At 68.3% G+C, this 456,248-nt stretch carries 414 protein-coding genes, 4 tRNA genes, 32 pseudogenes and 1 riboswitch (2 of these 451 cut by a window edge); of the genes and pseudogenes, 251 read left to right on the plus strand and 199 right to left on the minus strand.

Translation table 11 applies throughout. The features are described 5' to 3' along the window. Positions 1–1,027, plus strand: the 3' end of a protein-coding gene (locus tag AB8998_RS05760) for a CaiB/BaiF CoA transferase family protein (RefSeq protein ID WP_369737007.1). 1,391 nt of this gene lie to the left of the window's left edge; only the last 1,027 of its 2,418 coding nucleotides appear in the window; its start codon lies beyond the left edge, outside the window; its stop codon occupies positions 1,025–1,027. A gap of 5 nt (positions 1,028–1,032) precedes the next feature. Then, positions 1,033–1,905: an SDR family NAD(P)-dependent oxidoreductase gene (locus AB8998_RS05765; RefSeq protein ID WP_369737008.1), complete on the plus strand. Its 873-nt coding sequence runs from the start codon at positions 1,033–1,035 to the stop codon at positions 1,903–1,905. Here the strand turns inward: AB8998_RS05765 and AB8998_RS05770 are convergent. The 3 genes and pseudogenes from AB8998_RS05770 to AB8998_RS05780 form a co-directional block, all read right to left on the minus strand. Next, entirely contained in the window at positions 1,902–2,723 is an 822-nt protein-coding gene (locus tag AB8998_RS05770) for an SDR family NAD(P)-dependent oxidoreductase (RefSeq protein WP_369741438.1), read from the minus strand. The two genes, AB8998_RS05765 and AB8998_RS05770, sit on opposite strands and share 4 nt — an antisense overlap. Positions 2,724–2,846: 123 nt before the next feature. Then, positions 2,847–3,694: pseudogene (locus AB8998_RS05775) on the minus strand (mycofactocin-coupled SDR family oxidoreductase). A gap of 187 nt (positions 3,695–3,881) precedes the next feature. Continuing rightward, entirely contained in the window at positions 3,882–4,532 is a 651-nt protein-coding gene (locus tag AB8998_RS05780; RefSeq protein ID WP_369737009.1) for a TetR/AcrR family transcriptional regulator, read from the minus strand. A 241-nt stretch (positions 4,533–4,773) separates the two neighbouring features. On the opposite strand from AB8998_RS05780, the gene AB8998_RS31675 reads away from it, so the two are divergent. Further along, positions 4,774–5,949 (plus strand): acyl-CoA dehydrogenase family protein, encoded by a 1,176-nt coding sequence (locus tag AB8998_RS31675; RefSeq protein ID WP_369737010.1) that lies wholly within the window; start codon positions 4,774–4,776, stop codon positions 5,947–5,949. 199 nt (positions 5,950–6,148) lie between these two features. Here AB8998_RS31675 and AB8998_RS05790 read toward each other — a convergent pair whose 3' ends face one another. The 7 genes from AB8998_RS05790 to AB8998_RS05820 form a co-directional block, all read right to left on the minus strand. Continuing rightward, positions 6,149–6,910 (minus strand): acyl-CoA dehydrogenase family protein, encoded by a 762-nt coding sequence (locus AB8998_RS05790; protein ID WP_369741439.1) that lies wholly within the window; start codon positions 6,908–6,910, stop codon positions 6,149–6,151. Positions 6,911–6,971: 61 nt separating this feature from the next. Continuing rightward, complete coding sequence (locus AB8998_RS05795; protein ID WP_369737011.1) at positions 6,972–8,060, minus strand: acyl-CoA dehydrogenase family protein; 1,089 nt, start codon at positions 8,058–8,060, stop codon at positions 6,972–6,974. After that, positions 8,057–8,506: a nuclear transport factor 2 family protein gene (locus AB8998_RS05800; RefSeq protein ID WP_369737012.1), complete on the minus strand. Its 450-nt coding sequence runs from the start codon at positions 8,504–8,506 to the stop codon at positions 8,057–8,059. Before AB8998_RS05800 ends, AB8998_RS05795 begins: the two co-directional genes overlap by 4 nt. After that, positions 8,481–9,710 carry a metal-dependent hydrolase family protein gene (locus AB8998_RS05805; protein ID WP_369737013.1) on the minus strand — a complete coding sequence of 410 codons (1,230 nt, stop codon included), beginning with the start codon at positions 9,708–9,710 and terminating at the stop codon, positions 8,481–8,483. Before AB8998_RS05805 ends, AB8998_RS05800 begins: the two co-directional genes overlap by 26 nt. A 3-nt stretch (positions 9,711–9,713) precedes the next feature. Further along, entirely contained in the window at positions 9,714–10,037 is a 324-nt protein-coding gene (locus AB8998_RS05810; protein ID WP_369737014.1) for a hypothetical protein, read from the minus strand. Further along, positions 10,021–11,298 (minus strand): aromatic ring-hydroxylating oxygenase subunit alpha, encoded by a 1,278-nt coding sequence (locus tag AB8998_RS05815; RefSeq protein ID WP_369737015.1) that lies wholly within the window; start codon positions 11,296–11,298, stop codon positions 10,021–10,023. Before AB8998_RS05815 ends, AB8998_RS05810 begins: the two co-directional genes overlap by 17 nt. A gap of 23 nt (positions 11,299–11,321) precedes the next feature. After that, positions 11,322–11,843 carry a carboxymuconolactone decarboxylase family protein gene (locus AB8998_RS05820; RefSeq protein WP_369737016.1) on the minus strand — a complete coding sequence of 174 codons (522 nt, stop codon included), beginning with the start codon at positions 11,841–11,843 and terminating at the stop codon, positions 11,322–11,324. Between the two features lie 255 nt (positions 11,844–12,098). Here AB8998_RS05820 and AB8998_RS05825 point away from each other — a divergent pair, with 255 nt between their 5' ends. From AB8998_RS05825 to AB8998_RS05865, 9 genes are all read left to right on the plus strand, one after another. Then, entirely contained in the window at positions 12,099–13,397 is a 1,299-nt protein-coding gene (locus AB8998_RS05825) for an amidohydrolase family protein (RefSeq protein WP_369737017.1), read from the plus strand. Positions 13,398–13,470: 73 nt separating this feature from the next. Further along, complete coding sequence (locus tag AB8998_RS05830) at positions 13,471–14,637, plus strand: acyl-CoA dehydrogenase family protein (protein WP_369741440.1); 1,167 nt, start codon at positions 13,471–13,473, stop codon at positions 14,635–14,637. Between the two features lie 7 nt (positions 14,638–14,644). Then, positions 14,645–15,445, plus strand: a complete 801-nt coding sequence (locus tag AB8998_RS05835; protein ID WP_369737018.1) for an enoyl-CoA hydratase/isomerase family protein — start codon at positions 14,645–14,647, stop codon at positions 15,443–15,445. A gap of 2 nt (positions 15,446–15,447) precedes the next feature. Beyond that, positions 15,448–16,596 carry a thiolase family protein gene (locus AB8998_RS05840; RefSeq protein ID WP_369737019.1) on the plus strand — a complete coding sequence of 383 codons (1,149 nt, stop codon included), beginning with the start codon at positions 15,448–15,450 and terminating at the stop codon, positions 16,594–16,596. Positions 16,597–16,706: 110 nt separating this feature from the next. After that, the gene (locus AB8998_RS05845) at positions 16,707–17,330 is read left to right on the plus strand and encodes a TetR/AcrR family transcriptional regulator (protein ID WP_369737020.1); all 624 of its coding nucleotides are present in this window, start codon (positions 16,707–16,709) and stop codon (positions 17,328–17,330) included. Beyond that, entirely contained in the window at positions 17,327–17,833 is a 507-nt protein-coding gene (locus tag AB8998_RS05850; RefSeq protein ID WP_369737021.1) for a hypothetical protein, read from the plus strand. The genes AB8998_RS05845 and AB8998_RS05850 overlap by 4 nt, the downstream gene beginning before the upstream one ends. Positions 17,834–17,951: 118 nt before the next feature. Then, positions 17,952–19,229, plus strand: a complete 1,278-nt coding sequence (locus AB8998_RS05855) for a cytochrome P450 (protein ID WP_369737022.1) — start codon at positions 17,952–17,954, stop codon at positions 19,227–19,229. Beyond that, positions 19,226–19,414 carry a ferredoxin gene (locus AB8998_RS05860; RefSeq protein ID WP_369737023.1) on the plus strand — a complete coding sequence of 63 codons (189 nt, stop codon included), beginning with the start codon at positions 19,226–19,228 and terminating at the stop codon, positions 19,412–19,414. The genes AB8998_RS05855 and AB8998_RS05860 overlap by 4 nt, the downstream gene beginning before the upstream one ends. Positions 19,415–19,484: 70 nt before the next feature. Further along, positions 19,485–19,739: a DUF1330 domain-containing protein gene (locus AB8998_RS05865; protein ID WP_369741441.1), complete on the plus strand. Its 255-nt coding sequence runs from the start codon at positions 19,485–19,487 to the stop codon at positions 19,737–19,739. Here the strand turns inward: AB8998_RS05865 and AB8998_RS05870 are convergent, their stop codons facing one another. The 3 genes from AB8998_RS05870 to AB8998_RS05880 all read right to left on the minus strand — a co-directional run bounded on the left by AB8998_RS05870 (position 19,740) and on the right by AB8998_RS05880 (position 21,940). Then, positions 19,740–19,937 carry a ferredoxin gene (locus AB8998_RS05870; protein ID WP_369737024.1) on the minus strand — a complete coding sequence of 66 codons (198 nt, stop codon included), beginning with the start codon at positions 19,935–19,937 and terminating at the stop codon, positions 19,740–19,742. It abuts the gene before it with no gap. 11 nt (positions 19,938–19,948) lie between these two features. Beyond that, entirely contained in the window at positions 19,949–21,154 is a 1,206-nt protein-coding gene (locus tag AB8998_RS05875) for a cytochrome P450 (protein WP_369737025.1), read from the minus strand. Positions 21,155–21,313: 159 nt separating this feature from the next. After that, complete coding sequence (locus AB8998_RS05880; protein WP_369737026.1) at positions 21,314–21,940, minus strand: TetR/AcrR family transcriptional regulator; 627 nt, start codon at positions 21,938–21,940, stop codon at positions 21,314–21,316. Positions 21,941–22,083: 143 nt separating this feature from the next. Here AB8998_RS05880 and AB8998_RS05885 point away from each other — a divergent pair, with 143 nt between their 5' ends. The 5 genes from AB8998_RS05885 (at position 22,084) to AB8998_RS05905 (ending at position 25,929) form a co-directional block, all read left to right on the plus strand. After that, the gene (locus AB8998_RS05885) at positions 22,084–23,451 is read left to right on the plus strand and encodes an aromatic ring-hydroxylating oxygenase subunit alpha (RefSeq protein WP_369737027.1); all 1,368 of its coding nucleotides are present in this window, start codon (positions 22,084–22,086) and stop codon (positions 23,449–23,451) included. Further along, a complete protein-coding gene (locus tag AB8998_RS05890; protein WP_369737028.1) occupies positions 23,448–23,978 on the plus strand; it encodes a hypothetical protein in 531 nt (176 codons plus the stop codon). The genes AB8998_RS05885 and AB8998_RS05890 overlap by 4 nt, the downstream gene beginning before the upstream one ends. A gap of 19 nt (positions 23,979–23,997) precedes the next feature. Continuing rightward, entirely contained in the window at positions 23,998–24,462 is a 465-nt protein-coding gene (locus AB8998_RS05895) for a hypothetical protein (RefSeq protein WP_369741443.1), read from the plus strand. 121 nt (positions 24,463–24,583) lie between these two features. Beyond that, positions 24,584–25,339: an SDR family NAD(P)-dependent oxidoreductase gene (locus AB8998_RS05900; RefSeq protein WP_369737029.1), complete on the plus strand. Its 756-nt coding sequence runs from the start codon at positions 24,584–24,586 to the stop codon at positions 25,337–25,339. Next, entirely contained in the window at positions 25,336–25,929 is a 594-nt protein-coding gene (locus tag AB8998_RS05905; RefSeq protein WP_369737030.1) for a carboxymuconolactone decarboxylase family protein, read from the plus strand. Before AB8998_RS05900 ends, AB8998_RS05905 begins: the two co-directional genes overlap by 4 nt. On the opposite strand, the gene AB8998_RS05910 is transcribed toward AB8998_RS05905, so the two are convergent. The 6 genes from AB8998_RS05910 to AB8998_RS05935 are packed head-to-tail and all read right to left on the minus strand — an operon-like array spanning position 25,854 to position 31,665. Then, positions 25,854–26,726 carry an NAD(P)-dependent oxidoreductase gene (locus AB8998_RS05910; RefSeq protein WP_369737031.1) on the minus strand — a complete coding sequence of 291 codons (873 nt, stop codon included), beginning with the start codon at positions 26,724–26,726 and terminating at the stop codon, positions 25,854–25,856. The genes AB8998_RS05905 and AB8998_RS05910 overlap by 76 nt on opposite strands. Then, positions 26,723–27,538, minus strand: a complete 816-nt coding sequence (locus AB8998_RS05915; RefSeq protein WP_369737032.1) for an NAD(P)-dependent oxidoreductase — start codon at positions 27,536–27,538, stop codon at positions 26,723–26,725. The genes AB8998_RS05910 and AB8998_RS05915 overlap by 4 nt, the downstream gene beginning before the upstream one ends. Continuing rightward, the gene (locus tag AB8998_RS05920) at positions 27,535–28,413 is read right to left on the minus strand and encodes an alpha/beta hydrolase (RefSeq protein WP_369737033.1); all 879 of its coding nucleotides are present in this window, start codon (positions 28,411–28,413) and stop codon (positions 27,535–27,537) included. Before AB8998_RS05920 ends, AB8998_RS05915 begins: the two co-directional genes overlap by 4 nt. Then, positions 28,410–30,071, minus strand: a complete 1,662-nt coding sequence (locus tag AB8998_RS05925) for a thiolase C-terminal domain-containing protein (RefSeq protein ID WP_369737034.1) — start codon at positions 30,069–30,071, stop codon at positions 28,410–28,412. Before AB8998_RS05925 ends, AB8998_RS05920 begins: the two co-directional genes overlap by 4 nt. Next, on the minus strand, positions 30,053–30,349 hold the full coding sequence (locus AB8998_RS05930; RefSeq protein ID WP_369741444.1) for a ferredoxin: 297 nt from the start codon (positions 30,347–30,349) through the stop codon (positions 30,053–30,055). Before AB8998_RS05930 ends, AB8998_RS05925 begins: the two co-directional genes overlap by 19 nt. Positions 30,350–30,357: 8 nt before the next feature. Beyond that, positions 30,358–31,665 (minus strand): NADH-ubiquinone oxidoreductase-F iron-sulfur binding region domain-containing protein, encoded by a 1,308-nt coding sequence (locus AB8998_RS05935; protein WP_369737035.1) that lies wholly within the window; start codon positions 31,663–31,665, stop codon positions 30,358–30,360. Positions 31,666–31,707: 42 nt separating this feature from the next. Here AB8998_RS05935 and AB8998_RS05940 point away from each other — a divergent pair, with 42 nt between their 5' ends. Then, the gene (locus AB8998_RS05940; protein WP_369737036.1) at positions 31,708–32,181 is read left to right on the plus strand and encodes a hypothetical protein; all 474 of its coding nucleotides are present in this window, start codon (positions 31,708–31,710) and stop codon (positions 32,179–32,181) included. 5 nt (positions 32,182–32,186) lie between these two features. Here AB8998_RS05940 and AB8998_RS05945 read toward each other — a convergent pair whose 3' ends face one another. The 6 genes and pseudogenes from AB8998_RS05945 to AB8998_RS05970 all read right to left on the minus strand — a co-directional run bounded on the left by AB8998_RS05945 (position 32,187) and on the right by AB8998_RS05970 (position 37,024). Then, a complete protein-coding gene (locus AB8998_RS05945; RefSeq protein ID WP_369737037.1) occupies positions 32,187–33,053 on the minus strand; it encodes an alpha/beta fold hydrolase in 867 nt (288 codons plus the stop codon). A 16-nt stretch (positions 33,054–33,069) separates the two neighbouring features. After that, entirely contained in the window at positions 33,070–33,471 is a 402-nt protein-coding gene (locus AB8998_RS05950; RefSeq protein ID WP_369737038.1) for a Rieske (2Fe-2S) protein, read from the minus strand. A gap of 1 nt (position 33,472) precedes the next feature. Further along, positions 33,473–34,618, minus strand: a complete 1,146-nt coding sequence (locus AB8998_RS05955) for an amidohydrolase family protein (protein WP_369737039.1) — start codon at positions 34,616–34,618, stop codon at positions 33,473–33,475. Positions 34,619–34,649: 31 nt separating this feature from the next. Continuing rightward, positions 34,650–35,744 carry an amidohydrolase family protein gene (locus tag AB8998_RS05960; RefSeq protein WP_369737040.1) on the minus strand — a complete coding sequence of 365 codons (1,095 nt, stop codon included), beginning with the start codon at positions 35,742–35,744 and terminating at the stop codon, positions 34,650–34,652. Between the two features lie 269 nt (positions 35,745–36,013). Continuing rightward, positions 36,014–36,674 (minus strand): annotated as a pseudogene (locus tag AB8998_RS05965) (NAD(P)-dependent oxidoreductase); the annotation flags it as partial. Between the two features lie 9 nt (positions 36,675–36,683). Next, positions 36,684–37,024: pseudogene (locus AB8998_RS05970) on the minus strand (carboxymuconolactone decarboxylase family protein). A gap of 145 nt (positions 37,025–37,169) precedes the next feature. Between AB8998_RS05970 and AB8998_RS05975 the strand changes: the two are divergent. From AB8998_RS05975 to AB8998_RS05995, 5 genes are all read left to right on the plus strand, one after another. Then, on the plus strand, positions 37,170–37,832 hold the full coding sequence (locus AB8998_RS05975; RefSeq protein WP_369737041.1) for a nitroreductase family protein: 663 nt from the start codon (positions 37,170–37,172) through the stop codon (positions 37,830–37,832). Positions 37,833–37,923: 91 nt separating this feature from the next. Next, complete coding sequence (locus tag AB8998_RS05980) at positions 37,924–38,325, plus strand: DUF1942 domain-containing protein (protein WP_369737042.1); 402 nt, start codon at positions 37,924–37,926, stop codon at positions 38,323–38,325. A gap of 191 nt (positions 38,326–38,516) precedes the next feature. Beyond that, complete coding sequence (locus AB8998_RS05985; protein WP_369737043.1) at positions 38,517–39,020, plus strand: DUF1942 domain-containing protein; 504 nt, start codon at positions 38,517–38,519, stop codon at positions 39,018–39,020. Positions 39,021–39,304: 284 nt separating this feature from the next. Next, the gene (locus tag AB8998_RS05990) at positions 39,305–40,303 is read left to right on the plus strand and encodes an acyl-CoA dehydrogenase family protein (RefSeq protein ID WP_369737044.1); all 999 of its coding nucleotides are present in this window, start codon (positions 39,305–39,307) and stop codon (positions 40,301–40,303) included. After that, entirely contained in the window at positions 40,287–41,462 is a 1,176-nt protein-coding gene (locus AB8998_RS05995) for an acyl-CoA dehydrogenase family protein (protein WP_369737045.1), read from the plus strand. The genes AB8998_RS05990 and AB8998_RS05995 overlap by 17 nt, the downstream gene beginning before the upstream one ends. Positions 41,463–41,491: 29 nt before the next feature. On the opposite strand, the gene AB8998_RS06000 is transcribed toward AB8998_RS05995, so the two are convergent. From AB8998_RS06000 to AB8998_RS06015, 4 genes are read right to left on the minus strand one after another with little or no spacing between them, the layout of a single operon-like run. Continuing rightward, on the minus strand, positions 41,492–42,856 hold the full coding sequence (locus tag AB8998_RS06000; protein WP_369737046.1) for a cytochrome P450: 1,365 nt from the start codon (positions 42,854–42,856) through the stop codon (positions 41,492–41,494). A 14-nt stretch (positions 42,857–42,870) separates the two neighbouring features. Beyond that, positions 42,871–43,071, minus strand: coding sequence for a ferredoxin (locus AB8998_RS06005; protein WP_369737047.1), 201 nt, complete (start codon positions 43,069–43,071; stop codon positions 42,871–42,873). Positions 43,072–43,098: 27 nt separating this feature from the next. Next, positions 43,099–43,959: a mycofactocin-coupled SDR family oxidoreductase gene (locus AB8998_RS06010; RefSeq protein WP_369741445.1), complete on the minus strand. Its 861-nt coding sequence runs from the start codon at positions 43,957–43,959 to the stop codon at positions 43,099–43,101. A 48-nt stretch (positions 43,960–44,007) separates the two neighbouring features. Then, positions 44,008–44,709, minus strand: a complete 702-nt coding sequence (locus tag AB8998_RS06015) for an SDR family NAD(P)-dependent oxidoreductase (RefSeq protein WP_369737048.1) — start codon at positions 44,707–44,709, stop codon at positions 44,008–44,010. A gap of 468 nt (positions 44,710–45,177) precedes the next feature. On the opposite strand from AB8998_RS06015, the pseudogene AB8998_RS06020 reads away from it, so the two are divergent. From AB8998_RS06020 to AB8998_RS06060, 9 genes and pseudogenes are all read left to right on the plus strand, one after another. Further along, a pseudogene (locus AB8998_RS06020) lies at positions 45,178–46,381 on the plus strand (CaiB/BaiF CoA transferase family protein). A gap of 337 nt (positions 46,382–46,718) precedes the next feature. Further along, complete coding sequence (locus AB8998_RS06025; RefSeq protein ID WP_369737049.1) at positions 46,719–47,525, plus strand: MlaE family ABC transporter permease; 807 nt, start codon at positions 46,719–46,721, stop codon at positions 47,523–47,525. Between the two features lie 31 nt (positions 47,526–47,556). Beyond that, the gene (locus tag AB8998_RS06030; RefSeq protein ID WP_369737050.1) at positions 47,557–48,402 is read left to right on the plus strand and encodes an ABC transporter permease; all 846 of its coding nucleotides are present in this window, start codon (positions 47,557–47,559) and stop codon (positions 48,400–48,402) included. 15 nt (positions 48,403–48,417) lie between these two features. After that, positions 48,418–49,695 (plus strand): MCE family protein, encoded by a 1,278-nt coding sequence (locus AB8998_RS06035; protein ID WP_369737051.1) that lies wholly within the window; start codon positions 48,418–48,420, stop codon positions 49,693–49,695. Next, on the plus strand, positions 49,692–50,732 hold the full coding sequence (locus tag AB8998_RS06040) for an MCE family protein (protein ID WP_369737052.1): 1,041 nt from the start codon (positions 49,692–49,694) through the stop codon (positions 50,730–50,732). Before AB8998_RS06035 ends, AB8998_RS06040 begins: the two co-directional genes overlap by 4 nt. Continuing rightward, complete coding sequence (locus AB8998_RS06045) at positions 50,725–51,807, plus strand: MCE family protein (protein WP_369737053.1); 1,083 nt, start codon at positions 50,725–50,727, stop codon at positions 51,805–51,807. Before AB8998_RS06040 ends, AB8998_RS06045 begins: the two co-directional genes overlap by 8 nt. Continuing rightward, complete coding sequence (locus AB8998_RS06050; RefSeq protein ID WP_369737054.1) at positions 51,807–53,231, plus strand: MCE family protein; 1,425 nt, start codon at positions 51,807–51,809, stop codon at positions 53,229–53,231. The genes AB8998_RS06045 and AB8998_RS06050 overlap by 1 nt, the downstream gene beginning before the upstream one ends. Then, a complete protein-coding gene (locus AB8998_RS06055) occupies positions 53,228–54,661 on the plus strand; it encodes an MCE family protein (RefSeq protein WP_369737055.1) in 1,434 nt (477 codons plus the stop codon). Before AB8998_RS06050 ends, AB8998_RS06055 begins: the two co-directional genes overlap by 4 nt. Further along, positions 54,662–56,295, plus strand: a pseudogene (locus tag AB8998_RS06060) (MCE family protein). A gap of 46 nt (positions 56,296–56,341) precedes the next feature. Here AB8998_RS06060 and AB8998_RS06065 read toward each other — a convergent pair. The 3 genes from AB8998_RS06065 to AB8998_RS06075 all read right to left on the minus strand — a co-directional run bounded on the left by AB8998_RS06065 (position 56,342) and on the right by AB8998_RS06075 (position 58,269). After that, positions 56,342–56,863, minus strand: a complete 522-nt coding sequence (locus AB8998_RS06065; protein WP_369737056.1) for an Rv2253/PknI dimerization domain-containing protein — start codon at positions 56,861–56,863, stop codon at positions 56,342–56,344. Positions 56,864–56,968: 105 nt separating this feature from the next. Beyond that, on the minus strand, positions 56,969–57,544 hold the full coding sequence (locus AB8998_RS06070; RefSeq protein ID WP_369737057.1) for a twin-arginine translocation pathway signal: 576 nt from the start codon (positions 57,542–57,544) through the stop codon (positions 56,969–56,971). Further along, on the minus strand, positions 57,541–58,269 hold the full coding sequence (locus AB8998_RS06075) for a hypothetical protein (RefSeq protein WP_369737058.1): 729 nt from the start codon (positions 58,267–58,269) through the stop codon (positions 57,541–57,543). The genes AB8998_RS06070 and AB8998_RS06075 overlap by 4 nt, the downstream gene beginning before the upstream one ends. A gap of 161 nt (positions 58,270–58,430) precedes the next feature. On the opposite strand from AB8998_RS06075, the gene AB8998_RS06080 reads away from it, so the two are divergent. After that, a complete protein-coding gene (locus AB8998_RS06080; RefSeq protein ID WP_369737059.1) occupies positions 58,431–58,829 on the plus strand; it encodes a hypothetical protein in 399 nt (132 codons plus the stop codon). Between the two features lie 12 nt (positions 58,830–58,841). Here AB8998_RS06080 and AB8998_RS06085 read toward each other — a convergent pair whose 3' ends face one another. After that, positions 58,842–59,132, minus strand: a complete 291-nt coding sequence (locus tag AB8998_RS06085) for an Mtp family mycobacterial-type pilin (RefSeq protein ID WP_369737060.1) — start codon at positions 59,130–59,132, stop codon at positions 58,842–58,844. Between the two features lie 199 nt (positions 59,133–59,331). After that, the gene (locus tag AB8998_RS06090; protein ID WP_369737061.1) at positions 59,332–59,847 is read right to left on the minus strand and encodes a TetR/AcrR family transcriptional regulator; all 516 of its coding nucleotides are present in this window, start codon (positions 59,845–59,847) and stop codon (positions 59,332–59,334) included. Between the two features lie 172 nt (positions 59,848–60,019). On the opposite strand from AB8998_RS06090, the gene AB8998_RS06095 reads away from it, so the two are divergent. The 5 genes from AB8998_RS06095 (at position 60,020) to AB8998_RS06115 (ending at position 65,359) form a co-directional block, all read left to right on the plus strand. After that, the gene (locus tag AB8998_RS06095; protein WP_369737062.1) at positions 60,020–60,805 is read left to right on the plus strand and encodes a hypothetical protein; all 786 of its coding nucleotides are present in this window, start codon (positions 60,020–60,022) and stop codon (positions 60,803–60,805) included. Continuing rightward, a complete protein-coding gene (locus AB8998_RS06100; RefSeq protein WP_369737063.1) occupies positions 60,802–61,605 on the plus strand; it encodes a hypothetical protein in 804 nt (267 codons plus the stop codon). The genes AB8998_RS06095 and AB8998_RS06100 overlap by 4 nt, the downstream gene beginning before the upstream one ends. Next, on the plus strand, positions 61,602–62,180 hold the full coding sequence (locus AB8998_RS06105) for a cytochrome c oxidase subunit 3 family protein (RefSeq protein WP_369737064.1): 579 nt from the start codon (positions 61,602–61,604) through the stop codon (positions 62,178–62,180). Before AB8998_RS06100 ends, AB8998_RS06105 begins: the two co-directional genes overlap by 4 nt. Positions 62,181–62,182: 2 nt before the next feature. After that, positions 62,183–62,461, plus strand: a complete 279-nt coding sequence (locus AB8998_RS06110) for a cytochrome C oxidase subunit IV family protein (RefSeq protein WP_369741446.1) — start codon at positions 62,183–62,185, stop codon at positions 62,459–62,461. A 204-nt stretch (positions 62,462–62,665) separates the two neighbouring features. After that, positions 62,666–65,359 carry a cellulose binding domain-containing protein gene (locus AB8998_RS06115; protein WP_369737065.1) on the plus strand — a complete coding sequence of 898 codons (2,694 nt, stop codon included), beginning with the start codon at positions 62,666–62,668 and terminating at the stop codon, positions 65,357–65,359. 42 nt (positions 65,360–65,401) lie between these two features. Here AB8998_RS06115 and AB8998_RS06120 read toward each other — a convergent pair whose 3' ends face one another. Further along, positions 65,402–66,679 (minus strand): cytochrome P450, encoded by a 1,278-nt coding sequence (locus AB8998_RS06120; RefSeq protein WP_369737066.1) that lies wholly within the window; start codon positions 66,677–66,679, stop codon positions 65,402–65,404. A gap of 197 nt (positions 66,680–66,876) precedes the next feature. Between AB8998_RS06120 and AB8998_RS06125 the strand changes: the two genes are divergently transcribed. After that, positions 66,877–67,587, plus strand: coding sequence for a TetR/AcrR family transcriptional regulator (locus AB8998_RS06125; RefSeq protein ID WP_369737067.1), 711 nt, complete (start codon positions 66,877–66,879; stop codon positions 67,585–67,587). Here the strand turns inward: AB8998_RS06125 and AB8998_RS06130 are convergent. Together AB8998_RS06130 and AB8998_RS06135 are read right to left on the minus strand one after the other, a co-directional pair. Continuing rightward, positions 67,503–67,928 carry a hypothetical protein gene (locus AB8998_RS06130; RefSeq protein ID WP_369737068.1) on the minus strand — a complete coding sequence of 142 codons (426 nt, stop codon included), beginning with the start codon at positions 67,926–67,928 and terminating at the stop codon, positions 67,503–67,505. The genes AB8998_RS06125 and AB8998_RS06130 overlap by 85 nt on opposite strands. Next, on the minus strand, positions 67,925–68,671 hold the full coding sequence (locus tag AB8998_RS06135) for an enoyl-CoA hydratase/isomerase family protein (protein WP_369737069.1): 747 nt from the start codon (positions 68,669–68,671) through the stop codon (positions 67,925–67,927). The genes AB8998_RS06130 and AB8998_RS06135 overlap by 4 nt, the downstream gene beginning before the upstream one ends. A 107-nt stretch (positions 68,672–68,778) precedes the next feature. On the opposite strand from AB8998_RS06135, the gene AB8998_RS06140 reads away from it, so the two are divergent. The 7 genes from AB8998_RS06140 (at position 68,779) to AB8998_RS06170 (ending at position 74,627) form a co-directional block, all read left to right on the plus strand. After that, on the plus strand, positions 68,779–69,201 hold the full coding sequence (locus tag AB8998_RS06140) for a lipoprotein LpqH (RefSeq protein ID WP_369737070.1): 423 nt from the start codon (positions 68,779–68,781) through the stop codon (positions 69,199–69,201). 89 nt (positions 69,202–69,290) lie between these two features. Next, on the plus strand, positions 69,291–70,481 hold the full coding sequence (locus AB8998_RS06145) for an amidohydrolase family protein (RefSeq protein ID WP_369737071.1): 1,191 nt from the start codon (positions 69,291–69,293) through the stop codon (positions 70,479–70,481). Beyond that, positions 70,478–71,920 (plus strand): FadD3 family acyl-CoA ligase, encoded by a 1,443-nt coding sequence (locus AB8998_RS06150; RefSeq protein WP_369737072.1) that lies wholly within the window; start codon positions 70,478–70,480, stop codon positions 71,918–71,920. The genes AB8998_RS06145 and AB8998_RS06150 overlap by 4 nt, the downstream gene beginning before the upstream one ends. Before the next feature lie 364 nt (positions 71,921–72,284). Beyond that, a complete protein-coding gene (locus tag AB8998_RS06155; RefSeq protein WP_369737073.1) occupies positions 72,285–73,142 on the plus strand; it encodes a hypothetical protein in 858 nt (285 codons plus the stop codon). After that, positions 73,139–73,786 carry a twin-arginine translocation pathway signal gene (locus AB8998_RS06160; RefSeq protein WP_369737074.1) on the plus strand — a complete coding sequence of 216 codons (648 nt, stop codon included), beginning with the start codon at positions 73,139–73,141 and terminating at the stop codon, positions 73,784–73,786. Before AB8998_RS06155 ends, AB8998_RS06160 begins: the two co-directional genes overlap by 4 nt. Positions 73,787–73,795: 9 nt before the next feature. Next, entirely contained in the window at positions 73,796–74,419 is a 624-nt protein-coding gene (locus AB8998_RS06165; protein WP_369737075.1) for a fatty-acid--CoA ligase, read from the plus strand. Positions 74,420–74,432: 13 nt separating this feature from the next. After that, on the plus strand, positions 74,433–74,627 hold the full coding sequence (locus AB8998_RS06170; RefSeq protein ID WP_369737076.1) for a (2Fe-2S)-binding protein: 195 nt from the start codon (positions 74,433–74,435) through the stop codon (positions 74,625–74,627). Between the two features lie 9 nt (positions 74,628–74,636). On the opposite strand, the pseudogene AB8998_RS06175 reads toward AB8998_RS06170, so the two are convergent. Beyond that, positions 74,637–76,356: pseudogene (locus AB8998_RS06175) on the minus strand (alpha-keto acid decarboxylase family protein). 45 nt (positions 76,357–76,401) lie between these two features. On the opposite strand from AB8998_RS06175, the gene AB8998_RS06180 reads away from it, so the two are divergent. Genes AB8998_RS06180 through AB8998_RS06195 form a run of 4 tightly spaced genes read left to right on the plus strand, consistent with a single transcriptional unit; the run spans position 76,402 to position 78,932 of the window. Continuing rightward, a complete protein-coding gene (locus tag AB8998_RS06180) occupies positions 76,402–76,845 on the plus strand; it encodes an SRPBCC family protein (RefSeq protein ID WP_369737077.1) in 444 nt (147 codons plus the stop codon). A gap of 3 nt (positions 76,846–76,848) precedes the next feature. After that, the gene (locus AB8998_RS06185; protein ID WP_369737078.1) at positions 76,849–77,979 is read left to right on the plus strand and encodes a CaiB/BaiF CoA transferase family protein; all 1,131 of its coding nucleotides are present in this window, start codon (positions 76,849–76,851) and stop codon (positions 77,977–77,979) included. A gap of 10 nt (positions 77,980–77,989) precedes the next feature. Continuing rightward, positions 77,990–78,427, plus strand: coding sequence for an SRPBCC family protein (locus AB8998_RS06190; protein ID WP_369737079.1), 438 nt, complete (start codon positions 77,990–77,992; stop codon positions 78,425–78,427). 49 nt (positions 78,428–78,476) lie between these two features. Beyond that, a complete protein-coding gene (locus tag AB8998_RS06195) occupies positions 78,477–78,932 on the plus strand; it encodes an SRPBCC family protein (protein WP_369737080.1) in 456 nt (151 codons plus the stop codon). A 5-nt stretch (positions 78,933–78,937) separates the two neighbouring features. On the opposite strand, the gene AB8998_RS06200 is transcribed toward AB8998_RS06195, so the two are convergent. Beyond that, positions 78,938–80,371 (minus strand): HAMP domain-containing sensor histidine kinase, encoded by a 1,434-nt coding sequence (locus tag AB8998_RS06200; RefSeq protein WP_369737081.1) that lies wholly within the window; start codon positions 80,369–80,371, stop codon positions 78,938–78,940. Beyond that, positions 80,368–81,075 carry a response regulator transcription factor gene (locus tag AB8998_RS06205; protein WP_369737082.1) on the minus strand — a complete coding sequence of 236 codons (708 nt, stop codon included), beginning with the start codon at positions 81,073–81,075 and terminating at the stop codon, positions 80,368–80,370. The genes AB8998_RS06200 and AB8998_RS06205 overlap by 4 nt, the downstream gene beginning before the upstream one ends. A 143-nt stretch (positions 81,076–81,218) precedes the next feature. Here AB8998_RS06205 and AB8998_RS06210 point away from each other — a divergent pair, with 143 nt between their 5' ends. Beyond that, a complete protein-coding gene (locus AB8998_RS06210) occupies positions 81,219–82,421 on the plus strand; it encodes a PPE family protein (protein WP_369737083.1) in 1,203 nt (400 codons plus the stop codon). Between the two features lie 14 nt (positions 82,422–82,435). Here AB8998_RS06210 and AB8998_RS06215 read toward each other — a convergent pair whose 3' ends face one another. Beyond that, positions 82,436–83,629 (minus strand): pyridoxal phosphate-dependent aminotransferase, encoded by a 1,194-nt coding sequence (locus AB8998_RS06215; RefSeq protein ID WP_369737084.1) that lies wholly within the window; start codon positions 83,627–83,629, stop codon positions 82,436–82,438. Positions 83,630–83,715: 86 nt separating this feature from the next. Between AB8998_RS06215 and AB8998_RS06220 the strand changes: the two genes are divergently transcribed. The 4 genes from AB8998_RS06220 (at position 83,716) to AB8998_RS06235 (ending at position 88,890) form a co-directional block, all read left to right on the plus strand. Further along, positions 83,716–84,114: a Zn-ribbon domain-containing OB-fold protein gene (locus AB8998_RS06220; protein ID WP_369737085.1), complete on the plus strand. Its 399-nt coding sequence runs from the start codon at positions 83,716–83,718 to the stop codon at positions 84,112–84,114. A 32-nt stretch (positions 84,115–84,146) separates the two neighbouring features. Beyond that, on the plus strand, positions 84,147–85,355 hold the full coding sequence (locus AB8998_RS06225; protein ID WP_369737086.1) for a thiolase family protein: 1,209 nt from the start codon (positions 84,147–84,149) through the stop codon (positions 85,353–85,355). Between the two features lie 173 nt (positions 85,356–85,528). Further along, on the plus strand, positions 85,529–86,740 hold the full coding sequence (locus AB8998_RS06230; protein WP_369737087.1) for an acetyl-CoA C-acetyltransferase: 1,212 nt from the start codon (positions 85,529–85,531) through the stop codon (positions 86,738–86,740). A 14-nt stretch (positions 86,741–86,754) separates the two neighbouring features. Next, on the plus strand, positions 86,755–88,890 hold the full coding sequence (locus AB8998_RS06235) for a 3-hydroxyacyl-CoA dehydrogenase NAD-binding domain-containing protein (RefSeq protein ID WP_369737088.1): 2,136 nt from the start codon (positions 86,755–86,757) through the stop codon (positions 88,888–88,890). A gap of 69 nt (positions 88,891–88,959) precedes the next feature. Here AB8998_RS06235 and AB8998_RS06240 read toward each other — a convergent pair whose 3' ends face one another. Further along, a complete protein-coding gene (locus AB8998_RS06240; RefSeq protein ID WP_369737089.1) occupies positions 88,960–89,817 on the minus strand; it encodes an LLM class F420-dependent oxidoreductase in 858 nt (285 codons plus the stop codon). 40 nt (positions 89,818–89,857) lie between these two features. Then, complete coding sequence (locus AB8998_RS06245) at positions 89,858–91,066, minus strand: FAD-dependent monooxygenase (protein ID WP_369737090.1); 1,209 nt, start codon at positions 91,064–91,066, stop codon at positions 89,858–89,860. A 38-nt stretch (positions 91,067–91,104) separates the two neighbouring features. Here AB8998_RS06245 and AB8998_RS06250 point away from each other — a divergent pair, with 38 nt between their 5' ends. Beyond that, positions 91,105–92,094: an LLM class F420-dependent oxidoreductase gene (locus AB8998_RS06250; protein WP_369737091.1), complete on the plus strand. Its 990-nt coding sequence runs from the start codon at positions 91,105–91,107 to the stop codon at positions 92,092–92,094. Here AB8998_RS06250 and AB8998_RS06255 read toward each other — a convergent pair. Then, on the minus strand, positions 92,091–92,384 hold the full coding sequence (locus tag AB8998_RS06255; RefSeq protein WP_369737092.1) for a putative quinol monooxygenase: 294 nt from the start codon (positions 92,382–92,384) through the stop codon (positions 92,091–92,093). The two genes, AB8998_RS06250 and AB8998_RS06255, sit on opposite strands and share 4 nt — an antisense overlap. 176 nt (positions 92,385–92,560) lie before the next feature. On the opposite strand from AB8998_RS06255, the gene AB8998_RS06260 reads away from it, so the two are divergent. Together AB8998_RS06260 and AB8998_RS06265 are read left to right on the plus strand one after the other, a co-directional pair. Then, positions 92,561–92,986 carry a Zn-ribbon domain-containing OB-fold protein gene (locus AB8998_RS06260; protein WP_369737093.1) on the plus strand — a complete coding sequence of 142 codons (426 nt, stop codon included), beginning with the start codon at positions 92,561–92,563 and terminating at the stop codon, positions 92,984–92,986. A gap of 1 nt (position 92,987) precedes the next feature. Continuing rightward, complete coding sequence (locus AB8998_RS06265; protein ID WP_369737094.1) at positions 92,988–94,133, plus strand: thiolase family protein; 1,146 nt, start codon at positions 92,988–92,990, stop codon at positions 94,131–94,133. Between the two features lie 338 nt (positions 94,134–94,471). Here AB8998_RS06265 and AB8998_RS06270 read toward each other — a convergent pair whose 3' ends face one another. Together AB8998_RS06270 and AB8998_RS06275 are read right to left on the minus strand one after the other, a co-directional pair. Then, the gene (locus tag AB8998_RS06270) at positions 94,472–96,121 is read right to left on the minus strand and encodes a DNA repair helicase XPB (RefSeq protein ID WP_369737095.1); all 1,650 of its coding nucleotides are present in this window, start codon (positions 96,119–96,121) and stop codon (positions 94,472–94,474) included. Positions 96,122–96,158: 37 nt separating this feature from the next. Next, positions 96,159–98,426, minus strand: coding sequence for a helicase-associated domain-containing protein (locus AB8998_RS06275; protein ID WP_369737096.1), 2,268 nt, complete (start codon positions 98,424–98,426; stop codon positions 96,159–96,161). 142 nt (positions 98,427–98,568) lie between these two features. On the opposite strand from AB8998_RS06275, the gene AB8998_RS06280 reads away from it, so the two are divergent. The 4 genes from AB8998_RS06280 to AB8998_RS06295 are packed head-to-tail and all read left to right on the plus strand — an operon-like array spanning position 98,569 to position 100,179. Then, a complete protein-coding gene (locus tag AB8998_RS06280) occupies positions 98,569–98,769 on the plus strand; it encodes a hypothetical protein (protein ID WP_369737097.1) in 201 nt (66 codons plus the stop codon). A gap of 8 nt (positions 98,770–98,777) precedes the next feature. Then, positions 98,778–99,278: a cyclic pyranopterin monophosphate synthase MoaC gene (moaC, locus tag AB8998_RS06285; RefSeq protein WP_369737098.1), complete on the plus strand. Its 501-nt coding sequence runs from the start codon at positions 98,778–98,780 to the stop codon at positions 99,276–99,278. Then, complete coding sequence (locus AB8998_RS06290; RefSeq protein ID WP_369737099.1) at positions 99,275–99,757, plus strand: MogA/MoaB family molybdenum cofactor biosynthesis protein; 483 nt, start codon at positions 99,275–99,277, stop codon at positions 99,755–99,757. Before moaC ends, AB8998_RS06290 begins: the two co-directional genes overlap by 4 nt. Continuing rightward, positions 99,754–100,179, plus strand: a complete 426-nt coding sequence (locus AB8998_RS06295; RefSeq protein WP_369737100.1) for a molybdenum cofactor biosynthesis protein MoaE — start codon at positions 99,754–99,756, stop codon at positions 100,177–100,179. Before AB8998_RS06290 ends, AB8998_RS06295 begins: the two co-directional genes overlap by 4 nt. A gap of 97 nt (positions 100,180–100,276) precedes the next feature. Here AB8998_RS06295 and AB8998_RS06300 read toward each other — a convergent pair whose 3' ends face one another. From AB8998_RS06300 to AB8998_RS06315, 4 genes are all read right to left on the minus strand, one after another. Beyond that, positions 100,277–101,143 (minus strand): transglycosylase family protein, encoded by an 867-nt coding sequence (locus AB8998_RS06300; protein WP_369737101.1) that lies wholly within the window; start codon positions 101,141–101,143, stop codon positions 100,277–100,279. An 11-nt stretch (positions 101,144–101,154) separates the two neighbouring features. Then, positions 101,155–101,370, minus strand: a riboswitch (cyclic di-AMP (ydaO/yuaA leader). A gap of 209 nt (positions 101,371–101,579) precedes the next feature. Then, positions 101,580–101,858 (minus strand): MoaD/ThiS family protein, encoded by a 279-nt coding sequence (locus AB8998_RS06305; RefSeq protein WP_369741447.1) that lies wholly within the window; start codon positions 101,856–101,858, stop codon positions 101,580–101,582. A 4-nt stretch (positions 101,859–101,862) separates the two neighbouring features. Further along, the gene (gene moaA, locus AB8998_RS06310; protein WP_369737102.1) at positions 101,863–102,945 is read right to left on the minus strand and encodes a GTP 3',8-cyclase MoaA; all 1,083 of its coding nucleotides are present in this window, start codon (positions 102,943–102,945) and stop codon (positions 101,863–101,865) included. After that, positions 102,942–103,346 (minus strand): YccF domain-containing protein, encoded by a 405-nt coding sequence (locus AB8998_RS06315; RefSeq protein WP_369737103.1) that lies wholly within the window; start codon positions 103,344–103,346, stop codon positions 102,942–102,944. The genes moaA and AB8998_RS06315 overlap by 4 nt, the downstream gene beginning before the upstream one ends. A 163-nt stretch (positions 103,347–103,509) precedes the next feature. Here AB8998_RS06315 and AB8998_RS06320 point away from each other — a divergent pair, with 163 nt between their 5' ends. The 3 genes and pseudogenes from AB8998_RS06320 to AB8998_RS06330 all read left to right on the plus strand — a co-directional run bounded on the left by AB8998_RS06320 (position 103,510) and on the right by AB8998_RS06330 (position 106,474). After that, positions 103,510–103,917, plus strand: coding sequence for a cold-shock protein (locus AB8998_RS06320; protein ID WP_369737104.1), 408 nt, complete (start codon positions 103,510–103,512; stop codon positions 103,915–103,917). Between the two features lie 96 nt (positions 103,918–104,013). After that, a pseudogene (locus AB8998_RS06325) lies at positions 104,014–105,449 on the plus strand (acyl-CoA dehydrogenase family protein); the annotation flags it as partial. Positions 105,450–105,466: 17 nt separating this feature from the next. Then, positions 105,467–106,474, plus strand: coding sequence for a glutathione S-transferase family protein (locus tag AB8998_RS06330; RefSeq protein WP_369737105.1), 1,008 nt, complete (start codon positions 105,467–105,469; stop codon positions 106,472–106,474). Here AB8998_RS06330 and AB8998_RS06335 read toward each other — a convergent pair whose 3' ends face one another. The 3 genes from AB8998_RS06335 to AB8998_RS06345 all read right to left on the minus strand — a co-directional run bounded on the left by AB8998_RS06335 (position 106,475) and on the right by AB8998_RS06345 (position 109,714). After that, on the minus strand, positions 106,475–107,389 hold the full coding sequence (locus tag AB8998_RS06335) for a universal stress protein (RefSeq protein WP_369737106.1): 915 nt from the start codon (positions 107,387–107,389) through the stop codon (positions 106,475–106,477). A gap of 130 nt (positions 107,390–107,519) precedes the next feature. Then, positions 107,520–108,020, minus strand: coding sequence for a DUF2771 domain-containing protein (locus AB8998_RS06340; RefSeq protein ID WP_369737107.1), 501 nt, complete (start codon positions 108,018–108,020; stop codon positions 107,520–107,522). Beyond that, the gene (locus tag AB8998_RS06345) at positions 108,017–109,714 is read right to left on the minus strand and encodes an MFS transporter (RefSeq protein WP_369737108.1); all 1,698 of its coding nucleotides are present in this window, start codon (positions 109,712–109,714) and stop codon (positions 108,017–108,019) included. The genes AB8998_RS06340 and AB8998_RS06345 overlap by 4 nt, the downstream gene beginning before the upstream one ends. Before the next feature lie 97 nt (positions 109,715–109,811). On the opposite strand from AB8998_RS06345, the pseudogene AB8998_RS06350 reads away from it, so the two are divergent. Continuing rightward, positions 109,812–110,591, plus strand: a pseudogene (locus AB8998_RS06350) (DUF3027 domain-containing protein); the annotation flags it as partial. A gap of 200 nt (positions 110,592–110,791) precedes the next feature. On the opposite strand, the gene AB8998_RS06355 reads toward AB8998_RS06350, so the two are convergent. Both AB8998_RS06355 and AB8998_RS06360 read right to left on the minus strand, forming a co-directional pair. Then, positions 110,792–111,247, minus strand: coding sequence for an SRPBCC family protein (locus tag AB8998_RS06355; RefSeq protein ID WP_369737109.1), 456 nt, complete (start codon positions 111,245–111,247; stop codon positions 110,792–110,794). A gap of 34 nt (positions 111,248–111,281) precedes the next feature. Further along, positions 111,282–111,557, minus strand: a complete 276-nt coding sequence (locus AB8998_RS06360; RefSeq protein WP_369737110.1) for a DUF2530 domain-containing protein — start codon at positions 111,555–111,557, stop codon at positions 111,282–111,284. A gap of 181 nt (positions 111,558–111,738) precedes the next feature. On the opposite strand from AB8998_RS06360, the gene AB8998_RS06365 reads away from it, so the two are divergent. The 3 genes and pseudogenes from AB8998_RS06365 to AB8998_RS06375 all read left to right on the plus strand — a co-directional run bounded on the left by AB8998_RS06365 (position 111,739) and on the right by AB8998_RS06375 (position 113,261). Continuing rightward, on the plus strand, positions 111,739–112,170 hold the full coding sequence (locus tag AB8998_RS06365) for an Rv0880 family HTH-type transcriptional regulator (protein ID WP_369737111.1): 432 nt from the start codon (positions 111,739–111,741) through the stop codon (positions 112,168–112,170). Beyond that, positions 112,167–112,989, plus strand: a pseudogene (locus AB8998_RS06370) (TrmH family RNA methyltransferase). The gene AB8998_RS06365 and the pseudogene AB8998_RS06370 overlap by 4 nt, the downstream one beginning before the upstream one ends. Further along, the gene (locus tag AB8998_RS06375) at positions 112,986–113,261 is read left to right on the plus strand and encodes a DUF2537 domain-containing protein (protein ID WP_369737112.1); all 276 of its coding nucleotides are present in this window, start codon (positions 112,986–112,988) and stop codon (positions 113,259–113,261) included. Before AB8998_RS06370 ends, AB8998_RS06375 begins: the two are co-directional and overlap by 4 nt. Here the strand turns inward: AB8998_RS06375 and sepH are convergent. Together sepH and serC are read right to left on the minus strand one after the other, a co-directional pair. Continuing rightward, positions 113,258–114,058, minus strand: a complete 801-nt coding sequence (gene sepH / locus AB8998_RS06380; RefSeq protein WP_369737113.1) for a septation protein SepH — start codon at positions 114,056–114,058, stop codon at positions 113,258–113,260. The genes AB8998_RS06375 and sepH overlap by 4 nt on opposite strands. A gap of 120 nt (positions 114,059–114,178) precedes the next feature. Further along, positions 114,179–115,297, minus strand: coding sequence for a phosphoserine transaminase (gene serC / locus AB8998_RS06385; protein ID WP_369737114.1), 1,119 nt, complete (start codon positions 115,295–115,297; stop codon positions 114,179–114,181). A 199-nt stretch (positions 115,298–115,496) separates the two neighbouring features. Here serC and AB8998_RS06390 point away from each other — a divergent pair, with 199 nt between their 5' ends. Then, the gene (locus AB8998_RS06390) at positions 115,497–116,522 is read left to right on the plus strand and encodes an AurF N-oxygenase family protein (RefSeq protein WP_369737115.1); all 1,026 of its coding nucleotides are present in this window, start codon (positions 115,497–115,499) and stop codon (positions 116,520–116,522) included. A gap of 17 nt (positions 116,523–116,539) precedes the next feature. Beyond that, the gene (locus AB8998_RS06395; protein ID WP_369737116.1) at positions 116,540–118,237 is read left to right on the plus strand and encodes an FAD-dependent oxidoreductase; all 1,698 of its coding nucleotides are present in this window, start codon (positions 116,540–116,542) and stop codon (positions 118,235–118,237) included. 106 nt (positions 118,238–118,343) lie between these two features. Here the strand turns inward: AB8998_RS06395 and AB8998_RS06400 are convergent, their stop codons facing one another. Continuing rightward, positions 118,344–119,465: a citrate synthase 2 gene (locus AB8998_RS06400; protein ID WP_369737117.1), complete on the minus strand. Its 1,122-nt coding sequence runs from the start codon at positions 119,463–119,465 to the stop codon at positions 118,344–118,346. Between the two features lie 80 nt (positions 119,466–119,545). Here AB8998_RS06400 and pdxH point away from each other — a divergent pair, with 80 nt between their 5' ends. Both pdxH and AB8998_RS06410 read left to right on the plus strand, forming a co-directional pair. Continuing rightward, positions 119,546–120,205: a pyridoxamine 5'-phosphate oxidase gene (pdxH, locus tag AB8998_RS06405; RefSeq protein ID WP_369737118.1), complete on the plus strand. Its 660-nt coding sequence runs from the start codon at positions 119,546–119,548 to the stop codon at positions 120,203–120,205. A 138-nt stretch (positions 120,206–120,343) separates the two neighbouring features. Beyond that, positions 120,344–121,639, plus strand: coding sequence for a citrate synthase (locus AB8998_RS06410; RefSeq protein WP_369737119.1), 1,296 nt, complete (start codon positions 120,344–120,346; stop codon positions 121,637–121,639). A gap of 325 nt (positions 121,640–121,964) precedes the next feature. Here AB8998_RS06410 and AB8998_RS06415 read toward each other — a convergent pair whose 3' ends face one another. Then, positions 121,965–122,228, minus strand: coding sequence for a DUF2630 family protein (locus AB8998_RS06415; RefSeq protein ID WP_369737120.1), 264 nt, complete (start codon positions 122,226–122,228; stop codon positions 121,965–121,967). A gap of 170 nt (positions 122,229–122,398) precedes the next feature. On the opposite strand from AB8998_RS06415, the gene arfA reads away from it, so the two are divergent. The 3 genes from arfA to arfC are packed head-to-tail and all read left to right on the plus strand — an operon-like array spanning position 122,399 to position 124,853. Next, entirely contained in the window at positions 122,399–123,388 is a 990-nt protein-coding gene (arfA, locus tag AB8998_RS06420) for a channel-forming protein ArfA/OmpATb (protein WP_475582070.1), read from the plus strand. Between the two features lie 26 nt (positions 123,389–123,414). Next, the gene (gene arfB, locus AB8998_RS06425) at positions 123,415–123,567 is read left to right on the plus strand and encodes a channel accessory protein ArfB (RefSeq protein WP_369737122.1); all 153 of its coding nucleotides are present in this window, start codon (positions 123,415–123,417) and stop codon (positions 123,565–123,567) included. Continuing rightward, positions 123,564–124,853 (plus strand): channel accessory protein ArfC, sunset domain variant, encoded by a 1,290-nt coding sequence (gene arfC / locus AB8998_RS06430; protein WP_369737123.1) that lies wholly within the window; start codon positions 123,564–123,566, stop codon positions 124,851–124,853. The genes arfB and arfC overlap by 4 nt, the downstream gene beginning before the upstream one ends. Positions 124,854–124,895: 42 nt before the next feature. Here the strand turns inward: arfC and AB8998_RS06435 are convergent, their stop codons facing one another. The 3 genes from AB8998_RS06435 to AB8998_RS06445 form a co-directional block, all read right to left on the minus strand. Next, the gene (locus AB8998_RS06435; RefSeq protein ID WP_369741448.1) at positions 124,896–126,236 is read right to left on the minus strand and encodes a HAMP domain-containing sensor histidine kinase; all 1,341 of its coding nucleotides are present in this window, start codon (positions 126,234–126,236) and stop codon (positions 124,896–124,898) included. Positions 126,237–126,253: 17 nt separating this feature from the next. Further along, entirely contained in the window at positions 126,254–126,964 is a 711-nt protein-coding gene (prrA, locus tag AB8998_RS06440) for a two-component system response regulator PrrA (RefSeq protein ID WP_369737124.1), read from the minus strand. 61 nt (positions 126,965–127,025) lie between these two features. Continuing rightward, the gene (locus AB8998_RS06445) at positions 127,026–128,270 is read right to left on the minus strand and encodes an MFS transporter (RefSeq protein ID WP_369737125.1); all 1,245 of its coding nucleotides are present in this window, start codon (positions 128,268–128,270) and stop codon (positions 127,026–127,028) included. A gap of 149 nt (positions 128,271–128,419) precedes the next feature. Between AB8998_RS06445 and AB8998_RS06450 the strand changes: the two genes are divergently transcribed. Next, positions 128,420–129,601, plus strand: coding sequence for a glycosyltransferase family 4 protein (locus AB8998_RS06450; protein ID WP_369737126.1), 1,182 nt, complete (start codon positions 128,420–128,422; stop codon positions 129,599–129,601). Next, positions 129,598–131,736: an amylo-alpha-1,6-glucosidase gene (locus tag AB8998_RS06455; protein WP_369737127.1), complete on the plus strand. Its 2,139-nt coding sequence runs from the start codon at positions 129,598–129,600 to the stop codon at positions 131,734–131,736. The genes AB8998_RS06450 and AB8998_RS06455 overlap by 4 nt, the downstream gene beginning before the upstream one ends. Positions 131,737–131,752: 16 nt before the next feature. Here AB8998_RS06455 and AB8998_RS06460 read toward each other — a convergent pair whose 3' ends face one another. After that, positions 131,753–133,225 carry a carboxyl transferase domain-containing protein gene (locus AB8998_RS06460; protein WP_369737128.1) on the minus strand — a complete coding sequence of 491 codons (1,473 nt, stop codon included), beginning with the start codon at positions 133,223–133,225 and terminating at the stop codon, positions 131,753–131,755. 27 nt (positions 133,226–133,252) lie between these two features. On the opposite strand from AB8998_RS06460, the gene AB8998_RS06465 reads away from it, so the two are divergent. Together AB8998_RS06465 and AB8998_RS06470 are read left to right on the plus strand one after the other, a co-directional pair. Then, positions 133,253–133,984: an enoyl-CoA hydratase gene (locus AB8998_RS06465; RefSeq protein ID WP_369737129.1), complete on the plus strand. Its 732-nt coding sequence runs from the start codon at positions 133,253–133,255 to the stop codon at positions 133,982–133,984. A 5-nt stretch (positions 133,985–133,989) separates the two neighbouring features. Then, positions 133,990–135,108, plus strand: coding sequence for an MBL fold metallo-hydrolase (locus AB8998_RS06470; RefSeq protein ID WP_369737130.1), 1,119 nt, complete (start codon positions 133,990–133,992; stop codon positions 135,106–135,108). 2 nt (positions 135,109–135,110) lie between these two features. On the opposite strand, the gene AB8998_RS06475 is transcribed toward AB8998_RS06470, so the two are convergent. After that, positions 135,111–136,211: a glycosyltransferase family 4 protein gene (locus AB8998_RS06475; protein WP_369737131.1), complete on the minus strand. Its 1,101-nt coding sequence runs from the start codon at positions 136,209–136,211 to the stop codon at positions 135,111–135,113. Between the two features lie 65 nt (positions 136,212–136,276). On the opposite strand from AB8998_RS06475, the gene AB8998_RS06480 reads away from it, so the two are divergent. From AB8998_RS06480 to AB8998_RS06500, 5 genes are all read left to right on the plus strand, one after another. Continuing rightward, positions 136,277–137,869: a serine hydrolase gene (locus AB8998_RS06480; RefSeq protein ID WP_369737132.1), complete on the plus strand. Its 1,593-nt coding sequence runs from the start codon at positions 136,277–136,279 to the stop codon at positions 137,867–137,869. After that, positions 137,866–140,268, plus strand: a complete 2,403-nt coding sequence (locus AB8998_RS06485; RefSeq protein ID WP_369737133.1) for a cation-translocating P-type ATPase — start codon at positions 137,866–137,868, stop codon at positions 140,266–140,268. Before AB8998_RS06480 ends, AB8998_RS06485 begins: the two co-directional genes overlap by 4 nt. Before the next feature lie 44 nt (positions 140,269–140,312). Further along, complete coding sequence (locus tag AB8998_RS06490; RefSeq protein ID WP_369737134.1) at positions 140,313–140,495, plus strand: antitoxin; 183 nt, start codon at positions 140,313–140,315, stop codon at positions 140,493–140,495. Positions 140,496–140,498: 3 nt separating this feature from the next. Further along, positions 140,499–140,984, plus strand: coding sequence for a type II toxin-antitoxin system Rv0910 family toxin (locus tag AB8998_RS06495; protein WP_369737135.1), 486 nt, complete (start codon positions 140,499–140,501; stop codon positions 140,982–140,984). A gap of 72 nt (positions 140,985–141,056) precedes the next feature. Next, a complete protein-coding gene (locus tag AB8998_RS06500) occupies positions 141,057–141,482 on the plus strand; it encodes a hypothetical protein (protein ID WP_369737136.1) in 426 nt (141 codons plus the stop codon). A 3-nt stretch (positions 141,483–141,485) separates the two neighbouring features. On the opposite strand, the pseudogene AB8998_RS06505 reads toward AB8998_RS06500, so the two are convergent. Then, positions 141,486–141,967, minus strand: a pseudogene (locus AB8998_RS06505) (VOC family protein). 380 nt (positions 141,968–142,347) lie between these two features. Here AB8998_RS06505 and AB8998_RS06510 point away from each other — a divergent pair. Next, positions 142,348–142,527 carry a hypothetical protein gene (locus AB8998_RS06510; RefSeq protein WP_369737137.1) on the plus strand — a complete coding sequence of 60 codons (180 nt, stop codon included), beginning with the start codon at positions 142,348–142,350 and terminating at the stop codon, positions 142,525–142,527. 400 nt (positions 142,528–142,927) lie between these two features. Beyond that, positions 142,928–144,397: a DUF4185 domain-containing protein gene (locus tag AB8998_RS06515; protein ID WP_369737138.1), complete on the plus strand. Its 1,470-nt coding sequence runs from the start codon at positions 142,928–142,930 to the stop codon at positions 144,395–144,397. A gap of 177 nt (positions 144,398–144,574) precedes the next feature. On the opposite strand, the pseudogene AB8998_RS06520 reads toward AB8998_RS06515, so the two are convergent. From AB8998_RS06520 to AB8998_RS06530, 3 genes and pseudogenes are all read right to left on the minus strand, one after another. Further along, a pseudogene (locus AB8998_RS06520) lies at positions 144,575–145,076 on the minus strand (PE family protein); the annotation flags it as partial. A 161-nt stretch (positions 145,077–145,237) separates the two neighbouring features. Continuing rightward, positions 145,238–145,591, minus strand: a complete 354-nt coding sequence (locus AB8998_RS06525) for a VOC family protein (RefSeq protein WP_369737139.1) — start codon at positions 145,589–145,591, stop codon at positions 145,238–145,240. Between the two features lie 81 nt (positions 145,592–145,672). Continuing rightward, positions 145,673–146,563: an FkbM family methyltransferase gene (locus AB8998_RS06530; protein WP_369737140.1), complete on the minus strand. Its 891-nt coding sequence runs from the start codon at positions 146,561–146,563 to the stop codon at positions 145,673–145,675. 62 nt (positions 146,564–146,625) lie between these two features. Here AB8998_RS06530 and AB8998_RS06535 point away from each other — a divergent pair. Continuing rightward, positions 146,626–146,832: pseudogene (locus tag AB8998_RS06535) on the plus strand (IS110 family transposase); the annotation flags it as partial. 272 nt (positions 146,833–147,104) lie between these two features. On the opposite strand, the gene AB8998_RS06540 reads toward AB8998_RS06535, so the two are convergent. The 3 genes and pseudogenes from AB8998_RS06540 to AB8998_RS06550 all read right to left on the minus strand — a co-directional run bounded on the left by AB8998_RS06540 (position 147,105) and on the right by AB8998_RS06550 (position 150,409). Beyond that, complete coding sequence (locus AB8998_RS06540; RefSeq protein WP_369737141.1) at positions 147,105–148,277, minus strand: Fic family protein; 1,173 nt, start codon at positions 148,275–148,277, stop codon at positions 147,105–147,107. Positions 148,278–148,359: 82 nt separating this feature from the next. Continuing rightward, positions 148,360–149,118, minus strand: a pseudogene (locus AB8998_RS06545) (ISAzo13 family transposase); the annotation flags it as partial. 55 nt (positions 149,119–149,173) lie between these two features. Then, positions 149,174–150,409: an IS256 family transposase gene (locus AB8998_RS06550; protein WP_369741377.1), complete on the minus strand. Its 1,236-nt coding sequence runs from the start codon at positions 150,407–150,409 to the stop codon at positions 149,174–149,176. 117 nt (positions 150,410–150,526) lie between these two features. Between AB8998_RS06550 and AB8998_RS06555 the strand changes: the two genes are divergently transcribed. Beyond that, positions 150,527–150,982, plus strand: coding sequence for a transposase (locus tag AB8998_RS06555; protein WP_369737142.1), 456 nt, complete (start codon positions 150,527–150,529; stop codon positions 150,980–150,982). A 118-nt stretch (positions 150,983–151,100) separates the two neighbouring features. Here the strand turns inward: AB8998_RS06555 and AB8998_RS06560 are convergent. The 3 genes from AB8998_RS06560 to AB8998_RS06570 all read right to left on the minus strand — a co-directional run bounded on the left by AB8998_RS06560 (position 151,101) and on the right by AB8998_RS06570 (position 153,751). Further along, a tRNA-Arg gene (locus AB8998_RS06560) sits at positions 151,101–151,176 on the minus strand. A gap of 206 nt (positions 151,177–151,382) precedes the next feature. After that, entirely contained in the window at positions 151,383–152,804 is a 1,422-nt protein-coding gene (locus tag AB8998_RS06565; protein WP_235653591.1) for a hypothetical protein, read from the minus strand. Next, the gene (locus AB8998_RS06570) at positions 152,801–153,751 is read right to left on the minus strand and encodes an integrase (RefSeq protein ID WP_235653590.1); all 951 of its coding nucleotides are present in this window, start codon (positions 153,749–153,751) and stop codon (positions 152,801–152,803) included. Before AB8998_RS06570 ends, AB8998_RS06565 begins: the two co-directional genes overlap by 4 nt. 131 nt (positions 153,752–153,882) lie before the next feature. Between AB8998_RS06570 and AB8998_RS06575 the strand changes: the two genes are divergently transcribed. The 5 genes from AB8998_RS06575 to AB8998_RS06595 all read left to right on the plus strand — a co-directional run bounded on the left by AB8998_RS06575 (position 153,883) and on the right by AB8998_RS06595 (position 157,927). Continuing rightward, a complete protein-coding gene (locus AB8998_RS06575) occupies positions 153,883–154,239 on the plus strand; it encodes a helix-turn-helix domain-containing protein (RefSeq protein WP_154677567.1) in 357 nt (118 codons plus the stop codon). A 143-nt stretch (positions 154,240–154,382) separates the two neighbouring features. Beyond that, the gene (locus tag AB8998_RS06580; protein WP_369737143.1) at positions 154,383–154,988 is read left to right on the plus strand and encodes a hypothetical protein; all 606 of its coding nucleotides are present in this window, start codon (positions 154,383–154,385) and stop codon (positions 154,986–154,988) included. Positions 154,989–155,034: 46 nt separating this feature from the next. Then, positions 155,035–155,571, plus strand: a complete 537-nt coding sequence (locus AB8998_RS06585) for a DUF6932 family protein (protein ID WP_369737144.1) — start codon at positions 155,035–155,037, stop codon at positions 155,569–155,571. After that, complete coding sequence (locus AB8998_RS06590; protein ID WP_067970585.1) at positions 155,558–156,538, plus strand: hypothetical protein; 981 nt, start codon at positions 155,558–155,560, stop codon at positions 156,536–156,538. Before AB8998_RS06585 ends, AB8998_RS06590 begins: the two co-directional genes overlap by 14 nt. Positions 156,539–156,676: 138 nt before the next feature. Continuing rightward, positions 156,677–157,927, plus strand: a complete 1,251-nt coding sequence (locus AB8998_RS06595) for an IS256 family transposase (protein ID WP_369741449.1) — start codon at positions 156,677–156,679, stop codon at positions 157,925–157,927. Positions 157,928–158,073: 146 nt separating this feature from the next. Here AB8998_RS06595 and AB8998_RS06600 read toward each other — a convergent pair whose 3' ends face one another. Continuing rightward, positions 158,074–161,172 (minus strand): MMPL/RND family transporter, encoded by a 3,099-nt coding sequence (locus tag AB8998_RS06600; RefSeq protein WP_369737145.1) that lies wholly within the window; start codon positions 161,170–161,172, stop codon positions 158,074–158,076. A gap of 240 nt (positions 161,173–161,412) precedes the next feature. Between AB8998_RS06600 and AB8998_RS06605 the strand changes: the two genes are divergently transcribed. The 3 genes from AB8998_RS06605 (at position 161,413) to AB8998_RS06615 (ending at position 164,949) form a co-directional block, all read left to right on the plus strand. Then, positions 161,413–162,003: a TetR/AcrR family transcriptional regulator gene (locus tag AB8998_RS06605; RefSeq protein ID WP_067971106.1), complete on the plus strand. Its 591-nt coding sequence runs from the start codon at positions 161,413–161,415 to the stop codon at positions 162,001–162,003. 135 nt (positions 162,004–162,138) lie between these two features. Then, positions 162,139–163,596 carry a cytochrome P450 gene (locus tag AB8998_RS06610; protein WP_067971104.1) on the plus strand — a complete coding sequence of 486 codons (1,458 nt, stop codon included), beginning with the start codon at positions 162,139–162,141 and terminating at the stop codon, positions 163,594–163,596. 210 nt (positions 163,597–163,806) lie between these two features. Beyond that, positions 163,807–164,949 (plus strand): acyl-CoA dehydrogenase family protein, encoded by a 1,143-nt coding sequence (locus tag AB8998_RS06615; protein ID WP_208863226.1) that lies wholly within the window; start codon positions 163,807–163,809, stop codon positions 164,947–164,949. Positions 164,950–165,239: 290 nt separating this feature from the next. Here the strand turns inward: AB8998_RS06615 and AB8998_RS06620 are convergent, their stop codons facing one another. Then, positions 165,240–166,490 carry an IS256 family transposase gene (locus AB8998_RS06620; RefSeq protein WP_369741449.1) on the minus strand — a complete coding sequence of 417 codons (1,251 nt, stop codon included), beginning with the start codon at positions 166,488–166,490 and terminating at the stop codon, positions 165,240–165,242. Positions 166,491–166,670: 180 nt separating this feature from the next. Beyond that, entirely contained in the window at positions 166,671–167,030 is a 360-nt protein-coding gene (locus tag AB8998_RS06625) for a transposase (RefSeq protein WP_369737146.1), read from the minus strand. A 110-nt stretch (positions 167,031–167,140) separates the two neighbouring features. Here AB8998_RS06625 and AB8998_RS06630 point away from each other — a divergent pair, with 110 nt between their 5' ends. Together AB8998_RS06630 and AB8998_RS06635 are read left to right on the plus strand one after the other, a co-directional pair. Then, positions 167,141–168,214, plus strand: coding sequence for a tyrosine-type recombinase/integrase (locus tag AB8998_RS06630; RefSeq protein ID WP_067970576.1), 1,074 nt, complete (start codon positions 167,141–167,143; stop codon positions 168,212–168,214). Beyond that, complete coding sequence (locus tag AB8998_RS06635; RefSeq protein WP_096867490.1) at positions 168,211–170,526, plus strand: tyrosine-type recombinase/integrase; 2,316 nt, start codon at positions 168,211–168,213, stop codon at positions 170,524–170,526. Before AB8998_RS06630 ends, AB8998_RS06635 begins: the two co-directional genes overlap by 4 nt. Here the strand turns inward: AB8998_RS06635 and AB8998_RS06640 are convergent. Together AB8998_RS06640 and AB8998_RS06645 are read right to left on the minus strand one after the other, a co-directional pair. Continuing rightward, positions 170,494–171,039, minus strand: coding sequence for an integrase catalytic domain-containing protein (locus AB8998_RS06640; RefSeq protein ID WP_369741450.1), 546 nt, complete (start codon positions 171,037–171,039; stop codon positions 170,494–170,496). The genes AB8998_RS06635 and AB8998_RS06640 overlap by 33 nt on opposite strands. Then, positions 171,016–171,300, minus strand: a pseudogene (locus tag AB8998_RS06645) (integrase catalytic domain-containing protein); the annotation flags it as partial. The pseudogene AB8998_RS06645 and the gene AB8998_RS06640, both read right to left, overlap by 24 nt. Before the next feature lie 284 nt (positions 171,301–171,584). Between AB8998_RS06645 and AB8998_RS06650 the strand changes: the two are divergent. The 7 genes and pseudogenes from AB8998_RS06650 (at position 171,585) to AB8998_RS06680 (ending at position 178,577) form a co-directional block, all read left to right on the plus strand. Next, positions 171,585–172,301, plus strand: a complete 717-nt coding sequence (locus AB8998_RS06650) for a TetR/AcrR family transcriptional regulator (RefSeq protein ID WP_369737147.1) — start codon at positions 171,585–171,587, stop codon at positions 172,299–172,301. A 28-nt stretch (positions 172,302–172,329) separates the two neighbouring features. Then, positions 172,330–173,319, plus strand: a complete 990-nt coding sequence (locus tag AB8998_RS06655; RefSeq protein WP_268811493.1) for a R2-like ligand-binding oxidase — start codon at positions 172,330–172,332, stop codon at positions 173,317–173,319. Between the two features lie 220 nt (positions 173,320–173,539). Next, positions 173,540–173,950 (plus strand): SCP2 sterol-binding domain-containing protein, encoded by a 411-nt coding sequence (locus AB8998_RS06660; protein WP_067970572.1) that lies wholly within the window; start codon positions 173,540–173,542, stop codon positions 173,948–173,950. Between the two features lie 54 nt (positions 173,951–174,004). Beyond that, positions 174,005–175,621: a long-chain fatty acid--CoA ligase gene (locus tag AB8998_RS06665; protein ID WP_369741451.1), complete on the plus strand. Its 1,617-nt coding sequence runs from the start codon at positions 174,005–174,007 to the stop codon at positions 175,619–175,621. A 66-nt stretch (positions 175,622–175,687) separates the two neighbouring features. Further along, a pseudogene (locus AB8998_RS06670) lies at positions 175,688–176,779 on the plus strand (NDMA-dependent alcohol dehydrogenase); the annotation flags it as partial. 68 nt (positions 176,780–176,847) lie between these two features. Then, positions 176,848–177,912 (plus strand): BtrH N-terminal domain-containing protein, encoded by a 1,065-nt coding sequence (locus AB8998_RS06675; protein ID WP_067970566.1) that lies wholly within the window; start codon positions 176,848–176,850, stop codon positions 177,910–177,912. Then, positions 177,909–178,577: a transglutaminase-like domain-containing protein gene (locus AB8998_RS06680; RefSeq protein WP_067970564.1), complete on the plus strand. Its 669-nt coding sequence runs from the start codon at positions 177,909–177,911 to the stop codon at positions 178,575–178,577. The genes AB8998_RS06675 and AB8998_RS06680 overlap by 4 nt, the downstream gene beginning before the upstream one ends. Before the next feature lie 156 nt (positions 178,578–178,733). Here the strand turns inward: AB8998_RS06680 and AB8998_RS06685 are convergent, their stop codons facing one another. Continuing rightward, positions 178,734–179,618 (minus strand): metal-dependent hydrolase, encoded by an 885-nt coding sequence (locus tag AB8998_RS06685; RefSeq protein ID WP_067970562.1) that lies wholly within the window; start codon positions 179,616–179,618, stop codon positions 178,734–178,736. Positions 179,619–179,690: 72 nt separating this feature from the next. Here AB8998_RS06685 and AB8998_RS06690 point away from each other — a divergent pair, with 72 nt between their 5' ends. Continuing rightward, positions 179,691–180,386, plus strand: coding sequence for a TetR/AcrR family transcriptional regulator (locus AB8998_RS06690; RefSeq protein WP_369737148.1), 696 nt, complete (start codon positions 179,691–179,693; stop codon positions 180,384–180,386). Positions 180,387–180,407: 21 nt separating this feature from the next. Here the strand turns inward: AB8998_RS06690 and AB8998_RS06695 are convergent, their stop codons facing one another. The 5 genes and pseudogenes from AB8998_RS06695 to AB8998_RS06715 form a co-directional block, all read right to left on the minus strand. After that, positions 180,408–181,298 (minus strand): alpha/beta fold hydrolase, encoded by an 891-nt coding sequence (locus AB8998_RS06695; protein ID WP_067970557.1) that lies wholly within the window; start codon positions 181,296–181,298, stop codon positions 180,408–180,410. A 58-nt stretch (positions 181,299–181,356) separates the two neighbouring features. Next, positions 181,357–181,798 (minus strand): annotated as a pseudogene (locus AB8998_RS06700) (PaaI family thioesterase). A gap of 53 nt (positions 181,799–181,851) precedes the next feature. Then, positions 181,852–182,373, minus strand: a complete 522-nt coding sequence (locus AB8998_RS06705; RefSeq protein ID WP_067970555.1) for a TetR/AcrR family transcriptional regulator — start codon at positions 182,371–182,373, stop codon at positions 181,852–181,854. Between the two features lie 298 nt (positions 182,374–182,671). Beyond that, positions 182,672–183,340 carry a TetR family transcriptional regulator gene (locus tag AB8998_RS06710; protein WP_067970553.1) on the minus strand — a complete coding sequence of 223 codons (669 nt, stop codon included), beginning with the start codon at positions 183,338–183,340 and terminating at the stop codon, positions 182,672–182,674. Next, positions 183,337–183,846, minus strand: a complete 510-nt coding sequence (locus AB8998_RS06715) for a PaaI family thioesterase (protein WP_067971098.1) — start codon at positions 183,844–183,846, stop codon at positions 183,337–183,339. Before AB8998_RS06715 ends, AB8998_RS06710 begins: the two co-directional genes overlap by 4 nt. Positions 183,847–183,996: 150 nt before the next feature. Between AB8998_RS06715 and AB8998_RS06720 the strand changes: the two genes are divergently transcribed. Further along, positions 183,997–184,704, plus strand: a complete 708-nt coding sequence (locus AB8998_RS06720) for a TetR/AcrR family transcriptional regulator (RefSeq protein WP_369737149.1) — start codon at positions 183,997–183,999, stop codon at positions 184,702–184,704. A 279-nt stretch (positions 184,705–184,983) separates the two neighbouring features. Here the strand turns inward: AB8998_RS06720 and AB8998_RS06725 are convergent, their stop codons facing one another. The 3 genes from AB8998_RS06725 to AB8998_RS06735 all read right to left on the minus strand — a co-directional run bounded on the left by AB8998_RS06725 (position 184,984) and on the right by AB8998_RS06735 (position 185,855). Further along, a complete protein-coding gene (locus AB8998_RS06725; protein ID WP_369737150.1) occupies positions 184,984–185,094 on the minus strand; it encodes a hypothetical protein in 111 nt (36 codons plus the stop codon). A gap of 71 nt (positions 185,095–185,165) precedes the next feature. Further along, positions 185,166–185,381, minus strand: coding sequence for a hypothetical protein (locus AB8998_RS06730; protein ID WP_369737151.1), 216 nt, complete (start codon positions 185,379–185,381; stop codon positions 185,166–185,168). 18 nt (positions 185,382–185,399) lie between these two features. Further along, positions 185,400–185,855, minus strand: a complete 456-nt coding sequence (locus AB8998_RS06735; protein ID WP_369737152.1) for a DUF5709 domain-containing protein — start codon at positions 185,853–185,855, stop codon at positions 185,400–185,402. A gap of 92 nt (positions 185,856–185,947) precedes the next feature. On the opposite strand from AB8998_RS06735, the gene AB8998_RS06740 reads away from it, so the two are divergent. Beyond that, positions 185,948–186,739, plus strand: coding sequence for a ribose-phosphate diphosphokinase (locus AB8998_RS06740; RefSeq protein WP_369737153.1), 792 nt, complete (start codon positions 185,948–185,950; stop codon positions 186,737–186,739). Position 186,740: 1 nt separating this feature from the next. On the opposite strand, the gene AB8998_RS06745 is transcribed toward AB8998_RS06740, so the two are convergent. From AB8998_RS06745 to AB8998_RS06760, 4 genes are all read right to left on the minus strand, one after another. Continuing rightward, positions 186,741–187,181: an Hsp20/alpha crystallin family protein gene (locus AB8998_RS06745; RefSeq protein ID WP_369737154.1), complete on the minus strand. Its 441-nt coding sequence runs from the start codon at positions 187,179–187,181 to the stop codon at positions 186,741–186,743. 154 nt (positions 187,182–187,335) lie between these two features. Continuing rightward, positions 187,336–187,761: a hypothetical protein gene (locus tag AB8998_RS06750; RefSeq protein WP_369737155.1), complete on the minus strand. Its 426-nt coding sequence runs from the start codon at positions 187,759–187,761 to the stop codon at positions 187,336–187,338. An 85-nt stretch (positions 187,762–187,846) separates the two neighbouring features. Further along, positions 187,847–188,158 (minus strand): hypothetical protein, encoded by a 312-nt coding sequence (locus AB8998_RS06755; RefSeq protein ID WP_369737156.1) that lies wholly within the window; start codon positions 188,156–188,158, stop codon positions 187,847–187,849. A 139-nt stretch (positions 188,159–188,297) separates the two neighbouring features. After that, positions 188,298–189,632: a phosphoribosyltransferase family protein gene (locus AB8998_RS06760; protein WP_369741452.1), complete on the minus strand. Its 1,335-nt coding sequence runs from the start codon at positions 189,630–189,632 to the stop codon at positions 188,298–188,300. Positions 189,633–189,805: 173 nt separating this feature from the next. Between AB8998_RS06760 and AB8998_RS06765 the strand changes: the two genes are divergently transcribed. Next, positions 189,806–191,038: an ISL3 family transposase gene (locus AB8998_RS06765; protein ID WP_369737157.1), complete on the plus strand. Its 1,233-nt coding sequence runs from the start codon at positions 189,806–189,808 to the stop codon at positions 191,036–191,038. Between the two features lie 184 nt (positions 191,039–191,222). Then, positions 191,223–192,337: pseudogene (locus AB8998_RS06770) on the plus strand (CapA family protein); the annotation flags it as partial. Positions 192,338–192,466: 129 nt separating this feature from the next. Here the strand turns inward: AB8998_RS06770 and AB8998_RS06775 are convergent. The 5 genes from AB8998_RS06775 to AB8998_RS06795 all read right to left on the minus strand — a co-directional run bounded on the left by AB8998_RS06775 (position 192,467) and on the right by AB8998_RS06795 (position 197,591). Beyond that, the gene (locus tag AB8998_RS06775) at positions 192,467–193,291 is read right to left on the minus strand and encodes an LLM class F420-dependent oxidoreductase (protein WP_369737158.1); all 825 of its coding nucleotides are present in this window, start codon (positions 193,289–193,291) and stop codon (positions 192,467–192,469) included. A gap of 24 nt (positions 193,292–193,315) precedes the next feature. Continuing rightward, positions 193,316–194,371, minus strand: coding sequence for a poly-gamma-glutamate hydrolase family protein (locus tag AB8998_RS06780; protein WP_369737159.1), 1,056 nt, complete (start codon positions 194,369–194,371; stop codon positions 193,316–193,318). After that, complete coding sequence (locus tag AB8998_RS06785; protein WP_369741453.1) at positions 194,372–195,619, minus strand: Nramp family divalent metal transporter; 1,248 nt, start codon at positions 195,617–195,619, stop codon at positions 194,372–194,374. It lies immediately after the preceding gene. Between the two features lie 78 nt (positions 195,620–195,697). Continuing rightward, positions 195,698–196,774 (minus strand): NAD(P)H-dependent amine dehydrogenase family protein, encoded by a 1,077-nt coding sequence (locus AB8998_RS06790; protein ID WP_369737160.1) that lies wholly within the window; start codon positions 196,772–196,774, stop codon positions 195,698–195,700. A 25-nt stretch (positions 196,775–196,799) separates the two neighbouring features. Continuing rightward, on the minus strand, positions 196,800–197,591 hold the full coding sequence (locus AB8998_RS06795; protein WP_369737161.1) for an SDR family oxidoreductase: 792 nt from the start codon (positions 197,589–197,591) through the stop codon (positions 196,800–196,802). Between the two features lie 297 nt (positions 197,592–197,888). Here AB8998_RS06795 and pstS point away from each other — a divergent pair, with 297 nt between their 5' ends. From pstS to pstA, 3 genes are all read left to right on the plus strand, one after another. Beyond that, positions 197,889–199,001, plus strand: a complete 1,113-nt coding sequence (gene pstS / locus AB8998_RS06800) for a phosphate ABC transporter substrate-binding protein PstS (RefSeq protein ID WP_369737162.1) — start codon at positions 197,889–197,891, stop codon at positions 198,999–199,001. Between the two features lie 12 nt (positions 199,002–199,013). Continuing rightward, on the plus strand, positions 199,014–200,006 hold the full coding sequence (pstC, locus tag AB8998_RS06805) for a phosphate ABC transporter permease subunit PstC (RefSeq protein ID WP_369737163.1): 993 nt from the start codon (positions 199,014–199,016) through the stop codon (positions 200,004–200,006). A 175-nt stretch (positions 200,007–200,181) separates the two neighbouring features. Beyond that, positions 200,182–201,084 (plus strand): phosphate ABC transporter permease PstA, encoded by a 903-nt coding sequence (gene pstA / locus AB8998_RS06810; protein WP_369737164.1) that lies wholly within the window; start codon positions 200,182–200,184, stop codon positions 201,082–201,084. Between the two features lie 10 nt (positions 201,085–201,094). On the opposite strand, the gene ku is transcribed toward pstA, so the two are convergent. Genes ku through AB8998_RS06825 form a run of 3 tightly spaced genes read right to left on the minus strand, consistent with a single transcriptional unit; the run spans position 201,095 to position 204,375 of the window. Next, positions 201,095–201,991: a non-homologous end joining protein Ku gene (gene ku, locus AB8998_RS06815; RefSeq protein WP_369737165.1), complete on the minus strand. Its 897-nt coding sequence runs from the start codon at positions 201,989–201,991 to the stop codon at positions 201,095–201,097. Between the two features lie 51 nt (positions 201,992–202,042). Then, complete coding sequence (locus AB8998_RS06820) at positions 202,043–202,963, minus strand: carbohydrate kinase family protein (RefSeq protein ID WP_369737166.1); 921 nt, start codon at positions 202,961–202,963, stop codon at positions 202,043–202,045. Beyond that, positions 202,960–204,375: a mannitol dehydrogenase family protein gene (locus AB8998_RS06825; RefSeq protein ID WP_369737167.1), complete on the minus strand. Its 1,416-nt coding sequence runs from the start codon at positions 204,373–204,375 to the stop codon at positions 202,960–202,962. The genes AB8998_RS06820 and AB8998_RS06825 overlap by 4 nt, the downstream gene beginning before the upstream one ends. 47 nt (positions 204,376–204,422) lie before the next feature. Between AB8998_RS06825 and AB8998_RS06830 the strand changes: the two genes are divergently transcribed. The 3 genes from AB8998_RS06830 (at position 204,423) to AB8998_RS06840 (ending at position 209,663) form a co-directional block, all read left to right on the plus strand. Beyond that, a complete protein-coding gene (locus AB8998_RS06830) occupies positions 204,423–206,705 on the plus strand; it encodes an ATP-dependent DNA ligase (protein ID WP_369737168.1) in 2,283 nt (760 codons plus the stop codon). Next, positions 206,702–208,651 carry a fumarylacetoacetate hydrolase family protein gene (locus AB8998_RS06835; RefSeq protein WP_369737169.1) on the plus strand — a complete coding sequence of 650 codons (1,950 nt, stop codon included), beginning with the start codon at positions 206,702–206,704 and terminating at the stop codon, positions 208,649–208,651. The genes AB8998_RS06830 and AB8998_RS06835 overlap by 4 nt, the downstream gene beginning before the upstream one ends. Positions 208,652–208,865: 214 nt before the next feature. Next, positions 208,866–209,663: an enoyl-CoA hydratase/isomerase family protein gene (locus AB8998_RS06840; protein WP_369741454.1), complete on the plus strand. Its 798-nt coding sequence runs from the start codon at positions 208,866–208,868 to the stop codon at positions 209,661–209,663. A gap of 77 nt (positions 209,664–209,740) precedes the next feature. Here the strand turns inward: AB8998_RS06840 and AB8998_RS06845 are convergent, their stop codons facing one another. From AB8998_RS06845 to AB8998_RS06860, 4 genes are all read right to left on the minus strand, one after another. Beyond that, positions 209,741–210,607, minus strand: coding sequence for an LLM class flavin-dependent oxidoreductase (locus AB8998_RS06845; RefSeq protein ID WP_369737170.1), 867 nt, complete (start codon positions 210,605–210,607; stop codon positions 209,741–209,743). Between the two features lie 91 nt (positions 210,608–210,698). Continuing rightward, entirely contained in the window at positions 210,699–211,415 is a 717-nt protein-coding gene (locus AB8998_RS06850; protein ID WP_369741455.1) for an STAS domain-containing protein, read from the minus strand. 442 nt (positions 211,416–211,857) lie between these two features. After that, on the minus strand, positions 211,858–213,114 hold the full coding sequence (locus AB8998_RS06855) for a DUF4873 domain-containing protein (protein ID WP_369737171.1): 1,257 nt from the start codon (positions 213,112–213,114) through the stop codon (positions 211,858–211,860). Beyond that, a complete protein-coding gene (locus AB8998_RS06860; RefSeq protein WP_369737172.1) occupies positions 213,090–213,995 on the minus strand; it encodes an AurF N-oxygenase family protein in 906 nt (301 codons plus the stop codon). Before AB8998_RS06860 ends, AB8998_RS06855 begins: the two co-directional genes overlap by 25 nt. Positions 213,996–214,096: 101 nt before the next feature. On the opposite strand from AB8998_RS06860, the gene cobF reads away from it, so the two are divergent. The 5 genes and pseudogenes from cobF to AB8998_RS06885 all read left to right on the plus strand — a co-directional run bounded on the left by cobF (position 214,097) and on the right by AB8998_RS06885 (position 218,461). Continuing rightward, positions 214,097–214,840: a precorrin-6A synthase (deacetylating) gene (gene cobF, locus AB8998_RS06865; protein ID WP_369737173.1), complete on the plus strand. Its 744-nt coding sequence runs from the start codon at positions 214,097–214,099 to the stop codon at positions 214,838–214,840. Between the two features lie 4 nt (positions 214,841–214,844). After that, positions 214,845–215,087: pseudogene (locus AB8998_RS06870) on the plus strand (DNA-formamidopyrimidine glycosylase family protein); the annotation flags it as partial. A 132-nt stretch (positions 215,088–215,219) separates the two neighbouring features. Then, entirely contained in the window at positions 215,220–215,708 is a 489-nt protein-coding gene (locus tag AB8998_RS06875) for a zinc finger domain-containing protein (RefSeq protein ID WP_369741456.1), read from the plus strand. A 246-nt stretch (positions 215,709–215,954) separates the two neighbouring features. Next, a complete protein-coding gene (ltrA, locus tag AB8998_RS06880; RefSeq protein ID WP_369736766.1) occupies positions 215,955–217,601 on the plus strand; it encodes a group II intron reverse transcriptase/maturase in 1,647 nt (548 codons plus the stop codon). A 110-nt stretch (positions 217,602–217,711) separates the two neighbouring features. After that, positions 217,712–218,461, plus strand: coding sequence for an SDR family oxidoreductase (locus tag AB8998_RS06885; RefSeq protein ID WP_369737174.1), 750 nt, complete (start codon positions 217,712–217,714; stop codon positions 218,459–218,461). 88 nt (positions 218,462–218,549) lie between these two features. Here the strand turns inward: AB8998_RS06885 and AB8998_RS06890 are convergent, their stop codons facing one another. After that, complete coding sequence (locus tag AB8998_RS06890) at positions 218,550–219,869, minus strand: DUF2236 domain-containing protein (protein ID WP_369737175.1); 1,320 nt, start codon at positions 219,867–219,869, stop codon at positions 218,550–218,552. 96 nt (positions 219,870–219,965) lie between these two features. Between AB8998_RS06890 and AB8998_RS06895 the strand changes: the two genes are divergently transcribed. Beyond that, the gene (locus AB8998_RS06895; protein ID WP_369741457.1) at positions 219,966–220,535 is read left to right on the plus strand and encodes a TetR/AcrR family transcriptional regulator; all 570 of its coding nucleotides are present in this window, start codon (positions 219,966–219,968) and stop codon (positions 220,533–220,535) included. On the opposite strand, the gene pgi is transcribed toward AB8998_RS06895, so the two are convergent. Together pgi and AB8998_RS06905 are read right to left on the minus strand one after the other, a co-directional pair. Beyond that, positions 220,532–222,196, minus strand: coding sequence for a glucose-6-phosphate isomerase (gene pgi, locus AB8998_RS06900; protein WP_369737176.1), 1,665 nt, complete (start codon positions 222,194–222,196; stop codon positions 220,532–220,534). The genes AB8998_RS06895 and pgi overlap by 4 nt on opposite strands. Before the next feature lie 127 nt (positions 222,197–222,323). Further along, the gene (locus tag AB8998_RS06905; protein WP_369737177.1) at positions 222,324–222,644 is read right to left on the minus strand and encodes a chorismate mutase; all 321 of its coding nucleotides are present in this window, start codon (positions 222,642–222,644) and stop codon (positions 222,324–222,326) included. 307 nt (positions 222,645–222,951) lie between these two features. On the opposite strand from AB8998_RS06905, the gene pcrA reads away from it, so the two are divergent. Continuing rightward, a complete protein-coding gene (pcrA, locus tag AB8998_RS06910; RefSeq protein ID WP_369737178.1) occupies positions 222,952–225,282 on the plus strand; it encodes a DNA helicase PcrA in 2,331 nt (776 codons plus the stop codon). Between the two features lie 17 nt (positions 225,283–225,299). Here the strand turns inward: pcrA and AB8998_RS06915 are convergent, their stop codons facing one another. Next, on the minus strand, positions 225,300–225,875 hold the full coding sequence (locus tag AB8998_RS06915; RefSeq protein ID WP_369737179.1) for a hypothetical protein: 576 nt from the start codon (positions 225,873–225,875) through the stop codon (positions 225,300–225,302). A 4-nt stretch (positions 225,876–225,879) separates the two neighbouring features. Beyond that, positions 225,880–226,968, minus strand: a complete 1,089-nt coding sequence (locus AB8998_RS06920) for a M23 family metallopeptidase (RefSeq protein ID WP_369737180.1) — start codon at positions 226,966–226,968, stop codon at positions 225,880–225,882. A gap of 277 nt (positions 226,969–227,245) precedes the next feature. On the opposite strand from AB8998_RS06920, the gene sucC reads away from it, so the two are divergent. From sucC to AB8998_RS06935, 3 genes are all read left to right on the plus strand, one after another. After that, the gene (gene sucC, locus AB8998_RS06925) at positions 227,246–228,409 is read left to right on the plus strand and encodes an ADP-forming succinate--CoA ligase subunit beta (protein WP_369737181.1); all 1,164 of its coding nucleotides are present in this window, start codon (positions 227,246–227,248) and stop codon (positions 228,407–228,409) included. Between the two features lie 11 nt (positions 228,410–228,420). Next, positions 228,421–229,323, plus strand: coding sequence for a succinate--CoA ligase subunit alpha (gene sucD / locus AB8998_RS06930; RefSeq protein ID WP_369737182.1), 903 nt, complete (start codon positions 228,421–228,423; stop codon positions 229,321–229,323). Positions 229,324–229,384: 61 nt separating this feature from the next. Further along, a complete protein-coding gene (locus AB8998_RS06935; RefSeq protein ID WP_369737183.1) occupies positions 229,385–230,908 on the plus strand; it encodes an acetyl-CoA acetyltransferase in 1,524 nt (507 codons plus the stop codon). A gap of 89 nt (positions 230,909–230,997) precedes the next feature. Here AB8998_RS06935 and AB8998_RS06940 read toward each other — a convergent pair whose 3' ends face one another. Then, on the minus strand, positions 230,998–231,846 hold the full coding sequence (locus tag AB8998_RS06940) for an LLM class F420-dependent oxidoreductase (RefSeq protein WP_369737184.1): 849 nt from the start codon (positions 231,844–231,846) through the stop codon (positions 230,998–231,000). A gap of 218 nt (positions 231,847–232,064) precedes the next feature. Between AB8998_RS06940 and AB8998_RS06945 the strand changes: the two genes are divergently transcribed. The 6 genes and pseudogenes from AB8998_RS06945 to AB8998_RS06970 all read left to right on the plus strand — a co-directional run bounded on the left by AB8998_RS06945 (position 232,065) and on the right by AB8998_RS06970 (position 240,098). Beyond that, entirely contained in the window at positions 232,065–232,997 is a 933-nt protein-coding gene (locus tag AB8998_RS06945; RefSeq protein WP_369737185.1) for a DUF5336 domain-containing protein, read from the plus strand. 48 nt (positions 232,998–233,045) lie between these two features. After that, complete coding sequence (locus AB8998_RS06950; RefSeq protein WP_369737186.1) at positions 233,046–234,365, plus strand: cell division protein PerM; 1,320 nt, start codon at positions 233,046–233,048, stop codon at positions 234,363–234,365. Positions 234,366–234,451: 86 nt separating this feature from the next. Further along, positions 234,452–235,099, plus strand: coding sequence for a phosphoribosylglycinamide formyltransferase (gene purN / locus AB8998_RS06955; RefSeq protein WP_369737187.1), 648 nt, complete (start codon positions 234,452–234,454; stop codon positions 235,097–235,099). After that, positions 235,096–236,679, plus strand: a complete 1,584-nt coding sequence (gene purH, locus AB8998_RS06960; RefSeq protein ID WP_369737188.1) for a bifunctional phosphoribosylaminoimidazolecarboxamide formyltransferase/IMP cyclohydrolase — start codon at positions 235,096–235,098, stop codon at positions 236,677–236,679. Before purN ends, purH begins: the two co-directional genes overlap by 4 nt. A 45-nt stretch (positions 236,680–236,724) precedes the next feature. Continuing rightward, a pseudogene (locus AB8998_RS06965) lies at positions 236,725–238,114 on the plus strand (sigma 54-interacting transcriptional regulator). Then, the gene (locus AB8998_RS06970; RefSeq protein WP_369737189.1) at positions 238,107–240,098 is read left to right on the plus strand and encodes a vWA domain-containing protein; all 1,992 of its coding nucleotides are present in this window, start codon (positions 238,107–238,109) and stop codon (positions 240,096–240,098) included. Before AB8998_RS06965 ends, AB8998_RS06970 begins: the two are co-directional and overlap by 8 nt. Before the next feature lie 3 nt (positions 240,099–240,101). On the opposite strand, the gene AB8998_RS06975 is transcribed toward AB8998_RS06970, so the two are convergent. From AB8998_RS06975 to AB8998_RS07005, 7 genes are all read right to left on the minus strand, one after another. Beyond that, complete coding sequence (locus AB8998_RS06975; RefSeq protein ID WP_369737190.1) at positions 240,102–240,707, minus strand: DUF1707 SHOCT-like domain-containing protein; 606 nt, start codon at positions 240,705–240,707, stop codon at positions 240,102–240,104. 106 nt (positions 240,708–240,813) lie between these two features. Beyond that, positions 240,814–241,632: an enoyl-CoA hydratase family protein gene (locus AB8998_RS06980; RefSeq protein ID WP_369737192.1), complete on the minus strand. Its 819-nt coding sequence runs from the start codon at positions 241,630–241,632 to the stop codon at positions 240,814–240,816. Beyond that, positions 241,632–242,798 (minus strand): acyl-CoA dehydrogenase family protein, encoded by a 1,167-nt coding sequence (locus AB8998_RS06985; protein ID WP_369737193.1) that lies wholly within the window; start codon positions 242,796–242,798, stop codon positions 241,632–241,634. Before AB8998_RS06985 ends, AB8998_RS06980 begins: the two co-directional genes overlap by 1 nt. Beyond that, positions 242,795–244,903 (minus strand): ATP-binding protein, encoded by a 2,109-nt coding sequence (locus tag AB8998_RS06990; RefSeq protein WP_369737194.1) that lies wholly within the window; start codon positions 244,901–244,903, stop codon positions 242,795–242,797. Before AB8998_RS06990 ends, AB8998_RS06985 begins: the two co-directional genes overlap by 4 nt. A gap of 5 nt (positions 244,904–244,908) precedes the next feature. Next, complete coding sequence (locus AB8998_RS06995) at positions 244,909–246,504, minus strand: acyl-CoA carboxylase subunit beta (protein WP_369737195.1); 1,596 nt, start codon at positions 246,502–246,504, stop codon at positions 244,909–244,911. Further along, the gene (locus AB8998_RS07000) at positions 246,501–247,649 is read right to left on the minus strand and encodes an acyl-CoA dehydrogenase family protein (protein ID WP_369737196.1); all 1,149 of its coding nucleotides are present in this window, start codon (positions 247,647–247,649) and stop codon (positions 246,501–246,503) included. Before AB8998_RS07000 ends, AB8998_RS06995 begins: the two co-directional genes overlap by 4 nt. Continuing rightward, positions 247,646–249,361 carry an acyclic terpene utilization AtuA family protein gene (locus AB8998_RS07005; protein WP_369737197.1) on the minus strand — a complete coding sequence of 572 codons (1,716 nt, stop codon included), beginning with the start codon at positions 249,359–249,361 and terminating at the stop codon, positions 247,646–247,648. The genes AB8998_RS07000 and AB8998_RS07005 overlap by 4 nt, the downstream gene beginning before the upstream one ends. A gap of 223 nt (positions 249,362–249,584) precedes the next feature. On the opposite strand from AB8998_RS07005, the gene rpmF reads away from it, so the two are divergent. From rpmF to AB8998_RS07030, 5 genes are all read left to right on the plus strand, one after another. After that, complete coding sequence (gene rpmF / locus AB8998_RS07010; RefSeq protein ID WP_369737198.1) at positions 249,585–249,758, plus strand: 50S ribosomal protein L32; 174 nt, start codon at positions 249,585–249,587, stop codon at positions 249,756–249,758. 63 nt (positions 249,759–249,821) lie between these two features. Then, a complete protein-coding gene (gene mprA / locus AB8998_RS07015; RefSeq protein WP_369737199.1) occupies positions 249,822–250,514 on the plus strand; it encodes a two-component system response regulator MprA in 693 nt (230 codons plus the stop codon). A 16-nt stretch (positions 250,515–250,530) separates the two neighbouring features. Beyond that, on the plus strand, positions 250,531–252,087 hold the full coding sequence (locus tag AB8998_RS07020; RefSeq protein WP_369737200.1) for a HAMP domain-containing sensor histidine kinase: 1,557 nt from the start codon (positions 250,531–250,533) through the stop codon (positions 252,085–252,087). Positions 252,088–252,165: 78 nt separating this feature from the next. Further along, positions 252,166–253,581: a S1C family serine protease gene (locus AB8998_RS07025; RefSeq protein ID WP_369737201.1), complete on the plus strand. Its 1,416-nt coding sequence runs from the start codon at positions 252,166–252,168 to the stop codon at positions 253,579–253,581. Beyond that, entirely contained in the window at positions 253,581–254,138 is a 558-nt protein-coding gene (locus AB8998_RS07030) for a MogA/MoaB family molybdenum cofactor biosynthesis protein (RefSeq protein WP_369737202.1), read from the plus strand. The genes AB8998_RS07025 and AB8998_RS07030 overlap by 1 nt, the downstream gene beginning before the upstream one ends. A gap of 17 nt (positions 254,139–254,155) precedes the next feature. Here the strand turns inward: AB8998_RS07030 and mscL are convergent, their stop codons facing one another. The 4 genes from mscL to AB8998_RS07050 form a co-directional block, all read right to left on the minus strand. Then, entirely contained in the window at positions 254,156–254,617 is a 462-nt protein-coding gene (gene mscL, locus AB8998_RS07035; RefSeq protein ID WP_369737203.1) for a large-conductance mechanosensitive channel protein MscL, read from the minus strand. Positions 254,618–254,683: 66 nt separating this feature from the next. Continuing rightward, a complete protein-coding gene (locus AB8998_RS07040; RefSeq protein ID WP_369737204.1) occupies positions 254,684–255,352 on the minus strand; it encodes an SAF domain-containing protein in 669 nt (222 codons plus the stop codon). A gap of 59 nt (positions 255,353–255,411) precedes the next feature. Then, on the minus strand, positions 255,412–255,780 hold the full coding sequence (locus AB8998_RS07045) for an FmdB family zinc ribbon protein (protein ID WP_369737205.1): 369 nt from the start codon (positions 255,778–255,780) through the stop codon (positions 255,412–255,414). 88 nt (positions 255,781–255,868) lie between these two features. Continuing rightward, on the minus strand, positions 255,869–256,465 hold the full coding sequence (locus tag AB8998_RS07050) for a 5-formyltetrahydrofolate cyclo-ligase (protein ID WP_369737206.1): 597 nt from the start codon (positions 256,463–256,465) through the stop codon (positions 255,869–255,871). Positions 256,466–256,541: 76 nt separating this feature from the next. Between AB8998_RS07050 and AB8998_RS07055 the strand changes: the two genes are divergently transcribed. From AB8998_RS07055 to AB8998_RS07075, 5 genes and pseudogenes are all read left to right on the plus strand, one after another. Further along, positions 256,542–257,453 (plus strand): UTP--glucose-1-phosphate uridylyltransferase, encoded by a 912-nt coding sequence (locus AB8998_RS07055; RefSeq protein ID WP_369737207.1) that lies wholly within the window; start codon positions 256,542–256,544, stop codon positions 257,451–257,453. 88 nt (positions 257,454–257,541) lie between these two features. After that, positions 257,542–258,834, plus strand: a complete 1,293-nt coding sequence (glp, locus tag AB8998_RS07060; protein WP_369737209.1) for a molybdotransferase-like divisome protein Glp — start codon at positions 257,542–257,544, stop codon at positions 258,832–258,834. Between the two features lie 14 nt (positions 258,835–258,848). Then, positions 258,849–259,500, plus strand: a pseudogene (locus AB8998_RS07065) (GNAT family N-acetyltransferase). Between the two features lie 184 nt (positions 259,501–259,684). Next, entirely contained in the window at positions 259,685–260,752 is a 1,068-nt protein-coding gene (gene sepX / locus AB8998_RS07070; protein ID WP_369737210.1) for a divisome protein SepX/GlpR, read from the plus strand. A 50-nt stretch (positions 260,753–260,802) separates the two neighbouring features. Then, positions 260,803–260,875: transfer RNA gene (locus AB8998_RS07075), tRNA-Ala, on the plus strand. A gap of 20 nt (positions 260,876–260,895) precedes the next feature. On the opposite strand, the gene AB8998_RS07080 is transcribed toward AB8998_RS07075, so the two are convergent. Both AB8998_RS07080 and AB8998_RS07085 read right to left on the minus strand, forming a co-directional pair. Further along, positions 260,896–261,744, minus strand: coding sequence for a cyclic nucleotide-binding domain-containing protein (locus tag AB8998_RS07080; protein ID WP_369737211.1), 849 nt, complete (start codon positions 261,742–261,744; stop codon positions 260,896–260,898). A gap of 185 nt (positions 261,745–261,929) precedes the next feature. Continuing rightward, positions 261,930–262,673 (minus strand): class I SAM-dependent methyltransferase, encoded by a 744-nt coding sequence (locus AB8998_RS07085; protein WP_369737212.1) that lies wholly within the window; start codon positions 262,671–262,673, stop codon positions 261,930–261,932. A 622-nt stretch (positions 262,674–263,295) separates the two neighbouring features. Here AB8998_RS07085 and AB8998_RS07090 point away from each other — a divergent pair. The 3 genes from AB8998_RS07090 (at position 263,296) to AB8998_RS07100 (ending at position 265,995) form a co-directional block, all read left to right on the plus strand. Continuing rightward, positions 263,296–264,375, plus strand: a complete 1,080-nt coding sequence (locus tag AB8998_RS07090) for a phosphotransferase family protein (RefSeq protein WP_369737214.1) — start codon at positions 263,296–263,298, stop codon at positions 264,373–264,375. Positions 264,376–264,476: 101 nt separating this feature from the next. Continuing rightward, on the plus strand, positions 264,477–265,448 hold the full coding sequence (locus AB8998_RS07095) for an NAD-dependent epimerase/dehydratase family protein (RefSeq protein ID WP_369737215.1): 972 nt from the start codon (positions 264,477–264,479) through the stop codon (positions 265,446–265,448). 145 nt (positions 265,449–265,593) lie between these two features. Further along, a complete protein-coding gene (locus tag AB8998_RS07100) occupies positions 265,594–265,995 on the plus strand; it encodes a PAS domain S-box protein (protein WP_369741458.1) in 402 nt (133 codons plus the stop codon). 39 nt (positions 265,996–266,034) lie between these two features. Here the strand turns inward: AB8998_RS07100 and AB8998_RS07105 are convergent, their stop codons facing one another. Further along, the gene (locus AB8998_RS07105; RefSeq protein ID WP_369737216.1) at positions 266,035–266,817 is read right to left on the minus strand and encodes a TetR family transcriptional regulator; all 783 of its coding nucleotides are present in this window, start codon (positions 266,815–266,817) and stop codon (positions 266,035–266,037) included. Positions 266,818–267,246: 429 nt separating this feature from the next. On the opposite strand from AB8998_RS07105, the gene AB8998_RS07110 reads away from it, so the two are divergent. The 13 genes from AB8998_RS07110 (at position 267,247) to AB8998_RS07170 (ending at position 281,001) form a co-directional block, all read left to right on the plus strand. Further along, complete coding sequence (locus AB8998_RS07110; RefSeq protein WP_369741459.1) at positions 267,247–267,603, plus strand: PAS domain S-box protein; 357 nt, start codon at positions 267,247–267,249, stop codon at positions 267,601–267,603. A 594-nt stretch (positions 267,604–268,197) separates the two neighbouring features. Continuing rightward, positions 268,198–268,497 (plus strand): PE family protein, encoded by a 300-nt coding sequence (locus AB8998_RS07115; protein WP_369737217.1) that lies wholly within the window; start codon positions 268,198–268,200, stop codon positions 268,495–268,497. Positions 268,498–268,515: 18 nt separating this feature from the next. Continuing rightward, positions 268,516–269,931: a PPE family protein gene (locus AB8998_RS07120; protein WP_369737218.1), complete on the plus strand. Its 1,416-nt coding sequence runs from the start codon at positions 268,516–268,518 to the stop codon at positions 269,929–269,931. A gap of 427 nt (positions 269,932–270,358) precedes the next feature. After that, a complete protein-coding gene (locus tag AB8998_RS07125) occupies positions 270,359–271,807 on the plus strand; it encodes a sugar transferase (RefSeq protein WP_369741460.1) in 1,449 nt (482 codons plus the stop codon). 41 nt (positions 271,808–271,848) lie between these two features. Then, positions 271,849–273,180, plus strand: a complete 1,332-nt coding sequence (locus AB8998_RS07130) for a beta-ketoacyl-[acyl-carrier-protein] synthase family protein (protein ID WP_369737219.1) — start codon at positions 271,849–271,851, stop codon at positions 273,178–273,180. Positions 273,181–273,185: 5 nt separating this feature from the next. Then, positions 273,186–274,760, plus strand: coding sequence for an AMP-binding protein (locus tag AB8998_RS07135; protein ID WP_369737220.1), 1,575 nt, complete (start codon positions 273,186–273,188; stop codon positions 274,758–274,760). Then, entirely contained in the window at positions 274,757–274,981 is a 225-nt protein-coding gene (locus AB8998_RS07140) for an acyl carrier protein (RefSeq protein WP_369737221.1), read from the plus strand. Before AB8998_RS07135 ends, AB8998_RS07140 begins: the two co-directional genes overlap by 4 nt. After that, a complete protein-coding gene (locus tag AB8998_RS07145) occupies positions 274,978–276,369 on the plus strand; it encodes a flavin monoamine oxidase family protein (protein WP_369737223.1) in 1,392 nt (463 codons plus the stop codon). Before AB8998_RS07140 ends, AB8998_RS07145 begins: the two co-directional genes overlap by 4 nt. Further along, a complete protein-coding gene (locus AB8998_RS07150) occupies positions 276,366–277,859 on the plus strand; it encodes a KamA family radical SAM protein (protein WP_475582071.1) in 1,494 nt (497 codons plus the stop codon). Before AB8998_RS07145 ends, AB8998_RS07150 begins: the two co-directional genes overlap by 4 nt. A 203-nt stretch (positions 277,860–278,062) precedes the next feature. After that, the gene (locus AB8998_RS07155) at positions 278,063–278,449 is read left to right on the plus strand and encodes a hypothetical protein (RefSeq protein WP_369737224.1); all 387 of its coding nucleotides are present in this window, start codon (positions 278,063–278,065) and stop codon (positions 278,447–278,449) included. 8 nt (positions 278,450–278,457) lie between these two features. After that, positions 278,458–278,898: a hypothetical protein gene (locus tag AB8998_RS07160; RefSeq protein WP_369737225.1), complete on the plus strand. Its 441-nt coding sequence runs from the start codon at positions 278,458–278,460 to the stop codon at positions 278,896–278,898. Then, positions 278,895–280,382 (plus strand): endo-1,3-alpha-glucanase family glycosylhydrolase, encoded by a 1,488-nt coding sequence (locus AB8998_RS07165; RefSeq protein ID WP_369737226.1) that lies wholly within the window; start codon positions 278,895–278,897, stop codon positions 280,380–280,382. Before AB8998_RS07160 ends, AB8998_RS07165 begins: the two co-directional genes overlap by 4 nt. A gap of 79 nt (positions 280,383–280,461) precedes the next feature. Further along, entirely contained in the window at positions 280,462–281,001 is a 540-nt protein-coding gene (locus tag AB8998_RS07170; RefSeq protein ID WP_369737227.1) for a YdcF family protein, read from the plus strand. A gap of 27 nt (positions 281,002–281,028) precedes the next feature. Here the strand turns inward: AB8998_RS07170 and AB8998_RS07175 are convergent, their stop codons facing one another. Further along, positions 281,029–281,724, minus strand: coding sequence for an acyltransferase (locus AB8998_RS07175; RefSeq protein ID WP_369737228.1), 696 nt, complete (start codon positions 281,722–281,724; stop codon positions 281,029–281,031). Between the two features lie 689 nt (positions 281,725–282,413). Here AB8998_RS07175 and gmd point away from each other — a divergent pair. The 12 genes from gmd (at position 282,414) to AB8998_RS07235 (ending at position 297,593) form a co-directional block, all read left to right on the plus strand. Further along, positions 282,414–283,436, plus strand: a complete 1,023-nt coding sequence (gmd, locus tag AB8998_RS07180) for a GDP-mannose 4,6-dehydratase (protein WP_369737229.1) — start codon at positions 282,414–282,416, stop codon at positions 283,434–283,436. A 6-nt stretch (positions 283,437–283,442) separates the two neighbouring features. Continuing rightward, a complete protein-coding gene (locus tag AB8998_RS07185; RefSeq protein ID WP_369737230.1) occupies positions 283,443–284,414 on the plus strand; it encodes a GDP-L-fucose synthase family protein in 972 nt (323 codons plus the stop codon). Between the two features lie 230 nt (positions 284,415–284,644). After that, complete coding sequence (locus tag AB8998_RS07190) at positions 284,645–285,217, plus strand: LbetaH domain-containing protein (protein ID WP_369737231.1); 573 nt, start codon at positions 284,645–284,647, stop codon at positions 285,215–285,217. Continuing rightward, positions 285,214–286,467 carry a WcaI family glycosyltransferase gene (locus AB8998_RS07195; RefSeq protein ID WP_369737232.1) on the plus strand — a complete coding sequence of 418 codons (1,254 nt, stop codon included), beginning with the start codon at positions 285,214–285,216 and terminating at the stop codon, positions 286,465–286,467. The genes AB8998_RS07190 and AB8998_RS07195 overlap by 4 nt, the downstream gene beginning before the upstream one ends. Further along, entirely contained in the window at positions 286,419–287,879 is a 1,461-nt protein-coding gene (locus tag AB8998_RS07200; protein WP_369737233.1) for a hypothetical protein, read from the plus strand. Before AB8998_RS07195 ends, AB8998_RS07200 begins: the two co-directional genes overlap by 49 nt. Continuing rightward, positions 287,876–289,024 (plus strand): glycosyltransferase, encoded by a 1,149-nt coding sequence (locus tag AB8998_RS07205; protein WP_369737234.1) that lies wholly within the window; start codon positions 287,876–287,878, stop codon positions 289,022–289,024. Before AB8998_RS07200 ends, AB8998_RS07205 begins: the two co-directional genes overlap by 4 nt. After that, a complete protein-coding gene (locus tag AB8998_RS07210; RefSeq protein WP_369737235.1) occupies positions 289,021–289,800 on the plus strand; it encodes a hypothetical protein in 780 nt (259 codons plus the stop codon). Before AB8998_RS07205 ends, AB8998_RS07210 begins: the two co-directional genes overlap by 4 nt. A gap of 22 nt (positions 289,801–289,822) precedes the next feature. Further along, positions 289,823–292,693: an MATE family efflux transporter gene (locus tag AB8998_RS07215; RefSeq protein WP_369737236.1), complete on the plus strand. Its 2,871-nt coding sequence runs from the start codon at positions 289,823–289,825 to the stop codon at positions 292,691–292,693. After that, a complete protein-coding gene (locus AB8998_RS07220) occupies positions 292,680–293,993 on the plus strand; it encodes an SGNH/GDSL hydrolase family protein (RefSeq protein ID WP_369737237.1) in 1,314 nt (437 codons plus the stop codon). The genes AB8998_RS07215 and AB8998_RS07220 overlap by 14 nt, the downstream gene beginning before the upstream one ends. Further along, the gene (locus AB8998_RS07225) at positions 293,993–295,363 is read left to right on the plus strand and encodes a hypothetical protein (protein ID WP_369737238.1); all 1,371 of its coding nucleotides are present in this window, start codon (positions 293,993–293,995) and stop codon (positions 295,361–295,363) included. The genes AB8998_RS07220 and AB8998_RS07225 overlap by 1 nt, the downstream gene beginning before the upstream one ends. After that, positions 295,296–296,699 carry a Wzz/FepE/Etk N-terminal domain-containing protein gene (locus AB8998_RS07230; protein ID WP_369737239.1) on the plus strand — a complete coding sequence of 468 codons (1,404 nt, stop codon included), beginning with the start codon at positions 295,296–295,298 and terminating at the stop codon, positions 296,697–296,699. Before AB8998_RS07225 ends, AB8998_RS07230 begins: the two co-directional genes overlap by 68 nt. Positions 296,700–296,738: 39 nt before the next feature. Next, positions 296,739–297,593: a class I SAM-dependent methyltransferase gene (locus AB8998_RS07235; protein ID WP_369737240.1), complete on the plus strand. Its 855-nt coding sequence runs from the start codon at positions 296,739–296,741 to the stop codon at positions 297,591–297,593. Between the two features lie 98 nt (positions 297,594–297,691). On the opposite strand, the gene AB8998_RS07240 is transcribed toward AB8998_RS07235, so the two are convergent. Then, on the minus strand, positions 297,692–298,429 hold the full coding sequence (locus tag AB8998_RS07240) for a hypothetical protein (protein ID WP_369737241.1): 738 nt from the start codon (positions 298,427–298,429) through the stop codon (positions 297,692–297,694). Between the two features lie 1,257 nt (positions 298,430–299,686). On the opposite strand from AB8998_RS07240, the pseudogene AB8998_RS07245 reads away from it, so the two are divergent. Further along, positions 299,687–301,853: pseudogene (locus tag AB8998_RS07245) on the plus strand (Rv1355c family protein). 25 nt (positions 301,854–301,878) lie between these two features. Beyond that, complete coding sequence (locus AB8998_RS07250; protein WP_369737242.1) at positions 301,879–303,822, plus strand: bifunctional diguanylate cyclase/phosphodiesterase; 1,944 nt, start codon at positions 301,879–301,881, stop codon at positions 303,820–303,822. Between the two features lie 68 nt (positions 303,823–303,890). Here the strand turns inward: AB8998_RS07250 and AB8998_RS07255 are convergent, their stop codons facing one another. Continuing rightward, positions 303,891–304,640, minus strand: a complete 750-nt coding sequence (locus AB8998_RS07255) for a hypothetical protein (protein WP_369737243.1) — start codon at positions 304,638–304,640, stop codon at positions 303,891–303,893. A gap of 1,103 nt (positions 304,641–305,743) precedes the next feature. On the opposite strand from AB8998_RS07255, the gene AB8998_RS07260 reads away from it, so the two are divergent. The 3 genes from AB8998_RS07260 to AB8998_RS07270 are packed head-to-tail and all read left to right on the plus strand — an operon-like array spanning position 305,744 to position 308,119. Beyond that, a complete protein-coding gene (locus tag AB8998_RS07260; RefSeq protein WP_369741462.1) occupies positions 305,744–306,694 on the plus strand; it encodes a GNAT family N-acetyltransferase in 951 nt (316 codons plus the stop codon). A gap of 48 nt (positions 306,695–306,742) precedes the next feature. Continuing rightward, positions 306,743–307,438: a DUF5642 family protein gene (locus AB8998_RS07265; RefSeq protein WP_369737244.1), complete on the plus strand. Its 696-nt coding sequence runs from the start codon at positions 306,743–306,745 to the stop codon at positions 307,436–307,438. Positions 307,439–307,465: 27 nt separating this feature from the next. Then, a complete protein-coding gene (locus AB8998_RS07270; protein WP_369737245.1) occupies positions 307,466–308,119 on the plus strand; it encodes a DUF5642 family protein in 654 nt (217 codons plus the stop codon). 5 nt (positions 308,120–308,124) lie between these two features. Here the strand turns inward: AB8998_RS07270 and AB8998_RS07275 are convergent, their stop codons facing one another. Next, positions 308,125–308,742, minus strand: coding sequence for an alpha-ketoglutarate-dependent dioxygenase AlkB (locus AB8998_RS07275; protein WP_369737246.1), 618 nt, complete (start codon positions 308,740–308,742; stop codon positions 308,125–308,127). 85 nt (positions 308,743–308,827) lie between these two features. On the opposite strand from AB8998_RS07275, the gene arcA reads away from it, so the two are divergent. Next, positions 308,828–310,039 carry an arginine deiminase gene (arcA, locus tag AB8998_RS07280; RefSeq protein ID WP_369737248.1) on the plus strand — a complete coding sequence of 404 codons (1,212 nt, stop codon included), beginning with the start codon at positions 308,828–308,830 and terminating at the stop codon, positions 310,037–310,039. A gap of 86 nt (positions 310,040–310,125) precedes the next feature. Here arcA and AB8998_RS07285 read toward each other — a convergent pair whose 3' ends face one another. Continuing rightward, complete coding sequence (locus AB8998_RS07285; RefSeq protein WP_369737250.1) at positions 310,126–311,682, minus strand: dolichyl-phosphate-mannose--protein mannosyltransferase; 1,557 nt, start codon at positions 311,680–311,682, stop codon at positions 310,126–310,128. Between the two features lie 25 nt (positions 311,683–311,707). Here AB8998_RS07285 and rsmI point away from each other — a divergent pair, with 25 nt between their 5' ends. Further along, the gene (gene rsmI, locus AB8998_RS07290; RefSeq protein WP_369737252.1) at positions 311,708–312,544 is read left to right on the plus strand and encodes a 16S rRNA (cytidine(1402)-2'-O)-methyltransferase; all 837 of its coding nucleotides are present in this window, start codon (positions 311,708–311,710) and stop codon (positions 312,542–312,544) included. A 5-nt stretch (positions 312,545–312,549) separates the two neighbouring features. Here rsmI and AB8998_RS07295 read toward each other — a convergent pair whose 3' ends face one another. Next, positions 312,550–313,614 (minus strand): hypothetical protein, encoded by a 1,065-nt coding sequence (locus AB8998_RS07295; protein ID WP_369737253.1) that lies wholly within the window; start codon positions 313,612–313,614, stop codon positions 312,550–312,552. A 122-nt stretch (positions 313,615–313,736) separates the two neighbouring features. Continuing rightward, a complete protein-coding gene (locus AB8998_RS07300) occupies positions 313,737–314,993 on the minus strand; it encodes an aminodeoxychorismate synthase component I (protein ID WP_369737254.1) in 1,257 nt (418 codons plus the stop codon). Positions 314,994–315,393: 400 nt separating this feature from the next. Between AB8998_RS07300 and AB8998_RS07305 the strand changes: the two are divergent. From AB8998_RS07305 to AB8998_RS07320, 4 genes and pseudogenes are all read left to right on the plus strand, one after another. Beyond that, a pseudogene (locus AB8998_RS07305) lies at positions 315,394–315,888 on the plus strand (diguanylate cyclase domain-containing protein); the annotation flags it as partial. A gap of 50 nt (positions 315,889–315,938) precedes the next feature. Continuing rightward, positions 315,939–317,591, plus strand: a complete 1,653-nt coding sequence (locus tag AB8998_RS07310) for a hypothetical protein (RefSeq protein ID WP_369737255.1) — start codon at positions 315,939–315,941, stop codon at positions 317,589–317,591. A gap of 447 nt (positions 317,592–318,038) precedes the next feature. Next, entirely contained in the window at positions 318,039–318,716 is a 678-nt protein-coding gene (locus AB8998_RS07315) for a TetR family transcriptional regulator (protein ID WP_369737257.1), read from the plus strand. A 133-nt stretch (positions 318,717–318,849) separates the two neighbouring features. Next, positions 318,850–319,545 (plus strand): TetR family transcriptional regulator, encoded by a 696-nt coding sequence (locus AB8998_RS07320; RefSeq protein ID WP_369737258.1) that lies wholly within the window; start codon positions 318,850–318,852, stop codon positions 319,543–319,545. A gap of 7 nt (positions 319,546–319,552) precedes the next feature. Here the strand turns inward: AB8998_RS07320 and metG are convergent, their stop codons facing one another. Then, positions 319,553–321,109, minus strand: a complete 1,557-nt coding sequence (gene metG / locus AB8998_RS07325; RefSeq protein ID WP_369737260.1) for a methionine--tRNA ligase — start codon at positions 321,107–321,109, stop codon at positions 319,553–319,555. A 19-nt stretch (positions 321,110–321,128) separates the two neighbouring features. Here metG and AB8998_RS07330 point away from each other — a divergent pair, with 19 nt between their 5' ends. The 5 genes from AB8998_RS07330 to AB8998_RS07350 all read left to right on the plus strand — a co-directional run bounded on the left by AB8998_RS07330 (position 321,129) and on the right by AB8998_RS07350 (position 327,142). Then, positions 321,129–322,004, plus strand: coding sequence for a TatD family hydrolase (locus tag AB8998_RS07330; protein ID WP_369737261.1), 876 nt, complete (start codon positions 321,129–321,131; stop codon positions 322,002–322,004). 151 nt (positions 322,005–322,155) lie between these two features. Beyond that, on the plus strand, positions 322,156–323,283 hold the full coding sequence (locus AB8998_RS07335) for a transglycosylase family protein (protein WP_369737263.1): 1,128 nt from the start codon (positions 322,156–322,158) through the stop codon (positions 323,281–323,283). After that, positions 323,256–324,200, plus strand: a complete 945-nt coding sequence (gene rsmA, locus AB8998_RS07340; RefSeq protein WP_369741463.1) for a 16S rRNA (adenine(1518)-N(6)/adenine(1519)-N(6))-dimethyltransferase RsmA — start codon at positions 323,256–323,258, stop codon at positions 324,198–324,200. The genes AB8998_RS07335 and rsmA overlap by 28 nt, the downstream gene beginning before the upstream one ends. Before the next feature lie 82 nt (positions 324,201–324,282). After that, a complete protein-coding gene (locus AB8998_RS07345) occupies positions 324,283–325,233 on the plus strand; it encodes a 4-(cytidine 5'-diphospho)-2-C-methyl-D-erythritol kinase (protein ID WP_369737264.1) in 951 nt (316 codons plus the stop codon). 274 nt (positions 325,234–325,507) lie between these two features. Then, positions 325,508–327,142: a fatty acyl-AMP ligase gene (locus AB8998_RS07350; RefSeq protein WP_369737265.1), complete on the plus strand. Its 1,635-nt coding sequence runs from the start codon at positions 325,508–325,510 to the stop codon at positions 327,140–327,142. A gap of 14 nt (positions 327,143–327,156) precedes the next feature. Here AB8998_RS07350 and pth read toward each other — a convergent pair whose 3' ends face one another. The 8 genes from pth to AB8998_RS07390 all read right to left on the minus strand — a co-directional run bounded on the left by pth (position 327,157) and on the right by AB8998_RS07390 (position 333,188). Then, on the minus strand, positions 327,157–327,732 hold the full coding sequence (pth, locus tag AB8998_RS07355; RefSeq protein ID WP_369737266.1) for an aminoacyl-tRNA hydrolase: 576 nt from the start codon (positions 327,730–327,732) through the stop codon (positions 327,157–327,159). Between the two features lie 12 nt (positions 327,733–327,744). Beyond that, a complete protein-coding gene (locus AB8998_RS07360) occupies positions 327,745–328,383 on the minus strand; it encodes a 50S ribosomal protein L25/general stress protein Ctc (RefSeq protein ID WP_369737267.1) in 639 nt (212 codons plus the stop codon). A gap of 140 nt (positions 328,384–328,523) precedes the next feature. Beyond that, a complete protein-coding gene (locus AB8998_RS07365; RefSeq protein ID WP_369737268.1) occupies positions 328,524–329,393 on the minus strand; it encodes an oxidoreductase in 870 nt (289 codons plus the stop codon). Positions 329,394–329,416: 23 nt separating this feature from the next. Continuing rightward, a complete protein-coding gene (locus AB8998_RS07370; RefSeq protein ID WP_369737269.1) occupies positions 329,417–330,067 on the minus strand; it encodes an LpqN/LpqT family lipoprotein in 651 nt (216 codons plus the stop codon). After that, positions 330,064–330,420, minus strand: coding sequence for an arsenate reductase (glutaredoxin) (gene arsC / locus AB8998_RS07375; RefSeq protein WP_369737270.1), 357 nt, complete (start codon positions 330,418–330,420; stop codon positions 330,064–330,066). The genes AB8998_RS07370 and arsC overlap by 4 nt, the downstream gene beginning before the upstream one ends. After that, entirely contained in the window at positions 330,421–331,401 is a 981-nt protein-coding gene (locus AB8998_RS07380; RefSeq protein ID WP_369737271.1) for a ribose-phosphate diphosphokinase, read from the minus strand. A 103-nt stretch (positions 331,402–331,504) separates the two neighbouring features. Further along, positions 331,505–332,983, minus strand: a complete 1,479-nt coding sequence (gene glmU, locus AB8998_RS07385) for a bifunctional UDP-N-acetylglucosamine diphosphorylase/glucosamine-1-phosphate N-acetyltransferase GlmU (protein ID WP_369737272.1) — start codon at positions 332,981–332,983, stop codon at positions 331,505–331,507. Positions 332,984–333,116: 133 nt separating this feature from the next. Beyond that, positions 333,117–333,188, minus strand: a tRNA-Gln gene (locus AB8998_RS07390). 183 nt (positions 333,189–333,371) lie between these two features. On the opposite strand from AB8998_RS07390, the gene AB8998_RS07395 reads away from it, so the two are divergent. Next, positions 333,372–333,965: a TetR/AcrR family transcriptional regulator gene (locus AB8998_RS07395; protein WP_369741464.1), complete on the plus strand. Its 594-nt coding sequence runs from the start codon at positions 333,372–333,374 to the stop codon at positions 333,963–333,965. 36 nt (positions 333,966–334,001) lie between these two features. On the opposite strand, the pseudogene AB8998_RS07400 reads toward AB8998_RS07395, so the two are convergent. Then, a pseudogene (locus tag AB8998_RS07400) lies at positions 334,002–334,703 on the minus strand (diaminopimelate decarboxylase); the annotation flags it as partial. 121 nt (positions 334,704–334,824) lie between these two features. Between AB8998_RS07400 and mfd the strand changes: the two are divergent. The 8 genes from mfd to AB8998_RS07440 all read left to right on the plus strand — a co-directional run bounded on the left by mfd (position 334,825) and on the right by AB8998_RS07440 (position 344,323). Further along, positions 334,825–338,466 (plus strand): transcription-repair coupling factor, encoded by a 3,642-nt coding sequence (gene mfd, locus AB8998_RS07405; RefSeq protein ID WP_369737273.1) that lies wholly within the window; start codon positions 334,825–334,827, stop codon positions 338,464–338,466. Then, a complete protein-coding gene (locus tag AB8998_RS07410; RefSeq protein ID WP_369737274.1) occupies positions 338,463–339,425 on the plus strand; it encodes a nucleoside triphosphate pyrophosphohydrolase in 963 nt (320 codons plus the stop codon). The genes mfd and AB8998_RS07410 overlap by 4 nt, the downstream gene beginning before the upstream one ends. A gap of 295 nt (positions 339,426–339,720) precedes the next feature. Next, positions 339,721–340,452 carry a lytic transglycosylase domain-containing protein gene (locus tag AB8998_RS07415; protein WP_369737275.1) on the plus strand — a complete coding sequence of 244 codons (732 nt, stop codon included), beginning with the start codon at positions 339,721–339,723 and terminating at the stop codon, positions 340,450–340,452. 61 nt (positions 340,453–340,513) lie between these two features. Then, positions 340,514–341,803 carry a phosphopyruvate hydratase gene (eno, locus tag AB8998_RS07420; RefSeq protein WP_369737276.1) on the plus strand — a complete coding sequence of 430 codons (1,290 nt, stop codon included), beginning with the start codon at positions 340,514–340,516 and terminating at the stop codon, positions 341,801–341,803. A gap of 5 nt (positions 341,804–341,808) precedes the next feature. Then, positions 341,809–342,513 (plus strand): FtsB family cell division protein, encoded by a 705-nt coding sequence (locus AB8998_RS07425; protein ID WP_369737277.1) that lies wholly within the window; start codon positions 341,809–341,811, stop codon positions 342,511–342,513. Then, complete coding sequence (locus tag AB8998_RS07430; RefSeq protein WP_369737278.1) at positions 342,506–342,994, plus strand: DUF501 domain-containing protein; 489 nt, start codon at positions 342,506–342,508, stop codon at positions 342,992–342,994. The genes AB8998_RS07425 and AB8998_RS07430 overlap by 8 nt, the downstream gene beginning before the upstream one ends. Continuing rightward, the gene (locus tag AB8998_RS07435; protein ID WP_369737279.1) at positions 342,988–343,932 is read left to right on the plus strand and encodes a Ppx/GppA phosphatase family protein; all 945 of its coding nucleotides are present in this window, start codon (positions 342,988–342,990) and stop codon (positions 343,930–343,932) included. Before AB8998_RS07430 ends, AB8998_RS07435 begins: the two co-directional genes overlap by 7 nt. A 103-nt stretch (positions 343,933–344,035) precedes the next feature. Further along, complete coding sequence (locus tag AB8998_RS07440; protein WP_369737280.1) at positions 344,036–344,323, plus strand: hypothetical protein; 288 nt, start codon at positions 344,036–344,038, stop codon at positions 344,321–344,323. A gap of 37 nt (positions 344,324–344,360) precedes the next feature. On the opposite strand, the gene AB8998_RS07445 is transcribed toward AB8998_RS07440, so the two are convergent. From AB8998_RS07445 to AB8998_RS07490, 10 genes are all read right to left on the minus strand, one after another. Next, positions 344,361–345,796 (minus strand): IS3 family transposase gene (locus AB8998_RS07445; RefSeq protein WP_369737281.1). Its coding sequence is split into 2 segments (ribosomal slippage): positions 344,361–345,436 and positions 345,436–345,796, totalling 1,437 coding nucleotides; the frame shifts between segments, so codons are not numbered across the junction. 134 nt (positions 345,797–345,930) lie between these two features. Beyond that, complete coding sequence (locus tag AB8998_RS07450) at positions 345,931–346,608, minus strand: response regulator (protein ID WP_369737282.1); 678 nt, start codon at positions 346,606–346,608, stop codon at positions 345,931–345,933. Between the two features lie 102 nt (positions 346,609–346,710). Continuing rightward, complete coding sequence (locus AB8998_RS07455; RefSeq protein ID WP_369737284.1) at positions 346,711–349,266, minus strand: DUF4118 domain-containing protein; 2,556 nt, start codon at positions 349,264–349,266, stop codon at positions 346,711–346,713. 10 nt (positions 349,267–349,276) lie between these two features. Then, on the minus strand, positions 349,277–350,152 hold the full coding sequence (locus AB8998_RS07460) for a potassium-transporting ATPase subunit C (protein WP_369737285.1): 876 nt from the start codon (positions 350,150–350,152) through the stop codon (positions 349,277–349,279). A 1-nt stretch (position 350,153) separates the two neighbouring features. Continuing rightward, positions 350,154–352,268: a potassium-transporting ATPase subunit KdpB gene (gene kdpB, locus AB8998_RS07465; protein ID WP_369737286.1), complete on the minus strand. Its 2,115-nt coding sequence runs from the start codon at positions 352,266–352,268 to the stop codon at positions 350,154–350,156. Then, a complete protein-coding gene (gene kdpA / locus AB8998_RS07470; RefSeq protein ID WP_369737287.1) occupies positions 352,268–353,938 on the minus strand; it encodes a potassium-transporting ATPase subunit KdpA in 1,671 nt (556 codons plus the stop codon). The genes kdpB and kdpA overlap by 1 nt, the downstream gene beginning before the upstream one ends. After that, positions 353,938–354,027 carry a K(+)-transporting ATPase subunit F gene (gene kdpF, locus AB8998_RS07475; RefSeq protein WP_369737288.1) on the minus strand — a complete coding sequence of 30 codons (90 nt, stop codon included), beginning with the start codon at positions 354,025–354,027 and terminating at the stop codon, positions 353,938–353,940. Before kdpF ends, kdpA begins: the two co-directional genes overlap by 1 nt. Further along, positions 354,024–354,140, minus strand: a complete 117-nt coding sequence (locus AB8998_RS07480) for a potassium ABC transporter ATPase (protein WP_369737289.1) — start codon at positions 354,138–354,140, stop codon at positions 354,024–354,026. The genes kdpF and AB8998_RS07480 overlap by 4 nt, the downstream gene beginning before the upstream one ends. A 122-nt stretch (positions 354,141–354,262) precedes the next feature. Beyond that, the gene (locus AB8998_RS07485; protein WP_420492653.1) at positions 354,263–355,573 is read right to left on the minus strand and encodes a PPE family protein, SVP subgroup; all 1,311 of its coding nucleotides are present in this window, start codon (positions 355,571–355,573) and stop codon (positions 354,263–354,265) included. Between the two features lie 56 nt (positions 355,574–355,629). After that, positions 355,630–357,057 (minus strand): PPE family protein, SVP subgroup, encoded by a 1,428-nt coding sequence (locus tag AB8998_RS07490; RefSeq protein ID WP_369741465.1) that lies wholly within the window; start codon positions 357,055–357,057, stop codon positions 355,630–355,632. A 362-nt stretch (positions 357,058–357,419) separates the two neighbouring features. Between AB8998_RS07490 and AB8998_RS07495 the strand changes: the two genes are divergently transcribed. Then, positions 357,420–358,094, plus strand: a complete 675-nt coding sequence (locus AB8998_RS07495; RefSeq protein WP_369737292.1) for a cation:proton antiporter domain-containing protein — start codon at positions 357,420–357,422, stop codon at positions 358,092–358,094. A 475-nt stretch (positions 358,095–358,569) separates the two neighbouring features. Here AB8998_RS07495 and AB8998_RS07500 read toward each other — a convergent pair whose 3' ends face one another. Together AB8998_RS07500 and AB8998_RS07505 are read right to left on the minus strand one after the other, a co-directional pair. Next, positions 358,570–360,123, minus strand: coding sequence for a sensor histidine kinase (locus AB8998_RS07500; protein ID WP_369737293.1), 1,554 nt, complete (start codon positions 360,121–360,123; stop codon positions 358,570–358,572). Next, positions 360,120–360,893, minus strand: coding sequence for a response regulator transcription factor (locus AB8998_RS07505; RefSeq protein ID WP_369737294.1), 774 nt, complete (start codon positions 360,891–360,893; stop codon positions 360,120–360,122). Before AB8998_RS07505 ends, AB8998_RS07500 begins: the two co-directional genes overlap by 4 nt. Positions 360,894–361,451: 558 nt before the next feature. On the opposite strand from AB8998_RS07505, the gene AB8998_RS07510 reads away from it, so the two are divergent. Continuing rightward, on the plus strand, positions 361,452–362,777 hold the full coding sequence (locus tag AB8998_RS07510) for a PPE family protein (protein WP_369737295.1): 1,326 nt from the start codon (positions 361,452–361,454) through the stop codon (positions 362,775–362,777). Between the two features lie 60 nt (positions 362,778–362,837). Here AB8998_RS07510 and AB8998_RS07515 read toward each other — a convergent pair whose 3' ends face one another. From AB8998_RS07515 to AB8998_RS07530, 4 genes are all read right to left on the minus strand, one after another. After that, positions 362,838–363,122 carry a WXG100 family type VII secretion target gene (locus tag AB8998_RS07515; RefSeq protein ID WP_369737297.1) on the minus strand — a complete coding sequence of 95 codons (285 nt, stop codon included), beginning with the start codon at positions 363,120–363,122 and terminating at the stop codon, positions 362,838–362,840. Between the two features lie 44 nt (positions 363,123–363,166). Continuing rightward, entirely contained in the window at positions 363,167–363,463 is a 297-nt protein-coding gene (locus tag AB8998_RS07520) for a WXG100 family type VII secretion target (protein ID WP_066914021.1), read from the minus strand. Positions 363,464–363,610: 147 nt separating this feature from the next. Then, positions 363,611–364,798: a PPE family protein gene (locus AB8998_RS07525; RefSeq protein WP_369737298.1), complete on the minus strand. Its 1,188-nt coding sequence runs from the start codon at positions 364,796–364,798 to the stop codon at positions 363,611–363,613. An 80-nt stretch (positions 364,799–364,878) separates the two neighbouring features. Continuing rightward, positions 364,879–365,730 (minus strand): PPE family protein, SVP subgroup, encoded by an 852-nt coding sequence (locus AB8998_RS07530; RefSeq protein ID WP_369737300.1) that lies wholly within the window; start codon positions 365,728–365,730, stop codon positions 364,879–364,881. Positions 365,731–366,087: 357 nt separating this feature from the next. Between AB8998_RS07530 and AB8998_RS07535 the strand changes: the two genes are divergently transcribed. Together AB8998_RS07535 and AB8998_RS07540 are read left to right on the plus strand one after the other, a co-directional pair. Then, positions 366,088–366,161, plus strand: a tRNA-Leu gene (locus AB8998_RS07535). Positions 366,162–366,684: 523 nt separating this feature from the next. Then, positions 366,685–367,434: a class I SAM-dependent methyltransferase gene (locus tag AB8998_RS07540; protein ID WP_369737301.1), complete on the plus strand. Its 750-nt coding sequence runs from the start codon at positions 366,685–366,687 to the stop codon at positions 367,432–367,434. A gap of 16 nt (positions 367,435–367,450) precedes the next feature. Here the strand turns inward: AB8998_RS07540 and AB8998_RS07545 are convergent, their stop codons facing one another. Further along, positions 367,451–367,750, minus strand: coding sequence for a hypothetical protein (locus AB8998_RS07545; RefSeq protein WP_369737302.1), 300 nt, complete (start codon positions 367,748–367,750; stop codon positions 367,451–367,453). 103 nt (positions 367,751–367,853) lie between these two features. Here AB8998_RS07545 and AB8998_RS07550 point away from each other — a divergent pair, with 103 nt between their 5' ends. Continuing rightward, the gene (locus AB8998_RS07550; protein WP_369737303.1) at positions 367,854–368,717 is read left to right on the plus strand and encodes a hypothetical protein; all 864 of its coding nucleotides are present in this window, start codon (positions 367,854–367,856) and stop codon (positions 368,715–368,717) included. Positions 368,718–368,927: 210 nt separating this feature from the next. Then, positions 368,928–370,076 (plus strand): cytochrome P450, encoded by a 1,149-nt coding sequence (locus tag AB8998_RS07555; RefSeq protein ID WP_369737305.1) that lies wholly within the window; start codon positions 368,928–368,930, stop codon positions 370,074–370,076. A gap of 237 nt (positions 370,077–370,313) precedes the next feature. On the opposite strand, the gene AB8998_RS07560 is transcribed toward AB8998_RS07555, so the two are convergent. Beyond that, positions 370,314–370,598 (minus strand): hypothetical protein, encoded by a 285-nt coding sequence (locus AB8998_RS07560; RefSeq protein WP_369737306.1) that lies wholly within the window; start codon positions 370,596–370,598, stop codon positions 370,314–370,316. Positions 370,599–370,706: 108 nt separating this feature from the next. Further along, a complete protein-coding gene (locus AB8998_RS07565; protein WP_369737307.1) occupies positions 370,707–371,057 on the minus strand; it encodes a DUF732 domain-containing protein in 351 nt (116 codons plus the stop codon). A gap of 408 nt (positions 371,058–371,465) precedes the next feature. Between AB8998_RS07565 and AB8998_RS07570 the strand changes: the two are divergent. The 4 genes and pseudogenes from AB8998_RS07570 to AB8998_RS07585 form a co-directional block, all read left to right on the plus strand. Then, positions 371,466–371,681 (plus strand): annotated as a pseudogene (locus AB8998_RS07570) (integrase catalytic domain-containing protein); the annotation flags it as partial. Next, on the plus strand, positions 371,670–371,837 hold the full coding sequence (locus AB8998_RS07575) for a hypothetical protein (RefSeq protein WP_369741827.1): 168 nt from the start codon (positions 371,670–371,672) through the stop codon (positions 371,835–371,837). The pseudogene AB8998_RS07570 and the gene AB8998_RS07575, both read left to right, overlap by 12 nt. A 209-nt stretch (positions 371,838–372,046) precedes the next feature. Continuing rightward, on the plus strand, positions 372,047–373,282 hold the full coding sequence (locus AB8998_RS07580) for an IS256 family transposase (RefSeq protein ID WP_369741377.1): 1,236 nt from the start codon (positions 372,047–372,049) through the stop codon (positions 373,280–373,282). A 43-nt stretch (positions 373,283–373,325) separates the two neighbouring features. Further along, positions 373,326–373,931 carry an integrase catalytic domain-containing protein gene (locus AB8998_RS07585; RefSeq protein WP_369737308.1) on the plus strand — a complete coding sequence of 202 codons (606 nt, stop codon included), beginning with the start codon at positions 373,326–373,328 and terminating at the stop codon, positions 373,929–373,931. 253 nt (positions 373,932–374,184) lie between these two features. Here the strand turns inward: AB8998_RS07585 and AB8998_RS07590 are convergent, their stop codons facing one another. Beyond that, positions 374,185–375,711 (minus strand): IS1380 family transposase, encoded by a 1,527-nt coding sequence (locus AB8998_RS07590; protein ID WP_369741466.1) that lies wholly within the window; start codon positions 375,709–375,711, stop codon positions 374,185–374,187. A gap of 201 nt (positions 375,712–375,912) precedes the next feature. After that, positions 375,913–377,348, minus strand: a protein-coding gene (locus tag AB8998_RS07595) for an IS3 family transposase (RefSeq protein ID WP_369741468.1) whose coding sequence is annotated in 2 segments (ribosomal slippage) — positions 375,913–377,000 and positions 377,000–377,348 — 1,437 coding nt in all. Because the reading frame shifts where the segments join, the coding sequence is not laid out codon by codon here. A gap of 331 nt (positions 377,349–377,679) precedes the next feature. Between AB8998_RS07595 and AB8998_RS07600 the strand changes: the two genes are divergently transcribed. From AB8998_RS07600 to AB8998_RS07615, 4 genes and pseudogenes are all read left to right on the plus strand, one after another. Beyond that, a complete protein-coding gene (locus AB8998_RS07600) occupies positions 377,680–378,045 on the plus strand; it encodes an ArsR/SmtB family transcription factor (protein ID WP_369737310.1) in 366 nt (121 codons plus the stop codon). After that, positions 378,042–379,566 (plus strand): annotated as a pseudogene (arsB, locus tag AB8998_RS07605) (ACR3 family arsenite efflux transporter). The gene AB8998_RS07600 and the pseudogene arsB overlap by 4 nt, the downstream one beginning before the upstream one ends. 13 nt (positions 379,567–379,579) lie before the next feature. Beyond that, positions 379,580–380,023, plus strand: coding sequence for an ArsI/CadI family heavy metal resistance metalloenzyme (locus tag AB8998_RS07610; RefSeq protein ID WP_369737311.1), 444 nt, complete (start codon positions 379,580–379,582; stop codon positions 380,021–380,023). 178 nt (positions 380,024–380,201) lie between these two features. Then, positions 380,202–381,536: a ClC family H(+)/Cl(-) exchange transporter gene (locus AB8998_RS07615; RefSeq protein ID WP_369737312.1), complete on the plus strand. Its 1,335-nt coding sequence runs from the start codon at positions 380,202–380,204 to the stop codon at positions 381,534–381,536. Here AB8998_RS07615 and AB8998_RS07620 read toward each other — a convergent pair. From AB8998_RS07620 to AB8998_RS07635, 4 genes and pseudogenes are all read right to left on the minus strand, one after another. Continuing rightward, complete coding sequence (locus AB8998_RS07620) at positions 381,533–381,730, minus strand: hypothetical protein (protein ID WP_369737313.1); 198 nt, start codon at positions 381,728–381,730, stop codon at positions 381,533–381,535. The two genes, AB8998_RS07615 and AB8998_RS07620, sit on opposite strands and share 4 nt — an antisense overlap. A 39-nt stretch (positions 381,731–381,769) precedes the next feature. Further along, positions 381,770–382,110: pseudogene (locus AB8998_RS07625) on the minus strand (SRPBCC family protein); the annotation flags it as partial. Positions 382,111–382,187: 77 nt separating this feature from the next. Further along, positions 382,188–382,382, minus strand: a complete 195-nt coding sequence (locus AB8998_RS07630; protein WP_369737314.1) for a hypothetical protein — start codon at positions 382,380–382,382, stop codon at positions 382,188–382,190. Continuing rightward, on the minus strand, positions 382,379–382,951 hold the full coding sequence (locus tag AB8998_RS07635; RefSeq protein WP_369737315.1) for a hypothetical protein: 573 nt from the start codon (positions 382,949–382,951) through the stop codon (positions 382,379–382,381). The genes AB8998_RS07630 and AB8998_RS07635 overlap by 4 nt, the downstream gene beginning before the upstream one ends. Before the next feature lie 225 nt (positions 382,952–383,176). Between AB8998_RS07635 and AB8998_RS07640 the strand changes: the two genes are divergently transcribed. Next, positions 383,177–383,959: a hypothetical protein gene (locus AB8998_RS07640; protein WP_369737316.1), complete on the plus strand. Its 783-nt coding sequence runs from the start codon at positions 383,177–383,179 to the stop codon at positions 383,957–383,959. A gap of 14 nt (positions 383,960–383,973) precedes the next feature. Here the strand turns inward: AB8998_RS07640 and AB8998_RS07645 are convergent, their stop codons facing one another. After that, positions 383,974–384,210, minus strand: a complete 237-nt coding sequence (locus AB8998_RS07645; protein ID WP_369737317.1) for a hypothetical protein — start codon at positions 384,208–384,210, stop codon at positions 383,974–383,976. Between AB8998_RS07645 and AB8998_RS07650 the strand changes: the two genes are divergently transcribed. From AB8998_RS07650 to AB8998_RS07685, 8 genes and pseudogenes are all read left to right on the plus strand, one after another. After that, positions 384,197–385,606: an esterase-like activity of phytase family protein gene (locus AB8998_RS07650; protein WP_369737318.1), complete on the plus strand. Its 1,410-nt coding sequence runs from the start codon at positions 384,197–384,199 to the stop codon at positions 385,604–385,606. The genes AB8998_RS07645 and AB8998_RS07650 overlap by 14 nt on opposite strands. A gap of 99 nt (positions 385,607–385,705) precedes the next feature. After that, on the plus strand, positions 385,706–386,461 hold the full coding sequence (locus tag AB8998_RS07655) for a dienelactone hydrolase family protein (RefSeq protein ID WP_369737320.1): 756 nt from the start codon (positions 385,706–385,708) through the stop codon (positions 386,459–386,461). A 12-nt stretch (positions 386,462–386,473) separates the two neighbouring features. Beyond that, positions 386,474–386,746 carry a DUF6295 family protein gene (locus AB8998_RS07660; protein ID WP_369737321.1) on the plus strand — a complete coding sequence of 91 codons (273 nt, stop codon included), beginning with the start codon at positions 386,474–386,476 and terminating at the stop codon, positions 386,744–386,746. A 7-nt stretch (positions 386,747–386,753) separates the two neighbouring features. Further along, positions 386,754–387,457: pseudogene (locus AB8998_RS07665) on the plus strand (DUF427 domain-containing protein). Positions 387,458–387,853: 396 nt separating this feature from the next. Next, on the plus strand, positions 387,854–388,972 hold the full coding sequence (locus AB8998_RS07670; protein ID WP_369737322.1) for a YncE family protein: 1,119 nt from the start codon (positions 387,854–387,856) through the stop codon (positions 388,970–388,972). A gap of 99 nt (positions 388,973–389,071) precedes the next feature. Further along, a complete protein-coding gene (locus AB8998_RS07675) occupies positions 389,072–390,706 on the plus strand; it encodes a fatty acid--CoA ligase (RefSeq protein ID WP_369737323.1) in 1,635 nt (544 codons plus the stop codon). A gap of 34 nt (positions 390,707–390,740) precedes the next feature. Beyond that, on the plus strand, positions 390,741–391,607 hold the full coding sequence (locus AB8998_RS07680; RefSeq protein ID WP_369737324.1) for a class II glutamine amidotransferase: 867 nt from the start codon (positions 390,741–390,743) through the stop codon (positions 391,605–391,607). 28 nt (positions 391,608–391,635) lie between these two features. Continuing rightward, on the plus strand, positions 391,636–392,505 hold the full coding sequence (locus AB8998_RS07685) for a patatin-like phospholipase family protein (protein WP_369737325.1): 870 nt from the start codon (positions 391,636–391,638) through the stop codon (positions 392,503–392,505). A 10-nt stretch (positions 392,506–392,515) separates the two neighbouring features. On the opposite strand, the gene AB8998_RS07690 is transcribed toward AB8998_RS07685, so the two are convergent. Next, on the minus strand, positions 392,516–393,586 hold the full coding sequence (locus AB8998_RS07690) for a patatin-like phospholipase family protein (protein ID WP_369737326.1): 1,071 nt from the start codon (positions 393,584–393,586) through the stop codon (positions 392,516–392,518). A gap of 87 nt (positions 393,587–393,673) precedes the next feature. Beyond that, the gene (locus AB8998_RS07695; RefSeq protein ID WP_369737327.1) at positions 393,674–394,129 is read right to left on the minus strand and encodes a lipoprotein LpqV; all 456 of its coding nucleotides are present in this window, start codon (positions 394,127–394,129) and stop codon (positions 393,674–393,676) included. 116 nt (positions 394,130–394,245) lie between these two features. Between AB8998_RS07695 and AB8998_RS07700 the strand changes: the two genes are divergently transcribed. Then, on the plus strand, positions 394,246–394,806 hold the full coding sequence (locus tag AB8998_RS07700) for a cysteine dioxygenase (RefSeq protein WP_369737328.1): 561 nt from the start codon (positions 394,246–394,248) through the stop codon (positions 394,804–394,806). Further along, positions 394,806–395,195 carry a rhodanese-like domain-containing protein gene (locus AB8998_RS07705; RefSeq protein ID WP_369737329.1) on the plus strand — a complete coding sequence of 130 codons (390 nt, stop codon included), beginning with the start codon at positions 394,806–394,808 and terminating at the stop codon, positions 395,193–395,195. The genes AB8998_RS07700 and AB8998_RS07705 overlap by 1 nt, the downstream gene beginning before the upstream one ends. On the opposite strand, the gene AB8998_RS07710 is transcribed toward AB8998_RS07705, so the two are convergent. From AB8998_RS07710 to AB8998_RS07720, 3 genes are read right to left on the minus strand one after another with little or no spacing between them, the layout of a single operon-like run. Next, complete coding sequence (locus tag AB8998_RS07710; protein WP_369737330.1) at positions 395,192–396,934, minus strand: alpha/beta hydrolase; 1,743 nt, start codon at positions 396,932–396,934, stop codon at positions 395,192–395,194. The genes AB8998_RS07705 and AB8998_RS07710 overlap by 4 nt on opposite strands. Positions 396,935–396,942: 8 nt before the next feature. Further along, positions 396,943–397,725, minus strand: coding sequence for an enoyl-CoA hydratase (locus AB8998_RS07715; protein WP_369737331.1), 783 nt, complete (start codon positions 397,723–397,725; stop codon positions 396,943–396,945). 14 nt (positions 397,726–397,739) lie between these two features. After that, positions 397,740–398,777 carry an enoyl-CoA hydratase/isomerase family protein gene (locus AB8998_RS07720; protein WP_369737332.1) on the minus strand — a complete coding sequence of 346 codons (1,038 nt, stop codon included), beginning with the start codon at positions 398,775–398,777 and terminating at the stop codon, positions 397,740–397,742. 260 nt (positions 398,778–399,037) lie between these two features. Between AB8998_RS07720 and AB8998_RS07725 the strand changes: the two genes are divergently transcribed. Further along, a complete protein-coding gene (locus AB8998_RS07725; RefSeq protein ID WP_369737333.1) occupies positions 399,038–399,883 on the plus strand; it encodes a Bax inhibitor-1/YccA family protein in 846 nt (281 codons plus the stop codon). A gap of 58 nt (positions 399,884–399,941) precedes the next feature. Here AB8998_RS07725 and AB8998_RS07730 read toward each other — a convergent pair whose 3' ends face one another. Both AB8998_RS07730 and AB8998_RS07735 read right to left on the minus strand, forming a co-directional pair. Next, the gene (locus AB8998_RS07730) at positions 399,942–401,159 is read right to left on the minus strand and encodes an acetyl-CoA C-acetyltransferase (protein WP_369737334.1); all 1,218 of its coding nucleotides are present in this window, start codon (positions 401,157–401,159) and stop codon (positions 399,942–399,944) included. 231 nt (positions 401,160–401,390) lie between these two features. Further along, positions 401,391–402,195: pseudogene (locus AB8998_RS07735) on the minus strand (SGNH/GDSL hydrolase family protein); the annotation flags it as partial. Between the two features lie 245 nt (positions 402,196–402,440). Here AB8998_RS07735 and AB8998_RS07740 point away from each other — a divergent pair. The 4 genes and pseudogenes from AB8998_RS07740 to AB8998_RS07755 all read left to right on the plus strand — a co-directional run bounded on the left by AB8998_RS07740 (position 402,441) and on the right by AB8998_RS07755 (position 406,913). After that, on the plus strand, positions 402,441–403,514 hold the full coding sequence (locus tag AB8998_RS07740; RefSeq protein WP_369737335.1) for an alpha/beta hydrolase: 1,074 nt from the start codon (positions 402,441–402,443) through the stop codon (positions 403,512–403,514). Positions 403,515–403,546: 32 nt separating this feature from the next. After that, positions 403,547–404,939 (plus strand): annotated as a pseudogene (locus tag AB8998_RS07745) (cystathionine beta-synthase). 79 nt (positions 404,940–405,018) lie between these two features. Beyond that, a complete protein-coding gene (locus AB8998_RS07750; protein ID WP_369737336.1) occupies positions 405,019–405,735 on the plus strand; it encodes an RDD family protein in 717 nt (238 codons plus the stop codon). 8 nt (positions 405,736–405,743) lie between these two features. Continuing rightward, positions 405,744–406,913: a cystathionine gamma-synthase gene (locus tag AB8998_RS07755; RefSeq protein ID WP_369737337.1), complete on the plus strand. Its 1,170-nt coding sequence runs from the start codon at positions 405,744–405,746 to the stop codon at positions 406,911–406,913. Between the two features lie 21 nt (positions 406,914–406,934). Here AB8998_RS07755 and greA read toward each other — a convergent pair whose 3' ends face one another. Together greA and AB8998_RS07765 are read right to left on the minus strand one after the other, a co-directional pair. Next, a complete protein-coding gene (gene greA, locus AB8998_RS07760) occupies positions 406,935–407,429 on the minus strand; it encodes a transcription elongation factor GreA (protein ID WP_369737338.1) in 495 nt (164 codons plus the stop codon). Between the two features lie 210 nt (positions 407,430–407,639). After that, positions 407,640–408,074 (minus strand): DUF4307 domain-containing protein, encoded by a 435-nt coding sequence (locus tag AB8998_RS07765; RefSeq protein ID WP_369737339.1) that lies wholly within the window; start codon positions 408,072–408,074, stop codon positions 407,640–407,642. Between the two features lie 113 nt (positions 408,075–408,187). Here AB8998_RS07765 and mca point away from each other — a divergent pair, with 113 nt between their 5' ends. From mca to AB8998_RS07785, 4 genes are read left to right on the plus strand one after another with little or no spacing between them, the layout of a single operon-like run. Continuing rightward, entirely contained in the window at positions 408,188–409,060 is an 873-nt protein-coding gene (mca, locus tag AB8998_RS07770) for a mycothiol conjugate amidase Mca (RefSeq protein WP_369737340.1), read from the plus strand. Continuing rightward, on the plus strand, positions 409,057–409,368 hold the full coding sequence (locus tag AB8998_RS07775; RefSeq protein ID WP_369737342.1) for a hypothetical protein: 312 nt from the start codon (positions 409,057–409,059) through the stop codon (positions 409,366–409,368). Before mca ends, AB8998_RS07775 begins: the two co-directional genes overlap by 4 nt. Continuing rightward, on the plus strand, positions 409,355–411,379 hold the full coding sequence (locus tag AB8998_RS07780) for a thioredoxin domain-containing protein (protein ID WP_369737343.1): 2,025 nt from the start codon (positions 409,355–409,357) through the stop codon (positions 411,377–411,379). The genes AB8998_RS07775 and AB8998_RS07780 overlap by 14 nt, the downstream gene beginning before the upstream one ends. A gap of 22 nt (positions 411,380–411,401) precedes the next feature. Then, on the plus strand, positions 411,402–411,785 hold the full coding sequence (locus AB8998_RS07785; protein WP_369737344.1) for a nuclear transport factor 2 family protein: 384 nt from the start codon (positions 411,402–411,404) through the stop codon (positions 411,783–411,785). A 13-nt stretch (positions 411,786–411,798) separates the two neighbouring features. On the opposite strand, the gene trhA is transcribed toward AB8998_RS07785, so the two are convergent. Further along, positions 411,799–412,569: a PAQR family membrane homeostasis protein TrhA gene (gene trhA / locus AB8998_RS07790; protein WP_369737345.1), complete on the minus strand. Its 771-nt coding sequence runs from the start codon at positions 412,567–412,569 to the stop codon at positions 411,799–411,801. 164 nt (positions 412,570–412,733) lie between these two features. Here trhA and AB8998_RS07795 point away from each other — a divergent pair, with 164 nt between their 5' ends. The 3 genes from AB8998_RS07795 to AB8998_RS07805 all read left to right on the plus strand — a co-directional run bounded on the left by AB8998_RS07795 (position 412,734) and on the right by AB8998_RS07805 (position 415,304). After that, the gene (locus tag AB8998_RS07795) at positions 412,734–413,522 is read left to right on the plus strand and encodes a (2Z,6E)-farnesyl diphosphate synthase (RefSeq protein ID WP_369737346.1); all 789 of its coding nucleotides are present in this window, start codon (positions 412,734–412,736) and stop codon (positions 413,520–413,522) included. A gap of 153 nt (positions 413,523–413,675) precedes the next feature. Then, positions 413,676–414,776: a methyltransferase gene (locus AB8998_RS07800; protein WP_369737347.1), complete on the plus strand. Its 1,101-nt coding sequence runs from the start codon at positions 413,676–413,678 to the stop codon at positions 414,774–414,776. A 105-nt stretch (positions 414,777–414,881) separates the two neighbouring features. After that, positions 414,882–415,304, plus strand: coding sequence for a hypothetical protein (locus tag AB8998_RS07805; RefSeq protein ID WP_369737348.1), 423 nt, complete (start codon positions 414,882–414,884; stop codon positions 415,302–415,304). A gap of 41 nt (positions 415,305–415,345) precedes the next feature. Here AB8998_RS07805 and coaA read toward each other — a convergent pair whose 3' ends face one another. After that, the gene (gene coaA / locus AB8998_RS07810; RefSeq protein ID WP_369737350.1) at positions 415,346–416,284 is read right to left on the minus strand and encodes a type I pantothenate kinase; all 939 of its coding nucleotides are present in this window, start codon (positions 416,282–416,284) and stop codon (positions 415,346–415,348) included. 126 nt (positions 416,285–416,410) lie between these two features. On the opposite strand from coaA, the gene glyA reads away from it, so the two are divergent. The 5 genes from glyA (at position 416,411) to AB8998_RS07835 (ending at position 422,547) form a co-directional block, all read left to right on the plus strand. Continuing rightward, positions 416,411–417,691, plus strand: a complete 1,281-nt coding sequence (gene glyA, locus AB8998_RS07815) for a serine hydroxymethyltransferase (protein WP_369741469.1) — start codon at positions 416,411–416,413, stop codon at positions 417,689–417,691. A gap of 98 nt (positions 417,692–417,789) precedes the next feature. After that, on the plus strand, positions 417,790–418,617 hold the full coding sequence (locus AB8998_RS07820) for an acyl-ACP desaturase (RefSeq protein WP_369737351.1): 828 nt from the start codon (positions 417,790–417,792) through the stop codon (positions 418,615–418,617). A 195-nt stretch (positions 418,618–418,812) separates the two neighbouring features. Beyond that, positions 418,813–420,114: a PhoH family protein gene (locus AB8998_RS07825; RefSeq protein WP_369737352.1), complete on the plus strand. Its 1,302-nt coding sequence runs from the start codon at positions 418,813–418,815 to the stop codon at positions 420,112–420,114. Positions 420,115–420,139: 25 nt separating this feature from the next. Further along, positions 420,140–421,015, plus strand: a complete 876-nt coding sequence (locus tag AB8998_RS07830; RefSeq protein ID WP_369737353.1) for a polysaccharide deacetylase family protein — start codon at positions 420,140–420,142, stop codon at positions 421,013–421,015. 86 nt (positions 421,016–421,101) lie between these two features. Continuing rightward, a complete protein-coding gene (locus tag AB8998_RS07835) occupies positions 421,102–422,547 on the plus strand; it encodes an adenylate/guanylate cyclase domain-containing protein (RefSeq protein ID WP_369741470.1) in 1,446 nt (481 codons plus the stop codon). 400 nt (positions 422,548–422,947) lie between these two features. Here the strand turns inward: AB8998_RS07835 and AB8998_RS07840 are convergent. After that, positions 422,948–424,184 (minus strand): annotated as a pseudogene (locus AB8998_RS07840) (IS256 family transposase). A gap of 157 nt (positions 424,185–424,341) precedes the next feature. Between AB8998_RS07840 and AB8998_RS07845 the strand changes: the two are divergent. Both AB8998_RS07845 and AB8998_RS07850 read left to right on the plus strand, forming a co-directional pair. Further along, a complete protein-coding gene (locus tag AB8998_RS07845) occupies positions 424,342–424,575 on the plus strand; it encodes a group II intron maturase-specific domain-containing protein (protein ID WP_369737354.1) in 234 nt (77 codons plus the stop codon). Between the two features lie 101 nt (positions 424,576–424,676). Further along, positions 424,677–425,090, plus strand: a complete 414-nt coding sequence (locus AB8998_RS07850) for a group II intron maturase-specific domain-containing protein (RefSeq protein ID WP_369737355.1) — start codon at positions 424,677–424,679, stop codon at positions 425,088–425,090. A gap of 816 nt (positions 425,091–425,906) precedes the next feature. Here the strand turns inward: AB8998_RS07850 and AB8998_RS07855 are convergent. After that, on the minus strand, positions 425,907–427,307 hold the full coding sequence (locus AB8998_RS07855; RefSeq protein WP_369736302.1) for an IS1380 family transposase: 1,401 nt from the start codon (positions 427,305–427,307) through the stop codon (positions 425,907–425,909). Between the two features lie 412 nt (positions 427,308–427,719). Between AB8998_RS07855 and AB8998_RS07860 the strand changes: the two genes are divergently transcribed. Continuing rightward, entirely contained in the window at positions 427,720–430,767 is a 3,048-nt protein-coding gene (locus AB8998_RS07860) for a PE family protein (protein WP_369737356.1), read from the plus strand. 16 nt (positions 430,768–430,783) lie between these two features. Here the strand turns inward: AB8998_RS07860 and AB8998_RS07865 are convergent, their stop codons facing one another. Next, positions 430,784–431,734, minus strand: a complete 951-nt coding sequence (locus AB8998_RS07865; RefSeq protein WP_369737357.1) for an IS4 family transposase — start codon at positions 431,732–431,734, stop codon at positions 430,784–430,786. A gap of 134 nt (positions 431,735–431,868) precedes the next feature. Between AB8998_RS07865 and AB8998_RS07870 the strand changes: the two genes are divergently transcribed. Together AB8998_RS07870 and AB8998_RS07875 are read left to right on the plus strand one after the other, a co-directional pair. Further along, positions 431,869–432,528, plus strand: coding sequence for a hypothetical protein (locus AB8998_RS07870; protein ID WP_369737359.1), 660 nt, complete (start codon positions 431,869–431,871; stop codon positions 432,526–432,528). A gap of 104 nt (positions 432,529–432,632) precedes the next feature. Then, positions 432,633–433,283, plus strand: a pseudogene (locus AB8998_RS07875) (IS256 family transposase); the annotation flags it as partial. 61 nt (positions 433,284–433,344) lie between these two features. Here AB8998_RS07875 and AB8998_RS07880 read toward each other — a convergent pair. Continuing rightward, positions 433,345–433,923 (minus strand): annotated as a pseudogene (locus AB8998_RS07880) (IS256 family transposase); the annotation flags it as partial. Between the two features lie 135 nt (positions 433,924–434,058). Between AB8998_RS07880 and AB8998_RS07885 the strand changes: the two are divergent. The 3 genes from AB8998_RS07885 to AB8998_RS07895 are packed head-to-tail and all read left to right on the plus strand — an operon-like array spanning position 434,059 to position 436,678. Beyond that, positions 434,059–435,294, plus strand: coding sequence for an IS256 family transposase (locus AB8998_RS07885; RefSeq protein ID WP_369741377.1), 1,236 nt, complete (start codon positions 434,059–434,061; stop codon positions 435,292–435,294). A 59-nt stretch (positions 435,295–435,353) separates the two neighbouring features. Then, the gene (locus AB8998_RS07890) at positions 435,354–436,001 is read left to right on the plus strand and encodes a Mu transposase domain-containing protein (RefSeq protein ID WP_369737360.1); all 648 of its coding nucleotides are present in this window, start codon (positions 435,354–435,356) and stop codon (positions 435,999–436,001) included. Between the two features lie 5 nt (positions 436,002–436,006). Beyond that, positions 436,007–436,678, plus strand: a complete 672-nt coding sequence (locus AB8998_RS07895; RefSeq protein WP_369737361.1) for an ATP-binding protein — start codon at positions 436,007–436,009, stop codon at positions 436,676–436,678. 31 nt (positions 436,679–436,709) lie between these two features. On the opposite strand, the gene AB8998_RS07900 is transcribed toward AB8998_RS07895, so the two are convergent. Together AB8998_RS07900 and AB8998_RS07905 are read right to left on the minus strand one after the other, a co-directional pair. Beyond that, complete coding sequence (locus AB8998_RS07900) at positions 436,710–437,171, minus strand: hypothetical protein (RefSeq protein WP_369737362.1); 462 nt, start codon at positions 437,169–437,171, stop codon at positions 436,710–436,712. Positions 437,172–437,186: 15 nt separating this feature from the next. After that, on the minus strand, positions 437,187–437,534 hold the full coding sequence (locus AB8998_RS07905; RefSeq protein ID WP_369737363.1) for a site-specific integrase: 348 nt from the start codon (positions 437,532–437,534) through the stop codon (positions 437,187–437,189). A gap of 148 nt (positions 437,535–437,682) precedes the next feature. Here AB8998_RS07905 and AB8998_RS07910 point away from each other — a divergent pair, with 148 nt between their 5' ends. After that, entirely contained in the window at positions 437,683–438,918 is a 1,236-nt protein-coding gene (locus AB8998_RS07910) for an IS256 family transposase (protein ID WP_369741377.1), read from the plus strand. Between the two features lie 30 nt (positions 438,919–438,948). On the opposite strand, the gene AB8998_RS07915 is transcribed toward AB8998_RS07910, so the two are convergent. From AB8998_RS07915 to AB8998_RS07945, 7 genes are all read right to left on the minus strand, one after another. Then, positions 438,949–439,314 carry a hypothetical protein gene (locus AB8998_RS07915; protein ID WP_369737364.1) on the minus strand — a complete coding sequence of 122 codons (366 nt, stop codon included), beginning with the start codon at positions 439,312–439,314 and terminating at the stop codon, positions 438,949–438,951. A 488-nt stretch (positions 439,315–439,802) separates the two neighbouring features. Next, the gene (locus AB8998_RS07920; protein ID WP_144955196.1) at positions 439,803–440,117 is read right to left on the minus strand and encodes a helix-turn-helix domain-containing protein; all 315 of its coding nucleotides are present in this window, start codon (positions 440,115–440,117) and stop codon (positions 439,803–439,805) included. 151 nt (positions 440,118–440,268) lie between these two features. Further along, the gene (locus tag AB8998_RS07925; RefSeq protein WP_369741471.1) at positions 440,269–441,639 is read right to left on the minus strand and encodes a flavin-containing monooxygenase; all 1,371 of its coding nucleotides are present in this window, start codon (positions 441,637–441,639) and stop codon (positions 440,269–440,271) included. Between the two features lie 13 nt (positions 441,640–441,652). Beyond that, the gene (locus AB8998_RS07930) at positions 441,653–443,812 is read right to left on the minus strand and encodes a hypothetical protein (protein WP_369737365.1); all 2,160 of its coding nucleotides are present in this window, start codon (positions 443,810–443,812) and stop codon (positions 441,653–441,655) included. A 3-nt stretch (positions 443,813–443,815) separates the two neighbouring features. Then, on the minus strand, positions 443,816–444,148 hold the full coding sequence (locus tag AB8998_RS07935) for a helix-turn-helix domain-containing protein (RefSeq protein ID WP_369736420.1): 333 nt from the start codon (positions 444,146–444,148) through the stop codon (positions 443,816–443,818). Continuing rightward, the gene (locus AB8998_RS07940; RefSeq protein WP_369741472.1) at positions 444,148–445,185 is read right to left on the minus strand and encodes a tyrosine-type recombinase/integrase; all 1,038 of its coding nucleotides are present in this window, start codon (positions 445,183–445,185) and stop codon (positions 444,148–444,150) included. The genes AB8998_RS07935 and AB8998_RS07940 overlap by 1 nt, the downstream gene beginning before the upstream one ends. 218 nt (positions 445,186–445,403) lie before the next feature. Beyond that, positions 445,404–446,294 carry a tyrosine-type recombinase/integrase gene (locus AB8998_RS07945; RefSeq protein WP_369737366.1) on the minus strand — a complete coding sequence of 297 codons (891 nt, stop codon included), beginning with the start codon at positions 446,292–446,294 and terminating at the stop codon, positions 445,404–445,406. Between the two features lie 200 nt (positions 446,295–446,494). On the opposite strand from AB8998_RS07945, the gene AB8998_RS07950 reads away from it, so the two are divergent. Beyond that, positions 446,495–446,728: an ATP-binding protein gene (locus tag AB8998_RS07950; protein ID WP_369737367.1), complete on the plus strand. Its 234-nt coding sequence runs from the start codon at positions 446,495–446,497 to the stop codon at positions 446,726–446,728. Here AB8998_RS07950 and AB8998_RS07955 read toward each other — a convergent pair. Genes AB8998_RS07955 through glpX form a run of 3 tightly spaced genes read right to left on the minus strand, consistent with a single transcriptional unit; the run spans position 446,649 to position 449,884 of the window. Next, on the minus strand, positions 446,649–447,290 hold the full coding sequence (locus AB8998_RS07955) for a transposase domain-containing protein (protein WP_369737368.1): 642 nt from the start codon (positions 447,288–447,290) through the stop codon (positions 446,649–446,651). The genes AB8998_RS07950 and AB8998_RS07955 overlap by 80 nt on opposite strands. Positions 447,291–447,350: 60 nt before the next feature. After that, positions 447,351–448,775, minus strand: coding sequence for a class II fumarate hydratase (locus AB8998_RS07960; protein ID WP_369737369.1), 1,425 nt, complete (start codon positions 448,773–448,775; stop codon positions 447,351–447,353). A gap of 29 nt (positions 448,776–448,804) precedes the next feature. Then, positions 448,805–449,884: a class II fructose-bisphosphatase gene (gene glpX / locus AB8998_RS07965; RefSeq protein WP_369737370.1), complete on the minus strand. Its 1,080-nt coding sequence runs from the start codon at positions 449,882–449,884 to the stop codon at positions 448,805–448,807. Between the two features lie 80 nt (positions 449,885–449,964). Here glpX and AB8998_RS07970 point away from each other — a divergent pair, with 80 nt between their 5' ends. After that, on the plus strand, positions 449,965–450,657 hold the full coding sequence (locus tag AB8998_RS07970; RefSeq protein ID WP_369737371.1) for a DUF4245 domain-containing protein: 693 nt from the start codon (positions 449,965–449,967) through the stop codon (positions 450,655–450,657). 18 nt (positions 450,658–450,675) lie between these two features. Then, positions 450,676–451,473: a dienelactone hydrolase family protein gene (locus tag AB8998_RS07975; protein ID WP_369737372.1), complete on the plus strand. Its 798-nt coding sequence runs from the start codon at positions 450,676–450,678 to the stop codon at positions 451,471–451,473. Here the strand turns inward: AB8998_RS07975 and AB8998_RS07980 are convergent. The 5 genes from AB8998_RS07980 to AB8998_RS08000 all read right to left on the minus strand — a co-directional run bounded on the left by AB8998_RS07980 (position 451,454) and on the right by AB8998_RS08000 (position 455,836). Continuing rightward, positions 451,454–452,557: an AI-2E family transporter gene (locus AB8998_RS07980; protein WP_369737373.1), complete on the minus strand. Its 1,104-nt coding sequence runs from the start codon at positions 452,555–452,557 to the stop codon at positions 451,454–451,456. The two genes, AB8998_RS07975 and AB8998_RS07980, sit on opposite strands and share 20 nt — an antisense overlap. A 63-nt stretch (positions 452,558–452,620) precedes the next feature. Continuing rightward, complete coding sequence (locus tag AB8998_RS07985) at positions 452,621–453,703, minus strand: 3-beta-hydroxysteroid dehydrogenase (protein WP_369737374.1); 1,083 nt, start codon at positions 453,701–453,703, stop codon at positions 452,621–452,623. A 42-nt stretch (positions 453,704–453,745) separates the two neighbouring features. Beyond that, positions 453,746–453,994 carry an exodeoxyribonuclease VII small subunit gene (locus tag AB8998_RS07990; RefSeq protein WP_369737375.1) on the minus strand — a complete coding sequence of 83 codons (249 nt, stop codon included), beginning with the start codon at positions 453,992–453,994 and terminating at the stop codon, positions 453,746–453,748. Next, complete coding sequence (gene xseA, locus AB8998_RS07995; protein WP_369737376.1) at positions 453,984–455,234, minus strand: exodeoxyribonuclease VII large subunit; 1,251 nt, start codon at positions 455,232–455,234, stop codon at positions 453,984–453,986. Before xseA ends, AB8998_RS07990 begins: the two co-directional genes overlap by 11 nt. Next, complete coding sequence (locus AB8998_RS08000; RefSeq protein WP_369737377.1) at positions 455,231–455,836, minus strand: lipid droplet-associated protein; 606 nt, start codon at positions 455,834–455,836, stop codon at positions 455,231–455,233. The genes xseA and AB8998_RS08000 overlap by 4 nt, the downstream gene beginning before the upstream one ends. Positions 455,837–455,936: 100 nt before the next feature. Here AB8998_RS08000 and AB8998_RS08005 point away from each other — a divergent pair, with 100 nt between their 5' ends. Further along, positions 455,937–456,248, plus strand: the 5' end (the start) of a protein-coding gene (locus AB8998_RS08005) for a 4-hydroxy-3-methylbut-2-enyl diphosphate reductase (RefSeq protein WP_369737379.1). The gene runs 687 nt beyond the window's last position; only the first 312 of its 999 coding nucleotides appear in the window; the start codon lies at positions 455,937–455,939; its stop codon lies off the right edge, out of view.

The raw sequence follows: 456,248 nt of genomic DNA on the forward strand, positions 1-456,248 counted from the left end.
GGACCTGCAGAGCGCGCGCGGGCGGGAGTTGCTGTGCCGGCTCGTCGCAACCTGCGACGTGATCGCGGAGAACTTCACGCCGCGGGTGCTCGACCAGCTCGGCCTGGACTTCGCCGCGGTCCAGTCGATCAAGCCCGACGTCGTCATGGTGCGCATGCCCGGGTTCGGCCTGGACGGCCCCTGGCGTGACAAGCCGGCGTTCGCCTATGTCATCGAGTCCGCGGCCGGCGTGAGCTGGATGACGGGCTATCCGGACCGCACCCCCTACGATCCCTATTCGGTCGGTGACCCCAACGCGGGCATGCATTCCCTCAATGCGCTGCTGCTGGCGCTCGAGCACCGCCGCCGCACCGGCCAGGGCGTGCTGGTGGAGGCGGCGATGGTGGATGCCGCGCTCAGCGTCGCCGCCGAGCAGATCATCGAACACTCCGCGTACGGGGCGCTGCTGGAACGCGCGGGTAACCGGGGACCGACGGCGGCGCCGCAGAACCTCTACCGCGCCGCCGACATCGACGAGTTCGGGCGCCCCGACAGTTGGGTCGCAATCGCCGTGGCCACCGACGAGCAGTGGCTGAAACTGTGCGGCGCCATCGGATCACCTTCGTGGGCAACCGATCCGAAGCTGACGACGGCGGCGGGGCGGCGCGCCCACCACGATTTCGTCGACGGACAGCTGGCCGCATGGTGCGCCGACCGCAGCCGCGACGACATCGTGGCGACGTTGTGGGAGGCCGGTGTGCCGGTGGCCAAGGTCATGCAACCCCATCGCCAGACGGAGCTCGAGCAGCTGGGATTCCGCGGCTTCTTCGAAGAGGTCGACCACCCGGTGAAGGGTCCGGCTAGGCTCAGCACCGTGCCGATGAGGTTCTCCGCCGGGCCTGAGAGGTTGCACACCGCTCATGCGCCGCTGCTGGGTCAGCACAACCGGGAACTGCTGGCGGAGCTGGGCCTGACCGACTCGGAGATCGCCGGGTTGGAGGCCGACGGCGTGATCGGCGGGGCACCCGCGATGGGCGCGGGGGGCTAGCCGCTATGGCGATCGATCCCTCGGACATCCTGCTCACCGGCCGCGTCGCGGTGGTAACCGGCGGGGGAGCCGGTATCGGACGCGGCATCGCGGCCGGCATGGCCGCGTTCGGCGCGTCGGTCGCCATCTGGGAACGCGACCCCCAAACCTGTGCGCAGGCGGCGGAATCGCTTGGCGCGCTGGGCGTCGAGACCGACGTCCGGGACGGCGAACAGGTCGACGCCGCGCTGCAGCGCACGACCGACGAACTCGGGCCCGTGACCATCCTGGTGAACAACGCCGGTGGCGTGTTCTCCTCACCGCTGCTGGAAACCAGCGAAAACGGTTGGGACGCACTCTACAAGGCCAACCTGCGGCACGTGCTGCTGTGCACGCAGCGGGTCGCTCGGCGGCTGGTGTCGGCGGGGCTGCCCGGCAGCGTCATCTCGGTGACCTCGATCGAGGGCGTGCGCGCCGCACCGGGCTACGCGGCGTACGCGGCGGCCAAGGCGGGCGTCATCAACTACACCCAAACCGCGGCGCTGGAGCTGGCGCCGCACGGGATCCGGGTCAACGCGATCGCCCCCGACATCACGCTCACCGAAGGATTGGCACGCCTCGGCGGTGACGCGGCCCTGGCCAGGACGGGCAACATCGTCCCGCTGGGGCGGCCCGGCCACGTCGACGAAATCGCCGGCGCCGCAGTCTTTCTGGCCTCGGACATGTCGGCCTACCTGACCGGGCAGACACTGCACGTCGACGGCGGCACCCACGCCGCCGGCGGCTGGTACCACGACCCGCAGACCGGCGACTACCGCTTGGGGCCGCCGGGCGATCGGGTTAGCCCGACGACGATGCGGGCTGGCGCAGCCCGGGGAGGAGTCGGGCAATCGGGCTAGTGCCGCCAGCCTTCCGCGGCCTGTTCGTCGAAGGTGCGGTCGATGCGCTCGAACCTGCGGCGGATGGACGCGCGGGCGGCCCCGTGCGGCAGGATGTACAGGCGGTTGGCCGCGATCCCGTCGGCCGTCTGCCGCGCGATGTCCTCGACGCCCAGGGTGTCGTCCTCCACGGGCAGCGTCGCCTCCGGGGACGACGACATCGCATGGTCCGCGCCGCGGATGCGTTCGGAGTTGGCGACCAGCTTGGTCTCCACGACCATCGGGCACAACACCGAGACACCGATCCCGTTGGGCTTGACCTCGCGGGCCAGCGTTTCGGCCAGGCCGACGACGCCGTACTTGGCGACCCCGTACGCTCCCAGACCCGCGTTGGGGACCAGGCCGGCGAAGGATGCGGTGAAGGCGATGTGTCCGCCCGTGCCCTGCTCGATCAGCCTCGGCAGGAACGCCTCCACGGCGTGGATGGAGCCCCACAGGTCGATGTCGATCACCCAGTGCCAGTCGTCGTGGCTCATCTGCGCGAGCGGTCCCGCGACCACGATGCCGGCGTTGCTGAACACGACGTCGACGCCGCCGAGGAGGCGGAACGCCTCGTCGGCGAGATTCACCATCTCGTCGAGGTGGCGGACGTCGCACGTGATGCCGTGGGCCTCGAATCCTTCGTCGCGCAGCCGCGCCACCGCCTGCTCCAGCGCGGGTTTGTCGACGTCGGCGAGCACGACGCCGGCGCCCCGGCGGGCGAACTCGATCGCCGTCGCCAACCCGATCCCGCTCGCGCCGCCCGTGACGACGGCCTTACGCCCTTCGAATCCATTCATCGCCACATCGACCTCACCGACATCCGTCACATCGACATTTCGCAGGAAAAGTGCGAGAGATGCCCTGCAGAACGTCCATCTCGGCGAATCTAGTGGGCACCGGACGGACGGTGAGCGCCGGCCCTATTTCAGGCAGCCACCCGCATCGACGGGCAGGGTCACGCCGGTGACGTAGCGGGCTTCGTCGGAGGCCAGGAACAGCACCGCATTGCTGATGTCCACCGGCTCCACCCACGGGATCGGCATCATGTGGAACATCTGGCAGATCGGCGCCATGTCGTCGGGACCCGGGTTCTCCAGGTCGGGGCGGAACATCTTGAAGGTGCCCTCGTTGTGCAGCATCGGAGTCTTGACGTGGGTCGGGTGCACGGAGTTGACGCGGATCATGTGCTGCCCCAACTCCACCGCGAATGCCCGCATCAGTCCCACGACCCCGTGCTTGGCGGCGACGTAGTGACCGGTGTGCGGGTAGGCCTTGAGCCCGCCCACGGAGCTGGTCAACACGATCGAACCGCCACGCCCCCCGGACAACAGATGCGGCACACCGGCTTTCACGGTCTCCACACCCCGGCCAGGTTGATGTCGATCATCTCGGTCCAGTCTTCTTCGCTGGTCTTGTCCAGCGTGTCGCCGCCGTTGCCGATCCCGGCGTTGGCCACGATGATGTCGAGCCGGCCGAGTTGCTCGACGCCGCCGTCCACCGCGGCCTTCAGCGCGTCGTAGTCGCGAACGTCGACCTCGGCCGTGACGATCCGGCGGTTGTGGCCCTTGACCAGGTCGGCGGTCTCCGCGAGGTCCTCGGGCGTGGACGCCGGGATCGCGGTGTCGGTGACGCCGTCGCGGATGGGCTTGCAGATGTCGACGGCGATGATGTCGGCGCCTTCCTGCGCCAACCGCACCGCGTGACTGCGGCCCTGGCCGCGCGCCGCACCGGTGACGAAAGCGACTTTGCCCTCAACACGTCCAGCCATGTCTGCCTCGATTCCTTCCCCCGGGATCGCATCGTGCCGCACCTGAACTCTGTCATCGCCCCCAGCGGGTGTCAATGACGGACTCATTTCTGATATTTGTGGTTCTGAATATTAGAGAACCATATTCTCGCAACGCAAATTTCGTTCGCGATGTGCTCACATCGTCAGGTGTGATGAGGGGCCGGCGTCAGCCGACGAAGCCGCGCGAGCAGAAGTCCCATACCTCGTCGGCGGTGATGGGGTGGGTCGTCGCGTCGTCGGAACCGCCGCTGGATTGTGCGATGAACATGACGGTCTGCATGGTCATCGCGGCCATCCGCTTGGGATTGATGCCGGTGCGCAACTTGCCTGCGTCGCAGGCGGCTTCCATGAGCTCGGTCAGCAACGCGAGCAACGGCGCGTGGGCGACCTTGACCTCTGCCGGATGTGTCACCAGCAACCGGGGGGCAAAGTCGGTGAACAGGGGGCGCTTGGCCGTCGGGTCGGGACGCGAGGCCTCGTACAACAGCTCGACCGCCACCTTGAGCCGCTCTAACGGGTCGGTGTGGCTTTCCGTGGCGGCGCGGATCTGTTCGGCCGACCGGCTCAACGCGTCCTCGAACAGCGCGAGCAGCAACTCGTGCTTCCCGTCGAACTGCAGGTAGAAGCTGCGCAGCGACTGGCGCGACCGGTCCACGACCTCCTGGACGGTAAAGTCCGTGCTGCCCTTTTCGATGATGATCGCCTGCGCGGCGTCAAGGAAGCGCTGAACACGCTGCGCCGCACGCAGTTTCGCGGTTTTGATCGACCGCTCGACGGCCCGCTGCTTCCAGGCCGGTTCTTCGCTCGGGCTGGTCACGGGCGGCTCGGACGATTGCCGCGGGGGGAGAACATGATTGGACTCTACCGGAGAACGCCGTGACATCGCTGCGCTCGACCCCCTCACGGAAGACGTGTCGGAGATTGTAACTTCCTATCAACGAGAATAGTATTCTCTCAGTCGTATCTTTGGAAGCGGAATCGTCAAGAGGCTACCGCCGGGTAGGTGGAAACCTTGATCTACCGGTTTTCTGCGACCGCCATAATCCCCGGGGAGTGTTGTGCAGCTGACTTTCGACGCCGACGTCGAGGCCTTCCGCGCCGAATTCGTGGCCTTCCTGGACGCGCATCTGCCCTCGGACGCCGAGGCGTTCGAGCGTCCGCGGTCCAGTTCGCACATCCCCGAGTGGGCGCGCCGCTGGCAGCGGCTGCTGTTCGACAACGGGTGGCTGCTGCCCGGCAATGCGCCGGAGTTCGGGGGCCGCAACGCCACCTTGTTGCAGCAATACGTCTACCGGGAGGAACTCGGTCGGCGGCGCATCTACCACAGCTTCAACCCGCAGGGCGTGGGCATCGTCGCGGCGTCGTTGCTGTCGTTCGGCACTCCGGAGCAGCAGCGGCGGTGGGCCGTACCCATCCTGCGTGCCGAGATCACCGCGTCGCTGGGCATGAGCGAACCCGGGGCGGGATCGGACCTGGCGTCGCTGAAGACGCGGGCCGTGCTGGACGGCGACCATTTCGTGGTCAACGGGCAGAAGGTGTGGACATCGGGCGCCCACGACGCCGACGTGCTGCTGGCGTTCGTGCGGACCGATCCGAACGCGCCCAAGCACAAGGGCATCAGCGTGCTGCTGATCCCGACCGACACCCCGGGTGTGGTGCGCCGCCCGTTCGCGTCGATGTGTGACGGCGACGAGGTCGACTTCAACGAGGTGTTCTTCACCGACGCGCGCGTGCCGGCCGAGAATCTGGTGGGTGGGCTCAACGAGGGCTGGCGGGTGGCAACCGGTTCCCTGGGCCACGAACGCGTCATGCTCTGGATGGGATACGTCGACCTTTTGCACGAGATGACAATCGATTTCAGCCCCGCGGGGCCGCTGCAGCGGGATGGCTACGCCACCCTCGTGATGGATGCCTACGCGCTGCGGCTGCTGGGCTCGGCGGCCCTGGCGCGCGCCGCGCGCGGCGAGGAAGACGTCCCCGCCCAGTCGGTGCTCAAGCTCCTGGGCTCGGAGGCCCTGCAGCGCGCCGGCGAGGACGCGTTGCACGCCGCGGGACCCGACGGGCTGGCGGCCCGCGCGGTCACCGCCCCGTTCGCGCCGCTGAACCTGGACAGCCACTACCGCGGCTGGTTCGACCGCTACGCGCGCTCGTTCGCCGCAACCATTGCCGGCGGCACGTCGGAGATCCAGCGCAACATCATCGCCGAACGAGTGCTCGGTCTGCCGCGCAACTAGTCTCGCGAGCCGGCGGCCGTCGCGTCGCGCGACGTCACATGCGCCCCGTAATTCCCTCGTGTCACCGGAAGTTTAGGTGTGGCTTTGTGCCCGCCTCACAGCGACAACTGCCCACCGACACGAATTTGTCGCTGCGAGGGCGGGCACAAAGCCACACCCCACCCCGCAGCTACGGGCGTGACGGATGCTGCTAAACGCGCTACAGCTGTGCCAGCCGGGGCGCGAACCCGTTGGCCCGCAACGCCGCTCCGGCCTCCCGCGTCAGTTCCCGGGCGCTGCCGAGCAGGCCGTCCAGGATCAGCGACCGCTTGATATGACGGTGCAGTTGGTGCTCGGCGGTGAAGCCGATGCCGCCCAGCACCTGCTGGCAGTGCCGCGCGGCGGTCAGCGCCGCCTGGCCCGACGCGGCCTTGGCCAGCAGGGCGGCCAGCCCGCCGGGATCGTCCGGGGCGCCCGGGGCGGCCTGCAGGGTCGCCTCGGCGCCCTCGATCGCGACCAGCGTCTCGGCCAGCCGGTGCCGGATCGCCTGGAACGAGCCGATGGGCCGGCCGAACTGGACGCGGTCCAGGGCGTGCCGGCGCGCCAGCGAGAGCATGGCCCGGCTGGAGCCGACCAGCCACCACCCCACCGCCAGCCGGCCAGCGCCCAGGGCGGCACCGGGCAGTGGATCCGCGTGTGGCGCCCGGTGTATCGGCAGTTCGCCGTCGAGCGCCGTAGTCGGGCCGTCGTCACGTTCCCACGTCACCCAGGAGCCGCCCGCGAACGGCAGCGGCAGACGCCCCCCGGGCGCGCCCCCCGACGCCCGCAGCATCACGTCGTTGAGCACCGGGGCGTGCGCGCCCGTCTCACCGAGCAGCCGGAACACCAACGGGACTGCCAGGTCTGGCATTTCGTCGAGCATGTCGAACCAGCCGAGGCCGGCCAGGGCCGCGTCGAGCTCGGCGCCCGAGGCCGCGGCCATCGTGGTGCGCAGCGAGTCGGTCAGGAGCGCCAGTGACTCGGGATCGGTGAAGTCGGCCACGTCACTCCTTCCCGAGGTCCAGCAGCCGGCGGGCGATGATGTTGCGCTGGATCTCGGCCGTGCCGCCGTAGATGGTCGCCGCGCGCGAGTACAGGTACTCCGACCGCCACGGCGTGTCGTCGAGTTCGAGGGTTCCGGGCAGCAGGTCGCGGACGGTGTCGTAAAGGCGTTGTTCGGCGCCCGCCAGCAGCACCTTGTCGACGGAGGTGTCCGGCCCCAGCCGCGCCCCGTCGCGCAGCCGATGCTGGGTGCCGCGAGACCGGCAGCGCAACGTGTGCAGCGCCAGATAGGCTGCGCCGAGCGCGGATTCGTCGGGCTCGCGTGCCTCGGCGATGAGTTCGTCGAACCGTGCGTACAGGTAGGCGATGCGCTGCCAGAAGCAGGTGGAACGTTCGTAGGGGAGCAGGTCCATCGCCAGCCGCCAGCCGTCCCCGGGGCGGCCGAGCATGCGGCTGCCGGGTATCACCACGTCGTCGTAGTACACCTCGCAGAACTCGTCGACCCCGTGCATCGTGCGGAGCGGCCGGATGGTGATGCCGGGGGTGTCCAGGTCGACGAAGAACGCGGTGATGCCGTCGTGACCCGGCGCGGTCCTGGTCAGCAGGACGCAGCGGGTGGAGAACTGCGCAAAGCTGGTCCACACCTTCTGGCCGTTGACGATCCAGTTGTCCCCGTCGGCGACGGCACGGGTGCTCAGCGAGGCCAGGTCGCTGCCGGAGCCCGGTTCGGAAAAGCCCTGACACCAGTGCTCTTGGCCGCTGAGCAGGCGCGGCACTATCTCCGCGGCGAGTTCGGCCGGGGCGTAGTCGATCATGGTGGGCGCGAGCACCTCGAGCATCGAATACGGGCCGGGTTCGGCCAGCCGGCGCCCGACCACCTCCTCGCCGACGATCGCGCGCAGCACCGCGGGGCCACCCAGTCCGCCGACTTGCACCGGCCAGCCGTAGCGCATCCAGTCGGCGTCGTAGAGCGCCCGGCTGACCCGGGCCATCTGCGTCATGTGGCCCTGCAGCGTGTGATCCGGCCCGGGGGTCAGGTCATTGTCGTCGAGCCATGCGCGCAGGCCCGCGCGGAACTCCTCGACATTCACCGCGCTGTCGTTGCGCCGTCGCCCGCGGGACGCCCGATGGCATGCGGGCGCCCGGAGTCGTGCACGCCGCTGCGTCGGATGAACGTCATGGCGCGGGTTTTCAGCCGCCACCCGGCAGGTGTCCGGGAGTAGGTGTCGCGGTAGTAGCCGATGCGCATGTCGTGGGTGGCGTGGTCGATGAAGCACAGCGGCTGGGTCCCGCTGGCCGAATCGCCGTCGAGCTCGACCGCCGCGGTCCCGGTCAGGAACAGCCCCTTCGGCGCGGCGGCCACCAATTCGGGAAATCGGGCCAGGCTGTAAGTTTCGCCGAAGGCGCTGTAGGTGCCGTCGGGTGTGAAGACGCCGACAAGGCCGTCGATGTCCTCCTGGGTGATGGTGACCGCGTAGCGGGCCAGCAGCTGCTGGATCTCGACGAGATCGTCAGTTCTGGATGGCCGTGTCGACATAGACCTTGCCGCCTTTCATGACGAAGCCGACGTGCTGGGTAACGGTGATGTCGTCCAACGGATTTCCGGGCACGGCGATGATGTCGGCGAGTTGGCCCTCGGCCAGCCGTCCCAGGTCGACCGAGTTGATCAGCTCCGCGGCGGTCACCGTCGCGGCCCGCAACACCGCCAGCGGCGGCAGGCCCCAGTTGACCAGGGTGACGAGTTCGTCGGCGTTGCGGCCGTGCGGGATCGCGGGCGCGTCGGTGCCCACGGCGATCTTCACACCCGCATCGTAGGCGGCCAGTATCGAGGTGCGCGCCTTCGGGAACATCTCGGCGGCCTTGGCCTGCAGCGCCGGAGGCGCGTGCGAGACGTCCATCGCGTCACCGTCGGCCAGGCGCCGGGTGCTGACCAGGAACGTGCCGTGCTCGACCAGCATCGCGATGGCCTCGTCGTCGATCAGAAAGCCGTGCTCGATGCAGTCGATGCCGGCCGCGACGGCGTGCCGCACGGCGTCGGCGCCGTGCGTGTGTGCCGCGACTCGCAGTCCTCGGCGGTGCGCCTCGTCGACTATCGCGCACAGCTCCTCGTCCGAATAGTGTTGCGCGCCGGGAGGACCCGTCAGGGACATGACCCCGCCAGAGCAGCAGACCTTGATCAGCTCGGCGCCGTGCTTGATCTGGTAGCGCACCGCCTTGCGGATCTCGTCGATGCCGTTGGCGATGCCCTCCTCGACCGTCAGGTCCAGCACGTGCGGTGCGAACGCCGCGAACATCGTGGGGTCCAGGTGCCCGCCGGTTGGCGTGATGGCGTGTCCGGCCGGCACGACCCGCGGCCCGTCGATCCAGCCCGCCTCGATCGCCCGGGCCAGCGCGACGTCGAGCAGGTACCCGCCGGTCTTGACGAACAGGCCGAGGTTGCGCACCGTGGTGAACCCGGCGCGCAGGGTGCGCCGTGCGTTGCCGACGGCGCGCAGCATCCGGGTGGGCGGATCATCCTGGACCATGGACAGGCCGGGCTTCTCCCCGCGCCCGCCCATCAGCAGGTTGACCTCCATGTCCATCAGCCCGGGCAGCAGGATCGCTTCGCCGAGATCGATCAGATCGCCCTCGACATCGCCGCCGACGCCGACGATCCGGTCGCCGTCGATCCGCAGGATTCCGGGGCGAACGATCTCGCCGGCGTCGACGTCGAGGAGCCCGGCGGCCTTGAGCGTCAACACCGGTTAGATCACCGGTTCGCGGATGCACTCCACCCACGCGGCCCCGCTGTCGGGCACCCGCGGCTGCTTCCACGCTTCGATTGGGAACGACACCATCACCAACGACTGCATCATGTGCATGAGCGTCTTCGCGTCCTCCGGCAGATCTTCCAGCGGATACTTGTCACAGTAGGCGATCACGTCGTTCAGACGAGGAAATGCGGCGTCGTAGAAGCCCTGCATCTCGGCCATCGTCGAGGCCAACCGCTTGGCGTAACGCTCGGGCTCGGTGGCCAGGTCCCAGTCCAGATACGGCTCCAGGTCGGCGAATTCAGACGGTAACGCCATTGTTCTGGTACTCCTTCACATAATCCCCGGTCACCTTGTGCAAATGGCGGATCAAGACTTCCTGATCGCACAGCAGGAAGTCCTTGACCACCTTGGTGCCGATCATGGTCTGCGTCGCCTCCAGCGTGTTGGCGTCCTGCAGCGCGTACTCCTTGAACGTCACCGCGGCCAGCTCCTGGGCGAGGCGTTCCCTCGCGTTGCGCGGCGGAACGAAGTACAGCGAGCACTCGAAGATGTGCTTGTCGACGGCGGTCGGCCAGTAGTGGTAGGTCAGGTACCAGCCGGGCTCCCAGATCAGCAGCATGAAGTTCGGGAAGAAGTGCCACGAGTCGATGCCCCACTGCGGCACCCGCTTCACGTTGACTCCCGGCGGCAGCTCGAGCTTCTCGATGATCTCCGGCTTGTCCCAGGGGCCGAAAAGCCCGCTGCGCAGCACCCGATCCAGGGGCTTGACCATGGACATGTCCGCGGGCGGCGCCTGACCACCCCAGGTCGACTGCAGGCTGTGCGGGCTGGCCACCTCGTAGTGCAGCGCCTCGTAGCCGTACTTCTGGATCTTGGCCGCTTCTTCCTTGGTGTACTGCCCCTGGTGCAGGATCGGCGCGTGGTAGAACTCGACGAACGCGTCGATGAACAGCTTCCAGTTGCTGCCGACCTCGGCTCGGTAGGAGTAGGTCTCGGTCATCTCGCCGAAGGGGTAGCCCTCGATGCCCTTGGCCAGCGGCCCGAGGTAGTCGGTGAGCGGTGCCGCGTTGTTGTCGAGGTTGACGAAGATGAAGCCCTCCCACACCTCGCAGCGCACGGGCACCAGGCCGTACTGGCTCTTGTCGACGTCGAAGAACTCGTCCTCCTGCTGGACGAAGGTGAGCTCGCCGTCCAGGCTGTAGCGCCAGGCGTGGTACTTGCAGGTGAACTGCCGACAGGTGCCCGAGGTCTCCTCGTGCGGGAAGTCGTTCCACACCAGCTTGTTTCCGCGATGGCGGCACATGTTGTGAAAGGCCTTGACGGAGCCGTCCCTGGTCTTGACCACGATCACCGACATTCCGGGCCCCGCCGACGGCAGTTCCTTGGTGAAGTAGCTGCCCGTCTTGGGCAGCCGCTCGACCCGCCCGACGTTGAGCCACGTCCGCTTGAAGATCGCCTCGCGCTCGGCTTCGAAGAACGCCGGGTCGATCGAATCGCTGTAGTCGACCGGTGCGGTGCCCAGTTCGGGATAGTTCTCCGTCCAGCTCCCAGCGGCCGGCTTGGGGAAGTGTGCCACCTTGGTTGCCCTTCTTTCTGGTCTCAATCGACTTCGACGCCGAAGGCGTTGATGGCCATCGCCAGTGCGGCGTAGCCACCGATCGTGAAGATCAAATCCATGCGTTGTTGTTCGTCGAGCCGCTCGCACAGGGCGGCCCATGTCCGGTCCGACACGTCGGACTTCTCGTCGAGCTCGTCGACGGCGTCGATCACGGCGCGGTCGAACCCGTCGGCCATCTCGCCGGTCCGGGCAGCGGCGATCTCGGCGTCGGAGAGCCCCGCTTCCTTGCCCATCCTGACGTGGTGTGACCATTCGTAGGCGCAGTCGCGCCGGTGGGCCACCCGCAGGATCGCCAGCTCGCGGACGCGCGCCGGCAGGCTGGAGCCGTACAGCAGGTAGCCGCTGTACCGCAGATAGGAACGCGCCAGCTTCGGGTGGCGCGCCAGCGTGGCCATCAGGTTGCCGGCGTCCTCGGGGTTGCACCGTTCCGGTGCCAGCATGACGGACAGCGACGTCCGGACAGCCTCGTCCCACTCGTCGGCGGGTAGTGGCCGCACGCGCACCGGCAGTCTCCTCTCGGACAAAGAGAATCATATTCTCATTTCCAACCAATAGATTTGCACGATTCGGCCGTCCGGTCAATCCTGGCGTTTAGCTGCGTCGGAGCACCCGCCGTGGGCTGCGCCGGAGGAACCGGCGGGGATCGCGCGGCGGTCGGGGATGTTGATTCTCACTTCGCGAGAAGCTAGTTTTCACACTAGTGACGTCGGTGCCCGGCGGGCGATCCGCCGAGGCTTGCACGGGGAGCGGGAGCGGCCATGAACAAAGACGACATGATCCTGATCAGCGTCGACGACCACACCGTCGAGCCGCCCGACATGTTCAAGAACCATCTGCCCCAGAAATATCTGGACGACGCGCCCCGGTTGGTGCACAACCCCGACGGCTCGGACATGTGGAAGTTCCGCGACACCGTGATCCCCAACGTCGCGCTCAACGCGGTCGCCGGCCGGCCCAAGGAGGAGTACGGCATCGAGCCGACGGGCCTCGACGAGATCCGGCCCGGTTGCTACAACGTCGACGAACGCGTCAAAGACATGAACGCCGGGGGAATCCTGGCCTCGATCTGTTTTCCCTCCTTTCCAGGCTTCGCCGGCCGCCTGTTCGCCACCGATGACCCGGAGTTCTCGATCGCGCTGGTGCAGGCCTACAACGACTGGCACATCGACGAGTGGTGCGGGGCGTACCCGGCGCGATTCATCCCGATGGCGATCCCGGTGATCTGGGACGCCGAGGAGTGCGCCAAAGAGGTGCGGCGGGTCGCGAAGAAGGGCGTGCACGCGCTGACCTTCACCGAGAACCCGGCCGCGATGGGCTACCCCAGCTTCCACAACGAGTACTGGGCCCCGCTGTGGAAGGCCCTGTGCGACACCAACACCGTGATGAACGTGCACATCGGGTCCTCGGGCCGGCTGGCGATCACGGCGCCCGATGCGCCGATGGACGTGATGATCACGCTGCAGCCGATGAACATCGTGCAGGCCGCCGCGGACCTGCTGTGGTCGCGGCCGATCAAGGAGTACCCGGACCTCAAGATCGCGCTGTCCGAGGGTGGCACGGGCTGGATCCCGTACTTCCTGGAACGGGCGGACCGCACCTACGAGATGCACTCCGCCTGGACGCACCAGAACTTCGGCGGCAAGCTGCCCAGCGAGGTCTTCCGCGAGCACTTCCTGACCTGCTTCATCAGCGACAAGGTCGGCGTCGCGTTGCGCAACATGATCGGCATCGACAACATCTGCTGGGAGGCCGACTACCCGCACAGCGACTCGATGTGGCCGGGTGCGCCCGAAGAGTTGTGGGATGTGTTGTCCATCAACGACGTTCCGGACGACGAGATCAACAAGATGGCGTACGAGAACGCGATGCGCTGGTACTCGTTCGACCCGTTCACCCATATTTCGCGCGAGCAGGCGACGGTCGGCGCGCTGCGCCGGGCCGCCGAGGGGCACGACGTATCGATCAAGGCGAAGGGCCACGCCAAGGACAGCCGCGGCGGCTCGTCGTTCGCGGACTTCGCGGCCAACGCGAAAGCCCTGACCGGCAACAAGGACTGACCACCATATCGCCGGAATGCCTGTGCGCCGGTGCATTTCGACGAAAGGAGAACCCGCAGTGCCCGGCGCTGGGATGAATTTCGAGCTGACCGAAGACCAGGAGCTGATCCGCCGATCCGTCGCCGAGTTGGCGTCTAAGTTCGACGACCAGTACTGGATGGAAAAAGACCAGGCGCACGAATTCCCGGCGGAGTTCTACCGCGCCATCGCCGACGGCGGCTGGCTGGGCATGACGATCCCCACCGAATACGGTGGTCACGGCCTGGGCATCACCGAAGCCACCATCCTGCTCGAGGAGGTCGCCAAATCCGGCGGCGCCATGAACGCGGCCAGTTCGATCCACCTGTCGATCTTCGGGATGCAACCGGTGGTGGTGCACGGCTCCGACGAGCTCAAGGCGCGCACGCTGCCGCGCGTCGCGACCGGTGAAACCCATGTCTGCTTCGGGGTGACCGAACCGGGTGCCGGGCTCGACACGTCGCGCATCACCACGTTCGCCAAGCGCGACGGTGACCGCTACATCGTCAACGGCCGCAAGGTCTGGATCTCCAAAGCCATGGAGTCTGAGAAGATCCTGTTGCTGACGCGCACCCAGAGTTACGACGAAGTCGTCAAGAAGACCGACGGCATGACGCTGTTCCTGACCGACCTCGACCGCAGCCGCGTCGATATCCGCCCGATCCGCAAGATGGGCCGCAACGCTGTCAGCTCCAACGAGTTGTTCATCGACAACCTCGAAGTGCCGGTCGAGGACCGAGTCGGCGAGGAGGGGAAGGGCTTCAAGTACATCCTCGACGGCCTCAACCCGGAACGGATGCTGATCGCGGCCGAGGCCCTCGGCATCGGCCGGGTGGCGCTCGCCAAAGCGGTGAAGTACGGCAACGAGCGCGAGGTCTTCGGCCGGCCCATCGGGATGAACCAGGGTCTGCAGTTCCCGCTCGCCGACTCGCTGGCCCGCCTCGACGCCGCCGAGCTGATGTTGCGCAAGGCCACGTGGCTCTACGACAACGGGAAACCCTGTGGCCGCGAGGCGAATACCGCGAAATATTTGTGCGCCGACGCCGGCTTCACCGCCGCCGACCGCGCGTTGCAGACCCACGGCGGCATGGGCTATTCCGAGGAGTATCACATCGCCCGCTACTTCCGTGAGGCCCGGCTGATGAAGATCGCGCCGGTCAGCCAGGAGATGATCCTGAACTTCCTGGGGGCCAACGTGTTGAAGCTGCCGCGGAGCTATTGACCCATAGATGACGGATCCTGTTCTGCTGTCGGCGGATCGCGGCGGCGTGCGCACGTTGACGCTGAACCGTCCGCACCGCAAGAACGCGATCGACCCCGAGTTGTGGGTCGCGCTGCGCGACGCGCTCGACGCGGCAGGCAGGGACCGCGGCGTGCGCGCACTGGTGCTCACCGGCGCCGGCGGCAGCTTCTGTTCCGGCGCCGACATCTCCGTTCGCGACGACGTCCACCCCCGCGACAAGCTGCAGCGCCTGACCGATGTGGCGCTGGCGCTGCACGAGCTGCCGGTTCCCACGGTCGCCAAGGTGACCGGCGTCGCCGTCGGCGCGGGCTGGAACCTGGCGCTGGGCTGCGACCTGGTGGTGGCGACGCCGGAATCGACGTTTTGCCAGATCTTCTCCAAGCGCGGCCTGTCGATCGACCTCGGGGGTTCGTGGCTGTTGCCCAGACTGGTCGGCCTGCAGCAGGCCAAGCGGCTGGCGCTGCTCGCCGAGACGATCGGCGCCGCCGAGGCGCACGACCTGAACCTGGTGACCTGGGTGGTGCCCTCCGCCGAGATCGACGCGTTCGTCGAGGACCTGACCGGGCGGCTGGCGGCCGGCCCGCCCGTCGCACTGGCCCAGACCAAGGCCCTGCTCAACGAGGGCGCCGACCGCACCATGCGCGACGCGCTGGCCAACGAGGCCCGCGCTCAGATCGTCAACTTCGCCACCGTGGACGTGCCCGCCGCCTATGCCGCCTTCGCCGAGCGGCGGGAGCCGTCGTTTACTGGTCAGTGGGCGCTGAAGAAATCGGAGCAATCGGAGTGAACATGCGTGAAACGGTCATCGTCGAAGCGGTACGCACGCCAGTCGGGAAGCGCAACGGCGGGTTGTCGGGCCTGCACGCCGCCGACCTGTCCGCGGTCGTCCTCAACGAACTGCTGGAACGTACCGGCGTCGGCCCGGAGATCGTCGACGACGTGATCTGGGGATGCGTGTCGCAGGTCGGCGACCAGTCCAGCAACATCGGCCGCTACGCGGTGCTGGCCGCCGGGTGGCCGGAAACCATCCCCGGGACGACGGTCAACCGCGCGTGTGGTTCCAGCCAGCAGGCCCTGGACTTCGCGGTCCAGGCAGTGATGTCCGGCCAGCAGGATGTCGTGGTGGCCGGCGGCGTCGAGGTGATGAGCCGGGTCCCGCTGGGGGCGGCCCGGGCGACGGGGATGCCGTACGGCCCCAAAGTCCTGGCCCGCTATGACGACTTCTCCTTCAACCAGGGCCTGTCCGCGGAGATGATCGCCAAGAAGTGGGGCCTGTCCCGCACGCGGCTCGACGAATACTCGGCCCTGTCCCACGAGCGGGCCGCCGCGGCCCAGGACCGCGGCGCCTTCACCGACCAGATCGTGCCGGTCTTCACCGAGGACGGGGCCGTCGTCACCGCGGACGAGGGCATTCGGCGCGGGACCAGCGTCGAGAAGCTGGGCACGCTCAAGCCGGCATTCGTCGAGGACGGGGTCATCCACGCGGGCAACTCCTCGCAGATCTCCGACGGGGCCGCCGCGCTGCTGGTGACCACCTCGCAGATGGCGCTCGAACTGGGGCTGACGCCGATTGTGCGCTACCGCGCGGGCGCGGTCACCGGCGCGGATCCGGTGCTCATGCTCACCGGTCCCATCCCGGCGACCGAGAAGGTGCTGAAGAAGGCCGGCGTTGCGCTGTCGGAGGTGGGCGTGTTCGAGGTGAACGAGGCCTTCGCGCCGGTCCCGCTGGCGTGGCTGGCCGAGACGGGCGCCGACGCGGGCCTGGTCAACCCGCTGGGCGGCGCCATCGCCCTCGGGCATCCGCTGGGCGCCTCCGGTGCGGTGCTGATGACGCGCATGGCGCACCACATGCGAGACAACGGGATCCGCTACGGCCTGCAGACCATGTGCGAGGGGGGCGGCACGGCCAACGCGACCCTCGTGGAACTCGTCGGTTAGCGGGGCGCGACAACCGCCGAAAAACAGCTCATGTGAGACCCTTGTCACAGTCGCCAAACCAACCTACTGTGTGTTCACTAGGTTGTTCATCCGGCGGACGGACGAATTCGGTGCCCGACACGCGGCGGTACGACACGCTCCTCGCCAAGGGCGAGGACCGCAAGCAGCGGATCCTCGAGGTCGCCCAGCGCCTGCTCATCCGCAACGGCTGGCGCAATACGACGCTGGCCCAGATAGCCGGCGAAGCCGGGGTGACCCCCGCAGGGCTGCTGCACCACTTCGAATCCAAGGAGCAGTTGCTGCACGCGGTGCTCGACGCGCGCGACCTCGACGACGAGGTGCACGCCGACCGGACCGGCGACCTGCTCGCCCAGATCGCCCAGGTCGCCGACCGCTTCCACCGCGCGCCCGAACTGGTGGGCACGTTCACGGTGCTCCTGGTGGAGAACATCCTTCCCGAAGCCCCGCTGCACGACCGCATGCTGGCCAGGCACCGGGCCGCGGTCGACATCGTCGCCGACCTCATCCGCGGCGGTCAGGCCGACGGCCGCTACCGCACGGACATAGACCCCGCCATCAAGGCAGTGGAGATTCTCGCCTTCGTCCACGGAATGGAAACCACATGGTTGCTCGACCCTTCAATACCGCTCACCGAGGTGTTCAAGCAGTACGCCGAGACGTTGGCGAGGGACTTCGCGCCCCCGGCAACGGGCGAGACGAGCGCGACGACATGAGGTACCGGCTCGACGTGGTGGCCACCGGCGTCGTCGACGTGGTCGGGTTCGCCGGCGGCTGGCTCTTCGACCGCGCAATGGCGGGATGGGACGTTACGGTGCTGGTCGCCGATCACCCCGACCCCCGGCCGCTGCAGATCCTCGGTGCGCGGGTGCTCGACCTGGAGGACGTCTTGGCGACGATGGAATCCCGTCCGCGTCCGCAGGCCCTGGCGGCCGCGGCGGATCTGTTCGGGTGCGACGCCCGGGTGCGCCAGGGCGTGTTGCAGGCCCTCGACCACGGCGTCACCGAGGTCACTTTGTGGGGGGAGGACTGGCCGGCCGAGCTCGACGAGAGCGTGGGCCTGGTTCAGCACCGCCTGAGCATGGCCGCCCAGATCTTCAAGTCCCAGGCGCTGGCCGCGGCGGCCGTCCCGCACGGCTCGATCGGCCATACCGAAACGTTCCGCAGCGGACTGCTGGCCTGGCCGTCGGTGGCCGCCGATCTGGTGCCCGCCCGCTGAACCGGCGGGGGAGCGAGCCTCATCGGAGCCCTCGTTGACGACGAACACACGCATATGGAAATGTAATACTCACCTGCGAGAGGCACGTTCTCACTAACCGAGATTCGAGGAGCTGGAGATGACCAAGGAATTCTCCGAGCCGGACTTCTTCCGCGGCAGCGAGCTCATCGCAGACCCGTACCCCTACTACGAGGCGCTGCGTCAGCGGTGCCCCGTGACACGGGAAAGCCATCACAACGTCACCATGATCACCGGTTGGGACGAGGCGTGTGCGGTGCTCAACGATGCCGAGACGTGGTCCTCGTGCATCTCGGTTACGGGCCCGTTCCCGGGCTTTCCGGTAAGCCTCGAGAGTCTGGGAGACAGTGACATCACCGAGCTGATCGAGAAACATCGCGACGAGTTGCCGTTCAGCGACCAGCTTCCCACCCTCGACCCGCCGACCCACACCAACCACCGCTCCCTGATGATGCGGCTGATCACCCCCAAGCGCCTCAAGGAGAACGAGGACGCCATGTGGGCGCTCGCCGATCAGGTGCTCGACGAGTTCCTCGCGCCCGGGCACGGCGAATTCATCAAGGGCTTCGCCGGCCCGTTCACGCTGCTGGTGATCGCCGACCTACTGGGCGTGCCGATGGAGGACCGCGACAAGTTCGTCAAGGGCATCGCGGGACACGCGGGCGGCGGCGTCGGCGGCACCAAGGGGTCGCTGGCGCACAGCCCGCTGGAGTTCCTCTACGGCCTGTTCTCCGACTACGTCGCCGACCGCCGCCGGGAACCCCGCGACGACGTGCTGACTGGCCTGGCCACCGCGACCTTCCCCGACGGCTCGGTTCCCGACGTCGAAGACGTGGCCCGCGTCGCCAGCAACGTGTTCTCGGCGGGCCAGGAGACCACCGTGCGCCTGCTGGGTGCGGCCCTGCAGATACTCGGGGAGCGCCCCGACATCCAGGCGCAGCTGCGCAAGGACCGCAGCCTGATCCCCAACTTCATCGAGGAGGCGCTGCGCATCGAGAGCCCGGTCAAGGGCGACTTCCGGTTGAACCGGGTGCCGGTCAACGTCGGCGGGGTCGACCTGCCTTCGGGCACCACCGTGATGATCGTGCAGGCGGCCGCCAACCGCGACCCGCGCCGGTTCGAGGACCCCACCACCTTCGACCCGGCCCGCAAGAACGCGCGCCAGCACATCGCATTCGGGCGGGGCATCCACAGCTGCCCCGGCGCGCCGCTGGCCCGCGCCGAAACCCGGGTGGCCCTCGAACGCCTGCTCGACCGCACGTCCGACATCAGGATCGACGAACGCGCGCACGGCCCGGCCAATGACCGCCGCTATCAATACGTTCCGACCTACATCCTGCGCGGCCTGACCGAGTTGCACCTGGAATTCTCGGCATGAGGGTCTCCGTCGACGATCAGCGCTGCCGCGGCCACGGCGTCTGCGTCACGCTGTGCCCTGAGGTGTTCAGCCTGACCGACGACGGTTACGCGGAGGCCATAGAGTCCGAGGTCCCCACGGAGCTGGAGGCGGCGGTCGGGGAGGCCATCGACTGCTGCCCCGAGCAGGCCATCAGCAAAACCTAACGCGGGTAAGGAGATTCGAGTGGCAAAAGGGTATGTGATCCTCACCGAGGCCATCAGGGATCCGGAGGGCATGAAGGCCTACGGCAAGGCCGCCGGAACCGCGATGGCCGGCGCCACCATCCTGGCGGTCGACACCGCGCCCAAGGTCATCGAGGGCACCTGGCACGGCGACCAGACCGTGGTGCTGGAGTTCGAATCGGTCGAGGCCGCGCGTGCGTGGTACGAGTCGGAGGGCTATCAGAAGGCCGCGAAGCTGCGCCAGGCAGCGGCCGACTGCAACGCGGTAATCATCAGCGGCTTCGAAATGCCTTCGGCCCCCGGCTGATCACTCTTCCACGATCGAGATCGCCTGCCGGGGGCACTGGCGGACGGCCTCACGCACCTGCGGCTCGATCTCGGGCGTGACCTCCGTTTGCAGGACGCTCAGCATGTCGTCGTCGCCGAGCTGAAAGACCTCCGGGATGATGCCCATGCACACGCCGTTGCTTTCACACAGGCCCCAGTCGACTTCGATCTTCTTCACGCCCAACCCCCTCAGCGCAGCACCTTGACGGGTACGTTCTGCCACCCCGCGACATTCTGCATGTGGACGCGCTGCAGGCCGTCCCAGTCCAGCTCGTAGCGGGGCATGAAGTCGAGCAGCTTCTCCAGCGCGATCCTGCTCTCCAGGCGGGCCAGCGCCGCGCCGAGGCAACTGTGAATCCCGTATCCCAGGCCGAGGTGCTGCGCCTCGGTCTGGTCGCGCTCGATGTCGAACGTGTCGGCGTCGGTGAAGGCCTCCGGGTCGCGGTTGGCCGCGGCACCGCACAGGAACACGGGCTTGTGCGCCGGGATCACGCCGCCGCTGACGTGCGCCTCCTTGAGCGTCCAGCGCACGTTGTACTGCACCGGTCCCTCGTAGCGCAGCAACTCCTCCACGGCGCCGGGGACCTTCTCGCGGTCCTCCTGCAGCTTCTGCCACTGGTCGGGGTGCTGGGCGAAGATCACCGCCGCGTTGCCCATCAGCTTGGTGACGGTCTCGGCGCCGGCGCCGCCCAGAAGCGTTGCGAAACCGCAGATCTCGATGTCGTCGAGCTTGCGCAGCTGACCGTCCTCGCCGGGGATCTCGGCGGCGATCAGCCGGCTGATCATGTCGTCCTGCGGGTTCTCGCGCCGCTCCTGCACCAGGGTGAAGTAGTACATCGCGGTGTCGATGTTGGCCTGCATGCCGGCTTCGCCGACCTCGATCTGCCCGGGTTCGCGGTGCAGGCTGGTGTCGATCCAGTGCCGCACCTGCTGGCGGTATTCCTCGGGAACCCCGGCCATCCGGGTGATGACCTCCACCGGGAACGGCCCGGAGAAGTCCTGCACGACGTCGAAGCGGTCGGGGTCGGCCGCGCCCAGGTACTTGTCGATGACCTCGATGATCGTCTCGCGCTGGGACTGAATGGCCCTGGGGGTGAAGGCCTTGTTGAGCAGGCTGCGCATGTGCCGGTGCTCGGGCGGGTCCATGAAGATGATCGACTTCAGCTCGGCGGGGATGCCCTTGCGCACCATCGCCAGGTCGCAGCCCCGCGCCGAGGAGTAGGTCTCGAAGTCCTTGAACGCGGCCGCGACGTCCTCGTGGCGGGTCAACGCGTAGAAGTCCTCTTTCTCGTCGTAGTACAGCGGCGCTTCCTCGCGCATCCGTCGATAGATGTCGAACGGATTGTTGAAGTACTCCTCGGAGAACGGATCGAAGACGACCTGGGGCTTGGTCACTGCACACTCCCTCGTGTCAGCTGCGGGCCGGAACCGTTACGGTTGAATGCCTGACTGTAACGCTAACGGTAGCGGTTCGGGCGCGCAGCCGAAAGAACCAAAAACGCGCCATGTCGTCGCGGTTCCCGGGCCGCCGCGGACGGCTGCCCCGGGGCTGACTCAGGCGATGTTCGCGCCGTCCGCAGCGGCGGGTTCGATGCTCGAGATGATCATCGCCAGCCAGGCGCCGTAGAGGTCCTCGCCGTCGAGATGGCTGGCCAGGGTGATGCCCTCGTTGGTGGCCAGCAACACCCGCGCCATCGTCGGCGCCGGTACGCGCAGTCGTCCGCCCAGGCGCGCCACCCCCTCGGTCAGGTAGTCGCTGAGCCAGCGGACCGTCTCGCGCCGCTGGGCGGCGACCCGCTCGCGGGCCTCGGGGCTGCGCAGCAGGAAAAGGGTGAACTCGTGCCCCAGCGCGGCCTGGTCGGTCCCGTCTTTGCTCATCAGGTCCCGCCAGCGGTCCGCCAGCTCGCCCACGTCGACTTCCTCGAGGCTGTGGGCCGACGAGATGACGTCGGCGAAGCCGTCGAGGAACCGCTGCCGATGGCGCTCGATGAGCGCGAGGAACAACTCCTCCTTGCCGCCGAAATGGGCGTAGATGGCGCCCCGGGTGTAGCCCGCCGTGTCGGCGATGTCCTCGAGGGCGGCGCCGCTGAAGCCCTTGCGCGCGAACAGTTCCTCGGCCGCATCGAGCAGCAGGGTGCGGGTGTGCTCGACGCGTCTCTCCCGGGTCCACCGTTCGGCCATCGGGTCATTCTCCCAGATCGAGCGGGCCGGCAGGCCCCGCGGGCGATGTCGATCCCGTCGCGATATACATTCTTGTATATAAGATACGTTCGCGTATAAGGTGATGGGTGCCACAGCCCCGAGGCGTCCCAGGAGGACAGACCATGTCAACGGATTTCGTCGAAACCACGCGGCCCGGTGCGTGGGTGGACGCCACCGGCGCCCTGCCCGACGACCATGACCTCCATCCCACGCGGATTCCGACCGACCGTTACACGTCGGCCGAGTTCCAGCGGCGCGAGCGGGAAGCGATCTGGATGCGGGTGTGGCAGATCGCCGGGCGGGTCGACGACCTGCCCAAGGCCGGGGACTGGAAGGTCTACCAGGTCTTCGACCAGTCGTTCATCGTCGTCCGCGGCAAGGACGAGAAGCTGCGCGGCTTCGTCAACGCGTGCCGGCATCGCGGCAACATGCTGTGTAGCGGCACCGGGAACGCCAAGCGGGGGTTCCTGTGCCAGTACCACCTGTGGTCCTACGACCTCGAGGGCAAGATGCGGGGGGCGCTGCGGGAGCGGGAGAACTCCGTCGGTCCCGAAGCGAAGGATGGGAACGGGCTGCTGCCGGTGTCCGTCGACACCTTCGGCGGCTTCATCTTCCTCAATCCCGACCCGGATGCGGCGCCACTTGCCGACTACCTGGGCCCGGAGGTCGCGGAGCTGCTGGCGCCCTACCACCTCGAGCAATTCACCACCGTCATGGACGTCCGCGAGGCCATCGACTGCAACTGGAAGGTCGTCATGGACGCCTTCAACGAGGGCTACCACATCAACGGCATCCACCCGCAACTGCTGCGCGTCATCCAGATCGACCCCGCCAAGAGCCGCTACCGGTTCTTCGAGAGGCACAGCGTGGCCGTCGCGCCGTTCGAGGTGCAGGCCGCCGGCGCGCAGGCGCAGGTCGACGGCATCATGGATCTGCCCGAGACGTTCCCCTCGACGGCCGCCGTACTGCCCCGCTTCGAGCAACTCGTCGGCGAGTACCGCGCCGCCGACGGATCGGTGGACTTCCCGGACGGCGTCAACGCCCGCAAGCTGCTGCAGCAGGCCACCCGCGACACCCTGACCGGCATGGGCCTGGACGTCAGCGGGCTGACCGACGCGCAGATGAGCGACAACCAGGGCTGGGTGCTGTTCCCGAACTTCTTCATGACCGTCCGCGCCGGCGAATGCCACGTCATCATGGCGTTCCCGCACCCCGACGGCGACCCCAACCGCTGCATCTGGCACGTCAGCAGCTACATGTACCTGCCCGACGAGCACCGGGATGCCTTCCGCGCGAGCCCGATCGACGTCGACGAGCCGGGCAGCTACAAGTATTTCGAGGCGCTGCAACAGGATTACGAGCAGATGCCACGCCAGCAGATCGGCCTGCGCAACGGCAGGCTCGACCACATGTCCCTGGTCAAGGAGGAAGTCGTCATCGCCTACTACCACTCGGTCCTGGACCGCTACCTCGCGGAAGGCGGGAAATGACGCCGACTCTCCACGAACGCCTCGCCCTGCACCGCCGCATGGCCGAGGCCTACCGCAACGCCTATCTGCGCCAGGGGATTCAGGAAGGGGAGGCTTTCGTCGACGTCTGGAAGTTCGCCGCCGACGCGATGTATGCGTCGCCGTACTTCACCGGCGACCGGGCCTTCCTGCTCAGCGAGTTCCCCGAGGAGTCGGCGCGGGCGTCGACGATGGAGGCCAAGGCGTACTCGCTGACGTTCCCCGACTGGAAGCCGGCCGACTTCAAGTACTGGCCCGCCGACAACGGGTTCGTGATGAAGACCCGGTGGGAAGGACACACCAAAGACGGCACCAAGATGGGCTTCTACTCCTACAGCTTCGTCGAGACCAACGACGACGGCGAGGTCACCCGCTGGGAGACCCACGTCAACGACGAGTACAGCGCCTTCCTGGACGTGGCGATCGGCGTGCACGGCCCCTTCCACGGCACCTCCGCCTACGTCGAGGCCCTCGAGCGGTGCCTCGCCGCCGCCGGCGTGTCGGTCTGAGAGGAAAGCGATCACAGTGCTGAGAGACATTTCCGAGGTCATCGACGACTACGCCGGCCGTTCCCGCACCGTGCTGCAGTACGGCCTGACCACCAAACGCCTTGTCGACGAGGCGAAAAAGCCCGGCTTCTCCGCCGAAAGCTGGGCGCCACTGGCCACGCTGGTGGCCACCGACGAGTTCGAGCGTGTCGGCGCCTTCAAGGAAGTGATGGACTGGCCCGCCTACGTCGACTTCCTGACAAACTGGGCGACGTCCTCGGAGTGGGAATGTTCGCTGCGGCGCATCACCGAGACGCCCGACGCGGTGTTCCTCGAGCTCGAAGAGCGCAGCCGCATCGGCGAATTCGCCAACTCGGTCAACTCGCTGTCGGTCTACGCGTTCGACGACGCCGGCAAGATCCGGCATATCGACCTGTACCTGCAGATGGAGCTGCCGCCCGCCGAGATGCTGAAAAGCTTCGAAAGAGCCGAGACCTCGGAATGACCGACATCGACTCCGTCGACGTGTTCGCCGACAACGAGCTGCCGGCCGACCCGTACCTGCCGACGTTCATCCTGCGTGGGCCCACGCGGCTGCACATCCGCTTCGAATAGGGTTCGGGCTTATGCCTTTCGAGGGAACCACCGCGATCGTCACCGGTGGCGCATCGGGCTTGGGCCTGGCGATCGCCGAGGCGCTCGTCGCGCGCGGCGCCAGCGTCGCGATCTTCGACGTCCAGCGCGACCAGTTGGCCGCCGAGGTGGCCCGCCTGCGCGCCGGGGGCGCCAAGGTCAGCGGCCACGCCGTCGACGTCTCCGACCGCGGCCAGGTCCGGGCCGCCGTGGACGAGGTGCGCGCCGAACTCGGTCCGGTGCTGATCCTGGTCAACAACGCCGGCATCGAACAGTTCGGCAAGTTCGCCGAGATCACCGACGACCAATGGGACGCCGTCATGGCCGTCAACCTGCGCGGGCCGTTCATCTGCAGCCAGGAGGTGCTGCCGGACATGACGGCCGCCAAATGGGGCCGCATCGTGAACATCTCGTCGTCGAGCGCGCAGGGTGGCCAGGCGCGCATGGCGGCCTATGTCAGCTCCAAGGCCGGGCTGATCGGCCTCACCAAGAGCCTGGCGCTCGAGCTGGGCCCCAAGGGCATCACCGTCAACACCGTGCCGCCCGGCATGGTGGTCACCCCGATGCTGGAAAAGGCCATCGCCGAGGGGCGGTTCACCGCCAGCCTCGAGCACTTCGCCTCCATCACGCCCGTGCGCCGGGCCGGCCGGCCCGAGGACATCGCCAACGCCGTAACCTTTCTGTGCGCCGACGAATCCTCTTACATCACCGGCCAAGTCATCCCCGTCAACGGAGGCCGCAGGACATGACCACCCCCGAACAGCGCCTGCAACCGCTACCCGCCGAGCAGTGGGGCGACGCGGAATACGCCGCGTTCGGTGCCCTGCTCGGTCTGCCGGGCGACCAGGTGCCCAGGGCCGGCTCGGGGGAGCCCTTCGATCCGTTGCGGTTCGACATCATCGGGCTGCTGGCGCGCCACCCGAAGATGGCCCGCACGTTCTTGACGTTCAACGGGTTTCTGCTGCAACGGGGCGAATTGCCGGCACGGCTGCGCGAGCTGGTGATTCTCCGGGTGGCGCAGACCCGGCGGTCGGCCTACGAATGGGGACAGCACGTCAGAATGGCCGAGCGACATGACATTACCGCGGACGACATCACGCGTCTGGCCGCCGGTAACGAGGGCTTCGAGGGCACGGACCGCCTGGTGCTGGAGGCGGCCGACGAGATGCTCGCCAAGGGGCACGCACGGTGGGAGACCTGGCAGGCGTTGACCGATACCCTCGGCGAGCACGCCGCGATGGAGTTCATCTTCGTCGTCGGCGTCTACGTGCTCTCGGCGATGGCATTCGAGACCTGGCGGTTGCCGCCGGTGCCGGGCAGCGCGCCGCTGCCCGACTGACCGTTCCGGTCGATGCCGATAGCCGTGATGACGTCGTCCAGCACACCGAGGCCGGTGCCGAGTTCCCCGGCTACGCGGCGCACCACGGCCACGTCTTTGGCGACGAACTCGCCGACCATCTCACCGAATGCGGCCACGGAGCCCCTCGCCGCGACCAGGCTCAGCACCCGGCTGCTCGCGCTGCCATGGGCCAGCGCTTCCAGCAGCACCGGCTCCGGCAGGCCGATGCGCTCACCCAACCGAACCGATTCCCCAAGCAGGCCAATGTGCCCCGCGAACAGCGCGTTGTTGACCAGCTTCACCTTCTGTCCGGCGCCGCAGGGTCCGACGTGCAGGACCGGATCGCCGTAGCACGCCAGCACCGGTCGCACCCGTGCCACCGCGTCGTCGGGACCGCCCACGAACAGCGTGACCCCGCCAACCGCGATGTCGTGCGGGCCGCCGCTGAGGGGGGCGTCCACGACGTCGACGCCGTCGGCGCGCGCGACGATCGCCTCCATCGTCCTCGGGCTCGCGGTGGTGTGCACCACCAGCGCCGAGCCCGGCGCCATGGCCGCCGGCAGCGCGCTGTCCAGGCACACCTCGCGCACCTGTTCGTCGGTGAACACGCACAGCACCACGACGTCGGCCTGCGCGGCCGCTGCGGTCACATCCGCAACCGCGCTGGCGCCGAGTGTCTCGAGATCGCTGCGCTTCTCGGCGCCGCGGCCCACGGCCCGGACGTCGTGACCGGCAGCGACGAGCCGGGCCACCATGGGCCGCCCCATCCGGCCCGCACCGACGAACCCGACCCTCACCGGGGATGGCCCATCAGCGCCAGCGTGGCGTCCGCGGCGGCGAGCACGGCCCCGGCGTCTCCCGCGGCCCGGCCGGCGAGGTCGACGACGAGCCGGACGTCCTTCTGCAGCAGCGCTCCGGCCACACCGGCGAGTCGTTCGAGGCCCCCGATGCCGCCGAGTGCGTTGAGCGCGAAGCTGTTTCCGCTGCTGCGGGAGACGACCTCGCTGAGGCGGTCGGGGTCGACACCGAGCGCGCGGGCCAGCGACAGGGCGGTGGCCGCAGTGCCGAGGTTGGCGGTAAACAGCAGGTTGTTGAGCAGCTTGGTGGTCTGGCCAGAGCCCAACTCGCCGAGGTAGACGACCGGATCGGCATAGGTTTCGAAAACCGGGCGGCAGCGCTCGACCACGCCGGCGTCACCGCCGGCCATCACCAGCAGCCGGCCCGCGGCCGCCGCAAGGCCGCCGCCGCTCACCGGCGCGTCGACGACCGAAACCCCCTGCGCAGCGGCTATCTTCGCCAGCTCGCGGCAGGTGTCGGGGTGTACGGTGCTGTGCACCGCGATGACGCTGCCCGGCTTCATCGAAGCCAGCAAGCCGTTCTCGCCGCAGCCGACCTCGTAGACGTCGGCGTCGCCCACTACGCACAGGCACGCCAGATCACAGGCCGCGCCGAGCTCGGCCGGTGATCTGGCCACCGTCGCCGCGGTGTCGGCGAACTGCTCGAGCGTCGCGGGATTGCGCGCCCACAGCATCGTCGGGTGGCCGCCCTCGACGATCCGGCGTGCCATGGGCCCACCCTGGCTGCCCAGTCCGATGAATCCGACCCTCATCCGGAACCCCCGTTCGGCGAGTGCGCGGCCACGCATTCGTGGGCGAAGGAGAGGACTTTCGCGTGGTAGTCCGCCGCGGTGTGGCCGAGGCTGAGGTTGTGCCCCGCGCCTCGCTGGCGGTGGACGGTGAACCGTGGCGCCCCGGAGAACAAGGCCGCGATCTCGTCCATCGCCGAGTCGTCGTTCTGCCAGACCTTTTCGTGATCGGCGATGCTGAACTGCACGGGGATGCGCACGGCGGGGGCGAGTGCGGCGAAGTCGCGGCGGACCCAGTCCGCGACCATGTGTTCCTCGTAGGCCGGTGCCGTCGGCGACACCGTGGCGCCGTTCAGGACCTCGGGCGGGTAGAGCTCCTCCGGGTGCCACAGCAGTTCGCGCAGCCCGGCCGGACGGCGTTCGCGCGTCGCGGCTTTCAGGATGTCGCGGGCCTCGGGGTGGTACTGCCGGCCGGTGCCGGCCAGTTCCATGCCCAGCAAGCCCGCGCCGCGCTCGTCGGCGCCCATCCGCACCGCGAGTTCGCAACCACCGGAGTGACCCATGAGGAACACCCCTGCGCCGCGTGGCCGTTCCCCCAGGATGCGATCCACCGCCCCGTAGGCGAGGGCGACCCGTTGCTCCGGCCGGGCCATCGCCTCGGGGTAGGGCGCCGAGCTGCCGTAGCCGGGCCGGTCGAGCGCCACGACGGTGAATCCCGCTGCCGCACCGGACCGTAACAACGACGACGACGGGTGGCCCGGGCAGTCGAAATACATTGCCGTGGTGCCGCCGCCGTGGATGGCCACGATCACGGCTTTGGGCGACTCGGCCTCGGCGACCAGCGCCGACAGCGGCACCCCGTCGACGATGACGAGCCGCGGCCGCACTGCCTGGTTCATGTGTCCGACCGCAGCAGCAGCACGCCGCTGGGGGTGAGGCCGCCGCTGCTCACCACGCCGACGCGGGCGTCGGCGACCTGCCGGTCGCCGGCCTCGCCGCGCAGTTGGGTGACCGCTTCGTGGATGAGTCCCATGCCGTGGGTGCGGCCGTGCGAGAGCTGGCCGCCGTGGGTGTTGAGGGGCAGCTGGCCGTCGCGGGCGATGTTCTTGCCGCCGTCCAGGAAGTCCTTGGCCTCACCGATCCCGCAGAAGCCCAGCGCCTCGATCCAGGACAGGCAGTTCATGGTGAACCCGTCGTAGAGTTCGGCGACGTCGACATCGCTGGGCCGCAGCGACGTTCGTGTCCACACGTGGGCGGCCTGGCCCAGGACCTGCGGTTCGTGGGTCAACGTGCTCTGGTCCCAGTCAATCCGTTCGACGATCTGCGTTCCGACGGCCTCCACCAGGACGGGTGGCTTGGCCAGGTCCCGGGCGGCGTCGACGGCGGAGACGATGACGGCGATCGCGCCGTCGCAGGGCACGTCGCAGTCGTACAAACCGAACGGCGTGGTGATGGGCCGCGCGTTCAGGTAGTCGTCCATCGTCATCGGCGACCGATACACGGCGGTCGGGTTCAGCTCGGCGTTGGCTCGCTGGTTCAGCGCGATCCAGCCCAGCGTCTCTTTCGTGGTGCCGTAACGGTGAAAGTGCCGCTGCGCGTTCATCGCCAGTGTGTGCGCGGCCGACGTGGCGCCGAACGGGTACATCCAGCCGGCCATGCGTCCCATGGACGGCGCGATCTTGCCCTGTTTCATCAGCTCGTTGAACGTCGCTTCCCACAGCGTCCGGAAGCACAGCACGTGGCGCGCCAGTCCGCCGGCGACCGCGAGCATTGCGGCGATCACCGACCCGCCCGGCCCGAACGTCTCGATGCCGCCGTTGTGCCAGGTCGGCCGGATGCCCAGCGCCGCCTCCAGCGCGGTCACCCCGCCCTCGCCGAATCCGCCGAGGTTCCCGCCGCCGGGGTAGGTGGACAACCCGTCGATGTCGGCGAACGTCAAGCCCGCGTCGGCGATGGCCGCCTCGCAGGCCTGCACGGTCAGCGAGAGCGGCGGTTCCATCAACCGGCGCCCGATCGGCGACATGCCGATGCCGGTTAGGGCGACCTTGTCCTCGAACTTCTCCGCGGTCAGCATGGGCCGGACGTGCTCGGAAAAGCGTTCCGGCGCAATCTCGTCGACGGGCAGCGGGCCGGGCGCGGCGTCGGCGACCGGTCGGAACAGCGGAAGCCACACATCCTCGTGTTGCTCGAAGAGGACCTCCAACTGCTGGCCGAGTTCGAGCCCGTCGGCGTCGCATTCGACGATGTTGGTGGTCAGCCGGATGCGCGGATCCTCGACGAGGGCCACCTGCGCGACCACGTACGGCGCCGGCATGCCGGGCAGGCTGAACCGGTGGTTCACCGTGAACCCGGCCAGCGTCGCCCTGCCGGAGACGGCCCGGATCCCCATGTCACGGGATCGGCAGTACCGGCACACCGGGGCCGGCGGGTGGATCAGCGATGCGCACGCCCGGCATTCCTGCAGCCGCAACGCGCCGTCGGCGCCCGACGTCCAGAAGAACTCGTTGTCCTGCGTGACCAGCGGCAGGGGCCGGCCGGTCAACGCGTGAAACCCCATTCGGCTTCGTTGGACTCGACTTTGAGGTGCGCGGCCGGGTCCTCGTCCCCGTTCAGCGGCGGCGGCACGTCGTCGGGCCGGCGGTCGTCGAGTTCCATGATCGCGTGCACCGGGCAGTCCATCAGAGCCCGCATGACGTCGTCGCGGTCGCTGGCGGCGACGGTACCGTCGCCGATCAGGCAGGCGTATCCCCAGTCGTCGAGCGAGAAGTAGCCCGGCGCGTGCTGGGCGCAGATGCCGAACCCGTCGCACAGGGTGCGGTCGAGGTGGATCTTCAGGGGTTTTGTCATGCCGGGGTCACCGCCTCGACCTCGTAGGGCCGTTCGGCCCGGAACGGGTCGACACGGCATGCCTCGCAGGCGTTGTCGAGATGGCGGGCGACTTCGTCCGGAAATCGGGCAAGCAGGCTCGCCGCCACGTTGGTCGCAGCGTCCAGCGTGGCGCAGGCACCGCGGCCGCGCAGCATCGCCGACCAGCGTTGCAGCCGGCCGACGTCTTCGGCGGTGGCGGCGCCGTCCCGCAGCGCGCCGGTGACCGCGGCCATCGCCGCGGTGCCGTTGAAGCACGAGCCGCACTGCCCGGCGTTCTCGCGGTCGAAGTAGGCCAGCACCGACGCGGCGACCGCGACCGGGCAGTCGTCGGTGAGCACCGCGATCGCCCCGCACCCCAGGCCGCTGCCGAGGCCGCGCAGCGTCTCGTGGTCCAGGGTGGCGTCCAGCACGCTGCGGTCGAGCAGCCCGGCGAAGTAACCGCCCAGCAGCGCGCCCCGCACCCGCTCGGACGAAATGCCGTGCAAGGCGAGGAGTTCGGCGAACGGCAGGCCGTGCGGGATCTCGTAGAGGCCGGGCTGCCGGCCCCCGCCGGTCAGGGTCGCCAGGAAGGTTCCGGGTGACAACGAGGTGCCTAGCGAGCGGAACTCCGCCGCGCCGTGGCGCTGCAGGTGGGGCAGGTTGGCCAGGGTCTCGACATTGCTGACCAGGGTAGGGCGCCCGCCGACGCCGGCTTCGAACGGTCGCGGCGGCTTGTCCGTCGGCTTGGCCGGGCCACCGTTGATGAAGCGGGTGACCGCGGTCTCCTCGCCGGCGATGTAGGTCGGCTCGACGTCCCACAACTCGACCGTGATGTCGCCCAGCGCAGCGGGTTCCAGTTCGGTCAGGGCGGTTTCGACGCTGCGCGCGGATTCCGGGTCGGAGACGTAGACGTGGGCGCGGTGGGTGCCCACCATCGCCGCGGCAAGCCGCAGCCCGTCGAGCACCAGGTGCGGCCGGTGCCGCAGCAACCAGCGGTCCTTGATCGAAGCCGGCTCGCCCTCTTCGCCGTTGGCGACCACGACGGCGCCCCGGCGGGCGCGCCCGTTGTCGCGCACCGCGCGCAGCTTGACCGCGAGCGGGAAGGCCGCACCGCCACGGCCCTGCAAACCGCTGCGCTCGACTTCGCCGAGCAGCTCGTCGGGGGCCGCAAGCGTTTGATAGCCGCCGCGCGCCCGGTATGTGGCGTAAGCCTCGCGCGCGCGGGCGGACTCGTCGCCGAGCAGCCGCGGCGCACACCCGGGCCATGCGGTGACCGTGATCGCCGGCGCGGCGCTGGTTTCCATCAGCTGACTCCCAACGTCCCGGGCCGGGCTAACCTCGAGCACATGCGAACTGCCGTGGTGCGCGTCAATGTCGACCCGCCGGGTCTGCTGACTCCCGCACAACTAGACGAGGGCATGGCGGCGCTCCTCGGGCTCGCCCGCGAACTGGGTGCCGACGTCGTCGACAACAATCTCGCGGCCATGCCGCCGGGCCGCCGGGAGGCGGAGCTGCTCATCGCCGGCGACGACGTGGCGGCCCTCACCGACCGGGCGATCAGCCTGTGCGCCAGAGCGTTCGGCACTGTGCCGGCCCCCGGGGTGGTCACCTACGTCAGCAGGGGCACCGACGACGACGCGCACGGTGTGCTCTCCGCGTTCGGTCTCACCGGCCAGATCGTTCGCACGCCCGGCGACGACGGCTTCGACATCGTCCACGTGACGCTGCGCGAGGCCGATCTCGACAGCATCCCGGAAAGCCGGATCCACACCGCGCTCGAGGCGTCGCTGAACTGCGAGGTTCACATCCACACCGTGTGAACGCATCAGGAGCCCAGGAATTCCAGGATCGGGGGTGCGGCCTGTACCCAGGTGTCGAACATGTTGAAGTGCTGCACCCGACCCGCCGCGCGGTCCTCGGAGGCGCGTTCCCAGGCGTCCTCGGGCCAGGGCGGGTCGATGAGCGTGGATCCCTTGATCAGGCAGCTGACCTCCAGCGAAGTCCGCTTCGGGTGGTCCATGTCGTTCTCGCCGCCCCGGATGATCAGCGTGGGAACTTCGATCCGGTCGAACATTTCGTCCTCGACGCCGGGAATCGTCTGGCCCGGCTTGGACACGAACGCGTTCAGCCAGCGCAACATCACCTTGAGGAACTCGCCGGAGTCGAAGTCGAGGAACCGCTGTTTGTTGTCGGGGTTCTCCTCGATGCGCTCCCGCCATTCCGGCACCTTCACCACGCCGTCCATGCCGGTGCCCCGCACGGCGAGGATGCTCGGCACGATGTAGTAGGACCCCAGCACGAAGGTGCCGTAAATGCCGCCGACGATGTTCCACACCACGAGCTTGGAGACCATCTCGGGGTAGAGCATCGTCGTGAGGATGGAATCCCGTGCGCCACCTGAGCCCCCGGCGAGGATGCAACGCTCTACGCCGATGCCCTGCAATAGGCCGTGCAGCGTCTCGGCGCGCATGTGTGACTCGCTCTGTCCGTAGAACTGCACGTCGGAGGCGCCGCAGTTCGGCCGGTCCCACAGCAGTACCCGGTACCCGCCGGCGACGAGTGCATCGGCCAGCGGGCGCAGCCCGGGGATTTCCTTGCTGAACCGGCCGCCCGGCGTCATGGCGATGAGATCACCTGTGTCCCCGAGGATTTCGTAGACGACTTTGCCGCCGTTCACTTCGATAGAAGACACAGACTCTCCTGTAGTGTCATGCCATCACCAGCACGTCGTTGCCGACCACCCGCACCGGATAGGTGCGGATGCTCCACTCCGGCTTGACCGCGGTCGTGCCGGTCGCCAGCTCGAAACCCCATTGATGCCAGGGGCAATAGATGTATTCCAGGTCGCGGACCATGACCGCGTCGCCGGCGGTGGTCTCGTCGACGACGGTGCGGCCGCGGGCGCGGCCCGAGCACAGCGGACCGCCCTGGTGCGGGCAGTAGTTCGCGATGGCGTAGAAGGTGCCGTTGACGTTGTAGACGCCGACGCCGTGCCGGCCGATGGGGACGAGCTTGTGGGTGCCGGGCGGGATTTCGGCCACGGTCGCGACGATGTGCTCGCGGCCCTGGGCCAGACGTGGCTGGGGCCGCTCGGTGAGGTCTTCTGTCAACTCAGAACACCCGGACCTGACCCTCGAGCACCGGAACCGTGTCGGGGAGGTGGTATGTCGCGATGCCGTTCTTGAACATCACCGCTTCGCGGGCCGCCTTGGGCAGGTGCTTGACCAGCCAGCGCGGGTCGTCGAACGTCCAGTGCGGGTAGTCCGAGGAGTAGAGCAGGATCTTGTCGCACTCCATCCACTCCAGGGCGCGGGTCAACTCGGTCTTGTCCTCCGGGTAGTCCAGCGGCTGGGTGGTGAACTTGATGTGGTCCTTGACGTATTCGGACGGCTTGCGCTTGATGTCGATCCAGGATTTGCGGGCCTCGTAGACGGCGTCCATGCGCCACATCAGCGGCAGGATCCAGGTGAACGCGTGCTCGACGAACACGATCCGCAGCGCCGGAAATCGGTCGAAGACGCCGTCGAAGATCAGGCTCATGACCTGATTTGCGGCCAGCAGCGAGTAGGTGACCATGAAGTCGTGGTTGTAGCTGGGGTAGCCCACCGGCGGCGTCGGCAACTCGTCGAAGTGGCTGCGGGACAGATGGCAGCTCACCGTGATGTCGTGCTTGGTGGCCGCCGCCCAGATCGGGTCGTATTTCGGGTGGCCCCAGGACGGCCGCGGCTCGGCCTTGATCAGAATCTGCGCCATGTAGGGGTGCCCGGCCCAGCGCTCGATCTCGCGCACGCTCGCTTCCGGCTCCTCGATGGCGGCACAGATCGAGCCCCGCCACCGCTCGTGCCAGTTGTTGTGGCTGTCCAGCCAGTGGTTGGCCTGCCAGTCGTTCAGGGCGCAGGCCATCGCGTGCTGCGCTTCGGGCAGGCGCGCCGGGTAGGCGGCGGGTTCCAGTATCGCGATGTCGGAGCCCGCCTCCATGATCAGCTGACGGAACGCCATATCCGGGTCGCTGCAAGGGAATTCGCCGTCGGGCGGGAAGGTGTCCACGCGCATCGCATAGCTGTGTGCGTAGTCGGGGGCGTCGTAGTAGATCTGCTCACCCACCTTGCGGGTGAGGAAGTACTTGCTGCGCCACGGCTCGGGGATGTACGGAAGCAGTTCCCCGCGCTTGGGCGTCGGGTGGACATCCGAGTCGACGCACCGGACGGCTATGCGCTCGGCGGCGGGAACCCGTTCGTGCATATGGGTCAGCGTCATCTCGACACTCCTCCGGTTTCCTTGTCTTCCTCTACTGTGCGCCCGAGCCGACGGCGATGTCTATCCCGTACAGGTCGGCCGCGTTGCGCCAGCACAGTTTCTCGCGCTGCTCGGCGGACAGCGCCGCGGGCAGCTTCTTGGCGTCGGCGCACTGCCAGTGCGGATAGCTCGAGCCGAACATCACCATGTCGTCCTTGCCGGTGAAGCCGAACCATTCACCGGCGAACTCGGCGTCGCGAGGCGGGCCGTCGAGGCTGCCCTGCACGAAATACACGTGATCGGCCAGGTAGTCGCTGGGAATTCGGGGGGCCCACGGCGTCTGCTCCAGATGGGGCCGGCCGAAGCAGTCCATCCGCCAGATGAACGGCGTGAGGAAGTCCGCGGCGCCGTCGGCCCAGACGAACTTCAGGCCGGCGAAACGTTCGAACACACCTTCGGCGATCATGTTCATCTGGTGGTACAGGTAGTTCAGCGCCATGAAGCCCGTGTACTGCTCGTAGGTGCGGGTGTTCCCGGACGGCGTGGGCGGCGAGGCGATGCCCGAGCCGACCTCGATGTGGACCGCAACGGGAAGGTTCGCCGCGACCGCGGCTTCCCACAGCGGCCAGAACTGCGGCTTGCCGTAGAGCTCGCGGGACTGCAGCGGAACCCCGATCTGGACGACGCGCGGGTGGTCACGCCACCTCTCGATCTCCCGCAGCGCGCCGGCGATGTCGTCGGGGTTGACCCGGATGGTGCCGCGGAACCGCTCACCGAACCTGTCGTTGTCGAGCCAGCGCGACACCATCATCTCGTTGTGCGCGGCATGTAACGCGCTGCCCAGGTGCCGGTCGGGCATGATGCCTCGCCCCATCGGGTGCAGCACTGCCACATCGACGCCGCGCTTCGAAAAGAGCTCGTGGGCAACGAATTCGGGATCCGACCCCGGATACTGGCCGTCCGGTCCCTCGGCGTTCGGCGCGTACTCACCGCCCGGCGCCCCGTACCAGTCCATCTCGTAGTCGGGGAAACCGCGGCTCTTGAACGGCTCGCGCAGCACGGCCCGCAAATCCTTGTTGGACGGGAAGAAGATGTGCACGCTGGCGTCGATCAACGGCGTGCGGGTCCCGTCAGCGTGTTCGATCACGAAAGCCATCCTCGGGCTTCGGTAGCCACAGCGAGTCGGACTCGCCCATATGATAGAGAAGCTAACATTCTCGTCGGGGGTCGATCAATCCGTTTCCGGTAAGCGTTTCGGTTAATCATCGCGCCTGGTAGCCATAGATTTTGCCGTCACATCGGTGAGCGTCGTTCTTCTATATGGATAATAGCATTCTCCGCGGCCTTCAGCGTGCGGCGCGGGTTCTGGTGCGGTTGCTTCCCCGCCCGGTGCTGCCGCGCTGGCGGGTGGTACGGGCCGCCGGTGACGCCTGCCGCTTTCTCCAGCGGTTTGATCACGGTGGTGAAGTCGGCGTCGGGTCCTTCCTTCGTCGTGCTCGGCGGCCTCCCAGAGGCGCCCGATCACCCGGGCGACGTCCATCGGCACGCCGAGCGCTTCGGCTTCCTCGAGGTGCAGTCGCACGTCTTTGACCATCAGCCCGGTGGCGAACCCGTAGTCGAAGGTACGGGGGAGGATCGCTCGTGGGAACTTGTCGCGGCTTGCGCTCGTCGCGCCCGCGCCCGCGTTGAGCACGTCGATCATCACTGCCGTGTCCAGGCCGGCTTTGGCGCCCATCACCACGAATTCTGCCGTCGCGGCCAGGACGTTGGCGGCGAGCAGGTTGTTGGCCAGCTTCATCGTCTGTGCCGAGCCCGGCTTCTCGCCGAGGTAGAACGGCCGGCCGAGTGTCTCGAGGACCGCGCGCACGGTGTCGAATTCGCTGCGCGGGCCCGAAACCATGACCGTTGCGGTGCGATCGGCGACCTCCCGGGCCGACGCGGCCGGCCGGGCTCCCAGTGCGACGCGCTCCAGCGCGGGGTCTTGCGCGTCGAAGGCGACGACGTCGTGGCGCGCGTCGATGAGGCGACGCGCCATGGGAAACCCCGTGTGGCCCAACCCGATGAGCCCGATGTTAATGACGAACTCCTAGTCCTGCCCCGCTTCGGCGAACGTTTCCCGGGCGATGTGGAAGCTGTCAACCGGCACGCCGGCGTAGAGCGCGACCTGCAGAAAGATCTCCCGGATCTCCTCGCGGGTGACGCCGTTGGTCAGTGCGGCCTTGACGTGCGTGCGCAGTTCGTTGGCATGCTGCGAGTCTTCCGCGGCAGCGCCTCACGGCCCCAGACGGCGCCCGAGCAGTATTCGGTGACGAGGTCCTGCAACGGCCGGCTGAAGTCGTCCGCGTCGGCCAGCGCCTGGTTGACATAGGCCTCACCCAGGACTGCGGAGCGAATTTCGAGGCCCCGCCGGTAAGTTTCGCGATCCACCGGTGTTCTCCTTCGTCGCGGCGTTTGCCACCTGATTGCGCATTGTCGCCGAATCAGCCTGCCGGGAAACGGGAATGCCCCGGCCGCCGCTGTGGTGGTATCACGATAGGTTGCAGCCAGAAGCTGGTGCCGGAAGGGAGCGGTCATGACCGGAGCAAGCGACGACGTCTGGGAGGTGATGTCGACGGCTCGGACGATCCGGCGATTCACGGACGAACCGGTCGACGACGCGACGCTGGCACGGTGCTTACAGGCAGCTACCTGGGCGCCCTCCGGCGCCAACGCGCAGCGCTGGCGTTTCGTCGTGCTGCGATCCCCCGAGCAGCGCGCCGTCGTGGCCAAGGCCGCGGCCCACGCGCTGGAGGTGATCGAGCCCGTGTACGGCATGAGCCGTCCCGCCGCCGACGATAACAGCCGCCGTGCCCGCACCTATCGTGCGACCTACGAATTGCATGATCGCGCAGGTGAGTTCACCTCGGTGTTGTTCGCCCAGCAGCATTTTGCGACTACGTCGCAACTGCTGCTGGGAGGATCGATCTTCCCCGCCATGCAGAACTTTTTGCTGGCCGCCCGTGCGCAGGGCCTGGGGGCTTGCCTGACCGGCTGGGCGTCGTATGGGGGCGAGCGACTTCTGCGGGACGCAGTCGGTGTGCCCGAGGACTGGCTGGTGGCCGGGCATGTCGTGGTCGGATGGCCCAGGGGCAGGCACGGTGTGGTCCGTCGCCGCCCGCTCGCAGAGGCCGTGAACCTCGACCACTGGGGCGATCCCGCCGACGACGTCGTTGCCGCTCTTCGTTCTCTGGCCTGAGCGGTCGCTTCTCGTCAACAGGTCGGCGCACCCGACGCCCAGCCGCCGTGACCGTGCGAGGACAACCCGCGCAGAAGCGGCCGGACTGGCGGTGGCGGCCGTCTTCGCGGCGACACCGGCGGCAGCCCAGACCGGCAAATTCGGGACGATGGAAGAGCTGGCTGCTGCTGGCGGCAGCGAGGTTGCCGATTACACCGTGAGCAACCTGAAGCGCAGCGGCAACAACGACGGGCTATGGGTTGCCGACGTCACGGTCAAGTCCGCGAAAGGCGCCGTCACCCCGGTCATCGGCGACTTCAACGCCCAGGCGGGCGATGGGTCGAAGTACACCGCGATCGAGGGAAGGAACCCGGACGGTCTGACCAATCAGCCCATCGCCCCGGGTAGCTCGCGCAGCGTCAAGCTCTACTTCGGTGTCAACGGCGGTACCCAGCCGGACAGCGTCGTGTACAGCACCGGAAACAACGCAGACCAGCTCGTCTGGAAGGGCTGAAGGCGACGGCATAGCGAGCAGCGGCTCCATTTGACCGGGGGCGTTACCGTCCTCGGTCACGCCCGTGCTCAGCCAATCCCTCCGCCGGGAAGCGTTTGACGCGCTTGGACGAAGCGACAAATACCGCGCCGAGACTTCGCGGTCACTACAACGGTGGGAAACCTACGTGTGCAGTGTGGTGGCCGAGCACCGTGGCCGCCACGACATCACGGAAATCGGTGTGCAAGAAGGAGTCCAACGTGACATTCCAAGCGACTGTCAAGACAGCTGCGGCCGTCGCCGGACTCGCCGCGGCAGCGATCTTCACGGCGACATCGGCCAGCGCCGCCCCGGCCAAGCCCTTCGGTACGATGGAGGAGGCCAGCTCGAACAACGGCGCCGACGTCGCCGACATCACCGTGGGTAACCTCAAGCCCAGCGGCCACAACGACGGCGTATTGGAAGCCGACGCCACCATCAAGACCGTCAAAGGCTTTGTCACCCCGCACATCGGCGATTTCCATGCCGTAGGCCCCAATGGCGCGAATTACTCAGCGGTCCTCGGGAACAACCCCGACGGCCTTCCTGCCGGCGAGATCCCCGCGGGCCAGAGCCGGAGCGGAAAGCTGTACTTCACCGTCAACGGCGGCGCGCAGCGCAACAGCGTCGTCTTCACCCCGGTGGACGCCAACGATCAGCTCGTGTGGAAGGACTAGGCGGGGTGAGCCGCGGATAGCTTCACCGCGCACCTTACGTGGAGGCCGAGGGCGAGTTCTCGCCCTCGGCCTCCACGTTTTTGGGGCCTGGCCGCAATTCTACTGCGGCGAAAGCCGTTGGGGCAGTAGGTAAGACGATAAATCTCGGGTTCTGCACGGGCCGGGGACGCATAGCCGCCCTCGGCCCACCGTTCTCAACAGCCAATAGCCAGTTTCCGAGATCATTACTTCCGTATGAGAGAATGGTATTCTCGCGGTGGCGGTGACGACAGGAGGCGGCCGGGATGCTGTTGGAGTTCGATGCCGATCAGCGGCTGTGGCAGAGCACGGTGCGAGACGCGCTCACCAAGCAATGCCCGCCCTCCCTGGTCCGCAGCATCGCCGAGGACGGCGTGGACCCGAGCCCGCTGTGGAAGTCCTACGTGGACCAGGGCTGGACCGAACTGAGCGATCCGGACAGCATGGTGGAACTCGCCATCGTGCTCGAGGAATTGGGTTACGCGACCGACCCGACCCCGTTCCTGGCGACGATGAGCCAGTTCGCTCCGTTGGCGGCGGACCGCTTCGACCCCCACGAGTCGGGCACCGCCGTGCGTGCCGGCGTGACGGCGCACCGGGACGCCGACGGCTGGGTGCTGGACGGCACGGCGCGCCACGTGCTCGACGGGGATCGCGTCGACCGGTTCGCGGTGGTCACCGAAGCCGGGGTGTTCCTCGCGGAGGCCGGCCAGGTGTCGGCCCGCCGGTCGGCGGTCTTCGACCCCGTCCTACACGTCGCCGACCTGTCGTTCTGCGGTGTCCGGGTGCCCGACGAGGCCCGGCTCGCGGTCGACCGGGAGCGCGCACACCATGTGGCGTTGGCCGGCATGGCGGTCACGATGGTGGGCGCGTGCCAGCGCATCCTCGATCTGGTACTCGACCACGTCCGCAACCGGCACCAGTTCGGTGTGCCCATCGGGTCGTTCCAGGCCGTGCAGCACAAGGCGGCGGACATGCACGTCGCGGTGCAACGGGCCCGGGCGCTGGCATACTTCGCGGCGTTGACGATCGCTGCCGACGACCCCCGGCGCCGGCTGGCGGCCGCGATGGCCAAGGCGTCTGCGGGAGAGTGTCAGTCGCTGGTATTCCGGCACGGCCTACAGCTTTTCGGCGCCATGGGGTTCACGTGGGAGAACGACCTGCAATTCGCGCTCAAGCGCGCCAAGGCGGGGGAGTTGATGCTCGGCGGAGCCGCGGAACACCGCGCGCGGATCGCGGAGGAGTACCGTGCGGCTGACTTTTGATCCCGACGTCGAGGCGTTCCGGGCGGCGTTTGCGTCCTTCCTCGACGAAAACCTGCCCCCCGCAAGTGAAACGGTCGAGCGTCCCCGGTCGGTGTCCCACATGCCGCAGTGGGCACGCCGTTGGCAGCGGCTGCTGTTCGACAACGGCTGGCTGCTGCCCGCTCAGCCCCCGGAGTTCGGCGGCCGCAACGCGACGGTCGTCCAGCAGTTCGTCTACCTGGAGGAACTCAGTCGACGGCGGATCTATCACAGCTTCAACCCGCAGGGCGTGAATATCGTTGCGGCGTCGCTGTTGTCGTTCGGCAGCGATGAGCAGAAGCGCCGCTGGGCGGTACCGATCCTGCGGGCCGAGATCACCGCGTCGCTGGGTATGAGCGAACCCAGCGCCGGGTCCGACCTGGCGTCCCTGCGTACCCGCGCCATCCTCGACGGCGACCACTTCGTGGTCAACGGCCAGAAGGTGTGGACATCGGGGGCCCACGACGCCGACGTGTTGCTGACCTTCGTGCGGACGAACCCCGATGCCCCCAAACACAAGGGCATTAGCGCCCTGGTGATCCCGACCGACACCCCGGGCGTTCAGCGCCGGCCGTTTCCGTCCATCTGCTCCGCCGATGACCTGGATTTCAACGAGGTCTTCTTCACCGACGCGCGGGTGCCGGCCGAGAACCTGGTAGGGGCGCTGAACGAGGGCTGGCGAGTGGCCAACGGATCCCTCGGGCACGAGCGCACCATGATGTGGCTGGGCTTCGCCGACCGGCTCGGCAACATGATCGACGACTTTTCCCCCACCACGGAGGTCGAGCGCGACCAGTACGCCACCACGATCATGGACAAGCAGGCCCTGCGCCTGCTGGGTTCGGTGGCGCTGGCCGGCGCGGCCCGTGGCGAGGACGACACCGCGGCCATCTCGGTGCTCAAGCTGCTCGGGTCCGAGGCCGAGTTGCGGGCGATGGACCTCGCGCTGACCTCCGCCGGACCCGACGGGCTCGTGCACCCGGGGCAGAGCGGCCCGTATGCGCACATGAACCTCGACCATTATTTCGCCAGCTGGTTCGAGCGCTTCGCCCGCAGCTTCAGCGGGACGATCGCGGGGGGCACCTCGGAGATCCAGCGCAACATCATCGCCCAGCGCGTGCTGGGCCTGCCGAGGGGCTGAGCCGGCGCGAGCAGACGAAGCCGGGCCACCTAGTCGATGACGGCGGCTTCCTTGCGCTCGGTGATTGGCCGCGCGAGCTCCTGCTCGTCGCAGATGCGCTGCAGCTTGTCCAGGGTCTCGTCGAGTCCCGCGCCGATCCGCTGACCCGGCGTGAAGGTCGCCGGCAGTTTGCGCATGCCCTGGATGACGCCGATGGTCTCGTAGTGGACGGTGCCCTCGGGGTCGCAGCGGTAGTCGGGCATCCGGTCGAGCACCGCGGTCAGCATGGACTTGAACACGGTACGCGCCACGTTCGACCCGGCGCACCGGTGCACGCCGAGCCCGAAACTGAAGTGCCGGTTGCCTTTACGGTTGAGGATGATCTCGTCCGGGTCGTGGAACACCGCGGGGTCGCGGTTGGCCATAGCCCACGAGATCCACAGCCGCTCGCCTTCCTTGAACTGTGTCCCGTCGAGTTCGACGTCGTCGGAGAACGTCCTACCGTCGCCGGGCGCCGGGGTGAAGTAGCGCAGGAACTCCTCGGTCGCCGGGTCGAGCAGCGTGTCGCGCTCCCGGCTGAGCAGCTCGCGCTCGGCAGGATGCTCCGAAAGCCATTCCAGCGAATGGGCGGTCAGGGCGGTCGTGGTGTCGAAGCCGCCGCCGATGATCAGCCCGAGGTTGCCGAGGATCTCCAGATCCGGGGCGGGCTCGCCGTCGATCCGCATCTCGAGCAGCGCGTTGACCAGCCCCGGCCGCGGGTTGTTGCGGATCTCGATCATGTTGTTGACGAGGTCGATCCCCATCTGCCGGTGCATCTCGGTGACCCGTTGGATGTCGGGGGAGTGCTCGGGGGTGTACACCGCGGCGTGGGTGGGCTCGCTGTACATCTGCCAGTTCTTCAGCGGGATTCCCATCATCGCCAGCGTCAGCACGGCGGGCACCACGTTGGCCAGATCGTCGACGAAGTCGATGCGGCCCTCTTCGATCTGCTCGTCGAGGCAGGCGCGCGTCACGTCGTTGACGAAGGGCTCCCAGCGCTTGACGGCGGCCGGTGACAGGTAGGGGTTGAGCACGCTGCGGTAGATGTGGTGCTCGGGGTTGTCCATTTCCAGGATCCCACCCCGCACCTGGTTGATCCGGCTGGCGGTGGGAATCGAAATGCCCTTGTAGCCGCGGCGTTCGTTGTGGATGTCGTGGTCGTTGGACACCGCGGGGCAGCGGGCGAGCTCGAACACCTCGTGGCTGCCCGCCGCGACCCAGTGCCCGCCGTAGGTGTCGCTCCACGCCATCGGGCACGTGGCGTGCATCTCCTTGGTGATCTGCTCGAAGCGGTTGCGGTACTCCGGGGAGTGCCGCTCGAACTGGTACCGGTGCTTCTTGCGGTCGCTGTCGCTCACGACGGCGTCGACGCTCAAGGCGCTGTCTCCCTTTAGCTTTCGTCCGTGATGATGATGGCCTGCTCGGGACACGATTGCGCGGCCTCGCGGACCTTGGCCTGCCGGTCGGCCGGCACCACTTCGTCGATCGCCGACGAGCTGCCGTCGATGTCGCTGAGCCGGAAGGACTCCGGAGCGATCATCGAACACAGGGTGTGGCCCTGGCAGCGTTCTGGATCAACCCAGACTTTCACGGTGACTCCTCCGATGGTTCTATGGGCTCACTGCTGGTAGTCGTGCCACTTGAGGTAGCCGCCGGCGTCGACGCGCAACTGCATGCCGGTGACGTAGCGGGCCTCGTCGGAGGCCAGCCACAGCACGGCGTTGCTGATGTCCTCCGGCTCGACGTAGGGAATCCTCATCGCCTGCTGCACGCCGAACACCGGCTCCGCGTCGGCCCGCGCCGGCTTTTCCAGGTCCGGCCGGAACGAGCGGTACATCGGCTCGCTCTGCAGCATCGGCGTGTTGGTGTTCGTCGGGTGGATGGCGTTGGCGCGAATCCCCAACGGCGCCAACTCCGTCGCGAGGTCGTGCACGTAGTGGGCGATCCCGCGTTTGGAGTGGATGTAGGCCATGCCGCCGGGGTCCGTCCCGGGGTTGTCCTTCTTGGCCGTGTCCATCAGCGCGGCGGTGGATCCGGTTGCGATGATCGAGGCCCCGGAACCCAGGTGCGGCAGCGCGACCTGAATGGCGTTGATGGTGCCGACCAAATTGGTGTTGATCACGTCGCACCACGCCTGGAGCGGCGGCTCGCCCCTCATGCCGGCGATGCCGGCCTGGGCCACCACGATGTCGAGCCGGCCGAACTCGGCGAGGCCGCTGCCCAGCGCGTCCCGCAACTGGCCGGCGTCACGCACGTCGGCATGCGCGGTCACCACCGCCTGGCCGGTCTTCTCGACGAGCCGGGCGGTCTCGTCGAGATCCTCGGGTGCGGCCATGGGGTAACCGATGGTGTCGATGTCGCAGCACAGGTCGACGGCGATGATGTCGGCGCCTTCCTCGGCCAGGCGCACCGCGTGGCTGCGGCCCTGACCCCGCGCCGCACCGGTGACGAAGGCGACCTTTCCGGCAACGCGCCCCACTGCGCCGTCTCCCACCACTTCTCCTTATGAATCGATTGGCCGGGTGCTTCAGGTGTTGCGGCCGCCGTTGACGCCCAGGATCTGACCGGTGATGTAGCCGGCCTCCTCGGAGACGAGGAAAGCGCACGCGGCGGCGATGTCTTCGGGCTTGCCCATCCGGCGCACCGGAGTGCGGGCGATGGTCTCCTCGATGCTGCCGAGGAACCCGTTCTTCTCGGCGGCGCGCAGCATGGGGGTGTCGATGAACCCCGGCGGCACGGCGTTGACCGTGATGCCGCTCGGCCCGTACTCGAGCGCGAGCGACTTGGTGAGCCCGTTGACCGCGGACTTGGCCGCCACGTAGTGGCTCATATAAGGAGCGCCGGAGTGGGTGCTCGACGAGGAGATGTTGACGATGCGGCCCCACCCGGCCTGCACCATGTCGGGCAGCACCGCCTGGATCGTGTGGAAGACCCCGTTGAGGTTGACGTCGATCACGCGCTGCCAGTCCTCGAACGTGAGGTTGTTGAACCGTTTGAACCCGTCCAGACCAGCGGCGTTCACCAGCACCGTCACGGGGCCCAGCTGGGCGCGGATCGCCGACAGGGCGGCGTCCACCTGCGACCGGTCGGTGACGTCGGCGGTGAATGCGAAATCGGCGTCGGACGGATTCAGGTCGAGCGTGGCGACATCGAGACCGTCGGCGCGCAGGCGGTTCGCCACGGCCAGCCCGATGCCGGAGCCGCCCCCGGTCACCACTGCGGTCTTCATGTCCCCATCCACGGGGACGTCCCCGTCATCGACGTCATTGACGCGGCCATCTCATTCACAAAGAATCTCCCTTACAATTATGAGAACCTTACTCTCACGCCGGATCGGCGTGCAACATCGCCGCGAAACCGCGCTCAGCCTGCGCCGAGGGGCCTGTGGAGCCGCCGTGGGAGCGTTTGTGCCGCTGGTCAGCGCGCTGATCCCGACCGCGGGACTTTCTTGAATTTTCGAGACACGAATGTAAGATTCGCCCCGTAGGAGAACCAAATTTTCGTGACCGGCACCACAATAAGGGGTACGAATGCCAGTGCAGGACACCGCGGAAGCAGTCGCGGACGCGGCGGCGGCCCGGCAGGCATTCGACACCACCAGCCGGTCGACCGATGTTGCGTCCCGGATCCGCTGCCTCGACCAGCCCAGCCCCGACTGCTTGAAGCCCCCGACAAGGCGCGAGACGGGTGGTCGCGCGTGAGGCCGCTGGAGGGCATCCGCGTCCTGGAGGTCGCAATGTACGGGTTCGTCCCGTCGGCCGGCGCGGTGCTGGCCGAATGGGGCGCCGACGTGATCAAGGTCGCACGCGGTGACCGGTGACCCGCAGCGCGGCCTGCGGCAGACCGGCATGCTGCGCGTCGAGGGCGACCCGAACCCCAACATCGAACACGCCAACCGGCTCAAGCGAAGCATCGGGCTGGACATGTCGATACCCGAGGGCAAGGACGTGCTCTACGAGCTGGTTCGCCGCTCGGACGTGTTCCTGACCAGCTTCCTGCCCGGACACCGCAAGAAGTTCGGCATCGACGTCGACGACATCCGCGCGGTCAACCCCGACATCATCTACGCGCGCGGCAGCGCGCTCGGCCCGCGCGGCGCGGAGTCGGAGAAGGGCGGCTACGACATGACCGCCTTCTGGTGCCGGGCCGGAACCGCCGCCACCATCACGCCGCCCGGGACGCCGGGCATGATCGGGCCGCCCGGGCCGGCCTACGGCGACACGATCTCGGGCACCAACCTCGCCGGTGGCATCGCCGCGGCGCTGCTCAAGCGGGAGCGCACCGGCGAGCCGTCGGTCGTGGACGTCTCGCTGCTGGGCAGCGGCCTGTGGTCGATGGGCCACACGGTGGCGTTGACGACGCATCTGGGTCAGCGACTGGAGGCGCCGCCGCCCGGTGTGCACGGCTCGCCGATCAACCCGCTGGTGGGGGTGTACGCGACATCGGACGGCCGCTACATCTCCCTGGTGATGATGCAGCCCACCAAGTTCTGGGCCGACGTGTGCCGCCACGTCGACCTACCGGAACTGGCCGACGACCCGCGGTTCTCCACGACGGAGAAGATCGCCGCCAACACCGCCGACGCGGTGGAGATCCTGACCAAGGCCATCGGTGCGCGCACGCTGGCCGAGTGGCGCGAACGCTTCGCCACGCTCGCGGGGCCGTGGGCCCCGGTCCAGGACACCCTGCAGGCCGCCGACGACGCACAGGTCCGGTCCAACGAGTACATCGTGCGCGCGGGCGAACTCGAACTCGTCGCCAACCCGGTCCAGTTCGATGTCGGAGCCCCGCAGACGGGCCCGGCGCCCGGGTTCGCCGAGCAGACCGACGAGATCCTGATGGAGATCGGCCTCGACTGGGACCGCATCATCGAGCTCAAGACGGCCGGCGCCGTCACCTAGGACCAACGTTGCCAGCGACGCTCGAGCCGACCGCCACTTCCGTTGGAACGTGGCGGTACTTCCCGGATTCTGTGAATACGGGCCGCCTGATAACGGTTGCGCGGTTTGGGTTCCGCCTGGACGCCGCATGAGTCATAATCGCCGGACGCTTCAAGCCATGGGGGCTTGTTCGGCCACCTGTGTTTCGGAGTGTCCACTCACGCAACAGAACGGAGGACCGGCGTGAGGACGGTCGACGCTGTAGCCGCGACCGCCGGCCACGTCCGGCGGCCCCGGATCGGTCTGGCGCACAGCGTGGTTCGTTCCGATGCCACAAGTCCGGAGGAGCGTGGCAACGATGGCGAGTAGAGGCGCGGAGCGCTGGACAGCGGGCATCTCGCTGGGGCGCGGCTCGAAGCCCATGGAGGCCATCGGTGGCCTGTTCGCGATGTCGGCCGACGCGGTCCGGTTCCTGTTCCGCCGGCCCTTCCAATGGCGCGAGTTCCTCGAACAGTCGTGGTTCGTCGCGCGGGTCGCGATCGCGCCCACCTTGCTGGTGGCCATCCCCTTCACCGTGCTGGTCAGCTTCACCCTCAACATCCTGTTGCGGGAACTCGGTGCCGCGGACCTCTCCGGTGCGGGTGCCGCGTTCGGCGCGGTGACCCAGGTCGGTCCCATGGTGACGGTGCTGATCGTGGCCGGCGCCGGGGCCACGGCGATGTGCGCGGACCTGGGATCGCGAACGATCCGCGAGGAGATCGACGCGATGGAGGTGCTGGGCATCAACCCGATCCAGCGCCTGGTGACCCCCCGCATGCTGGCGGCGGGACTGGTGGCCCTGCTGCTCAACAGCCTGGTGGTCATCATCGGCATCGTGGGCGGATACGTCTTCTCGGTGTTCGTCCAGGACGTCAACCCCGGCGCGTTCGCCGCCGGCATCACCCTGCTCACCGGCGTGCCCGAGGTCATCATCTCCTGCGTCAAGGCAGCGCTTTTCGGTCTGATCGCCGGGCTGGTCGCGTGCTACCGCGGGCTGACGATCACCTCCGGTGGCGCCAAGGCCGTCGGCAACGCCGTCAATGAGACGGTGGTCTACGCGTTCATGTCGCTGTTCGTGGTCAACGTCGTCGTCACCGCGATCGGCATCCGGATGTCGGCCAAGTAGAAGAACTCCGAAGGAGGTGTGAGGACACACTGTGACGCTGCGAGCCGCCTACCCGCGTCTGACGCGACAACTCGACAAGCCGGTCGCCACCTTGGGCCGAATCGGCGATCACACGCTCTTCTACGGCAAGGCGCTCGCCGGCGTTCCGTTCGCGTTCACGCACTACCGGCGGGAAGTCATTCGCCTGGTCGCCGAAATCAGCATGGGCGCCGGGACTTTGGCCATGATCGGCGGGACCCTGGCGATCGTGGGCTTTTTGACCCTGGCCGCCGGCGGCACGCTGGCCGTGCAGGGCTACAGCTCGCTGGGCAACATCGGCATCGAGGCGCTGACGGGTTTTTTGGCGGCCTTCATCAACGTTCGCATCGCGGCGCCGATCGTCGCGGGAATCGGTCTCGCGGCCACGTTCGGTGCCGGCGTCACCGCGCAGTTGGGTGCCATGCGGATCAACGAGGAGATCGACGCGCTGGAATCCATGGCGATTCGGCCGGTGTCCTACCTGGTGAGCACCCGCATCGTGGCCGGGATGCTGGCCATCACCCCGTTGTATTCGATCGCCGTCATCCTGTCTTTCATGGCCAGCCAGTTCGTGACGGTGGTGTTGTTCGGCCAGTCCGGCGGCCTGTACCAGCACTACTTCACGACCTTCCTGAACCCCATCGACCTGTTGTGGTCGTTCCTGCAAGCCGTTTTGATGGCGCTCACGATCTTGTTGATCCATACGTACTTCGGTTACTTCGCCTCCGGCGGGCCGGCCGGTGTCGGCGTCGCGACCGGCAACGCGGTGCGCACGTCGCTGATCGTGGTCGTCTCGGTGACGCTGCTGGTATCGCTGTCCATCTATGGCTCCAACGGCAACTTCCACTTGTCCGGGTAGCGCAGGAGACATGACGTGACGGAGCATCTCGGTCCCGGCCCCATCCATCGTTCGGAAACCACCAGCGCCGCAAGACCGGTCGCGGCGGCGCCCGGCAGTCACTTCGGCGCGGAGTCGTATGCCCGCCCCCTGGCGGGCCTGGCGACCATCGTGGTGGTCGCCGCGATCGTCGGCGTCGCCGTGGGCCTGTTCCAGGGCGACTTCACCACGAGCATCCCGGTTACCGTGGTCTCGCAGCGTGCGGGCCTGGTGATGAACCCCGACGCCAAGGTGAAGATGCGCGGAGTCGAGGTGGGCAAGGTCGCCTCGATCGACGTGCGGCCCGACGGTCAGGCCGTCCTGCACCTTGCGCTCGAGCCCTCGCAGCTGCACTTCATTCCCGCCAATGTGCTCGTCGACATCGCCTCGACCTCCGTCTTCGGCGCCAAGTTCGTCGAACTGATACCGCCGGCCCAGCCCTCGGCGCAGGCGTTGCACCCCGGTCAGGTCCTCGAGGGCAAGCACGTCACCGTCGAGATCAACACGGTGTTCCAGCAACTCACGTCGTTGTTGTCGACCATCGATCCGGCCAAGCTCAACGAAACCCTCGGCGCGCTCGCGTCGGCGGTCAATGGGCGGGGCCACAAGATCGGCCAGATGCTGTCCGACCTGGATTCGTTCCTGGCCAAGCAGGAGCCCAGCCTGCCCGCGCTGAGTCACGACCTCGAGGTCCTGCCCGCGGTCAGCAACGCCTACGCCGACGCGGCGCCGGATCTCCTCGCCACGGCCGACAACACGGTCAAGCTGAGCAAGTCGATCGTCGACGAGCAACAAAACCTGGATGCCTTCCTGATGAGCTCGATTGGCTTGGCCGACATGGGCAACGACGTGTTAGGCGGCAACAGGCAGGCACTGACCGACGTCCTGCATCTGGCGGCGCCGACCACCGACCTGCTCAACGAGTACCACCAGGCGCTGTGGTGCGGCATCGCTGGATCGCTGGTGAACCTCAAGGCTCCGCCCCTGCCCGAGCCGATGGTCAAGGTGGCGGTCTACCTCGGTTTCGGCGCCGAACGCTACCGCTATCCCGCCAACCTGCCGAAGGTGGCCGCGACCGGCGGTCCCCAGTGCCAGGACCTGCCCGTGGTGCCGTTCGATGTCGCTCCACCTTTCGTGGTGGCCGACGTCGGCGCCAACCCGCAGGAGTACGGCAACCCGCAATTGCTGCTCAACTCCGACGCGCTCAAACAGTTGCTGTACGGCCCGATCGACGGGCCACCGCGCAACTCCTTCCAGGTGGGACAACCCGGATGAGCGGCTCGCGCGCGATGATCATCAAGTTCGGGGCGTTCGCCGCCGTGATGATCCTGTTGACGGTGTTCCTGTTCTTCATCTTCGGGCAGTACACCACCGGTTCGACGAACGGGTACTCGGCACAGTTCACCGACGTGTCACGGCTCAAGCCCGGCGAGACCGTGCGGGTCGCCGGGGTGCGGGTGGGTACGGTCAACAGCGTTTCGCTGCGTCCGGACAAAACGGTTCTCGTGAAGTTCGACGCGGAGCGGAAAGTCGTGCTCACCAACGGAACCCGGGCTGTGATCCGCTACCTGAACCTGGTCGGCGACCGCTACCTCGAACTCGTCGACGGCCCCGGATCCACCAAGTTGCTGCCGCCCGGCTCGGAGATCCCGATCGATCGCACGGCACCGGCCCTCGACATCGACCTGCTGCTCGGTGGGCTGAAGCCGGTTACCCAGGGCCTCAACCCGCAGGACGTCAACGCGCTGAGCGCCTCGCTCATCCAGGTCTTCCAGGGCGAGGGCGACACCCTGCAGTCGCTGATGGCCAAGTCGTCGTCCTTTTCGAACGCGTTGGCCGACAACAACGAGACGGTGCAGGCGCTGATCGACAACCTCAACACCGTGGTGGGCACGGTCGACAAGGAGGGCAATAAATTCTCCGGGGCCATCGAGCGCCTCGAGAAATTGGTCAGCGGACTGTCGCAGGATCGCGACACCATCGGTACCGCGATCACCGCCCTGGACAATGGAACCGCGTCGATCGCGAGTCTGCTGGGACGCGCCCGCGCGCCCCTGGCCGGCACCGTGGACCAGTTGAATCGGTTGGCCCCTCTGCTGGACAAGGACAAGAACCTCCTCGACATCTCGCTGCAAAAACTGCCGAACAACTACCGGAAGCTGACCAGGCTCGGCGCCTACGGTGCCTGGTTCCCCTACTATCTGTGCGGTCTGGCGCTGCGTGTATCCGATCTGCAGTACCGGACGGTCGAGGTGGGTATCAACCACCAGGTCACCGGGAGATGCGCGGAACCGAAGGATCCCGATGAATAAGTACCGCGGAGCAGGCCTCATTCGAGCCGGGTTCATCGGCGCCGTCCTGATAATGCTGGTCATTGCCGTCGGGCTGAATCCCGACCAGCTGATACAGCGGGCTACCACGGTCCGGTACCAGGCGTTGTTCTCCGATGCCGGCGGTCTCGCCCAGGGCAATGACGTGACGGTGTCAGGCATGAAGGTGGGCAGCGTGACCGGCATGGCGCTGCAGCACGGCGACGTGCTGGTGACGTTCACCGTCAACGGGAACGTCGGGCTCGGGTCGGCCAGCACCGCACACATCAGGACAGGCTCGCTGCTGGGACAACGAGTGCTGACCGTCGAGTCCGCCGGCAGCGGCACCATGCGCCCGATGACCGTCATCCCGGCGTCGCGCACGTCGTCCCCCTACTCGCTGTCGGAGGCCATCAGCGACCTGGCGACCGACGTCAAGGGGACCAACACCGAATCGCTCAACCAGTCCCTCGACACTTTGTCCGCGACCCTGGATCAGGTTGCGCCGCAACTGGGGCCCACGTTCGACAGCCTGACCCGGATTTCCAAGACCCTCAATGCCCGTAACGAGACACTCGGCGAGTTGCTCAAGGGTGCCGGCGACGTCACCGGCATCCTGTCGCAACGCAGCAACCAACTGAACACGTTGATCCTCAACGCCAATGACCTCCTGTCCATGCTGGTCACGCGACGGCAGGCGATCGTCCGGCTGTTGTCCAGCACCTCCGCGGTGGCCAGGCAGTTGTCCGGTCTGGTGCACGACAACGAGGCGAAGTTGGCGCCGTCGCTGGAGAAATTGAACTCCGTGACCGCGATGTTGGAGAAGAACCGCGACAACCTCTCCAAAGCGCTGCCCGGCCTTGCGAAGTACGAGCTGACGCAGGGGGAGACCGTGTCCAGCGGGTTCTACTACAACCCGCTCATCCCGAACCTGTTCCAGCTGCAATTCTTCCAATGGCTGTTCGACTACGCGTTCGGCTTCCGCGCCTACGGCGCTCCCGGTCAACCCCCGGACACCGCCGGACCGCGCGCGTTGCTCCCGTTCCCGTTCAACATGCAACCGGGAGGTTCGCGGTGATGCGGCTCGGGGCGATTCCCCGCCACAGGTTCAGGACGGTCCTGGCCGTCGCCTTGGCCGGGCTCTTGGTGGTCGGGGCGGCTGTTGCCATGCGCAACACCTTCTTTCGGCCGAAGACGATCACCGCGTACTTTCCCACCACCACCGCGATCTACCCGGGCGACGACGTGCGGGTCTCCGGCATGAAGGTCGGGACCATCGCGTCCATCCGGCCGCAGGGCACCCGGGCCGAGATGGTCATGCACGTCGATCGCAACGTGCCCATCCCGGCGGATGCGCGGGCGGTGATCGTCGCCCAGAACCTGGTGGCGGCGCGCTACGTCCAGCTCACCCCGGCCTACCGGTCGAGTGGCCCCACCATGCACGACGGCGCGGTCATACCGGTCGACCGGACGGCCGTGCCCGTCGAATGGGACGAGGTCAAAGACCAGTTGATGCGGATGGCAACGGAATTGGGGCCCAACAGCAAGGTGTCCACCCCGTCGGTGGCGCGGTTCATCGACAGCGCCGCCGACGCGCTCGGCGGTGGCAACGGTGAGAAGCTGCGCCAGACGCTGTCTGAGCTGTCGGGGGTGGGGCGGATCTTGGCGGACGGAAGCGGCAACATCGTCGACATCATCAAGAATCTGCAGACTTTCGTCGGCGCCCTGCGCGACAGCAACGTCCAGCTCGTCCAGTTCAACAACCGGCTGGCCACACTCACCAGCGTCCTCGACGACAACAAATCCGACCTCGATGCGGCCATGACGGACCTGTCGAGTGCGGTCGGGGAAGTGCAGCGCTTCATCGCGGGCGTCCGCGACCAGACGTCGGAACAGGTAACGCGGCTGGCCGACCTCACGCAGATCCTCGTAGACAACAAGATGGCACTCAAGAACGTTCTGCACGTGACGCCGAACGCTCTTGCCAACGCCTACAACGACTACGACCCCGACGTCGGAAACATCCGCGGTGGGGTGGGATTGCAGAACTTCAGCAACCCGACGTGGACCTTCTGCTCACAGATCGGGGCCTTGGAAAACGGCACCGGGGTCGAGACGGGCAAGTTGTGCGGCCTGTATCTGAGCCCGGCCTTGAAGGTGTTCAACCCGTTGATGTTCTTCAACTTCAACTACTTCCCGTTGCCGGTCAATCCGCTGCTGGCGCCGGCGTTCGACGCGCGCAACGTCGTGTACACCGAGGAACGGCTGAAGCCCGGCGGGGAGGGCCCGAAGCTGGCACCGCCCGAGTTGCCGCCCGCGGTGTCCGCGTACACCGGGCTGCCCGGCGATTACCCGTCCGCGCCGCCGCCACCCGGGCCGCCGGCGCGGATACCCGGAGCCGCCATGCCGGAGCCGCCCCCGCCGAGCACACCGGCAGAGCCGGCGCCGGCTCCGGCCAGCGTCCCGGACATGCTGCTCCCAGCGGAAAGTGGGCAACCATGAGGGCTCGATTCGCCGTACCCGCGTTGCGGAGGCTCCTCGGGCTCGCCTGCTGCGTCATGCTCGCCACGAGCGGATGCGCTTTCAACGGTCTGAACTCTCTGCCCTTGCCGGGTGCGGTCGGACGCGGACCTGGCGCCAGCGTCTACCACGTCCAGCTGGCCAATGTAGGCACGCTGGAGGCGAATTCACCGGTGATGATCGACGACGTCATCGTCGGCAGCATCAGCAAGATGACGGTGCAGGGCTGGCACGCCAACGTGGACATCTCGCTGCGGCCCGGGGTCGCGATCCCGGCCAATGTCGTGGCGAAGGTCGGCCAGACCAGCCTGTTGGGATCGATGCACCTGGAACTCAATCCGCCGCTCGGTCAACCGGCCAGCGGACGGCTGCAGCCCGGCGCCACGATCCCGTTGAACCGGTCGTCTACCTATCCATCGACCGAGCAGACGCTGTCGTCGTTGTCGGTGATCCTCAACGCCGGGGGGCTCGGGCAGATCGGGGACATCATCCACAATTTCAACGCCAGCCTGTCCGGGCGCGCGGGCGACGTTCGCGACCTGCTGGCGCGGCTCGACAGGTTCGTGGGCACTCTCGACCAGCAGCGCGGCAACCTCGTCGCATCCATACAGGCGCTGAACCGGCTCTCAGGCACCTTCGCCGCGCAGCGCGACGTGATCACCCAGGCGCTGTACAAGATTCCGCCCGCACTGGACGTTCTGAACAAGGAGCGGCCCCAGTTGACGACGGCTTTGAACAGGCTGGGAACGTTCGGCAACACCGCCACCAAGCTCGTGAACGACGCGGGATCCGACTTGGTCAGGAACCTGAAGAACCTGGGGCCAACGCTTGCGGCGCTCGCCGACATCGGGCCCGACCTGGACGCTGCCCTTGCCTATGCGCCCACTTTCCCATTCACCCAGGGTTTCATCGACCGGAACATCCGGGGCGATTACGTCAACGGCTTCTTCTACATCGACTTGACGAACGCCGGTCTGCGCAAGAGCATCCTGCGGGGCACCCACTGGGAACGCCTGGGCGCCGAGGTCGTGCCGGCGCCCGGGGACCCGGAGTACTTGCTGTACAAGTACGGAGCTCCACCCGGCGCACCCGGAGGCGTGACCGGGCCGGGGCCGGTCGGGGAACCGATGCGCGGCCCGAACGCGGCGCCATGGCAACCCGGCGTGCCGGCGCCGTACGTGCCACCGGCAACTGCCAACCCGCAGTCGGCGGACGCGCCGCCGCCTACGCCGCCGGCGCCGGTATCGCCCCTGGTCGCCGGCCTGACGATGCTCGGGCCGGACGCTGCGCCCGAACCGTCGTCGTCGCCGCCGGCTTTGCCCGGACCGCCGCAACGGGAGGCATCGCCCGCGGACCAGGGCGCCCCGGTGCCGGGCGCGACGCCGGTTCAGCCGACGGACGGAGGCCGGTAGATGCTGACCCGTTTCGTCCGAATCCAGTTGGCGGTGTTCGCCATCGCGGGAACCATCGGCATCGTCCTGATGGTGTTGTGGTACGTCCAGGCTCCGACGCTGCTGGGCGTCGGCAAGATGCGGTCACGCTGAAGCTGCCGGCCACGGGTGGGCTCTACCGCTTCAGCAACGTGACCTACCGCGGGGTGCAGATGGGCAAGGTGACGTCGGTGGGTTTGACGCCCCACGGCGCGGAAGCCACTCTCTCCCTTGATACCTCGCCCAAGATTCCGGCGGACCTCAAAGCCGAGGTGCGCAGCGTCTCCGCGGTCGGTGAGTACTACGTGGATCTGCGCCCGCGAACCGACTCGGCGCCCTACCTGCACGACGGCTCGGTCATCGCCGTGAACGACGCCTCGATCCCGCAGCCGGTCGGTCCCGTGCTCGACCAGAGCAGCAAGTTGATCAACAGCATTCCCAAGGGCAAGCTCGGTCAGTTGCTCGACGAGACCTTCCAGGCGTTCAACGGCGCCGGTTACGATTTCAAGTCGCTGTTCGACTCTTCGGCGAAATTCTCCGGCGACCTCAACGGCGTCGCCGACCGCGCCCGGAGCCTGACCGACGACACGGGGCCATTCCTCGACACGCAGGAAAAGACCACCGACTCGATCCGATTGTGGGCGCGCAGCCTTGCCGGTGTCTCCGGTCAACTCGCTCAGAACGACCCACAGATCCGCACTCTGCTGGCCAGGGGGCCGGGAGCCTTCGACGAGGCGTCCAGACTGCTCGAGCAGATCAAACCAACGCTGCCCGTGCTGCTCGCCAACCTCACCACCGTTGGCCAGATCGGCATCACCTACCACGCCTCGCTCGAGCAGGCACTTGTATTGCTGCCGCCGTTCACCGCCGCGATTCAGTCGTTCATCGGCACGAAGAGCCCCAACGGGCTGGCCACCGGTGCGTTCAATCTTGTCCTCAGCGATCCCCCCGCCTGCACGGTCGGCTTTCTGCCGCCGAGCGAATGGCGCGCTCCGTCCGACACCCGGATCGTCGACACCCCCGACGGGTTGTACTGCAAGCTGCCGCAGGATTCACCGATCGGCGTCCGCGGTGCCCGCAACTATCCGTGTATGGGCCAGCCCGGTAAGCGCGCGCCCACGGTCGAAATCTGCGAGAGCGACAAGCCATTCGAACCGCTCGCGATGAGACAGCACGTCTTTGGCACGTACCCACTGGATCCGAACCTCATCGCGCAGGGCATTGCGCCGGACGACCGGGTCAACTGGAACAGGGAGAGGATCTTCGGGCCGGTGGAGGGCACGCCGCTACCGCCGGGAGCGGTTCCGCGGGGAACAGGTCCCGACGCACCAGCGGCACCGCCGGCGCCGCCCGGCCCCGCGACGCAGATGGGCGAGGTCTCACCCATCGCGCCGCTCGACGTTCCCTCCGGCTCCGGGGCCACACCCACCGGTGCCACGGCCGCGGCGCCAAGTGCGTTCGGGAGCAACGAATCAAAGCCGAGTCCGTCTGTCGCTGTGGCGGAGTACGACCCACGTACCGGTAGCTACGTCGCCCCGGACGGAAAGGTCTACCGTCAGTCGAATCTGGCTGAGAAGGGCACACCCAAGACGTGGAAGGACATGTTCCCCACCTGAGCGTCGCCCAAAACGATTGCCCGGCCGGGCCGCTTGCGGGCTCGGATTACCCTGTCTTGTCCAGGCGGAACGGCTGTTCGATGTACAGCGGGGCGCTGGTCCCGCAGGCGCCGGCCGGACCGGTCGTGTGTTCCCTGCCGGCCAGAACCGGTGAGCCGAACTTGTTTTCGCCGGTTTCAGGGTCCGAGGGATAGAAATAAATGACGTCGTGCCCGACGTTCGGGGTCCCGTCGGGACAGGTTTCCCAATTCGGGATGTCGCGCTTGACCCACCAAACCATTCCGTCGTGCATTTTCAGCGGTGCAGTCCAGCCCTGGTCGCTGACCACCTGGCCGGCACAGTCTTGGGCGGTGGTACACGAAGACGTGATCTTCCAGGTGCTCCGCGCCATCTCTTCCTGGTGAAACACCTGATTCGTCCTGGCCCATTCGCCGACCACCGTGGCGGTATACGTCCCGTTGATGGCAGGGTCGTAGGCCCACGCTGACGGGGCTATGGCCACCCCACCCGCTGCACCGACGGCCGCCAATGCCAATGCGGCGCTCATCGCCAAATTCAGTGAACGCATCACTTGCTCCTCGACGCGCTACAGCCAGCATTCTCAGGTGAATTCACAGATTAACACCGTTTCCACCCATTTCGGCAGGGTTGACGATATGGGCGCCGAGGGCGCTCATACAGCCTCGAACTTCTCAATAAGCCACGCACCGTTGACCTTTGTCAGTGTGAGCCGCAGGCTGCTCGACGTCACGACCGGGTCCGGCTTCTCCTTGCTCGCGGTCTTCAGTTTCACGAAAGCAAGCACGACCGCCGAATTCGGCTGCATTTGCGACACGGCCGCCTTGACCACGGTCGCGGTCGTGGTGACTTGCCCCCGCTGCGCCGCCGGGCCGGCGATCTGGTCGACGAACCGCTGGTAGTAGGTCAGGTAGTCGTCGGTCACCCGGGACCTGGCGTTGGCGAAATCCCGGTCGAGCGTTTCGGGCGAATACGACAGCAGCGCCACCGCACCATCGCTGGCGGCTTTGACGGCCTGGTGCATCGCGGCGTCGTCGGTCAGCACATCCGGGCGGTACACAAAGTAGAAGTAGCCCGCCCCGAACGTCAACGCGCCAACCAGTAACACGGTCAATAGAATTGGACGCCATCGCGCCAGGCAGCGACGCACCCAGCGCCCTATCGCGCCGAGTCCGCGGCCGGCCCGATCGCGAAGCGCTGTCCTCCTGACGCCGCCGTCGTCGACCGTCACGGGACGAACTCGAGCCTGGAGACTTTGGGCTGCCCGTTGTCCTCTTCGACGCTGACCACGACGCGCATCGACCGCACGGCCGGCTTGGCCTGGTCGGGCTTGCTGAGCTCCGATTTCGCCGCCACCAGCACGACCGCCGAGTCCTTGGTCATCGACTCCACGCCAACGGCCTGCACAGCGACCTTGGAGCTTATCTTCAACTCCTGGACCGCCTTGAGGTACCGCTCGGCGCTCATCAGGATGCTGGCCTTGAAAAGCCCGGTGGTGTCGTCGACGAAACGTTGCATGTCGTCTCTTGCCGTGCCGGGCTCGATGGTCATCATCGCCACCACGGCGTCGCGGGCCGTCGCGGAGAACTTCGCGGCACGCTGCGTCTGCTGAGCCACCATGCGGTGATGCCAAACCAGGCCGCCGCTTCCGGCCAGCGAGGTGCAGATGAGGACAACCGCAGCAGACGCGGTCAGAGCTTCCCGGCCGGGACGGCGCAACCTTCGCCGGCGCGACGACGGCCACTCCAAAGCAGGCTCGTCGTGGGCGACGTGGTCGCCGTGGCCGTTCGATGCCGCTTCGGCCTGCCGACGGAGCAGTGTCGCGCGGGAACGGGCGGCTTCGGCGCGGGCTTCGGCCTGCGCGAGCTCGTCTTCGTCGGCGTGCGACGGGGAACTCGCGACGGGGATGACCCCATCGGCTTCCGGCGGCTCAGCGGGCAGCTTGCGCGGCGGCACTGGATCACCTCCTCGTCCGCTGTGGCAGGAGAGAGCCACATTATCACTGCCAAGCCGGGCTGTCGGTGGGGATGGCGACGATGTGGGCTTGTGGGTCTTCTCCAAAAGAGAGAATTCTATTCCCCGCCGGATGCCTGCTGTGGCAAAGTAATCGTGTGCGAATGATCGTCGCCGCGGTCGCAGTATTGCTCGGCGCTGGTGCGCTTGCGGCGCCACCGGCCGCTGCCGGACCGGTCAACTGTGATTACCCGGGCTGCACGCCGGGAATCATGCCGCACGTCGTGCTCGGTGCCCCATGCGACAACACCACTTACTACGTGTTCGGGACCGCCGACTATTACGTCTCTTTCGCCACTCAGCCGGGTCGGCTGATGTTCTGCGGTTCGCCGCGCAGATACGAGCCCCGATGGTTCCGGTCCCCCCCGATGGCAGGTGTCAAAGAAGAGAACTCGTCCTGCACCGACTACCCGGAGTACTACGTCGCGCAGGCTCCGGATGGCCTGTTCTTGGTGTGCAATGCGCACGACGGCGTCCAGAACTGGGAGCGCGGCGACACCTAGCTACGGCCGAATTCACGGCCCCAGGTAACGCTGTTCGGGCAAATCCTGAAACGGACTCGGTCCGAAGTAGTCGTCGCTGTGAATCGTGCCGTCCTTGTCGCGGTGGTGCGCGTCGTGGCAGGTGGTCGGATCCCACTGGGGGCCCCACGCAGGGTTGAAGGGGTTGCCCGGGCACCAGTGGTAACCGACGAACGGGAAGGGCGGATCGTCGGCGAGGGCGCGGTTCGCGGTGCTGACACTCGCCAATCCCAAACCAATGAGCGCCGTGATCGCTGCGGCGGCCAGGCGCGCGACTCTGTTCATGGGAAAACCGTACCGGAGCGCACGCCGAACGCGGCAAACAATTTTTCGGATTCGTTAGTGCGTTGATGGCGAATGCGATTGACCGCGGCCACCGGCTCGCCTGGAGAACTCGGTGCCGCACGAGATATCGGCTTGGCGATTCGTGCGGTGGACCCCCGCGCGGGACCCATGCGACTTCTGTGCCGGGTCATTCATATCACTATCCGGGCGCCTCGAAGAGGCGGCGGGTGATGCGCCGCAGTTCGAAAGCCAGTGCCTCGTTGTCGATGTCGGCGACGAGCGGATGCACGACCCCGACGGCGATGGCGCCCGACAGCATCGCCGCCAGGACCCGGCCATCGGCACCGGGATCTCCGGCGAGCACCCGGTAGAGACGCTCGATGAAACGCTGGAACGGTTGGTGATCGGCGAGTAGCCGGACGATGACGGGATCGAACTGCAAGGTGCTGGCCGCACCGCGGCGTTCGACGGCCAGGTCGATGACCCGGTCCAGCAACAACTCTCGCGCCCGCGGCAGGTGATCTTCGGCCTCGGCGGCCTCCAGCGCTTCCTCGAGGCCGCCGAGCTCGCGCTCGGTGAGCGCGATGACGATCTGTTCTTTGGTCTTGAACTGGTGGTAGACGGCCGCTTTGGTGACCCCGATCGCGTCGGCGATCATCTGCAACGAGGTTCCCCCCACGCCGTGCTCGGCGATCAGTTTCAGTGCCGCGTCCATCACGCGCGTCTGGGCGGGACTGCGCGTGATGGAGCGCAGCCGGGGGGCGGGGGGCGAGGAAACCACACGACGAGACTAGCCGAACGGCTATTGACGCCTGACTAGCCGATCGGCTAGCTTCGCGACTAGCCGGGCGCGGCCCGGTGTCTGGGGTGCCGGAGGGAGTCAGGCGATGTCCGACATCGGCGGGAGTCATCCGCAAGGCCGGCCGTCTCCGTCAATCCCCCTGCGGCGCGTCGACGGCGAGTTGATCCTGCTGTGGACGCTGCCCGTCGTGGTGGTCATCTGGGTGGCCGCCTTCTTCCTGTTCCCGGGCTTCGACCCGCCGATGTCGCCGACGATGACCGCCGAGCAGGTCGCCGCGTTCTACCGCGATCCGGCCCACCTGCCCGAGATCCGCTACAGCATGATCCTGTTCAACTGGTTCGGCGTGTGCCTCATCCCGATGCTGACGCTGATCGTGATGCAGGTCCGCAGGATGGCGCATCGCACGCCGATCTTCTCCTACGCATTGCTGGGGTGCGTGGCCGGCGGTCCCACCCTTTTCCTCGTCGCCGACGTCTGCTGGCTGCTGGCCGCCTTCCGGCCGGAACGAAGCCCCGAGCTAACGGAGCTGTTGAACGACTTCGGCTGGATCACGTTCACCATTCTGGTCCCCTTCCTGATCGGGCAGAGCGTGATCCTCGCCCTGGCAATATATTTCGATGACCAGCCGTGCCCGATATTCAACCGCTGGGTGGCGCGCTTCAACCTGGCCGTGGCGGCCGCGTTGGTGCCTGCGTCCTTCGCCGGCCTGTCGTTGTCCGGTCCGTTGGCGTGGGACGGCGCGTTGTCATTCTGGCTGAAGAACATCGCTATCGCCGTGTGGCTCGTCGTCATGGGGGTCGTCGTGGGCCGGGCCGTCTATCGCGAGCGCGCCGACCACCGCCGCGACGGCGCGGAACTGGTCGGCGTATGAGCGCGACGACGACACACCAGGGGCCGCCGCCGACGCCGCCCGCCGGCCCGCTGCTTCGACGCATCGCCTGGCAGTGCCGGCACCATCCCAAGCGCGAGTTGTGGCTGGCCTGGGGCACACTCGTCGTCTTCTACAGCCTGTTCTTCCCGATTTTCTTCGTGGTGACCCGGGTGCAGCCACCGCCGCAGCCCGCCTGGGACCTCGCGACGCAGGTGCACTGGTTTCACGAACGCCACCTCGGGATACCCGTCGGCTTCGGCATCATCTTCGCGGTCGGCGGCATGATCGCCGTGAACAACGCCCTCATCGCCTACTCGATGCGGCGCATGTCGGTCAGCGCGGTGTTCGCGTACTCCTACCTGATCATCTACTCGCTCAGTGCGATTCCCGGCATGCTGTTGCTCAACATCGCGCTGATCGTCGGCACGCTGCGACCAGAGCGCGACCCCCGGGCGATCGGCTGGCTCTACGACTTCGCCTTCCTGTCCTTCGACGGGACCATGGGGGTCTTCCTGATCGGCTCGCTGATCTGGCTGCTCGCAATCCTGCTCGACACGAATCGGGTCTTTCCCAAGTGGTTTGGCTACCTCAACCTGTGCAACGCGCTCACCGAGGTCGTGGTGGCACCGTGCTGGATCTTCCGGCGGGGCGTGCTGGCGTGGAACGGTCAGATCGCCTGGTGGCTGAACGTGGTCGTGTTCGGCATCTATACCGGTGTCTTCATCTTCATGCTCATGCGCATGATCCAGCGTGAGGACTTCGGTGCCGGGACCCTCCCGGAACTCGCGGCCGCGCGATGACACACGTGGCCGAGAAGACCGAACGCGCCGGGGCCGTACCCGGCCAGCCCGACATGTGGGCCTTCGTTCTGTTCGAAACCTTGATATTCACAGCGTATTTCGGATTCTACCTGTTCTACCGCGGCCGGAACGCGCAGCTGTTCCTGCACTCGCAGGCGCAGCTCGACCTGCGCATCGGGGTCTTCAACACGCTGGTCTTGTTGCTGAGCTCCTGGTCGGTGGCGCGCTGTGTGCAGTCGTCTCGGGTCGGCGCCTACCGGGCGGCCCTCAGGGATGTTTTCCTCACGGCCGGATTCGCCGCCGTTTTCCTGTTTTTCAAGGTCTTCGAGTGGGCCCGGTTGGTCCGCATGGGAAACGGCCTGGACAGCAACGACTTCTTCACCTACTACTTCTTTCTCACCGGCATCCATTTCGTGCACCTGCTGATCGGGTTCGTGGTGCTCGGTGTTGTCGCGTACCAGCTTTGGAGTCCGGCGCGGCGATCGCAGGAGCTTGTCGAGACGTGCGCGACGTACTGGCACACGGTCGACTATCTGTGGGTGCTCATCTTTGCATTGCTGTACGTGGTGAGGTGACGGTGCTCAAAGTCAACAAGCGGCTGTTGGGGGTCTGGGTCGTGCTGGCGTCGTTGACGCTGGGCTATCTGGCGATCGACCACGCGGATTCGCTGAAACCCAGCGCGTTGGTCACGTCCAGCGTCATCGTGATCGCGCTCATCAAGGTGCGCATCATCTTTCGGGAGTTCATGGAAGTCAGGCTGGCTCCCGCCCTGCTGTGCCGACTGACCGATACCTGGGTGATTCTCATCGGGGCGAGCCTGCTGGGCACCTATTTCGCGGGCATGACGAGCCGGTAGTCACCGGATCGCGCTTCGGTGCGGCCGCCGTGGCCGGTGTGTGGCGCCTGCGCAATGCACATCAGGAGCACTGTTGCCTATGTCACTTTTCAATAATGATCGACAGATGTTTTTGTGGCGTCTTCTGGGGTGTTTTGTGCACGCACGTCGAATTGCGTCGTAATCTACCCGATACGTCGAACCCCTTGACATGTAGGTGGCGCCATGACGTTTGTGATCGCAGCACCGGAGATTCTGGCAACAGCGGCCTCGGACGTGGTCGGTATCGATTCGACGCTGAGCGCGGCGAATTCGCTGGCGGCGGTGCCAATCACCACATTGATACCCGCCGCCGGTGATGAGGTGTCGGCGGCGGTTGCATCATTGTTTTCCGGCCACGCGCAGATGTACCAATCGCTGCTTGCTCGTGCCCAGGTCTTCCACCAGCAGTTCGCGCAGGCACTGAATAGCGCGGGAATTGCCTACGCGGCCGCCGAGGCGGCCACAGCCACCTCGCTGCAGAATCTGGACCGCACCGTTGTGGGCCTGATCAACGGGTCGTCGAGTATGTTGCTGGGCCGTCCCCTCATCGGCAATGGCGCCCATGGGCCGGGGAACGCGGATACCGGCAGGTCTGCCGCGGTTTCGTCCGGCGGTGGCGGGGCTGGCAGCGGAACCGGCGCCACGGGGGCCGGTCTTTCCAGCGCAGGCTCCGGCAACGCTGCCACCGGTGGCAATGCCGGCGCGACGGGCGGTAGCAGCGCTACCAGCGCAGTCAGCAGTGTCAGCGGCGCCAGCCTCAGTGGCACCGGTAGCGGCGGGGCTACGACGACCTATGCGGTGACGTCGCATTGGGGCAACGGTTTCATCGCGAATTACACGATCACCAATTCCGGCACAACTCCGTTGACCAACTGGCAGCTCCAATTCAATCTGCCTGCAAACGAATCCGTCACGAATCTGTGGAACGGGCAGCTTACGCAGTCCGGCAGCCAATACACCGTCAGCCCGGTGTCCTGGACGCAAAGCATTGCGCCAGGCCATTCGGTCACCATCGGCTTCCAGGCCACCCAGAACGGTGCATATTCGGCACCGACGCATGTTCTGCTCAACGGACATTCGATCAGCGGCGCTGGCACGGGTACGGGTACGGGGACGGGGACGGGGACGGGGACGGGGACTGGCACGGGGACGGGGACTGGCACGGGGACGGGTACCGGGACGGGGACGGGTACGGGTACTGGCACGGGGACGGGGACGGGGACGGGGACTGGCACGGGGACGGGGACTGGCACGGGGACGGGGACTGGCACGGGGACGGGTACCGGGACGGGTACGGGGACCGGTACGGGGACGGGGACCGGTACGGGTACGGGTACGGGTACCGGGACGGGCACCGGCACCGGCACGGGTAGCGGAACCGGCGGCGGCAGCGCCAGCGGGGTAGAGGCGACATACAAGGTGACGTCCCAGTGGAACAACGGCTTCGTTGCCGATTACACGATCACCAATACGGGTTCGACTCCACTGACCAACTGGCAGGCCCAATTCAACCTGCCCGCAAACGAATCCATCACCAGCGCCTGGAACGCGCAGGTCGCCCAGTCCGGCACTCAGTACACCCTGACACCCGAGTCGTGGGACCATTCGATCGCAGCGGGCGGTTCGGTCACGGTTGGCTTCCAAGTCGCGCACACCGGCAGTTACTCACCGCCCACCCATTTGCTGGTCAACGGGCAATCGGTCAGTGGCGGCGCTACCGGCACCGGCACCGGCACCGGTACGGGTACGGGAACGGGCACCGGTACGGGGACCGGCACCGGTACGGGTACGGGAACGGGCACCGGTACGGGGACCGGCACCGGTACGGGTACGGGAACGGGCACAGGTACGGGGACCGGCACCGGTACGGGTACGGGAACGGGAACGGGCACAGGTACCGGTACCGGCGGGGCGTCGTCGCAGGAGTACAACCCCTATGTCGACGTGACGCTCTGGCCCGGGCCCAATGGGTACAACTTCGCGAACGCCGCCAATGCGGGAATCAAGGACGTCACGCTCGCCTTCATCACCGCCGATGCCTCGGGTCACCCGGCCTGGGGCGGCTACGGCGCGTACGACGTCACCGGCGGTTCCCAAATCTCATACATCAACAACCAGATCGCGGACATGCACAGCGTGGGCATCACCGGGACGATCTCCTTCGGCGGCGCGGCCGGCACCAGCCTCGCCGTGTACGCGGCATCGAACCATCAAAGCGCCGCCCAGCTGGCCCAGGACTACGAGCAGGTGGTGAACACCTACAAGATCTACAACTTCGACTATGACGTCGAAGGTGCTGTGCAAGGCAATAATTCGGCGCTCACCTTGCAGTCGCAGGCGATCAGCATCATGCAGCAGCAGGAGGCGTCCAACGGCACGCCCGTCACCGTCTCGTACACGCTTCCGGTGCTGCCGTCGGGTCTGGTCGCGGGAACCAACGGAGGCATCAACGTCCTCAACTTCGCCAACACCAATGGCGTGGACGTCTCCCGGGTCAACATCATGGCCATGGATTACTACGACCCGTCGGTCACCAACATGGGCACGGCCGCAATCGACGCGGCGACGGCCACCCACAGCCAGTTGATGGCGATGTACCCGTCGCTGTCCAGCCAGCAGGCGTGGCATATGCTCGGAGTGACACCGCTAATCGGAATCAACGACGACCCGAGCGAAATCTTCACCCTTGCCAACGCGCAACAGCTGACCACTTTCTCTCAGCAGCACGGGATCGGCGAGCTGTCCATGTGGGAGCTTCCCCGCGACCTCACGGGCACGTTGGGCGCCGCAGACGCCACCACCGGTAGTGGAATTGCGCAGACGCCCTTCGAGTTCTCCCAGATCTTCGAGCAGATCGCCAGCCCACCCCAGACGTGATGTGCGGCCGGAGCGGTTGAAGCTCCAATTCTACTGCCGTGCTTAGCCGTTCGGTGTGAACGTGAGGTACAGCTCGCTGAGCCCTCGCAGGATGTAGGTCGGCTCGTAGGTGTATCGCCGGTCGTCGGCCGGGCCATGCTTGACCTCGTTGATCTCGATGTCGGCCATGCGGTCCAGGATGCGTTCGATCGAGACGCGGCCCTCCACGCGGGCGAGCGGCCCGCCGGGGCACGAGTGGACGCCGCGGGCAAAAGCCATGTGTTCGCGGACGTTTCTGCGGTGCAGGTCGAACTCGTGCGGGTTCTCGAAGCGGCGCGGGTCGCGGTTGGCCGCGCCCGGGAGCACCATCACCACGGTGCCCGCGGGAATGTCGACGCCGCCGATCCGGGTGGATCTGCGCGCGAGTCGCGAGTCGCTCTTGACCGGGCTCTCCATGCGCAGCGACTCCTCGATGAACCCGGGGATCAGGCTGCGGTCGTTGCGCAGCTGCTGCTGGATGTCGGGCCGGTCGCCGAGTACCTGGAGCGCGGCGCTGAGCAGCTTGGCGGTGGTTTCCTGCCCGGCGGCGAACAGGAACGTGGCCGAGCGGACCACCTCGATCACCGGCGGCGTCGAACCGTCGGGATACTTGGCCGACGCGAGGAAGGTCAGCACGTCGTTGCGGGGCTCGCGGCGGCGTTCCTCGATATACGAGCAGAACTTGTCGTCGAGCCACTCCAGCGGGTTGACGCCGACCGACTCGTGGTCCAGCGCGCCGACTCGCGCCTCGGGACGCTCGGCGCCCAGGACGACACGGAACTCCTTGTGGTCGTCCTCCGGCACGCCGAGGAGGTCGGCGATCACCAAGGTGGCGAACGGCTTTGAATACTCGGCGATGAACTCGCACTCGCCGTTGTGCAGGAACTCGTCGAGCTGGCGGTCGGCGAGGCGCCACATGAACTCCTCGTTCTGCTTCAGCCGGCTCGGCGTCAGCAGCTTGCTCAGCACGGACCGGGCCTTGGTGTGGTCCGGCGGGTCCATCGTGACCATGTGCTCGTTCATCGGAAAATAGCTGCGGTGCGCGTCGATCTGGGCGCTGATGTCGTCGCCCTCCGGCGTGAACGGCAGCGGGGGAAACGGCCCGCCGAGCGCGACGATATTCGAGAACGTCTCGGGGTCCTTGTAGATCTCGGTGGCTTCGTCGTAGCCGGTGACGGCGACGACCCCGTAGTGCGGCAGCCTCAGCACCGGGTTCTGGCTGCGCAGGTAGTCGAAATAGGGGTGCGGGTCGGGGACCAGGGAGGGATCCGCGAAGAAGTCGATCGTGTCGAAATTGCTCATGTCGTGCATCCCTCCAAAGCCGCCGTCGGCCCTAATGACTGCTCGGCGGCGAGACTCCGCGCCGCCCCGGTCCGATGTCCACGAAGTGCTGAGCACTTGCTTAGCATGGCGGTAATGTCGGGGTCAAGATCACCGCAGCGCGCCACGATACGATCCGTGGGGTTGGCAAGGGAGCGCGAAGAGTACGGAGCACGGGCATGACGACTTCTTCCGCGGCTCGCAGGATCGGGGCGCCGGACGCCAAGAACCGCGGGCTGCTGCTCGACGCGGCCGAGCAGCTGATGCTCGAAGAGGGCTACGCCGCCGTCACCTCTCGCCGCCTGGCCAACAAGGCGGGGCTCAAACCCCAGCTGGTGCACTACTACTTCCGCACCATGGAGGACCTGTTCCTCGAGGTCTTCCGCCGCCGCGCCGAAGAGGGCCTTCAGGTGCAGGCCCACCTGCTGCAGTCGGCGCAGCCGTTGTGGGCGTTGTGGAGGTTTGGCACGGACCCCGCGTTCACCCGCATCTCGATGGAGTTCATGGCGCTGGCCAACCACCGAAAGGAGATGCGCGCCGAGATCGCTTACTACGCCGAACGTTTCCGGGAGGAACAACGCCAGGCGGTCACGGCGGCGCTGCAGCGATACGAGGTGAAAAGCCAGGATGTGCCGCCGGTGGTGTGGACCGTGCTGATGACCAGCCTGTCCCGATTTCTCGTGCTCGAGCAGGCCATCGGCATGTCCGGTGGCCACGCCGAAACCGTGGAAGTGGTCGAAGACCACCTGCGCCGCCTGGAGGGGGAGCCGCAGCCGATCCCGGATATGCCCCAGGCCTGGGTGGTTCACCAGGTGCGCAACGAACAGAGCGCGCCCTTGGGGCCGAGTTTGGACACCACGACCTTGCCATCCACCGACAGGTCGCACTGAATTCCGCCGGCCGCCAACGGTTCGCGACCGGTGGTGACGGTCACCATCGCCCACTGATCGGGGTTGAGCAGGCTCACCGGCTGAACCCACGGCTTATCGGGACCGACATCCGCGTGCACCTGCGGGGTGAACGTGTACGGGTTGTGGCTGTAGTCGGCGAAGACGGTGGGGTCCTGGTCCTGGTAGAAGATGTCGACATGGGCGGGGGTTCTGGACGAGACCACGTACACGACCTGATGCCAGACCGGGTCGGCGTGAGCACGTCCCGTGCTTGTCGCCAAACCTGTCCCGGCCACCAACACCGCCGCACCCGAGGCCAACAGTTTCCCTATGGTGCTCATGTCGCTCCTCCGGGCGCCGTGCGCGGACTGCCGGTGCGGTTCATCACCCGCTCTGCGGCCTGCCAGTGGGCGTCGCCGACCCACAGCCGTGCAAAGGATGCTATCGCCTCATCGGGCGAAACTCCGCCGATTACCCGCTTTATCTCGGTCGCCGGGCGGTTGGCCAACGACCTGGCGACCGAGCGCCATCCCACCTCGAAAGAGGAGCGGGGCACCACCACGTCCACCAAGCCCATTCGCTCGGCCTCGGCGGCGTCCAGCGTCCGCCCGGTGCCCGCCAGCAGCAGCGCCTTGCTCTTTCCAACGAGGGCGGCCAGCCTTTCCGCGCCGCCCCAGGCCGGCATGATCTCCAGCGCGACCTGGTTGAAGGCGATCTTGATGTCGTCGGCCGCCACCCGGATATCGGCGGCGACCGCGACCTCGGCGCCGCCACCGAAGGCGTGGCCGTTCAGCGCCGCGACGACCGGCGCCGGAAAACTCGCCAGCTGATCACAGACCGAGCGCATCCTCCTGGCCATCGCCGCGGCGTCCTCTTCGGTGCGCAAGGCACTCAATTCCTTGAGGTCACCGCCCGATACGAAGGCCCGATCGCCGGCGCCCCTGATCACCAGTGCCTGAGCGCCCGCCGCCGCGGCGAGCGCTTTTTCCAGCTGCTCCATGGTGTCGAGCGCGATGGCGTTGCGCGCATGCGGGCGGTCGATGGTGAGCACCGCCAACCCGTCGTCGAACTCCAAGTCCACCATGCGTGATTGCTCCCTGGGTGCGAGGACGCGACATTGGCATTCTCTTGCGCGGAGAATAACATCACCGCTGCAGGCCAGGACTTGTCGTCGAGGATCGAGGTGGCTTCGTGCGCAATCGGAGCGCGGTGGTGGTGGCCGTAGTGCTGGCGGTGGCAGGGCTCGGCGCCTGCACCGCGCGTCCGCGGACGCCCCTCTCCGGGTCGGCGTCGGTGACCGTCGACGGCAAGGACGCGAAGATTCCCGTGGTCAAATGCCATCAGCAGGAGTGGTACCGGACGATCGAGATCGGCGGCGACTTCGCCGGGGCCAAGATCGTCGTCGACGAACATGCGCAGCCGCTCACCACGACGTCGGTGCGCATCCAGAACGTGGGCGGCTTCACCGGCATGTACTCCCAGGGCGACGGGGGCAGCGCCGACATGAGCTTCAGCGGTGACAGGTTCACGATCACCGGCACCGCCAACGGGTTCAAGACCGACAAACCGAACGAACCGGCATCCGCCGTGTTCAAGATCGTCGCGACCTGCTGACCGCCGCCGTCGCCGACCCGTCGAGGGGTCGCCGTTGCGGTGCGGCAACTGAGAGAATATTATTCTCGCAAATCAAGAAGGAGGATTCCATGGGGCAACTGTCGCATCGGGAGGACGTCCCGTTTCCGATCTTTGACGCGGACAACCATCTCTACGAGCCGCCGGAAGCGCTGACCAAGTTCCTGCCCAAGGAGTACAAGGACTTCGTCCAGTACGTGCAGGTCAACGGGCGCACCAAGATCGCGATCCGCGGCCACATCAGCAACTACATCCCCAACCCGACCTTCGAGGTCGTCGCCCGGCCGGGCGCCTGGGAGGAGTACTTCAAGTACGGCAACCCGGAGGGCAAGAGCAAGCGCGAGCTGTTCGGTGAGCCGATGCGGGCGATCCCGGCCTTCTTCGAGCCCGGCCCGCGCCTGGAGAAGATGAACGAGCTGGGCCTGGACCGCACCCTGATGTTCCCGACACTGGCCAGCCTGATCGAGGAGCGGTTGCGCGACGACCCGGTCGCCATCCACGTCCTGATCCACGCGCTGAACCAGTGGCTCGACGAGGTCTGGGGATTCAACTACCAGAACCGCATCTTCACCACCCCGGTGATCACCCTCCCGATCGTCGAGAAAGCGATCGAGGAGCTGGAGTGGGCGGTCAAGCGCGGTGCCCGCTGCATCCTGGTCCGCCCGGCTCCCGTCCCCGGTTTCCGTGGGCCCCGGTCGTTCGCGGTGCCTGAGTTCGACCCGTTCTGGGAGCGGGTCGTCGAGCACGACGTGCTGGTTGGCATGCACTCCAGTGACAGCGGCTACTCCCGCTACACCTCCGAGTGGGACGGCGCCGAGCAGGAGATGCTGCCGTTCCAGACCAACGCGATGGGCATCCTCAACGAGTGGCGGCCGATCCAGGACTCGGTGGGGTCGTGGGTCATCCACGGGGCGCTCTACCGCCACCCGAAGCTGAAGGTCGCCATCGTCGAGGCCGGTTCGAAGTGGATGAACCCGCTGCTGGACGGCCTGGCCGAGGTCTTCCGGAAGGCCCCGGAAGCCTTCCCGAGCGATCCCGTCGAGATGGTCAAGAGCCGGATCCACGTCAGTCCGTTCTTCGAGGACGGCATCGACGATCTGGTCAACCTCGTCGGGGTGAATCAGGTCCTGTACGGCTCGGACTGGCCGCACCCCGAAGGGCTGGCGGAGCCGACCTACTACGTCAACGCGCTGTCGCACCTGTCCGTGGAGGATCAGGCAAAGATCATGGGCGGCAACCTCGCTCGTCTCGTATCGGTGTGAGACCGGCCGCGACGACGTGGCAGACCATCCCCGAGATGGTCTTGAGCGCGGCGGACCGGTTCGGCGACGCGGAAGCGGTCGTCGACGGTCCGCTGCGCCTCACCTTCGCCGAGGTCGTCGAGCGAATACGCCGGGCCGCGGGCGCGTTCGCCGACCTCGGCATCGGCAAGGGTGAGCGGGTCGCCATCTGGGCCCCCAACTCCGCGGAGTGGATCGTCGCGGCGTTCGGACTGCTCACCGCCGGCGGGGTGCTCGTCCCGGTCAACACGCGATTCAAAACCGAAGAGGCGGGCGACGTCATCGTCCGCAGCGGGGCGAAGGCCGTGCTGGTGCAGAAGGGATTCCTGGGCCAGGACTACACGGCGCCGGCGGGCACGCCGGTCATCGACCTGAAATCCGACTTCCTTTCCAGCGGTTCACCGTTCCAGCGTGATGTCAGCGGCACCGACACCGCCGACATCATCTTCACCTCGGGCACGACCGGACGCCCCAAGGGCGCGATGATGAATCATCGGCAGACGCTGCGGATGTACGAGGAGTGGGCCACCCTGGCCGATCTGCGCGAGGGCGACCGTTACCTGCAGATCAACCCCTACTTCCACACGTTCGGTCTGAAGGCGGGACTCATCACGTCCTTCCTGCGCGGGGCGACGATGCTGCCGGTCGCGGTCTTCGGCGTCGACACCGTGGTGGATATCGTTGAGCGCGAACGCATAACGATGCTGCCCGGCCCGCCGACGTTGTACCATTCGTTGCTGACCGTGCGCGACAAGGACCGCCTGTCGACGCTGCGGGCCGGCGTGACCGGCGCCGCCGACATCCCCGTCGAACTGGTCCGCCGCATCCACGGCGAACTGCCCTTCCAGACGCTGATGACCGGCTACGGGCTGACCGAGGCCGGCAATGTCACCCTGTCCCGGCCCGGTGACTCCTTCGAGGATGTGGCCACCACCGCGGGCCTGCCGTGCGAGGGGGTCGAGGTGCGCGTCGCCGATGACGGCGAGGTGCTGGTGCGCGGCTACGGCGTGATGCAGGGCTATCTCGACGACCCCGAGGCCACCGCGCAAGCCATCGACGGCGACGGCTGGCTGCACACCGGGGATCTGGGCGCCATCGACTCGTCCGGGCGGCTGCGCATCGTCGGCCGCAAAAAGGACATGTTCATCGTGGGCGGGTTCAACGCCTACCCGGCCGAGATCGAGGGGTTCCTGCTCAACCACCCGGCCGTCGCGCAGGCGGCGGTCATCGGCGTTCCCGACGAGCGGCTCGGCCAGGTGGGCAAGGCATTCGTCGTCGCGAACGGGGCCGTGGACGCCGAGGAACTCATCGGCTGGTGCACCGAACGCATGGCCGGATTCAAGGTGCCGCGGTCGGTGGAGTTTCTCGACGCGCTTCCGCTCAACGCCACCGGCAAGGTGGTCAAAGACCTGCTGCGCTGATCGTCCCGGCGGGCTCCATATGCCCGATGAGAGAATGATATTTCCGCTGCTGTATATCTGTTTCACGCGGTGCTGAGGGCTAGGGCTAGCGAGGTTCCGCGGGATGGGTGATAACCTGGTTCTCCTGGCGACATCGGCCGCCGTGGCACTCGACGCGCGCAAGGATCTCGCAGCAGGCGCCTGTGCGTGAGGGGGTGCGACGAGTAGGGTTGCGCAACGGCGACGTCGGTCGTCGGCGGTCAGGGCAAACATCCCGTCGACGGGCACGCGGTAGAGGAGTTGGGCATTTGGGTCACGAGCAGCGTCGGGCCGGTGAGCGGTGAGTGGTGGCCGCCAGAATGCTGCTGAGGCGAGACCGGTTCCGGTGAACGAAGGCGAAACCCCCAGTACCGCCGCGGACATCATGGCGTTGGCCGAGCAGGCCGAGGCAGAGGCCGCGGAAGCCGAAGCCCTCGCCGCCGCCGCCCGGGCCCGCGCGCGGGCCATCCAGTTGCGCCGCGAGGCCGAACTCGCCGAAGCCAGGACGCAACAGGCAGCGCGCGAGGAAACCGCGGCCGACCTCTCCGGCGACGAGGCGGCGGTGGATGCGACGGCCGACGTCGGGACCGAGGCGCCCGATACCGAGACGACCGCGGCCGCAGAGTCCGCCGTCGAACCGGAGAGCGAGTCGGGGGAGGAATCCCGCGATGAGGCCGCGGAGGCGGAGAAGCCGGGGCGACGCCGGCTGCGCCGCCCCAAATGGTCGACCGTCGCGGCCGCCCTGGCCGTGATCGTCGTGCTCGCCGCGCTGTCCGGCACCGGATACATGGTCAAGGAGCATCGCGACGCGGTCCGGCAGCGGCAGCGTGCGGCCGAGTTCGCCGCCGCCGCGCGCCAGGGTGTCGTGACGTTGACGTCGATGGATTTCAACAACGCCAAGCAGAGCGTGCAGCGCATCCTCGACGACTCCACCGGTTCGTTCAAGGACGACTTCCTCAAGATGGCCGACGACTTCGTCAAGGTGGTCGAGCAGTCCAAGGTCGTGTCGCAGGGCACCGTCCAGTCCGCAGCCGTGGAACTGGACTCGATGACCGACAATTCGGCGACGGTGCTGGTCGCCTCCACCTCCGAGGTCACCAATGCGGCCGGCGCCAAACAGGATCCACGTAGCTACCGGCTGATCGTGACGGTGGCCCGCGACGGCGACCAGATCAAGATATCGAAAGTTGAGTTCGTGCCGTGAGCGCAGACGAAACGCCGGCCCCGGAAACCGAGGAACAGGTCGAGACGGCCCCGGACGCTGAGGACGCCGAGGAGCCCACCGCCGCGACAGCCGACACCGGCGCGGGCCCGACCACGCCCGGCCGGCTCAAGCGCGTTGGCGCACAGGTGAAGAGGCGGTCGTCCGGAAAGGTCCTGCCCGCCGTGTTGGCGTTGCTGGTCGTTGCTTCGCTGGGGTTGCTGGGCGGGTTGTACTACTTCTCCTACCTACCGGACCGGGAAACGGACGGCGCGGCCGCCAAGGCGGCGATCACGGCGGCCAGCGAGGGGACGGTCGCGGTCCTGTCGTATTCCCCCGACACCCTCGACCGCGACTTCTCTTCGGCGAAGTCGCATCTGACGGGCGACTTCCTGACCTACTACAACCAGTTCACCCGGGAGATCGTCGCCCCGGCCGCCAAGCAGAAGTCGGTGAAGACGAACGCGGTCGTGCTTCGCGCCGCCATCTCGGAATTCCGCCCCGGCGCGGCCACGGTGCTGCTGTTCGTCAACCAGAGCACCCAGAGCAAAGACCGGCCGGAGCCCACCCTGACCTCGAGCAGCGTCCTGGTCAAACTGGACAAAGCCGATGGGAAATGGCTCATTTCGTCATTCAACCCGGTATAGGACCCGGCGATGACGAACGACATCCACTCGATGGTCATCGCGACGGACTACCGCGTTCCCGATCCGACGCGGGTGTGGCCGCTGCTCGAGCGCAACAAACCGGCCCTCGCCGACATCGGCGCCCACCATGTCCTCGTGTACATGTCCACGCACGACTACGGGCGTGTGCTGGTGATGATCGGCGTGCACAGCCGGGAGCCGATCGTGGAACTGCTGCGCTCGCGGGTGTTCTTCGACTGGTTCGATGAGGCCGGCGTCGAAGACATCCCCGCGGTGTTCGCCGGCGAGATCGTCGACAGGTTCGTCGCCGAGCAACCGTCGACCCCGGGAGCGCCGGGGGTCGTGGTCGCCGCCTTCGCCTCCGTCGACGACGTGGCGACGCTGAACTCGGGGGTGCGTGTCGCGATGGACCGGTTCGCCGCCGCGGGGATTCGGAAGACCTGGGTGTTCCAGGCGTTCGACGACGAGCGCGAGGTGCTCATCCTGCAGGAGCTGCCCGACGAAGAGGGGGCGCGGGAGTGGCTCGAGCATCCCGACGCCGCCGCCCAATGGATGTCCGGGGCGGGGGCCGGCGCCTACCCGCCGCTGTTCGTCGGCCGCTTCTTCGACATGATGCGCATCGAGGCGGACTGAGCGGATCGCCGGAATGTTCGTGTGCCTGTGCAACGGCGTCACCAACCAGACGGTGTGCGAGGCCATTGCGGCCGGGGCGTCGACGACCAGGGATGTCGCTCGGGCCTGCGGCGCGGGCGCCGACTGCGGGCGCTGCCGGCGCACCGTCCGGGCGATCCTGCGCTCGGCGACCCCCGATCCCACATCGCCCCGCCCCGGGGCGCGCTGAGACCGCGGCTCAGCGGCGCGGGCTGCCGTCCGGTGACGTCGGCTGCACGAGTTCGACCAGCAGCCCGGGGATTTCCATCCGCGGCAACACCACCTCGACGAACACCATGCGGTTCTGCTCCTCCGCCGCCGCGGTCAACGCGTCGTCGAGTTCGCCGTAGGTCTCGGCCCGGAATGCCAGGTAGTTGGTGACGCCCAGCGCGCTGGGCAGATCGGTCCACCGCCAATTGACGATGTCGTTGTAGGGCGCGGCTTCCCCGTGGATCGCCCGTTCGACGGTGTAGCCGTCGTTGTTGACCACCACGATGACCGGCGAGAGCCCCTCGCGGGAGAAGTTGCCCAGCTCCTGGACGGTGAGCTGGGCGGCGCCGTCGCCGATCAGCAGCACCGTCCTGCGGTCCGGGTGTGCCACCCCCGCGCCGAGCGCCGCGGGCAGGGTGTAGCCGATCGAGCCCCACAAGGGTTGGCCGATGAAGGTGACGCCTTGCGGCAACCGGTGGTTGGCCATGCCGTAGAACGACGTCCCCTGGTCGGCGAGCACCACGTTGCCCGGGGTGAGCGCCGAACACAGCCGGTCCCACAGCATCGGCTGGGTCAGTGCCTGCTCACGCGCGGGAGTGCCGGCGGCCGCCGGGTCCGGTTCCGCCGGGGCCGTGACCACCTCCGGTGAACGCCTTCCGCGCCGCACCAGGATCTCGGCCAGCGCGTCGAGGGCGGCGCCCATCTCCAGCGGCGCGAACACCCGGCCGGCCACACTGCTCTGGTACTGCCCGACGTCGATGGTCCGCGCCGGGTCGATGTGCTGGCTGAAGAAGCCGCTGACCATGTCGGTGAACACCACCCCGGCGGTGACCAGCACCGGCGCCTCCTCGATCGCCGTGCGCACCTGCGGGCTGCTTGCCGCGCCGGCGTAGATGCCCAGGAAATGCGGTGAGCTCTCGTCGAGCAGGCTCTTTCCCCACATCAGCGTGGCGTAGGGCACCACGTCGGCGGCCAGCAGCGCCTCGAGTTCCTTGACCACCTGCAGCCGGTGGACCAGCAGGTCGGCCAGCACCGTCAAGCGGTGCCCGCCGATCAGTTCGCCGGCTGCCTCGATGAACTCGGCCAGCGCCCGCGGGCTGGTGCCCCCGGTGTAGCGGGGCAACGGGTCGCGGGGGTTCGGTGGGAAAACGCGCCACGTCGGTGGACATCAGGATGTATCCGGGGCGCTTCTGCTCCCGCACCTCGGACAGCACCCGGTCGATCTCGCGGCAGGCCGTTGCGGGCATCAGATTGGCTTGGGCGCAGGTGATTTCGCGGCTGACCCGGAAGAAGTGCTCGAAGTCGCCGTCGCCCAGGGAGTGGTGCAGCGCGCGCCGGGTGCCCTGGGCGTCCTTGGACGGGCCGCCGACGATGTGCACCACGGGCACGTGCTCGGCATAGCTGCCCGCGATCGCGTTGGCCGCCGACAGCTCGCCGACACCGAACGTCGTTACCACGGCGGACATTCCGCGCAGCCGCCCGTACCCGTCGGCGGCGTAGCCGGCGTTCAGCTCGTTGGCGTTGCCTACCCATCGCAGGGTCGGGTGCGCGACGATGTGGTCGAGGAATTCCAGATTGTAGTCACCGGGCACGCCGAAGATCTCGGACACACCGAGCTCGGCAAGGCGGTCGAGGAGGTAGTCGCCGACGGTGTAGGCGGGATCAATGGGCGCTTCACTCACGAAGTCGACGTTACGCCCGGTGGCCATTGTGAATCGCTCCCGGCCGGGCTCCGATTGTCCTATGGTGCGCCCATGGCAATCAAAGAGTCGCGCGACATCGTCATCGAAGCGAGCCCGGCGCAGATCCTGGACGTCATCGCCGACTTCGAGGCGATGCCCGAGTGGTCCGAACCCCATCAGAGCGCGGAGGTGCTCGAGACCGGCGACGACGGCCGGCCGCGCCAGGTCAGGATGAAGGTCAAGGTCGCGGGCATCACCGACGAACAGGTAGTGGCCTACACGTGGGGCGACAACGAGGTGAGCTGGACGCTGGTCAGCTCCTCCCAGCAGAAGGCGCAGGACGGCAAGTACACGCTGGTGCCCAAAGGTGACGAGACCTTGGTGAAGTTCGAGCTGCTCGCCGACCCCAACGTGCCGCTACCCGGTTTCGTGCTCAAACGCGCCGTCAAGGGGACGATCGACTCCGCGACCAAGGCGCTGCGCGAGCGGGTGCTGAAGGTGAAGAAGGACGCGTAGTCCGTGGGTCGCGGCGGGCCCCTGGCCGGGGTCAGGGTCATCGAGCTCGGCGGCATCGGGCCGGGGCCGCACACCGGGATGATGCTGGCCGACCTGGGTGCCGACGTGGTGCGGGTGCGCCGGCCCGGCGTGGCGATCGCGATGCCGGCGGAGGGCCGTGACCTGCTCCACCGCGGCAAGCGCATCGTCGACCTGGACGTCAAGGCGCGGCCCGGGGCGCTGCTGGAGCTGGCCGCCAGGGCCGACGTGCTGCTGGACTGTTTCCGGCCCGGCACCTGCGAGCGGCTCGGCATCGGCCCCGACGACTGCGCGGCGGTCAACCCGCGCCTGATCTTCGCGCGGATCACCGGGTGGGGGCAGGAGGGGCCCCTGGCGCAGACGGCCGGTCACGACATCAACTATCTGTCGCGCACCGGTGCGCTCTCCGCGCTCGGCTACGCCGACCGCCCACCGCTGCCGCCGCTGAACCTCGTCGCCGACTTCGGCGGCGGTTCGATGCTGGTCCTGGTGGGCATCGTCGCCGCCTTGTACGAGCGGGAACGCTCGGGCCGCGGACAGGTCGTCGACGCCGCGATGGTCGACGGGGTCAGTCTGCTCGCTCAGGTGATGTGGACGATGAAGTCGACCGGGTCGCTGTGCGACCGGCGCGAGTCGTTCCTGCTCGACGGCGGCGCGCCGTTCTACCGCTGCTATGAGACGTCCGACGGCAAGTACGTGGCAGTCGGGGCGATCGAACCGCAGTTCTTCGCCGCGTTGCTCGAAGGGCTCGGCCTGTCGCCGGACGAGGTGCCCGGTCAGCGCGACATCGCTTCCTACCCAAGGATGTTCGACATCTTCACCGAGCGGTTCGCCGCCCGGACCCGCGACGAGTGGACGCGGGTCTTTGCCGGCACCGACGCGTGTGTCACGCCGGTGCTGACGTGGGGCGAGGCGGCCACCGACGACCACTTGCGGGCCCGGTCCACGGTGATCACCGCGCACGGCGCCGACCAGGCCGCGCCCGCCCCGCGCTTCTCGCGCACACCCGCCCCGCCGGTGGGGCCGCCGCCATCCGGCACCACTTCGCTGACCGAAATCGACTGGTACGAAACCGGTTACGGCGAAACCCGCGCACTCCCGGTGCGGCGTTGCTAGGTTGGGCGCAGTGGCTGTAAAAGCATCGCGGGAGTTCGTCGTCGACGCGCCGCCGGCAGTGGTCATGGAGGCGCTGACCGACGTCGTCGTGCTGTCGTCCTGGTCGCCGCTGCACAAGCACATCGAGGTGATCGACCGTTATCCCGACGGCCGGCCCCACCACGTCAAGGCCACGATCAAGATCCTGGGGCTCACCGACAGGGAGGTCCTGGAATACCACTGGGGCCCCGACTGGGTCGTCTACGACGCCAAGGGAACCCCCCAACAGCACGGCCAGCACGTCGAGTACAACCTCAAGCCGGAGGGAACGGACAAGACCCGGGTGCGCTTCGACATCACCGTCGAGCCGGCGGGGCCCATCCCGGGTTTCATCGTCAGGCGGGCGACGCGGTCCGTCCTCGATGCCGCGGTGAAAGGCCTGAGCGACCTCATCGCCGGCGGCGGCTGATCGAAGAGTTTCGGGCACATCCGGTAGTGCGGTTGCTAACTTGGTAGCGGTGGCCGTACAAGCATCGGCGCAGATCGTCATTGATGCGCCCCCGGAAGAGATCATGGTGGTGCTCGCCGACGTCGGCGCGGTGCCGCTGTGGTCCTCGGTGCACAAGAAGGCCGAGGTCATCGATGCCTATCCCGACGGCCTGCCGCACCACGTCAAGGTCACGGTCAAGGTGCTCGGTATCGTCGATCATGAAGTGCTGGAATATCATTGGGGTCCCGACTGGGTCGTGTGGGACGCGCGGAAGACCGTGCAGCAGCACGGCCAGCACGTCGAATACCGGTTGCAGCGCGTCGGCGTCGACAAGACGCGGGTGCAATTCGACATCACCCTGGAACCGTCGGCGCCGCTGCCGGAGTTTCTGGTCAACCGTGCGCGAAAGACGGTCGTACGCGCCGCAACCGAGGGATTGCGCAAGCAGGTCCTGACCGCGCAGCGGGCCCGCCGGCCGGAATAGCCGGCTCAGGTCCCCGCGGGGTCGGAAGGCGGCGCCAAGGGCAGGCTCAGCCGGAAGGCCGCGCCGGGTTCGTGGGGCAGGCATTCCAGCGTGCCGTGGTGGGCCTCGGCCAGTCCGCGGGCGATCGACAGCCCGAGTCCGGCGCCCCCGGAGCCGCGGTCGCGCGCGTCGTCGAGGCGGACCAGCCGGTCGAAGACCCGCTCGCGGTCCGCATCGGGGATGCCGGGCCCGGAGTCGACGACCGTCACTTCCGCGGTGTGGTCGCGGGCCGCGGTGTGCACGGTGATCTCACCGCCGCGCGGGGTGTAGCGGCGGGCGTTGTCCAACACGTTGGACAGGATCTGCACGATCCGGCCAGGGTCGGCGCGGATGGGTAGACGAGCGTCGTCCCCGACCAGCCGCACCGTCACGCTGGGCGCGAGCATGGCGGCGCGTTCCACTTCGGCGGCGACGACGTCGACGAGGTCCACCTGCTCGCTGCGCAATGCCGTCCCCGCATCGATGCCGGCGATGTCCAGCAGGTCGGAAACCAGCCGGCCGGCCCGCCGGGTCTCACCGCCCAGCAGCGCGGCGTAGCGGCGCAGCCGCGAGATCGACGCCGCGTCGTCATGACCGGTTCCCTCGGTGCTGGCGGTCAGTTGTTGCGCCACCGCCTGGATCGCGGTCACCGGGCTGCGCAGTTCGTGGGCGGCGTCGGAGAGGAAGCGGCGTGTCTTGGACTCGGCGCGTTGCGCGGCTTCGGCAGCCCGGTGAGCGTTGGTCTCTGCGGTCTCCAGCGCGTCGAGCATGTTGTCGAACGCGGCGGCGGCGTGACCGAGTTCGGTGGTCGGCCGGTCCGGCCGGAGTCGCCGTCCCCGGTCGCCGTGGGTGATCTGCTCCGCCGTCGAGGTGATCCGCTGAAGCGGTGCCAGCGCGCGACCGACGACGAGCCTGACCAGCACCGCGATCAATATCAGCGTTGCGGTGCCGCCGATGAGGAGGTCGCGCCGCAGCTGGGCCCGGCGGGCCTGGATGCCGTTGGTCTTGCCCACCAGGATGATCGTCGAGCCGTCGCGCAGGACCCGGGTGACCGCCTTGCTGCTCCGTTCCTTGGCGGTCGGTGGCGGCACCGCCCCGGTTTGCGGTGGTGGCGGCGGGGACGCGCCGGTGTCCAGCGAACGGTCACCGTAACGGGTGCCGTCCGGGCCGATCACCCGCACCCGGATCCGCTGCGCCTGCAGCTGAACGACGAGTTCTGCCGGGCCGACACCCACCTTGACGAGATTGGCGGCGCGCACGACGTCGTCGGCCAGCCGGGACTCGAGGTCACGGTTGAGCTGAACCCCGACCACTTCGTCGATCGCCGCGCCGAGAGCCAGCAGCAGGATCGCGATCAGGCCCACCGTCGCCACCGTGACCCGCCGGCGCAGCGACGGGGTGGGAGTGGTCGGCGCGGTCACGGATGGCCCGCCGACAGCCGGTAGCCGATTCCCCGGACCGTGTGCAGCATCCGGGGCCCGTGTGCCTCCAGCTTGCGGCGCAGCGCGCTGATGTAGACCTCGACGAGGTTGGCGTCGTAGGCGTCGTATCCCCATACCGCCGCGAGGATCTGATCCTTGCTCACCGTCCGGCCCCGCTGCTCCACCAGGTAGCTGAGCAACTTGAACTCGGTGCCGGTGAGGTCCAGCATGGTGCCGGCCCGGCTCACCACCCCGCCCTCGGCGTCCAGCACCAGATCGCCGACCTGCATCGCCGAGGGCACCCGTCCGCGCCGCCGCAGCACGGCGCCCACCCGGGAGACCAGCTCGGCGACGTCGAACGGCTTGACCACGTAGTCGTCCGCACCGGCGTCGAGCCCCCGCAACCGATCCGGGAGCGCGTCGCGGGCGGTGAGCAGGACGATGCCGGCATCGCCGTAGCCGCGCACCACGTCGATGAGGGCGAAGCCGTCGCGGCCGGGCAGCATCACGTCGAGCACCACCAAGTCGGGACGAAACGCGGCCAGCGCGTCCTCGAGCCCCCGGCCGTCGACCCGTCCGCCGCTGACATACCCGGCGTCGGCGAGCGCCTCCACGACCATCTCGCGAATGGCGCCGTAGTCCTCCACCACCAGCACCCTGGGCGGGTTGGTGTCCGAGTGCTGCCGAGCGGGGAGTCCGTGCACACGGCCATTGTGACGACGCTTTCCTGAAGGGAGCCTGAGCGTCGGTGCCTCGGGGTGCCTCTTTCAGCTCGGCTTCAGCTTCGCCTTGGAGTGTCTGTGTCGAACGAAGACCCGACCGGCTTGAGCACAAAAGGTGTTGCGCAATGGATTTCGGAATGTTGCCTCCGGAAGTCAACTCCGCCCGGATGTATGCGGGACCGGGCTCGAGTCCGTTGTTGACGGCCGCGGCGGCCTGGGACGGGTTGGCCGCCGAGCTGCGCGTCACGGCGGCCTCGTACGACTCGGCGATCTCGGGTCTGATGGGCTCGTGGACGGGGCCGGCGTCGGCCTCGATGGTCGCCGCGGCCGCACCCTACGTCGCATGGATGAACACCACCGCCGTCCAGTCCGAGCAGACGGCGGCCCAGGCGCGGTCCGCGGCGGCCGCCTACGAGGCCGCGTTCGCGATGACGGTGCCGCCCCCGGTGGTCGCGGCCAACCGCAGTTTGGTGGCGTCGCTGATCGCCACCAACTTTCTGGGTCAGAACACCCCGGCGATCGCGGCCGCCGAGGCGCAATACGGCGAAATGTGGGCCCAGGACGCCGCCGCCATGTACGGCTATGCCGCCTCCTCGGCGACCGCGACGAGGTTGACGCTGTTCCAGGCGCCGCAGCAGATCGGCAACCCGGCGGGTCTGGTCAGCCAGGCCGCGGCGGCGCACGCCGCCACGACGGCGGCGGCGGCGAACACCCCGACGACACTGCAGGAGGCCATGACGGCGCTGCCGCAGACCCTGCAGGGACTCGCCTCGCCGTTGTCGTCGGCGTCGTCGCTGCCCTCCACGTCGACGCTGACGTCGATGTTCAACACCTCGATGAACAGCCTGAAGACGGTTCTCTACCCCGCGTCGATCGTGTCGATGATGCCGATGCGGGGACTCTCGATGGCCAACATGTCGAAGTCGTTGATGTCGTCGGTCGGTGCGGCCGCCAAAGCGCTTCCCGCCGCCGGGGCGGCGCTGTCGCACGGTGTTGGCTCGGGTGCGCTGGGGTCACTGGGCACGGTGAACCTGGGGCTGGGCGGAAGCCCGGGCGCGGTGTCGGCGGGGTTGGGCCGCGCCGCCACGGTCGGCGCGCTGTCGGTGCCGCAGGCGTGGTCGCCCGCGCAGATAGCCAATCCCTTCGCCGCGGGGTTGCCGGGGGTCGGGTTCGGGTCCCTGCCGAGCGAGGCCGCCGCATCGATGGGTCTGCCACCGATGACGCCGATCACGAACATGGCCACGCAGGGCATGCATGGCGTGTTCACCGCGGCGCCCCGGTACGGGTTTCGTCCCGCCGTGCTCGCCCGCCCGCCCGCCGCGGGATGAGCGCGCGGCGCGGGTCACCCCGCTGGCGGGTCCGGCAGCGCCGCGAGTCGCCTGAGCGCTTCGTCCAGGGTGTCGTCCCGTTTGCAGAACGTGAAGCGCACCAAATGATTCCACACCTTGGCCTGCTCCGCGGCGTGTGGGGCGTCCGGGTCGCAGAACGCCGACAGCGGGATGGCCGCCACACCGACCCGCTCCGGGAGGGCCGCGCAGAACGTCGTGCTGTCGTCGTAGCCGAGTGGGCGCGGATCGGCGCACAGAAAGTACGTTCCGTAGCTGTCGTGTACCTCGAAACCGATCTCGGTCAGCCCCGCGCTGAGCCGGTCCCGCCTGGCCTGCAACGTGTTCCGGAGTTCGGACACCCACGCGTCCTCGGTGTCGAGCGCCAGCGCGACGGCCGGTTGGGACGGGGCACCGCCGACGTAGGTCAGATATTGTTTTGCCGCCTTCACGCCGACGATGAGCGGCGCCGGGCCGCAGGCCCACCCGATCTTCCAGCCGGTGCAGTTGAACATCTTCGCCGCGCTGGAAATGGTGACGGTGCGCTCGGCCATGCCGTCGAAGCCTGCCAGCGGGAGGTGCTCGCGGCCGTCAAACACCAGGTGCTCGTACACCTCGTCGGTGATCACCAAAAGGTCTGCCGCCACGGCGATCTCGGCGATCGCCTGCAGGTCGGCCCTGCTCAGCACCGCTCCGGTCGGGTTGTGCGGTGAGTTGACGATCAGCGCCCGGGTGCGCGGCGTCACCGCCCGGCGCAACGCGTCGGCGTCCAGGGCGAAGCCGCGGCCGTCGGGTACCAGCGGCACGGCCACCCGCTGCGCGCCGGCCATCGCCAGCACCGGTGCATAGGAGTCGTAGAACGGCTCGATGAGCACGACTTCCTCACCTGGCTCCACCAGGCCGAGCACCGCCGCCGCGATGGCCTCGGTGGCCCCGACCGTGACCAGCACCTCGGTGTCGGGGTCGTAGTCGATGCCGAACCGCCGCCGGCGCTGGGCCGCGATGGCCCGGCGCAGCGCCGGGATGCCGATCCCCGGCGGGTACTGGTTGGCACCGCCGGCGATGGCGTCCTGCGCCGCCTTCAGCAACGCGGGTGGCCCGTCCTCGTCGGGGAAGCCCTGGCCGAGGTTGACCGCGCCGATCCGCGCGGCCAGGGCCGACATCTCGGCGAACACCGTGGTCGCGTACGGACGCAGTCGCGACACCGTCATGATGCTCGAGCTTAAGACGCGTTGGCGATGTGCTACGCACGGCCCGTGATGGGCTACGGTCGTTTACACACGGGACGGAGGTTGTCATGGCCGGGCAGATTCCTTTGGTCGACTATCTGGTGCTCGACGACGGCGAACCGCACCTCGTCGCGCACGAATGCACCCATTGCGGGGCCCGGTTCTTCGACCGCCGTAACGCGTGCGCGAGCTGCTTTGCCACGGAGTTCAAGACCGTCCCGGTCGCGACCGAGGGCACGGTGCGTGCGTTCACGATCGTCACCTTCGCCGCGCCGGGGATCCCGACCCCGTTCGTCGCGTCCGTGGTGGACTGCGACGGCACGCAGGTGCGCGCCAATCTGATCAACGTCGAGCCCGACCCCGAGCATGTGCGCGACGGGATGAAGGTGCGCCTGGCCACCTATTCGTTGGGGGCCGACGCCGAGGGCACCGAGGCGATCGGCTTCGGTTTCGAGCCCGCCGCCTGAGTCAACCGAGTCACTTCGAAGGAGCAGCGACGATGAGCGCCAGCGACGAGATCTGGATCCTGGGCATCCGGATGACCAAGTTCGGCAAGCACCCCGACCTCGACACCGTCGACCTGGCGGCCGAGGCGGCGCTGGGCGCGCTGGCCGATGCCGGGGTCAGCATGGCCGACATCGGGGTGCTGGCCGCCGGCAACCTGATGAACGCCAACGCCGGGATCGGTCAGCAACTGCAGAAGCAGATCGGCCAGACCGGCATCCCGGTGTACAACGTGGCCAACGCGTGCGCCACCGGGGCCACCGCGCTGCGCACCGCCATCATGGCCGTCAAGGCCGGCGAGGTCGACTACGGCATGGCCGTGGGCGTGGAGAAGCTGTCCGGCGCCGGGCTGCTGGCCGGGGGCAGCCAAAAGAAGTCCGACGACGTCTGGGCGCCCAAGGGCCGTTACGGCGCGGTCGCCCCGGTCGACGGGCGCATCGGCACCGAGACCATGCCCGGGGTGTTCGCCCAGATCGGCACCGAGTACGGCCACAAGTACGGCGGCACCAGCTTCGAGCTGTTCGCCAAGATCAGCGAGAAGAACCACGCCCACTCGACCCTGAACCCGCTGGCCGCCTACCAGAAGCGGTTCACCCTCGAGCAGATCATGGGCGATGTCATGATCGCCTACCCCAACACCCGGCCGATGTGCTCGGCCAACTGCGACGGGGCGGCGGCCGCGATCGTGTGCAACGGCGAAACGCTGAAGTCGCTCTCGCTCGAACAGCGCCGGCGCGCGGTGAAGGTGTCGGCGTCGGTGCTGACCACCGACCCCTACGAGGAGGGCTGCCAGGTCCTGCCCAACGTCAACACCCTGACCCGCAGGGCCGCCGCGACCGCCTACGAGCAGGCCGGCGTCGGCCCCGACGAGCTGGACCTGGTCGAGCTGCACGACTGCTTCGCCACCGCCGAACTGGTGCACTACGACAACCTGATGCTCTGCCAGGAAGGCGGGGCCGCGGACTTCTTCAACTCCGGCGCCACCTGGCGCGACGGCTCCACCCCGGTCAACGTGTCCGGCGGGCTGCAGTCCAAGGGCCATCCCATCGCGGCCACCGGTATCGCCAACATCTGGGAAATCTGCCATCACCTGCGGGGGGAGGCCGGCGACCGCCAGATCGCCGACGCCAAGGTCGGGCTGGCCCACGTGATCGGCCTCGGCTCGGCCTGCGGTGTGCACATCCTGGAGAAATCCGCAGCCTGAGTGCTCCGCGGGTTCATCCGTCCTGACGTCACGTTCGGTGCAGCGCAGGGCCGGGCTCAGTCGCGCGCTCTCGGCCCAACCAACAGGTTGGACGGGAGCCCTGTTAGGGTGCTGGTACTCCCGCCTAACCTGAACACGGAACCCCCGAAGCCAACTGCGAAGAGGTAGTCGACATGTCCGAAGAAGCCTTCGTCTACGAGGCCATCCGCACGCCGCGCGGAAAACAGAAGAACGGATCGCTGACCGAGGTCAAACCACTCAACCTGGTCGTCGGCCTGATCGAGGAGCTGCGCAGGCGTCACCCCGACCTCGACGAGAACCTGATCAGCGACGTCATCCTGGGCTGCGTCTCGCCTGTGGGTGACCAGGGCGGCGACATCGCCCGCACCGCGGTGATCGCGGCCGGTATGCCCGACACCGTCGGCGGCGTGCAGCTCAACCGCTTCTGCGCCTCCGGGCTGGAAGCCGTCAACACCGCCGCCCAGAAGGTCCGCTCCGGCTGGGACGACCTGGTGCTCGCCGGTGGCGTGGAGTCGATGAGCCGCATCCCGATGGGCTCCGACGGCGGCGCGATGATGGCCGACCCTGCCACCTCCTACGACGCCTACATCGTCCCGCAGGGCATCGGCGCGGACCTGATCGCCACCATCGAGGGCTTCTCCCGCGAGGACGTCGACGCCTACGCGCTGCGCTCCCAGGAGCTCGCGGCCGCGGCGTGGTCGGGCGGCTACTTCGCCAAGTCCGTGGTGCCGGTCCGCGACCAGAACGGCCTGCTGATCCTCGACCACGACGAGCACATGCGCCCCGGCACCACCAAGGAGGGGCTCGGCAAGCTGAAGCCCGCCTTCGAGGGCCTGGCCGCCATGGCCGGGTTCGACGACGTGGCGCTGCAGAAGTACCACTGGGTCGAGTCGATCAACCACGTGCACACCGGCGGCAACAGCTCGGGCATCGTCGACGGGGCCGCGCTGGTGCTGGTCGGCTCCGAGGCGGCCGGCATGTCGCAGGGCCTGACCCCCCGCGCCCGGATCGTGGCCACCGCCACCACCGGTGCCGACCCGACCATCATGCTGACCGGCCCGACGCCCGCAACTCAGAAGGCGCTCGACCGGGCCGGCCTGACCGTCGACGACATCGATCTGTTCGAGCTGAACGAGGCGTTCGCGTCGGTGGTCCTGAAGTTCCAGAAGGACCTGAACATCCCCGACGAGAAGCTCAACGTCAACGGCGGCGCCATCGCGATGGGCCACCCGCTGGGCGCCACCGGCGCGATGCTCCTGGGCACCATGGTCGACGAGCTCGAGCGCCGCGACGCCCGGCGTGCACTGATCACGCTGTGCATCGGCGGCGGCATGGGCGTGGCCACCATCATCGAGCGAGTCTGAAAGGCTGAATGACCATGACAGAGAACACTATTGCGTGGGACAAGGATGCCGACGGCATCGTCACGCTGACGTTGGACGACCCGACCGGGTCGGCCAATGTGATGAACGAGCACTACAAGGAGTCCATGCACAAGGCCGTCGAACGCCTTGTGGCCGAAAAGGACTCGATCACCGGCGTGGTGATCACCAGCGGTAAGAAGACCTTCTTCGCCGGCGGCGACCTCAAGAGCATGATCACCGCGGGCCCGGAGAACGCCGGCGAGATCTTCGCCGAGGTCGAGGACATCAAGCGCGACCTGCGCACGCTGGAGACCCTGGGCAAGCCGGTGGTGGCCGCCATCAACGGCGCGGCGCTGGGCGGCGGACTGGAGATCGCGCTGGCCTGCCACCACCGCATCGTCGCCGACGTCAAGGGAGTCCAGATCGGCCTGCCCGAGGTCACCCTCGGCTTGCTGCCCGGCGGCGGCGGGGTGACCCGCACGGTGCGGATGCTGGGCATCCAGAACGCCTTCGTCAACGTGCTGAGCCAGGGAACCCGCTTCAAGCCGGCCGCCGCCAAGGACAACGGGCTGGTCGACGAACTCGTTTCCAGCGTCGAGGAATTGGTCCCGGCAGCCAAGGCGTGGATCAAGGCCAACCCCGAGGCGCACGAGCAGCCCTGGGACAAGAAGGGTTACAAGATGCCCGGCGGCACCCCGTCGTCGCCGGGGCTGGCGGCGATCCTGCCGTCGTTCCCGTCGCTGCTGCGCAAGCAGCTCAAGGGTGCGCCGATGCCCGCGCCGCGGGCCATCCTGGCCGCCGCGGTCGAGGGCGCGCAGGTGGACTTCGACACGGCGACCCGCATCGAGAGCCGCTATTTCACCGAGCTGGTCACCGGCCCGATCGCCAAGAACATGATCCAGGCGTTCTTCTTCGACCTGCAGACCATCAACTCCGGGGGCTCGCGGCCCGACGGCATCGAGCCGGTCAAGATCAACAAGATCGGTGTGCTGGGTGCGGGCATGATGGGCGCCGGCATCGCCTACGTCTCGGCCAAGGCCGGATTCGACGTCGTGCTCAAGGACGTCAGCCTCGAGGCGGCGCAGAAGGGCAAGGGCTACTCCGAGAAGCTCGAGGCCAAGGCGCTGGAGCGGGGCAAGACCAGCAAGGAGCGCTCCGATGCGCTGCTGGCGCGCATCACCCCGACCGGTGACGCCGCGGACCTCAAGGGCGTCGACTTCGTCGTCGAGGCGGTGTTCGAGAACCAGGACCTCAAGCACAAGGTCTTCCAGGAGATCGAGGACGTCGTCGAGCCGAACGCGGTCCTGGGGTCGAACACCTCCACGCTGCCGATCACCGGTCTGGCCACCGGCGTCAAGCGGCAGGAGGACTTCATCGGGATCCACTTCTTCTCGCCGGTCGACAAGATGCCGCTGGTCGAGATCATCAAGGGCGAGAAGACCTCCGACGAGGCGCTGGCCCGGGTGTTCGACTACACCCTGGCCATCGGCAAGACCCCGATCGTGGTCAACGACAGCCGCGGCTTCTACACCTCCCGGGTCATCGGCACGTTCGTCAACGAGGCCCTGGCGATGCTCGGCGAGGGGGTGGAGCCGGCCTCGATCGAGCATGCCGGTTCGCAGGCCGGATACCCGGCACCGCCGCTGCAGCTCTCCGACGAGCTCAACCTGGAGCTGATGCACAAGATCGCGCTCGCCACCCGCAAGGGCGTCGAGGACGCCGGCGGCACCTACGAGCCGCACCCGGCCGAGGCCGTCGTGGAGAAGATGATCGAGATCGGCCGCCCGTCAAGGCTTTCCGGGGCCGGCTTCTACGAGTACGTCGACGGCAAGCGCACCCGGCTGTGGCCGGGCCTGCGGGAGACGTTCAAGTCCGGCACCTCGGAGCCGCCGCTGCAGGACATGATCGACCGGATGCTGTTCGCCGAGGCGCTCGAGACGCAGAAGTGCATCGACGAGGGCGTCATCACCTCGACCGCGGACGCCAACATCGGCTCGATCATGGGCATCGGCTTCCCGCCGTGGACCGGTGGCGCCGCGCAGTTGATCGCGGGTTACCCGCACGGCGGCAAGGCCGGGTTCGTCGCGCGGGCCAAGGAGCTGGCCGCCAAGTACGGCGACCGCTTCTTGCCGCCGGCCTCGCTGAGCTGATCACCGCGCGACCAGACGCGAAAGCCCCCGAACACAGCCTGTTTCGGGGGCTTTTGCGTCTGCTCGCGGTCAGAGGGCGGCGGCGATCCGGCGCCATTGCTCGCGGGGGAAGGCCGTCGGGTCGTCGGTGAGCACCTGGACGCAGACGTGGTCGGCGCCGGCCGACCGGTGCTCGGCGACCCGGCGCAGGATCGCCTCTTCGTCGCCCCAGGCGATGACCGCGTCGAAGAGCCGGTCGCTCACCTGCCTGACGTCTTCTTCGGAGAAGCCGCTGCGCAGCATGTTGTTGGCGTAGTTCGGCATCGAGAGATACGACCGAAGCATGCCGGTGCCGATGCGGCGTGCCTCGTCGGCGTCGTCGGACAGGATCACGGTCTGCTCGGGCAGCAGCAGCGGTCCCTCGCCCAAAATCTCACGGGCGAAGGCGGTGTGGTCGGGGGTGACCAAGTAGGGGTGGGCCCCGCTGGCACGGGTCGCCGACAACGCCAGCATCTTGGGACCCAGCGCGGCGAGGACCCGGCTCTCGACGGGCACCGGGCGCGGGGCGGCGTCCAGGCCGTCCAGGAACGACGCCGTCGCGGCCAGCGGCTTGCGGTAGCGCCCCGGCTGCTTGGCATCGATCAGCGGGGCATGGCTGACCCCGATGCCCAGCAGGAACCGGTCTCCGTGCGCGGCGGTCAGCTCCGCATGGGATTCGGCGACGTCGCCCGGCGAGTGCATCCACAGGTTCAGGATTCCGGTGGCGATCACCGTGCGCCTGGTCGCGGCGAGCAGGCGGCCCACCGCGTCGAGCAGCGGCCCGCCGACGTCGGGAATCCACAGCGCCGGGAAACCCAGTTCATCCAATTCCGTTGCTGCCTCGGCGGACTCGGCTGCGTCGCCGTAGCGCAGCTGGCTGCTCCAGATCCCGACACCGGTGAGTTGCATGCAGGCCATTCCTTTCTCCGAGGGCTTGGAGACCATGCTGTCAGACGTCGAGTTCGGAGTAGTCGGGCACCTGTATCGAGTCGTACAGTCGCAGGCCCTTGGTGTTGAGCTTGGCCAGCGCGCGCGACAACGGCGCGGGCATCTGCGAGACGAGCTGGGCTCCGCGGGTCAGCGCCCACACCCCCGTCGCCGATCCGGGAATGACGCTCTTGGCGGCGCCGCGGGCGAAGGCCCGACTGCGCAGCACCGGCTCGCGCATGGCCAATTCGTATGCGGCGAATGCGCGCAGGTGGTCGCCGTCGGCCCGGGCCAGCTCGCCGGCCAGCACGTAGGCGCCCAGCACCGCGAGGCTGGTGCTGCCGCCGACCGCGGGGCCCGGGCAGTACCCGGCGTCGCCGACCAGGGTGACCCGTCGGCGCGACCATCTGTCCAGTCGCAGTTGCGTGATCGCATCGAAGTAGAACGCCGGTGTTTGGTCCAGTTCCTCGAGCCAGCGGTCCACCTGCGCATGCATGCCCGCGAACTTGTCGCGCAGAATCTGGCGCTGCCGCGGCAGATCCCGATGCCCGCAATCCAGTTCTGCCTTGCTGCGAAACAGAAAGGCCGCGCGCGCGTCGTCCAGATGCTGCGCGGTGTAGAGCGCCGCGACGCGACCGACGCCGACGTGACCGGTCATGCGCCCCGCGTCGGCCAGCGCCTTGGGCACCGACAGCACGGCCAGGTATCCCCCGAGGAAACGGGTGAGTTCGCCCTCCTCGCCGAACGTCAGGCGCCGCACGTTGGAGTGCACCCCGTCGGCGCCGACGACGACGTCGAACGCGCGGGTGGGCGAGTGCTCGAAGGTCACGTCGCCGTCGACGTCGATCGATGTGATCGAGTCGTCGAACAGGTACTCGACGTCGTCACGGCCTGCGGCGTAGTAGATCTCGCTGAGGTCGTCGCGCATGATCTCCACGTGCCGGTCGGAGGTGGCGGCATAGATCTTGGCGAGGTCGATCTCGGTGGGCCGCGTGCGTCCCTCACGGTGCATCGTGAGCCGGTCGGTTCCGGTGGCGCGGTCCTCGATGCGCGGCAGGACGCCCATTCTCGCCGAGATCTCCATCGCCGGACGGAACAGGTCGACGGCGTGGCCGCCGGCTTTGCGCAGGGCCGTCGCGCGCTCGACGACGGTGACGTCGAAGCCGTACCGGTTCAGCCAGTACGCCAGTACCGGCCCGGCGATGCTGGCACCGGAGATGAGGATCCGCATCGCGCGCAGCCTACTCGGTCCAGGCTAGAGTCGGCGCCATGCGCTTTGGGCTTTTCATCCCGCAAGGCTGGCGGATGGATCTGGTCGACATCGCACCCGACGAACACTGGCCGGTGATGCGCGATCTGGCCGCCTACGCCGACGGCGGCGCATGGGACTCGCTGTGGGTCTACGACCACTTCCACACCGTCCCGATGCCGACGGACGAGGCCACCCATGAGGCGTGGTCGCTGATGGCGGCCTACGCGGCCACCACGTCGCGGATCAAGCTGGGGCAGATGTGCACGGCGATGAGCTACCGCAACCCGGTGTATCTGGCCAAGGTGGCCGCCACGGCCGACATCATCTCCGGCGGCCGGATCCAGATGGGCATCGGCGGCGGCTGGTACGAACACGAGTGGCGGGCTTACGGCTACGGGTTCCCGTCGGCCGGGGTGCGGCTGGGCCGGCTGGACGAGGGCGTCCAGATCATGCGTTCGGCCTGGCGCGACGGCAAAGTCAGCTTCCAGGGCCGGCACTACCAGGTCGACGGTGCGATCGTCGCACCGAAGCCTTTGCAGGACAACGGGTTACCGCTGTGGATCGCCGGCGGGGGTGAGAAGGTGACGTTGCGCATCGCCGCGCAGTACGCCCGCTACACCAACTTCACGCCGGAGCCCGAGGCGTTCGCCCACAAGTCGGAGGTGCTGGCCGGGCACTGCCGCGAGGTGGGCACCGACTTCGGTGCAATCGTGCGTTCGGTCAACATCAACGCCGTGGTCGGCGCGTCCGACGCCGACGTCGCCGACCGGATGCGACGCGTCCGCGACCGCCTGGTGCGTCACCTCCCCGAGGCCGCCGCCGACGCGATGATCGCGGGCACCAGCGGTCCGGATTCGGCGACGGGCACACCGGAACAGGTGATCGAGCGGATCACCCGGATTCGCGACCTCGGGTGCGAGTATGTGATCTGCTATTTCCCCGAGGCGGCCTACGACCGCTCCGGTATCGAGTTGTTCGAACGCGAAGTGATCCACGCGTTGAGCTAGATATCGCTGGTGCGGTAACGCGTCTTGACCGGAGGCGCGGCCAGCAGCGGAGGCAGCTCGGTCAGCTTTCCCTCGCCGGCGCGAAACGCGCGGTAGGCCTCGTCGTCCTCGACCGTCGCCCAGATCTCGTAGACGAGCCAGTGGGCCTCGTCGTCCTCGTCGACGAGCACGTCGGTGCCGAGGTTTCCCGCAAACGCCCGGGTGTCCTGCAGCGCACGGCCCATCACGTCGCGCGCCGCGGGAACCGCGTCGGGCCTGAACTTCAGTTCCAGTATCACGGTGACCGGCATGTCGTCTCCCTCGCTGTGGCGGCTCTCGAAATCGTCGCATGCGATTCGACGCGTCGCCCGGTGGCCCGGCACGCGACCGCTGTATCGGCGAGAACGTAATTTCCGCTTTCGTCTAATGCTGTTGTACCTTTGCGTGAGCGCATTCTCGCGCGCGGATGACCGCTGGAGGACTCTCGATGCAACGAGCACTCGCCCCCGACATCTCCACCTGGCCCGCCGAGAACCCGCAGCTGATCGGCAGCAGGTGCGGCAGTTGCGGCGCCACAACGTTTCCCGTGCAGCAGTGGTGCCCGCGCTGCAGCGCCGGGGTGATGAGCGAGGTGCTGCTGCCGCGCCGCGGCACCCTGGTGGCCTGGACGACGCAGGGGTTCCCGCCCGGGGTGCCCTACGCCGGTCCGTCCGGCAAGGACTTCGTGCCGTTCGGCGTGGGACTGGTCCAGCTCGATGACGTGATCCGGGTCGAGGGCCGGCTGACCGAGAACGACCCGGCCAAGATCCGGTTCGGTCAGGAGGTCGAGTTGACCATGGTGCCGCTGACCACCGACGAGGAGGGCGCCGAAGTGATGACGTTCGCGTTCCGGCCGATGGCAGAGGGGGCCTGAAATGAGCAATGACGTAGCCATCGTGGGCGTGGGCCTGCACCCGTTCGGCAGGTTCGACACGACCGCGATGCAGATGGGCGCCGAGGCGATCCAATCCGCGCTCACCGACGCCGGCATGGATTGGAAGGACATCCAGTTCGGGTTCGGTGGCAGTTACGAGGTGTCCAACCCCGACGCGGTCACCCGACTGGTCGGGCTGACCGGCATCACGTTCACCAACGTGTTCAACGCCTGCGCGACCGCGGCCAGCGCCATCCAGCAGACGGCGGACACCATCCGGTTGGGCAAGTACGACATCGGCATCGCCATCGGCATGGACAAACACCCGCGCGGGGCGTTCACCGACGACCCGGCCAAGCTGGCGCTGCCGCAGTGGTACGCCCAGAACGGGCAGTTCGTCACCACCAAGTTCTTCGGCATGAAGGCCAACAAGTACCTGCACGACCACAACATCTCCCAGGCCACGCTGGCCAGGGTGGCCGCCAAGAACTTCCGCAACGGCGCGCTGAACCCCAACGCGTTCCGCCGCAAGCCGATCCCCGAGGAGGAGATTCTCAACTCGGCGGTGCTCAACTACCCGTTGACCCAGTACATGTTCTGTGCGCCCGACGAGGGCGCCGCCGCGGTCATCATGTGCCGCGCCGACATCGCGCACAGGTTCACCGACAAGCCGGTGTATGTGCGCGCGTGCGAGATCCGCACGCGCCGCTACGGCGCCTACGAGGTGCACGCCACCTCGGCACCGCTGGACGGCGATGCCGCGCCGACCGTCTACGCGGCCCGGGCCGCCTACGAGGCCGCGGGCATCGGGCCCGAGGACGTCGACGTCGCCCAACTGCAGGACACCGACGCCGGCGCCGAGGTCATCCACATGGCCGAGACGGGCCTGTGCGCCGACGGCGAACAGGAGAAGCTGGTGGCCGACGGCGCCACCGAGATCCACGGCTCGATCCCGGTCAACACCGACGGGGGACTGATCGCCAACGGCGAGCCGATCGGCGCGTCGGGGCTGCGGCAGATGCATGAGCTGGTGCGTCAGCTGCGCGGCGAGGCCGGCGAGCGTCAGGTGCCGGGCGACCCGCGCGTCGGGCTGGCCCAGGTCTACGGCGCACCGGGCACCGCGTCGGCCACGATCCTGTCGCTGTAAACGCGAGATCGCCGCTGTCCACGTCAGGGCCGTGCCTGATTCTCAGATTTGATACCACGGGCAATATCAGATTTGGCGAGAGTCACATGGCTTGGAGGAGAGCCTCGGCGATCGTCGGGGTCGGCCTACGCGGCGTACTCGGGTATCAGAGTTGGCCTGTGGCCCTAGCGCACAGCATCTTCGGTGATGCAACTCGAAGGGCTACACCATTGCGCTATGCAATAGTTGCACTAGGATGCAGAATCTCCCGGTAGGCCGCTCGAGCGGCGCTCTTCACCGGCGAGACTGAAGAGGGGCTGCCATGGTCGAAAAAGTAAGGCGGACAAGCTCGCTACCATCTAAATCGCCGGGCCAAGTAGGTCGTCGGCGTCGCGGATGATGTAGCCGTAGCCCTGCTCGGCGAGGAAACGCTGCCGGTGCGCGGCGTACTCGGCGTCCAGGCTGTCGCGCGCCACCACCGAATAGAAGACGGCGCCCCCGCCGTCGGACTTCGGCCGCAGCAGCCGGCCCAACCGCTGCGCCTCCTCTTGGCGGGATCCGAACGTCCCTGAAACCTGCACCGCCACCGAGGCTTCCGGCAGGTCGATGGAGAAGTTGGCGACCTTGGACACCACCAGTGTGGACACCTCACCGCGCCGGAAGGCGTCGAACAGCGCTTCGCGCTCCTTGGTCCTGGTGGATCCCTGGATCACCGGCGCGTCCAGCTCGGTGCCGAGTTCGTCGAGCTGGTCCAGATAGGCACCGATCACCAGGGTCTGCTCGCCGGGGTGTTTCGCCAAAATCGACTTGACCACCGCGATCTTGGTGTGGGCGGTCGAACACAGCTTGTAGCGCTCCTCGGGTTCGGCGGTCGCGTATGCCATCCGCTCGCTCTCGGTCATCGTCACCCGGACCTCGACGCACTCCGCCGGCGCGATCCAGCCCTGCGCCTCGATGTCCTTCCACGGCGCGTCATAGCGTTTGGGCCCGATCAGGGAGAACACGTCGCCCTCGCGGCCGTCCTCGCGGACCAGGGTGGCGGTCAAGCCCAGCCGCCGCCTGGACTGCAGGTCGGCGGTCATCCGGAACACCGGCGCCGGCAGCAAGTGCACCTCGTCGTAGACGATCAGCCCCCAATCCCGGCTGTCGAAAAGCTCCAGATGGCGATACTCGCCCTTGGTGCGCCGGGTGACAATCTGATAGGTCGAGATGGTGACCGGCCGGATCTCCTTGCGCTCGCCCGAGTATTCGCCGATCTCGTCCTCGGTCAACGAGGTGCGGGCAACCAGTTCGCGTTTCCATTGCCGGGCGGCGACGACATTGGTCACCAGGATCAGCGTCGTGGCACTGGCTTTGGCCATCGCCGCCGCCCCGACCAGGGTCTTGCCCGCGCCGCACGGCAGCACCACCACACCCGAGCCGCCGTCCCAGAACGAGTCCGCGGCCAGCTGCTGATAGTCGCGCAGCTGCCAGCCGTCCTGCCGCAGGCTGATCGGATGCGCCTCGCCGTCGACGTAACCGGCGAGATCCTCTGCGGGCCAACCGATCTTGAGCAGCATCTGCTTGACGCGGCCGCGCTCGCTGGGATGCACGACGACGGTGTCGTCGTCGATGCGCGCGCCCAGCATCGGCGCGATCTTCTTGTTGCGCAGCACCTCCTCGAGCACCGCGCGGTCCAGGCTCACCAGAGTCAGGCCGTGCGCCGGGTGCTTGACCAGCTGCAGGCGGCCGTAGCGGGCCATGGTGTCGACGATGTCGACGAGTAGCGGCTGCGGCACCGCGTACCGCGAGTGCGACACCAGCGCGTCGACCACCTGCTCGGCGTCGTGCCCGGCGGCGCGCGCGTTCCACAGCGCCAGCGGCGTGATCCGGTAGGTGTGCACGTGTTCGGGCGCGCGCTCGAGTTCGGCGAACGGCGCGATGGCGGCGCGCGCCGCGCCGGCCTGCTCGTGGTCCACTTCGAGCAGCACTGTCTTGTCGGACTGCACGATCAAAGGCCCGTCAGTCACGACAGCCGCTCCTCCCTCTGTTTTGTCACGTGATCCATTATCGGCCGTGGGCCGACACCACCGACGTGATGCGGTGAACGGCGAAGTCACGCAGCCGCCCGGAGCCCGAGTCGAACGCCACCAGCTGACCGCCCCGGATGGTAATCGGCGACACCACCCGCTGGGTGGCCACGCCCGCGGCGTCGAGGTAACCGATCACCAGCGTCTCCTGATCCTTTGCCGCGCGCTGCAGCAGCGACATCGCAACGGCCGGGTCGACGCGAATGTTCCCGAACGGCGCGGCGGTCACCTTGCGCAGCACCGAGACGACGGCGTTCAGCGTCTCGGCGCTCGGTCGCGGCGCGGGGCGGTACGGCCGGCGCCGCTGCGGTGTGGCCACCCGGGCCCCGCGCGGCCGGACGTCGACGATGGAGCCGGAGGAATCCTCGGCGGCCGGGGCGAAGCCGGCGGTCCGCAACGCGGCGAGCACGTCGGCGATCGGCACCGGCGACACCGCCACCGTCGGCGCCAGGGCGCGCAACTGGACCCCTTCGACGGCGGGCGCCGCCAGCGCCTGGGCCAGCAGCGCCGGGTCCTCGCAGCGCACGAACGACGCGGCCATCCCGATCCGCAGCTGGCCATGCCGGCGCGCGACGTCGTCGATCAGGTACGTCAGCCCTTGCGGTACCGGGGTTTTGGAGTGCTGCGTGAAAAAATTCTGCATCCAGTCGCGGGTCCTGCCGACATCGAGCGCGTGGCGGATCGACTGCTCGCTGATGCGGTACACCATCGCCGCGCCGGCCGATTCGACGGTGGCGACGGTGGCCAGTTCGTCGGCGAGGTCGCGCTGCAGGGGGCCGGGCACCACGACGGTCAGATCGGTCTGCACCAGGAAGTGGTCGATCGGCTCGGGCAGGGCGTGCGCCATCGCATCGATCGCGAAACGGGGGTCGGCGTCCTCGTCCAGCAGCGCGCGGCCGGGCGTGCTGATCGCCCCGCGGCCCACCAGTCCCAGCGCGTGGCTCTCGCCCAGCAGATCGCCGACGGGTCCCGGCTGCAGCCGTCGGGCCCACCGTGGGCGCCGCCACACCAGCGCGGCCGACGCCTCGGCCGCGTCGACGCAGGCGCCGGCGGGCAACTCCGAGAGCATGCCCAGCAGCAGTTGCCGATCCAGCGGCGCCGCCGTCGAGTACAGCGAGTCCGAAAGGGCGCCATAAAGTTTGGCGTCCGGGCCGCGGGTGCCGATCAGCGCCGGACGGCCCGGCAGGTCGAGCCAGGCTTCGGCCAGCAGATGCCAACGCTCGGCGGGGGACATCGCGGCGAACCGGTCGGTGGCCGGCGTCGGCGCCCAGAACGGCCCGTCGGCGTTGGGGCCTTCAGCCGGCTCCGGATCGGGCGTGCCGCTGGCGATCAGGCCGGCCGCGGCCGTGATCTCAAGGATCAACCCGAGCCGTGGCTCCTCGATGCCGGTCGTCTTGGCCAGCCGCTTGAGGTCGCGCACCCCCAGCCCGCCGCTGCGCAGCTCGGGAACCGGCGCGGTGCTCAGGGTCTCGATCACCACGTCGACTTCCCGCAACAGGTCGATGACGGCCCCGGCGGCCGCGGCGTCGACGTCGTCGGGTGTGGTGGTCGATACCACCGGGTCGGGCGCCGTCAGCTGCATCGGGCCCGGCTGTTCGCCGCGCAGCACCTGCCCGACGTGGCGGGGCAGGATCACCGTCTCGGCGTCGACGCGTCGCAGCAGGCCCAGCGCCAGCAGCTGCGGTACCGGCCGGTCCGCCGGGGCGCCCGGGGCGGCGTCGCGGGTGCGGCCGATCGGGGAACCCTCGAGCAGTTTGTCCAGCACCTCGCGCTGTGGCGGGGTGAGGCCGTCGACGAGGTCGGCGATCTGCTCACCCGAGCGCGAGGTGTCCTCGAGGATGACCTGGCCCGGGTGCCACGGCAGGGCGGTCCCCGCGTCGGCGGCCACCCGGACCGCGGCCTCGCCCCAGGCCAGGGCCCGCTCTCTGAGGGCGTCCAGCGCGGCGAGGACGTCGGTCTCCGGGGCGCGGTCGCCGATCAGCGCCAACAGCTTCGCGCTCGGCACCGGCGCCGAATCGGCGTGCAGCACCAGCAGGGCGTCGAGCACCGCCAGTCGCAGGAAGTCGAGGTCGTCGGTGGCGGCCTTGACCGACTGGCGGGCCTGCGCGCGCGCCGCCAGCGCCGCGATGCTGCCGGGTGGGGGCTGGGCCAGGTCGGGCCGCAGTTGCAGCAGCCGGATCAGCCGCTCGTCGGGCAAGTCGGCCAGCCAGGACCCCAGCGGGATGTCCGGGGTGTTGTCGGTCATTGCCGACCAGCGTAAAGCAGCCCCCAGGCCCCGCGTCCGCAGCGAGGAGACGGGCAGGCCGCCGCGCGCCCGGGACACCCGAGCGTGCGGACTGGCCGACCTTGCGCCGCGCGGGCGGGCGCGCAATGTCAGAATGGACTTCGTGGCTGACATTGCTGAGGGTAAAGCCCGCAAAACCAAGTACGTCGACAACGGCTGGCCTGCGACGGGGCCGGACGACCACGCGGTGAGCGAACTCGTCAGCGACCGCACGGGCGCGTTGTCGCCCTTCGGTGAGCTGTCGTTCCCGCTGCCCTCCGACGACCTCCCCTACGTGCACCCGGTTACCGAAATCAACCGCTAGGTCGCGAGGTGGCAGAGGCGTCCGAGGCCGCGACCCGCCCAGGCCCGCTGTCGCACCTGGACGAGCAGGGGGCGGTGCGCATGGTCGACGTCACCGCTAAAGACGCCACCAAGCGCACCGCCGTGGCGGCGGGAATTTTGCGCACCTCGGCCCACGTGGTGGGGCTGATCTCGACCGGCGGGCTGCCCAAGGGCGACGCATTGGCCACCGCACGGATCGCGGGCATTCTCGCGGCAAAGCGCACCAGCGACCTGATCCCGTTGTGCCATCAGCTCGTGCTCACCGGGGTCGACGTCGAGTTCACCGTCGGCGAGTCGGTCATCGAAATCACCGCGACGGTGCGCAGTACCGACCGCACCGGCGTGGAAATGGAAGCGCTGACCGCTGTCAGCGTGGCCGGGCTTACGCTCTACGACATGATCAAGGCGGTTGACCCGGCCGCTCGCATCGACGACATCCGGGTGCTCTCCAAAGAGGGCGGCAAGAGCGGGAACTGGGCGCGGGCATGAGCGACCGATCCGCACGAGTCATCATCGCCTCCACCCGCGCGTCGACCGGAGAGTACGCCGACCGGTGCGGGCCCGTCATCGCCGACTGGCTCGAGCAGCGCGGATTCGCACCCGTCACGCCCCAGGTGGTGCCCGACGGGTCAGCGGTCGGTGAGGCGCTGCGCAAAGCGGTCGCCGACGACGTCGACGTCATCCTCACCTCCGGCGGCACCGGCATCTCGCCCACCGACAGCACCCCGGACCAGACCGTGGCGGTGCTGGACTACATGATTCCCGGGCTGGCCGACGCCATCCGCCGCTCCGGGCTGCCCGGCGTGCCGACGTCGGTGCTGTCGCGGGGCGTGTGCGGGGTCGTCGGGCGGACCCTCGTCGTCAACCTGCCGGGCTCGCCGGGCGGAGTCCGGGACGGCCTCGCGGTGCTCGCCGACGTGCTCGATCACGGGCTGGATCAGATCGCCGGCGAAGACCACCGGCGATGACGCTGGTCGTCCGGGCCGGGCTGACCGACCGGCCGATCTTTCTGCCCGAACACGAAGATCTGGTGCGGCACCGGTCGGCCGGGGCCGTCGTCGGGTTCGTCGGCATGATCCGCGACCACGACGGCGGGCGCCGCGTGGTGCGGCTGGAGTATTCGTCCCATCCGTTGGCCGCGCAGATCATGACCGATGTCGTCACCGAGGTCGCGGAGCGGTCGACCGGCGTGCGCGCCGTCGCGGCCACGCACCGCATCGGTGCGCTGCACATCGGTGACGCGGCGCTGGTGGCCGCGGTGGCCGCCGACCACCGGCAAGAGGCATTTGCGACGTGCGCCCTGTTGGTCGACACCATCAAGGAGCGGCTGCCGGTGTGGAAACACCAGTTCTTCGACGACGGCACCGACGAATGGGTGGGTTCGGCCTGACGGCGCGGACACCGGTCCGTCGCGGTCCGCGATGCCGCCGCTGCCCGCGAGCGCGCGGCCGGCGGGGCAGCGTCGAGCAGTCTTACTCCGTCGGGCCTCAGATGACGGCGGACGGCTGAGCCAGGGCGTCCAGCGCGTCGTTGCCGTGGATGTCCAGTCCTCGGATGGCTTCCCACAACTGCTTGGTGTAGCCGACCTCGGAGGCCTGCTGTGGTTCCACCGGCGAGCCGTCGTCATCGCCGGGCGGCGGCGGGGGCACGTCGGCCGGCGATGACACGTCGGCCGGTGCGGGGTCCGGCAAGCCGGCGTCGACGACCGGCGCGTCCTCGGGTGGTGCCGGCGGTAGGTCGGCCGGGGGCGCGAGGTCCTCGGGTGGTGCCGGCGGTAGGTCTTCGGGTGGTGCCGGCGGCAGGTCTTCGGGGGGCGCCAGCTGATGCTCCGAGGCCAGTTCCACCGCGGGCGGCGGGGGCTCCGCCGGGGCGGGAGGGGGCGGCGGGGGAGCGTCGGGCTCGGGGCCGTCCGCGGGCGGGGGAGCGTCGGGTGGCGGCGCGTCCTCCGGCGGCGCGTCCATGCCCGCCGGAGCGAGCACCTCGCGCGGGGTCGCGTTCGACAGCCCGCGTCCGCATGCGGGCCAGGCACCCCGCCCCTGGGTCGCCAGGACTCGCTCGGCGACGGCGATCTGCTGTTCCCGGGTGGCCATCTGAGCCGCCGGGGCGTACTCGCCGCCGCCGTGGGCGGCCCAGGTGCCCTGGCTGAACTGCAGGCCGCCTTGGTAGCCGTTGCCGGTGTTGATCGACCAGTTACCGCCGGACTCGCAACGGGCTACCTGGTCCCATTCGCCGTCGGTGGCGGCGGCCGCCTGGCCGGCGAGGGCGATGCTGCCGCCGCCAAGCACCGCCCCGGTGAAGGCGATCTTGGCGACATTGATGTTTGACGTAGTGGGCTTGCGGTGACGTCCACTCATACGCGCCGGGTAAATCCTCTCGTCTAGCGCCTGCGAGGTCAGCTGTCGGGTTCGGGTTGGAGAGGCCACCCGGCCGCGTCGAACTCTGCATCGAGACGACGCCGGCTTCACCCCAAGGAGTCGCGGAGCGACCCCGGTTCGGTCACGGCGGACCCGGTGGGTCCCCCGCCTCCATCCACGTGTGGTCTGCCCCCCGCCTACTGGATGGAGCTCGGCGCGATAGGGAGGGGAGGGACGCCATTCGGCTTGCTTGGCGAACCTCCGGGAGACGCTAGCGGTTTCGGTAGGCGGCGTCACGTTTGGCGAAACCCGGCGTTTCCGCTGCGGACACCTTCGAAAAGCCCAGCAGCGCTATGGGTTTCCGCAGGTCATTGCACCCGAGATCGTGCCGTGTCCGGCTCGTTATCGTTCCGTTACGTGAGATATGTCACAGACCTCAGCCGCCAGCAAAAGGCGGGAGGACGTCGACCGTGTCGCCCGGGCACAACGCCGCGGCATCGTCTCGCACGGCGATCCCGTCGCGCAGGTAGGAGCAGCGGCGCAACACCGTGGCCAGGCGAGTTCCGCGCACGGCCAGCCGGTCGACGAGCTCGGCGAGCGTGGTGCCCGCGGGCAGCACCACGGTCTCGGAATCGGCTCCGGCGGCTGCGCGCGCGGCGGCGAAGTAGCGGACCGTCACCTGCATCCCGCCCGGATCGGCGGGGGCTTCGCCCATGGCGCTAGCCACCGATCGCGCTCATCGGGCGGTCGGGCTGGATGAAGCCGGGGTCGTTGATGCCGTGCCCGGCGGGCTTGCCCCACATCGCGTCGCGCCAGGCCGCCTCGATCGCCTCGTCGGCCGCGCCGCCGCGCAGCAGGCCCCGAAGGTCAGTCTCCTCGGTGGAGAACAGGCAGCTGCGGACCTGTCCGTCGGCGGTGAGCCGGGTGCGATCGCAGGACGCGCAGAAAGCGTGCGAAACCGACGCGATCACCCCGACCTTGCCGGCCGGCGTGCCGGGCCCGGTGTCGACCAGCCACAGCTCGGCCGGGGCGGACCCGCGCGGCGTCGGGTCGGGCCGCAGCCGGAAGTGCGGCCGCAGCGCGTCCAGCACGTCGTCGGCGCTCAGGGCCGCCCCGCGCCGCCATTGGTGCCCGGCGTCCAGCGGCATCTGTTCGATGACCCGCAACTGGTAGCCGTGCGCCAGGCAGAACCGCAACAGTTCGACGACGTCCTCCCGGCCCGAGGCGGGATCGAGCACGGCGTTCACCTTCACCGGCGCCAGCCCCGCCTCCTTGGCGGCGGTCAGGCCGTCCAGCACGTCGGCCAGCCGGTCCCGGCGAGTGATGGTCGCAAAGCGGGTCCGGTCCACGGTGTCCAACGACACGTTGACCCGGTCCAGGCCGGCTCTGGCCAGCGCGGCGGCGCGCGGGGCCAGTCCCACCCCGTTGGTGGTCAGGGAGATCTCCGGGCGTGGCCGCAGGGCGGCGGCGGCTTCGACCATCTCCTCGAGGTGGCGGGACAGCAGCGGCTCGCCGCCGGTGAAGCGCACACTGGTGACGCCCAGCCGCGTCACGGCGATATGCATCAGCCGGCTCAGCTCGTCGGGTCGCAGGAGTTGCTCTCCGGGCAGCCAGTCCAGCCCGTCGGCCGGCATGCAGTAACGGCACCGCAGGTTGCACCGGTCGGTCAGCGACACCCGCAGATCGGTGGCGACCCGGCCGTAGGCGTCCGCCAGCGGGCCACCGGTGGGGGCCTGCCCCGCCGCGGACCGACGGTCCGTGTGGCCGGGCACCACAGGCAGGCCGAGGGCGGTCAGCGTCATGCGCGCACCCGTGCGAGTTCGTGCGGCGAGTCGGAGGAAATGATCTGCTTGCCCAGCGGCATCAGCGAGACGGGGATCAGCTTGAGGTTTGCCAGCGCCAGCGGCAGGCCGATGACCGTGAGCGCCATCGCCACGGCGCTCACCAGATGCCCGATGGCCAGCCACACCCCGAACAGCAGCACCCAGATGATGTTCCCCAGCAGCGCGCCGGTTCCGGCGGTCGGCTTGTCGACGAGGGTCCGGCCGAACGGCCACAACGTATAAGAGGCGATGCGCAGCGACGCGAACCCGAACGGGATCGTGACGATCAGCAGAAAGCAGACGAGCGCCGCCACGAGGTAGCCGGCGGCCATCCACAGGCCGCCGAATACCAGCCAGACAACGTTCAGGATCGTGCGCATCTCACCTCCGCAGTAGTGCCAGCCTAGCGAGTAACGCTCGGCCCGGGGGGTGCTCGTCGGACAACGATCCGAGTAGGATCATCACTCGACATTGCGTCTCGCGCAGGCGGGACGCTTCTTGTGTCGTTCAACTAGTGGCCCGTCAGACAAGCAGGTGAGACCAGTGCCGACCGGCAAGGTTAAGTGGTACGACTCCGAAAAGGGGTTCGGCTTCCTGTCGCAGGAGGACGGCGAGGACGTCTACGTCCGCGCGTCGGCGCTGCCCGAGGGTGTCGAGGGGCTCAAATCCGGGCAGCGGGTGGAGTTCGGCATCGCTTCGGGTCGGCGCGGACCGCAGGCGTTGAGCCTCAAGCTGATTGAACCGCCGCCCAGCCTCACCAAGCCCCGCCGCGAGGTGCCCGCCGAGCACAAGCACAGCCCGGACGAGTTGCACGGCATGGTCGAGGACATGATCACGTTGCTGGAGAGCACCGTGCAGCCCGAGTTGCGCAAGGGGCGCTACCCGGACCGCAAGACGGCCCGACGAGTTTCCGAGGTGGTCAAGGCCGTGGCCCGCGAGCTCGACGCCTGACCGCGACGTCGGCGGGTCATCGCATTCGTCGGGCGCGGCGATGTGAGAAACGGCCCGTGCTGGGTATGCTCCTCGCGATCAGCGAGTAGCCTGCAAATCCCACAACAAGCACAAGTCACCGAGGAGCAGGCCAGAGCCGTTGCCGAGGAGTCGCGCGAAAGCGGTTGGGATAAGCCATCCTTCGCCAAAGAGTTGTTCCTTGGCCGGTTTCCGCTGGACCTGATCCACCCGTTCCCCAAACCCAGCGACGCCGAAGAGGCCCGGGCGCGTGCGTTCCTCGACAAGTTGCGGCAGTTCCTTCGCACCGTCGATGGCAGCGTCATCGAGCGTGAGGCGCGGATCCCGGACGAATACGTCAAGGGGCTGGCCGAATGGGGCTGCTTCGGCATGACGATACCGGCCGAGTACGGCGGCCTGGAGATGTCGCAGGTGGCTTACAACCGGGCGCTGATGATGGTTTCGACGGTCAACCCCAGCCTGGGCGCGCTGCTGTCGGCCCACCAATCGAGCGGTGTGCCCGAGCCGCTCAAGCTCGCCGGCACCCGGAGCAGAAGCGCAAGTTCCTGCCGCGCTGCGCCGCCGGCGCGATATCGGCGTTCCTGCTGACCGAACCCGACGTGGGCTCCGACCCGGCGCGGCTGGGTTCCACGGCCACACCGGTCGACGGCGGCGACGCCTACGAACTCGACGGCGTGAAGCTGTGGACCACCAACGGTCTGGTCGCCGAACTGCCGGTGATGGCCCGGGTGCCCACAGCCGCGGCGGGGTCAGCCCCTTTGTCGTCGAGGCCGATTCCCCCGGAATCACCGTGGAGCGGCGCAACAAGTTCATGGGACTGCGCGGCATCGAAAACGGCGTGACCCGGTTCCACCGCGTGCGGGTGCCGCGCGAAAACCTGATCGGCCGCGAAGGCGACGGCCTCAAGATCGCGTTGACCACGCTCAACGCCGGCCGGCTGTCGATCCCGGCGACCGCGGCGGGGGCGTCGAAGTGGTCGCTGAAGATCGCCCGCGAGTGGTCCGCCGAGCGCTATGAGACCGCCGAATCCCTGGCCACGCGGGGGAGCGCGCCGTTCCGGCCGAGCAGATGCTGGCGATCTGCGGATCAACCGCATCTTCGAGGGATTCAGCGAGATCACGCGGTTGCTGATCGCCCGGGAGGCGGTCGACGCGCACCTGAGCGCGGCCGGAGACCTCGCGAAGCCCGACGCCGATCTGAAGAAGAAGGCGGCCGCGGCGGTCGGCGCCAGCGGGTTCTACGCAAAGTGGTTGCCGCAGCTGGTTTTCGGCGAAGGCCAACGGCCTTCGGCCTACAGCGAGTCCGGTGCGTTGGCGGGTCATCTCCGGTTCATCGAACGCTCCGCCCGAAAGCTGGCCCGCAACACCTTCTACGGGATGGCGCGGTGGCAGGCCAAGCTCGAGCAGAAGCAGGGCTTTTTGGGCCGCATCGTCGACATCGGCGCCGAGCTGTTCGCGATGTCGGCGGCAGGCCCGGCGCTTTCTGAGTACCTAGCCGCGGACCGGCTCCTCGGCGGGGCAGAATTGCCGTCATGGCCTCCTACGTCGCACCGGCGGGCGAATTCACCCGTGACACCGACTACATCACCACGCGGATCACCGCCGACGGACGCGACGGGTACCCGGTCGAGCCCGGCCGGTATCGGCTCGTCGTCGCCCGGGCCTGCCCGTGGGCCAACCGCGCCATCATCGTGCGCCGCCTGCTGGGTTTGGAAGACGTTCTCTCCATTGGCTTTTGCGGGCCGACCCACGACAAGCGCAGTTGGACGTTCGACCTCGACCCCGGCGGTGTCGACCCCGTGCTGATGATCCCGCGACTGCAGAACGCCTACTTCAAGCGATTCCCCGACTACCCCAAAGGCATCACCGTCCCCGCGATCGTCGACATTCCGACCGGGGCTGTGGTCACCAATGACTTCGCGCAGATGACGCTGGATTTCTCGACGCAGTGGACCGCCCACCATCGCGACGGGGCACCGGACCTGTACCCCGAGCCGCTGCGGGCCGAGATCGACGAGGTGAACAAGAGGGTTTACACCGAGATCAACAACGGCGTGTACCGCTGCGGCTTCGCCGGTTCACAGCAGGCCTACGACGCGGCCTACGACCGGCTGTTCACCGCCCTGGACTGGGTGAGCGACCGCCTGGCCGGGCAGCGCTACCTGGTGGGTGACACCATCACCGAGGCCGACGTGCGGCTGTTCACCACCCTGGTGCGCTTCGACCCGGTCTACCACGGGCATTTCAAATGCAATCGCCGCAAGCTCAGCGAGATGCCCGTGCTGTGGGCCTACGCGCGTGATCTGTTCCAGACGCCGGGCTTCGGCGACACCGTGGACTTCGACCAGATCAAGAAGCACTACTACGTCGTGCATGCCGACATCAACCCGACCCGTATCGTGCCCAAGGGCCCCGACCTGGAAAACTGGCTGACCCCGCATGGTCGGGAAGCATTGGGCGGCAACCCCTTCGGGAAGGGAACGCCGCCCGGCCCGCCCCTCGACGGCGAGCGCGTCGCCCAGCAGCCGGCGGCGCGGTAGCTAGCCCTGCCGGGCGACGATCACCGGCGCGCGCACCGCCTGCACGACGGCGGTGCCCACCGATCCGAGCAGCATCCCCGCGAAGCCACCGCGCCCGTGGCTGCCGACGACCACCAGCTGCGCGGACGCCGAGCGCTCGATCAGATGCTGCGCGGGCCGGTTGGTGACGACCACCCGCTGGACGGTGACGTCGGGATAGCGCTCCCGCCAGCCGACCAGGCGCTCGGCCAACGTCTCCTCGGCCGCCGAGCGCAGTCTCGTCCAGGACGTCCTGGTCGTTCCGGCCCACTCCCGGCTCGGGAGGTCGGGGACCTCGGCGTCGGTCCAGGCGTGTAGCGCCACCAAATCCACACCCCGCCAAGAAGCTTCGTCGAAAGCGATCGCGGTGGCCAGCTCCGACGCCGTGGACCCGTCGATGCCGACCAGGACGCAGCCCTGCGGTGGCGGCGAAAAGTCGCTGTGGATCACCGCCACCGGGCAGTGGGCATGATGAACCAGTCCCGTGCTGACGGACCCCAGCAGCGCTCGCTGCAGCGCGCCTTGGCCGCTTCTGCCCACCACGACCATGTCCGCTTTGTCGGACAACTCGACGAGGCTGGCGACCGGTCCCGCGGCGGACAGCTCGCTGTTGACCCGCAGGCGGCGCTCCCGGGTCATGTCGTCGACGAGCTTGGCCGCGTCGGCGAGCACCTGACGAGCGTTCGCATCGAGCTGCTGGACGACTTCTGCCGGGAGGGACTCACCCGACCACTCGAGCACCGGCGAACCGGCAGGCAACCGCGCGGCGGCGTGGACCAGGGTCAGCGCCACGTTGCGCATCGTCGCCTCGTGGACCGCCCACTGCATGGCCGCATTCCCGTCGGGCGATCCGTCGACCCCGACGACGATTCCCGGATCCGCTATGTCGCTGACCATATCGCTGTCCCATCGCTGGAGAGTTCGCTTCGGCCTCTCGACCCTAGAAGCGCGCCACCGCGCAGTCAGGAGCCGTTCGTCCCAAGCATTGGTGACTTGAGGCCCGACAATCCGACCCTGGGATGCTCGCTCAGAAGGTAAGCCGCACGGACCATTCCGCGTGCGGGACGTCGCGCAACTCGCCGGAGCGGTCCAGCGCCAGCGTCAGCAACTGCACGACTATCCCGGTGAGCCGGCCGCGTTGGCGGTCGACCGAGGGGATGGTGACCGCCATCCGGGTGTGCGGACGGAACAGGGTGGCCGTCGTGTTGGCCGGGTCCTCGTAGACCTGCAGGAGCCGCCAGGGCGCCCGGGCGATGGCCTCGGGCACCGAGAGCTGCACCGGGTAGCGGGCGTCGACCGGCAGTTCGCCCTGGGTCTGCGGGTTCTGGCAGTCGTTGAGGTCGAGCACGTTGCAGTACATGTACGGCCCGACCCGGGCCAGGTGTCCGTGCGAGTACGCGCTGATCTGCGGCCGCTGCGGACCGGGGTGGCGCACCAACAGCCAGGTCGCGACCCCGCCGCCCACGGCCAGCAACGTCACCAGGGTCAGGGCCAGCAACCTCACCCCGCGCTTGCGCCGCGGTCTCACTCCGGCACCGCCGCCGGCCTGCCCGTGCCGCGCCGCCTGCCTTCCTGCTCGACCATGACCGGGCGATTGCCCCCGAGCCCGGGAATCAGCGAGTCGCCGCGGAAGCTCACCAGGGTCTGCGCCAGCCCGAGGATGAGCAGGGCGGTGACCGCGGTGAAGCCGATCCACCATTCCGTGTACACCAGGACGCCCAGCGCCCCGCCCAGCACCCAGGCCAGCTGCAGCGTCGACTCCGAGCGCCCGAACCCCGACGCCCGCGACTCCTCCGGCAGATCGTTCTGCAACGACGCATCCAGCGAGGCCTTGGCGATCGCGCTCGAGCCCGACGTGACCAGGGTGGCGATCACCGCCACCATCAGGTTGCCCGCCACCGCCGCCGCCAGCGCGACGGTGCACACCGCCACCGCGCAGCGCACCACCAGCACCGCGGGCCTGCCCAGTTGCAGGCGGGCGCTGGCGAAGTTGCCGGCGAAGTTGCCGATGCCCGCCGCGGCCCCGATCATGCCCAGCATGCCCAGTTGCACCCAGCCGTTCGCCTGGTGCGCCTTGGCCACGAACGCCGGGTACAAGAACAAAAAGCCCACCATGACCTTCACGGTGCAATTGCCCCACAGCGAAGTGATGATGTTGCGGCCCAGTGGTTGTCGTAGTGTTCCGCTGACCTTTTTGACCTCTTCGGGCCAGCTGCGGCGCAGCGGGCCGCTGTCCCGGCGGTAGCTCAACGTCGCGGGGACTTCACCGGCGGTCACCTCGACCCAGCGCGGAATCCGCATCGACAGCATGGCGCCGACGACCGTGACGGCGACGACGACGAACAACGCGCCCGGCAGCTTGAACAGGTGGGTGCAGACGAACTCGACACCCGCCGCGATCGCGCCGCCGGCGATGGTACCGCCCAGCAGGCCGAACACGGTCAGCCGGGAGTTGACCCGCACCAGGTCGATGGTCGGCGGCATCACCCTGGGCGTGACGGCGCTGCGCAGCACGCTGAACGACTTCGACAGCACCATCATGGCCAGCGCGCAGGGATAGAGCACCCACGAGGGATAGCTGCCGGACGGGCCGTCGTAGTTCATGATCAACAGCGCCGCCAACCCCGTGCGCAGCGCGAACGAGGTCGCCAGCGCCACGCGGCGGCCGTGCTGCAACCGGTCCAGCGCCGGACCGATCAGCGGCGCGATCACCGCGAACGGGGCGATGGTGATCAGCAGATACAGGGCGACACGGCCCTTGCTCTCCCCGGTGGCCGCGGCGAAGAATAGCGTGTTGGCCAGGGCCACGGCCATCGCGGCGTCCACCGCGAAATTCGCCACCACCGGCCAGGTCAGCGCCGTCAGCCCGGACTTGTCCGCGCCGTCGGCCGTGGCGGCGCGTTGCACCATCGAGTACATCCGGGAACCCATCTCCCGGCTGCGCTGCGCCGCGGCGCGGGTGACGGTGATGCGTTCGCCCGCGACGGGACCGCGCGGCGCGCTGCTACCGCGGTCCGGTTCGGGTCGTTCGCCCAGGGGCGGCAGGTAGCGGTTGGCGCTAGGCATCGGCGGTGGACGGCGCGCGCGCCGCTGGTCGGAGCCGTCAGGCGGGTAGTTGGCCAGGCCGGGATGCGGGTTGGCCGCCCTCCGGAGGTCCGAATGGGTCCGGCGGCCCGGGTTGGGGGCCGCGCGGCCCGGATCGTCACGCCGCCGTCCAGACACCACGCAATTCTCTCTCATGGCCGCTTCCCGCGTCCGTAGGTCACCGGGTGTGGCTCGCACCCCTAGTATTGGAGGCGCGATGCAAAGAGAGGTAAGCGTGACCGGACCCATCGAGGAGACTGCCGCAGCGACCGTGGCCGACTGGCACGAGGGGCTGGCGGAGTTGCTCGCGGGTGCGGCCGACCAGGCCAGGGCGGCCGTGGAGGAGTTCAGTGGCCCGGACGCGGTCGGTGACTACCTCGGCGTGAGCTACGAGGATTCCACGGCCGCAACCCACCGGTTCCTGGCGCACCTGCCCGGGTACCAGGGCTGGCAGTGGGCCGCCGTCGTCGCCGCTTATCCCGGTGCCGGGCACGCCACCATCAGCGAGGTCGTGCTGATTCCCGGTCCGACCGCGTTGCTGGCGCCGGAATGGGTGCCCTGGGAGCGCCGTGTGCGGCCGGGGGACTTGAGCCCGGGAGATTTGCTGGCACCGGCTGCCGACGACCCGCGTCTGGTTCCGGGCTACACCGCCAGCGGTGACCCTCAGGTCGACGAGACCGCCGCGGAGGTCGGGCTGGGTCGACGCTGGGTGCTGGGCGTCGTGGGCCGGTCCGAGGCCGCCGAGAGGTGGCACACCGGAGACTACGGTCCCGAGTCCCCGATGGCGCGGTCCACCAAACGCGTCTGCCGCGACTGCGGTTTTTTCCTGCCGTTGGCGGGATCGCTGGGCGCGATGTTCGGGGTGTGCGGCAACGAGCTGTCCGCCGACGGCCATGTCGTGGACAAGCAATACGGGTGCGGCGCCCATTCGGACACACCGGCTCCGGCGGGTAGCGGCTCACCGCGGTACGAGGCATTCGACGACGGCGTGCTCGACGTCATGCAGGCGCCGGCGCCGGTCACGGAGCCCGAGGTCAAGGAGCCCGAGGTCACGGAGCCCGCGTCCCCGGAGCCCGAGGTCACGGAGTCCGAGGCCCCGGAGTCCGAAACTGCTCCCGCCGAACCCCGCCCCGAGCTCGAGCCGGAGCTGCCCGATACCCCGGAGTCCCCACCGGCGCCTCCGGAGCCCCAGCCCGAGCCGCTGGAGCCGCCGGACTAACCGTTCTCGGCGGCGGCTTTGATCTTCGCCAGCGAGATATCGATGCCCGCGAGCAATTCGCGCTCGAATTTGGTGGTTCCGCCGAAAAACGCGTTCGCCGTGAGGTTCGAAAATGCCGTCACACCGTTTTCGGCGTGCCGACTCTCGATCAGCCGCGTGCCCCGGTCATGCGGCTCGAGCTCGTAGCTCCAGATGGTGCGGTTGACGTCGACCTTGAAGGCGAGCCGCTTTTCGGGGACGACCTCGATGACGGTGCATGTGGTGAACCAGAACAACCAGCCGCGACGGTTGAGGTTGAGGGTGCGAACACCGGCGTGCAGCGGGCCGAACGCCTTCATCCACCGGCACTGTGGGCTCCACTGGCGCATGCGCCGCAAATCGGAGATCAGCTCCCAGACTTTCGACGCCGGTGCCGCGATCTCGATTTCGGCCTGCAGTAGCTCGGCGGCCATAGATTCCCCCGAATCTCAAGTGTCCTGGGTGACTTTATCTCCGGTGGAGATACGTCTCGAGGCCGGCCTGCGCACCGCGGTCACCGCGACGGGCCGCGGCCAGCTGCCAGACGAAGATGCCCGTACCGAGCAACCCCACGGCCAGTCCGGCCACCGCCACCGGGCGCCAACTCTGCAGCGTCGGGACGAGGAAGGCGGCCACCGCGGCGGCCAGCCATCCCGCGGCGCCCACCGCGATGACCGGCCATACCTCGAGCAACGCTGGCGGCAGCGGTGGTGGTGTGCGGCTCCGGCCCGACTCGACGGACATAGCCCTCAACATAGCTTTGCCGGGCCTCGGGACGCCCCAAGGGGTGAGCCGGGTCGCCGGGAAACGCGCCGGCAGCAGCCGGTTCGGAGCCGCATTTGCCGCCGCGCGCCGACAAGGGTCCGCGCCGGTCGTTAGCCAGGTAGTCACGCCGAATTCTCCTGGTTGCGTGTACCCTCGCGCCATGCCTGACAGCGATGCACGACTGGCCAGCGACTTGTCGCTGGCCGTGATGCGGCTGTCCCGCCAGCTGAGGTTTCGCAGCCCTCCCTCGCCGGTGTCGTTGTCGCAGCTGTCGGCGCTGGCGACGCTGCTCGGCGAGGGCGCGATGACCCCGGGCACGCTGGCGATCCGCGAGGGGGTCCGGCCGCCGTCGATGACAAGGGTGATCGCATCGCTCGCCGAGATGGGCCTGGTGGACCGCGTCCCGCACCCCGTCGACGGCCGGCAGGTGCTGGTCTCGGTGTCCGCGTCCGGCGCCGAGTTGGTCAAGGCGACGCGGCGTGCCCGGCAGGAGTGGCTGGCCAAGCGGCTCTCGACGCTGGACAGCCGGCAACGCGAGACCCTGCGCGCCGCCGCTGACCTGATGCTGGCCCTCGTCGACGAAAGCCCGTGAGCGACGGCCCGGACGTTCACGACGTCGACGATCCCGACGATCCCCGTCTCGACGACTTCCGCGACCTTAACAGCGTCGATCGTCGTCCCGACCTGCCCAGCGGCAAGGGTGGTGATCGCCGAGGGCGTCTTGGTCGTCCAGCGCATGCTCGCCTCCCGGTTCACCCCGCACGCCCTGCTGGGCACCGATCGGCGGCTGGCCGAACTCGCGGACGACCTCACCGGCGTCGCGGCGCCGTTTTATCGAACCTCCGCCGAGGTCATGGCGCAGGTGGTTGGTTTTCATCTCAACCGGGGCGTGCTGGCGGCCGCCAGGAGGGTGCCCGAACACGGGGTGGACCAGATCGCCGCGGGGGCCCACACCCTTGCGGTGCTCGAGGGGGTCAACGATCACGAGAACCTGGGCTCGATGTTCCGCAACGCCGCGGGGCTGGGCGTGGACGCGGTGGTGTTCGGCAGCGGCTGCGCCGACCCGCTGTACCGTCGCGCCGTCCGGGTGTCCATGGGGCATGCGTTGCTGGTGCCCTACGCGCGGGCCACCGACTGGCCCGCCGACCTGGTGACGTTGCGAGAACGCGGGTTCCGGCTGCTGGCGATGACCCCGCGCGGCGACGCTTGTGCGCTGCCGGAGGCGATGGCGGAGTTGCGCGACGAACGGGTCGCGATCGTCGTGGGCGCCGAAGGCCCGGGACTGACGGCCACCACGCTGCGGTTGAGCGATATGCGGGTGCAAATCCCCATGTCGCGGGGCACCGACTCGCTCAACGTGGCGACTGCGGCCGCCGTGGCGTTCTACGAACGCTCTAGGCTGCGTTCGTGAACGAGTCGGTGCCGTGGGCCACGGGATTGGCGGTCGCGGGGTTCGTCGCCGCGGTGACCGGCGCCGCGATAGTGGTGCTGAGCCTCGGGTTGATCCGGGTGCATCCGTTGTTGGCGGTCGGCCTCAACGCGGTGGCGGCCGGCGGGCTGGCGCCCAGCTTGTGGGGGTGGCGGCGGACGCCGGTGCTGCGCTGGCTGGTGCTGGGCGCAGGGGTCGGTGTGGTCGGCGGGTGGCTGGCGCTGCTGGCCCTGACGGTGTCCGGGAACAGCTAGCGCTGCCCGCTCGAGCGCACCCCGAGCAGCACGTCTTCCCAGGCCGGAATGGCCGGCTTGGCCGTCTTGCTCGCCTTGCCGCGCCGGGTGGGCGCGGGTTGCTCGGGCGGCGCAGGAGCGGCGGGCGCAGCGGCCTCCGGCGCGGTCTCCGGTTCGGCGGTCTCCTCGAGGTCGAGGTGGGCCACCCGCGCGAGCGGCCGCAGCGGGCGTTCGAAGTTCGGGTCGATCAGCTCGCTGGCCGCGTCGTCGACCGCGGTGACCGTTCCGCCGTGGGCGCCGGGCATGAAGCAGAAGTGTGCGAGGTTGTCGGAGCGGCCCACCTTCCAGGCCAGCTGAACCGTCCACCGGTTGTCTTCGTTGCGCCAGGCGTCCCAGCCGATCTGGTGCGGGTCGAGGCCACGCGTCACCAGGGCCGTGCTCACGGTTTCCAGCAGCGTCAGCACCGCGGGGCCGTCGGCGAGCACCGGATGTGCGGCCGTCGCCAGCTCGGCCGCGCGGGCGCGTTCCAGCAGCACCGGGTGTGCGAACCGGCGAACCCGCGAGATGTCGGAGCCCGACGCAGTGGCCACCTGCTCGACGGACGCGCCGGCGCGGATTTTCGACTGAATTTCCCTGGGACTCAGCATGTTCGTGATCTCGATGTCGAGCTGCGGTTGCTCCGAGGCTGTGGGGCCGTCCCGCAGGGCGGCCCGCAACCGGTCATCGACCGCCAGCTTGAACTGGTTCGCGGGGTCGCCGCCTTCGCAGATGAGGTATTTGCCGTCGGCATCGAGCCCAACCAACTTGAGTTCCCGCATGGCTTCTCCTCGCAGGGTCCAGGTGCATGGCAAAGGACCCGTCACGTGCGCACTCTAGTCCAGCTGACGCCCGTAACCGGGCCTGACACGCTGGCCGGTTGCGAGCTGATGACGCCGAAGTTAAAGCCGCTCGACGACCCAGTCGACGCACTGGGTGAGGGCGCTGACGTCATCGGGATCGACCGCGGGGAACATCGCGACGCGCAACTGGTTGCGGCCGAGCTTGCGGTAGGGCTCGGTGTCGACGATGCCGTTGGCCCGCAGCACCTTCGCGACGGCGGCGGCGTCGACGTCGTCGGCGAAGTCGATCGTGCCCACCACCTGCGAACGCAGGGCGGGATCGGCGACGAACGGCGTGGTGTAGGGCCGCTCTTCGGCCCAGGAGTACAGCCGCTGCGACGAGTCGGCCGTGCGCTTGACCGCCCAGTCCAGGCCGCCGTTGCCCAGCATCCAGTCGAGCTGCTCCGCCATCAGCACCAGCGTGCCGATGGCCGGGGTGTTGTAGGTCTGGTTCTTCAGGCTGTTGTCGATCGCCGTCGGCAGCGACAAGAAATCGGGCACCCAGCGGCCCGAGCCGGCGATGGCCTCGACGCGGGCCAGCGCGGCAGGGCTCATGACGGCCAGCCACAGGCCGCCGTCGCTGGCGAAGTTCTTCTGCGGCGAGAAGTAGTACGCATCGGTCTCGGTGATGTCGACCGGGAGGCCCCCAGCCCCGGAGGTGGCGTCGATGACGATGAGCGCCTCACCGGAGCCCGACGGGCGGCGGATCGGCACGGCGACCCCGGTCGACGTCTCGTTGTGCGCCCAGGCGATCGCGTCGACGGACGGGTCGGACTGCGGTTCGGGGGCGCTGCCGGGATCCGCCTTGATGACGACCGGATCGCCGACGAACGGGTTCTTGGTGACGGCGGAGGCGAACTTCGCGCTGAACTCCCCGTAGGTCAGGTGCAGCGAACGCTTGTCGATCAACCCGAAGGCCGCGGCATCCCAGAACGCCGTGGCGCCGCCGTTGCCCAGGATGACCTCATAGCCGTCCGGCAGCGAGAACAGCTCCGCCACGCCCGAGCGCACCCTTCCCACCAGGTTCTTGACGGGCGCTTGCCGGTGCGACGTGCCGAACAGGCCGGCCGCGGTGGTGCTCAGCGCGTTCAGCTGTTCGGGTCGGACCTTTGACGGACCGCATCCGAAGCGGCCGTCGCGGGGTTTGAGGTCAGCGGGAATCTCGAGCTCGTCAGCCATGCTCACCAGCGTAGTGAGCCGGGCCGGCACCCAGAAGCGGCGGTCCCGTCGCGCCCGTCGACTGTGACCCAGACCGCACCGATCCGGTGACCAGTGGTCAGGTCACAGTGGTCCAAGGGGGTCTGGAACATATCCAGTACCTGCGGTACCGTCTAGACATTGCACGTCCGAATGTAAACCTCGCTTGGGGAGGCTCGGGATGGACAGGACGCGAATGGTCCGGCGTTGGCGCCGCAACATGGAGGTGCGCGACGACGCCGAGTACGTCGACATGCTCGCCACACTGTCCGAGGGGTCGGTGCGGCGAAACTTCAACCCGTACACCGACATCGACTGGGACTCGCCGGAGTTCGCGGTCACCGACGACGACCCGCGGTGGATCCTGCCGGCGACCGACCCGCTGGGGCGCCACCCCTGGTACCGGGCGCAGTCCGAAGAGCGCCAGATCAAGATCGGCATGTGGCGCCAGGCCAACGTGGCCAAGGTGGGACTGCACTTCGAATCCATCCTGATCCGCGGCCTGATGAACTACACGTTCTGGCTGCCCAACGGGTCTCCGGAATACCGCTACTGCCTGCACGAATCCGTCGAAGAGTGCAACCACACGATGATGTTCCAGGAGATGGTCAACCGCGTCGGCGCCGACGTCCCCGGGATGCCGCGGATGCTGCGCTGGCTCTCGCCGCTGGTGCCGTTGGTGGCCGGCCCGCTGCCGGCGGCGTTCTTCATCGGGGTGCTCGCCGGTGAGGAGCCCATCGACCACACGCAGAAGAACGTGCTGCGCGAAGGCAAGTCGTTGCACCCGATCATGGAACGGGTGATGGCCATCCACGTGGCCGAGGAGGCGCGGCACATCTCCTTCGCCCACGAGTTCCTGCGCAAGCGGTTGCCGGAGCTGACCCGCAGGCAACGGTTCTGGATCTCGCTGTTCTACCCGCTGACGATGCGCGTGCTGTGCCAGGCCATCGTGGTGCCGCCGAAGGCGTTCTGGGACGAGTTCGACATCCCCCGCGAGGTCAAGAAGGAACTCTTCTTCGCCTCGCCCGAGTCGCGAAAGTGGCTGAGCGACATGTTCGCCGACGTGCGGATGCTGGCGTGTGACACCGGCCTGATGGAGAGCCGTCTGGCGCGGCTGATGTGGCGGATCTGCAAGATCGACGGCAAGCCGTCGCGCTACCGCAGCGAGCCGCAACGCCGGCACCTTGCCGTGGCCCCGGCCGCCTAGCACGTCCCGGTTGCCACATGCCGCATGTGATCACCCAGTCGTGCTGCAACGACGGGTCCTGCGTTTACGCGTGTCCGGTGAACTGCATTCACCCGACACCGGATGAGCCGGGCTTTGCCGCCTCGGAGATGTTGTACATCGACCCGGTGGCTTGCGTGGACTGCGGTGCCTGCGTGAGCGCCTGCCCGGTGGGCGCGATCGTGCCCGACAACCGGCTGGAAGCCAGGCAGCTGCCGTTCGTCGAGATCAACGCGTCGTTCTACCCGAAGCGGCCCGCGGGGGAGAAGTTGCCGCCCACCTCGAAGCTGGCGCCCGTGATTCCCGCGGCCGAGGTGCGCGCCCGTCGCCGGCCGCTGACCGTGGCGATCGTGGGGTCCGGCCCGGCGGCGATGTATGCCGCCGACGAACTGCTCACCCAGCCTGGCGTGCGGGTCAACGTGTTCGAGAAGCTGCCCACGCCGTACGGGCTGGTGCGTGCCGGGGTCGCCCCCGATCATCAGAGCACCAAACAGGTCACAAAGCTGTTCGACCGGGTCGCCGGCCATCGCCACTTCCGGTTCTACCTCAACGTCGAGGTCGGCGAACACCTGAGCCATGCCGATCTGTCGGCGCACCATCACGCCGTGCTCTACGCCGTCGGTGCACCCGAGGACCGTCGGCTCGATATCGACGGGATGGGCCTCGCGGGCACCGGCACTGCCACCCAGGTGGTCGCGTGGATCAACGGCCATCCCGACTTCGCCGGGCTTGCGGTCGATCTCAGTCACGAGCGCGTGGTGATCATCGGCAACGGCAACGTCGCCCTCGATGTGGCCCGGGTGCTCACCGCGGACCCGGACGACCTGGCCCGCACCGACGTCTCCGACCGCGCGCTGGACGCATTCCGACGCTCCGCGGTGCGCGAAGTGGTGATCGCCGCGCGGCGTGGACCCGCCCACTCGGCGTTCACGTTGCCCGAGTTGATCGGGCTCACGGGCTGCTCCGAGGTCGTGTTGGACGCCGGTAACCACGAATTGGTCGCGCGGGATCTCGTGACGGCGTCGGACTCGTTGACCAGGACCAAGCTGGAGATCCTGAGCAAGCTCGGCGACGGGTCGGCGCCGCCCCCGGCTGCCGGGCGCCCGCGAATCCGGTTGGCGTACCAGCTCACACCCGAGCGCGTGCTCGGTGAGCACCGCGCCACCGGCGTGGAGTTCTCGGTCACCGGCACCCGGGAGTTGCGCCGGCTCGACGCGGGTCTCGTGCTGACGTCGATCGGCTATCGCGGCAAGATGATTCGCGACCTTCCGTTCGACGAGTCAGCCGGTGCGGTCCCCAACGAGGATGGACGGGTGGTGGACCCCGGCTCCGGCCGGCCGATGCCGGGCACCTATGTCGCAGGCTGGATCAAGCGGGGGCCCACCGGTTTCATCGGTACCAACAAGTCCTGCTCCTTCCAGACGGTGCAGGCCCTGGTCGCCGATTTCAACGCCGGCGAGTTGGCCGCCCCGGTGGCCCGGCCCGAGGCATTGGAGGAGCTGGTGCGGGCCCGCCGGCCCGACGTCGTCGGCTCCGCCGGGTGGCGTGCGATCGACTCCGCCGAGGTCGCCCGCGGCAGGCGCGACGGACGGCCGCGCAACAAGTTCACCGAAGTCGCCGACATGCTCGCGGCCGCGTCAACCGCCCCGCCCCCGCGGCGGCAGAAGCTGCTCGACCGCCTGCTGGACCGGGGTTAGCGGCCGCGCGCTCGCGCTCCCGCTCCCCGCGAGCGTGCGTGTCGGTACGCCGACACGCCGTGACAGCCGTCAGTTTGCGCGCGCTCGCGCGTCCGCCGTGGCGCGCTCAGGCGCTGGTGCGCACCCGGTCCCAGCCCTCGACCGCCTCCGGGCTGCGCGGGCCCGGACCGACGTAGATGGCCGACGGGCGGACCAGCTTGCCCAGGTGCTTCTGCTCCAGGATGTGGGCGCACCATCCAGCGGTGCGTCCACAGGTGAACATCGCCGGCATCATGTTGGCCGGCACCCGCGCGAAGTCCAGGATCACCGCGGCCCAGAACTCCACGTTGGTTTCGATGGCCCGGTCCGGGCGGCGTTCGCGCAGCTCGGCCAGCGCGGCCTGCTCGAGCGCGACGGCGACCTCGTGGCGCGGGGCGCCCAGCCGCTCGGCGGCCGCGCGCAGGACCCGCGCCCGCGGGTCCTCGGCCCGGTAGACGCGGTGCCCGAATCCCATCAGCTTCTCCCCGCGGTCCAGGATCCCCTTGACCAGGCCGCGGGCGTCGCCGGTGCGCTCGACCTCCTCGATCATCGGCAGCACCCGCGCCGGCGCGCCGCCGTGCAGCGGCCCGCTCATCGCGCCGATCGCGCCGGACAACGCCGCGGCCACATCGGCTCCCGTCGAGGCGATCACCCGCGCGGTGAACGTCGAGGCGTTCATGCCGTGCTCCGCCGCCGACACCCAGTAGGCGTCGATGGCCTCGACGTGCCTGGGGTCGGGCTCGCCCTGCCAGCGCGTCATGAAACGCGCTGTGACGGTGGGGCATTCGTCGATGACCCGCTGGGGAACCGCCGGCTGGTAGATGCCGCGGGCGGACTGCGCGACGTAGGACAGCGCCATCACCGACGCCCGGGCCAGCTGCTCGCGGGCGGTGGCGTCGTCGGTGTCGAGCAGCGGCTTGTAGCCCCAGATGGGTGCCAGCATCGCCAGGCCCGCCTGCACGTCGACGCGCACGTCGCCGGTGTGGATCGGCAGCGGGAAGGGCTCGGCGGGCGGCAGCCCGTGTCCGAACCTGCCGTCGACCAGCAGGGCCCACACGTCGCCGAACGTGACCTTTTGGCTCACCAGGTCTTCGATGTCGACGCCGCGGTAGCGCAGCGCGCCGCCATCCTTGTCCGGCTCGGCGATTTCGGTGGTGAAGGCGACGACGCCTTCGAGGCCGGGCACGAAGTCTTCTGGGACCACAGTCATGGGGAAAATTCTCGCACCCCGTGCCCGCGGCGCTGCTACCGGCCGGTAGCTAAAGCGTCACGCCCGGTAGCGTGGGGCCGATGGTAGGGCCGGACGACCGGCATCTTTCGCAGATGCGGGTGGAATATGGGTCGGTGGAGAAGGACGGCAGCCCCGACCTGGACATCGACTGGCTGGCGGACGGCTGGCTTGCGTTGTTCCGCAGGTGGATTGACGACGCCGAGCGCGCGGGGCTGGCTGAGCCCAACGCCATGGTGTTGGCCACGGTCGCGGACGGCAGGCCCGTAAGCCGAACGGTGTTGTGCAAGAGCGTCGACGAGACCGGAATCACATTTTTCACCAACTACGACTCGGCCAAGGGTGCCGAGCTGGCGTCGACGCCCTTCGCGTCGGCCACCTTCCCCTGGTTCCGGCTGGGCCGGCAGGTCCATATCCGCGGGCCGGTCAGCCGGGTCGAGCCTCAGGCCACCGCGGACTACTGGGCCAGGCGCCCGCGCGGCTCGCAACTGGGAGCGTGGGCCTCGCAGCAGTCGCGGCCCATCGCGTCGCGGCGGGCGCTGCTCGACCAGCTGGCCGAGGTGACCGCGCGTTTCGCCGCCACCGAGAGCGTGCCGGTGCCCCCCAACTGGGGCGGGTATCTCATCGCGCCTGAGGTGGTGGAGTTCTGGCAGGGGCGGGAAAATCGGCTGCACAACCGGATTCGGGTCAGCGGCGGCCGTGTGGAGCGTCTGCAGCCCTGACGGCGCCGGACGAAAGGCCGCACGACCAGCGAACCGGACCCCGGGCAGGCGCGCCGTCGCGATAACGACTACCTTCAGCAGTACGCACCCGCGTGCGGGGCAGCCATATCAGATCAGCCAGAGTGCAAAGGGGTTCTCGTGGCCGACACCGACGACAGCGCGACACTCCGTTATCCGGGGGGCGAAATCGACCTGGAGGTCGTCCGCGCCACCGAAGGAAACGACGGTATTGCGCTCGGATCCCTCTTGGCCAAGACGGGGTACACCACCTTCGACAACGGCTTCGTCAACACCGCGTCCACCAAGAGTTCCATCACCTACATCGACGGCGAGGCCGGCATCCTGCGGTACCGGGGCATCCCGATCGAGCAGCTGGCGGAGAAGTCGACGTTCATCGAGGTCAGCTACCTGCTGATCTACGGCGAGCTGCCGGACAAGCAACAGCTGGCCGAGTTCACCAACCGGATTCAGCGCCACACCATGCTGCACGAGGATCTCAAGCGGTTCTTCGACGGCTTCCCGCCCAACGCCCACCCGATGCCGGTGCTGTCCAGCGTCGTCAACGCGTTGAGCTCGTACTATCCGGACGCGCTGGACCCGATGGACACCGAGCAGGTGGAGCTGTCGACCACCCGCCTGCTGGCCAAGCTGCCGACCATCGCCGCGTATGCCTACAAGAAGTCGATCGGGCAGCCGTTCCTCTACCCGGACAACTCGCTGACCCTGGTGGAGAACTTCCTGCGGATGACGTTCGGGTTGCCGGCCGAGCCCTACGTGGCCGATCCCGAAATCGTACGGGCGCTGGACATGCTGTTCATTCTGCACGCCGACCACGAGCAGAACTGCTCGACGTCGACGGTCCGACTGGTCGGCTCGTCCCGGGCCAACCTTTTCACCTCGATCTCCGGCGGGATCAACGCGCTGTGGGGTCCGCTGCACGGCGGCGCCAACCAGGCGGTGCTCGAGATGCTCGAGCAGATTCGCGAGAGCGGCGACGGTGTCGGGGAATTCGTCCGGAAGGTCAAGAACCGCGAGGCCGGCGTAAAGCTCATGGGCTTCGGCCACCGCGTCTACAAGAACTACGACCCCCGGGCGCGCATCGTCAAGGAGCAGGCCGACAAGATCCTTTCCAAGATCGGCGGGGACGACGACCTGCTGGGCATCGCGAAGGAACTCGAAGAAACGGCGCTGACCGACGAATACTTCATCGAGCGCAAGCTCTACCCCAACGTCGACTTCTACACCGGCCTGATCTACCGGGCCCTCGGGTTCCCGACCCGGATGTTCACGGTGTTGTTCGCGTTGGGCCGGCTGCCCGGCTGGATCGCGCACTGGCGTGAGATGCACGACGAGGGCGACAGCAAGATCGGCCGTCCGCGCCAGATCTACACCGGCTACACCGAGCGCGACTACGTGAGCATCGACGCGCGCTAGACCGGCGCGTTCGCGTCACAGGGACGACAGGACCGCCGTCGCGGCGGTTGTGACCGCCGATGCCCGACATCGCACCACCGCGGCGGGCGCCCGACCCGCACACCATGGTCCGCCGAGTAACCCGTCGAGGACCGCGGGGGTGACGCCGGCCAGGAGGAACCGCCCACGGACCACGTGGTCTTGGCCCCCGACGCGGTAACGCGCCCGCCCGTCCGGGTCGACGGCGTAGGACGTCGGCGCGGTGACGATTTCGGCTCCCTGGCCGCGACCAGCCCGTTGTGGCCGCCGCTCACCACGCCGACGCCGACATCCGCCGTGCGTTGCGTCAGCTCAGGTAGCCCTCGACCTCGTCGGGCGGACGTACCTCCGCCTCGCGGGGATCGCCACCGCTGTCGCGCAGCGCCCGGCGCTGCCGCAGCAGGTCCCAGCACTGGTCGAGCTCGACTTCCAGCCGGCGCAGGCGCTCGTGTTCCTCGGACGCGCTGACGTCGCCGTGCTGCACCTGCGACCGCAGCGCTTTCTCCTCGGCGACCAGTTCGCGGATGCGCCCCAGCGTTTCGGTGTCGGTCGGTTTACTGCCGTTGCCCATCGCTCCAGTGTGCCCGACCTAAAGTCGCGCCGCTCCGGACTAGGTAGGCTGCATATCGCCCGAAGAACCGACGGGCACGGGGATGGAAATTGAGCTAGGGGGCGGAAGTGAGTTTAGGGACGGGTTTGAGTCGACCGCCCGAGACAACAGACCCGGGGCGAAGTCCGGAAATGTTCCGGCGGTCGCTGGGTCGTCCCTGGCTGATCGCGTTGTTGGTCATTCCGTTGTCTTTCCGGCGGTCACTCGGCCTGCCCTGGCTAATTGCCCTCGTCGTTATTCCATTGCTGATAGCGGTCATCGGCTACGGCGCGTTGGACCGCCCGGCCGCCACCACGGGACCGACCGGTGCGCTCCCGACCTTGACACCGCCGAACAAAGCCGAAGCCCCGAAGTTGTCCCTGGCGCCGCTTTCCATTGTCCGTAACGGCAACGACGTCGCGCTCAGCGGTAATTTCCCGGATGATTCCGACAAGTCGGCTTTGATCGCGGCGCTCAAGAAGGCCCTGGGCCCGGGTACCAACATCATCGACCAAATTATTATCGACCCCAAAGTCGATTCACTCGACTTTTCAAATGCCGGAGTGCTTTTCAAAGACAGCGCGTCGATTCTCGATTTCAGTCTGACGGTCAATGGGAACACGATCATCTTGGCGGGTACCACCGGATCGCAGGACGAGAAGATAGCGGTGGAGCGTGACGCCGCGACCACGTGGTCGGGTGTGAACGTGGTCGACAGTCTCGTGGTCACGGGGACGGCGTCCCCCGGAGAACCCGGCTCGCCTCCACCGCCCCCCGCGGCGTGTCCGGATCTACCCTCGGCCATCAACGCGGTGACGGGTGGGCAGATCGCCTTCGGTGCAGACGGGTTCAGCTTGACCCCGGCCGACGAGCAAAGCCTCAGCCAGGTGGCGGAGCAGCTGAAGGCATGTCCCTCGGCCCGAGCGACGATCAACGGTTACAGCGACGACAACGGCACCGAGGCCATTAACATTGCGCTGAGCAGCCAACGAGCGCAAAAGGTCGCTGACTTCCTGGCTGGCCGTGGCGTCCCCAGCGGCCAGTTGGTGGTCAAGGGTCTGGGATCGGTCAACCCGGTGGTTCCCAACGACACGGCCGGGGCCCGCGCCAAGAATCGCCGCGTCGAAATAGTGGTCAGCTGAATAATGGTCAGCTAAGGAGAAGCAGCATGGATTTCATCATCCAGTGGTTGTGGTACCTGCTGGCTTTTGTGGCGGGCTCGGCCCTCGCCTGGGTGATCGCGACGAGACTGGTCAAGCGCAGCGCCGCCAGGAAAGTTTTTGCCGGTCTGACCGGCGAGGAGACCGGAGTGCGGCGATGAGTCACGTGCACTGGTGGCTGGTCGGCTTGTCCTTCGTCATGGGATTGGTGTTGACGTCCGCGCTGATACTGCGCCCGGCCAAGGGCTCTTCGCTGTTGGAGAAGTCACTGGAGGCCGCAATGGCGGGCATCGGGGAGCCACCCGGTCCGCCGCCCAGCACTCTTGAGTGGCCTAGCGCGCAGGGGGCTCACGCTGTCGACTTGTTGACCACGACGGTTGCGGTTCCCGACGAATGGGTGGCGACGGAGGCCCCGGCCGAGGAAGAGGGGGAGGCCCCGGCCGTCGAGGAACCTGTGCCGGCCAGCCCCGCGGCTGTCGAGGATTTGTTGTCGAGGGAAAGCCCGGTTGCCGAGGAGCCGGCGTCGGCGGAAGAACTCGCGGTTGCCGAGGAGCCGATGCCGGCGGCTGAGCGGCCGGTGGCCCGGAGGGCCTCCGGTATCGAGGACCTGTTGGCAAGGAAGGCCCCCGTTGTCGTGGAGGCCCCGGTTGTCGCGGAGTCGGTGACCGTGGAGGCCCCTGAGGAGGCCCCGAGTGGTGAAGAGGCCCCGCGTGCTGAAGCGACTCCCGTGGCAGAGGAGGCCCCGGTGGCTGAGGAGGCCCCGGTGGCTGAGGAGGCCTCGGTTGTCGACGAGGCCCGGCTTACCGAAGAGGCCCCGCGTGCCGAAGAGACCCGGGTGGCTAAGGAGGTGCCGGTTGTCGCGGAGCCCCCCCGTGCTGAAGAGGCCCCGGTTACTGAAGCGGCCCCGGTGGCTGAGGAGGCACCGGTGCCCGGAGAGTCGCCGCCTGTGGGGCACTCGGTCGCCGAGGAGCCGGTGACCACGGAGTTCCCGGTGACCGATGAGTCACCCTGGACGACGCGGCCCGGCACGCCGGTCCAGCCGGTGAACGAGGCCCCAGGCGGCCCGCCGGTCCCGTCGGTGCGCAAGCCCCCGCCCGCCGCGACGGCGCCGGTGCGCAAGCCCCCGCCCGCGAAGAAGGCCCCACCCGCGAAGGCCCCGCCGGTGAAGAAGGCCCCACCCGGCAAAAGGCCGCGGCCTGCCAAAGCGGCGCCGCCAAAGCGGCCCACGCTGCCGTATGCGCCGTACGGTCCCGGCTCCGCCCGCGCCACCCCCGAGGGTGGCGGACCGTCGGGCTGGTTGGTGAAGGGGCGCTCGGATACCCGGCTCTTCTACACTCCCGACGACCCTGCCTATTACCTCACGGTCGCCCAAGTCTGGTTCAAGGACGAGCAGGCGGCTGTGCGGGCCGCCTTCACGCCCTGGCGTAACAGCTCCCGGAGGAAGTGACCCGCGGAGTCGGCGGGCTTTCGCGTGATGGCGCGGGCCTGATCAGCAGGGACCGGGCAGCCGCAGCACCAGCCGGGCGCCGCCCAGCGGGCTGTCCTCCAGCGATGCGATGCCGCGGTGCAGCTTGGCCTGCTGGGCCACCAACGCCAGCCCCAGGCCCGACCCCGAATGCGAGGCCGTGGACCCGCGGGAGAACCGCTCGAACACCACCCGGCGCTCCTCCTCGGGCACTCCGCTGCCGTTGTCGTCGACGGTGATCTCCACTCCGGCCCGAGAGCTGACCGCCGACAGCTGGACCCGGGTGGCGCCGCCGTGCTTGACGGCGTTGGCGATCGCGTTGTCCACGGCGAGACGCAACCCCGCCGGCAGCCCCACGATGATGCAGGTGGGCGACGGCACCAGTGAGACATCGAGGTCGGGGTAGACCCGGGTGGCGTCATGGGCGGCCCGGTCGAGCAACTCGGTGATGTCCACCGGCACGTGGTCATCAGACGTCGACAGTTCGCCCTGTGCCAAGCGCTCCAGCGCGCTCAGCGTGGCCTCGATGCGCGACTGGGTGCGCACGACGTCGTTGATCACCTCCGTGCGTTGGTCTTCGGCCAGGTCGAGGGTGGACAACACCTCGAGATTGGTGCGCATCGCGGTCAGGGGAGTGCGCAGTTCGTGCGAAGAGACGGCCGCGAAATCGCGGGCCGAGGCGAGCGCCTCCTTGGTGCGGTTCTGCTCCCTCCAGATTCGCTGCAGCATGCCCCGCATCGCTTCGGCGATCTCCACCGCCTCACTGGCTCCGCGCACCTCCACCTGTGGCGCCTCGTCGCCCGCGTCGATCGAGCGGGTCTGCTGGGCGAGCTGTTTGAACGGGCGCACCGCGAAGGCCGCCAGCAGCCAGGCGAACACCGCCGCCGCCCCGATCGCGAAACCGCAGATCAGCAGCACCCTGCGGTGCAGGTTATTGGTCTCGGCGATGGTGGTGTCATACGTCGCGCCCACGGCCACCGAGGTCGGCTGCGGGCCCGGGATCTCCACCGTGCGCACCCGGTACCGCACGCCGTGCACATAGTCGTCGGCGTAGTCGACGTTGAGCTTCGGCAACGTGACGCCCGAATTCGACTTGACCAGGTCACCGCGCCGAACCGTGATGATGGCGTCCTGGTCGTTGGGCGTACGCGGTATCTCGTCCAGGCCGCGCGGCAGGAACGGGATCGCAAAGCCCGCGGCCTCGTCGAGCCGGCGGTCCAGTCGTTCCTTGCGGTCGTTGGTGATCCCGACCCAGACGACCGTGCCGACGATGAGCACCGGAATCGCCGCGCCGATGACCGTCGCGACGACGACCCGCGTTCGCAGCGACGGCGTACGGGCGAAGATCCGCGACAAAACACGCATGACCCGCTTCGATTCGGTCACTGCATACGCAGCACGAACCCGACCCCGCGAACGGTGTGCAGCAGGCGGGGGCCGCCGTTGGCCTCCAGCTTGCGGCGCAGATACCCGATGAACACGTCGACGACGTTGGTGTCGGCGGCGAAGTCGTAACCCCACACCAGCTCCAGCAGCTGGGCGCGCGACAGCACCGCGGTCTTGTGCTCGGCCAGCACCGCCAACAGGTCGAACTCCCGCTTGGTCAGGTCGACGTCGACGCCGTTGACCCGGGCCCGCCGGCCGGGGATGTCGACTTCCAGCGGACCCACGGTGATGGTTTCCGACGACGACGTCGCGGTCGCGCCGCGACGTCGCAGCAGCGCCTTGACCCGCGCCACCAGCTCGGCCAGCACGAACGGTTTGACCAGGTAGTCGTCGGCGCCGGCTTCCAGGCCCGCCACCCGGTCGTCGACGGAGCTGCGGGCGGACAGCACGCAGACCGGCACGTCGTTGTCCATGGCGCGCAGCGCGGTCACCACGCTGACCCCGTCCAAGACGGGCATGTTGATGTCGAGCACGATCGCGTCGGGGCGCGTCTCGGTGGCGCTGCGCAAGGCCTCGGCGCCGTCGACCGCCGTCGACACCTCGAAGCCGGACAGGCGCAGACCGCGTTCCAACGAGGCAAGCACGTCGGAGTCGTCGTCGACGACCAAAACCCGAGGCGAGGTCGCACCAGTGTCCATGCCGACCATTTTGCCGGATCGCTGGCCCTGGCGCGGGGAGGCCGACGGGCCGGGTCGCCGCTTCGCCCGACTACACCGACTGTCCGGCGACCATGCGGCGGTCGATCGAGCGCAGGGTCGCGGCGAATCCCAGCCAGATGATCACTGATCCCACGGACAATCCGCCGAGCATGGCGAATGCGAACGGGAACCCGAGGTGTTGGGCCGCGACGCCGCCTAGCAGTGGACTGAGCGCGCCGCCGAGGCCCTGCGCTGCCATGATGACACCCTGACCGGCATTGATGTGGCCGGTGCCGTCGAGAATGCGGGCCACCAGTCCGGGCACCGCCACCGACAGCATGCCTGCACCGATACCGTCCAGTATTTGCACCGGGACCACCCCCCAGGTCGTTATGACGTTCGCGGCGAGCAGGCCTCGAACTGGTAGGGCGGCGAATGCGATCAAGATGGCCGGCCAGTAGCCACGCGTCTGGGCGATCCGCGTCGAGATAAGCGCGGCCGGAACCATCACCGCCTGGGCGACGACGACCGTGCTCGCCACGGTGGTGAACGGGTTGGCCTGCTTGGCGACCACGGCAAGCCCGTATAGCGGCAGCATGGCGGCATTTGCCAGATGGAACAGCACCAACGCGGCGGCCAACACCAACAGAGGGCGCGACCCCGCGAGGACCCGCATAGCCTTTACCGGAGTTTCGTCGTCGCTGCGCGCCTCCCCGCGGGCAATGTGGTGTTCGATGTGGCCGGGAGGAATGGCCAGTACCGCCGCGATCGTCGCCACGGCGAACATCGCAGCCAGCCCGAAAACGCCAACGTATCCGAACGCCAAACCGAGTAGGCCGCCGATGCCCGCTCCCGCCATGTTGCCCGCATGGTTGTAGGCCTGGTTGCGACCGAATTGCTTCGCAAAACCGTCCTGGCCCACGACGCCCAGCGTGATGCCGATCAGTGCGGGGGCGATTGTGGCACCCGAGACGCACATGGTGGCCTGGGCGGCGGCGATAACCCAGAAATTGTGCGCCGTCAGGATCACCGCCGCAGCTGCAACGGCGGCTGAACCGGCCAGGATGACGCATGCTCGCTTGTGCCGCGTGGCGTCTACCAACGCCCCTGCGGGTGCGACGGCGGCCATTCCGACAATCGCACCGATGGTGATCACTGCACCGATGGCGCCAGTGGCCCACCCACGGCCGGCCAGCAGAACACCCAGGAAAGGGCCCATGCCGGCCTCCATGTCGGCCATGCTGAAATTCACCGCTTCCAGGGCGCGACGAGCCCGGGCACTGGTCTTCGGAGCCGGGACAAGGGTGTACGGCATCCCTTGATTGTCGCGGACTGCCAGCCGTTGCGCCCACCTACCGGTGGTGTTGACGGGCCGATGGCACGTCGTGTGCGGAGGGGCCATAATTAGCACTCATCGGATGAGATTGCTAACGCGTGTGATCAAGTGACAAGGAGGAAACTTCAATGCGCGGTGCCGATTTCGTCTTTCCGTCCGAAGTCTCGGACTCCGGCCGTCCCCTGCGGATCGTCCTCGTCGCTCCGCCCTATTTCGACGTTCCGCCGCACGGCTACGGCGGTGTCGAGGCCGTCGTAGCGGACCTGGCCGACACGCTCGTAGATCGCGGGCACCAGGTCACCTTGCTCGGCGCCGGAGAACCCGGCACGACAGCGCACTTCATCCCGTTGTGGGATCGCACCATGCACGACCGGCTGGGCGAGCCGTATCCGGAGGTGATGCACGCTCTGAAGGTGCGCAGTGCCATCACCCGGATCGTCGCTGCCCAGGGTGTCGACATCGTGCACGACCACACCTTCGCCGGCCCGATCAACGCACCGGTCTACCACGCGCTCGGGGTGCCGACGGTAGTGACGGTGCACGGTCCCATCGACGACGATCTGCATCCTTACTACCGGGAGCTCAGCGGCGATGTCGGGCTGGTGGCGATCAGCGACAGGCAGCGAGCCCTGGCCCCGGACCTGAACTGGATCGGCCGAGTGCACAACGCGCTGAGGTTGGACGATTGGCCGTTCGAGACCGAAAAAGCCGACTACGCTCTCTTCCTCGGCAGGTACGCTCCTTACAAGGGTGCGCACTTGGCTCTGGAGGCGGCGCACGCGGCAGGTCTTCCCTTGGTGTTGGCCGGCAAGTGCAACGAGCCGGCGGAAAAGCAGTACTTCGAGGACTGCGTACGGCCGCTGCTCACCGCGGACGACCACGTGTTCGGTGAGGCTGACGGTGTGAGCAAGCGGAAGCTGTTGGCCGGGGCCCGTTGTCTGCTGTTCCCCATCCAATGGGAAGAGCCGTTCGGGATCGTGATGATCGAAGCAATGGCGTGCGGCACGCCCGTCGTCGCGTTGCGTGGAGGGGCCGTCCCAGAGGTGGTCGTGGACGGTGTGACGGGCGTGGTGTGTGATGTGGTCGATGATCTGCCCGCTGCGATCGAACGGGCGCGGTCGATCGATTCGCTCGCTTGCCGGCATCACGTTGCTAAGAACTTCGAAGTCACGCAGTTCGGCGCTGCCTACGAGCGGATTTACCGAAAGGTGCTGCGACACCAGGCATCAGCTCGTCGTGTGCCGGGCTGGCGGTCGGTAGAAACCCTTGAGCTCCCGGTAGCCGATGCCAGACGGAAAGTGAGCGCATGACGGGGCCGGCGGCGTTCAACACCGGAGCTCCAGCCGCGATCGGTCTCGGCAGCGACACGGTGACACTGCTCGAAGGCGGAACGTTCTGCCTATCCGACCGCCACGGCGACGTCCTGGTAGGCGGTTCGCACGGGTTGTTTTTCCGGGATGCGCGGGTGTTATCACGGTGGGAGTTGCGCGTGGACGGTCAGGTCGCCGAGTCTTTATCCGTCGAATCGACGGAAGCATTCGCTGCGCAGTTTATTTCGCGTCGGGCTCCACGTTCGGGATTGGTGGACAGCACGTTGCTCGTGGTGCGCGAGCGGTTGGTCGGCGATGGGCTGCGGGAGACCATTTCGCTGCACAACCTCGACAAGGAGACGACGGTTGTGTCACTCGAACTGCACGTCGATGCCGACTTCGCCGACCTGTTCGCCGTCAAGGAGGGGCGGGCGCTGGTGGGTGCAGCGGAAATGACGGTCACTGACGGGGAACTCTTGTTGCGCGAGCGGGGCGATCGGGTGCGTGGCGTGGCGGTGACCGCAACCGGTGGCGCGGTGGTGTTGCCCGCGTCGCTGAATTGGCGTGCCGTCGTGCCCCCAGGAAAATGCTGGCGGACGGAAATCGTGGTTCAGCCGACATGGGCGGAACACAAGATCAGCACTCGTTTTCGCCGCGGCGAAGATGTCGAGTCGACCGCCCCGGCGCGCAAGATCGAGGCGTGGCGCGACACCGCGACTACGGTCGAGACGAACAATCCGGCGTTAGCGCAGGTGTTGCGTCAAACCGAAAGCGACCTCGGCGCCTTGCTCATTCACGACGAGCACAACCGCGGCGACGACGGCCGCGACCGGGTGTTCGTCGCGGCCGGGGCGCCGTGGTTCATGACGTTGTTCGGTCGGGACAGCTTGCTGACCGCCTGGATGGCGTTGCCGCTGGACGTGGGACTTTCGATCGGCACACTACAGCGACTGGCAGCATTGCAAGGACGGCACGTCGACCTGGTCACGGAGGAACAACCAGGCCGGATCATGCATGAAATCCGGCGCGGTCCGGCCAGCTCCGACGTTTTGGGTGGCAACGTCTATTACGGCGCGGTCGATGCCACCCCGCTGTTCGTGATGCTACTTGCCGAATCATGGCGTTGGGGTGCCGACGAAGCGTCGGTACGGTCGCTGCTACCCGCCGCCGACGCGGCATTGTGGGCGGAACGCTATGGCGACCGTGATGGCGACTGTTTTATCGAGTACCAGCGCGCCACCGACCGGGGGTTGATCAACCAGGGTTGGAAGGACAGCTTCAATGGCGTCAACGACGCCGTCGGCCGCCTGGCCGAACCTCCCGTTGCGTTGTGCGAAGTTCAGGCCTACTTGTATGCGGCCCTCATGTCGGGAGCGGAGCTCGTCGATGCGTTCGGCGACGCCGCCAAAGCGGCACAGCTACGGAAGCGTGCCCAGAAACTGAGGGCCGACTTCGCCGAGGCCTTCTGGCTGCCGGATAAAGGCTGGTATGCGGTTGCGCTCGACGGTGCTAAGCGTCCGGTCGATGCATTGACCAGCAATGTCGGTCATTGTCTGTGGACTGGGATTGCCACGGATGAGCACGCTGCGGCCGTCATCGAGCGGCTGTCCGGTCCCGAGATGGACTCCGGGTTCGGATTACGCACGCTGGCGACCACTATGGGCGCGTACAACCCGATGAGCTACCACAACGGCTCCGTGTGGCCGCATGACACGGCCATCGTCGTAGCCGGTTTGCTGCGCTACCGGCATGTGCCAGGCGCAGTAGCGCTGGCCGAACGCCTCGCCACCGGCCTCCTTGATGCGGCAACAGCATTCGGGGGGCGCCTCCCCGAGCTGTTCTGCGGGTTTGACCGTTCACAGTTCGCTGCGCCGGTGCCCTATCCCACCTCCTGCTCACCCCAAGCGTGGGCCAGCGCGGCGCCGTTGCTCCTCCTCCGGTCGTTTCTGGGGCTTGAACCGCATGTGCCACATCGCGTCCTCACCGTGTCCCCTCAGCTGCCGTCCACGTGGGGCACGATCGCGCTGACCAATTTGCGACTCGGCAACGCGACGGTTCACATCGAGGCCGAGGGCGAGACCGTCACGGCGGACGGCCTGGGCGAGGACTGGCGGCTTGTGACCTCTGCGACATGACACGGCGCCGCAAAGTTCAGGGCAAGCCGATGCGCCGGTAGCGTCGCAGCCGCGCGGCCAGCCTCTCGCCGTCCGGCACGTTCCGCAACGCGTGCAGCTCGGCGGCGATGGCCTGCGACATTCGCTGGCTGAACTCGGCCGGTTCGTCGGCGGCGTCGGGCTCCTCGGGCACCACGACGTCGACGATCCCGGCGGCCAGCAACTCGGCCGAGCGGATGCCCTGGATCGCGGCGAGCTCGGCCGCGTGTGCGGTGTCCCGGAAGACGATCGCGCTGGCCCCCTCGGGTGGCAACGGCGCGAGCCAGCCGTGCAGCGCGGCCAGCACGCGGTCGGCGGGGACCATCGCCAGCGCCGGCCCGCCGCTGCCCTGCCCGAGCAGCACCGACACCGTCGGGGTGTCCAGCGTCACCAGCTCGGCCAGGCACTGGGCGATCTGGGCGGCCAGCCCGTCCTGCTCGGCCTCGGCCGACAACGCGGGCCCGGCCGTGTCGATCACCAGCACCAGGGGCAGGCGCAATTCGGCGGCCAGCGCCATGCCGCGCCGGGCCTCGCGCAACGCGGCCGGCCCGACCAGACCGCCAGTCACCCGTTGTTGGCCCAGCACCACCGCGGGCTGGCCGGCGAATCGCGCCAGCGCCAGCAGGGTGGTCGCCGCCTCGCCGTAACCGGTGCCCGACAACAGCACCACGTCACTCGCGCCGTGCCGCAACAGGAACCTGACGCCCGGCCGGTCCGGTCGCCGGGAAGCCATCACCGAATCCCACGCCGGCACGTCGGCGATCGGTCGCGCCGGTGGCGGATCCGGCAGCGGTTCCGCGGGGTCGGCGATGACCGTCAGCGCGCGGTCCAGCGTCCGGCGCAGCTCGTCGAGGGCGACGACACCGTCGAGGACTCCGTAGCGTTGCAGGTTCTCCGCGGTTTGCACGCCTTCCGGGAAGGGTTCGTCGTACAGCAACTCGTAGACGCGCGGACCCAGAAAGCCGATCAGGGCGCCCGGCTCGGCGATCGTGACATGGCCCAGCGATCCCCACGAAGCGAACACCCCGCCCGTGGTCGGGTGGCGCAGGTAGACCAGGTAGGGCAGGTGCGCCCGCTTGTGCAGCGTCACCGCGGCCGCGATTTTCACCATCTGCAGGAACGCGACGGTGCCCTCCTGCATACGGGTGCCGCCGGAACTCGGCGAGGCCAGCAGCGGCAGCCGCTCGGCGGTGGCCCGCTCGACCGCGGCGGTGATCCGTTCGGCCGCGGCCACCCCGATCGAGCCGCCCAGGAAGCCGAACTCGCAGACGATCACCGCCACCCGGCGCCCGTAGATCCGGCCCTCGCCGGTGAGCACCGATTCGTCCAGACCGGTGGCGGCCCGCGCCTCGGCCAGTTCCCGCTCGTAGGACTCGCTGAGCGGCAACGGTGGCGGCGCACCGTCCCAGCTGAGAAAGGATCCCTCGTCCAGCACCGCGTCCCGGAGTTGACCGGCCGTGATACGACTCACGACACGAGGCTATATAGGGTGGCCTCCATGATCGGTGTCACCCAGGCCGGGGCCGTTTTGACCATTGAGCTGCAACGACCCGAGCGTCGCAACGCCCTGAACTCCCAGCTCGTCGAGGAGTTGCGGGAGACTTTCCAGAAGGCCGGCGACGGGACGGTCCGGGCGATCGTGCTGACCGGCCAGGGCACCGCGTTCTGCGCCGGCGCCGACCTGAGCGGTGACGCCTTCGCGGCCGACTACCCTGACCGGCTCATCGAACTGCACCGGTTGATGGACGCCACCCTGATCCCGGTGATCGGCGCCGTCAACGGCCCCGCCATCGGCGCGGGACTGCAGCTGGCCATGCGCTGTGACCTGCGGGTGGTCGCACCTGAGGCGTTCTTCCAGTTCCCGACGTCGAAGTACGGTCTGGCCCTGGACAATTGGAGCATCCGCCGACTGGCCTCGCTGGTCGGCCACGGCCGGGCCAGCGCGATGCTGCTGACCGCGGAGAAGCTGACCGCCGAGACGGCGCTGCAGACCGGGATGGCCAACCGCATCGGTACTCTCTCCGACGCCCAGGCGTGGGCCGACGAGATCGCCGGCCTGGCCCCGCTGGCCATCCAGCACGCCAAGCGGGTGCTCAACGACGACGGAGCCATGGACGATCAGCTGCCGATCCACAAGGAGCTTTTCGACAAGGCGTGGGCGAGCAAGGACGTCGTCGAGGCCCAGGTCGCCCGCATCGAGAAGCGGCCGCCCAACTTCACGGGCGCCTGACGGCCATGGTGCGGGGGGCGCTGCGGCTGGCCGCCGGCACGGCCTCGGTGGCCGCCGGGGGCTGGGTGGTTCGCGCGCTGCACGGCGCGCCGATGGCGCTGGGCGCGGACCCCGCGTCGATCCGGGCGGTGGCAGAGCGCTCGCCACACTACCGTGACGGCGTCTTCGTCAACCTGGACCCGGTGTCGATGTTCACCGTGGACCGCGAGGAGCTGAGGCTCATCGCCTGGGAGCTAGTGGCCGGGCGCGCCAGAAGCCGCCCGCCGGCCTCGATCCCGCTGAGTGCGCCCGGGATCTTCGACAGCGACCCCGGCCGGCTGGCCGCGAGCTGGTTCGGTCACTCCACCGCGCTGCTGGAGATCGACGGCTACCGGGTGCTGACGGATCCGGTGTGGAGCCGGCGGTGCTCACCGTCGGACGTGGTCGGCCCGGAGCGGCTGCATCCGCCGCCCGTGCAGCTGGAGGCGCTGCCCGCCCTCGACGCCGTGGTGATCAGTCACGACCACTACGACCACCTCGACATCGACACGGTCATGACGCTGGCCCGCACGCAACGGGCCCCGTTCTTCGTGCCGCTGGGGGTGGGCGCTCACCTGCGCGCGTGGGGCGTACCCGAGCACCGTGTCGTCGAACTCGACTGGCACCAGAGCGCCCGGGTCGACGAACTCACCCTGGTCTGCGCCCCGGCGCGGCACTTCTCGGGACGCTTCCTGGACCGCAACACCACGCTGTGGGCGTCGTGGGCGATGGTCGGGCCGCGTCATCGCGCCTATTTCGGCGGCGACACCGGCTACACCGCAAGCTTCGCCCGGATCGGCGCCGACCACGGGCCGTTCGACCTGACGCTGCTGCCCATCGGCGCCTACAACCGGGCCTGGCCGGACATCCACATGAACCCCGAGGAAGCGGTGCGGGCCCACCTCGACATGACGGCCGCCGGGTCGGGCCTGTTGGTGCCCGTTCATTGGGGCACCTTCCGCCTCGCCCCGCATCCGTGGGCGGAGCCGGTCGAGCGTCTGCTCGAGGCCGCCGAAGCCGCCGGCGTCGAGGTGGCGGTCCCGGTGCCCGGCGAACGCGTCGGCCCGGCCGGTCGCACGAGCGCCGACGCCTGGTGGCGGCTCTGACCTCAGCCCAGCATGGACAGCCAGGTATCCCACTGCTCGGCGCGCCGGGTCCAGTTGTTCTCGGCGACCGTGTAGGTGACCTGAGCCCGCAGGCGGGCCTCGGTGCCGTCGGGATCGGCCTCGCGCGCGGCCAGTGAGCTGATGACGCGCTCGGCGAAGGCCTCGGCGTGGGCGTGGGGATCGGCCAGCGGCTCCATCAGTTCGACGAAACCGGCGCCCGTCTCGGGCAAAGCGCCGAGATCGCTGGTGACGACGGTGCACCCGGCCGCCATCGCTTCCATCACGGCGATGCAGGACGTTTCGGCGAAGGTGTTGGGGTAGGCCAGCATCGCGGCGCCGCGCAGCGCGTTTGCCAGTGCCGGCTGGGCGACCGAGCCGTGATAGGCGACGCCGGGTGCCTCGCGGGCCGCGTCGTAGAGCGGGCGGAACGGGTCCATCAGGGCGTTGTAGACGGCCATGCTGCTGTAGACCTCGAGGCGGGCGTCCGGCACCGCGGTCCGGACGAGGGCGAACGCGTCCAGCAGCCGGTCCAGCCCCCGGTAGGGCGTGCTGGTGTAGCACAGGGTCGGCGGGCCCGATTTGGCCGGCAGGATCGGGCCGTCGGCGAACAACTCGGCGAAGGCCGGGCCGACGGCGTTGCGCAGGATGCCGATGCGTGCGGGATCGAGCCCGAACGCCTGGTGGAAACGGTCGGCCTGCCACTCGCTGACCATGGCGAAACCATGGAACAGCGCCCGGATCTCGGGCTGCGCCAAGGGGGCGACGAACGGCTGGTCGTGCGCCAGGCCGGTCCACAGGACGTGGCGGGCCTGCGGCCGGCACAGCGCCATGAGTTCGGCGAGCCTGGCATGCACCCCGCCCAGGTGCACGACGCAGTCTGCGTTTCGGAGCGCGCCGTCCTCGACGACGGGGATCGGTTGGCAGTGGACCCCGCGCACCAGCTTGACCTCGGCGTCACGACTGGCCAGCGTGACCCGGTGACCCAGCTTCACCAGTTCGGTGCTCAGGTAGCAGGCCGCTGACTGCGAGCCGCCCAGGGGCCGGTGGAACGGGGTGTCCGGATCGTAAGCCGAGGCGGCGGCGTCGACGAACACGATGTCCATGCGCCCGCACTTTAGGTGCCCGAGCGATCAGGCCGCCAACCGGCGTACCACGCTAGAGTTCCGCCATGACGAAACGCGCGGCAACGGCCGCTGTCGTGATGTTGTCGATGGCGTTCACCGGATGCGAAACCGCACAACACCTGTCGAACCCGCCGTCGGCGGTGTCGCAGACCCCACCCAACGAGTTCTCGGGAGTTGACATCCCGCCCGGCCGCATCGGCGACGCCGTATCCAGAGTCGACGGCCTAGTCGCCGACCTGATGAAGACCAGCGGCATCCCGGGCATGGCGGTCGCCATCGTGCACGGAGGGAAAACGCTGTACGCCAAGGGTTTCGGGGTCAGGGACGCGAGCAGGGGTGACCGTCAGGATAACTGGGTCGACGCCGACACCGTCTTCCAGCTGGCATCGTTGTCCAAGTCGGTGGGTGCGACGGTGGTGGCGCACGAGGTGACCGACAAGGTGATCGCCTGGGACACGCCGGTGACGTCGGTGCTGCCGTGGTTCTCGCTGTCCGACCCCTACGTCACCAGCCACGTGACCGTCGCCGACTTCTATTCGCACCGTTCCGGGCTGCCCGACCACGCCGGCGACAAGCTCGAGGACCTGGGCTACGACCGCCGCCAGACGCTGGAGAGGCTGAAGTACCTGCCGCTGGCCCCATTTCGAAACACGTACGCCTACACCAACTTCGGCGTGACAACCGCGGCCGAGGCGGTGGCCGCGGCGGCGGGCAAACCGTGGGAGGACCTTTCCGGCGAGGTGCTCTACCGGCCGCTGGGCATGGCGTCGACGAGCTCGCGCTACGCCGACTTCCTGGCCCGGTCCGACCACGCGGTCGGCCACGTCAAGGTAGGGGACAAGTGGGAGCCGCGCTACCAGCGGGATCCCGACCCCCAGTCGGCCGCCGGTGGCGCGAGCTCCTCGGTCAACGACATGGCGCGCTGGCTGGCGATGCTGTTGGCCAACGGTGCCTACGACGGCGGGCGGATCACCTCGGCCGAAGCGCTGCTGCCCGCCATCACCCCGCAGGTCGTCTCGATCCCGGCCCCAAACTCGAAGGCGCGCCCCGGTTTCTATGGCCACGGGTTCAACATCACGGTGAGCTCGTCGGGACGCACCGAGCTGAGCCATTCCGGCGCCTTCACGATGGGCGCCGCCACCAACTTCGTGGTCTTGCCGTCCGAGGACCTGGCCATCGTCGCGCTGACCAACGCCGCGCCCATCGGAGTGCCGGAGACGCTGACCGCCGAATTCCTGGATCTGGTGCAGTACGGCCAGATCCGCGAGGACTGGGCCGGGCTCTACCAGAAGGCGATGGGCTGGATGAACAACCCCGAGGGCTCGCTGGTCGGCAAGCAGCCCCCCGCCCATCCCGCGCCGGCCAGGCCGCTCGGCGAGTACCTGGGCGTGTACACCAGCGACTACTGGGGCCCGGCGATCGTGACCGAACACGACGGTGCGCTGCAGCTGGAGATGGGTCCCAAAAACCGGACGTTCCCCTTGACGCACTGGGACGGCGATACCTTCACCTTCCCGGTGACCGACGAAAACGCGCCGCCCGGAACGATTTCCAAGGCGGTATTCTCCGGGGCCCCGGCCACCACGCTGAACTTGGAGTACTTCGACTCCGAGAAGCTGGGAACCTTCACCCGATGACACCGGGCGGCGCCGTCGGCCTGACCGACGCCGAGGTGGCCCGGCGGGTCGCCGACGGCCAGGGCAACACCACCCCGCGACGCGCCACCCGCAGCGTCGCCGCGATCGTCCGCGCCAACGTCTTCACCCGGATCAACGCGATCCTGGGGGTGTTGCTGCTGATCGTGCTCGCGACCGGCTCGTTGATCAACGGGCTGTTCGGCCTGCTGATCGTCGCCAACAGCGTCATCGGCATGGTCCAGGAGATCCGCGCCAAGCAGACGCTGGACAAGCTGGCGATCATCGGGCAGGCGAAACCGTTGGTGCGCAGGGCCTGCGGGACGCGCGCGTTGCCGCCCGAGCAGGTCGTGCGCGACGACGTCATCGAGCTGGGACCCGGTGACCAGGTTGTCGTCGACGGCGAGATCGTCGAGGAGAACAACCTGGAGATCGACGAATCGCTGCTGACCGGGGAGGCCGATCCGATCGCCAAGGACACCGGCGACGCGGTGATGTCGGGCAGCTTCGTCGTCGCCGGCACCGGGGCCTACCGGGCGACGAACGTCGGGCCGGAATCCTACGTCGCCAGGCTCGCCGAGGAGGCCAGCAAGTTCAGCCTGGTGAATTCCGAACTGCGCAAGGGCATCAACCGGATCCTGCAGTTCATCACCTACCTGCTGGTGCCGGCGGGCCTGTTGACCATCTACACCCAGTTGTTCACCACCCACGTCGGGTGGCGGCAGTCGGTGTTGCGCACGGTCGGTGCGCTGGTGCCGATGGTGCCCGAGGGGCTGGTGCTGCTGACGTCGATCGCGTTCGCCGTCGGCGTCGTCAGGCTGGGCCAACGTCGTTGCCTGGTACAGGAACTGCCGGCCATCGAGGGCCTGGCCCGCGTCGACGTCGTCTGCGCCGACAAGACGGGCACGCTGACCGAGAGCGGCATGCGGGTCCGCGAGGTCCAGGAACTGGCCGCGACCTCCGAAGCCGTCGCCGACGTCCTGGCCGCGCTGGCGGCCGCCGACTCGCGACCGAATGCCAGCATGCAGGCGATCGCAGAATCCTACGACCGCCCACCCGGCTGGATCGCCACGGCGAGTGCGCCGTTCAAGTCGGCGACCAAGTGGAGCGGCGTGTCCTTCCGTGACCACGGCCACTGGGTGATCGGGGCGCCCGACGTGCTGCTCGACCCCGCGTCGGCGGCCGCGCAGCAGGCCGAGCGTCTCGGGGCGCGGGGGCTGCGGGTGTTGCTGTTGGGTGCCGCCGAGGATGCCGTCGACCGCCCGGGCGCACCGGGCCGCGTGCGAGCGGTCGCCCTGGTGGTGCTCGAGCAGAAGGTGCGCCCCGACGCTCGCGATACCTTGGAATACTTTGCTGAGCAAGGGGTTTCCGTCAAGGTGCTGTCCGGCGACAACGCGGTGTCGGTGGCCGCGGTGGCCGGTCAGCTCGGGCTGTACGGGGAGACGATGGACACGCGGCGGCTGCCGGGCGGGGACGCGGCCCTGGCCGACGCGCTGGAGTCCCACACCACCTTCGGTCGGGTGCGCCCCGACCAGAAGCGCGCCATCGTGCATGCGCTGCAATCGCGCGGCCACACCGTGGCGATGACCGGTGACGGCGTCAACGACGTGCTGGCCCTCAAGGACGCGGATATCGGTGTCGCGATGGGTGCGGGCAGCCCGGCGTCGCGGGCGGTCGCGCAAATCGTGTTGCTGGACAACAGGTTCGCCACGCTTCCCTATGTCGTCGGCGAGGGCAGGCGGGTGATCGGCAACATCGAGCGGGTCGCCAACCTGTTCCTGACCAAGACGGTGTATTCGGTGCTGCTGGCGTTGCTGGTCGGTACCGAATGCCTGTTCGCCAAACCCCTGAACGCCGATCCGCTGCTCTACCCGTTCCAGCCGATCCACGTCACCATCGCGGCGTGGTTCACGATCGGGATCCCCTCGTTCATCCTGTCGCTGGCGCCCAACAACGAGCGCGCCCAACCCGGTTTCGTGCGGCGGGTGCTGACGTCGGCGCTGCCGTCCGGACTGATCGTGGGCGTCGCGACATTCGTCTCCTACCTGGCCGCCTACCAGGGCCGCCACGCCACGTTCCGGCAGCAGGATCAGGCGTCGACCGCCGCGCTGATCACGCTGCTGGTCACCGCGCTGTGGGTGCTGGCCGTGGTGGCACGGCCGTACCAGTGGTGGCGGGTGGCGCTCGTGGCCGGCTCCGGGCTGGCCTATGTGGTGATCTTCAGCATCCCGCTGGCCCGGCAGAAGTTCCTGCTGGATCCTTCCAATGTGACGGTCACCGCGGTTGCGCTGGCGATCGGTGTGCTGGGTGCCGCGGCCATCGAGGCGCTGTGGTGGATGCGGGCCAGGATGCTCGGCGAGTCCCCGCGGCTGTGGCGGCAGGCCGGGCAACAGGCAAAGTAGGGTTTGCAGCGGTTGAGTAGGGTTTCCCGGGGAAGGAAGGGCGCATGGGATTCCTGGACAAGGCGAAGGCCCTGCTGTCGCAGAACGCGGAGACTGTCGAGAAGGCCATCGACACCGCCGGCGCGTTCGTCGACGACAAGACGCAGGGCAACTACTCCGACACCATCCACAAGGTGGCCGAAGAGGCCAAGAAGGCGGCCGGTTCCACGGCCGATCAGCAGGGCTGAGCGATGGCGAAACTCTCGGGATCCATCGACGTGCCCCTGCCCCCGGAGACGGCCTGGCAGCACGCCTCGGACCTGTCCCGGTTCAGGGAATGGCTGACCATCCATCGGGTGTGGCGCAGCACCCTGCCCGACGAGATCGACAAGGGCACCGTCATCGAGTCGATCGTCGAGGTCAAGGGGATGTACAACCGGATCAAATGGACGGTCGTGCGCTACAAGCCGCCGGAGGGCATGACCCTCAACGGTGACGGTGTCGGCGGCGTCAAGGTCAAGCTGATGGCCAAGGTCGCGCCCAAGGACGACGGCTCCGTCGTCAGCTTCGACGTCCACCTCGGCGGCCCGGCCCTGTTCGGACCGATCGGCATGATCGTCGCGGCGGCATTGCGCAGCGACATCAACGAATCGCTGCAGAACTTCCTCACCGTGTTCACGGGAACCGGCACCTCGTCCCGCCCAGGCCTGAACGGAGACGGCCGCCCCCGCCACTGACGGCTGCGCCGGCCCCGGGTGCCGCGTGGCGAGGCGGAACGCTGTCCGAGCCCCCTACTAATGTGGGAACCCATGACTCGGCGGCTGGGCCCTGGTTGGCTGGTGGCACTGTGCGCGCTGGTCATCTCGGCCAGCGCCTGGATGCCGTGGCTGACGACGGCGGTCAACGGCGGGGGCTGGGCCAACGCCATCGGGGGTGCGCACGGCAGTCTGCACCTTCCCCCCGGCTTCGGTGCCGGGCAGCTCATCGTGTTGCTCTCCTCGGCTCTGCTGGTCGCCGGGGCGATGGTGGGCCGCGGTTTATCGGTGAAGGTCTCTTCGGTTGCCGCCCTAATCATTTCGCTGCTGCTGGTGGGGCTGACGGCGTGGTACTACCAGCTCAACGTCAATCCGCCGGTGTCGGCCGAGTACGGGCTCTACGTCGGGGCGATCGCCGCGCTGTGCGCGGCTGCGTGCTCGCTCGTGGCCGTCGTCGCTGCGGCGTCGGGCGGGCGGTGAGGCTCAGCGTGGGGGGAACTCGTGCCGCCCCGAGTCGGCGCTGCCCGCGAGCTCGTTGACGCCGAACACGAACGGCGCGAACACGACTTCGCGACCGTCCGGGTCCCGATAGGTGATCGCCCGGTCGCTTCCCAGTACGGGTGCTGTGGCACCGGTTCGGCTGTCGCGGCCCGCAGCCACGCGGTCGCCGCCTGCACTGCGTGCTGGTCGGGGAAGTACAGGCACAGCTGGTCGTGGGGATCCACCGTGACGGGCTCGACCGATTCGACGATTTCGAGCGTCAGATTCCAGCTGGGCAGGCCGAAGATCGCACCGGTGCTGCCGTAGCTGGCTTCGAACGTCTCGAAGATCGGCAGGCCCACGAGATCGCGGTAGAACCGCACCATGGCGCGGAAGTTCGGCGAGCGCCGGGCGAAGCGGATCGCGCCGATCGGCGCCAACTGCGCGGGCCAGTGCGTTGCGCGGCGATGCGTCTGCTCGTCCACGGCTCCTCCGATTCGGCGCGCCACGCAGCCGCGCGTCGCGGCCGCGGACCCGCCGCAACCAGTGTGCACGCCGGCTGGGTGAGATCAGACCGCGGCAAACACCCCTTCACTCGGACAAAGAGCGGCCCCGCCGGCTCTCGGGCTGAACCGACGGGACCTGGGTGAGGGCGTAGGCCGGCCGACGCGCTCACCTCTTCTGACGCATTTCCCCCGGCGCCAGGAGACAAACATCGGAATTCGACACGCAAGCCCAAGGGGCATCGGACCGCTTGTGTGGCAGCGCATTTCGGCGATCATCCGTGGTGCCGCGGTAGTCGCGCACCATAGTACAACGGTGCGAGCGGTGTTTCGAGCGCCGCCGAGCCAAACGCAGCGGCGGAGTGGGAGGCGCTGACGGCGCCAGGGGAGCGGAAAGCGTCGGCGTCGGCGGCAACGTCGTGAGCGGGGTGGGCGTGGTCGTCTCGGTGCCGGTGGCGGAGACGAGGGTGTTCGAATGCCAATTCGCGTCCCAGGCCATTCCGGCGAGGGCGATCCCCACGCTGATCGCCTGCCGAGTGTAGTGCCGCGAGTGTCGGGCTTTCATGGGCCGTGCCCCTTTTGCGAGAAGGGGAGCCGGCCGGCTCATCAGGCGGCAGTTCCGCGTCTCCGGAGACTGTCGATCCGTGATACGAAGCTGCCGTGCCGCAAGAGGACCACCGCTGGCGTGCCGCGCAAGGCCCGATCGGCGGGGAAACGATGAGGCCCCCCACGTTTGCCGCTGGTCTTCCGGGATGGGAAGGCGGGCGGGCTCGTTGACTACGGCGGTTCCGCGGCCGTCGACCGCGGAGCGGCTGGGTTTCGACACGGTCACGGATGCATACCCATCGGCAACTCGCTGGTCACAAACGTCCCATGAATCACTATCGTCACATTTGCCCACTGCGGCGTCAATGCGAGGTTCTGCCCGCGGAAAGGTGTTAGATGTCGGCGATTCTTCGAAGCCTGGCGCTTTCGATGGCGTCGGCGGCTGCTATTGGACTCACCGTCGCGATAGGTACCGCCCCGTCGGCGACCGCCACGCCTTGCAGTGCGCCGGAAGCGAACATTCCGCCGCCCAACACCCAGCCGACCATGCCGGCGCCCGGGCCCGTGGTGCAACCGCCGACGGGTCGTCGCCCCGCGCACACCAACGACAGCGCGCCGCTGCCGAAGCTAGGTCCGCTGATCTCGTCCCTGCTCAAGCCCGTCGCTCCGAACACGCGGTACGCCGCACCACTGCAGCCGCAGGCGGGCGTCGTCCCGCCCGCGCCCAACCCCCCGGCCCCGCCGCCGCCGAATGCGACCCAGCTGGCACCCAACGCCGCACCCGTGCAACCGCCGCCGGCGCCGGAGGCGGAGGTGCCCTCTATCGCGGGGGCCCCGACGTCCCTCGTCGACTTCGTGACCGGGACCAACAGCCCCAACCAAACCCTCAAGCGGTTCGGCATCTCCGGGACCGACCTCGGGATCGCCTGGGACAACGGGGATCCCGTTAACCACCAGGTGCTCATGGCCTTCGGCGACACGTTCGGCTACTGCAGCGTGCACGGCCAGCAGTGGCGCTACAACACGCTCTTCCGCAGCTCGGACCGCGATTTGTCCCAGGGCATCCACATCGCCGACGGCGTACCCAACAACAGGTACTCCGGGTCGCCGGTCTGGACGAGCGGCCTTTCCAAACAGGTCGTCAACAGCATCCACAAGGCCCCCCACGAGACGGGGATCATTCCCACCGCGGCCATCTCCGTCGGGCGAACCCAGTTCATGAACTACATGTCCATCCGGCAATGGGGCCGCGACGGCGAGTGGTCGACGAACTATTCGGCGATCGCGAGATCGCTTGACAATGGCCAGACTTGGGGCGTGTACCCCGGGACCATCCGAACCGCCTCACCGGACGCCATCCCCGGCGCCCGGTTCGTCCCGGGGAACGAGAACTTCCAGATGGGCGCGTTCATGAAGGGTAACGACGGCTACCTCTATTCGTTCGGCACCCCGTCCGGCCGCGGCGGGAACGCATACCTGGCGCGGGTGCAGCCGGGCGTCCTGCCCGACCTGAGCAAATACCAGTACTGGAACGGAGACTCCAATACCTGGGTCCCGGCCGATCCGGGGGCTGCGACGCCGGTGATCCCGGGCCCGGTCGGGGAGATGTCGGCCCAGTACAACAACTACCTCAAGCAGTACCTGGTGCTCTACACCAACGGCGGCAGCAACGACATCGTGGCGAGGACGGCGCCCGCCCCACAGGGGCCGTGGAGTCCCGAGCAGCCGCTCGTGTCGTCGTTCCAGATGCCCGGTGGCATCTACGCGCCGATGATCCATCCCTGGTCGTCGGGCAGGGACTTGTACTTCAACCTGTCGCTGTGGTCGGCCTACGACGTGATGTTGATGCACACGGTGCTGCCGTAGCCGCGGCGTTCCGTGCTACAGCCACCACCAACCCGGATCGGCGCCAACGGCGCCACCGCCACCACCGCCCCCGTTGAAGGCGCCGCCGCCACCCCCGCCGCCGGAGCCGATGACGCCGAACAGCCGCCCGCTGTCACCCTCCCTGCCGCCGGCGCCACCGCTGCGCGCAGCGCCGGTGCCGAGCCCGCCGGTGCCCCCGACGCCGATCAGCGCTGCCGGCCAGCCCGGCGGCCGTGCTGGCGCCGCCGTTGGCGCCGTTGCTGTACAGGATCCCGCCGGGACCACCCGGCTGCCCGACGCCGTTGACGGTCGTCCCATTGGCGCCGTTGCCGATCAGCGGCCGGCCGAACAGCGCCTCGGTGGGCGCGTTGATCGCACCGAGCAGGCTGTGCTCGACGTTGGCGGCTTCGGTGGTCGCATACGAGCCGGCGCCGGCGGTCAGGGTCTGCACGAACTGGTCGTGGAACGCCGCCGCCCGCACACTCAGCGCGTGATAGGCCAGCGCGTGGGTGCTGAACCGCGCCGCGATGGCCGCCGAGACCTCGTCGGCGGCCGCGGGCAGCACCGCGGTGGTCCGGGTCGCCGCGGCCGCCTGGGCGCCGCTGATCGCCGAGCCGATCCCGGCCAGGTCACGGGCCGCCGACACCAACGTTTCCGGGACTGCGATCACAAAAGACATCCGGCTCCTTCGATGCCACGTTGTCGGCCTGACGCGACATTCTGCGTCAATTTCGTGGCAGCGACGGCCGCCCGACGGGTACGGGCGGTGAACGCGAAATTAATTCACCGGTGCGCCACGTGTTCGCCGTCAGGCGCAACGGTGTTGCGGCACGGCGCCTTTCACCGGGCCAGCGGCTTGTAGAAGACCAGGCCGTTGCCCTTGTTGTCGTAGACCACGGCACGGCGTTCGTGTGCGTCGTCGTAGGGGGCCCGCACGATGCCGCCACCACTGTCCTCCACCGCCTTGGCCGCGGCGTCGACGTCGGCGGTTTTGATGCCCACGACGACCTGTCCGTGAATGGGGTGGTCCACCGCGGTCGCCAGCGCGAGGGTCACCGGCCCGCCGTCGAGGGCCGCGAAATGGGTTCCGTCGCGAAACTTCAGCGGCATTCCCAGCGTCTCGCTGTAGAACCGGATCGACTCGTCCAAGTCGTCGGTCGACAAGATGATCATCTTCACTTCGTGTTCGCTCAACGGTGCCTCCTTTGGCTGAAACCGCCTTACAGACTAAGCGCGACGTCAAGGCGCGCAACTCTTGTCGGGGGTCGCCGCGCGTCAGGCCAACGGGAGTGACAGGTCTTCGGAGATCACACTCGACAGAGTTTCCGCCAGCGGCGAGTCGCTGTCGTGAACGACGCAGATGTCGAAGCCCCACACCGGGCGGTGCCGGATGTGGGTGAGGTAGTTGAGCAGGTTGGTGACGGGCGGTTCGGCCGAGAGATCGAGGCGGCCGTAGAACCGTCCCGGGTCGTCCCAGACGAAAGCCCGGCGGTACCCGGCCTGGACCAGGCGCGCGAAAAGTTGCCGGGCCCGCGTGCACGCCGCCGTCGCTTCCGCCCGGTCGGGGGTGGTGATCTCGAGCTCGAAGTAGATGGGGAACGCCGGCGCCGGCAGGTCCAGGCAGCCGACGACGAGTGCCAAGTCGGTGCCGTCGGTGTCGATCTTCACCAGCGCCACGTTCCCGGCCTCGTTGACCAGTCGACCGATGGGGACGATGCTGCCCTGTTCGGAGTACGGCCCGTCGATCGGCTTGGCCGTGCCGCCCCAGTGGAACAACGCCCGGGCGGGTTCGTCCTCGTGCGCCGTGACATAGCAGTCCGCGACCGTGGCCCGATCCGCGAAATGCCGAGCGACGTTGTCGCGCAGGTACTTCAGGAAGTAGTCCGACGGCTCGACGCACAGGACGTCCAGCGTGCTGTAGCGGGCGATGAGGGCCAGGGTGTCGCCGACGTTGGCGCCGATGTCCACCGCGACGCCGCGGCGACCGAGCCGCTCCAGCGCGGTCACCACCTCGGCCAGGCCTTGCTCGCGGTAGGGCTGGAACAGGCCTCCGCCGGGGGAGTGGAACTGCAGCAGGACGTGCCCGGACGGCACGGTCAGCTCGTAGCCGTGCAGGTTGAAGTCGACCGGAACCTGCATCGCGAAGCCTGCCTGCATGTGCGTCACGTGCTCATCCTGCACGGGAGCCAAATTGTCTTGCCACCGGCACGAGGTCTTCTCGCGGAGTTGCGGTTACGCTATGGGCATTTAGCGCGCTGTCGACCCGCCCCGGCGCTCGCGCGTTCTACGACCAACACCGCGCAGCCGGCGACACTCACCATCAAGCCCTCCGCGCCCTAGGCAACCGCCTCGTCGGCATCCTGCACGGCTGCCTACGCCACAAACAGCCCTACAACGAACACACCGCCTGGGCACACCGCATGGCCGCCGCTTGACGAATTAGGGCCCTGGGATGTCTAGTCCGAGAGGACGAAGAACCCAGCTCGGCGCGCTACTTCAGCGCTGACGGCCGCGACGTCGCGGTTCCGGAGGGGCGCCTGACCTTCAATGAGACCACCTGGCACCTAACCTACGTTGACGGCTCGAGTCGTTGCTGAGAGTGAAGTGGAGCCAGATCATTCGCGATCGCACATGAGCAGGGCGATCATGTTTTAACGTCCGGGCAATAGTGTTGGATCGCAACGCCAATGAACTTTTCACACGGCGGTCAGCCCCGCCGTCCGGCCCGTTCGGCGAACGCGTCGAGTGCAGCGAGCACTGCAGGAGAACGCCACACGCGGTTGCGGGGCCCGCTGGTCGTCTCGACGAGGATTCCCGCCTCGGTGAGCGGGTTGAGGTAGCGGTGAGCGTTGGTGGACCCGATGCCCAGCTCGTGCGCGAGTAGGGCAGCGTTGACGACCGGGCGGCGGGTCAACAAATCAGCGACCTTCCACACCGCCGAGTCGGACCGCGCCGTGATCACGTCGTTCCAGGTTTCGCGGATATCGCGAATGTCGGCGACCAGCTGACGCCCGTTCGCGATAGCCAGGACGCTGGCCTGTGAGAAGCGCTCGACAATCGGCGCGGCGTCACCGTCGCGGTAGGTGGTCAGCGCGGCGAAGTATGCGCCCGTGTCGGCCAGCAGCCCGGCCGAGACCGGCACCGTCACCTGGCGGGTCAAGCCTTTGTTGCGCAGCATGGCTTGTACCAGTGCGCGGCCCGTGCGTCCGTTCCCGTCGGTGAAGGGGTGAATGGTCTCGAACTGTGCATGGGCCACCGCGATCTGCGGCAGTGCGGGAACGTCGGCGCGCTGCGCGAAGGCGATCAAGTCGTCAATCGCGCCGGGGACCAGCTCGTGGCGCGGGCCGACGAATGTCGCGCCGATGGGGGTGGAGCCGCCGCCGATCCACACTGGCTCGGTACGGAATTCGCCTTGTGTATGGCGTGGCTCGTTGGCCATCAACGCGTGGTGCATCGCCAGGATGGCGTCGGCGTCAACAGTGTCGGACAGGGCGACCGCTGCTTGCATCGCAGCGGTGTTGGCGACGATCATCTGAGCGTTGCGCTTGGCCCTGCCGCCGGGCAGCTCGGCCTCGGCGATAGCGCGGGCTGATGCGGTCAGGTTCTCGATCTGCGAGCTGGCGGCGGACTCTGACCGCAGCAACACGGCGGCAAGCGGCGCGATATCGCCTCCGAGTTCGGCGTCGAAGCGCGTGATCTCGCGGCTGGCGGATTCGGCTTCTGCGAGCATGGACGGCGGCAGGTCCAGGATCAGCTCGGCAATGTTGGCCGGCACGGCAGGGTGGTAGGTGCCGTACTTCGGCAGCGCCGCGCTCGCGTACCGCGTCCCCTGTGGTTCCCAACGAACGTCCTCGTAGGTGATGGGGCGAAGTGAAGTCACTGCTGCAGTCTAACCTCACTTATACGACTAAGTGAAGTTAATAGCGGCGGGTGACTTCACTTAGGGCCTGCGACAAAATAATCTAGGTGGTGTTCGGGCGTGTCGGGTGCACGGTGTAGTTCCACTCGCCGTGGAAGTCGTGGCGTGTGATCGGTAGGGCGTCAACGTTTTTGGCGGTGTAGTTGATGCCGGTGGGGTACTGTTCGGTGTCGAGGACGCAGTGCACGGTCAGTCCGGTGGTTGTGGTGGTGTTGCTGATCAGGTCGACGATCATGCGGTGGCTGCGCAGCGGGCGTCCGCGCCAGTTCATGGTGATCTGGGAGAACAGCCGGTGTTCGATCTTGTTCCACTTGCTGGTGCCCGGGGGGAGGTGGCAGACGGTGATGGCCAGCCCGGTCTCGGCGGCCAGCTTGGCCAGTTCGATTTTCCAGGCGCGCAGCCGGTAGCCGTTGGAGCCGCCGCCGTCGGCGCAGATCAACAGCTTCTGCGCGTGTGGGTAGCGGCGTCGGCCGATGCTGTCCCACCACGAGCGCAGGGTCGCCACGGCGAACGCGGCGGTGTCGTGGTCGGTGCCCACCGTCACCCAGCCGGTGTTGGTGGCCACGTCGTAGACGCCGTACGGGATCGCCTTGCCGAGCTCTTTGTCCATGAAGTCGTGCACGTTGGTCGGCACCGGCGAGCCCTTGGGCTGGTACTCACGGCCACCGTTGCTGAACTCACCGACCAGCTCTTTCTTTTTCGTGTCCACCGAGATCACCGGCTGACCAGCGGCGATATGCTCACCGACGCACCGGTTGAGGTAGCCGAATTGGGCGTCGCGATCCTCGTGCTGACGGCCCTCGGAGCCTGTCACGATTTCTGTGTAAGTCAGAGGTGATTTGACTACGAGTTGTATTCTAGCACAATGGGATTCGCCCAGGGAATAGTCTGGCGAGTGTGTTGAGCGCCACAGTCCAGTTGTGCGTTCCAGTACCCGAATAGCCTCCTCTCTCGCTGGAGATGTTGCGCAGCCCGAGGTACAGCAACTTCATCGCGGCGTCCTTGTCCGTGAAATGACCACGGTTCTTGGTGATCTTGCGCAACTGGAAGTTGATCGACTCGATCGCATTGGTGGTGTAGACGATCTTGCGCAACTCCACCGGATAGTCCAGGAACGGAACGAATTCCCCCCAGGCGTTGTGCCACACGTCAATTGCACCCGGATATTGGGCGCCGAATTGCTGGTCGAACTCCTTGAGTGCGAGTTCGGCTCCATCGACGGTCGGCGCACTGTAGATCGCCCGCATCGCGGTGGCGACCTTCTTGCGGTCCTTATAAGACACGAAGCGCATCGCATTCCTAATGACGTGCACGACGCAGGTCTGCACCACGGTATCGGGATAGATCGAGCGGATCGCATCAGGCAGACCGGTCAGCCCGTCGCAGCAGGCGATGAGGATGTCGCGCACCCCGCGGTTGCGCAGGTCGATGACGACCTTCTGCCAGAACTTCGCCCCCTCGGAGTCCTGGATCCAGCAGCCCAAGGCGTGTTTGCGGCCCTCCAGATCCACGCCAATGGCCAAATAGGCGACCTTGGTGGTGATGACCCCGTTGTCGCCGATCCGCAGCCGCAGCCCATCGATGTAGAGGATCGGGTAGACCTCATCGAGCGGGCGGGCCTGCCAGGCCTTGATCTCATCGACCACCACCTCGGTGATATTGGAGATCAACTCCCGCGACACCGACGCCCCATAGACCTCCTGCAGGTGGGCTTCGATATCGCGGGTGGTCATTCCCCGTGAATACAGCGACAACACCACCGAATTGATGTTGTTGAGCCGGCGGGTCTTCTTCGGCACAATCGCCGGCTCAAACGAGCCGTTGCGATCACGCGGCGCATCGATCTGCACCGGGCCGTTGACGGTGGTCACCGTTTTCGGCGTGGTGCCGTTGCGCGAATTTCCCGATCCGCGTCCGGCCGGATCGCCGGCCTCATAGCCCAGATGGTGGGTTAGCTCCGCATTCAGCGCCCGCTCCAGCACGGCCTTAGTCAGCTGGTTCAGCAAACCGTCCGCGCCGTCGATCGGGGTCCCGGTCTTCACCGCATCCTTAATCAACGAGTCCAGCGTCTCTTCGGTGAACATCTCGGCCAGCCGCCGCGCCGCGGTCGTCTCCTCAGCCGGCATCTGCATGGTCTTGGTCACAAAACACTCCTTCTGTCCGCCCAACGGCGGTCCGATGATGGACCACCCCGGACTTACACAGATGGAATGACACGCCCCCGCGCCGGGATCACCGATCGGCACGCCATGTGGGCGACCCGCAAGAACCCGGCTGACCTGTCCTGCGAGCAGCGCACCAGCCTCGCTAAGATCGCCGACACCAACCGCACCCTCTACCGGGCGTATCTGCTCAAAGAGCAACTACGCGAGGTGTTTCGGGTCAAGGGCACCCACGGGCGGCAGCTGCTGGCCGGCTGGCTGTCGTGGGCGTCGCACTCACGCATCCCCGAGTTCGCCGCGCTGGCCCGCAGCATCCGCCGCTACCGCGACCTCATCTGGAACACGCTCGATCACGGCCTGTCCAACGCCCGATCCGAAGCCACCAACACCCACCTGCGGGCATTAACCAAACGCGCCTACGGATTCCACAGCCCAGACGCACTCATCGCCATGGCCATGCTCACCCGAGGCGGCCTTTGCCCAGCACTACCCGGACGGAAATGACCCACTACAACGTCAGTAGATCCTTAGCTGAAAGCTCGGGCGGTTTTCTTTAAGGTCACGCCGGGGGCACGGCGCGTCGTCCATTATCGGGAAAACCACTATCTAACTGCAGAAATAGTGGTGCCCCCGGCAGGATTCGAACCTGCGACACCGGCTTTAGGAGAGCCGTGCTCTATCCCCTGAGCTACGAGGGCGCGGGACGTCCTTGAATACCTGACTAAAACCCTGGCGGGGCGCGATTTCAGCGGCTTCTTGGACATCCTGGTGCCGTGGTCGGCGTCGTGACGGTGGGCGTCGTGTTGTCGAGTCCGGCGGGTGTGAGTGTATCGGGCATGACAAAGGCCACGCGACGCGTGGGCGTCCGTGGGCAGCTTGGGGTCGCTCGTCGTGGTGGCCGGCGTTAGGCTGCTCGCTCGTCTGGGTGTCGTCGTCGGTGCAGGTAGGCCGCTATTGCGTTGCGGCCCAGGCCGAATCCGAGCATGACGGTCAGTTGGCGAACAGCCGAGTAGGCGATCATGCGCCCGCCGTAGAGGGTGCGGTCGAGAGTGTTATTGAGACTTTCGGAGTCTTCGCGCCACCCGTAGCAGCGGTCGTAGACGCTGTCGCCGTCCTCGGTTTTGACGTGCTGGCGCAGGTGCTCTGCCCGATTGTAGCCACGCTTGCGGTCGTCGTCGGTGGTGTCAATGCGCTCTCGCTGCACGGTGCCGCACGTGGGAGTCGCGAACTCGATGTACCACCGGTGATTTCCGTCGGCGTTGCGGCGCGAGTAGATCTTGGCGGTTGGGCAGGGTTGCAGGTGCGTGTCGCCGGTGTCGAGGATCTGGCGTTGGCAGATGCGCCCGTCTTGAGTCCATAGGTTGTGAACCTCGCCGCAGGCACAGTCGAGGCGGGCCAGTGCGGTGGGTTTTCGGGTGCCGTCGTGGATGGGTGAGAGCACGGTCAGGCCGTGTTTCATGGCGTGGTCGATGTGTTTGCCGCGGAAGGCGCCGTCGTAGCAGACGCCGTCGCAGCGGACGTCGGAGTCGGCGATGACGCGGTCGATCATGTCGACGGCGATGCGGGCTTCGCCGCCGTAGCCTTTGCCCGCCGGCACGGCGTCGACATCGAGGATGACGCGGTTGTTGCGGATGGCGTTGGGGCGGGTGGCGAGCATGGTGAACTTGGTGCCGTAGCGGAACTCCCTGTCGTTTTCGCCGTTTTGCACTTCGATGCCGGCGTGGACGCGGCGTCCACCCTCTTCGGCCCACCGGTCGGCGGTGGCCTTACGGACGGGCGCGGCCACCACGGTGCCATCGCCGACGACGTATTGTCCCCGGGCGGGATTGGTGTGCGAGACAGGGGCGGTGTGGGCCAGGCAGCCGAGTTCGGTGGCCAGCCGGCGGGCGAGCGGCCGAAACGCGGTGAGCAGCTCGTTGGCGTGGTCGTCGAGCAACCGTTGGGCGTAGTTGTGGTGCCATCGCTGCGGTGGGCGGCGCTGCGCGGTGGGGGCTCCGTGTTTGGCGGCGTGCTGGCGGATCGAGCGCCAGTAGGCGGGGTGGGCCATGGCGCGGGCGGCCTTGCTGTGTGAGCCGAGCACCCCGGTCAATGCTTTGTGCAGCACGTGCACCCACGGTGGGTAGTGCGGGCGCCGGCCGGGAGTTCCGGGCTCGTGGACGGGCAGGATCGCAGCCAGGTGGTAAATGACCTCGTGTGAGGCGACGGCTTCGATGGTGTCGATTTCGAGCAGCGTGAGATCGGTCGGGGTTTCGAGCTTGCCCAGCCGGCGCTGCTCGATGCGCTGGGCCCCATAGGCCGGCGTCGGCGTGGCGGTGTCGCGCTTCATGGTGCGCCGCCGGGGTCGTGCCAGGCGTAGCCGATGAGGGCGGCGGTGGTGTCCAGCGAGGGCGAGCCGATAAGGCGGGCGGCGTCCTCGATGCGGCCGGTGCGCTCGAACTCGCGGCGCGCGGCGTAGGCGGTCAGCGATGCGGGTCGTACCCCGCTGTCGTCGGATAGTCCCGCGCGGGTGAGGATGTCGCGCACGGTCACGCACACTCGGGCCTGTTTGTGGGCGTCGCTGCCGTGGGCGCCGGTGCACAGCACCGGTGGGTGGCCGCCGCGAGGAAGCGGTTCGGTGAGGTGGGCGGCGCGTTCGACGAGCACCCGCACCGACCAGGTGTCCAGGGGCAGCAGCCGGGCCCGGTGCTTGGCTGATCCGTGCGCCCACACGGTGGCGGCGCGGTGGTCGAGGTCGGCGGCGCTGATGTGACCGAGTTCGCCGGTGTGCGCCCCCGCAAGCAGCAGTGCGGCGGTGGCGGCGTGGCGGGTTGGGGTGGCGTGTTCGGAGAACAGCCGCACCAGCGCGGCTTCGTCATCGGTGAGTGGGCGCCGGGCCGAGGACCGACGTGCTGGGACGTCGATGTCGGTGGTGGGGTCGTCGAGGGTTAGCCGCAGCCGGCGGGCGGTGCGGTAGAACGCGCGCAGCGCGGCGCGGCGGTTGTGCATGGTCGCGACCGCCGCAGCCGACACGGTCCCGTGTCGGGTGCGGCCTTTGGCGGCAACAAATGTCGCGACCAACACTCGATCGACGCCGGCCAGGGTAGTGACGTCATGCGCGGCGGCGAACCGGGCGAAACGGCGGGCGAGCAAGCCGAACTTGTCGAGCGTCTGCACCGACAGCGCGCCGTCGGCGATCCACGCCCCGGTCACTGCCGCCACCGCCGCGCTCAAGCTGCCCTCAGCCATGGCCGGCCCCCACCCCAGCGGCAACAGCAACTGCTGCCCGGCGCTCACCACGGGTCCGCGCCGTTGGTGAAACGTTGGCCATGCCGCCTCCATCCATAATGGTGCATGTATGCACCATTCGAGCAGGGGGGTCCGACAGCCTGCCTGAATGCGGCGGGGCTGCGGGATAGGGTGGGCTGGTGGCGCGCAGCAACGGCGATAAGCCGCCGGTGGCTTACGTGGCCAGAGGCCTCTGGCCTAACGCCGCCATGACACCTGATGCCCCGCCGTCGGCGTCGGCCGCGCAGCATCTGGCCCGCGCGCTGGGGGCGGCGATGGCCGAGACCGCTACCGGTCAGCGGGCACTGGCTGTGGTCAGCGGGGTGGCACACACCACCATCGGGCGGATCCTGGCCGGCACCGTGCTGTGCGACATCGGCTCGCTGGCTCGCCTGGAACACGCCCTGGGCCGGCGGCTGTGGCCCGAACACCCAGACGCCGCCACCCACCGCCGCCTCGGCGGGAAACCGCACGCTCACCATCGCGATGCCGTCTGACACATGAGGCAGATTACAGAATCGTTATTCGGTTGGGGTGTTACCGCGACCGCGTGTTGCGCTTGACTCGTGTTCCACGCGCCGCAACAATGGGTTTCGGGCGCACGCGCGCGTCAGGGTAGCGAGGGAGTGGGTGTAACGCTATGGCAAAGACCAGCAAGTCGCTGATCGACCTGATCGAGATCGCCGCCACACGGCACGGCGGGGCATCCGGACGCCGCCTGGCCGAGCTGGCGCAGCGCGCCGGCCACGATATCTCGCACGCCACGCTGAATCGCCTGCGGCAGGGCACCTACGCCACCCGCCCGTCAGACGCATCGATCCGGGCGATCGCCTTCCTGGCCGACGTGTCGGAGAACGTCGCGTTCGCGGCGGCGGGGGTGAGCGCCCCGGCTGCTGCGGTGTATCAGGCTCCGGCCGAAGCGCAGCGGATGACGACCCGGCAGCGTAAGGCGGTCGACGAGCTGATCCGCGCGTTCGCCGCCGACGACAAACCGGCACCCGCCGCGGGGCTCGACTTTGGCCGGCTGCTGGCCGCGCGAGAGCGCCTCACTACCGCGTTGACCGCCGGGGGTGAGCACGTCGCGGCCGCCGGGCTGGTCGAGGCGGCGCAAGAGGCGGTGGCCGGCATCGACGAGGTGATCGACGCGTTGTTCGCCGCGGCCAGCGACCAGGACCCAGCCGATGATGAATCGCTTTCGGGTTTCACGGGATTGAGCACAGATCACCCCGCCCGCGCGGTCGGGTAGAGCCAACAGGCCGTCCGGCAGGAGGGGCAATGGTGTGATTCCGGAGTTGGATCCATCCGGTGGGCTACTGCCACCCGGTCGCTACCGGGCAAGCCGGGCCGAGGTCTACCAGCGATTCGTCAACGGGCGCGGCGAGCACCGGCAGCACCTATGGCGGGACTGGGAGTCGGCGACAAGCCTGCTTTGTCGCCACGTGCACGTCAACGCCTGCTGGCTCTACGGACGGTTCCTGTCCGAGGAGCCCGAACCCGAGGTCGTGTCGTGTGTGTATTGGGCCGAGGACCTGGAGTTGTCCAAAGCCCACCTGGACCCGGCCAGCGCCAACATCCTGCGGGCGTTCGCGCAGCGCGCTACGCTGCGTCGCGTTGTCGGAGTGCGGGTGGATACTTCGGTCGTCGCCTGGCACTGCCAACCCGACACCGAGATTGAGGACCGCTACCTGCCCCAATACTTGGAGCGACGAGGCCGGGTCGATGATTACCTGCAGCGAATGCGTTCTGGCCCAACGGGTTCGCCGCCCGTACGCGAGGACGCGCTGCCGCGCTGCGGATATGTGGAGGTGATCGTCGATGACTACCAGTGAGGATGACCTCGACCGGATGCAGGCGGCGATCCTGGCGGCGATGACCGACGACGACACACCAGCCTGGAGTACTCCTGATGACTTATCCCGCATCAGCGTCGAGGCCCTGATCGCCGACGATAGCCTCGGGCGAACCCTGCCCTCGCGTGGCAACATCCGCCTCAGCGGCGACGGCGTGACCGGGGCCTCGGCGCGGGTCTCCGAAGTCGCCCGCGTGATGGCCGGATTTCAACGCCTGGCCACCGCGGTCGGGGCAGCCCAACAAGGCGATAAAGCGCTGGGACGCCAACCCAACGCCGACGTGCGCCGGCGCACCGACCTGCTGCTCAGAGCCTCACCCGGGCCTGGATCGATCATCTTGACCCTCACCCCGGCGACCTCACCGATCACCGAAACCGGCCACGCCGGCGGCAAAGTCGGCATGTTCGCCGAACTGGAAACCGACGATCAGTTGCTCGACACCGCAATCGGTGCGGCCATCGATGTGTTCAGCGCCGGCAACGACATCGGGCCCAGCCCAGCGCAATCCCGGTTCGTCCAACAGCTCGCCGAGATGGGACCACGTACCGCCTCGGCCCTACGCGACCTGTCCAAAACACTGGACCGCGCCGGATTCGACGTCGAAATCGACTGGCAGCAACCATCCCGCGCCACCCGCCGCGTCACCGTGTCGGCAACGGCCGCCGCCTACATCGCCGCCACCGTCGAAAACGCCAACCTCGACGAACAACCCGTGCAAATCATCGGCGAATACCTCACCGTCAGCGCGGTCTCGTCCTGGCTCATTCAGCAAGACGACGGAGAGACCGTGACGGTCAAACTCGGCCGCATCGGCAAGGACCAAGCGCGCGGCCTGGCAGTCGGTGATCGCGTCCGCATCCACGCACTCATGAAAATCGAAACAACCCCCGGCGGCGCCGTCAAAACCACCTACACCGCCCACGCCGTCTACCGGCTCAACGACTAAAACTAAAACTGAGCTTCACAGGCGGCTTTCGACTCGGGGTCTGTAAGTTAAACGGTGTAACTCCTGAGGAAGAAGGAGAGCACTGTGACTGATGTGATTATCGGTGACACCGTCGTTGAGTCGGCCGACGAGGAGGCCGTGGTGCGGCTGGACGACCTGGACCAGCAACTGGTCGGGCAGTTGGTGGATCGGGCCCGCTCGCAGGGGCTGCAGCTGACCGGCGAGGGCGGGCTGCTGGCCCAGCTGACCAAGACGATCATCGAGTCCGCAGCCGAGGGCGAGCTCGATGAGCATCTCGGCTACGCCAAACATGACCCGGCCGGCCGTGACGGCGGCAACTCCCGCAACGGCAGCCGCCCCAAGACCGTGCTCACCGACATCGGGCCGGTCGAGGTCGAGATGCCGCGGGACCGCGAGGGCACGTTCGAGCCGCAGATCGTGCGCAAGCGCCAGCGCCGGCTGTCCGGGATTGAGTCGCTGGTGATCTCGTTGTCGGCCAAGGGATTGACCCATGGCGAGATCTGCGCGCACCTGGCCGAGGTGTACGGCGCGCAGGTGTCCAAGCAGACCATCTCCACGATCACCGACCGGGTGATCGAGGGCATGAGCGAGTGGCAGAACCGGCCGCTGGATGCGGTGTATCCGGTGGTGTTCATCGACGCGATCAACGTCAAGATCCGTGAGGGCAACGTGGCCAACCGGCCGATCTACACCGCGCTGGGTGTCACCGTGGATGGCACCCGCGACGTGCTGGGGCTGTGGGCCGGTGAGCACGGCGACGGGGAGGGGTCCAAGTATTGGCTGCGGGTCTTGTCGGAGATCAAGAACAGAGGGGTCCAAGACGTCTGCATCGTGGTGTGCGACGGTCTGAAGGGGCTGCCCGACGCCATCGCCAACGTGTGGCCGGCCGCGATCACCCAGACCTGCGTTATTCACTTGCTGCGCAACAGTTTCCGCTACACCTCGAAGAGGGACTGGGCCGCGATCGCCAAAGACCTCAAGCTGGTCTACACCGCGGCCAGTGAGTCCGCGGCGCTGGACGCGTTCGCCGCGTTCGCCGAGAAATGGGAACAGCGCTACCCGGCGATCATCAAACTGTGGGAGAACGCGTGGGCCGAGTTCGTGCCGTTCCTGGCCTTCGACAAGGAAATCCGCGGCGTGATCTGCACGACCAACAGCGTCGAAAGCCTCAATTCGCGCATCCGCAGGGCGGTCAACGCGCGTGGACACTTCCCGACCGAGCAGGCCGCGCTCAAATGCGTCTACCTGGCGATCATGAGCCTCGACCCCACCGGCAAAGGCCGACAACGCTGGATGAACCGATGGAAGGCACCCCTCAACGCCTTCGAGATCGCCTTCCCCGGACGACTGACCCAAGGCCGAAAGTAACACTACGACAACCAGTTACACCGTTAACTTGACAGTCTCTCGACTCGTCCCTCGTGGCCGCAGGCACCCCTTCGACCGTTTGCGGCTGCGGCAGATGCCGACGTTGTTGGGGGGCGTTATCCGACGGGCCGGCGCTGCGATGCAGTTCACCGCGGGCGGTGGCCGGGCGGGTGCGGGTGCGGGGGTGTGGTCGAGGTCGGTGTGTTGGGCCACCAGCTGGCTTGGCGTAGGAGTGTGGCGATGGCGGGGACGGTGAGGGTGCGCACGAGGAAGGTGTCGAGCAGCAGTCCGCAGCCGATGATGAATCCGGCTTGGACCATGATGGCCACCGAGCCGACCATCAGGCCAAACATGCTGGCGGCGAAGATGAGTCCCGCTGAGGTGATGACCGAGCCGGTGTTGGCAACGGTACGTAGTACGCCGACGCGGATATTGCGTCCTGATTCTTCACGCAGCCGCGACACGAGAAGCATGTTGTAGTCGGCGCCGACCGCGACCAGGATGATGAATGCCACCAGGGGCACCGGCCAGGCGATGGGATAGCCCAGCCCCCATTGGAATAGAAGCACGCCGATGCCCAGTGCGGCGAGGTAGTTGAGCACCACGGTGCCCAGCAGGTAGAGCGGGGCCAGCACAGCGCGCAGCAGCAGTACCAGGATGAGCCCGACGATGAGCAGGGTAGCGATGGCCAGTTGGGCGAAGTCGGCGCGCAGCAGGCGTTGGATGTCGGAGTTGACGGCGGGAAAGCCGGCGACTGACACGGTGGCGTGGGCTAACGCGGTGTTGGGCCGGCCGGCGTTGGCGATGTCGGTGATCTGGTGGGCAAGGTGGATTGCTTCGGCGCTGTAGGGGTCGAAATTGGATTCGATGGCAAAGCGCGCGGCTTTACCGTCGGGGGAGACAAATTGCTTTGCCACGTCGGCGAATTGGCGGTTTTCGAAGACATCGGCGGGTAGGTAGAAGCCGCTGGAGGAATCTGAGCGGGCGCTGGCCCGGGCTGAGTTTTGCAGTTGGATGGCGATCTGGCTCATCCCGGAAAGCATGTCGATGTTGCTGTCGGCCAGGGTGTGCACGCCGGTCGCCAGCGCTTGGGCGCCCGAGGCAAGCTGGCCGACGCCGTCCTGGAGGCGCCGTATGTTGCCGGCAAGGTCGGCGGGGTCCCCGAGGGTTCCGAAGGCTTTGTCCAGTGCGCCGACGGCTGACTGGACGTTGATGAGGGTGCCGGTGACGGTGGCATTGGTGGCGGGGTTGTAGCGGTCGCCGAGATCGGCGACCTCGGTGAAGAACCCATTGTCACGCAGGCTCACCAGAATCTGGACTTGGTCACGGATCTGGGTGCACTGCGTTGTGGTGGCACACCACGGGGAGCTGTTGAGGGCACCGGCGAGGGGGTCGAGGACGGCGATGGCGTTTTGAGCTTGGTCGGCCATAGGCCGCAGCCCGGGGCCGGATTGGATGGCTTGATCGACGGCGGGGGCGGTGGCCGAAAGCTGTTGCAGCAAAGGCCGCAACTGCTGGGCCGGGGTGCCGGCAGACTGGGCCTGGGTGAGTATTCCGGTTAGCGGAGTCAGGGCGGTGCGCAGGGTGGTGTCGAGTTGGGCCAGGCCCTCCGCGAGTTGGCCGGCGCCGTTGGTGAGTTTGGTGAGGTCGTCTTTTCGGGTGTTGCCGTCGGCGACGGCGCGGGCCATCTTGTCGCCGATCTGAGCGTTTTGCCATGAAAGTTGGGCTTGCTCGAGGCGGGTTCCGGTGGGGCGGGTGACTCCGGATACTTTGGTGACGCCGGGGATTTGCGCGATGCGGGAGGCCATTTCGTCGAGGTCGGCCAGCCCCTTTCCAGTGCGCATGTCGGTCGGGTTTTCCACGAGCAGGAATTCGGTGACGATGCTGTCTTTGCGGAAGTGGCGGTCCAGCAGGCGGTAGCCCTGGTTGCTGGCGGTGCCGGCCGGCTGGCCTTTGCGGTCGTCGTAGCTGATCTTCATGGTCGCCGCGACCGCGGTCAGGGCCAGCAGGATGACCAGGCTGGTGATCAACAGCGGTACCGGCCGGCGGACCACCGCGACTGCAACGCTGTTCCAGTAGCGCCGGGTGCGGTCAGATTTGGGTTCGCCGATGCCTCTTTTGGCGGCCAGCGCCAGCACCGGCGGCAGCAGCGTGATGGTGGCTGCGAACCCGACCAGTACGGCGACCGCGCAGGCCGGACCGAGGGCGGCGAACACGCTCAGGTGGGCGAACACCATGGTCAAGAAGGCGAACGCCACGGTGGCCGCCGAGGCCATGATCACCCGGCCGATGCTGGCGGTGGCGGCGATGACGGCTTGATCGGCGGGAACCTGGGCGCGGCGCTGCTCGTGGTATCGGCTGATCAGAAACACCGTGTAGTCGGTGCCCGCGCCGAGCAGGATTGCGGTCATAAACGCCACAGTGAACTGGGAGACAGGCATGCCGATTTCGCCGAGCGCGGACAGTACACCGCGCCCAACGGCCAGGCTTATCCCGATCACCAGCAGCGGCAGCAGGGCGGTGAACACCGACCGGTAGACGATCAGCAAGATCAACGCGATCAGCCCGGCCGTTGCGATCGAGATCAGCAGTAGATCGTGCTCGGCAGAGGAGATCATGTCACTGAACGTCGTCGGCGGACCCGTCACATACGCGGTGGTCGACGAGCCCGCGAACACCTCTGCGACGAGGGCGCGCACCGCCTGCACCGATGCGGCCGCGGTGGGATCGCCCCACGTGCCGGCCACACCCACCGGCAGGTACCACGCCTTGCCGTCGCGGCTGACCGCCTGAGACGCGGTGACCGGATCGGCCAGCAAGTCTTTCACCAGCAAGATATGGCCGGTGTCGGCGCGCAGCCGCGCCAGCAGCTGGTCGTAGCGCTGCCGCGCCGAAGGCGTCAACCCCGCGGGGTCTTCCATCGCAACGAACACCACCGTCTTGGAACCCTGTTCACCGAAGGCCGCGCTCATCCGGTCCACTGTTTGCAACGACGGAACGTCTCGCGGGAGAAGGTTCACCGATTGCTCACGCACCACCGTCTCCAGCTGGGGAAACAGCATCGCCAGCAGCACGGCCGTACCCAGCCACGCCCCGATCGCCAGCGCTTTGTGCCGAACGGTGAACCCGGCCAGGGCCGCTAACCGCCTGCTGTATTCGCGTGGCCTCGCCACATCGGCAGGCGGTGCGGGACGCGACAAAAGCGCAGGCCCCGCACCCGAGCCCGTTGAAGGAGCGTCGGTCATGTATTCCCCCGTAGCGAGACTATCGGTATCGCTACGCTACTAGAAGTAGCGCAGCATGCAAGGTGGAGACGCCGTGAGCGGTCGCGAGGCCACGATCCACCCATCCGGGAGGGCTGATGTGCAGTCCAGAAATGCTGCCGGCCGGTTGATCCATAGAGCGAAGTGCCTGGCTAGACGGCCTCGCGGTTTATCCTACCGACCATGCCCAGCGAATCTATGCGAATGTCGTTTCGCCGGCACATGCGCGAACAAGTGTTGGACGCTGCGCGGGCCCTGACGATCGAGAAGGGCTGGGAGCGAGTACGGGTGAGTGAAGTCGCCGAGCTGGTGGGTGTCTCTCGTCCGACGCTGTACAAGGAGTTCACCGACAAGAAAGGACTCGGCGACGCGCTGATCGTCCGCGAAGGCGAGCAATTCTTGGATGGCGTTCGCGCGGTGCTCGAAGAGCATGCCCGCGACGCCGGTGCAGGCATCATGGCCGCCGTCCGCTACACCCTGGACGAGGCGGAGTCCAGCCCGTTGCTGAAAGCGGTACTGACCTCCAACCGGGGGACCGACGCCGGGCCCGGGTCGCCCGACACCGGGGTATTGCCGCTGCTGCCGACATCGGCGTCGCTGCTCGAGTTGTCCTCGGCAACGATGATCAAGTGGTTCATCGGCCATTTCCCGGGGCTCGACGCCCAGGATGTACGGGATGTCGTCGACGCCTTGGTCCGGCTGACCGTCAGCCACCTGGTATTGCCCACTGACGACGCCGCAGCCACAGCGGGGCGTATTTCGCAGGTCGCGTTGCGGTATCTGCGACTGGACTACCCATCTGTGACAGATTGAGCCGAACTGTCTGAAGCTTGACATTTAACCGATCCCTGTAAATGATTCGGGGTATCACCGGTTAGGCGCAGTCACGCGAGAACTGCCAGCGGTCGATGGCGATCTGTGTGTTCAGAGGAGTGCGAAGGAATGCTCATGACTGGGTTGTTGCACGCTCCGGTCGATAAGGCCCGCGAGCGCTTGTCGTCGGTGATTTTGGTTCCGGCCCCCCGCCGCGTCGAGGACGGCTGGCGCGAGCTGAGCCGGCGGTGGCCGGTGCGCGATTTGGCGGCTCCACCGGCTGGCAGCGGTCTCAAGCCGGTTCCTGGTGACCCTGGGCTGCCTTTCGTTGGGCACACCTTGGACTACATCCGCTTTGGTTGCGAACTCGGCCGCGAACGCTATGCCCGGCTTGGGCCTGTGACCTGGATGGGAGCTTTCGGCACCAAGATGGTGGTTATCGCCGGACCGGAGGCCACCCAGCAAGCATTGACCAGCAACGCCAAGGCGTTCTCGCAAGACGGCTGGAGCTTCCTCATCGATGCGTTTTTTCATCGCGGACTGATGTTGATGAGCTTCGATGAACACCGGATGCACCGGCGCATCATGCAAGAGGCGTTCACCCGGCCCCGGCTGGCCGGATACGTCAAACAGGTCGCCCCGTGCGTGCGCGCCACCGTTCCGGCCTGGCCGACCGGGCCATCGACTCGCCTGTATCGCCTGCTGAAGAACCTGACACTCGACGTCGCCACCGATGTGTTCATGGGCGGCCGCGGCAAGGATGAAAGCGAGGCGGTCAACCGGGCTTTCATCGCGACCGTCCGCGCTGCTAGCGCCATCGTCCGCGCGCCGCTGCCCGGCACCCGGTATCGGGCCGGGATCCGTGGTCGACGGGTCCTGGAAAACTATTTCACCCGTCACCTGCCCCAGGCTCGCTCCGGAGGCAGCGACGACTTGTTCACCGCGCTGTGTCAGGCCCGCACAGAAGACGGCGAACAGTTCACCGACGCCGACGTCATCAACCACATGATCTTTTTGATGATGGCTGCCCACGACACCTCGACCATCACCACCACCGCCGTCGCCTACTACCTGGCTAAACATCCCGATTGGCAGGACCGGGTGCGCGCCCAATCCGACGTCTTCGGCGACAAGGTTCTCGATATCGACGATTTGGAGGGCTTGACCGACCTCGACCTCGTCATCAAGGAGTCGCTGCGCCTTCTCGCCCCGGTGCCTCTGGTGATGCGCAAGACCGTCGAAGACACCGCTATTGCCGGCTACTACATCCCGGCCGGCACCCTGGTGGCCATCACTCCGGCGGTCAACCACTTCGTCACCGACGTCTGGACCGAGCCCGACCGCTTCGATCCCCTGCGCTTCGACTCACAGCGGCGCGAGGACAACGCGCACCGTTTCGCCTGGATCCCCTTCGGCGGAGGCGCCCACAAATGCATCGGGATGCATTTCGGCATGCTCGAAGTCAAGGCCATCCTGCACCAAATGCTGCGCACCTACACCTGGAGTGTGCGGCCCGACTACACCGCCAGGTGGGACAACACCTCGCTGCCCATCCCCGTCGACGGCCTTCCCGTCGACTTGCGCAGGCGATGAGCACGCAGGTGACAGTTCCACGCCCGCACTGTCTCTTGGCGGGCCGATATTGTCCCTAGCTCATTTCGACACGATTCTTCCCGGGCTGGCGTCGGCGCGAAATCCGCTGCGGTACAGGCAAACGTAGCCGCACAGCCGCCAGGCGATTCTGACGCCGAACTGATTTTTGACAGCGAATCTCGACAGGCTCGACAGCAGAAAGGCTTCTTGATGAACCTCAACTCGCCCTGGCGCACTTCAGAACTCGACGCAGTCCGCGAGCTGGCTGCCAAGTTCTGCGCCACTGAACTCGCACCTCACCGGGAGCGGTTCGCTCAACAGCACCACGTTGACCGGGCGTTGTGGCAGCGCGCCGGAGATCTCGGCCTGCTGTGTATGTCGATACCGGTCGAATACGGCGGTGGCGGCGGAACTTTCGCCCACGAAGCAGTATTACTCGAAGAGCAAGCCCGCATCGCTGACAGCTCGTGGGGCGCGGGCCTGCACAGCGGCATCGTCGCGCACTACGTCCTTCAGTATGCCCAAGAAGAATTAAAGCAGCGCTGGCTGCCTAAAATGGCTTCCGGCGAACTTATCGGTGCGATCGCGATGACCGAGCCCGGCACCGGCTCCGATCTGCAGAATATCACCACGCGAGCAGTAGCGGAGGGCGACGACTATGTGATCAGTGGCTCCAAAACTTTTATCACCAACGGTCAACAAGCTGACCTCGTAATCGTCGTCGCCAAAACTGATCCAAATCACGGAGCCAGCGGCATCTCGTTGATCGTCGTGGAGGCCGACCGGCCCGGGTTCCGCCGCGGGCACGTCTTGAACAAGATCGGCCAGCACGGCCAAGACACCTCCGAACTGTTTTTCGACGCGGTGCGCGTGCCCAAGTCCCACCTGCTCGGCGAAACCGAAGGTCAGGGTTTCATCCAGCTGATGACTCAGCTGCCACAGGAGCGGTTGATCGTCGCAGTCGGTGCCGTCGCCGCCATGGAGACGGCGTTGCAGCACACCTTGCGTTACACCCACGAACGAGAAGCGTTCGGCCGCAATCTGTTCAGCTTTCAGAATACCAAGTTCACGTTGGCTGAAGCCGCCACCGAAACCCGCATCGCGCGTGTCTTCCTCGACCACTGCATCTGTTTGCATCTCCACGGCAAGCTCGATGTGCAAACCGTAGCGATGGCGAAGTGGTGGACGACAGAACACGCGATGACCGTCATCGATAACTGCTTGCAGCTGCATGGCGGCTACGGATACATGAACGACTACCCGATTTCTCGTCTCTGGGTCGACCAGAGAGTCCAGAAAATCTACGCCGGAACTAACGAAATCATGAAAGAGATCATCGCGCGATCCCTGTAGCCTGAACTACCTTGCGTCCCCGCAAATCGCCATGCCGACTACCCTCTCAGCGACCACCGCGTCGCGCTGAGAAGGTCATGACCCGAAGTGGCGGTACCCGCGCTCACGTCACGAGATTTCCTCAACGCTTGGGGCGGATGATCGCTGACCTACACCGGCCCAGACTTCACCCATCGGCTGACGGCTCGCAACTGAACGTGCCGCTTGCACAGTCTATTTCGACTCGGAAAGCCTCCCCCGCGGCACGAGGTGAGACTGTCAAGTTAACGGTGTAACTGGTTGTCGTAGTGTTACTTTCGGCCTTGGGTCAGTCGTCCGGGGAAGGCGATCTCGAAGGCGTTGAGGGGTGCCTTCCATCGGTTCATCCAGCGTTGTCGGCCTTTGCCGGTGGGGTCGAGGCTCATGATCGCCAGGTAGACGCATTTGAGCGCGGCCTGCTCGGTCGGGAAGTGTCCACGCGCGTTGACCGCCCTGCGGATGCGCGAATTGAGGCTTTCGACGCTGTTGGTCGTGCAGATCACGCCGCGGATTTCCTTGTCGAAGGCCAGGAACGGCACGAACTCGGCCCACGCGTTCTCCCACAGTTTGATGATCGCCGGGTAGCGCTGTTCCCATTTCTCGGCGAACGCGGCGAACGCGTCCAGCGCCGCGGACTCACTGGCCGCGGTGTAGACCAGCTTGAGGTCTTTGGCGATCGCGGCCCAGTCCCTCTTCGAGGTGTAGCGGAAACTGTTGCGCAGCAAGTGAATAACGCAGGTCTGGGTGATCGCGGCCGGCCACACGTTGGCGATGGCGTCGGGCAGCCCCTTCAGACCGTCGCACACCACGATGCAGACGTCTTGGACCCCTCTGTTCTTGATCTCCGACAAGACCCGCAGCCAATACTTGGACCCCTCCCCGTCGCCGTGCTCACCGGCCCACAGCCCCAGCACGTCGCGGGTGCCATCCACGGTGACACCCAGCGCGGTGTAGATCGGCCGGTTGGCCACGTTGCCCTCACGGATCTTGACGTTGATCGCGTCGATGAACACCACCGGATACACCGCATCCAGCGGCCGGTTCTGCCACTCGCTCATGCCCTCGATCACCCGGTCGGTGATCGTGGAGATGGTCTGCTTGGACACCTGCGCGCCGTACACCTCGGCCAGGTGCGCGCAGATCTCGCCATGGGTCAATCCCTTGGCCGACAACGAGATCACCAGCGACTCAATCCCGGACAGCCGGCGCTGGCGCTTGCGCACGATCTGCGGCTCGAACGTGCCCTCGCGGTCCCGCGGCATCTCGACCTCGACCGGCCCGATGTCGGTGAGCACGGTCTTGGGGCGGCTGCCGTTGCGGGAGTTGCCGCCGTCACGGCCGGCCGGGTCATGTTTGGCGTAGCCGAGATGCTCATCGAGCTCGCCCTCGGCTGCGGACTCGATGATCGTCTTGGTCAGCTGGGCCAGCAGCCCGCCCTCGCCGGTCAGCTGCAGCCCCTGCGAGCGGGCCCGATCCACCAACTGCCCGACCAGTTGCTGGTCCAGGTCGTCCAGCCGCACCACGGCCTCCTCGTCGGCCGACTCAACGACGGTGTCACCGATAATCACATCAGTCACAGTGCTCTCCTTCTTCCTCAGGAGTTACACCGTTTAACTTACAGACCCCACGAGGTGCCTCACCTAAAAGTGAGCGCGAAGCGGTCGCTGGTGCCTCACACATAGTGAGCGCGTAGGAGGCCTGCACTACCTCGCCTTGGCCAATCGGTTGATTGACGGTTGTAATGCTTGCAGGTCGATGTGGCGGGCGGCGGCCAGGGCCTCGGTCTTGGCTTTGGCCAGGTCCAGCAGCTGCATCTGGATGGTGTTGATCTGGCGGGTCAGATCGGCCGGGTTGGTGCCTTCGATGCGGGTTGCAACGTTCGAAAGCTGTTGCGCATCAAGGACGCCCGATGCCCGCAGACGCTGCCACGGGGTGGCCGGCTTATCGTAGACGCGCTTACGGCGACCGGCCGCGGTGGTGGTGTAGCCGACGGCCTTTCTGGTCGGGGTGAAGAAATTCAGGCGCAGCGACACCAGCTCCCATAACCGGTTGAGCAGCTGCAACTCGCCGGGGGTGTCGTAGCGCCAGTAGAAGGCGTGCTTGTCAGTTACGTGGAATCTGGCTGCAGTGAGGATCAGCTCACTGCGGTACGACCACGAACTGAGGAGACCTGTTGGGCACGGTAGTGCTGGCGGAGAAGTGGCCGGTCCTCGGCCGACACGAGCAGGCGGTCATCTGGCTGCGCATGTGGGCCGATCTTGGGCGTGCGTCCCGGACGATGGACGCCTACGCACGGGGGCTGGCGGAGTACCTGGAGATGTGCGAGCGGGTGGGAGTCGATCCGCTCGGCGCTGACCGGTCCCATATCGCAAGCTATGTAAGGGAATTGGGCGACCGGCCGAGCCGTCGGGGTGCGAACGTGGTCTCGATCGACTCGGGCGCGGGGTTGGCCAACGCCACGCTGCAGCAGCGGATGGTTCCCGTGAGGTTGTTTTACGACTTCCTGGTCGAGGAGGGCGTGCGTGAGTCCAACCCGGTCGGCCGTGGTCGCTACACGGCCCGCAATCGTGGCGGCGCAGGCCATCAGCGTGGCTTGATTCCCCGGTTGACCAAGCTGCCGTGGATTCCCACCGAATCGCAATGGCTGTCGCTGCTGGCGGTGGCCGCCGGGGAGCCGGCCCGCAACCGGGTGATGCTCGCGCTCGCCTATGACGCCGCGCTGCGGCGCGAGGAGCTGTGCTCCCTGCGCACCGATGATGTCGACCCGGCTCACCGGACTCTGCAGATCCGGGCGGAAACGACGAAGAACCGGTTGGAACGGGTGGTGCCCTACTCGGCGCCTACGGGGATACTGCTGTCAGGCTATCTGGCCCACCGAGCGACGCTTTCCCGCGCTCGTGGGCCGTTGTTCTTGTCGGAGTCCCGGCGGAATAGGGCTGCGCCGCTGAGCCTGTGGACGTGGTCGAAGGTCGTCAGGCGGCTGGCGTTGGCGGCCGATCTGCCGCAGTTCTCCACCCATACGACTCGGCACTTGTGCCTGACCGACCTGGCGCGCATGGGCTGGGAGCTGCATGCGATCGCGACATTCGCCGGTCACCGTTCGACAGATTCCACTCTGGCCTATATCCACCTGTCCGGCCGTGATCTTGCCGACAAGCTCAGTCGCGGGATGGAGCAGATTCATGGTTGGCGGGTCCGCACATTGGCCCGGCTCGGCGAACCAGAATCGGGGGTGGTCGAGCAGTGACTGCAGAGTCGTCGGCGGCCGCCACGGTCATAGTTCCCGCGTGGTCCTGGCTGGTCGGCACCGCGCAATTTGATCGCTCCGCGACGCTGTCGATCGCCGAGCGGGCCGCGCTGGACACCCTCGGCTGGGACGTGCGTCACTGGCCGCAGTACTGGAAGGACCCGCGGCTGCGGCGGTGGCGAGCTGTTCACCGACTGGTGCTTCCACTGGCTCAGGCGGTGGAACGCCTTGAGGTAGCTGATGGCTGGTACCACCGCCGGTCGGCCCGAGACGCCGTCGCGGTGATCCTGTCGGGCTGCGCCACGCTCGGGGCCAGCTTCTGGGCCTGGGACGGGCCAACCTGGGCCGGCGTTCTGGGGATCAACGGAAAAGCTTTCCTGGAAACGTATCCGCGATGGGCACACACGTCGGCAAGGTCCTACGCCATCGCCATGGCTTACTTGTTTGGGTTCACCGAACTGCACTTACTGGGCAACGTCGACCGCGGCGCGGTCGCTCGGAAAGTGTTCGGCAGAAACGCCGTCGACCAAGCGGTAGAACAAGTCGCCTCGGTACTGCACGGATGGGGCCAGCGGTCACCAAAAGTGAGCGTGCGGACCGCGAGCCTGGTCTGCCATGCGATGCTGCTCAACCGCAGCCCGCTGCTGGCCGACCTGTCCGAAGACGCGCTGCGGGCACTGCGGACGAACATGTCGGTCCCGTACTCGTTGCGCCAGAACGTCCACAGCCTGCACCGGGCGCTGGCGGCGCTCGGGTATGTTGATCCGCCGCGACCGCCCAGGCGGCTGACTCTGGCGCCGGCCGAGGGCGTGGACCCGGTCTGGGCGGACTGGGTGGTGCGTTGGTACGACACCTCGACTCTTCCATCATCGGGCAGGAAGGGCCGACGCAACCAGATGCTGCGGATGGGACGCTGGCTGGCTGCCGAGCATCCCGAGGTCCAGGAGCCGGGCCAGTGGACGCGAGAGCTGTGCGCGGCCTGGGTCGCCGCTGTCGACCGCCTGCGTATCGGCGACTACACCCAAAACGACGACTCCCTACGAGATCGGATCGGGGAGCCGTTGATGCCGCGCACGAAGAGTAGCCTGCTCGCCGGGGCTCGCCAGCTCTTTCGCGACTGCCAGGAGTGGGGTTGGATCTCCCGACGGTTCGATCCCGCTCGCGTGCTGGCCACCCCGCGCAGCATCCGCGCACTCATCGGCCCCGACCCGCGCGTGATCGCCGACGATGTCTGGGCCAAGCTGCTGTGGGCAGGCCTCAACTTGGAGCACAGCGACGTCTACGCCAACCCGGTCGGCCGTATGTATCCGATCGAGCTTCTCCGGGCATTGGCACTGACCTGGCTGTTCGGTGGACTGCGCAGCGACGAGATCGTCCGACTGCGGGTCGGATGCGTGCGTTGGCAACGTGAAGACGTCGCCCTGCCCGGCGACACCGACCAAACGCTGGACAAGGATGCGGTCTGTTTACTGGATGTCCCGGTGCACAAGACCGGGACCGCGTTCACCAAACCGGTCGACCCGATCCTGGGGCAGGCCATCGCAGCATGGGAGGCCGTCCGGCCGACCCAGCCCGCTGTCCTTGACCGCAAGACCAGCGAACGGGTGCACCCGCTGTTCTCCTACCGCGCACAAGGAATCGGTAGGCAATACCTGAACATCCGCGTCATCCCCGCCCTCTGCACCAAAGCGGGTGTGCCGACCGCCGACGTCCGCGGCAACATCACCAGCCACCGGGCCCGCTCCACCATCGCCAGCCAGCTCTACAACGCCAAAGAGCCCATGACCCTGTTCGAGCTGCAAGCATGGCTTGGTCACCGAAGTCCCTCTGCCACTCAGCATTACGCCAAGATCGCCCCAACTACGTTGGCGAAGGCATACAGCGACGCCGGGTACTTCGCTCGCAACGTCCGCACCATCGAGGTCCTCGTGGACCGCGACGCCGTCGTCTCCGGGGCCGCGGCGACCGGCGAGCCCTGGCAGTACTACGACCTCGGCCACGGCTACTGCACCTACAGCTTCTTCGAGCAATGCAGACACCGAATGGCCTGCGCCCGTTGCGATTTCTACACTCCGAAGGCCTCCAGCAAGGCGCAATTGCTGGAGGCCAAGGAAAACCTCCAGCGCATGCTGGCCAGTGTCCCGCTGACCGACGACGAACAAGCGGCGGTCGACGAGGGACAGAGCGCGCTCGACCGCCTATTGGAACGACTGATCGACGTCGCCACACCCGATGAGACAACCCCACGCGAGATCGGTATCCCAGCGACCGCCACCCTGCTACCGATCACCGCAGTCAACCAGGGCAAATAGGGACCGAACTTGATGACAAATCAGATTCCACATAATGCGCACCACATGGTTGTTCTTGGACTCCACATGGGCCTGGTCGTTCTTCTGGTAGGGCCGCGAGCGGGTCTGGGTGATGTCGCGGTCCTGCAACCAGTCGGCGACCTCGTGGTTGATGAAGTCACCGCCGCAGTCCGAGTCGAAGGTCACCATGGGAAACGGGAACCGCGCCCGCAACTCCTCGATGCCGGCGGTGATCCACTTGGAGGCGTTGTTGCGGATCGAGTAGTTTTCGGTCCAGCCGATGACGACGTCGGTCATGGTCAGGGTGCGGGCGAACTCGCCGATCAGCGTCGGGCCGCAGTGCGCCACAGTGTCAGCCTCGATCACCCCCGGAGTCTCGGGCGCCTCGTCGGAGCAGGTGCGGATGGTGATCGAATTACGCAGCAGCGGTGAGGGTTTCGTCGTCGAGATGCCCTTGATGCGCATCGCATCCCGGGCCGGTTTGAGGTAGCGGTCCACGGTGGCCGCGCTCATTGTCTTCAGCTCGGCCAAGGCCGCTTCGGTGGCGAACGGCTTGTCGAGGTCACCGGCGGCCGCCAGCAGCGGTAGCCACAGCTCGGCCATGACCACCAGGTACTTGCCGCACGGCATGCCCATCAAGGCCCACACGTGCTCCAAAAGCGCCCTGGCGTCGTCGCTGAAGCCCCGCGCCCGCAGGGTGCGCCCATCGACCTGCTCAGCCGGGTCCGCCAGCGCAGGACCGGTCAGCATCCGCCGGGCCGTCGAGCGGCCCATCCCGGTGGTGGACACCACCCGGTCCAGGATCTTGGTCTTGTCCGCTTTCGACGCCTTGCGATACCGACCTCGCAATTTGTTCGTCACCTGCCGTCTCGCGGCCATATCGATCTTGCCCTCCATACCGGGCAAGCCTCTCGGGCTACGCGCTCAAAATTGGTGAGGCACCGCCGTCGCCCACGCGCTCAAAGTAGGTGAGGCACGCCGCGGCATTGACTGTGACCTGCATCATGCTACAATGACCAGTGGTCATTACTTTTGACGGGTCGCGACAAGGAGGTGGGATGCCGACGGTTACTTGGGCGCGTGTCGATCCGGCCCGTCGCGCAGCCGTGATAGAGGCGGCCGAAGCCGAGTTCGCGGCGCATGGGTTTTCAGGCGGCAGCCTGAACGTGATCGCGCGGCGTGCGCGAGTGGCCAAGGGCAGCCTCTTTCAGTATTTCGCTGACAAACGCGACTTGTACGCATTCGTCGCCGACGTGGCTAGCCAGCGGGTGCGGTCTTATCTGGAGGTCCGTATCCGCGAACTTGATCCGCGCCGACCGTTTTTCGACTTCCTGACCGACTTGCTCGACGACTGGATCGTCTATTTCGCTGAGCATCCTCGCGAGCGTGCGCTGCATGCCGCGGTGAGTTTGGAGGTCGATACCGACGCCCGCGTCAGTGTGCGGACCGTGGTTCACCGCCATTACCTGGAGGTGTTGCGGCCCTTGGTGCGCGACGCACATGTACGCGGGGACCTGCGCGCCGACGCCGACACCGATGCGCTGTTGTCGTTGCTGTTGCTGCTTTTCCCGCATCTGGCGCTCGCGCCGTACGTGCGCGGGATGGATCCGATCCTCGGTCTCGACGAGCCCACACCTGAGCAGCCGCAGCTGGCGGTGCGGCGGCTGGTCGCGGTCCTGACGCACGCTTTCGCGTCGTTACCGTCGCCGCCGATGAGAGCCAAAGCTGCGGCCGGACGGGGGCTGTCCTATCCGGGAAGCGTTGCATCGAGATGAGTCCGAGGAGGAGGCCAGCATCAAGACACTGCGACAGTCCAACACGCAAGTTTCACAGCATGACAAGGAGGTCACTATCATGACACGAACGGGTTACGGCTCGCTGGCTGCGGGCGGACTTAACTGGGATAGCTTGCCGCTCAAGCTGTTCGCCGGGGGCAACGCGAAATTCTGGGATCCGGCCGACATCGACTTCTCCCGCGACCGCAAGGACTGGGAGTCGCTATCAGAGAGCGAACGCGATCTCGCGGTGCGGTTGTGTGCGGCGTTCCTCGCCGGTGAAGAGGCGGTCACACAGGACATCCAACCGTTCATGGCCGCGATGCGGGCCGAGGGCCGGCTGGGTGACGAGATGTATTTGACCCAGTTCGCTTTCGAGGAGGCTAAGCACACTCAGGGGTTCCGGTTATGGCTGGATGCCGTGGGGGTCACCGAGGATTTGCATGGTTATCACTCTCCGGCGTACCGGAAGATTTTCAATGAGGAGCTTTCGGAATCACTTGGCGATCTCGTCACGGATCCCTCGCCGGCCGCCCAGATTCGTGCGGCCACAACTTACAACCACATCGTCGAGGGGATGTTGGCGCTGACCGGATATTATGCCTGGCACAAGATCTGTGTGGACCGCGGCGTTCTTCCCGGTATGCAGGAGTTCATCGGACGCATCGGTGACGACGAGCGCCGCCACATGGCGTGGGGCACCTTCACCTGCCGGCGTCACATCGCCGCCGACGATGCCAACTGGTCGGTGTTCGAAGCACGCATGAACGAGTTGATCCCGTTGGGAGTTCAGATGATCGAAGAACTCCTGACACCCTACGGCGACCAGATCCCGTTCAACCTGACCGTGGAGGAGTTGACTCGTTATGCGACCGACAAGGGAATGCGCAGGTTGAGCACGATCGAGAGCGCGCGGGGGCGTCCGGTTGCCGACATCGATGTCGACTACACGCCGGTTCAGCTCGAAGACGACTTCGCCGATGAGGATCGCAAAGCCCTGGCCGGCACGTCGGCCTAACCGGCTGGGTGCCACGTTGGCAAGCGCCGGCTGGGCCAGTTAGCGCGGCCGGACTGGGGCAACGTATCGCTGCCCCAGTCCGGCGATGAGCAGCGACATCCGCATCGGTGGTGTCGTGATGTCTGGTCCGCCAAGCGCTTTGAGTGTCAAATATCGATTCAAGACGTCGGGCCTAGTTGAAAACGTCGCGAGTTGTTGATCCCTACGAGACGAGGTTGGGATGGCTGTTTTTGCTGATGAGGATGAGGTTTACACGTATCTGGGTGGGATTTTTAGGCGTGGGCTGGACAAGGAGGGGTTGGCTGACAAGCTGGCGGGTTCGGGGGTGGTGTTGCGGGTTCATTACACCGATCCGGATGCGGTGGTGACGGTGGATATGCCTAACAAGGTCGTCGAGACCGGTGCGTCGAGTGCGGCGGTGCCCAATGTGGAGTTGTTCATGTCGGCGGACATGGGAAACAGGTTTTGGTTGGGGAAGGTGAACTTGACGGTGGCGATGGCTAAGGGCACGGTGCGGGCCAAGGGTCCGGTGGCCAAGCTGGTCAAGCTGATACCGCAGGCCAAGAATCTGTTCCCGGAGTATCGGCTGATGTTGGAGGCCGCGCAGCGGCAGGACCTCATTGATGCGTGAGCCGCAGCGGTCGACTGGTCTGCTGAGCGGGGTGGTGTCGCGGTGAAATCGACGATGCAGGACGTTCAGTTGGGTGTCGCCGGGATCGTCGGGCATGCGGCGACGGTGCATGGTGAGCGGGAGGTGTTCACCGCGCGTGGTCCGGAGGAGATTTCTCGGGTGACGTATCGGGAGTTGGCGGTTCGGGCGGCTCGGCTGGCCAACGCGTTGCGTGAGATCGGTGTGCGCGGTGATGAGCGGGTCGCCACGTTGCAGTGGAGCAATCAGGAGCACCTGGACAGTTACGCCGCGGTGCCGTCGATGGGCGCGGTGCTGCACACGTTGAACCTGCGGCTGCCGCCGCAGCAGTTGGCGTGGATCGCCAACGATGCCGATGACCGGGTGGTCATCGTCGACGACACGGTGCTGGGCGTGCTGGCGGCGGCGCTGCCGACGATGGCCTCGGTGCACACGGTGCTGGTCACCGGTGAGGGTGATCTGGCGCTGCTGGAGGGTTGCGGGAAAACCGTGCTGCGCTACGAGGAGGTGGTGGCGGGCCAGCCGGAGACCTTCGACTGGCCCAGTGTTGACGAGCGCTCCGCCGCGGCGATGTGCTACACGAGCGGCACCACCGGTCACCCGAAAGGAGTGGTTTACAGTCACCGTTCGACGTGGCTGCATTCGCAGGCCGCCTGCACGGCGAACGCGTTGGGTATCGGCCATGACGACACGGTGCTGGCCATTGTGCCGATGTTTCACGCCAACGCCTGGGGGCTGCCCTATGCGGCGATGATGGCCGGCGCGCAGCTGGTGTTGCCGGATCGCTTCTTGCAGGCCGCGCCGCTGGTGGAGATGATCGAAGCGACGCGGACGACGATATCGGGTGCGGTGCCAACAATTTGGACCGACATCCTGCACTACCTGCGCAGCAATCCCGGCCATGACTTGAGTTCACTGAAGCTGGTGGCGTGCGGGGGATCTGCGGTGCCGCGGTCGCTGATGGCTGCGTTTGACGAGTTGGGCATCCGGATCGTGCAGGCGTGGGGCATGACAGAAACCTCGCCGCTGGCCTCGGTGGCCCTGCCGCGCCACACCGACCCCGCCGATACCGCGCAGCGACTGCGGGCGACGCAGGGTCGGGTGGTGGCCGGCGTGCAAGCCCGCATCGTTGACGACACGGACGTCGAACAACCCTGGGACGGCGAGTCGGTCGGGGAGATCCAGGTGCGCGGGCCGTGGATCACCGAACGCTACTACGGCCAGGACACCGCAGCGGTTACTGCCGACGGGTGGCTGCCGACCGGTGATGTCGGCACGATCTCTGAGGATGCGTTCATCACGTTGACCGACCGGGCCAAAGACGTGATCAAGTCCGGCGGTGAATGGATTTCCTCGGTGGAACTGGAAAACGAATTGGCCGCGCACCCCGGGGTGCGCACCGCGGCGGTCATCGCGGTGCCCGACCCCAAATGGCAGGAACGGCCGTTGGCGGTGATCGTGCGTCACGCCGAGCACACCGCCACTGCTGGGGAACTGGCGGACTTCCTGCGCGACCGGGTGGCTAAGTGGTGGCTGCCGGAGCGGTGGACGTTCGTCCCCGAAATTCCGTTGACGTCGACCGGCAAGTTCGACAAAAAAACGCTCCGCCAGCAGCACACCGACTGCGCGTTCGTCATCGAGACCCTCGGTTGATCTTTTCCCGGCGATAAACCCGAAGCATCGATAAAACCGAAACATCAACGTGCAAGGAGTGAAACGGTGAAGACACGCGCAGCGATTCTGTGGGGCCTGGGCCAGAAATGGGAGGTCGAGGAGATTGAGCTCGATCCCCCCGGTCCCGACGAGGTGTTGGTCCGGCTGACCGCGACCGGGTTATGTCACTCCGATGAGCACCTGGTCACCGGCGACCTGCCGATACCGCTGCCGGTGGTGGGCGGACACGAAGGTGCCGGCACCGTGGCCGCGGTCGGGCCCGGCGTCGAGGATCTCGCAGAGGGCGATTCGGTCATTTTGACGTTCCTGCCCGCGTGCGGACGCTGCTCGTACTGTGCGCGCGGCATGGGCAACCTGTGCGAGATGGGTGCGGCGATCATGATGGGACCCCAGATTGATGGCACCTACCGCTTCCACGCCCGCGGCCAGGACATCGGTCAGATGTGTTTGTTGGGAACGTTTTCCGAGTACACCGTGGTGCCGCAAGCCTCACTGGTCAAAATCGACGCCGGAACCCCGCTGGACAAAGCAGCCTTGATCGGGTGCGGTGTCACGACCGGTTACGGGTCGGCGGTGCGCACCGGGGAGGTGCGCGCCGGGGACACCATGGTCGTGGTGGGGGCGGGCGGTATCGGCATGAACGCCATCCAGGGCGCCCGCATCGCCGGAGCGTTGACGATCGTCGCGGTCGACCCGGTCGCGTTCAAACGCGAGCAGGCCGCCCGCTTCGGCGCGACGCACACCGCCGCCACGATCGATCAGGCGTGGGCGTTGGTCAGCGATCTGACCCGAGGCAAACTCGCCGACGTGTGCGTGTTGACCACCGACGTGGCCGAGGCGTCCTACATCGGTGAGGCGCTGTCATTGGTGGGAAAGCGGGGCCGGGTGGTGGTGACCGCGATCGGGCACCCCGACGACACCTCGATGTCGGGATCGCTGCTGGAACTGACGTTGTACGAAAAGCAGATCCGCGGCGCGTTGTACGGGTCGTCCAACGCCGCCCACGACATCCCGCGGCTGGTCGAACTCTACAACGCCGGGCAACTCAAACTCGACGAGCTGATCACCCGGGAATACACCCTCGAGCAGGTCAACGAGGGATACGAGGACATGAGATCAGGCCGCAACATCCGAGGACATCCGATTCTGACGAGCGAAAGGCGCGAAAGGCTTTGGGCGCAGGACAGATCGCCTACCGGCACCGAATGGGTGGGCACTGCGGGTCGTCGGCGTTGCGTGATCTCACCGAGTGGGCCGAACTCGGCTGGGAATCTGAGCCGCCAACCGAGGGGCTGGTGTTCGCTCTCGGTGGTGTCGTGGGTTTCAGCTACATCCGCTGCGCCCGGTTGCGGCCGCAGATCTATCTGGTGGGGCGCGGAGGCGGGCTGGAAGAGGATTACCTGACCCGTATCGGCGCCGGGCTGCGGGTGGCCTCGACTGATGACGCCGACCTCGGTTGGGCGTGGGTGACCGGCGAGATCGACGCCGGCCGGCCGGTGATGGTGTGGGCCGACATCGCCGAGCTGCCCTATCTTCGGGTGCGGTTGAGCATGAGCCGCCACGATGTCGTGATCGTCGGCTACGACGACGATCATCAACTGGCCTATGTTGTCGACAACGACCGGGACACCATCCAAAGCGTTCCGTATGAGAACCTGCGGCGCGCCCGGTGCTCGACCGGGTTCCCGATGCCGACCCGTCACACCACCTATCTGATCGACTGGCCACGCCACGTTCCCGAACTGGCCGTGATCAGCGGGCCCGCGCTGGCAGCCAGCGCGGCGTCGATGCGCGGCGAGGCCGCCGGGCCGCCGCTTCTAAATTTCAACGACGCCGACCTGGCAGGGGCCGGGTTACCTGGTGTGCGGGTTTTCGCCGACGACGTGCGCTGCTGGCTTGACTATTTCGACGACGATGCGCTCGCCGAAGCACTGTTCGGGCTTGGCGCGTTCATCGAAAAGGCCGGTACCGGTGGCGGACTGTTCCGCCGCCTGCAAGCTCACGGCTGCCAGCACATCGCCGAGTTGCTGGACAACGACGCGGTCGCCATCGCGGCAGCAGCGGCCCGCGGAGCAGCCGACCTGTGGACCGCTGTCGCCGAGAAAGCCATGGACAACAGCCTTTCGGTGCGGGACCGCTGTGCTGCGGCGGCCCATCTAGCCGCCGGACTGCCCGAAGCCGAGCGGTGTCTTGCCGAGGCCTTGGACCACGCGGCGCGATCGCTGACAGGCCATATCGCGGCCGAGGCGAGGACAAAAGGCGCTCAGTGACCGACACATCCACCGGGCAGCACCCGAGTTTTCTGGCAACGACGGAGTTCCTGGACTGGCGCCACGACAATGTTCAGCGTTTCACCCGGGCGGCGATCGGCGACAGCCACGATCCGGTGACACGAGCCCAGCGCATCTTCGCCGCTGTCCGCGACACGATTTGGTACGACCCCTACAGTGTCGATGACGATCCCGGCCACTACCGCGCCAGCTACGTCGCCACCGCTACCCGCGCCTACTGCGTCCCCAAGGCAGTCCTGCTCACCGCGGCGGCCCGCGCCGCGGGTATACCCGCCCGCCTTGGGTTCGCCGACGTGCGCAACCACCTACAAACCGACACGCTGCGCGCCCGAATGGGCGGCACCGACCTATTCGTCTACCACGGCTACAGCGAACTTTTCGTCAACAACCGCTGGGTCAAGGCGACACCGGCGTTCAACGCCGAACTGTGTGCCCGATTCGGTGTGCCCCCAATCGACTTTGACGGCGAACACGACGCACTGCTGCATGCCTTCGACAGCGAAGGCCACCAGCACATGGAATATCTTCATGACCGAGGCTGGTATCACGACCTGCCGTTCGCCGACATCGTCACCGAGCTCCGGCAACGCTACGGCCCGCTCATGCGTACAACCCCCGCCGAGCGCGACACCTTCACCCGATAAGCGGCAGCCGCCTGGCAGCGGGAATGAAAGTCGCTCACGTCAGAACATGCCGAAATGGGCTGCGGAACAGCGTAATTGAGTAGCAGATCCGTGTATCGGTGGTGGCGGCTTCGACGTCGGCGATCCGGTTATCGGCGTGTTTGTCTCTGGATGACGCTAGGCCCTTGGCGCGTCGGCCGGCTGCCCGATCTGCTGGGCGCCGTCGGCGTCGAACAACTCGGCCGCCCAGCGGCCCAGGACGTCGGCGCTGTCCCAGTCGTCAGGGTGAAACCCGGGGCGAGTGTAAGAACGGAAGCGTTGCACCGCCTCGGGGCTGAACATGGGGGACCGACGAAATGCCTTCAGGCTGGCCGTCATTCGTCTCGGATGATATGCAGCACGGTCAGCCGCCATAGACCGGAGCGTTTGGGCGATCAACTCGGTGAACAAAAGCAGCGAAGCGACGCGCATTCCCCAGACGCGGGTGCGTTCGGTGGCCCCGATCGTCCGCAAGACATCAAAAGCGACGGCCTTGTGCTCGGACTCCTCGAACGCATGCCACAGCAGGATCGGCCGGACCTCGGTGTCGCCGATCAGTTTCTGGGCTTCATCACTGGTCAAGATGATCTCGGCCAGTGTCGCGGTGTAGTGCTCAAGCGCGGCGGTGACAGCCAGGCGCATGACCGGGGAGAAGCGCTGCTCCAACCGGGCAACCAATTTTTTGATGTGCCGATCGATCCGGTCAGTCGGATAACCCATCGCCTGCAGCCGCTCGTTGAGCAGCCGATGCTGGTGCCGGTGGGTGGCCTCCTGTGCGATGAATCCCTTGACCGCCTCCTGAAGGTCAGGGTCGCTGATCTGGTCACGGTACTGGCGCACTGACCGAATAAAAAAGTCTTCTCCCTCGGGAAACGTTGCCGACAAGGTCGAAATAAAGTGGCTCATCACCAGCTCGCCGCCCACGAAATGCTGACGAGTGGTGCCCGAAGGCAATGCGAAACGGACCCGGCGGGCCTTCGGCAGCACCCGTGTTCTCGACGATATCGACGACTCGTTGCTCATCACGCTGCCCCTTGTTCGTAGTGGACGAATCTGACTTTACACCTTGTCAGATGTGGGTGCCAGACTATACGTGTGCGTTCGGTCCGGGTGTACAGCGGAGTGTCGGCCGAGCAGCGTCATCGCCGCCGCCGCGAGCGCTTGATCGATGCTGCCGTGGAGTTGATCGGCACCCGGGGCGTGACGGCGGCCACGGTGACGGCGGTGTGTGCGACCTCGGGGGTAACCTCGCGGTACTTCTATCAACACTTCACCGATCGGGACGAGCTGTTGCGGGCGGTCTACCAGCAGCTCTACGCCACCTTCCAGGAGGTGATTGTCCAAGCGATCCCCGACGCGGGCGCAACCCCCGACGTGTTGGCGCACGCTCCGATTCGCGCGCTGATCACGATGATCGAAAACGACCGGCGGCTGGGCCGGATTTTGTTTGTCGAATCGGCAACCGAGCCGCTGCTACGTGAGTTGCGCAGCCAACTCATGGCTGGATTCGCCGACCTCGTGCTGCGCGAGGCTAGAGTGCGCCTCGATATTCCCGACTCCGCAGTGAGCGTCGCCCATCTGGCGTCGACCCTGGGGGTGGGCGGGCTGTTCGAGGTGCTGCGCCGCTGGCTCGACGACGAACTCGACTTCAGCACCGACGAACTCGTCGCCCACTGCGCAGGCTTCCTCGGAAGCCTCGGCGCCTACGTGCTGTCACTCAATACCAGTGAGACGACGCCGGCAGCCGCTCACCGTCGCGCCGGCGGCGCAGCGGCAGGCGACTCGCCGTAGGGATGGCTTCAGCGGGCAGCGTCACGACGTTGCCGCAATGGTGCGGTCCAGAAAGTCCGCGACTGCCGCGGTGAAGGCGTCGTTGTCGTCGCCGGCGACCATGTGGGCCGTGCCCGAGACGTCCACTGTCTGGGCGTGCGGTACGACCTGCAGGAATTCATCGACCGATTGCGGCGATGTGACGTCGGAGAGCACACCGCGCACCAGCAGCGTCGGCGCCTGTACGCGGCGGGCTCCGTCGACCAGCAGGTCGGTGATGGCGTTGAACTCCTCGGCGCCGGCCGCGGGATCGCCGCGCAGGACGTGGAAGTTGGAGGTCACGAAAGCCGGGTCCCATCGCCAGATCCACCGATTGTCCTCGCGTGGCCGTAACACTTTGCGGAGTCCGTTCAGACTGCGCGGCCGTGCGCGGTGTGGGTTGTATTCGGCGATGACGTCGGCCGCCTCGTCGAGGCTGCCGAATCCATCAGGGTGGGCGGCCATGAACGACACGACACGGCGTGCTCTGTCGAACTCCATGCGCGGGGTGATGTCGACCAGGGTTACTGCGGCCCACAGGTCTGCGGCTGCGAGTCGGTGTGCCCCGAGGACGGTCATGCCGCCCAGAGACGCACCCACCACCGCTACGGGGCGGTCGCTTGACGCTTGCGCACGTACGGCCAGTAGATCCGACGCCAGCACGTCGAGATCGTAGTGTCCGGTGGGATCCCAGGCGCTGTCTCCATGACCACGGGCGTCATAGGCGATGACGGTGTAGCCAGCTTCGTGTAACTCGTGCGCGGTGGCCGCCCAAGCCTGGCGGTTTTGACCTCCGCCGTGTAGCAGGAGGACGACAGCGGGGGAATCGTGATGCCGGTAGCAATCCGCGGCAAGCGTGACACCGTCGCTGCCGTTGAAGTGCGTGAGCGTCATCGGCGCAGCCGTGCGAATCGGGCAGCTAGAGCCGCGAGGGGAACGGTGACTTTCGCGCTCACGCCGACCCGGTCGTTGGGCGCACCACGGTTACGATTCCTTGGGCGGCGCACACTGCGCTCCCGTCGTTGCTGATGTCGATTCTGGCGACCCCGCTACGCTTTCCCAGCGCGATGATCTCGGCCACGGCGACGCACACGCGGTGTGACACGGGCGCAAGCCGGTTCAGCTTGAAACCCCGTGGTCGCGACCCATGATCCGGCCGGGATGACTGGATAGAACACCACACCCAGGCAGTGGTCGACCATCGCGGTCGGGCATCCGCCGAGCAGATTGCCGAACGCAGTCAACAGGTCAGCGCGGGCGTCCATCTCCACCACCAGTCGCCCGGCGGTGAACTCGGTGTGGCGAAAACCCAGATAACCGGATAGCCCTTCCACGACCGCCGAAGCGTTCTGCAGTTGTTCGGCAATGGCCGGGTCGACCTGCGCAAACTGCACGGTCAGCGCTCTCGATCGGCGTCGGAGTCAATCGTCATGACTTAAGACACTACTCACGGTTTGTTGCATGTGTCGCCAGACTCGGCGGTGGAAAGCAACGACGGCAGCAGGAAACGGCGTAGGAAGGTGTTCAGGCCGTCGGGACTGCGCTGGCGGGGGCCGCGCACCGCGATCAGACTGAGGATGACGCGCAGAATCCACTCGGCGGCGTCGTCAACTGACATCCCCGACCCTAGTTGATCCCACCGCTCTTTGAAGACTGGTCGTAGGAATTCGGCGACGAGGTCGAATAGTGCCACCGACGTGCCTTCGGCCAACCCGACACCGGCTAAATCGTCGTCGCTGCCGAACAACACACCGATGATCGGCTCGCGTTGAGCCGCCCGTACCGTTACTTCGACGAAATCGACGATCGCCGAACCTAAATCGGCATGTTCAGCGATGCGCGGAGCAATGCTTCGCAGGTAGCGTTCGGTTGTCCGCAGGATGACACCGGACATGACGGACTCGCGATTGGAGAAGTAGCGGTACACCGTGGCGCGCGAGACCCCGGTACGCCCCGCGAGGTCCTCCATGGTGGTGCCCGATTGCCCCCTTATCCCGCAAGCAGTCTTCGGCGGCGTCGAGCAGCCGATCCGTGGCCACCGCGCGGGTGGCCGCAGACGCCTGACCCCGACGCGATGGTGTCCTCGCCACGATGCCCTCACCCTGACTCGAACCGACTAGCGACGTAACGAAAGCGAATTGGCGACCCTCCCGCTTTTCGGATGCGACATTATCAGTCTTCTGTCGCATTGCCACAGACTCCGGCCACACCGACAAGGCCCGCGGCGATGCCGCAACGAGGCGCGTGCCCAATGCCGTCGCCTTGGGTCACGGTCGTCGGGCTGTTGATGACAATGCCAGATTGGCCAGTATCCGCCGGGTGGCTCGAGTGATGCGGTCGCGGGTCTGTGACGCCGAGGCCCGTCGGCCGATGAAAGCGGTCAAATTCGCCAGCCAGATGTCGGCGATGACCCCGGCGACACGTCGATCGAGAAGGCTGGGCGTGCCGCCGGCGAGGGTGCGCGCCAGGAGATCTTCGATGACCCCGGCGGCCTCGTTCACCACGTCAGCCGCGGTGCTGTCGGTGACCCGGAAAGCCTTGACCATGGCTTCGGTAAGCAGCGGATCGCGCTGCCAGCGGTCGTGCAGATAGGCGCTGAGCCGGTCGAGTCGCTGCGCGGGCGTAGCGGCGCCGGCCGTCCAGTGCCAGCCTGCCTCCACACGGTGAAATTGACGCGTCAGCGCGACGGCCAGCAGGTAATTCTTCGACGGAACGTAGCGATACAACGTGCCCACGGCCATGCCGGCATGTTTGGCAACTGCCCGCATTTGCACGGCGTCGTAGCCGCCCACCGACGCCAATCTCACCGCCTCATCCAGCAACGCTTCCCATCGCTCCCCGGCCAGGTGCGGTGCGGCGCTCACGCCGCGCGCAGGCGACGCAGTGGCGCCAAATTTCTTCGTGGCGGGGTGAGCGCGCAAGTCGGGTGAGCTCATCGAGCCAGGCCGTTTCGGGACACCCCATCGCGGCCGAATTGCTCCAGCAGGCCACCAAAACCGGACACGTCACCGTGAGCAGCGAAATGTGCGGCGTCGACCACCACGAACACCGCATCGGCGGTGAAGCGGATGATCCCATCGCCGCCGACGCCAGCGGCTCTGACGTGCAACGCGCGGCCCTGTCGCATCTCAATGTGGGCCGTGATCCGATGAGGCTGGTTCAGTGGAACCGGCAGCAAGTACTCGACGGTCAGGCGGCGAGTGACTGCCGGCGCTCCAATGAGCCACGGCGTAAAACCCAGCACGTCGTCGCACGCCGCAGCAACAGCACCACCGTGGGCAAGCCCGGGAGCGCCGACGTGGCGGTCGGTGAACGTCACATCGGCGTATACCGAATCGCCACTGCGATGTGCCACCAAATGCAGGCCATGCGGATTCTGCGGCCCACAACCCAAACATGTCGAAGTGTGGTAGGGCAGCAATTGCGGGACCGACACCGGCAAGTCGCCGGGCGCGCTACCCTCGTCGACCAAGCGATCAGACAAACTAACGGCCTTTCGCTACCATCGGTTTCGCTACGATACTGCCGGTACTATAGCGGCTCCACATGGAACCGTCAGCCAGGAGCATGGTCAACCGCGAAGCGAGGAAGAATGAGCAGCCTGCAGCCGCAAGCCCACAGCGCCGGCGTCGACGATGTCGACCCGCGGCGAATTCGATCCCGCAACCGGCTTCTCGACGCCGCAACAGCCTTGCTCACCAGCGGCGGCATCGAAGCCGTCACCGTCGACGCGGTGACCAAAGCCTCCAAAGTCGCCAGAACCACCCTTTACCGCCACTTCAACAGCTCGTCACACCTGCTCGCGGCCACTTTCGAACGGCTACTTCCCCAAGTCGAATCACTGCCACCCGCCCCAGGCTTGCTGCGCGAACAAATTGAGCTGCTGAGCCGCCAGGCCGGCGTCTTCGCTGAGGCGCCGCTGCACGTCACCGTACTGGCCTGGCTCGCGCTTGGCCCCGCCGCGCCAGCTGATGAGCACGCCTCCACGGCCCTGCGCGCCCGCGTCATCGAGCAGTACCGCTGGCCCTTCGACGCCGTTCTGCAACACGCCACAGCACGAGCCGAACTCGACGACTTCGACCCACAACTGGCTTTGTGCCAACTCATCGGCCCGCTGGCATTCGCGCGAATAACCGGCCTGCGCGTCATCACCGCCGACGACTGCGCACGCATCGCCGACGACTTCCTAGCCGCTCACCGATCTGTCGACAGCCCAGCACGCATCAACACCACGAAGTGTGACGTGGCCATCCCGCTCGACCCCACAAGACGAACTGCGCTCAGAGAGACTTCGTTGTAGGGATTGACCTCAAATTGGGGCACCCGGCGTGCACCAGATCGTGGCCTTGGTCCTAACCGGTGCGTTCCGAAATCGTCGGGATCACGTTCCCAACCTCAATGCCTACCACCAGCTACCAGGCGCCGAACAATTTTCGTCACCTCCCCGAGGGCGCGGACGGCGTTCTCAGACGTCCTAGTGCCGCTTCGGACGGTCGGCCGCCGTCCGGGTGTGGCGGGTGTGAGTCTAGCCCCCGTCCGCCCCAGTCGCGCGGCGCGTTACGACGACGGAGACCGCCGCTCACACCGGCGGGTAAGCCGGCGGGGGACAACCACCGCGCAGCATCCAGGCGAACCAGTCGACCGCGTACTCGATCTCGTCGGAGGCGTCGTAGTCGGGATCGGGATCCACTCGAAGCACCCCTTTTCGTGGAACCGGGCGGTGGTCAGCGGAGGCTGCCGGTGATCAGCGCGCCGCGGCGGCTACTGCCATTTGATGTCGTCGCCCGGCGGCTGAGGTTCTTCGCGCGCAGGCGTGGGGCCGGCGTCGATCATGACCTCTTGCCAGTGGTGCGGGCTGTAAAGGCGAATGTCGTTGCCGCTGCTGATCATCAGGACACCGCCCGGCAAAACCTCGTAGTCGACGTCGGGGAACTCGGCGTCCTCGTCGCGGTCCTTGATCTGTACCCACAGCTTCATCTCGGGAGCGTCCTTCGACTAGTCCGCGTCGTCGATGATGTGCATCGCGGCTTCCTCGGCCGATGCCGCGCCGCCGCTGATACCGACGTCTTCGGCGACCATGTCCGACTCGGTGTCCTCGCCGAAACCGTGGTCCGGTGCCACCAGCCGGCCCGCCCGCGCGCGACCGACCTCGCGTCGCCGCTGCGGGAACTCGGCCTCGCGCTCGGCGTCATCGGAGCGCTGCCGTTCGGCCTCGTCGAGCAGCACGTCGACTCGCGCGGCGGGATCCGGTTCCTCCTCGGCGAGCAGCTCATCCATGCTCTCGCCGGGCCCGAATGCGCCGCGTCCGTAGGGGTGCTCGGGCGGCGAATAGCCCTCGTCGAGCACATCGTCGACGCCCCGGTCGATCAGGGTGTCCTCAGGCTGGAGCTGGTTGTCGTCCTCGGCGCTGTATTCGCCTGGCGCCGGGCCGGTTTCATAATGAGTGCTCATCGCTGACTGTCCAGATCCTCGCTGGTGGGTGGTTATGCGCCTGGACTCACCATAGAAATGCCGATGTCGCCGGGCCTAGGGCCATTCGGCCCTTGGGCCGAAGCCGTTGGACCAGTGAACGGCGACCGGCGCGACGCGAGCCGACGTCGCCGCCGGTCAACGAGCACCTCGTCGAATTGCTCCTGCTCATCGACGCGTGCCGCCGGTCCCGTGCGGGACGGGTGACCGCGGTGGTGCCGTACTTCGGCTACGCGCGCCAGGATCGGCGCACCGCGCCGGGGCAGGCCCTCGGCTCGGCCGTGGTCGCCGACGCGATCGCCGCCGCGGGCGTCGACCGGCTCGTGATCGTCGATCCCCATACCCCGACCCTGGAAGCGGTGTGCCGGATCCCGGCGGAAGCTCTGTCGGCCGTCCCGGTCCTGGCCGGCGAGCTGGCCGGCGGGTTGCCCGACGGCGCGGTGGTGGTCGCCCCCGACCTGGGTGCGGTCAAGCTGGCCGAGCGGTACGCGGCGGTGCTGGGCGGCCCGGTGGCGGTGGTGCGCAAACAGCGTGACGCGGGCTCGGCCGTCGCCGCCCTGGACGTCGCCGGCGACGTGCGCGGCCGCCCGGCGGTGATCGTCGACGACATGATCACCACCGGGGCCACCATCGAAGCCGCCGTCGGTTTGCTGCGTGCGCGCGGCGCCGCACCCGACATCGTCGTCGCCGCCACGCACGGGCTGTTCGTCCATGCCGCGGCGGGCCGCCTGCAGCGGCTCGGGCTGCGCCGCGTGCTGGTCAGCGACACTGTGGCGGTCAAGGCGACGGGGATCGGTATCGCCTCGGTCGCGCCGACGATCGCCGACGCCGTCGCCTGTTTGCACGCCGACAGGCCGCTACCTTGATTCAGCCGGCTTGGACCGTGATGTGCTTTTCGGCCGACGCCGCGGCCTTCTGCTCGGGGACGGCCACGTCCACGGTCAGGATGCCCTTGTCGTAGGTGGCCTTGATGGCCTCCTCGTCGGCGCCGGCCGGCAACGTGATCGAGCGGGTCAGCGAGCCGTAGCAGAACTCCGAGCGGCCCTTGGATTCCTTCTTCTCGGTTCGCTCCGCCTTGATCGTGAGCTGGCCGTGGTGCACGGTGATGTCGATGTCCTTGGCCGGGTCGATGCCGGGCAGTTCGGCGTGCAGCAGGTAGTGGCCGTCCTCCAGCTCTTCCTCGAGCCGGATCAGGTGGCCGGAGCGCAGGCCCGCCCAGGACGGCATGCCGGTGCGCAGGTCCGACCAGAGATCGGACCAGTCCGGCAGCCAGGAGCGTGGTTGGTGACGGGCAGGGAGATCGTTCATGACCCCTCCTCGGTTTCGGTTTGCTGTTGACGTGCCATCGATCCTTGGACCACGCGCCGCCGACCGGTAGGGACCGAAGTCCCATGCACCGCCGCAATTCGGCCCGAACAGGCTGGCGCCCACTGTCTTCGGTCGGCCGGTAGACGGTCCCGGATCAGGCGAGCCATTCCAGTTCGTCGGCCGCCTCGTTCAGTGCGGCCGCCAGTTCGCGGGCCGCCGGCGCGTCCAGCGCGTCCAGGTGGCGGGTGTGCACGGTGATCCACCGCCGCGTCGAGCCGTCTTCCTCCTGCCGGCCGCAGATCTCCACGCGGGCCAGCCCTCCTCGGCGCATGGTGCCCTTGAAGTCGCGGAACCAGTTGCCGTCACGTTGCCAGCCGAACATGCGCACCGCCCCCGTGGGCGGGACCACCTGGTCCAACGGCGAGGCCGCGGTCTCGTTGTCGGCCGCCCACTGCCGCGCCATCTCCAGCAGCGTGTGCGGCTCGTCGTGTTCGAGGCGCTCCAGCTGGGCGATCTGCGCCGCGGTGAGCTGGTCGGCCACGTCGCGCCAAGTCTGCGTAGTGCTCTCAGATGCGGTCATAGTGTGCAGTGTGCGCAGCCGGACCGGCGAGCGACCAGGGTCGAAGGTCACGTTCTAGGTCCCGGTGCGCACACCGCCGGGCCGGTCAGCCGATCTCGGTGCGCAGCCCGTGGTGCCGCAGCTCCAGCTCACTGCTGATCCCGGTGAACAGGTCGCGCGCGTCGACCTCCAGGCCGCGCAGCTTGACCTCCAGCGCACCCGGCTTCTTGTCGACGACGACCTTGCCGGCGGGATCCATCGGGTACTCGTTCCGGGCTGCCGAGGCATCCTGCGGGCTCTCCGCCGCCAACCGGTACCCGTGGTTGTCGCGAAGTCTGTCGGCGACCGCGGTGACCAGTTCGCGTTCGAGCTCTCCGGCGTCGACCTGTGCTGGGATGGTCACGGTCATCCTGGTCACCCGGACCACGCTACTCTCGTCATCCGCGGCCCGGGGAATCCTGCCGCTGGTGGTCGCCCCGGTGTCGAACCGCGAACTCGCCGTCGTAGGCCCGCGGCAACGCTCCAAAATAACCCTGTGCCGTGACTTTTCGTCGCGGTCAGGGGCTCGCGGGCGTGGCCACGCGGCTCAGGTGTTCGATGAACCAGTCCCGGGCCAGCGCCGCGACCTGCTCGAGCGTGCCGGGTTCCTCGAAGAGGTGGGTGGCGCCGGGAACGACGGCGAGCTCGCAGACGCCGGGGATCATGGCCCGGGCGTGCCGATTGAGCTCCAGCACCACGTCATCACGCCCGCCGACGATCAGCAGCGTCGGGGCAAGGACCTCGGTCAGCGCGTCACCCGCCAGGTCCGGTCGCCCACCGCGGGACACCACCGCCGCCACGTTGACTCGGGGATCGGCGGCGGCGACCAGGGCCGCGCCCGCACCGGTGCTAGCGCCGAAGTAGCCGACCGGCAGCGGCGCGGTGTCGGGCTGGCCGGCCAGCCAGCCGGTCACGTCGACCAGGCGGCGTGCCAGCAGCCCGATGTCGAACACGTTGGCGCGATTGCGTTCCTCCTCGGCGGTGAGCAGGTCGAACAGCAGGGTCGCGAGGCCCGCCGCGTTCAAGACCTCCGCCACGTAGCGGTTGCGCGGGCTGTGGCGGCTGCTGCCGCTGCCGTGGGCGAACACCACGACGCCGACCGGCCGCTCCGGGACCGTCAGGTGCCCGGCCACCGACACCGGGCCGGCGCTCACCCGCACCTCCTCGTCGCGTATGGGCGGGTCGTCGGCGGCGCCGACCGTGGGCTCGCGGAAGCCTTCCCGGGCACGGTCGAGCAGGGCGACCACCTCGTCGTCGGAGGTCTGCGTGAAGTTGCAGTAACCCTGGCCGACCGCGTAGAAGAACTCCGGGGTGTGCAGGCAGATCACGTCGTCGGCGTATCCGGAGAATCTGGCGAAGATGTCGCGCCCGCCGATCGGCACAGCCAGGACCACACGGTTCGCGCCCTGGGCGCGCGCCACCTCGCAGGCGGCCTTGGCGGTGGCGCCGGTCGCGACGCCGTCGTCGACGATCACCGCGATCCGCCCGGCCACCGGGATGCGTGCGTGGCCGCGCCGGAAGCGTTCCGAGCGGCGCTCCAGCTCGGTGCGTTGCCGCGCCTCGACTGCGGCCATCTCGTCCTCGGAGAGGTCGGCTTCGTCCACCACGGCGTCGTTGATCACCCGGATGCCGCCCTCGCCGATGGCGCCGAAGGCCAGCTCGGGCTGATACGGCACCCCCAGCTTGCGCACCACCAGCACGTCCAGGGGCGCGTTGAGCGCCCGGGCGACCTCGAAGGCCACCGGCACCCCACCGCGCGGCAGCCCCAGCACGACAATGTCCTGGCCGCGCAACGGTTCCAGGCGTTCGGCCAGGTGTCTCCCGGCGTCGACGCGATCGTCGAACAGCCGCATACCACCGCGCAACGTGCCCAGCCGCCCGCTCGGCAAACTTTCGTCCATGCATCGAGTCTGTCGCGGCGGGTCGGCGCACCGAAGGGCCGTTAGGCCCCACTTTTTTGGGCGCTTCCGGGTTTTCTGTGGGTCTGGTCTGGGCGTGATGGGCGCAGGGCGGCAGGATGTGCTGTGTGCGCGACACCGAGTTGTACCGCCATCTGCTGGGACTGGTAGCGCTGTGGGAGGTGCAACGGGTGGAGCTGTCGGCTCAGGAAGGTCGGGTGGACGTCTGGGTCGTGCATCCGGGCCGGACCCGGTTCGCCTGCCCGGACTGCGAGCGCGAGCTGTCGGTGTATGACCATGGCGAGGAACGGGCGTGGCGGCATCTGGACTCGTGTGCGTTTCTGACGTTCCTGCATGCCAGCCCGCCGCGGGTGGCCTGTCCCGAGCACGGGGTGCATCAGGTGCGGCTGCCGTGGGCCGAGCCGCATTCGCGGTTCACCATGTTGTTTGAGCGGCTGGCCATCGACGTGCTCGCCGCGTGCGACGTGGCGGCCGCGGCCGGGCTGCTGCGGGTCAGCTGGGACGAGGCGTGGCACCTGATGGACCGTGCGGTGGCCCGCGGCCTGGCCGCCAAACCGCTGGTGGCGCCGGCCCACGTCGGGGTCGATGAGAAGGCGGCCGGGAAGGGACAGGACTACATCACCGTGGTCAGTGACCTGGACGCGGGCACGGTGGACTACATCGCCGACGAACGCCGCCAGGCCAGCCTGGACGGCTACTTCGACCGGTTCACCCCCGAGCAGCTGGCCGGGATCGAGGCGGTGGCAATGGACATGTGGGAGCCGTTCGCCGCCTCGGTGCGCGCGCACCTGAGCGACGCCGAGAACAAGATCGTCTTCGACCGCTACCACCTGATGGGCTACCTGACCAAGGCCGTGGACACCGTGCGCAAGGCCGAGAACCGGGCGCTGGCCGCGGCCGGCGATAAGAGCCTGGCCGGCAGCAAGTACCTGTGGCTGTATTCGGCGGAGAACCTGCCCGACCGTCACCAAGACCGCTTCGCCACGCTGCGCTCCGGTGACCTGAAAACCGCTCGGGCATGGGCGATCAAGGAGAGTCTGCGGCACTTCTGGTCCTACCAGCGTCGCGGCTGGGCAGCCAAACACTTTAAGCGCTGGTACTTCTGGGCCACCCACTGCCGTCTCAAGCCGATCATCGACGCGGCCAAGACGTTGAAGCGCCACGAGGCGGGGCTGTTGTCCTACTTCGCCCACCGCATCACCAACGCCGGTGCCGAGGGCCTGAACTCACGCATCCAGGCCATCCGGGTTTCGGCCCGCGGCTACCGCAACCGCGAGCACTTCAAGACCGCGATCTACTTCCACCTCGGCGGGCTCCAGCTCTATCCGGCCATCCCATGACCCACGGAGTTCCCAGAAGAGCCCTTTTTTGGGGGGGTACCAACGCCCCCAGCGCGCGGCCGGCACGTGCGGCGGATGACCTTGGGCGCACTGTCACGGCACTTTCATCCCCTCCCGGCCGGGCCCGCGGGGTGCGATGGTGGCGTCGATATGTGCCAGCGATCGACTGTGGCGGGTGGCAAGTATGGCCGGCGATTCCGATGTGGTGACCGTGCTGCTGGGCGGCGACGTGATGCTCGGGCGGGGCGTCGACCAGGTTCTGTCCCGACCCGGTGACCCGCAGTTGCGCGAGCCGCACCTGCGCGACGCGCGCGGCTACATACGGCTGGCCGAGCACGCGCACGGGCCGATACCGCGCCCCGAGCATTGGAACTGGCCGTGGGGCGAGGGGCTGGCGCTGCTCGACGAGGCCGCACCCGATGTCCGGCTGATCAACCTCGAAACGACGATCACCGCCGGCGGCCGGTTCGCCGAGGGCAAGACGGTCTGTTACCGCATGCATCCGGACAACCTGCCCGCGCTGACGGCGTTGCGGCCCGACGTGTGCGCCCTGGCCAACAATCACATTCTCGATTTCGGCTACCAGGGACTGGCCGACACCGTTGCGGCCTTGACCGGGGCGCAGATCCAGACCGTCGGGGCGGGCGCCGACGTGCTCGCCGCGCGGCGTCCGGCGGTGCTGGCGGGCCGCGGCGGGCGCCGCTTGCTTGTCGGCTCGGTGGCGGTGACGTCGGCCGGTGTGCCCGAAAGCTTTGCGGCGCAAGCAGATCTGCCGGGGGTGTGGCTGATCGCGGACACGGCGCTGCGGGATGCCGTCGAGGAGGTGGCGGCCGAGGTCCTGGCCCACCGACGCGACGGCGACGTCGCGATCGTCTCGGTGCACTGGGGATCCAATTGGGGCTACGCGATGACGGCGAGCGAAATCGCGTTCGCGCACCGGCTGATCGACGCCGGCATCGACGTCGTGCACGGACACTCCTTGCACCACCCAGGCCGATCGAGATATACCGCGGCCGGCCGATCCTGTACGGCTGCGGCGACGTCATCGACGACTACGAAGGCATCGGGGGCCACGAGTCGTTCCGTGGCGACCTCCGCCTGCTCTATCTGGTGAGCACCGACGCGGCCAGTAGGGAACTGGTCTCGCTGCGGATGATCCCGATGCGCGTGCGGCGGATGCGACTCGAGCGGGCCTCGCGCGCCGACACCGAATGGCTGCGCACCACCATGGGCCAGACCGGCCGCTGTTTCGGCACCCGTGTCGCGGTCGGGCCCGACGGGCTTTTGCAGGTTGCGCCGGGTCGCACCGACGGGCACCCTCGGATCACTCAGACGCTCACCGGCGGGCGGGGTGAACCGCGGGCGGCCAAGGGCGGCAACGGGAACCGCCCCGCGATCGGTCATGCCTCCCGCGGGAGGTGATCCGGGTCAGCGCAGCTCGGCGATCACCTTCGAGAAGTTGTCGATGTGGTTGTCCTGCACCGTGAATGATGTGATGCCGTACTGGTCGCGGTAGCCGCGCAACGTGTCGGCCATTTCGCGTGGTGTCCCGCTGAGCACCGACGGCATGGACAGCAGTTCGTCGTCGGAGAGCTCCGAGGCGTACATGCGGGTCATCGTCAAGTCCGGCATGCGGGACCCGTCGGTCGGCACGGCGGTGATGGCCAGGTTGAGCTCCAGCGAGTCGAACCGGTCACCGGCTGCGCTGCGCACGAACTCGACACGCTCGGCCAGTGGGTCGTCGACGTCGCGAACCCGGGAACCGGTCAGGCCGATGATGCTGGCGTGCCGGGCGGCAATCGTCAGCACCCGGTCGCCGTTGCCGGCGATCAGGATCGGCGTGGTCGGGTGGTGCTCCTCGAGGTAGGTCGTCATGTGCTCGAGGTAGTCGACCCGGGCGCCGGCGCTCGGGTACGGCAGTTCGGCCGCCTCGAACTCCTCGCGGACGTATCCGGTGCCCAGCCCGACCTCGAGGCGGCCGTCGCTGAGCACGTCCAGAGCCTGAAGGTCCCTGCTGAGCAGGGCCGGCTTGTAGAAGGCCGCGTTGAGCACGTACATGCTCATCCGCATCCGCGTCGTGATCATCGCGGCCGCGGTCAGCGTCGGGAACGGTGCCGCCGCACCGATGTGGTCGGGCACGCACAGCACGTCGAAGCCGAAATCCTCGGCGCGCTTCACCTTCTCCTGCAACCTCTCGCGGGACTTGAAGAAGCGCATGCTCATTCCGAAGCGAAAATCCTTGGCCACCAACAACCTCCGATCGACAGTTACGAAAACTCACCAACACCTGGCCGAGTCCGCCAGCGCCCGCACCAGGCCGGCGGTGACCGGCGACAATCCGTCGTCGCCGGCCGGTTGCCGACGCGGGCCGAGGCCGCGGACGCGCACCGACAACTCCAGCTGGGCCCCGCCGTCGCGCACGCGGTTGACGGGGTTGTCCGGATGCAGGCCGCGCAGTGCGCGCGGGATCCTGTCGAGTTCGGTGACGACCTCATACCCGCTCAGCCGGATGTGCCGGGCCAGGTGCGTGGCCAGTGCGCGGTTGCGGCCACCGGCCAACAGCTGCGTGCTGCGCCCGATGCGCCCGTAGCCGTGCAGCGAGACCGCGACGTCGACGTGGTCCAGGAACTCGGCGAGCCGCGCCGACTCGGCGGGGTCGAACCGGGCCGACGGCAGGTGGTGCGGGTAGCGGTCGGGGTGGCGCAACACGTACAGCGATGCCCCGGCGGCCTCGGCGGCACGTTCGGCGACGACGTCGGTCATCTTCTCGAGGCCGCCGCCGTGGACGGCGAGAAATCCGAAGCGGGACCGCAACCGGCTGACCTCGACCATCCCGGGTTCACCAAGCAACTCCGAAAGGGACTGTGGCGCAGTCCCTGTGGCGGAAGCCGGGCGCTGCCAGCGTGCAGGATCCCAGCGGTGCAGAAACGAGATCCAGCACTGCGGCAGGCCGTGGTGGACGGCCCCGTCGATGATGCGCGGCAGGTAGCCCGGGCGCGGTGGACCGGGAACCACGCGGTGGTCGATGTACACCCAGGCGGGCGAGGGGCCGTCGCCGGTGACCACGGTCAGCCGGTCCCGCCGGTAGCGCACGGGCACGCCCTCCGCGCCGTCGAGTGCGGCCAGGTCGCTGTCGGAGACCTGCCAGAGCACCCCGTGCACCCGGCTGCCGGACAGGGGTTCGATGGTGGCGACGCCGCGCTGGTTGATCAGCCAGTCGTGATCGGACAGCACCGCCGGCCGCGGGTCGGCCGCGTCGGGACAGCGCAGCGCCATCTGCCTGACGCACAGGTTCGATCCGTATGCGAAGTAGGGATGCCGCCGGGCCGGCATCTAGCCGGCCACCGTCAGCCAGATCAGCACCACGTTAAGCAGACTAACCATCACCGCGACCGCCCATCCGATAACGGTGGTGACGGGATGGTTGGCGTCGCTGCCCATCAGCCGGCGGTCGCTGGTGAGCCTGATCAGGGGAAGCACCGCGAACGGTATCCCGAACGACAGCACGACCTGCGAGAGGACCAGCGCGCGGGTGGGGTCGAACCCGAGCGCCAGGATCGCCAGCGCGGGGCACAGCGTCACCACGCGGCGCACCACCATCGGCACCGATCGGTGCAGCAACCCCTGCATGATCATGGCGCCGGCATAGGCGCCCACCGACGACGACGCGAGCCCCGAGGCGAGCAAGCCGATCGCGAACAGCACCGCGATCGCCGGGCCCAGGGTGTCGTGGATGGCGGCGTAGGCGCCGTCGATGGACACGGTGATGTCGCGGTGTTGCAGGTTGATCGCGGCGACCAGCAGCATCGCCGCGTTCACCGTCCCGGCCACCGCCATCGCCAGCACCACGTCGACGCGGGTGACGCGCAGCAGCATGCTCCGGCGCGGGCCCTTGTCGGGATGTCCGTGCCGGTCGAGGGCCAGGCCGGAGTGCAGATACACCGCATGCGGCATCACCGTCGCGCCCAGGATCGCGGCGGCCAGCAGCACGCTCTCGCTGCCCCGGAAGTGCGGCAGCAGCCCGCCCATGACGTCGCCGGGCGGGGGCGTCTTGACGAAGAAGCTCGCCGCGAAGCCGATCGCGATCACCAGCAGCAAACCCGTGATCACCCGCTCGAAGAGGATCTGGCCGCGGCGGTCCTGGATCGCCAGCAACAGCAGGGACACGACGCCGGTGACGATCCCGCCGATCAGCAGCGGCAGGCCGAACAGGATGCGCAGGGCGATGGCACCGCCGATGACTTCGGCGGCGTCGGTCGCAACCGCGACGAGCTCGGCCTGGACCCAGTAGACCAGCCGCGCCGGGCGGCTCATCCGCCTGCCGATCGTGGCGGGCAGCGACCGGCCGGTCACCAGCCCGAGTTTCGCCGACAGGTACTGCACCAGTCCCGCCAGCACGTTGGCCACCACGATGACCCACAGCAGCAGGTAGCCGAACTTCGCGCCGGCGCTGACGTTGGCGGCGACGTTGCCGGGATCGACGTAGGCGATGGCGGCGACGAACGCCGGGCCGAGCAGGTACCAGCTTATCTTCAGCCCGGACTGGGTGCCCTGCGCCAACGTGCCGATCCCTCGATTCAGTTTCCCGAATAGAAAAGTGAGGTTAGCCGAAGACGCCGGCGCCCGGTCACACCCGGGCCCGGTGTTCGGATTCCGGCCTCACCCGGGGACGTAAAGGCCTTGGCCCGTGACCAGCGGCAAGTCCAGCGTGGTGCGGATACCCGCCGGCGCGGCGACCACCGCGGGGATCGCGTTGACGACCCGCATCGCGGTGGCGACCAGCCCGGCGTGGTTGTGGTCGCCGAGGCGGCTGCCCAGGCAGACGTCGATGGCGTAGGAGGGTTCGCCGGTGATCTCGATGCGGTAGGAGCCGCCGGGCTGCGCGGGCTGCGGCCACTCGGGGCACAGGTCCTCGCGCAGCCGGGTCACGTGCTCGAGGACGACGACGGGGTCGCCGTTGACCATTCCGAACACCTCGAAGCGCAGCGCCGCGGCGGTGCCCTCGGCGATGTGACCCGAGGCGATGTCGAAGTCCTCGGGCGCCGGTTCGCGGACGTAGACCTCGGCCACCTCGTCGAGCGTGATCCCCAGGCCCGCCGCCAACTGCCGCACCACCGATCCCCACGCCATACTCAGCACGCCGGTCTGCAGCAGCATCGGGATCTCGTCGAGCGGCTTGCCGAAGCCCATCACGTCGAACATGACGGCGTGGCTGTCGTAGGTGGCGTAGTCGACGATCTCCATGCAGCGGATCTGCTGGATGTTCTGGCAGGTGCCCGCGAGGGCCAGCGGCAGCAGGTCGTTGGCGAAGCCCGGGTCGATGCCGTTGACGAACAGGCTCGAATTGCCTTCCTGCGCAGCCTCTTCCAGAGGGTTGATGAGCTCGTCGGGGATCACCTGCCACGGGTATTGCAGAAAGACCGGACCGCTGCCCACCACGTTGATTCCCGCCGCCAGGATGCGCCGGTAGTCGTCGAGGGCCTCCATCAGCCGGTTGTCCGCCAGCGCGGTGTAGACGGCGCACCGCGGGCCGGTGGCCAGCACCGCGTCCAGGTCGGTGCTGGCCAGCACGCCGGTAGGTTCCGTCAGGCCGGCAAGTTCCGCCGCGTCCTTGCCGGATTTCGCCTCCGAGGACACCCAGACACCGGTGAGCTCGAACTGCGGATTGGTGATCAGCGCCTTCAGCGCGTGTACACCGACGTTGCCGGTGCCCAGTTGGACGACGGGGATTGCCATGGCTGCTCCTCTAGAGGTCGGGGACTCACAGGTCGGGGACGGGGATGTCGAGGTTGGGGTAGGTGAGGCCGCCGTCGACCTCCAGCGTCTTGCCGGTCAGGAAGCTACCGGCCGGCGACGCCAAATAGACTGCGGCGGCGGCGATGTCGTCGGTGTCGCCGAGGCGGCGCAGCGGTGTCGCCTTCTCCATCGGCGCGCGCAGTTCGTCGTTGGAGGCCACCACGTCCAGCGCGGAGGTCAGGATCGAGCCCGGCGCGATGGCGTTGACCCGGATCCGGGGGCACAGGTCCAGCGCGGACAGCCGCGTGTAGTGGGACAGGGCGGCCTTGGCGGTGCCGTAGGCCGCGAATCCCCGCCCGGCCAGGCGCCCCATCGTGGAGGTGATGTTGATGATGCTGCCGCCCCCGGAGTGCTCGAGCATCAACGGCACGGCCGCGACGGTCAACGCGTGCGCGGTGGCGACGTTGAAGGTGAACGCGTCCTTGAGGTCCTTGGTGGAGGTGGTGAGCAGCGTGTTGGGCATGGTCCCGCCGACGTTGTTGACCGCGATGTCGAGGCGTCCGAAAGCCTCGACGGCCGCAGCGGCCAGCTGCGCGGTGGCCTCCGGGTGGGCCAGGTCGGCGGCGACGGTGTGCGCGCGGCGGCCGGTGGCTCGGACCTGTTCGGCGACGGCGTCTAGTTGGGACTGGGTGCGCGACGCGATGAGGACGTCGGCGCCGGCTTCGGCGAAAGCCACGGCGATAGCGGCACCGATGCCGCGCCCGCCACCGGTGATGACGGCGACTTTGTCGTCGAGGCGGAACCTGTCAAGGATCATTGCGGCCTTTCTTTGTTGAGTTGTGGGCCGAAACGGCAGCAAACCCCGCCGCCCGACGAAGGGCTTTTCTGAAACAGGTTCTAGTTTTGCACACGCGCCGGCGGATGTGACGTGGCCCATACCGGACGGTCGGGCACCCGTGCCGCCGCCGGTGGAGGCCGCTTTCCGCAGCAACCGACGTTTGCTCACCGTTAACCTTGGTCCTGTTAGCTTCGGGGCTGCGAGGAAGACGGCTGGTTAGCGGGCTGCGGCTGCGTGCGGCGGCGATCACCTTCAATCCCTACCGTAAGGATTTGAATGAAACTCAACCGATTTGGCGCCACGCTGGGTGTCCTGGCCGCCGCTGCGCTGGTGGTGTCGGGATGCGGCAGCGACAACAACTCCAACGCGGGGCACGCGACGACGGGCCAGTCGTCAGCGAACGTGAGCTGCGGCGGGAAGAAGGCGCTGAAGGCAAGCGGGTCGACGGCGCAGGCGAACGCGATGACCCGCTTCGTCAATACGTTCGAACAGGCTTGCCCCGGTCAGACCCTGAACTACACACCCAACGGCTCGGGTGCCGGGATCGCCGAATTCACAGGTAACCAAACCGATTTCGGCGGCTCGGACTCCCCGTTGACCGCCCAGGAACACACCAAGGCGCAGCAGCGGTGCGGCTCGCCGGCGTGGGACCTGCCGGTGGTGTTCGGCCCGATCGCGATCACCTACAACGTCAAGGGCCTCGGTTCGCTCAATCTCGACGGCCCGACCGCGGCGAAGATCTTCAACGGTGCCATCACCACCTGGAACGACCCGGCGATCCAGAAGCTGAACGCCGGCGCCAACCTGCCGGCCGAGCCGATCCACGTGGTGTTCCGCAACGACCAGTCGGGAACCACCGACAACTTCCAGGAATACCTCGACGCGGCGTCCGACGGCGCGTGGGGCAAGGGTGCCGGTAAGACGTTCAACGGCGGCGTCGGCGAGGGCGCCAAAGGTAACGACGGCACCTCGGCGGCGATCAAGGCCACCGAGGGGTCGATCACCTACAACGAGTGGTCGTTCGCCCAGTCCCAGAAGCTGAACATGGCCAAGATCGTCACCTCGGCCGGTCCGGACCCGGTGGCGATCAGCGCGGACTCGGTTGGCAAGACGATCTCCGGGGCCACCATCAAGGGCCAGGGCAACGACATGGTGATCGACACGCTTTCGTTCTACAAGCCGACCCAGGCCGGCTCCTATCCGATCGTCCTGGCCACCTATGAAGTGGTCTGCTCGAAGTATCCCGACGCGCAGGTCGGCACGGCGGTGAAGGCGTTCCTGCAAAGCACCATCGGCGCAGGGCAGAATGGCCTGGCCAACAACGGATACATCCCCATTCCCGACGCGTTCAAGTCCAAGCTGTCGACGTCGGTGAACGCCATCAGCTGACCCGGGACATAGATGACACGAGCAACGGTCTCCACCCCGCCGGGCAGGAAGAGCCCTGCGCTGGCGGTGGCAGACACCCGCGCGGGCCGGCGCGGCGACCAACTGTTCAAGTTGGTCGCCGTCGCCGCCGGCGCGACGATCGTCGTCGCGATCGCGCTGATCGCGGTGTTCCTGTTGCTTCGTGCCGTCCCGTCGCTGCGCGCCAACCACGCGGACTTCTTCACCAGCGCCGACTTCAAGACCACCAACCCCAACGAGCTGGCGTTCGGGGTCCGCGACCTGTTCATGGTCACGGTGCTGAGCTCGATCACCGCGCTGGTGCTGGCCGTACCGATCGCGGTCGGCATCGCGGTGTACCTCACCCAGTACGCGCCGACGCGCCTGTCCCGCGCATTCGGCGCGATGGTGGATCTGCTGGCCGCGGTGCCGTCGATCATCTTCGGGTTGTGGGGGATCTTCGTGCTGGCGCCTCAGCTCAGGCCGGTCGCGACGTTCCTCAACCGCAACCTCGGGTGGTTCTTCCTGTTCAGTCACGGCAACGTGTCGGTGGCCGGGGGTGGCACCATCTTCACCGCCGGCATCGTGCTCTCGGTGATGATCCTGCCGATCATCACCTCGGTGTCGCGGGAGGTGTTCCGTCAGACGCCCGGCATCCAGAAGGAAGCCGCCCAGGCGCTCGGTGCCACCAAGTGGGAGGTGGTGCGGATGACCGTGCTGCCGTTCGGGCGCAGCGGTGTCATCGCGGCGTCGATGCTCGGCCTGGGCCGGGCCCTGGGGGAGACCGTGGCCGTGCTGATCATCCTGCGTTCGGCCGCCCAACCGGGACAGTGGTCGCTGTTCGACGGTGGATACACGTTCGCGTCCAAGATCGCGTCCGCGGCGGCCGAGTTCAGCCAGCCGCTGCCCACGGGAGCCTACATCGCCGCGGGTTTCGCGCTGTTCGTCCTGACATTCATCGTCAACGCGCTCGCCCGCGCGGTCGCCGGCGGGAAGGTCAACGGATGACCCCGGAGCGGCGCCGATGACCCGCGCTGGTGACGATGCAGAGCGAAGCGATGAGGAGGAGCGGCGCCGATGACCCGCGCTGGTGACGATGCAGAGCGAAGCGATGAGGAGGAGCGGCGCCGATGACCCGCGCTGGTGACGATGCAGAGCGAAGCGATGAGGAGGAGCGGCGCCGATGACCGTCGACGCGTTCGACCGCCCGGTCAAGGCGGAGGTGTTCCACCGGCTGAGCCTGCGGCGGCGGATCACCAACAACGTCGCCACCGCGTTCTTCCTCGTCTCGTTCGTCACGGCGCTGGTGCCGCTGCTGTGGGTCCTCTCGGTGGTGGTCTCGCGGGGCTGGTATGCGGTCACCCGGTCGGGCTGGTGGACGCACTCGCTGCGCGGCGTGCTGCCCGAACAGTTCGCCGGCGGGATCTACCACGCGCTGTACGGGACGCTGGTGCAAGCCGGGGTGGCCGTCGTCCTGTCGGTGCCGCTGGGCCTGATGGTTGCGGTGTACCTGGTCGAATACAGCTCCAGCCGGCTGGTACGGGTGACGACGTTCATGGTCGACGTGCTGGCCGGGGTCCCGTCGATCGTGGCGGCGCTGTTCGTCTTCAGCCTCTGGATCGTGACCCTGGGCTTCCAGCAGAGCGCCTTCGCCGTGTCGTTGGCGCTGGTGCTGCTGATGCTGCCTGTCGTGGTGCGCTCCGCCGAGGAGATGCTCAGGCTGGTGCCCGACGACCTGCGCGAGGCCAGCTACGCGCTGGGTGTCACCAAGTGGAAGACCATCGTGCGGATCGTCTTCCCGATCGCGATGCCCGGCATCGTCTCGGGTGTGCTGTTGTCGGTCGCACGTGTCATCGGCGAGACCGCGCCGGTGCTGGTGCTGGTCGGGTACAGTCGCTCGATCAACCTCGACGTCCTGCACGGCAACATGGCCTCGCTGCCGCTGCTCATCTACACCGAGCTCACCAACCCCGAGCAGGCCGGTTTCCTGCGCATCTGGGGTGCGGCGCTGAGCCTGATCATCCTCGTGGGCGTCATCAACCTTATTGCCGCGGCAACCCGTTTCGTCGCGAACCGGCGCGGCTGAGTCGGGCGCGTCAGGACTTCGACGCGGCCCGCGCGCGGGACTTCTTGGCGGGCGCCTTTTTCGCGGGGGGTTTTTTCGCCGGCGCCTTCTTCACCGGCGCCCTGTCGTCGCCGCCGCCGGAACGTGCCTTCAGGCTGGCCTCCAGCTTGGCGAGCAGATCGGAGACGTCTTCGGTCTCGTCGAGCTCCTGGGGTTGCTCCTCGGTGGTGAACGCCTCCCCGCCTTCGAGCTTGGCGTCGATGAGCTCCCGTAGCTGCTCCTGGTAGCTGTCGTGGAAGCGGTCCGGGTTGAACTCCTCGGCCATCGACTCCACGACCTGCCCGGCCATCTTGAGCTCGGCGGGCTTGATCTCGACCTCCTTGTCGAGCACCGGGAAGTCGGGATCGCGGATCTCGTCGGGCCACAACAGGGTGTGGATCACCATCACGTCGCGCTTGCCGAAATCCTTGACGCGCAACGCGGCCAGCCGCGTCTTGTTGCGCAGCGTGAAGTGGACGATCGCCATCCGTTCGGTCTGGGCGAGCGTCTTGGCAAGCAGCACATAGGATTTCGACGACTTCGAGTCCGGCTCCAGGAAGTAGCTGCGATCGAACATCATCGGGTCGACCTCGCTGGCCGGCACGAACTCGAGCACCTCGATCTCGCGGCTGCGTTCCTCGGGCAGGGTGGCGATGTCGTCGTCGGTGATCACCACCATCTGCCCGTCGGCGGACTCGTAGGCGCGGGCGAGGTCGCCGTATTCGACCACCTCGCCGCACACCTCACACACGCGCTTGTAGCGGACGCGGCCGTTGTCCTTGGCGTGCACCTGATGGAACTTGATGTCGTGGTCTTCGGTGGCGCTGTATACCTTGACCGGCACGTTGACCAGACCGAACGCGATCGAGCCCTTCCAGATGGAGCGCATGTAAGTCAGTATGCCCACACAGTTGGGCCGCTAACAGCGCGCCGGGCCGGGCTACCTGCGATTTGCCGCGGCGTCAAGTGCGGCGCGGTCGGGCAGGTCCGCCCCGGGCCGGCCGATGGTGAGCGCCGAGGACAGGGCGGCCGCGTGCAGCGCGGTGGTCAGCGCGTCGAGCCCGATCGAGCGGAGGTCGGCCCGCCGGCCGGCACCGAGCAGACCCAGCCCCCACAGCGCGTCGAGCAGGCCGACCGTGAAGGCGTCGCCGGCGCCGACGGTGTCCACCACCTCGACCGGCCGGGCCGCCACCCGGGCCTCGCCGGCCGCGCACAACGCCAGCGCGCCCCGCTCGCCCATCGTCACGGCGACGATCGCGGGCCCCACGGCCAACCAGCTGCGGGCGGTCTGCTCCGGCTCGCGGTCGGGTTCGATCCAGCGCAGGTCCTCGTTGCTGACCTTGACGACGTCGCTGCGCTCGACGGCGCGCTCGATGCGTTCGCGGGCCAGCGCCCGGTCCTCGATCAAAGACGGCCGCACATTGGGGTCGAAGCTGACCGTCGCCGACACCCGGTAGGCATCCAGCAGCGCCGCTACCGCAAGGCAGCCCGGCTCCCGCACGGCGGCGATGGACCCGGTGTGCACCAGCAGCGGCGGCGCCACCTCGGGGGTGCCGGACAGCCGCCAGTCCAGGTCGAAGGTGTAGGTGGCGGACCCGTCGGCGCCGATCGTGGCCACCGAGCTCGGCGTCCGGGCGGCGGAGAAGCTACCCGGAACTAGTTGTACCCCTGAGGATTTCAGGTGCGCTGCGATGCGCTGTCCCGAATCGTCGTCGCCGATGTGGGTGAGGAAATCGACATCGTGACCCAGCCGGGCGAGCCCGACCGCGACGTTGAGGGGGCTGCCGCCGACATGGTCGGTGGTGCCCCTGTGCTTGACGACGTCGATCAGCGCCTCGCCGATCACCAGTCCGCGGCTCATGCCCGTGCCTCCTTCACCAACCCCTCCAGGGTCGCCCGCGCGCCGTTGGTGTGCAACGAGTCCAGCGCCCGGCGGTAGGCCTCCGCAAAGCGGGGCGCCCGCGGCAGGTCGCCGAACACCGCCGGGTTCTCCAGGAAGGCGCCGGGACGTTCCCGCTCCGAGCGGGCGGCGGGCACCAGCGAATCGGCCAGGTTGTCGACGACCTCGATCGGTTCGCCGTGTTCGTCTACTGCCTCGCTGTAGCGCGCCCAGCTCGCCACCGCCGCCGACGCGAGCCGGACGGGCCCGCCGGTGCGCAGGTTGGCGCGGATCACCGGAAGCAGCCAGGCCGGGATGCGGTCCGAGGAGTAGGCGCACAACCGGGCAACCGTGTCGGCGACGCCGGGGTTGGCGAACCGCTCGACGAGTTCCCGGCTGTAGGCGGCCAAGTCGATGCCGGGGACCGGCGCCAACGTGGGGATCGCCTCGGAATCGAAGTAGGCGCAGAGGAATTCGGCCAGCAATGGGTCGCGCGCCGCGTCGTGCACCATGCGGTACCCGCACAGCCACGCGAAGTAGCACAGGCACTGGTGCCCGGCGTTGAGGAGCCGCAGCTTCATCGCCTCGTAGGGGGCGACGTCGTCGACCAGCAGCACACCCGCGTCCTCCAGTGGCGGCCTGCCGGCGGCGAAGTCGTCCTCGAGCACCCACGCGGCGAAGGACTCGGCCGCCACCGGCCACCGGTCGGCGACACCGAAGTCGCGTTCCACAGCGGCCACGAGGTCGGGGGTGGTGGCTGGGGTGATGCGGTCCACCATCGAGCACGGGAACCGGGCGTGCTCGTCCACCCAGCCGACCACGCCCGGATGCAACAGCTGCGCGTGCTCGACGACTGCCCGCCGGGCCACCTCGCCGTTGTGCTCGATGTTGTCGCACGACACGATCGTCGGCGCGCCGACGCCGCGGTCGCGGCGGCGCACCAGGGCCTCGACGATCAGGCCGAACACCGACGCGCGGTCCCGGACCCGGTAGCCCCCTTCGGTGATGGTCAGCGTGATGACGCGCGTCGCCGGTGCGGCGAGCAGTTCGACCGTGGCCGCGGGATCGTCGGGCACGTAGCGGTAGTCGACGATCGAGCCGATGACGCGTGCGTCGCGACTGTCGTCGGGGTGCTCGGAGATCAGCGTGTACAGGCCGTCCTGGGCGGCCAGCACGTCGCGCATGCGGCGGTCGGCGGGCAGCACCCCCAGCCCGCGGATGCCCCACTCGCGGGCCAGCCCGCGCCGCAGCAGCCGGTCGACGTACATCGCCTGATGCGCGCGGTGAAAGTTGCCGACACCGAAGTGCGCGATGCCCGTCCCGACGCCGTCCCGGTCGTAGCCCGGCGTCGCGATCGGCAGGCGCGGCAGGGTGGCGCTGTTCAGGCGAACCACCACATCGACGGTACCGGGTTCCACCGCCCGGCAAGTACGTTGACACCATGGGGTCCACGGCGCGGGCGCGGGTGAAGCTGACCAACGCCGACAAGGTGCTCTACCCGGCCACCGGAACCACCAAGGGTGACGTGTTCGACTACTACACCCGCATCGCCGAGGTGATGATCCCGCACATCGCCGCTCGCCCCGCCACCCGCAAGCGCTGGCCCAACGGCGTCGACGAGGACTCGTTCTTCGAGAAGCAGCTGGCCTCCTCGGCGCCGGGCTGGCTGCCCCGCGGCAGCGTCACGCACCGGTCCGGGACGACGACCTACCCGATCATCGACAGCCCGGACGGGTTGGCCTGGATCGCGCAGCAGGCGGCGCTGGAGGTGCACGTGCCGCAGTGGCGGTTCGTCGCCGAGTGGACCCGCAGCAGGGCCGAGGAGCTCAAACCGGGGCCGGCCACCCGGCTGGTGTTCGACCTCGACCCGGGCGAGGGCGTGACGATGGCGCAGCTGGCCGAGGTGGCCCGTGCCGTCCGCGACCTGATCGCCGATATCGGACTGACCACCTTCCCGCTCACCAGCGGCAGCAAGGGGCTGCACCTTTACGCGCCGCTGGCCGAGCCGGTCAGCAGCCGGGGCGCCTCGGTGCTGGCCAAACGCGTTGCGCAGCAACTGGAAAAAGCGATGCCCAAGCTCGTTACGGCGATCATGACCAAAAGCTTGCGCGCGGGAAAGGTGTTCTTGGACTGGAGCCAGAACAACGGGGCGAAAACCACTATCGCGCCCTATTCGCTGCGCGGGCGGCAGCATCCGACGGTCGCCGCGCCGCGCACCTGGGAGGAACTCGACGACCCCGCGCTGACCCAGCTGCGCTACGACGAGGTGCTGGCCCGCGTCGAGCGTGACGGCGACCTGCTGGCTCCGCTCGACGCCGATGCGGCCGTATCGGATCGGCTGGCCAAATACCGCAGCATGCGCGACGCCGCCAAGACTCCCGAACCCGTTCCGGCCGCCGGACCCGCCCCCGGGCGGGGCAACACGTTCGTCATCCAGGAGCACCACGCCCGCCGGCTGCACTACGACTTTCGGCTGGAGCGCGACGGGGTGCTGGTGTCGTGGGCGGTGCCGAAAAACCTGCCCGAGACGACGTCGGTGAACCACCTGGCGGTGCGCACCGAGGACCATCCGCTCGAGTACGGCGGATTCGAGGGCGTCATTCCCAAGGGGGAGTACGGGGCCGGCAAGGTGATCATCTGGGACTCGGGGACCTACGAGGCCGAGAAGTTCCGCGATGACCCCGCCGAAAAGGGCGAGGTGATCGTCAACCTGCATGGCAACCGGATCTCGGGGCGCTATGCGCTGATCCAGACCAACGGCGCCCAGTGGCTGGTGCACCGGATGAAGGATCAGAAGTCCTTCGACTTCGACGAGATCGCCCCCATGCTCGCCACGCACGGCTCGGTGGCGGCGTACACGGCCGGCCAGTGGGCCTTCGAAGGCAAATGGGACGGCTACCGCCTGCTGCTCGAGGCCGACCACGGCACGTTGCGGCTGCGGTCCCGCCGCGGCCGCAACGTCACCGCCGAATATCCTCAATTCGCCTCCTTGGCAGCGGATCTGGTCGACCATCACGTGGTCCTCGATGGCGAGGCCGTCGTTCTGGACACCTCCGGTGTGCCCAGCTTCCACGCGATGCAGAACCGCGGCCGCGGCGCCCAAGTCGAGTTCTGGGCCTTCGATCTGCTCTACCTGGACGGCCGGTCGCTGCTGCGTGCCCGCTATGAGGACCGGCGCAAACTGCTGGAGACGCTGGGCGGCGGCACCAATCTCGTCGTTCCGAAACTGCTGCCCGGCAACGGCAAGCGGGCGCTGGAGTATTCCGCCGCGCACGGTTGGGAGGGCGTGGTGGCCAAGCGGCGCGACTCCGCCTACCAGCCGGGCCGGCGGTCGGCGTCGTGGGTCAAGGACAAGCACTGGAAAACACAGGAAGTCGTCATCGGCGGCTGGAAGGCCGGGGAGGGCAGGCGTAGCAGCGGCATCGGTTCGCTGCTGATGGGCATCCCCGGCGCCGACGGCCTGCGTTTCGCCGGCAAGGTCGGAACCGGTTTCACCGAGCGGGATCTGGTGAGCCTGAAGGAGACGCTGGCGCCGCTGCACACCACCACGTCGCCGTTCAGTCCGCCGTTGCCCCGCAGCGAGGCCAGGGGGGTGACGTTCGTCGAGCCGGTGCTGGTGGGCGAGGTGCGCTACAGCGAGTGGACCCCCGATGACCGGCTGCGCCAGACGAGTTGGCGCGGCCTGCGGCCGGACAAGGAACCGAGTGAGGTGGTGCGGGAATGAAATGGGTGACCTATCAAGACGACGACGGTATACGCACCGGGGTCGTGTCGGATGACAACATCCACGCGATGCCGGCGGGGGTGACGCTGCTCGAGCTGGTCGGGCGTGGCGTCGATGGCTTGCGGTATGCAGGCGAGGAGGCGCTGCGTTCCCCCGCGGTGGTCACCCCGGTGGCCGAGGTGCGGCTCATGGCGCCGATCCCGCGCCCGCCGTCGATCCGCGACACGCTGTGCTTCCTCGACCACATGCGCAACTGCAAGGCCGCGATGGGCGCCGACCGGATGCTCGCCGATGCCTGGTACCGTATCCCAGCGTTCTATTTCGCCTGCCCGGCAACGGTTCTCGGGCCCTACGACGACGCCCCGATGGCGCCCGGCAGCGCGTGGCAGGACTTCGAGCTGGAGATCGGCGCGGTCATCGGCACCGGCGGTAGGGATTTGACGGTCGAGGAGGCCGAACGGGCCATCATCGGTTATACGATCTTCAACGACTGGTCCGCGCGCGATCTGCAGCAGCTGGAGAGCCAGCTGGCGATCGGGCAGGGCAAGGGCAAGGACAGCGGGGTGACGCTGGGCCCGTATCTGGTGACGCCCGACGAGCTCGAGCCGTTCCGCGACCTCACCCGTCCCGGCCGGCTCGACCTGGAAGTGACAGCCCTGGTCAACGACACCGTGATCGGTTCGGGGTCCACCGCCCAGATGGACTGGACCTTCGCAGAGGTCATCTCCTACGTGTCGCGCGGCGTGATGCTCGCCCCCGGCGACGTCATCGGCTCCGGCACCGTGCCCACCTGCACGCTTGTCGAGCACCTCAATCCGGTAGCGCTAGAATTGTTTCCGGGTTGGCTGCACGATGGCGACGTCGTCACCCTGCGGGTACAGGGGCTGGGGGAGACCCGGCAGACCGTGCGCGCCAGCAGGCCGCCGCACCCCCTGGCCGCCCGGCCCAACCCGGACGCCGCGCCAGCTCCACGCCGGGTCAACCCGGCCCCCGCGCGAGTGACCTACACCCGCGGGCTGCACGAGGTCGCCGAACGGGTCTGGGCATGGACCCTGCCCGACGGGGGATTCGGCTGGAGCAACGCCGGGCTGGTTGCCGGCGAGGGCGCCTCCCTGCTGGTGGACACGCTCTTCGACCTGGCGTTGACCCGCGAAATGCTCACCGCCATGAGGCCTTTCACCGATCGAGCGCCGATCACCGACGCGCTGATCACCCACTCCAACGGTGATCACACCCACGGCAACCAGCTGCTGGACCCTTCGGTGCGGATCATCGCCGCCAAGGACACCGCCGAGGAGATTGCCCACGGACTGGCGCCGGAGATGCTGGCGATGGTGCAGAACGCCGACCTCGGGCCGATCGCGACGAAGTTCGTGCGGGACCGGTTCGGGTTCTTCGACTTCGGCGGCATCAGGGTGCGCAATGCCGATCTGACCTTCGACCGCGAGCTGAGCATCGACGTCGGTGGCAGGCGGGTGGAACTGCTCAACCTCGGCCCTGCCCACACCGCCGCGGACTCCGTGGTCCATGTGCCCGACGCCGGCGTGCTATTCGGTGGCGACCTGCTGTTCATCGGCTGCACCCCGATCGTGTGGGCCGGCCCGATCGCCAACTGGGTGGCCGCCTGCGACGCCATGATCGCCTTGGACGCCCCGATCGTCGTTCCCGGCCACGGCCCGGTCACCGACCCGGACGGCATCCGCGCCGTGCGCGGCTATCTCACGCACGTCGCCGAACAGGCCGAGGCCGCCTACCGCAGGGGACTGTCGTGGGCCGAGGCCGCCGACACCATCGATCTCGGCGAGTACGCGAGTTGGCTGGACGCCGAGCGCGTCGTCGTCAACGTCTATCAGCGTTACCGCGAACTCGACCCCGAGACCCCGCAACTGGAGGTGATGGCGCTGCTGGTGATGCAGGCCGAGTGGCTGGCCAAGCGGTCGGCGTGAGCCGCGAAAGTGCAACCAGCTAAGCGCTTCCCGAGAAGAGGCGCCGGTAGTCGCACTTTCGCGGCCCAGGCCCGCGCGGATCAGCGGCCCCCGGGCCGCGGTTACCATCGTGGCGGTCGCGCCAACGTGTCGCCCTCGGTTCGTGCCATCGTCATTCCGTCACATTCGTGGTCGGATGAAGACCGAAATCGCCTACGGTTCGGTTATGCCCGCTGTGGAACTCAACACCCTCGAAGACAACATCGCCTGCCTCACCCTCAACCGTCCCGAACGCCTCAACGCGATCGACGGCGCGCTGATCGACGGCGTGGACGACGCCCTGACCGCGCTCGACGGCGGCGAATTCCGGGCGGCGATCCTGACCGGTGCAGGACGGGGGTTCTGCGCCGGAGCAGACCTGAGCGGCACCGGCGAGCCGTGGACCAAGCCCCGGCCGACCACGCCGCCGTTCAAGGTCAACTACGACGCACAGGTCCGGCTGGCCGACCTGTTCACCCGCCTCTACGAACTGCCCATCCCGGTGATCGCCGCGGTCAACGGCGTCGCTGTCGGCGGCGGGTTGGCGTTCGCGCTGGTCTGCGACGTGCGGGTCGCCTCCGAGCACGCCCGGTTCGGGTCGGCGTTCATCAAGGCCGGCTTCTCCTCGATGGACATGGGCACCAGCTACCTGCTGCCCAAGATCGTCGGCGCCGGGGTGGCCCGGGAACTCATGCTGACCGGCCGCATCATCGACGCCGCCGAGGCGTACCGGATCAAGCTGGTCCACGAGGTGGTGGCCCCGGACGACCTGATGCCGGCCGCGGTCGAGGTGGCGCGCTCGATCGCCGCGAACAACGCCTACGGCGTCTGGCAGACCAAGATCGGCCTCAACGCCGCGCTGGACGCGCCCAGCCTGCGGCATGCCATCGAGCTGGAGAACCGCACGCAGATCCTGAGCGGATTCACCAACAACCCGGTCGAGGCCGCGATCGCGCACCGGGAGAAGCGGGCCCCGAAGTGGGATCCGCTCTGATCGCCGCGCTTGCGAGCGCCACGGTCTAGATGGCGGCGGCCCGCTGCGCCCGGCCTTCGCCGCGCTTGCGACCGTCGCTAGACCTTGGCGATCACGTTCTCGGCGAACATCTCCAGGTTGCGGATCTTGGTGTCCAGCGGCTCGGTGTCGTTGCCCTTGATGTAGGGGATGCGGAAGCCCACGATGACGTCGGTGACGCCCTTGTCCTCGAGCCGCTTGATGCCGTCCGCGGTGTAGGCGTCGGCCGAGATGACGTGGATTTCGAACGGGCCGGTCTTGCCGGCTTCGTCCCGGTACCGCTGCAGCTTGGCGATGAGGCCGTCGAGTTCCTCGGGGGCCCCGCCGCCGTGCATCCAGCCGTCCAGCCGCGCGGCGCGCCGCAGCGCAGCGTCGGCGTGACCGCCGATGAGGACCGGGATCGGCTTCGTGGGTGCCGGGGTCATCTTGGTCTTGGGAATGTCGTAGAACTCGCCGTGGAACTCGAAGTACTCGCCGCTGGTGAGGCCTTGGACGATCTCGATGCACTCATCCATCCGCTTGCCCCGCTTGGCGAACGGGACGCCCATCAGCTCGTAGTCCTCGGGCCACGGGCTGGTGCCCACCCCGAATCCCACGCGGTTGTCGGTCATCGCGGCCAGCGAACCGATCTGTTTGGCGACCAGGGCGGGCGGGCGGATCGGCAGTTTGAGGACGAAGAAGTTGAACCGCAGCGTCGACGTCACCGCACCCAACGCCGATGTCAGCACGAATGTTTCGATGAACTCCTTGCCGTCGAGGAATTCGCGGTTCCCGTCGGGCGTATACGGATACTTCGAATCGGACTCAAACGGATAGGCGATGCTGTCGGCTATCGTCATCGCGTTGTAGCCGGCCGCCTCGGCGGCTTTGGCCAGGGGGATGTAGTACCGGAAGTCGGTCATCGCCTCCGCGTAGGTGAACCGCACGTCATCTGCCTTCCTGCAACGGGTCGTCACACGACATTAGAACGTGTTCTAGTTTGACCCCGCCTCGGGGCGCAGCACAACCAGTCGCGGCTTACAGCTGGTTCTCGGGCCCGATGACCGCCCAGACGGTTTTGCCGGTTGCGGTGGGGGCGCTGCCCCATGCGCGGGACAACGCGTCGACGATCGCCAGGCCGGAGACGTCGATGCCCTCCTCGGGGGGCGGCAGCCGCACCGCGGGGGTGTTGCTGCCGTCGGACACCGCGACGGTGGCGGTGGCGCCGTCGCTCTCGACGCGCATCATCGGGACGCTGCCGGTGTGCTCGAGCACGTTCTCCACGAACACGTTGACCACCACCAGCGCGACCGGGATGAGCGCGGGCTGCGACCACTCGGTCAGCCACTCGCGGACCAGCCGTCGTGACTCCCGAAGGCTGGTCAGGTTGGCCGGTAGCTCGGCGTCGGCACGCCGTACGCTGCGACGGGTCCGGCGCCCGAGCGCCCTGATCGCGCCCTTCTCGCTCGAATACACCGGCATCAGGCGGGCCACGCCGCTGCGGTCGATCGCATCCCGATTGGCGCGCCGAGCGCACACCAGCACGATCGGGACATCGACCCCCGGGTGAAGCTGCCAGCGCGCGCCGATGAAGGCCGCCCACGCCGACTCCGCGGGCACTCGAAGCGCGGTCACGTCGAGAATGAGGGCGGACGGCTTGTCGAGGATGGTCCGCACGACGGCGTCGCGCAGCGCCGCGGAGTTGGCGGTGTCCAGCACTCCATCGACGGTGAGCACCGCCACCGACTGGTTCATTCGCCCGTCGACGATCAGCGCACTCACCGCAGCCGCCCCCCTTCGCACGTCAGAGCTTCATCGTCGCTGACGGGCAGGCGCGACCCGGCGATCTACGGGCGCGCGTGTCCCGATTGTGATTGAAACGTGGGCATTCTGGTGGTGCCGTTCTCTGCCATGGCTCTCCCCGCATTCCCGGTTGGCGAACTGCTCGAGCAACCAGGTCGGCTGCGCGGACTCGCGCGCGCCGAAGCCGCCATGCATCAGCGGGTGCGCAGGGCAGAACTCCCCCGGCCCCGCCCGCCCGGGACCTCGGCCGCTTGCGCTTTCGAACATGCCGTCTCGCCCAGGTCGCTCGCGTCGGCACTGAACCCCGAGCCCCCGGCGGTGCGTGGCCACCTCCCGATGAAAGGTGAGGCTACCCCACGGCGTTCCGTTGCTAAACCGGATCGCCGCGCCGGGTTCAGTTACCGCCGAGCGGGTACGGCGGCGCGCCGACCCCGGCGATCGAGTGGGTGCCCCACGGGGTCTGCTCGGTGATCCGCGCCGGCGCGCTGCGCTCGCCCACGGTCAGGGTCGCCGTCTGTGCCCGGCTGAGCGCGTCGTCCGGCAGTGGCTCGGACGGAGAACCGAAAACCGTTCCCTGCCAGTGGTATCGACCATCGATGGGATCCAGCCGGCCGGCAAGCCGGACGCGTACGGGGTGCGGTGCGCCCGCGAGCATCAGGGTCGCCGCACCGTCGTAGATCTCCCGGTCCTCGCGTGGGGAGCCGTTCGACAAGTCGAACGCCCGGGACACCGGCTGGGGCTGGACGGCCCGCACGTAGACGCGCTCGTTGAACACCTGCTGGCTGCTGCGCCGCACCTCGATGCGGGTCGCTCCGCTGTCGGTCAGGAGACGCACGCATTCGGCGACGTAGCGTGCCTGCGCGCCTGTTTCTTCTGCGCTTGACCCGCCGCCGAGGACGAAATAGTTGGGGAAACCGTGCATGGCGACGCCGAAGTAGGGTTCCGTGCCGGCAGCCCAGTCGTGCCGCAGCGTCACGCCGCCGACACCGACGACGGTCGCACCGGCGCCCGGATCGGCGGGTGTGAACCCGGTGGCGTAGACGACGGCGTCGGCGGGGTGGTCGACGCCGTCGCGGGTGCGGACACCGGTGGCGGTGAGGGTGTCGATCGCCGACCCCACCAGGACGGGCCCGGATTCGCGGGGTGTCGCGCCCGGCCGGAGCCGGCGGTGTAGCCAGCGTCTGGCGCGGGTCGACGGAAGTGGCAGCTCGGGGACCGTCCGGCGCGGCGCGTGCGCGAAGACGGTGACCGACGCCGCCCGTGCCAGCCGTCCGATGTGATGGCCGGCGACGGAGTCGGCGCCGACGAGCGCGATGCGCTTGCCAGCCGGATCGAAGCCGGCGTCCCAGCTCGCCGCGGCAAACGACGCTCCGCGGAACTGGTCTCGCCCCGCCAGCTCCGGCACCCATGGGCTCAGCAGGGCTTCGCGGGCGGCGACGACGACGCGGGCCCGCACCACGTCGCCGGAGGCCGCGTGCAGCGACCACGTGGCGCTCGCCTCGTCGAACACCGACCCGACCACGCGGCTGGCGTCGAGTTCGAGGAGGTCGGTGACTCCGGCGGCCGTCAACTCCGCGGCGGCGGCACCCGCGCCGACGACGACGACGCGGCGGTCGGGTTCGTGCGTCACAGAAACCTGGTGCGCCGCCATCCGCGGCGCGCCAGCGGACCGAACAGGCCCACCTCCGTCAGGAACGCCGCCAGCGGGGCGAAGCCGGACACCTGCACCTCGTGCCGGTGCCGGCTGCTGCGCGCGGTCGCCTGTGCCCGCTTGGCGTCCAGACCCGTGCGGGCGTAGGGGATCGGGTTGGTGAACAGGTAGCGGAAGAAGTACCCGCCCAGCCCGTTGATGTTGGCCATGAACCATCTGTTGAACCGCGGCATCTCCCGCACCCGCTTGCGGGCGCCGTCGCGGGCGAACTGGATGTGGCGGGCCTCCTCGGTGACGTGAATGCGCATGAGCCGCTGGATGATCGGCTGCAATTCCGGATCGTCCATCATCTGCCGCTGCAGCGAGTCGAAGATCTCCTCGCCGATCAGGGCGGCCACCCACAGCATCGAGCCGTACTGGAAGGCCAGCGGCATGGTGTTGATGATCATCCGCTGCAACCGTCGCGGGCGGACCGGCTTGGCGCCGATGCGTTCGATGGCCTTGCCGAACATCACCATGTGCCGCGTCTCGTCGCCCATCTCGGTCAGCTTGTAATGCGTCGAGGAGCTGGTGGGGTCCTCGTGCAGGATGGTGCGCAGCAACGACTGGTTGAGCATGTTCTCGAACCAGATGCCCGCCGACAACGTGTTGACCAACTCCTGGCGGGACAGCTCGATCTGTTGCTCGCGGGTTATCTCGTCCCACATCGGCGTGCCGTACAGGGACACGAATCGCGGTGGCAGATAGAACTTGTCCGGGTCCAGCGGTGCGTCCCAGTCGATGTCCACGACGGGTTCGTAGGACTTCTTGACCGAGCCTTTGAGCAACCGATCCGAGAACTCTTCCCGACTCGGCCCACCTGGCTTCACCGCAGTGGTCATCGCTGCTGTCCCTTCATCGGACCTTCAGACGGTACCCATGGTATCGGGTACTTGGAGTCCCCGACTAGCCCTTCGCGGTTTCGATTCGGTTGACTGACCCCGTGAGTCGGCACATCCACGTCATCGGCATCGGAGCCGGCGACCCCGGCTACGTGACGGTCCAGGCGATCGAAGCGCTCAACGACACGCAGGTGTTCTTCGCGATGGACAAAGGCGAACAGAAAAGCGACCTGGTGGCCCTGCGCCGGGAGATCTGCGCCCGGTTCATCCGCGAGCCCGGCTACCGCTTCGTCGAGCTGGCCGACCCGAAGCGCGCCGCCGACGGCGAGTATCGGGAAGCGGTGTCGGACTGGCATGCGGCCCGCACGCGCATCTGGTCGCAGGCCATCTCCGAGGAGCTGGGTCCCGACGGCGTCGGCGCCTTCCTGGCGTGGGGGGACCCGTCGCTGTACGACAGCACGCTGCGCATCCTCGAGGCGGTAGCGGCCGACGTCGAGTTCAGCTTCGATGTCATCCCGGGCATCACCGCCGTGCAGGCGCTGACGGCCCGGCACCGCATCCCCCTCAACGAGGTCGGCGAACCGGTCCTCATCACCACCGGCAGGCGGCTGCGCGAGCGCGGCATGTCGGGCTCGGCGGTGGTGATGCTCGACGGTGACTGCGCGTTCCAGACGTGTCCGGCAAACACCCGGATCTGGTGGGGTGCCTACCTCGGGACGGACGACGAGCTGCTGGTGGCGGGGACCGTCGGCGGGGTGGGTGCGCGGATCGCGGCGTTGCGGGCCCGGGCCCGCGCACGGCACGGCTGGATCATGGACACATATTTGCTCAGAGCGGCAGACTGAAGAAGTGCCCGAACTGCCCGAGGTCGAAGCGCTGGCCGACCATCTGCGCCGCAACGCCGTCGGCCTGACGATAGGCCGCATCGACGTCTCCGCGTTCTCGGTGCTCAAGACGTTCGACCCGCCGATCGGTGCGCTGCACGGCCAGGCCGTCGTCGGCGCCGATCGGTGGGGCAAATACCTGGGGCTGCACGCCGGGGAGCTGTGGTTGATCGCTCACCTGTCGCGCGCGGGCTGGTTGCGCTGGTCTGACAAGCTGGCCGCCGCGCCGCTGCGCCCGGGCAAGGGGCCGATCGCGCTGCGGGTCCATCTGGGCACGCCCGGCGAGGCGCCGGGCTTCGACCTCACCGAGGCCGGCACCCAGAAGCGGTTGGCCGTGTGGCTGGTCGAGGACCCGAAAGCGGTTCCCGGCATCGCCACCCTGGGCCCGGATGCGCTGGAACTCGGTCCCGAGGAGCTGGCCGGGGTGTTGGCCGGCAACATGGGCCGGATCAAGACCGTCATCACCGACCAGAAGGTGATCGCCGGCATCGGCAACGCCTACAGCGACGAGATCCTGCACGTCGCCAAGATTTCGCCGTTCGCGACGGCGGGCAAGTTGTCGGCCGACCAACTGGGCACCCTGCACGACGCGATGGTGTCGGTATTGACGGACGCGGTGAGTCGCTCCGTCGGCCAGGGCGCAGCGATGCTGAAGGGGGAGAAGCGCTCCGGGCTGCGGGTGCATGCCCGCACCGGCCTGCCGTGTCCGGTGTGCGGGGACACCGTGCGTGAGGTCTCGTTCGCGGACAAGTCGTTTCAGTACTGTGCGACCTGCCAGACCGGCGGCAAGGTGCTGGCCGACCGCCGCATGTCGCGGCTGCTCAAGTAGTCGCTATGCTGCCCGGGTGGTGCGTCCTGAAAGTTGGATTGGACTAGCGGGTGGAAGTCCCGTCCCGGTAGGTACCGGAGCGCCGGGTAGCAGGCCCCGGTTCGTTGGAGAGATCTGGCGGGCTGAGCGGGGTGTCGAGAGCCTCTTTGGAGGGAGCAAGTGTGCGGGCCGTAGCGTTAAGCGAACTCTGCAGCCTCGTCACAACCACAATGGGAGAGCCGAGCCGCTCATTTCACGGCGAAGGCCATGTCCGGCGAGCCCTGGTCCGGGGTCAGCTTGTCGGGTCTTCCCGGGGTATGGGTGGCGGCACGTGCACATAGTCTGGTTCGGAACAGGAGAGACCCGTCTGCCTGGCCTTCGTCGGGCAAAGACCAGGGGTATAAGCCGATGGTGAAATCCTTTGGAGGGCAGCGGGAGTCCGATGGGGTCGTAGTACCGCGGATCGGCGTGCAACATAACGCGCCGGGAGGGAAGGGCCCCGACTTTGATCATGCGCGTGAAGTGGGTAAGCGTGAGGGCATGGCCGGGTCTGCCCGGTCCAACTACCCCGGTGGGCTATCGCCTGTCGTAGCCGACGAGGAGCCGTTGAGTTGCTCGCCGGTGAAAGTGCGACAACTGCAACGCACGCTATGGGCTGCGGCCAAGCAGTCGAAGGGTCGGCGTTTCCACGTCCTGTATGACCGTATCTGTCGGGGTGACGTCCTGGTGGAGGCGTGGGAACGAGTGCGCAAGAACAGGGGTGCGGCCGGGATGGATCGTGTCACTCTGGTCGCGGTGGAGGATTACGGCGTGGACCGCATGTTGCGTGAGTTGCGCCATGACCTTTGCGAGGGTGTGTATCGTCCCGCGCCAGCCAGGCGTGTGGAGATTCCGAAACCACGAGGTGGTGTGCGGCCGTTGGGGATTCCCACGGTGCGAGACCGGGTGGCTCAGGCGGCGGCCAAGCTGGTGTTGGAACCGATTTTCGAGGCGGACTTTCTGTCGTGCTCGTATGGGTTTCGGCCGAAGCGGTCGGCGACGATGGCGATGGAGCGGTTGCGTACCGGGTTCATCGAGGGTCATCGGTTCGTGGTCGAGTTCGACATCGCCAATTTCTTCGGCGAGATCGACCACGAACGCCTGCTTGAGTTGGTGGGCAGGCGGGTCTCGGATCGCAGAATACTCAAACTGCTGCGTTTGTGGCTGCAAGCAGGGGTGTTGGTCGACGGGGTGGTGACGCGGACGGTCGCGGGCACCCCGCAGGGCGGGGTCATCTCCCCGCTGCTGGCTAACGTCTTCCTGCACGTGCTCGACACTGAACTGTCCGCCCGCGGGGTGGGTGAGTTGGTGCGCTACGCCGATGACGGTGTGGTGCTGTGCCGATCGCAGGCACAGGCGAATGTGGCTCTGGAAGCGGTGGGAGAGATCCTGGCGTCGTTGGGGTTGCGGCTGCATCCGGAGAAGACGAAGGTGGTCGATCTGCGTGAGGGTCGTGAGGGCCTGGATTTTCTGGGTTGTCATTTCCGGGCGCGCATGTCGGGGCGGTTGTGGGAGCAGCAGCGCATTGTGCGCTACTACCTGCACCGTTGGCCCAGCCAAACGGCGATGGTGCGGCTGCGGACGAAAGTTCGTGAGCGTACCGGTCGTCACCGGGTCGGAGCCGATATTCGCGATGTGATCGCGGATCTCAATCCGATCTTGCACGGCTGGGGCAACTACTTTCGGACCGGTAACGCCGCCGAGAAGTTCCGTCAGATCGACTGGTATGTGAATAGTCGGCTGTTCCGCTTGATGGTTAAGAAGCGGGGCCGCAACCTACGCGCAGGCCAGGCCGATCAGTGGACCGAAGCGTGGTTCAACGGGCACGGCCTGCACCGGCTTCGTGGCACTATCCGCTACCCGAAGGCTGCGTAACCATGTCAAGAAGATCATCGGTAAGCCGTGTGCGGGAAAACCGCATGCACGGATTGAAAGGGGGATGGGGAAACGGGTCTGCTCTGCGGACACCGCGCCCCTGACTACCAATGACTCGTCAGAAGATCCTGATCACCGGCGCCAGCTCCGGCCTAGGCGCCGGGATGGCGCGTTCCTTCGCGGCCAAGGGCCGTGACCTGGCGTTGTGCGCCCGTCGCACCGAACGACTCGACGAGCTCAAAGGCGAACTGTCACAACGGTATCCAGGGATCAAGATCGCGGTAGCGGCGCTGGATGTCAACGACCACGAGCAGGTGCCCAAGGTGTTCGGCGAACTCGGCGACGAGATCGGTGGCATCGATCGCGTCATCGTCAACGCCGGCATCGGCAAGGGCGCCAAGCTGGGCTCGGGCAAGATGTGGGCCAACAAGGCGACCATCGAGACCAACCTGGTCGCCGCCCTGGTGCAGATCGAGACCGCGCTGGAGATGTTCGCCAAGAGCGGCTCGGGCCATCTGGTGCTGATCTCCTCGGTGCTCGGCAACAAGGGAGTGCCGGGCGTCAAAGCCGCCTACTGCGCAAGCAAAGCCGGTCTGAGCTCACTGGGCGAGTCGCTGCGCGCCGAGTACGCAAAAGGCCCCATCAAGGTGACGGTGATCGAGCCCGGATACATCGAATCGGAGATGACGGCCAAGTCGAACAGCACAATGTTGATGGTGGACAACGAAACCGGCGTCAAGGCGCTGGTCGAGGCCATCGAGCGCGAGCCTGGCCGGGCCGTGGTGCCGCGGTGGCCGTGGGCGCCGCTGGTGCAACTGATGCGGGTCTTACCGCCCCCGCTCACCAAGCGGTTCGCCTGACCCTTCCGCAGCTCCCGTCGCCGAGCGTGCGTGTCTGTACGCGACACTCCGGGCGCGCGCGTACAACTGCGCACGCTCGCGCCAGGGGTCAGTGCGGCACCGGGGTGTAATGTGCCGCGTCGGTGGTGAATTCGGGCTTTCCGTAGGTCGCGAGCCGCAGCTTGAGCAGCCCGATGACGTACGCGTCGGTGATGTCCCGAAGCACCGGAATGCGGCTGGCGTGGCTCACCGCTGTGAAGCGCCCGAGGATGAACGGCGCGGTGAGGGCGATGCGCAGGAGATCGGTGGCCTCGAGGGAAACGCCCATCGCCTCGGCGATCTCGCGGTCGCCGTTGCAGAAGGTGCGAACGAACGTGAGCTTGCTGAAGCTCTTCTCGACCGCGTCGGCGCACCGGTCGAACAGGGTGGTGTCGGGGCGCAGATAGGCAGCCATCGTGCCGCGGACGAGCTCTTGGCAGATGGCGTCGAACCCGTGGCGCAGCAACGCCGATCGCGCGTGCATGACGTGGACGATGTCGGCGGGTTCGGCGGGCAGCAGTTCCTCGGGCAGGCCGAGCAGAAAGCAGCGGTACCTGGCGAATTCGACGACGGCGCGTTCGGCGGCGGTGAACTCGCTGCGGCCCTGCTGGCGCGCCTTGCGGGCCAACAGGTATTGGCCGATCATCCCGGCGGGCATCTGGTCGACCTGCGGAACCGGCATCCCGTAGACCGCGACGTCCCATTTGTCCGACTTCTTGAGCGCGTTGTAGCGGACCATCGAGTGCATCAACCGGACCATGGCGGCCGCCTCGAACCCGGGGCCGTAGCGGTCGAGTGCTCCGGGGAGCGTGGTGACGGCGAAGAAACTGGCCGTCTCGTTGACCCGCCGCGCGGCCCGCTTGCCCGACAGCGCGCCGGTCAGGGCCATCGGCAGCGCGGCATAGGTGTTGGTGAAGGTCGCCACGAAGGCTCCCCGCGTGATGAACGGGGCCAGCAGCGCCGCGGGGATGCGCTCCTGCCGGGCGCCCTCACGGACCAGGTCGAAGTCGATCCACTCGGGGGTGGCCTCCATGGCGGCGATGAACGCCGCGAGTTCGGGGGGCGCGTCGGGCACGGCCTCGATCCCCTTGCGGCAGGCCGTCTTGAGCATGTCGATCAGGTGCGTGACGCTGTGCGTGGTCATCAGCGCGGCATAGGGATCGGCCACGACGTCGCCGAGCATGGTGGCCGTGCTCATCAGCTCGACGACGCGCTCGTCGTCGAGGATCGTGGCGCGCTCGGCGATCCAGGCGGGCAGGGCCGATTCGGCGTCGGGCTCGGTGGCCAGGCGGTCCGGTCGCCGGTCGAAGTCGAAGTCCCCGTACAGCTCGGGCTGCAGGTCGCGTTGGCTCCGGACCCGGCGGGCGAGCTCGGGGTAATACGCGACCATGACGACCTCCCGGGTAACTAACACTTGGTGAGTAATACTCACAACTTGTTAGTTAAGCTGTCAAGGGTGAGCACCGTGGACGTCCCGAAGCGCCGGATGACCGCCCAAGGGCGCCGCGAGCAGATTCTCGACGTCACGCACGCGATCGTCGACGCCGAAGGGTTCCACGCGGCGACGCCGAATCGCATCGCCGAAGAGGCCGGCATCAACCGGTCGTTGATCTATCAGAAGTTCGGGGATCTGGCGGGGCTGTTCGTCGAACTCATCGACCGCGAGGCGGCACGGGCCGGCGCCCAGTTCGCCGAGGCGATCGCCGGGCTGGACACCGCCCCCGGGGACCAGTCGTTGGTGCTCGCGTTCGACGGCGTGCTGGCCGCCGTCGACGCCCACCCGGCAACGTGGCGGCTGTTCTTGTTCCCGCCGCAGGGCGCTCCGCCGCAGTTGTACGCGCGCCTGGCGCAATCCCAGGCCGTCGTGCTCGAGTTCTTCGTCACGGAACTGCTGCGCCGCAATCCCGAACTGCACGAGCCGGAATACACCGCCCGGGTCCTGCACGCCGCCGGTCGCGAACTGCTGCAGTTGCACCTCAGCGACCCGCAGAACGCATCCGGAGAACGCCTGCGCACCTTTGTGCGCCGATTCGGTGCCGAGCTCTCGAAAGGTTAGCTCGCGCGCCCTCTTTCGGCGCGATAGCGACGGACCAGCGCGTCGGTGGAGCTGTCCGGCTGCGGGTCGGGGGCGGCGTCGGCGGTGAGCACCGGAAGCAACGCCTTGGCCTGCGTCTTGCCCAGTTCCACACCCCACTGGTCGAACGAGTCGATGCCCCACACGACGCCCTCGGTGAACACCTGATGCTCGTAGAGGGCGATCAGCTGGCCCAGCACCGACGGGGTGAGGCGGTCGGCCAGGATCGAGGTGGACGGCCGGTTGCCGGGCATGACCTTGTGCGGCACGACATCTTCGGGTGTTCCTTCGGCGGCGATCTCCTCGGCCGTCTTGCCGAACGCCAGCACCTGGGTCTGGGCGAAGAAGTTGCTCATCAACAGGTCGTGCATGCTGCCGTCGCCCTCGGCGGTCGGCAGGTCGTCGAGGGGCTGGCTGAACCCGATGAAATCGGCCGGCACCAGCCGGGTGCCCTGATGAAGCAACTGGTAGAACGCGTGCTGGCCGTTGGTTCCCGGTTCGCCCCAGAAGATTTCGCCAGTGTCGGTGGTGACGGGCGTGCCGTCGGCGCGGGTCGACTTGCCGTTGGACTCCATGGTCAGCTGCTGCAGGTAGGCCGCGAAACGGGAAAGGTCATTGGAATACGGCAGCACGGCGCGTGACTGGGCTCCCAGGAAGTCGGAGTACCACAGGCCGATCAGGCCGAGCAGGGCGGGCGCGTTGGACTCCAGCGGCGCCGTCCGGAAGTGTTCGTCCACGATGTGGAACCCGGACAGGAAGTCGGCGAAGGCCTCTCGCCCGATGGTGGCCATCACCGACAGCCCGATCGCCGAGTCGACCGAGTAGCGCCCGCCGACCCAATCCCAGAACCCGAACATGTTGGCGGTGTCGATGCCGAATTCGTCGACCAGTCGCTTGTTGGTGGACACGGCCACGAAATGTTTGGACACCGCGGCGTCGCCGAGGGCGTCGGTGAGCCAGCGGCGCGCGGCCGTTGCGTTGGTCAGCGTCTCCAGCGTGGAGAACGTCTTCGACGCGACGATGAAAAGTGTTGTGGCGGGGTCTAAGTCGGCCAGCGTCGCGGTCAGGTCGGCGGGGTCGACGTTGGAGACGAAGCGTGCCGTGATGCCGGCGTCGACGTAGTGGCGCAGCGCCTGATAGACCATCACCGGTCCCAGATCCGATCCGCCGATGCCGATGTTGACCACGGTGCTGATCCGTTTCCCGGTGGCCCCGGTCCACTCGCCGCTGCGCAGGCGATCGGTGAAGTCGCCCATCGCGTCGAGCACGGCGTGCACGTCGGCGACGACGTTCTGGCCGTCGACCGTCAACTCGGCGCCGCGGGGCAGTCGCAGCGCGGTGTGCAGCACCGCACGGTTCTCGGAGGTGTTGATGTGCTCGCCGGCGAACATCTGGTCGCGGCGCTCCTCGAGGTGGGCGGCGCGCGCCAGATCGGCGAGCAGACGCAGCGTCTCGCGGGTCACACGGTGTTTGCTGTAGTCGATGTAGAGGTTGCCGACGGTGACGGTGAGTTCGCGCCCGCGGTCGGGGTCGTCGTCGAAGAGCTGGCGCAGGTGGGTGTCGCCGATGTCTTCGCGATGCCTGCGCAGGGCGTCCCACGCCTTGGTGGCGGTGATGTCGGGAATGGTGTGCACCGATTTCATGGGCGCCGCTCCTCCTCATCGCTTCGCTCGCCGACGCGGGTCATGGTTCGACCCTAGTGCGTCCCGCTGCGACGAAGCCACCGCTGGCGTCAGGCGCAATCCGCTGCCGCACCGCAGAGATTCGCGGTTACAGGTGGCCGAGCCGGCCTCTGCCCAGGCGTAACAGCAGCATCGCCAGGTCCTTACCGTCCGGGCCCAGTTCGCTGTAGCGTTCGATGACCTTCATCTCGCGGCTGTGGACGAGCCGGGTGCCGCCGGAGGCCATCCGGACCCTGCCGATCGCCTGGGACACCTCCGCGCGCCGTTTCACCGCGGCGAGAATCTCGGCGTCCAGCCGGTCGATCTCCGCGCGCAACTCCTCGATGTCGGTCACTTGCTGGCCGACGGCCGTCTCGGTGTTCATCTCTGGGATCTCCGCGTTCTCGTGATGTGGGGGTTCTGGTCTCATCCGGTATCGGGCCTCACAAAAGAGACGAGCCCCGAATCGCCGAAGCGGACCACGGGGCTCTGCGAAGGCAGCTAAACCACGGGCACCGCTGGCCGGTACCCATAGAAAAATCGGCCTGAACACTGCCGACGTCGCTGCGCGTTGAGCACCAATCGAGTGTGCCACCAACGGCCGCGCCCAGCAAAATCCCCCTGCGTCGGCTTCGGCAGAGGCGCCCGGGTCGTTGACCCCCTGGTGGCGGCTCGTCCCCGGACCCGCGTATGGCTGGCCCCGCGCTGTCGGCGCGCGGCGGTAAATTTGGACCGTCATGATTGTGCACGCCCCCGATGCCAAGCCCGCCCCCGATGCCGACCGCCTGCTCGACGGGCTCAACCCGCAACAACGCCAGGCGGTGGTGCACGAGGGTTCGCCGCTGCTGATCGTCGCGGGCGCCGGCTCGGGCAAGACGGCGGTGCTGACCCGGCGCATCGCCTATCTGATCGGCGCGCGCGGCGCCGAAGTCGGTCAGATCCTGGCGATCACGTTCACCAACAAGGCCGCCGCCGAGATGCGCGAACGGGTGGTGCAGCTGGTCGGCAACCGTGCCCGGGCCATGTGGGTGTCCACCTTCCACTCCACCTGCGTGCGCATCCTGCGCAACCAGGCGTCGTTGATCCCCGGGCTGAACTCCAACTTCTCGATCTATGACGCCGACGATTCGCGCCGGCTGCTGCAGATGATCGGCCGCGACATGGGGCTCGACATCAAGCGCTATTCGCCGCGCTTGCTGGCCAACGCCATCTCCAACCTGAAGAACGAGCTGATCCATCCCGCCCAGGCCGTGGACAATCTGGCCAAACCGTCGGACTCCTCCGACGACCTGGCGCATACCGTCGCCTCGGTGTACGTCGAATATCAGCGGCGGTTGCGGGCGGCCAACGCGCTGGACTTCGACGACCTGATCGGCGAAACCGTGGGGGTGCTGCAGGCCTTCCCCGACATCGCCCAGTACTACCGGCGCCGGTTCCGCCACGTGCTGGTCGACGAGTACCAGGACACCAACCACGCCCAGTACGTGCTGGTGCGGGAACTGGTCGGACGCGACGGCGGGGGCTCACCCGATGACCTGCCGTCCGCGGAGTTGTGCGTGGTCGGCGACGCCGATCAGTCGATCTATGCGTTCCGCGGCGCCACCATCCGCAACATCGAGGACTTCGAACGCGACTACCCTGACGCCACAACGATTCTGCTGGAACAGAATTACCGCTCCACGCAGAACATCCTGTCTGCGGCCAACTCGGTGATCGCGCGCAACTCCGGACGGCGCGAGAAGCGGCTGTGGACCGACGCCGGCGCCGGGGAGCTGATCGTCGGCTACGTCGCCGACAACGAGCACGACGAGGCCAGGTTCGTGGCCGAGGAGATCGACGCCCTGGCCGACCGCGGCGAGATCACCTACAACGACGTGGCCGTCTTCTACCGCACCAACAACTCGTCGCGGTCGCTGGAAGAGGTGTTCATCCGCGTCGGAATTCCCTACAAAGTCGTTGGGGGAGTGCGGTTCTACGAGCGCAAGGAAATCCGCGACATCGTCGCCTACCTGCGGGTGCTGAACAACCCCGGCGATGCGGTCAGCATGCGGCGCATCCTCAACACCCCGCGGCGGGGGATCGGCGAGCGGGCCGAGGCCTGCGTGGCGGTGTACGCCGAGAACACCGGCGCGAGCTTCGCCGACGCGCTCGTGGCGGCCGCCGCGGGCAAGGTGCCGATGCTCAACAGCCGCGCGGAGAAGGCGATCGCCGGGTTCGTCGAGATGCTCGACGAGTTGCGGGGTCGCCTCGACGACGATCTCGGCGACCTGGTCGAGTCGGTGCTCGAGCGCACCGGATACCGCCGCGAGCTGGAGTCCTCGAGCGATCCGCAGGAGCTGGCCCGGCTGGACAACCTCAACGAACTCGTCAGCGTCGCCCACGAATTCAGCACCGATCAGGCCAACGCGGCAGCGCTGGCGGCTCCCGAGGACGAAGACGTGCCGGACACCGGTGTGCTGGCGTCGTTCCTGGAGAGGGTGTCGCTGGTGGCCGACACCGACGAGATTCCCGAACACGGCGCCGGTGTGGTCACCCTGATGACGTTGCACACCGCGAAGGGCCTGGAGTTCCCGGTCGTGTTCGTCACCGGCTGGGAGGACGGCATGTTCCCGCACATGCGCGCCCTCGACGACCCGAGCGAGCTCTCCGAGGAGCGGCGGCTGGCCTACGTCGGCATCACGCGGGCCCGGCAGCGGCTGTACGTGAGCAGGGCCGTCGTCCGGTCGTCGTGGGGCCAGCCGATGCTCAACCCCGAATCGCGCTTCCTGCGCGAGATTCCCCAGGAGCTGATCGACTGGCGGCGCAGCGCGCCCGCGCCGTCGTTCAGCGCACCGGTCAGCGGCGCCGGCCGGTTCGGTGCGCCGCGGGCGACGCCGACCCGCGCGGGGATGGCCAAACGTCCGCTGCTGGTGCTGCAGCCCGGGGACCGGGTCACGCACGACAAGTACGGGCTGGGCCGCGTCGAGGAGGTTTCCGGCGCCGGCGAATCCGCGATGTCGCTGATCGACTTCGGCAGCTCAGGCCGGGTCAAGCTGATGCACAACCACGCCCCGATCAGCAAGCTGTAGGCGGAACTGGCGGGCGGCTATTCCTCCAGCCAATCCTTGGTGCGCGGGTGCATCGCCAGCACGACGCTGGCGACCGGCAGCAACGGGAGGGTGTGCACGATCCACGCGACGCGGGCACCCGCGATGAACACGCCACCGTAGGTGAGCACCGCGACCACCGCGCCGGCCACGATGAGGTACCGCCCGAGGGGGCGGTGCTGCAGCAGCATGATGACGCCGGTGACGGTGGCCACGGCAAAGACCAGCGCGAGAAACGCGATCGCGAGGCAGAACAGCCGGTCGGTTCTCCACCAGCCGGCGATCAGGTCCGTGGCCACGACCGAGGTGGCCCACCCGCTGACGATGCTGACCGCGCAGGCGGCGACGGCCGTCCGGTCGCTCGGCGCCTCGCCCGGGAAACCCGCCCGATCCCCGGCTTGGGGTCCGGCCGGATACGACGGCGGTGGTTGGGGGGCGAACTGGCCGGTCGGCGATCGCGGCGCCTTGGGTATCGGGCCGGTGGGTGCACGCCGGATGATCCGCGACCCGGAGTCGAACGACGGCGCGTCGGACTCGGCTGGGCGCTGACGGGTGGGTTCGTTCGGTGAGCTCACCAGATCAACCGGTGTAGTTGCCCAGGTACAGACCCCGCCTGGCCAGCCAGGGCACCGGGTCGATGCGTTGGCTGCCGCCCTGCAGCACCTCGAAATGCAGATGCGGTCCGGTCGAATTGCCCCGGTTGCCCATGGTGGCGATCTGGTCGCCGGCCATCACCCGCTGACCGACGCTGACCAGCGTCGAGTTGATGTGACCGTAGAGCGTGACCGTCCCGTCGGCGTGGCGCAGCTTGACCAGCGCGCCGTAGCCGGCGGCCGGGCCGGCCTCCACGACGACTCCGTCGGAGACGGCGAGGATGGGCGTTCCGATCGAGTTGGCGATGTCGATTCCGGCGTGCAGCACTCCCCAGCGATACCCAAAGTTGGAGGTGAATATCCCTTTGGTCGGCATGACGTAGAGCGGCTGCTGCAGCCGCGCCTCGCGCTGGGCGCGATCGTTGGCGAAAGCGACGCCCTTGGCCAGTTCTTCGTTGTGGACCGCGACGTTTGCCGCGGGCTGCACGGCGATCACCTGAGCTCCCCGGATCGTGCCGGTGCCCGCCCCGCCGGTGAGCGGCGACGCGTGGGCGGTCAGCACGGCCGTGGTCCTGGGTGCGTCGGTGTGGCTGGTCGCGGTATGCGCCGCGGCGGCCGCCGCTCCGGCTGCCATCGCCGAGATGAGCAGCCGGCCCCTGGCCGCGCTGGTCGGCTCTTTGCGATGCTGGCCTCCGCGCCGCACCGCGCTGATCACCTGGGTGGCCTCGGGGTCATCGGAGTGCAGAAGATGCCTGATCTCGATGCCCGGCTCGATGGCCACCCGGACGTCGAGCGGATGGGGGGCGGCCAGTCGCAGCGGGATCAGATCGTCGCTCGCGTCGAGGTCATCGAGCTCGGGCGCCAGCAGGACACGCGCTCCGTTGTCGAAGGCGGTGTCGTTGCTGAAATCCAGCTCGGCGAGATCGCCGAAGTCGTCGGCGAAATCCGCAACCTCGAAGTCGAAGCCGTCGAGGGGCAGGATTTCGGTCACTTCGTTGCGGTGCGGCTTTACCCTGCGGTGCGTGATACCCGGCCCTGTGGCGGCGGGCGAACGACTCAAACGGTGCTGGGACAAACTGGAATGTCCTCGTATCGTGACCATAACGTTATCTGGACCCTAGGACGTTATCCGCTGACCGAAGCAACTGGCAACCTCACGACACGGTTCGACCGATTTTGTGATCTGGCTCACCCCGGGCCCATGCGCCGAAAGGGCCGTGACCTGCGCCACATCGGTGGACGCGGCGTCGGGATCCTTTTTGCGTGTGGATACAGTGCCACCGTGCGCGTTGCCGATCCGGGCACCGCCGACGGACAGGCCTAGCAGCAAGCCGAGCGAAGACAGTGAGTCCATGGACCTTTTCGAATACCAAGCCAAAGAATTGTTCGCCAAACACAACGTACCGAGCACGCCGGGCCGGGTGACCGACACCGCCGAGGGTGCCAAGGCTATCGCGACCGAAATCGGTCACCCCGTGATGGTCAAGGCTCAGGTGAAGGTCGGCGGTCGCGGGAAGGCCGGCGGTGTGAAGTACGCCGCCACGCCCGACGACGCCTACGAGCACGCCAAGAACATCCTCGGCCTGGACATAAAGGGCCACCTCGTCAAGAAGCTTCTGGTCGCCGAGGCCAGCGACATCGCCGAGGAGTACTACATCTCCTTCCTGCTGGACCGGGCCAACCGGACGTATCTGGCGATGTGCTCGGTCGAGGGCGGCATGGAGATCGAAGAGGTCGCCGCCACCAAGCCCGAACGGCTGGCCAAGGTCCCGGTAGACGCCGTCAAGGGCGTCGACCTCGACTTCGCGCGCTCCATCGCAGAAAAGGGCCACCTGCCGGCTGAGGTGCTCGACGCGGCCGCGGTCACCATCTCCAAGCTGTGGGAGCTCTTCGTCGCCGAGGACGCCACACTGGTCGAGGTCAATCCGTTGGTGCGTACCCCGGACGACCGCATTCTGGCGCTGGACGGGAAGGTCACGCTCGACGCCAACGCCGACTTCCGTCACCCCGAGCACGCCGAGTTCGAGGACCGCGCGTCCACCGACCCGCTCGAGCTCAAGGCCAAGGAGCACGACCTCAACTACGTCAAGCTCGACGGCGAGGTCGGCATCATCGGCAACGGCGCCGGTCTGGTCATGTCGACGCTGGACGTGACCGCCTATGCCGGCGAGAAGCACGGCGGCGTCAAGCCTGCCAACTTCCTCGACATCGGCGGGGGCGCATCGGCCGAGGTGATGGCCGCCGGGCTGGACGTGATCCTGAACGACGTCCAGGTCAAGAGCGTGTTCGTGAACGTCTTCGGCGGCATCACCTCCTGCGACGCCGTGGCGACCGGGATCGTCAAGGCGCTGGAGATCCTCGGCGACGAGGCCAACAAGCCGCTGGTTGTTCGTCTCGACGGCAACAACGTCGACGAGGGCCGCCGCATCCTGGCCGAGGCCAACCATCCGCTGGTGATCCAGGCCGAGACCATGGACGCCGGTGCAGACAAAGCCGCCGAGCTGGCGAACAAGTAAGGGAGCCAATCATGTCGATCTTCCTGAACAAAGATTCCAAGGTCATCGTCCAGGGCATCACCGGTGGCGAGGGCACCAAGCACACCGCGCTCATGCTGAAGGCGGGAACCCAGGTGGTGGGCGGCGTCAACGCCCGCAAGACGGGAACCACCGTGTTGCACAAGGATTCCGGTGGCAAGGACGTCGAGTTGCCGGTGTTCGGCACCGTCGAGGAGGCGATGAAGAAGACCGGCGCCGACGTGTCCGTCGTCTTCGTGCCGCCGAAGTTCGCCAAGGACGCGATCATCGAGGCCATCGACGCGCAGATCCCGCTGCTGGTGGTCATCACCGAGGGAATCCCGGTGCAGGACACCGCCTACGCGTGGGCCTACAACCTGGAAAAGGGTGGGAAGACGCGGATCATCGGGCCGAACTGCCCGGGCATCATCACTCCGGGCGAGGCGCTGGCGGGCATCACCCCCGCCACCATCACCGGCTCCGGGCCAGTCGGGCTGGTGTCCAAGTCCGGGACGCTGACCTACCAGATGATGTACGAGCTGCGCGATTTCGGCTTCTCGACGGCGATCGGCATCGGCGGCGACCCGGTGATCGGCACGACCCACATCGACGCCATCGAGGCCTTCGAGAAAGACCCCGACACCAAGATCATCGTGATGATCGGGGAGATCGGCGGCGACGCCGAGGAGCGTGCGGCCGACTACATCAAGGCCCACGTGTCCAAACCGGTGGTCGGCTACGTCGCGGGGTTCACCGCGCCCGAGGGCAAGACCATGGGCCACGCCGGGGCCATCGTGTCCGGCTCCTCGGGCACCGCGGCCGCCAAGAAGGAGGCCCTCGAGGCGGCCGGGGTCAAGGTCGGCAAGACCCCGTCGGAGACCGCGGCGCTGGCCCGAGAGATCCTGGGCAGCCTCTAGTGTCGCGCGACCGGCGGCCCGGGTGTGAGCCCGGGACCGCCGTGCGGTAGATAGTTACGCTATGAATCTCGATCCGCGCACGCCCGTCGTCGTGGGCGTCGGCCAGTCCGCCGAGCGCATCGACGACCCCGGCTACCGGGCGATGTCGCCGGTCGAACTGGCCGCCGCCGCTGCCCGCGCCGCCCTCGTCGACTCCGGCGGTGACGTCGACGCGGTGGCGGCGGCCGTGGACACCGTGGCCGGCGTCCGGCAGTTCGAGATCTCCGGGCCGGTCGCCAAGGCCGTGCTGGGCTGCTCGAACAACTATCCGCGGTCGGTGGCCAATCGCCTTGGCGCCCACCCGGCTCGCGCGATTCTGGAGATCGTCGGCGGCCAGGGGCCCCAGCACCTGATCAGTGAGCTGGCCGCCGGGATCGCCGCGGGCCGGTCGGAGGTCGCCCTGGTCTTCGGGTCGGATGCGACGTCCACGCTGCGGCACTGGGCGGGCCGCGACGACAAGCCGGACTTCACCGAGACCGTGGACGGCGACCTCGAGGACCGCGGCCACGGCATCGAGAAGCTCATCTCGCGCTACACGGTCGTCCACGGTCTGACCAGTGCGCCGATCCAATACGCGCTGCTCGAGAACGCCCGCCGGGCCGGCACCGGACAGGGGCCCGGCGAGTACCGGCGGACCATGGCCGAGCTGTTCGCACCGTTCACCAAGATCGCCGCCAACAATCCGTTCGCGGCCGCCCCGGTCGAGCGCAGCGTCGACGAACTGGTCACCGTGACCGAGAGCAACCGGATGATCGCCGAGCCGTATCCGCGGCTGATGGTCGCGCGCGATCAGGTCAACCAGGGTGCGGCCGCGCTGCTGATGTCGGTGGGGACGGCGCGGCGGCTGGGCGTGCCCGAGGACAACTGGGTCTACCTGCACGGGCACACCGACCTGGAGGAACAGGCGCTGCTGGACCGCCCGGACCTCGGCCACTCCCCGTCGGCCGTCCTGGCGGTCCGCGAGGCGCTCGCGATGGCCGGCATCGGCGTCGACGACGTCGCCACCTTCGACCTCTACAGCTGTTTTCCCGTGCCGGTGTTCAACATCTGCGACGGCATGGGCATCGCGCCCGACGACCCCCGCGGGCTGACCCTGACCGGCGGGTTGCCGTTCTTCGGAGGCGCCGGCAACAACTACTCGATGCACGCGGTCGCCGAGACGGTCGCCCAGATGCGGAAGATGCCGGGGCGGTTCGGCCTCGTCGGCGCCAACGGCGGGATCCTGAGCAAGTACTCGGTCGGCGTGTACTCCACCACGCCGGCGGGGTGGACGCCGGACCGCAACGCGCAGTTGCAGGCACAGGTCGCCACGTGGCCCACCCAACCGGTCACCGAGACCGCCGACGGCCGCGGCACTGTCGAGACCTACACGGTCCGCCGCGACGACGGACGCCCGACCGGCATCATCATCGGCCGGCTCGAGGACGGCAGCCGGTTCCTGTCCACCACCGAGGACGAGGACCTGATCGCGCTGCTGATCGACGGTGACCCGTTGGGGCGCGAGGTGCGGGTGCGCTCCTTCGACTACGGCAACCGCTGCTACTAACAGCGGTGTTCGCCGGGCCCTGCCCGGCCACCAGACGCAGAATCGCACGCCGCTGCGCGGCTTGGTGCGATTCTGCGTCTGCTCGCGGGTCAGACCAGGGCGGCGAGCTTGCCGGCCAGTCGCTCCACGTAGGCGGCGACCTCGTCGTCGGGACGGTCGGGCAGGCCGAACAGCACCTCGGTGACCCCGAGTTCGGCCCAGCGCGCCAGCTTCTCGGGCACCGGCTTGAAGTCCAGCGCCACGATCTGCGGGGCCCCGTCGCGGCCGGCGGCCGCCCAGATGTCCTGCAGTTGCTTGACCGGGCCATCGATGTCGAAGTCGCGGGGCGTGGTGATCCAACCGTCGGCGCTGCGGGCGATCCACTTGAAGTTCTTCTCGTTGCCCGCGGCGCCCACCAGCACCGGAATGTGCGGCTGAACCGGCTTGGGCCAGGCCCAGCTGGGCCCGAACTGGACGAACTCGCCGTCGTAGGCGGCCTCTTCCTGCGTCCATAGGGCCCGCATCGCCTCGATGTATTCGCGCAGCATGGTGCGGCGTCGCCCGGGGGGCACACCGTGGTCGGCGAGTTCGTCGGTGTTCCACCCGAACCCGACACCCAGGCTGACGCGACCGCCGGAGAGGTGGTCGAGCGTGGCGATGCTCTTCGCCAGCGTGATCGGGTCGTGCTCGACGGGCAACGCGACGGCCGTCGACAGCCGGACCCGGGAGGTGACGGAGCAGGCGGCGCCCAGACTCACCCACGGGTCCAGCGTGCGCATGTAGCGGTCGTCCGGCAGTGACTCGTCACCGGTCGTCGGGTGAGCCGCTTCGCGCTTGACCGGGATGTGGGTATGTTCCGGGACGTAGAACGTCTGGAAGTTGTGGTCGTCGGCCAGCTTGGCGGCTGCCGCCGGGGAGATGCCGCGGTCACTGGTGAAAAGCACAAGCCCGTAATCCATGCCGAGAATTAGAACGTGTTCTACCTGTGCGGGGCAAGCGGACCGTCGCGGCGACGGGCCGGTCGTACCGGCGCAGCAACCCGAACGTGCGCTAGCGTGGTTGATCGACCGCGGGGCAACTCGAGCGCAGGGCGATCGGCGTTGACACGGCGCCGGCAGCGCGCCGCACTGCAGCAGTGGCCTGGCGCCGCGACGGACTGGAAGCAACAGGAGGAGTCATGACCTACTCGGCCGGTAGTCCCGGTTACCCGCCCACGCAGCCCGGCGGCTCCTACTCGGGCGCGACACCGTCCTTCACCAAGACCGACGACGCGGCCAAGCTCCCGGTCTACCTCACCGTCGCGGTCGTCGGACTCGGCCTGGCGGTCTACCTGCTGAACTTCGGTCCCACCTTCATCATTGGCGCCGAACTCGGCCCGAGCGCCGGCGGCCGCGCCGGCGATGCCGGCTACGCGGTCGACGTCTCGGTGCTGGCCGGGCTGCTCGCCGCGGTGTCCCTGCTGCCCAAGGCGAAGAAAAACCTGGGCGTGGTCGCCGTGATCGCGGTGCTGGGCGCGTTGATCGTGATCACCGAGATGATCAACACGCCCGCCGGCTACGAGATCGGATGGGCGCTGTGGCCGCTGCTGGCCTGCAGCGTGCTGCAGGGGATTGCCGCGGTCCTCGCGATCCTGCTGGAGGCCGGCGTGGTCACCGCGCCGGCGCCGCGGCCCAAGTACGACCCCTATGCGCAGTACGGGCAATACGGGCAGTACGGACAGTACGGCGCGCAGCAACCGCCCGGCGGGTACCACGGTCAGCCGGGTGCGCACGAGCACGGCGGCCCCCAGTCGCACAATCCCCAGCAGCCCCCCGGCTACGGACAGCAGCAGTACAGCGGCTACTCGCGGCCGAGCCAGAGTCCCACCCAGAGCGTTTCGACCGGTGGATCCGGTCCGTTCAGCGCCCCGCCCGCGGCGCCGCAGGGTCCGTCCACGCCGCCCACCGGTTTTCCCAGCTTCAGTCCGCCACCCATGGTCGGCACGGAAAGCACCGGGTCCGCGGGCGGGTCGGCCCCGGCCGACCGCTCCGGCCAGGGCGGGGAGCAGCAGTCCCACGAACAGGGGCAACAACAGTCGCCGTCGTCATCCTCTGGCCCGGCGTCGGGCTGACCGCGCGTTCTCGCGCCTAGTCGGGCACGTGCGCCCAGAGTGACACGGGTGGAGGACTATCGGGCGGCGGGGGCCCGCCAGGGGCGTGACCTCCTGCGGGTCGCGTTCGGCCCCGGCGTGGTGGCGCTTGGCATCATCGCCGCCGTCACGCTGCTTCAATTGCTGATCGCCAACAGCGACATGACGGGCGCCCTGGGGGCCATCGCCAGCATGTGGCTCGGCGTGCACGGCGTGCCCATCTCCATAGGCGGTCGCGAGCTGGGTGTGCTGCCGCTGTTGCCCGTGCTGTTGATGGTCTGGGGTACCGCGCGCAGCACGGCACGCGCGACCTCTCCGTACTCGTCGTGGCTCGTGGTTCGCTGGGTTGCCGCATCGGCGCTCGGCGGGCCCATGTTGATGGCGGCGATCGCGCTGGCGGTGATCCACGATGCGTCGACGGTGATCACCGAACTGGAGACGCCCAGCGCGCTGCGCGCGTTCGCCGGTGTGCTGGTGGTACACGCCATCGGCGCGGCGATCGGCGTCTGGTCCCGCGTGGGCCCGCGGTTGCTGGCGATCTCCGCGCTGCCGTTGTGGCTGGGTGACTCCCTGCGCGCGGCCGCGGCCGGTGTGCTGGCGCTGGTGGGGCTGTCCGGCCTGGTGACGGCGGGGTCACTGGTTGTGCACTGGGCCACCATGCAAGAGCTCTACGGCATCACCGACTCGATATGGGGGCAGTTCAACCTCACTGCGCTGTCGGTGTTATACGCACCCAACGTCATCGTCGGCACGTCGGCGGTCGCGGTCGGGTCCAGTGCCCATCTCGGCTTCGCGACGTTCAGTTCCTTCACCGTTTTCGGCGGCGACATCCCGGCGTTGCCCATCCTGGCCGCGGCGCCCACACCGCCGCTCGGACCCGTATGGGTGGCTCTGCTCATCATCGGCGCGTCGTCGGGCGTGGCGGTCGGCCAGCAGTGCGCCCGGCACGCGCTGCCCCTGGTTCCGGCGGCGGCCAAGCTGCTGGTCGCCTCGGTGGCCGGGACCCTGGTGATGTCGCTGCTTGCCTTCGGCGCAAGCGGTCGGCTGGGCAACTTCGGCGAGGTCGGCGTGGACCAGGACACGCTGGCGCTCGGCGTGTTGTTCTGGTTCACGGTCATCGGCTGGATCACCGTGGTGATGGCCGGCGGCGTACGGCGTCGCCCGCGGCGGCCCAAACCCAAACGCGCGCCCGCCCCGGCGACCGACGAACCGGCCGATTTCGCAGGGGTGTTCGCCGGGGAGCAGGAGCCGGCCGCCGATTCCGTCGATTCCGGCGATCCCGCCGAGCCTGCCGAGGCGGCGGACACCGACGTGTCGCCGGCCGAGGAGCCCGGACAGCGGCCGGATTGACCGTCCCGCTGGGGCGCACGGGACCGGGCGTTGACGCCGGACTCCGCGCGGGACGGGTCCCGACGGCGTTCGACTAGGCTCTGCGTGTGCTTGAACCGCTCCGCGTGCCCCCGAGCGCGCCGGCGCGAGTGGTGGTGCTGGCTTCGGGCACCGGTTCGCTGCTGGCCTCGCTGATCGAGGCCGCCACCGGCGACTATCCCGCCCGGGTGGTCGCCGTCGGCGCGGACCGAGACTGCCCGGCCGTCGAGATCGCCGCGGCGGCATCCGTGCCGGCATTCGTGGCCCGGCTCGCCGACCATCCCGGCCGCGAGGCCTGGGACGCCGCCATCGCCGACGCCACCGCCGCTCACTCGCCCGATCTCGTCGTGTCGGCAGGCTTCATGAAAATCCTCGGGCCACAATTCCTTTCACGCTTCTACGGCCGTGTCATCAACACGCATCCCGCGCTGCTGCCGGCGTTTCCCGGCGCGCACGGCGTGGCCGACGCGCTGGCCTACGGAGTGAAGGTCACAGGCTGTACGGTGCACCTGGTAGATGACGGTATGGACACCGGGCCGATCCTGGCGCAGCAGGCCGTCCCGGTACTCGACGGCGACGACGAACAGACGTTGCACGAACGCATCAAAGTCACCGAGCGGCAGCTCTTGGTGGACGTGGTGGCCGCGATCGCAACCGGTGGCATGACCCTGGCCGGGCGACAGGCGACGATCGGACGAAAGGCGATCATAGGATGAGCACCGACGACTGGCGGGAATCGGCGAGGAGGCCGATCCGCCGCGCGCTGATCAGCGTCTACGACAAGACCGGGCTCATAGAGCTGGCCCGGGGACTGGCCGCGGCGGGCGTAGAGATCGTTTCCACCGGGTCCACGGCAAAGACCATCGCGGACAAAGCGATCCCGGTGACGCGCGTGGAGGAGCTGACCGGGTTTCCCGAGGTGCTCGACGGCAGGGTCAAGACGCTGCATCCGCGGGTGCACGCCGGACTGCTGGCCGATCTGCGCAAGCCCGAGCACGCCTCCGCCCTCGAGCGGCTGGGGATCGCGGCGTTCGAACTGGTCGTCGTCAACCTGTATCCCTTCACCGAAACTGTCGAATCCGGTGCGAGCGTCGACGAATGCGTCGAGCAGATCGACATCGGCGGCCCGTCGATGGTGCGCGCCGCGGCGAAAAACCATCCCAGCGTCGCGGTGGTCACCGACCCGCTCGGGTACGACGGCGTGCTCGCCGCGGTGCGGCACGGTGGGTTCACCCTGGCCGAGCGCAAGAAGCTGGCGGCCCTGGCATTTCAGCACACCGCCGAGTACGACATCGCGGTCGCGAGCTGGATGCAGTCGACGCTGGCGCCCGAGCATCCGCCCACCGCGTTCCCCGAGTGGTTCGGCCGCAGCTGGCGTCGTTCGGCGATGCTGCGCTACGGCGAGAACCCGCACCAGCAGGCGGCGCTCTACGCCGATCCCGGCGCCTGGCCCGGCCTGGCGCAGGCGGAACAGCTGCACGGAAAAGAGATGTCCTACAACAACTTCACCGACGCGGATGCGGCATGGCGGGCCGCCTTCGACCACGAGCAGATCTGCGTGGCGATCATCAAGCACGCCAACCCGTGTGGCATCGCGATCTCGTCGGTATCGGTCGCGGACGCACACCGCAAGGCCCACGAGTGCGATCCGCTGAGCGCGTTCGGGGGGGTGATCGCGGCGAACACCGAGGTCACCGTCGAGATGGCGGAGTATGTGAGCACCATCTTCACCGAGGTGATCGTCGCACCGGCCTATGCGCCCGGCGCCGTCGATGCGTTGACGCGCAAGAAGAACATCCGGGTCCTGCTGGCCTCCGAGCCGCTGACCGGCGGCGCCGAGCTGCGACCGGTGAGCGGCGGCCTGCTGATGCAGCAGCGCGACGAGCTCGACGCCCACGGTGACAACCCGGCGAACTGGACCCTGGCGACCGGATCGCCGGCCGACCTGGCGACGTTGACCGATCTGGTCTTCGCCTGGCGCACCTGCCGCGCGGTCAAGTCGAACGCGATCGTGATCGCGGCCGACGGCGCGACCGTCGGGGTCGGCATGGGACAGGTCAACCGGGTCGACGCGGCGCGGCTCGCCGTAGAACGCGGCGGCGACCGGGTCCGCGGCGCGGTCGCGGCTTCCGACGCGTTTTTCCCGTTCCCCGACGGGCTCGAGACCCTGGCCGCCGCCGGCGTGAAGGCGATCGTGCATCCGGGCGGATCGGTGCGCGACGAAGAGGTCACCGCAGCGGCCGCCACGGCCGGTGTCACGGTCTACCTGACCGGAGCCCGGCATTTCGCGCATTGAGGCGATCCGGATGACGCACGTCGCCGCGCGTCGTAGCGTGGAGTCGTGACTTCACCGAGCAACCTGCCCCGCACGGTCGGCGAATTGCGTGCCGCCGGGCACCGAACGGGGCGTCAAGCAAGAAATCCGGGAGAATTTGCTGACCGCGCTTGCCGCCGGCCCCGACGTGGATGAGATCTGGCCCGGGATCCTGGGCTTCGAGGACACCGTGTTACCGCAGTTGGAGCGGGCGCTGATCGCCGGCCACGACATCGTCCTGCTCGGTGAGCGCGGCCAGGGCAAGACACGGCTGCTGCGGGCGCTGGTCGGCCTGCTCGACGAGTGGACGCCGGTGATCGCCGGGTCCGAACTCAGTGAGCACCCCTACACACCGATCACGCCGGGATCCATCCGGCGTGCCGCCGAGTTGGGCGACGCCCTGCCGATCGAGTGGAAGCACCGCAGCGAGCGCTACACCGAGAAACTGGCCACCCCCGACACCAGCGTCGCCGACCTGGTCGGCGACATCGACCCGATCAAGGTCGCCGAGGGTCGCAGCCTCGGGGACCCCGAGACCATCGCCTACGGCCTCATCCCGCGGGCGCACCGCGGCATCGTGGCGGTCAACGAACTTCCCGACCTGGCCGAGCGCATCCAGGTCTCGATGCTCAACGTCATGGAGGAGCGCGACATCCAGGTACGCGGCTACACGCTGCGTCTGCCGCTGGACGTGCTGGTGGTGGCCAGCGCCAACCCGGAGGACTACACCAACCGCGGGCGCATCATCACCCCGCTCAAAGACCGGTTCGGCGCCGAGATCCGCACCCACTATCCGCGTGAGCTCGACGCCGAGATCGGCGTGATCGCCCAGGAGGCGCACCTGAGCGCGCAGGTGCCCGACTACCTGATGCAGGTGATCGCCCGCTTCGCCCGCTACCTGCGGGAGTCCAACTCGGTCGACCAGCGGTCCGGCGTCTCGGCGCGGTTCGCGATCGCGGCGGCCGAGACCGTGGCGGCCGCCGCCCGTCATCGCGGTGCGGTGCTGGGGGAGACCGAGCCGGTGGCGCGCGTGGTCGACCTGGGCACGATCATCGACGTGCTGCGCGGCAAGCTGGAATTCGAGTCCGGTGAGGAGGGCCGCGAACAGGCCGTGCTCGAGCACCTGCTGCGCCGCGCGACCGCCGACACCGCGTCGCGGGTGCTGGGCGGCATCGACGTCGGCTCCCTGGTGGCCGCCGTCGAGGCGGGTTCGGCGGTGACGACGGGCGAGCGGGTGTCGGCCAAAGACGTGCTGGCCGCCGTGCCGGGGCTGCCCGTCGTGGACAAGATCGCGGCCAAGCTCGGCGCCGAATCCGAGGGCGAGCGTGCCGCGGCGCTGGAGTTGGCGCTGGAGGCGCTGTATCTGGCCAAGCGCATCGACAAGGCCTCCGGAGAGGGCCAAACCGTCTATGGCTGAACCGATCAGGGGGCACTCGCTTCGCTACTCGGCGTACACCGGGGGGCCCGACCCCCTGGCTCCGCCGGTGGATCTGCGCGAGGCCCTCGAGCAGATCGGTGCGGACGTCATGGCCGGGACCTCGCCGCGCCGCGCGCTGTCCGAACTGCTGCGCCGCGGCACCAAGAACATGCCCGGCGCCGACCGGCTGGCCGCCGAGGCGAACAAGCGTCGGCGGGAGTTGTTGCGCCGCAACAACTTGGACGGAACCCTGCAGCAGATCAAGGAGCTGCTCGACGAGGCCGTGCTGGCCGAGCGCAAGGCGCTGGCGCGCGCACTCGACGACGACGCACGTTTCGGCGAACTGCAGCTGGACGCGCTGCCGTCGTCGCCGGCCAAGGCCGTCCAGGAGCTCTCCGACTACAACTGGCGCAGCGACGAAGCCCGCGAAAAGTACGACCAGATCAAGGATCTGCTGGGCCGTGAGATGCTCGACCAGCGTTTCGCCGGCATGAAGCAGGCGCTCGAGGGCGCCACCGACGAGGACCGCCAGCGGGTCAAGGAGATGCTGGACGACCTCAACGGGCTGCTCGACAAGCACGCCCGCGGCCAGGACACGCCGCAGGACTTCCAGGACTTCATGGCCAAGCACGGCGAGTTCTTCCCGGAGAACCCGCGCAACGTCGACGAGCTGCTGGACTCGCTGGCCAAGCGCGCGGCCGCCGCGCAGCGCTTCCGCAACAGCCTGAGCCCGGATCAGCGCGCCGAACTGGACGCGTTGGCGCAGCAGGCATTCGGCTCCCCGGCGCTGATGCAGGCCCTGGATCGGCTCGACGCCCATCTGCAGGCGGCGCGCCCGGGTGAGGACTGGAGAGGGTCCGAGGAGTTCTCCGGGGACAATCCCTTCGGCATGGGAGAAGGCGCCCAGGCGATGGCCGACATCGCCGAACTCGAGCAACTGGCCGAGCAGCTGTCGCAGAGCTACCCGGGTGCCACGATGGACGACGTCGATCTCGACGCGCTGGCGCGCCAGCTCGGGGACCAGGCCGCCATCGACGCCCGCACGCTCGCCGAACTGGAACGCACCCTGGTCAACCAGGGCTTTTTGGACCGCGGGTCCGACGGCCAGTGGCGGCTCTCGCCGAAAGCCATGCGCAGGCTCGGCGAGACCGCGCTTCGTGATGTGGCACAACAACTTTCGGGTCGACGCGGTGACCGCGAGCTGCGCCGCGCGGGCGCGGCGGGGGAGATGACCGGCGCGACCCGGCCCTGGCAGTTCGGTGACACCGAGCCGTGGAACATCTCGCGCACGTTGACCAACGCGGTGCTGCGCGAGGCGGGAACCGCGACGCTGGACGGCCCGATCAGGATCACCGTCGACGACGTCGAGGTGTCCGAGACCGAGGCCCGCACCCAGGCCGCAGTGGCGCTGCTGGTCGACACCTCGTTCTCGATGGTGATGGAGAACCGGTGGCTGCCGATGAAGCAGACCGCCCTGGCGCTCAATCACCTTGTGTGCACGCGGTTCCGGGCGGACGCCTTGCAGATCGTCGCCTTCGGCCGCTACGCGCGGACGGTGACGGCCGCCGAGCTCACGGGTCTCGAGGGGGTCTACGAGCAGGGCACGAACCTGCACCACGCGCTGGCCCTGGCGGGCCGGCACCTGCGGCGCCATCCCAACGCGCAGCCCGTCGTGCTGGTGGTGACCGACGGCGAGCCGACCGCCCACCTGGAGAACTTCGACGGGGAGGGGTCGGGTTCTGCTGTGTTTTTTGATTACCCGCCGCATCCGCGGACCATCGCGGCCACCGTGCGCGGGTTCGACGACATCGCCCGCCTCGGCGCGCAGGTGACGATCTTCCGGCTGGGCAGCGATCCCGGCCTGGCGCGGTTCATCGACCAGGTCGCCCGGCGGGTCGAGGGGCGGGTCGTGGTGCCCGACGTGGACGGGCTGGGCGCGGCCGTGGTGGGCGACTACCTGCGGTCCCGGCGACGGCGCCGCTGACGGCTAGGGGCGGCGGTTGCGGGCCTTGCGCTTGATGCCCACCCCGCCCCACAGGGAGAAGCCGCGGATGTGGACGGTCGGCGCCCCGGGGGTGCCCTGGCCCACGACGGCGCGATCGAAGCCCCCCATCACGCCGCGGCCGTGGATCTCGACGTTCACCTCCGGCGGCAGCAAAATGTTCTGCATGCCCATGATCGACACGGCGTGGATCTCGACCTCGGTCGAGGTGAAATCGGCGTAGCGCAGGTCCAGCACCCCGCTGCCCCAGAACGTGAAGGTGGTCAGCTTCCTGGGCACGTTCCACCGGCCGCGTCGCTCGAATCCGCTCACCAGCGCCAGCAGCAGCGTGGAGGGCGCCGGGTTGGGGGTGCCGCCCCGGCGAGGGTTGACCGTCGAGCAACCCTGCAGGTCGGCCCGCAGCTGATCCAACTCCTCGTACGTGGTCGCCGCATACGCCTTGGTCAGGCGTTCTTCGTAGTCCTTGAGCTGCAACCGGCCCTGCTCAGCCGCGTAGGCCAGCAACTGCGCGATCTGGATGCGATCGGTGTCGGCCGCGCGCGACGATACGTCACGCGTGTCCTTCGCATCGCGTTGCGCTGAGTTGCTCATCACCACGAGCCTACGACGTCCAGATTTTGCTGCAAGAGGGTTGGCTAAACTGCAACGTACCCAACGGTTGTGCGCATTCGCGGGCCGGGTCGGGCCTCTCTTCTTGTTAGACGTCTGGCGAACTTGCCCAGCTGGGCTGCCGCTTCTGGAGAAACGCCAGCATCCCCTCGCGCGCCTCCGCGGAGACGAACAGCCGCGCCGATTCTTCGCTGAGCCGGTCGGCGTCGCGGTCGAAGCCCTCCAGCACCGCCGCCGTGGTCAGCGCCTTCGATGCGGCAAGCCCCTGCGGGGAGCCGCGCCCGATGTCGGCGACCAGCCCCGCGACCGCGGCGTCCACGTCGTCGACGGCCATCGTGACCAGCCCGATCTCCGCCGCCTCGGCGGCGTGGAAGGTCGTGCCGGTGAGGTAGTAGCGGGCCGCGGCCCGCGCCGACATCTTCGGCAGCAACGTCAGCGAGATGATCGCCGGGGCGACACCGATGCGGGCCTCGGTCAGCGCGAAGGTGCTGCGCGGGCCGGCGACGACGATGTCGCAGGCGCCGACGAGGCCGAACCCACCGGCCCGGACGTGCCCGTCGATGGCGCCGATCACCGGCAGCGGCGAGGAGACGATGGCCCGCATCACCGCGGTCATCTCGCGGGCCCGGGCGACGGCCATGTCGTATGGCGACGTTGGTGGCGACCCGCTTCGCCCGGCCGCGCCGCCGGCCTCGCTCAGGTCGGCACCGGCGCAGAATGTGCCGCCGGCGTGCCCGAGCACCACCAGCCGCACGGCCGGGTCCGCCGCTGCGTCGCGCAACCCCTGGTGCAGTTGGCCGACGAGCGCACTGGACAGCGCGTTGCGGTTGTGCGGCGAGTTCAGCGTCAGGCGGGCGACCGGGCCGCCGCTGTCGGCGGGCCCGGCGTACTCGACCAGCGTCTCCATCAGTAGGACCGGGGCAGGCCCAGCGAGGTCTGCGCCACGAAGTTCAGCACCATCTCGCGGCTGACCGGGGCGATCCGTCCCAGCCGCGCCGAGGCCAGCATGGCGGCGACGCCGTACTCCTTGGTCAGCCCGTTGCCGCCCATCGACTGCACGGCCTGGTCGACCGAGCGGGTGGCGGCCTCGGCCGCGGCGTATTTGGCCATGTTGGCGGCCTCGGCCGCGCCCGCGTCATCGCCCGCGTCGTAGAGCGTTGCGGCCTTCTGCATCATCAGCTTGGCGAGTTCGACCTCGATGTGGCACTGCGCCAACGGATGTGAGAGGCCCTGGTGCGCGCCGATCGGCGTGCCCCACACCTGGCGGGTCGTGACGTAGTCGGCGGCCTTCTTCAGCGCAAACCGGCCCATTCCCACCGAGCTGGCCGCACCCATGATGCGTTCGGGGTTGAGCCCTGCGAACAGCTGCGCGATCGCGGCGTCCTCGGCGCCGACCAGCGCGTCGGCGGGTAGCCGGACGTCGTCGAGGAAGACCTGGAACTGACGCTCGGGGCTGACCAGTTCCATTTCGATTGCGGTGTAGGTGAATCCGGGCGCATCGGTGGGCACCACGAACAGCGCCGGGCGTAGCTTGCCGGTCTTGGCCTCCTCGCTGCGGGCCACCACCAGCACCGCCTGCGCCTGGTCGATCCCGGAGATGTAGACCTTCTGGCCCTTGAGGATCCAGTCGCCGCCGTCGCGGCGGGCGGTCGTGGTGATCTTGTGGGAGTTGGATCCGGCGTCGGGCTCGGTGATCGCGAACGCCATCGTCAGCGTCCCGTCGGCGATGCCCGGGATCCAGCGCTTCTTCTGCTCTTCGGTGCCGAACTTGCTGATGATGGTGCCGTTGATGGCCGGGGAGACCACCATCAACAGCAGCGCGCTGCCCGCGGCCGCCATCTCCTCCATCACCAGCGACAGCTCGTACATGCCCGCGCCGCCACCGCCGTACTCTTCGGGCAGGTTCACACCGAGGAAGCCGAGTTTGCCTGCCTCGGACCACAATTCGGTCGTGTGCTGGTGTGCGCGCGCTTTTTGAAGGTAGTAGTCGGCGCCGTAGTTGGACGCCCACTCGGCCACCGCCTTGCGCAGGGCGCGGCGTTCCTCGTTCTCGATGAAGCTGGTGTCGGTCACCGTGGATCTCCTTCTGCTTCGGGCGCGTCGACTCGCGCCGGCATTGGATGGTCGTGACCCGCCGCGCCCGGCTCTGCCGCGCTTGCGATCACTCCGGGGCTTGGATGGTCGTGACCCGCCGCGCCCGGCTCCGCCGCGCTTGCGATCACTCCCAGAACAGCGCCTACCTCGACTTGCTGACCGGTGCCGACGTTGAGCTCGGCCAGGATGCCGTCGGCCGGCGCGGTGATGGTGTGTTCCATCTTCATCGCCTCCAGCCAGATCAGCGGCTGGCCGGCGGTGACGGTGTCGCCGACGGCGGCGCCGAGCCGGATGACGTTGCCGGGCATGGGCGCGACGAGCGATCCCTGTTCGACGGCTGCGCCCGGCTCCGGGAAGCGGGGCAGCGCCGCCAGGTGCACGGGCCCGAGCGCCGAGTCGACGTAGACGTCGTCGCCGTACCGCGCGACCGCGAAGCTGCGGGCCACGCCGTGCTCGTCGGCCAGCACCACCTCGTCCGCGGCGGCCGAGACGAGCCGCACCGAAGGGTCGGTGGGAAGCGTCAACCCGCTTCTGGTGTAACGGTATTCGATGCGGTGCTCGCCGCCTTCGGCGTCCCGGAAGGCCTTGACCTGGTAGCCCGACGCCAGGTTTCGCCAGCCGCTCGGTATCGAGCCGAGCACCCCGGAGGCTTTGGCCACCGCGCGGTTGTGTGCGGCGTCGGCGAGCGCGGCTGCGAGCGCGGACATCCGGACCGCCGCGGCGCCGGCCAGCGGCGCGGCGAGTTCCGGCAGTCCGTGGGTGTCGAAGAACGCGGTGTCGGTCGCGCCGTCGAGAAACGCCGGGTGTCGCAGCACGTTGACCAGCAGCTCGCGGTTGGTGCGCACGCCGTGCACGCGGGCGCGGGCCAGTGCGTCGGCCAGTATCCGCGCCGCGCGGTGGCGCGTCGGGGCATAGGAGATGACCTTGGCCAGCATCGGGTCGTAGTGAATCGACACGGTGGAACCGGCGACAACACCCGAGTCGAGCCGGATGCCGGTGCGCCATGCCAACGTCTCGAACCGCGTCCGGACCGACGGCACCTCGAAGGCGTGCACCGATCCGGCCTGCGGTTGCCAGCCCTGCGCCGGGTCCTCGGCGTAGAGGCGGGCCTCGATCGAACACCCTCGAGCGGCAGGGGGCTCGGCTCCGAGGGGGTGCCCGTCGGCGACCGCGATCTGCAGTTCGACCAGATCCAGCCCCGTGGTCTCCTCGGTGACCGGGTGCTCGACCTGCAGCCGGGTGTTCATCTCGAGGAAGTAGAAGTCGCCGTTGGCGTCGGCCAGGAACTCCACCGTTCCGGCGCCGGTGTAGCCGATCGCGCTCGCCGCCAGCCTGGCCGCGTCGAACAGCTTGTCGCGCATGCCCGGTGTTCGTTCGACCAATGGGGAGGGGGCCTCTTCGATGATCTTCTGGTGGCGGCGCTGAATCGAACATTCCCGCTCCCCGACGGCCCAGACGGTTCCGTGGGTGTCGGCCAGGACCTGCACCTCCACGTGGTGCCCGGTCGGCAGGTAGCGCTCGCAGAACACGGTCGCATCGCCGAAGGCGGACTGCGCCTCGCGGCGGGCCGCGGCGACTTCGGCGGGCAGCGCGGACAATTCGCGGACCACGCGCATGCCGCGCCCGCCCCCGCCGGCGGAGGCCTTGACGAGCACCGGCAGGTGCGCCTCGGTGACCGAATCGGGGTCGAGTTCGTCGAGCACCGGAACGCCGGCCGCGGCCATCAGCTTCTTGGACTCGATCTTGGAGCCCATCGCCCGTACCGCCTCGACCGGCGGCCCGATCCAGGTCAGGCCCGCCGCGGTGACGGCGGCCGCGAAGTCGGCGTTCTCCGAGAGGAATCCGTAGCCGGGATGCACCGCGTCGGCCCCGGCGGCGCGGGCGGCCGCGATCAGGGCGTCGGCGTTGAGATAGTCGTTGGTGTCGGCCAGCCGCACCCGGGCGTCGGCCTCGGAGACGTGGGGGGCGGCCGCGTCGGGGTCGGTGTGCACCGCGACGGTGCCCAGGCCCAGCCTGCGGCAGGTGGCGAACACCCGCCGGGCGATCTCCCCGCGGTTGGCGACCAGTATCCGAGTGATGCCCATGGGGCTCACATCCGGAAGACGCCGAAGTTCGACGTTCCCTTGATCGGGCCGTTGGCGATGGCGGACAGGCACATTCCCAACACGGTGCGGGTGTCGCGCGGGTCGATCACCCCGTCGTCGTAGAGCATCCCCGACAACACCAGCGGCAGGGACTCCGCCTCGATCTGCCCCTCGACGGCGGCGCGCATCGCGGCGTCGGCCGCCTCGTCGACCTGCTGCCCGCGCGCCTCGGCGGCCGCCCGGGCGACGATCGACAGGACGCCCGACAGCTGCGCCCCGCCCATCACCGCGGCCTTGGCGGACGGCCAGGCGAACAGGAACCGGGGGTCGTAGGCGCGGCCGCACATGCCGTAGTGCCCGGCACCGTAGGAGGCGCCGATCAGCACCGAAATGTGCGGGACGGTCGAGTTGGAGACGGCGTTGATCATCATCGAGCCGTGCTTGATCATCCCGCCCTCTTCGTATTCCCTGCCCACCATGTAGCCGGTGGTGTTGTGCAGGAACAACAGTGGGGTGTCGGAGCGGTTGGCCAGCTGGATGAACTGGGTGGCCTTCTGCGACTCCTCGCTGAACAGGATGCCGCGGGCGTTGGCCAGGATGCCCAGCGGATAGCCGTGCAGCCGGGCCCAGCCCGTCACCAGCGACGACCCGTACATCGCCTTGAACTCGTCGAAGTCGGAGCCGTCGACGATGCGCGCGATCACCTCCCGCGGGTCGAACGGGGTGCGCAGATCGGGGGGCACGATGCCGATCAGCTCCTCGGTGTCGAACAGCGGCTCGGTCACCGGGCCGGGCGCGGGGCCCTGCTTGACCCAGTTCAGCCTCGCGACGACGCGCCGCCCGATGCGGATGGCGTCGAGTTCGTCGACGGCGAAATAGTCGGCCAAACCGGAGACGCGGGCGTGCATTTCGGCGCCGCCCAGGGATTCGTCGTCGGACTCCTCACCGGTGGCCATCTTGACCAGCGGCGGACCCGCCAGGAACACCTTTGAACGTTCCTTGATCATCACCACGTGGTCGGACATGCCCGGCACATAGGCGCCGCCCGCGGTGGAGTTGCCGAAAACCAGTGCAATGGTGGGGATTCCGGCCGCCGAAAGCCGGGTGAGGTCGCGGAACATCTGCCCGCCGGGGATGAAGACCTCCTTCTGGGTGGGCAGGTCCGCGCCGCCGGACTCCACCAGGGAGATGACCGGAAGCCGGTTTTCCAGGGCGATCTTCTTGGCCCGCAGTATCTTGCGCAGCGTCCACGGGTTGCTGGTCCCGCCCTTGACGGTCGGATCGTTGGCGACGATCATGCATTCCACGCCGGAGACCGCGCCGATGCCGGTGACCAGGCTGGCGCCGACCTGAAAGGCGCTGCCATAGGCCGCGAGCGGGCACAGCTCCAGGAACGGTGAGTCCGGGTCGACGAGCAGTTCGATGCGTTCGCGCGCGGTGAGCTTGCCGCGGTCGTGGTGGCGCTCGACGTACTTGGGTCCGCCGCCCGCAAGGGCTTTGGCGAGCTCGCCGTCGATCTCGTCGAGCCTGGCGTTCGCCGCCGACGCCGCCTCGGCGTAGGCGGGGGCATGCGGGTCGAGCGTCGAGCGCAATACGGTCACGATTGATACCCCAGGGTTTTGGCGGCCAGTGCGGTGAGGATTTCGGTGGTGCCGCCGCCGATGCCGAGGATGCGCATGTCCCGGTATTGGCGTTCGACTTCGGATTCGGCCATGTAGCCCATGCCGCCGAAAAGCTGGACGGCCTGATGCGCCACCCATTCGCCGGCCTCGACGGCGGTGTTCTTGGCGAAGCACACCTCGGCGATCAGGTTGGTCTCGCCGGCCAGCTGACGCTCGACCACATTGCGCGAGTAGACGCGGGCCACGTCGATGCGCCGGGCCATCTCGGCCAGCGTGTTCTGCACCGACTGCCGCGAGATCAGCGGGCGCCCGAACGTCTCCCGGTCGCGGCACCACTGCACCGTCAGGTCCAGGCAGCGTTGCGCGCTCGAATACGCTTGGGCGGCGAGGCCGATGCGCTCGGACACGAAGGCCTGGGCGATCTGCAGGAACCCACTGTTCTCGGGGCCGACGAGGTTGGCCGCGGGCACGCGCGCGTCGGTGTAGGACAGCTCGGCGGTGTCCGAGGACCGCCAGCCCATCTTGTCCAGCTTGCGGCTGACCTCGAAACCCGGCGTGCCCTTCTCCACCACCAGCAGCGAGACCCCGGCCGCGCCGGGGCCCCCGGTGCGCACCGCGGTGACGACGAAGTCCGCGCGCACCCCGGAGGTGATGTAGGTCTTGGCGCCGTTGACGACGTAGTGGTCGCCGTCCTGCACCGCCGTGGTCCGCAGGTGGCCGACGTCTGAGCCGCCGCCGGGCTCGGTGATGGCCAGCGCGCCGATCTTCTCGCCGGCCAGCGTGGGCCGGACGAACTCCTCGATCAGCCGCGAGTCACCGGAGGCGATCATGTGCGGCACCGCGATGCCGCAGGTGAACAGGGAGGCGAAGACCCCACCGGGGGCGCCGGCTTGGTGCACCTCCTCGCAGATGATCACCGCGTCGGCGCCGTCCCCGCCGCCCCCGCCGACCGCCTCGGGGAAGCCCGCGCCCAGCAGGCCGGCATCTCCGGCGCGGCGATGCAGATCGCGCGGCAGTTCGCCCACGCGCTCCCACTCGTCGGCGTGCGGCAGGATCTCGCGTTCGGTGAACGCGCGCACCGTCTTTCGCAGCTGGTCGCGCTCAGGGGTGTTCCACAGAGTCATAAAAGCCCTTCCGGCACCTCGACGTAACGGCTGCGCAGCCACTCTCCGAGCCCCTTGGCCTGCGGATCGAACCGCGCCTGGTAGGCGACGCCCTGGCCCAGGATGCCGTTGATGACGAAGTTCACCGCGCGCAGGTTCGGCAACACGTGCCGGGTGACTTCGAACTCCGTCACCTCGGGCAGCAGCTCCCCGAGCGCCTCGACGGTCAACGTGTTGGCCAGCCAGCGCCATTGGTCGTCGGTGCGCACCCAGACCCCGACGTTGGCCGAGCCGCCCTTGTCGCCGCTGCGGGCACCGGCGATGCGGCCCAGCGGCACGCGGCGCGTCGGGCCTGCCGGCAGCGGCTCGGGCAGCGGTGGCGGGTCCGCGGGTGAAAGATCGAGAATTTCTGTGGCGCAGCCGATTTCGGTGCGGGAACCGTCGGGGTGTACGGCGACGTGCGGCACGGCGGCGGCATCGACGTACCCGGCGGTGAACACGCCGTAGACCTGACCGTCGCCCGGCGGGGCGGTCACGTGAAATCCCGGGTAGCTGGCGAGCGCCAATTCGACGGCTGCCGAGGAGAATTGGCGTCCGACGTTGGCGGGGTCGGGGTCGCGCACGACGCAGCGCAGCATGGCGCTGGCGGTCTCCTCGGTGTCGGCGTCGGCGTGGTCGGTGCGGGCCAGGGTCCACACCAGCTCGGCGGGCTTGACGGTGAGCGCGTCCTCGAGCTGGCGGCGCACCAGATCGGCCTTGGCCTCGACGTCCAGGCCGGTCAGCACGAAGGTCATGGCGTTGCGGTACCCGCCGATGCTGTTCAGCGACACCTTGAGGGTGGGCGGCGGCGGCTCGCCGCGCACCCCGCTGATTGCCACCCGGTCGGGCCCGTCGGAGGCCAACGCGATGCTGTCCATCCGGGCGGTGACGTCGGGGTTGGCGTAGCGGGCGCCGCCGATCTCGTAGAGCAACTGCGCGGTGACGGTGTCGACGCTGACCAGTCCGCCGGTGCCGGGGTGCTTGGTGATCACCGAGGACCCGTCGGCGTGGACCTCGGCCAGCGGGAAGCCGGCGTGCCCGAGGTCGGGAATCTCCGTGAAGAACGAATAGTTGCCGCCGCTGGCCTGGACGCCGCATTCGATGACGTGGCCGGCGACCACGGCGCCGGCGAGCCGGTCGTAATCGGTGCGGTTCCAGCCGAAGTGCGCGGCCGCGGCGCCCACCGTCACCGAGGCGTCGGTGACCCGGCCGGTGACCACGACGTCGGCCCCGGCGTCGAGGCAGTCGACGATGCCCCACGCGCCCAGGTAGGCGTTGGCCGTCAGCGGCGAGCCGAGCCCGAGTTGCCCCGCGCGCGGCGCCAGGTCGTCGCCCTCGACGTGGGCGACCCGGGCGTCGATGCCCAGCCGCGTGGCCAGGGCGCGCACGGCGTCGGCCAGCCCGGCCGGGTTGAGGCCGCCGGCGTTGGCCACGATGCGCACATCCCGGTCGCGGGCCTCGCCGAGGCAGTCCTCGAGCTGGATCAGGAAGGTCTTGGCGTAGCCGCGCTCCGGATGTTTCATGCGGTCGCGACCCAGGATGAGCATGGTCAGTTCGGCCAGGTAGTCGCCGGTGATGAAGTCCACGTCCCCGCCGGTCAGCATCTCGCGCATCGCCGAGAGGCGGTCGCCGTAGAAGCCCGAGCAGTTCGCGATCCGGACGGGAGCAACGGAAGCACCGGAAGCCGAGGCCATGGGCGCCCTCCGTTCCTCGACTCACCGCTGAGCACAACCAACCAACCGGTAGGTTAGCGGGTGCGGCCGGTGCCGCGTCAAGGCTCCTGTGCCGGCGCGCGCGGCCCATTTTGGCGCCCACGAGGCCAGCGACTATCCTGAAGGGCAATCGTCGCTCGTCCGGCCCGCCCGGCCATGCCGCGACATGCCCACCAGAAGCCCGAATGAGGAGTAAGGCCCGACCATGGCCACACCCAAGCGCAGGATGTCGCGCGCCAACACCCGAAGCCGCCGCGCGCAGTGGAAGGCCACCCGGACCGAGCTCGTCGGCGTCACGGTGGCGGGCCAGCGGCACAAGTTGCCCCGCCGCCTGCTCAAGGCGGCCCGTCTCGGCCTCATCGATCTCGACAAGCGTTAATCCCGCCGGACACCCGGCGCGCCTCTCAGGCCGCTCTCAGGCGCCGGGGCCAGACTGATGGCCGTGCGGATACTGGTCGTCGACGACGACCGCGCGGTGCGCGAGTCGCTGCGCAGGTCACTTTCCTTCAACGGCTATTCGGTCGAGCTCGCCCACGACGGGGTCGAGGCCCTCGACAAGATCGCGTCCGAGCGGCCCGACGCCCTGGTCCTGGACGTGATGATGCCGCGGCTGGACGGCCTGGAGGTGTGCCGCCAGCTCCGCAGCACCGGCGACGACCTGCCGATTCTGGTGCTCACCGCCCGCGACTCGGTCTCCGAGCGCGTCGCGGGCCTGGACGCCGGCGCCGATGACTACCTGCCGAAGCCGTTCGCGCTCGAAGAGCTGCTGGCGCGCATGCGCGCGCTGTTGCGCCGCACCAAACCCGACGATGACGATGCCGCCGAGTCGGTCGCCCTGCGGTTCTCCGACCTGGCCCTGGACCCGGTGACCCGCGAGGTGACCCGCGGGCAGCGGCAGATCAGCCTGACCCGCACCGAGTTCGCGCTGCTGGAGATGCTGATCGCCAACCCGCGCCGCGTGCTCACCCGCAGCCGCATCCTCGAGGAGGTGTGGGGCTTCGACTTCCCGACCTCGGGTAATGCGCTGGAGGTTTACGTCGGGTATCTGCGCCGCAAGACCGAGGCCGAGGGCGAGCCCCGGCTGATCCACACGGTGCGCGGCGTGGGTTACGTGCTGCGGGAGACGCCGCCCTGATGAGCCTGTTCCCGCGATGATCCGGTTCAACCGGCGACGTCGCACCGCCTGGCGGCCCGCCAGTTCGCTCTCCCTGCGGTGGCGGGTGATGCTGATGGCGATGTCGACGGGCGTGATGGTCGTCCTGTTGATGGACTTCGCCGTCTACGCCTCGGTATCGGCGGCGCTGTACAAGGACATCGACAATCAGCTGCAGAGCCGGGCGCAGCTGATGATCGCCAGCGGGTCGCTGGGCGCCGACCCCGGGAAGGCGATCGAGGGCAGCGCCTATTCCGACGTCAACGCGATGCTGGTTAACCCGGGCCGCTCCATCTACACCGCCCAGCAGCCGGGTCAGACGCTCCCGGTCGGCGCGCCGGAGAAGGCCGTGATCAACGGTGAGCTGTTGATGTCGCGGCGCACGGCGTCCGATCAGCGGATACTGGCCATCCACCTGCCCAACGGCAGCACGCTGCTGATCTCCAAGAGCCTCAAGCCCACGCAGGCGGTGATGAACCAGGTCGGCTGGGTGTTGCTGATCGTCGGCGGCATCGGTGTCGTGGTCGCCGCGGTGGCCGGCGGCATGGTGACCAAAGCCGGGTTGCGCCCGGTGGCCCGGCTGACCGCGGCGGCCGAACGGGTGGCGCGCACCGACGATCTGCGGCCCATCCCAGTGGTCGGCAGCGACGAGTTGGCCCGGCTGACCGAGGCGTTCAACCTGATGTTGCGGGCGTTGGCCGAGTCGCGGGAGCGGCAGGCCCGGCTGGTGACCGACGCGGGGCACGAATTACGCACGCCGCTGACCTCGCTGCGCACCAATGTCGAGCTGCTGATGGCCTCGATGGAACCGGGCGCGCCCCGGCTGCCCGAGCAGGAGATGGTGGATCTGCGCGCCGACGTGCTCGCGCAGATCGAGGAACTGTCCACCCTGGTGGGCGATCTGGTGGACCTGTCCCGCGACGACGCCGGCCAGGTGGTGCACGAACTGGTGGACATGTCCGAGGTGGTGGATCGCAGCCTCGAGCGGGTCAAGCGGCGGCGCAACGACATCCAGTTCGACGTCCAGGTCACCCCGTGGCAGGTCTACGGTGACTCGGCCGGGCTGTCGCGTGCGGCGTTGAACCTCATGGACAATGCCGCCAAGTGGAGCCCGCCGGGCGGCCGCGTCGGCGTCGGGATGAGGCAGCTCGACGACTCGCACGTCGAATTCGTGGTCTGGGATTACGGCCCGGGGATTCCGCCGCAGGAGCGCCGCCTGGTGTTCGAGCGCTTCTACCGGTCGACGACCGCACGGGCCATGCCGGGCTCGGGCCTGGGGCTGGCGATCGTGAAACAGGTCGTGCTCAGGCACGGCGGGACGCTTCGCGTCGAAGACACCGTGCCGGGTGGGCAGCCCCCGGGGACCGCGATCTATGTGGTGCTTCCCGGCCGGCCCATGCCGGGCGGGCCCTACGCGGCGGCCGCCGCGGACTTCGGCCCCGACGATCCCGGGGCTCACTCCGTGCCGGGCGCGCCCGCGCCGGGAAACACGGCGAACTCTGGGGAATCGGCGAACGTTATCTCAGTGGACTCTCAGTCCGCGCGCGCAAGGTAGTTGTGCAGTTACTGTTGGAATTCAGGTCGAGTCGTGCCCACACCAGCCGACATTTACAGGAAGAGCGAACTTAGCGACATGACGAATCACCCGAGGTATTCGCCACCGCCGCAGCAGCAGCCGGGCTACCGCACCGCGCCCAACCAGCCCGGAGGCCCCGCGTACGCGCAGGGGCAGCAGCACCCCTACAACCAGCAGTACGACTGGCGTTACCCGCAGTCCCAGCCCTCGCCGACGGCACAGTACCGTCGGCCCCACGATCCGTTCGGTGGCGGCGGGCCGGGCGCCGTGCCCGGCGGCACCGGGGCGGGGCCGATGCCCGGGATGCTGCCCCCGATGGGCCCCCCTCCGGTACGCCAGAAGCGCTCCCGTGGGGGCCTGCTGGCCGCCGGCGCGCTGGCCATCGCGGTGGTGTCGGCCGGCATCGGTGGTGCCGCGGCCACGGTCGTCGAGCTGGGCGCGCACTCGACCGGCGGGCACGGCGGCCGCGTCATCGGGGCCGCTTCCAGCGTCCCGGCGGCCAACATGCCGGCAGACAGCGTCGAACAGGTCGCCGCCAAGGTGGTGCCCAGCGTCGTCATGCTCGAGACCGACCTGGGCCGCCAATCCGAGGAGGGCTCCGGCATCATCCTGTCCTCCGACGGGCTGATCCTGACCAACAACCACGTGGTCGCGGCCGCCGCGGGCCCGGGCCCGGGCAAGCCGCCGGCCGGACCCGTCAATCCGGCACCGAAGACGACGGTGACGTTCTCCGACGGGCGCACCGCGCCCTTCACGGTGGTGGGCACGGATCCGACCAGCGACATCGCCGTGATCCGCGTGCAGGGCGTCTCCGGGCTCACTCCGATCTCGCTGGGCTCCTCGTCGGACCTGCGCGTCGGCCAGCCGGTGGTGGCGATCGGATCCCCGCTGGGCCTGTCCGGCACCGTGACGACGGGCATCGTCAGCGCCCTGAACCGGCCGGTATCCACGACCGGCGAGGCGGGCAACCAGAACACCGTGCTGGACGCGATCCAGACCGACGCGGCGATCAACCCGGGTAACTCGGGCGGCGCCCTGGTCAACATGAGCGGCCAGCTGGTGGGGGTGAACTCGGCGATCGCCACCCTCGGCGCCGACTCGCCGGATGCCCAGAGCGGGTCGATCGGGCTCGGCTTCGCCATCCCGGTGGACCAGGCCAAGCGCATCGCCGACGAGCTGATCAGCAGCGGCAAGGCGTCGCACGCGTCGCTGGGTGTGCAGGTGACCAACGACAAGGGCTCTCCCGGCGCCAAGGTCGTCGAGGTCGTGCAGGGCGGTGCTGCCGCGAGCGCCGGCCTGCCCAAGGGCGTCGTCGTCACCAAAGTCGACGACCGGCCGATCAACAGCGCCGACGCGCTGGTCGCCGCCGTGCGTTCCAAAGCGCCGGGCGACAAGATCACGCTGACCTTCGAGGATCCCGCCGGCGGCGGCAGCCGGACCGTCCAGGTCACCCTCGGCAAGGCGGATCAGTGATGCGGGTCGAGGAGCCCTCGGCAGGGGCGTTGTCGGAGCTCGGATATACGGTTGCTCCCATGGAGACGGGTGCGCAATTGGTGGTGGGCCGGGCGCTGGTGGTGGTGGTCGATGACCGCACCGCGCACGGCGACGAGGACCACAGCGGGCCGTTGGTCACCGAGTTGTTGACCGAGGCGGGGTTCGTCGTGGACGGAGTGGTGGCGGTCGAGGCCGACGAGGTCGAGATTCGCAATGCGCTCAACACCGCGGTGATCGGCGGGGTGGATCTGGTGGTCTCCGTCGGTGGCACCGGCGTCACGCCGCGCGATGTCGCACCGGAGGCCACCCGCGAGATTCTCGACCGGGAGATCCTCGGCATCGCCGAGGCGATCCGGGCTTCGGGCCTGTCCGCGGGGATCATCGACGCGGGGTTGTCCCGCGGTCTGGCTGGGGTGTCGGGAAGCACCCTGGTGGTCAACCTCGCCGGTTCCCGGTACGCGGTGCGCGACGGGATGGCGACGTTGAATCCGCTCGCCGCCCAGATCATCGGGCAGCTGTCGAGCCTGGAGATCTGACCCCGCGCAGCCGCAGCTCAGTGCGATTCGGCGTCCGCGCGCGGTCCGTGGCTCGGGGGCGGCGTCTTGTCCACTGCACCGACGCGCTTGCCGGATGAGTCGCCGTTGGTCTGGGCCAGTAGGTCGCGGATCTCTTTGAGCAGGACGACCTGCGCGTCTTCGGCCACCTCGACTTCACCACGTTTGCGCAGCGTCGTGTACGGCAGCACCACCAGGAAGTACACCACCGCCGCGATGATGACGAAGTTGATCGCGGCCGACAAGACGTTGTTGAGGTCGATGGCCTGGCCGCCACCGATGCCGATCCGCAGGATGCCGACGTTCGACTGCTGGTTGACGCCGATGCGGTTGATCAGCGGCTTGATGACGTTGTCGGTGAACTGCGTGACCAGCGCGGTGAACGCGGTACCGATGACCACCGCGGTAGACAGGTCGATGATGTTGCCCCGGGAGAGAAACTCCTTGAACCCTTTGAGCATCGAGGTGTCCTTTCTGGGACTGGGCAGAGTTTGCTGCGGGTCACGCCCCGAGTCGTGGCCGGGCACTCAGTGCAGGGTCAGGGTTACCGCCTGACCCAGCGTCGAACCCGCCACCGCGTTCGCCACGCGAGCCGGCAGCGCCACCAACACTACGCGGTCGCCCTCGGTGGCCTGGGCTTTTCGACCGGCCGACACGAGGACCACGACGGCGTCGGTGGCCACCACCTTGCCGGCCGGCTGACCGGTCGCCGGCGAATCGGTGGCCGGCGCGGCGAGCACGTCGACGACGTCGCCGACGCGGACGAGGTCGAGGAGGGCCCCGTCGGCCAGGCGCAGCGGCACGATCCGCGCACCGGGGCCGGCAGTCGACTCGGCGAGCCGGCTGCCGAGCAACCGGACGTCGGTGAGCACTTCACCGCGGCGGGCCGGGCCCGCCAGCGTCGCACCGACCACGGCGCCCAGGTCGGCAGCTGAACCGTCGGGAATGGTTGCACGCGAACGAGTTTCGAGTCGGACATCGTCGGCGCTCAGCGCGGTGCCGGGGGTGAGGTCATGCGCGGCGACGACGACCTCGGCGTGATCGCCGTCCGGGCCCGGCCGCAGCATCGCGATCCCGGCGAGCACGACGAGCCCGCCCGCGGCCACCCGCCGGGCCCGCACGGTGCGGGTCCAGTCCGGGCGCGACGACGCCGTCAGTCGGCGCCACAACGAAGGGTTGAGCGAAGCTCCCGCCACGCCGCCACGGTAGGCGCCGGGGGCGCCGGCCGCGGGCGGGGTTGTGGATAACTGCTGAGCTAGCTCGACGCCGCCGCCGGGGACGGGGTGGAGCTGGAACTGGTGCCGGCCGATTTCTCGGCGGATCCGGACGCGGACTTCTCGCTCGAGCCCGAGCTCTCCGACGAGCCGCCACCCGAAGCGCCCGATGGGGCGGTGGAGCCGTTGGTGCCGCTGGATCCGTTGGCCCCGCCGGTCTTGGCCTTGCCCGACTCGCGGCTGTCGGTGCGGTAGAAGCCGCTGCCCTTGAACACGATGCCCACCGAGTTGAACCGCTTGCGCAGCCGACCGGAGCACTTCTCGCAGGTGGTCAGCGCGTCGTCGGTGAAGGCCTGCGTGATGTCGAAGCGGTCGCCGCACTCCGTGCACTCATAGGTGTAGGTCGGCACGTGAACCTCCGGGTCGGGGGCTTACAGGGTGGATAGAGCCTGTTAGCACTCTAGCGTTTCAAGTGCTAGAACCGCCACGTGGCCTGCTTCATTCCCCGGTGCCGGCCGCCAGGGCGATCACCCCGCGCCGTGGCGTGAGCGCGTGCGTCATCGCGACGTCGTGCGGCTCGGCGGGCAGCTCGTCGAGGAGCTCGTCGTCGCGCACCACGGCGATCAGGCGCGCCCGCGGGTCACGGGCCGGCAGCGAGCGGTCGTAGAACCCGGCGCCTCGGCCCAGCCGCACGCCCCGGCGGTCGACCGCGAGCGCCGGGACGATCACCAGCGCGGCCTCGGCCAGCGCGGAGGCCGGTAGCCGGGGTGGGAGGGGCTCGCGCAGCCCCCAGGGCCCGGCGGCCAGCGCGTCGGGCCGGTACTCGCCCCACTGCAACGGCATCGGGTCGCCGTCGGCGGCGGTGCGTGCCACCGGCAGCAGGACCCGCCCGGCGCGGCGGGCGAGCATGTCCAGCATCGCGACGGATCCGGGCTCGGTGCCCACCGGCACGTACGCGCAGACGGTGCCGGCGCACACCACGGGCTCCAGCGCCGCGCACAGCATGCGGGCCTCGGTGGTGCGAACGTTGTCGGGAACGTCGCGCCGCGCAGCCAGCAACCGCGCGCGCAGCGCGGTCTTGTCTACCCTCGCCACGGGTCCACGATGACAGCCCGGCCGTTACCGCCGCCACGCCCCCTCGCATCGGCGGTGCGGGTTATGGTTGTGTGCGATGTCACGAGCTGAAGTTCCCGTGCCTTACACGGCGATCGTCCCAGCGGCCGGCCTGGGTACGCGTTTCCTGCCGGCGACCAAGACGGTGCCCAAGGAGCTGCTGCCCGTCGTCGACACGCCGGGCATCGAGCTGGTCGCCGAGGAGGCGGCCGCCGCCGGTGCCGAGCGTCTGGTGATCGTCACCTCCGAGGGCAAGGACGGTGTCGTCGCGCATTTCGTGCAGGACCTGGTGCTCGAGGGCACCCTCGAGCAGCGCGGGAAGAAGGCGATGCTCGACAAGGTTCGGCGCGCACCACAACTGATCAAGGTGGAATCGGTCGTGCAGGCCCAGCCGCTGGGCCTCGGACACGCCATCGGCTGTGTGGAGCCCACCCTGGCCGCGGACGAGGACGCGGTGATGGTCCTGCTGCCCGACGACCTGGTGCTGCCGACCGGCGTCCTGGAGACGATGGCCAAGGTGCGCGCCGACTACGGCGGCACCGTGCTGTGCGCGATCGAGGTGGCCCCCGAGGAGATCAGTGCCTACGGGGTCTTCGACGTGGATCCGGCCGCCGGCTCGGACAACCCCGACGTGCTGAAGGTCAAGGGCATGGTCGAAAAGCCCAAGGCCGAGGACGCCCCGTCGATGTACGCCGCGGCGGGCCGCTACGTGCTGGACCGCGCGATCTTCGACGCGCTGCGCCGCATCGACCGCGGGGCCGGCGGCGAGGTGCAGCTGACCGATGCGGTCGCGCTGCTGATTTCGGAGGGCCACCCCGTCCACGTCGTCGTGCATCGTGGATCTCGACACGACTTGGGAAATCCCGGCGGCTACCTCAAAGCTGCGGTTGACTTTGCTTTGGATCGCGACGACTATGGCCCGGATCTGCGGCGATGGTTGGTGGCGCGGTTAGGCCTGACCGAGCGCTAGCCCGGCGAAACCATGCGGTCCCGGTGCACCGGGAGCCGCGTCACCGGGGATCGCGCCCGTCGGGGCTGGAGGGCAGAAAGGCGCGCTTGTGCGTTCTGTGGAGGAGCAGCAGGCCCGGATAACGGCCGCGGCGGTGGCCCCGCGGCCGATACGCGTCGCCATCGCCGAGGCGCAGGGCCTGATGTGCGCCGAGGAGGTGGTCACCGAGCGGCCCCTGCCCGGTTTCGATCAGGCCGCGATCGACGGCTACGCGGTGCGCAGCGTCGATGTGCTCGGCGTCGGCGAGGTCGGCAGTGACGAGCTCGACGGGATCTCGGGCGACGTCACCGAGGAGGCGGACCGGCGCGGCGGGCTGGTCCTGCCGGTGATGGGCACCATCGAGGCCGGTGCGCGCACGCCCAGCCGGCTGCAGCCCCGCCAGGCCGTCCGGGTGCACACCGGCGCGCCGCTGCCCACGCTGGCCGACGCGGTGCTGCCGCTGCGGTGGACCGACGGCGGGACGTCGAAGGTGCGGATTCTGCGCGGGGCGCCCTCGGGTGCCTACGTGCGCCGCGCCGGCGACGACGTCCAGCCCGGTGACGTCGCCGTGCGCGCCGGGACGATCATCGGTGCGGCCCAGGTGGGCCTGCTGGCGGCGGTCGGCCGCGAACGGGTGCTGGTGCATCCGCGGCCGCGGCTGTCGGTGATGGCCGTCGGCGGGGAGCTGGTCGACATCTCGCGCACCCCGGGCAACGGGCAGGTGTACGACGTCAACTCCTATGCGCTGGCGGCCGCGGGCCGCGACGCCGGCGCCGAGGTCAACCGGGTCGGCATCGTCAGCGGCGACCCCCGGGAGCTGCGCGACATCGTCGAGGGCCAGATCAATCGCTCGGAGGCCGTCGTCATCGCCGGCGCGGTCGGCGGCGCGGCCGCCGAGGCGGTGCGGACCGCGCTGTCCGAACTCGGCGAGATGGAGGTGGTCCGGGTCGCCATGCATCCCGGGTCGGTCCAGGGCTTCGGCCAGCTGGGCCGCGAGGGGGTCCCGACGTTTCTGCTGCCCGCCAACCCCGTCAGCGCGCTGGTGGTCTTCGAGGTGATGGTCCGGCCGCTGCTGCGGCTGTCCCTGGGCAAGCGCCAGCCGATGCGCCGGATCGTGCGTGCCCGCACCCTCTCGCCGATCACCTCGGTGGCCGGGCGCAAGGGCTACCTGCGCGGTCAGCTGATGCGCGACCAGGACACCGGGGAGTACCTGGTGCAGGCGCTCGGCGGTGCTCCCGGCGCCTCGTCGCACCTGCTGGCCACGCTCGCCGAAGCGAACTGCCTGGTCGTCGTCCCCACCGGTGCCGAGCAGATCCGCACCGGCGAGCTCGTCGACGTCGCCTTCCTGGCGCAACGCGGCTGAGGATTGCGATGCGCGTGAACCTGTTGCGCTACAACTCCCGTCACCCGGGTTGGCCCGTGGACGTCGGCCCGCTGCGGGTCCGCGCCGGCGTGGTCCGGTTGCGCCCGGTGCGCACGCGGGACGGCGCCCAGTGGAGTCGGGCGCGGCAGGCCGATCGTGCCCACCTGGAACCTTGGGAGCCCAGCGCGGAGGGTGATTGGGCGGTCCGGCATTCCGTCGCCGCCTGGCCGGCATTGTGTTCGGGTCTGCGGGCGGAGGCCCGCAAGGGCCGCATGCTGCCCTACGTCATCGAGTTGGACGGGCGGTTCTGCGGTCAGCTGACCATCGGCAACGTCGTGCACGGGGCCCTGCGGTCGGCGTGGATCGGCTACTGGGTGTGCCGGTCGGCGACCGGCGGGGGAGTGGCGACCGCGGCGCTGGCGCTGGGACTCGACCATTGCTTCGGTCCGGATGCTGCATCGCGTCGAGGCCACGGTGCGACCCGAGAACGCCGCCAGCCGTGCGGTGTTGGCGAAGGCTGGGTTCCGGGAAGAGGGCCTGCTGCTCCGATACCTCGAGGTCGACAAGGCGTGGCGAGACCACCTGCTGATGGCCATCACCGTCGAAGAGGTGTACGGCTCGGTGGCCTCGGCCCTGGTCCGCGCCGGCCGCGCCAGCTGGGTGTGACCGGGCGGCGGCCCGCGCCGCCAGCAACCCGACTGCCGACACGCGCTGTGACTGGCGCGACACGAGTGACGTTTGGTGCTTGTGAGAGCGAAATTACAGGTGTGTAATTGTGCTGGTCACTTGACCCGGCCGCGCTGGCCACCGACCGGCCTCGCGGGGATGGGAACGAAGAGAGCAGGTCATCATGCCAAGCATCCCGCAGTCGTTGTTGTGGATCTCGCTCGTGGTGCTGTGGCTGTTCGTCCTGGTTCCGATGCTGATCAGCAAACGCGACGCGGTGCGCCGCACCAGCGACGTGGCCCTGGCGACGCGGGTGCTCAACGGCGACGCCGGTTCCCGGCTGCTCAAGCGCGGCGGCCCCGCCGCGGGCCACCGCAGCGATCCCGACTGGAAGCCGGAGCAAGAGCCGGCCGACGACGAGTTCATGGGTGCTGACCAGGACCTACACCGCAACCCGGACGCCGACCAGGACCCCGAGACCGACGAGCTGCAGCGCGCCCGGCCGGTCGTCGTCCAGGTCGCCACCACCGGGTCCGCCGAGCCCGACTATCTCGACGTCGACGTCATCGAGGACTCCGGGGCCCTGCCCGCGGGAGCAAGCGCCGCGGCGACGGAACCGGCGCCCGTCGCCGTGGGCTCGGACGGCGCGCCGGAGGGGACCGACGCCGGCGCCGATGCGTCCGACGACGACGAAGCGGTGCGCGACGAGGAGGACCGCTACGACTATGTCGAGGACTCCTCCGGCCTCGAACCCGAGGCCGACGCCGGCGACGACGAGGACGAAACCCCGCGCCCGTCGGTCGCACCGGGCTCGCGGCGGCGCCGATTCGACTCCCGGAACGCCGCGGCGGTCAGCGCCCGCAAATACGTCTTCCGCAAGCGGGTGCTGATGGCGATGGCGGTCGTCCTGGTCGGTTCGGCCACCGCGGCGTTCGAGCTGACCCCCAGCGCCTGGTGGATCTGTGGCAGCGCCACCACCGTGACGGTGCTCTACCTGGCGTATCTGCGCCGCCAGACCCGCATCGAGGAGAGGGTGCGGCGGCGCCGGATGCAGCGGATGGCTCGCGCGCGGCTCGGCGTGGAGAACGCTCACGACCGGGAGTACGACGTGGTGCCGTCCCGGCTGCGGCGCCCGGGCGCGGTGGTGCTCGAGATCGACGACGAGGACCCGATCTTCGAACATCTTGACTACTCGGTGCCGGCGCGGAATTACGGCTGGTCCAGGGAATTGCCGCGCGCCGTCGGGCAGTAGTGCTCGCGGTTCGGCGGTTGGTGCCGCGCCTGGTAGCCTGCTATCGGTCAGGGGCTATGGCGCAGTTGGTAGCGCGACTCGTTCGCATCGAGTAGGTCAGGGGTTCGAATCCCCTTAGCTCCACAGAAATTGGTTTGACAGCGTTATTTGACTCGCTGCGCGCGCTGAAATGCCTCGCGTTCCACGGCCACCAGCGTGGTGTCCCCGATGGCCCGTACGGTGGCGATGCGCGGGACGTCGCGCAGGGTCGCCTGCTCGCCGAAGCCGTCCCCCGGGCCGAGGTCGCGCACCGTCCGCTCGCCCCTGAGCACCTGGGCGGCGCCGTCGAGGACGAGGTAGTAGGTCTGGGCGTAGTCACCCTCGCGGATGACGATCGCGCCGTCCGGGGCGGTCACCACGCGGGTGGTGTCGGCGAGCTCGCGGAGCTCATCGGCACCGATTCCGGTCAGGGGCTGCTGTGCCGCCAGCAGCTGGGCGACCGACCGGCCGCCCAGCGCGTCGTCGCGGTCCAGTTCCACCAGGCGTTCCTCCACCGGCGGGGCGGTGACCCCGCAAAGTCGGCCGGCGGCGCCGGGGTGGTTCGACAGGGCGCCGAGGAACTCGGCGCGATCGACGACCACCAGGTCGAGATCCTGGCGCGCCGTCACGGTGAACAGGCGTGGCACGTCGTGGAGCAGGGCGATTTCGCCGAACGAGTCGCCGGGACCCAGCGTGCCCATCGGGCCGCCGTCGACGGTCACGTCGGCCTCACCCGCGGCGATCATGTAGAACCGGTCGCCGGGGTCGCCCTGGCGAATGACCTCGGCGCCCGCGGGCACCGCCAGACGGGCGGCGGCCCGCGCGAGCTGTTCGAGGGCGAGCGCCGGCAGCGGGGCCAGCACCGAGGTGGCCCGGATCACCGCAAGCTTGGCGGTGTCCTCGGCGCTGAGCACGTCGGCCAGACGCAATTGCGGCCACGCCAACGCCGTGATCAGGGCCGTCGCGGCGCCCACCATGATCAGGGTCGCCCCTCGAGCGCCTGCCGAGCGGCCAAGTGACGCAAGCGACTTCGCGGTTGCACCGGCAGTCCACCTGCCGGTCACGATCGCGCAATGATGTCCGCGACGGTCGGCGAGCGCCACGCGGCGTCAAAGTCTGGCAAAGCCCGCGAGAGGCGTTGTGCCGCTCGCGGAGTCGGTCACCCCGGCTTGCGCGCCGCGACGAACTGCAGCGCCCGCTGCGCCTGTTGGTCGATGTCGACCAGCCCCGCCGCCGCGAAGAGGTCGACGAAGCAGTGCCGGTCGAACATGGTGAGCCCGATCTGGCGGGCTCCGGTGGTCAGGATGTGGCGGATCGGGAAGAAGTCGGGGCTGTAGCTGGTCAGCACCGCGATCCTGCCGCCGGGCGCTAGCACCCGCACCATCTCGGATGCGACGCGATACGGCTCCGGCATCAGGTACAGCGCGCCGAAGCAGCACACGGCGTCGAAGGTCGCGTCGGCGAACGGCAGCGCGCGGGCATCGCCGCGGACGTAGCAGGTCCGCGGCGTGCTGTTGTCCAACACGGCCCGGGCCAACATCGGCTCGGAGATGTCGAATCCGACCCCCAGGCCGCCGCCGGCCAGGCGCCCGGCGAGGGGGCCGGTGAAATTGCCCGGGCCGCAGGCGACGTCGAGCAGCCGTCGAGCGGCGGCAAGACGCAGAGCCGAGGCCGCGCGCCGTTGCTCGGCGCCGGTGGTGACGCCGCTGGCCGTGTAGAAGGAGACCGGGCGCCACAGCCGCTCGTACACGGTCGCGACGAAGGGGCTGTTCATGGCGCGCTGGGCAAATGTCGGAGCCGGGGCGCGCGTCGATTCGCCCAGCACGTCGAGGAAACCATGCCTCAACACGGCGGGTGTGGTGAGCAGGGCGCGGGTCAGCGCTACCGGGTCGTCCTGGGTCACGGGCTCACTCTCGGCGGTTCGTCGCGGTCGTCGGCCTCGCACGAACGTCGTCCGAAACCTGATGCCAGGCTAGTAGCGCGGGCATGGCGGATCGGGGCCGCGGCCACCCGCGCAAAGACCGTTAGTCTGTCCTTGGGTATCTATTGCGACAATAAGTATGTAAAGTATCGGATAGATCCAACATCGGTATGGCAGTGTCGCGGTGGTCGCGGCCGCGGGGCGGCGTGTTAGGAGCGAGACGGGGCCTTGGGCAGGTTGATAATCACGCTGAGCTATCTATTGGATCGCACCTGCGGACGTCACTGCGTGCGGGCGCGCCGGGCCGCCGGGACGGGGTCGTCGCGCCCGAGGAGCGTTGCCCCGCGCGGTGCGCCGCACAGCGCCGTACAGATGGGTACCGAAGCATGACCAGCCTTGCGTTCTCGGAGTCAACCGAGCCCTACCGCGGGGCGTCGCCGGGCTCCTCCGCGCGTCCGTTCGGCCGGGACGTGGGGCGCGAAGGCGTTCTCCGATACCGCGGCTTTTTTGAAAGCGTTGTTGCCGAACATGATTCGACCGCTGGCGCCACCTCGGCGCCGCGCCTTCTGGGCGCTGGGCGTATCTTTGCGCGGGTGGGCCGCCGATGAGCGCTGAGGGCATGAGCTCGACGACGCCGTCCAACGGCGGCGCCGACTACCTACCCATCGGTCTCATCGACATCGAACTCGGCACCCCGCCGACCGAACTCGTCGACGACACGACCGCATTCCTGCTCGGCGCCGACCAGGGATCACCGTCGGCCGTGCTGAAGGTGGCCCGGGGCCTGCTGGGAACCGCGGAACTGCGCACCCAGCGCCGGGTGCTCTCCGAGCTCGCTATTCACCATGGCCTCGACGGCGCATGGCGCGAGCTGCTGCCCCGGGTCCTGGCCTTCGACGAGCGCAGCGACGCGACCCTGTCCGTGGAGTCGTTCCTGCCGGGCATCGGACTGACCGAGGCGCTGACCTACCACCCCGACCGCGTCGAGGAACTGACCACCGCGGCCCTGAGCGCGATTGCGCCACTGCATCGGCGGACCACCACATTCGTCGGCGTCGACAACGCGATCATGTTGTGGCGCTGGCTTGTCGGCCCCTTGGCCGGCCTGGCGCACATGTGCCGAAGGCTCGATCCCGGCCGGGCGGTGAAGGTGGACCGGCTCTCGCAGATGCTGCGCCGCGACGTGCGCGAATGGCGGATGCCGGTGGGCTGGACTCATGGTGGCTACACGCCCGCCAACGTCCTGGTCGACGGCGCGCAAGGCCAGGTCACCGGCATCGTCGACTGGGGCGGCGCGGGGCCGGGCCGGCCTCCGCTGATCGACGAATACCTGTTGATCCTCACGGTGGGTTGCCAGGTGCAGGGGGCCGACCTGGGCACGGTCGTCACCGAGCGGCTGCGATCCGGCGGACTTCTGGAACGGGAACGCAACGCACTGCACGCCGCGCGCGACCGATCCGGCACCGACCCCGGCGATCGTGATCTGGGCGAGGGACGCGTCGACGAGTGCGTCGCCGTTGTGCTGACCTGGTTGCACCACGTCGCCGACTTGTGGCGCAGGCGCGCCACCCGACCGAATCACTATGCCTGGTGGGCGACCAACGTGGCACCGGTGATTGACCTCGCGGCCGCGTGGTATCCCGGCGGGGCCGGCTATTTCGCGGACGGCCGGGTCGGGGAGTGACGATGCGGTACCCACCGACCGCGGTCGGCACTGTCGGCGATTGCGGAGCCGAACACGTTGCAGTCGAACATTATTCATCATCGAACCGGAGGTAGCCGATAATGCGCACCCTCGTCACCGGCGCCGCCGGATTCATCGGATCCGCCCTCGTCGACCGCCTGCTGGCCGAAGGCCACCACGTCGTCGGGGTCGACAATCTCAGCGCGGGCTCGCCTGCGACCAATCTTCAGTCGGCACATCGGCACAGGGGTCCCGGCCGGTTCTCCTTCGAAGCGGTCGACGTCCGGCACCCCGAGTTGTGCGAGGTCGTCGCGCGGTTCGATCCCGATGTGGTGTTCCACCTGGCGGCCCAGACCGATGTGCGCCGCTCCGTCGAGGATCCGCAACACGATGCCCGCAACAACGTGCTGGGCACCATCAACCTGCTGGAGGCCAGCCGGGGCGCGCGGGTGCGGCGGATCGTCTACGCCGCCTCGGGTGGCGAACGCTACGGTGCGCAGACCGCCTTGCCGGCCACCGAGGACGCCGCCGTGAACCCGCTTTCCCCGCACGCCGTGGCCAGCGTCGCCGGCGAGTTCTACATGCGCGCCTACGCCGAGATGTACGGGCTGGCGCCGATCTCCCTTGCGCTGTCCAATGTCTACGGGCCGCGCCAGTACGCGCACGGCAGGGCCGGGGTGGTGACGGTGTTCGCCAGTGCGATGCTGGCCGGCCGCGGTACGACCATCTTCGGCGACGGCACCTCCACCCGGGACTACGTCTACGTCGACGACGTGGTGACCGCCTTCCTGTGTGCCGCGGATGCGCCGCCGACGACGACGGGCACCTTCAACATCGGCACCGGCGTCCAGACGACCATCGCCGCGTTGCACGAGCTGATTGCCGGGGAGGTGGGCGTCTCGCACGCACCCGAGTACGTCGGAGCCCGCACCGGAGAGGTGCGTGCGAGCGCACTCGACCCGACTCTGGCGGGCCGGGTGCTGGGCTGGAAGCCCGACATGGACCTCGCCGACGGCGTCACGCTCACCGTGGACTGGCTGCGCACGGCCCTCAAACCCCGGACGGCTGCTTAGCTGGAACCCGAGGTCGGCAGGCACGCCGGTCGATGAATTCGACCGTTTGCCATGCTTTGACCTCGATGCGTTGCTACTGTTGCCGTCCATGGCGCACGCGCGGTTGCACAAGGGCTCACACGCCGACCTGGATGAAAGTCGGCGGGTGGAGCGGCGGCGAAACGGGAGTTCCAGCGATACGCCGGCCGACATCCTGACGCGTTTGCCCGTAGTGGTGGTGCTGGAGCGGATTCCCGTACCCACGGTCGCCATGGCACGCGACGGCAACATCCTGTTCGCGAACACGGCGTTCGCCGAGATGGTCGGTCATACGCAGGAAAGGCTGGCGGGGGCGGAGTTCCCACGGATCTTCAATACCGATCCGGCCGCACTGACCGCCCTGTCCGGCGTCGACGCACTGGCGAACATGGTCGTCGAGCTGGAGCACTGTGAGGGGTGGACGGTGCGGGCCAGGATGAGCAAATCGGCGCTGATGCGCCACGACGATCCGGTCGTGCTGGTGACGTTCGAGAATCTCACCGAGCGGCTCTGGATCAACGAGGCCTAGCCTCGACTGCGCTCGCCGAGTTTCGTCGGTCCGCTACACCTACTCGGTGTGAGCCGACGCCGTGGCGGCGCTGTGGAGATCGATCCCGAGCCCCTCGGTGGAGACCTTTTTCACCGCGAGCGCGTGCCGGCGGGTGATGAACTGGGTGAAGTAGTCGGTCCGGTCCGGGCTGGTGAAGCATGCGAGCGCGAGTGTCCACGTCTTCCGCAGGTTGTCGAAGTAGTGCTCGGGTTGGTCGAGGTCGCTGATCCTGCGGACGCCCAACCACAGGGCAACCAGCATTTTGGCGACGTCCTCGGGCTCGTGACGGTCGGTGACGTCGCCCTCGGAGAGTGCTCGTTCGAGGAGGGTGGTGACGAACTCGACCCACGACTGCCACCGGGCATCGGCCATGTCCGTCGAGTTGTCGAGCGTCTCGAGCAGTCGGACACCCGCGCGGGCCACCTCGTCCTGGGTGTCCTGGACGGCAAGGAAGTAGATGAGGTCGATCAGCGTCTCCAGCCCCGACATCTTGCGGGCGAGCAACTCGCTGACCGCGGCACCGCTCATCTCCGTGACGTCGTCGATGATCGCCATCGCCAGCGCTTGCTTGGAGGGGAAATGAAAGTACATCGCCCCTTTGGTGAGCTGGGCCTCCGCGAGGATGTCGTCGAGGCTCACCATGCTGTACGGGCGGTGAGCGAACTGGCGTGACGCCGCGGCGATGAGCCGGTGGCGGGTGGTGCCGGCCCGCCGTTCGCTGCCCTCCGTCATTGCACTCCCCGTCTGGTTGCGTTCGCCGCGCAGCGGCGTGGTCGCTTGGCGCCACGGCAGTTCCGCCACCGAGTCAGTCTCCTCAATCATAGAGGGCGGCGACCCCGGCGGGGGCGTACTGGTCTGCAATGGCGTCGTGTCGGCGGTGCCGTGGGAGGTTTGCGCTGGGGGGGTTCGCCGTCCATCACCGTTTGAGGTCTTTACTTCAGCACTAAAAGTTTGTTACATAGTGACTATTGCTCCATCCAGTATGTAATATCCCGATTCAGTTGCATACTGAGTATCTGCCCGATGACGCCTCCGGGCGCCCTGCTCCCTTAAGGAGGAGCGATGTCGGTGACGACGACACAGCCAGGGGTGCCGACGTCGGCGCCGTGCACGTCCCTCGAGCCCGCGCCGACGCGGGATGCTCCTGCCGCCCGGGAACTTGCCGGCGCGGACGGCGGGCGACCGGTTGAGCGCCGGCGCAAAAGCGGCCCGAACGAGTCCCCGCTATCGATCCTGAAACGTGTGCCCGCCGTGGTGGTCTTGGAGTGGGTTCGAATCCCGTCGCTCGCCGTGGCGCGCGACGGCAGCATCTTGTTCGCCAACTCGGCATTTGCCGAGATGGTGGGCCACCGGCAGGACGACCTGGAGGGCGCGGCCTTCAGCCAGATCTTCAACACCGAACCCGCCACGGTGACCGCCCTGTCCGGCGTCGATGCGCTGTCGAACATGGTCGTGGAACTGCAGCACCGTGAGGGTTGGACCGTGCGGGCCGGGATGAGCAAGTCGGCGCTGATACGGCACGACGATCCGGTCGTATTGGTGACCTTCGAAGACGTGACCGAGCAGTTGTGGCTGGACGAGCCCTGACGCCGGCGCCGTCGCTATTTGCCGATGATCGATTTACGGGCGGTGACCTGTGAGCGGGCGAACCGCGGCTGGTGAAGCCGCCCGCGGGCGACTCGCCCGAAGTGGGCGGGTGAGATTTGCCATAGCACCACCCCCAGCCGGCCGTGGGGCGCTCTGGTGGCCATCGCCGCGCGCGAGTGCCGGGATCACGGCCGTTGAGCGCGCGCTGTCACCGTCGGCCCCGGCGTAGATCCGCCCCCGTCCGGCGTCGTAGTTGCGCGTCCGCCGGGGCGGCGTGGCACGCGGCCCGTGGCGCTGCGCGTCGGCCCCCCAGGACCCCCGAACGGCCCGCAGCGCGCGTCCGGGGCGTCCGCATCGGCCCCTACGTAATTTTCCGGCACCCCGTAGAACCGCATCTTCAGTTCTATTGGTCTGTTTTCCTGCCGATTTACCGGTCGATCTGAGCGCCGACAAGCTCGAAGTGGACCGCGAGTTTGTAAATCACTACACAAGGCGTCTGCCGGTATGTATTCTCACTGTGTAGGTACATCTCCGGTATAGCGAGAGCAACCGACCGCCGCGGTAACCGTGGCCCGCTTCCGTGAGGAGGAGCCCATGTCGTTCGTGACCACACAGCCCGAGCTGCTCGCGGCAGCGGCGGGAGAACTTCAAAGCATCGGCGCCGCGATGGCTGCCGGTAACACAGCGGCGTCGGCGCCGACGACCGCAGTCGCTCCGGCGGCCGCCGACGAGGTGTCCGCGCTGACCGCGGCGCATTTCGCCGTGCACGCCGTCCAGTACCAGGACTTGAGCGCCCAGGCAACAGCGATTCACGAAGCGTTCGTCAGCGCCCTGGGCGCCGGCGCCGGTTCGTACGCGTTCACCGAGGCCGCCAACGCGGCCACAGTCAACTGAGTTCACAGGGATTTCAGCATGGATTTTGGAGCTTTGCCGCCGGAGATCAACTCGGCCCGCATGTATGCCGGCCCGGGTGCGGGGCCGATGCTGGCCGCCGCGTCCGCCTGGCACGGGGTGGCGGCCGAAATGCGTTCCGCGGCTTCCTCGTACGAGTTCGTGATCTCGGAACTGAGCACCGGATGGCTCGGGCCGTCGGCAGCTACGATGACGGCCGCGGTCACTCCGTACCTGGCGTGGATGAATGCGACCGCCGGCCAGGCCGAGCTGACAGCGGTTCAGGCGCAGGCGGCGGCGAACGCCTATGAGCAGGCGTTCGCGATGACCGTGCCGCCGCCGGTGGTCGCGGCGAACCGCGCTCAGCTGATGATGTTGTTGGCGACCAACTTCTTCGGTCAGAACGCACCGGCGATCGCGGCCAACGAGGCTCAGTACGCCGAGATGTGGGCCCAGGATGCCGCGGCGATGTACGGGTATGCCGCGCATTCGGCCGCGGCCACCGCGCAGGTGACACCGTTCGGCGCGGCGCCGCAGACCACCAACGCGTCCGGGTTGGCCGCACAGGGCGCCGCGACCGCCCAGAATGCCGGCGCGGCGAGCGGCACGGGCGTGCAGTCGGCGCTGTCGCACGTCGTTTCGTCGATTCCCACCACGCTCCAGGGGCTCGCCTCGCCGCTTTCGGTTCCGGCGTCGGCGGCCGGGACCACCTCGGCCGCGTCCGTGAACCCCATCACCGGGATCGTCTCCTCCTCCTCGCTGCAGACGATCGGGACGACTCTGCTCTCCGAGTACCTGTACCTGCCCGGCTTCGCCGGCCTGCTGCTCTCGACCAGCGCGCTCGGGCCGCTGATGAACCCCGACGTGTTCCTGCCCTTCATGAACATGGGGGCGGCCGCGGCGGGACCCGCGGCAGCGCTACCCGGGGCGGCCGCCGCCGAGGGTGCGCTCGGCGCGGGAGCCGCCGGCGGCTGGGGCGGTCTGGCGGGCCTCGGTCAAGCTGCCTCATTGGGCGGGTTGTCCGTGCCGCCGAGTTGGGGTTGGGCCGCAACGGCTCCCGAGGGAATGCTGGGGTCGGTTCCGCTGATGCACATGATGGAACCCGCGGCCGCGTCGGTGGCCGGCGCCGATCTGGGTGCCGGATCAAGTTTCCCCTTCATGTTCAGTCCGCTGGGGCGGGCCGCGACGATGGGTGCCGCCGCCGGCGCGGGCGCCGGCGCTGCCGCCGTCGTCGCCAAGTACGGCCCGCGACTCAAGGTGCTTTCGCGCTCGCCCGCCGCGGGCTACTCGGAGGAAGCGGCAGCGGCCCCGGCGGCATCGAAGGCTCCGAAATACCCTGTCCCAGCTAGCTTCCCGTCGAATGGGCATGCGCCGCCGGGGTACCAGCCGGCGATCGTCTACGTCCCGATCAACGGCAACGCGCCGACCAACGTCTGACACAACACAACGCGCACGAATTCGGTACACGGCATCGCGATGGACCGGAGCGCCGCACCGTCGCGGGCACCCGGGCCCCGTTAACTCGACCTGCTCGATCAAGGAACACATAGGTGAACGTGCGTTCTAGGAGGTGCGCCCAATGAAGAATCCACCCACTGATGTCGTTCGGGTGACGAGCCCGGATTACCGGGCGCACAGTCGAAATAGCCCTGCAGCGGGATTCATGTCGCGTCGGATGACGTCGCTTCGTGTCGCCGGGACGGAGCCGCGACGATGACATCTCTCTACCAGGAGCGCGACAGCGACCAGCTCGTCGGTCTGACCGATCCAGCCGGGGATTCGCGGGGGCACGGCCGATGCGGGCCTCAGCGAGCAGAGCGCCGTCGCCACCCCGTCGAAACGCGACTTCGACGCCCGCGCCAGCCTGGCGAAATCGCCTCGCGCGCAATGGCAGCAACGCTACGGCAACTGGCTCGTCGCCTCCGACATTTTCGTTGTCAGCGGCGTCGTGGCGATCGCACAGATCCTGAGGTTCGGCAACGTGACGGCCGGTGGTCTGTGGGCGGGCCACACCGTGGTGGCCTACTCCGCCGTCTCGGTGCTGATCGTGGCCGCCTGGACACTGGTCCTCGCGATCTACCACACGCGCGCGCAATGCGTGATCGGGGCCGGCCTGGAGGAGTTCCGCCGGGTGTGGACGGCCACGTTGTGGGTGTTCGGGGTCGTCGCGGTGCTGGCCACCTCGCTCAAGCTCGAGATCGCGCGCGGCTATCTGGCGATCGCCTTCCCGCTCGGGCTGCTCGCACTCACGGTCAATCGGCACCTGGCCCGCAGATACGTTGCCGCACAGCGCCGGCGCGGCCGTTTCATGACCGCGGTGCTCGCGATCGGCGAGCCCATCTCGGTCACCGTCCTCGCGCAGTCCCTGACGCAGCGCCCGGCCGACGGGTACTCCGTGGTCGGTCTCTGTCCGCTGGGCGCCGAGCAACGCGACAGGCTCGTCGTCCCCGGCCTGGGACCGGTGCCGGTGTTTCCCTACGACGGCGACATCCGTCACGCAATCGCGGCCTCGGAGGCCGACACGGTCGCGCTGACCTCCTCCGGTGAGCTCGGGCCCGAGGGCATCCGCGACCTGTCCTGGCAATTGGAGAAACTCGGCGTCGACCTTCTGGTGGCGCCGGGGATCGTCGACGTGGCCGGCCCGCGGCTGACCGTGCGTCCGGTTGCCGACCTACCGCTGATTCACGTCGACAAGCCGCAATACCAAGGGGCCAAGCGGTTTCAGAAGCGGGCCTTCGATGTGTGCTTCTCGCTGCTGGCGCTGCTGGCCGCGTCGCCGATCATGATCGCGGCCGCCGTCGCGATCAAGCTCACCAGCCGTGGCCCGATCTTCTATCGCGCCGAACGGATCGGTCTGGACGGTGTCCCGTTCCGGATGATCAAGTTCCGCAGCATGGTCGTCGACGCCGACAAGAAGCTGGCGGAGATCGCCGATCTCAACGAGAGCATCGGTGGCGTGCTGTTCAAGATCCGCAAGGACCCGAGAGTGACCTCGGTCGGCAGGGTTCTGCGGCGGTACAGCATCGACGAACTCCCCCAGTTCTTCAACGTGCTGGTCGGGGACATGAGCGTGGTCGGACCGCGGCCCCCGCTGCGGTGCGAGGTCGAGACCTACGACCACCGGGTGCGGCGCCGGTTGCTGGTGCGTCCGGGTATCACCGGGCTGTGGCAGGTGAGCGGCCGCTCGGACCTGCCCTGGGAGGACTCCGTGCGGTTGGACCAGTCCTACGTGGAGAACTGGTCGATGCTCAGCGATCTGGCGATCGCGGCCAAGACCGTGGGGGTCATCGTCGGCGGATCGGGCGCATATTGAGCACGCACGCGGGCAGGGCAAAGCAGCAGTCTCGTGGCCCGGTGGGCAAATTGGGAGCAGCACAACGTGATCCGGCTCCGCGGGCAGTGGTCACTGGGATCGGGGTGGTCACCCCGGTGGGTCGGGGCATCGAGGAGTTCTTCTCGGCGCTGTGCGCCCCGACGTCGGGGCTGGTGCGCCCGCCCGAGGGGCATTTCGCAGCCGGCCTGGTCGACGCAATCGGCATCGCCCCGCCGCTCGACCCGTTCGAATTGCTGCCCGAGAAGGACGCCCCGTTCGCGGACCGGTTCTCGCTGACCGCGGTGGCCGCCGCGGACGACGCGATCGCGGACTCGGGCATCCGGATCGGGGTCGACGTCGACCCGTTGCGCGTCGCCGCCGTGATAGCGACGGCGACCGGCGGCACGATGACATTCGCGCAGCAGGCCCTCATGCAGCACCGGGAGGGCTTCGACGCGGTGGACGGCCACCTGTTCAACGGGTTCCTGCCGAACATGTCCGCGGCCAGGATCGCCATCAAGCACGGGATCCGCGGACCCAGCTTCGCGATCGCGTCGGCGTGCACGGCGAGCGCGCAAGCGGTCGCCGAGGCGCTGCGGCTGATCCGCGCGGGTGACGCCGACGTGGTGATCTGCGGTGGCACCGAGGGGCCGCTGGGGCCGACGGGCCTGGCCGGGTTCCACAATGCGGGGACGCTGGCCACCGGGTGGGCCGACCCGACCGCCGCGAGCAGGCCGTTCGCCAGCGACCGCAACGGCTTCGTGGTCGGTGAGGGCGGCGGCGTGCTGGTCATCGAACGCGCGGACATCGTCGAGGCGCGCGGCGGCAGCGGCTATGCGGACCTCATCGGGTGGGGCGCGACGAGCGATGCCTACCACCTGGCGATCCCGCGCCCGGATGCGACCGGGATCGCGGAGAGCATGCGGATCGCGCTGCGCAACGCCGGCGTGGCGCCGGGTGAGACCGATTACCTCAATGCCCACGGCACCGGCACCCGGGTCGGCGACCTGACCGAGGCCAAGGCCATCCGCGCGGTGTTCGGCGACGACCAGCCGCTGGTGAGTTCGACCAAGGGCGTCACCGGGCACCTGCTGGGCGGCGGGGGGGTGGTGGAGGCGGCGGCCACGGTGCTGGCCCTGGCGCGCGAGCAGCTGCCGCCCACCAAGAACCTGGAGGAGCCGGACGGCAAGTGCGACCTCAACCACCTCAGCGGCGACGCGGTGTCCAAAGCCGTGGACATCGCGATGTCGAACTCGTTCGCCTTCGGCGGGCACAACGTCAGCCTCGTCTTCGGCGCCCCGTCCACGCGCCGCCGGCGCGGCGCTCCCGATCCGGGTGAGCCGTCGGCGATCCCGTCCCCGAAAGACGAATAGGAACCATGTCGCACAGTGCCTTTCCCGATACCGATATCGCCGTACCCGACGTCGATGTCGTGGCGGACGTGGTGGCGGACTTCCTCGCCGCGGCCCGCGATTGGCCGCATCGTCCCGCCGTCATGCACAACGGGACCACCACCACCTATCAGGACCTTGCCGAGCGGGTCCGCCTGACCGCCGCGGGCTACCGCGCCTGCCGCTCGCGCGCCGACGGGGCCGCCGAGCTGATCGGCGCGCTGGTCTCGCACACGCCCGCCGTGGTGGAGCACCTGCTCGGGATCCTGCAGGCCCGCGGCGCCTACTGCCCGATCGATGCCGCTCTGCCGTCGGGCCGCAAGGAGGCGCTCGCCGCGGCGCTGGGGCTCGACCGGCTGTTCGCGGTGGGCCCGGTCCCCGGCGACGTCGCGAACCTTCGGGTCGAAACACTCGACACCGGCGCGATGCCGGTGGATGCCGCTGTGCCGCAGCCCGTGTGGCGGCGGGACGATCCGGCATACGTGCTGTGCACGTCGGGCTCGACCGGGACGCCGAAGCCGGTGGTGGTCTCCCGGCATGCCCTGACCGTCACGGTGCGCGCGCTGCGAGACCTCTTCGGGCTGTCCCCCGAAGACCGCGTGCTGCAATTCGCCTCGCTCGGCTGGGACACCTGCCTGGAGGAGATTCTGCCCGCGCTGACCGCCGGCGCGACACTGGTTTTCGACGACGGCGCCCATGGCGGCTCGTTCCCGCGCTTCGTGCGCATGCTGGCGGAACGGGAAGTCAGCGTGCTCGACCTGCCCACGGCGTTCTGGCACGAACTGGTGCTCTTCCTGCACGAGGAGGGTGCTGCGCTGCCGCCCTGCGTCCGGCTGGTGGTGATCGGCGGTGAGCGGGTCGATCCCACCCGGCTGCGGCAGTGGCGCGCGCTTGACGCCGGACACATCAGATTGCTCAACACCTATGGGTGCACCGAGACGACGATGATCACCCACGCGGCACAGCTGGCCGGCCCCGGCGCCGAACCCGAAGTCGCGGCCGACGACGCCGAGGCGCCGCTGGGCCGCCCGCTCGCCCACGTGCGCGATCACGTCACCGAGGAGGGGGAGCTGCTGGTGGCGGGCCCCTCGCTGGCCACCGGCTACCGCGGGATGCCGGAACTCACGGCAAAGGGGTTCCCGGTCACCGATCACGGGTCCGGACCGGCGCGGTGGTTCCACACCGGCGATCTGGTCGTTCGGGGCGAACGCGGTTTGCTGTATTCCCGCGGCCGCGCGGATGAACAGGTGAAAGTCCTTGGCGTCCGGGTGCATCCGGCCGAGGTGGAGGCCCACCTCAACGCCCATCCCGCGGTCTCGGGTGCCGTCGTGCTGGGCGAGCGGATGCTCGGGCACACGACGCTGACGGCGTACGTCGCGCCGGCCGGGGAGGTCTCGCCGGCCGAGCTGAAGCGCTACCTGCGTGACCGCCTGCCCAGCCAATTCGTGCCCAGCCGAGTCAAATTCGTCGCCGCGTTGGCCCACACGCCGACGGGCAAAGTCGATCGGGCGGCAACGCGCCGTGCCGCAGCGGACTACAACAGCAAAGGAGCAGGCCAATGAGCGCCGACCACATCGTCGACATCTTCAGACGGGTCCTCGGCACGCCCGAGGTGAACGAGAGTTCGGACTTCTTCGAGCTCGGCGGCGATTCGCTGCTCGCGACGCGGGTGCTCAGCGCGATCGCCCGCGAATTCGGGACGGAGTTGATGTTCGAGGACTTCGTCGACGACCCAACGGCGGACGGGCTTTTCGCCAAAGTCGCAGGCGCAGCCGCGAAGTGAACGGCAACGGCATGCGCGTGGTCGTCGTGGGCGCCGGGCTGGCCGGGCTGACGGCCGCGGTCGACCTGGTGGCGGCGGGCGCGGATGTCACGGTGCTGGAGGCGCGCGACCGGGTCGGCGGCAGGATGCATGGCATCCCGGTGTCGGAGGACGCCTTCGCCGACGGCGGTGCCGCCTATCTCGGCGTGCGGCACACCGAACTGCTCGCGATGCTGCGGGAGAACGGGCTCGGGCTGGCATCGACGGGGATGGTGGGGGACAGCACCTTCCTGGTCGCGGATCGGCACACGACAACGGCGAGCCGGATGCCCCCGCTGGACGCGATCGCCCTCGGGGATCTCTTCGACCGGCTGGAGGAACTCGTCGAGCAGGTGGTGCCCGCCGCACCGTGGCTGAGCCCGCGCGCGGAGAGCCTGGACCGGCTGACCGCCGCCCGCTGGCTCGCCGACGAGGTCGGCCATCCGGACGCGCGGACCTTCTTCCCGCTGTTCATCGGCGAGATGATGGCGGCCGACCCGGCCGCGATCTCCGTGCTGCACATGGCGTTCTACCTGAGTTCGGGCGGCGGGATCCGTTACCTCAACGCGTTCCAGGGCGGGGCGCAGGAGTGGCGGATCGACGGTGGCTCGCACCAACTGTGCGAAGCGCTGGCCGCCCAGCTCGGCGATCGGGTGCGGCTGGGCGAGCCGGTGTACGCCATCGACCAGGAGGGGCCCGACACCGTTGTGGTGCAGTGCGGTTCGGCCGGCGACGGGACCCGGTCGCAGTACCGCGCCGACAGGGTCGTCGTCGCGATACCGCCGCTGCTGGCGCAGCGGATCGAGTTCCGCCCCGGCCTGCCGTCGCCGCGGGCGACAACGGTCACCGGCCGCGGCTGCGCGATCAAGGTGCATCTGAGCTACCCGGCTCCGCTGTGGCGCGAACAGGGGCTGTCCGGGTGGTCGGTCAGCACCCACGGGCCGCTGCTGTCCACGGTCGACGACTCGCCGCCGGACCAATCCGTGGGTGTGCTGACGGGATTCGTGACGGGCGCGGCCGCGTCGAGCTTCAGTGCGCTCTCGCCGGTCCAGCAGCGCGACGCGGCGCTCGAGCATGCCCGCCGGCTGTTCCCGCAGCTGCCGCCGCCGACGCGCTGCACAGTGACCGACTGGGTGGCCGAGGAATACAGCAGGGGATGTTATGCCGCCCTGTTCGGCCCCGGGGACTGGTTGAAGCTGGGGCCGACCCTGACGGCGCCCCACGGCCGCGTGCATTGGGCGGGCACCGAAACCAGCCTGGAGTTCTTCGGCCTGATGGAGGGCGCGATCAGGTCGGGACGCCGCGTCGCGAACGAATTGACCCACGGCGCCGAACCGGCGTCCGCCTCGCGAAAGGTGATGTCACTGTGACGAATATCCTCGAGACGACGAACCTCGTCGACACCACGCGTAGCGGGTTCAACGCCGCGATCGACCAGCCCTACGCCTATGCCCGCAAGCCGTTGTCCGAACCGGACTGGCGTCGGTACCCGGGCTGGGCGGCGGTGACCGACGCCGAGTGGCGCGACCCGCAATGGCAGCGGGCGCACTCCGTGAAGAACATCGACCAGTTGCGCGCGGTGGTCGGCGACCTCCTCGACGATCGGTTCTACGCCGACCTCGCCGCCGATCAACGGCAACGGGCCACCATGTCGATGCTGCTGCCGCCGCAGATGCTCAACACCATGGCACCGGAAACCGCGCCGGGACGCCACGGCCTGACCGAGGCGTTCTATGCCGACCCGATCCGGCGGTACATGCTGCCGCTGCTCAGCGACCGCGACGCGGAATGGGGCTCACACCCGCACGCGGAGCGGGATTCGTTGCACGAGAGCGACATGTGGGTCGTGGAGGGCTTGACCCATCGGTACCCCACCAAGGTGCTCGCCGAGCTGGTGTCGACCTGCCCGCAATATTGCGGCCACTGCACGCGGATGGATCTGGTCGGCAACTCCACGCCGACGGTACGCAAGACCAAGCTGACCCTGCAGCCGGCCGACCGGCAGGAACAGATGCTGGTATACCTGCGCGCCACCCCGACGGTGCGTGACGTCGTGGTGTCCGGCGGGGACGTGGGTAACGTCCCCTGGCCGCGGCTGGAGTCGTTCCTCGTACGGTTGCTCGAGATCGACACCGTCCGCGACATCCGCCTGGCGTCGAAGGCTCTTTCCGGCCTGCCGCAGCACTGGCTGCAACCGAGGGTGCTCGACGGCGTGTACCGCACCGCGCACGTCGCCGCCGCCCGCGGCGTCAACCTGGCGTTGCACACCCACATCAACCACGTCCAGTCGGTGACCCCCCTGGTGGCGGCGGCGGCGCGGGCGCTGCTCGACGCGGGCCTGCGCGACGTGCGCAACCAGGGCGTGTTGTTGCGCGGCGTCAACGCGACCGCGGCCGACCTGCTCGATCTGTGCTTCGCGCTGCAGGGCGAGGCGAACATCCTGCCGTACTACTTCTACATGTGCGACATGATCCCCAACGCCGAGCACTGGCGGATTCCGCTGTGGGAAGCCCAGCAGTTGCAGTCGGAGATCATGGGCTACCTGCCGGGCTTCGCCACGCCGCGACTGGTCTGCGACGTTCCCTACGTCGGCAAGCGATGGGTCCATCAGGTCATCTACTACGACCGCATCCGCGGCATCTCGCACTGGAGCAAGAACTACCGCACCGGACTGGACGGATCGGATATCGACGCGCTGAACCGGGTGTACCCGTATTACGACCCCATCAGCAGCCTGCCGTCCTCCGGGCAGGCCTGGTGGCGGAAGCTCTGCAACCGCAGCCCCGAACCGGCCGTCGCACCCGGCTACGAGCAGTACCTGATTCCCGACGGCGCCGCGCTGGCCGGCCGCTGGATGTGATCAGTCCCTCGAGATGGGTTGGAACACAGTGGGGGCAGGCTTGTTCGTGCCAGGTTCGCCGTCGTCGCCGATCGGGTGGTGAAGGCGAAAACGCGTCGGGCTGCGTCGCCGGTGAGAGCGCCCGGTCGAATGCGGCGGCGGGAGACGGCCCCGGTAGCTGCAGGTCCTGCACCGTTCGCGCCGCTTGGGCTACTGTCGATCGCGTGGTGACGACGCAGGGCACGCAGGTGCGCGAACTCGCGTGGACGGTGGTGGGGGCATCGGCCGGAAGCCTCGCGCGCTACTGGGTCGCCCAGCTGTGGCCGGGCCGCATGCTTGAGGCGATGCTCGGCCTCACCGCGGCCGCGGCCTGCGTCGCGGGCTTCGCCCTGCTCGCACCGCTGCGGGCCGCCGTGCGCACGGTGCTGCTGGCCGCCGGCGGGGCCGCGGCCAGCATCAGCACCATGGCGACGCTGGTCGCGTCGGCAACACCCGTGCACTCGATGCTCGTGCTCGCCGGCTTCTTCGGCTGTGCGGTGGCCGGCGTGCTGGTGGGCATGCTGGCGGTACCGTCCGTCCCGCCCACCGTGCAACGCGATGAACGACTCTGAGAGCCGCTGTGGACGCGATCCTGTTCGCCTCCGGCTCGGCAGTCGGGGCGGTGTTGGCGTGGTTGGTGGTCCGCGGTGGGCCGAGCCGTTCAACGGTGCTGGCGCTCAACGGAATCGCGTGTGGGCTGTTCGGCGCACTGGGATCGGCGAGTTTGGGTGCCAACATGCCCGCGGTTGAATTCGGCTTCGGCCTCTTGGGCACGGCGGCGCCACTGACGTTGTGCCTGAATCGGTCGGTCATCGGGAGCGTGGGAATCCCCGCCACGGTCCGCCACCTCGCCGTCGGCCTCGCGTTCGCCCTGGTGTCCGGCATCGGCTGTGCCACAGTGGGGTTCGTGGCGGTGCACGGCGTGCGCCAGATCTCCGGCAAGGAACGTCGCGGCATCCACGTGGGCTGTCCGTCCACCGTGTCGCCGGAGTCGGTCCGCATCTCCACCGCAGTCTCATGAGATCGACGTCGTTCCGCCGCTTGGCCGCCTGGACCTGCCTGCTGTTGCTGGCCGTCGTCCTGGCGTTGCCGTGGGCACCTCCGCCCCGGTGCGCCGAGCGGATGCCCGCGCAGCCGGGCGCCTCCACGCCGTATCTGCCCTTCGACATGGACGAGGCCCCCACGCAGCGCAAGGTCTTCGCCCACTACATGCCGAATCTGCCGATCTCGATCGACAACAAGAACGGGGACGAAGACTATTACGCCCAGCAGTACCTGGCGGTCAACGGCGAGAACGGCGTACACGCCGCCTACGGCGGACTGCTGCGGGACAGGCCGCTGCCCCGGGCGCACAGTTCCAACCCCGACTGGCGGGTGGCCGACCTGGAAGCCGAGATCGGGCAAGCCAAGAGCGTGGGCATCGACGGGTTCGCGGTAGACGTGCTCGCGCCCCGCAGCGCGTCCGATGACGTCGACCGACTGCTGCGCGCGACCGAGGCGATGGGAAATTTCACGGTCCTGATCACCGCCGACATCTCGAGCCCGCTGGGGGCGATGGCCCCGGCCGACTTCGCGGCGGACATCGCGCCGTACCTGACCGCACCGGGGGCCTTCCACCTGTCCGACGGCCGGGCCGTCCTGGGCGCCTTCGCCGCCGAGCGGCAGTCGACGGAGTGGTGGGTGAGCGTCATCAGCACCCTGCGCGACAAATCCAACGTCGATGTCGCCTTCGTCCCGACCTTCCTCGACGTGGCCGACAACCTGGAGCGATTCGCCGGCTTCAGCTATGGATTCAGCGAGTGGGGGGGACGAAGCCCCAACGCCATGGCGGTCCAGGACAGCGGCCACGGCTCCCCGGTGGATGTCATCCGGCGCGCGCATCAGCTCGGCAAGCTATGGATGCAGCCGGTGCCCTTCCAGGACAATCGGCCGCGCAGCGGCATTTTCGTGGAGTCGGCCAACGGCGTGACTAACCGCCTGGCGTGGCAACTCGCCGAGCAACAGCATGCCGAGTGGGTGCAGTTGCTCACCTGGAACGACTACGTGGAGACGACCGCGATGGCGCCGTCGGTCGCCCACGGCTGGCGCATCCTGGACATGAACGCCTACGACATCGCGTGTTTCAAGTTCGGTGGGCCTCCGCGCATCGTGCGCAACGCGCTGTATCTGTCGTACCGGGCTCAACCGTTCGGCGCGCTGCCGGTGTACCCGGAATCCTCCCTGATGCACCTGCTGCCGACCAGCGTGCCGGCCCGCGACATGATCGAAGTTGTGGCGTTCGCGACGGGGCCGTCGCGCGTCGTCATCAAAACCGGCCCGCACGAGTACTCGTGCGACGTCCCCGAGGGCCGGGGAATCTGCACCTTCCCGTTGAGCCTCGGGCCGATCGCGGCCGAGATGTGGCGCGACGGCGCGGTGGTCGCCACGGCGCGGTCCAACGCCGACGTCACCAACACGCCCTATGTGCAAGACCTTCAGTACCGCGTGGTGGGGGGTCTGCGGTAGATTGCCGAACCCTGGCCGCGCGGGGATCCGCGCCAAACGGGTGCGAGCGGCCGGGCGCGCCGCGCGCCGGTCCGCGGCCGTGCTCGCCGTGCTGGCCCCGGTGCTGGTGGCGGTGAACGGTGTATGCGGCTACCTCGTTTTCGCCAGAGCCGCAGACAGCGTCGTGTCGCACGTGGATGCCGTGGTCGTGCTGGGCGGCGAGCACGACGGTCGGGAGGGCTACGGTGTGGCGTTGGCGCGGCAGGGGCTTGCCCCCACCGTGGTGCTGTCGAACCCCTACCCGGCCACGGACCGCGTGATGAGCCGGATCTGTTCCGGGCAGCACGGCGCGGTGCGGGTGATCTGCCCGCGGCCCGAGCCGCCGACGACCCGCGGGGAGGCCATGATGACGCGACGTCTGGCGCTCGAGCACCACTGGAAACAGGTCATGGTCGTCACGTGGCGCTACCATCTGCCCCGGGCGCGTCTGTTGTTCTGCCAATGTTTGTGCGCGAGTGGGGTTTCGGTAACGGCCAAGGCCGTGCCCCGCCAGTACGTGCTGCCCGTGTGGTACTGGGAGTACATCTATCTCTACCAGTTCGCGGGCATCGCGAAGGCGCTCCTCGTCGGTCACTGCTAGAGCGGCGGACCAGCAGCCGGGCGGGGCCTAACGCCGGCCCGACAGCTCGCCCAACGCGTCGCTGTCGACGACGAACCGTGTGTCGTGGTCGAGGTCCTCGGGCAGGATTCCCATGGGCTCGTCGACGATGTGGCCCCCCATGACATAGGTGTCCCGCGAAAACCATTCGCCCTGCGTGCCGCGCTTCCATACGGCCGGGGAACCGGCGTAGAGGCCTTTCCTGCCGTCCGCGCCGCCGCCGCGCATCAGCGTGGAGTTGGCCCCCAGCAGCGACTCGTCCGGCAGTGCGGCACCCTTGAGCAGCACGGCGCGGCTGCCCACCAGCGAGTGGTGGCCGACCGTGATGCGTCCCACCGACTGTTGGTCGGTCGCGAAGTCCGGCTCGTGCGTCTGCATCAGGCACCTGTTTCCGCCGACCATGCAGAACGCTCTGAGGACGATGGTTCCCGAGCAGTCGAGATAGTTGCGGCTGCCGATCTTGGCGCAGGTTCCCATGAACAGGGTGCCGGCCTGACTGTCGTAGTCCCGATAGATCGGATGCGCGGAGACCCAGTTCCACGACTCGATGATGACGTGGTTGCTGAGCCGTACGTGGCGCATCCGCCGGAAGACGTTGAAGGGGCCGATCCGCACATCATGGTCGATTTCGAACTTCTCCACACCCACAACGAGGTTCGGGCCGATGTGCGAGGACGGGTGGATGTCGTGACCGAACAGTCTCAACAGCCGATTCTTCAGCCGCGAGGCGGGCAACAGCCAGCAGAACGCTTCGATGAGGACTCTCATTGCAAGCGGCCCCCGGCGTCCGGGGCGAAGGCTCGCGGGGGAAGGTGAAACAGGTCGAGACTCATCAACGGCCCTTTCGTGTCGGGATTCTGCACGCCGGCGGGTGGGTGACACAGGTGGAGTCGCGGATGCGTGGCTCGCAATCCGCCCGGCAGTCCACACCCGGCCCAAGAGCCGCCCCCGGCGATGGAATCCCCCTCGACGGTTCGGGCTCCCGTCGCCGGTCGCCCCGCCACGAGGCCGCATCGCTGCAAGTCGTCGTGACGGACCTGCCGGGCCTGTCCGGGGTCTTCGTGCCCGTCGCACTCACCATGCCTAAATACTACAAGCCCGCGATTAGCGTTGCAGCCATTCTTAAAGTATGTAATATGACCAAGGTGAGGGCGATCGGTTTCGACTTCTGTCGTTTCGATCGGCACGACGAGGGGGCGAACGGTGCGGTGCGGTGTCAGTCGCGGTGATGCGTGGTCAGCCGGTGGCGCCGGCTACGGCCCGAACGGCATCGCCCGCGCCGCGGCGCGGGCAGGCCGGGTTTCGTGCCGACGGGCCCGGGTGCAGCGGCGCGGAGCCGCGAACCGGGCACCGGCCGCACCACTTTGACAGGCTCGGCTGAAAAGGACGCATGGATGAAAAAGGCTTTGATCACCGGTATCACTGGTCAGGACGGCTCGTACCTGGCCGAGTTGCTGTTGCGCAAGGGGTACGAAGTACACGGGTTCATCCGGCGTGCCTCCACCTTCAACACGTCGCGTATCGAGCACCTCTACGTCGACCCCCACGACCCCGACGCCCGGCTGTTCCTGCACTACGGTGACCTGTCGGACGGCTCGCGACTGGTGACCCTGCTCTCGAAGATCGATCCCGACGAGGTCTACAACCTCGCGGCACAGTCCCACGTCCGGGTCAGCTTCGACGAACCCGAACACACCGGCAACACGACCGGCCTGGGGTCGATCCGCCTTCTGGAGGCCGTGCGCATCGGGAAGGTCAACTGCAGGTTCTACCAGGCATCGAGCTCGGAGATGTTCGGCGCGTCGCCCCCGCCGCAGAATGAGGAGACCGCGTTCTACCCGCGTTCTCCCTACGGTGCGGCGAAGGTGTACGCCTACTGGATAGCGCGAAACTACCGCGAGGCGTACGGCATGTACGTGGTCAACGGGATTCTGTTCAACCACGAGTCCCCCCGGCGCGGCGAGACATTCGTGACCCGCAAGATCAGCCGTGCCGCGGCACGCATCAAGGCGGGACTCGACCAGCACCTCTACCTGGGCAACCTGGACGCGGTCCGCGACTGGGGCTACGCGCCGGAGTACGTGGAGGGCATGTGGCGGATGCTGCAGGCCGACGAGCCCGAAGACTACGTGCTGGCCACCGGAGCGGCGTTCACGGTTCGCGACTTCGTGGAAGCGGCGTTCAATCACGTGGACCTGGACTGGAGGGAACACGTCCGCTTCGACCAGCGCTATCTGCGCCCCACGGAGGTCGACGCCCTGATCGGCGACGCGAGCAAGGCCGAGCGGCTGGTGGGATGGCGCGCATCGGTGCGGGCGCCGGAGCTGGCGCGAATCATGGTCGATGCGGACATCGCAGCCCTGAAAGAAGCGGGCAGCCCCGGGATCGACACACCGATGCTGCCGGTTTGGAGCTGAGTCACCTTGGAATACAAGCGCTTTTCGCCAGGCCCTGTGGACCGCCACGCGCCGGTGTACGTGGCGGGCCATCGCGGGATGGTGGGTTCCGCGATCTGCCGGCAGCTGTCGGCGCGCGGCTTCACCAACGTCCTCACGCGCACGCACGAGGAACTCGACCTCACGGATCGGCACGCGACCTTCTCGTTCTTCGAGCAGGCGCGGCCGCAGGTGGTCGTGCTGGCGGCGGCCCGGGTCGGCGGCATCCTGGCCAACAGCACCTTCCCGGTCGACTTCATCTCGGACAACCTGCAGATCCAGGTCAACGTCCTCGACGCGGCTCTGGGCCAGCGGGTGGAGCGCCTGTTGTTCCTCGGATCCTCTTGCATCTACCCGAAATTCGCTCCCCAGCCGATCGCCGAGGATTCGCTGCTCACCGGCGCGCTCGAACCGACCAATGACGCCTACGCCATCGCGAAGATCGCCGGGATCATCCAGGTGCAGTCCGTGCGTCGCCAGTACGGGCTGCCGTGGATCTCGGCCATGCCGACGAACCTCTACGGTCCGCACGACAACTTCTCGGAGACCACCTCGCACGTGCTGCCGGCGCTGGTTCGCCGGTACGACGAGGCCAAGGCCGCCGGTCAGGCGACGGTGACCAACTGGGGTAGCGGTGCACCGCGACGCGAGTTTCTGCACGTGGACGACATGGCCTCGGCCTGCCTGCACCTGCTGGAAAACTACGACGGGCCAAGCCAGGTCAACGTCGGCACCGGCACGGATCACACGATTCGCGAGGTCGCCCAGATTGTCGCCGACGCGGTCGGCTACACCGGCGAGACCCGATGGGACACCGGCAAACCTGACGGGACGCCTCGAAAGCTGTTGGATGTCAGCCGCTTACGGGCCACCGGCTGGACGGCTCAGATCCCCCTGGAGCGGGGAATCGCCGAGACCGTCGACTGGTACCGCAACCATCACCTGTCTGCGAGGGTCTAGCGTGGCCGGCCGAGCGCTGCTCGTCGCGGCCGCCGTCGCAGAGACAGACCAGACCATCACACCGCACGGCCATTCGGCGGCGGACACACAGCGGAGCGGCGGTCCCCTCGGGCGGCGACCGAACGTGCCGGGATATCCCAAAACAGCCATCCGGGTCTCGGCTTGCCGATCGGACGTGAGGCCCGCCCATGAAGAAAGCTGCTGGTGAAGGCATGGTTGCGACCGAGCAGGTGACAAGACTCTCAGACAGGAACCGGCGTGCGGGGGCGCGTTTCTCGCTGCGCGACTTCACCGGTGACAATTACAGCCGGGGCAGGCCGTTGCCGGTGCAACTGCTGTGGATGGTGGTTTCGCGCGCCGTCGCCATGCGGTGGTGGTGTCCCAACCGGGCGCGGGTGTTCATACTGCGCAGCTTCGGTGCGCGCATCGGACGCGGTACCCTCATCCGCCACGACGTACGCATCCACTGGCCCTGGAAACTGACCATCGGGCACGACACCTGGATCGGCGAATCGGCCTGGATCCTCAACCTCGAGCCCGTGACCATCGGCTCGAACACCTGCATCTCCCAGGACGTGCTGCTGTGCACCGGCAGTCACGATCGGTTCAGCCCCACCTTCGAGTTCGACAACGCGCCGATCTTCATCGGGGACTCGGTGTGGATCGCGGCGCGGGCGACGATCCTGCGCGGCGTTCGTATCGCCGACGGCGCCACGGTCGGCGCCACCGGACTGGTCGTCGAGGACGTCCCGGAGGGCGCCACCATTTTGCCCCCGCGCGCACAGGCGAGGGTGAAGTCGTGAAGGTCAAAATCGTTGGGATCAACTACTTCCCGGAGGTAACCGGGATAGCCCCCTACACCACCGGCATGGCGGAGGGCTTGGCGGCGTTCGGCCACGAGGTCAGCGTGGTCACCGGACTTCCGCACTACCCGGAGTGGCGAATCTACGACGGTTACGGTTCCCGGCGCACCTACCGCGAAACCCTCAACGGCGTCACGATCGAACGTCTGAGGCACTACGTGCCCGAAAAGCCAAGCCCCCGCAACCGCATCCTGATGGAAGCAAGCTTCGCCAAAGCGGTGCTGGCGACGGACTTCGACCGGTCGTCGGTCGTGATCGCCATCAGTCCCTCGCTCCTGGCGACGGCCGGCATCGTCGCCGCGGCACGGATGCGAAAGGTGCCCGTGGGCGTCGTCGTCCAAGACCTGTACGGGAAGGGCGTCGTGGAAACCGGCGCCATGGGCGGTAAGGCGGCCGGGATGGTCACCCACCTCGAGGCGCGGGTGCTGCGGGCGGCGTCGGGGGTGGCCGTGATCCACGACCGGTTCCTGACCGCCCTCGACAGCGCCGGTGTCGACAGTGCCAAGTCGACGGTGATCCGCAACTGGACACATGTCGGCGACACGAACGATCTCGCACCCCACGATTCGGTCGGGGTCCGCCGCAAGTACGGCTGGGGTGAGGACGAACTGGTCATCGTCCATGCCGGCAACATGGGAGTCAAACAGGGGCTCGAGAACGTCGTGGCCGCCGCCCGGCTGGCCGCCGACGAGCTACCGCGCGGCAGGGTCCGGTTCGCGCTGCTCGGCGACGGCAACCAGCGGCGCAAGCTTCAGGAGTGCGGCCAGGACATTTCCGCGCTGCAGTTCATCCAGCCGCTGCCAGACAACGAGTTCCGCGCCGTCCTGCAGACCGCGGATGCCCTGCTGGTCAACGAGAGGCCGGGCGTGGGGGACATGGCCGTGCCCAGCAAGCTGACCACCTACTTCATGACCGGCAAACCGGTCGTGGCCGCCACCGACGAGTCGAGTGCGGCCGCCGACGAGGTGCGTGCCGCCAGGGCCGGTGTGATCGTGCCGCCCACCGACCCGCACGCCCTGCTCGAGGCGGTGCTGAGCGTCGGGGCGGACACGACCGAGGCCCAGCGGTTGGGGGAAGCGGGCAGGCGGTTCGCGCGCGAGGTGCTCGATCGCGGCAGCGCCATCCGTCGCTACGAGAACTGGTGCCACGAACTGGCCGCATCGACTTCGAGGGTGGTGTGCGACCGATGACCTGGCGCGAGGGATTGTCGTCGTTCGTCGGGCGCCTGCCGGCCCGTCAGATCGGTAGGGCGGCGTCGTGGGACGGCGGGACCGCCGTCAAGACCAGAACGGTCCGGGTCGGCCAACTCGACGTCGCCTCGGCCGGTGCATCCGTCTGGGTGGTCGCCGGCCCGGTCCGCAAGGATGCGGGTAGTCGCGCGGGCGCGGTGCTGGACCGGATGGCGAGCATGGGGCCGCATTTCCGGGTGGGGCTGGGGCCGTCGCCGCACACCAGGCGGTGGCGCTACACCGAGAAGCCGAGTCGCAACGCGAAGGCAACCGTGGACATATCCGGGTGTGCCACCGCGCAGCAGGTGCTCGACCGCGTCGTGGGACACCCGGTCGCCGCGCCGATCTCGGTGGCACAGGCGGGCGAGTACCTCTGCGTCCGTTTCGACCACGGAATCGGTGACGCGCATCTCATGACCGAGACGGTGGCCGCGTTGTCGCACGCGACCGACGGCTTCGCCGACCCGCCGCCCGTGCCGACCATCACCAGCCCGGTGCGGGTCGCGATCGGGCACAACCTGAAAGCGGGATTGAGCGAGGTCACACGGCAGGCGGTCGGCCTGGCGCAGGCGCGGTCGTTCCCGAGCCTGGCCGGGCAGTCCGCGGCGTGTCGGGGCGCGCCGGCCGCAGAGGGTGCCGGGGCTCCCGGAGACGCAGGCGTGACGGGAGGCTACCGCGCGGTCTTCGTCAAGAGCGAGGAGCGCTTCGCCGACCAGGTGCGGGCCTGGCGCGACGCCACCGGGGGGTGTACTTCGCTGACGGCGTTGCTCATGTGGTCGATCTGCCGGGCGCTGCGGGACGCCGGCGTGACGCTGGCCGACGATTGCGGTGTGCTCGTCGACCTTCGCCGGTTCCTGCCGGCCGGGGCGCACACCCTTGCGAACTTCTGCACGGTCGCGCGCGTGCGCGGGGCCGCCGACACGTCCTACGAGAAGTTCTCCGCCGAACTCCGGGCCACGGCCGAGTCGGTCGGGCCGCTGGTCAAGCTCGCCGCCTACCTGGGCTCGACGCGGTTGTGTGCGGCGCTCCGCGGCCGCCGGGGCCAGCCGTGGTGGGTCGCCGGTTCTCCGCAAGGCTCCGTGGTGCACCTGACGATCTCGGACATATCGAAGATGCCGGCGCTCGCCAAGATCGCGTGGACCAGGCCGGCGGAGGCCGAACTGGCCGTAGCGCTCCCGCCGGGCAGCCCCGCGCATCTGTCGACCGCGCTGCGCGTGACCGCCCACGGCTCGGTCCAGGTGACCGCGACGTTCCCGGCCGCCCTGGTGGCCGTTGACACGGTCCGGGGCGCTCTGCAAGCCGCGCTCACTCTGGAAAACCTCTGTGCACCACCAGAAATCACGTGCGCGGTCGACGGGAACAGCGCGGCATGAGAATCCTGCACGTGGTGACGCTGGTCACCCCGGACGGGGCCTACGGAGGGCCCACCCGGGTGGCGGTCAACCTGTGTTCGGCGCTGCGCGAGCAGGGCCATGACGCGGTGATCGCCGCAGGCGCCAGCGGGTTCGACGAGCCGCCGGCCGCCGTCGGCGGTGTGCCCGCCCGGCTGTTCCCCGCCAAGCGGGTGGTACCGGGCTTCGGCTACGCGGCGACACGGGCCCCGGCGTTGGGTCCGTGGATCAGGGAACACGCGGTCAAGTTCGACCTCGTCCACGTCCACCTGGCGCGCGACCTGGTGACCCTGCCCGCCGTGGCCACCCTGCGGCGCATGCGAATCCCGTTCGTCGTGCAGACGCATGGCATGATCACCCCCCACAGTCACCCGCTCGCGGCGCCCATCGACCGGATGTGGACGATCGGGCTGCTGCGCGCCGCGGCGGCGGTCTTTCATCTGAATGCGGCCGAGCGCCATGACCTGTGCGCGGTCGGCGGCTCCGGGCTGCGGCTGCGCCAGCTGCGCAACGGCGTGGCGATGCCCCCCGTCACCGGCGATCGTCGCCCCGCGGGGGAACTACCCGAGGTGTTGTTCTTCGCGCGACTGCATCAACGCAAGAGGCCGGAGGTCTTCGCCGAGGCCGCCCTGGCGTTGCTGCGGTCGGGCGTCCGTGCGCGATTCGCGATCGTCGGGCCCGCGGAAGGGGCCGAGGCGGGCGTCGACGCGGTCGTCTCGCAGGCGCGCGCGGAAGGTTTCGGCGACGAGTTGATCAGGCGCGAAGCCGCCGTCCCGCCCGAACTTGCCGGGGAGCGAATGGCCGCCGCGTCCGTCTACGTGCTGCCCGCGGTGCGGGAACCGTTCGGCATGACCGTGATCGAGGCCCTCATGCTCGGCATCCCGGTCGTCATCGGTGCCGATGCGGGGCTGGCGGATTTCGTCGAAACCCACGACTGCGGTCTGGTCGTCGACGGCCGCCCGCAGTCCTTCGCGCAGGCCATCTCGGATCTGCTGTCCGACGAGTCGCGCGCCCGCGCGATGGGCCGGCGGGGGCGATCGGCCGTCGAGGCGGAGTACAGCATCGCCGGCGTCGGGCGCGAACTCGAGCAGATCTACGGCCAGATCCTGGAAAAGGGTGTCGGATGACGATTCTCGAGGCCCGCCGCTCAACCGGAACCCTGGTGGAAGTCGGCTTCGCCCTGGTGCTCACAGCCATCGTGGCCGCGTCGCTGTGGTGGGGATACCTGCGGGAGAACGCCCCGATGGGCACCGGCATAAGGGTCCAGGCGGACTTCACGGGCATGCCCAACGGGCCGGCGCCGGCCCACTTCGAGGACGGTCGGCCCGCTACCGTGCTGGCATCGTCCGGCCAACCCGGCGACCAGTTCAGGATCAGCGACGGCCAGCTGACCTACCAGCCCACCACGCAGGGGACCGCCGTCGCGTATTTCAGCACCCCCGACCTCGGCGCGTCGGTGAAGAGCATGGGCGCCCGCTTCACCTTCCGGGCCGGCCCCGGGCCGAAATCCGGTACGCAGAGCGCCATCACGTTCGTGGTGTCGAGAGGCATCGACCAACGCGTGCCACCGATGGTGCGGCCGCTACCCGTCAACCTCGTCGTGACCCCGGTCAATTGGTACGTCAGCATGGTCCGCACCGACGCCGACAATCCCGAAGTGATCGCCGCGGGCGAATTCAAGACGCCCATGCGCGAGGACGGAAAGACCGCCTACGAGGCGCGCCTCAAGATCGACGGCGCCCAGGTCACCGTGGACTTGCCGGGAACCCACCGGGTCTTGTCGGATCCGCGGTTCTCCGAGTGGCAGGGCAATTTCGCCACCTTCGAGCTTTTCTCGAACCATGGAGCCACCGACTCGGTCGGGGCGTTCGAGAAAATCTGGGCGACGGGCAGCAGGGGCTAGCGCCATGTCCGACAGGTTGTCGATGAGAAAGGTCCGCGCGGTCTCCGGCGCAGCGGATCAAGTCTTCTCCAGCATGAGCAATGGCCTGATCATCTATGCGGTCGCGGTCGTGACGCCGCCGGATAAATTCGGTCAGATCGCCCTTCTCCTCACGCTTCTCGCCGCGGCCATCGGGGTGCTGCGCGGCGCACTGGGGACACCGCTGCTGTTGACGGCCGCGCGCGACCGGTCCGACATTCGGCGGGAGGGGTCCTTCGCGATCACCAGTGCCCTGCTGGCCAGCCCGATCGTCGGCGGCATCATGTGGGCGGTCCAGGGGTCGGGGATAGGTGCGCCGGCGCTGTTGATCGTTGCCGCGACGCCGATCGTGCTCGTCGGCGATGTGCTGCGCTACGTCGTCATCGCCGAGGGCCGACCCCATGTCGCGGCGCTCTGGGACGGCGTCTGGTTCGCCGGTTCGGCCGCATTGTTGGTGGCGACGTGGCTGCATTGGTCGATGGCGACCGCCGTGGACCTCATCGGCGGCTGGGCCGCGCTGGCGCTGATTGCCCTGCTCGGATTGCTGATCGGTGTGCGCGTCGCCCCGCGGTTCACTCAGCTGCCGGCGTGGATGGCCGACGGCTGGCAGCATCGGGCGCGGTACGGCACCGAGTCCGGCCTGGAACAGACGACGGCGTTCGCGGTGCTGCTTTTCGCCGCTTTGGTGTTGAGCCCCGGGGTAACTGCCGCACTGCGCGGCGCCACGGCGTTGCTGGCGCCTCTCGCCATCTTGACGAGTGCGATCCCGCTGGTGGTCATTCCGGACAGCAGGCGGCAGAACATGACACCGCCGCAGGTGTGGAGGTCGCTGGCCCGTATCGCTTCGGCCTCCACTTCCGGGGCGATCTTGATCGGCGCGGCGCTGTACTTCCTGCCCGCCACCATCGGTGAATTAGTCCTGGGCCACACCTTCCGGGAAGCGCAGGCGATCACCCCCATCATCGCCTTCGAGTACGCGGTGGGCTCCTGGATCATCGCGGTCACAATCCATTTGCGAACCTTCAACCGAAGCGCCGACGCACTGCGGCTCAAGGCGGGTTATGTGCTGCTGATGATCCTCACTGCCCTCGGCGGGGGGATGCTTTTCCGCACGGCTGCGGGAGTCGCGGTGGGCATCGCAACGGCGACCACCTTCATCACCGCGATCGCGCTGCTGTTGTTCAAGCCGTGGGCCAGGCCGGGCGACGGCACGACTCCCGAATTCCTCGAGCCGGTGGCACCGGACCCGCTGCGCGCCATCCGGTCCGGGCAGGGTGCCGGCTCCGGCGAAGCGGGCATCGTGGCCGCTTACCGCCATCTGCGCGGCGCCGTGCCGGGACCCGTGCCCGCCGCGGTCAAACTACGCCTGAACGGGCGGGTGCAGTCGAGCCAGGCGCTCATCACGTTGTGGGCCCTCGCGACGATGGTCATCTTCGTGCCCGCCGCCATCATCCGGTTCACCGGCGTCCCCACGAGCTCACTGTGGCTGTGGTCGCTGCCCGGCATCGCGATCAGCGGCGCCCGGTTCGCGTGGCTGCTGGGCAACGGAGAACGGCGGCTGTTCGAGGTGATGTTCTGGGGATACAGTTACGCATTCCTGGGCCTGGCCCCGTTGGTCCAGCTGCGGGAGAACGACTTTCCCGACACCGTGCCCCGCGTCGACAGCACCTACACGGCCGCGGCCGCGTTGATCGTCATCGTCGGATGTTGCGCCTTCCTGGCCGGCGCGGCTCTGGACAACGCCACGAAACTGGGCCGGAGTTGGCGGGCCACCCAGCGCAGCCGCGATGTCGCGGCGACGTTCACCGTCAACAACGCCCGACTGGTGTTGCTGTGCGGATTCGCCATCTTCGCCAACATGTACTACTGCTCGAAGGTCGGCTGGCTGCTGTTTCTCAAGAGCCGCACGGACGCATTGAACATCGAAGCGAACGCCTGGGGCGAGACCAACGTGGGTGTGATCATGCGCTCGTGCAGCTGCATGGCGCTGCTGGTGGCCTTCATCGCGCTGATGCGGTTCCGCAAGGAGGCGAAGCTCGCGAACCTGGGGGGCGAGAAGATCTCCGCCACCGTCATGCGCAGCAACTTGGTGCTGCTCGTCATCGTGGGGCTTCTCCTGGCGAACGCCATGAACCCGATCTCGAATGCCCGTTACCTCGCCGGGACCGCGATTCTCGCCGCCGCAACCGCTTTCGGGCTGTTCGCCACCACGCGACGTTTCCGCGCCACCTCGTGCGGGTTCCTGATCGGACTGCTGGTGATCTTCCCGCTCGCCGACGCATTCCGGGTCAGCACGCAGGCCGAGTTGAAGGCGACAAACCCCATCGCCTCGCTGCTGTCGCCCGATTACGACTCCTTCGCGGAGCTGATGAACGGGTACCTGGTCGGGGCACAACAGGGCATCGTGCCCGGCAAGCAGTTCTCCGGGGTGCTGCTGTTCTGGCTGCCCAGAACCATGTGGACCGAAAAGCCGGTCGACACAGGGATTTACATCGCCAACATGCGCGGCTACCCGTTCACCAACCTGTCCGCGCCCCTGTGGATCGAGATGTATCTGAATGGCGGCTGGATCCCGCTGGCGGCCGGCATGTTCGTGCTGGGATACGCCCTGCATCGCTGGGACACCCGGCTGGACACCGAATTCGACGTCTACCGGATGCCTGGCCTGCTCGGCTGCATCCTGCCGTTCTACATGATGATTCTGCTGCGCGGCTCGCTGCTGCAGGCCGCGTCGTTCCTGTTCTTCATCGGGGTGTTCTCGACATTCGTGCGCGAGAGGGAGACGAAGACGAGACCAGGTGTGGCGGCGGTGCCCCGCCAAGTGCGGCCCAACCGTCGCGTCGAGTTGGTGAGGACGGACTATGTCGGTGCTTGAGAAGTTGCGCGGCCTGCCCCGCGCTGTCGGGCTGGGCGCGGTCGCGGTGCTGGCGTTGATCGTCGGTGTCGTGGCCTACACCGAACTGCACGACACCGACCGCCCGCAAAGACAAGCCGGGCCGCGCTACCAGCCGCCCTTGTTGTCGACGATGTTCGACTACAAGCCCACGCTACTGGTCGTCAGCGACTCCTACGCCGGCAACTATCCCGACATGGTGGCCGACAAGCTGGGCTGGAGCCTGGCCGTGGATGCCCAGGACGGCACCGGTTTCGTCAAGGGGGCCAACAAAGACTCACCCGACGGCAAGCCGTTCATCGACCGGCTCGGCAGTGATGCGGCGACCTACAAGGTCGACTACGTGCTCATCGACGGCGGCCGAAGGGATCTCGGTGAATCCCCCGATGCGGTGGTGGCGGCCGTCGACAGGTACATCAACAAAGTCCACGCGGAGTGGCCCGGCGCCAAGATCATCGTCGTACTCCCCACCTCCGCCGCCGCGGAGCCCTCGCCGAACTACCCGGTGGTGGCGCAGGCGATCCAGCACGCGGCCGAAAGCGTCGGCGCGTATGTGATCGACCCGGTCGCGCAGGGCTGGTACCGCGATGTCGATGCGAAAACCCTGCTGTGGCGGGACGGCGCCCACCTCAACTACGCGGGTGACCTGTACTACGCGAACAAGCTCATCGCGAACCTTCAGCAGATGTTCGGCCGCAAGCCGACGTGTCTGGTCGTGGGCGACTCGTTCGGTGTCGGAACCGGCGACCCGCAGGTGGTCACCTATCCCCACCTGCTCGCGGACAAGATAGGCTGCAACCTGGCGCTGGACGCCGAAATCGGCACCGGGTTCCTGCATTCCATCGACAACCTCCCCATCCCGACCGCGCCGTTCATCGATCGCCTCGCCCGCGACGAGGCGACTTACCGGTACCACGTCGACTACGTCCTGATCGACGGCGGCCGCGACGACCTCGGGTCGATGCCGGAGCCGGTGGTGGCGGCGGCTGACGAGTACATCAAGAGGGTGCGCTCGGATTGGCCCAAGGCCAAGATCATCATCATCCTCCCGAGCTACGTCACCACACAGGCGGCGAGCAACTTTCCCGCCGTGGCCGAAGGGCTGCGCCGCGCGGCCGACAGCGTCGGGGCCCACGTCATCGACCCGGTGGCGCAGGGCTGGTACCGCGGCGTCGACCTGAAGGCGCTGCTGGCTCCCGACGGCATCCATTTCAACGCCGAGGGAAACAAGTACTACGCGGACAAGATCATGGAGAACCTGAGCAAGATGGGCCTCGCGTAATGACGGCCATGTTGGCGTTGCTGGCCGTGGTCCGCAACAAGTTGTTGGCCCTGACCATCTGGGCGCTGGCGGGGGCTGCCGTCGGCGGCGGGATCAACATGCTCCTGCCGGTGGTGTACGAGACGAGCGCGAAGATCCTCGTCGTCGCGCCCTACTGGAACGACTCCACCGCCAACGCCGACCCCAACATGGGCGGTGGCAAGACCCTGGCCTACGGTGACGAATTCACCCAGCAGCGGATGGCCAGTTACGCCCGGCTGGTGACGACGCCACTGGTCACCGCCCGCGTCGCGGAACGACTGCACCTCGGGCAGTCCGGGGAAGCCCTCGCCGCCAAGCTGGACGGGCACATCATTCCCGACACCGTGGTGCTGGAAGTGAAGGCGCAGGATTCCTCCCCGACGAGGGCGGCCGCGATCGCCGATGCCGCCGCACAGCAGACCATCTACGTCATCAAGGAACTCGAGCGGCCGCCGCACAGCGTGGTGTCGCCGCTACAGCCGGTCTTCACCGAGCCGGCGTCCGTTCCGTCGCGGCCCATCTCGCCGCGGACGCTGCTCAACATCATCTGCGGAGCGGTCGTCGGGTTCCTGTTCGGATTGACCTATGTCGCTGCCTATGTCGCCGCGCGCGAGAGTCGGCGGGTGGCGCGGCTGGGGGAGGACGCCGGCCTGCGGACCGATGGGGGCGCATCGCTCGGGGAGGTGCTCGGCGTGCTCGAGGCTGCCGAACCCCAACGCCCCGGTGAGATTCGTGGTGACGTGAAGTTGCTACGCCTGGAGTTGGCTCACCGCCTGAACGAGGCCGGCGCCCAATCGCTGATGATCTCGTCGCCGCGGCCCTCGCCGGCCGCCAGCATCGTCGCGACGTCGCTCGCGACCGACTTCGCCGAATCCGGGTCCTCCGCCGTCGTCGTGTGCGCCGACTTCAGCGCCGAACAGGACGGCGAAACCGTCGGATTGGGCGACCTGCTGTGCACCCGGCTGCCGCTGGACTCGGCCATCCGGACGGACGAGGCGCGCGGAATCGACTGGATCCCGGCGGGCACGCCGCCGGCCAACCCGACGCGGGAGCTGACCGGGGCGAAGATGTGCAACTTGCTGATCGACCTGGCCGGTCGATATCGGTACGTGCTGGTCGTCGGCCCGGCGGCCCTGGAATTGGCGGACGCCGTCGACATGGCCAGTCAAGTCGGCGCTTCCGTTCTCGTCGACCTGGTCCCGCAGACTCCTGCCGAGGAGCTGCGCGAGAGCGCGAGGTTGCTGCGGCTGGCCCGCGGCACGTACCTGGGACGGGTCGTCGTTGCCGGCCAAGGGTTTTCAGAGGGGTTCGGATCCTCGCACTTCGGGCACCGACGGACAGCAGCATGAACATGAACACGTCATACGCCGTGAACGGAGAACGATGGAGCTACTGAAGAAAGGGTGGGCCGTCTGCAGGCAGCGGTGGCTGATCTTCCTCACCTTTGTGGCCGTCGCGGCCGTGGGTGCGGCGGTCTACAACGCAACGGCCGGTGAGGAGTACACCGCGTCCACCGAATTGTTCCTCCGGGCGCCGGATGTCAAGTCGTCCGCGAGCGCTTACCAGGGCGACCTGTTCTCCCGCCAGCGGGCGCAGACGTACATCAACATGTTCCAGAGCGACGAGCTGGCTCAGATGGTGGTCGACAGGCTCGGGCTGAGTATGACCCCGCAACAGCTCGTGTCCCACGTCTCGGCGAGCACGGTGAAAAACACCGTGCTGATGATCGTTTCGGTCACCGACCGGAATCCGCAGCGTGCGTCCAACATCGCCAACGCCTACGGCGACGTCTTGGGGAAGTTCATCGCCAAGCTCGAGAACGTCGAGAACAACCCCGACGTCCCGCCCATGGTCCAGGTGGTGACGAGGGCAAGTCCGGCCAGCGCGACTGCGGCCGGCCTGCCGACGCCCATGGTGGCGGTGGCGGCTTTGGTGCTGGCTCTGCTCGCCGCGTCGGGCCTGGTCTGGTTCCTCCAGCATTTCGACACCAAGGTCAGGTCGCGGCGCAAGATCGAGGAGATCACCGAGAGCGACATCATCGGACGGCTTCCGAAAACCCGGTCGCTCGGCTCCGGCGGCGATGCCGACAAGGCGTTCGAGGAGTCCGAGGAATTCGCCCAGGCGGCACTGCGCTTCAGCTTGAACGTCGAGTCAGTGCTGCGCCGACTGCCCAAAGTGGAGATCCCGCCGGTCATCGCTGTGGTGGCCGGCCACCGCGGTGACGAAGGTCCGGTCGCGACGCAGGCGCTCGCGCGCGCGTTCGCCGACCGCGGACGTACGGTGGGCCTCGTTCGCATCGCCGCACGCCGGCAGCAGTCGGGCAGGACCGAAGCGGTTCCGGCGGTTACCGCCTCCGCGGAGGCCGGCAACCGGGTCGACCCGGTGACGACCGTGTCGTGCCCGGCTGCCGGGCTGACCGCGGAAGCCCTCGAGCGCGAAATCGACGCCCTGCGCCCGGCGAGCGATTTCATCCTGATCGATACGCCCGCATTCCACGAGTCGATCGATGCGCAACTGGCTGTGGCGGCGTCGGACGCCGCGGTGCTCGTCGTGCGGCCTTCGTCGACGACCACGCTTTCGCTGTCGGAATTGGACGCCGGGGTGAAGGTGCTCGACGCACCCGTGCTCGGTGTGGTCGTCAACTTGGCGAAGGAGTCGTCGACCGTAGACGGGTCTTATCTATAAGGGGGAAACGGAATGAACACGGGGATTGGAACTGAGTTGATGAACGCAGATGCCGGGGCACATACGGCGGTGGCGCGCGCCCAGGAGAGCGAGTACGGCGAAGGGCACGACTACGCCGTGAGCCCGCACATCCGGCACGCGACGCTGCGGGGACTGCTGGAAAGCAGGATCGAGGCCGTGGTCAAAGAGGTGCTGGCCCGGCAGGGGTCGTGCGCGGTGCTGGAAGTGGGGGCCGGGCACGGAACTTTCACGGATGCGGTCATCCGCGCGGGCGGCATCCCGACCGTGACCGAGATGTCGAGGACGAGCTTCGACTTCCTCAGGCGGAAATTCAGCGACAGCCCCGACGTGTGCGTGAGGTACGACAGCGACGGAACCGCATGGCTCGACGGCGAGACCCAATTCGACCTGATCCTGCTGATCTCTGTCCTGCACCACATTCCGGACTACCTGGGCGTGGTGGCAGCCCAGTGCGACAATGCGCTGCGTCCCGGCGGCAGCGTCCTGACCTTCCAGGATCCGTTGTGGTATCCGCGGCAGGGCAAGCTCTCGAAGGTTCTTTCCTGGGGCTCCTACTTCGCGTGGCGCATCGGCCAGGGTGAGCTGAAACGCGGGGTGAGAACCCGTGCGCGCCGGCTCCGGGGCATCTACGACGAGTCGGAGCCCTCCGACATGGTGGAATATCACGTCGTACGCCAGGGCGTCGACGAACGCGCGCTGATCGAGTTGCTCGGCGCACGCTTCGCCGAGGTCGAGTTGGACGCCTATTTCTCCACCCCGCTGCCAGCGCTTCAGGCGGTCGGCGCAAAGTACTTTCCGCCCAACACGTTCGGCATTCTCGCCCGGGGTCGCAAGGCCGACGCCGACATCGGTCAGCGGCAAACGAGGGGATGACCGGCGCCACGCCGGTCTCGGCTCGACGGGCTCGCCAGGTTTGCGGCCGGGCAACGGAAAGCTTCGGCTGAGCCTCGGGCCGGTCGCACGTCGATCGCCTAGCTCGCCTCGGGCCGGCAGTGGGCTAGCCTGAACTTCGCTTCGTCGAACGCCGTGACCGGCGTGTGGTACGAGTCGCGGTGCCACCATTGGAGGTCCGTGAGCTCTTTGATGTAGCGGGCGGGTGCGCCGCCGTAGAGGCCGGACTTCGGCGCTTCGCCGTTGTCTTTCGCTTTCACCATCACCGACCCCGCGGCCAGGATCGATCGGTTCGGCAGGCGAGATTCCTTGAGCATGATGCAGGCCGTGGAGATGACCGACCTTTCGCCGAGGACGACGCGACCGACGGTGGTCTTGTTGTCGACCAGGTCCAGCTCGTGGCTCTGAATGATGCACTTGATCCCTGAAACCGCGGCATAGGGCTCCAGGATGACTTGACCGGAACAATCGATGTAATGCCTATTGGTGACGAAACTCTGCTCTTTCATCCACAGCATGCCGATGCGGTCGCTGTAGTCCTGATAACCCGGCGCCGCGGTGAACTGGTTCCACGACCCGATGAAGTTCTTGCCGTCCAATTGAATGTGCGCCACACCCTTGAAGACATTGAACGACGAGATGGTGCAGTCCTCGCCCAGCGTGAATTTGCCGCAGTCGAGAACCAGGATTGGCCCCACTTTCGCGTTGCCACCGATCTGATTGCCCAAGGCGCGCAATGCCAACCGCTTGAGACCGCAACTGGGTATCAGCCAAATGATAAGGGACAGATACCTATTGGGCCTTTTCTGTGAGCTCATCTACTATCCTTAACGATTCGGGCCACCCTGGAACCCCCAGCGCCTCCGAGTGCAGACGTCATACGTCCCCCGCGGGGCATGGCACGTGTTGTCCCGTTGCCGGACCTGTATTGCGTGTTATTGGCCGGTGCATACGGGAGGGGATACCCGTTCCGGAGTTCGCCACCCCCACCGACGGTGGGTGCGTCGCCCGGCTGACCGGCCACATCGGGTCCGACCGGCACCGGCCGTCGACGCTGTCGCGGTGTGACGACTCCGTCGCTGCCGCACTGTTGCACCCGCGGGCCGGGCCGCCGCAGTCGGCGCACACGAATTCGTTGTGCGACAGGAATTGCCGCGGTTCCGTGACAGCTTTCCATTCGCCAGGCGACGCAGCGCCGCGGGCGCGGAACATGCGATGGGTCGGCTTCACGAGAATGGCCGTCGGCGCGTCACTCGGGTAATCGGCGTGCCGACACCGGCGAATCATCACCGCGCCGGCGGCGTCGCCCCCCGGGCACGGCCCGGCGTGGCTCGGCTCCGGAGCACGATTCCGCGCCACCCGCGATCGCAGCGGCGGGCGCCGACGCTCGCGACCGGCGCGAAACGCGACTGGTTCGACGGCCGCGAGCACCGGATCACCCGCGACCGTCACGTTGATTCGAAGCATTGTCTGTCTGGCCGGCATCAGCAGCCCCTCAATGATCCGCGGTTGGCAGGTGCGCTCTCCGGCCCGCGGCGGTCATCCGAGGACCGATGCGGGCGCGAAGGTCGCGTCAATCGCTGCGCCGTCCATCGCCCACTCTCTCGGGTCCGCCGTTGCGGGACGATCGTGCCCCTCGGTGAGGGGACGAACGGGTCCGGTAGTGGCGGGGGTCTACCCCGACATCCGCCGCGAATGCGTCGTGAACCCACCATAACACCTATGACGTGATTGCATACCAAAAGCACTTGTACAAGGACGGTAGCAAACCGCGAGTCGGTACGACGAGTTTTGCTGCACGAACCCTCGCAAAGTTGCGCCGGCCGCCCCGGCGGGCCGGCTGGCGACTCCGCCGTCCGGGTCGGCCCGATTTTGCGGGCCCGTGGTCACGAGATCGTGGAGAGCCGATGCCGCCGCGACGGGCGAGTGCGGGCCGTGCCCGATGCCCGGGGTGACCCACGATCGGGCTGGAACGGGCGGTTTGACGGCAATGCGCATTGCCACGCGGCGCCGGAACTGTTTGCCCCCTAATATGTTGCAGTGACAAACCGGTCCAATACGCGGACTCCACGGATATGGGCGTCCGATCGGGACAAACATTCGCCGATGCGGTCGAGCACCGAGGAGAAAAGACCATAGCTTCCTGCACCGCGCAGATTCTCGACGCCGAATCCCGCAGACAAGGCGGTATTGGATCGACTGCGCGCAGATCCAGCTGTTGACTTCATCGACAGTTATGAGGACCAGTTCGCGGAATTGCGCGACCTGCGGCCCGCACCCCCGGCGGAACTGGTGGCCGAGCGCCGGCGTTGGGCGTACTACCCGTGGCGGCGGGCCGTGGTGTCGGTCCTGGGTCCCGGCGGATTCCGCGCGGTGCGCCTGGATCGCAACAGGAACGTGATCACCGCCGACGAACAGGCCCGGCTCGGTGAACTGCGCGTCGGCGTCGCCGGTCTCAGCGTCGGCCACGTCATCGCACACACTCTGGCCGCGCAGGGCGTCTGCGGCGAGTTGCGGCTGGCCGATTTCGACCGGCTCGAGCTGTCCAACCTCAACCGGGTGCCGGCAACCGTGTTCGATCTCGGTCTGAACAAGGCCGAGGTGGCCGCCCGGCGAATCGCCGAGACCGATCCCTATGTGCGCATCCGGGTGCTGGACGCCGGGCTGACCGGCGACAACATCGACGAGTTCCTCGACGGACTGGACGTCGTCGTCGAGGAGTGCGACTCGCTGGACATCAAGGTCATCCTGCGGGAGCGCGCCCGGGCCCGGCGGATCCCGGTGCTGATGGCGACCAGCGACCGGGGGCTGCTGGACGTGGAACGGTTCGACCTGGAGTCGGAGCGCCCGATCCTGCACGGTCTGCTCGGCGACCTGGATTACCCGCGGCTGGCCGGCATGGGGAGCCGGGAGAAGGTTCCGCACCTGTTGCGGTTCCTCGAAGCCGAGCAGCTATCGCCCCGCATCCTGGCGTCCGTGGTCGAGATCGACCGCACGCTGTCGACCTGGCCCCAGGTGGCCGGCGATGTCGTCCTGGGAGCGACCGCCGTCACCGAGGCCGTGCGCCGGATCGGACTGGGTGAATCCCTGCGGTCGGGCCGGACCCGCATCGACGTCGGCTCGGCACTCGATCGGCTCGACAACCCGCGGCCGGCCGAGGCGAGCCCGGTGCCGGCCGACACCGAGCCGGAGGCGTCGCTGCCGGGTCTGGCGGGCCTGATCGCCGCCGCGGCGGTACGGGCGCCGTCGGGCGGCAACTCGCAACCCTGGCGCATCCAGGCCTCGCCGCAGGAGGTCACCATCGCGCTCGCGCCCGAGCACACGTCCACGATGGACGCCGGGTACCGCGGCAGTGCGGTCGCGCTGGGCGCCGCCGTCTTCAACGTCAGGGTCGCCGCCGCCAGCCGGCAGGTGCTGGGGCCGGTGACCGTGGCGGAGAACGTCGACGGCGTACCGCTACGGGCGACGGTGCAGTTGCGGGACGGCACCGACCCCGACCTGGCCGCGCTATACCAGCCGATGCTGGCACGCGAGACGAACCGGCAGGCCGGCACGCCGCAGCCGATCGCCGCCGAGACCGTCGACCACCTGCACGCGGTCGCCGCCCGGGAGGGGGCCGGCCTGCACCTGGTGACCGGGCAACCCGAAATCTCTTCGGTGGCAGACGTTCTCGCTGCGGCCGACCGCATCAGGTACCTCACGCCGCGGCTGCACGCGGAGATGATCTCCGAGCTGAGGTGGCCCGGAGATCCGCATCCCGACACCGGTATCGACGTGCGCAGCCTCGAACTCGGATCCGGCGACCTCGCCGTGCTCGACATCTTCCGGCGGCCGGACGTGATGGCGTGCCTGGCCGACTGGCATGCCGGGAGCGCGCTCGGCGAGGACACTCGCCGGCGCGTGTCGACGAGCAGTGCGGTGGCCGTCGTCTCGGTGGCCGGGGACTCCCTGTCCGACTACGCGCGCGGCGGGTCGGCCGTCGAGGCGGTGTGGATCGCCGCACAACAGCACGGGCTGGCCGTGCAACCCGCCTCGCCGGCGTTTTTATATGCCCACGACCGTGCGGACCTCGTGGATTTGTCGCCGTTATTCGCCGATGAGCTGGGCGAACTGCAGCAGCGATTTCGGCAACTGGCCGGTTTGCCGCCCGGAGCGTCGCCCGCGCTGATCCTGCGCATCGGCGTCGTCGCCGCGGCATCGGTCCGCAGCCGGCGCGACCTGGAGCGCGTTCACTTGCCGTAGTACCGCCGCCCGCTACCCTAGGTGGATGTCCGGCTCGTTGGACGATCTAGTGACCGCGGCCGCTGCAGAGCTGATGGCAGCCGTCGCGGGTAATGCCGCCGCCATCAGCGAGCGGGTACTCGCCAACCTGGTCGACCGCTTCGGCGTGGACTGGGGTTTTCTGCGCCACAACGACCACAACATCCATGCGACGGTGCTGATCGCCGAGTGGCCGCCGCGCCCCGACATCCCCGACCCCGACCCGCTCGGCGTGGTGCATTTCGCCGGCGCCGACTCCGTCTTCGCCAGGGCCGAGACCCTCAAGGAACCCGACGTATTGCGTCCCGAACCGGGAAACGCCGACTACCAGTCGAACATCGAGGAGGGAACCGGCGTACCCGCCGTCTCGCTCGCGTGCGTGCCGCTGCTGTCCGGGGACGTGACCACCGGAACGCTCGGCTTCGTCAAGTTCGGCGACCGCGAATGGCTGCCCGAGGAGCTGAACGCGCTGCAGGCGATCGCCGCGCTCTTCGCCCAGTTGCAGGCCCGCATCGTCGCCGAGGAGCAGGTCCGGTATCTGGCCGAACACGACGATCTCACCGGCCTGCTGAACCGGCGCACCCTGATCGCCCAGCTCGACGAGCGGCTTGCCGCGGGCAGGCCGGGGCCGGTCTCGATCCTGGTCCTCGACGTGGACCGGTTGAAGGTGGTCAACGACCACCTCGGCCAGATTCCGGGGAACCGGTTCATCATGGCCTTCGCCGACCTGCTGCGACAGGCGGTCGACGTTCCCGCCCTCATCGCCCGGTTCGGCGGCGACGAGTTCGTCGTCGTGCCGGCCGCGCCGATGACCGTGGACGCCGCCGCGGACTTCGCCCGGCAGCTGCAAAGTCGGGTTCACACGCAGGTCGTGATCGACGGCGAGATGCTGGCCCGCACGGTCAGCATCGGCGTCGCCGCGGGCACACCCGGGCACGACACCACCTCGGAGCTACTCTTCCGGGGCGATCAGGCCACCCGATCGGCCAAGGTGTCCGGCGGGGCCACCGTCGCCGCCTTCAGCCCCGAGATGGCCGCCCAGGAAGCCATCCGCAACGACATCGAACTGCGCCTGCAAGAGGCCATCGACAGCGAAAGCAGCGACCTGGTGCTGCATTATCTTCCGGAGTTCGACATGCGCACCGGCGAAGTCCTGGGCACCGAGGCGCTGGTTCGCTGGCAACACCCCACCCGGGGACTGCTGATGCCCGACTCGTTCATCGACGTCGTCGAATCGGTCAACCTGGCGGGCAAGCTCGGCCGCCGCGTCATGCGGTTGGCGTGCGCGCAGTTCGGGGACTGGCAGGCGCACGGCGTCGGGCAGGGCACCGTGTTGCGCGTCAACGTCTCTCCGGTGCAACTCGTCGCGGACGGCATCGTGGAGAGGGTTGCCGCGACCATCGAGGCGTTCGGGCTCGAACCGGGCGCGGTCTGCCTGGAGATCACCGAAAGCGTCGTGGTGGCCGACATCGATGCCACGCGCAAGACGCTGACCGGACTCAAGGACATCGGGGTGCAGATCGCCATCGACGACTTCGGCACGGGTTACAGCGCCCTGGGATACCTGAAGTCGCTCCCGGTCGACGTGCTCAAGGTCGACCGCAGTTTCGTTCGCGATCTCGGCCGCAACCCGCACGACCTGGCGATCGTGCAGTCGATCGTGACGCTGGCGAACGCCTTCGGGCTCGAGGTGGTGGCCGAGGGCGTCGAGACCGTCAGCGCGGCCAAAGCGCTGCTCGCCATCGGATGCAACCGCGCGCAGGGCTTTTTGCTGTCCCGGCCCCTGGACAGCGCGGCGATGGAGTCGTTGTTCGCCAGGCGTTTCATACCGATGAACTTCTCCAGCGGGAACCTTCCGGTGTCCCAGGACTTCTCCGCGCCGAACGACCACGGATCCGGCGAGCCGCCCGCCCAGCGCCCCGAGCACATGGGGATCCAGTCGCTGCAGTAGGTCACCAAAGTCCGCCCGCTCGGCTCATCTCGGCCGAGCGGGCGCGAGCCTCCGGTGGATCGCGACGGTCACGCCATGCCGACGAGAGGCGCTTCGGTGCCGGACTGGCGGTAGAACGACTGCGTCAATTGCTGCGTTTCCATGAGGATTTTCGCAACCTGTTCCGGTTCCGCGTAGTTGACGAAATCGCGACGATTCCACCACATCATCTTGGTCTGATAACGCTCGTCGGGATAAGGCGTGGCGGGAATGCTCGCGACCACGCCGCCGGAGGAGCGCCACCGGTTCAGCACGTATGCGGCCGCCGTAGCCATGCAGAATTGGACATCGAGCAGAGCCATCATGTGAAAGCCACTGCGGGCCAGTGCGGCGGTGAGACAGCGATCGTGATTCAGTTCGTCGGCCACCCACGCCGACTTCATTTCCAGAACACCGAAAGGCACCCGGTCAGTGATCATGCTACGGACGGCCTGTTCTCCCGGCTGCCCCGCCCATTCGACCGCCGCGTGCGAGTCGTCGGCCGATCGCAACGGCCCGATGGCCCGCACGCCCGCCACCATCCGCCCGCCGGTGTCGACCACCCCCAGGTACATGACGGTGTCGGAGCCGCTGAGCAGCGCCTCGACGTCCAGAGCGCACTCCACGCCGTGCTTGCGGTAGCTGCGGTGGGCACCGTCCGCGTACTCGTCCCAGAGGTCGCGGTCCGTCGACGGTTGCGAAAGCACCAGCGTGCAATCGATGTCCGGGTCACGCCAGCTCAGGCTGTGCCGGAGGTGGAATCCGTCGACGTGTGGGGCGTTCAGCGAGATTACGGTCATTGGGCCTCCTTGGAGTTGGTGCGCCGACGGTGTGCCGGCGACTTGGTGTCGGATCGATGGACGTACCTCGGCGAAACCGTGCTCTTGCTGGATAAGAATGGCCATCCTTTCGAGCTTCCCAGCAAGGGCGAGTTCCATGCCAAAAGAATGCAAAAGGCACTGAGACTAGACTGAGCATATTACAAATCCGCGAAAATACCATGCCTCCTTTTTGGTGCAATGGTCGCCTTCGTGAAAGCGGCAAGCGCCGGGAATTCACCGCCGGTCGCTTGTCAAGGCGCCTGACAGTCCTGGCCGACACCGGCAGTCCGATGTCAGTCGACCCAGGACGGTGCTCGAGGTTCCCGGGTGGCCGCCCGGGTAATCATCGAGCAATCTTCCATGACCATAATCCATTATTTTCGACTACCTGCAAATGGTCCGCGCGTTCCGGTTCTGACAACCTTATGCGGTGCGGATTGCGGGTGTTCTGCCTGTCGGATGACGCTCGGTCGCAGTTTGGCGGCGCTGGAATGGCTAACTACGTCTCCGTTTGCTGAAATGACGGCCTGGGCCACGGCGCGCAGGATGGTCCGTGTAGACTGGAAGCGTTTTACATTGAGAAATGTTTCGCAACGCACGCCGGAATTTGCGGGGTGGCCGCGGTTGCCGGAACCTGATCAGATTGGTCTCTGGCAAAGATCGGGGTGCTGGCGGGCGGGGCGGATAATGGGTTTCTGAGCGCCGGCGGCGCCGGGGACATTGTGGCAAATCTATTTCGGTCCGACAATTGCGCCAATGGGCGTGCGGCCCCGACGTGCCTCCCGGCCGAGGACAAAGACGTGTCCACGCCAAAGAGAACCTCACCGTTGGTGAACGCAGTTTTTTAATTGGCGCAGGCCTGCCGGTGTGCGGCTACCGGTTGTTGCCGCATCCTGATCGGAGGCCATAGCCTGAGTGGTATCGCGCCGCGAACTGGGGCGGGTGAAGGTCGGGGGAGGCGCAAGGACAAGCGGCAGGTTCACAGCAGTGCGGGCGCGCCGTCGCGGCCGCCCGCGCTCCGCGACCCCTAGGACATCGCAGTGGCCGAACTGACGGGTGCGCGAGCCGAAGAGCTCGTGGGCATGGAGATCTTCCAGGGATGCCCCATCGCGGACCTGGGGCCGCTGGCGGCCAGTGTGCAGCCGCTGCGTGCCGCCAGCGGTCAGGTGCTGATGCGGCAGGGCGAGCAAGCGGTGTCGTTCCTGCTCATCTCCTCGGGCAGCGCCGAGATCGAACACGTCGGCGATGACGGCGTGGTGATCCGGGAAAGCGCCCTCCCCGGCATGATCGTCGGCGAGATCGCGCTGCTGCGCGACATCCCGCGGACGGCGACGGTCACCACCGTCGAAGCCCTCACCGGCTGGATCGGCGACGGCGACGCATTCGCCCGGCTGGTGCACATTCCCGGGATCATGGACCGGTTGCTGCGCATGGTGCGCCAACGCCTCGCCGCATTTATCACGCCGATCCCGATCCGGTTGCGCGACGGAACTCGCCTGCTGCTGCGCCCGGTTCTGCCCGGCGACAGCGAACGGACCGTGCGCGGACATGTCCACTATTCGGCCGAGACGCTGTACCGGCGGTTCATGACGGCCCGGGTTCCGAGCCCGGCGTTGCTGCACTACCTCTCCGAGGTCGACTACGTCGACCACTTCGTCTGGGTGGTGACCGACGGGGCCGACCCGGTGGCGGACGCGCGTTTCGTGCGCGACGAGAACGACCCCACGGTCGCCGAGATCGCGTTCACGGTCGCCGACGACTATCAGGGCCGGGGGATCGGCAGCTTCCTGATCGGTGCGCTGTCCATCGCCGCGAGGCTCAACGGAGTCGAAAGATTTTCGGCGCGAATGCTTTCCGGCAACTCGGCGATGCGTGCCATCATGGACCACTACGGCGCGGTCTGGCAGCGCGAAGACGTCGGAGTCATCGCCACCGTGATCGACGTGCCCCGCCGCCGCGACGTGGGCCTCAAGCGCGCGATGGCCGATCAGATCAGCCGCGTCGCCCGCCAGGTGATCGAGGCCGTCGGCTAGGCGCCCGGAATGCCCGGACGAAACGGACTTTCGTGGTAGGAACACCGCATGCGGTCGTTCCGGATCGGCAGGGCGGCGGTTCCCGCGCTCACCCTGCTGGCGACCGCGTGCGCCACGTCGCCGGCGCCAGGCCCGTCGGCCACGTCGCCGCCCCCCGCGGTGCCCGGCGCCACCATCAACCCCGCCCACATCAAGCGGATCGTGCGCGACTTTCCGCCCGGCTACGAGGTGACCGGCGGCATTGCGAGTGACGCCGCACCCGACTTGACGTGGGGCCTGACGGCGAACGCGGCTGACATCCGGGCCAGGCCCGCGCGCTGCGCCGCGCTCGCCGACCCCGGCACGGGGCGGGGCCGGTCCGCCCAGGGCGTGTCCGGTTCGGGTCCGGGGGGCATCGTCGACGCCGTCGTGGTGACGCTGCCCGGGCCGGTGGGCCCCGCCGCCGATCTCGTCGCGGCCTGCGGTCAGTGGACTATGAGCGCCGCCCACACCACGGCCGGCGTGCACCTCACCGCGGCCCCGCACGTCGACGGGGCGCAAACCCTCGGAATGGTGGCCGACCTCAAGTCCTCCGTCGAGTCGGGAACTCAGATCGATTCGCGGGCATACACTTTCATCGCCTATCTGGGCGAGTGCTATGCGTTCACGACTCTGGTCACCGATCCCGGCTCGGCGCTTCCGGCGCTGCCACCGCAGTTCGCCGCCGACCTGCTCGTCACCACGGTGTCCACGCTGCGCGGCTGAGCGGCGGCCTTGGGTAGATTGACCACGATGTTGAAGCTGTGGGCCGCGGCCGCGTGTGTGTGCGTGCTTGCCGGCTGCTCATCGGGTACGGACGCCTCGATGAAGGCCGACATCGGCAAGGTTTCCGCCGTCAAGTCGAGTTTCGGGCCCGACTTCACCGTCAACGACACCAGCGAGAGGGGGATCGATCCGCTGCTGCTGGAGTCGCGCAAGTTACCGGCGGGGCTGCGCTTCGATCCCGCCAACTGCGCGAAAGTGGCCGTCGGCCCGGACATGCCGCCGGACCTGAAGGGCAATATGGCCGCCGTCTCGGCCGAGGGCAAGGGCAACCGGTTCGTCGTGATCGCCGTGGAGACCTCGGCGCCGGTGCCGCTCGCCGAGCCGGGCAAGGACTGCGCCAAGGTGGCGTTCTCCGGGCCCCAGCTGCGGGGCGGCATCGAGGTGGTCGACGCGCCGCACATCGACGGGGTGCACACCCTGGGCACCCACCGCGTCCTGCAGGCGGTGGTCGCCGGGGCGGCTCGCACCGGCGAGCTCTACGACTATTCGGCCCAGTTCGGGGACTACCAGGTGATCGTCATCGCCAACCCGCTGGTCATCCCCGACCAGCCGGTGGCCCCGGTCGACACCGATCGCGCCCGCGACCTGCTCGTCAAGGCGGTGGCCGCGGTCCGCAGTTGAGCCGGTCAGCGGACGTCGCGGGGCCGGAACTGGATGCTGATTCGGGGACCCGCGGGCAACGAAGTCTTGGGCACCGCGTGTTCCCAGGTGCGCTGGCATGACCCGCCCATCACCAGCAAATCGCCGTGCGCCTGCGGCAGCCGCAACGACGGGCCCTGGGGACCTGAGCCGCGGCGCCGCATCGCGAAGGTGCGGGTGGCGCCCAGACTGACGATCGCCACCATGGTGTCCTCGGCGCTGCTGCGCCCGATCGTGTCACCGTGCCAGGCCACGCTGTCGGAGCCGTCGCGGTAGTAGCACAGTCCCACCGTGGTGAACGGCTCGCCGAGTTCGCCGGCGTAGATGTCGTTGAGCCGCCGCCGTAGCCTCCCCAGCACGGGGTGCGGGGGATCCTCAATGGTCAGGTCGTGAAAGCTCACCAGCCGCGGCACGTCGACCACCCGGTCGTACATCTGGCGGCGTTCGGCCCGCCACGGCACGGTGCTCAGCAGGGCGTCGAACAGGCCGGCCTCGTCGGGCGAGTCGCCCGCCAGCCAGCCGGCGCGGATTTCGACGAAGGCGCCGTCGCCGAGGTGGCGGCGCTCGGTGTGCTCGAAAAGCGAGCCCTGAACCGCGATCCCCACGCCGCCCAGTTTATCGCACGCACGTTCGAACAGGTGGCGGCGCGGCGGATGTGTGGCCGGATCGCAGCGCCGCTACGGTTGGTCTGTGGGCGTTGTTGAGTTGGGCACCGATTCCGAGGTCGGCACGCTACGGGTGGCCATCCTGCACCGCCCGGGCGCCGAACTGGGCAGGCTCAGCCCGCGCAACGTCGACCAGTTGCTGTTCGACGGGCTGCCGTGGGTGGCGCGCGCGCAGGAGGAACACGACCAGTTCGCCGAACTGCTGCGGAACCGCGGTGTGGAGGTGCTGCTGATGTCGGACCTGCTGACCGAGGCGCTCAACCACAGCGGGGCCGCCCGGATGCAGGGCGTGGCCGCCGCGGTCGACGCGCGCCGGTTGGGAGTTCCGCTGGCGCAAGAGCTTTCGGCCCACCTGCGCAGCCTCGAACCGGGCAAGCTGGCCCACGTGCTGATGGCCGGGATGACGTTCAGCGAGCTGCCGCCGGACACCCGCACCGACGTGTCGCTGGTGCTGCGCATGCACCAGGGGTCCGACTTCGTCATCGACCCACTGCCCAACCTGTTGTTCACCCGCGACTCGTCGATCTGGATCGGGCCGCGGGTGGTCATCCCGACCCTGGCGCTGCAGGCGCGCGTGCGCGAGGCCTCGTTGACCGACCTCATCTACGCGCACCACCCACGCTTCACCGGGGTGCGGCGGGCCTACGAGTCGCGCACCGCGCCCGTCGAGGGCGGTGACGTCTTGTTGCTCGCCCCCGGCGTGCTCGCGGTCGGAGTCGGTGAACGCACCTCCCCGGCCGGCGCGGAAGCGTTGGCGCGCAGCCTTTTCGACGACGACCTGGCGACCACCGTGCTGGCGGTGCCGATCGTGCAGCGGCGCGCGCAGATGCACCTGGACACCGTGTGCACGATGGTCGACACCGACACCGTGGTGATGTACGCCAACATCGTCGACTCGCTCTCGGCGTTCACCATCCAGCGCACACCCGACGGGGTGACCATCAGCGACGAGGCGCCGTTCCTGGAGGCCGCGGCCAAGGCGATGGGCATCGACAAGCTGCGGGTCATCGACACCGGCCTGGATCCCGTCGTCGCCGAACGCGAACAGTGGGACGACGGCAACAACACCCTGGCGCTGGCGCCCGGGGTCGTCGTCGCCTACGAGCGCAACGTCCAGACCAACACCCGTCTGCAGGACGCCGGCATCGAGGTGCTGACCATCGCGGGCTCCGAGCTGGGCACCGGCCGCGGCGGCCCCCGCTGCATGTCCTGTCCCGTCGCCCGCAATCCCGTCTAGGCTGCCGGCGCCGAGATTGCCGCCACGGTTGTGGGCCGGCCCGGATCACGGCCCCCACGGCAATCGCGGCGCGAACGATCGCGCACTCACCGCCAGCTGGGCAGCCAGATCTCCATGTTCCAAGTCTGCTGCGAGATGGGCAGCCCGGTGAGCACCGGGAACAGCCAGGCGAAGTTGGTGGCCACCACGGCCACGTAGCAACTCACCAGGATCAGCCCGAGCGTGCGGCGTTCCCGGCCCTGCCCAGGGGCATAGAGAATGTCGCCGCAGATCAGTGCGATCGCCATCACCAGAAACGGCGCCATCGTCGCCGCGTAGAAGAAGTACATCTGCCGGTCGATGTCGGCGAACCACGGCAGCCACCCCGCGCAATAACCGGTCAGAACTGCCGCGTAACGCCAGTCCCGGCGCACGACCGTGCGCCACGTCGCATAGACCAGTACCGGTACCGCCAGCCACCACATGGCGGGCGTGCCGACGAGCATCTCGGCTTTGACGCACGACTGCGCCCCGCAGCCGGGCACGTTCTGCTGGTCGATGGCGTAGAGCACGGGCCGCAACGACATCGGCCAGCTCCACGGCTTGGACTCCCACGGGTGGTGGTTGCCGGCGGCGTTCGTCAGGCCCGCATGGAACTGGAACGCCTTGGCGGTGTAGTACCACAGCGAGCGAACGGCGTCGGGTAGCGGCACCACCGAGTGGGGGCCGATTCCCTGACCCACCTCGTGCCGGTCGATCGCGGTTTCCGAGGCGAACCACGGTGCGTAGCTGGCCAGGTAGACGGCGATCGGGATCAGCCCCAGCGCGTAGCCGGTGGGCACCACGTCGCGGCGCACCGTCCCCAGCCAGGGCCGCGTGACCTGATATTGACGCCGTGCGGCCACGTCGAACGCCAACGACATCGCGCCGAAGAACACGACGAAGTACAGACCGGACCACTTCGTCCCGCATGCCAACCCGAGCAACACCCCGGCGCCGAAGCGCCACCAGCGCACCCCGAGCCGCGGACCCCACTCGGTCTCGGCGTTGCGGCCCTCCAGCAGCGCGACGTGCATCCGCCGGCGCACCTCGTCGCGGTCGACGACGAGCGCGCCGAAAGCCGCCACCACGAAGAAGGTGAGGATCCCGTCGAGCAGCGCGGTCCGCGCGGTGACGAAGCTGACGCCGTCGCAGATGAGCAGCAACCCGGCGACGCCACCGACCAGCGTCGAGCGGCTGATCCGCCGCACGATGCGCGTCACCAGCGCGATCAGCACCACCCCCAGCAGCGCGCCGCTGAACCGCCAGCCCACGCCGTCGTAGCCGAAGATCGCCTCGCCCAGCGCGATCACCTGCTTGCCGACGGGGGGATGGACCACCAGGCCGAAGCCGGGGTTGTCCTCCACCCCGTTGTTGTGCAGCATCTGCCAGGCCTGCGGCGCATAGTGCTTCTCGTCGAAGACGGGCGTGCCGGCGTCGGTCGGCGAGCCCAGGTTCACGAACCGGCTTACCGTCGCCAGCAGCGTGATGACGCCCGTCGCGACCCAGCCGCGGACGCGGTCGGTCGGCCCGAAGTCCGCGAGCGGGACCAGCCGTCCCGGGCTGACGACGGGCACGACACGCCCCCGGTCGGCGAGGGAGGATTCGCGGGGCGGGGCGGTCATCGGTGTCGATCGTAGGCTGTGGGGCATGACCCACGGTCGGCTGTTGCTCGGCGCGACCCCGTTGGGGCAGCCCTCGGATGCGTCGCCACGGCTGACCGACGCCCTGGCGCGCGCCGACGTGGTGGCCGCCGAGGACACCCGCCGGGTCCGGAAGTTGGCCCGGGCGCTCGAGGTGCGCATCGCGGGCCGGGTGATCAGCCTGTTCGACCAGGTCGAGGCCGAGCGGGTGCCCGCCCTGGTCGACGAGGTGAAGTCAGGCGCGACCGTGCTGGTGGTCAGCGACGCGGGCATGCCGGTGATCAGCGATCCCGGCTACCGGCTGGTCGTGGCGTGCGTCGAGGCGGGCCTGCCGGTGACGTGTCTGCCCGGGCCGTCGGCGGTGACCACCGCGCTGGCCGTCTCCGGTCTGCCTTCGGACCGGTTCTGCTTCGAGGGATTCCCGCCACGCAAGGCCTCGGCGCGTCGGACCTGGCTGGCGTCGCTGGCCGACGAGCCCCGCACATGCGTGTTCTTCGAGTCGCCGCGCAGGCTGGCCGCGTGCCTGCGCGACGCGGTCGAGGAACTCGGCGGCGCCCGCTCGGCGGCGGTGTGCCGAGAGTTGACCAAGGTGCACGAGGAAGTGGTGCGCGGGCCGCTCGAGGAGTTGGCGGCCTGGGCGGCCGACGGTGTACTCGGCGAGATCACCGTCGTGCTGGCCGGCGCCATCCCCCGCGCCGACCTGCCGGCGCTGGTGACGCGGGTGGAAGAACTCGTCGCGGACGGTGTTCGCGTCAAAGACGCCTGCGGCGAGGTGGCGGCGGCGCACCCGGGGGTGCGCTCACGCCAGCTCTATGACGCGCTGCTGCGGTCCCGGAACGGCTGAGCCGGTCAGGGCGTGCACGCCCCGATGGGCCCGATCGACGGCGTGCAGAATCGCGGGTGCGGGATGGCGGGCGGGCCCGGTAGCGCCGGAACGCCGACCGCCGGGAGCGCGGGCAGACCGACCGCGGGCAGCGCCGGCAGCGCCGGCGCCGCGGGTAGACCGACCTGGGGAAACGAGGGCAGGGCGGGCGCCGCGGGAAGGGCGGGCGCCGCGGGAAGGGCGGGCGCCGCCGGGAGACCCACCGCGGGCAGCGCGGGGGCCGCCGGGAGACCCACCGCGGGCAGCGCGGGGGCCGCGGGCAGGCCCACCGAGGGCAGACCCACCGCCGGGAGGACCGCCGCCGCGCCCGGGATGGACGCCACCGCGGGGAGCGCGGCCGCCGCGGTCGTCAGGCTGGGCGCACCGATGCCCGGCACGCCCAGTGAGCCCACCGACGGCAGCGAAACCGAGGGCAGGCCGATGTTGCTCGGCAGGAGGCCGGCGTTCTTCAGGAACACGACTGCGATCACGGCGGACTCGACGGTACCCACCAGGCCTGTGCCGATGCCGACGAGGCTGCCGCCGACGCCGACGACGCCCTGCGCGACCGACACGGCGACGGCCGCGCTGTTGGGGACGGCGGCCAGGCCGCCGACTCCGGCCAGGCCGGGCAGCATGGGTGCGACCTCGTACGGGTCGGGGATGCCGCCGAGCCCGACGTCGGGAACACCGCCCAGCCCCGCGGCCGGCGTGGCGCCCCCGCCGATGCCCGATGCGCCGCCGCCACCGACCAATCCGCCGGGTGGGCCGCCCGGCACTTCGCTATCGGCCGACGGCACGCCGGGTTCGGGCGCCGGTCTCGGGGCGATCACGTTGCCCGCCTCGGAAAAGGGCGAGGTTTCGGGGGCCCGCGCAATCGGCTTCGGGGCCTCGGGCATGAGGACTGAGGCCAGCTTCTCGCATCCGGCGCCCCCCGCGCCGTTGCAGACCTCCCCCGCCGGCAAGGGCGCGCTCACCTTGGTCACCGGCGTGACCGCCAGCGTCCCGCCCACGAGCGCGGCGACGGCGGCACCGAGGACAGCGATTCTCATGACAGACCCCTCCAGAACAGCCGACACGCGCCGAGCGCGGGCCGATGGCTCGAGCTTAGGCGCTCGAGGCCACTGGCGTGCAGGTTACCCGGATTTTCACCGGCGGGGCCCGGGCCGTTTAGCTACCGTCCGACCGGCGCCGCGGCCGGGATGCGTGGCATCCCGACGATCGGAGCCACCTTGTGCAGGCACTCCTGCCACTCCCCGTCGGGATCGGAGTCGGCGGTGATCCCGCCGCCGACGCCCAGCACGGCGCCGCCCGCCGCGTCGAACTCGACCGTGCGGATCGCGACGTTGAGCTCGCACCCGGCGATCGGGGAGGCCAAGCCCACCGTGCCGCAATATATTCCGCGTCGCCGCTGTTCCCATCGGGAGATCAGCTGGCGCGCGCGGTGCTTCGGGGTGCCCGTCACCGAGGCCGGGGGAAAGGCGGCGTCCAGCAACGCCGTCGTGGGTAACCCGGCGGGAACCCGGGCCGAGACCGTCGAAACCAGGTGCCACACGCCCGGCGCCCGCCGCACCACCAGCAACTCGGGCACGGTGACCGTGCCGACGACCGCGACCCGGCCCAGGTCGTTGCGCACGAGGTCCACGATCATGGTGTTCTCGGCCACGTCCTTGACCGACGTGCGCAGCGCCGACGGCGAGGCGTCCAGCGGCAGGGTGCCCTTGATCGGGCTGGACGTCACGACCGACCCCCGCCGCTTCAGGAACAGCTCCGGGGACAGCGATGCCACCGCGCCCCATGGTCCGGCGAGATAGGCCGCTCGGGCCGGGGCGGTACGCGCGACGCCCTCGACGAAGAAGTCCAGCGGGTTCCCGGCGACCGTCCCGGTGAACTGGGTGCACACGCACGCCTGGTAGACCTCGCCCGCGCGGATCGCGTCCAGGCAGGCCAGCACCCCGCCGCGGTGTGCGTCCCGGTCGGCAGCGTCCCAGGCGATCCGGCAGCCGCGCGTCCGGGCCGGGGGCGCCGCCAGCGCGGCGGTGAGCCAGTCCGGCATCGGCGTACCGGACAGGCTCTCGTAGAACCACCGCCCGTCCGGGTCGCAGCGCAGCACGCAGTCGGTCCAACCGCCGGCGGCCTCGGGGATCCGGCTTCCTCGCCCGTCGGCGCCGGCGTCCGGGTATGACAGGTATCCGATCCAGCCGCCGCCCACCGCGTCGGGATCCTGCGCGCGGTGGTCCTGCGGGACGGCGAACGCGTCGGCGCCGTCCACGGGTTGCAGCGACAGACTCGGCGCGATCACCGCCGCCGCGCCGAACCAGTCGCCGGTCAGCGCGGCCGGCGGCGGCAGGCCGAGCCGGCCGGTGGCGTCGCCGATCGCCCGCAGCACCCGGGGTGCGGCGCCGAGATCGCCGAGCCGGTCGATTCGCACCGCCCCAGCTTGACAGAACGGCCGCTTCGCGCCCCGTGGACGTCCGTCGCCGGTCGCCCGCAGACGAGGCGGACATCTCGGTCGTCGCCGTGCCGCCGAGGCGCGTGGGCGGCAAAAATATCCCTCTAGCTGCGCGGGTTGAGCGTGTTAGGCTGCGCTACGCCAATCCGTGACCGGCCCCCGCGCCGACGTACCCCGCCAGACAGACGCCGAAAGTAGGCGCGCCCGGTACGTTTGCGCATCGGGGGTAGCGACTTTGCAGACGACCACCGCCCTGATTGCGCCCGGTGCCAGCCGGGACATGCGCTTCGTATCGGAGGAGCCCGTGCCGCGCAACCCGGATCTCGTCGTGACCTCGGTTGCCGCCCTCCTCGTGAAGGCCACGGGGGCGAACGCGACCCGGGTGCCCGCTTGGCCGTCCGTCGCCGCCGCGCCGCTGGTCTCCGGAGAGGCGACCACCGGGGTGCTCGCGTTCGTCAGGTTCGGCGCCAGGAAGTGGAAGCAGGGCGAGATCAGCACCCTCGAGGCGGTCGCCGCCCTGTTCGCGCAGTTGCAGGCGCGCATCGCCGCCGAGGAGAAGCTGCGCTACCTGGCCGAGCACGACGACCTGACCGGCCTCGGCCATGCCGCGGGTGACTGGTTCATCAAGGTGTTCGCGCAACGCATGCGCGTGTGCGCGGGTGACGGCATGATCGCCCGCCTGGGCGGCGACGAGTTCGTCATCATTCCCGAGCGGCCGATGGTGGCCGCGACCGCCGAGGCCTTCGCCCGGCGTCTGGTGACGATGCTGCGCGAGCGCATGACCATCGGCGGGCACGTGATCACCCCCTCGGTGAGCATCCGGGTGACGGTGGGGGTGCCCGGACGCGTCGCCGACCGCGAGGCGCTGTCGGCGGGCGCGATCTGATCCTGGTGTCGAGGTACGGTTTGTTGTCGAGAATTGGCGTGTCGGTCGTTGTCGCGTGCACGGCACTGGCGCTGGCCGGCTGTGGCGGCCACCCCGATCCCGGGCCGCTGTCGGCCATGGTCAGTCCGGCCATACCGCCCAGCGTCCAGGAGATCCCCAATCCGCTGCGCGGCCAGTACGAGACTCTGCTGAACCCTCTTTTCCCGCAAGCAAACCCCGCGCAGCAGCGGTATTCGGGGTGGCCCGCGTCCTATGACGCCAGTCTGCGCGTGTCGTGGCGGCAGTTGCAGCCCACCGATCCGCGCACTCTTCCGCCGGACGCTCCCGACGACCGCAAGTACGACTTCGGCGCCATCGACGACGCGCTGACCAAGCTGGCGAACCGCAACATGCGGCTGATCCTCGGCGTGTACGCGTTCAGTTCCTGTTGCGGGAGCTCCTACCCCGACAACACGAACATCGCGATCCCCGACTGGATGCGCCCCGCGGCCACCTCCTACCCCGGGCGGCCGAACGGCTCCGCGCCCGGGGTGACGCAGGTGGTGCCGAACTGGAACGACGCCGGCTACCTGGACGCGTTCACGCAGCTCCTGGGCGCGCTCGGCCGCCGTTACGACGGCGACGAGCGGCTCAGCGTGTTCGAGTTCTCCGGATACGGCGACTTCGGGGAGAACCAGATCGACTATGTGCGCGACGCGCTGGGGGCGCCGGGGCCGGCCCCCGGCGACAGCATGGCCGCACTGGGCTACTACAGCCAGTCCCGGGATCAGAGCATCACCGCCACGGCCATCCGGCGCCTGGTCGAGGCGAACGTGGCCGCGTTCCCGCACACGCAACTGGTGGTCGCCCCGCAGAATCCCGAGATCGTGCGCCAGCTGCTCGCCGACGACGTCACCAGGAAGCTGTCCGGGCCGGTGGGCATCCGGTCGGACTGCCTGGGCGTGCAATCGCCGCTCCCGTCGTGGGCGGACTCCGGCGACTCCCATTACGTCCAGACCGGGGATGCCGTGGTTGCGGCGCTCAAGCAGCGGCTGGTCTCCGCGCCCGTGATCGCCCAATGGTGCAAGCTGCCCGACGGAACCGACCCACGGTCCTACTACGAGAAGGGCCTGCACGACGTGGTCAGGTATCACGTGTCGATGACGTCGAGTACCGGCTTCCCCGACCGCGACTCTAGGACGGCGATGGATCATGGCCTGTATCTGCTCTGGGCGCAAGCCAATTCGTCCGCTGGTTATCGCTATTCGGTCGAGGCCCAGCCGGGGTCGCAATCCGTTCGCGGCGCCGTGGCCAGCATTTCGGTCGCCTGGACGAACTATGGCTCGGCGGCCGCCACCGAGCACTGGGTTCCCGGTTACCGGCTGGTGGACTTCACCGGGGCGGTGGTGCGGAGCCTGCCGGCGACGGTCGACCTCAAGACCCTGGTCCACGACGACTCCAGTCAATCGCGAGAGGAGGCGGTGCCGGCGTCGTCGACCGAGTCCGTTCACGTGGACCTGACCGGCCTGGCGCCGGGGCACTATACGCTGCGTGCCGCCGTGGACTGGCAGCAGCACAAGCCCGGCGGCTCGCACGTGGTGAACTACGCGCCGATGGCGCTGGCCCGCGACGGCCGCGACGGGTCGGGAATGTATCCGATTGCCACCCTCGACATTCCGCGCGAGGGCACGACTCCGGGCGGCAACGGCTGATCACTCGCGCCCGCTGATCGAGCGAGTGCACCCCGAAGGGGCTCTCGATCGCCTTATCGCCGGCGAAGCTGCGGCGTAGCGGGGTGCGGCACTGCACGCCAGACGGTGCGCCGCACCGACGCTGGCCGAAACTATCAAACACATGCATAATGCGTATACATACGCGGAGTATGTTATAAAATCCACAACCAACTACAAGTTATTGCAGCAGGGAGCTTTGGTCATTACCGTTGAAAAGCAGGGCATTAGGGCATACTGCCAACCTCAGAAGCGGCTTGAAGGCGTCCAATGCGCCGGTGAGCGCCTGCTGCCAGCGTGGCCCGCCGACGAGGGCATCGTGTACCAAAAGGCGGTCGGTGCTCGGCGGGGCCGGTGCCAATCCGAGAACCGCCGTTTGCGCAGTGGTCGCCCCGCCGACGGGCCGGCATAGTGTCGCCTCCCCGTCCCATGACGGACAGCGCGCCGGACGGGCGCGCGGACGCTACTCGGCGGCAGATCTTGCGAGCCGCCTCACATCAGTTCGCGCAGCGGGCCTATCACGACGTCGGCCTCGACGACATCCTGACCGAAGCCGAACTGACGAAGGGCGCGATGTATTTCCACTTCCGTTCCAAGCTGGCGCTGGCCGTCGCGATCATCGAGGACCAGACCGTCGCGGGGACCGTCGCCGTGGAAGACCTGCTGTCCCGCAACCTGTCGGGCCTCGAGACGCTGATCGACTTCTCCTACCGGCTGGCCGCCCAGGACACCCAGATGGACAGGGTCAGAGCGGGGCTGAACCTGCTCGAGTCGGTCGGGCGGGCCGAGGGGCTGCAGGAGCGACTGTTCGACGGCTGGGTTCAAGCCCTCTCGGTGGTCGTCCAGAAAGCGATCGCCGACGGTGATGTCGACAAACGCTGCAGCCCGTGCGATGTGGGCAGGCTCATCGTGTCGCTGCACATGGGCCTGCGGCAGACCAGCAACCTCGACGAACCCGAGCGGTTCCTGCTCGACCTGGAGAAGAGCTGGTCGCTGGTGCTGATCGGCATACTGCAGCCCGATAGGATCGATTACTTCAACCAATTCGTCAGGCGGCGTACGGCGCTCGCCATCCAGTCCCGCCTGGGTGGGGTCGAGTCGAATTGAACGACACGGCGAATCCACCCGATCGAGACCTTCGCTAGGCTAAGTTGCTAGGCTTGGGTCCTTTGCAGCGAGAGACGAGACGCCGAGATTCGGAATCTCTGCAGATTCGCGGAACTCCGGAGGTGTAGGAGCGATGGCGCGCCAGGTTCGATCCGAAGCCACCCGCCGGAAGATTCTCGATGCCGCGATCGACGTGTTCGGGGATGTGGGCTACGCCGCCGCCGCCTGGGGCACGATCATCGAACGGACGGGGATGACGAAGGGGGCCCTGTACCACCACTTCGATTCCAAGGAATCGCTGGCGTCGGCGATCATCGACGAGGGATCGGACACGCTGTTGGGTGCGTTCCGCAACGTGTGCGGGGCCTCGTCGCCGGCGCTCGAGAACATGATCCACGGTACGTTCACGATCGCGAACGTGGTTCGGTTGGACAAGACGGCCCGTGCCGCCGAGCAATTGACCTGTGCCTTAAGCGGATTCAACGACGCTGCGGCCAGCTTCTGCACGGGCCTGGTGGAGCTGATGTCCGCCGAGGCGCAACGGGCAACCGCCGAAGGGGACCTTCGGTCAGACCTCGACCCGGTGGAACTGGGCGAGTCGGTCGTCGGTTCCATGTTCGGAACCCGCCTGCTTTCCAGCCTGGTTCGTGCCGAAGGCCGCGACGAGGACCTCATCGGGCGAACGGGCCGGATGTGGCAGTTGCTGCTCGTCGGCATCGTCGACGAGGCCGCGCTGGCGTACTTCCGCCAATTCCTCGCCCGTGAGGCGCTGCGTCACGCGCAGCCGGATGCTGCCGCCGTCGACGCCATGGTGGCCGAAGCGACCTAGGGGCAGGCTACGTGGGTTCGGAAACGGGCTGGTAGCGCGGGAACACCCCCGCCGGCGCCGGCAGCACCGTGCCGGGGACCAGCCGGGAGCCGATGGCGGCGAAATGCCGTTGGTCTTCGCCCTGCCCGAGCAGGTCCAGCAGCTTTCCCGCCGACTCGGGCATGACGGGCTGCACCAGCAGCGCCGCGATGCGGACCGCCTCGCACGTCGTGTACAGGACGGCCCGAAAGCGCGCCCGGTCCGCCTCGGATTCGCTCTTGCGCAGCACCCACGGCTGCTGGGCCGAGAAATACCTGTTGGCCTCGCCGAGCATCAGCCAGATCGCCTCCAGGGCCGAATGCATCGCCTGGGAGTCGAAACCGGCGCGCACCCGCTTCAGCAGGCCGTCGGCCATCGTCAGCAACTCGGTGTCGGCGGCGCTCGGCTCGCCGGGCTCCGGGACGACGCCGCCCAGGTTCTTGGCGACCATCGACAGCGAGCGCTGGGCCAGGTTGCCCAGCTCGTTGGCCAGGTCGGTGTTGATCCGGGTGACGATGGCCTCTTCGGTGTAGTTGCCGTCCTGGCCGAACGGGACCTCACGCAAGAGGAAGTAGCGGACCTGGTCCACCCCGAACCTCTGCGCCAGCGCCACCGGGTCGACGACGTTACCCACCGACTTGCTCATCTTCTCGCCGCGGTGGTGCAGGAACCCGTGCGCGAAAACCCTTCGGGGAAGCTCGATCCCGGCCGACATCAGGAACGCCGGCCAGTAGACGGCGTGAAACCGGATGATGTCCTTGCCGATCATGTGCAGATCCGCCGGCCAGTAACGGCCGAACAACTCCGCGTCGGTGTCGGGAAAGCCCGCGCCGGTCAGGTAGTTGGTGAGCGCGTCGACCCAGACGTACATGACGTGGTCCGGATCGTCGGGCACCGGCACCCCCCAGTCGAAGGAGGTTCGCGAGATCGAGATGTCTTCCAGCCCACCGGAGACGAAGCTGACCACCTCGTTGCGCCGCACCTCGGGGGCGATGAAGCCGGGGTTGGCGTCGTAATGGGCCAGCAACCTCTCGGCGTACGCCGACAGCCGGAAGAAGTAGGACTGCTCCTCGGTCCAGATCACCGCGGCGCCGGTTTCGGTCGCCACGCGGGTCCCGTCCTCGAGCAGCTGCGTCTCGGCCTCGAAGAAGAACCGTTCGTCGCGCACCGAGTACCACCCCGAGTAGTTGTCGAGGTAGATGTCGCCGGCCGCCGACATGCGCCGCCAGATCTCCTGGGAGGCCCGGTAGTGGTCGGGATCGGTGGTGCGGATGAACCGGTCGAAGGAGATGTTCAGCGCCTCCTGGACGCGCTGGAACACATCCGAGTTGCGCCGGGCCAGCCGTGCGGTGGGTACGCCGGCGGCCGCGGCGGCCTGTGCCACCTTCAGGCCGTGTTCGTCGGTCCCGGTCAGGAAGCGCACGTCGAAGCCGTCGAGCCGCTTGAACCGGGCGATCGCGTCCGTGGCGATGTACTCGTACGCGTGCCCGACGTGCGGAGCCGCGTTCGGATACGCGATGGCAGTCGTGACGTAGTAGGGCCTCATCGAGAGTCCACCCTATTGTGTGGCCGTGAGCTCTGACCGACCAGCCAAACGAGAGGCGCCGCCGCCGCCGGCGCCGTTGGCGCCCCTGATCGACGCGCACACCCACCTCGACGCGTGCGGTGCCCGCGACGCCGCGGACGTGGCCGCCATCATGGACCGCGCCGCCGCCGTCGGTGTGCAGGCGGCGGTCACCATCGCCGACGACCTGGAGTCGGCGCGCTGGGTGACCCGGGCCGCCGACTGGGACCCGCGGGTCTACGCCGCGGTTGCGCTGCACCCGACCCGCGCGGCCGCGCTGACCGACGCCGCCCGCGCCGAGATCGAGAAACTGGTGGCCCACCCCCGGGTGGTGGCCGTCGGCGAGACCGGCATGGACCTGTATTGGCCGGGGCGCCTGGACGGCTGCGCCGAGCCCGCTGCGCAGCGCGAGGCGTTCGCCTGGCACATCGACCTGGCAAAGCGGTGCGGTAAGCCGCTGATGATCCACAACCGGGACGCGGACGCCGAGGTGCTCGACGTGCTGGCGGCCGAGGGCGCGCCGGACGCGGTGATCTTCCACTGCTTCTCGTCGGACGCCGCGATGGCCCGCCGGTGCGTGGACGCCGGTTGGCTGCTGAGCCTGTCCGGGACGGTGAGCTTCCGCAATGCCCGCGCGCTGCGCGAGGCCGTTCCCCTGATCCCGTCCGAGCAGCTGCTGGTGGAGACCGACGCGCCGTTCCTGACGCCGCACCCGCACCGGGGCTCGCCCAACGAGCCCTACTGCCTTCCCTATACTGTTCAGGCGATCGCTGAGTTGGTGCATCGTCCGGCCGAGGAGATGGCACAACTGACCACGAGCAACGCTCGTCGGGTCTACGGGCTGGGGCCCGGCGTGGGTTCCCGTTTCGGAGATTGACGAAACGGACACGCGCCCCGGAGTTGCTCAACAGTGGCCGGTTCGTTACCGTCTTGTGATCATACGGGTGGGCCTCTGGGCCCATTTGTCATTTCAGGTGTCAGGTGAATTAGGTCGTTGAAGTGCTTACTGAGGTCGGGGTAGACGCGCGTTGAGTGTTTTGACAAAACTTCATCAGAATCAATCACCGATGTTGCGGCTGGTAGTCGCAGGGCTGCTGTTGGTAGTCGCGGCCGCGGGCGGGATCGCGGTTTCCGCATGCAAGACCGTGACGCTGACCGTCGACGGAATCGCGATGAGGGTGACGACGATGAAGTCGCGCGTGATCGACATCGTCCAGGAGAACGGCTTCGCCGTCGCCGAGCGCGACGACCTGTATCCCGCCGGTGAGGTGAAGGTCCACGACGCCGCCAACATCGTGTTGCGCCGCAGCCGCCCGTTGCAGATCTCGCTGGACGGACGCGGCTCCAAGCAGGTGTGGACGACGGCGTCGACCGTCGACGAGGCGCTGGCCCAGCTGGCGATGACCGACACCGCGCCGGCCGCCGCCTCGCGCGGCAGCCGGGTTCCGCTGGCCGGGATGGCGCTGCCGGTCGTCAGCGCCAAGACGGTCCAGATCAACGACGGCGGCACGACGCGCACGGTGCACCTGCCGGCCGCCAACGTCGCCGGGCTGCTGGGCGCCGCCGGTGTCCCGCTGGCCGACAGCGACCAGGTGGTGCCGCCCGCGACCGCGCCGATCGTCGACGGCATGCAGGTCGAGGTGACCCGCAACCGGATCGAACGGGTCACCGAGCGGATCCCGCTGCTGCCGCCCGCCCGCCGCGTCGAAGACCCGGACATGAACATGAGCCGCGAGGTCGTCGAGGATCCCGGCAGCCCGGGCATGCAGGACGTGACGTTCGCCGTGGCCATGGTCAACGGTGTCGAGACGGGCCGGCTGCCCGTCGCCAATACCGTCGTGACACCGGCCCGGGAGGCCGTGGTGCGGGTGGGCACCAGACCCGGCACCGAGGTGCCGCCGGTCAGCGACGGGTCCGTCTGGGACGCGATCGCGGGCTGCGAGGCCGGCGGCAACTGGGCGATCAACACCGGCAACGGGTACTACGGCGGCGTGCAGTTCGACCAGGGCACATGGGAGCGCAACGGCGGCCTGCGGTTCGCGCCCCGCGCCGATCTGGCTACCAGGGAAGAGCAGATCGCCGTTGCCGAGGTGACGCGGCAGCGCCAGGGCTGGGGTGCGTGGCCGGTATGCAGTGGTCGGGCGGGTGCGCGCTGACGATTAGGCTGCTCGGCCGCACCGAGATCAGGCGGCTGGTCAGAGAGCTCGAGTTTCGGCCCCGCAAGTCCCTCGGCCAGAACTTCGTTCACGACGCCAACACGGTGCGGCGGGTGGTCGCGGCCTCCGGGGTCGGCCTGTCCGACCACGTGCTGGAGATCGGCCCCGGTCTCGGGTCGCTCACGCTGGCCCTGCTCGACCGCGGCGCCACCGTCACGGCCGTGGAGATCGACCCAGTGTTGGCCGCCCGGCTACCGGGGACGGTGACCGAGCACTCCAACAGCGAAATCCACCGGCTGACGGTGCTGAACCGCGACGTGCTGACCCTCGAGCCCGGCGATCTGCCCGCCGAGCCCACCGCGGTGGTGGCCAATCTGCCTTACAACGTCGCGGTCCCGGCCCTGCTGCATCTGCTCGCGGAATTTCCGTCCGTCCAGGTCGTGACGGTGATGGTGCAGGCCGAGGTGGCCGAGCGGCTGGCCGCCGAACCGGGCGGCAAGGACTACGGCGTGCCCAGCGTCAAGATGCGCTTCTTCGGCCGGGTGCGCCGCTGTGGCATGGTGCCGCCGACCGTGTTCTGGCCGATTCCCCGCGTCTACTCCGGACTGATCCGCATCGACCGGTACCCCGACCCGCCGTGGCCGACCGACGCCGCCTTCCGGCGGCGCGTCTTCGAACTGGTGGACGTCGCCTTCGCTCAGCGGCGCAAGACGGCCCGCAATGCGTTCGCCGAATGGGCGGGCTCGGGCAACGAGTCGGCGAATCGCCTGCTGGCCGCGAGCATCGATCCCGCGCGCCGCGGCGAGACTCTGTCCGTCGACGACTTCGTCCGCCTGCTGCGGCGCTCCGGGGGCGCCCCGGGCAGCGGTCCGGGAGCCGCGGCGCCGCAACTCCCCGGGCCCGCCCCCGCGGGCTGAGTCGCGCGTCGCCAGGCGGCGTCATGGCGTGTGGTTGGGCGGTGGCAGCGATAGTCTGCTGCGGTGGCTGACGTGACCGACGATGTCTGAGGGCAATACCGCCGCGCAGTGGGTTCCGACGGGTTCGGTCACCGTTCGGGTGCCCGGCAAGGTCAACCTCTACCTGGCCGTCGGCGATCGCCGCGCGGACGGCTATCACGAGCTGACGACGGTGTTCCAGGCGGTCTCGCTGATCGACGAGGTGACGGTGCGCAACGCCGATGTGCTCTCGCTCGAGCTCGTCGGCGAGGGCGCCGACACGCTGCCCGCCGACGAGCGCAACCTGGCCTGGCGGGCGGCCGAGCTGATGGCCGAACACGTGGGCCGGGCTCCGGACGTCTCGATCCTGATCGACAAGACCATCCCGGTGGCCGGAGGCATGGCCGGCGGCAGCGCGGACGCGGCGGCGGTGCTAGTCGCGATGAACTCGCTGTGGGAGCTGGGCGTGCCCCGCCGTGACCTGCGCATGCTGGCCGCCCAGCTGGGCAGCGACGTGCCGTTCGCACTGCACGGCGGCACCGCGCTGGGCACGGGCCGCGGCGAGGAGCTGGCCACGGTGCTGTCCCGGAACACCTTCCACTGGGTGTTGGGGTTCGCCGACGCCGGGCTGTCCACTCCGGCGGTGTTCGCCGAGCTCGACCGGCTCAGGGCCGCCGGGGACCCCCCCCGACTCGCCGAGCCCGGCCCGGTGCTGGCGGCGCTGGCCGCGGGCGATCCCGCCGGGCTGGCACCGTTGCTGGGCAACGAGATGCAGGCGGCCGCGGTGAGTTTGCAGCCGGCCCTGCGGCGTGCGCTGCGCGCCGGGGTGGAGGCCGGCGCCCTAGCGGGCCTGGTGTCCGGCTCGGGCCCCACGTGCGCGTTCCTGTGCGCCTCGGCGAGCTCGGCGGTCGACGTCGGCGCCCAGCTGGCGGGGGCGGGCGTGTGCCGCACCGTGCGCGTCGCCAGCGGCCCGGTGCTCGGCGCCCGCGTGGTGCCGGCGCCCACCGAGGTGTGAGATCAAACCGAAACGCCGCAAGAGTTTGGAGGTTACTTAAGAGGAGTTTAAGATGACTCGCGGTGACCTACAGCGGTAAGCAGAACCCCTTCATCCGGTCGTCCGCCCTGCGCGTGGGCGGACGGGCTGCGGCCGCGCGCGGGGTCGTCCCATCACCGCTTCGAGACCTAACCGCTGCCCAACTGTGCTCGCGCGCCTGCTACCACGTGGCGTTCGGCGAGCGGACTATGGAATTCCGGGCCCTGGGTGAAGTGCCGGAACCGAGGAGGCTTCTGTGAGCAGGTTTACCGAGAAGATGTACCGGAACGCCCAAACCGCGACGACGGGCATGGTCACCGGCGAACCCCACGAACCCGTCCGGCACACCTGGGGCGAGGTTCACGAGCGGGCACGTCGCATCGCGGGCGGTCTGGCCGCCGCCGGCATCGGCCTCGGCGACGCGGTGGGCGTGCTCGCCGGCTTCCCGGTGGAGATCGCCCCGACGGCGCAGGGCCTGTGGATGCGTGGGGCCAGCCTGACGATGCTGCACCAGCCCACGCCGCGCACCGACCTGGCCGTGTGGGCCCACGACACGCTGACCGTCATCGGCATGATCGAGGCCAAGGCCGTCATCGTCTCCGAGCCCTTCCTGGTGGCCATTCCGGTGCTCGAGGAGAAGGGCGTCAAGGTCCTGACCGTCGCCGACCTGCTGGCGTCGGACCCGACCGACCCCGTCGAGGTCGGCGAGGACGACCTGGCGCTGATGCAGCTGACGTCCGGATCCACCGGTTCGCCCAAGGCCGTCCAGATCACCCATCGCAACATCTACTCCAATGCCGAGGCGATGTTCATCGGCGCCCAGTACGACGTCGACAAGGACGTCATGGTCAGCTGGCTGCCCTGCTTCCACGACATGGGCATGGTCGGGTTCCTGACCATCCCGATGTACTTCGGCGCGGAGCTGATCAAGGTCACGCCGATGGACTTCCTGCGCGACACGCTGCTGTGGGCCAAGCTGATCGACAAATACAAGGGCACCATGACCGCGGCGCCCAACTTCGCCTACGCCCTGCTGGCCAAGCGGTTGCGCCGCAACGCCAAGCCGGGCGATTTCGACCTGTCCACGCTGCGTTTCGCGCTGTCCGGCGCCGAGCCGGTCGAGCCGGCCGACGTCGAGGACCTGCTGGACGCGGGCCGCCCGTTCGGGCTACGGTCCTCGGCGATCCTGCCGGCCTACGGCATGGCCGAGACGACGCTGGCCGTCTCGTTCTCGGAGTGCAACGCCGGCCTGGTCGTCGACGAGGTCGACGCCGACCTTCTGGCCGCGCTGCGCCGGGCCGTGCCCGCCAGCAAGGGCAACACCCGGCGGCTGGCCACGCTCGGTCCGCTGCTGAAGGGCCTCGAGGCCCGCATCGTCGACGACGACGGTAACGTGATGCCCCCGCGCGGCGTCGGTGTCATCGAACTGCGGGGCGAGTCGCTGACGCCCGGCTACCTGACTATGGGCGGGTTCATCCCCGCCCAGGACGAACACGGCTGGTATGACACCGGCGACCTCGGCTACCTCACCGACGAGGGCCACGTCGTGGTGTGCGGCCGCGTCAAGGACGTAATCATCATGGCGGGCCGCAACATCTACCCCACCGACATCGAGCGTGCCGCCGGCCGCGTCGACGGGGTGCGGCCCGGGTGTGCGGTCGCGGTGCGCCTGGACGCCGGCCACTCCCGCGAGACGTTCGCGGTCGCCGTCGAGTCCAACGCGTGGCAGGACCCGGCCGAGGTGCGCCGCATCGAGCACCAGGTCGCCCACGAGGTGGTGGCCGAGGTCGACGTCCGGCCACGCAACGTCGTGGTGCTGGGCCCGGGCACCATCCCGAAGACCCCGTCGGGCAAGCTGCGCCGGTCCAACTCCGTCACGCTGGTCACCTAGGCCGCGCGAGCGAGCTACCAGGCGTGGACCCGGTTCTGCGCCGCCTCCAAACCCATCTGGACGAGCAGTTCGGTCGCGTCGGCGGCCTGCTCGCAGATCGTGGGGACTTCGGCGCGTTCGGTGCTGGTGAAACTCTCCAGCACGAACGCGGCGGGGTCCTTGCGCCCGGGTGGGCGACCGATCCCCACGCGCACGCGCTGGAACTCCTTGCTCCCCAGCGCGGCGGCCACCGAGCGCAGCCCGTTGTGGCCGCCCTCGCCGCCGCCGACCTTGAGCCGGATGCGGCCGAAGTCCAGGTCGAGGTCGTCGTGGATGACGACGACGTCGGCCGGGGCCACCGAGTAGAACTTCGCCAATGGCCCGACCTGGCGGCCGGACTCGTTCATGTAACAGCGCGGCTTGGCCAGCAACACCGAATGCCCGCCCAGCCGGCCGCTGACCACTTCCGCGCCGGAACGCTTGTGCGCCTTGAACGTCGAGCCCAGTCGCGCGGCCAGCAGGTCGACAACCATGAACCCGACGTTGTGTCGGGTGCGCGCGTAGTTGTCCCCGGGGTTACCCAGGCCGACCACGAGTAGCGGTTCGGCCACGTCCGGGGCCGCCTACTCGCCGGCTTCTTCTTCGACCTCGGCCCCGGCCGCCTCGGGCTCGGCGACTTCGCCGCCGCCCTCGCTCTCCAGCTCCTCGGCGGTCGGCGCGTTTACCACGTGGGCCACCAGCAACTCGGGGTCGGAGATCAGGTTGACGCCGGCCGGCAGCGGGATCTGCCCGGCGGTGATCTGGGTACCGGGTTCGGCGCCCTCGACGGACACGGTCAGCTGCTCGGGGATCGAGGAGACGTCGGCTTCGATTTCGACGCTGTTGACTTCGTGCCGCACCAGGGTGCCGGGCGCGGCATCGCCCTGCACCTCGACGTTGACCTCGACGACGACCTTCTCGCCGCGACGCACGACGACCAGGTCGGCGTGCTGGATGGTGCGGCGGATGGGGTGCACGTCGAGCGCCTTGGTCAGGGCCAGCTGTTCGGTGCCCTCGATGTCGAGGGTGAGGACGGCGTTGGTGCCCGCGTGGCGCAGCACGGCCGCGTAGTCGTGGCCGGGCAGTTCCAGGTGCTGCGGGTCGGTGCCGTGACCGTAGAGAACGGCCGGGATCCTGCCTTCGCGGCGGGCTCGCCGGGACGCGCCCTTGCCGGTCTCGGTCCGCCTCGTGACCGCCAGTTGATTGGCCGGTGCCTTAGCCATGATGTCGCTCCTGTGTGCTCGTTACCCAGTTCCAGGGCACGGCCAGGGTCGCGACTTGATGAGTCGGTCTCCGTCGATAACGGGGCCGGTTCGCCAGCCACCCTCGCCGTGACGCCCGGCCAGGTTAGCGCATCTGCGCCTCAGAGCGGAAATTTGACGCCGGTGAGCTGCTCGGAGAGGTCCCACAGCGCGGTGGCCGTGGCTGCATCCCGCGCCCGGCGGCTGCGCCCCACGGGCTGCGTGCGGCCGAGGTAGCCGAACCGGGGGCCGACGAACGTGTCGCCCGGCAGGTCTTGAGACGCCGCGTACAGGGTCTGCCGGGCACCGAAGTCGGCGTCGGTGGCGACCACCCGGGTGGCGGCCGACATCACCGCGTCGCCCAGCTTGCGCCCGGTGGCCCCCTGCAGGTTGGTGTGCGAGTAGCCGGGGTGCGCCGCCAGGGCACGCAGCGGCGACCCCGCCGAGTCGAGGCGACGCTGCAGCTCGCTGGTGAACAGCAGGTTGGCCAGCTTCGACTGGCTGTAGGCCAGCCACGCCGAGTACCGGCGGTTCTTCCAGTTCAGATCGTCCAGGTCGATGCGGCCGGGCCAATGCGCCATCGAGGACACGGTGACCACGCGGTCGGTGAGCCTGGGCAGCAGCAGGTTGGTCAGCGCGAAGTGGCCGAGGTGGTTGGTGCCGATCTGGCTCTCGAAGCCGTCGGCGGTCAGCGCGTACGGCGCGGCCATGATGCCGGCGTTGTTGATCAGGACGTCGATTTTGTCGACTCCGTCGGCGAACCGGCGAACCGACGACAGATCCTGCAGGTCGAGCCGGCGCACCTCGACCGCGCCGGGAATCTCCTGCGCCGCGGCCTCGCCCTTGGCGGTGTTGCGGACGGCCATGACGATCTCGGCGCCCCTGCGGGCCAGCTCGCGGGCCGTCACCGCCCCCAGCCCGCTGTTGGCGCCGGTGACGACGACGGTGCGTCCGGCGAACGAGAGAAGGTCTGCTGCGGTCCAGTCGGCCATGGCTAACTACCTTACGGCCGGGATCACTTCGTCGCGACGACGAAGCCGTGGATGATCGCCTCGATGTCGGACGACTCCGCGACCGCCCGGTCGGCCAGGCTGGTGACGGTGAGCTGGACCAGGTAGCGCTGATTCGCCGGTGGCGGACCGGTGGGGAACACCACCCGGTTGTAGCCGTGCAGCCGTACGCCGCCGGCGACGTAGCTGCCCTGGATCATCGACGACGGAAAGCCGTTGAAGTCCGCCGTCGAGGCGTCCAGTTGCTTGAAGTCGCGGGCCATCTGGGCGTCGGCGTTGCTGTGCTTGACCGCTTCGGCGGGGTTGAACTCGCCGCGCAGTTTGAACACCATCAGCATAGCCATCGGATACTCACCGCCCTTGGAGATCGTCTCCGTGCCCGGCGTGGCCTTGGGATCGTTGAACGGCGCCCAACCCGGCGGCGTGGGAATGGACACCGTCAGGTCGGTGAGGGTGTCGGGTGCCACCTGCTGGCCGGCGACGCCGATGCTCTGCAAGTACTGCGACAGGGGGACGGCGTTCGCGGCCGTCGTGGTGGCGCTGGTGGTCGAGGTGGTCGACAGGATCGAGCGGAAGTCGGTGGGCTTCGGTGCGCAGGCCGCCGCGGCCGGCGCCAGGGCGACCACCGCGAGAAGCCGGATCGCCCGTGCTCTCACAGAATCTCGCGGACCGCGTCGATCGGCCGGGCGAGCCGCGTGCCCTTCGCCGTGACGACGAACGGCCGCTCGATCAGGATGGGGTATTGGGCCATGGCGTCGAGCAACCGGTCGTCGGTCGCGTCGGCGAGGCCCAGTTCGGCGTGCAGCGCTTCGCGCTTGCGCACCGCGGTGCGCACGTCGATGCCCGCCTCCCGGATCATCGCCGCCAGCTCCTCGCGCGACGGCGGGTTCTTCAGGTACTCGACGATCGTCGGTTCGAAACCGTTGTCCGCCAGCAGCTCCAGCGTCTTGCGGGATGTGCTGCACCGGGGATTGTGGTAGACGGTGGCTTTTTTCGCCTCGGCACCCATCTAGGCGTCCCCGTCGAAAAGTCCTGTGACTGAGCCGTTCTCGAAGACGGCGCGGATGGTGCTGGCCAGCAGCGGCGCGATGGACAGCACGGTCAGCTGCGGGAACCGCTTGTTCTCGTCGATCGGGAGCGTGTTGGTCACGATCACCTCGCGGGCGCCGCAGCCGGCCAGCCGTTCGGCGGCCGGGTCCGAGAGCACGCCGTGGGTCGCCGCGATGATCACGTCGGTGGCGCCGTCGTCGTGCAACAGTTTGACCGCGCCGGCGACGGTGCCACCGGTGTCGATCATGTCGTCGATCAGCACGCAGGTGCGGCCGGCCACCTCGCCGACCACGCGGTTGGACACGACCTGGTTGGGCACCCGCGGGTCGCGAGTCTTGTGGATGAACGCGAGCGGAGCCCCGCCGAGCGCGTCGGCCCACTTCTCGGCGATGCGCACCCGGCCCGAGTCGGGGGAGACCACCACCATGTCGCCGCCGGGATAGTTGTCCTTGATGTAGGCGGTCAGCAGGTGCTGGCCGCGCATGTGGTCGACGGGTCCGTCGAAGAATCCCTGGATCTGGTCGGTGTGCAGGTCGACGGAGACGATCCGGTCGGCGCCCGCGGTCTTGAGCAGGTCGGCCACCAGCCGCGCCGAGATCGGCTCGCGGCCGCGGTGCTTCTTGTCCTGGCGGGCGTAGGGGTAGAACGGCATGACGGCGGTGATCCGCTTGGCACTGCCCCGCTTGAGCGCGTCGATCATGATCAGCTGTTCCATCAGCCAGGTGTTCACCGGCATCGGGCACGACTGCAGGACGAACGCGTCGCAGCCGCGCACCGACTCGTTGAACCGCACGAAGATCTCGCCGTTGGCGAACTCCCGCGCGACCTGCGCGGTGACGTGGACGTCGAGCTCTTTGGCCACCTGCTCGGCCAGCTCGGGATGCGCACGGCCGGAGAAGAGCATCAGGTTCTTGCGGTTATCGGTCCAGTCGTGGCTCACGGTGCTGCCCCCGCCGTTCGGGATCGAATTGGAAGAAGCCCCATCGTACGTAGCGAGGGGGACCGAGATGTGGACGGGTTGCCAGGAAACGAACTCACCGTGTCTATTCGGGCTCGGATGTCTGACCGGTGCGGGCGGCGGCCTCGTCCGCGGCCCGCGCGGCCGCGCTGCCGGGCCGCTTGCGCCGCACCCAGCCTTCGATGTTGCGCTGCGGCCCCGCCGAGACCGCCAGCGCCCCCGGCGGGACGTCTTCGCGCACCACGGTGCCGGCGCCGGTGTAGGCGCCGTCGCCGACCGTCACCGGGGCCACGAACATGGTGTCCGACCCGGTGCGCACGTGCGAGCCGATGGTGGTGCGCCGTTTGGATTCGCCGTCGTAATTGACGAACACGCTGGACGCGCCGATGTTGCTGTGCTCGCCGATCTCGGCGTCGCCGACGTAGGTCAGGTGCGGAACCTTGGTGCCGGCGCCGATCGTGGAGTTCTTGACTTCGACGAAAGCGCCCAGCTTGCCGTCGGCTCCCAGCACGGTGCCGGGCCGCAGATACGTGTAGGGCCCCACCATCGCGCCGTCGCCGATCGAGGACTCCGAGCCGTGGGTGCGCACCACCGACGCGCCGTCACCGACGCTCACGTCGGTCAGCGTGGTGTCCGGGCCGAGGACGCAGCGCCCGCCGACCCGGGTGCGGCCCAGCAGCTGGGTCCCGGGCTGGATGACGGTGTCGCGGCCGATCGTGACGTCCACGTCGATCCAGGTGCTGGCGGGATCGACGACCGTCACACCGGCCATCTGGTGGGCGGCGACGATGCGGCGGTTGAACTCGGCGCCCAGTTCGGCGAGCTGGACACGGTTGTTCACCCCGGCCACCAGCGCGGCATCGTCGACGTGCCGGGCGTGCACGGCCCGGCCGTCGCGGCGCAGGATGGCGACGACGTCGGTGAGGTAGAGCTCCTGCTGGGCGTTGTCGGAGCTCAGCCGGCTCAGAGCCCAGCGCAACGCCCCGATGTCGAAGGCGTAGACGCCCGCGTTGACCTCGTGGATCTCCCGTTGGGACGGTGTCGCGTCGGCGTGCTCGACGATCGCCGTCACCTCGTCGTCCTGGGTGCGCAGGATCCGCCCGTAGCCGCTGGGATCGCCGATCGTGGTGGTCAGCACCGTGACCGCGGGCTGGTATTCGAGCCCGGCCGCGCCGTGCGCGGCGACCAGGTCCGCCAGGGTGTCGGCGTCCAGCAGCGGCGTGTCCCCGGAGGTGACCACGACGATGCCGGCGTACTCGTCGGGCAGGGCGGCCAGCCCGCACAGGGTGGCATGCCCGGTGCCCAGCGGCCGGTCCTGCAGCGCCACGTCGATCGGGCGCCCGAAGCTCTCGGCCAGCTCGGCGACCTGCGGTTCGATGCGCTGGTGGTCGTGGCCCAGCACCACGACCAGGTGCCGGGGCGCCACCTTGGCGATCGCGTGCAGCGAATGCGCCAGCATGCTGCGCCCGGCGATCGTGTGCAGCACCTTGGGGGTGTCCGACCGCATGCGGGTGCCGGCTCCGGCCGCCAGAACCAGGACCGCGATGTCACCACGAAACGACATGAACTCTCCTAGAACCCTCGGCGCGCGAGCCGCGGGTGCCTCCCGCTCGCGAGCGTGCGTGTCTGTGCCGCGACACGCCGTCAAGCGTGGCATTTCGTGCACGCTCGCGGCAAAGGGCGGGGGCTTTTCGGGGCTCCGTCGCCAGGACTCGAACCTGAACTATCTGAACCAAAATCAGAGGTGCTGCCGATTACACCACGACGGACCGCACACCGCGGCGACCACACGAGACCGCGCCCCCCAAACTCTAGACAATGCGGGCACCGGTTGTGGAACCGAGCCAAACGCCGCCGTACGGGACCGGCAAACCGATACGCTGATCGGCGTGGCTGTGCTGGGCACCGAGCCGGACAAACCGGACAAAGAGGTGCGGTCGCCGCGCGCGCGGATGACCGGCAGCGAGCGCCGCCATCAGCTCATCGGGATCGCACGCTCGTTGTTCGCCGAACGCGGCTACGACGGCACCTCGATCGAGGAGATCGCCCAGCGGGCCAACGTGTCCAAGCCGGTGGTGTACGAGCATTTCGGCGGCAAGGAGGGCCTGTACGCCGTCGTGGTCGACCGCGAGATGTCGGCGCTGCTGGACGGCATCACCTCCTCGCTGACCAACAACCGGTCCCGGGTGCGCGTGGAGCGGGTGGCGCTGGCGTTGCTCACCTACGTCGAGGAACGCACCGATGGCTTCCGCATCATGATCCGCGACTCACCCGCATCGATCAGTTCGGGCACCTACTCCAGCCTGCTCAACGACGCCGTCAGCCAGGTCAGCTCCATCTTGGCCGGCGACTTCGCGCGCCGCGGCCTGGATCCCGGGCTGGCCCCGCTGTACGCCCAGGCGCTGGTGGGCTCGGTGTCGATGACGGCCCAGTGGTGGCTCGACACCCGCGAGCCCAAGAAGGAAGTGGTCGCCGCGCATCTGGTGAACCTGATGTGGAACGGCCTGACCCACCTGGAAGCCGACCCCAGGCTGCAGGACGAGTAGGGATTGCCGGCCGGGCCGTCACCCGGTCAGTGTCACATCGACCGCGACGACGGGCCGGGGAAAACGCTCCGCGGCGCAGGCCTCGTCGAGCGCGTCCTCGATGACGGCGGCCAACTCGTCCACACCGGGTTCCGCAACACCCGCGACGTACGGGCCGGCCTGGTCACCGCCCACATGCACTTCGGTCAGCATGACGCCGTGCCGGGATCGGGCGTCGGCCATGGCGGCGACCGTGCGGCGCAGCGCCTCGCCGTAGCAGGCCGGGGCGCCGGCCCCAGAACCCCCGGAATTCGGCCGGCAGTGCAGGCCCACCAGGTCGAAGGTGAGACGCGCCGCCCCGCGCCGCGCCGGGCCGGCGACGTGGGGGATCTCGTGGGGCGAGTCCAGCACGATGCGGCCGACACCGGCGCCCACCGCGGCGCGCAGGTCATCGGGCGACCCCACATGCACGACGATGCGTGCCGGTTCCGTCCCCGCGGCGAGGGCAACCGCCAGTTCGCCGCTCGATCGGACGCCGATGCCGAGGCCGGCTGCGCGCGCCCAGCGCGCGACGCCGATCGTCAGCGGCGAACGGCCGCAGTGGACGACGCGCGCACCCTTGAACGCTCTGCGGCAACGGCGGGCGCGATCCCGGAAATCGGCCTCGTCGGTCACGCGGGCCGGGACGTGGAGTCTGGCACCGGACGACAGCGGGGACCCCACGTGAGCGATGGCGGGCAGGATGTCCAGCAATGTCATGGCTCCAGCCTGCGCGCGCTGATTCAGTGCGCGCGGCTTTCCTTACGACCCTTTGACGGTGCGGGGCCCGATCTTGACGGCCTCCGGCGGCTTCCCGCGCCGCCCTTAGAATGGATTCATCATGACCGCACCGGGGCCTGCTCGCCCAGAAACCCCGATCGCCGGGCTTGTCGAATTGGCGCTCACCGCGCCGACTTTCCAGCGGTTGATCGACAGCGCGGCCGCTGCCCCCGCCGAACTGAGGCTGGCCGGCCCGGCCGGAGCACGGGTGTTCGTGGCCGCCGCGCTGGCGCGGCGCGGCCCGCTGCTGGTGGTCACCGCGACCGGTCGGGAAGCCGACGACCTCGCGGCCGAACTGCGCGGCGTGCTGGGCGACGCGGTGGCGGTCTTCCCGTCCTGGGAGACCCTGCCGCACGAGCGGCTCTCGCCGGGCGTCGACACCGTCGGCGCGCGGTTGACCGTGCTGCGGCGGCTGGCCCATTCCGACGACGCGCGGTTGGGCCCGCCCCTGCAGGTGGTGGTGACCGCGGTGCGCTCGCTGCTGCAGCCGACGACCCCGCGGCTCGGCCTGATCGAACCCGTCACCATGGCCGTCGGCCAGGAAATCGCGTTCGAAGACGTCGTCTCCCGGCTGGTCGAGCTGGCCTACAGCCGGGTCGACATGGTGGGACGTCGGGGCGAATTCGCCGTGCGCGGCGGGATTCTGGACGTCTTCCCCCCGACGGCCGAGCACCCGGTGCGCGTCGAGTTCTGGGGCGACGAGGTCAGCGAGATGCGGATGTTCTCGGTCGCCGACCAGCGGTCGATCCCGGAGCTGGAGGTCGACACCGTCATCGCGGTCCCCTGCCGCGAACTGCTCCTGACCGAGGAGGTCCGGCAGCGCGCCGCCGCGCTGGCGGCGCGGCACCCGGCCACCGAGCCCGACGTCGCCGGCGGCGGCGTCGGCGACATGCTGGCCAAGCTGGCCGAGGGGATCCCGGTCGACGGCATGGAGGCGCTGCTGTCGGTGCTTCGGCCCGGCGAGGATGGCGCCCATGCGCTGCTGACCGACCAGCTGGCCCAGGGCACGCCGGTGCTGCTGTGCGACCCCGAGAAGGTGCGCAGCCGGGCCGCCGACCTGATCAAGACCGGCCGGGAGTTCCTCGAGGCGTCGTGGTCGGTGGCCGCGCTGGGTAGTGATGCGCCCGTCGACGTCGAGCAGTTCGGCGGATCCGGCTTCGCCGAACTGGACGACGTGCGCGACGCGGCGGCGCGGCGCGGTCATCCCTGGTGGACGCTGAGCCAGCTGTCGGACGAGTCGGCGATCGAGCTGGACATCCGGCCCTCGCCGTCGGCCCGCGGGCATCAGCACGACGTCGACGAGATCTTCGGGATGCTGCGTGCCCACGTCACGGCCGGCGGCCACGCGGTGGTGGTCGCGCCCGGGACCGGGACGGCCCACCGCGTGGTGGAGCGGCTGGCCGAGCACGAAGCGCCCGCGGCGATGCTGGACTCGGGCGAGGCCCCCAAACCCGGTGTCGTCGGGGTGCTCAAGGGGCCGCTGCACGAGGGCGTCATCGTCGACGGCGCCAACCTCGTCGTGATCACCGAGACGGATCTGACCGGCAGCCGGGCCACCGCCGTCGAGGGCAGGCGGCTGGCGGCCAAGCGGCGCAACACCGTCGACCCGCTGGCGCTGACGGCCGGTGACCTGGTGGTGCACGACCAGCACGGCATCGGGCGGTTCGTGGAGATGACCGAGCGCACCGTCGGCGGGGCCCGCCGGGAGTACCTGGTGCTCGAGTACGCCTCGAGCAAGCGCGGGGGAGGCTCCGACAAGCTCTATGTCCCGATGGATTCGCTGGACCAGCTGTCGCGCTACGTCGGCGGGCAGGCGCCGGCGCTGAGCAAGCTCGGCGGCAGCGACTGGGCCAACACCAAGACCAAGGCGCGCCGCGCGGTGCGCGAGATCGCCGGCGAGCTGGTGTCCCTGTACGCCAAGCGGCAGGCCAGCCCCGGCCACGCGTTCGCCCCGGACACCCCGTGGCAGGCCGAGATGGAGGACGCGTTCGGTTTCACCGAGACCGTCGACCAGCTCACCGCCATCGCCGAGGTCAAGGCCGACATGGAGAAGCCGATCCCGATGGACCGGGTGATCTGCGGTGATGTCGGCTACGGCAAGACCGAGATCGCTGTGCGCGCGGCGTTCAAGGCGGTGCAGGACGGCAAGCAGGTCGCCGTGCTGGTGCCCACGACGCTGCTGGCCGACCAGCACCTGCAGACGTTCACCGACCGGATGGCCGGCTTCCCGGTGACCGTGAAGGGGTTGTCGCGGTTCACCGACGCCGCCGAGTCCCGGGCCGTGATCGAGGGCCTGGCCGACGGTTCCGTGGACGTCGTGATCGGCACCCACCGGCTGCTGCAGACCGGGGTGCGCTGGAAGGACCTCGGGCTGGTGATCGTCGACGAGGAGCAGCGGTTCGGCGTCGAGCACAAGGAACACATCAAGTCTCTGCGCACCCACGTCGACGTGCTGACCATGAGCGCCACCCCGATCCCGCGCACCCTGGAGATGAGCCTGGCCGGGATCCGGGAGATGTCGACGATCCTGACGCCGCCCGAGGAGCGCTATCCGGTGCTGACCTACGTCGGCCCGCACGACGACAAGCAGGTCGCCGCCGCGTTGCGACGCGAGCTGATGCGCGACGGGCAGGTGTTCTACGTGCACAACCGGGTCAGCTCGATCGACCGGGTCGCGGCCCGGCTGCGCGAGCAGGTTCCCGAGGCGCGGATCGTCGTCGCGCACGGGCAGATGCCCGAGGAGCGCCTGGAACGCACGGTGCAGGGCTTCTGGAACCGCGAATACGACATTCTGGTGTGCACCACGATCGTGGAGACCGGGCTGGACATCTCCAACGCGAACACGCTGATCGTCGAGCGCGCCGACACCTTCGGCCTGTCCCAGCTGCACCAGCTGCGTGGCCGGGTGGGGCGCAGCCGGGAGCGGGGCTACGCCTACTTCCTCTATCCGCCGCACACGCCGCTGACCGAGACCGCCTACGACCGGTTGGCGACGATCGCGCAGAACAACGAGCTCGGTGCGGGCATGGCGGTCGCCATGAAAGACCTCGAGATCCGCGGCGCCGGCAACGTGCTGGGCGTCGAGCAGTCCGGGCACGTCGCCGGGGTCGGGTTCGACCTCTACGTGCGGCTGGTCGGCGAGGCCGTCGAGGCCTATCGCGCCGCGGTGGACGGCCAGACGGTCACCACCGCCGAGGAGCCCAAGGACGTGCGGATCGACCTGCCGGTGGATGCGCACCTGCCGCCGGACTACATCGGCAGCGACCGGCTCCGGCTGGAGGCCTACCGGCGGCTGGCGGCGGCCACGGACGACGCGGTGATCGCCGCGGTCGTCGACGAGCTCGTCGACCGCTACGGGGCGCTGCCCGAACCCGCCCTGCGGCTGGTGGCGGTGGCGCGGGTCCGATTGCTGTGCCGCGCCGCCGGGATCACCGAGGTGTCGGCGCCTTCGGCTTCGGTGGTGCGGTTGTCGCCGGTCACGCTGCAAGACTCCGCCCAGGTGCGTTTGAAGCGCATGTACCCGGCGGCGAGCTACCGCGCCACGACTGCCACCGTGCAGGTCCCGATCCCCCGGGCCGGCGGCTCTCGAAGTTCGGTCGGCGCGCCGCGCATCCGCGACGTCGAGCTGCTGCAGATGGTCGCCGACCTGGTGACCGCCCTGCAGGGGAAATCGCAGGTGAAGATTGGTATAACGAGTCCGTGATCGTCGTGTTGTTCGACCCGCGCCGCCCGTCGCTGGTGCCCGTCGAAGCCGTGGAGTACCTCCTCGGCGAGGTGCAGTACACCGAAGAGATGCCGGTCGCGGTCCCGTGGTCGCTGCCCTCGGCGCATCCGGTCGGCATGGGAGACGACGCGCCGGTGTTGCTGTCGTCCGACCCCGACCACCCGGCCGTCACCGCCCGGCTGGCCGCCGGGGCCCGGCTGATCTCGGCCCCGGAGACCCCCCGCGGCGAACGCCTCGTCGATGCCGTGGCGATGATGGACAAGCTGCGCACCGCCGGGCCCTGGGAGGGCGAGCAGACCCACGACTCGTTGCGCCGCTACTTGCTGGAGGAGACCTACGAGCTGTTGGACGCGGTCCGCAGCGGTGACGCCGACCAACTGCGCGACGAGCTCGGCGATGTGTTGCTGCAGGTCCTCTTCCACGCCCGCATCGCCGAGGAGGCGCCGCAGCACGCGTTCACCATCGACGACGTCGCCCTGGCGCTGACGCGAAAGCTCGGCAACCGGGTGCCGGGAGTGCTAGCCGGCGAAGCGATCTCACTCGAGGACCAGTTGGCCCAGTGGGAGGAGCGCAAGGCCGCCGAGAAGCCCCGCAGTTCGGTCATGGACGACGTCCACACCGGTCAGCCGGCGTTGGCGCTGGCGCAGAAAGTGATGCAGCGCGCGCAGCAGGCGGGGCTGCCCGCCGACCTAATTCCCGTCGAGGTCACCTCGGTCGTCGTGTCGGCCGACATCGACGCGGAAAGCGCGCTGCGCACAGCGGTTCTGGGTTTCGTGGACACCGTCCGCGTCGTCGAGCGGGCGATCGCCGCCACCCGGCGCGGGGACGCCGTTCCGGAAGAGCTCGACGTGACGCCGCTGGGCGCGGTGACCGAGGAGGAGTGGCGCGCTCACTGGCCGTCGACCGTCTCGGCGGTCGCCGAAGCCGTCGAGGGGTAGCCGGACGGTCGTGGTGGACGTCGGTTTTTCGCGCCGGCCGCATATTTCGCTCAGCGACCTCGGCAACGTTCGCCATTTCCCGCTTTATCGCCGGCTATCGTGGCACGTGAGGCGATAATTCCAATGGTTTTCGAAGGCGCTGCATTGCTAGCCGATATTGCCGGCAGCTAATCGACAATTCGCCGGAATCGGTTTCTTGGAGAGGTGTCGCTGCCTCGAAATCGCCGAGTGCGCCGCAAACGCGTGGGACGATGAACAAGAGGAAGTTGATCAAGGGGAGTTGCAGGGGAGCGTGGTGTCGCCGAGGCGTTGGATGCGTGCGGCCGCCGTGATCGGTGCGACCGCGATGCTGCTGGCGTCGTCGAGTTGCACGTGGCAGCTCAGCCTGTTCATCCCCGAGGGCGTGCCACCCCCGGCGGGGGCTCCGGTGCCGCCCGTCGACACCCACGGCGGCGGCCGGCCCGCCGACCAGTTGCGCGACTGGGCCGAGCAACGCTCGGGGACATTGGAGATCCCCGTCATCGCACTGGAGGCCTACGCCTATGCCGCCCGCGTCGCCGAGGTCGAGAACCCGAAGTGCCACATCTCGTGGACCACGCTGGCGGGGATCGGCCAGGTCGAGAGCCACCACGGCACCTACCGGGGTGCGACGCTGTCCGCTAACGGGGATGTGAGCCCGCCCATTCGGGGTGTGCGCCTCGACGGCACCGGCGGCAATCTGCGCATCGTGGATGCCCAGGAAGACGTCACCGACACCGACGGCGTGGCGCGGGCGATGGGTCCGATGCAGTTCATCCCGGAGACGTGGCGGTTGTACGGCGTCGACGCGCACAACGACGGGGTCGTCAGCCCCGACAACATCGACGATGCGGCGCTGGCCGCGGCGGGTTACTTGTGCTGGCGCGGCAAGGATCTCGCGACCCCGCGCGGGTGGGTCACCGCCCTGCGCGCCTACAACAACTCCGGCGTGTACGCGCGGGCGGTCCGGGACTGGGCGACCGCCTACGCGGCGGGCCACCCGCTGTAGCAGGATGTATCGCTGAACGCGAAGCGATGTGCAGCACCGGCTACCATGCAAGGAGAACCCAGTGCCAATTATCGAGCAGGTCGGGGCCCGCGAGATCCTCGACTCCCGCGGTAACCCCACGGTCGAGGTCGAGATAGCGCTCAGTGACGGGACGTTTGCGCGCGCGGCGGTGCCGTCGGGCGCGTCGACCGGCGAACACGAGGCCGTCGAGCTGCGCGACGGCGGCGAGCGGTATGGCGGCAAGGGCGTGCGCAAGGCGGTGGAGGCCGTGCTCGACGAGATCGGTCCGGCCGTGATCGGTCTTGGCGCCGACGACCAGCGGTTGGTGGACCAGGCGCTGGTGGACCTCGACGGCACCCCCGACAAGTCGCGGCTGGGCGCCAACGCGATCCTGGGCGTTTCGCTGGCCGTGGCCAAGGCGGCCGCGGATTCCGCAGAGCTGCCGCTGTTCCGCTACCTCGGCGGCCCCAACGCCCACATCCTGCCCGTGCCGATGATGAACATCCTCAACGGCGGCGCGCACGCCGACACCGGTGTCGACATCCAGGAGTTCATGGTGGCGCCGATCGGCGCGCCCAGCTTCGGCGAGGCGCTGCGCTGGGGCGCCGAGGTGTATCACGCGCTGAAGTCGGTGTTGAAGAAGCAGGGCCTGTCCACCGGCCTGGGCGACGAGGGCGGCTTCGCCCCGGACGTGGCCGGTACGACCGCGGCGCTGGACCTGATCAGCACGGCGGTCGAGGCGGTGGGCCTGAAACTGGGTTCCGACGTGGCGCTGGCGCTGGACGCGGCGGCCAACGAGTTCCACGGCGACGGCACCGGCTACAACTTCGAGGGCAACGTCCGCACCGCCGAGCAGATGACGCAGTTCTACGCGGGCCTGCTCGACTCCTACCCGCTGGTGTCGCTGGAAGACCCCCTGTTCGAAGGGGACTGGGATGGTTGGGCCGCCCTGACGGCGGCGATCGGGGACCGGGTGCAGATCGTCGGCGACGACATCTTCGTCACCAACCCCGAGCGGCTTGAGGAGGGCATCGAGAAGGGCGTGGCGAACGCGTTGCTGGTCAAGGTCAATCAGATCGGCACGCTCACCGAGACGCTCGACGCCGTCGCGCTCGCGCACCACAGCGGGTACCGCACGATGATCAGCCACCGCAGCGGCGAGACCGAGGACACCACGATCGCCGACCTGGCGGTGGCGGTCGGCAGCGGGCAGATCAAGACGGGTGCGCCCGCCCGCAGCGAACGCGTCGCCAAGTACAACCAGTTGCTGCGGATCGAGGAGGCGCTCGGCGACGCCGCCCGCTACGCCGGTGACCTGGCGTTTCCGCGGTTCGCTCTGGAGACGAAATAGGCGGTATGCCCGAAGCCAAGCGGCCAGATCCCAAGCGCCGGTCCCCGGCACCGCGTCCGGGCAAGCCCGGCGGCGCGGTTCGGCGCCGTCGCGCCGCCAAGGTTTCCCGGCCGTCGCAGAGCGCTGCCCACGCCGGCCGCGACTCGGCGCGGACCCTGGCCGAGCACGTCGTCGAACCGATCAAGCGCCAGATCGCCGAGTCCGTCGAGCAGCGGGCCGACCAGCGGCTGGGGTTCACCGCGCGGCGCGCCGCGGTGCTGGCCGCGGTGATCTGCGTGCTGACGCTGACCGTCGCCGGGCCGGTGCGCACCTACTTCGCGCAACGCACCGAGATGGATCAGTTGGCCGCCAGCCAGGCGGCGCTGCGCCGTCAGATCGCCGAACTCGAGCAGCAGAAGGGCAAGCTCGCCGATCCGGCGTACATCGCGGCGCAGGCCCGCGAGCGTCTGGGCTTCGTGATGCCCGGGGACACCCCGTTCCAGGTGCAGCTTCCGCCCGGCGAGTCGGCCGCCCCGCAGCCTGGTTCCGGGGTCGCGAAACCGGCCCGCAACCAGCCGTGGTACACCGCGCTGTGGCACACCATCGCCGACGACCCGCACCTGCCGCCGGCCAAAGCCCCTCTGCCGGAAGCCCCACCGTCGCCGGCCGAACCCGGATCGCCCGGTCCGGTGGCGCCGGCCGCACCGAGCCCCGCCGCGCCCGGTGGTTGACCGCGCCGACCTGGAGGCGGTGGCGCGCCAGCTCGGTCGTGAGCCGCGCGGCGTTCTCGAGATCGCCTACCGCTGCCCCAACGGTGAACCCGGGGTGGTGAAGACCGTGCCGCGGCTCGTCGACGGAACACCGTTCCCGACGTTGTACTACCTCACGCACCCGCTGCTGACCGCGGCCGCGAGCAGGCTGGAGACGTCGGGGCTGATGCGCGAGATGACCGAGCGGTTGGGGCGCGATCCGGAATTGGCGGCCGCGTACCGGCGGGCCCACGAGGCGTACCTGGCCGAGCGGGACGCGATCGAGCCGCTGGGGACCACGTTTTCCGCCGGGGGCATGCCGGACCGGGTCAAGTGTCTGCACGTGCTGATGGCGCACTCGCTGGCCAAGGGGCCCGGATGCAATCCACTCGGCGACGAGGTGCTGCGGTTGCTGGCCGCCGAGCCGGCGATGGCCGATGTCCTGGAGGCGGGGAAATGGTGAGCCGGCTCGCCGGAATCGACTGCGGCACCAACTCGATTCGGCTGCTGATCGCCGATGTCGGCGACGGCGGGCTGCGCGACGTGCATCGTGAGACCCGGATCGTTCGGCTCGGGCAGGGAGTCGACGCGACGGGTGAATTTGCGCCGGACGCGATCGCGCGGACCCGGGCCGCGCTGACCGATTACGCCGCCCTGCTGCGGGCGCACGGCGCCGAACGGGTCCGGATGGTGGCGACCTCGGCCACGCGCGACGCCGTCAACCGCGACGCGTTCTTTGCGATGACGGCCGACGTCCTGGGCGCCGTCATCCCTGGCGCGGTTGCGGAGGTGATCACCGGCGCCGCGGAGGCCGAGTTGTCGTTCCGCGGCGCGGTCGGTGAATTAGACAGTGCTGCAGCGCCTTTCGTGGTTGTCGATTTGGGTGGTGGTTCGACCGAGATCGTGCTCGGCGGGGACGGTGTGGCGGCGAGCCATTCGGCCGACATCGGCTGTGTGCGGTTGACCGAACGTTGCCTGCACTCCGATCCGCCGACGTCGCAGGAGGTGGCGGCGGCGCGCTCCGTGGTGCGCGAGCGTCTCGAGGTCGCGCTGCGCGAGGTGCCCGTCGAAGAGGCGCGGACCTGGGTGGGGGTCGCCGGGACGATGACCACCCTGTCCGCGCTGGCGCACGACATGGCGTCGTATGACTCTGCGGACATTCATCTTTCGCGCGTGCCCGGCAGCAACCTGCTGGCTGTGTGCGAGCGGCTGATCGGTATGACGCGGGCGCAGCGCGCCGCGCTGGGGCCCATGCACGAGGGCCGGGCCGACGTGATCGGCGGCGGCGCGATCGTGGTGGAGGAGTTGGCCCGTGAACTGCGCGCGCGGGCCGGCATCGGCGAGTTGGTGGTCAGCGAGCACGACATCCTGGACGGGATCGTGCTGTCGATCGCCGGCTGAAGTCACACCCGTCACACCAGTCCCTGGAAGGAAACGGCACTCTTTGTGCCCACCTCATAGCGACACTTGCCGCGATGTCGTACCGGTGTGGGAATGTGCGGCAATGGAACTGCGTGGAATAGAGTTGCGTTACGTGCTCACGATGCATCTGGCGCACAACGGGAGATCGACCGTCGCCGAGATGATCGATGCGCTGGCGAGACAAGGTTTTCGCGTCCACGGCCGGGCATCGAAGGCGGTTTCGGATGCGTTGCGCTGGGAGGCCGAACGGGACAGGGTGCGCCGGCTCCGGCGTGGTCTGTACGGGCCGGGGTACATCCCGCGCTCCACCGAACACCGAATGCATAAACGAGTGCTCGGCCTCCGGGCGGCGGCGAAGTTGTCGCTGTGAGGTGGGCGGAACGTGTCAAGGTCGGTGAGACAGTTTCTTACGCGGATTTGATGAGTGCTTCCGGGGTTGGTTGGTTGATCCAGGCGACGGTGGGCAGCTTCGGTGGAGCGGGCCGCCGGTGCCGGAATCTAGCGGGGTTAGCGGCGTAGGCCGCATCCAGCGTGGCGGCACGTTGGGCCTGGATCTCGTTTGCGGTGCCGTAGTGCACCGATGCAACGGTGTGTAGGCCCACGCCGCTGTGGCGATGCTCATGGTTGTAGTAATCGAAGAATGTCGTGCAGAAGGCGCGGGCATCTTCGATCGAGCCGAACCGGCCCGGGAACGCCGGGCAGTACTTGAGGGTCTTGAAATTAGCCTCCGAGTAGGGATTGTCGTTGGACACGTGCGGGCGGCTGTGGCTGCGGTCCACCCCCAGGTCGATCAGCAACTGGGCGACCGGCTTGGAGGTCATCGAGGTGCCGCGATCAGCGTGCAAGGCCAACTGGCCGCGGGCGATGCCGTGACGGGCCATGGTGTCGGCGATAAATGCTTTGGCCAACTCACCGTCCTCAACTTCTGCGATGATCCAGCCGACGACGTAGCGCGAGAAGATGTCGATAATCACATAGAGTTGATAGAAGATACCCCGTTGTGGCCCTTGCAATTTCGTTATATCCCAGGACCAGACCCGGTTTGGTGCGTTAGCGATCAGCTCGGGTTTCTTGCGCGCCGGATGGGTGCGCTGGCGACGCCGCTCGCGGTTCTCCCCGGCAATGGCCAGTAGCCGGTACATGGTGCGAATCGAGCACAGGTAGACACCATCATCAAGCAGTCGCGCCCACACCTGCGCCGGCGCCAGATCGCAGTACTGCTCTGAGCGCAGCACCGTCAGAATCTGCTGGCGTTCGGCCTCGGTGAGCTTATTCAGTGGCTCGGGCCGCACCCGCCGTGCCGGCCGTGGTGGTGGGTTGCGGTGGCGGTGGAGCGTGGCCCGCGATGCACCCAGCAATTCGCACGCCCGTTTGGTGCTGGTTGCGGCCTCCAGGTCGGGCAGGTGCTCGCCGATCACGGCTTGGACTTCGGCTCGAAATCCGCGCTCTCGGAGAGCATCTCCAAGAGCGCGTGTGCTTTTCCCGTGATCTCCAGCGCTAGCTTGGTCCGATCCAGCTCAGCCTGCAGTTGCGTGGTGCGCCGCCGCAGCTTGTCCAACTCGACCTGCTCAGCGCTGCGCTTCGGCTTGCCCTTCGCCGACAAACCCTCCCGAGCGCCGGCATCACGGGCCTTTCGCCATTCGGCGATATGCGAGCTGTACAGGCCTTCACGGCGCAGCAACGCACCACGCTCCGACGAGCCCACCGACAGCGCGTCGTACTCGTCGAGGATGCGGGCCTTGTACTCGGCGGTGAACGTGCGCCGCCGCGCCCGAGCACCTGGATCGGGCACGTTGTCCACTTGGTCATTATCACTGCACCCGTCCAGGGATGCGATCGTCATAGTCACGGAAAATGGTGATCCTGTCTCGCCCTGTAGCGATGATTGGCTACTGCTGCTGTCTCACTTAACCCTGTCACACAGGGGGGCGCAAAGAGTGCCGTTTACTTCCAGGGACTGCTGTGGCTGATGTGACTTCACATCTCGAAGCGATAGCCCATGCCCGATTCGGTCAGCAGGTGTCTCGGGTGCGACGGGTCGTCTTCGAGCTTGCGGCGCAGCTGGGCCAGATAGACACGCAGGTAATGGGTTTCGGTGGCATAAGCGGGGCCCCACACCTCCTTCAACAACTCCTCGCGGCCGACCAGCTTGCCCCGGTTGCGGACCAGCATTTCGAGCATTCCCCACTCGGTGGGGGTGAGATGCACCTCGGCGCCCTTCTTGGTGACCTTCTTGGCGGCCAGGTCGACGGTGAACGCGTCGGTCTCGATGACCGGTTCCTCGGTATCGGACGCGGCGGCGCGGCGGACCGCGGCGCGCAACCGGGCCAGGAACTCGTCCATCCCAAAGGGTTTGGTGACGTAGTCGTCGGCGCCGGCGTCGAGCGCCGCGACCTTGTCCGAGGAGTCGGTGCGCGCCGACAACACGATCACCGGCGCCGTGAGCCAGCCCCGCAAACCGGCCAGCACCTCGATGCCCGAGATGTCGGGCAGGCCGAGGTCGAGGATCACCACGTCGGGCTTGTGTTCGGCCGCGGCACGCAGGGCGGCCGCGCCGGTCGACGCGGTGACGACCTCATAGCCCCGCACCGACAGGTTGATGCGCATCGCGCGCAGGATCTGCGGCTCGTCGTCGATCACCAGGACGCGGGTCATCGGCGCCGCTCCTTCTCATCGCTGCGCTCTGTATCGTCGCCGGCGCGGGTCATCGGCGCCGCTCCTTCTCATCGCTGCGCTCTGTATCGTCGCCGGCGCGGGTCATCGGGCCTCCTGCGGCGCGGCCAGATCCACCACGATGGTCAGGCCGCCTCCCGGGGTGTCGCCGGCCTGGATGGTGCCGCCCATCGCTTCGACGAATCCGCGCGCCACCGACATCCCCAACCCGACGCCGATGGTGTTGTCCTGATCGCCCATCCGCTGGAAGGCGGCGAAGAGTTGGTCTTCGGTTCCATGCGGGATCCCGGGACCCTCGTCGACGACGTTGATCAGGACGCGATCACCCACCCGGCCCGCGTTGACCCGGACCACGCAGTTGGGCGCGTACCGCAGCGCGTTGTCGATCAGGTTGGCCAGCACGCGTTCGAGCAGTCCGGCATCGGCCAGCACCACGGCGTCGCCGACGTCGACCTTCACGCGGTCGATGGCCGAGCGGTAGAAGCCGGTGGCGCCCTTGCCGATGCTGACCAGCGCGCGTTGCACCGTCTCCTCCAGGTACACCCTGCGCAGCTCCGGGTGAACCACGCCGGCGGCCAGGCGGGAGGAATCGAGGAGGTTTCCGACCAGCGCAGTCAGCTGGTCGACCGACTCCTCGATGGTGGCCAGCAGTTCGGCGGTGTCCTCGGGGGAGAAGGCCACATCTTCGGCGCGCAGGCTGGACACGGCGACCTTGGCCGCGGCCAGCGGGGTGCGCAGATCGTGGCTGACCGCCGAGAGCAGGGACCGGCGCAGCTCGTCGGCCCGCACGATCGCCTCGGCCCGGCTGGCCTCTTCGGCCAGCTCGCTCTGCCGGATCAGCCCGGCCGCCTGCCGGGCCACCGCGCTCAGCACCCGGCGATCGCGGGCGGAGAGCTTCCTGCCGGCCAGCAGCATCCAGAACTCGTCGTCGCCGACCTCGATCGCGGTGTCGGCGGAGTCGACGGTCAGGCACGGGTCGTTACCGACGCAGGCTACGACATGGCTCCTGTTTCCAGCGGTACGGTCCGCCTCGCCGGGTTCGCGCAGCATGCTGACCGCGCGCTGCGAGTAGGTCTCGCGCACGCGCTCCAGCAGGGTCTCGAGATCGGCGCCGCGCAGCACCGACCCCGCGAACAACGTCAGCAGCTCGGCTTCCTGCGAGGCGCGCCGGGCCTCCCAGGTGCGTTTGGCCGCGCCGTCGACCAGCACCGCGACCGCCACCGCCACGAGCAGCAGGACCACCTCGGTGACGGCGGCGTCGGGTTCGGCGATGGTGAACGTGTGTCGGGGCGCGGTCAGGAAGTAGTTCAGCAGCAGGCTGGACAGCACGGCCGAGAAGACCGCGGGCGCAACGCCTCCCAGCAGGGCGACCACCACCACGCCGACGAAGAACAGCGCGCTGGCACCGCTGGTCTGAAGGTAGCTGTCCAGCGCGAACACCGTGACCGCGCAGATGACCGATGGCACCAGAAAGGCGGCCAGCCACGAGGTGGCCCGTCGCTCGCGGCGGGTCAGCGACGCCGCGCGGAATCCGCGTTTGGACTCCTCGTGGGTGACCAGGTGCACGTCGATCTTGCCGGAGAGCTCGACGACCCGCGGGCCGATGCCCTCCTCGAAGAGGCGCGCCCAGCGGGTCCGTCGCGACGTGCCGATCACCAGCTGAGTCGCATTCATCTCGCGGGCGAAGTCGAGCAGGGCGCTGGGCACGTCGTCGCCGACCACGGTGTGCAGCGAGGCGTCGAGGCTGTTGGCCAGCTCACGGATCTTGGCCATTCGGGACTCCGAGAGTCCGGCCAGGCCGTCGCCGCGGACTACGTGCACGACCATGAGCTCGGCACTGGATTTCGACGCAATCCGCGACGCCCGCCGCACCAGCGTCTCGGATTCCGGGCCGCCGGTCACGGCCACCACGACCCGCTCGCGTGCCTCCCAGGTGGCGGTGATCTTGTTCTCCGCGCGGTAGGTCGCCAGCGCGGTGTCCACCTGGTCGGCCAGCCACAGCAGCGCCAATTCCCGCAGGGCGGTGAGGTTTCCCCGGCGGAAGTAGTTGGACAGTGCCGCGTCGACCTTTTCCGGGGTGTACACGTTTCCATGGGAAAGCCTGCGGCGCAACGCTTCCGGGGTGATGTCGATGAGTTCGACCTGCGAGGCCTCGCGCACGATCGAGTCCGGCACGGTCTCCCGCTGTTCGATACCGGTGATTTGGGCGACGACGTCGTTCAGGCTCTCCAGGTGCTGGACGTTGACGGTGGAGATCACCGTGATCCCGGCGTCGAGCAGTTCCTCGACGTCCTGCCAGCGTTTGGCGTTCTTGCTGCCCGGTGTGTTGGTGTGGGCGAGTTCGTCGACCAGGACGACCTGCGGATGGCGGGCGAGCACGGCCGGCACGTCGAGCTCGGGGAAGCTGCCGCCGCGATAGTCGACGTAGCGCGGCGGGATGACTTCGATACCCTCAAGCAGCTCAGCGGTTTTCGCGCGCCCATGGGTCTCCACCACCCCCGCCACCAGGTCGGTGCCGCGCTCCAGCCGGCGATGCGCCTCGCCGAGCATCGCGTACGTCTTGCCAACACCCGGGGCCGCGCCGAGGTAGATGCGCAGCTCCCCGCGCTTGGGTGTGTGGTCGTCCACGTCAACCATCATCCCCCAGCGGTCAGCCGGGCAGCGGATACCAGTGGTCGAGTTGCAGGTTGAGCCGCAGCACGTTGACGGTCGGTTCGCCGAAGACCCCTAGGGCGCGGCCGTTCCGGTTCTGCGCGACGAGCTTGCTTATCTGCTCCGGGCCGACGTGACGCGCCCTGGCCACCCGTGCCACCTGCAGGTCGGCGTAGGCCGGCGAGATGTCCGGGTCCAGGCCGCTGCCGCTGGCGGTGACGGCGTCGGCGGGCACTACCGGGTCGGCGGGCGCGGCGCCGCGGACGGGCACGATCTGTCCGATCGAGTAGTCCTCGCGGTCTTTTGCGCACTCGACGCGCACCCCCTCGTAGCCGGCCAGGAACGGCGCCGGCGTCGATGCGCACGGCTCGTTGACGCTGACCACCCGCGTGGGGTGGACGACGTTACCGCGTGCGTCGCGCGGGCCGATCACCGAAAGTACCGCGCCCACACCGCCGCCCGTGCAGAAGGGCCGCGACCCGTCCACACCTTCCAGGCGCCCCACCGCGGCGCTGCGCGTGCACACCTGCGTGAGCAGGCTCGGCTTGCCCGGTGCGTCGACGATGTTCTCCGGGCCGAGGTTGCTCGCACCCGAGGACAGCGGATCGTAGCCGTCGCCCGCGGCCGAGGGCCGGCTCTGGAAGTACTGCGGCAGCGGCTTGCCGGCCGGGCCGGTGAACAGCTGACCGATCAGCCGGCTGCCGACCGGCTTGCCGTCGGCGGTCAGGATCGATCCTTCGGCCTTGTCGTGCAGTCCGGGTATCTGGGCGACCAGCCAGACGAGCAGCGGGTAGGCCAGGCCGGTGATCGCGGTGAGCACCAGCAGCGCACGCAGGGCCGCCCAGTGGATGCGGACGAAACTCGAGAACTTCATGTCAGGACATCCCTGGGACGAATTGAACGATCAGGTCGATCAGCTTGATACCGATGAACGGGGCGACGATGCCGCCGAGGCCGTACACGTAGAGGTTGCGGCTCAACAGTTTCGACGCGCTGCTCGGCGTGTAGCGCACGCCGCGCAGCGACAGCGGTATCAGTGCCACGATGATGAGCGCGTTGAAGATCACCGCGGACAGGATCGCCGACTCCGGGCTGTGCAGGCGCATGATGTTGAGCAGGTCGAGCCCGGGGAACAGGGCGACAAACATGGCCGGGATGATCGCGAAGTACTTTGCGATGTCGTTGGCGATCGAGAAGGTGGTCAGCGCGCCGCGGGTGATCAGCAGTTGCTTGCCGATCTCGACGATCTCGATGAGTTTGGTCGGGTCGGAGTCTAGGTCGACCATGTTGCCGGCCTCTTTGGCGGCCGAGGTGCCGGTGTTCATCGCCACGCCCACGTCGGCCTGCGCCAGGGCCGGCGCGTCGTTGGTTCCGTCACCGGTCATTGCGACCAGCCTGCCGCCTTCCTGTTCGCGCTTGATCAGGGCGAGCTTGTCCTCGGGGGTGGCCTCGGCGAGGAAGTCGTCGACGCCGGCCTCGTCGGCGATCGCCTTCGCGGTCAACGGATTGTCGCCGGTGATCATCACCGTGCGGATGCCCATGCGGCGCATCTCGTCGAACCGGTCGCGCATGCCCTGCTTGACGACGTCCTTGAGTTGGATCACGCCGAGCACCGCCGCGGTGCCGTCGCGTCTCTCCCCGACGACCAGCGGTGTGCCGCCGCCGGCGGAGATGCCGTCGACGATGTCGCCGAGCTGGGTGGGGACCGTGCCGCCGTGCCCGCGAACCCATTCGGCGACCGAGTTGGCGGCGCCCTTGCGCAATTGGTGCCCGTCGAGGTCGACCCCCGACATCCGGGTCGTGGCGGAAAACGCCACCCAGCGGGCGTGCGAGAGCTCGCCGGGCGTGCGGGCGCGCAGGCCGAAGCGTTCCTTGGCGAACACGACGACCGAACGCCCCTCCGGGGTTTCGTCGGCGAGGCTGGACAACTGCGCGGCGTCGGCCAGCTGGTCGGGGGAGACGCCGTCGATCGGGAGGAACCCGGCCGCCTGCCGGTTGCCGAGGGTGATAGTCCCGGTCTTGTCGAGCAGCAGCGTGTTCACGTCGCCCGCGGCCTCGACGGCGCGCCCGGACATCGCGAGCACGTTGCGCTGCACCAGCCGGTCCATGCCGGCGATGCCGATCGCCGACAGCAGCGCGCCGATCGTCGTGGGAATCAGGCACACCAGCAACGACACCATCACGATCCCGGTGACGCCGTTTGCGCCCAACGCCTGCGTGTTCGGGACGCCGGGGTTGTTCGCCTTGGAGTAGATCGCCACCGGTTGCAGGGTCGCGACGGCGAAGACGAAGATGATCGTCAGGGCGGCCAGCAGGATGTTCAGCGCGATCTCGTTGGGCGTCTTCTGCCGATTGGCCCCCTCGACGAGCGCGATCATCCGATCGATGAAGCTCTGCCCGGGCTTTTGGGTGATCTTGACGACGATCCGGTCGCTGAGCACGGTGGTGCCGCCGGTGACCGCCGAACGGTCGCCGCCGGATTCCCGGATCACCGGCGCCGATTCGCCGGTGATCGCCGACTCGTCCACCGACGCAATGCCTTCCACCACGTCGCCGTCACCCGGGATCACCTGCCCGGCCTCGACGACGACGATGTCGCCCTGTTGCAGCTCCGGTGCCGGAACTTCTTCCTCCACGCCCGCCGTGCCCGGCTCCCAGTTCCCCAGCCGCCGGGCCATGGTCTGGGTCTTGGCCTTGCGCAGGGTTTCGGCCTGCGCCTTGCCGCGACCTTCGGCCACCGCCTCGGCGAGATTGGCGAACAGCACCGTCAGCCACAGCCACACCACGATCAGCCAGGCGAACCACGTCGGGTCGACGACCGCCAGCACCGTGCTCCAGACGGCGCCGATTTCCACGACGAACATCACGGGGTTGCGCCACAGCTTGCGCGGGTCGAGTTTGCGCATCGCCTGCGGCGCGGACCGCCACAGCATCGTCGGGTCGAGCACGCCGCCCCGTACCTGTTTGCGGCCCGAATGAGTCGCTTTCATCAGTGCATTCCTTCGGCAAGGGGCCCGAGCGCCAGCATGGGCAGGAACGTGAGGGCGACCAGGATGAGCGTGACGCCGGCGACCATCCCGACGAACTGTGGCCGGTGGGTGGGCAGCGTGCCGGCCGAATCCGGCGTGCTGCCCTGCTTGGCCAGGGAGCCGGCCAGGGCGAGCACCAGCACGATCGGTGCGAACCGGCCGAACACCATGGCCAGCCCCAGCGCGGTGTTGTACCAGTCGGTGTTGGCGCCGAGCCCGGCGAACGCCGACCCGTTGTTGTTGGCGGCGGAGGTGAACGCGTACAGCACCTCCGACAGGCCGTGCGGGCCGCCGTTGAGCATCGCCGCGCGTTCGCCCGCTAGCGCCATAGCCGTGGCGGTGCCGATCAGCACGATGAGCGGAGAAACCAGGAAATACGTTGCGGCAAGCTTGATTTCGCGGGGAGTGATCTTCTTGCCGAGGTATTCCGGGGTGCGCCCCACCATCAGCCCGGCGATGAAGACGGTGATCACCGCGAGGATCAGCATGCCGTACAGGCCGGATCCCACCCCGCCGGGGGCGACCTCGCCGAGCTGCATGTTGAACATCGTCATCATGCCGCCGAGGCTGGTGTAGGAGTCGTGGAAGGAGTCGACCGCGCCGCACGAGGTCAACGTGGTCGTCACGGCGAACACGGCGGAGTCGGCGACGCCGAAACGCTGTTCGACCCCCTCCATCGCCCCGGCGGCCGAACTCGGCACGGTGCCGTGGTGCTGCAGCTGCATCCACATCGTCACGCCGAAGCTGATCAGCGCCAGCGCCGCCATGACGCCGGCGATCGCGAAGCCCTGCCTGGCGCTGCCGACCATACGGCCGAACGTGCGGGGCAGGGAGAAGCCGATCACCGCGATCAGGAAGATCTCCACCCAGTTGGTCCAGGCGGTCGGGTTCTCGAACGGGTGCGCGGAGTTGGCGTTATAGAAGCCGCCGCCGTTGGTGCCGAGCTCCTTGATGGCCTCCTGGCTGGCGACCGGACCGCCGGTGATTGTCTGGTGGACGCCGCCCAGGGTGGTGACAACCTGGTCGTTGAGGTGGAAGTTCTGGATCGCTCCGCCGACGACCAGGACGATCGCGCCGACGGTCGCGATGGGCAACAGGATGCGCAGGGTGCCGCGGACCAGGTCGACCCAGAAGTTGCCCAGCTCAGCGGTGCGCTGGCGGGCGAATCCGCGCACCAGCGCGACCGCGACGGCCATTCCCACCGCAGCCGAGATGAAGTTCTGCACGGCCAGCCCGGCCATCTGCACCAGGTGGCCCTGCGTCGATTCGCCCGAGTAGGCCTGCCAGTTGGTGTTGGTGACGAAGCTGACCGCGGTGTTCCACGCCAACGCTGGCGTCATCGCGGTGGCCGGATCGTGCAGGTGCAACGGCAATTTGTCCTGCACGAGCTGGAACCCGAACAGGAAGAAGATGCCGACCGCCGAGAACGCCAGGACGCTTCGGGCGTAGGCGCCCCACGACTGCTCCGAGCGCGAATCGACACCGATCAGCCGGTAGATCACCTTCTCGACGTGGGAGTCCCGTTGCGCGGTGTACACGCGAAACATGTAGTCGCCCAGGGGCACATGCACCACCACCAGTGCCGCGACGAGGACGGCCAGAAAGACGATTCCCGCGGTCGTGGCCCCCACTAGAACCGCTCCGGGAACAGCAGGGCCGCAAAGAGGAAGAGCACCAGCAGGATCGACAGCACCAAGCCGACGACGTTTTCGTAGCTCAAAGCCGTTCGACCAACTTCTGCGTCAGGCCGAGCACGGCGAACACCACCACCGTCAGCGCGATGAATCCCAGCACGCCCATCCTGTCTCCGTTCCGCGTCAGTTCGTGCCGCATGTCGAGGCACATGTCAGCTTGCGCACATGTCAGCTTGAAGGTAGACGGTGCCGCTCCGGAAGGGCCATTGGTCGAAAGTTTTCTAACAGCTTCCTAACGCCGTCGGGATCGCCCCCCGCGGCTCAGAGTGCGAGCAGGCGGTTCTTTTCCTCGGCGTACTCCTCGTCGGTCAGCTTCCCCTCGTTGCGGAGCTTGGCGATCTCGCGGATCCTGGCCGCGACTCCGGTGACCACGGTCCGAGGTGTGTCGGGCGAGGGTTTGGCCGCCGTGTCGGCGGTCGGGCCCGTGCCGGCGTTCGCCCGCACCGCGGCCGGGGCCAGCACCCGGGTGCCCCCTGACGGCCTGCCGCCGTCCCGGCCGGCGCCGGTGCCCGCACCGCCGCCCATGCCCGCCCCGGCCATACCGCTCAGGGCCATCTCGCCGAACGCGTTTCCCGATCCGGCTTCCAGCGCCTCCCCGGCGGCGCCGAGGGTCGTTTCCGGCGGTGCCGGCAGGGTCAGCGCGGCGGATCGCACGGCCGGTGCGGCGACGGTCCACGTCGACGGCACGGATATCGCCCCGATTGTGTTGGCCTCGCCCAGTCCCGCCGTCACGCCGGATGCCGCCGCCGGGCCCGGGTTCGTGATGAGCGCCCTGAACGCGGAGGGGGGTCTTTCACCTGGGAGCGGCCAGGGTGCTACGCCTTGCCAGCCGCTGACGTCGTCGTCGGTGTGCAGACCGGTCACGGTGCCGATGGCGTTGAGGGGAAAGCTCACCGGACCCGTCAGGATGTCCGTCGGCCCGACGGCGAAGACGGTAGCCAGGTTGGCCGGCCCGCCGGGAAAAATCGTGGCGAGGTTGCCGATCAGGTCCAGCACGGTGGTAGCGCTCGGCGGGTCCGCGGCGGCGGCCCGGCCGAGCGCACCGCCGGGAGCGGTGTTGTGCCGGGGTGGGTCGAACGGTGGCAGCGTCGACGCGGACGCGGACGACCCCGCATAGCCGTACATCGCCGCGGCGTCCTGAGCCCACATCTCGGCGTATTGGGCCTCGGCGGTCGCGATCGCCGTGCTGTTCTGCCCCAGGAAGTTCGTCGCCACCAGCGTCACGAGCAAACTTCGGTTCGCCGCGATCACCGGCGGCGGTACGGTCGCGGCGAATGCAATCTCGTAGGCGGCAACCGCGGCCTGGGCCCGCGTCGCGGTGTCCTCGGCGCGCATCGCGGTGGTGTGCAACCACGTCGCGTAGGGCGCGGCCGCGGCCACCATCGCCGTCGAGGACGGGCCCCACCACGACGCGCTCAGGTCCGAGATCGCCGACTTGTACGACTCGGCCGCCACCCGGAGTTCGATGGCCAGCTCGTTCCAGGCGGCCGCGGCGGCCAGCATCGGACCGGCTCCCGGCCCGGTGTACATCCGACCGGAGTTGATCTCCGGTGGATAGGTCCCGAAATCCATCGATGTGTGTCTCTCGTCCCAGAAGTTGGTGTCCAGCCGAACCGAGGATGCGTCGCTCACCGCCCCAGCAGGCGGTTCTTCTGTTCCGAGTACTCCTCGTCGGTCAAGATTCCTTCGTCGCGGAGCTTGGCGAACTCGCGCAGCTCGGCCGCGACGCCGGTGACCACGGTGCGTGGCTTGTTCTGCGAGGCTCCGTCCCCGGCGACGGGCGCCGCGCCCTCGCTCGTACCCGTCGTGCCGACGCGCACCCGGCTGCCCGCCGTCGCCGTGCCACCTTTGCCGGGCCCGCCGGCCAGCGTGCCGGCGACGGCGCGTCCGGCCAGACCGGCCGCCGCCATCTCGCCGAGTGCGCTGCCCGACCCAACTTCGGCGGCCTCGGCCACGGCCGCGCCGACGGCGGTGGCCGGCAGCGCCGGCAGCGTCACCGCGATCGGCTGTACCGCCGGTGTAGCGATCGTCCACGTCGGCGGCACGGTCAGTGCCCCAACCGTATTGGCCTCGCCCAGACCCGCGGCCGGCTGCAGAACCGCCGACGACGCCGCCGCCGGCTCGATGGGGCCCGTGATTCTCGCCTTGAAGTCCGTAGGGGGTTGATCCCCCGACAGCGGCCAGGGCTGTTCGCCGGCCCAGCCGCTGACGATGTTGTCGGTGTGCAGACCGGTTCCGGCTCCGATGACGTCCAAAGGAAAGCCCACCACACTGAGCGCGTTGGCCGGCACGTCCAGGAAGAACGTGGTGAGGTCGGCCGGCACGTCGAGAAAAATCGCGATCAGGTCGCTGATCACGTTCAGCGCGGTCGTACCCGAGATGCCCTGTGCCGGCGCGCCCGCGGCCAGGCTCTGCAACGTGCTGGGCACCACCGAAAACGCTTGCGGCACGCTCGCTACGGCCCTCTGCGCGGTACCGGCCGAGGTGCCCGCCGCTTGCGTGGCGGCGGCCTGGCTGGCCGGCCCCCCGGGTTGGGTGGTCTGTGGGGGGGTGGCGAACGGCGTCAGTGTGGTCGCGGCCGCCGACGAGCCGGCGTAGTCGTACATCGCGGCGAGGTCTTGGGCCCACATCTCGGCGTACTGGGCCTCGAGGGCCGCGATCGCCGCCGCGTACTGCCCGACGGTGTTGCGTGCCGTCAGCGTCAGCAGCCGGCTTCGGTTGGCCGCGACCAACGCCGGGGGCACCGTCGCCGTATACGCCTGCTGGTAGGAGGCGGCGGCCGCCCTGGCCTGGGAGGCCGCCTCCTCGGCCTGCGCGGCGCTGCCGTTCAGCCATGCCACATAGGGGGCGGCCGCGGCTGCCATCGACGCCGACGCCGGACCCGACCACGGCCCAGAGGTCAGCCCGGAGATGACCGACCCGTACGATGCCGCGGCCAGGTGCAGGTCGGCGGCCAGTTTGTCCCAGGCCGCGGCAGCGGCCAGCAGGGATCCCGATCCCGGACCGGTGTACATACGCCCGGAGTTGACCTCCGGTGGCAACAGCGCAAAGTCCAGTGCGGCACACCTCCTTTAGCTGGCCACGACCGCTGAGCGACCCCGCGCCACGCGATCGGCACCCGTCGCCGGTGGTCCGTGAACCTCCCTGGCTTGAGAGTCAATCGCATAGTCTATGGCTCCGGGTGCGGCGAACCGCGCCGTTATCGCAGCTGACACGCTGAGCCGACACAGGGACCACCTCGGTCACCGGCGGCACTGCGCCTTTGCGGCACGCGCCGTCAAACCGATCGGCTGCAAACCTTCCCGCCGGCCGCCGGTAAACGAGGGGTTTTCCGGACCGCGACGAGCGCATTCAGCTGTTGGCCGTGCAATGCGCCGGGTAACACGTCCGAGGTAGCGATCGCCGGGCGCCGCAGCGGGTGGGCACGCCGAACATCTTCCCGGACACCATCTTCTACGTGTTCCTGCCGCCACTGGTGTACTACGCGGCGTTGTTCATCGCTCCGGACGATCTGCGGGCCAACGCCCGGTCGATCCGGGTGCTGGCGGTCGGGCTGGTGGTGGCCACCGCGGCTGCGGTCGCCGCCGTGATGGTGGGTATCGGTGGTGTCTCACTGGCGGCGGCGCTGGTGGCCGGAGTGGTGGTGGCACTCACGGACCCGGTGTCGGCCACCTCGGTGTTCAAGCGCCTGAAGGTGCCCGAGCGGCTTTCGACCACGGTCGAGGGGGAAGGGCTCACCAACGACGGGATGGGTCTGGTGCTCTATCAGGGCACCGTCGGGATCGCGGTGGCCGGCACGGTGCGGCCGGGCCACCTCGCGATGACCTTCCTCGCGGCTCCCGCGGGCGGTGCGATGCTCGGCCTGTTCGTCGCGTGGCTGCTGGTGAAGGTGACCCTGCCATGGCTGCTGCGCCTGTTCGAACTCCGGGCCGACGATTTCCACACCGAGGAGAACGAGGCGCGGCTGCGGGGCAGTTCGGGCCGCGTTGGATTGGCTCGACGACAACGCGACACTGCTGCGCAGCCTGGAACGCGGCGTCGACCTCGAGGTGGCAGGGCTGCGCCGGTCGTAGGTGCTGCCGCGTACCGTTAAACGGATCAAGGCAATTGCCGCGCTTCTCTCCCGCAATTTTTCCAATCATATTGTTTTGGAAGCGATTTGCCGGCACTCCGCACGCGTCGACGTTGCGCTTTGGCGTTCGTCCGTAACTCGGTAGCCGCGCCCGGTGCCGAAACGCGGAGCGGTCGAAATTTCCCGTGTTTGCGGGTATTTGGCAACCGCGGGTCCGCCGCAGCACGACACAACCACCCTCGCCGGCCGGCTCGTCTTTCGTGAGGAGAAGCCCATGTCCTCGTCACCACGCAGCCCGAGGCGTTGGTCGTCGGCGCGGCGAGGCTCTGCAGCGTCTGCGGAACCGAGGCCGTGGCCGCGCGGGTGTCGGTTGCCTGGGCGGCCGCGGCACCCTGGGCGGCCGTGCCGGCCGGGTCGGTGGTCCGGGGAGGTGCCCGGAACGGGGTGACCCGCGCCGCGGTCGCGGGCTGGCCGGCGTGGTGCCGCCGCGCGCGGATCAGCCGGAGGTGTGCGCCGCCCCCGGGGCGGAATCCCGGTCGGGTGGGTCGATCATCGGGAGGCGTACCCGAAACACCGTTCGGCCGTCGGCGGATTCGGCGGTGACAGAGCCCTGGTGTGCCTTGACGATCGAACTGACGATGGCCAGCCCGAGCCCCAGCCCGAGGCCCGACCCGCTCGACCTGGACGTGTCCGCGCGGGCAAACCGCTCGAACAACCGGGGCAGCAGCTCCGGGTCGATCCCCGGCCCGTCGTCGGCGACGCTCAGTTCGGCGTAGGGCGTGCCGGGGCCGCCTGCGGGGACGTCGTGGCAGCTGATCCCGGTTGTCACGGTGACACCGGGCGGCGTGTGCACCCGGGCATTGCGGAGCAGGTTGCTGACCAGCTGGTGCAGGCGGGCGGGGTCAGCGCGGACCCACACGGGGCTGTCGGGCAGCTTGGTGACCCAGTGGTGGGTCGGTGCCGCGACCGCCGCGTCGTTCACCGCGTCGGTCGCCAGCCCGGCCAGGTCGACGTCTTCGGGGTGCAGGTCCACGCCTTCGCCCAGCCGCGACAACAGCAGCAGCTCCTCGACGAGGACCGCCATGCGCTGCGCTTCCGACTCGATGCGGGCCAGCGCGTATTCGGTGGTCGGCGGCAGATCCGAGCTGTCCTGGCGGGTCAGCTCGGCGTAGCCCTGAATCGCCGCGAGTGGGGTGCGCAGCTCGTGGCTGGCGTCGGTGATGAACTGGCGCATCCGTAGGTCGGATTCGGCGCGATACGCCAGCGCACTGTCGACGTTGTCCAGCAACCGGTTGAGCGTGTTGCCGACGATGCCGACCTCGTTGTCGGGGTCGGTGTCCTCCGGTGACACCCGGACGCTGATGCGCTGGTCGCCGTCCGTCAGCGACATCGCGGCGACCTCGGCCGCCGTGGCGGTCAGCCGGCGCAGTGGGCGAAGCGTGTAGCCGACCACCCAGACGGTGAGCGCCGCGGTCACCGCGAGGGCGGCGGCGACCAGCGCCGCGGTGGTGACCTGTTTGCGGCTGATGATCTTGTCGGCGCGCTGCAGCGACAGCCCGACGAGAAGCCGGTCGGGTCCGTCGAGGTGGCTGGCCACCCGGTAGGTGCCCAGGCTGCCGAGGTGTTCCGTCCGGGGCCGCCCGTCGGCCTGCGACCGCGCTTCCAGGGCGCGCACCACGTCGGGTGGTGCCGGCCGCGCCTCGGCCTCGGAGAAGACCGCCGAGCCGATGACGGTGCCGTCGCGCAGCACGGCGATGAGGTTTCCCGGCGTCTGGTCGGTGAACTCCAGCATCGCCTGCCCCAGCGGCGGGGTGCCGGCATGCTCCCCGGTGTGTTCGCCGCCGAGGTACCTGTTGTAGGAGTTGCTCAATGCCTCCAGGGATTCGGCGACGTCTTCGTCGTTCATCGCGGTGACGTAGCCGCGCAGGCTGACCACCGAGACGACACCGACGGCCACCAGCACCACGCTGACCACGGCCAGCACGCCCAGTAGCAACTGGCGGCGCAGCGACCGGGGGAGCCACCGGGGCGTGTTGCGCTGCCGGGTCATTCCGGCGGCCGCAGCATGTATCCAACGCCGCGGATGGTGTGGATCATCGGCTCCCTGCCGGAGTCGATCTTTTTCCTGAGGTAGGAGATGTACAAGTCGACGATGCTGGTGCGGCCGGCGAAGTCGTAATTCCAGACCCGGTCGAGGATCTCGGTGCGGCTGAGCACCCGGCGCGGATTGCGCATGAGGAATCTGAGCAACTCGAACTCGGTCGTGGACAGCGACACCGCAGCGCCGTCACGGGTGACCTCGCGGCTGGCGGTGTCGACCCGCAGATCGCCGACCTCGAGGGTCTCCGCGGTCGGTGCGGGTTGCCGGCTGGAACGCCGCAGCAGTCCGCGCAGCCGGGCGACCAGCTCCTCCAGGCTGAACGGCTTGGTCATGTAGTCGTCGGCGCCCGCTGTCAGACCGGTGACCCGGTCCATCACCGAGTCGCGCGCGGTCAAAAACAGCGTCGGGGTGTAGGCGTCCGACTCGCGGACGCGCTCCAGGATCCGCAGACCGTCGACGTCGGGCAGCATGATGTCGAGCACCAGCACGTCGGGATTGATCGCGTCGAACTTTGCGATGGCGTCGCGCCCGTTGTGGGCGACTTCGACGACCCAGCCCTCGTAGTGCAGCGCCATCTTCACCAGGTTGGTCAGCGCGGGCTCGTCGTCGACCAGCAAAACCCGAATGGGTGATCCGTCCGCGCGGTAGATCCGGGGCAGCTGGCCGAGGACGGCCTGGCGCGGACGCTGGCCGCCTGCGTGTTGCGACATTGCAGTCATGCTCTCCCATTCTCGCAAGCCACACACGCGGTTGTCACGAAGTTCATAGAGTTCTCAAATATGACGTGTTGCGCGCGTCACGTCCGATGCCGTTCAAATATGAGTTTTGTATGTGCTGCATCAGCCAGCTTGAGATGATCGCCGCACCCAAAAATACTGGTGTTCATGATGGTTGGATCGTACGGCGTGAGCCTGACCGAGGTTAGGCTTCGCAAATCATTTTCACAAGAACGTCTTTCATCGCTATGAGACGCCGGTGCTGCCGTGGGAGTGGTCGAGCTTCGCTACGCGGGAGCGAATCCGGGATCCATGAGTTCGCGGCGTGCGTCAACGCGACGTTACACTTCGTTACGGAATTCCCTTCGAAATGACGGTCTTTCACGGCAAGCCTCGTCTACTTTCCGGCGCGGACACGGCCGGCACCAGCTGCAACCGCGCGCTGTCCCGGGCTCGGACGAGAAGGCCGGTGCGATGCCCGGTGCGCCCGGCGCACCGGACCGCGCGTGCAACAGTGCGCGCGGCCGCGATCAGCAAACGGAATCAGATTGAGGAAAGCTCATGGATTTTGGCGCATTGCCGCCGGAAGTCAACTCCGCTCGCATGTATGCCGGACCGGGACCGGCTTCGATGCTGGCCGCGTCGGCGGGGTGGGAGTCCCTGGCCGCCGAGCTGCAGAGCGCGGCAAGCGGCTACCGGTCGGTGATCTCGACCCTGACGGAAGAATGGGTTGGCCCCACGTCGATGGCGATGGCGGCCGCGGTCACGCCTTACGTGTCATGGATGACGGTGACCGCTGAGCAATGCGGTCAGGCGGCCACCCAGGCCACGGCCGCCGCGGCCGCGTACGAAACGGCGTTTGCGATGACGGTCCCGCCGCCGCTGATCGCGGCCAACCGGGCTCAGCTGATGGCGCTGATCGCGACCAACCTGTTTGGGCAGAACACGCCCGCGATCATGGCGACCGAGGCCGAGTACAGCGAGATGTGGGCGCAGGACGCCACCGCGATGTACAACTACGCTGCCAGTTCGGCGTCCGCATCGAGCTTCGGGACGTTCACGGCACCGCCGCGGACCACCAACCCCGGCGGGGTGGGCATTCAGACGGGTGCGGTGGCCCAGGCGACCGGCGGCAATGCCCGGACGGCGTCGACGCACCTGATGTCCTCGGTGCCCCAGACCCTGCAGAGCCTCGCCAACCCCGGAGCGGCGTCCGGCGTCTCCGGGATGGCGATGGGCGACGGGGTGTCGATGGCATCAGCCGCGTATTCGCCGTTGAGCTCGCTCACATCGCTGGTCAACGGGCCCGGCAAGGGCGCCGCGAAGGCCGTTTCGAGCGCCACGTCGGGGACGTCTGCCGCTTCCGCGCTGAGTGGGCTGGCGGGCGTCTTCGCATCGCCGGAGGGTGTGGTGCTCGGCACCAGCTTCGGCGTGTTCGGCGACGTGGGCGGCTCGATCTCGGATGTCGGTGGCATCGGCTTCGATCTCTACGGCCTGGGCCTCGATTATCAGGGGCTGGCGCTGGACGTGCAGGGCGCGGGTTCGATCATCGGAGCCGACGGGGGTGCGGGACTCCCGGGCTTAGGCACCCTCGGGCTCGGCGGCCTGGGTGAGAGCGCGTCGGCCAGCGTGGGCCAGGCGGCCTCGCTCGGCACCCTGTCGGTGCCGCCCACCTGGGCGGACACTGTGTCGTCGGTCACGCCGTTGCCCACAGCGCCGGGCGCCAACGGCATGCCCGGTGGGTGGGGAGCGGCGCCGGCGTCGGCGACCACCCCGGGTGTGTCCAAGCTGCCGCTGGGTGGGATGGTCGGACGCGAGGCCGACGGCGCGGTGCAACGCGTCGGGTTCCGTCCCTCGCTGATCCCGCGCTCACCGGTGGCCGGCTGACTTAGCAAGACAGGGGCCCGCACACCGGAGGTGTGCGGGCCCCTTCGTGGAGGTGTGTCGTCAGGCCCAGCTGGACCCGACGGCGCTGTCGGTGCTGGCCATGTTGGAACCGGCGCTCTGCACCTTCTGGCCGTGGGAGTTGGCCTGCTCGTAGATCACCTGGAAGTTGCGACCCAACTGGGTGATGAACTCCTGGCAGGCCACCGAACCCGAACCGCCCCAGAAGTCACCGGCGGCCAGCACATCACGAACGATGGCCTGGTGCTCGGCCTCCAACGAGGCGGCCTGCGCGCGGATCGTGGCGCCGTGGGCGTCCACATCCCCGAACTGGTAATTGATGCTCATTGCTTAGCTCCTTCGAAAGTGTTGGAAGGCAGTGGCTTTCGCTATTAGCTGCCGAGGATCTGCTGGGAGGCCTGCTCTTGCTGCTCGTAGTTGTTCGCGTCGCGGATCAACCCGTCGCGCACCCCGTGCAGCATGTTAACGATGTTGCGGAACGCCTGATTCATCTGACCCATGGTGTCGTAGGACGTCGCCTGGGCCTGGCCGCTCCAGCCCGCACCGGCGATGTTCATCGACGACGCCCACATCTTGCGAGCCTCGTCCTCCACCGTCTGCGCGTGCACCTCGAAGCGGCCCGCCATCGCACGCATCTCGTGCGGATCGGTCATAAAACGTGTTGCCATGTTGCCTATCTCCTTCTCTTTCTTGCTTTTCCAGCCTTGGGGTTGGTCGAAGTCTGCAACGGTCGCGGCTCCCCGCGTCCCGGACAGATTAGGGCCTACCGGTTAACTGCCTGCCTCAAATGGGTGACATGTCCCCGCTTTTCCGTCTCAGACCACCACCTGCTTGGGCATGACGATCGGCTTGAAGCCGTAGCGCGGCCCGGCCCCGTAAGCGCCGGCGCCCTTGGCCGCCGCCGCCATCCCCGGCATGCCGGGCATGGCTGTGACCGGCTCGGCCGCCTCGGAGGCGACGGTCCAGCCCGAGCCCTCCAGCGGGGCGGTGGAGGAGGCCAGCGTCGCCGGGGCGGCCGCCGACCAGCCGGCCGGCACCGATAGACCGCCGACGGCGGACGCCTCGCCGAGACCGGCCGACACCGCGCCGCCCAGCCCCAGCGGCGTGGTCGACCCCACCAGCGACGTTCCTATCCCCAAGCCGGCGCCCAGGGGCGTGACGTCGTCGACGGTGACACCCAACGGCGCACCGGCCAGGAAGTGGCCGAGCAGCGGGAAGGTCGCGGTGATCATGGCGACGTTCCACGCCGCGGTGACACCGATGTTGTAGATGACATTCTGGACGACCGGAATCTCGGCGAAATCGGCAATCGACGGGATCTGGCCGTTGAGGGTCAGAATCGAATTCAGTGAGCTCTGCAACTCGGAGAAGCCGGTCTGCAGGCCCGAGATGGCAGAATCGAGCCCCCCCTGCGCGGGCGCTGCCGCCGCGCTCTGGGCTGTCGTCGCGGCTTGAATACCGGCCGCGGCGGGGTTGGTGGCCGGCGTCTGCGGCGCGATCGGCTGAAGCACCCCGGCGGCCGTCGAGGCGGCCTGGTAGGTGTACATGGTGGTGGCATCTTGGACCCACATCTCGGCGTACTGGGCCTCGGTTGCCATGATCGCCGCCGTGTTGATGCCCAGGAAATTGGTCGCGACGAGCGCCGCCAGCTGAGCACGGTTGGCAGCGATCACCGGCGGGGGCACCGTCGCGGAGAACGCTGCTTCGTAGGCGGCCGCCGACGCCGTCGCCTGGGCGCCTGCATGTTCGGCCGCCGCCATCGCGGTGGTCAGCCAGGACACGACGGATTCGGCTGAGGCGGTCGCGGCTGTCGACCCCACACCCGTCCAGTGCTCGGTGGTCAGCGTCGTGACGATCGACTCCCACTGGGACGCTGCAGTGCTCAGCTCCGCGGCCAGGTTAGACCATGACGCGGCGGCGGCCATGAGCGGTCCGGAGCCCGCGCCGGAATACATGAGCGCCGACGTGACGTCTGGGGGTATCGCTCCGAAATCCATAAACATTGGCGGTCTATCCCTTTCCTCTTAATTAGCTGAATTTGGCTTCTTGTTGACCAGTCGTGCAGCGCGGGCGCTTCTGCCGTTTAGACGGTCGTCGACTTGGGCATGACGAGGGGCTTGACGCCGTAGCGTGGCGCACCGAAGCCGGCGCTGTTACGCGCGGCCGCGCCCATCCCGGGCATACCGGGGATGGCCACCCCCGGACCGGACTGCGGCGCTGCGGCGGTCCAGCCCGCGGTCGGCAGTGCCATTGGGTCCATCGGCGTGGTACTCGACACCGTAGTGACTGCGCCGGCCCAGCTCGGCGGCACCGACAACTTGCCGACCATGGTCGCCGAACCCACGCTGGCCACCGGCATGGCACCGATGTCGGCCATGCCGGAGCCGACGGCCGGCGTCGTCGCGCCCGCGAGGTCGGCTGCGCCGGCAAGGCCGCCGAGGTCGGCGCCGGCCTCTTCGGGAGCCGATATGGCCGAAAGGAGGCCGCCGCCCCCCATCCCGATGGTGTCCGAGTAGGCCGAGGCCCAGTTGCCCATCTCGTCCATACCGATGGTGGTTCCACCACCTGAGGGGCTGAAAAGCCCGTTGCTGCTGTTCAGGAAGTTGTATGCCTGGTTGATCAATGAGGCTGGGTCTAGGGACTGCTGGGCCGCGTTGCTGGCCTCGGCAGCTGAGTAGGTACCGGAAGTCTGATTCAGCGTGTTCACATACTGCTGCTGTTCGGTCTGAGCTTGCGTTGCCGTCGCCTGATACTGAGTGCCGTATGCCGAGAAGAGCGCCGCCTGCTGCAACGACACCGGGTCGGCGGCTGCCGGTGCGATGGCCGTGGTCGCCGCCGCAGCGCCCGCGTGCTGCGCGGTCAGCGAACTGACGATGGCCTCCAGCTGCGCCGCCGCAGCGGACAATTCTGCGGGCAGTGTTTTCAGAAATGACATCCGTTCCTCCGTCGTGTCAAAATCGCTGGCTCAATGCGGCCGATCGACCCTGGGTGTTTGCCCAAGGACCGCTGTGCATTGGCGTAAGGCTAACGATCCACGTCTCCATAGTCGCGACCGAAAAGACCTAGCTGGCAGCCGTTTACGCCGTTTTAACGGTGGCGCGGGCAGTTTTAACAAGTCGCCGTCGAGCGACATAGCGCTGTCATGTGGCCAGGGCGGCAGTACGCGATGTACGCCGCTCGGCCGCGGGACAATAATCGAAGCGCGGCCGGGTCGCATGTTGGGGTGCGGGCCGGCCTCGAGAGGGGATGCGATGCCCCCGGCCCCGTTCGCGCACGCTACATTCGCCGCCGGGCCCCCATAGCCCAATTGGCAGAGGCAGCGGACTTAAAATCCGTCAAGTGTCGGTTCGAGTCCGACTGGGGGCACGCCGACTAGCACTAACGGGCTGGTGACGCCGGCGCTCGCGGCATTTTCCGGGGGACTCGCGGCCCGCCGCCTGAGGTATCACCTCCTGAAGTGCCCCGGCCCGCGCCGCCATCGTCCTGGTGTTCGACTGCTGTGGCAGTTCTCGTCACGAAGGGGCGGCCGAGCATGGCTTTTCGGGCAGTCAGCGTGAAGGAAATCAGGGGCGCACTCCCTGTGTGGCCGGTGGGGGCAACGACGCCGTCGAGGCAGTTGATGACGGGTTGATCGGTGCGTGCGCCGAGGCGGGACGTCGGGTGTGCCGGAACGGGCATGGCGTGGCGCGCGAGCAGCTGGTCATGATCGAGGAGCGGACCACGCCGGCAAGCGGCACGCGACCCCGCCCGAAGATCGTGAGTGAGAAAGGATCCCAACCGAGGAAACGTCAGGAAATCCAGTGTGGCAACGGGCCACGGCCACGTTGCCGGCGAAACAGTGTTGCCGGCTCGCCGAGCGCGGCTCCGACAAACTCTTTATCGTTGCGGGATGAGCCAACCCGGGCAATTCGATCCCCTCCGCTACGAGAAGATGTATCGCGATCAGCAGTCCGCGAACGGCTTGCCGGCGGCCACGCCGTGGGACATCGGCGGCCCACAGGAGATCGTTAAGCAACTTGTCGCGCTGGGTGCGGTTAAGGGCGAGGTTCTTGACCCGGGTACCGGTCCGGGGCATCACGCCATCTACTACGCCGCAAAGGGATACTCGGCGACCGGTATCGATTCCTCACCGGCTGCGATCGAGCGGGCAAAGGAGAACGCGCGCCGCGCCGGGGTTTCGGTGAACTTTCAGGTGGGTGACGCGATAAGGCTAGACGGCCTGGAGAACCGCTTCGACACGGTCGTCGATTGCGCGTTCTATCACGTGTTTTCGGACGTGCCTGAGGCGAAGCGGATTTATGCGCAGGCTTTGCATCGGGCGACCAAGCCCGGAGCGCGGCTCTACATGTTCGAGTACGCCCACTACAGTGTTAACGGTATCGTTGCGCCGCGGTCGGTGTCCCTGGACGACTTCATCCAGATGTTCCCCGACGCCGGTTGGCGGCTCACGTATCTGGGGCCGACCACGTATCAGGTCAACATGAGCATCGAATCCTTTGACATGATGATCGCCCGCAATCCCGATAAGGCCGAGCAGATACGGTCTTTCGTCGAGGGGTTTCGGTTGATCGAGCCCTGGCTGACCAATGGCCGGGCGTACGCCCCGTTTTGGGAGATGCACGCCACCCGCGTGGACTGATCGCACACGAAGACGCTCAGGAGCCGGCCGGCACCGGGGCGGCGACGAGGTAACCGGCAAAGGAGAAGACGGTGAGGGTGCGGACGGCGGGTAGGGTGTCGAGGGACGTCCTACCCTCGATTCCCGGCGCGGAAATCGAATTGAGGTTTTCTTTCCCGTGCGGTCCCGGGTGCCAGCGTGGCGGGAAGGTGAAGCCTAGGAATCGATTGTTCCACAGAGGGATTGGGTGTTGTGTGGCGTTGTGGGCGTCGACCGGTTGCGGGTGGTGTTTGCGAAGTTCGAGCGTGCAGGTGTTGTTTTTGTCGATGTTGAGCATGATGCCCCCGTAACGGGTGTGTCGCGTCGCGTTGCCCAAGCCCCGTCGGAGTGCACCGCCGGGCCCAATTCTCGACCCGCCGAAGGGAGCCCGGTGAAAAATTATGAGCGAACCGTCCCAGCCGGACCAAACAGTGGACCGCCACGAAGGCCAAACAGGCTCAGCGTCTTTGGAACTACGTGATCGCCGGTGCTGGTGGCATTGCACCACGCTGCGTGTTTCCCGCAGAATCGCGACACTCCTCCTCCTCGCGGTGCTACTCGCCTGGCTGCTGCCGACTCGCCCCTGGGACGTCGCTTTCCAGGCCGCCCGCCTTTCATGTCTTGCCACGTTCATTGCCGTCTTCGTTGCTCTCTGGCAGTCGGTCGTCATCCGGAGCCGGGCACAAGACGAAGTCAGGGAAGCGCATGAGCGACTGCGGCGTGAGCTTAAGGCGGCCGAGCAAAGGTCGGCCAGAGAGCTGGATAATGTGCGCGAGCTACACCGAATCGAGCTTGAAGCACAGCGGGAACAAGCTCGCATCCAACGCGTCCAGCTGCGCGAACAAGAGTTCAAACTTGCCCTGATTCGGGTGTCGCGCGCGGTCAACGACTACACCCTCGAGCTAGCAATACTCACTGAACGTGGACACAAAGTGGTGACGATGCCCGAGAAACAGGAACGCGAGGACGCTCTTGCGCCGAACAGCAAGAAACTTGACTCCCTTCTCAAGAATATGCAGCTGGAAATCTCAGCGGCGCACATGTTTACCCGTAACAAGGCGCTTCATGATTGCCTTGACGCGGTGAACGCCACCACGGTGCTCGGCTCACACGCTGAGGCGATGTTCCGGGAAGCGGTGATCCGTAACTGCACCATGCCACGCCCGGTCGCGGAGGCGATCTTTCGGGCAATGACGACGATGCAGACGGCGACAGGCAATATCCGTCGGCTGGCTGGCGAACTGCTGGAAGCCGGCTGGGAATGATCGCGTCCCGGTTGCGAACGCGCACCAGCACCCACGCCCGAACGATCATCGGGCCTCGGTAAACCGGGCTTCAGCCAAAGCCCCCGCCTGGCGGCGGGTCTGCGCAAGGATCGCTCCACTGCCCCGAAAACACGGCCCCGAAAACATCAGCGAGAAAGGTAGGGCAACTTGAATTCGCATCCCTTACATCACAAGGAGAGTCCGGTCTTCGTGGCAGACCGCGGCGCCTTCTGGCGTCAGTTGCGCGATCTGGGCCGGGTGGTGAAAATCGAAGCCGGCAAACCCATGCTGCACGGGTATTACCTCACACGGCGCGACGATGTCCGTGCGGCCTTGCTCGACCCGGGCATGTTTATGTCGCCGCCGAAAGCCTTTAGAATCACCTCTTTCGGCGTACCGCTTCCGCAGGTGCCGTTGTCCTGCGGAACGCGAACGGATCATGCCCGTTTCGGCCGCGTCCTACATCCCCTCTTCAGCCCCAAAGCATTGGCCCCTTTTGCCTTGGGCTTGCGCGCGCAGGCCGCGACGCTGATAGCCGGGGTCACCGATGAAGGGCAGTGTGATTCGACGGGCCTCGTCGACGCCTACGCCTGCCAATCGCTGCTCATGGTCTGCGGTTTGCCGCCGGACGACGAAAGTGCGGCACAGCTGATCCGGGCCGCAGTGATCGGCGACTTGGACGGGACAGCCGAACTTCAACTCTTCAATTGGCTGGATGCCGCGCTTGGGGCCGGGCTGAGAAAGACCCGGCGGCCGCCCGGCATTCTCTGGCCGCTAATCGAGGGACGAGCCCGCGACCCGGATTTTCCGCTCAGCCGGGCCGAGGTGGCTGCCGTCGTGCTTCTGTTGTTCTCGGTTGCAGGTATTGAAATGGTCGCGGCGGCGATTTGTTTCTCGCTTCTCCGTCTCGCACGCGATCCACAACTGCAGGCCCGGTTGCGTGAAGACCCAGGACAGATCCCGGCGTTCGTCGAGGAAATGTTGCGGTTGGAGGCACCGGGGCCGGCGATACCACGCGTCACCACCAGAGAAGTCGATGTCGGCGGCTTTACGATCCCGGCGCACAGTGTGGTGTGGCTGGCCTTGGAAGCAGCGGGCCGCGAGAGCGGAGGTGATGAGATGGCAACGGCCAGCGATGGAACCATTCTGCGCCAACGCCATTGGGCGTTCGGCAGCGGTATACACAGATGCTTGGGTATGCACCTGGCCCGTATTGAAATTGTCGAGTTCTTGACCGAGTGGTTGGGGCGCGTGCCGCAATTCGAGCTAGAACCTGGCTTCGTGCCAGCCATTAGACACGTACCGACTGGCGTGACTCACCTGGGCAGCCTAATGCTGCGTTGGGAGACATCCCGATGAGCAGTTCGGGATGATCCGCAAGACCCCGGAGCGTGCATCAGCGGAGTGCGATGGCACGTCGGCGTCGCCGGCACGGCAGAACCATGACGGATGAATCGGCACGCAACGCGTTGTCGGGACTTCAACGAAATCTCTACTGTGGGTGGATCTACAGGTGGCACCAGTACCAACTGGCGCGCCACGGCCGGTGTCGCGGCACGTCATGGACCTCCCCCATGAGGCTGCGCTGGCGCGTTCCTACTTCGGGTAATCTTCTTGATCAGGAGTCAAACACTCGGGCGGCGTCACATTGAGGTTCAGAAAAGCACCTGGCCGACACTGCTGATGGTCCTGCTGCTTGCCGTCGGCACAGACGTAGTATGCCTGTGAATCGTCCGGGTCCTGCACATACTGAAGCCCTGCGGTGTCAGGGCACGTGAACTCGCTGGCCGGGGAGATGAGGGGCGGCTGCGCGTACGCTACAGCTGAACTCGACAAGCTCACCGACCCGATGCCGGCAATAGCGGCGCCGACAGCGGCCACCTGTCTAGCCCTGAAGGACATAATCATTCGCTGTTTCCTCCTCCACTGTTGATCAGTGGGCTAACCCTAAGTATTTTGTGGCAACGTGTCCGGGTTGTCCACGGCTGGTCATTTAGCGCTGGGCTTCGATAGGTAGTCGGGGCAGTAGACGCTCGACGCGATCGCCGTGAACCTAGTCGCGCCGGCGAGGCCGAACCCTTGATTCAGAGTCATCACCTTTTTGATGACGTCGATTTCCTTCTGGCCCGAGTCCATCATGTCGCACGCCGTGTGGGCGGCCGCGACGGCGGCAGGCCCGTTGGCATAGGTGATGCTTGCTTGACTGAGCTGGCTCAGAAAGCTCCCGTCAAGACCCGGGTCGATGCTGCTCGGCTCGGCCTGCGCCGGCACCGCTGCGCCGACGACGGCGGCTAGGTTGGCCAACACCATGAGGAATCGCATCGCCCCATCATCCTCCACGACGCCGTGGTTGTCCTGTCGAGTGCGATGGTCCTATGCCCCGACGTGTCCCCCTGGGTGGCCAGCGCCCGGCAGATCGGTGCGACCCCGAACCGCTGATGGTGTACGTCGATGAGCCGCTGAATCACAGGCGCGGCAGGGCGCACACCCGCGCGAAGAAAGTCGCTCCTTTTCAGGTTCGGGCCTGCGCGCTGACGGCGTAGGAGTTCCTGAGAGAGGTTCACCAGATCTCGGCGTGCCTCAACAACTTTGAGCGCGTGGCTGACGGCGGTGCCTCAGCTATTTTGAGCGCGTAACCAGAGAGGCTTGCCCGGTGTGGAGGGCAAGACCGATATGGCCGCGAGACGGCAGGTAACCAACAAACTGCATGGTCAGTACCGCAAGGCGTCGAAGGCGGATAAGACCGCGATCTTGGATCGGGTGGTGGCTACCACGGGGGATGGGCCGTTCGACCGCCCGGCGGATGCTGACCGGACCGCGGCTGGCGGATCCGGCTGAGCAGGTCGCGATGGGCGTAGGTTGCGCCCGCGGGGCTTCAGCGACGACGCCAGAGCGCTTTTAGAGCACGTGTGGGCCTTGATGGGCATGCCGTGCGGCAAGTATCTGGTGGTCATGGCCGAGCTGAAGGCGATGAGCGCGGCCACCGTCGACCGCTACCTCAAACCAGCTCGGGATGCGATGCGTATCAAGGGCATCTCGACGACCAAACCGTCACCGCTGCTGCGGAATTCGATCACGATCCGTACCTGTTCTGATGAGGCGCCCGAGACTCCGGGGTGATCGAGGCCGACACCGTGGCGCACTGCGGCCCGAGTTTGATCGGCGAGTTCGCCCGCACCCTGACCATGACCGACCTGGTGAGGGCGTGTCATTCCATCTGTGTAAGTCCGGGGTGGTCCATCATCGGACCGCCGTTGGGCGGACAGAAGGAGTGTTTTGTGACCAAGACCATGCAGATGCCGGCTGAGGAGACGACCGCGGCGCGGCGGCTGGCCGAGATGTTCACCGAAGAGACGCTGGACTCGTTGATTAAGGATGCGGTGAAGACCGGGACCCCGATCGACGGCGCGGACGGTTTGCTGAACCAGCTGACTAAGGCCGTGCTGGAGCGGGCGCTGAATGCGGAGCTAACCCACCATCTGGGCTATGAGGCCGGCGATCCGGCCGGACGCGGATCGGGAAATTCGCGCAACGGCACCACGCCGAAAACGGTGACCACCGTCAACGGCCCGGTGCAGATCGATGCGCCGCGTGATCGCAACGGCTCGTTTGAGCCGGCGATTGTGCCGAAGAAGACCCGCCGGCTCAACAACATCAATTCGGTGGTGTTGTCGCTGTATTCACGGGGAATGACCACCCGCGATATCGAAGCCCACCTGCAGGAGGTCTATGGGGCGTCGGTGTCGCGGGAGTTGATCTCCAATATCACCGAGGTGGTGGTCGATGAGATCAAGGCCTGGCAGGCCCGCCCGCTCGATGAGGTCTACCCGATCCTCTACATCGATGGGCTGCGGCTGCGGATCGGCGACAACGGGGTCATCACCACCAAGGTCGCCTATTTGGCCATTGGCGTGGATCTGGAGGGCCGCAAACACGCCTTGGGCTGCTGGATCCAGGACTCCGAGGGGGCGAAGTTCTGGCAGAAGGTCGTCATCGACCTGCGCAACCGCGGGGTGCGCGACATCCTCATCGCCTGCTGCGACGGGCTGACCGGTCTGCCTGATGCGATCCGCTCGATCTATCCCGATACCGTGGTGCAGACCTGCGTCGTGCACGTCATTAGGAATGCGATGCGCTTCGTGTCTTATAAGGACCGCAAGAAGGTCGCCACCGCGATGCGGGCGATCTACAGTGCGCCGACCGTCGATGGAGCCGAACTCGCACTCAAGGAGTTCGACCAGCAATTCGGCGCCCAATATCCGGGTGCAATTGACGTGTGGCACAACGCCTGGGGGGAATTCGTTCCGTTCCTGGACTATCCGGTGGAGTTGCGCAAGATCGTCTACACCACCAATGCGATCGAGTCGATCAACTTCCAGTTGCGCAAGATCACCAAGAACCGTGGTCATTTCACGGACAAGGACGCCGCGATGAAGTTGCTGTACCTCGGGCTGCGCAACATCTCCAGCGAGAGAGGAGGCTATTCGGGTACTGGAACGCACAACTGGACTGTGGCGCTCAACACACTCGCCAGACTATTCCCTGGGCGAATCCCATTGTGCTAGAATACAACTCGTAGTCAAATCACCTCTGACTTACACAGAAATCGTGACAGGCTCCCTGGTGATCGGCTGGACCGAGAAGTACTCGATCCGCAACAACGCCTCCAAGTGGATCACCGCCGGCATCGAGGAGCTGGAGCAGCGGTTCCCGTTTCCCGTGGTGATTTTCGACAGCGATTGCGGTGGTGAATTCATCAATCATGAGGTCGCCCAGTGGCTGCAGGACCGCGACGTCACCCAGACCCGCTCGCGGCCGTACCAGAAGAACGATCAGGCGCATGTGGAGTCCAAGAACAACCACGTGGTGCGCAAACACGCGTTCTACTGGCGCTACGACACCCCAGCGGAGCTGGAGCTGCTCAACCAGCTGTGGAAGCTGGTGTCGCTGCCGCTGAACTTCTTCACCCCGACCAAAAAGCCCCTCGGCTACACCACCACCGCAGCTGGTCGCCGCAAGCGCATCTACGACAAGCCGGCCACCCCGTGGCAGCGTCTGCAGGCATCGGGAGTGCTTGACACCCAACAACTCGCGAACGTCGCCGCCCGGATCGAAGGCATCAACCCGGCCGATCTGACCCGACAGATCAACGCCATCCAAATGCAGCTGCTGGACCTGGCCAAGACCAAGACCGAGGCCCTAGCCCTCAAATAAGCGTGTCGGCGTCGGCGGGTTCCCAGGATTCTTCGGGATGTCGTTTCCGGTCGGCGGTGGGCGGCTTTGTTGGGCGGTGACGGTTGTCATCGGGTGTGTGAGCGGTCCTGGATTGGCTGGATTATCGCTGCTGCGTGGGTTTGTCGGGTGTGTGGACATGCGGGGACGATGCGCGGTGTTTCGGTTCGGGCGAAGAGGGCGAGTGTCGTGGGCGGGCGCGGCAGGGCCCGAAGGTCGGTTCAGGGTGCAGACGTCAGCCAAAGCGAGTGCGTTCAATGGTGGTGTAGGCGCTGAGGAATCGGTCCAGGCTGGGGTGGTAGCCGATGATCCGCACGGTGATGGCGCGGGCGTGGCGGATGATCATGGCGGGGATGAGGATCGCCTGGGTGGTGAAGCGGCGGAACTCCATGGTGATCCACTCGCGGCGGTCGGCTTTGCGGTGCAGCATCATGGCGAACCAGGACTTGATGTTCCAGGCCAGGGCGGCGATGACCATGTAGGCCCAGTTGGATACCAGGTCATAGAGCGGCACCCGTAACGCGTTGACACCGTTTTTGAGCTGCTCGATGACGTTTTCCTGGTCGCAGCGGTCGTTGGCGCAGGCCACGACCTGTGCGGGGGTCAAGTCGGTGCGGGTGGTGATGTAGAAGAAGTAGCGGATCTCCTCGATGAGGGCCGCCTCGCCGCGGGACTTGCTGATGTTCTTGCGCAGCGCGATCACCCGGTAGGGTCGGCGGCATTTGCCGGGCTGGTAGCTGAACTCGGCGACGTGCTCGCAGGTGAGTTCCAGGTTGACGTAGCCGCGTTCGGCGACGATGCGCCGCTTGTGGTTGGGCTCGCGCCGGCGCCGCTGCCCAGTCCGCGCCGGCTCGGGGTCGGGCCGGCGCAGCGGTGTCCAGTCAGCCTCGGTCAGCGCCTCGGCGCGCGAGCGCAGCGCGGTGTTGCAGTCCATGCCGAACACGAAATCGACCCGCTGGGCCCAGTCGTCGAAGTGCGCGGTCAACGAGAAGTCGGTGTCCCCGCGCACACATACTCGCTGGGCGTGCGGGGCGACCAGGTCGATCGCCTTGTCGATCCAGGCCGCCGCGCCGGCGTGGCTGGGCGCGTTGCCCGGCCGGTTGACCAGGTAGAGCACCTCCTTGGTGTTGGCCAGCGACACGATCAGCGGCGCATACCCCCAGATGCCCTTATAGGACATATCCATTCCGGCCTTGTGCTGCCCGTAGGTGGGGGCGATGGTGCCGTCGACGTCGAGGTAGGCGACCGGGCCGAGCAGCTCACGACCCCGGTGCGCCCACAGCTGCGGGCGCACCGCGTTGATCGCCTCCATCAACGTCGCCACGTCGGCCCGGCTGAACCGGCGACAGAAATCACCGGCCGTGGTCGGGTCCGGGATCAACTGCGCGCCCAAGGCGTTCATATAGGCGCTGTCGTGGCGCAGCCGCTCGATGTCTTCGAGCCGAGTGCCCCCGCACGCCACGTTGTAGGCCAGGTTGAGCACGTGGTCGGATTCGTGATAGGGCAGGTGCACCTTAAGCAACTGCAGGTCCTCGTCGATCCGCTCGACCAGCCCCAGCCGGGTCACCAGCCGGTGCAGCGCGGCGATGCCACCGAAAGCGGTGGCGTCGATGTTCGCACCGACCTCATAGCGCACCACACCCGTGTTCAGCATCGGCGCGGGCTGCGCGCCCCAACTCCCCGCCCGCGCGTGCCGCGCCGCCACCCTACGCCGCCGCGCGGCGATGTTCCGCCTACTCTGCTTATGGGTTATCCTCTTCACCACAAAGGCCTTTCCTGCCGGGCTGCGTTGAGACCGCAAAACCCAACCAGGATAAGGCCTTTGCCAAATTCTCACCCGCCGACACGCTTACTGAAGGCCTAGCCGCCGCCCGCCACATCGACCTGCAAGCATTACAACCGTCAATCAACTGATTGGCCAAGCGGAATCTGTCAACCTGAATGAGGCACCGTTGGGTGGTATTTACTGAGTGGCCTCCTGGGTGTCGTCTGGTTTGTTGATCCATGAACCGCTGGGCAGTTTCGGCGGCTCGGGCGGCTTTCGCACGAACCGTTCTGGGTGTGCAGCGTAGGCGGTGTCGAGCACACCGGCGCGCTTGTCACGGATGATCGCGGCGGTGCCGTAGTGCACGTCGGCGGGAACGTGCAAACCCAGCCCGGTATGGCGATGTTCGTCGTTGTACCAGCCGAAGAAGACCTGGCAGTGCCGGCGGGCGGCCTCGATCGAGTTGAACCGGTCGGGGAAATCGGGCCGATACTTCAACGTCTTGAATTGCGCCTCGCTGAAGGGGCTGTCGTTGCTGACGTGCGGGCGCGAGTGCGACTGGGTGACACCGAGGTCGGCGAGCAGGAACGCCACCGGCTTGGAGGTCATCGAGGAGCCACGGTCGGCGTGGATGGTCAACCGGTCGCGCCCGATGCCCTGCTTGGTGCAAGTCTGACGGATCAATACCTCAGCGAGCGCGGCACTTTCGCGACTGGCAACCATCCATCCGACCACGTAGCGAGAGAAGATGTCCAAGATCACGTACAGGTAGTACCAGCTCCACTTCGCCGGGCCGCGCAGCTTGGTGATATCCCAACTCCACACCTGGTTCGGTTCGAACGCGACCAGCTCGGGTTTTACCGTCGTTGGGTGGGTGGCCTGCCGGCGGCGCTCCCGGCTCTCGCCGGCTTGCCGCAGCAGCCGGTAGAAGGTCGAGATCGAGCCGAGGTAGCGGCCTTCGTCGAGCAGGGTGGCCCACACCTCGGCTGGCGAGGTGTCGACGAACCGCTCGCTGTGCAACTCATTGAGGATTGCGGCCCGCTCGGCGCCGGACAACGCACGCGGCTGCACCCGGTCGGTGTGTGGGATCGGCGCCGGCCGCTGTGATGGCGGGCTTTGCCGGTGCCGGCGGTAGTAGCTGGCTCGGGCGACACCGACGGCATCGCAGGCGTTGCGTACGCCGATCTTGGGCGCCAGCTCGACGATCGCTGCGTCGCTCACTTCATCGACCCGTTCTCGGGCTCCGCGCTCTCGGAGAGCGTCTCCAAGAGCGCGTGCAGTTTTGCCTGGACATCCACCACGAAGCGGGTCTTGGCCAGCTCCTGCTCCAGTTGGTGTTTCTCGGCCTCCAACCGGGCGATCCGTTCGGCCTGTGGGTCGCGTCGCTTGCGTCCACGCGGGGCGGCCAGCGCCGCCAGCGCGCCGGCGTCACGGGCCCGCCGCCACTCCACGATGTGGCTGGAGTACAAACCCTCGCGGCGCAGTGCACCCTTCTCACCTTCAGGGGCGGCCTCGTAGGCCGCCAAGATCTCAAGCTTGTACTGCGCCGTGAACGTTCGCCGCCGGGCCCGCTCGGGCACCTGCGGATCGGGACGTTGCGTCTCAGCGTCGGACACCCGACTAGGATCTTCGATCCCGGTCGCTCGCACCAACGTGGTCACCTTGCTTGTCATCTCGGGGAAGCTCTCCATCCCCGCCCTCGAGTCACTGATTGTCAGGGGACGGGTGCCTCACCCAAGGTTGACAGAGAGGGAAGGCGAAGTAGTGCAAGCCTCCTACGCGCTCACTGTGTGTGAGGCACCAGCGACCGCTTCGCACTCACTCTTACTGTAAAAACCGTCCAGTGTCGGTTCGAGCCCGACTGGGGGCACGGCGGGGTTCTCAGGGGTGAAGCTCTGCCCAGCATGGCCGAGCTCACCGGTCCCACGCCTTGCGCATTGATTCGATAAACTGTTATATAGAAATATGTCAAATCAAGCGATTGGCTGCTGCCCCGCGCTGGGGGCGGCGGCCCTCGAGGAGTCAGACGCGGGCCGGTTGGCGGCGATGTTCAAGGCGCTCGGCGACCCGGTCCGACTCCGCCTGCTGAGCCTGATCGCCAGCCACCCCGGCGGTGAAGCCTGCGTCTGCGAGATCTCGACGACCTTCGACCTCTCCCAGCCCACGATCTCCCACCACCTCAAACTGCTGCGCACGGCCGGACTGCTCGACTGTGAGCGGCGCGGCACCTGGGTCTACTACCGAGTGATTCCCGCAGCGCTGCAGCAGCTTTCGTCCGTCCTGTGTCTCGACGAGCAGCCGGCGGCGACCGCGGCGAGGTGCGAGCCATGACCGATGGCACGACATCGGTGTCCACCCCCGCCCCGGTGGTGACCCGGCTCTCGACGCTGGACCGGTTCCTGCCGATCTGGATCGGGGTGGCGATGGTCGCCGGTCTGCTGCTGGGCCGCCTCGTTCCCCGCCTCGGACCGGCATTGAGTTCCGTTGAGGTCCAGGGCATCTCACTGCCGATCGCAATCGGCCTGCTGGTCATGATGTACCCCGTGCTGGCCAAGGTCCGCTACGACCGGCTCGACGAGGTCACCGGCGACCGCAAGATGATGGTGTCCTCGCTGGTGCTCAACTGGCTCGTCGGGCCGGCCGTGATGTTCGCGCTGGCCTGGCTGCTGCTGCCGGACCTGCCCGAGTACCGCACCGGGCTGATCATCGTCGGGCTGGCCCGCTGCATCGCCATGGTCATCATCTGGAACGACCTGGCCTGCGGAGACCGCGAAGCCGCGGCCGTGCTCGTCGCGCTGAACTCGTTGTTCCAGGTGGCCATGTTCGCCGCGCTCGGCTGGTTCTACCTGTCGGTGCTGCCCGGCTGGCTGCACCTGCCGCAGACCGGCATCGCCGTCTCCCCGTGGCACATCGCCGAATCCGTGCTCGTATTCCTCGGTATCCCGCTGCTGGCCGGATACCTCTCGCGCCGCCTGGGCGAACGGGCCAGGGGCCGTACCTGGTACGAGTCGACGTTCCTGCCCCGCATCGGGCCGTGGGCCCTGTACGGGCTGCTGTTCACCATCGTGATCCTGTTCGCCCTGCAGGGCCACCAGATCACCTCGCGGCCATGGGATGTCGCACGCATCGCGCTGCCGCTGCTGGCCTACTTCGCGATCATGTGGGCCGGCGGGTACACCCTCGGGTTCCTGCTGCGGCTCGGCTACGCGCGCACCACCACGCTGGCCTTCACCGCGGCCGGCAACAACTTCGAACTGGCCATCGCGGTGGCGATCGCGACCTACGGCGCGGCCTCGGGGCAGGCCCTGGCCGGGGTCGTCGGACCGCTGATCGAGGTGCCCGTGCTGGTCGGCCTTGTGTACGTGTCCCTGGCGCTGCGTCCCCGGCTGTTCCCGGGCGCGTCGACGGGAGGCCCGGCCGTTGGCCGCTAAACCCAGCGTGCTGTTCGTCTGCGTCCACAACGCCGGGCGGTCACAGATGGCCGCCGCGCTGCTGCGCAGCATGGCCGGGGACCGTATCGAAGTGCGTTCCGCCGGAAGCGAACCCGCGAATCAGGTCAACCCCGTCGCCGTCGCGGCCATGGCCGAGCTCGGCATCGACATCGCCGCCGCGAACCCCAGGGTCCTCACCCCTGACGCGGTTCAGACCAGCGACGTCGTGATCACCATGGGCTGCGGTGATGCTTGCCCGTATTTCCCCGGTGTGTCCTATCGCGACTGGAAACTGCCCGATCCTGCCGGTCAGCCCCTGTCGACGGTGCGGGCCATCCGCGACGACATCGCCGAGCGGGTCCGGTTGTTGGTGGCCGAGCTCCTGGGGTCCGCAGACACGACGCAACCCGGTCGCCCCTGAGAAAGGAACAACGATGTCGCGCATGCAACTGGCCCTCAACGTCGACGACCTTGACGAGGCAATCACGTTCTACTCCAAGCTGTTCAACACCGAACCGGCCAAGGTCAAACCCGGCTACGCCAACTTCGCCGTCGCCGAACCTCCCCTGAAGCTGGTGCTGATCGAGAACCCGGGCCATGGCGGCACCATCAACCACCTCGGCGTCGAGGTCGAATCCAGCGGCGAGGTCCACGACGAGATCGCCCGGCTCGCGGCTGAGGGGATGATCCCCGAGGAGCAGATCGCCACGACCTGTTGCTATGCCCTGCAAGACAAGGCCTGGGTGACCGGACCGGCCGGCGAGCGGTGGGAGGTCTACACCGTCCTGTCCGACTCGCAGACCTTCGGTGCCGGCTGCGATGACACCGGCGACGGGGTCTCCGACGGTGTTGCGGCCGATACTGCCTCCTGTTGCTGAGCGGTAATCGCCAAGACGAGGGCGTTCTCCTGGCGCCTCGGTCGGCTGCGCGACAGCGCAGACCTCCTTCTGCGAGACTGGGAGCCGGGCCGGTCCAGCGTCGAAGGAGAACTAGGGTGCTCGCGCGTCTTCGCGGCAGGGACGACCACCATCCACACCGACCAGTTGGCGGGCCGCGATGACCGCGCCGACGGCAGGTCCCGACCCGCCCGACGATTCGATGCGGGGTTCTCTGCTCATCTGTGTGACGGCGACCGTTGCGGGCGTGGCCATCGGTTTCGTCGGCGGCGCCTTCCGCTGGTGCCTGCAGGCCGCCGACCAGTTGCGCGTCGACTTCGTGGACTGGGCGCACCGGCTGCCCGGGCCGGGCTGGCTGGTCCCCCTCGCCGCGGCGGCGGCCGGCGCCACCCTGGCCGCCCTGGTCGTGCGATGGGAGCCCCTGGCCGCCGGCAGCGGGATCCAGCATGTCGAGGCGGTCTTCCGGGGTGACGCCCGGCCACCGCTGATCCGCCTGCTTCCGGCGAAGTTCATCGGGGGCGTGTTGAGCATCGGGTCGGGGCTGGTGTTGGGCCGCGAGGGCCCGACGGTGCACATGGGTGCGGCGATCGGCGCCGAGGCGGCGCGGCGCGTCCGGCTGCCCGACTCCGAGGTCAGGATGATGCAGACGGCGTTGGGCGGCGCCGGCCTCGCGGTCGCCTTCAACGCACCGATCGGTGGCACCCTGTTCACCCTCGAAGAGGTGACGAAGTCGTTCCGGGTGAAGACCGTGCTGGCGACTCTCTTCGCCGCCGCCGCGGCCGTCGGTTGCGCCCGGCTCGTCCTGGGGAACTACCCGGACTTTGACGTCGAACGCATCGGGCCCCCAGAGCTGCGGTGGCTTCCGTTGTTCGTCGTATTCGGCCTGTTCACCGGATGGCTTGGTGCCGCCTACAACCGGTTGGTGCTGTGGTTCATCGACCACGTGGCTGCGCTGGGCCGGGTACCGGCTCCCGCGAAGGCGGCCCTGGTCGGTGCGGTCATCGGGCTGGCGATGTTCGTCTACCCCCGCGCTGTCGGCGGCGGCGACCCCGTGAGCCAACTGATCCTCGGCGGGCACCGCTTCGCCCTGTCCGTCGTCATCGGCTACCTCGTGGTGCGGTTCTTCGCGGGTCCCCTGTCATACTCGGCCGGCGTGCCGGGCGGGCTGTTCGCGCCGCTACTGGCGGTGGGTGCGCTGTGGGGACTGTTGTTCGTGGGGGTCTTCAACCTCGTGTGGCCGACGGACGCGACGTCGCTGGCGGTTCCGATGGCGCTGGTGGGGATGACGGCGTTCTTCGGGGCAACCGTCCGGGCGCCCGTCACCGGGATGGTCATCGTCGTCGAGATGACGGCCACCACGGAGGTGATCGTGCCCATGCTGGCCGCGACCGCCGCGGCGGTGCTGGCCGCGTACCTGGTGGCGTCGCCGCCGATCTATGACAGCCTGCGCGAGCGGATGGCCGTCGAGGCCGCTGTGGAAGACGAATCGGCCTAAGATGCCCGTTCGGTCCAGCCCAGCCGGCGGCTGATGCTGTCGGCGGCGGCGATCGTGCGCTGCGCGACCTCGGCGAAGGCGGCGGCTTCCGGCCGACGGCGTGCGCCGGGCAGGCCTGGCCGATCCAGGTCTGCAGCGCGATCGGGGCCTGTGTCGGAGCCGGCGGGGGCATCTCCGTTGTCGCCACTCGCCATGATGATCGCGCTTATACCGCTGTTCAGGGACCGACCCGCTCACCTCGGCCCGGCGGGCGCGCCGACGCGCGAGACCACCCACCGGTGGAATTCGGCGATGTGGAGCTCGGCGGGCACCAGGACGCCGCCCGCCCGGTAGGCGCGCGAGGACATCGCCGGCTGGGTGCGCCGGCACGCGTCGAAGTCCTGCTCGTTGACCCGGTGGAACAGCTCGACCGACCCGGACAGGTCGCCTGTGGCCGCCACGTCCGCGGCGTAGCGCCAGTCGCATTCGACGACGGTGCGATCGGGGGCCAGTGGAAACATCCGGTGGAAACGTGGTCGGGCACCGGGTTGATGAACACGGTCGGCTTGACGGTGATCGCGAAGTAGCGCCGCTCCCGCACTGCGCCGACCTCGGGCAGCCAGGCGTAGGCGACGGTGCGGCCCAGCGTGGGCGAATGGCCCGCGCTGGTGATTACCCGATGCACCCGTCCCCGGCGTGCACCGGTTCCTTGCCCAGTGCCACGGCGGCGGGCTCTTCGAAAACGATGGTGCGCAGCATCTTTCGTGGTACCGACGCCAGCAGGGCGGCCTTGCCGACGAAGTCGTCCTTGGTCATGCGCACCGCGAAGCCCAGACCGGCATCGTCGGGCCGGTCCTCGGCGGTCATGTCGGTGCCCCAGGCGCGGTAGCCCTTCCCATGCGCAGGCAGTTGAACGCTATGCGCCCGGCGGCGATGGCGCCGTGGGCCCGGCCGGCCGTCCACAGCAGCTCCCACAGCGCGCCGCCGTAGCCGGCCTCGGTGTAGATCTCCCACCCCAGTTCACCGACGTAGGACACCCGCAGCATCGTGACCGGGACGGCGCCTCGGTAGGTATGGTGCGCACGGAAGTAACCGAAAGCCTTGTGCGACAAGTCTTCCCGGCACAGCGGCTGCACCAGCTCGCGCGCGGCCGGCCCCCACACGCCGACGCCGTAGGTGCCCCCGGTGACATCGCGCAGCGTGACGCTGCCGTCGTCGCGCAGGTGGCGGGTCAGCCAGTCGAAGTCCTGGGGGCCGTTGGCGCCCAACGGGAAGCGGCTTTCGCCCAGCTGCGCGACGGTGAGATCGCTGCGGATGCCACCGGTATCGGCGAGCAGCGGGGTGTAGGTGACCGACCCGACGCTCTTGTCGACCTCGTTGGTGGTGAGCCGCTGCAGGAAGCCGGCGGCGCCCGCCCCCTGAAGCCGGCCGCGCACGCCACGATGTCGGCGTCGATGATCCCGCGGCCGGTGGGGACGCCCGGCCGTTGCGCGCCACCACCGCGAGCACCTCGGTGCCGGGCAGGAACACCGCGCCCCGTTCAAAGGCTCGCCACGCCTGGGCTCGGCCGCCCGCAGGGCCGCGGCGAGCCCGGCGGTCGGCGTGAAGAAGCCCGCGCGATGCCGCCGTAGCGTCGGCCGGCGGTCATACACTGACCCCTCATGGGCATGCTCTTCCGGTTGTCGCCGTGGATCGTCTACTGGGTGCTCGTCGGTGACGCCCCCGCGGCGGTCGCCGCGTGGGTCGCCCTGGTCACCGCCGTGGCGGCGCTGCTGACCGCGGGAGTGACCGGGAAGTCCGGGCGCGTGGCGGAAGCCGGCGCCGTCGCCACGTTCGGGGTCCTGACGGTGTTGACGGTGGTGCTGGGCGAGTCGTCCGCGCTGGCGTGGCTGCTGCCGCTGAGCAACGCCGGCATCCTGCTCATGACGCTGACCGGCACGCTGCTCGGCAGGTCGTTCGTCGCGGAATGCGCCGCTGCCGAGCAGCCGCCCGACGTCGTCAGCACGGAGCTGTTCGGCCGGCTGGCCCGCCTGCTCACCTGGATCTGGGTCGCCGCGTTCGCCGGGATGACCGTGTCGTCGGCCATCCCGCCCGTCGTAAACGCCGGGGCAGGCAGCCGGGACGCGACGAACCCGCTGTCCTACGTCTGCTACTGGGTAGTGCCGTTCTCGCTGCTGGCCCTGGCCGTGCTGGTGTCGCGGGCGCTGCCGAGCCGGTTGCTGGCCGGGATCGACGACGTCGTGCGGGAAACCTCGTTCGTCGCCTACGACGAAGCCACCATCGACGAGCTGTACTACCTGGCCCAGGAGCACGCCAACCGCGAGGTCGGCCCCGGCAAGGAGGCCTACAGCGTCAAGGTCGGCGGAATGGGGACGCCGCTGACCGGAGACGAGGCGCGAAAATCGTGGCCCTCGACCTACAAGGTGCGCGACAGGCGGCGGTGACGGCGGTGCGGCGTTCACTTGCTGGACAACTTCTCTTGGTAAGCCATTCGCGTGGGGCGTAGGGCGGGGTGGCCGGTCGCGGCGGCGACCGTGCTGGCCACGGTGGTGGCCTGTTCGTCGGGCTCCGCGCCGTCGCGGACGTTGCCCGCGGCCGACGCACCGTTGAGCACCGGCGCCGGCAGGGCGCTCCTCATCTCCCCGGCCCGGATGCTGGCCGCCACCCACGGGGTGACACCGGTGTCGTTCGGCAAGCCCGAGCACGGCAGCATCGCGTACGGCGCCAACGGCGCGATGATCTACACCCCCGACGCCGGGTTCACCGGCACCGACCACCTTCCCGCGACCGTCAGCGACACCGTCAAGCTCTACGCCGAGAACGCGGCGCCGCTCGCCACGATCGGCGGCGTTGTGATCCAGGCTAATTCGCACGGGTCCGCGATCGCGGCGGTGCCCGGCAGCGTCGGCGAGATCTACGGCCTCACCGACCGCGGGCCCGCGGTCGACGGCCCTGGCCCCGGCGAAAAGGTGCTTCCGCTACCGGATTTCCACCCGCAGATCGTCAAACTCAAGCTCGCCGACGGAACGGCGTCGGTAGAGCGCGCCGTCACGCTGTGCGGCACGGATGGCGCACCCCTGGTCGGGCTTGCCGACTCGCGGGCGAGCCCCGGCGAATCGCTGGTGGACCTCAACGGCACGGTCCTGGCGCCGTCGGATCACGGCCTGGACCCCGAGGGGCTGGTCGCCATGCCCGACGGCGGCTTCTGGGTGTCCGACGAGTACGGTCCATCGCTGGTCCACTTCGATGCCAACGGCAAAGAGCTGGAACGGCTTTCGCCCTCCGATGGGACGCTGCCCAGAGAGCTCTCGCTGCGCGCCCCGAATCAGGGCATGGAGGGCCTGACGATCACTCCGGACGGCACGACGCTGGTGGGCATCATGCACTCCGCGTTGCGGACACCGGCCGGGCCGTCCGGGTCGGTGCCGGTCACCCGGATCGTGACCGTCGACTTGACCGACCGCGGTGACGTGCACGAGTACCTCTACCCGTTGGCCGATCCGCAGCAGACCAAGGTGGCGGTGTCGGAGATCACGGCCATCGGTGCGACCACATTCCTGGTCGACGAACGCGACAACGAGCCTGCGCCGCAAGGCAACAAGAAGATCTACGTGACCGATATCGCCGGGGCCACCGACGTCGGCCCGCGCGCGATGGTGTCCGGGTCGGTGTACCGGTCCGAGGCTGGCGGCCTCCTGGTCGACGGCGTGCCGATCGAGACGTTCGTCGGTGTCAGCACCGACGCGGCGGCCACGAACAAACTCCAGGAGGCGGGGATCGCCGTTGCGTCCAAGGCGCCCAAGCTCAACCTCGGCGCCCTGTTGCGGACCCTGTCGCCCAACGGTGACTTCTTCGGGCACGAGAAAGTCGAAGGGCTCGTCACCCCGGACGGCGGGAAGACGCTGCTGGTGGCCAACGAAAGCGACTACGGGTTGGCCGGCCTTGCCCCGGGGTCGGACGCGCCGCCGTTCCGGCTTCGGCCCAAGAAGCTGAGCAACGGCACCCAGGACAGCGGGGAGATCCTGTCGGTGGACATGGCCAAGGTGCCCGTCAAGATGGACGAGGTGACGGTGCCGATCGTCGTCGGCTGACGGGCGCGCCGACGGTCGGATACGTTGGGTCCGGCGGGGCGTGCCAGCAGGGCCGCGCGCGTTCCGCATTCGGTTGCGGCCCGGAAAAGGAGCATCGTGATGAGCACGGTCAGCCCGGATGCGATCCGCGCGGAGACGATCAGCATCACCGGCCACCGGGGCGACGAGATCGAGGCCTACCGCGCCATGCCGCTGGCCGAGGGGTCGCGCGGCGGGATCGTGTGGATCCACCACATGCCCGGATATGACCGGCAGACCAAGGAATTCGTCCGCCGGCTCGCGGTCGGCGGCTATCACGCGGTGGTGCCCAACCTGTACTCTCGCGAGGCGCCGGGTGCGTCTCCCGACGACGCCGCCGCGGCGGCGCGTGCGGCCGGCGGGGTGCCCGACGAGCGGCTGGTCGGCGACGTGGCCGGTGCGATCGAACACCTGCGCACGTTGCCCGGCGCGAACGGGAAGTTCGGCGTGATCGGGCACTGCTCGGGCGGGCGGCACGCCTTCCTGGCGGCGTGCTCGCTGCCGCTGGACGCCGCGGTGGACTGCTACGGCGCGTTCGTCGTCGAGGATCCGCCGGAGGGAATGCCCAAGGCCTTCAAGCCGATTCTCGACCTGGCGCCCAACCTGAGCTGCCCACTGCTGGGCCTGTTCGGCAACGAGGACCAGTTCCCCTCGCCCGAGGCGGTGGCCACGCTCGACGCCGAGCTGAACAAGCTGGGTAAGCCGCACGAATTCCACGCCTACGACGACGCCGGCCACGCGTTCTTCGCCGTCGACCGGCCGGCCTACCGGGTGGAGGCGGCGCTGGACGGCTGGCGGCACATCGACGAGTTCTTCGCCACCCACCTGAAAGGCTAGGTTTCCCAACCCATGTGCACCTATCTGACCGAACACGTCGAGATCGACGGCAGCGGCAAGGGGGCGACGGGATGGTTCGGCGCCAGCCGCGCGACCGTGTACGTCGACCATCCGGTCCACGCGCCCTACGGCCACACCGTCAACATCGACGTGATCAACCCGCAGCTGGGGCCGTCGGCGCGGGTGGCGCTCGAGCTCACCGAGGAGAGCGCGCTGGCGCTGGCCGACGCCATCCGCAACGCCGTCGCGCACGCGCCGGCCGGTCTGGCGTCCAAGAACCAGTAGCGGCCGCGTGACCGCCGAACGCGGCAGGATCGAGCCCGCGCGCGCCGGGTCCGCGGCTATCTCGGCGATGCGCTGGTCTTCGACACCACCGCGGCCCGCTACGTGTGGGAGGTGCCCTACTACCCGCAGTACTACATCCCGGTCACCGGCGTCCGCGACGGGTTCCTGCGCGACGAGCAGCACCCGCAGCGCGTGCAGTTCGGGCCGTCGCGGCTGCACTCCCTGGTCGCCGGGGACCGGGTCCACGAATCGGTCGCGCGGGTGTTCGACGGCGAGGGCCCGCTGCGCTGGTTCGAGGAGGACGAGCCGATCTACGGCCATCCGCGCAGTCCGTACGTGCGGGTCGACGCGCTGCGCTCGCACCGCCACGTCCGGGTGGAACTCGGCGGGGTGGTGCTGGCCGATACCGCGACCCCGGTGCTGCTCTTCGAAACCGGTTTGTCCACAAGGTGTTACATCGACTTGACCGATGTCGCCATCGAGCACCTGGAACCGTCGCCGACCCAGACGCTGTGCCCGTACAAGGGAGTGACGTGGGGCTACTGGTGGGTGCGCGCCGTCGGCACCGTCCATCCCGACCTCGCCTGGACGTACCACTACCCGCTGCCCGCGGTGGCCCGGATCGCCGGCCTGGTGGCCTTCTACGACGAGAAGGTCGACGTCGTCGTCGACGGTGTGCGGCAACCGCGCCCGCGGACCCACTTCGGCTGAGAATCTCACCCGCGCGACGCGCGTGGCCCGCGCTGTGACATTTGCCTCCAAATCGCGGCCACAACGGCGAATTTCCCGATTTTCGGTTCCGGGTGTACGGGTGCCCCGAAAAGTTAGCGACGACACGGGAATTCCTGTGAGTAGCCGCATGCCGCGTTTGCCATGCCGCGAATTCCGGCCAATCGCAAGGCCACTTGCCGGGGCGCTCGGGTGATGTGGGTTACAGGGCGCGAATTTGCTTTATTTTCTCGGGAAATTCAGCCGGTAGGATCTGGAAAAAGCAGTCACCTTGCAGGTGCTGGGACACGGGTAAATCCACGCCGCCGGTCTCGCAAAGGTTGTCTCGACCACTGTCGCGCGTGGACGTACGACGAACACAGCAAAGGCGGTGTCAGCATGAAAGACGGGAACGACCGGACGATCGCGCGGAACGGTCAGGTCATCGAACTCGGTGAGGAGCCGGGATCCCCGATCGTCGTCAAGATCGGCGTGAACAACGGTCCCATCGGCGGCATCGCCGCCACCCCCGACGGCTCACGACTGCTCGTGACCAACTACGGCGACGACAGCGTGTCCGTCGTCGACGCGGCCACGTGCCGCGTCACCGGAACCTTCGCCGGGATGGGCGAGGCGTCGGCGATCGCCGCGGCCGGCCCCGACGCCGGGCGCGCCTACGTGCGCACCGCGACCACGGCCTACGACGCGATCGCGATCATCGACCTGGCGACCCACACCGTCGTCGCATCCCACCGACTGGCGCACAGCGTGAGCGACCTGGTGGTGAGCCCCGACGGCGCGCGCGTCTACGCCGGGCGCACCGGCGCCGGTGTGGCGGACGTCGCCGTGTTGGACACGACGACGGGCGCGGTGGAGACGGTCGATCTCACCGCCGCGGTCCACACCGTGGGCGCCGCTGACGCGTGGGCACCCACCGTGGATCGCCTGCGGCTCAGCCCCGACGGCGTTCACCTCTACGTCGCCGCCGGTGGACGGCTCGTCGTGGTCGAGACGGGCGCCCGTTCCGGCGACGGTGCGCGCACCGTCGACACCCTCGACATCGGCCTGCCGATCCGCGACGTCGCGCTCAGCCCCGACGGGACGCTGGCCTACGTCCTGAGCAGCGCGCCCGAACTCGGTGCCGTGATCGACGTCGTCGACACCCGCACCCGCAGGATCACCGGCACGCGCAAACTCGGCGAGATCACCGGCGTCGTGACCGGGCTGACGCTCAGCGGCGACGGCGACCGTGCCTATCTGGTCAGCGACGAGGGCATCACGGTGCTGTGCACCCTGACGCAGGACGTCCTCGGCAGCGTCGGCGTGGCAGACCAACCCTCCTGTGTGGTGGAGAGCCCGGACGGCACCTACCTCTACATCGCCGAGTACTCCGGCGCGATCACCGTCGCGCCGGTTGCCTCGATCGTGGCGCCGGGGATCGAGTGCCCCGGGCGGGCCAGCGGATCCGCCGAGTGGGTCGTGCCCGAGCTGGTCGAGGACGCGCCCGCCCTGGTCTGACGCGCCTCGAGGCGGTGCTCCCGCCACCCGTTTTCTCCCTGGGTGCGCGCGGCGATAGCATTCGGCGCACCGAACACGAGGGGCGAAGGCGGCACAGCGATGGACAGCACGATGCAGGACTTCCCGCTGACGATCACCGCGATCATGCGACACGGCTGCGGCGTCCACGGAGCCCGCACGGTCACCACGGCCACCGGGAGCGGCGGCTACCGGCACACCACCTACGCCGAGCTGGGTCGGCAGGCGGCCCGGCTGGCCAACGCGCTGCGTCACCTGGGCGTCGCGGGGGATCAGCGGGTGGCCACGTTCATGTGGAACAACGCCGAACACCTGGCGACCTACCTGGCGGTGCCGTCGATGGGCGCCGTGCTGCACACCCTCAACATCCGGCTCTTTCCCGAACAGATCGCCTACATCGCCAACGAGGCCGACGACCGCGTCGTGCTCGTCGACCTCTCACTGGCCGGGCAACTCGCCCCGGTGCTGCCCGAGCTCGAGTCGGTGCACACGGTGATCGCGGTCGGGGACGGGGACACCGCCGCGCTGGAGCGCTCGGGCAAGACCGTGCTGCGCTACGCCGATGTCGTGGCCGCCGAGTCCGCCGAATTCGACTGGCCGGACATCGACGAGCGCTCCGCGGCCGCGATGTGCTACACCAGCGGCACCACCGGCAACCCCAAAGGCGTGGTCTACAGCCACCGTTCCAGCTTCCTGCACTCCATCACGACCTGCACCGCCAACGGCATCGGCGTCGGGACCGACGACACGGTGCTGCCCATCGTGCCGATGTTTCACGCCAACGCATGGGGGCTGCCGTACGCTGCGCTGATGGCCGGCGCCGACATCGTGCTGCCCGACCGCCACCTCGACGCCCGGTCGGTGCTCGACATGATCGAGAAGCTGCGGCCCACCGTGGCGGGCGCGGTGCCGACCATCTGGAACGACATCCTGCATCGCCTCGAGGAGGAGCCCGACCACGACCTGTCGTCGCTGCGGCTGGTGGCCTGCGGCGGCTCGGCCGTGCCGGTGTCGCTGATGCGGACCTTCGAGGAGAAGCACCGCGTCGAGATCCGGCAGATGTGGGGGATGACGGAGACGTCCCCGATGGCCACCACGGCCTGGCCGCCGCCCGGTACCCCGCCGGAGCGGCGGTGGGAGTACCGCGCGACCCAGGGGCAGCCGGTGTGCGGGGTGGAGATGCGCATCGTCGACGACGAGGGCCGGCCGCTGCCCAACGACGGCGCGGCCGTGGGCGAGGTGGAGGTCCGCGGGCCGTGGATCGCCGGCTCCTACTACCTGGGGCGCGACGAGTCCAAGTTCGACTCGGGCTGGCTGCGCACCGGCGACGTCGGCCGCATGGACGAGCGCAGCTTCCTCACCCTGACCGACCGGGCCAAGGACGTCATCAAGTCCGGCGGCGAGTGGATCTCCTCGGTGGAGTTGGAGAACTGCCTGATCGGGCATCCGCACGTGGTCGAGGCCGCGGTCGTCGGCGTTCCGGACGAGCGCTGGCAGGAACGGCCGCTGGCGGTGGTCGTGACCAAACCGGGGGAGCCGGTCGGCGCCGAGCAGCTGCGAGAGTACTTGGCCGACAAGGTCGTTCGCTGGTGGCTGCCGGAGCGGTGGACGTTCGTCGACGAGATCCCGCGGACCAGCGTCGGCAAGTACGACAAGAAGGCCATCCGGTCGCGCTACGCCGAGCACGGCTATTGGGTGATCGAAGCGCGCGACTGATCGCGCTCGGCGCGGCGCGGTTACTGTCGAAAGCATGTGTCGACTCTTCGGCCTGCACGCCGGGACGGACGTGTGCACCGCCACTTTCTGGCTGCTGGACGCCCCCGACAACCTCTGTCGGCAGAGCCGCAAAAACCCCGACGGCACCGGCCTGGGCGTCTTCGACCAGCACGGCCGCCCGGAGCTGCGCAAGCAGCCGATGGCGGCCTGGGAGGACGCCGCCTTCGCCACCGAGGCGCACGAGATGACCGGCACCACCTTCCTCGCCCACGTCCGCTACGCCACGACCGGCGCGCACGACGTGCACAACACCCACCCGTTCCTGCAGGACGGCCGGCTCTTCGCCCACAACGGCGTGGTCGAGGGGCTCGACGCCGTCGACGAACGGCTGCGCGAGGCCGGCACCGACGACCTGGTGCTCGGCCAGACCGATTCCGAGCGGGTCTTCGCCCTGATCACCGCCCGCGTCCGCGACCACGACGGCGACGTGACCGCGGGCCTGCTCGACGCGATGGGCTGGCTCGCGGACAGCGTGCCGCTTTATGCCGTCAACGTGCTGCTGAGCACCGCCACCGAGATGTGGGCGCTGCGCTATCCCGAAACCCACACGCTCTACGTCCTGGACCGCCGCCACGACCACGCCGACCGGGATTTCCACCTGCGCACCAACCGGATCCGCGCGTACTCGCGGCACCTGTACGCCCGGTCGTCGGTGGTGTTCGCCAGCGAACGGATGGACGACGACCCACGCTGGCGGCTGATGGAGCCGGGCGAACTGATCCACGTCGACGCCGGGCTGCACATCGACCGCAGCGTGGCGCTGCCCGGCCCGCCCCGCCACCAGCTCGCCAAGTCCGACCTGGACGAGCCGGCGCAGCAGGCGCAGCACGCGCCGGCGTGAACCCGGCCGTCTGGCAGAGTGCATGGGCGTGGCACCCCGACGAGCGCTCGTACTGGCCGGTGGAGGAATAGCGGGAATCGCCTGGGCGACCGGCGTTCTGCGCGGCATCGCCGACGAGTCGCCCCCCGCGGCGCGGCTGCTGCTGGACTCCGACGTGCTGGTCGGGACCTCGGCCGGCGCGGCGGTCGCCGCGCAGCTCGGCAGCGGCAGCACGCTCGAGGCGCTCTACGGCCGGCAGGTGGGCGAGTCGTCGGCCGAGATCGACTCCGGGGTCGACGTCGACGACATCACCGCACTGTTCCTGGCCGCCCTGCGCGAGCCCTACGACGACTCGCAGGACCTGACCCGGCAGCGCATGCAGCGGATCGGCGCGGTGGCCCTGGCCAGCAGGACCGTCGCCGAGGCGGTCCGGCGCCGGGTGATCGCCGAACGCCTGCCCTCGCACGAGTGGCCCGGCCGCGCGCTGCGGATCACCGCCGTCGACACCGCCGCCGGCGAACTCGTCGTCTTCGACCGCGACTCCGGCGTGGGCCTCGTCGACGCGGTGGCGGCCAGTTGCGCGGTGCCGGGGGCGTGGCCGCCGGTGACCATCGCGGGCCGGCGCTACATGGACGGCGGGGTGGCCAGCTCGGTGAACCTCGCGGTGGCCGACGACTGCGACGAGGCGGTGGTCCTGGTGCCCAGCGAGGTGAACACGCCGTCGCCGTTCGGTCCCGGCCCCGCCGCCGAGGTGGAGGCGTTCGGCGGCGCCGCGTTCGCCGTCTTCGCCGACGCGAGCTCGCTGACGGCCTTCGGGCCCAATCCGCTCGACCCGCGGTGCCGCGTGGCCTCCGCGGTCGCCGGGCGCGAGCAGGGACGCCGGGAAGCGGGCGCGGTCGCGCGATTCCTGGGTCTGTGACCCGGCCGGGTCAGGCCTCGATCGCGGGCGGCGTGGTTGCGCCGGAGCCCGCCTCGAAGGCGTCCAGCGCCCGGTCGGCCACCGCGCGGCCGGCGGCGATCACCTCCACCGCGCGATGGAACTCCAGGCTGCGGCAGGTCGAGCGCGGAACCTCGATCAACAGGTCCGGCGGGTAGGCCGCCAGGCTGTGGCGCGCCAGCGCCGACTGGGCGATATCGATCGTGCGGTTCATCACCTCGAAGCTGCTCAGCCGGGGAACGTCCGCGTCGCCGTCGGCGGGTTCGGCGGCCTCGTGCGGCTCGGTGTCGGGATCCGCGTCGGGCCGATCGACGTCGGCGGGCCCGGCGCCCAACCTGCCCAGCACCGCCCGCGCCGTCGGCCGGTCGAGCAGCGAGCGGGTGGCGGCGGTGTCGAGCAGCGCCGAGGTGCTGCGCACCATGCGGTTCAACCACTCGGCGGTGGCGCCCGGCTCGGCGGCGCGGCTGGCGATCACCTCGCTGCCGCTGAGGTTCACCGCGACGGTCAGCTCGGCGTTGACCGCCGAGAGCGGGGCTATCGGCAACGGGTCGAGGATGCCGCCGTCGGCCAGCAGCCGTCCGTCGACCTCGTAGGGGGCGATCAACCCGGGAATCGCGATGGACGCCCGGATCGCCTCGTCGAGGGGGCCGCGCTGGAACCACACCGACTTCCCGGCCAGCAGATCGGTCGCGACCGCGGTGTAGGGGATGGCCAGTTCCTCGATGGCGAGCGGGCCCAGGATATCGCGCACCGCGTCCAGGATCTTGCCGGCCCGCATCACCCCCGCGGCGCTGATGGAGGGGTCCAGCAGCCGCAGGATGGTGCGCTGGGTCAACGACTTCGCCCAGTCGGCGAACTCGTCGAGGCGTCCGGCCGCCTGCAGGCCGCCGACCAGCGCACCCATCGACGAGCCGGCGATCCCGACGACGTCATAGCCGCGCGCCTGCAGCGCCTCGATCACCCCGATGTGGGCGTAGCCGCGGGCGCCGCCGCTGCCGAGGGAGAGCGCCACCCGCGTCGATGCCGATCGACGGGCAACCGCCGCGTCAGGTTCGCCGGGCATCCACTCATTCTGCGCGGCGGAGCGGTCCCCGGCTGCCCGGGCGGCACTTTTGTGCACCGTGATCTCAACAGCGCTGCGGCAGCGGCGCTATCCACATTCGTCGTTGGCGGCCGCCCGCGCGGCGACGATCACCGCTGCCTGCCGGGCCAGGCTCAGCCGCGCCCACGGGGTATCCCAGCTGCCCGGGGTTCCCGACGGCGACGCCTGGACCATCGCCAGATACGGCTCGACCAACGATGCGCCGGAGCCGGGCTGGGCATCCATCCACACCTTCGCGGCGTGACAGGCCTGGAAGTACTGCTCCTCGGTGGAATCGGCGGGGACGTCCACCCGGGTCGTCACGCCGGCGGGGGACAGGCCGATCGGGGCGGGCGGCGCCGGACCCCGGACACCGGCGCTGCCCGACGGCCCTGCCGGCGCCGACGTGGTCCCGCCACCGCCCGAGCCGCGCGAGCAACCGGCGAGCGCCGGCGAACATGCCAGCACGCCGGCAGCGAGGACGACGGCGCCCCACCGCGGGACCCGATGACTGCGCCGGCGCACTCTGCCAATCTATGCAACACTGGCTGCCGTGATGGAGCACTCCGGAATTTGCAGGTGTTGTCGGCGTTAGCACCCCGCCGCTCGCCCCGTCCGTTTTCCGTCTCTGGAGTTCCTCGATGTCCCTGCCCGTCACCCGTCATGCGGCCCTGCGCGCACGCGGCATCTCGTCCCCGTCCTCGGGGCCCACGCGGCTGCGGGTGCCCGACCTGCTCCACGCCACCGACCGGGCCGCCGACGACGTGCTCAGCGGACGTTGCGACCACCTGCTGCCCACCGGCGGCATCCCGGAGTCGCGGCGCTGGTTCACCCGCATCCACGGCGACGACGAACTCGACGTCTGGCTGATCGGCTGGGTGCCGGGCCACGCCACCGAACTGCACGACCACGGCGGGTCGCTGGGGGCGCTGACCGTGTTGTCCGGTGCGCTCGACGAATTCCGTTGGGACGGCGAGCGATTGCGGCGCCGTCGGCTCGAGGCCGGGGATCAGGCCGGGTTTCCGCTGGGCTGGGTGCACGACGTGGTGTGGGCGGGCGGGGGCGACGGCGGTGTGCGTCCGGCGCTGAGCGTGCACGCCTACTCGCCGCCGCTGACCGCGATGTCGTACTACGAGGTCACCGACGCCGACACGTTGCGCCGCAACCGCACCGAACTGACCGGCCACCCAAAGGGGCCGTGATGAGCCGCATCGACGTCGTCCTTCGATCCGCCCGGCGCCGCTACCGCCGGCTTCCCGCCGCCGAGGTGCCCGAGGCGCTGCGCCGCGGGGCGGTGCTCGTCGACATCCGGCCGCAGGCGCAGCGCTCCGACGAAGGTGAGCTGCCCGGGGCGCTGGTCGTCGAACGCAACGTGCTGGAATGGCGCTGCGATCCGACCAGCGAGGCCAGGCTGCCCGAGGCCGTCGGCGACGATGTCGAATGGGTGATCGTGTGCTCGCAGGGTTACACCTCGAGCCTGGCGGCGGCCGCGCTGCTGGACATCGGTCTGCACCGGGCCACCGACGTCGTCGGCGGCTATCACGCGCTGGCCGACGCCGGGGTGCTCGACCGGCTGCCCGGATCCCGTTAGTCGCCGGAGTGCAGCAGCGGCCGCAGTCGCTCGGTCTTGGCCGCTGTCCAGCCGGGTGGCGACAGGACGGCGGCCCAGCCGTTGGCGACGTCGGCGACGTAGCGATGGCCATGGCCGTCGGGCACGTCCAGGGCGACCGCCATGTCGGCGGTGACCTGCAGGAACGTCACCACCGGGATCCAGCGCGTCTGCGGCAGCACGTCGTAGCCCCGTTTTTCCTTCAGCCAGTCCGGTTCCTTGAACAGCAGGCTGGGCGTCCACCAGGCGATCGGGTCCGACGCGTGCTGCAGATAGACCACCCGCGGGACGTCCCAGGCGGCGTCCGGACGCGCGAAATTGCTTGGGCGGGCGACGAACCGGACGTTCTTGCCGTCGTGGTAGATCGGCAGCCACTCCGGTGAGCCGGGATCGCGGGTGGCGGTCAGGTCCGTCCAGATGGTGTTGTTGAACGTCGGGCCGCTGAACAGCGCCCCGTCGGTGCGTGCCAGGACGTTGTTGAGGCTCATGAACGGCGCCTCGGCGCCGAAGGACCCCAGGCTCTCGCCGAACACCACGAGCTTGGGGCGATGCCCCTCGGGCATCAGCCGGATCAGCCTGTCGACGGCCTCGAAGAGCGCCTGGCCGGCGTGGCGGGCGTTCTCCTTGTCCACCAGGAACGACAGCCAGCTGGGCAGGAACGAGTACTGCATGCTCACGACCGCGGTGTTGCCGTTGTACATGTACTCCAGCGCCGAGGCTTCGGCCTCATTGATCCAGCCGGTGCCGGTGGTGGTCCCCACCGCGACGACGGCGCGCTGCAGCCCGCCGGTGCGCTGCAGCTCCTGGGCCGCCAGCTCGGCGGTCGCGGTGATGCCGTCCGTGGTGGCGTCCAGGCCGGCGTAGGCGCGGATCGGCTCGGTGGCCGGGGCCCCGTTGAACTCGGTGAGCTGCTCGACGGTCGGGCCGCCCTCGACGAAGATGCGGCCCTCCCGGCCCAGCGACTCCCACGACACCAGCGATCCCGGGCCACCGGAGCGCAGCGGCGTTCTCGGGGGCGCGGTGGCGGGGTTCATCTCGTCGTTGGCCGAGGCGAAGGTGTGGTTCATTGTGCGCATCGCGGACTTGAGTACGACGCCGTTGAGCACGGTGATCGTGAGGACCGCGAGCGTGACCACCACGATGGTCGCCGAGAGCCGAAACGGCGCCACCCGGTCGACCCGCCTGACCAGGAAGCTGACCAGCCAGCGGATGGCCTGCCCGATCTCGACCAGCGTGAACAGCACCACCAGCGACAGTCCGGCGGCCACCGGGTAGTCGTACCAGCGCAGGTGCGGCACGCCCATCAGGTCGCGCACGTCGTCCTGCCAGACGTGGAAGCGGATCGCCATGATCACCATGCCGACCGCCCCGATCGGGATCAGCACCATCCAGGCCCAACGCGGCGCCGGCGGGCTGGAATTCCGGTCGCTCATGTAGCGGACCAGCCAGACCGCGAAGACGCCGAGCCCGTAGCCGATAGCTCCGGAGATCCCGCTGACCAGTCCCTGGAACAGCGCGGTGCGCGGCAGCAGCGACGGCGTCATCGAGCACCACACGAAGACCAGCCCGACGGCGGTGCCGGTGAAGGTGTAGTGGCGCAGCCACCACTGCCGGCGGCCGAGCACCGACTCCCGTGGTGTGGCTGTTGCGGTTCCGGCTTCCGCACTGTCGGCCGCCGGTTGGTGGCCGACGGTGCTGGTCGCGGAAGCCGCTTGGTCCATCGAAAGCCCTACCGGTGGCGGAAGTTCGGAGGGCGTTTCTCGATGAAGGCGGCCATGCCCTCGGACTGGTCCTCGGTGGCGAAGGTCGAGTGGAACAGCCGGCGCTCGTAGAGCAGGCCCTCGGACAGGGTGGTTTCGAACGAGCGGTTCACGGCCTCCTTGGCCATCCGGGTCGCCGAGCGCGACATCTGCGAGATCGTGGTGGCCACGGCCCTGGCCTCGGTCAGCAGGTCGTCGGCCGGTACCACGCGCGAGACCAGGCCGCTGCGTTCGGCTTCCGCGGCGTCGATGGTGCGCCCGGTCAGGATCAGGTCCATCGCCTTGGCCTTGCCGATGGCGCGGGTGAGCCGTTGGGAGCCGCCCATGCCGGGCAGCACGCCGAGTTTGATCTCCGGCTGGCCGAATTTCGCCGTGTCGGCGGCGATCAGCAGGTCGCACATCATGGCGAGCTCGCAGCCGCCGCCGAGGGCATGACCCGCCACCGCGGCGATCGTCGGGGTGCGGACGGCCGCCAATTTCGCCCAGGGGGCGAAGAAGTCGGCGCCGAAGGCATCCGCGTACGTCAGCGCGGCCATCTCCTTGATGTCGGCACCGGCGGCGAATGCCTTCGCCGATCCGGTGATGATGATCGCCCCGATGCCGGGATCTTCGTCGAATTCCGTCGCTGCGCGGGTGACTTCGTTCATCACCCGACTGTTGAGAGCGTTGAGCGCCTGCGGCCGGTTCAGCGTGATGACGCCGACCCGCTCGTCGCGCTCGACGAGGATGGTCTCGTATTCCGTGTCTGTCACCGAATCCGCCTTTCTCAGAAGCTCAAGTCGTCGTCGACCGGCGCGAAATACGCGTCGACGTCGGCCGCGCTCACCGCGGCCAGCGTCGCCGGCGACCACTTCGGGTTGCGGTCCTTGTCGATCAGCTGCGCCCGGATGCCCTCCACCAGGTCGTGCGATCGCAGCGACGCACTCGACACCCGATAGTCTTGCACCAGAACATCTTCCAGCGTCCCCAGCTTCTCGGCCCGGCGCACCGCGGCCAGCGTCACCGACACCGCGATGGGGGAGCGGGTGGCGATCAGGTCGGCGGCCTCCTGCGCGGCGGGTGCGCCGTGTCCGCGCAACGCGGCCAGGATGTCCTCGGCGCTGTCGGCGGCATAGCATTCGGCGATCCAGTCCCGTTGTGCGGCAAGCTCACTCGGTGGTGGTTCGACGGCGTGGCGGGCCAGCGCGGCGTCGGGCCCGTCGGCGACGACCGCGCGGGTGAAGGCCTCGAGGTCGCCGTGCGGGACGTAGTGGTCGGCGAATCCCATCGCGATGGCGTCGGCGCCGGAGAACGGCGCACCGGTCAGGGCGGCGTGCAGACCCAGCCCGCCCGGCGCGCGGGACAGCAGGAAAACCCCGCCCACGTCGGGGATGAACCCGATGCCGACCTCGGGCATCGCGACCTTCGACGTGTCGGTCACCACCCGGGTGTTCGCGTGCGCGCTGACGCCGACCCCGCCGCCCATCACGATGCCGTCCATCAACGAGACGTACGGCTTGGCGAACCGGCCGATCTGGGCGTTGAGCAGATACTCCTCACGCCAGAACCGCCGCGCCTCCACCCCGTCCTTGCGGGCGCTGTGGTAGACCGCGACGACGTCGCCGCCGGCGCACAGACCGCGTTCCCCCGCCCCGGCGAGCACCACCGCGCGGACTGCGTCGTCACCGGCCCAGTCGGTGAGCACCGCCCGCAGCGCGTCGACCATCGGCTGGTTCAGCGAGTTGATCGCCTTGGGGCGGTTGAGCGTGATCAAGCCGACGTCCCCCTCGACGCGGGTCAGAACCTCGTCGGATCCCTCTGTCACGCCCTGGCCTCCTCTTGTTCGCGATCCGTTCGCATTCTGCGCGGCCGCCCCGAAGCCGAACCCGGCCTCGACGAGAAATCTAGATCGTTCCGAGGTCGGCAATGCCTGCGGGTAAGGTTTATGTTTAAGCCGACGACCACATCCGAGGCAGGAAACACTCGTTAGACGCCGGCTCTGTCGGGAACTCCGGTCGGGCCATCGATCGTTGAGTGTGTGTTCGCACATATCTCGAAGCCACAGCCATGAGAGAGGATCCGACGGTGCGGGAGACTAGCAACCCGGTATTTCGTTCGCTGCCCAAGCAGAGCGGCGGATACGCGCGCTTCGGCACGGGCGCGTCGCAGGTGCAGCAGGGCTACTACCAGGCCGATGCTTATCGGGCCCCCTACCAGGAGGCCAAAGCCACCCGTCCGGTGACCATCGACGACGTCGTCACCAAGACCGGCATCACGCTGGCCGTGCTGTCGGCCGCCGCGGTCGTCTCCTACTTCCTGGTGGCCGGGAATGCCGCGCTGGCGATGCCGCTGACCATGATCGGTGCGCTCGGCGGACTGGGACTGGTGCTGGTCGCCACCTTCGGGCGCAAGCAGGACAGCCCGGCGATCGTGCTCAGCTACGCCGTCCTGGAGGGGCTGTTCCTGGGCGCCATCTCGTTCGTGTTCGCGAACTTCCAGGTGTCCTCGGCCAGCGCCGGCGCCCTGATCGGCGAGGCGGTGCTGGGTACCTTCGGGGTGTTCTTCGGGATGCTCGTGGTCTACAAGACCGGGGCCATCCGGGTCACGCCCAAGTTCACCCGCATGGTCGTCGCCGCCCTGTTCGGTGTGCTGGTCCTGATGCTCGGCAATTTCGTGTTGGCGATGTTCGGCGTCGGCGGCGGCACGGGCATGGGCCTGCGCAGCGGCGGGCCGCTGGCGATCATCTTCTCGCTGGTGTGTATCGGCATCGCGGCCTTCAGCTTCCTCATCGACTTCGACGCCGCCGACCAGATGGTCCGCGCCGGCGCGCCGGAGAAGGCGGCCTGGGGCATCGCGCTGGGGCTGACGGTGACCCTGGTCTGGCTGTACATCGAGATTCTGCGCCTGCTCAGTTACCTGCAGAACGACTAGTTCCTTCACCAAAAAACGGCACGCCGACCGGCGTGCCGTTTTTTTGGTGCTCGCCGGTTCAGCTCAGCCGCTCGATGATCATCGCCATGCCCTGGCCGCCGCCCACGCACATGGTTTCCAGGCCGAACGTCTTGTCGTGGGTCTGCAGGTTGTTGAGCAGCGTGGTGGCGATGCGCGCGCCGGTCATGCCGAAGGGGTGGCCCAGCGCGATGGCCCCGCCCGACACGTTCAGCTTGTCCTCGTCCATGCCCAGCTCGCGCGCCGAGCCCAGCACCTGCACCGCGAACGCTTCGTTGATCTCGTACAGGTCGATGTCGCCGATCGACATCCGGGCGCGCTCCAGGGCCTGCTTGCACGCCTCGATCGGGCCCAGGCCCATGATCTCCGGCGACAGCCCGCTGACCCCGGTGGACACGATGCGCGCCAGCGGTGTGAGGCCGAGTTCCTTGGCCTTGGTGTCGCTGGTGATGACCAGCGCGGCGGCGCCGTCGTTCAGCGGGCAGGCATTGCCCGCCGTCACCGTGCCGTTGGGCCGAAACACCGGCTTGAGCTCGCTGACCTTCTCGTAGGTGGTGCCGGCCCGCGGGCCGTCGTCGGTGCTGACAGTGCTTCCGTCCGGCAGGGTCACCGGGCAGATCTCGCGCTCGAAGAAGCCGCTCTTGATGGCCTCCTCGGCCCGGTTCTGGCTGCGCACCCCCCAGCGGTCCTGCTCCTCGCGGCTGATCCCGGTCAGCAGCGCCACGTTCTCGGCGGTCTGGCCCATCGCGATGTAGACGTCGGGCAGGTTGCCGTCGGCGCGGGGGTCGTGCCACTCGTCGGCGCCAGCCGCGGCGGCCGCCGAGCGCTCCTGGGCCGCGTCGAACAGCGGATTCTTGGTGTCGGGCCACGAGTCGGAGTTGCCCTTACCGAAGCGGGAGACCGTTTCCACGCCCGCGGAGATGAACGCGTCGCCCTCCCCGGCCTTGATCGCGTGGAACGCCATCCGCGTGGTCTGCAACGACGACGAGCAGTACCGGTTGACCGTGGTGCCCGGCAGGAAGTCGTAGCCCAGCTCGACGGCGACGACGCGCGCCATGTTGAACCCGGATTCGCCGCCGGGCAGGCCGCAGCCCAGCATCAGGTCGTCGATCTGGTGCGGGTTGAGCGCGGGAACCTTGTCGAGCGCGGCGCGCACCATCTGGGCGGCCAGGTCGTCGGGCCGCATGCTGACCAGTGACCCCTTCATGGCGCGGCCGATCGGCGAGCGAGCGGTGGACACGATGACAGCTTCAGGCATGACGATTTCCTTCGAATCCGATGGGGCGTGCGCGCTTCAAGAGCCGGTCGTGCGCCCACCGCCTACGGGCCCGGACGCGACCACCCCAAATCTAATCGCTGCCCACCGGCTGGTACGACGACGGGGCTGATGACCCCGCTTCCGGACGCCGCCACAGCCGCGACACCACGGGGATGCCGGACTGCGCCGGCGACGCCGGGATGGCCGGCGCAGGGGCTTCGTCCCTCCCGCTGAGCACATCGACGAGCGCCAGCAACAGCGCGTCGGCCGCCAGCGCGTAGGCGGCGGGGGAGGGGTGGTAGCCGTCGGCGGAGAACATCGCCTCGGGCGTGGCCCGGGACTGCGGCGCCAGCAGATGGGCCAGGGGCACCGGGACCCCGCCCGCGGCCCGCACCGAGGCGGCCTGGGCGCGGGCCAGCTGCGAGGTGCGCGCGTGTGCCAGCGAGCGCAGCGGCTGCGGGATGGCGCTGATCACGCCGAGGTCCGGGCAGGTGCCGACGACCACCACCGCGCCGTGGGTGCGCAACCTGCGGACCGTCAGGGCCAACCGTTGCGCCGACGGGCCGACGCCGTTGAGGGCGGTCACGTCGTTGGCGCCCAGCATCATCACCGCCGCGTCCGGCGGGGGGCCGGCGACGAACATCGCGTCGACCTGCCCGCACACCCCCTTCGACGTCGCGCCGACGATGGCCTTGGTGCTCAGCCGGATGCGGCTTCCAGTGCGTTCGGCGAGCCCGCGGGCAATGAGCACGCCCGGCACTTCCTCGGCGCTCGTGCAGCCGTACCCGGTTGCCGTCGAGTCGCCGAAGATCATCACATGCAGGTCGGAGTGAATGCCGCGATACCATCGCTCGACCGGACCGCCGCCGGGCGCGTAGACGCCGTCGGCCCGCGGCGGGATGTCCCACGACTTCGGGATCACGGTGCGCGCGTGCGTCGCCTGGCCGAGCAGCAGGTTGCGAGCGCCCAGGTACGCGGTACCCGTCGAGGCGAGAGCCCCTGCTGTGGCCAGGGCGATCGTCGAACGACGCGGCACCCGGATGGTCACGGTGATCAGTTTAGACCGGCTCGGGGGTTTGCGCGGGCGCCTTCTGAACAAACTGATCACGTTGTGAATCAGATGTGGTATCAACTTTGGCCGTTCAATCGCCTTCTGTGGCAACGCGTGTCAAGCTGACGCTCGACGGGTTAGCTGAATGGCGCGGCGGGAGCCGGTAACCAGACGCTTAGCTGCCGCGTCGCATGCCGTATCGGACTACAAAGACGTAGGAAGTGTTGAGCATGACCGCATTTCGCGACGAATACAGCTCGCCCCGACCCCCCGTCCGCACCCACGATGTCCTCAAGGCCCGCAGAGCCCGGGCCCGCCGATTCGCCATCAGCGACGGCGCACCGGTCGAGGTCCTCGAATCCGGGCCCAGCATCGCCGCGCGGGTGGCAGGCCTGGCCGCGCGGCTGACGATCCGGCCGGTGCTTGCCGTGGGCAGCCATGCCCCTCACGTGCCGTGGCCCTGGGGGCTGATCGACTTCGCGTCGCGGGTGCTGCTCCCGGTGACGGCCACCGTTCGCGAGACGATCAACCTGCGCAACGCCTCGGCGCAACTGGTGCGCGCGCCCGGGGTCCTGCCCGCGGACGGCACCCGCCGGGTCGTCGTCTACCTGCACGGCGGCGCGTTCTTGACCTGCGGGGCGAACTCGCACGGCAGGCTCGTCGAAGCGTTGTCCGAGTTCGCCGACGCGCCCGTCCTGGTGGTCAACTACCGCCTGCTGCCCAAACATTCGATCGGCATGGCCCTCGACGACTGCCACGACGGATACCGGTGGCTGCGTGAGCGCGGCTATGAGCCCGACCAGATCGTGCTGGCCGGCGACTCCGCCGGCGGCTACCTGGCGCTCGCGCTGGCGCAACGTCTGCAACGCGAAGAGGAAAGCGAGGTACCGGCCGCGCTGGTGGCGATCTCGCCGCTGCTGCAGCTGGCGAAGGAGTGCAAGCAGGCGCACCCCAACATCAGGAGCGACGCGATGTTCCCCCCGAAGGCGTTCGACGCCCTCGACGTCCTCGTCACCAGCTCGGCAGCCAAGAACACGGTGGACGGCAAACCCGAGGAGATCTACGAGCCGTTGGAGCACATCACCCCCGGGCTGCCGCGCACCCTGATCCACGTCTCGGGTTCCGAGGTGTTGCTGCACGACGCCCAGCTGGCCGCCGGCAGGCTGGCGGCGGCCGGGGTCCCGGCCGAACTGCGCGTCTGGCCCGGTCAGATCCACGACTTCCAGCTGGCCGCGCCGATGGTGCCGGAAGCGGTCCGCTCGCTGCGCCAGATCGGCGAGTACATCCGCGAGGCCACCGGCTAGGCGGCCCGACGTGCGCCTGAGACGATGAGCGGATGCGGATCGCGCAGCACATCAGTGACCTGATCGGTGGTACCCCGCTGGTGCGCCTGCACGCCGTCGTCCCCGCCGGTGCCGGCGTCGTGGCGGCAAAGGTCGAATACCTCAACCCCGGAGGCAGCTCCAAGGACCGGATCGCGGCCAAGATGATCGATGCCGCGGAGGCCGGCGGGCAGCTCAGACCGGGCGGGACCATCGTCGAACCGACGTCGGGCAACACCGGCGTCGGTCTCGCCATGGTCGCCCAGCGCCGCGGGTACCGGTGCGTCTTCGTGTGCCCCGACAAGGTCAGCGAGGACAAGCGCAACGTGCTACTCGCCTACGGCGCGGAGGTCGTCGTCTGCCCCACGGCGGTGCCGCCCGAGCATCCCGACAGCTACTACAGCGTCTCGGACCGGCTGACCCGAGAGATCGACGGGGCGTGGAAGCCCGACCAGTACGCCAACCCGGAGGGACCGGCCGGCCACTACGAGACGACCGGCCCGGAGATCTGGGCCGACACCGACGGCAGGGTCACCCACTTCGTCGCCGGGATCGGCACCGGCGGGACCATCACCGGCGCCGGCCGCTACCTCAAGGAGGTGTCCGGCGGGCGGGTGCGCATCGTCGGCGTCGACCCCGAGGGATCGGTGTACTCCGGCGGCAGTGGCCGGCCCTACCTGGTCGAGGGGGTCGGCGAAGACTTCTGGCCGGCGGCCTACGACCCGGGCGTGCCCGACGAGGTCATCGCGGTGTCCGACTCCGACTCGTTCGACATGACGCGGCGGCTGGCTCGCGAGGAGGCGCTGCTGGTCGGCGGCTCGTGCGGGATGGCGGTGGTGGCCGCGGTGGAGGTCGCCGAGCGGGCCGGACCCGACGCCCTCGTCGTCGTCTTGCTTCCCGACGGCGGCCGCGGCTACCTGTCGAAGATCTTCAACGACGCTTGGATGTCGTCGTACGGGTTCCTGCGCAGCCGCCTCGACGGCTCCACCGAGCAACCCACGGTAGGCGAGGTGCTGCGCGGAAAATCCGGTGCGCTGCCCGCCCTGGTGCACACCCATCCCTCCGAGACGGTGCGCGACGCCATCGGGATCCTGCGCGAATACGGCGTGTCACAGATGCCGGTGGTCGGCGCGGAGCCCCCGGTGCGGGTCGGCGAGGTCGCCGGCAGCGTCTCCGAACGCGAACTGCTCTCGGCCGTGTTCGAGGGTCGCGCCAGACTGGCCGACGCCGTATCGCAACACATGAGCCCGCCGCTGCGCATGATCGGCGCCGGCGAGTCGCTCGGTGGCCGGCGCAGCCCTGCGCGACTCGGACGCCCTCATGGTGGTGGAACAGGGCAAACCCGTCGGTGTCATCACACGGCAGGACCTGCTCGGCTTCCTCTCGGACGTGCCGCGGCGGCGCTAGGGGAGACCTCTTGGGCGGCCCCCGTCTCAGGTAATGTGGGTCGGCCCGGTTCGACCAACTCCGCAGCGGAAGGTTGCCCATGACCGATCAACCGCCACCCGGCGGCGCTTACCCGCCCCCGCCGTCGTCGCCCGGGCCCTCCGGCGGGCCTGAGCCGGAAGCCGGTAAGCACGAGGCGCCACCGCCGCCCCCACCGCCGGGCGGAGGCGCTTACCCGCCGCCCCCCGGCCCGTCCTCCCCGCCGCCGCCCCCGCCGCCCCCGCCCTCCGGCGGGTACGCGCCCCCGCCGCCCGGCCCGGCGATCCGCACCCTGCCGAAAAGCGACTACACGTCGTGGTTTTCCCGGGTGCTGGCGTTCGTCATCGACATCCTGCCCTACGTCATCTTGCACTCGATCGGCACCGGAATCCTGATGACCACCCAGCAGACGTCCTGCGTCACCGACATCACGTCGTACGCCGTCAACCAGGTGTGCGCCACCCAGAACTCACCCGTCGGGGTGCTGGCGCAGGCACTGACCTCGGCGGTGGGGTTGTTCTACCTGATCTGGAACTACGGCTACCGCCAGGGCACCACCGGTTCGACCCTGGGCAAGTCGGTGCTCAACTTCAAGGTGGTCAGCGAGGTCACGGGGCAGCCCATCGGGTTCGGGCGGTCCATCCTGCGTGTCTTCGCGCATTTCGTCGACGCGATCATCTGCTTCGTCGGCTTCCTGTTCCCGCTGTGGGACGCCAAGCGGCAGACGCTGGCCGACAAGATCATGTCGACGGTTTGTCTGCCGATCGGAGGTAGGTAGCCGCGCGGATGAAAGGAGAGCGCAGCACACCTCCCCGCGGGACGGCCGGACTGGCCACCCGGGCCATCCACGCCGGCTACCCGCCGGATCCCGCGACCGGGGCTGTGAACGCCCCGATCTATGCCAGCAGCACGTTCGCGCAGGACGGTGTGGGCGTCCTGCGCGGTGGGTTCGAGTACGCGCGCACCGGCAACCCGACCAGGGCCGCGCTGGAAGCCTCGCTGGCGACCGTCGAGGAGGGCGCGTTCGCGCGGGCGTTCAGCTCCGGGATGGCCGCCGCCGACTGCGCCCTGCGGGCGATGCTGAGACCGGGCGACCACCTGATCATCCCCACCGACGCCTACGGCGGCACCTTCCGCCTCATCGACAAGGTGTTCACCCAATGGGGTGTCGGCTACACGCCGGTGGCGCTGGCGGACTTGGACGCCGTCCGCGCCGCGATCACCCCGCAGACGCGGCTGATCTGGGTCGAAACACCGACCAACCCGTTGCTGTCGATCGCCGACATCGCCGCCATCGCGGGTCTCGGGGCGGACCGCGGTGCGAGGGTGCTGGTCGACAACACGTTCGCCTCACCCGCGCTGCAGCAACCGCTGACGCTGGGCGCCGACGTCGTGCTGCACTCGTGCACCAAGTACATCGGCGGCCACTCCGACCTGGTGGGCGGCGCGCTGGTCACCGATGACGAGGAGTTGGACGCCGCCTTCGGTTTTCTGCAGAACGGGGCCGGCGCGGTACCGGGCCCGTTCGACGCCTACCTGGCGATGCGTGGCCTCAAGACGCTGGTGCTCAGGATGCAACGCCACGGCGAGAACGCCCTGGCCGTGGCGCAATTCCTCGCCGAGCACCCCGCGGTGACCACCGTGCTGTACCCGGGCCTGGCCGGCCATCCGGGGCACGAGGTCGCGTCGCGGCAGATGCGGGGCTTCGGCGGCATGGTCTCGGTGCGGATGCGGGGCGGGCGGCGCGCCGCCCAGGAACTGTGCGCCCGCACCGAGGTGTTCATCCTGGCCGAGTCCCTGGGTGGGGTGGAGTCGCTGATCGAGCATCCCAGCGCCATGACGCACGCGTCGACGACCGGGTCGCAGCTGGAGGTTCCCGACGACCTGGTGCGGCTCTCGGTCGGCATCGAGGACGTGGCGGATCTGCTGGCCGATCTCGACCAGGCCCTGCGCTAACCCGCGCGCCAGCACTAGGCGTTAGGAGTGGTAAGGTTCCGCGCTGACGAGCGTGACCTCGACGGTGCTGCCGTTGGGAACAGTGTAGCTGCGGGTCTCGCCGACCTTGGCGTCGATCAGCGCGCCGCCCAGCGGCGAGTTCGGCGAGTACACCTCGAGCTTGCCGTCGTTGACGCCCTCCTGGCGGGTGGCGATCAGGAACGTCTCGGTGTCGGACTTGTCGCCGTTGTAGTAGACCTTCACGACCGAGCCGGGCAGGGCGACGCCGGACTGCTTGGGCGCCTCGCCGACCTTCGCGTTGCTCAGCAGGTCCTGCAGCTGGCGGATACGGGCCTCCTGCTGGCCCTGCTCCTCACGCGCCGCGTGGTACCCGCCGTTCTCGCGCAGGTCGCCCTCCTCGCGGCGGTCGTTGATTTCGGCTGCGATGACCGGACGGTTGGCGATCAGCTGATCGAGCTCGGCCTTGAGTCGGTCATGTGACTCCTGGGTCAACCAGGTCACCTGAGTATCCGTCATCTCGTCGCGCTCCTAGTGTTGTCGCTTCCGCGCCGTCGCGTAAGCCTTCGTGTGCTGCCGCCGGCGGGCGCCTCGGGAACCCCCGGTTGCTGCCGCGTCGCCCCGCCCACGGCCATTAATGCAGCAATACACGGTCCCAGCAGGAACCGTGCATTCATCCATGTTACCACCGCGGAAACATCTGGTGACCCACAAATTCGCAGTTCGCGGTCAGGACGGTCGCAGATAGTCGGGGACGTCGGTGCCGCAGCCGTAGATGTCGGCCATCATCGGCGGCCGGTAGGAGTCCACGGTTGTCGTGACCTGCACCGTGGCCTGGTCGGATGGCGGGACCAGCACCTCTCGTCGACCGGTCTCGCTGCCGTCCCGGGCGCGAACCCGCACGATGCAGTCCACGGGCCGCGACGGGTCCGAGCGCGTCACGCTGATCGTCACCGAGGCCGTCTCGTCGTCGATGACCTGGTAGCCGGCCAGCGAACCCGAGACGTCGCCGGTGCCGAGCCGTTGATAGCCGATGACGGCGACCACGACACCGGCCGCGACCGCGAGGACGGCCAGCGCGATGGCCAGGCCCCGCCGCGACATCCGCGACAGTCGAGGACGCCCGTAGCGGCCCTCGGGGCGAGGAATAAAAGTCTCGCTCATGCGTGATTCATATCTGGATGGCGATCGGGCAACCCCGGCCTAGGGGATGCCGACGATCGAGAACTGCAATTATATGGTCGAACGGGCCGGCCGGCGGAGCGACGAGGGAGCGTGTGAGCGAACTGCGGTTGATGGCGGTGCATGCCCACCCCGACGACGAATCCAGCAAGGGTGCGGCCACACTGGCCAAGTATGCCGACAAGGGGCATCGCGTGCTGGTGGTGACGTTGACCGGCGGGGAACGCGGCGACATCCTCAACCCGGCGATGGACCTGCCCGACGTGCGCGGGCGATTGCCGGAGGTCCGCCGCGACGAGATGGCGAAGGCGGCCGAGATCCTGGGCGTGGAGCACGCCTGGCTGGGTTTCGTCGACTCCGGGTTGCCCCAGGGCGAACCGCCGCCGCCGCTGCCCGAGGGCTGCTTCGCGCTGGCGCCGCTGGAGGAGTCCGTCGAGGCGCTGGTGCGCCTGGTTCGCGAGTTCCGGCCGCACGTGATCACCACCTACGACGAGAACGGCGGCTACCCCCATCCCGACCACATCCGCTGCCACCAGGTCTCGGTCGGCGCCTTCGAGGCCGCGGGCGACTACCGGCGCTTCCCGGAGGCCGGCGACCCGTGGACGGTGTCCAAGCTCTACTACATCCACGGGTTCCTGCGGGCGCGCATGCAGTTGCTGCACGACGAGGCCCTCAAGCACGGCCGCGACGCCCCGTTCAAGAAGTGGCTCGAGCACTGGGATCCCGAGCATGACCCGTTCGAGTCGCGGGTGACGACGCGTGTGGAGTGCTCGGCTTATTTCGGCCGGCGCGACGACGCACTGCGGGCGCACGCCACGCAGATCGACCCCAACCACGACTTCTTCGCCGCTCCCATCGCATGGCAGGAGCGGCTGTGGCCGACCGAGGAGTTCGAGTTGGCCCGCTCCCGGGTGCCGGTCCGCCTGCCCGAGGACGACTTGTTCGCCGGAATCGAGGTCGACGGGTGAATCATGTTCTTCTCGCGGCCCATGTCGCGGTTTGGGCCGACGGTGCGCCGCGCAACCATGGGCCCGACTTCGGCAAGGCCAGCCCGCTGGGGCTGCTGGTGATCGTGCTGCTGCTGATTGCCACGCTGTTTCTGCTGCGGTCGATGAACCGGCAACTGAAGAAGGTGCCCGAATCGTTCGACCCCGAGCACCCGGCCCCCGACCAGGCCGCGGACGAGGGCACCGACACCGTCGACCCGGCCGCGGACGAGGGGGGCGACGTCGACGGCGCGACGCGGCCACCAGGATCCGGTGATGAGCCCCGCTGACCTGGCCCGGACGAACACGCTGGGGCTGGCGGCCAGCCCGTACCTGCGCCAGCACGCCGACAATCCCGTGCACTGGCAGCAGTGGACGCCGGAGGCGCTGGCGGCCGCGGCGGCGCGCGACGTGCCGATCCTGCTGTCCGTCGGCTACGCCGCCTGCCACTGGTGTCACGTCATGGCCCACGAGTCGTTCGCGGACGACGAGGTGGCCGCCGCGATGAACGCGGGGTTCGTCTGCGTCAAGGTCGACCGCGAGGAGCGGCCGGACATCGACGCGGTCTACATGAACGCCACCGTCGCGCTCACCGGTCAGGGGGGCTGGCCGATGACATGCTTTCTGACCCCCGACGGCCGGCCCTTCTTCTGCGGCACGTACTACACGAAAGACGATTTTCTGAAGATCCTCACGGCCGTCACGGAGACCTGGCGGGACCGCCGCGACGACGTCGAGGAGGCGTCTGACCGCATCGCCGGGGAGCTGCGGACGATGACGGCCACGTTCTGGGAGCAAGCAAGCGGGAGTTCGGCGTTGGTCCCGGCGGTGTGCGACCACGCCGTCGCGGCACTGCTGGCCGGCGAGGACAAGGTCAACGGCGGCTTCGGCGATGCACCCAAGTTCCCGTCGGCTGCCGTGCTCGAGGCGTTGTTGCGCAACTACGAGCGCACCCGTTCGCCGGCCGCCCTGGAGGCGGTCGAACGCGCCGGCAACGCGATGGCCCGCGGCGGAATCTACGACCAGCTCGCCGGTGGCTTCGCCCGGTACAGCGTCGACAACGCCTGGGTGGTCCCGCATTTCGAGAAGATGCTCTACGACAACGCGCTGCTGCTGCGCGCCTACGCGCACTGGGCCCGCCGCACCGGGGATCCGCTGGCCCGCCGCATCGCCGCCGAGACGGCGCGCTTCCTGCTCGTCGAGCTGTCCGACGCCGACATGTTCGTCTCGTCGCTGGACGCCGACGCCGACGGCCGCGAGGGTTCGACCTACGTCTGGACGCGCAAGCAGCTGAGCGAGGTGCTCGGTGACGACGAAGGCCGCTGGGCGGCGCAGATTTTCGCGGTGACACGGTCCGGCACGTTCGAGGACCGGGCCTCGGTGCTGCAGCTGCGCGAAGACCCCGACGATCCGCAACGTTTGGAACGGGTGCGGTCCGCGCTGCTGGCCGCCCGCCGCACCCGGGCCCAGCCGGGCCGCGACGACAAGGTCGTCACCTGCTGGAACGGGCTGGCGATCGCCGCGCTGGCCGAGGCCAGCGTGGCTCTGGACGAACCCGAGTTGGCCCGCGCCGCGGCGCGCTGTGCGGCCGCGCTGCTGGACCTGCATATCGTCGGCGGCCGGCTGCGGCGGACCAGCCTGGGCGGGGTGGTCGGCGACAGCGCCGCCACCCTGGACGATCACGCGATGCTGGCCGCCGGCCTGCTGGCGCTGTATCAGCTGACCGCCCAGGAGGACTGGCTGACGGCGGCGGCCGGGCTGCTGGACACCGCGCTGGAGCGCTTCGCCGACCCGGACCGGCCCGGCCGCTGGTTCGACACGGCCGACGATGCCGAGGAGCTGATGTTGCGGCCCGCCGACCCGCTGGACGGCGCGACGCCGTCGGGCGCGTCGTCGGTCACCGAGGCGCTGCTGACTGCGGCGCACCTGGTCGACGGGCCCCGCGCCGAACGGTACCTGCAGGCGGCCTCCGCCGCGCTCGACGCCCATTCGGTGCTGCTGGCGCAGGCGCCGCGCTCGGCCGGCAACTGGGTGTCGGTCGCCGAGCTGGCGGTTCGCGGGCCGCTGCAGGTCGCTGTCGCCTGCGACCCGGCACGCTCGGAGCTGCTCGCCGAGGCGCGCCGCCTGGCGCCCGGCGGGGCGATTGTCGTCGGGGGCGCGCCCGACTCGTCGGCGCTGCTCGCCGGCCGCGCCAGGGTCGGCGACGCCGACGCTGCCTACGTGTGCCGGGGCCGGGTGTGCGACCTCCCGGTGACCCGGGCCGCGGAGCTGGCCGCGGCCCTGGGTGTCCCCCGGCGCTAGCGCGGCCGTTACCCTGCGTCTCATGCCGCACGCCGACGATCGCACCCCAGCGATCACCGCAACCGTCAACCGTTACATCGCGCTGGTCGCCGGGGGCAGCGCGGACGAGTTGGTCGAGCTCTACGCCGACGATGCCACGGTCGAGGACCCGGTCGGCGGTGAGGTGCACATCGGCCGCCAGGCGATCCACGGCTTCTACTCCGCGCTCGAGGGTGCGCAGCGCGAGTGCGAACTGGTGTCGCTGCGGGTGGCCGGCAACGAGGCGGCTTTCCAGTTCCGGCTGACCGTGAACGCGGGCGGTCAGCGGATGCTGATCGAGCCGATCGACGTCATGGCCTTCGACGAGCGCGGCAAGGTCACCACGATGAAGGCGTACTGGTCGGCCACCGACGTGACCCAGCTCTGAAGCTCCGGCGCGATCAGGCCGGGTGGCCGACGTAGAAGACCGCCAGCCACATGGCGATGTAGTGCAGTACCGCCGCGAGCACGGTGAACGTGTGGAACACCTCGTGATAGCCGAACGTGCGCGGCCACGGGTCGGGCCAGCGCAGTGCGTAGAACACGCCGCCGACGCTGTAGAACACTCCGCCGACGGCCAGCAGCACCATCGCCGCCACCCCGGCGGTGTGGATGATCGTCGGGGCGTACCACACCGCCACCCAGCCCAGCAGAAGATACAGCGGCACGCCCACCCAGCGGGGCGCCGTCGGCCAGAACACCTTCAGCACGATCCCCGCCGCCGCGCCGCCCCACACGATCCACAGCACCGTCACCCCGGTGCTCTGCGGCATGGCCAGGCGCGCGAACGGAGTGTAGCTGCCGGCGATGAACAAGAAGATCGTCGAATGGTCCAGCCGCTTCATCCACTGCCGGGCGGCCACCGATTTCCACTGGACGCGGTGGTAGGTGGCGCTGACGGCGAACATCGCCACGGTGGCCGCGGCGTAGATGAGCGTCGAATGCCCGGCGCGGGGCGAGGCGAGCGCCCACGACACCGACACCAGGGTCGTCCCGCACACCACCGCCAGCCACGCCGAGTAGAAGTGGATCCAGCCGCGCATCCGCGGCTTCGTCAGGATCCGGGCGGCGTCTTCGACGAGCTCTTCGACCGGGTTCTCCGGGGCGGATGACTCTGATCGGGGTTCCGAATCGGCCCCCGAATCGGCGGGTGTGCTGGTCTGCCTGCTCATGTCTCCTGTTGCCTTGCACGTCGGGCTCGCACGTCGAAAAACATGCCACGAGCGCTGGCCTTCCACACTAGCCGCGGAGGGTCGTCGCTGCGATGACGCCCGCGCGGTGTCATCCGCCGCAATCACGGCGGGAATCGGGCCGCCCGACAGTAGGGTGGGTCTTCGTGGAGATCATCCCGCCCCGGCTCAAGGAGCCGCTCTACAAGGTCTACGAGCTGCGGCTGCGGCAGGGCCTGGCCGCGTCCAAAGCCGGACTGCCGCGCCACATCGCGGTCCTGTGCGACGGCAACCGGCGTTGGGCGCGCGACGCGGGTTACGACGACGTCAGCTACGGCTACCGGATGGGCGCCGCCAAGATCGCCGAGATGCTGCGCTGGTGTCAGGAGGCCGGCATCGAGATGACCACCGTCTACCTGCTGTCCACCGAGAACCTGCAACGCGATCCCACCGAGCTGGCCGGGCTGATCGAGATCATCACCGATGTCGTCGAGGAGATCTGCGCCCCGGCCAACCGCTGGAGCGTGCGCACCGTCGGGGACCTCGAGCTGCTCGGCGAGGAACCGGCCCGGCGGCTGCGCGGCGCGGTGAAGTCGACACCGGCCGTGGCGTCCTTCCACGTCAACGTCGCGGTCGGCTACGGCGGCCGCCGCGAGATCGTCGACGCGGTGCGGGCGTTGCTGGGCAAGGAACTCGCCAACGGCGCGACGGCCGAGGAACTCGTCGAGGCGGTGACCGTGGACGCCATCTCCGAGAACCTCTACACCTCCGGGCAACCCGACCCCGACCTGGTGATCCGCACGTCCGGCGAACAACGCCTGTCCGGGTTCCTGCTGTGGCAGAGCGCGTACTCGGAGATGTGGTTCACCGAGGCGCACTGGCCCGCGTTCCGCCGGGTGGACTTCCTGCGCGCGTTGCGCGCCTACAGCGAGCGGCACCGCAGGTACGGCAAGTAGCGAGGGTTATCGGCGGGTCCCCGGCGTGCCAGACCTGCGCGGGCGCGTCGATGCCGGTTCGCCGACCGCGGCCCCGCGTTGACGAACCCGGTGCACCCGCGCCGCGGCAGTTACTCTCGCAGCCGGGGCATCGGTTACCGGAAGGGCACTGGAATGGCTATGTCGACGATTCCGCCCGCGAAGGTCGTCCGGGCGATCGAACGCGCCAGGCATCACCTCGGCCGGCTGTACCGCCGGACGCTTCCCGCTCCGGCGGTCTTGCTGGAAATGCTGATGGACGCGTGGGTGGCGCAGGCGATCACGGCGGCGGCCGATCTCGGCATCGCCGACGCGCTGGCGAGCGGCCCGCTCGCGGCCGGGGACCTGGCGAAGGCGGTCGGCGCGGACACCGACGCACTCACCCGGCTCATGCGCGCCCTGATCTCGCGCGGGATATTTCGCCAGCGCCGTGACGGCCGCTACGACCTGACCCCGCTGGCTCAGCCGCTGCGTCGTGACGCCGAGATCTCGCTGGCCGCGTGGGCCCGCTGGGCGGGCTCGCCCCAGCTGCGCGAGCGCTGGAGCCATCTCAGCGACGGCATCCGCGCGGGCCGATGCGTCGCCGCCGAGATGGCCGACCAGAACATGTTCGACTACCTGGCCGGCCAGCCGGAACTGAACGACATCTTCAACCAGGCCATGACCAACGTCTCCGAACTCTCGATCGCCCCGCTCATGGCGGCCTACGACTTCGGGAGCTTCGGTGCCCGCGCCACCATCGTCGACGTCGGGGGTGGGCACGGCCGGCTGCTTTCGGCCATCCTGGCCGCCACCCCGCAGGCGCGCGGCGTCCTGTTCGACATGCCGCAGGTGGTGGCGGGGGCGCCGGAGGAACTGCGCAGACACCGCGTCGCCGACCGCGTCGAGATCGCCGAGGGTTCGTTCTTCGACGACGTGATTCCGCCCGGCGGCGACATCTACGTCCTGAAGAACGTGATCCACGACTGGCTCGACGACGACGCCGAGCGCATCCTGCGCAACGTGCGCTCGGCGTGCGCGACCGGCAAGCACGTGCTGCTCATCGAGCTGGTGATCCCGGCGCACGACCGCGACTCCCCCGGCAAATGGCTGGACCTGGACATGTTCGTCAGCGCCGCCGCCCGCGAACGCACCGCGGAGGAATACCGCCGGCTCCTGCAGCGCGCCGGCTTCCGGCTGACGCGGGTGGTCGAGACGGCCTCGCCGTTCAGCGTCATCGAGGCCGAGGCGGTGTAGGCGGGGTCGGTGGCAGTGGTTGGCAGTGCCGCGCGTCGACGTGGCAGTGCTCCGCGGCGACGCTGAGACGTGTTCGACCCATCCGCCATCGCAAGGAGTGATCGCATGACCTCGGTATCCGGTGCGTCCGGTCTCGGCGCCCCTCATCTCTACGACTCGACCGACTCGCTGCTGCGTTTCGCCATGCGCGCCGACGCGACGGTGACCGGGCTGTGCGGGCTCGCCGTCGCCTTCGCCGCCGACCCGCTGTCGTCGCTGACCGGCCTGCCGTCGGGCGTGGAATACGGCCTCGGCGCCGCTTTCGTGCTTTACGGGCTGGTGGTGTTCAGCCTCGCGGCGGTGCCCCGTCCGCGCCGCGCCGGGGCCAGTGTCGTCGTCGCGAACGTCGCTTGCACGCTGGCCGCGGTGCTGGCCGCCGACCTGGTGCCCATGACCGGCCTCGGGGTTGCGGCGATGCTGGGCAGCGCCGTGTACACGACGGCGTTCGCCGCGCTGCAGTATCTGGGGGTGCGCCGCCTGGCGGCCTGAGCGCCCGACGCGTGGCTGCGGGGTCCGGGCGGGCCCCGCAGCTACAGCTTGCGCAGGCGCAGCCGGTTGATGGAGTGGTTGGCGTCCTTGCGCAGCACCAGGGTCGCGCGCGGCCGGGTGGGCAGGATGTTCTCGACCAGGTTGGGCCGGTTGATCGAGCGCCAGATCTCGCGCGCGGCGGCGACGGCCTTGGTGTCGCTGAGGGGCGCGTAGTGGTGGAAGTGCGATTCGGGGTCGGCGAACGCCGTGCTGCGCATGGCCAGGAACCGCGAGATGTACCACTGCTCGATGTCCTCGATGCGGGCGTCCACGTACAGCGAGAAGTCGAACAGGTCCGAGACCATCAGGGTCGGGCCGGTCTGCAGGACGTTGAGGCCCTCCAGGATCAGGATGTCGGGGTGGCGGACGACCTGCTTGGCCGCGGGGATGATGTCGTAGTGCAGGTGGGAGTACACCGGCGCGCACGCGTACTCGGAACCGGACTTGACCGCGGTCACGAAACGCATCAGCGCCCGCCGGTTGTAGCTCTCGGGAAATCCCTTGCGGTGCATCAAGTTTCGCCGGTCCAGCTCGGCGTTGGGGTACAGGAACCCGTCGGTGGTCACCAGGTCGACCCGCGGGTGGTGTTCCCAGCGGGCCAGCAGGGCCTTCAGCACGCGCGCGGTCGTCGACTTGCCGACCGCGACGCTGCCGGCGACGCCGATGATGAACGGCACGGGCCGGTCGGGGTTCTGCTGCGGTTCGCCGAGGAACTCCGCCGTGGCAGCAAACAGGCGCTGGCGGGCGGCGACCTGGAGGTGGATGAGCCGGGCCAGCGGCAGGTACACCTCTTCGACTTCGAGCAGGTCGATTTGCTCGCCGAGTCCGCGCAGGCTGACGAGCTCCTCCTCGGTGAGGGCCAGCGGCGTCGACATGCGAAGCGCACGCCATTGCTTCCGGTCGAACTCCACATAAGGGCTCGGCTCGCTAAGCCGCGGCATAGAGCAAGTGTGGCAGGGCCCGTCGGGCGCCCGACGGCTGGGCTGGCTAAAAGTGCCGCTCGATAGACTGCCCGTGTGACTGCTGCACCTGACGCCCGCGCCACCGCTCCCGGCACGTCCTCTGTGATGTCCGCCCCGCTCGCCGAGGTCGACCCGGACATCGCGGAGTTGATCGGCAAGGAGCTGCAGCGGCAGCGCGACACCCTGGAGATGATCGCGTCGGAGAACTTCGTGCCGCGCGCGGTGCTGCAGGCCCAGGGCAGTGTGCTGACCAACAAGTACGCCGAGGGTCTGCCCGGCCGGCGCTACTACGGCGGCTGCGAGTACGTCGACGTCGTGGAGAACATCGCCCGCGACCGGGCCAAGGCGCTTTTCGGCGCGGAGTTCGCCAACGTCCAGCCGCATTCGGGGGCCCAGGCCAATGCGGCGGTGCTGCACGCGTTGATGACGCCGGGGGAGCGGCTGCTGGGGCTGGACCTGGCCAACGGCGGGCACCTCACGCACGGCATGAAGCTGAACTTCTCCGGCAAGCTCTACGAGACCGGTTTCTACGGCGTCGACCCCACCACGCACCTGGTCGACATGGACGCGGTTCGGGCCAAGGCCCTCGAGTTCCGTCCGAAGGTCATCATCGCCGGCTGGTCGGCGTATCCGCGGACCCTCGACTTCGCGGCGTTCCGGGCGATCGCCGACGAGGTCGACGCCAAGTTGTGGGTGGACATGGCGCACTTCGCCGGCCTGGTGGCCGCCGGACTGCACCCGTCGCCGGTGCCGCACTCCGACGTGGTGTCCACCACCGTGCACAAGACGTTGGGCGGAGCCCGCTCCGGCATGATCATGGGTAAGCAGGAGTACGCCAAGGCCGTCAACTCGGCGGTCTTCCCGGGCCAGCAGGGCGGCCCGCTGATGCACGTGGTGGCGGGCAAGGCGGTCGCGCTCAAGATCGCCACCACGCCGGAGTTCGCCGACCGGCAGCGGCGCACGCTGTCCGGCGCGCGCCTCATCGCCGAGCGGCTGACGGCCCCCGACGTGACCAAGGCCGGCGTGTCGGTGGTCAGCGGCGGCACCGACGTCCACCTGGTGCTGGTCGACCTGCGCGATTCGCCGCTCGACGGGAAGGCCGCCGAGGACCTGTTGCACGACATCGGCATCACCGTCAACCGCAACGCGGTGCCCAATGACCCCCGCCCGCCGATGGTGACGTCGGGGTTGCGGGTGGGGACCCCGGCGCTGGCCACCCGCGGTTTCGCCGACGCCGAGTTCGCCGAGGTCGCCGACATCATCGCCACCGCGCTCGCGGCGGGGACGTCGGCCGACGTCGCCGCGCTCCGGCGCCGGGTCACCACGCTGGCCGCGAACTTTCCCCTCTACGAGGGCATCGAGGACTGGACGCTGGTCGACGGTTAGCGGACGGCCGGTCGGTCCCGAAAGGACCAAAGTCACCAATCGGTTGCGACACGACCGGAGAATTTCACTCACCTGTGTACGCAGGTTACAGTAACCCCATGGCACAGAAACCTGTCGCTAATGCGCTGACGCTGGAACTCGAGCCCGTCGTCGAGGCGAACATGGACCGGCACCTCAACACCGAGGAACTCTGGTTCGCCCACGACTACGTGCCGTTCGAACGCGGGGAGAACTTCGCCTTCCTGGGCGGTCGCGACTGGGATGCGTCGCAGGCCACGCTGCCCAAGGACATCACCGACGCCTGCGAGATCATGTTGCTGCTCAAGGACAACCTCGCCGGCCATCACCGCGAGCTCGTCGAGCACTTCATCCTCGAGGAGTGGTGGGGCCGCTGGCTGGGCCGCTGGACCGCCGAGGAGCACCTGCACGCGATCGCTTTGCGCGAATACCTGGTGGTGACCCGCGAGGTCGACCCGACCGCCAACGAGCAGGCGCGGGTCGAGCACGTGATGAAGGGCTACCGCGCCGACACGTACACCCAAGTTGAAACCCTGGTGTACATGGCGTTCACCGAACGCACCCATGCGATCTTCTGCGCCAACCTGGCGGCCAAGGTCGAGGAGCCGGTCCTGGCCGGACTCGTCGACCGCATCGCCCGCGACGAGGTGCGGCACGAGGAGTTCTTCTCCAACCTCGTCGCGCACTGCCTCGACTACACCCGCGACGAGACCATCGCGGCGATCGCGGCCCGCGCCGCCGACCTGCAGGTCCCCGGCGCCGACATCGACTCCTACCAGGACAAGGTGCGCAACGTCGCCCAGGCGGGCATCTTCGGTCCCGCGGAACTGCGGCAGGCGATCTCGGACCGCATCACCGCCTGGGGTGTGGCCGACGAGCCCGCGCTGGGCCAGTTCGTCATCGGTTAAGACCTCGGCGCGCCTGCGCGGCGCGCACGCGCCCACGAGAGTAGCGTCGTCGGTGATGGCCAGCGACAAGCTCAGCTGCCAGGGCGGCACCTCCCGTCAACACAACGGCAGGACCGGCCCCGGCCCTGGTGTCGCGATTCCCACCGACATGCCTGTGTGGGTCCGCGCGGGCTCAACCCGCTCGAGGAGCGCCACGTGACCGATATCCGGACCTACGTTCTCGACACCTCCGTGCTGCTGTCCGACCCGTGGGCGTGCAGCCGGTTCGCCGAGCACGAGGTGGTGGTTCCGCTGGTGGTGATCAGCGAACTGGAGGCCAAACGGCACCACCACGAGCTGGGGTGGTTCGCGCGTCAGGCGTTGCGCCTGTTCGACGACCTGCGCCTCGAGCACGGACGACTCGATCAGCCTATTTCCGTTGGGACACAAGGTGGTACGCTGCACGTCGAGCTGAACCACACCGATCCCTCGGTGCTGCCGGCCGGCTTCCGCACCGACAGCAACGACTCCCGGATCCTGAGCTGCGCCGCCAACCTCGCCGCCGAAGGTCGACGAGTTACGTTGGTCAGCAAGGATATTCCGCTTCGGGTCAAGGCGGCTGCGGTGGGCCTGCCCGCCGACGAGTACCACGCCCAGGACGTCGTGACCTCCGGCTGGTCGGGGATGCACGAGATCGACACCGCAGCCGAGGACATCGACACGCTGTTCGCCGACGGTGAGATCGACTTGGCCGAGGCGCGGGATTTGCCGTGCCACACCGGGATTCGGCTTCTTGGCGGCAGCTCGCATGCGCTCGGCCGGGTCACCGCCACCAAACGCGTCCAGCTGGTCCGCGGTGACCGCGAGGTGTTCGGGCTGCGCGGCCGTTCCGCCGAGCAGCGGGTCGCGCTCGACCTGCTGCTCGACGAGTCGGTGGGCATCGTGTCGCTGGGCGGCAAGGCCGGCACCGGGAAGTCCGCGCTGGCGTTGTGCGCGGGCCTGGAGGCCGTGCTGGAACGGCGGACCCACCGCAAGGTGGTGGTGTTCCGCCCGCTCTACGCGGTCGGCGGCCAGGAGCTGGGCTACCTGCCGGGCAGCGAGAGCGAGAAGATGGGGCCGTGGGCGCAGGCGGTGTTCGACACCCTCGAGGGCCTGGCCAGCCCGGCGGTTCTCGACGAGGTGCTCTCCCGGGGCATGCTCGAGGTGCTCCCGCTCACCCACATCCGCGGCCGCTCCCTGCACGACTCGTTCGTCATCGTCGACGAGGCCCAGTCGCTGGAACGCAACGTCCTGCTGACGGTGTTGTCCCGGTTGGGCACGGGCTCGCGGGTGGTGCTGACCCACGACATCGCCCAGCGCGACAACCTGCGAGTCGGCCGCCACGACGGGGTCGTGGCGGTGATCGAGAAGCTCAAGGGCCACCCGCTGTTCGCCCACATCACGCTGCTGCGCAGTGAGCGCTCACCGATCGCCGCGCTGGTCACCGAGATGCTCGAGGAGATCGCCGGGCCGCACTGAGCGCGCAGGACGGTAGGCTGCGAGCGTGCCGAAACGACCCGACAGCCAGGCCTGGCGCTACTGGCGGACCGTTCTCGGCGTCGTGGCGGCCGTCGCGGTGCTGGTCATCGGCGGCCTCACCGGCCACGTCACCCGCGCGGAGAACCTCAGTTGCGCGGTGGTCAAGTGCGTCGCGCTGACGTTCGACGACGGGCCGAGCCCGTTCGACGGCCGGCTGCTGAAAATCCTGAAGGACAACGACGCCAAGGCGACGTTCTTTTTGATCGGCAACAAGGTGGCGGCCGACCCGGCCGGGGCCAGGCGCATCGCCGACGCCGGCATGGAGATCGGCAGCCACACCTGGGAACACCCCAACATGACGACGATCCCCCCGCAGGACATCGCCGGCCAGTTCTCGAGGGCCAACGACGCGATCAGTGCCGCGACCGGCCGCACGCCCGCGCTGTACCGTCCCGCCGGGGGGCTGTCCGACGACGCGGTGCGCCGGACCGCCGCTCGTTTCGGTTTGGCCGAAATCCTTTGGGACGTCATCCCTTTCGACTGGGCGAACGACTCGAACACGGCTGCGACGCGCGCAATGCTGATGACCTACGTCAAGCCCGGCTCCGTGGTGCTGTTCCACGACACCTACTCGAGCACCGTGGATTTGGTATACCAGTTCATCCCGGTACTCAAGGCCAACGGCTACCGCATGGTGACGGTCAGCGAACTGCTGGGGCCGCGGGCGCCGGGCAGCAGCTACGGTAGCCGGGAGAACGGGCCGCCGGCCAACGTCCTGCATGACATCCCGGCGAGCGAGATCCCGGCGCTGCCCGACACACCGTCACCCAAGCCGATGCCCAATTTCCCGATCACCGACATCCCGGGCCAGAACTCGGGCGGGCCGAACAACGGTGCCTAGCCCGCGGCCGGGCCGCGCGCGGCTACCGTTGTAGCGTGAGCACGGCAGCGGCATCCGGTGCGGGGCAGCGCAAGTCCGCACGCCGCCTGTCGATTCAGTACGGGACCGACCTCGCCGTGGCCTACGTCATCGGACTGCTCGACGCGTCGGCCATCCTGATCCCGCTGGGGCGCCGCACCTCGGTGTCCTTCGCCAGGCACGACGCGGTGGCGGTGGTGGTACTGGGCCTGCTGGGCGCCCTCGGCGTCGCCGTGGCGGGCGTGCTCAACCTCGCTCCCACGCTGCGGTGGTTCGCATCGGGGTCCGAACCCGATCCGGATCAGCGGGACACCGCGATGAAACTCGCACGCCACCAGGCGATCATCCTGTTCGGGGCTTGGGCGGTGACCGGCGGGACATCGCTGCTGCTGAACCGGTCCGCCGGCGCGGCGCTGCTGCTGCCCATCGGGCTCGGCGTGCTGTTCGGCGGCCCGGCCACCGCGGGCACCGGTCTGCTGCTCACCCAACGCATCGTGCGGCCCATTATGGTGGCCGCCACCCGCAACGGCGAGCCCCGGGTGGCCGTGCCCGGTGTGTTCGCGCGACTGATCATGCTGTGGTTCCTGTGCAGCGCGCTGCCCATCGGCGTCATCGCGGCATTCGTCGCGCTGCGGTCCTACGGTTGGCTCTTCGCGAGGTCGGCTTCGCTGGACGTGCCCATCCTGGTGGTGTCGCTCGCCGCGCTGCTGCTCGGGCTGCCCATCATGATCCTGACGTCGCGATCCATCTCCGATCCTCTGGGCGACGTGGTGGAGGCGATGGCCGAAGTGGAGCATGGCCGAATCGGCACCTACGTGGGAGTGTACGAGCGCTCCCAAATCGGCCGTCTGCAATCAGGATTCAACAGGATGGTCGCAGGGCTCGCCGAGCGGGACCGGTTGCGTGACCTGTTCGGGCGCCACGTCGGGGCGGACGTCGCGCAGCGGGCCATCCAAGAGGGCGCGTCGCTGTCCGGCGACGTCGTGGAGGCGGCGGTGTTGTTCATCGACCTGGTGGGCTCGACGCAGCTCGCCGAAAGCCGCCCCCCGCAAGAGGTCGCGGACGTGCTCAACGACTTCTTCCGGATCGTCGTGGACGCGGTCGACGCACATCAGGGGCTGGTCAACAAGTTCGCGGGTGACGCCGCGCTGGCCGTCTTCGGGGCGCCGCTGCGCAGTAGTGAACCGGCGGCGGCCGCGCTGGCGACGGCGCGCGCGCTGGGCACCCAGCTGCGCCGGCTGCCGATCGACTTCGGCATCGGGGTCTCGGCAGGCCGCGTCTTCGCCGGCAACATCGGCGCCGAAAACCGCTATGAGTATACGGTGATCGGGGACGCCGTCAACGAGGCGGCGCGGCTGGCCGACCTGGCCAAGACCTCCGAGCGGCGGATCCTGTGTTCGGCGGCGGCCGTCGAGGAGGCCGGCGAGGCCGAACGGGCGCGGTGGGCCGAATGCTATTCCACGGTGTTGCGCGGGCGCTCGGAGGCGACCCACGTGTCGGCGCCGGCGGGTTAGGGAACCACTGATCAAAGGGCGATCCTGAGCGGATGGCTGCCAGGTGTGGGTCTGTGAGGCGGTGGTGGGGTGCTGTCGTGGCGTTATCGGCCTCGTGATCCGGGTTCGGGGGCTGGCGGAGCTGGTTTCGGGCAGGCTCGCGCCTGGGCCGTCACCCTGCCGGATGGGACAACATCGCCGCCGGCCTCCGCCACCACGCCAGACACCCAGATCACGCCCTCAAATTGATCCTGACCTCATGAGACGTGACTTTTCCGGGACGTGCGCCACGAACGGCGAAGGAGGTCTCGATGGGTAGGTAGGGAGACCTCTGGAGTCGATGCTGATAGCGTCCCGCTGAGTGGTGGACTTCGGATCTGGCGTGGTTCACGCGGTAGTGATCAACGAGTCATGTTGAACGCTAGGTGATTTGGTGTTGTTTGGCAAGCGCGGCAGCGGCGTTTTTCGCGTCGATCACCGTCCGCAGTTCGTCCATGGAGATATCGGAGAGGTAGCGGCGGGTGACCTGCCATTCGTCGTGGGCCTCGATGACCACGGCGGTGGCCAGGCGCAGGAACGCCGCAGGGTTGGGGAAGATCTCCACGACATCGGCACGACGCTTGATTTCCTTGTTCAACCGTTCGATCGGGTTGTTCGACCAAATTTTTTGCCAATGTGCCTTCGGGAACGCGGTGAACGCCAGGACGTCGGTTTTCGCGTCGCTCATCATGGCGGCGACCTTCGGGAAGCTGCCCGCCAGGGTGTCGGCGACGCGGTCCCACTGGGCGGCGACCTCCTGCGGGTCGGTGTGGGCGAAGATCGTCTTGACCGCCGCAGTCACCGCCGGGGCGTGTTTGGCCGAGACCGCGGTGTGCAAGTTCCGCATGAAATGCACCCGGCACCGCTGCCACGACGACCCGCTGAAATGTTGAGCCACAGCCGCTTTGAGCCCGGCGTGGGCATCGGAGATGACCAGATGCACTCCGGTCAGGCCACGGGCCTTGAGCGAGGCAAGGAACTCACGCCAGAACTCGTAGGACTCGCTGTCACCGACGGCGGTGCCCCAGCACTTCGCGGGTGCCGTCGATGGACACCCCGGTGGCCACCACCAGCGCCTGAGAGACCACGTGCGCCCCGACGCGCACCTTGCAGAAGGTCGCGTCGCAGAACACTTACGGAAACTGCGTGTGGGCCAGGCTGCGGGTGCGAAACGCCTCGATCTCGGCATCCAGGCCGGCGCAGATACGCGAGGCCTCCGACTTGGACACCCCGGAGTCCACGCCCATCGCGGTGACCAGGTCATCAACGCTGCGGGTCGACACGCCGTGGACGTAGGCCTCCATGATCACCGCGTGCAGGGCCTTGTCGATGCGGCGGCGCCGCTCCAGCAGTGACGGAAAGAACGACCCGGCCCGCAGCTTGGGGATGCCCACCTCGATATCGCCGGCGGTGGTCGACACCGTCTTGGGCCGGTGCCCGTTACGGTGCGTGCCGCGACCGTCACAACGTTCATAGCGGCCGGCGCCGATGGTCTCGGTGGCCTCGGCCTCGATCAGCGCCTGCAGCCCGGCGCGGATCAGCTCGGCGAACACCGCCCCCGAGTCAGCAGACTTCAGCGCGTCGAGCTGGACGAGCAAGGCAGAATGGTCTTGGGTCATCGCGTAGAGGTTCCTTTCGTGAGTCACTTTTGTCGGTAACTCACTGATCACTACGCGATGGCCCACCCCAGAGCCCAGCGACACACCCGACGACAGTCGGCCCACGTCAGCCCCGAGTCCGAAACCCCACCACCCCAGGGGACTTACCCACAACATCGTGCAGGGGTGGGTCAACTACTACGGACGCTTCTACCGCTCCGAGTTGCTCTACTTCCTCCGCCGGCTCACCATGCACCTGGTGCGGTGGGCCACGCGGAAATACAAACGGCTCAAGCGCCGTGAACGCCGCGCAATGGCATGGCTGGCCGAGATCGCTCGTCGATCTCCCCGCCTGTTCGCGCACTGGCGCCTCGGCGCACGTCCTGACGGCTGGGCGATGGGAGCCGGATGAGCCGAGAGGTTCAAGTCCGGTTCTGCGAGAGCCGGGAGGTGCGATCCCTCCCGGCTACTCACCCGGTCGTGCACTGTGTCAGCGAGCGTCAAGCTCGCCATGTGCAGGCGGCGATCGCCGACAGGATGGAGACTGTCGGGCTGCGACTGCACCCCGACAAGACCCGGATCGTGTACTGCCAGGACAACAATCGGCGCGGCTCGGCAGAGCACACGTCGTTTACGTTCCTGGGCTTCACGTTCCGCGCCCGCGGAGCGCGGGATCGACACGGGGTGGTGTTCACCTCGTTCCTGCCCGCGGTCAGCAAGGACGCCTTGAAGAAGATGAGCTGCGTGGTGCGGCGGTGGCGCCTGCATCGGCGCACCGAGCTCGCCTTCGCCGATCTGGCCCGGATGATCAATCCGATCGTTCAGGGCTGGATGCGCTACTACGGGGCTTTCTACCCGTCGGCGCTGTATGGTCTGCTGGCCCGCATCAACACCTACCTGGTGCGGTGGGTCCGGGTGGGTCCGTAAGAAATACAAACAGTTCCGTGCCCGTCGCCGGGCCAGGGCAGCGTGGGAGCGCGTGACTGCGCAGTACCCGCGCTACTTCGCCCCCTGGGTCTGGGTCGCGTACCCGTTGATGATCAAGATGGCAAGAGCGGAGTGACGGGAGACCGTCACGCTCCGTTCCGTGGGAGCCCGGGGGTGCGATTCCCCCGGGCCACCCGACCCTGCCACATACGCCACGCCGGTCACGCGGCGATAACGGCCAAGGTCACAGCACTACGCATCAACTTTTCCGGCGCCCTGCGTGTCGGCCGGATCGATGCAGTGGTGATGCTGCCGTGAGCCCTCAGGAAATTGACGTGTGTCTGACTTAAAGAGGTTCGCGTAATTAAGTGACGAATTGCTCATAAAGAAAGACCGGTGTGGCGCAGCAGCGCGAAACACAGTTCGGTGTTGCTGCCAACTCGTTCTTCGTCTTGAACCTTTGAACAGTCCAAAACGTAAGCAGGACACGGCGTTGCGCCCCAAATCCCCTGGTCACGAACCGGCTCACGTCACAAGAGCCCCGCTTTGCCGCTGCCCTCGCCACGACAATAATTATCGCAGAGAATTACATCATTGTCACTCAATAACACGAACCTCTTTTAGGAATCACTCATCTACCTCAGAATTTCACGGTGGCCCGGGTTCTGCTGTGGCGGTCTGCGGGGCGGCAGCTTTGTCGAGGTTTTGAGGCTGGGGGTAGGCGGCGGCGCCGCGTGTCGTGCGGTGACGCCGGGTCCTTTATCCCGGGGGTGGTTACTCCTTTCTTGGGGTCGAGAGGGCATAGGGGCCTGTGGGTCAGGGTATGGCGCGGACCCTGTTGAGGGCGTCGGCGAATTCTTGTGCCCAGGGCCAGGTTTGGGGGATCCGCAGGATCAGGTAGCGGGATCGTTTGATCAGCCGGGCCGCGGCGTGCAGCAGCCGGTAGCGCAGGGTGGCGGGTTCGGCTTTGGCCAGTGGGCCGTCCAGGAGTAGCAGTCGCATCCAGCACAGCAGGTCGATGGCGATCGCGACGGCGGTGACCCAAGCGGTGTTGATGGCGAACGAGTGTGAGGGCCAGCGGGCCAGGCCGGTGTCTTTGCCGGTGCGGATGAAGCCCTCCACCCGGGCGTGGACGCGGTGGCGGGCTTCCAGTCGCTGGGGTTGTCCACCGGCAGTCGAGGTGGCGAGGACCTGGTAGCGGTAGCCGGCCAGCTGCTCGAACAATGACAACTGGGTGCCGTGTTCGATTTCTTCGCGCCGCACCAGGATGCGCATGCCGGCCGGCCAGCCGACCAGCCGATCCCCTCCGGTGCTGTGGCGCAGCAGCCCGGTCAACTCGGCGACCTGGGCGTCGTCACGGGCCGCTCCGGTGGCATCCAGTGCGGCTTGCCATCCCGCATCGGGCATCTGGCCGATCGCGACCCGGACCCGCTCATCGAGGTCGAATCCGACCGAGTAGCCCACTGACATCCCCGGCCGGGCATTGAGTTTCTCCAGGTGTTCGACGACGGCGTGGCTTGAACCCGCGCCGTCGATGGTGACCAGCAACTTGCGGCGCCACTTGGCCGGGATCGCCGCGATCGCGGCGTCGATGATCGCGATATGATCGGCCGCGGTGTTCGAGCCGGCGTTGCCTGCACGGGCGATCACCGCCAGCAGTTCGCCGGTGTTGTCACACCACGCCAACAGCGGGTGGAAGCCAAACCCGCCTTTGAAATTGCCTGCGGCGTGCTGCTTATCGCTGTGCGACTGAATCAGCGACGCGTCGATGCGGATCACGATCGTGTCCCCGAGGTCCCCATAGCAGGTCTGCGAAGCCGGGATCGCACCGTGGCGGGCCTCGATCGCCTCCCACACCCGAGAGCGGACCTTGTTGCGCACGGCCGTGACCTCGGTGATGCTCTGCTCGTCGATCTCGCCCAGGGACCGCCACATCGTCGGAACCGACGCCACCGCCTGAAACAACCGGTGCTGATCGCGCAGCACCGCGGTGCCGGCCAGGTTCTGCGCGCCGCCGGCGATCGATACCGCCACATCGCGCAACACCGCGCCTCGGTCGTGGGTGACTTCTGGGCGCGACAGCACCGACGACAAACCGCTGGTCAAACCCAGATTGTCGGCCAGCAACCGGGGTATCACGTTACCGGCGTGCCCGACCACGTCGTCGCCACGGACCTCAACTCGGACATTCTTCGACCAATCCGTAGTAGCCTGCATCTGACAGGTGCACTCCCATCCTGGATAACCGAGCCTCGAATACTCCGATTATCCTTGCGGCAGTGCACCTTTCACGTTAACGACACCCCTGAGCTCCACATTCGATGAAAAATCCAGGTCTAACCAGCGAGGCATCAGCTGTAGGCGCGCCGCACGCGCGCATTCTCAGATGAGGCAACGATCCCCTCTACGCGCGCATCTTTGATGGGTCAACGCGGGCCGGTTCATGAATCGACGGTGAGGGTTAAAATCCCGAGGGTTCAGTAACCTGTAACCATTGCGCCGCCTGAAAGGATAAATAAACGACTGTCCGCAAACGGCCGGTCAGGTCAGACCTCTGTGGCCGTTGATCGAATTTCTGATTCTGTCCCGCGTGTTTCGCCGTCCCCGTAGAAGTGACCTGAGGAGAACGATGGCTTCGTCTGTGTTTGCTGCCCCGGATGCTGTTTCTGCGGCTGCGGCGGAGGTGGCGAATATCAGTTCGTCGCTGAGTGCGGCTCATACGGAGGCGGCGGGGTCGACCACGTCGGTGGTGGCGGCCGCTGAGGATGAGGTGTCGGGGGCGATCGCGTCGTTGTTTTCCGGTGTGGGCGCGGACTTTCAGGCGCTGGGTGCTCAGGCGGCGGGGTTTCATGCGAGGTTCGCGCAGTTGTTGAGTGGTGCCGGTGGGGCATACGCGTTCGCCGAGGCGGCGAATATGAACCCGTTGCAGAGGGGGGCGGCAGCTGGGTCCAGCGTGGCAAGTACCGCCGGGGTGCTGTCGGGCAACCCGTTCGCGGGGGTGCCCGCCGGTCTGGCCGGTTCCCTCAACGGTGGGTTCAACAACTTCTATGGTTTGATTCAGACCGGCGGGCAGGACTGGATCTCCAGCCAGTTGGGCACCAGCCTGGATCCGATCATCAACGCGCCGTTTTACGCCCTGACGGGTCGCGGGCTGATCGACAACGGTGCGGCCGGTGTCGGCGGCGGTTCGCTGGCGGCGGCCAACGGCGGGCCGGGTGGATTGTTGTTCGGCAATGGCGGTGCTGGGGCCACCGATGCGGCCGGCGTCGGTGGCGCGGGCGGACCCGCGGGGCTCATCGGCAACGGTGGGGCTGGTGGGGCAGGCGGCAACGGCATCAGCGGCTTGGGTGGCAATGCGAGTTTGACCATCGTCGGGTCGACTGATGGTGGAGCTGGTGGGGCTGGTGGGATCGGTGGACTGTTTATGGGGAACGGTGGTGCCGGTGGTGCTGGCGGTAACGGTGTTGACGGCGGTTACGGCGGGGCCGGCGGTTACGGCGGGGCTGCAGGGTATTACGGTGCCGGTGGAGCTGGCGGTGCCGGTGGAGCCGGCGGCGCGGCCGACACCGCCGGTGCGCCCGGTGGCGACGGTGGGGCGGGTGGCGCCGGCGGGGCCGGTGGGGTCAATCTGGGCAACGGTGGAGCCGGTGGAGCCGGTGGCGCCGGCGGTGATGGCGGTGCGGCGGAAACCGCCGGTGTGTCCGGAGGTGCTGGTGGTGTCGGCGGCAACGGCGGGGCGTCCTGGGTGGGCAACGGCGGCGCCGGTGGCGTCGGCGGTGACGGTGGCACCACCTATGTCCCATCCGCTTCCGGTGGCAGTGACGGTGGCGCCGGTGGCACCGGTGGGGCCGGCGGAGCGAACTTCTTGATTGGTGACGGGGGGGTCGGTGGGGCCGGCGGCAACGGCGGGGTCGGCGGTAGTGGGGCTACAGGCACGTTCAGCGATGGCGGCAGCGGCGTCGGCGGGGCCGGCGGCAACGGCGGGGCTGGCGGGACCGGTGGGGCCGGAGGCGTGGCCGATGGTTGGGGTTCTGGCGCTAGCGGCGGCGTCGGTGGCTTTGGCGGCAACGCCGGTCAAGGCGGGGCCGGAGCCGCAGCCACCGCGAATGACAGCACCGCCGGTGCCGGTGGGGCCGGCGGTGTCGGCGGGACCGGCGGGTCCGGCGGGATCGGCGGCACCGCCTACGGCTGGGGCGACGGCGGTCAAGGCGGCAACGGTGTGAGCGGCGGGCTCGGCGGTAACGGCGGTGCCGGTGGTGGCGCCAGTGGCACCGGTGACACCGCTGGCAGTGGCGGCGCCGGTGGAGATGCCGGAAATGGCGGGCAGGGCGGCGGAGGCGGCGCGGCCTACGGTGTGTTGACCCAAGCCGGCAACGGCGGCAACGGCGGCGGTGGGGTCGCAGGTGGCCAGGGTGGGGCCGGCGGGACACCCACGGGTACCGGTAGCTCCGCCGGCAACGGTGGAGCCGGCGGCAACGGCGGTAACGCTGGTGGCGGCGGCACCGGTGCTTCCGGGCACGGACTGTTGAGCCACACCGGCACGGCAGGCGCCGAGGGCGACGGTGGGGCTGGTGGTAGCGGCGGTGCCGGCGCCTACGGCACAGCCGGTTACAACAGTCATGGAGGGGGCGGGTCGGCGGGGCCGGCGGTGCCGGCGGTGCCGGCGGGGCCGCCACCGGCGAATACGCGACCGGCGGCGACGGCGGGGCCGGCGGATCGAGCACCGGCGGCGCCGGCGGCGCCGCCGGTACGGGCAACGGCGAGTTCGGCGTTACCGCCGCCGGCGGTGCCGGCGGTGCCGGCGGTGCCGCCGGCGGCGGCGGTGCCGGCGGGGCCGCCACCGGCGAATTCGGGCACGGCGGCGACGGCGGGGCCGGCGGATCGAGCACCGGCGGGACTGGCGGTGACGGCGCGCAAGGACCGCAGACAGGCGGGGCCGGCGGTGACGGCGGTGACGGCGGGACCGCCGGCGCCGGTGGTGACGGCGGCAACGCCACGGCAACCGGCGGCGTCGGCGGGCACGGCGGTGACGGCGGGACGGCTCCCGGCGGTGTCGGTGGTGCTGGCGGGGCCGGTGGAAGCACCGGCGGCAGCGGCGGGGCCGGCGGGGCCGGCCAGACCGGCGGGGCCGGCGGGTCCGGCGGGAACTCCAACCCGTCCGAGCCTGGCGGTGACGGCGGTAACGGCGGTAACGGCGGTAACGGCGGTGACGGAGGTGACGGCAGCGCTGTCGGCGGCACGGGCGGCGGGAGCGGCGCGCCCGGCACCGGCGGGGCCGGCGGGACCGGCGGGACCGGCGACCCTACCGGCGCCACCGGCACGCAGGGCGCAGGGGGAGCGCAGGGCGCCCCGGGGAGCAACGGCTAGGGCGGTCAGCCCGCCCCGCGCTGACCGGGCCCGCCATGGTTCTTTCGAAAAGCGCAGCGGGGGCTACGCTCTCGAGTCCGTCCCCCGCCACTCGGCATCCCAAACCGCGTGGCGCGGGAGACGACATGACGGTCAACAGCGGGCAAGATCGCGGTGGGTCAGCGCTGGGCCACCGCGATCTGGTCTGCGACATCAGGCGTGCACGTGGCCAATCTGCGCGCAGCGTGGCCTATTCCACGGTGTTGCGCGGGCGCTCGGAGGCGACCCACGCGTCGGCGCCGGCGGGTTAGGGCCAATGCCGCGCAGTTAGCGTTGATGCCCTGTTGTCAACCGTCAAGTATTTCTATGGTGATGGTGGTTGTGTAGTTGGTGCGGTCGATGGTGCCTTTGGCTCGGTGTTTGGAGATGGCGCGTTTGACCACTCGGGGGCTCGAGCGTGATCGCCGGGCCGGTAGTGGCTGGTTGAGAACGGCTGCTCCGATGCGCCCGATCAGGTCGATGGTGGTGTCGGCGATCGCTGCGGCAGCGTGGATGACTTGGTCGCGGGCGGCGTTTAGTGCGACGGTGAAGCTGAGCCGGTCGGGACCGATGTCGGGTCGGGCCAAGGTGGCATCGGCCAGCGCGGTGCGCAGGGCCTGGTAGGTGATCAGCAGTGCGTAGACCTCTTGGCCAATGCCGGCGGGGGTGGTAGCACGTAGCACTCGTCCGCCCAGGATGGTCGATTTCAGCTCCAGGTAGCTGGTTTCAATCTCCCACCGCTGATGGTAAAGACGGACCAATTCATGTGCGGGATATTGCTTTTCGTCTGTGAGTGTGGTGACCAGGCGGTAGTGGCCGTAGCGGGTTGCCCCGCCATCGAGCCGCACGGTGATCGCGGCGTCGATGACACGCACGGTCACTGAGCCCATCCGTGCCAGCCAGGTTCGATCGGGTAAGTGTTTGATCGGGGGCAGCACGCGGGCGTCTTTGCAGCGGATCAACAGTTCGGCGTGGGCTGAGGCGATCTGTTCGATGAGGGCGGTGACGGCGAAGTTGCGATCGGCCAACAGCAGCATGTCTGGTTTCAGGCACCGCAGCAGTGTTGGCGCGTAGGTGGTTTCGCCGACACGGTAGGAGCCGAACACGGCGTCGATGACGGTGCGGGTGCCACATGCCACAACCGTGAGCAGGCGCAACATCGGATACCCGGACTCGGCGTCAGGGCGACCGGTCTGGCGACCGAACGTCGCAGCATTGGCTGCACTGTTGGGTGTCGACCGCCACGGTGATGGGACCACTTTGAGCAGGGTTTAGCCAGCTTCATTGGACCACCCGTTTGCCAGTTATGGGACCACCGGCGTGTCGCGCCGGTGGCTGCTCGATTACTGGGTCGGATCGCTTCATGTCGATCGATGTGAAGGAGGTTCGCTGAATGTATCGGGAGGTTTCGGTGATCGAGGTACGTGAGCTGTTGCGGGTGTGGATGTCGGGGGCCGGCTTGCGCCGGGTGGGTGCGTTGGCCGGGGTGGATCGCAAGACTGCACGCGACTATACGAACGCTGCGGTGTTGGCGGGGCTGGTCCGCGACGGTGATCTGGAGCAGCTCACCGATGAACTGATCGGGGCGGTGATCGAGGCGGTGCGGCCGGGTCGGCCGGACGGGCATGGACAGGCGTGGGAGGTGTTGCGCGCCAACCACGATCAGATCGTGAAGTGGGTGGAAAAGGGGCTGACGGTGGTCAAGATCGGTGACCTGTTGGCACGTCAGGGCATGGCGGTGCCGCAGCGGACCCTGCACCGGTACGCCACGGCGTGCACCGCCTACCGGGGTCGTGGCAGCGCTGGCACGGTGCCGGTTGCCGACGGTGAGCCCGGTGTGGAGTGCCAGATCGACTTCGGTCAGATGGGCAAGATCTTCGATCCCGAATCGGGGCGCAACCGGGTGGTGCACGCGTTGATCTTCACGGCGGTGTACTCGCGGCACATGTTCGTGTGGCTGACGTTTAACCAGACCCTGGTGGCGATCGTCGCCGGCTGCGAGGCGGCCTGGCGATTCTACGGCGGTGTGGGGCGTGTCATTCCATCTGTGTAAGTCCGGGGTGGTCCATCATCGGACCGCCGTTGGGCGGACAGAAGGAGTGTTTTGTGACCAAGACCATGCAGATGCCGGCTGAGGAGACGACCGCGGCGCGGCGGCTGGCCGAGATGTTCACCGAAGAGACGCTGGACTCGTTGATTAAGGATGCGGTGAAGACCGGGACCCCGATCGACGGCGCGGACGGTTTGCTGAACCAGCTGACTAAGGCCGTGCTGGAGCGGGCGCTGAATGCGGAGCTAACCCACCATCTGGGCTATGAGGCCGGCGATCCGGCCGGACGCGGATCGGGAAATTCGCGCAACGGCACCACGCCGAAAACGGTGACCACCGTCAACGGCCCGGTGCAGATCGATGCGCCGCGTGATCGCAACGGCTCGTTTGAGCCGGCGATTGTGCCGAAGAAGACCCGCCGGCTCAACAACATCAATTCGGTGGTGTTGTCGCTGTATTCACGGGGAATGACCACCCGCGATATCGAAGCCCACCTGCAGGAGGTCTATGGGGCGTCGGTGTCGCGGGAGTTGATCTCCAATATCACCGAGGTGGTGGTCGATGAGATCAAGGCCTGGCAGGCCCGCCCGCTCGATGAGGTCTACCCGATCCTCTACATCGATGGGCTGCGGCTGCGGATCGGCGACAACGGGGTCATCACCACCAAGGTCGCCTATTTGGCCATTGGCGTGGATCTGGAGGGCCGCAAACACGCCTTGGGCTGCTGGATCCAGGACTCCGAGGGGGCGAAGTTCTGGCAGAAGGGAGCCTGTCACGATTTCTGTGTAAGTCAGAGGTGATTTGACTACGAGTTGTATTCTAGCACAATGGGATTCGCCCAGGGAATAGTCTGGCGAGTGTGTTGAGCGCCACAGTCCAGTTGTGCGTTCCAGTACCCGAATAGCCTCCTCTCTCGCTGGAGATGTTGCGCAGCCCGAGGTACAGCAACTTCATCGCGGCGTCCTTGTCCGTGAAATGACCACGGTTCTTGGTGATCTTGCGCAACTGGAAGTTGATCGACTCGATCGCATTGGTGGTGTAGACGATCTTGCGCAACTCCACCGGATAGTCCAGGAACGGAACGAATTCCCCCCAGGCGTTGTGCCACACGTCAATTGCACCCGGATATTGGGCGCCGAATTGCTGGTCGAACTCCTTGAGTGCGAGTTCGGCTCCATCGACGGTCGGCGCACTGTAGATCGCCCGCATCGCGGTGGCGACCTTCTTGCGGTCCTTATAAGACACGAAGCGCATCGCATTCCTAATGACGTGCACGACGCAGGTCTGCACCACGGTATCGGGATAGATCGAGCGGATCGCATCAGGCAGACCGGTCAGCCCGTCGCAGCAGGCGATGAGGATGTCGCGCACCCCGCGGTTGCGCAGGTCGATGACGACCTTCTGCGGGCGTGTCATTCCATCTGTGTAAGTCCGGGGTGGTCCATCATCGGACCGCCGTTGGGCGGACAGAAGGAGTGTTTTGTGACCAAGACCATGCAGATGCCGGCTGAGGAGACGACCGCGGCGCGGCGGCTGGCCGAGATGTTCACCGAAGAGACGCTGGACTCGTTGATTAAGGATGCGGTGAAGACCGGGACCCCGATCGACGGCGCGGACGGTTTGCTGAACCAGCTGACTAAGGCCGTGCTGGAGCGGGCGCTGAATGCGGAGCTAACCCACCATCTGGGCTATGAGGCCGGCGATCCGGCCGGACGCGGATCGGGAAATTCGCGCAACGGCACCACGCCGAAAACGGTGACCACCGTCAACGGCCCGGTGCAGATCGATGCGCCGCGTGATCGCAACGGCTCGTTTGAGCCGGCGATTGTGCCGAAGAAGACCCGCCGGCTCAACAACATCAATTCGGTGGTGTTGTCGCTGTATTCACGGGGAATGACCACCCGCGATATCGAAGCCCACCTGCAGGAGGTCTATGGGGCGTCGGTGTCGCGGGAGTTGATCTCCAATATCACCGAGGTGGTGGTCGATGAGATCAAGGCCTGGCAGGCCCGCCCGCTCGATGAGGTCTACCCGATCCTCTACATCGATGGGCTGCGGCTGCGGATCGGCGACAACGGGGTCATCACCACCAAGGTCGCCTATTTGGCCATTGGCGTGGATCTGGAGGGCCGCAAACACGCCTTGGGCTGCTGGATCCAGGACTCCGAGGGGGCGAAGTTCTGGCAGAAGGTCGTCATCGACCTGCGCAACCGCGGGGTGCGCGACATCCTCATCGCCTGCTGCGACGGGCTGACCGGTCTGCCTGATGCGATCCGCTCGATCTATCCCGATACCGTGGTGCAGACCTGCGTCGTGCACGTCATTAGGAATGCGATGCGCTTCGTGTCTTATAAGGACCGCAAGAAGGTCGCCACCGCGATGCGGGCGATCTACAGTGCGCCGACCGTCGATGGAGCCGAACTCGCACTCAAGGAGTTCGACCAGCAATTCGGCGCCCAATATCCGGGTGCAATTGACGTGTGGCACAACGCCTGGGGGGAATTCGTTCCGTTCCTGGACTATCCGGTGGAGTTGCGCAAGATCGTCTACACCACCAATGCGATCGAGTCGATCAACTTCCAGTTGCGCAAGATCACCAAGAACCGTGGTCATTTCACGGACAAGGACGCCGCGATGAAGTTGCTGTACCTCGGGCTGCGCAACATCTCCAGCGAGAGAGGAGGCTATTCGGGTACTGGAACGCACAACTGGACTGTGGCGCTCAACACACTCGCCAGACTATTCCCTGGGCGAATCCCATTGTGCTAGAATACAACTCGTAGTCAAATCACCTCTGACTTACACAGAAATCGTGACAGGCTCCGACCGTGGTCTACCAGGTGCCGATCTACGCGCAAGCCAAGGTCCACCGTGACTACCACATCCAAGTCGATCGGGCCTTGTACTCGATTCCGGAACACCTTCGCGGGCAAACGCTTTCGGTCCGTGCCGACGGGGAGCTGGTCAAGGCGTTTTTCCGCGGCAAGCTGGTCAAAACCCATCCCCGCCAGCCCGCCGGCGGACGCTCCACCGACCCGGCTGATCTGCCCGCTGACAAGACCGGCTACGCCATGCGGGACCTGACCCGGCTGATCACCACCGCCGCCGGCCACGGGGCCGATATCGGCATCTACGCCGAACGCCTGCTCGACCACCAGCTGCCCTGGACCCGGATGCGCCAGGTCTACCGACTGTTGGGGCTGGTCAAACGCTACGGCGCGACACCAGTGGACACCGCCTGCGGGCGTGCCCTGGAACTCGACGTGGTCTCGGTATCCAAGATCGCCGCCATGCTGCAAAAAGCCACCGAGAACACCCCAGCCGAGGCGGCGCGGGCGGCCACCGGGCTGGCACCGGCCCGGTTCGCCCGCGATCCGGGCGAATACCGCCCCCAAGGCAGGCAGCGGCCCGACTGGATGAGCGTCATCGACGGTGGCGCCAACCCAGTCAGCGACAACGAGAACCAGGGGCGGTGATCGCCATGGCAACCAAACCGACTGTCAGCGACCCGATCTCGACTGACCTGAAGAATGTGATGCGCCAACTCAAGCTCGGGCGGATGCTCGACACCCTGCCCGAGCGGCTCACCTTGGCCCACCAGCAGCACCTATCCCATGCGGCGTTTTTGGAGCTGGTCCTCGCCGATGAGGCCAGCCGCCGCGACAACAGCTCAGCGGCCCGCCGGGCCCGCGACGCAGGACTGGACACCGCAATGCGGCTGGACTCCTGGGACGACACCGCCGCGGTGCGCTACGACCGCACCTTGTGGACCGACCTGACCAGCCTGCGCTTCCTCGACGGTCCCCACGGCGCCCTGCTGCTGGGACCGGTCGGGGTGGGCAAAACGCATCTGGCGACGACACTGGGTCACATCGCCGTGCGTCGCCGCATCCCCACACTGATGCTGCGTGCCGATGCGATGTTCAAGCGGCTCAAAGCATCCCGGCTCGACAACAGCACCGAAGCCGAGATGCGCCGCCTGGCTCAAATCCGGTTATTGATCGTCGACGATTTCGCCCTGCAGCCGATGGATGCCACCGCGACCGCCGACTTCTACGAGCTCGTCGTGGCCCGCCACCAGCGGGCCTCGACCGTGCTGACCTCCAACCGCAGTCCCGATAAAGCGCACATGTTCGCGCGAACCTGTGCGTAGGCGCTGCCGAAGCGTGACACGTTCGCACTTGTCAGGATTCAGCAAGCTGGTCTAGCAATCGGCCATCGTCGAGCTGATCGGCGAGGTAGATCATCGCCCCTTCGGGTTTCATGCCGAATGCTGCGGCGACGAGTTTCGGGTCCATTGTGTTGACGAGATCGGCCAGTCGCGTACTGCGCAGCATCTTGGGCGGCAGGCCGCACGGGTCGAGCAGGTGGCTCATGTAGGCCTCGGAAGCCGGCCGTCGATCGGCCTTGGTGCCCCTGGTGACGAGTACGTGCGGGTTGTCGGTGCGCAGCGTGTCGCGGTGCTCGAGGCAGCGCTGCAGCGCGGCCCAGCTGACCGGGTCGAGCGGCACTGGGTGAGGACGTCTGCCGAGGGTGATCGAGCGATTGACGGTATCGATGTGCTCGACCCGTAGCTGACGCACCTCGCTGCTGGAGGCGCCGTGCAGTATTGCCAGCAGCCCGAACAGCGCCTCGTGTGGGTGCACTGCCGAATCACCGCTTTAGCGCTCAAACAGCACGCGCTGTTCGGGGATGGTGAGAGTACGGCCACGAAATGCCCTGTGCCGCTTGATGGTGACGCCGCGGGTTGGATCGATGAGCACCAGATGATGGTTGCGTGCGAATCGGAAGAATTGGCGCAGCACCGCCAGGCGGCGGGCCCGGTTTTTCGGCAGCTCGGCGAGGAACGCCTCGATATCGGCGATGTCTGCGAGGGCCCAATCCTGTTTGCCGCGTTGGGTATCGAGGAAGCGGGCTAGATCACGTACGATCGTCAGCGCCGACTCGATGGTGCGGTCGGTACGGGGCCGAGTGCCCGCACGGCGGGCGCGTTCACGCGCGTGCAGCATGGACTCAGCGAAGGACGCGAGGGCGTGTCATTCCATCTGTGTAAGTCCGGGGTGGTCCATCATCGGACCGCCGTTGGGCGGACAGAAGGAGTGTTTTGTGACCAAGACCATGCAGATGCCGGCTGAGGAGACGACCGCGGCGCGGCGGCTGGCCGAGATGTTCACCGAAGAGACGCTGGACTCGTTGATTAAGGATGCGGTGAAGACCGGGACCCCGATCGACGGCGCGGACGGTTTGCTGAACCAGCTGACTAAGGCCGTGCTGGAGCGGGCGCTGAATGCGGAGCTAACCCACCATCTGGGCTATGAGGCCGGCGATCCGGCCGGACGCGGATCGGGAAATTCGCGCAACGGCACCACGCCGAAAACGGTGACCACCGTCAACGGCCCGGTGCAGATCGATGCGCCGCGTGATCGCAACGGCTCGTTTGAGCCGGCGATTGTGCCGAAGAAGACCCGCCGGCTCAACAACATCAATTCGGTGGTGTTGTCGCTGTATTCACGGGGAATGACCACCCGCGATATCGAAGCCCACCTGCAGGAGGTCTATGGGGCGTCGGTGTCGCGGGAGTTGATCTCCAATATCACCGAGGTGGTGGTCGATGAGATCAAGGCCTGGCAGGCCCGCCCGCTCGATGAGGTCTACCCGATCCTCTACATCGATGGGCTGCGGCTGCGGATCGGCGACAACGGGGTCATCACCACCAAGGTCGCCTATTTGGCCATTGGCGTGGATCTGGAGGGCCGCAAACACGCCTTGGGCTGCTGGATCCAGGACTCCGAGGGGGCGAAGTTCTGGCAGAAGGTCGTCATCGACCTGCGCAACCGCGGGGTGCGCGACATCCTCATCGCCTGCTGCGACGGGCTGACCGGTCTGCCTGATGCGATCCGCTCGATCTATCCCGATACCGTGGTGCAGACCTGCGTCGTGCACGTCATTAGGAATGCGATGCGCTTCGTGTCTTATAAGGACCGCAAGAAGGTCGCCACCGCGATGCGGGCGATCTACAGTGCGCCGACCGTCGATGGAGCCGAACTCGCACTCAAGGAGTTCGACCAGCAATTCGGCGCCCAATATCCGGGTGCAATTGACGTGTGGCACAACGCCTGGGGGGAATTCGTTCCGTTCCTGGACTATCCGGTGGAGTTGCGCAAGATCGTCTACACCACCAATGCGATCGAGTCGATCAACTTCCAGTTGCGCAAGATCACCAAGAACCGTGGTCATTTCACGGACAAGGACGCCGCGATGAAGTTGCTGTACCTCGGGCTGCGCAACATCTCCAGCGAGAGAGGAGGCTATTCGGGTACTGGAACGCACAACTGGACTGTGGCGCTCAACACACTCGCCAGACTATTCCCTGGGCGAATCCCATTGTGCTAGAATACAACTCGTAGTCAAATCACCTCTGACTTACACAGAAATCGTGACAGGCTCGGACGCGACAGCGCCACGCATCCCGGCCGGTGCGCTGTCGATCCGCCTCTGCCGTCGCCCGGCGGCGAGCCGGTCGGCCTGGTCGGTGGCCATCGCCAAACCACGTTCGGTGAAGAACGCCTCCAACGCCCGAGCCAGCGATCCCATCGACCGACCCGGCGTGCGGGCCCGCTCGAGCACGCTTTGCGGGTGATTTGGGAAATCGTCTGCGAGCAACCGTGCCAACGTGGTGAGCAGCTTGCATGCCTGCGCCGGGCAGTAATGCGTCGCCAGGTCCGCGACGAAATCATCGAGCCAGCCCGGCGGCTCGGCGAGCCGGGCGGCCAGCGTCTCGCCACGCACGAACGGCCGGTCCGGGCGACGCTGCCAGCATCGCCCACACATGCCGCGCCCGACGTGGCGGCGCAACTCGCCGCAGGACACGCAGACCCGGGGCGGATCCTTCGGCGGACCGGGTCGTGAGCACGAGCCACACCACCCAGTCGACTCGCGCAGATAGCCTGGTTTTCCGCAGCGCGGGCAGGTCGATCTCGCGGCCGCGAGCTTGGCCCGCTTCTGACACGGCCGGCACACCACCTCGTTGCGGAACCGCATCGATCTGCCGCATTCCCGGCAACAGCGCGAACACAGCACGCACCGACCCACCGCCGACACCAGCACCCGGTCGCGCCCACAGCGTGGGCATTGCGCCTTGGCCGCCTGCGTCCGTAACCGGCGGGTGCACAGGCAGCAATGCTCGCGGCCGAGGTATCCGACCGGGGCTCCGTAGTCGACGCAGTCTCGTTGCTTTTTCCCCATCGGCCGCAACCCGTTCCGAAGCTTCGCCGAATCTACATCGGCGGCATCGACCGGCCCCGCACGTTGGCTGTCTTCGGTTCCGACGGAACCGACCGCGCCGGAGTGGCGGGCCGTTCGAGCGGGGTGGTATCGGTCTCGAACAGGTCGTCGGGGGTGCACTGCAATGCGGTGCATAACGCGATCAGCGTCGAGAGCTTGATCTGGCTGGGTTCCTTGGTGAACAGCGCCGACACCGACGCCGCCGACATCTCCACCCCGGCCTTCTCTGCCAGCAGTCGCCGCAGCTCGGTTCCGGTCCACACCTCACGCTGCGCAGCCGCCATCCGCAACCGCCACCGGATCTTCATGCCGTCCCGTCCTCTCCGCTGAGCTCGGCCAAGGTCGAGGTGACCGCACGCCGATAAGCGTCCTCGATGAATGTCGCCGACGGACGCTCTGGCGACGTCGGATATCGCAACTGTCGGAATGCCAGGTTGGTCGGGTCCGAGTCTGTCGGTGTCATGTCTGGTTCCGATCGGGGTGTTCGTTGGTCCGGCGCCGGGTCGCGTTGTGTCGGCGAAGGACACCAACCAGGGTGAGAGCGGCAAATGCCGCAAGAGCATGCTGGGCGCTCAAGTAGTAGCGGCGACGGTCGATCTTGCGACCGCGGGCCGGGCGCCGTTCTTGGGCGAGGTTTCGGTAGCGTGTCGGCGAGAACGACCCGAAATATTCGCTGACGAAGTTGCTGGTTCGCCGTGTCGGTAATCCCATGTCGGCCAACAGGTCGTCGATGTGGTGCACCAGGTGCGGTCCGATTTGATAGCCCTGCGGTCGAGCTGGCATGACCTCCTCCAGCCAGGCCTGCACGCGTCGTATCTCAGTCTGCATTTCATCGAGACTGGGAAGTGCGAGTTCGCCGCGGAAGCATCGTGAAAGCCAGTGGGCTGAGATTTCTGAGCTGAGCTGACACGCGGTCGATGAGGCGTAGCCCACGAACCCGAGGCGCTGCTCGGTGGGCGGAAGGATATGCCGGTAGAGCTGGAATCGCCCGTCGGAGACAACGGGTGTCCGCAGTTCGGGCGCTAGAAACGACAACGGCTGGCGCCAGCCGGTGGCGAAAACGACGATGTCGGCAGCGATCTGATCGCCGCTGGCCAGCAGGACCTGCGGTCCGCCGAGAAAGGCCGCGACCGAGTCACGCCGCAGGACCAGCCGACCGCGGCGGGCCATATCGTAGAACTCCTTGCCGAACCCCAGGTTTTCGATTCCAGTAGGCATCGGCTCGTCAGGCACCATGGCCGCAGGCATCCTGAGCAGGAATCGAAACAGCAGACTCACCACCCGCCAGACCAAGTTGGTCAGCTGCTTGCCCGGCCCGTGCAACAACCTCTCCATCAGGCTGGGGTGGTGGTAGCGGAAGAACGCCTCGGTCGAACGTCCCAGAGTCAGCCGGTCGGCGGGAATACCTCCCGGGAAGTAGCGGGGCATCATCCAGTGGGCCTTTCGGAACACCAGCGTGCATTCCTGCGCGTGCGACCCGGCCCACGCCGCGCAATCCAGCGCGGATTTGCCCGCGCCCACGATCACCACCCGTCGCCCCGCGAACAGGGCAGGATTGGTCGCTTGGCTTGAATGGACCACCGTCCCGGTGAACCGGTCGGCACCGTCGATCGCAGGCATGTCCGGTTCAGAGAAGGTTCCCGCGCATACCACCGCAAAGTCACACACCACGGTGCTCAAACCCGTTGGGCCACAGCTTTCTACCGTGAATTCGTTACCGTGGCGAGACACCCGCACCACCTCAGTCGATAACCGAAGAAGCGGGGCCAACTCGAACCGGGCCACATACGAGGCCAGATACGCGCGCACCTGCTCAGCGCTCGGGAAGATGTCGGCTGATCGGTCATAGGGATGGTCGGAGAATGCGTAGGTGCTGCCCGCCGGGGAATAGCCATCGCGAGCTGCGAGGGCGGCCGACGGCGGCGTGAGGTGATCGGGTGGAGACCAGGGCGCGGATCAGTCGGTCTAGCGGTGCTGGGATCAGGATCGGCTCGTGTCCGAGCCGCAACCGGACGCTTTCGTCGGTGAGTTCGATGTCATCAATGGTCAGTTCGCTTCGGCCGGCGGTGTCGATCGTGTCGTCGTGTAGCAGCCAGCGTGCTTGTTCCCAGCGGGTCTCGGTGTCGATGACGCCGCTGGGGCCGTCCCATCGTTGGGCGGCGTGCTCGACTCGGGTGAGCCTGTTTCGGCGTGCCCAGCGCACGAAGTTGCCGCTGTCGCGACGCTGGCCGGCGGCGGCGCTGGTTAGCCACCGGTCGAGATCTCCCTGTCGGGCAGTGGCAAGCTTAAGGTTATGCGCGGCAAGCCAATCCAGTAGGGCAGCTGCAGATCTGATGGAGCGCTTGGCGGCGCGGGCTTGCCCGTAGGTGGTGTCGGTGTCGCCGACGCGGGCACGCAGGCGGCGGATGACGTGCCAGACGGCGTAGCGGTGCAGCAGGCCGCGCTCCTCGGGATCGACGCGTTCGGTGATGAGGGCGGCGGTCCAGCGCTGCAACCGCAGCATCTGTTCGTCGCGGTGTGGCAGGGTGCCGATCGCGACCAGGACGCTGCGCAGGTGCTCGACCGGCTTGCCCGCGGGCAGTTCGTCGAGCGTCTCGTGCGACAGCACGCGCTGACCGGCCTCTAGCTCGCGCAAGATGGCGGGACCGCCGCCGTTATCGAGCCATACCGCGGCCGTGTTGGGACGTTCGACCGCGACCAGGGCCTCGTAGAGGTCGCACAGGTCGGGGCGGATGTCACCGCGGGCGTCGCCGAGCAGCTCGCGCAGCCGCTGCTGCACGTTGCAGCGGGCGCACCGGCTCGTATACCGGCGGCCGCGTTGACCACATCCGGGACAGGTGCGCCAGAAACCGGACTCGTCACGAACGCATTCGGCGCAAAGCGGTTCGGCCAGCGTGCCGCCGCGGATAGGGCGGAACTCGCCGCACGAAATACATTGGGCCCACCGCTTGTGGCAGGCTTCGCACCACGGGCGGCCGGTGGCAATTGAAATCGTGCTCGGCGCGGTCCGTCCGCAGATCGCGCATTCGGCGATCGTCGGCGGGCGGCAACTGGCGCAGCGTGGTCCGTCCTCGCAGCGGATACTAACCGGTCGGCGGCGGCCGCAGTCCACGCAGACTTCCTGGTTGATCGGATCGGTGACCAGGCAGCTCGGACACACGGGTTGGCCCTGTTCGTCACGGGTGGCGGCTTCGCGAAGCGCGCCGCAGCGAGCGCATGGTTGGGCACGGGACTTGGCGGTGCAGCTGCGGCATAACCACTTTCCGCCGATAGGCCGGTGCAGGTGGATGATTCGACCACAACCGGGGCAGGCCGGGTGGACAATGCCTTTCGCTCCGGCGTCCCCGAGCTGGTCGATCAACCGCAGCACCGCAGGATCAGACGCCTCGGCACCGGCGCCGGTCAGCAGGGCGGGTCGCTGCTGCAATGCCCACGCCAATCGGTATCGGCGTCCGGCACGCGGCACCACCGCCTCGATTGCCGCGTTGATCTCCTCACCCGACAAGCTCGGGTCTGCTCGCCTCACGACGTCGACGATGAGCGGCGTCGGATCCCGCCCGTCATCGGGCAGGCATCGTGAACACCTGGGTCGGCCGTCGCGGTCGCGAAGGTAAACCGGCCTGCTCGAGCCGCATATTGTGCAGGGTTCTCGTCGAGGACCGCACTTCGCGCAATACCAGTCATCCCCGCGTCGCTGCAGGGTGTGTAGATGCTTGCCGCAACCTGCGCAAACCGGAGACGAAATATGCATGGCGCCAGCCGCATTCAGCGCGATCAGCAGCTCACCAATCCCACGTGGCGCTGGCGAGCGCCCGTCGGTCAACACTGCGGGCCGGTCCAGCAATGCCTGGGCGAGGCGGCGCCGTTTCGCTCGTCCACCGGCCATCGCCTCGACCAGTCCGATGACCGTGCGTCGATCCAGCCCGGGCTTTTCGCCAAGCACCAGATCGACGATGACCCCGATCGGGTCGGCGAGCACCTCAGATGCGAATGTCTTTGGCATTGCTTAGCTTTCAATGCCGCTGATGCGAGCGCGTTTTGGCCGCAGTCCGCCCAGACCGGCGTCGGCGCCGCCAGCGGCACGTTTCTTGCGCGTCGGCGCGGCTGCGGCGACCGGTTCGATCAGCTCGTCCATCCGGCAGTCCAGGACGTCCAGCAGCGCCATCAGAATATTCAGGCTCAGCCGCTCGGGTCGCTCGACGACGAGCCGATAGACCTGGCTGGACGACAGATGGATGCCGCGTTGCGCCAACGGCTCTATCAGGTCGGTGGTGCTGAACATCTCGCGTGCAGCCATCACCTGACGCAGGTGCCATCGGTAGTCGAGTTTGCGGGCCATCAGGACTCCTTGCCGCTCGTGGGGTCGGGCGCCGTGTCGAACGCCGGCGCCAGGGCTTTGCGCAGCGCGGTGTTCATGAAGTCACCGGACACGTGGGTGTAGATCGCGGTGGACGTATCGCAGCGATGCCCAACGGCCTCCTGGATGAATCGTCGGTCAACGCCCTCCTCAGTAAGGTGCGTCACCCACGAATGCCTAAGGCTATGTGGACTAAGGGTTTTCGGTAGCCCGAGCGCGTCACGGTATGTGACGAAGCGGGCGTTGATCTCTGCCGGGGCGATGCGACCGCCACGTTCGGTCACCCACAGTGCCGGATGGTCCTCGCACCCGAAACGGGGCCTGATGTTGTCGACGTAGTCGGCGACCGCTTCCACCGCCCACCCCATGACCGACGGCACGTTGCGTCGCCGCGGCGGTTGCCCGCGCACCGACTTGCCATAGCGCACATGCAGCATCCCGAACCGGCCGAACTCCGGCACCGCCGGGTTACGGCCCCAGTCAACTACATCCAGCTTCGCCGTCTCGGTCCGCCTCAGGCCCCACCCATACACCACTTTGAATAACGTCGCATCCCGGTAGGCGGCCAACGCGCCCTTGCGTTTCGCGCACACCGCACGCTCAACCTGGTCGTCGGCGTAGTCGAGAAACCGCTGCAACTCCTCGCGGGTGAATGGCCGGGCCTTCGGGTTGCCCTCGTAGCCATTGAGGTGCTCTATCGTGTTCCACTCATGGCAGATCGGCACCGGATGCACACCCGAACCAAACTCCTGCTCGCACACCGCAACCCAGCTATAACGGCCGTCGCACAAATACTCGCTGAACAATCGCAGCTCGGTCTGATAGCCGCGAATCGTCGAAGGTGCCAGATGCGACTCCGCCATCAACGACTGCGTCCACTCGTCGACATGACCCGGCAGCCAATGCCACGGGTACTCGTTAGTGAACGTCGCAAACCGGCGCACCAACCGCTCCCGCGGCGCGATGGTCTCCTCCCGCAAACCACGCGCAACCTGCTGGGCACGCCATCCGCGCAACATCGCCTCCAGCACAGCGTCTTCCGGACGCAACTGCACAACTCCGGAGACCAGCTCCAGATGCGCCGACCCAGCCAGATCTGCCCGCACCACGCCGCCTCCAACCTGAATCCCCGCAACCGTCCGGCGAAAGGATCATGCATCCAACGGGCGCGATATGCAAGCAATGCAGGTGGGACGCCCTGTCCTGTAGGCGACATGACACCATAGCCAGATCTGCTTCAGCAGGCGACCAGCGGAGACGCGCCCGTCTGATGCAATTTCTGATAGTTCACATAGCGCATGGTCGAACTCACCGTCCAATGACCCAAAAGCTGTTGGATCGCCACCAGATCAACGCCACGCTCGTAGTTGTGTGTCGCGCAAGCGCGACGCAGCGCGTGTGGGCTGAACCGCTCCGCGACCGGTCGGCCCTCCAGCTCCATCAGATACCGCAGCCGGTTGCGGATCGTGCCACGATTCAGCGGACCACCGGACTCGTCGGCAAACAACACCGGCGACTCCGGAAACTTCGGCCGCACATCGGCCAAAAACCACCGCAACAACGCGTCCAACCCGTCCAGCATCGGCACCCACCGCGGCCTAGGACCGGACATGTGGGCGGCCTTGCCGAATCGCACGTGCAACTTGCCGAACGGTCCACGCCCGAAATGCACGTCCACTATCTCCAGCAGTGCAGACTCTTCCGATCGCAGCCCAGCGTGATACAGGGTCCGAAACAACGCGTAGTCCCGCGCGGCCGGACCGTACTTGCGGGCGGTGGCGATCCTCGACTTCAAGAACTCGAAGAACTCGCTCACCCGGTCGGGGGTCGGCGGCGCCCCGACTGCCGGCGACTCGTCACCTACGTGCCGTGAAGCGTTGAACTCATCAACCGGGCACACCAAGCGCACACCGAACCCGGCCTCGATCTCGGCAGCCTTACGGGCCTGCAGGAACCGGTGAAACCCCTTGAAGATCTGCACGTACTCGCGCCGCGTCGACGCCGAACGGCCCGCCACCGCCAGCTCGCCAACCACGCGATCGATGTCCTCGCTGGTGACCTCCCACGCCGGACGCCCCAGTGCGGCCAACGTCCGCTCCAACAACCCGATGTCATTGTCGATCGTCACCGGGCTAAACCCGCGCGCCCGCCAACGCCACGAACGCATCGACGCATTCCCGTTGAAAGACAACAGGATCCCTAACAACGGGCTCGACCGGGACGGCGCCACCGGGAATCAGCCGGAGACCCTCCACCACCCGCACACCTTCTTCCCACCTAACTCGTTAAGGCAGCACCTAACATATCGCGATAATGCCTTGAAGATCGATGCGACACGCAGAGCAGTCGAAAGTCCAGCTAGCAGGGGAAATCGGTCATAACGAACATGTGCCAGCTCCAGTTGAATGGCTGGCCGTCATGACCGACCCCCTGCTGGCCCAATCGGCTGTCGACAGAATCACCTCGACAGCGCATGAACTCATCATCGAAGGCCAGTCCTACCGACGCCGTCAGAAGCCCTCAGTTGACACCAGCCCGACGACCACCGATCATCCCCAATGAGCCAAACAGGTGGTCCATAGTTACTGGCCAACCGGTGGTCCCATCCTCGTGGCAAATGACAGTTGGGCACGAACATCGACGTGCCGTCGATCGCGCAGACCAGCAGGCCGTGCCAGCGTGCGGCGCCGACGGCCGGGCCGCGCAGCAGCGTGAACAATTCGCGCAGCGGGGCAACTCCGACACGTCGCAATGCTTGGGACAGTGCCGAGGACCCCGGTGTGGCCACGGTGGCCGGGTCCAGACCGGCCACCAACCGCGCCCAGACCTGCTGGTATCCGATCTCGGCGAACAAGGCCGCAGCCAGCAGCAGATACACCACCACCCGCGACGGCAACACCCGAACACGGCGCTGCATGCCGCCGGTGTTCTCCAAGGCGGCATCGACGAGGTCAAACGACACGATCCGGGTCAACTCGCCCAGGTGACCCGGCGCGAACGGCCCCTGCTGGCCCGGCGCAGCAGGACAGATGACAGACTGAACAGACAGCGGAACTCCCAGGTGAGATGGTGTCTTTGGACGGACAATCCATCGATACCGGGAGTTCCGCTGTCCTACCGGCACCTACACCCGGCGTGTCACAATTGCCACACCAGTCACACCCTTAACTGCGCGGCATTGGGGTTAGGGCCCGTCCGGGGCGGCCTCGACCCGGGTCATTGCCAACACGTCGAGGCGGCGGTCCAGCTCCTCGATCGAGAGCTTGTCGCCGATCAGCCCGCGGTCGATGACGGTCTGCCGAATGGTCTTGCGTTCCTTGAGCGCCTGTTTGGCCACCGCCGCGGCCTCCTCGTAGCCGATGGCCGAGTTCAGCGGCGTCACGATCGACGGGGAGGATTCGGCCAGCTCGCGCAGGTGCTCGACGTTGGCCTTCAGCCCGACGATGCAGCGTTCGGCGAACAGCGTCGACACGTTGGTCAGCAGCTTGAAGGACTCCAGGATGTTGCGGGCCATCATCGGGATGTAGACGTTGAGCTCGAAGGCGCCATTCGCTCCGCCCCAGGCGATCGCGGCGTCGTTGCCGATCACCTGCGCTGCGACCTGGGTAACCGCTTCCGGCAGAACCGGATTGACCTTTCCCGGCATGATCGAACTGCCGGGCTGCAGGTCCGGCAGCTGGATTTCGGCCAGCCCGGTCAGCGGACCCGACCCCATCCAGCGCACGTCGTTGGCGATCTTGGTCAGCGACACCGCGATGGTGCGCAGCGCACCGGAGGCCTCGACCAATCCGTCGCGGGCGGCCTGGGCCTCGAAAGAGTTTGTCGCGGTGCGCAACTGGGAGATGCCCGTCCGCTCCACCAGCACCGCCACGACCTTGGTGCCGAAGCCGTCGGGGGCGTTGAGGCCGGTGCCGACGGCGGTGCCGCCGATGGCCAGCTCCCCGAGCCGGGGCAGGGTGGCGCACACCCGCTCGATGCCGGCCTCGACCTGGCGGGCGTACCCGCTGAACTCCTGGCCCAGGGTCACCGGGACCGCGTCCATCAGGTGGGTGCGGCCCGACTTGACCACCGTCTGCCACTCGTCGGCCTTGGCGGCCAACGCGTCCTGCAGCACCTCCAGCGCGGGGATCAGGTGATTCACCGCGGCCTCGGTGGCCGCGATGTGGGTGGCGGTGGGGAAGGTGTCGTTGGAGGACTGCGACATGTTGACGTCGTCGTTGGGGTGCACCGTGACGCCGTTGCGTGCGGCGATGGAGGCGATCACCTCGTTGGTGTTCATGTTGGAGCTGGTGCCCGAACCCGTCTGGAAGACGTCGATCGGGAACTGGTCGTCGTGCTGGCCGTCGGCGATCTCGGCCGCCGCGGCCATGATCGCGTCGGCCTTCTCCGGGGCCAGCAGCCCGAGGTCCTTGTTCACCTGGGCGCAGGCGCCCTTGAGCAGGCCCAGCGCCCGGATCTGGGCGCGCTCCAGGCCGCGGCCCGAGATCGGGAAGTTCTCCACCGCGCGTTGAGTTTGGGCGCGCCACAACGCTTTTGCGGGCACCCGGACCTCGCCCATGGTGTCGTGCTCGATGCGGTACTCGGTGCTTTCGGAGCCGTCAGCGGCCATTGGTGAACGTCCTCGCTGGTGGTGTCGGATTACGGCAGGGGATAGGCGGCGGAACTGTCGCCGGTGAAGTCGATGGCGGAGTACTCGTTGAGCTTCGAAAGCCGGTGGTAGGCCTCGATCATGCGTACGGTGCCCGACTTCGACCGCATCACGATCGACTGGGTGGTGCAGCCGCCGGGGTAGTACCGCACCCCCTTGAGCAGGTCGCCGTCGGTGACGCCGGTGGCGCAGAAGAAGACGTTCTCCCCGGACACCAGGTCCTCGGTGGTCAGCACCTGGTCGAGGTCGTAGCCGGCGTCGAGCGCCTTGCGGCGTTCCGCGTCATCCACCGGCGCCAGCTGCGCTTGGATGGCGCCGCCCATGCAGCGGATCGCCGCGGCGGCGATGATGCCCTCCGGGGTCCCGCCGATGCCGGCCAGCATGTCGGTGCCCGACTGGTACCGGCACGCCGAGATGGCGCCGGCGACGTCGCCGTCGGTGATCAGCCGGATGCGCGCGCCGGTGGCCCGGACGTCCTCGATCAGCTGCGCGTGCCGGGGCCGGTCCAGGATGCACACCGTCATGTCGCGCACCGACAGGTGTTTGACCTTGGCCACCGCCCGGATGTTCTCGGCGATCGGCGCGGTGATGTCGAGCACGTGCACCGCCTCGGGCCCGACGGCGATCTTGTTCATGTAGTAGACCGCCGACGGGTCGAACATCGCCCCGCGCTCGGCCACGGCCAGCACCGAGATCGCGTTGGGCATGCCCTTGCTCATCAGCGTCGTGCCGTCGATCGGGTCGACGGCGAAGTCGCACTCCGGGCCGTCGCCGTTGCCGACCTCCTCGCCGTTGTAGAGCATCGGCGCGTCGTCCTTCTCGCCCTCGCCGATGACGACCACGCCGCGCATCGACACCGAGTTGACCAGTTCGCGCATCGCGTCGACGGCCGCCCCGTCGCCGCCCTCCTTGTCGCCGCGGCCCACCCAGCGCCCGGCGGCCATGGCGCCGGCCTCGGTGACCCGCACGAGCTCGAGCGCCAGGTTGCGGTCGGGGGCTTCCCCGCGCGAGCGCGGGTGCGTCGGGCCGCGGCGCCCGGGTTCCGACGGTCGGTCGCCCTCAACTGTCATAGCTGCTGATTGTTACAGAAGCACGCCCGTCCGCTGGAGCTGGGCTGTGGCTGGCGCCGGCCGGCTGGAATACTGCAGGGGTGACCGAGAAACCGCAGGCGGGCGCCGAGTTGGCCGGCGAGCCCGGGCCCGCTGCCCGGCCGGCCAAGCCGCGGCTGCTGCAGGACGGTCGCGACATGTTCTGGTCGCTGATGCCGTTGGTGCTGGGGTGCATCCTGCTGGCGGGCGTGGTCGGGATGTGTTCGTTCCAGCTCACCGGGACCAACAGGGGGACGATCCCGTCCTACGACGCGACGGCGGCCCTGCGCTCGGACGCCCAGACGCTGGGCTTTCCCATTCGCCAACCGCAGCTGCCGGCGGGCTGGCAGCCCAACTCCGGCGGTCGCGGTGACATCCCGAACGGTCGGACCGACCCCGCGACCGGTCGGCAGAGCAACGCACTCACCTCCACCGTGGGTTACATCAGCCCCACCGGGATGTACATGAGGCTGACCCAGAGCGACGCCGACGAGACCCGGCTGGTCGCCTCCATCCATGCCGAGGCTTACCCGACCGGTTCGGTCGAAGTCTCCGGCACCAACTGGGTCGTCTACCGCGGCAGCGGTCAGAGCGGCGCGGACGCCGAGCCGATCTGGACGACCAGGCTGGCCGGCCCGGCCGGTGCCACCCAGATCGCGATCACCGGCGCCGGCGGCACCGACCAGTTCCGTACGCTGGCGTCGGCGACGCAGTCCCAGCCGCCGCTGCCGGGCCCGCAAAAACACGGGAACTAGAAGGGGCGAGGGGATCACGTGACCGCACCCGAAGCAGACCTGTCCGGATGGTCGGTGGCCCCGTTCACCGGTGGCGACTACACCCATGACGTGTACCGCAAGGGCACCGGTCCCGGGGTGGTGCTGATCCCGGAGATGCCGGGAATTCACCCCGGCGTGCTGGGGCTCGGCAATCACCTGGTGGATCGGGGCTTCACCGTGGCCATCCCCTCGCTGTTCGGCGAGCCGGGCAAGCGGAAGACCGCCGGCTACATCGCCGGCGCCATCGCCCGCGCATGTGTGGCGCGGGAATTCGCGGCGTTCGCGACCGACAAGCAGCGGCCGGTCTCGTTGTTTCTGCGGGCGCTGGCCCGCGACCTCAACGCCTCGACGCCGGGCAAGGGCGTCGGCGTGATCGGCCAGTGCTTCACCGGTGGCTTCGCGCTGGCCGCCGCGGTCGACGACAGCGTGCTGGCGCCGGTGCTCAGCCAGCCGTCCGTCCCGTTCCCGATGACCGCAGCGCAGCGACGCGACCCCGGGCTCAGCGCGGCCGAACTGGCCACCGTGGCCGACCGCTGCGCCAACGACGGCCTGTGCGCGATGGGATTGCGGTTCAGCGAGGACAAGATGTCCCCGCGTGATCGGTTCACCGCGCTCAAGGAGCGCCTCGGCGACGCGTTCGAGGTGATCGAGATCGACTCCGGCCGGGGCAACGCGCACGGTTTCGGCAAGATGGCGCATTCCGTGCTCACCGACGAGGTGCGCGAGGTCGACGGCCAGCCCGCCTACGAGGCCCGCAAAAGGGTGGTCGAGTTCCTCACTCGGCGACTGACTTAGGTTCCGTGGCCGGCGGCGCCCCCTGCCCGGCCTCCTCGTACACCGCGAGGTAGACGTCGAGGGTGGTGGTGATCAGGATCATCAGGACCGGGCCGATGACGATCCCCCAGGGACCGAACATGGCGATCCCGGAGAACACCGCGAGCAACATGAGTGCGGGGTTCAGGCGCGCGTCGCGGGGCACCAGTACCGGACGCAGGAAGTTGTCGATGTTCGTCACCACCACCAGATGCCAGAGCACCACGAACGCGCCACCGATGACGTGGCCGAAGAACATCATCGCGACGCCGAACGGGATCGTCACGATGCCCCCGCCCAGCGGGATGATCGACAACGCGGTCAGCACGATCGCGAAAACGAAGAAGCCGTGGTGGAATCCGCCGACGTAGATCGATGCCGCCCCGGCGACGCCCTGGCACAGTGCGATGACGAACTGGCCGCTGACGGTGCCGCGCACCATCGCGCCCGCATTCTGCAGGTACAGATCGGTGACTTCCTCGCCGAGCGGGTTGAGCCGGGAGATCAGCGTCCGCATCTTCTCGCGGTGGACCAGCAGCGCGACGAACACGTACAGGAAGACGATGGCCGAGGCGATCGCGCCCGCGAGGCCGCCGACGGCGCCCTGCAGAAAATGCAGCAGCCATTCACCGGCGTTGCGCGCCACGGTGAGCGTCGCCTTGCGCAGCGTCTCCGCGGTGATCGTCACGTGCGCGAACGGAACTCGGGCCGCCACGCCGTTGACCAGCTGCAGCGTCCTCTGGCCCAAGCCGCTGAGGTCGGTCGTCCGGACCCAGCCGGCGATGCCCTCAACCATGCGCGAGATCTGAGCGATCGCCAGGACGACCAGCAGGCCGATCGGCGCGATCACGCTGGCCAGCGCCGACAGCAGGGTGCACGCGGCCGACAACCCGGTGCCCAGGCGCCTGTTGAACCACAGGAACAGTGGCGTGAACAGGTATGCCCCCACCGCGGCCACCACGATGAGCACGAAGTAGTCGCGCAGAAAATACGCACCGAACAGCAGCGCGACCACCGTGATGACCGCGAGGGCACGCTTTTGAGTGAGCGTGAATTCGGTGTTCACCGGACCGCCTCCGCCTCGCCGTTGAGCGCAACCTTAAACCCCGGTGACGGACTGCGGCGGCGTCTAGCGAGTGGTCGCCGGCACCCGGCTCTTCATCTGTTCGAACAGCTCGACGTAGTAGGGCAGGCATTCGGTCAGCGCCTGCTCGGTGGTGAACTTGGGCCGATATCCGAGGTCCCGAGTCGCCTTGGCGATCGAGAAGAAGTTGTCCAGGTACAACCGCTCGACCGCGAGGGGCTCCAGCAGCGGCGCGGGCATGCCGAACCTGAAATGCAGTCGCTGCCAAACGGTCATCGCCGCCCGCACCATCGGCCCGTTCACCCGCACCCGGGGCCAGGGCTGCCCGCACGCCTCCACCACCGGCCGGGCGAACTCGAACATGTTGATCGGGTCGTCGTCGTTGATGAAGTAGGCCTGGCCGGGTGCGGTGCCGCCGGGCACCAGATGCTCGGCGGCCAGGATGAAACCGTGAATCAGGTTGTGCACGTAGGAGTTGTCCAACCGCGCCGACTTGCGGCCGATCAGCACCTTGACGTGGCCGGCGATCACGCTCTCGAACAGCTTGCGGAACATCGTCTGGTCCCCGCGACCCCAGATGCCGCTGGGCCGGATCGCGCACGTCAGCATGCCGTCGATTCCGTTCTGGGACAGCACGAATCGCTCGGCGACCACCTTGGTCTCGGTGTAGAGGTCGTTGAATCGTGCGGTGTAGGGCAGCGTCTCGTCGCCGCCGGCGATGTTCTGGCCGCCCATCACCACGCTGTTGGACGAGGTGTAGACGAACCGCTTCACCCCGGCCGACTGCCCGGCCCGCACCAGGTTCTCGGTGCCGCCGACGTTGACCGCGAAGCTGCGCTGTCGGTACGCGTCGGTCACCGACGCGCCCCCCATCAACTCGATCAGGGCCGCGGTGTGGAACACCGTGTCGATGTCCTCGATCGCCCCGGCGCACACGGTCGTGTCGGTGATGTCCCCCTCGACGACGTCCAGGCCGGGATGCGGGGGCAGCGGCGAGGGCGCGCGGTCGAAGGAACGGACCCGGTACCCGCGCTCGAGCAGCGTGGTGACCAGGTTGGCGCCGACGAACCCCGACCCGCCGGTGACCAGGACACGGCCGAGTTCGGTTGTCAGTGATGCATCGCCCATGGGCGAAGCTTAACTGAAACACGTTCCAGTTCGGGCGCGCACTCAGGCGTCGTCGGCCTCGCCGGCGGCGAGCGCGTCCTCGATGCGTTGCCGGGCGCCAGCTAAGTGCTCCTCGCAGCGTTTCGCCAGTTGTTCGCCCCTTTCCCACAGCTGTAGCGACGCGTCGAGGTCCAATCCGCCCTGCTCCAGGAGGCGCACGACCTCGATCAACTCGTCCCGGCAGGCCTCGTAGCCGAGCTCACTAATGGGCGTAATCGGCCGGTCCCCTCTGCTGTCGTCGTCAGGCGCCATCTGTCTGCCCCTCGCTCACCGCGGCCACGGCACCGTTGGCGACCCGTACCCGCAACCGGGTGCCCGCCGGCGCGTCGTCGACCGACCGCAGCACCGCAGCGGGCCCCGCGGCGGTCACCGTCTGCACCACCGCGTAGCCGCGGGCCAGGGTGGCCGCCGGCCCCAGCGTCGTCAGCCGCGCGCGCAGGTGCCCCACGCGCTCCGCCTCGGCCGCGACCAGCCGGGTGATGTCGCGGCGCACCGCCGAACGCGCGCGGTGGACCTCGTCGGCGCGGGCCGTCAGCGCCCGCAACGGCTCGGCCAGCACCGGGCGGCTCCGCAGCTGGGTCAGCAGGCGCTGTTCCCGCGACACCCAACTGCGCAGCGCCTGCGCGCTGCGCCGGCGCAACTCGTCGACCAGGCGCTGCTCGGCGGCGGTGTCGGGAACCACCCTCTTGGCCGCGTCGGTGGGGGTGGCGGCGCGCACGTCGGCAACCAGGTCGCACAGCGGGTTGTCGGGCTCGTGGCCGACGGCGCTGATGACCGGCGTGCGGCATGCCGCGATGGCGCGGCACAGCGTCTCGTCGGAGAACGGCAACAGGTCCTCGACGCTGCCCCCGCCGCGGGCCACCACGATCACGTCGACGGCGGCGTCGCGGTCGAGCTCGCCCAGCGCCTCGACGATCTGCGGGACGGCGTTGGGCCCCTGCACGGCGGTGTTGCGCACGGCGAAGCGGACCCCGGGCCAGCGCGCCCGCGCCACCGCGGTCACGTCGTGTTCGGCGGCGCTGGCCCGGCCGGTGATCAACCCGACCGTGTTGGGCAGGAAGGGCAGCGGCCGCTTGAGCCGGGGATCGAAAAGCCCTTCGGCATCCAGCAGCCGGCGCAGCCGGTCGATGCGGGCCAGCAGCTCACCGATGCCCACCGCGCGGATCTCGCTGAGCCGCAAGGAAAAGGTGCCCCGCCCGGTGTAGAAGGATGGTTTGCCGCACACCACCACCTGGGTGCCCTCGGCCAGTTTCACCGGCGCGCCCAGCACCAGGTCGCGCGGGCAGGTCACGGTCAGCGACATGTCGGCGGCCGGGTCGCGCAGCACCATGAACACGGTCTTGGAGTCGGCCCGCAGGTTGACCTGGGCCAGCTGCCCCTCCACCCAGACCGTGCCCAGCCTGTCGATCCAGCCCGCGACACGTACCGCCACCGCGCGAACCGGAAACGGGTTCTCGGCCGAGTTCGCCTGCGGATTCGCCGCTGGTGTCACCTGGCGTTCGCGCGGGTGATCCTGTTGGCGAGCAGCGTCTGGAACGGGGCCCGGGCCTTGGTGGCCTGCTCGTAGGCCAGCAGGGATTCGAGGTCCTCGACGCTCAGCGACGGCAGCCGGGCGCGCAACTGGGCCAGCGTCAGCGTGGCGTACCCGATGTCGGCCGCCACCGCCGGTTCGGGTGCCGCCGCGCCGCCCCCGGACCGCTTGGACTGCCCGCCGGCCTTGCCCGGCGTGTCGGCAAGCCCGCCCTCGGCGGCCTCGGTCACCGAGTACAGCGCGAATCGCCCCTCGGTCAGGCGATCGGTGCCGCCCTCACCCGCGCCGGGCGCTGCGGGCGTCGCGGCGGTCTCGGGCACGTCCTCGTCGAACGTCGCCCACTCCGGCTTCTCGTCCTTCGGCGGAAAGATCGACTCCAGCGTGCTGTCGCCCTTGATCACGAGCTCGGCCAGGTTCTGCTGAAAGCGCATCACGACATGGGCGGCCTGGCTGGCCAGCGTCATCGGGTACATCAGGATGGTCTTCGGCAGCCTGATCGTTTCCTCGACGCAGACCGTCGCCGCGCCGACCAGCAGCCGAACCCCATACGGTGCAGGAGACATGGGTCCAAGACTGCCTCAACCGGCGGCCAACGCCAAGCCCGGCGCCGCGGCGCGGCGCCGCCGTGTGCCCTTCCGGCCGCCGAAACGTACCCTGAGTGTCATGCCACCGACTGTCGACATGGGGATTCCCGGTGCCTCCAAGACCGGGCGATCGGGAGCCGACGACCCGACCCGCAAGCGGGTGCTCCTGGCGGAGCCGCGCGGCTACTGCGCTGGTGTCGACCGGGCCATCGAGACCGTCGAACGGGCGCTGGAACGGCACGGCGCGCCCGTCTACGTGCGGCACGAGATCGTGCACAACCGGCACGTGGTCGAGACCCTGCAGCAGGCCGGCGCGGTGTTCGTCGAGGAGACAGACGAGGTTCCCGAGGGCGCCATCGTGGTGTTCTCCGCGCACGGGGTCGCGCCGACG

The organism is Mycobacterium sp. HUMS_12744610 (genome assembly GCF_041206865.1).
In the GTDB taxonomy this organism is placed as follows: domain Bacteria; phylum Actinomycetota; class Actinomycetes; order Mycobacteriales; family Mycobacteriaceae; genus Mycobacterium; species Mycobacterium servetii.

What these genes read in the sequence shown, in the direction of transcription:
- AB8998_RS05765 (WP_369737008.1), top strand. Translation starts at nt 1,033, where the DNA reads ATGGCGATCGATCCCTCGGACATCCTGCTCACCGGCCGCGTCGCGGTG.
- AB8998_RS05770 (WP_369741438.1), bottom strand. Translation starts at nt 2,723, where the DNA reads ATGAATGGATTCGAAGGGCGTAAGGCCGTCGTCACGGGCGGCGCGAGC.
- AB8998_RS05790 (WP_369741439.1), bottom strand. Translation starts at nt 6,910, where the DNA reads ATGGCCGCGGCCTCGGGCGCCGAGCTCGACGCGGCCCTGGCCGGCCTC.
- AB8998_RS05800 (WP_369737012.1), bottom strand. Translation starts at nt 8,506, where the DNA reads ATGTCGACACGGCCATCCAGAACTGACGATCTCGTCGAGATCCAGCAG.
- AB8998_RS05810 (WP_369737014.1), bottom strand. Translation starts at nt 10,037, where the DNA reads ATGGCGTTACCGTCTGAATTCGCCGACCTGGAGCCGTATCTGGACTGG.
- AB8998_RS05825 (WP_369737017.1), top strand. Translation starts at nt 12,099, where the DNA reads ATGAACAAAGACGACATGATCCTGATCAGCGTCGACGACCACACCGTC.
- AB8998_RS05830 (WP_369741440.1), top strand. Translation starts at nt 13,471, where the DNA reads ATGAATTTCGAGCTGACCGAAGACCAGGAGCTGATCCGCCGATCCGTC.
- AB8998_RS05835 (WP_369737018.1), top strand. Translation starts at nt 14,645, where the DNA reads ATGACGGATCCTGTTCTGCTGTCGGCGGATCGCGGCGGCGTGCGCACG.
- AB8998_RS05840 (WP_369737019.1), top strand. Translation starts at nt 15,448, where the DNA reads ATGCGTGAAACGGTCATCGTCGAAGCGGTACGCACGCCAGTCGGGAAG.
- AB8998_RS05850 (WP_369737021.1), top strand. Translation starts at nt 17,327, where the DNA reads ATGAGGTACCGGCTCGACGTGGTGGCCACCGGCGTCGTCGACGTGGTC.
- AB8998_RS05855 (WP_369737022.1), top strand. Translation starts at nt 17,952, where the DNA reads ATGACCAAGGAATTCTCCGAGCCGGACTTCTTCCGCGGCAGCGAGCTC.
- AB8998_RS05860 (WP_369737023.1), top strand. Translation starts at nt 19,226, where the DNA reads ATGAGGGTCTCCGTCGACGATCAGCGCTGCCGCGGCCACGGCGTCTGC.
- AB8998_RS05865 (WP_369741441.1), top strand. Translation starts at nt 19,485, where the DNA reads ATGAAGGCCTACGGCAAGGCCGCCGGAACCGCGATGGCCGGCGCCACC.
- AB8998_RS05880 (WP_369737026.1), bottom strand. Translation starts at nt 21,940, where the DNA reads ATGGCCGAACGGTGGACCCGGGAGAGACGCGTCGAGCACACCCGCACC.
- AB8998_RS05885 (WP_369737027.1), top strand. Translation starts at nt 22,084, where the DNA reads ATGTCAACGGATTTCGTCGAAACCACGCGGCCCGGTGCGTGGGTGGAC.
- AB8998_RS05890 (WP_369737028.1), top strand. Translation starts at nt 23,448, where the DNA reads ATGACGCCGACTCTCCACGAACGCCTCGCCCTGCACCGCCGCATGGCC.
- AB8998_RS05900 (WP_369737029.1), top strand. Translation starts at nt 24,584, where the DNA reads ATGCCTTTCGAGGGAACCACCGCGATCGTCACCGGTGGCGCATCGGGC.
- AB8998_RS05905 (WP_369737030.1), top strand. Translation starts at nt 25,336, where the DNA reads ATGACCACCCCCGAACAGCGCCTGCAACCGCTACCCGCCGAGCAGTGG.
- AB8998_RS05915 (WP_369737032.1), bottom strand. Translation starts at nt 27,538, where the DNA reads ATGAGGGTCGGATTCATCGGACTGGGCAGCCAGGGTGGGCCCATGGCA.
- AB8998_RS05920 (WP_369737033.1), bottom strand. Translation starts at nt 28,413, where the DNA reads ATGAACCAGGCAGTGCGGCCGCGGCTCGTCATCGTCGACGGGGTGCCG.
- AB8998_RS05925 (WP_369737034.1), bottom strand. Translation starts at nt 30,071, where the DNA reads ATGGGGTTTCACGCGTTGACCGGCCGGCCCCTGCCGCTGGTCACGCAG.
- AB8998_RS05935 (WP_369737035.1), bottom strand. Translation starts at nt 31,665, where the DNA reads ATGGAAACCAGCGCCGCGCCGGCGATCACGGTCACCGCATGGCCCGGG.
- AB8998_RS05940 (WP_369737036.1), top strand. Translation starts at nt 31,708, where the DNA reads ATGCGAACTGCCGTGGTGCGCGTCAATGTCGACCCGCCGGGTCTGCTG.
- AB8998_RS05955 (WP_369737039.1), bottom strand. Translation starts at nt 34,618, where the DNA reads ATGACGCTGACCCATATGCACGAACGGGTTCCCGCCGCCGAGCGCATA.
- AB8998_RS05975 (WP_369737041.1), top strand. Translation starts at nt 37,170, where the DNA reads ATGACCGGAGCAAGCGACGACGTCTGGGAGGTGATGTCGACGGCTCGG.
- AB8998_RS05990 (WP_369737044.1), top strand. Translation starts at nt 39,305, where the DNA reads ATGCTGTTGGAGTTCGATGCCGATCAGCGGCTGTGGCAGAGCACGGTG.
- AB8998_RS06015 (WP_369737048.1), bottom strand. Translation starts at nt 44,709, where the DNA reads ATGAAGACCGCAGTGGTGACCGGGGGCGGCTCCGGCATCGGGCTGGCC.
- AB8998_RS06025 (WP_369737049.1), top strand. Translation starts at nt 46,719, where the DNA reads ATGGCGAGTAGAGGCGCGGAGCGCTGGACAGCGGGCATCTCGCTGGGG.
- AB8998_RS06040 (WP_369737052.1), top strand. Translation starts at nt 49,692, where the DNA reads ATGAGCGGCTCGCGCGCGATGATCATCAAGTTCGGGGCGTTCGCCGCC.
- AB8998_RS06045 (WP_369737053.1), top strand. Translation starts at nt 50,725, where the DNA reads ATGAATAAGTACCGCGGAGCAGGCCTCATTCGAGCCGGGTTCATCGGC.
- AB8998_RS06050 (WP_369737054.1), top strand. Translation starts at nt 51,807, where the DNA reads ATGCGGCTCGGGGCGATTCCCCGCCACAGGTTCAGGACGGTCCTGGCC.
- AB8998_RS06055 (WP_369737055.1), top strand. Translation starts at nt 53,228, where the DNA reads ATGAGGGCTCGATTCGCCGTACCCGCGTTGCGGAGGCTCCTCGGGCTC.
- AB8998_RS06065 (WP_369737056.1), bottom strand. Translation starts at nt 56,863, where the DNA reads ATGCGTTCACTGAATTTGGCGATGAGCGCCGCATTGGCATTGGCGGCC.
- AB8998_RS06080 (WP_369737059.1), top strand. Translation starts at nt 58,431, where the DNA reads ATGATCGTCGCCGCGGTCGCAGTATTGCTCGGCGCTGGTGCGCTTGCG.
- AB8998_RS06085 (WP_369737060.1), bottom strand. Translation starts at nt 59,132, where the DNA reads ATGAACAGAGTCGCGCGCCTGGCCGCCGCAGCGATCACGGCGCTCATT.
- AB8998_RS06090 (WP_369737061.1), bottom strand. Translation starts at nt 59,847, where the DNA reads ATGGACGCGGCACTGAAACTGATCGCCGAGCACGGCGTGGGGGGAACC.
- AB8998_RS06095 (WP_369737062.1), top strand. Translation starts at nt 60,020, where the DNA reads ATGTCCGACATCGGCGGGAGTCATCCGCAAGGCCGGCCGTCTCCGTCA.
- AB8998_RS06100 (WP_369737063.1), top strand. Translation starts at nt 60,802, where the DNA reads ATGAGCGCGACGACGACACACCAGGGGCCGCCGCCGACGCCGCCCGCC.
- AB8998_RS06105 (WP_369737064.1), top strand. Translation starts at nt 61,602, where the DNA reads ATGACACACGTGGCCGAGAAGACCGAACGCGCCGGGGCCGTACCCGGC.
- AB8998_RS06115 (WP_369737065.1), top strand. Translation starts at nt 62,666, where the DNA reads ATGACGTTTGTGATCGCAGCACCGGAGATTCTGGCAACAGCGGCCTCG.
- AB8998_RS06120 (WP_369737066.1), bottom strand. Translation starts at nt 66,679, where the DNA reads ATGAGCAATTTCGACACGATCGACTTCTTCGCGGATCCCTCCCTGGTC.
- AB8998_RS06125 (WP_369737067.1), top strand. Translation starts at nt 66,877, where the DNA reads ATGACGACTTCTTCCGCGGCTCGCAGGATCGGGGCGCCGGACGCCAAG.
- AB8998_RS06130 (WP_369737068.1), bottom strand. Translation starts at nt 67,928, where the DNA reads ATGAGCACCATAGGGAAACTGTTGGCCTCGGGTGCGGCGGTGTTGGTG.
- AB8998_RS06135 (WP_369737069.1), bottom strand. Translation starts at nt 68,671, where the DNA reads ATGGTGGACTTGGAGTTCGACGACGGGTTGGCGGTGCTCACCATCGAC.
- AB8998_RS06145 (WP_369737071.1), top strand. Translation starts at nt 69,291, where the DNA reads ATGGGGCAACTGTCGCATCGGGAGGACGTCCCGTTTCCGATCTTTGAC.
- AB8998_RS06165 (WP_369737075.1), top strand. Translation starts at nt 73,796, where the DNA reads ATGACGAACGACATCCACTCGATGGTCATCGCGACGGACTACCGCGTT.
- AB8998_RS06170 (WP_369737076.1), top strand. Translation starts at nt 74,433, where the DNA reads ATGTTCGTGTGCCTGTGCAACGGCGTCACCAACCAGACGGTGTGCGAG.
- AB8998_RS06180 (WP_369737077.1), top strand. Translation starts at nt 76,402, where the DNA reads ATGGCAATCAAAGAGTCGCGCGACATCGTCATCGAAGCGAGCCCGGCG.
- AB8998_RS06210 (WP_369737083.1), top strand. Translation starts at nt 81,219, where the DNA reads ATGGATTTCGGAATGTTGCCTCCGGAAGTCAACTCCGCCCGGATGTAT.
- AB8998_RS06215 (WP_369737084.1), bottom strand. Translation starts at nt 83,629, where the DNA reads ATGACGGTGTCGCGACTGCGTCCGTACGCGACCACGGTGTTCGCCGAG.
- AB8998_RS06220 (WP_369737085.1), top strand. Translation starts at nt 83,716, where the DNA reads ATGGCCGGGCAGATTCCTTTGGTCGACTATCTGGTGCTCGACGACGGC.
- AB8998_RS06225 (WP_369737086.1), top strand. Translation starts at nt 84,147, where the DNA reads ATGAGCGCCAGCGACGAGATCTGGATCCTGGGCATCCGGATGACCAAG.
- AB8998_RS06230 (WP_369737087.1), top strand. Translation starts at nt 85,529, where the DNA reads ATGTCCGAAGAAGCCTTCGTCTACGAGGCCATCCGCACGCCGCGCGGA.
- AB8998_RS06235 (WP_369737088.1), top strand. Translation starts at nt 86,755, where the DNA reads ATGACAGAGAACACTATTGCGTGGGACAAGGATGCCGACGGCATCGTC.
- AB8998_RS06240 (WP_369737089.1), bottom strand. Translation starts at nt 89,817, where the DNA reads ATGCAACTCACCGGTGTCGGGATCTGGAGCAGCCAGCTGCGCTACGGC.
- AB8998_RS06245 (WP_369737090.1), bottom strand. Translation starts at nt 91,066, where the DNA reads ATGCGGATCCTCATCTCCGGTGCCAGCATCGCCGGGCCGGTACTGGCG.
- AB8998_RS06250 (WP_369737091.1), top strand. Translation starts at nt 91,105, where the DNA reads ATGCGCTTTGGGCTTTTCATCCCGCAAGGCTGGCGGATGGATCTGGTC.
- AB8998_RS06255 (WP_369737092.1), bottom strand. Translation starts at nt 92,384, where the DNA reads ATGCCGGTCACCGTGATACTGGAACTGAAGTTCAGGCCCGACGCGGTT.
- AB8998_RS06260 (WP_369737093.1), top strand. Translation starts at nt 92,561, where the DNA reads ATGCAACGAGCACTCGCCCCCGACATCTCCACCTGGCCCGCCGAGAAC.
- AB8998_RS06265 (WP_369737094.1), top strand. Translation starts at nt 92,988, where the DNA reads ATGAGCAATGACGTAGCCATCGTGGGCGTGGGCCTGCACCCGTTCGGC.
- AB8998_RS06275 (WP_369737096.1), bottom strand. Translation starts at nt 98,426, where the DNA reads ATGACCGACAACACCCCGGACATCCCGCTGGGGTCCTGGCTGGCCGAC.
- AB8998_RS06290 (WP_369737099.1), top strand. Translation starts at nt 99,275, where the DNA reads ATGAGCGACCGATCCGCACGAGTCATCATCGCCTCCACCCGCGCGTCG.
- AB8998_RS06295 (WP_369737100.1), top strand. Translation starts at nt 99,754, where the DNA reads ATGACGCTGGTCGTCCGGGCCGGGCTGACCGACCGGCCGATCTTTCTG.
- AB8998_RS06300 (WP_369737101.1), bottom strand. Translation starts at nt 101,143, where the DNA reads ATGAGTGGACGTCACCGCAAGCCCACTACGTCAAACATCAATGTCGCC.
- AB8998_RS06305 (WP_369741447.1), bottom strand. Translation starts at nt 101,858, where the DNA reads ATGGGCGAAGCCCCCGCCGATCCGGGCGGGATGCAGGTGACGGTCCGC.
- moaA (WP_369737102.1), bottom strand. Translation starts at nt 102,945, where the DNA reads ATGACGCTGACCGCCCTCGGCCTGCCTGTGGTGCCCGGCCACACGGAC.
- AB8998_RS06315 (WP_369737103.1), bottom strand. Translation starts at nt 103,346, where the DNA reads ATGCGCACGATCCTGAACGTTGTCTGGCTGGTATTCGGCGGCCTGTGG.
- AB8998_RS06330 (WP_369737105.1), top strand. Translation starts at nt 105,467, where the DNA reads ATGGCCTCCTACGTCGCACCGGCGGGCGAATTCACCCGTGACACCGAC.
- AB8998_RS06335 (WP_369737106.1), bottom strand. Translation starts at nt 107,389, where the DNA reads ATGGTCAGCGACATAGCGGATCCGGGAATCGTCGTCGGGGTCGACGGA.
- AB8998_RS06355 (WP_369737109.1), bottom strand. Translation starts at nt 111,247, where the DNA reads ATGGCCGCCGAGCTACTGCAGGCCGAAATCGAGATCGCGGCACCGGCG.
- AB8998_RS06360 (WP_369737110.1), bottom strand. Translation starts at nt 111,557, where the DNA reads ATGTCCGTCGAGTCGGGCCGGAGCCGCACACCACCACCGCTGCCGCCA.
- AB8998_RS06365 (WP_369737111.1), top strand. Translation starts at nt 111,739, where the DNA reads ATGCCTGACAGCGATGCACGACTGGCCAGCGACTTGTCGCTGGCCGTG.
- sepH (WP_369737113.1), bottom strand. Translation starts at nt 114,058, where the DNA reads ATGCGGGAACTCAAGTTGGTTGGGCTCGATGCCGACGGCAAATACCTC.
- serC (WP_369737114.1), bottom strand. Translation starts at nt 115,297, where the DNA reads ATGGCTGACGAGCTCGAGATTCCCGCTGACCTCAAACCCCGCGACGGC.
- AB8998_RS06390 (WP_369737115.1), top strand. Translation starts at nt 115,497, where the DNA reads ATGGACAGGACGCGAATGGTCCGGCGTTGGCGCCGCAACATGGAGGTG.
- AB8998_RS06395 (WP_369737116.1), top strand. Translation starts at nt 116,540, where the DNA reads ATGCCGCATGTGATCACCCAGTCGTGCTGCAACGACGGGTCCTGCGTT.
- AB8998_RS06400 (WP_369737117.1), bottom strand. Translation starts at nt 119,465, where the DNA reads ATGACTGTGGTCCCAGAAGACTTCGTGCCCGGCCTCGAAGGCGTCGTC.
- pdxH (WP_369737118.1), top strand. Translation starts at nt 119,546, where the DNA reads ATGGTAGGGCCGGACGACCGGCATCTTTCGCAGATGCGGGTGGAATAT.
- AB8998_RS06415 (WP_369737120.1), bottom strand. Translation starts at nt 122,228, where the DNA reads ATGGGCAACGGCAGTAAACCGACCGACACCGAAACGCTGGGGCGCATC.
- arfA (WP_475582070.1), top strand. Translation starts at nt 122,399, where the DNA reads ATGTTCCGGCGGTCGCTGGGTCGTCCCTGGCTGATCGCGTTGTTGGTC.
- arfB (WP_369737122.1), top strand. Translation starts at nt 123,415, where the DNA reads ATGGATTTCATCATCCAGTGGTTGTGGTACCTGCTGGCTTTTGTGGCG.
- arfC (WP_369737123.1), top strand. Translation starts at nt 123,564, where the DNA reads ATGAGTCACGTGCACTGGTGGCTGGTCGGCTTGTCCTTCGTCATGGGA.
- AB8998_RS06435 (WP_369741448.1), bottom strand. Translation starts at nt 126,236, where the DNA reads ATGCGTGTTTTGTCGCGGATCTTCGCCCGTACGCCGTCGCTGCGAACG.
- prrA (WP_369737124.1), bottom strand. Translation starts at nt 126,964, where the DNA reads ATGGTCGGCATGGACACTGGTGCGACCTCGCCTCGGGTTTTGGTCGTC.
- AB8998_RS06445 (WP_369737125.1), bottom strand. Translation starts at nt 128,270, where the DNA reads ATGCCGTACACCCTTGTCCCGGCTCCGAAGACCAGTGCCCGGGCTCGT.
- AB8998_RS06450 (WP_369737126.1), top strand. Translation starts at nt 128,420, where the DNA reads ATGCGCGGTGCCGATTTCGTCTTTCCGTCCGAAGTCTCGGACTCCGGC.
- AB8998_RS06455 (WP_369737127.1), top strand. Translation starts at nt 129,598, where the DNA reads ATGACGGGGCCGGCGGCGTTCAACACCGGAGCTCCAGCCGCGATCGGT.
- AB8998_RS06465 (WP_369737129.1), top strand. Translation starts at nt 133,253, where the DNA reads ATGATCGGTGTCACCCAGGCCGGGGCCGTTTTGACCATTGAGCTGCAA.
- AB8998_RS06470 (WP_369737130.1), top strand. Translation starts at nt 133,990, where the DNA reads ATGGTGCGGGGGGCGCTGCGGCTGGCCGCCGGCACGGCCTCGGTGGCC.
- AB8998_RS06475 (WP_369737131.1), bottom strand. Translation starts at nt 136,211, where the DNA reads ATGGACATCGTGTTCGTCGACGCCGCCGCCTCGGCTTACGATCCGGAC.
- AB8998_RS06480 (WP_369737132.1), top strand. Translation starts at nt 136,277, where the DNA reads ATGACGAAACGCGCGGCAACGGCCGCTGTCGTGATGTTGTCGATGGCG.
- AB8998_RS06485 (WP_369737133.1), top strand. Translation starts at nt 137,866, where the DNA reads ATGACACCGGGCGGCGCCGTCGGCCTGACCGACGCCGAGGTGGCCCGG.
- AB8998_RS06490 (WP_369737134.1), top strand. Translation starts at nt 140,313, where the DNA reads ATGGGATTCCTGGACAAGGCGAAGGCCCTGCTGTCGCAGAACGCGGAG.
- AB8998_RS06495 (WP_369737135.1), top strand. Translation starts at nt 140,499, where the DNA reads ATGGCGAAACTCTCGGGATCCATCGACGTGCCCCTGCCCCCGGAGACG.
- AB8998_RS06500 (WP_369737136.1), top strand. Translation starts at nt 141,057, where the DNA reads ATGACTCGGCGGCTGGGCCCTGGTTGGCTGGTGGCACTGTGCGCGCTG.
- AB8998_RS06515 (WP_369737138.1), top strand. Translation starts at nt 142,928, where the DNA reads ATGTCGGCGATTCTTCGAAGCCTGGCGCTTTCGATGGCGTCGGCGGCT.
- AB8998_RS06555 (WP_369737142.1), top strand. Translation starts at nt 150,527, where the DNA reads ATGACACGCCCCCGCGCCGGGATCACCGATCGGCACGCCATGTGGGCG.
- AB8998_RS06565 (WP_235653591.1), bottom strand. Translation starts at nt 152,804, where the DNA reads ATGAAGCGCGACACCGCCACGCCGACGCCGGCCTATGGGGCCCAGCGC.
- AB8998_RS06580 (WP_369737143.1), top strand. Translation starts at nt 154,383, where the DNA reads ATGGCAAAGACCAGCAAGTCGCTGATCGACCTGATCGAGATCGCCGCC.
- AB8998_RS06590 (WP_067970585.1), top strand. Translation starts at nt 155,558, where the DNA reads ATGACTACCAGTGAGGATGACCTCGACCGGATGCAGGCGGCGATCCTG.
- AB8998_RS06600 (WP_369737145.1), bottom strand. Translation starts at nt 161,172, where the DNA reads ATGACCGACGCTCCTTCAACGGGCTCGGGTGCGGGGCCTGCGCTTTTG.
- AB8998_RS06605 (WP_067971106.1), top strand. Translation starts at nt 161,413, where the DNA reads ATGCGCGAACAAGTGTTGGACGCTGCGCGGGCCCTGACGATCGAGAAG.
- AB8998_RS06610 (WP_067971104.1), top strand. Translation starts at nt 162,139, where the DNA reads ATGACTGGGTTGTTGCACGCTCCGGTCGATAAGGCCCGCGAGCGCTTG.
- AB8998_RS06615 (WP_208863226.1), top strand. Translation starts at nt 163,807, where the DNA reads ATGAACCTCAACTCGCCCTGGCGCACTTCAGAACTCGACGCAGTCCGC.
- AB8998_RS06640 (WP_369741450.1), bottom strand. Translation starts at nt 171,039, where the DNA reads ATGAGCGCGGCCACCGTGGACCGCTACCTCAAACCGGCCCGGGATGCG.
- AB8998_RS06650 (WP_369737147.1), top strand. Translation starts at nt 171,585, where the DNA reads ATGCCGACGGTTACTTGGGCGCGTGTCGATCCGGCCCGTCGCGCAGCC.
- AB8998_RS06660 (WP_067970572.1), top strand. Translation starts at nt 173,540, where the DNA reads ATGGCTGTTTTTGCTGATGAGGATGAGGTTTACACGTATCTGGGTGGG.
- AB8998_RS06665 (WP_369741451.1), top strand. Translation starts at nt 174,005, where the DNA reads ATGCAGGACGTTCAGTTGGGTGTCGCCGGGATCGTCGGGCATGCGGCG.
- AB8998_RS06675 (WP_067970566.1), top strand. Translation starts at nt 176,848, where the DNA reads ATGGGTGGGCACTGCGGGTCGTCGGCGTTGCGTGATCTCACCGAGTGG.
- AB8998_RS06685 (WP_067970562.1), bottom strand. Translation starts at nt 179,618, where the DNA reads ATGAGCAACGAGTCGTCGATATCGTCGAGAACACGGGTGCTGCCGAAG.
- AB8998_RS06695 (WP_067970557.1), bottom strand. Translation starts at nt 181,298, where the DNA reads ATGACGCTCACGCACTTCAACGGCAGCGACGGTGTCACGCTTGCCGCG.
- AB8998_RS06705 (WP_067970555.1), bottom strand. Translation starts at nt 182,373, where the DNA reads ATGGAGGACCTCGCGGGGCGTACCGGGGTCTCGCGCGCCACGGTGTAC.
- AB8998_RS06710 (WP_067970553.1), bottom strand. Translation starts at nt 183,340, where the DNA reads ATGAGCTCACCCGACTTGCGCGCTCACCCCGCCACGAAGAAATTTGGC.
- AB8998_RS06720 (WP_369737149.1), top strand. Translation starts at nt 183,997, where the DNA reads ATGAGCAGCCTGCAGCCGCAAGCCCACAGCGCCGGCGTCGACGATGTC.
- AB8998_RS06730 (WP_369737151.1), bottom strand. Translation starts at nt 185,381, where the DNA reads ATGAAGCTGTGGGTACAGATCAAGGACCGCGACGAGGACGCCGAGTTC.
- AB8998_RS06735 (WP_369737152.1), bottom strand. Translation starts at nt 185,855, where the DNA reads ATGAGCACTCATTATGAAACCGGCCCGGCGCCAGGCGAATACAGCGCC.
- AB8998_RS06745 (WP_369737154.1), bottom strand. Translation starts at nt 187,181, where the DNA reads ATGAACGATCTCCCTGCCCGTCACCAACCACGCTCCTGGCTGCCGGAC.
- AB8998_RS06750 (WP_369737155.1), bottom strand. Translation starts at nt 187,761, where the DNA reads ATGACCGCATCTGAGAGCACTACGCAGACTTGGCGCGACGTGGCCGAC.
- AB8998_RS06760 (WP_369741452.1), bottom strand. Translation starts at nt 189,632, where the DNA reads ATGCGGCTGTTCGACGATCGCGTCGACGCCGGGAGACACCTGGCCGAA.
- AB8998_RS06780 (WP_369737159.1), bottom strand. Translation starts at nt 194,371, where the DNA reads ATGCCGGCCCGGCGGCATCCCTACTTCGCATACGGATCGAACCTGTGC.
- AB8998_RS06790 (WP_369737160.1), bottom strand. Translation starts at nt 196,774, where the DNA reads ATGGCAATCCCCGTCGTCCAACTGGGCACCGGCAACGTCGGTGTACAC.
- AB8998_RS06795 (WP_369737161.1), bottom strand. Translation starts at nt 197,591, where the DNA reads ATGATCCTTGACAGGTTCCGCCTCGACGACAAAGTCGCCGTCATCACC.
- pstS (WP_369737162.1), top strand. Translation starts at nt 197,889, where the DNA reads ATGAAACTCAACCGATTTGGCGCCACGCTGGGTGTCCTGGCCGCCGCT.
- pstC (WP_369737163.1), top strand. Translation starts at nt 199,014, where the DNA reads ATGACACGAGCAACGGTCTCCACCCCGCCGGGCAGGAAGAGCCCTGCG.
- pstA (WP_369737164.1), top strand. Translation starts at nt 200,182, where the DNA reads ATGACCGTCGACGCGTTCGACCGCCCGGTCAAGGCGGAGGTGTTCCAC.
- ku (WP_369737165.1), bottom strand. Translation starts at nt 201,991, where the DNA reads ATGCGCTCCATCTGGAAGGGCTCGATCGCGTTCGGTCTGGTCAACGTG.
- AB8998_RS06820 (WP_369737166.1), bottom strand. Translation starts at nt 202,963, where the DNA reads ATGAGCCGCGGACTGGTGATCGGCGAGGCGCTGATCGACGTCGTCAAG.
- AB8998_RS06830 (WP_369737168.1), top strand. Translation starts at nt 204,423, where the DNA reads ATGGGGTCCACGGCGCGGGCGCGGGTGAAGCTGACCAACGCCGACAAG.
- AB8998_RS06835 (WP_369737169.1), top strand. Translation starts at nt 206,702, where the DNA reads ATGAAATGGGTGACCTATCAAGACGACGACGGTATACGCACCGGGGTC.
- AB8998_RS06850 (WP_369741455.1), bottom strand. Translation starts at nt 211,415, where the DNA reads ATGAACCAGTCGGTGGCGGTGCTCACCGTCGATGGAGTGCTGGACACC.
- AB8998_RS06855 (WP_369737171.1), bottom strand. Translation starts at nt 213,114, where the DNA reads ATGGCGGCGCACCAGGTTTCTGTGACGCACGAACCCGACCGCCGCGTC.
- AB8998_RS06860 (WP_369737172.1), bottom strand. Translation starts at nt 213,995, where the DNA reads ATGACCACTGCGGTGAAGCCAGGTGGGCCGAGTCGGGAAGAGTTCTCG.
- ltrA (WP_369736766.1), top strand. Translation starts at nt 215,955, where the DNA reads ATGTCCGGCGAGCCCTGGTCCGGGGTCAGCTTGTCGGGTCTTCCCGGG.
- AB8998_RS06885 (WP_369737174.1), top strand. Translation starts at nt 217,712, where the DNA reads ATGACTCGTCAGAAGATCCTGATCACCGGCGCCAGCTCCGGCCTAGGC.
- AB8998_RS06890 (WP_369737175.1), bottom strand. Translation starts at nt 219,869, where the DNA reads ATGGTCGCGTATTACCCCGAGCTCGCCCGCCGGGTCCGGAGCCAACGC.
- AB8998_RS06895 (WP_369741457.1), top strand. Translation starts at nt 219,966, where the DNA reads ATGACCGCCCAAGGGCGCCGCGAGCAGATTCTCGACGTCACGCACGCG.
- pgi (WP_369737176.1), bottom strand. Translation starts at nt 222,196, where the DNA reads ATGAAATCGGTGCACACCATTCCCGACATCACCGCCACCAAGGCGTGG.
- AB8998_RS06905 (WP_369737177.1), bottom strand. Translation starts at nt 222,644, where the DNA reads ATGAGACCAGAACCCCCACATCACGAGAACGCGGAGATCCCAGAGATG.
- pcrA (WP_369737178.1), top strand. Translation starts at nt 222,952, where the DNA reads ATGATTGTGCACGCCCCCGATGCCAAGCCCGCCCCCGATGCCGACCGC.
- sucC (WP_369737181.1), top strand. Translation starts at nt 227,246, where the DNA reads ATGGACCTTTTCGAATACCAAGCCAAAGAATTGTTCGCCAAACACAAC.
- sucD (WP_369737182.1), top strand. Translation starts at nt 228,421, where the DNA reads ATGTCGATCTTCCTGAACAAAGATTCCAAGGTCATCGTCCAGGGCATC.
- AB8998_RS06935 (WP_369737183.1), top strand. Translation starts at nt 229,385, where the DNA reads ATGAATCTCGATCCGCGCACGCCCGTCGTCGTGGGCGTCGGCCAGTCC.
- AB8998_RS06940 (WP_369737184.1), bottom strand. Translation starts at nt 231,846, where the DNA reads ATGGATTACGGGCTTGTGCTTTTCACCAGTGACCGCGGCATCTCCCCG.
- AB8998_RS06945 (WP_369737185.1), top strand. Translation starts at nt 232,065, where the DNA reads ATGACCTACTCGGCCGGTAGTCCCGGTTACCCGCCCACGCAGCCCGGC.
- purH (WP_369737188.1), top strand. Translation starts at nt 235,096, where the DNA reads ATGAGCACCGACGACTGGCGGGAATCGGCGAGGAGGCCGATCCGCCGC.
- AB8998_RS06970 (WP_369737189.1), top strand. Translation starts at nt 238,107, where the DNA reads ATGGCTGAACCGATCAGGGGGCACTCGCTTCGCTACTCGGCGTACACC.
- AB8998_RS06975 (WP_369737190.1), bottom strand. Translation starts at nt 240,707, where the DNA reads ATGAGCAACTCAGCGCAACGCGATGCGAAGGACACGCGTGACGTATCG.
- AB8998_RS06980 (WP_369737192.1), bottom strand. Translation starts at nt 241,632, where the DNA reads ATGGAGACGCTGGTCGAGTACGCCGGGCCCGCCGACAGCGGCGGCCCG.
- AB8998_RS06990 (WP_369737194.1), bottom strand. Translation starts at nt 244,903, where the DNA reads ATGGGCATCACTCGGATACTGGTCGCCAACCGCGGGGAGATCGCCCGG.
- AB8998_RS07000 (WP_369737196.1), bottom strand. Translation starts at nt 247,649, where the DNA reads ATGACTCTGTGGAACACCCCTGAGCGCGACCAGCTGCGAAAGACGGTG.
- AB8998_RS07005 (WP_369737197.1), bottom strand. Translation starts at nt 249,361, where the DNA reads ATGGCCTCGGCTTCCGGTGCTTCCGTTGCTCCCGTCCGGATCGCGAAC.
- rpmF (WP_369737198.1), top strand. Translation starts at nt 249,585, where the DNA reads ATGGCCACACCCAAGCGCAGGATGTCGCGCGCCAACACCCGAAGCCGC.
- AB8998_RS07020 (WP_369737200.1), top strand. Translation starts at nt 250,531, where the DNA reads ATGATCCGGTTCAACCGGCGACGTCGCACCGCCTGGCGGCCCGCCAGT.
- AB8998_RS07025 (WP_369737201.1), top strand. Translation starts at nt 252,166, where the DNA reads ATGACGAATCACCCGAGGTATTCGCCACCGCCGCAGCAGCAGCCGGGC.
- AB8998_RS07030 (WP_369737202.1), top strand. Translation starts at nt 253,581, where the DNA reads ATGCGGGTCGAGGAGCCCTCGGCAGGGGCGTTGTCGGAGCTCGGATAT.
- mscL (WP_369737203.1), bottom strand. Translation starts at nt 254,617, where the DNA reads ATGCTCAAAGGGTTCAAGGAGTTTCTCTCCCGGGGCAACATCATCGAC.
- AB8998_RS07055 (WP_369737207.1), top strand. Translation starts at nt 256,542, where the DNA reads ATGTCACGAGCTGAAGTTCCCGTGCCTTACACGGCGATCGTCCCAGCG.
- sepX (WP_369737210.1), top strand. Translation starts at nt 259,685, where the DNA reads ATGCCAAGCATCCCGCAGTCGTTGTTGTGGATCTCGCTCGTGGTGCTG.
- AB8998_RS07090 (WP_369737214.1), top strand. Translation starts at nt 263,296, where the DNA reads ATGAGCGCTGAGGGCATGAGCTCGACGACGCCGTCCAACGGCGGCGCC.
- AB8998_RS07095 (WP_369737215.1), top strand. Translation starts at nt 264,477, where the DNA reads ATGCGCACCCTCGTCACCGGCGCCGCCGGATTCATCGGATCCGCCCTC.
- AB8998_RS07115 (WP_369737217.1), top strand. Translation starts at nt 268,198, where the DNA reads ATGTCGTTCGTGACCACACAGCCCGAGCTGCTCGCGGCAGCGGCGGGA.
- AB8998_RS07120 (WP_369737218.1), top strand. Translation starts at nt 268,516, where the DNA reads ATGGATTTTGGAGCTTTGCCGCCGGAGATCAACTCGGCCCGCATGTAT.
- AB8998_RS07135 (WP_369737220.1), top strand. Translation starts at nt 273,186, where the DNA reads ATGTCGCACAGTGCCTTTCCCGATACCGATATCGCCGTACCCGACGTC.
- AB8998_RS07140 (WP_369737221.1), top strand. Translation starts at nt 274,757, where the DNA reads ATGAGCGCCGACCACATCGTCGACATCTTCAGACGGGTCCTCGGCACG.
- AB8998_RS07165 (WP_369737226.1), top strand. Translation starts at nt 278,895, where the DNA reads ATGAGATCGACGTCGTTCCGCCGCTTGGCCGCCTGGACCTGCCTGCTG.
- gmd (WP_369737229.1), top strand. Translation starts at nt 282,414, where the DNA reads ATGAAAAAGGCTTTGATCACCGGTATCACTGGTCAGGACGGCTCGTAC.
- AB8998_RS07205 (WP_369737234.1), top strand. Translation starts at nt 287,876, where the DNA reads ATGAGAATCCTGCACGTGGTGACGCTGGTCACCCCGGACGGGGCCTAC.
- AB8998_RS07210 (WP_369737235.1), top strand. Translation starts at nt 289,021, where the DNA reads ATGACGATTCTCGAGGCCCGCCGCTCAACCGGAACCCTGGTGGAAGTC.
- AB8998_RS07215 (WP_369737236.1), top strand. Translation starts at nt 289,823, where the DNA reads ATGAGAAAGGTCCGCGCGGTCTCCGGCGCAGCGGATCAAGTCTTCTCC.
- AB8998_RS07220 (WP_369737237.1), top strand. Translation starts at nt 292,680, where the DNA reads ATGTCGGTGCTTGAGAAGTTGCGCGGCCTGCCCCGCGCTGTCGGGCTG.
- AB8998_RS07225 (WP_369737238.1), top strand. Translation starts at nt 293,993, where the DNA reads ATGACGGCCATGTTGGCGTTGCTGGCCGTGGTCCGCAACAAGTTGTTG.
- AB8998_RS07235 (WP_369737240.1), top strand. Translation starts at nt 296,739, where the DNA reads ATGAACGCAGATGCCGGGGCACATACGGCGGTGGCGCGCGCCCAGGAG.
- AB8998_RS07240 (WP_369737241.1), bottom strand. Translation starts at nt 298,429, where the DNA reads ATGAGCTCACAGAAAAGGCCCAATAGGTATCTGTCCCTTATCATTTGG.
- AB8998_RS07250 (WP_369737242.1), top strand. Translation starts at nt 301,879, where the DNA reads ATGTCCGGCTCGTTGGACGATCTAGTGACCGCGGCCGCTGCAGAGCTG.
- AB8998_RS07255 (WP_369737243.1), bottom strand. Translation starts at nt 304,640, where the DNA reads ATGACCGTAATCTCGCTGAACGCCCCACACGTCGACGGATTCCACCTC.
- AB8998_RS07260 (WP_369741462.1), top strand. Translation starts at nt 305,744, where the DNA reads ATGGAGATCTTCCAGGGATGCCCCATCGCGGACCTGGGGCCGCTGGCG.
- AB8998_RS07265 (WP_369737244.1), top strand. Translation starts at nt 306,743, where the DNA reads ATGCGGTCGTTCCGGATCGGCAGGGCGGCGGTTCCCGCGCTCACCCTG.
- AB8998_RS07270 (WP_369737245.1), top strand. Translation starts at nt 307,466, where the DNA reads ATGTTGAAGCTGTGGGCCGCGGCCGCGTGTGTGTGCGTGCTTGCCGGC.
- AB8998_RS07285 (WP_369737250.1), bottom strand. Translation starts at nt 311,682, where the DNA reads ATGACCGCCCCGCCCCGCGAATCCTCCCTCGCCGACCGGGGGCGTGTC.
- rsmI (WP_369737252.1), top strand. Translation starts at nt 311,708, where the DNA reads ATGACCCACGGTCGGCTGTTGCTCGGCGCGACCCCGTTGGGGCAGCCC.
- AB8998_RS07295 (WP_369737253.1), bottom strand. Translation starts at nt 313,614, where the DNA reads ATGAGAATCGCTGTCCTCGGTGCCGCCGTCGCCGCGCTCGTGGGCGGG.
- AB8998_RS07315 (WP_369737257.1), top strand. Translation starts at nt 318,039, where the DNA reads ATGACGGACAGCGCGCCGGACGGGCGCGCGGACGCTACTCGGCGGCAG.
- AB8998_RS07320 (WP_369737258.1), top strand. Translation starts at nt 318,850, where the DNA reads ATGGCGCGCCAGGTTCGATCCGAAGCCACCCGCCGGAAGATTCTCGAT.
- metG (WP_369737260.1), bottom strand. Translation starts at nt 321,109, where the DNA reads ATGAGGCCCTACTACGTCACGACTGCCATCGCGTATCCGAACGCGGCT.
- rsmA (WP_369741463.1), top strand. Translation starts at nt 323,256, where the DNA reads ATGCAGTGGTCGGGCGGGTGCGCGCTGACGATTAGGCTGCTCGGCCGC.
- AB8998_RS07345 (WP_369737264.1), top strand. Translation starts at nt 324,283, where the DNA reads ATGTCTGAGGGCAATACCGCCGCGCAGTGGGTTCCGACGGGTTCGGTC.
- AB8998_RS07360 (WP_369737267.1), bottom strand. Translation starts at nt 328,383, where the DNA reads ATGGCTAAGGCACCGGCCAATCAACTGGCGGTCACGAGGCGGACCGAG.
- AB8998_RS07365 (WP_369737268.1), bottom strand. Translation starts at nt 329,393, where the DNA reads ATGGCCGACTGGACCGCAGCAGACCTTCTCTCGTTCGCCGGACGCACC.
- arsC (WP_369737270.1), bottom strand. Translation starts at nt 330,420, where the DNA reads ATGGGTGCCGAGGCGAAAAAAGCCACCGTCTACCACAATCCCCGGTGC.
- glmU (WP_369737272.1), bottom strand. Translation starts at nt 332,983, where the DNA reads ATGTCGTTTCGTGGTGACATCGCGGTCCTGGTTCTGGCGGCCGGAGCC.
- AB8998_RS07395 (WP_369741464.1), top strand. Translation starts at nt 333,372, where the DNA reads ATGACCGGCAGCGAGCGCCGCCATCAGCTCATCGGGATCGCACGCTCG.
- mfd (WP_369737273.1), top strand. Translation starts at nt 334,825, where the DNA reads ATGACCGCACCGGGGCCTGCTCGCCCAGAAACCCCGATCGCCGGGCTT.
- AB8998_RS07425 (WP_369737277.1), top strand. Translation starts at nt 341,809, where the DNA reads ATGCCCGAAGCCAAGCGGCCAGATCCCAAGCGCCGGTCCCCGGCACCG.
- AB8998_RS07435 (WP_369737279.1), top strand. Translation starts at nt 342,988, where the DNA reads ATGGTGAGCCGGCTCGCCGGAATCGACTGCGGCACCAACTCGATTCGG.
- AB8998_RS07440 (WP_369737280.1), top strand. Translation starts at nt 344,036, where the DNA reads ATGGAACTGCGTGGAATAGAGTTGCGTTACGTGCTCACGATGCATCTG.
- AB8998_RS07450 (WP_369737282.1), bottom strand. Translation starts at nt 346,608, where the DNA reads ATGACCCGCGTCCTGGTGATCGACGACGAGCCGCAGATCCTGCGCGCG.
- AB8998_RS07455 (WP_369737284.1), bottom strand. Translation starts at nt 349,266, where the DNA reads ATGATGGTTGACGTGGACGACCACACACCCAAGCGCGGGGAGCTGCGC.
- AB8998_RS07460 (WP_369737285.1), bottom strand. Translation starts at nt 350,152, where the DNA reads ATGAAGTTCTCGAGTTTCGTCCGCATCCACTGGGCGGCCCTGCGTGCG.
- kdpB (WP_369737286.1), bottom strand. Translation starts at nt 352,268, where the DNA reads ATGAAAGCGACTCATTCGGGCCGCAAACAGGTACGGGGCGGCGTGCTC.
- AB8998_RS07480 (WP_369737289.1), bottom strand. Translation starts at nt 354,140, where the DNA reads ATGCGGCACGAACTGACGCGGAACGGAGACAGGATGGGCGTGCTGGGA.
- AB8998_RS07485 (WP_420492653.1), bottom strand. Translation starts at nt 355,573, where the DNA reads ATGGATTTCGGGACCTATCCACCGGAGATCAACTCCGGTCGGATGTAC.
- AB8998_RS07500 (WP_369737293.1), bottom strand. Translation starts at nt 360,123, where the DNA reads ATGACCCGGCAGCGCAACACGCCCCGGTGGCTCCCCCGGTCGCTGCGC.
- AB8998_RS07505 (WP_369737294.1), bottom strand. Translation starts at nt 360,893, where the DNA reads ATGACTGCAATGTCGCAACACGCAGGCGGCCAGCGTCCGCGCCAGGCC.
- AB8998_RS07510 (WP_369737295.1), top strand. Translation starts at nt 361,452, where the DNA reads ATGGATTTTGGCGCATTGCCGCCGGAAGTCAACTCCGCTCGCATGTAT.
- AB8998_RS07515 (WP_369737297.1), bottom strand. Translation starts at nt 363,122, where the DNA reads ATGAGCATCAATTACCAGTTCGGGGATGTGGACGCCCACGGCGCCACG.
- AB8998_RS07520 (WP_066914021.1), bottom strand. Translation starts at nt 363,463, where the DNA reads ATGGCAACACGTTTTATGACCGATCCGCACGAGATGCGTGCGATGGCG.
- AB8998_RS07525 (WP_369737298.1), bottom strand. Translation starts at nt 364,798, where the DNA reads ATGTTTATGGATTTCGGAGCGATACCCCCAGACGTCACGTCGGCGCTC.
- AB8998_RS07530 (WP_369737300.1), bottom strand. Translation starts at nt 365,730, where the DNA reads ATGTCATTTCTGAAAACACTGCCCGCAGAATTGTCCGCTGCGGCGGCG.
- AB8998_RS07540 (WP_369737301.1), top strand. Translation starts at nt 366,685, where the DNA reads ATGAGCCAACCCGGGCAATTCGATCCCCTCCGCTACGAGAAGATGTAT.
- AB8998_RS07545 (WP_369737302.1), bottom strand. Translation starts at nt 367,750, where the DNA reads ATGCTCAACATCGACAAAAACAACACCTGCACGCTCGAACTTCGCAAA.
- AB8998_RS07550 (WP_369737303.1), top strand. Translation starts at nt 367,854, where the DNA reads ATGAGCGAACCGTCCCAGCCGGACCAAACAGTGGACCGCCACGAAGGC.
- AB8998_RS07575 (WP_369741827.1), top strand. Translation starts at nt 371,670, where the DNA reads ATGGCCGAGCTGAAGGCGATGAGCGCGGCCACCGTCGACCGCTACCTC.
- AB8998_RS07600 (WP_369737310.1), top strand. Translation starts at nt 377,680, where the DNA reads ATGTCAAATCAAGCGATTGGCTGCTGCCCCGCGCTGGGGGCGGCGGCC.
- AB8998_RS07610 (WP_369737311.1), top strand. Translation starts at nt 379,580, where the DNA reads ATGTCGCGCATGCAACTGGCCCTCAACGTCGACGACCTTGACGAGGCA.
- AB8998_RS07615 (WP_369737312.1), top strand. Translation starts at nt 380,202, where the DNA reads ATGACCGCGCCGACGGCAGGTCCCGACCCGCCCGACGATTCGATGCGG.
- AB8998_RS07620 (WP_369737313.1), bottom strand. Translation starts at nt 381,730, where the DNA reads ATGGCGAGTGGCGACAACGGAGATGCCCCCGCCGGCTCCGACACAGGC.
- AB8998_RS07630 (WP_369737314.1), bottom strand. Translation starts at nt 382,382, where the DNA reads ATGACCGCCGAGGACCGGCCCGACGATGCCGGTCTGGGCTTCGCGGTG.
- AB8998_RS07640 (WP_369737316.1), top strand. Translation starts at nt 383,177, where the DNA reads ATGGGCATGCTCTTCCGGTTGTCGCCGTGGATCGTCTACTGGGTGCTC.
- AB8998_RS07655 (WP_369737320.1), top strand. Translation starts at nt 385,706, where the DNA reads ATGAGCACGGTCAGCCCGGATGCGATCCGCGCGGAGACGATCAGCATC.
- AB8998_RS07660 (WP_369737321.1), top strand. Translation starts at nt 386,474, where the DNA reads ATGTGCACCTATCTGACCGAACACGTCGAGATCGACGGCAGCGGCAAG.
- AB8998_RS07670 (WP_369737322.1), top strand. Translation starts at nt 387,854, where the DNA reads ATGAAAGACGGGAACGACCGGACGATCGCGCGGAACGGTCAGGTCATC.
- AB8998_RS07675 (WP_369737323.1), top strand. Translation starts at nt 389,072, where the DNA reads ATGGACAGCACGATGCAGGACTTCCCGCTGACGATCACCGCGATCATG.
- AB8998_RS07680 (WP_369737324.1), top strand. Translation starts at nt 390,741, where the DNA reads ATGTGTCGACTCTTCGGCCTGCACGCCGGGACGGACGTGTGCACCGCC.
- AB8998_RS07690 (WP_369737326.1), bottom strand. Translation starts at nt 393,586, where the DNA reads ATGCCCGGCGAACCTGACGCGGCGGTTGCCCGTCGATCGGCATCGACG.
- AB8998_RS07700 (WP_369737328.1), top strand. Translation starts at nt 394,246, where the DNA reads ATGTCCCTGCCCGTCACCCGTCATGCGGCCCTGCGCGCACGCGGCATC.
- AB8998_RS07705 (WP_369737329.1), top strand. Translation starts at nt 394,806, where the DNA reads ATGAGCCGCATCGACGTCGTCCTTCGATCCGCCCGGCGCCGCTACCGC.
- AB8998_RS07710 (WP_369737330.1), bottom strand. Translation starts at nt 396,934, where the DNA reads ATGGACCAAGCGGCTTCCGCGACCAGCACCGTCGGCCACCAACCGGCG.
- AB8998_RS07730 (WP_369737334.1), bottom strand. Translation starts at nt 401,159, where the DNA reads ATGCCTGAAGCTGTCATCGTGTCCACCGCTCGCTCGCCGATCGGCCGC.
- AB8998_RS07740 (WP_369737335.1), top strand. Translation starts at nt 402,441, where the DNA reads ATGACCGCATTTCGCGACGAATACAGCTCGCCCCGACCCCCCGTCCGC.
- AB8998_RS07750 (WP_369737336.1), top strand. Translation starts at nt 405,019, where the DNA reads ATGACCGATCAACCGCCACCCGGCGGCGCTTACCCGCCCCCGCCGTCG.
- AB8998_RS07755 (WP_369737337.1), top strand. Translation starts at nt 405,744, where the DNA reads ATGAAAGGAGAGCGCAGCACACCTCCCCGCGGGACGGCCGGACTGGCC.
- greA (WP_369737338.1), bottom strand. Translation starts at nt 407,429, where the DNA reads ATGACGGATACTCAGGTGACCTGGTTGACCCAGGAGTCACATGACCGA.
- AB8998_RS07765 (WP_369737339.1), bottom strand. Translation starts at nt 408,074, where the DNA reads ATGAGCGAGACTTTTATTCCTCGCCCCGAGGGCCGCTACGGGCGTCCT.
- AB8998_RS07780 (WP_369737343.1), top strand. Translation starts at nt 409,355, where the DNA reads ATGAGCCCCGCTGACCTGGCCCGGACGAACACGCTGGGGCTGGCGGCC.
- AB8998_RS07785 (WP_369737344.1), top strand. Translation starts at nt 411,402, where the DNA reads ATGCCGCACGCCGACGATCGCACCCCAGCGATCACCGCAACCGTCAAC.
- trhA (WP_369737345.1), bottom strand. Translation starts at nt 412,569, where the DNA reads ATGAGCAGGCAGACCAGCACACCCGCCGATTCGGGGGCCGATTCGGAA.
- AB8998_RS07800 (WP_369737347.1), top strand. Translation starts at nt 413,676, where the DNA reads ATGGCTATGTCGACGATTCCGCCCGCGAAGGTCGTCCGGGCGATCGAA.
- AB8998_RS07805 (WP_369737348.1), top strand. Translation starts at nt 414,882, where the DNA reads ATGACCTCGGTATCCGGTGCGTCCGGTCTCGGCGCCCCTCATCTCTAC.
- coaA (WP_369737350.1), bottom strand. Translation starts at nt 416,284, where the DNA reads ATGCCGCGGCTTAGCGAGCCGAGCCCTTATGTGGAGTTCGACCGGAAG.
- glyA (WP_369741469.1), top strand. Translation starts at nt 416,411, where the DNA reads ATGTCCGCCCCGCTCGCCGAGGTCGACCCGGACATCGCGGAGTTGATC.
- AB8998_RS07820 (WP_369737351.1), top strand. Translation starts at nt 417,790, where the DNA reads ATGGCACAGAAACCTGTCGCTAATGCGCTGACGCTGGAACTCGAGCCC.
- AB8998_RS07855 (WP_369736302.1), bottom strand. Translation starts at nt 427,307, where the DNA reads ATGCAGGCTACTACGGATTGGTCGAAGAATGTCCGAGTTGAGGTCCGT.
- AB8998_RS07860 (WP_369737356.1), top strand. Translation starts at nt 427,720, where the DNA reads ATGGCTTCGTCTGTGTTTGCTGCCCCGGATGCTGTTTCTGCGGCTGCG.
- AB8998_RS07870 (WP_369737359.1), top strand. Translation starts at nt 431,869, where the DNA reads ATGTATCGGGAGGTTTCGGTGATCGAGGTACGTGAGCTGTTGCGGGTG.
- AB8998_RS07895 (WP_369737361.1), top strand. Translation starts at nt 436,007, where the DNA reads ATGGCAACCAAACCGACTGTCAGCGACCCGATCTCGACTGACCTGAAG.
- AB8998_RS07905 (WP_369737363.1), bottom strand. Translation starts at nt 437,534, where the DNA reads ATGCTGCACGCGCGTGAACGCGCCCGCCGTGCGGGCACTCGGCCCCGT.
- AB8998_RS07920 (WP_144955196.1), bottom strand. Translation starts at nt 440,117, where the DNA reads ATGAAGATCCGGTGGCGGTTGCGGATGGCGGCTGCGCAGCGTGAGGTG.
- AB8998_RS07930 (WP_369737365.1), bottom strand. Translation starts at nt 443,812, where the DNA reads ATGCCAAAGACATTCGCATCTGAGGTGCTCGCCGACCCGATCGGGGTC.
- AB8998_RS07935 (WP_369736420.1), bottom strand. Translation starts at nt 444,148, where the DNA reads ATGGCCCGCAAACTCGACTACCGATGGCACCTGCGTCAGGTGATGGCT.
- AB8998_RS07940 (WP_369741472.1), bottom strand. Translation starts at nt 445,185, where the DNA reads ATGTTGCGCGGATGGCGTGCCCAGCAGGTTGCGCGTGGTTTGCGGGAG.
- AB8998_RS07950 (WP_369737367.1), top strand. Translation starts at nt 446,495, where the DNA reads ATGCGACACGCAGAGCAGTCGAAAGTCCAGCTAGCAGGGGAAATCGGT.
- AB8998_RS07960 (WP_369737369.1), bottom strand. Translation starts at nt 448,775, where the DNA reads ATGGCCGCTGACGGCTCCGAAAGCACCGAGTACCGCATCGAGCACGAC.
- glpX (WP_369737370.1), bottom strand. Translation starts at nt 449,884, where the DNA reads ATGACAGTTGAGGGCGACCGACCGTCGGAACCCGGGCGCCGCGGCCCG.
- AB8998_RS07985 (WP_369737374.1), bottom strand. Translation starts at nt 453,703, where the DNA reads ATGGGCGATGCATCACTGACAACCGAACTCGGCCGTGTCCTGGTCACC.
- AB8998_RS07990 (WP_369737375.1), bottom strand. Translation starts at nt 453,994, where the DNA reads ATGGCGCCTGACGACGACAGCAGAGGGGACCGGCCGATTACGCCCATT.
- AB8998_RS08000 (WP_369737377.1), bottom strand. Translation starts at nt 455,836, where the DNA reads ATGTCTCCTGCACCGTATGGGGTTCGGCTGCTGGTCGGCGCGGCGACG.